The organism is Roseovarius sp. THAF9 (assembly GCF_009363715.1).
Taxonomy (GTDB): Bacteria; Pseudomonadota; Alphaproteobacteria; order Rhodobacterales; family Rhodobacteraceae; genus Roseovarius.
The window spans coordinates 1,009,787-1,457,791 of sequence record NZ_CP045404.1; the positions used below are offsets into that span (position 1 = coordinate 1,009,787).

Below are 448,005 nucleotides of genomic sequence, written 5' to 3' on the forward strand. Positions count from 1 at the left end.
TGTCCTGCACCAGCGTGCGAAAGGTGAGCGGCCAGTCCTCGGCGGTGCCGGTGAAGGGAATATAGCTCGCCCGATCGCGCCAGAAGGCCGCGTCGCCAGCGTTGAAGCCCACGCGCCAGACATCCGCGCCAGCATGGCGCAACATTCGGCCGAGCTTGGAGAAAAACGGGCCGTGCGGACCTTGCAAAATCAAAAAGACCCGGTTGTCGCCGGTTGCTGAACTCATACCCTTCTGCCTCTTTCACGCATGACTGCGTTTAATCTTTTCGACTTTAATAGACCAGTATTTAGACGAAATTAAGGCCCGGAGCGATGGGCCGGTTCTTGCCTTGGGCGGGCTGGCCCGTTAGGTCGAAGCAGGACCAGAGGGAGACAGTCATGTTCACCGGGATCATCACGGATATGGGCGAGATACGCGCGTTGGAAAAGCGCGGCGATCTGCGGGCGCGGATCGGTACCGGCTATGACATGTCGGGCGTCGACATGGGCGCCTCGATCGCGTGTGACGGCGTGTGCCTGACGGTGGTGGACAAGGGACCGGACTGGTTCGACGTGGACGTGTCCGCCGAGACCTTGTCTAAGAGCAATCTGGACACCTGGGCCGAAGGCAGAAAAGTCAATCTTGAGAGGTCCTTGCGCGTCGGAGATGAACTGGGCGGGCATATCGTGTCGGGCCATGTGGATGGCTTGGCCGAGGTGGTCGGCGTCGAGGATGAGGGCGACAGTACGCGGGTCAGTTTGCGCGCGCCCGACGCGCTGGCGAAGTTCATCGCGCCCAAGGGATCGGTTGCGCTCAATGGCACATCGCTGACGGTGAACGAGGTCGACGGTGCGGTGTTCGGGATCAACTTCATCCCGCATACCAAGCAGGTCACGACATGGGGCCGCGTGGCGGTGGGTGACATGGTCAATCTGGAGATCGACACGCTGGCGCGTTACGTCGCACGGCTGGCGGAGGCGGGCTGAAGATCAGGCGGGTTAACGAGGCTGCTGTTAACCTTTTTCGCACGTCGGTATCGCGTCGGTATCCCGGTGGCATCGCGTCGGTGCCGTTTTCCCGGTGTGGCCCGGTTCATGGCGCGCGCGGTGGGCTTGCTGTTCTAAAACCTTCCCTTCTCGAATCGCGAAACGTGCGAACCGGCGTCGGGTCTGACGTTCGTCGGGTGCGGCGGGGTCGATTGTGATGCGGGATGGCAGTCCCTGCGGCCCGAGAAAATTCTGCGAATTTTCTGGCGATCAGTCGTTGTCGCTGAGACCGGCGCCGGCGCCGGTCAGGCGGCTGGCCTCGGTTTCGGGGGCATAGGTGCGCTGGGCGAAAGCGTCGAGGATCGCGACGGCCTGTGGCATGGGTGCGGCCCGGTAAAGGCGGGTGAGGACGGTGCCGTGACGGGCCGCTGTCGCGGAGAGCTGCACGGTTTTGGTCCGGGCGCAGTCGAGGGCGGCGCCGGGGTCGTCGAGACGCGTTTTGCCCTCCGCCCGCGTGATCGAGCAGCCTTGCCAGTGCAGAGTCAGAGGCGCGCCGGTGCGGTCTGCGGCCCAGACCATGTAGGGCACCAGCAGCAGCGGCCAGGCGACGGGCCCCGTTGTGACGGTGCGGCCCGCGGCCCAGTCGGCGGCGAGGTCGCAGAGCGTGGCGCCGGTAACGATGGGGCAGAGCAGGCCACCCGAGGCGCTCCATACCTCGCCCAGGGCCTGCGGGCCAAGCGTGGCGACGGGGGCGCCATCGTTGCGGGTTAGCACATCGGCCAGGGCAAGTGCTCCGGGCCAGCCCGCCGCGCAGGTCCAGCGGGCGGCGCGGCCGGCTTCCTCGGCCAGGCCCCAGGGGTATCCGGCGCCGCGGGTGGCCTTGCGCGAGAGCGCCTCGATTTCATTCAGGGACCACGTCATTGCACGCCCCTTGGCAGGGGCGGGAGGGTCCAGTCGTCGCCTGCCTCGGCCAGATCGTGCGGGAAGGGGGCGTGTTGGAACATGTTGATGCGCAGCCAGCGGTCCGAGCGGGGGTCGAAATGGCAGGCGCCGAAGAAGCTGAGCTTCAGCCGGAGCATGTCGACGGGCAGCATGTGAGAGCTGAGCGTGTTGTCGCGGATCTCGGCATAGGGCAGGCGGGCGGCGATCTGGGCACGGCGGGCGATGTGGCGATGCTGGGGGTGGGCCAGCAGGAATTCCGTCACGGTGGCCTGGGGCGCGTCCCGGAGGGCGCGGTACGCCAGCACGGCGTCGCGGCCGGGACCGAGGGGCTGTTCGTAGGGCTCGATCGGTTCCAGCGCGCGTTCGCCCAGGCGCGGTTCCAGCTTGGCCTGGGACGTGTACCAGACGCGGGCCTGTGCGTCGGGCGCGGTCCAGTCGGTGTCCAGCGCCCAGGCGTAGATGTCTTCGATGATCTGCCGCAGGCGGTCCGTGGACATGGTGCCGTCGATGGGGAAAGTGACCTGTTCGTCGGCAGCCATGCAGGTGGTGAGTTCATCGACCAGATCGCCATAGGGTTCCAGCAGCAGCGAGGCGAGCTGTTCCTGGCCTTCGAGCGACAGGTGCGCCTCGCCCCAGAGCCAGAGGCGGTTCCATGGGTGATCGGTCGTCAGGTCCGCCGTTTCCAGATGCGTCATGAGCGCGGTCATGTCCGAGCGCAGGTCGGTGCATTTCTGGATCTGCATGGGGTGGGCGGAATGCCAGCCCTCGGCGTGGATCTGGGCTCGGGCGGCGAAGCGGCGGAAGGCTTGCGCGGTGGCCTCGGGCGCGGTGGGTTGGGAGCGGACGCGGGCCAGCGCCTCTTCGCGCGAGGCGACCCAGGCGTTAAGGAGGGCCGGGTGGTTTACGAGAAAGGGCGCCATGCCGAGGCCGGTGGAATTGCCGATGCCGAAGCGGCGGCGCAGGGCCGGGTCGAGCGGCACGGCGGTCTCCGGCGCGCGGGCGCGGGCCATGTGCTCGACAAGGTCCATGACGAAGCAGCGGGTGAGGTAGACCGACAGCATCTCGACCTGGAACGGCCCGGCGCATTCGGGGCGGTGGCGGGTCTGTTCGCGGTCCGCCGCGCCGAACTTGCCCGAGCCGTAGACCGCCGTGGTGCGCATCAGGTAGCCGACGGCGCGGACTTGGTCCTCGTCCGGTTGGTGGCCCGCGCTGAGGGCTTCGACTACGTGATCCCAGAGCCGGACCGAGCGGTTGGCACGGGAGAGGGACAGTTCGCGGTCGGAGATGCGGCCGGCTTCCTGCAACGGCACGTTGTCGCGCAGGCGGGCGATGTCGGCCTCGGTCGGGATACCGTCGAAGAGCGTGAAGGTGGCGTCCCAGGCGGTGGCGATGACGCGGTCCGAGCGTTGGTCAGGCGGCAGGTCATGGGCGAAGGCGACGAGGGAATAGGCGTGCTCGGGGCCTTGGGCGGTATAGACGGCGTGACCGACGCCATTCGCGTCGATGTCGAATACCGTTTGGGTGATGGTCCAGTCGTCGCGCACAAGGCGGCGCAGAAGCTGGCGCATGAAAGAAAGCCGGGTCTGGTGGGCGGCGCCGAGACGGGCCAGCGTCATGACCGTGTTGGGGTCACGGGGCTGGATCGTTTGCTGTGCCACTTTTTCCATGCCGGCTCCTCCTTGCCGATGATAGGGGCATCGGGGCGATCCGTCCAAGGACCGCCCCGGGTGGTTGTGTCAGTTCGCCTCGCGTCCCTTGGCGAGCGTGATGCGCAGTGCGTCCCAAAGTGAAGGCAACAGCACCAGCGACACCGGCACGGCGGTGACGACGATGAAGCTTTGGAGTTTCGAGATGCCGCCCGAGCCGGTGTAGATCAGGATCAGGGCCATCACGCCCATGGCGATGCCCCAGAAGATGCGGACCGGCAGAGAGGGGATATCCTCGTTCGACATGGCGACCGAGATCACGTAGGTCATCGAGTCGCCCGTGGTGGCCACGAAGACCGTCGTCAGGATCAGAAAGAGGACCGAGACGATGAAGCCAGCGGGCAGCGATTGGGTAATCGCCAGCAGGGCGGCGGGCAGGTTGAAGCCCTCGAACGCCGACGAGATGGAGCCCTGGTTGTTGAGTTCGGCGCTGATGCCGGTGCCGCCGACGATGGTGAACCAGAAGCAGGTCACGATGGGGGCGATGATCGACAGCATGATGACGATCGAGCGGATTGAGCGGCCGCGGCTGATGCGGGCGATGAACATGGCCATCAGCGGGCCGTAACCCAAAAACCAGCCCCAGAAGAACACGGTCCACCAGCCGAGCCAGCCGGGATCACCGAAGATGGCGGCGTCACCGCGATAGAGCGCCATGCCGAAGAAATCGGTGATGTAGGTGGTCATGCCGCTGAAGAACCCCGAGAAGATGAAGCCGGTCGGGCCGGCGACCAGGATGAAGAGCAGCAGGAGCGCGGCGAGGATCACGTTGAAGCGGCTTAGGATCTGGATGCCTTTCGACAGGCCGGTGGCCGCCGAGAGGGTGTAGATCACGACAAGGCCGAGGATGACTGCGGCCTGCGTGCCGAAGGTGTCGGGGAGGCCGAAGAGCGCGTTGAGGCCGTAGCTGACTTGCAGGCCGAGAAAGCCGATGGGGCCGACGGTGCCCGCGACCACCGCGATGATGCAGGAGGCGTCGGCGATCAGGCCGATGGGGCCCTTGATGGCGGCGTCCCCGAAGAGCGGGTAGAGCAGGGTGCGCGGGGCCATGGGCAGGCCCTTTTCGTAGTGGTAATGCATCAGCATCACCGTGGTCAGCGCGCCCAGGATGGCCCAGGCGAGAAAGCCCCAGTGCATGAAGCTTTGCGCCAGTGCGGGCGCGACGACCTCTGCCGTGGCGCTTTCGGCGCCGAAATAGGGGGGTGTCGACAGGAAGTGGGCCATGGGTTCGCCCGCCGCCCAGAAGACGCCGCCGCCTGCCAGAAGCGTGCACATGATCATGGCGCCCCATTGGAAGACGGGGAATTCGGGCGTGCTGAGGTTGCCCATCAGGGCCTTGCTGCCGGGCAGGACGATCAGCACGAGGCCGATGAGGAATGTGGCCAGCAACAGGAGCTGCCAGTAGAGGCCGAAATACTTGGCCGAGACCGCGAAGCTGGTGTCGACCATGCTGGACAGCAGGTCGAGGTCGTAGAGAGCCACGAGGCAGAAAAGCACGATGAAGCCGCCGGTGATGGCGAAGAGCGGCTTGTTGATGTGGTGCAGGTGCGTTTCGGCGGCCTGCGTGTGGGTGGTATCGGACATGGGGGTCTCCCTGTGGACTGTCCCTGGAGTGGCGTTCTGCGCCCTCAGGAGTCCGGGTTTTGGTGTTCCGGGGTGAAGTTTTCTTCAAAAAAGCGCAGCCAGTTGTCGCCCATGAGGCCGGCGATCTCGGCTTGGTCGAAGCCGACCTTTTGCAGGCCTGCTGCGATGTTTGGAAAGTCGGTGTTGTCGGTGAACCAGTCGGGTTGCGGGGGAAAGCCGGGATTGGCGGCCGAGCCTTCGCCGTAGTCGATGCTCTTGGTCCAGCGGCCGGTGCGCATCCATTCGACGATGCTGTCGGGCTGATCCTGGCAGAGGTCCGAGCCGATGCCGAAATGCTCTGCGCCGAAACGCTCGGCCGCCATGGCGATCATCTCGCAAAAGCTTTGCAGCGTGCAGTCGGACTTGTCCTTGAGGTGATGGGGGTACATCGAAAAGCCCATCATGCCGCCATTGTCTGTCACCGCGCGCACCACGTCGTCGCGCTTGTTGCGCAGGGCGGGTTGCCAGCTGTGCAGGTTGGCGTGGGTGATGGCGATGGGGCGCTGGGAATGGTCCGCCGCTTCAATCGTGGAGCGGTCGGCGGAGTGGGACATGTCGACGACGAGGCCCACGCGGTTCATTTCGCGGATCACCTCGTGGCCCATGCGGGTGAGGCCCGCATCCTCGGCCTCGTAACAGCCCGTGGCGAGCAGGGACTGGTTGTTGTAGGTCAGTTGCATGAAGCGCGCGCCGAGATCGTGCCAGACCTCGACCAGGCCGATATCGTCCTCGATGGGCGAGGGGTTCTGGAAGCCGAAGAAGATGGCGGTGCGGCCGGTCTCGTGCGCGGTGCGCACATCGCCCGCCCACCGCCCCTTCATGATGAGGTCGGGATATTGTTCGAACCAGCGGTTCCAGCGTTCCACGTTGAGGACGGTTTCGCGGAAGGTCTCATGGTAGGCGATGGTGACGTGCACGGCGTCAAGGCCGCCCTTCCGCATCTGGCGGAAGATTTTCTCGGACCAGTTGGCGTATTGCAGGCAATCGATGCGGTAGGTCATGGCGCGCCGCCTTCCAGCAAGGGTTGACCGGTTTTGCCCGGCAATGCCTTCTGTCGGATCATCCCGGCGACCCCGCCGCGATGTAGGCGGTTTTCACGATGGTATAGAATTCGCGGGCGTGGATGCCTTGTTCGCGCGGGCCGTAAGAGCTGTCGCCGCGGCCGCCGAAGGGGACGTGATAATCCGTGCCTGCGGTGGGCAGGTTGACGGTGACGACGCCGGTGCGGGCGTTGCGGCGGAAATGGCTGGCGCGGGCGAGGCTGCGCGTGACGATGCCAGAGGTGAGGCCAAAATTGGTGTCGTTGACCACGTGGAGCGCCTCGTCATAGTTGCCGACCTTGATGACGGAGGTGAGCGGCGCGAACATTTCCTCGCGGTTGATGGCCATGTCGTTGGTGGTGTTCAGGAACACGCCCGGCGACATGTAATAGCCGTCATGGTCGAGCGTCAGGCGGGTGCCGCCGCAGGCAAGCTCGGCGCCCTCGGACCGGCCTTTTTCGACATAGGCGAGGTTCTCGTTGAGTTGAGTTTCGGACACGACGGGACCCATTTGCGTGCCTTCGGTGAGGGCGTGGCCGACCTTCATGGCCTTGGCGCCCGCGACGAGTTTCTCGACGAAGGCGTCGTGGATGCCGGCATGGACGACCAGGCGCGAGGAGGCGGTGCATTTCTGGCCGGTGCCGCCGAAGGCGCCGCCCAGGGCCAGGGAGACCGCGAGGTCGAGATCGGCGTCGTCCATCACGGCGAGGGCGTTCTTGGAGCCCATTTCCATCTGCAGGCGCGTGAAGTTCTGCACGGCGGAGACGGCGATGTGGCGGCCCACCGGGACCGAGCCGGTGAAGGAGATGGCATCGATGTCCGGGCTCTCGACGAGGCGTTGGCCGACCTCGCCGCCGGGGCCCATGACAAGCTGGAAGAGGCCGGCGGGGATGTCCTGTTTCGCGATGATCTCGGTCAGGGCGACGGCCGAGGCGGGCGTCAGGTTCGCCGGTTTCCAGATGACGGCGTTGCCATAGGCCAGCGCGGGCGCGATTTTCCACGACGCGGTGGCGGTGGGGAAGTTCCAAGGGGAAATGACCGCGACGGTGCCCACGGGTTCGCGGCGCACGTCGATTTCCACGTTGGGGCGCACGGAGTCGGCGTTCTCGCCCAGTTGGCGCAGAACCTCGTGGGCGGAATAGGTGAAGAATTGACCGGCGCGGTAGATCTCGCCCTTGCCCTCGGCAAAGGGTTTGCCCTCTTCGCGCGACAGCAGCGTGCCAAGTTCTTCGGCTCGGGCCATGAGCTCGGTGCCGATGGCCATGAGCACGGCCTGGCGGCGTTCGAGGCCATAAGTGGCCCATTCGGCTTGCGCGGTGCGGGCGGCGGCGATGGCCTCGTCCAGCTGCGCGGCGCTGGCCTGGGTGAAGTGACCGACCAGATCGGAGAGGTCCGAGGGATTGCGGTTTTCGATGGACGAGGGCCCTTCGGACCACTGGCCCGCGATGTAGTTCAGCTTGAGGTCGGTCATTGCGCATCCTTGGAATTTGATTGGCGGAGTGTTGCCAATGCATTGATTCAGGGCAAACGCAAAGTTCTGTAGTAAATTTCAGGTAATTTGAAATTTAGTATCAGTGGATCAAGGAGATCTCTTGCGCCCGGATGGTGCGGGCGAGGGCGGCGGCGGCTGGCGTCATCTCGGTTTCCGGCGGCGTCAGCATCCAGATCTCGCGTCGGATCGTTGCATCGGCCAGTGGCAGGAAAGCCAGGTCCGCCATGGTGTCGCGCATGGTCAGTTCGGGCAGAAGCGTGACACCCATGCCCGCGCGCACGAGGCTGAGGAGCGCGGCGGTGCCGGACACGTTGAGCTTGGCGCGGTCGAGGATCGGGCGGAAGTCGGGGTCGGTCACGTAGTGGCAGAGGCCGTTGGCGATGAAGGGAATATCGGTGAGGTCGGCCCATGTGAGCGCGTCCCAGTCGGCGGCGAGCGGGTGATCCGAGGGGCAGACCACGCCGAACCGGTCGGCAAAGAGCAGGTGGCGGTCGCACCCGGTTTGCGGGCCGAGAGAGGCGAGGGCGATATCGGCACGGCCCGCGGCGAGGTCATGGGCGATGGTGGCGCTGTCGGTGTCGCGCATGTTGATGCGCACGAGCGGGTGGTCCTGGGCGAAGCGGTGCAGAATGGTGGGCATCAGTATTTGCGCCACCGATGGCGTGACGGAGAGGCGGACATGGCCGGCCTCAGCCCGGGACAGCCCCTCGATGGCGGCGATGGTGCTGTCGAAATGGGCCAGTTCGCGTCCCGCCTCGACGCGGATCAACTCGCCCAGGCGGGTGAGGCGGGACTTGCGCCCGGCCTCGAACAGGGGCGCGCCGATGTGATCCTCGAACTGGCGCAGCATCATGGAGACGGCGGAGGGGGTACGGCCCAGAGCCCCGGCGGCGTCGGCGAGGTTGCCGCGTTCGGCCACGGTGAGAAAGCAGCGGAGCATGTCGATCTTGATGGCCATTGACTTCAGCTTTCCTTGATTTGACGGGGTGACTTACCGGTTTCACTTAAGAAAGCGCAGGGCGGGCGGTGTGTCCAGCTTGACGGCAATGGCAGGCGCGGGTTCCATGCGCGAAACATGACGAGGAGGCAGGCATGGCGCCGGAGATCGTGATCCTGAACGGAAAGGTGCTGACCATGGACCCGGGCCGCCCGCGCGCGGAGGCCGTCGCCGTCGCCGCGGGGCGGATCGTGGCGCTGGGCGCCAGTGCCGCGATCGGGGCCATGGCGGGGCCGGGGACCAAACAGGTGGATGCAGGCGGCGCGACGGTGCTGCCGGGGTTTATCGACAGCCACGTTCATCTTTTCGGCGGATCGGTCGAGATGGGGTATCTCGACCTTTACGGGATGCAAGGCGAGGAGGCGGTGACCGCGGCGGTGCGCGCCTATGCCGACGACTGCCCCGACGACCGGGTCGTGTTCGCGGTGCAGGCGGGCTACGACCTGATGGGGCCGGAGCGCGAGACCACGCGGCAGGAACTGGACCGGGTGCTGCCGGACCGGCCTTTGGCGGTCTATGCGCCGGATCATCACACGATCTGGGCCAATACCGCGGCGCTGGAACTGGCGGGGATCCTGCATGGGGGGCCTGTCGAGGCGGGGGCAGAGATCGTGATGGCCGAGGATGGCACGGCGACCGGGGCGCTGTTGGAGCCGTCGGCCTATGTTCACGTTCTGAAGCACACGCGGAATGGCGGGCGCGACATGGCGGGGCTGATTACGGGGGCCGATCCGGTTCCCGCACCGGGGCCGGATGCGCGCGCCAAGGACAAGGCGGCGCTGATCGCCGGGCTGAAGCATTGCGCGAGCCACGGGATCACCGGGCTGCACAACATGGACGGCAATTTCTACCAGATGGAATTGTTGGCCGAGTTGGAGGAAGAGGGCGAATTGATTGCCCGCGTGGAGGTGCCGTTTCACCTGAAAAGCCATGATCCGCTGTCCCGGCTGGAAGAGGCCGAGGAGATGCGGGCGCGGTATGCGAGCGACTACCTGTGGTGCAACCGCGTGAAGATGTTCATGGACGGTGTACTGGAAAGCCGGACGGCGCTGATGCTGGAGAACTACCCTGGAACGGACGGCGATGGCGACGCTGTGTTCACGGCAGAGCAGTTCAACGCGGCGTGCGCGGCGGCGGATGCCAAGGGGTTTCAGCTGGCCACACATGCGATCGGGGATCTGGCGGTGCGGCGGACGCTGGACGGCTATGCGGCGGCGCGGGAGGCCAACGGCGTGCGCGATGCGCGGCACCGGGTGGAGCATATCGAGGTCATTCATCCCGACGACCTGCCGCGACTGGGGGCGTTGGACGTGGTGGCGTCGGTTCAGCCCGGGCACGCGGCGTTCGGGCATGTGTTTCCGCCACATGGGATCAAGGACGTGCTGCGACCGGATCAGTGGCCCTATGCGTTTGCATGGAAAGCGCAGCGCGCGCATGCGGCGCGGTTGGTGTTCTCGACCGACTGGCCGGTGATGCCCGTGGACGTGATGCCCAATGTGCGCGCGGCGGTGGATCCGATGGATCTGGGGGAGGGCTGGCCGGACCAGTCGCAGGGGCTGTTGGAGACGTTGGAGAGTTACACGGCGGGGAATGCCTGGGTGGAGTTTTCCGAAGACCGCAAGGGGCGGCTGGCGGAAGGGTATTTCGCCGATGTCGCTGTGATGTCGCATGATTTGGAAGCGATGGAGCCTTCGGAGCTTGGGAGCGCGCGGGCGGTGCTGACGCTGTGTGGCGGGCGGGTGACCTGGGAGGCGTGAGGACGCGCCCGTGGTTTGCGTCGGAGTTTGAGTATTTGAAGAACAGTGAAAGCCGGGGCGGACGCGGTCCGGTGCGTTTCCGAAAAACATTGTATCGCTTTGCGCTGTTTTTTGAGGCGCGGAAAGCGATGCCTGTCTCAGACTGACTCGGAGACGCTCTAGCTGGCGGCGAGGATGCGTTGCAGCAGCTCGGTGGGGAGTTTGACCGGGTTGGCGGCCATGGAGCTCGAGGAGTGCGCCTCTGTGGCGATGGCCGCGTGGTCGGCGGGGGCGATGCCCATCTGTGCGAGGGTCGGCAGGCCGTGGTGGTGGGACCAGGCGGCGATGTCGGCGGTGCCGAGCGCCTCGGACGCGCTGACGCGGATATCGGCGATGCGGCGGGCTTGCAGGCTGTCCTTTGGCAGGGCGGCGAGATTGGCGGCGAGGGTCGCGGGCAGGAGCGCGCCGCAGACGGCACCGTGGGGGGCCGTGGGGACGCGGCCGCCGATGACACCTGCGAGGCCGTGGACGGCGCCGAGGCCTGCGTTGGCCAGAGCCAGCCCGCCGGCGAGGCTGACGAAGGCCATGTCGTCGCGGGCATCGGCGTCTTCGTTCTGCATCAGCTTGCGCAGGGCGCGCAGGCCGCGCGGAATGGCGGCGCGGCAGAGCGCGTCGGTGAGCGGGTTGGCGCGGGAGGAGATGTAGGGCTCGATCACCTGCGTGATGGCGTCGAGGCCGGAGGCGAGGGTGACGGATTTGGGCGCGCCGTCGGTGAGGGCGGGGTCGACAAGAGCGATGTCGGCGAGCATGGCCGGATCGCGGAGCGAGACCTTGCGGGCATGATCGGGCACGCCGATGACGGCGTTCTTGGTGGCCTCGGCGCCTGTGCCGGCGGTGGTGGGGATGGCCATGAAGGGGGCGGGGGGCGTGGTTAGGGGCTGGCCGTTGCCCACGACTTCGAGGTGATCGAGGGGGTCGGTTGTGGCGTTCAGGAGGCCCGCGACCGCCTTGCCGAGGTCGATGGCCGCGCCGCCGCCGATGGCGACGACGTGGGTGCACCCGGCGCGGCGGGCCGTGTCGAGCGCGGTTTCCAGCAGGGCGAGGTCGGGTTCCTTGGGGCAGGCGAAGGCGGTTGTTTCGAGACCGGGGGCGTCGAGCAGTGACTGCGCGTGGCGGGGCTTAGCGCCGTGCACGACGAAGGCGTGAGGGCCGAGGGTGGCGGCGAGATCGGCGGCCTTGGCGAACTCGCCGCGGCCAAAGAGGATGCGGGCGGGGGCGGCGAGGCCGAACGGCGCGATCATACGGACATCGTCGCTTCGACGGCGCGTTTCCAGGCGGCGTATTTTTCGTCTCGGGTGGTGGCGTCCATCGCGGGCTCGAACCGCTGGTCGAGCGCCCAGCCCTCGGCGAAGCCGGCCTGATCTGGATAGATCCCGGCCTGCATTCCCGCCAGCCAAGCGGCCCCGAGCGCGGTGGTTTCCAACACCTTGGGTCGGTCGACGGGCGCGCCGATGATGTCGGCCAAAAACTGCATCGCCCAGGCCGAGGCGGACATGCCGCCATCGACGCGCAGGACCTGTTTGGCCTCGTCCGAGGACCAGTCGGCGGTCATCGCCTCCAAGAGGTCACGGGTCTGGAAGCCGACGCTTTCCAGCGCGGCGCGGGCGAACTCGGCGGGGCCGGAATTGCGCGTGAGGCCGTAGATCGCGCCGCGGCAATCGGGCTGCCAGTAGGGCGCGCCGAGGCCGGTGAAGGCGGGGACGAGGATGACGTTCTGGTGAGGGTCGGCGCGGTCGGACAGCGTTTGGGTTTCGCCTGCCTCGCGGATGATCTTGAGCCCGTCGCGGAGCCATTGGACGACCGCGCCGGCGATGAAAATCGAGCCTTCGAGCGCGTAGGTGGGTTTTCCGTCAAGCTGGTAGGCTATTGTGGTCAGGAGGCGGTTCTGCGAGCGCACGGGCTCGTCGCCCGTGTTGAGCAGGGCAAAGCAGCCGGTGCCGTAGGTGGATTTCATCATGCCGGGGCTGAAACAGGCCTGGCCGACCGTGGCGGCCTGCTGATCGCCCGCGACGCCGAGGATGGGAATCTCGCGCCCGAAAAGGTCGGTGCGGGTGGTGCCGAAATCGGCGGCACAGTCGCGGACCTCGGGGAGCATGGACATTGGCACGTTCAGCAGGTCGCAGATGGTCTGGCTCCACCGGCCCTTGCGGATGTCGTAAAGCAGCGTGCGGGCGGCGTTGGTGGCGTCGGTGGCGTGGGTCTTGCCGCCTGTGAGCTTCCAGATGAGGTAACAGTCGACGGTGCCGAAAAGGAGGTCGCCGTTTTCGGCCTTGGCCCGCGCGCCGTCGACATTGTCGAGGATCCAGGCGAGTTTCGTGCCGGAAAAATAGGGGTCGAGCAGAAGCCCGGTGCGGTCGGTGATCATGTCCTCGTGACCGGCCTCGCGCAGGGCGCGGCAGGTCTGGGCGGTGCGCCGGTCCTGCCAGACGATGGCGCGGTGCACTGGCTTGCCGGTGGTGCGGTCCCAGACGATGGTCGTCTCGCGCTGGTTGGTGATGCCGATGGCGGCGATGTCCGAAGGGGTCAGGCCCGCGCGTTCGATGGCGGCGCGGCAGGTGCCGGCGGTCGTGGCCCAGATATCGTCCACGTCATGTTCGACCCAGCCCGATTGCGGGAAATGCTGGGTGAATTCCTCTTGCGCGGAGGCTGTGGGCGTGAGGGACTTGTCGAAGAGGATCGCGCGGGAGGAGGTGGTGCCCTGGTCGATGGCGAGGATGTGGGTCATGTCGGGAGCCTTGCCTGAACTTCGGTCTGTTGAGTGTCCAAGGGTAGAGGTCCCGGGTCAAGCCCGGGACGGGGATGGAAAAGAGGGCGGGGAGTAGCCCCGCCCTACGGTTTTCGCATCGGTGGGCCGGGGTGTCCCGGCCCAGGGCAGCCGTTACTGCCAGCTGGCGATCAGCTCGTCATAGGAGACGGTCTTGGGCTCTTCGTCCTCGTTCTCGAGCTTGGGATAGGGCGCGCCTTCCTGGTCGTACCAGTATTGCGGGTCGCGTTCCTCGTTCATGACGGGGCCGAGATCGCCCTGCACGCCGGCACGTTCGAGACGTTCCAGCACGCGCTCCTGGTCCGCGCAGAGGGCATCGAGCGCCTCCTGCGGGGTCTTGGAGCCGGACATGGCGTCACCGATATTCTGCCACCACAGCTGGGCCAGTTTCGGATAGTCCGGCACGTTGGTGCCCGTCGGCGACCATGCCGTGCGGGCGGGCGAGCGGTAGAACTCGATCAGGCCGCCGAGTTTATCCGCGCGTTCTGTGAAATGGTCGCTGTCGATGGTGGACTCGCGGATGAACGTCAGGCCCACATCCGATTTCTTGAGGTCCACGGTTTTCGACGTAACGAACTGGGCGTAGAGCCATGCCGCCTTGGCGCGGTCGACGGGGGTCGACTGCATCAGCGTCCACGAGCCTGCGTCCTGGTAGCCGATCTTCTGGCCTTCTTTCCAGTAGACGCCGTGGGGCGAGGGGGCCATACGCCACTTGGGCGTGCCGTCCTCGTTCATCACCGGCAAGCCGGGCTCGACCGTGGCGGCGGTGAAGGCGGTGTACCAGAACATCTGCTGCGCGACGTTGCCCTGCGCCGGGATCGGGCCCGCCTCGGAGAAGGTCATGCCAGCCGCCGCCGGAGGCGAGTATTTCTGGAGCCATTCGATCGCCTTGGTCACGGCATAGACGGCCGCGGGCGCGTTTGTGGCCCCGCCCCGATCGACGCAGGAGCCGACGGGCTGCGAGTTCTCGTTCACCCGGATGCCCCATTCGTCGACCGGCAGGCCGTTTGGTTCGCCCACGTCGCCCATACCGGCCATGGACATCCACGCATCGGTGTAGCGCCAGCCAAGCGACGGGTCCTTCTTGCCGTAGTCCATGTTGCCGAAGACTTCGCCCTCGACACCGAGGTGGCTGAGGTCGCGGCCGGTGAAGAACTCGGCGATGTCCTCGTAGGCCGACCAGTTGACCGGGACGCCAAGCTCGTAGCCGTATTCCTCCTGGAAGTCGGCCTTGTTCTTCTCGTCGTTGAACCAGTCGTAGCGGAACCAGTAGAGGTTCGCGAATTGCTGGTCGGGCAGTTGGTAGAGCTTGCCGTCGGGGCCGGTGGTGAAGGACGTGCCGATGAAGTCGTCGATATCGAGTGTCGGCAGGGTGACGTCCGCGCCTTCGCCATCCATCCAGTCGGTCAGGTTGCGCACCTGCTGATAGCGCCAGTGGGTGCCGATGAGGTCGCTGTCGTTTACATAGCCGTCATAGATGTTCTCGCCCGACTGCATCTGGGTTTGCAGTTTCTCGACCACGTCGCCTTCGCCGATGAGGTCATGGGTGACCTGGATGCCGGTGATGGCGCTGAAAGCGGGCGCAAGGACCTGGCTTTCGTATTCGTGGGTGGCGATGGTTTCCGAGACGACCTTGATCTCCATCCCCTCGAAGGGCTGGGCCGCGTCGACGAACCACTGCATTTCGGCTTCCTGCTCTTCTTGAGAGAGCACGGAGAGGCCGGCGATTTCGTTCTCGAGGAACTCCATCGCTTCTTCCATGCCGGCCCAGGCGGCACTGCCCGTCAGGGCGAATGCCGCGGCCAGCGCGGTGGTTGATTTCAGGTTCAGGTTCATTTGGTTCCTCCCATTGGTCTTTCTGAACTTATGTGTTTGTGGCGGCCCGCGCGTGGCGGAACGCCGGGGGTTTGCGCGCGTCTATACCCAGCGGAAGACCGCCGCGGCATAGATCGCGCAGACGATCAGCGCGTAGAGCTGGTTGGTGCCCACAAGGCCCAGCCACGCGAGATTGATGAAGGCGCTGCCCAGAAGCGTGATGAAGAGACGGTCGCCGCGCGTCGTCTCGATGCGCAGGATGCCGGTGCGGGGCGTCTCGGGGAATTTCAGCGCGAGGATCGTGAAGGTCACGAGGAGCAGCGCGATGACGCCGAAAAAGGCGGCGGTGGGCCATGTCCATGCCATCCATGCCATGTTCAGTTACCTCCGTTCGAAAAGTCGATGCAGCTGCAGGCCAATTCATCCAGTGCCGCGTTCTGGCAGGTGAGTTCGACCTTCGCGAGCAGCCAGTTTCCGGTGGGCAGGTTGACGTTTATGCCGTTGTTCTGCCAGCACCATTTGCCTTCGCCATGCGCGGCGTGAAACGCGTCGCAGGACTTGCCGAGGTAGACCGGCGCACCTGCGAACGTGCCGCGGGCGGCCGTGATGACATAGCCATTTGCGTTGCAGTCCTGGGCATAGTCCTGCGCCGAAGCCGGAAGGGCTAGCAATAGGGTCACCGCGAGGGCCGCGTATGTCAGTTTGCGCGGGGTCACGGGTAGAACTCGCACCAGGCGTTGTAGATCCAGCCGCGGAACTTCGCCTCTTTGCCGTTCAGGGCGCCGTTCTCGACGTAAAGCCATTTGCCCTGACCGCCGTAGATATAGGCGGCGTCGCCGTTATGCAGGCTGCCGATCTGCTGGTACTTGGTGCCGGGGCCAGTGCGCAGAGCCAAGAAGCCGTCTCCATTGGGGTCCAGCCCTTTGACGAGACAGCCGCTGTCGGTCGGGCCGCGATTGTCCGGCACGACGATGTTTTGCGCAGATGCCGTGGACGCGTGCGCGCCCAGAATGGCCAGCGATATCAATGTTTTCTTCATCAAACTCTCCCTAGAGCAAAGCCTTTGGCGATATAGTTGCGGACAAAATAGATCACGAGCGCGCCGGGCACGATGGTCAGCACGCCGGCGGCGGCGAGCACGCCCCAGTCGATGCCCGCGGCCCCTTGGGTGCGGGTCATGATGGCGGCGATGGGCTTGGCGTCGACGGTCGTCAGCGTGCGGCTGAGCAGCAGTTCGACCCACGAAAACATGAAACAGAAGAAGGCTGCGACGCCGATGCCGGATGCGATGAGTGGCATGAAGATCTTCACGAAGAAGCGGGGGAAGGAATAGCCGTCGATGTACGCCGTCTCATCGATTTCCTTGGGCACGCCGCGCATGAAGCCTTCGAGGATCCAGACGGCGAGCGGCACGTTGAAAAGGCAATGCGCCAGCGCCACGGCGATGTGGGTGTCGAAGAGGCCCACGGAGCTGTAGAGCTGAAAGAAGGGCAGGGCGAAGACCGCCGGGGGCGCCATGCGGTTGGTCAGGAGCCAGAAGAAGAGGTGCTTGTCGCCGAGGAAAGTGTAGCGCGAAAAGGCGTAGGCGGCGGGCAGGGCCACGGCGAGCGAGATGACGGTGTTCATCACCACGTAGATCAGCGAGTTGATATAGCCCGAGTACCACGCCGGATCGGTCAAGATGGTGGCGTAGTTTTCCAGCGTCAGGTCGTTGGGCCAGAGTGTGAAGCTGTTGAGGATCTCGGTGTTGGTCTTCAGGCTCATGTTCAGCAGCCAGTAGATCGGCAGGAGCAGGAAGATCAGGTAAAGGCCCATGACGATGGCGCGGGTGTTGATGCCCGCTCGGGCGCGACGGTTCTTGCCGCTGGGGGCGAGCTTGCCGGGGAGTTGGTCTGTGGTGGCGTCGGTCATCGGCTTATGTCCCCCGCTTGTCGAGATTGACCATCACGGTATAGAACACCCAGGAGATCAGCAGGATCACGAGGAAATACATCAGCGAGAAGGCGGCAGCCGGGCCGAGGTCGAACTGGCCGAGGGCCATTTTCACGAGGTCGATGCTGAGGAATGTCGTGGTGCTGCCGGGGCCGCCGCCGGTGACGACGAAGGGCTCGGTGTAGATCATGAAGCTGTCCATGAAGCGCAGGAGCACGGCGATCATTAGCACGCCCGCCATCTTGGGCAGTTCGATGTAGCGGAACACCTTCCAGCGCGACGCCTGGTCGATCTTGGCGGCCTGGTAATAGGCGTCGGGGATGGATTGCAGGCCGGCATAGGCCAGCAGGGCCACCAGCGACGTCCAGTGCCAGACATCCATGACGATGACCGTGACCCAGGCCGCAAAGGGGTCTTGCGTGTAGTTGTAGTCGATTCCCAAAGCGGCCAGAGTGTGGCCCAGCAGGCCGATATCGACGCGGCCGAAGATCTGCCAGATAGTGCCGACGACGTTCCACGGGATCAGCAGCGGCAGGGACATCAGCACGAGGCAGACCGAGACCCAGACGCCTTTCTTGGGCATGTTGAGCGCGACGAGTATGCCCAAGGGGACCTCGATAGCGAGGATGATGCCGGAGAACATCAATTGCCGCCCCAAAGCGTCCCACATGCGGTCATCTTCGAGCAGTTCGCGGAACCATTCGAGCCCGGCCCAGAAGAATTCGTTGTTTCCGAAGGTGTCCTGCACGGAATAGTTCACCACGGTCATCAGTGGGATGACGGCGGAGAAGGCCACAAGGATTAGCACCGGCAGGACGAGGAACCACGCCTTTTGATTGGGGGTCTTGTCCATCAGGCGGCTCTCCGTTCGGGCGTCACGCGCCAGTCGTTGGCGTAGACGTTGACATGGGCGGGGTCGAACGCGACGCGGGTGGCGTCGGCGCGTACTTCCTCGGCCTCGTCGGCGATGATGTTGATGGGCGTGCCGAAACAGTCGGCGCGGATGATCTTGTGGCGGCCCACATCCTCGACCCGCCGGACATTGACCGGCAGGCCCTCGCTGTCGGAGAGGCGGGCAAATTCGGGGCGCACGCCGATTTCGACACGGCCATCGAGGGGGGCGTAGGAATTGGCCAGCGACAGTTCGGCGCCGTTGATATAGGCTTGGTTTCCCTCGACCCTCGCGGGGATCACGTTCATGCCGGGCGAGCCGATGAAGTAACCGACGAAGGTATGCTCGGGTGTCTCGAACAGATCCTCGGGCGTGCCGATCTGGACCACGCGGCCGTCATGCATGACCACGACCTTGTCGGCGAAGGTCAGCGCCTCGGTCTGGTCGTGCGTGACGTAGATCATGGTGTGGCCGAACTGTTGATGCAGTTGCTTCAGTTGCGTGCGCAGCTCCCATTTCATGTGCGGGTCGATGACGGTGAGTGGCTCGTCGAACAGCAGCGCGTTGACGTCCTCGCGCACCATGCCGCGGCCCAAGCTGATCTTCTGCTTGGCGTCTGCCGTCAGCCCGCGCGCCTTGCGGTTCAGCGTGTCCTCGAGCCCGATCATGGTGGCGATGTCCTGCACGCGCTGGGCGACATACGCCTTGTCGGCGCCGCGGTTCTTGAGCGGGAAGGCGAGGTTTTCGCGCACGGTCATGGTGTCGTAGACGACCGGGAACTGGAAGACCTGCGCGATGTTGCGCTCGGTCGTGGGGGCGTGCGTGACGTCGACGTCGTTGAACAGGATGCGGCCCCGGCTGGGCTGCAAAAGCCCCGAGATGATGTTCAGGAGCGTGGTCTTGCCGCAGCCGGACGCGCCCAGAAGGGCATAGGCCTCGCCGTCGGTCCAGTCGTGGTTGAGCTCCTTGAGGGCGAAATCATCCTCGGAAGTCGGGTTGGGCAGATAGCTGTGCGCCAGGTTGTCGAGCGTGATCTTTGCCATTCCTGTCAGCCCCTCATGCGGCCAGCGCGTAGGCGGCGGGGGATACCAGATCGCCGTCTTCGCTGAAGATGTAGATATGGGCCGGGTCGAGATAGACCGGCAGGTCGCGGCCCGGCTGAAGGTCGTGGACACCGTGGATGACGCCGACCCAGCGGCTGTCGTGGTGGTCGAGGTGGATAAAGGTTTCCGAGCCGGTGAGTTCGGTCACGCTGAGCTTTGTCACGAAGCGCATGGCGGCGTCGGTGTGCTGTTCAATCTCGAGGTGGTTCGGGCGGAAGCCGGCGGTGTAGCGGCCCTCGGGCAAGTCGGCCATCTTGCCGGTGGCGGGCAGGGATTGCCCCTCGCCGAACATCAGCTTACCGCCGGTTTTGGAGATCTGCAGGAAATTCATCGGCGGATCGGAAAAGACCCGCGCGGTCGTGGCATCGGCGGGCTGGCGATAGACCTTCGGTGTCGCGCCGAATTGCGTGACGCGGCCTTCCCAGAGCGTGGCGGTGTTGCCGCCGAGCAGCAGGGCTTCTTCGGGTTCGGTGGTGGCGTAGACGAAGATCGCGCCGGATTCCTCGAAGATGCGGGGGATCTCGATGCGCAGCTCCTCGCGCAGCTTGTAGTCGAGGTTGGCGAGAGGCTCGTCCAGCAGTACGAGACCGGCGTTCTTGACCAGCGCGCGGGCCAGCGCACAGCGTTGCTGCTGGCCGCCGGACAATTCCAGCGGCTTGCGGTCGAGCATCGGGGTCAGTTGCAGCATCTCGGCGGTGTCGCGCACCGCGCGGTCGATTTCGTCCTTGGGCTTGCCCGACAGGCGCATCGGGCTGGCGATGTTGTCGTAGACGCTCATGGACGGGTAGTTGATGAACTGCTGGTAGACCATCGCGACGCCGCGATCCTGCACGCGCATGCCGGTCACGTCCGTACCGTCCCAGAGGATGCGGCCCGTGGTGGGGGCATCGAGGCCGGCCATCAGGCGCATCAGCGTGGTCTTGCCCGCGAGCGTGGGGCCCAGAAGGACGTTCATCGTGCCTTTCTCCAACGTCAGGTCGGTGGGGTGGATATGCGTTTCCGCCCCCACTTTTTTCGACACGTTGTCCAGAACCAGCGTCATGCGTTACGTCCTTATTCTGCCGCGGCGGCGATCACGGTGTCGCCGTCGGGGTTGGCCTGCATCCAGTTCTGCAAGTCATTGATTTCACTGTCTGTCATGCGCAGGCCCAGCTTGCTGCGGCGCCAGGCGATATCCTCCGCGCTGCGGGCGAACTCGTGGGTTGTAAGCCACCGGACCTCGCGTTCGGTCAGGGTTGCGCCGAAGTTGCGGCCGAGGTCGGCAGCGGCCTTCGCGTCGCCAAGAAGGGTGCGGGCCTCGGTGCCGTAAGCGCGGAGCAGGCGGTAGGCCCAGGATTCGGTCAAGAAGGGGTAGTCGGATTGCAGGTCGTCCGCCATGCGGTCGCGGTTCTCCACGGCGAAATCGCCGCCGGGCAGGGCGGCGTCGGCGGTCCAGTCGCCTTTGGCGTTCGGGAAATGGGCGGCGAGCTTGCCCACGGCGGCCTGCGCGAGGCGGCGGTAGGTGGTGATCTTGCCGCCGAAGATGTTGAGGAGCGGCGGGCCGTCCGTGTCTAGCTTGAGCACGTAGTCGCGGGTGGCCGCCGTGGCCGATTTGGCGCCGTCGTCATAGAGCGGGCGGACGCCGGAATAGGTCCAGACAATGTCGACGCGGGTGACGGGCGTTTCGAAATACTCCGAGGCGAAATTGCACAGATACTCTTGCTCGGCGGGGGTGCAGACGGGTTTCGTGCCGGGGTCCGGGTGGTCCGCATCGGTGGTGCCGATCAGGGTGAAATCCTGTTCGTAAGGGATGGCGAAGATGATGCGGCCATCGGTGCCCTGAAAGAAGTAGCATTTGGGGTGATCGAAAAGCTTGCGCGTCACGATGTGGCTGCCGCGCACGAGACGGACGCCCTCGCGGCTGTCGATATGGGTGACGTCCTGCAGGATGTCGCCAACCCATGGGCCGCCCGCGTTTACGAGCGCGCGGGCGCGGCGGGTCAGCAGATCGCCGGTGGCGGTGTCTTCGAGGTCGATCTCCCACAGATCGCCCACACGGCGGGCGGCGGTGACACGGGTGCGGGTGAGGATCTCGGCGCCGCGATCGGCGGCGTCCCGGGCGTTGAGCGAAACGAGCCGGGCATCCTCCACCCAACAGTCGGAATACTCGAACGCCTGTTTGAAATGAGATTTCAGCGGGGCACCTTCGGGCGTGCCGTCGAGCGAGAGTGAACGGGCGCGGGGCAGGATCTTGCGGCCCCCGAGGCTGTCGTAGAGAAAAAGGCCGAGGCGGATGAGCCAAGCGGGGCGGCGGCCGCGCATCCATGGCATGATCCGTTCCAAGAGGCGCGAGGTGGGGGTGCCGCCCTCGAAGCGCATGTCGCGGTGATAGGGCAGCACGAAGCGCATCGGCCAGCTGATATGCGGCATGTTGCGCAGGAGAACCTCGCGTTCGATCAGAGCCTCGCGGACGAGGCGGAACTCGAAATATTCAAGGTAGCGAAGGCCGCCGTGGAAAAGCTTGGTCGAGGCCGAGGAGGTGGCCGAGGCAAGGTCGTTCATTTCGGCCAGCGTAACCGACAGGCCGCGGCCGGCGGCGTCCCGGGCGATGCCACAGCCGTTGATTCCGCCGCCAATGACGAAAATATCGCTTATATTTTCGTGACTTGGGTGCATCCATCCTCCCCCAGATGCCGCCGGAAACCGTGCCCGGTAAATGAGCACGTTAAGGTTGATGGAGTCAAATGCTTCTTTCGTTTTTGTTCGTTTTTAGGAGAGTCATTTAAAAACAAAGGTATGCAAGCTTTTTGTGCAGTGCTGACTGGTCTTTCTGCGGCTGCGAAAGGCGGTCTGGCCCCGGATTTTCCTTTGACATACGCGGATTTTCCGCGAAAACGAAAATACCGAAACCGACGCCAAGGTGCATGTCACAAACTTTTCGCCATCCCGAGATCCTCGAGATCGCCCGCACCGAGGGCAAGGTCACGGTCGAGGACCTGGCCGTTCGCTTTGGCGTGACGGTGCAGACGATCCGGCGCGACCTGACGGACCTGGCAGAGGCGGGACGGCTGGAGCGGGTGCATGGCGGCGCGGTGATGCCGTCGGGCGTTTCCAATATCGGTTACGAGGAGCGGCGCGACCTGAACGAGGCGGCCAAGCAGGCGATTGCGCAGGTCTGCGCGCAGGAGATCCCGGACGGGGCGTCGGTGTTTCTGAACATCGGGACGTCGACCGAGGCGGTGGCGCGGGCGCTGCTGGCCCATCGCGACTTGATGGTCATCACGAATAACATGAATGTTGCCAATATCTTGGTGGCCAATGCGGAATGCGAGATCGTGGTAGCGGGGGGCGTCTTGCGCCGCTCGGACGGGGGGCTGATCGGCAACCTGACGACACGGGCGATCGAGCAGTTCAAGTTCGACTACGCCGTGATTGGCTGCTCGGCGTTGGATGACGAGGGCGACCTTCTGGATTTCGACGTGCAGGAGGTGCATGTCAGCCAGTCGATCATCGCGCGGGCGCGGCGGACCTACCTTGTGGCGGACCATTCCAAGTTTCACCGCACGGCCCCGGCGCGGATCGCGTCGTTGGGCGAGGTCGACATGTTCTTTACCGACCGGCCGGTGCCCGCGCCGGTGGCAGAGCGGCTGAAGGACTGGGATACGGTCTGTCGTGTCTGCCGTTGAGGCGTTTTCGGTTCGGGTTCGTTTTATGGATTGCGGGGCGGCGTGGGTTTTCACCCACCCTACGCAATACGGCAGGGTCTGTTGCATCAGGCGAAACTGAGCGCCGCATCCATTTTGCCCTGGAAGATGCGCGAATTGCCGCCTGCGCCGCAGCGTGAAGAGCTTGCCTTGGACCCGACGGGCGGCGAAAACTTGCCTGAGAGTTAATATCCGCAGCCCGTTTAAACTGTGACATTGACGGTGCTATTCACCGGCCTGAAACAAATGCCATGACGAAAGACTTCAAGACCCCGCTGAACATTCCCCTGACATCCGACGACTTGGAACTTGGCCTCAAGGTCGCTCAAGTCGGATTGGGCAAGGTGGATTACCGTGCCGACACGCTGCGCTGCGATGCGCTGGCGGCGGAATTCTTCGGGCTGGACGCGGGCGTTGAAGTGTCGCGATCGGAATTGCACGCGCGGATCCACCCCGATGATTGGCCCCAGGTGCAAGAGGGACTGGAATGCCTGCTGTCGCCGGGCGATCCGTTGCAGGTGCTGGACATGACGCACCGTATTCTGACGCCGGATGGCCCGTTGCGCTGGGTCAATGCGCGCAAGCAGGTGACCTATGATGCCGAGGGAATGCCGGTGGAAGGGGTGTTCGCCGTTGTCGATATCACCGCGCGGGAAATGGCCGAGCAGCGCGCGAAGTTCCTGATTGGCGAGCTGGGACATCGGGCGAAGAACCTGATCACGGTTGTATCGGGGATTGTCCGGCAGCTGGCGCGGCACTCGCCGCCCGAAGAGATTGCCGACCGCCTCCTGGCGCGTCTGGCAGCGCTGAGCCGCAACCAGGAAGCGATGATGCACGATGCCGGCAGCCGTTTCGGGCTGCGTCAGATCTTCACCGAGCAGGTCAAGCCCTTTGCGGGGGCGGCGCGGGAGCGGGTGGTGCTGAACGGGCCGGACCTGATGATTTCCAGCAACGCGGCGCAGATCCTGGGCATGGTGACCCATGAGCTGGCCACGAACGCGGCGAAATACGGGGCCTTGTCGGAGGCCAGCGGACAGGTCGAGATGTCGTGGTCGGTCGAGGGGGACGAGCGGCCGGATTTCACGCTATCCTGGATCGAGCGGGGCGGGCCGGAGGTGAATGCGACGGCCAAGCCGGGCTTTGGCACGCAGGTACTGACGAAGCTGACCGAGGCGTCGCTCGGCGCCGAGACGGAGGTGTCGCTCGATCCGGAAGGCTTTGCGTTTCGCTTGCGGGCGCCTTTGAAGGCTTTGTCGTCGGATTAACCGCCCTTGAGCCGGGCCAACAGGACGACCTCGCTGTCGGGCCGGATGGGCTGGAACCAGCTGTCGTTGTAGACACGCCCGTCGATGGAGACCGACACGCCGCGGTCAAGCTGAGGTTTCAGGCCGGGATATTTTCGCGCCAGCCCGTCGAGCAGTTGGCGCAGGTTGTCGGCCTCGATCTCGACCTCGCGCCGGTCGTCGGTGAACTGGGCAAGCGAGCCCCATATCGTGACTTGTACCATGCCGGGTATCTTGGGGCGGGGAGGCCCCTGGTCAAGCCCGGGACGGAGTTTGCGAAGCATCTGGGCGTTGGCGCGCGGGGGCAGGCCCGGGACGCCTCCGGCGGGAGTATTTGGGGAACAATGAAAGCCGAAGCGCGTGGGCGGCCCCGATCCGGGGGTGGGACGGGGCCGCGGTGGTCTTACGTGTCCTGCATCGCCTTCAGCACCTTGGGCGGGGACATGGGCAGGTCGGTCATGCGTACGCCTGCCGCCTCGGAGACCGCGTTGGCGATGGCCGCAAGGGGCGGTACGATGGAGGTTTCGCCCACCCCGCGCACGCCGTAGGGGTGGCCGGGGTTGGGGATTTCCAGGATCACCGCGTCGATCATGGGCAGGTCGGAGGCCACGGGAATGCGGTAGTCGAGGAAGCCTGCGTTTTGCAGCGTGCCATCCTCGCCATAGATATATTCCTCGTTGAGTGCCCAGCCGATGCCTTGCGTGGCACCGCCCTGAAACTGGCCTTCGACGTAATCCGGGTGCACGGCCTTGCCGGCGTCCTGGAAGACGGTGTAGCGCAGGATCTTCACCGCGCCGGTGTCGGGATCGACCTCGGTGTCGACCATGTGCGTGGCGAAGGAAACGCCCGCGCCTTCGGGGTTGGCCTCGTGATGGCCGGCGATGGGGCCGCCGGTGTTCGACGCGATGGCGGCGATCTCGGCGAGGGTCATAGGGTTATGGCTGCCTGCATTGTGGCCGGTGGGGTGTACCGCACCGTCGCGCCATTCCACCGCGTCCTCGTCGATGTCCCAGAGCTTGGCGACGCGGCGGCACATCTCGCGCTTGGCGGCGCGGGCGGCCTCGATGGTGGCGAGGCCCACGGCGAAGGTCACGCGGGAGCCGTCCGTGACCTCGTTCTGGCCCAGGCTGCCTGTGTCGGCGACGATGGTGCGGACCTTGTTGTAGGGGATGCCCAGTTCCTCGGCCGCCATCATCGACATGGAGGCGCGGGAGCCGCCGATATCGGGATTGCCCTCGGAGACCGTGACCGTGCCGTCCGGCGTGACGTTGAGCGTCACACAGGTGTCGCCGCCGAAGTTGAACCAGAAGCCGCAGGCGACGCCGCGGCCCTGATTGGGGCCCAAGGGGGCCGTCCAATGCGGGTGATCCTTGGCGGTGCGTAGCGTCGCCTCCAGCCCGATGGCGGGGTAGGTGGGGCCATAGGACGCCTTGGTGCCTTCGCGGGCGGCGTTTTTCAGGCGCACTTCAAGTGGGTCGAGGCCGAGGCCCTTGGCCAGTTCGTCGATGGCGGATTCCACCGCGAAGGCGGCCATGGGCGCGCCGGGGGCGCGGTAGGCGGCCTGTTTCGGGCGGTTGCTGACGATATCCCAGCCGACGGTTTTCACGTTTTCCAGGTCATAGGGCGCGAAGGCGGACATGGAGCCCATTTCCACGGGCGAGCCGGGATAGGCGCCGCCCTGGTAGCGCAGTTCGGCGAAGCCGGCGGTGATGCGGCCGTCCTTGGTCATGCCGATGCGGATATCGACCGATGAAGACGCCGTAGGGCCGGTGGCGCGCAGCACCTCGGAGCGGGTCATGACCATCTTGACCGGGCGGCTGGATTTCTTGGCCAGCATCAGCGCCACGGGTTCGAGGAACACGGTGGTCTTGCCGCCGAAGCCACCGCCGATTTCCGAGGCGGTGACGCGCAGCTGGCCCTGGTCCAGGCCCATGATGGCCGCGCAGGTGTTGCGCACCATGTAGTGCCCTTGGGTGCAGCACCACAGATCGGCCTGGCCGTCCTGGCTCATCTGGGCGAGGCAGGCGTGGGGTTCAATATAGCCCTGGTGCGTGGCCTCGGTGCGGTAGCTGCGTTCGATGACCTCGTCGGCTTGGGCCAGCCCGGCGTCGATGTCGCCGTGGCCGAACTCGTAGCGGGCCATGATGTTGGGCGAGGACCCTTCCGGCACGGATTCGTCGGCGCGGCCTTCGTGGAGGACGGGGGCGCTCTCGGCGATGGCCTTGTCGACGTCCGTCACATGATCGAGCACCTCGTAGTCGATCTTGATCGCCTTCAGCGCCTTCTTGGCGATGTGGCCCGAGCTGGCGGCGACGGCGGCGACGGCGTGACCGTCATAGAGCGCCTTTTCCCCCGCCATGCAATTGTCGAGAATGTCGGCGGTGGCATCGTCATCGGTGATCTGCGCGAAGTCGGCGCGGGTGACGACGGCGTGGACGCCCTCGATCGCTTCGGCGGCCGACGTGTCGATGGACTTGATCCGGGCGTGGGCGTGCGGGCTGCGCAGCACCTTCCCGATCAGCATACCCGGTGCGGTGATGTCGGCGCCGAAGCGGGCCTTGCCGGTGACCTTGTCGATGCCATCGGGGCGCAGGGGGCGCGTGCCGACGACCTTGAACTGTTGGGTGTCCAGAACCTGTTTGCTGTCGAGTGCCATCACGATGCCTTTCTGAGGTCGGCGGCCGTGTCGAGCACGGCGCGGATGATCTTGTCATAGCCCGTGCAGCGGCAGAGGTTGCCGGCGAGCCAGTAGCGGGCCTCTTCCTCGGTCGGGTCTGGGTTCTTTTCCAAGAGCGACTTGGCCGCGACGAGGATGCCCGGGGTGCAGATGCCACACTGAAGGGCGGCATGTTCGATGAACTTCTGTTGCAGGGGATGAAGCTGGTCGCCGTCGGCCATGCCTTCGATGGTTTCGATCTCGGCGCCTTCGGCTTCGGCCCCCAGCATCAGGCAGGAACAGACGAGGCGGCCATTGACGGTGACCGAGCAGGCACCGCAATCGCCGGTGCCGCAGCCTTCCTTGGAGCCGGTCATGCCAAGACGGTCGCGCAGGACGTCGAGCAGGGTTTCATCCGGCTCGCAGAGATATTCCGTGGGGTCGCCGTTGATCTTGGTGGTGACGTGGATGTTGCTCATGGGGGCTTATCCTTCTGCGCGGGTCTTGGCGATGGCTGCAGCGCGGCGGGCCAGCACGCCGGCGACGTGGGTGCGGAACTCGACCGTGCCGCGCTTGTCGGCGATGGGGGAGGCGGCGGCGGAGCAGGCCTTGGCCAGTGACTCCATCGCGGCGTTGTCAAGCTTGGTTCCTAGGATAGCCTGCGCCGCGGCGTCGACCAGCATGACCTTGGGGCCCACGGCGCCCAGCGAGACGCGGGCGTCGGTGCAGGTGCCGTTCGCATCGAGCGCGAGCGACAGGCCGCAGCCCACCACGGCGATGTCCATCTCGGTGCGCGGGATGAAGCGCAGGTAGGCGTCGCCCGAGCGGTCGGGCTTGGCGGGCAGGAAGATCGAGGCGACGAATTCGCCTTTCTCCAGCGAGGTCTTGCCGGGGCTGGTGGGAATATCCTCGACCGGCACGTCACGGGTGCCATTCGGCCCGGCGACGCGGGCGGTGGCGCAGACGGCGACCATTGCCGGGACGGAGTCGGCGGCAGGCGAGGCGTTGCAGAGGTTGCCGGCGAGCGTGCAGCGGCCCTGTATCTGGGTGGAGCCGATGAGGTCGGCGGCCTCGCAGACGCCGGGGTAGTCGGCCTTGAGCTCGGCGTGCTCGTTCATTTCGGCCGAAGAGACCGCGGCGCCGATGCGCCAGCCGCCGTCCTCGGGCGTGATCTGGCGCAGGTCGTCGATGCGCTTGATGTCGAGGATGCTGTCCGGCTCGGCGTCGCCGGAGCGCAGGCGGACGAGCAGGTCGGTGCCGCCGGCGAGCACGCGGCAGTCGCCGGGATCGCCGCTGAGCAACTGGATGGCGTCATCCAGCGTGGTTGGCGCGAGGTAGCGCATGGGGAGACCTCTTGGCTTGGGGTGAGTCTGATGTCGACCGACAGTTAAACAGGCGGCGCGGGGCTTGCCAAGGCGGTGCTGCTGCGCGCGTCGGATTTGAGCATGTGGGCGGCGAGAAATGCAAAGGTCGAGGCGCGAAAGAGGGCGGAGCGTGTCAGGTTTCGGCCCGCAGCAGGCTCTGGGCCAGTTGACGCGCGGCCGGTTCGGCGGTGTCGCGCAGGATGAGGTAGTAGCCGAAGGGCGTGGTGACGGCGGTGTCGATGGGGCGGACGAGGCGGCCGGTCGTCAGGTCCTCGGCCAGTTGGCCTTCCCAGGCGAGCGCGACGCCGAGGCCCGCGCGGGCGGCATCCAGAAGCGCCATGTAGCTGTTGGTGCGCATCAGCGTGGTCGCACGGGTGGGATCAAGCCCGGCCTCGGTCAGCCAGATGCCCCAGTTCATCCAGTTCCAGTGCGTGTAATCGAGGTCGATGAGCGGGGCGGAGAGAAGGTCTTCGGGTGTGCCGAGCGGGGTGTGCGCGAGGAAGTCCGGGGTGCAGACAGGAAAGACCGCGTCGGCGAAGAGCCGCGTGGCGGTGAAGCCGGGCCAGTCGCCCGCGCCGTGCAGGAGGGCGATATCCGCCGTCAGAAGCTCGGCTTCCGTGTCGGAGGCCAGCAGGTCGAGCATGAGCGGCGGGCTGTCTGCCAGGGCTGGTGCCAGGCGGGGGGCGAGCCAGAGCTGGGCCATCGAGGTATCCGCGCCGAGGCGTATGCGGGGGCGGTCGTCGCGCTGTCTGAGGGCGCGGGTGGCCGCCGTCATGTGCTGAAGCGCGGCGCGGACGCCGATCAGCAGTTCGCGGCCCTCGGGGGTGAGAGTGATGGTGCGGTGGCCGCGTTCGAACAGTTGCGTGTCGAGCAGGGCCTCGAGCTTGCGCACACGCTGGGAGATGGCGGATTGGGTGACGGACAGCTCGTCGGCAGCGCGCGTAAAGCTGCCGAGGCGTGCGGCGGCCTCGAACGGTTCCATCAGGTCCAGCGGTGGCAGATGTGGTTTTGGCATAAGCTTGGCTTGGGCAAATTCATGAGAAAAGAGCGTTTGTCATGATCCCCGGTAATGGCTGAGACTGTCAACAGCCAGATCGGAGTAAGCCATGACCCTGCAGACGTTGAACCTGATGCCCGGCGACATGCCGTTCCGGGCCGATCCGAAGAATTCCTATACCTTGCCGGCGCGGTTCTACCACGACCCGGATATCTGGGCGGCGGAGAAAGACGCGATCTTCTACAAGACCTGGTACTATGCCGGGCATGTGAGCCAGGTCGCCGAGCCGGGGCAGTTCCTGACCGTGAAGATCCACGAGCAGAACGTCTTCGTGGCGCGCAGCCGGACAGGCGAGCTGAACGCGTTCTTCAACGTGTGTCCGCACCGGGGGCATGAGTTGGTCAGTGGGACAGGCAAGAAGAACATCATCACCTGCCCCTATCACGCCTGGGCGTTCGACTTTGACGGCAACCTGCGGTCGGCGCGGAATACCGAGAATGTCGAAGGCTTCCGGAAAGAGGAGTTTTCGCTGAAGCCGGTGAAGGTGGAGGTGTTCTGTGGCCTCGTTCTGGTCAATCTGGATGAAAATGCAACGCCATTCGCCGAACAGATGGGCGAATTGGAGTCCGAGATCCGACATTATGTCCCTTCGGTCGACGATTTGCAGTTCGCGCAGCGCGACACCTACGAGGTGGACGCGAACTGGAAAGTGCTGATGGACAACTTTCTGGAATGCTATCACTGCGCGCCGGCGCATCATGATTTTGTCGATCTGGTGGACATGGACAGCTACCGCACGATCACTTGTGGCCTCTATTCCAGCCAATGTGCCGGGCAGCCGCGGACGATGAACGCGCGGGCCTACAAGTTCGAGGCGGGTGACGTTGATTTCGGGTATGCGGGTTGGTTCGTGTGGCCGAACTTCACCATCTGGGCCTATCCGGGCGAGGCGAACCTGTCGGTTTTGCAAATGAACCCTACCGCGCCGGAACACTGCGTCGAGTACCAGGACTGGTTCGTGAAGGACGGCGAGGTCACGCAGCAACTGCGCGATGCGATCAACTATCAGAAGGACGTGTTGCAGCCCGAGGATATCGGATTGTGCGAGAGCGTGCAGAAGGGGCTGAAATCCAGCGGGTACAACCAGGGGCGTTTCGTCGTGGACGAGGGGCTGACCGAGTTGAGCGAGCACGCGGTGCACCATTTCCAGAAGCTGGTGGCCGATGCGCTGGGCGCGCGGCTGGATCCGGAGGCGGGCGCATGATGATTTCGAGTGACGGGAAGACCCGGGACCTGATTACCTCGCGGCCCGGGGCCGGATGGGATTTCAACCTCAACCGTCATGCGTATCACGATATCGAGGCGAAACACGGCCCGCATTACTGCGTCTATAACCGCCGGTTCATGTGCGTCTACATGGACGATCTGCCGACCGACGAGGGGTATTGGCTGTTGCGGACCAAGGCCGCGTGCCTGCACACGGGCGAGTGGCCGATCGAGTTCAAGGGGCGGGATGCCGAGACGCTGATGGATTACCTGTTCGTGAACAATATCGCCAAGGTCAAGCCGGGGCGGTGTGGCTACGGGATTGCCTGTTTCGACCATGGTGGCCTGATCGTGGACGGGGTGTTCGTGCGGCTGGCCGAGGATCGGTTCTGGTACGCGCAGGCGGACGGAGATTTCGTCAACTGGGCGCGGGCACATGCAAAAGGCATGGATGTGCAGATCGCCGACCCGAGGGTCAACGTGAGCCAGATCCAGGGGCCGTTGGCGATGGAAATTCTGCAGGATGCGGCGAAGGACGGGATCCCCGACCCGTTCGGGTATTTCGGCAGCGCCTGGGTGGATTTCGGCGGGCAGGACGTGCTGATCACCCGAACAGGATACACCAATGAGCTGGGCTGGGAGTTCTATACCGAGCCGCATCATGACGCCGCCGCGCTTTGGGCGCATCTGGAAAAGGCGGGGGCGCCCTATGGAATGCGGATGTTCGGGCTGGATTCGATGAATATCCGGCGGATCGAGGCGGGTATCCTGAACGCCAATTCGGATTTCGACGAGACCACCACGCCCTATGACGTGGGTCTGGGCGGGTTCGTGGCCATGGACAAGGGTGATTTCATCGGCAAGGCGGCATTGGAGAAAGCCGACAAGGGGCGGCGTTTGCATGGCATCGTCTGCCCGGATGGCGAGCCGCGTGTGAATGGGCGCGTGGAGTGGAACGGCAAGGTTGCTGGCCGGGTGACGGCCGGGGCGACTTCGCCCTATCTGGGGCACGGCATCGGCTATGCGCTGATGGACAGCACCGAGGCCGGGCCGGGAACCGACCTGATGGTCGAGGGGCGGGACGGCAAGATGTATGCCGCGACGCTGGCCGAGACGCCGCTTTACGACAAGGCCTGTGAGATTCCGCGCGGCAAAATCGTGGACATACCTGACCGGGCGGCCTGACGCGACATTCGCGGCAGCGCGCGGTACGGATGCGGAGGCAGGGCCGGGGTGCCTTGCCTTTGCGCTTTGATGATGCCTGAGTGGCAATTGAGACACGCAACGAAGGAGATGCGCGGTGGCCGAGGGCAACAGCAGGGCGGTCCTGTCGGGACTTTTTGCCGGCTTGTGCTGGGGCATATTCTGGTTGCCGCTGCGGATGCTGGAGCAGGCGGGGCTGGATGCGCCCTGGGCGATGGTGGTGTTCATGGTGCTGCCCGCGCTGATGAGCCTGCCGGTGATGTGGGTGCTGCGCGCGGATTACGGCCAGGGACTGCGGCCCTTGTTGGGGGGCGTTCTGGCGGGGGTGGCGTTCGCGCTGTATGCTGCGGGGCTGCTTTACACCGAGGTGGTGCGGGCGGTGCTGCTGTTTTACATGACGCCGATCTGGGGCTTCCTGCTGGGCTGGATTTTCCTGGGTGACCGGATGACGTGGTATCGCTGGCTGTCGATCGGCGTGGGATTGCTGGGGCTGGTGGTGATCTTTGCCGATGACACGGGCCTGCCGCTGCCGCGCAATGCGGGCGACTGGTGCGGGCTGGTGTCGGGGATGTTCTGGGCGGTGGGCTGTACGCTGATCCTGACGGAACGGCGGGTGCATATCCTGACGCACGCGGTGAACTTCCTGGTGGTCGGTGCCATCGTCGCGGTGTTGGTGGCGGGGCTTGCCACGGCGCAGGGGATCGCGGCGGTGCCGGAGAGGGGCGCGGTGCTGTCGCCCATGGTGTGGTTCCTGCCGGTGGCGCTGATCCTGATCCTGCCCGGATCCTTTGCCACGATCTATGCGCCGTCGCGTTTGAACCCGGGGCTGGTGGGGCTGCTCTTCATGACAGAGATCGTGGTGGCGACGGTGACCGCGGCACTGTGGGCAGGTGAGCGGTTTGGTATACAGGAGTTGGTGGGTTTGCCGCTGATCCTGTCGGCGGGGCTGATCGAGCCGGCGGTCATGGCATGGCGGGCGCGGCGGGTGATCTGATCACCAGTGGGCGCCGGCGTTGATCTGGATGTCTTCCATGGTGAGGCCGGGGGCGGCGTCGGAGCACAGGAACGCGACGATGGCGGCGACCTCGTCCGGTTGGACGAGGCGGTTTTGCGGATTGGCGCGGGCCAGTGCCGCGATTTCATCGGCCTGTGTGGTGCCGTTCTGAGTTGCCATGGTGGTGGCCGACTCGCGCAGCATCTCGGTTTCGACCCATGTGGGGCTGACGGTGGTGCATGTGACGCCGTGGGGCGCGCCCTCCAGGGCGACCGCGCGGGAGAGGCCGAGCACGCCGGACTTGGACGCGCAATAGGCGGGGTGGTCGGCGACCGCCGATGTGGCGGCGGTCGAGGCGATGTTAACGATGCGGCCCCAGCCCGACGCCATCATGTCGGGCAGACACGCGTGGATCATCAGGAAGGTGCCGGTGAGGTTGGTCTCGATCACGTCGTCCCAGGCGTCGAGGTCGTGGTCGGAGACGGTCTGGTGCCGGGTGACCCCGGCTGCATTGACCAAGATCTGCGGCGTGCCGAACTGATTTTTGACGGAGGTGCAGAAGGCCGAGACCGAGCCGCGCTGGCGCACGTCGAGCGGGGCGACGAAAACATCTGCGCCGATCTTGTCGCGGGCCATATCCTGAAGCGATGTGTCGTCGCCGCGGCGAGCGCCGATGGCGACGGTATGACCGGCGCTGTGCAACAGGCGAGCGGTGGCGAGGCCGATGCCCGCCAGCCCGCCGGTGATGATGGCCGTTCGGTTCGTCAATGCGGCCTGCTCCTTGCGATCATGTCGGCGAGCCACGCATCCGCGTCGCCCAAACGGCGGCCACCGTCGCGGTATTCGTCGAGAATTTCAATCATCTTGTCCCTGCCGAAGGATTTGAAATGCCCCGCATGGACGGTGATGACGTCGAGCTCGCGCAGGCGGGCGTGGGAGTCGGCCAGCATCTCCGGGTCCGAATGGTCCATGTCGTCGATGAGGTCGCCGTCATAGACCACGTCACCGCTGAACAGCAGGCCGGTCTTGGCCTCGTGCAGCGCGATGGAACCGGGGCTGTGGCCGGGCAGGTGGAAGACGGTGAAGACGCGGTCGCCGAGGTCGATCACGTCGCCTTCGTCCAGCAGGGCAGAAAGGGGCGCGGGCTTGACCGTGTAGAGCTCGTACGAGAAGCCCTCGAACGGCAGCGCAGTGAAGGTTTCGGCGCGTACAAAGCCCGCGTCGGCGTAGGTGTTGGCGGGGGTGGGGTTGGCGATGATGTCAGACTCGGCGCTGTGACCGCAGCGATGGTCGAATTCGTTCAGGCCGCCAGAATGATCGAAATGCGTATGGGTAACGATGGCGCTGAGTGGGCGTTCGGTCAGCTGTGCCAGTTCCCGCGTCATCGGGCGCAGGCCCATGCCGGTGTCGATCACGAGGTCGCGGTCGCGCCCTTGGATGTGCCAGATGTTGCAGCGCAACCATGGCGCGACATGCGGTTCCCAGATGAGCGTGACGCCATCGCCCATGTCTCTGGTCTGAAACCATTTTTCGGCAACTATCAACGGCACGGCATCCTCCCTGTCGCTATGCTCATGAAACCGGCAGCCGCGCCGCGGACGCCTGATAGCAGCCTTGTTTTTATTAACTCATTGGTCAACAAACATTTCTGCTTGGGTCCACGTTGCGGACGTCGCATGATGGCGACCATGATCTGCATCAATAAAAACAGGGAGAGAACGATGAAGATGAAATCTGTCTTGTGGGCCGCGAGCCTGTCACTGGCCGGGGCCGGGATGGCGCAGGCCGAGACGGTGCGCATTCCGATCAACGAATGGACGGGTCAGCATATATCGGCGCATATCACCGGCACGCTGCTGAAAAAGGCCGGGCATGACGTGGAATACGTGACCGCCGGCGCGGTGCCGCAATTCGCCGCCATCGCCAATGGAGACCTGCATTTGCAGCCCGAGGTCTGGACCAACAATGTGGGCGACATCTATCCCAAGGCGGTGGAATCGGGTGACATCACCGTGGTGGGTCAACTGGGCCTGCAGCCGCAGGAAGGCTGGATCTATCCGCCTTACATGAAAGAGAAGTGTCCCGGCCTGCCGGATTACGAGGCGCTATATGACTGTGCACAGGCCTTTGCGGCCGCGGACACCTTCCCCAAGGGCCGCCTGATCACCTATCCCGCTGATTGGGGCACCCGGTCGAAAGACGTGGTGTCGATGATCGACATCCCGTTCGAGCCGGTCGCGGGCGGATCGGAAGGCGCGATGATCGCCGAGCTCAAATCGGCCACGGCGACGCAGGATCCGATCCTGATGATGTTCTGGCAGCCGCATTGGCTGTTTGCCGACATGGAGATGGAATGGGTCCAGTGGGACGCGGCCGACGGTGAGTGCGTCGAGGAAGAAGGCCAGGAGCGCGGGGCGGCTTGTGGCTTCCAACAAGCCTCGATCGACAAGATCATCAATGCCGAGTTTGCCGAGGCGAACCCGGGTGTGGCGGCGGTTTTCAACGAAATATCCATCGACAACGAGGTGCAGAACGCGCTGATGCTGGAGATCGACCAGAAAGGCCGAGATCTGGAAGAGGTTGTGGCCGAATGGATCGATGCCAACGAAGAGACCTGGGGTCCCTGGGTCGAGGCCGGAAAGGCTGCGCAGTAAGGTGCGCGTGGACGTATCGGAAAGGCCGGGGGTTCTGACGCCCGGCCTTTTCGTATCAGCGGGGACAGGAGCAGTATGAGCGACACGCATGAGAGCGATGGCGCCGGGACAGAACAGCCGAGGCTGTCCTGTCGTCACATCTGGAAGGTCTATGGCAAGAAACCGGAGCAGTATTTTCCGGGCGGCCAGCCGGCCGACGAGACACCCGCGCTGGCCGAGCGCATCCGCGAGGACGGGGCCATTCCGGCGGCTGCCGATGTCAGCTTTGATGTCGCGGTGGGCGAGATTTTCGTGATCATGGGGCTTTCGGGCTCGGGCAAGTCGACGGTGGTGCGCTGCCTGTCGCGGCTGGTGGAGCCGACGCATGGCGAGATCCTGCTGGGTGGCGAGGATCTGCGCGCGAAATCCGACAAGGAGATGATCGAGGTACGCCGCCACCAGATTGGCATGGTGTTTCAGAATTTCGGCCTGATGCCGCACCTGAGCGTGTGGGAGAACATCGCCTTTCCGCTGAGCCTGCAGGGCGCGGCGCAGGACCATACCCGCGAGCGGGTGGGCAAGGTGATCGAGCTGGTGGGGCTGGAAGGGCGCGAGAAAAGCTATCCGCACCAGTTGTCGGGCGGGCAGCAGCAGCGGGTGGGCATCGCCCGGTCGCTGGCGGTGGACCCGGACCTTTGGTTGCTGGACGAGCCGTTTTCGGCGCTCGATCCGCTGATCCGGCGGCAGATGCAGGACGAGTTCCTGCGCATCCAGAATGATCTGCACAAGTCGATCGTGTTCATCACGCATGATTTCCTGGAGGCGCTGCGCGTGGCGGACCGGATGATGATCATGCGCGGTGGGCGCGTGGTGCAGACCGGCACGCCGGCGCAGTTGATCACCAATCCGGCGGATGACTACGTGGCCGAGTTCACCAATGACGTGCCGATGGTGCGCGTGCTGCGCGCGCACGAGGTGACGGACCCCGATGCCGGCCCCGCCGAAGGGCGCGAGCAGGTGGCGGGCGACGTGTCGGTCGAGGCGCTGCTGCCGATGCTGTCGGCCAATCCCGAGGGGCTGGCGGTGGAGCAGGGCGGCACGGTAACGGGCGTGGTCACAGCGCAAAGCGTGGTGAAGGCGCTGGCGAGGCTGTCCGAGCAGGAGGACGCGCCTTTATGAACGCCGCCAGGATGCATTGGGCATGGTTCGCGCTGATCGGCCTCACGCTGGTGACGCTGGGCTTTCGCGACCGGCTGGGATGGCTGATGGAGTTTCCCGAGGCGTGGGAATGGCCGATGACCGAGTGGCTGAACACCGGCATGGATTGGGTGGTGGAGACCGCTGGCCCGGCGTTTCGCGCGTTCTCGGACCTGATGGATTATCCGATGTCCTGGGTGCGGGAGTTGTTGCGCTGGATGCCCTGGGCTCTGACCGTGGGCTTGCTGGTGATAGCCTCCTTCGCGGTGTCGGGCTGGAAGCTGGCCGTGTTCACGTTTCTGGCGATGTTCTACATGGTCGTCATCGGCTACTGGCACGAGTCGATGAATTCGCTGGCGCTGGTGATGGTGTCGGTGCCACTGGCGGTGGCAATCGGGTTCTGCGTGGGAACCTGGGCGTTCTATTCCGACCGGGCCGAGCGGATCATCACGCCCACGATGGACACGTTACAGACGATCCCGGTGTTTGCCTATCTCTTGCCGATCCTGCTGCTGTTCGGTTTCGGACCGGTGGTTGGGCTGATCGCCTCGGTGCTTTACGCGGTGCCGCCGATGGTGCGGAACACCACGCTGGGGCTGGCCCGCGTCGATGAGGAGGTAATCGAAGCAGGCATGATGGCGGGGGCTACGGCGGGCCAGATGTTCTGGCGCGTGCGGGTGCCGAGCGCGCTGCGGCAGATCCTGCTGGGGGTGAACCAGACGATGATGGCCGCGTTCTCGATGATCATCATCGCGTCCATTATTGGCGGCACGTCCGATATCGGCTGGGAGGTGCTGACCCATATCCGCAAGGCGAACGTGGCCGAGGCGATACTGGCGGGCGTGGTGATCGCGCTGATGGCGATGGTGATGGACCGGATTACGGCGCGGGCCGCGATGGGGCGGTCGCCGGACGGAGGCGAAAACGAGAGTTTCGTCGCCCGCTATCGCTATTGGATCGTGGCGGCAGTGTTCACGGTTCTGATTCTGGGATTGGCGCGGGTGTTCCCGTTTTTGCAGGAGTATCCGCGGGCGTGGGAGGTCTATCCGGCGGATGCGATGAACGACGCGTTCAACTGGCTGCTGGTCGAATACGCGGGCGCGATCAAGGCGATCAAGACGACGGCGCTGTTCTACCTGATGTTGCCGGTCAAGATGGGGCTCGATGAGACGATCAGTCCGTTTTCCTGGGGCTTCGAGTTTAACACGCCGATGAAGATCGGCTACGCCGTGGCGATGACGGGGCTGGTCGGTTGGTTGCTGATGCGGCGCCGGGTGCAGGCGGCCATCGGTTTCGCGCTGCTGGCGATCCTGCTCTATTTCGGGATCACGGGTCTGCCGTGGCTGTCCATTGCGGGCGTGATGGTGCTGTTGGCGTGGCAGGCGGGCGGGCGGCGGCTGGCGATTGGCACGGGCGTGGGGCTGGCATTCCTGATGCTGGCGGGGGTCTGGCCCGAGGCGACGATTTCGTTCTACCTGTGCGGGCTGGCGGTGGCGCTGTCGTTTCTGATCGGTACGACGCTGGGGGTGATCGCGTCCGAGAACGATGCGGTATCGGCCTTTCTGCGCCCGATCAGCGACACGTTGCAGACGATGCCGCTTTTCGTGATCCTGATACCCTTCGTGATGTTTTTCAAGCTGGGGGATTTTACGGCGCTGCTGGCGATCATGGCCTATGCCATCGTGCCCGCGATCCGCTATGCCGAGCACGGGCTGCGCGGGGTCAGTCAGGAGGTGATCGAGGCGGCCAAGGCGTGCGGGTCGACCCGGTTGCAGATGCTGTGGCGGGTGCGGTTGCCGCTGGCGCTGCCGCAGCTGCTGCTGGGCCTGAACCAGACGATCATGTTCGGGGTGGCGATGCTGGTGATCACGGCGTTGGTGGGGACGAGCGATTTGGGCCAGGAGATCTACATTGGTCTCAATAACGGGGATTTCGGCGTGGGGATGATTGCCGGGATCGGGATGGCGACGCTTGCGATGATCGCGGACCGGATGACGCGGGGGTACAGCCGGAAAGGGCGCGCGGCGCTCGGGCAGGGGTGAGGCTAAAAGCTTTGAGAAAGCTTTTCGCAAATCTTTTCTAAAAAGATTTGCCCTGGAGCCAGTCCAGCATGATGTCGCAAAGGCGGTCGGGATCTTCCTCGTGGGCGAGGTGGCCCACGCCATCCAGCCGAATGCGCTCGGCATCGGGCAGGATAGCGGCGGCGCGGTCCGAGACCTCGGGCGACACGGCCGTGTCGCGGTCGCCGGTGATCAGCAGCACATTATTCTCGATCTCGGGCAGGCGGTCGAGCAACGCGTCGGTGCTCCAACGGGACATCATCTGCAACGTGCCGTCCACATGGGCGCGGTCGGCGAGGAGGCGGCTGTAATACGCAAGGCCTTCTTCGGAGAGCGTGGAGCCGGTGGCGCGGATGACGTTGCGGGCGCGGCCCGGGCGAGCGCCGCCCGCCGAGAAGGCGATGGCGGTGAGCGGGTTCAGCGCGAGGAGCTTGGCCAGCATCGGGAAAAGCCAGCCCGCCATGCCTTCGAACCGGTCGAGCGCGGCGTTGAGCCCGATGACGGCTGGGGTGCCGGGCAGGCGGGAAGCAAGGTCGAGCGCCACGGCGGCGCCGGCGGAATGGCCGACGAGGGCCTGCGGCTGCCAGCCTTCAGACGTGCAGAGGGCAGCGATATCCTCGGCGGTGTTGGCGAGGCCGAGGCGGGAAACGCTGCCGGCGCGGGTGTAGCCGTGACCTGGCAGGTCGAGGGCCAAGACGTGGTGATCTTGTGACAGGCGGGCGATGAGGTCGCGCCATGTATGGGTGCTGGCGCCAGCGCCGTGCAGCAGGAGGAGCGTGGGGCCACTGCCCCATTCCTGCACATGCCAGTCGTGCGGGCGATGGCGGACGCGCCGTGAGGCAGAGGCGTGGGGCCAGTCGGGCAGGTCGCGGGCCCAGTCCATGCGCGTTATGCCTCGAGCGCCGAGGTGACGGCGGTGCTGATCCCGTTGGCATCGGCGCGGGGCAGGGCGAGGTAGCGCGCGCCGAGAGCGGCAGCGATGGCGCGGGCCGTGTCGGTGGGGCGGTTGGAGGTGTCGACCAGCACGCCCGAGAGGCCCTGCGCGCGTAGGCTGGCGGCGATGCGGGTGGCGTCTTCGCTCGCGGTGGCGCGGTCGGGCTCGCCGCTGAGCGGGATGTTGGCACGGCCGTCGGTCAGCAGGACCAGCAAAGGCGTGAGGCCGCGGCCGCGAGCCAGCTGGGCAAGGTCGCCCGCGGCCATCAAGCCGGAGGCGAGAGGCGTGCCGCCGCCGCCAGGCAGCGAGGCGAGGCGGCGCTTGGCCTGCACCAGCGAGCGCGTGGGTGGTAGGAGCGTTTCCGTGTCGTTGCCGCGAAAGGCCAGAAGGGCGACTTGATCGCGGCGGGCATAGGCTTGGGCCAGCATGAGTTCCACCGCGCCTTTCGCTTCGGCCAGTCGGGCGACGGCGGCGGAGCCGGAGGCGTCGACGGTGAAGATGAGTAGGCGGTCGGAGCGGTCCTCGAACCGCTTGATGCGGATGTCCGAGGGCAGGATGATCAGCGCGCGGTCGGCGTTGCGCCCGGTGCGGCGGAGGGTCTGCCAAGGGGCGGCGGCGCGCAGGGTCGCGATAGGGTCGATCCGGGCTTGCGCCGAGGGACGCCCCGGGCGCGAGGGCAAGGGGCGGCCCCGGCGATTGCCGCGGCGACGGTCGCCGGCGCCGCTGCCCGTGGCATTGGCAGGGCGGGTCGACTTGGCTGCCAGCCGGTCAAGGATGTCGGGCGGCAGGAGCGCGGCGATGGCGGAAACGAGGATGTCGTCGGTCAGGTCGGTGAGGGATTGGTCGCCGGCCTCGTCTGCCTTGTCGGATTGGCCTGGTTCGGGGGCGTCGGGCGGGGTTTCGTCCTCGGCCTCGACGGGCATCATTGTTGCGCGGGAGGGATAGACCAGTTCGGCGGCTTCCTGAATGCGATCTTCGGTGACGCTCATCTCACCGTCGAGCGCGGTGAGGGCGCGGGCGGCGCGCAGGGCGAGGCTCGGCGCGCGCAGGCTGTGGATGCCGAAGCGGGCGGCGAGGGTGACGAGCATGAGCAATGCGTCTTGAGGTGTTTGCACGCGGGGCAGGCGTTTGCGGGCGGCATCGAGATCGGCGGCGGCCGGCAGGCGGACGGGGGTGGCGGGCTCGGTCGGCTCGATGTGGAAGGCGAGGCGGTCGAGCAGGGCTTGCGGCGCGCCTTCGTCCGCGCTGGCGGCCTCGTCGAGCAGGATGACGGCGTGGCCGCGATCCGAATCAAGCAGTTGGGCGAGGCGGGCGGCGAGGCCGGAGGGCGTGCGCTCGGCCATGGTGAGGGTGAGCATGGAGGGCTGATCGGCGAGGCCTGCATCGCGTACCGGGCGGCCCTTGGCCAGCGAGGCGGCGATGTTGAGGCCGCCGAAAAGCTGGTCGTCGGTGATGGCGGGGTGGATGCGGTGCTGGGGGCCGGGAAGTTTGCGCAGGGCGGTCTCGAAGGCCTGACGGGCAGGGCCCATGCGGGCGCGGAACGTCAGGCCCTTGAGGCCGCCCGGGTCCACGGCCAGAGCCGCGAGGGCGCGCTGGGTGCGGTCCGTGTCGGCCCCGTCTGTCATCCGAAGGTTTCGGCGACAGTGCGGGTGACGCGGGTGGTGGAGCCAGCCTCGTCCAGTGGGTCGCGGCGCAGGCGGTGGCTGAGTGCCAGCGGCGCGACGGCAGCGAGATGGTCGCGGGAGATGGCCTTGTCGCCTTCATAGGCGGCGAGGGCGCGGGCGGCGCGCAGCAGGGTCAGCTCGCCGCGCAGGCCGTCGGCGCCGAGGGCCACGGCGAGGGCGGCGCAGTCGCGCAGGATGGTGTCGGTCGCTTCGAGTTTGCGAAGTGCGGCGCGTCCGGCGAGAATGGCGTCGCGAATTTTCGCATCCTCGGGCTGCCATTTGGCAACGAAGCCTTCGCGGTCCATGTCGAAAGCGTCGCGGCGGCGGACGACCTCGATCCGTTCGTCGATATCGGTGGGTGACCTGACCTCGACCGAGAGGCCGAAGCGGTCGAGAAGCTGCGGGCGCAGCTCGCCTTCCTCGGGATTGCCGGAGCCCACGAGGACAAAGCGGGCGGGGTGGCGGATGGAGAGGCCCTCGCGTTCCACGGCGTTGACGCCGGACTGGGCGACATCGAGCAAGAGATCGACGATGTGATCCTCCAGCAGGTTGACCTCGTCGATATAGAGATAGCCTCGGTTGGCGCGGGCCAGAAGGCCCGGCTCGAAGGCCTTTTCGCCCTTGGTGAGGGCACGTTCGATGTCTAGCGCGCCGGTCACGCGGTCCTCGGTGACGCCCAAGGGCAGGTCCACGACGGGGGTGGGGCGCTCGACCAGATCAGTGTCGGGCACGGTGGCCCAATCGGGGCACTCCTCGGGACGCTCGGAATTGACTGGGCAGCCTTTGACGGCGGTGATGGGTGGCAGCAGAGCGGCCAGCGCGCGGACGGCGGTGGACTTGCCGGTGCCGCGATCGCCAAAGACCAGAACGCCGCCCAAGCCGGGGTCGATGGCTGTCAGGACCAGCGCCTGTTTCATGGTGTCCTGTCCGACGATGGCGGAGAACGGAAAGGCGAGGCTCATGCGCCGACCCCCAGGTGTTGAAGTGGTTTGGCGCCCTGCCACGTGCCGCGTTCGGCGACGATGTCGAAGCGGGCATAGAGTTCTTCGCGGAACCAGTTGCCGTCACGCACGGCCTTGATGGCGCGGGCGTGCGGACCGTCGTGGCGGGCGAAGGCGGCCATGCCCGCGGTGTCGGGCCAGACCGAGAAGGTGACCTGGTGCAGGAGCGGTACCTCGCCGATGCCGATCTTGAAGGCGACGTTGGGATCGGCGCCGATGACCGTGCTGATGTCGGGCACGCGCCGCCAGAACTTGAGCGCCACAAGTGGCTTGATCGTGGCGCGGGTGAGGGCGGCGACGGGGCCGGTGCCGGTGGCGTCGGCGGGATCGAAAGGGGCCACGCCAGACCATGCGCCCCGCGCCGAGGTGGTTTGCATGTAAAGCGTGTAGCATTCAATGGCGCGGCGGGCGTAACGGCGGAATATCGGGGCCTCGGCGGTCTGGCGCTGCGCTGTGGCGAGATCGGGCCAGGTGGCGAGAATGGCATAGACGCCGGTGTTGGGTTTCGGCGTGAACCCCTCGCCGGTGCCCGAGCCGCACAGCTTCCAGAAGCCGATGCCGGGCACGCGGGCCAGCGCGGGACGGGCGAGGCCCATCATGGTGAAGGCCCAGAGCCTTGAGAGGCCCGGTGCGAAACGGAAAAAGCTGAGGCTGACGATTTGGATGACCCTGTCCCCCTTCGGCCAATGCGTGCGTGTCGGCAGTCCCATTCATGCCAATCGCGACGTCCGGTTGTCCAGCGCGTTCCGGTCCATAAAAGAACTTCACTCCGCGATTGTCAACTTAACTTGACACATGTAGGCTGGGTATATGTTGACACGTCTGGACCCCGCACTTCGTGAACAGGCCGAGAAGGCCATGCGGCCCCATGCGGTGGTGATCGGCGCAGGGCTGGGCGGTCTGGCCTCGGCCATGCGGCTGGGCGCGAAGGGCTATCGCGTGACGGTGCTGGACCGGCTGGACGGCCCCGGCGGACGCGGTTCGAGTATCTGGCGGGATGGACATCGTTTCGATCTTGGGCCGACCATCGTGACGGTGCCGCAGGTGTTCGAGGAGTTGTGGGCAGCCTGCGGGCGGCGGTTTCGCGACGACGTGGATCTGCGCCCGCTCGACCCATTTTACGAGATCCGCTGGCCCGATAGTAGCCGTTTTACGGCGCGGCAGGATACCGACGCGATGCGGGCCGAGGTGGCGCGGCTGAGCCCCGGAGACGCAAAAGGCTATGAACGGTTCCTGAGGGACAGCGAGCGGCGCTATGTGTTCGGGTTCGAGGATCTGGGGCGGCGGTCGATGCACCGATTCCCGGATCTGGTGAAGGTCTTGCCGACCTTCGGGATGCTGCGGGCGGATCGGTCGGTCTATGCCCATGCGGCGAAGCGGTTCAAGGACGAACGGCTGCGCATGGCGTTCTCGTTCCATCCGCTGTTCATCGGGGGCGATCCGTTCAATGTGACGTCGATGTATATCCTTGTCAGTCACCTGGAAAAGGAATTTGGCGTGCATTACGCCATGGGTGGCGTCGATGCCATTGCTCGGGCGATGAGCGATGTGGTGGCCGATCAGGGCGGGCTGGTGCGTCAGGGTTCGGACGTGGACGAGATCGTTGTGCGCGGCGGGCGTGCGGCGGGTGTCCGGTTGACCGGCGGCGAAGTGCTGGAGGCTGACGTGGTCGTGTCCAACGCCGATGCGGGGCATACCTATGACCATCTCATGCGCAATGTGAAAAAGCGGCGCTGGACCGCGCCCAAGCTGAAGCGGTCGCGGTGGTCGATGGGATTGTTCGTCTGGTATTTCGGAACGAAGGGCACGCGCGGCAAATGGGCCGATGTGGGGCACCATACGATCGTGAATGGGCCGCGCTACCAGGGGCTGGTGAAGGACATATTCATCAACGGCAAGCTGTCCGAGGACATGAGCCTTTACGTGCATCGGCCCACGGTGACGGACCCGAGCGCCGCGCCGGAGGGAAATGACACGTTCTATGCGCTGAGCCCGGTGCCGCATCTGGGATTCGACGACCCGGTAGATTGGGGCGAGGTGGCAGAGACCTATCGGCGGAAGGTGCAGGCCGTGCTGGAAGAGCAATTGCTGCCGGGGCTGGGAGAGCACTTGACCGCGTCGGAAGTGTTCACGCCCGAGACGTTCCGGGACAGGTACCTGAGCCCGCACGGATCGGGCTTTTCGCTGGAGCCGCGGATTTTGCAGAGCGCTTACTTTCGGCCACATAACGTGAGCGAGGAAGTGGCAGGGCTTTACCTTGTCGGGGCGGGCACGCATCCCGGTGCGGGACTGCCGGGCGTGGTGTCGAGCGCCGAGGTACTGGGCAAGCTGGTGCCGGATGCCGACGAGGTGCGGGTGAGATGAAACTGACGCGAATGGAAGCCGCCGACATGGCGCATTGCCGCGAGGCGATCCGGGACGGGTCGCGGTCGTTCCATGCGGCCTCGAAACTATTGCCGCGGCGGGTACGTGACCCGGCGCTGGCGCTTTACGCGTTCTGCCGGCTGGCGGACGATTCGGTCGACCTGCACTCCGAGAAGGCCGAGGCGGTGGCGCGGCTGCACGAGCGATTGGACCTGGCCTATCGCGGGGTGCCGCGGAATGCGCCCGCGGACCGGGCCTTTGCCGCCATGGTGGGCCGGTTCGACATGCCGCGCGAATTGCCTGAGGCGCTGTTGGAGGGCCTCGCGTGGGACGCGGAGGGCCGGCGGTATGACAGCCTGTCGGAGCTGCGGGCCTATTCGGCGCGCGTGGCCTCGGCGGTGGGCGCGATGATGTGCGTGTTGATGGAGATGCGCGAGGCCGACGGGCTGGCGCGGGCCTGCGACCTGGGCGTGGCGATGCAGCTGACCAATATTGCCCGCGATGTGGGCGAGGATGCCCGCGAGGGGCGGCTTTATCTGCCGCGCGACTGGATGGAAGACGAAGGTTTGGACGAGGCGGCGTTCCTGACCAACCCGCAGATGTCGCCGGCCCTGCACCGTGTGATCGCGCGGCTGTTGCGCGAGGCCGAGGGGCTTTATGCCCGGTCCGAGGCGGGGGTGGCGACGCTGCCCGTGAGTGCGCGGCCGGGGATTTTCGCGGCGCGGTATATCTATGCCGGGATCGGGCGGCAGTTGCGGCGGCTGGGGCATGATTCCATCGCGCATCGGGCGCGAACCACAGGCGCGCAGAAGCTGGGTTGGCTGATGCTGGCGAGCTTGCGGGCGGGGGCCACGATGATGATGCCACGCTCGGCCGTGCTGCATGCGCGGCCTTTGCCAGAAGTGGCCTATCTGGTGGAGGCGGCGGCGGAGCGAAAGGCGCCGGGGCGCGACTGGAGCGAGGCGCTGTGTTCGACCATGGCGACGCTGAAAGCGCGGGACCGGGACGATCCGGCCTTGCCGGTTTCGGGGAGGCACGCTAGATCGAGATCATGATCTGGCTTTGCTTTGTCATTTTTCTTGCGGCCTGCTTTGCGGCGGGGGCGACCGGGGCGCTGTTCCCGCCGGGCAAGTGGTACGAGGACCTCAACAAGCCGACATGGACCCCGCCGAACTGGCTGTTTCCGGTGGCGTGGACGACGCTCTACCTGCTGATGGCGGGGGCGGGCGCACGGGTCGCGGTCAGCCCCGACAACGCCGTGGCGATGGCGCTGTGGGCGTTGCAGATCGCGCTGAACGGGCTGTGGACGCCGGTGTTTTTCGGGCTGCGCCGGATCCGGCTGGGGCTGGTCGTGCTGGTGGGCCTGTGGATCGCGGTGTTCAGCGGGATGATCGCGCTGTGGCAGGTGGACTGGCTGGCCGGGCTGATGTTCGCGCCTTACCTCGCGTGGGTCAGCGTCGCGGGCGCGCTCAACCTTTCGGTCATGCGGCTCAACCCCGAGGTGGTACGGGCCGAAGCGCGGCGCTGAGTTTTGTCGACAGGCATGGAACCCGGCGAATGGCTGCGCGGTTGATGCCTTATGCTCTCTGACCTTTCCCTGACAGCCAACCTGATCGTTTTCGCAGGTGCCGCGCTTGTTATCCTGATCGCAGGCACGAAAATGACCGGGATGGCGGACCGGATCGCGGACCGGACCGGGTTGGGCGAAGCCGTAACCGGGGGGCTCTTGCTGGGTGCCGCGACATCGTTGTCGGGCACTGTGGTTTCCATAACATCGGCACTGGATGGCCGCGCGAGCCTGGCGTTTTCCAACGGGGTTGGCGGGATCGCGGCGCAGACGGCGTTTTTGGCGCTGGCGGACCTGATCTATCGCCGCGCGAACCTGGAACATGCGGCGGCGGATGTGGCGAACCTGTTTCAAAGCACATTGCTGATGTTGATGATGGTGGTGCCGCTGGCGGCTTTCGTCATGCCGGAGATGGCGTTCTGGTCGGTGCATCCGGCCTCGGTCGTGCTGGTGGGGATCTATCTTTTCGGCGCCTACGCGAGTGTCGGTGTCCGGCAAAGCCCGATGTGGCGGGCCGTGGATACGCAGGAAACGCGCGACGACCAGCCTGAAGACGAGGAAGACGCCCAGAAAAGCGTGACCGCGTTGTTGGTGCCATTCCTGGGGCTGATGCTGCTGCTGGGGCTGGCGGGCTACGCGATTGCGCGATCCGCAGGAGCGTTGACCGAACAGTTGGGTCTGTCCTCGGCGTTGGTGGGCGCGTTGATGACGGCGGTGGTGACGTCGATGCCGGAGTTGGTCACGACGCTGGCTGCCGTGCGGCGTGGCGCGTTGCAGCTGGCCGTGGGCGGGATCATCGGGGGCAACACGTTCGATGTGCTGTTCCTGACGCTGTCGGATATCAGCTATCGCGACGGCTCGCTGTATCATGCCATCGGCACGGGCGATCTGTTCTGGGTCGTGGTGGGGCTGGCGATGACCGCCGTGATGCTGATCGGCCTTATCCTGCGTGAGAAGTCGGGTCCGGCCAACATGGGCTGGGAGAGCTTGACGATGTTGGGGATCTACGGCGGGGCCGTGGGGTTCCAGGCATGGAGCGGGTAGCGGAATTTTCGAAAATTCCGTTTCAATCTCTTTGAAAGAAATTGGCGGCAGGCGTCAGTCGCCCGCAAAAGTCCAACCCGCGCGGCGGGGGACACGGACCGCCAGCATGGGCTTCAAAAACGGCGAGCGAAAGCGCTTGAGGTCGAGCGCCTCGTGCACGCCTGTGGTGTGTTCGCCGTCGATCACGCTGCGCACGGCGGCGCGGGCGTAAAAGGGCGCGTCAAGCATGGGTTGCACTTGCGTCGGGGTATAGCCGGGGTCCGCCCGGCCTTCGCGGTAGAGGCCCCATGCTGTGCGTTTCATCCGGGTCTTCGGAGGGGGCGTCACGACCCGGGCGTCGCCCTGATCGTCGAAGCGGATGCCGAGGCCCAGTTCCGAGCCGTCGAGGCGGGTCGCGTCATAGAAACACGTGCTGCCCGTGCCGGTGGGGAAGCGGCCCCAAGTCCAGTAGGTGAAATCCTGCTCCAGGGCTCGCGTGCCGAAATTGGCGTCGAAATAGCCGTGGCCGTCCCATTGCCATCCGGGCGCATCCAGGTCGACGCTGATCTGAGCGGTGGGTGCGAAGGGACGCCAGACATGGGCGCCATCGGGGGTGAGGGGCAACTCCACGCTTGTCATCGCGGAAGGCCTGACGGTGACGCGGCCCCTCACGCGGGAGATCATCGGTGGCGCGCCGATCTCATCGATGTCGATGACGAGTTGGCCATTCTTCCAATGCAGCGAAGAGGGGCCGACGGTGAAGCTGTCCGTTGTCTGGCGCAGGGCGCTGGTGCCGCGGTCGGTCATGGTGAAGCGCCCGCCGGGACCGTAGGTGGCGACGTTGATGCAGACGTGGTTTTCCGGGTTTCGCCGCCCGGACCAGGCGTACCAGGGCGAGAAGACCGAGCCGATGAAGGCGATGATCGAGATGGCGCGGCCTCCGCCGTCATTCAGGCCGTCGACATACCACCATGCATAGCCGTTGGGCGGGACGGCGAGGTTGAAATTGGGTCCGTCAGTATCGCCTCGGCCGCATGCTTGCCGGAGAGGGCTGCCATCGGCACCCCCGCCCCCGGATGCACCCCGCCCCCCGCCAGGTAGAGGCCCTTGACCGGCGTCCGCGCCGTCGGGCGTTGGAACGCCGCCAACGTTCCATGCGGGCTTTGCCCGTAGAGGGATCCTCTGCTCTCGGGAAACAGTTGGTCGAAGCCCGAGGGCGTGGTCAGTGCGTCCTGCCTCGGCAAGGGGTCGAAGCCGAGACCGAAACGGGCCAGCGTTTGGAAGGTGCGTGTCTGACATGCGGTGAACTCCTCTGGGCCGGCGTGGCCTTGCAGGGGTGGGGCGTTGGCGATGATCTCGAACCGTTCAAGCGCGGGCGGCGCGGTGGGAAGGCCGCGATCCATGGCGCAGACATAAAGCGTGGGGTCGGGGATGCGGCGGCCCTGCATCAGCGCATCGAACTCGGGCTTTGGGTCGGCGCGGAAAAAGACGTTGTGATGGGCGAGATCCGGCCCCGATGGCTTGGCGGCGAAGGCCCAGACCTCGGCTGAAAGACTGCGGGCTATTTCGGTGGTTTGTGGCGCCACGCGATCGAGGCCGGGGCCGAGCGCGCCTGTGGTCAGCGCCCTCGGGTCGCCGTTGAAGACAACTGCGTTGGCGATCATGTAGGTGCCGCCCTGCAAAGTGACGCCGATGGCGCGGCCCTTTTCGGTGAAGATACGGTCGACATTGGTGTCGTAGTGGATGGTGGCGCCGGCTTGGGTGATTGCGTCGGCCAGTGCCTGGGCCAGCCGGTTCAGGCCGCCCTCGACCACCCAGACGCCGGATATCTCGGCCTGCCAGATCAGCGCCAGAAGGGCGGGCACGTGGTAGGGCGAGCCGCCGACATAGGTGGCGTAGCGGCCGAAGAGCTGCCTCAGGCGCGGGTCGTCGAAACTGGAGTCCAGCAGCTGCGCAAGCGTCTTGTTCGGGGCCATCTGGCGGATGAGGTGCGGGTGACGCAGGACATGGGAGGTGAGGGCGGCCAGCGTTGGTTCGGGGGATTGCATCACCGGTGCGTCGAATCCCTCTAAAAGGGCGCGGGCGCGGTCGGAGAAGCTGCGCATCTGCCGCCCTGCACGAGCGCCGGCGAAGGCGGCGACAGCGTCGATGTTGCGCGCCGGGTCGTCAAAGAGGTCGAGCGTGCTGCCGTCGGGCCAGAAATGGCGGGCGATCAGGTGCTGACGGTGCAGGGTGACGTGATCGGTCAGGCGCGTGCCAAGGGCGGCGAAGAGATCCTCGAACACCGGGCGCATGGTCAGGACGGTGGGGCCGGTATCCACAGGGCCGGCGTCCGAGGGCAGGGTGCGCATCTTGCCGCCGGGGTGACTGTGGCGTTCCAGAATTGTGACGCGTAGCCCGGCGCCAACGAGGCGCGCGGCAGTGGCCAGCCCGCCAATCCCTGCGCCGATGATTGCGGCGTGAGGCGCGTCTGAGGCCGGGTGGCTCGATTGTGTCATGTCAGGGATTGTTGACTCGAAACCGCAGAGTGTCCAGTGTAGTTTACACAATGAGTGTCGCCATATGGTGACATCTGCCCTGACCAAGGAGCGCCACATGCCCCTCTCGCAGCGAATTGATGCCGCCGTTCTGCGCGCGCTGGATATGACGCAAGGACAGGAGGCGCCGGCGCAACTCAGCGAGGCGCTAGGCTATGCCTGCCTTCCGGGCGGGGCGCGCATTCGACCGACGATCCTGATGTCCGTGGCGATGGCCTGTGGCGACGACCGGCCCGCGCTGAGCGATGCGGCGGCAGCGGCGCTGGAGGTGATCCATTGTGCGTCGCTGGTACATGACGACCTGCCCTGTTTCGACGATGCAGAACTGCGACGCGGCAAGCCGTCTGTGCATAAGGCCTATTCGCAGCCGTTGGCTGTGCTTACGGGTGACAGCCTGATCATACTGGCATTTGATATCCTGGCGCGGGCCGCCGAAGAGGACCCGGTGCGGGGCTTGCGCCTGATACGGGCGCTTGCAACGCGGACTGGCATGCCCGGGGGGATCTGCGCCGGGCAAGGCTGGGAAAGCGAGCGGGAAGTGGACCTTGTGGCCTATCATCGCTCGAAGACGGCAGCACTTTTCATCGCGGCGACGGAGATGGGCGCGATTTCGGCGGGGCATGATGCGGAGCCTTGGGGCGACCTTGGAGCGTTGATCGGCGAGGCCTTCCAGGTGGCGGACGATCTGCGCGATGCCGTGTTGGACGAAAAGACCTTGGGCAAGCCGGTGGGGCAGGACGATCTGCACGGGCGTCCCAACGCGGTTGCGGAATACGGCGTCGAAGGCGCCGTGGCGCGGTTGAAGGATATTCTGGCGGGGGCGATTGCCTCGATCCCGTCCTGCCCGGGCGAGGCGGCGCTGGCCGAGATGGTACGCCTGCAGGCGCAAGCGATCATGCCGAAGATGCCCGCCGGGTACCGGGTGTAATACGGCATGGCGGTGCGGGAGCCTGAAATGCGGCGGCGCGCCGGCATTGCGGGCTGGCTGAACCGACAGGTCGCCAAACCGGGATTTCAGAATTTCGCCAGCGCCTTGCCGTTCGGCAAGCGTATGGCAGGCCGCGATGGCGCGGAGATTTTCGATCTTTTACAGGGGTTCGTGGCCTCCCAAGTGCTGGGCGCGCTGGTCGAGACCGGGATCCTGCGTGCATTGCTGGACGGGCCGCGCAGTGCCGAGTTGTTGGGGTTCCGGCATGACGTGCCGGCCGACAGGATGGAACAGCTGTTGCGGGCAGGTGCTGCGCTGGGGCTGTTGAAGCGGCGGCGCGACGGAGCCTATGCGCTGGCGCGGAAGGGTGCTGCGATCCTGGGTGTGCCGGGGCTGGAGAACATGATCCGGCACAATTCCGCGTTCTATGCCGACATGGCCGATCCCATGGCGCTGCTGCGCGGCGAAGGCGACACGCGTCTGGCGCGGTTCTGGCCTTACGTTTTTGGCGCAGAGGGCGAGGTCGCGCCGGATGTGGCGGACAGGTACTCGACGTTGATGGCAGAAAGCCAGGTGCTGGTCGCCCGTGACACGCTGAAGATGCTGCCCTTGAAGGGCACGCAGACAGTGATGGACGTGGGCGGCGGATCGGGCGTGTTCCTGTCCGAAGTGCTGCGGCGGAACAAGGCTGCGCGGGGAATTCTGTTCGATTTGCCCGAGGTGATGCCGCAGGCCGAGGCCCGGTTGGCACAGCTGGAGCTGCGGGACCGGATCGAGGTGCGCGGCGGCAGTTTCAGGGACGGGGCGTTGCCCGTAGGGGCGGACACGGTCAGCTTGATCCGGGTGCTTTACGATCATGCGGACGACACGGTGTCGGACCTGTTGCGCAAGGCATTCGTGGCCTTGCCGCCAGGCGGACGGCTGATCGTGTCCGAGCCGATGTCGGGTGGCGACGCGCCCGAGCGAGCGGGCGACGTCTATTTTGCATTCTACACGATGGCGATGGGCACCGGGCGCGTGCGGTCGCAGGCGCGGATCGCCGAGATGTGCCGGGCGGCGGGCTTCGAAGATGTTGTGATGCCCAAACCGATCCGCCCGTTCATCACCACCGCGCTGGCCTGCCGCAAGCCCGGCTGAGCCGCACCAAGCGATGATACGCTGGCGATTCGCTGTAAAGTGTAAAGTTTAGTTGACACAAAATGCTGTCCGAATAGACTGACATACAACCGGATCGCGCCCTGCGTCGGCGTGACTCAACAATAACCGGGGGGAGTTCAGACAGTTGGAGACGCGCGCCGTATTCCTGAATGGTCCGAAAGACCTGCACATGGACACGCTGCCGCTCAAGCAGCCGGGCCCTGCGGATATTGTCGTGGACATTGCCCATTCGGGGATCTCGACCGGCACCGAAAAACTGTTCTGGACCGGTGAGATGCCGCCCTTTCCGGGCTCGGGCTATCCGCTGGTGCCGGGGTATGAGGCCGCGGGCGAGGTGGTCGAGGCGGGGCCGGAAAGTGGCTTCAGGACAGGAGAGATAGTGTTCGTGCCGGGAGCGGATTGCTTTGACGGTGCGTTTGGCCTGTTCGGCGGAGCGGCGAGCCGGTTGGTGACGCCTGCCGACAGAGTGACGCGAATCGATTCGACGCTGGGCGCGGAGGGCGCATTGCTGGCCCTGGCCGCGACCGCGCGGCACGCGATGGCCGGATTGGACAAGCGCGTGCCCGAGCTGATTGTCGGGCATGGGGTGCTGGGCCGCCTTTTGGCGCGGCTGACGATTGCCGCCGGAGCGCCGGCGCCTGTGGTCTGGGAAACCGATCCGGCGCGGCGCGGCGGTGCCGACGGCTATGAGGTGATCGCGCCCGACGACGACGCGCGCCGCGATTACCGCGCGATTTACGACGCCTCGGGCAATGCCGGTATTCTGAACGACCTGATCGGACGGCTGACCAAGGGTGGCGAGATCGTGCTGGCGGGGTTCTATCCCGGCGGCCTGAGCTTTGCCTTTCCGCCCGCCTTCATGCGCGAGGCGCGGTTGCGCATCGCTGCGGAATGGGCGCGCGAGGACCTTGCCGCCGTGGGCGCGCTGCTGGACAGCGGTGCGCTGAGCCTGGGTGGGCTGATCACTCACAATGCCCCGGCCGAGCAGGCCGAGGACGCGTACAGGACGGCCTTTGAAGAGGCGTCGTGCCTGAAAATGATACTCAACTGGAAGGACGCCGCGTGAAGGACGACATCCCGAATCTGAAGGATTTCGACAAACGCCTGCGGGACGAGGCCGGCGAGGAGCCGAGCCTGGAAGTGCCACAGGGCGAGCCCACCAGCAAGACGCAGATCATCGCGATCTATGGCAAGGGGGGGATCGGCAAGTCGTTCACCCTGGCCAACCTGAGCCACATGATGGCCGAACAGGGCAAGCGTGTGCTGCTGATCGGGTGCGACCCGAAATCGGATACGACGAGCCTGCTGTTCGGCGGCAAGGCGTGTCCGACGATTATCGAGACCTCGACCAAGAAAAACCTTGCCGGCGAGCAGGTGAAGATCGGCGACGTGTGCTTCAAGCGTGGCGGGGTTTTTGCCATGGAGCTTGGTGGGCCCGAAGTCGGCCGCGGCTGTGGCGGACGCGGGATCATCCACGGGTTCGAGCTGCTGGAAAAGCTGGGCTTCCATGACTGGGACTTCGATTATGTCCTGCTGGATTTCCTGGGTGACGTGGTGTGCGGGGGCTTCGGCCTGCCGATTGCCCGCGACATGGCGCAGAAGGTGATTTTGGTGGCGTCGAACGACCTGCAGTCGCTTTACGTGGCCAACAACGTGTGCTCGGCGGTGGAGTATTTCCGCAAGCTGGGCGGCAATGTCGGCGTCGCAGGGCTGGTGGTCAACAAGGACGACCATTCGGGCGAGGCGCAGGCCTTTGCCGAAGCGGTCGACATCCCCGTTCTGGCCGCGATCCCGCAGGATGACGACCTGCGCAAGAAGTCGGCCAATTACCAGATTGTAGGCACCGAGAAGAGCCAGTGGGGCAGCCTTTTTGCCGGGCTGGCCGAGGCCGTGGGCGCCGCGCCGCCCGTGCGGCCGGAGCCGCTGGATCAGGACGGTTTGCTGGCGCTCTTCGACGGGTCGGACACCGGCGAGGGCGTCACGCTGGAGCCTGCGACGGACGAGGACATGCGCGGCAAGAACGCCGCGCCCAAGGAAAGCCTGGAGGTGGTCTATGACGACGCCTGAACCCACCCGGGCACAGCAGTTGATCCGGGCCTGCCGGATGGTCGCCGAAGCGCGGCCCGAGCAGATCGCCCGGCTTTTGAAGGATATCGCGGCCCAGGGCGGGTCGGAAAGGGCTCTATGAGCGATGAAGTCACATATGACGATGCCGGCAAGGCCGAGGTCATTCGCGGGAAGGCGCGCGAGGACGCGCCGGAGCTGACGGGTGATCCGGGGCTGGGATGCCATTCCGGTAACGAGATGGAGAAAGCCGCGCGCATGGCCGGGCAGAGCGATCTGCTGGATCAATATGCGCGCGACTATCCGCAAGGTCCGCACGACAAGCCGCAAAGCATGTGTCCCGCTTTCGGCAGCTTGCGGGTGGGCCTGCGGATGAAACGCGTGGCGACCGTGCTGAGCGGGTCGGCCTGTTGTGTGTATGGTCTGACTTTTGTGAGCCATTTCTACGGCGCGCGGCGGTCGGTGGGTTATGTGCCGTTCAATTCCGAGACGCTGGTCACTGGCAAGTTGTTCGAGGACATCCGGGACTCTGTGCACGAGTTGGCTGATCCGGACCGGTTTGATGCGGTCGTGGTGACGAACCTGTGCGTGCCGACCGCGAGCGGCGTGCCGCTGCGGCTGTTGCCGAAGGAAATCAACGGTGTGCGCATCGTCGGGATCGACGTGCCGGGCTTCGGCATTCCGACTCACGCCGAGGCCAAGGACGTTCTGGCCGGCGCGATGCTGAACTACGCGCGGCAAGAGATCAAGGCCGGACCCGTCGCCGCCCCTGACGGGGGCGTCTCCGACAGGCCGACCGTCACGCTCTTGGGCGAGATGTTCCCCGCCGATCCGGTAATGATCGGTCAAATGCTGGCACCAATGGGGCTGGCCGCCGGGCCGGTGGTGCCGTGCCGGGAGTGGCGGGAGCTTTATGCTGCGCTGGATTGTGGTGCGGTGGCGGCGATCCATCCGTTCTATACCGCCGCCGTGCGGGAGTTCGAGGCGGCCGGGCGGCCTGTTGTGGGGTCTGCGCCTGTCGGACGGGACGGGACGGCGGCGTGGCTGAGTGCGATTGGCGATGCCTTTGGTGTGCCTGCGGACAAGGTGGCGCAGGCGCAGAATGCGTTCCTGCCGGCGATCGAGGCGGCCTTGGGCGCAAAGAAAATCGACGGGACCATCACGCTGTCGGGCTATGAAGGCAGCGAATTGCTGGTGGCCCGCCTGCTGATCGAGAGCGGGGCGCATGTGCCTTATGTCGGCACGGCCTGTGCCAAGAGCCCGTGGTCGGCGGACGACGCGGCCTGGCTGGAGGCCAAAGGCACCAAGGTGCAGTACCGCGCGTCGCTGGAAGACGATTGCGCGGCGATGGAAGCGATCAAGCCGGACCTGGCCATCGGGACGACGCCGGTAGTGCAGAAGGCCAAGGAACTGGGCGTTCCGGGCCTGTACTTTACCAACCTGATTTCCGCGCGGCCGCTTATGGGGCCTGCCGGGGCTGGGAGCCTTGCGGAGGTGGTCAACGCGGCCATCGCCAACAAGGGGCGGATGGACCGGATGCGAGCGTTCTTCGAGGGCGTGGGTGAAGGCGATACCGCCGGGGTCTGGGAAGGCCAGCCCAATGTGCGGGAGGATTTCCGGGCGACGAACCAGAAGAAGCTGGAAAAAGCCGCACGGGCCAAAAAAGCGCAGGAGATGATCTGATGCTGATCCAGGATCATGATCGGGCGGGCGGATACTGGGCGGCGGTTTATGCCTTCTGCGCCGTCAAGGGCTTGCAGGTGGTGATCGACGGACCGGTGGGTTGCGAGAACCTGCCGGTGACCTCGGTGCTGCATTACACCGACGCGCTGCCGCCGCATGAATTGCCCATCGTGGTGACGGGCCTTGGCGAAGAAGAGCTGGGCCGGGAAGGTACCGAAGGCGCGATGAAACGGGCCTGGGGCACGCTCGATCCGGCGCTGCCGGCGGTCGTTGTCACGGGGTCCATCGCCGAGATGATCGGCGGAGGTGTGACGCCTCAGGGCACCAACATCCAGCGGTTCCTGCCGCGGACCATCGACGAGGACCAGTGGGAAGCCGCGGACCGGGCGATGACCTGGATCTTCACCGAGTTCGGGATGACCAAGGGGCGGATGCCGCCTGAGAAGAAGCGGGCGGAGGATGCCAAACCTAGGGTCAATATCCTTGGGCCGATGTATGGCACGTTCAACATGCCCTCGGACCTGGCGGAAATCCGGCGTCTGGTCGAGGGGATCGGGGCCGAGATCAACATGGTAATGCCGCTGGGCGCGCACCTGGCCGAGATGCGGGACCTGGTGAATGCCGATGTGAACATCTGCATGTATCGCGAGTTCGGGCGGGGCCTGTGCGAAGTGCTGGGGAAGCCGTACCTGCAGGCGCCGGTGGGGATCGACAGCACGACGAAATTCCTGCGCAAGCTGGGCGAGTTGCTGGAGCTGGACGTGGAGCCCTTCATCGCGCGCGAGAAACATTCGACGATCAAGCCCGTGTGGGACCTGTGGCGCTCGGTGACGCAGGATTTCTTTGCCACGGCCAGTTTCGGGATCGTGGCGAACGAGACCTATGCGCGGGGCGTGCGGAACTTCTTGGAAAACGACATGGGGCTGCCTTGCGGGTTTGCCGTGGCGCGCTGTGCGGGGACCAAGACCAACAACGAGGAAGTGCGTTCGCTGGTGCACAACAAGCGCCCGCTGATCCTGATGGGGTCGATCAACGAAAAGATGTACCTGGCCGAGATGAGCGCGGGGCACGGGCCGAAGCCGGCCTTTATTCCGGCGAGTTTTCCGGGTGCTGCGATCCGGCGGGCCACCGGCACGCCCTTCATGGGGTACGCCGGGGCGACCTATTTGATCCAGGAAGTGTGCAATGGCCTGTTCGATGCGCTGTTCCAAATCCTGCCGCTAGGGTCCGAGATGGATGCAGGGTCTGCGACGCCGACGCCGCTGCGCCGGGATTTCCCGTGGGATGCCGATGCACAGGCCGAGCTGAATCGGATCGTGGAAAGCCACCCGGTGCTCACCAGGATTTCCGCCGCCAAGACGTTGCGCGACGCCGCCGAGGAGGCCGCCCTGAAAGAGGGCGCCGAGCGGGTCGTGCTGGAAACCGTCAAAGCCCTTTCGCCCGTGGCCCAAGCCGCCACGGCAGATGTCCAAGAGGAGGACAACAACCATGACTGACATGACGTCCAACCCGCCGAGACGCAGCACCACGGGACGCCGCAGAACCGCGGAGTTCTGGGTGTATTTTACGCTGATCTTCTTTTGCGCGGTGCCGTTCACGACGTTCCGCTGGGTCCGCGATATCGCGGAGCGCCACACGCTGAATGTGCGCGGCCCGCTGGCGCGTGCCTGGTCCGAAGCGGACCGGATCACGCCGCTGATTTTCTCGGTCTGAGGCATGATGCCCCGACCGAAACCCGAGCTGTATCCGCCCGACTGGGCGAGCAGACCTTCAAGGGCCCGCAAAGCCTTTGGGGAACCCGGCCGCGGGGTTCGCGGCGTCAGCATAACGTTCCGGAGGAAAGTTCATGGCTGATAACACCGACCTGTCCTTTACAGGTCTTACCGACGAGCAAGCCCAGGAGTTGCATTCGGTGTATATGAGCGGCCTTACGCTCTTCACACTGGTTGCGGTCATCGCGCACATCGCGACGTACATCTGGGCTCCTTGGTTCTGAGGAAGGAAAGAAAATGTCGAAGTTCTACAAGATCTGGCTCATTTTCGATCCGCGCCGCGTGTTCGTAGCACAAGGCGCATTCCTGTTCCTTTTGGCCGTCATGATCCACCTGGTGGTTCTGTCGAACGGTGTCAACTGGTTCGAGAATGCAGCGGCGTCCCGCGCTGCGGCGTCCGAGTGATCCAAGACAATCGTCAAACCTCGTTGCGGGCGGGTCCGCCCGCCCGCAACAAACCGAACAAAGAGTGACGGCCGGGCACCACTGGCCGGCCGAAAACGCGGAGAGAAACAATGGCGTTGCTCAGCTTTGAGAGAAAATACCGGGTCCGCGGGGGGACACTGATCGGAGGCGACCTGTTCGACTTCTGGGTCGGGCCGTTCTACGTGGGCTTTTTCGGCGTGCTGGGCGCGTTCTTTGCGCTTCTTGGCACAATCCTGATCTTCTGGGGAGCGGCCCACCAGGGCACGTGGAACCCCTGGCTGATCAATATCGCGCCGCCCGACCTGTCCTATGGCCTGGGCGCGGCCCCGCTGATGGAGGGCGGACTGTGGCAGATCATCACGATCTGCGCGATCGGCGCCTTCAGTTGCTGGGCGCTGCGAGAGGTCGAGATCTGCCGCAAGCTGGGTATCGGGTATCACGTGCCCTTCGCCTTCAGCGTCGCGATCTTTGCCTATGTCACGCTGGTCGTGTTCCGTCCCGTCCTGATGGGCGCGTGGGGGCACGGCTTCCCATACGGAATTTTCAGTCACCTCGACTGGGTCAGCAATACCGGCTACGCTTACCTGCATTTCCATTACAACCCGGCGCACATGCTGGCAGTGACGTTCTTCTTCACCACCACGCTGGCCCTCGCGCTGCACGGCGGGCTGATCCTGTCGGCGGCCAACCCCGAGAAGGGCGAGGTCATGAAGACACCGGACCACGAGGACACGTTCTTTCGTGATTTCATCGGCTACTCGGTCGGCACGCTGGGCATCCACCGCGTCGGGCTGCTGTTGGCGCTGAACGCGGGCTTCTGGTCGGCGGTCTGCATCATCATCAGCGGTCCGGTCTGGACCAAGGGCTGGCCCGAATGGTGGAACTGGTGGCTCGAGCTGCCGATCTGGCCGTCGCAGATGGGGGTATAAGACATGATCGAGTATCAGAACATATTCACGCAGGTCCAAGTCCGCGGAAATCCCGAATGGGGCATGGACAACGACAACCACATGATGGACGAGCGCGGGTTCAAGCCGCGGTTCAGCAACCTGGTGGGCTGGATCGGCAATGCCCAGATCGGCCCGATCTACCTTGGCTGGACCGGGCTGGTAAGCCTCGTGACCTTCATCCTGGCGTTGAACATCGTCGGCTTCAACATGCTGGCGCAGGTCAACTGGTCGATCCCCGAATTCCTGCGCCAAGGCTTCTGGCTGGCGCTTGAGCCGCCGGGGCCGGAGCATGGCCTGTCCATCCCGCCACTGAATGACGGGGGCTGGTTCATCATTGCCAGCTTCTTGCTGCTGGTGAGCGTGATGACTTGGCTTATCCGCAGCTACCTGCTGGCGGCGCAGCACAAGATGGGTAAGCACGTCTTCTGGGCCTTCGCGAGTGCGATCTGGCTGATGCTGGTGCTGAACCTCTTTCGCCCGATCCTGATGGGATCGTGGAGCGAGGCGGTGCCTTACGGCATCTTCCCGCACCTTGACTGGACCACGGCGTTCTCGATCCGGTATGGCAATCTTTACTACAACCCGTTCCACTGCCTGAGCATCGTGTTTCTGTACGGCTCGACGCTGCTCTTCGCCATGCACGGTGCGACCATCCTGGCCGTCACCCGCTATGGCGGCGACCGCGAGCTGGAGCAGATCGTCGACCGGGGCACGGCCACGGAACGCGCCGCCCTGTTCTGGCGCTGGACCATGGGCTTTAACGCCACGATGGAAGGCATCCACCGCTGGGCGTGGTGGTTCGCGGTCCTGACGCCGATCACCGGCGGGATCGGCATCCTGCTGACCGGCACGGTCGTCGACAACTGGTTCATCTGGGCGCAGGAGCACAACTTTGCACCGGCTTACGATGGCTCTTACGGCTACGAGGCTTACGGGTCTTACGAAGCCTTCATCGGCAAGGAGGACTGAGCCATGCTACCAAACTGGTTCAACAAGTGGAACGCCGACAACCCCACGAACATCTATGGCCCCGCGATTGCTATTGGGGTCGTTGGGGGCGCGGTTCTGGTGGCGGCCTGGGTGGTCTCTGCCGGTCAGCCCTACGCCACGGAAAGCTTGCAGACGGGCCCGCGCGGCACCGGCATGTCCGTGCCCGAGTTCAAGTCCGACCTGAATGAGCCCGATCCGGGCATCGCGGGCTACATGGCCACCCGCTCGGACCCGGTGGTACCGCAGGGCGGAGAGGAACTGGCCGGCGATGCGCGTGAGAACGTGCCGCCGGGGCTGGAAGACCTGACGGTCGAGAACTACGACCGCCTTATTGCCGCGATGCAGCAGTGGACGGGCATTCCCAACCTTTTCGAAGATATGGACAGCTATCAGACCTCGGTGGGCTATACCATGATCGGCATGACCCAGAACCTGAACGAGAACTGGGACGGGCATGTCAACGCCAACAAGGAAGTCGGCGTGACATGTTACACCTGCCACCGCGGCCAGCCCGTGCCGAGCGATATCTGGTTCGATATCAGCCCGGTCAACGAAAGGGTCGAAGGCTGGGGGGCCGTGCAGAACCGGGTGACGCCGCTGTCGAGCTATACCTCGCTGCCGTCCGACGCGTTGCAGACCTACCTTGTGGATGGTGAATCCATCAAGGTACACGATCTGGACAGCCGCGTGGTCGGTGTGCCGGGTGTTGACGACTATCCCGGCATCCAGCACGCGGAACGTACCTATGCGTTCATGAACTACATCTCGAACTCGCTGGGGGTGAACTGTGTCTTCTGCCACAACTCCCGCGCCTTCTATGACGGGGCGCAGGTGACACCGCAATGGGCGACCGAGACGCTGGGCATCCAGATGGTGCAGGAGTTGAACAACGACTACCTGATCCCGATTGCAGGGCTGCTGCCCGAAAGCCGGCTGGGGCCGAAGAATGGCGACGCGCCCAAGGCGGCGTGCCGGACGTGCCACAAGGGCTATCAGCAACCGCTTCAGGGCACGAACGTCATCAAGGACTGGCCGGAACTGGCCACGACGTCCGGAGAGCCGGAGTACGGCGAATAAAGACTTGCGGGGCCGGGCGGCGCGATGTCGCCCGGGGCCTGACCACAGCGCTGCTTGCAGCCCCTGTTGCGGGCCGCGCCGGATCTCATCTTGAGGGGGGGTGCGATGCAACAGACCACACCAAACACACCGATACTTGACCGCGTGGCGGGGCCGCAGGATCTGCGGCAGATGCCCGACGAGGATCTGGCGGCGCTGGCCGACGAGCTTCGTGCCGAGGTCATTTCCGCGGTTTCCGAAACGGGGGGGCACCTTGGGTCGTCGCTGGGCGTCGTGGAATTGGCCGTTGCGATCCACTCGGTGTTCAACACGCCGATGGACAAGCTGGTCTGGGACGTGGGCCATCAATGCTATCCCCACAAGATCCTGACCGGACGGCGGGACCGTATCCGGACCTTGCGGCAGAAGGACGGCCTGAGTGGTTTCACCAAGCGCAAGGAGAGCGAGTTCGATCCGTTCGGGGCGGCGCACAGCTCGACCTCGATCAGTGCGGCGCTGGGGTTCACCGTGGGGCGCGACATGGGGCGGCCCACGGGCGACGCGATCGCGGTGATCGGGGATGGCTCAATCAGCGCCGGCATGGCCTATGAGGCGATGAACAACGCGGGCGCCGAGGGGCGGCGGATGTTCGTGATCCTGAATGACAACGAGATGAGCATCGCGCCGCCGGTGGGCGCGATGTCGTCTTACCTGAGCGGGCTTTACGCCAACGAGCCACTGGCGCGAGTGAAAAGCCTTGCCGAGGGGTTCGAGGCGGCTCTGCCCGCGCCGATGCGCGAAGGCGCGAAGCGGGCGCGGCAGCTTGTGACAGGCGTGAGCCAGTCCGGGACGTTGTTCGAGGAGCTGGGGTTTGAATATGTGGGGCCGATCAACGGGCATGACATGGCGCAACTGCTGCCGGTGCTGCGCGCGGCACGGACGCGGGCGACGGGGCCGGTGCTGATCCATGTCTGTACAGTGAAGGGCAAGGGCTACGCGCCCGCCGAGACCAGCGCGGATTGCGGGCACGGAGTATCCAAATTCGACCCCGAGACCGGCGTGCAGGCCAAGAAATCGGGCGGCGCGCCGTCCTACACCTCGGTTTTCGGCAAGGCCCTGACGGACGAGGCGGCGCGTGACCCGAACATCGTGGCGGTGACGGCGGCGATGCCGTCGGGCACGGGCGTGAACGTCATGGCAGAACGGTTTCCGACCCGCGTGTTTGACGTCGGCATTGCCGAACAGCACGCGGTGACCTTTGCCGCCGGGATGGCGGCAAGCGGGCTGCGGCCGTTCTGCGCGATCTACTCGACCTTCCTGCAACGGGGCTATGACCAGGTGGTGCATGACGTGGCCTTGCAAGGCCTGCCGGTGCGGTTTGCGATTGACCGGGCTGGGTTGGTGGGGGCTGACGGGCCGACCCATGCGGGGGCATTCGATGTGGGCTACCTGGGCGCCTTGCCCGGGATGGTCTGCATGGCCGCTGCCGACGAGGCGGAGTTGACCCATATGGTCGCCACGGCGGCGGCACATGACGACGGGCCCATCGCGTTTCGCTATCCGCGCGGGGCGGGCACGGGTGTCGACCTGCCGGAGCGGGGCGAGGTGCTGGAGATCGGCAAGGGCCGCGTCCTGCAAGAGGGCGACGACGTGGCGATCCTGTCATACGGGGCGCACTGGGCGGAGTGCCGGGCGGCGGTGACCGCGTTGGAGGCCGAGGGCCTGTCGGTGACGCTGGCCGATGCGCGCTTTGCCAAGCCGCTGGACATGGACCTGATCCGGCAATTGGCACGGCATCACCGGGCATTGATCACGGTGGAAGAGGGCGCCATGGCGGGATTCGGCGCGATGGTGCTTCAGGCGTTAGCTGCAGAAGGCGCGTTCGACCGGGGGCTCGCGGTGCGCACGATGCACTTGCCGGACCGCTATATCGACCAGGCAAGCCCCGAGGACATGTATGCCGATGCGGGCCTGACGGCGGCCGATATTGCCGCAACCGCGCGGGCAGCAGTGGGCCGGGCGGCGGAAGTTGTCACGCTGAACGCCGTAGGCTGACACGCCTTCGGACGTCTTGGGATCAAGGAGCCGGCGATGTTCGCCGGAACCAACCGGCTGTCTTTCCGTTGATTCAGTGAACTGTCAAATGCCCACGCCGGGCGTGGCGTTTTGCTTTGGAACGAGCAACCCGAAAGGCATTCATCATGGCAGCCACGGACACGATCGATGGCCCCGAAACCGCCCGCGCTAAAAGCGAAGGGGACCGGAAGACGGCATCGCTTTACCGGATGGCGATGCCGGGGCACCTGTGTCCGTTCGGGCTGAAGTCGCTGTCGTTGCTGAAGCGGCGCGGCTTCAAAATCGACGACAACCTTCTGACCACCCGCGAGGAAACCGACGCGTTCATGGAGGCGCACGGTGTGAAGACGACGCCGCAGACCTTCATCGATGGTGAACGGATCGGCGGGTACAGCGAACTCAAAGCGCATTTCGGCTATCGCGTGCTGGGCGAGGACGACACGACCTATATGCCTGTCATCGCGATTTTCGCCAGTACCGCGCTGATGGCGCTGGCAATCGTGTCGAACCTCTATGACGGCTTTCCGCTGCTGACATGGCTGAAATGGTTCTTTGCCAGCTCAATGGTGGTTCTGGCCGTCCAGAAGCTTCAGGATATCGAAGGCTTCGTGAATGGCTTTCTGGGGTATGACCTGCTGGCGCAGAGATACGTGCCCTACGGCTATGCCTATCCATTTGCCGAGCTTTACGCGGGCGTGGGCATGATGGCGCTGATCGGTACGGGCAGCGGGCTGATCTGGCTGGTCGCGCCTGTGGCGATCTTCATCGGGGCCGTCGGCGGATGGAGCGTGTTCAGGGCCGTCTATATCGACAAGCGCGAGTTGACCTGTGCCTGTGTCGGTGGAGGATCGAACGTGCCCTTGGGGTTCATTTCGCTGACCGAAAACCTGGTGATGCTGGGGATGGGGATTTGGATGCTGACTGGCCAGTTTGTCGGCTAGAAGAAGTCAGGCCTGAGCGATCCAGTGACCCGGTTGCGATTGAACAATGCCTTGATCATCGACCGAGATGCGGGTGGTCGTGCCCGTCTCGCCCGTTTCGACTTCGTAATTGTCGTCCGAGATACGCCGGAATACGAGATGCCGCGGGGTAAGCTGTTCCGTTGCCATGTCCAGCCGTGCCGCGATGATTTTGGACTGAGCGCCGATGTCGAGGGCAAGACGGCGGATTGGCAGGGTAAAGCTTGCCGGCGTGAAGTCTAGGAAGATATCGGTGGCTCCCTGGACCTCAGGCGCCGGAGTGTCGTTTTGCGTCCAGGTGCCGTCCTTCTTGTGACGCAGTTTCAGGCGGGATTTCTTGCCGATGCGGACGCGCCGGGTCGTGCCATCGGCACGGGCACGGATGCGGTATCGAAGAACGGTGCCGTCCGCGTCGGTCGACGATCCGTCGATCAAGTATCCGCCGTCGGCGTCGGCAAAACGGCAAGCGTCATTGCCCTTGCCGTCTTCGCTTAGCCAAAGAATTGCATGTGCCCCTGCGATCATGATGCTCTCTCCTGTTTTGAGTGTATCCTAGCATGACGCTTACAGCGCGGCACGAAAAAGGCCGCCTTTGGGGGGCGGCCTTTTCGAATGCGGGATGGCGGATCAGCTTTCGGGACCGACCGAGGCGAGATAGGCCCAGATGTCCGCAGCATCCTCTTCCTTGCGCAGCTTGTAGGTCATCTTCCCGCGACCGTCTTCGCCGGTATATTCTTGCAGCCAGGGTGTCGGGTCCTGCACGTATCCCGCAAAGCTTTCCTGGTCCCACTCAAGGCCCGCTTCGCCTGCGGCGACCAGCAGGTCGGAGTAACTGAAATCCTCGACCGAGCCTGCGGTGCGACCCGACAGACCGTAAAGGTTGGGGCCGACCTGGCCGCCCTTTACGATGGTTTCGCCTGCGTCGTCGATGACCATGTGGCAGGCCTTGCACTGGCGGAAGGCTTTCTCGCCGGCCTCCGCGTCACCGTCCTGGGCTAGGGCAGGGGCGGCGATGCTGGCGAGGGCGATGGCTGTAACGTGGATCTTCATTGAGTCCTCCATGTGTTTGGCTGTCCATACGACATAGCGGGTATCAGACCAAATCAACCGACATTTTCTTAATTTTGGAGCGGGTTCGGAGGCTCCGCGTGGTTGACGGATTGTCGCGGCGGAACTCAGGCAACAGCGTGGGCTATCGCGCATTGCTTCCAAAGGACGCCGAGCGCCTCGACCAAGTGATCGATATCGTCGTAGCTGTGCAGCGGGCCGGGTGTGAAACGCAGCCGTTCGGTGCCCTTGGGGACGGTGGGATAGTTGATCGGCTGCACGTAGATGCCCCAGTCCTGCATCAGAATGTCTGCCAGCATCCGGCACTTGACCGGATCCTTGATCATCACGGGGATGATGTGGCTGGCATTGTGCATATGCGGGATGCCACGCTTGTCGAGCTGGGACCGCAGGTAGGCAACGCGGTCGCGTTGGGCGTCGCGTTCGGCGCGGCTTTGCTTGAGATGCGCGACGCTGGCCTGCGCTGCCGCGGCCACGGCCGGGGGCAGCGCAGTGGTAAAAATGAACCCCGAGGAAAAACTGCGGACGAAGTCGCACATCGAAGCAGAGCCGGTGATGTAGCCGCCCATGCAGCCGTAGGCCTTGCCCAGCGTGCCCTCGATCAAGGTGATGCGGTCGGCGAGGCCTTCGCGCTCGCTGACACCGCCGCCACGGGGGCCGTAGAGGCCGACGGCATGAACCTCGTCGAGATAGGTCATGGCACCGTGTTTCTCGGCCACTTCGACGATTTCCTGCATCGGGCAGATGTCACCGTCCATGGAATAGACGCTCTCGAATGCCACGATCTTCGGCGCGTTGGCTGGCAACGCGGCCAGTTGCCGGTCGAGGTCTTCGGGGTCGTTGTGCTTCCAGATACGTTTCTGGGCGCGGGAGTGGCGGATACCCTCGATCATCGAGGCGTGGTTGAGCTCGTCCGAGAGGATCACGGCGTCGGGCAGGCGCGCGCCCAGCGTGCCGAGGGCGGCCCAGTTCGAGACGTAACCGGACGTGAAGAGCAGGGCGCTTTCCTTGCCATGGAGATCGGCCAGTTCGTGTTCGAGTGCCACGTGATACTTGTTGGTGCCCGAGATATTGCGGGTACCGCCGGCGCCGGTGCCGCACTGGTCGACGGCATCCTTCATGACCTGGCGGATCTGATCGTTCTGGCCCATCCCAAGATAGTCGTTGGAGCACCAGACGGTCACCTCGTCAGGAGTGTCAGCGTCATGGCTGCGCGCCCGGGGGAAATCACCGCAGCGGCGTTCGAGTTCGGCGAAGATGCGGTAGTTGCCCTCTTCCTTGAGTGCGCCAAGCTGCGCGTTGAACATGGCATCAAAATCCATGGGATCCCTCCGGTCTTGTATTTTTGTCTTGTGTCGGTTTGGGCGCGGGCAGCATCCAGCGCCAAAGTTTGGCATCGGGCAATGGCAGCACCATCAACCAGTGTTCGAGAAGCGCGAGGCCGGCGATGGCCGACAAAAGCGCGAAGCCCACCACGTCGAATGCGGATTGGGCCGCGTAGAGCCGTTCCAGCCAGCAGGCCACGGCGAAGGTCAGGGCCGACACCGAGATCGGGAAGACCCAGTTGAGCCGCTGGATGCGGAAATGGCTGGCGAGATGGCCAAGCGCCTCGGGCAGGAACTCGGTATTGATGCGCGGCACGCCGAAATAGAGGTTCAGCTTGGCCGAGATGCGCGCGAAATAGAGGATCGTGAACGTCCAGAGCCCGAAGGTGTTCACCGACCCGGCCGCGTGCAGCCACATCGCGACAAAGATCAGCGTCAGCAGGGTCTCGTGATAAGCCACGGTGCCCCAGGCCCGGATGAAGCGTTCCCATTCCGGCAGGCCGTCGGGACAGGCGCGCAGGTTGGGGCCGGTGATCATCCCGGTCAGGAAGGTGAGTTCCACCCAGCCCCAAACCGCCAGCGCCGTGAGGAACGCGCCATAGGCGGCAAGCGTCGAGTCCATCGACAGCGTCGTGTGAAACCCCCAAAGCCCAAGTGCCAGCAAGGGCAGGGAGGACAGTAGGCAGATCATGCGTGCGTTTCCGCCCGCGCGGTCGGCATGGCGCACCACCATCAAGATCGCCCCAGTGGAGAACCACCAGATAAAGAGGGCCGCAAGGGCCGCGATCCACGGCGAGGTCAGCATCGAACCTCCTCGCTTCCTCTGGCTAAAAATATCCCGGGGGGAGCGTCGAAACCCTGTTTCGACGTGGGGGGCTGGCCCCCCTCCCGTCCGGGATCATATGCGCAAGTGCGCGTCATCAGTAGGCCGGCTCCAGCCGCACGTTTTCCGGCACCTTGTGCGACTTCGACGGGATCAGCATCAATCGCACGAAGGCAGTCCCCGCGCGGGCCTGCGCCGACAGACGCTTGACGAAGCCCATCGGGCCGCCCTGCTTGCGGGCGGTGTCGAGGTCGACATTGGCCTTTTGCAGCTTTTCCAGCAGCGGCTGCCATTTCGGGCTTTCGATATCCAGCGTGATCGGGAAGATCTGCTTGGACAGCTCCGACGTCTTGGTGAAGACCTCGTGCGCGTACCAGTCCGGATCGACGCCGAGCGCGTCGTGAAAGGCCGGGCGCTGGTGGTCGCGGACATACATCGTGGCGTAGACCGCCGTCAGGAAGAACTTGATCCAGTAGACGTTTCTGCCGGAGGTCAGCCTTGGGTCGGTCTTCATCAGCAGGGCGAAAGCCTCGCCGTGGCTGAACTCGTCATTGCACCACTCGCGGAACCACTTGAAGATCGGGTGGAAGCGATGCTCGGGGTTGGCCTCGAGGTGGCGGTAGATCGTGATATACCGTGCGTAGCCGATCTTTTCCGAAAGGTAGGTGGCGTAATAGATGAACTTGGGCCGGAAGTAGGTGTATTTCTTCTTTTGCGTCAGGAAGCCGAGGTTCACCCGCAGCCCGGCCTCGCGCAGGGCGTCGTTGATGAAGCCGGCGTGCCGGGCCTCGTCACGGGCCATCAGCTGAAAAAGCTGCGTGATGTCCTTGTTGTTGCCGCGGCGCTTCATTTCCTTGTAGAGGACGCAGCCCGAAAATTCGGCGGTGCAGCTCGAGATCAGGAAGTCGATGAATTCCTTCTTCAGGGCGGGGTCCATCCCCTCCCAGTCGACATGGTCCCAGTCCTCGTTCTTCTTGAAGTGGCCCTTGTTGGGGTCGGCCTGCATCTGGTCAATCAGCTTGTCCCAATCGGCGCGCACCGGGCTGACGTCGATCGCGTCAAGCTCGTCGAAATCGGTGGTGTAGAAGCGCGGCGTGAGCAGCGTGTTGGACATCGCCGTTTCGGTCGCCATTTCATCGTTGTACTGGCGATCCTGCGCTTCGGCGATCGCGAGCCCCTCTTCAACGGTGGTGGCGTCGGCGGTGTGCGTCGCCCCGGAGGGGCGCATTGCATTGTGTTTGGTGTGGGCGTTCATAGCGTGACCTCCTCTGAGAAGGAAAACTCGCACAGCTCCATCACCTCGAAATCACCCGTGAGGCGGGTCCAGAGCTGTTCCAGTTTGCTGGCGCGAACGATGGTGGCCTCGCGGTCCTCGCTGACCACTTCGCCGAAGGGCGCCATGATCTCGGGTCCGTGAACCTTGACCTCGTCGCCGGGGTGGATCACCGCCCCGTTGTTGAACCGCACATGCGCGTGCAGGGATTCAAAGCAGTGTGATACTTCGACCGTGCAGGGCGCCCTTTCTATGTCTTTGGTCAGCCATCCCATTTTGGCGTCTCCTTTTGCTATTGTGCCAGGAGCCTTGCAAAGGCCTTGGCGTTGTCGATGCCGAACCCCATGAGGTCGGCACTCCAGCCCGTGGACGGGTCGTGGATCGCGATGCGTCCGTTGTCGTAGCGGACGAGTGTCAGCGGGCCCGTCAGGGCCACGCGGTGTTTGGTGCGCTCGCGCTGGATCACCCTCCAGACTCCCGAGATGAACCCGCCCTCTTTCGGGTTCAGCTCGGCGATGAGCGTGCCGTCGAGTTCGGTCACGGTGGCGCTGCCGGACATGTCGCCGGACAGGTTGAAGGTGCGTTCATGCGTGATGGTACCGGTGGGCGGTGTATAGGTGACCGGCTGGCCCGACAGGCGCGACCACGTCACCAGCGCGAGAACGATCAGCACGAAGGTGCAGACCGCGAAGACCAGGGCGCGCGGGACGAGTTCCTTGTCGTGTCCGGCGCGGTCGTTTGCGTGGATGTGGTCGGTCTGGGCCATGTCGTGTCAGGTCCTTGTCATTCCGCCGGCACGGCGCCAGGGGCGATATCGTCCGCGCCGATGTTGGTTTCGCCCGGTGTGCGGGCCAGTTTGGGGGCATTGACCTGCGCCTCGGCCGTCTCGGCAATGAGGCGCGCGATGCGGGCGGCGTCGTCGATGGCGCGCAGCGCGGGCTGCGGTTTGCGTACGTGCCAAGGCCGCACATGCGGCCAGCAGGTCAGGTAGCTGAGCGGCGGCGGGTCCATCAGGTCGAGCGCGATGGTGCCATTGCCTGAGCGGCGCAGCGCCAGATCGGCGCTGGCGATGCGGCTGAACGGCAGGTTCAGCGTGACGGTCAGCGCCGCGCCGACGCGCATTGCCACGCGCCGGTTGGTGATGGTGTAGACGGTGGCGCGGGCCTGCACGTAGCCGATCAGAAGCAGAAGCGCCGCGGCCACCGCGCCGATGACCAGGAACGGGAAGGACACCCGGAACGCATGGGCCATCCCAACCTGATCGAACAGGGTGACGAAGCGCCAAGCGAAGAGGACGACGAAATAGCCGACCACCCAGTAGAGGTTGAGCGACTGGACCGTCAGCGCCCACCAATTGGGCCGGCCCTGCCACAGGATCTGCTCGCCCTCGGGCGGGCGTTCGGGCAGGCCGGGCACCGGTTCCACGTGAAAGTCGTCATGGGGCATCGTCATCTCCTCCGTCCGTCCTGGTCCCGGCTCAGCCCAGCTTAGGGTTGAGGCGGGCGTCGTCGGCATAGATCGTGCCGCCGCCGTAATAGGCCGAGATCTTGTCTTCCTCGAGCTTGGTCACCTGGTTGGGCGATGCGTGTTGCGGCACACCGGCAAAGTGCTTGCCGTAGAGCTTGAGCACCTTGACGTGGTTGCTCTTGATCCGCGTCAGGGTCATCGGCACGAGCCGCTTGCCTGCGCCGTGATCGCCGTCGAGTTCGATTTCGAGATAGCGGACCAGTTGCTCGGGCTCATCGACCCAGAGGTCGGTGATCATGCCCACGACCTCTCCGTCGCCTGCTACCACGGGCAGGCCGCGCGGGTCACGACCCGCGGCCACGTGGAAGTGTTCGTTGGCCGACATCGGCACGATCTTGGGGTGGCCATGACCGTCAAGTTCCGGCACGTCCTCGCGGTTGGCCCAGGAGGCCGGGCCGACACCGTCGGCGAGCGGGTCGCCCGTGGGCTCGAACGGGAAACCGTTGCCCGCAGCGGTCTTTTGCAGCGCCACGTTCTGCCGGTCGGGGCGCTGGCCCGAGGGCACGGTCAACTCGCCCCGGCCATGGGGCAGGATGAAGGTCTTGTCGCCCGGGATCGGGAATGGGCCCTGGTTGGCGGACAGGTTGCCGTCATCATCTTCCAGAGGGTAGCCCTCGCGCATGTTCTCGCGCTGGATGTAGATGATCAGCCCGGCGAAGAAGATCCAGAACAGCCAGATCGAAAGACTGGCAAGATCGAAGTTGGCGAAGAAAGCGTTACTCATGGCATATCCTTTCCATGGATCGGCACATCATGTCGGGAAGTCGGCCAGGCCGATGCGGGCCGCCTCCGATGGGGTGGAATGGGTGGCGGCGCGCGGGTTGCGAACCAGTGGCCCGATCACGGCGAGCGTGACGAAGAGAAGGGCGATTTCTGTGTGGTAGACGAAAGTGTAGCCGGTGGCCGGCGTGTTCAGCACCTCGCCCCACGCGCCGGACGTGGCCGCGGCATTGACCGCGTCGCGGATGCCGCCGCCAAAGGCGATGGCGAGCCCCGCCGCAGTGGCCTGTGCGGCACCCCAGGCCCCGAGTGCCAGGCCGTGGCCGGCCTTGCCTTGGGTCGTCATGGTCATGGCGGCCGTAAGGGTCGAGACAGCGAAGACACCGCCGCCCAACCCGATCAGGCAGGCTCCGGCAAAGAAGAGGACGGTCGAGTTCATCGGAGCGGCGAACACGACGACGGCAAAGGCCGCGATGCCGATCAGCACACCGAAAGCCGCCAGACGATGTGCGTTGCGGCCTTGCGCCAGAGACCGTCCGGTCCAGACGAAGCCCGCCAATGCGCCCGCGGCCCAAAGCGCTGTCAGGAGTGTGGTCGAGGAGACCGAAAGGCCCAGGATTTCGCCACCGTAGGGCTCAAGCAGCACGTCCTGCATGTTGAAGGCCATCGTGCCTATGAAGACCACCGCCAGAAGGCGCCCGGCTTGGCCGCCCGCCATCAGGTCGGCCCAGGCCTCAGAAAACCGGGGGCGGGGGGCGGCGCGTTCGGCGCGCGTCATCGGCGCCATCTTTTCCTGTTTCCAGAGCGCGATGAGGTTGAGCACGATGCCCGCGAGCGCCGCGCCCTGCACCACCCGGATCAGGGCCAGTTCGCTGAAGTCGCGCAGCAGCCAGCCGATGACGATGGCCGAGATCCCCATGCCCAAGAGGAACATCACGTAAAGCAGGGCCACGACGCGCGGGCGCGTTGCCTCATCGGCGCGGTCGGTGGCGAGCGCCAGACCGGCGGTTTGCGTCATGTGCAGGCCAAGGCCGGTCATCAGGAAGGCCAGCGCTGCCAGCACCTCGCCCGCAAAAGGTACGTCGTGCACAGTATTGCCCGACAGAACCAGCAGGGCGAAAGGCATCACTGCGAGGCCACCCATCTGCCAGAGCGAGCCGAACCACAGGTAGGGCACGCGCTTCCAGCCGATGGCGCTGCGGTAGGTGTCGGAGCGGAAGCCGAGAAGCGTGCGGAAGGGGGCAATCAGGACTGGCAGCGCGATCATCACGGCGACAATGGTGGCCGGGACCGAAAGCTCGACGATCATGACGCGGTTGAGTGTGCCCAGCAGCATGACCGTGGCCATGCCCACCGAAACTTGGAACAGCGAGAGCCGCAGCAGTTCGCCCATCGGCAACCCCTCGCTGGCCGCGTCCGCGAAGGGCAGGGCGCGCAGGCTGAGATGCTTGAGGGGCGAAGGACGGCTCATGCAGTCACCTCCATCGCATGGGAGATGTAGAAGCCCGAGGTCACGCGCTGGAGCGGCGCAAGGGTGCCGGTGCCATTGGTTTGCGCATAGGCGCGCGACAGGCGCGCGGGGCTGTGCGGGATCATGGTGGGTGAGCGGTCGGAGCGCGGGAAAAGCTTGCCCGCGTACCACATGCCCATCAGGAGCGGCGTGCGCGGCGCGACGGTGAACACGATCCGGCCCGAGTTGCGCGCCATGAGCGTCGCCAGAGACCGGGCGATATCGGCGTCGCGGTAATAGATCAGGCTGTCCATGGCCAGAACGTGGTCGAACCGGCCGAGGCTTTCTTCCAGCATGTCGCCTGCGTGAAATGTCACGCGGTGGGCCAGCGTTTCGGGCAGGCGGCGTTGCGCGATGCCTACAAGCGACGGCGAAATGTCGACCGCCACCACCTCGGCCCCGCGTGCGGCAAGTTCGGTGGTCATGGCGCCGGTGCCGCAGCCCGCATCGAGGACGCGTGCGCCGCGCAGGTCATTGGGGAGGCGCGACAGCATCTGTTCGCGCATCGCGTCCCGCCCGCGACGCACGGTTTCCCGGATCTTCGAGACCGGCGCATCGCTGGTCAGCGCCTCCCACGTGCGGGTGGCGGTCTTGTCGAAATAGGTCTCGACCCGGGTCAATGTGCGGTCGTAGCTCATTAATCGAATCCAAGCAGTTCGAAGATATCGCGGTCTTCCATCGGGGCGGGGGCCAGCGGTTCGGTGCCGCGCCAGAGGGTTTCGGCCAGTTGGACATATTCCTTGCGGGCCATGACGATGTCTTCCTCGTCGGGCATCTCGAACAGCGTTTTCTTTTTCAGGCGCGAACGGCGGATGGCGTCGTAATCGGGCATATGCGCGATGCGATTGAAGCCGACCTTATCGCAGTAGCGGTCGACCTCGTTCGTCTCGCGCGAACGGTTGGCGACGCAGCCGGCCAGCCGGACCTTGTAATTGGCCGACTTGGCCTGCACCGCCGCAATGATGCGGTTCATGGCGTAGATGCTGTCGAAATCGTTGGCAGTGACGATCACCGCGCGGTCGGCGTGTTGCAGGGGCGCCGCGAAGCCGCCACAGACCACGTCGCCCAGCACGTCGAAGATCACGACGTCGGTGTCTTCCAGCATGTGGTGCTGTTTCAGCAACTTGACGGTCTGGCCCACGACATAGCCGCCGCAGCCGGTGCCCGCCGGAGGCCCGCCTGCCTCGACGCATTTGACGCCGCCCCAGCCATCGGCCACGAAATCCTCGGGGCGCAACTCTTCGGGGTGAAAATCGACCTCCTTCAGGATGTCGATCACCGTGGGCTGCAAGCGGCCCGTCAGGGTGAAGGTGCTGTCATGCTTGGGATCGCAGCCAATCTGAAGCACGCGCTTGCCCATCTTAGCGAAAGCCGCGGACAGGTTCGAGGACGTGGTGGACTTGCCGATCCCGCCCTTGCCGTAAACCGAGAAGACCTTGGCCCCTTCGATCTTCATCGATGGGTCCTGGTGAACCTGAACCGATCCTTCGCCGTCTTGGCCCCTGAGGGCCGGAATGTCGTCGCGAGGGCTCATGTGTCGCCTGTCCTTTCGGGGTTACGTGTCATTCTGCTGCGACCCCTTCGAGGTGATCTTCGAGGGAGTCGGCGGCGTTGCGCAGGGCCGAGAGGGTGTCCTCGTCGGGCTGCCAATAGGCGCGGTCGTGGGCTTCGAGCAGGCGGTTGGCCATGCGCGAAGAAGCGGTAGGGTTGAGATCCGCGAGGCGCTGGCGCATGTCCGCATCCAGTATGAAGGTCTCGGAAAGTCGCTGGTAGACCCAGGGTTCGACCTGTCCGGTGGTGGCCGACCAGCCCATCGTGTTGGTGAAGGCGCTTTCGATCTGGCGGACGCCTTCGGCACCGTGTTGAAGCAGCGCCTCGTGAAACTTGGGATTGAGCGCGCGCGAGCGGGATTCCAGTGAGACCTGGTCGGCCAGCGTGCGCACCTTGCCCGCGCCGCGGGTCGTGTCGGAGATGTAGATCGCCGCCTCTTCACCGCCGCGTGCGCGTTTGACCGCGCGCGAGATGCCGCCCAGCGTGTCGAAATAGTGATCGACCGTGGTAACGCCAAGCTCGACGGATTCGAGGTTCTGGTAGGCCAGTTCCACGTCGCCCAAGGCGGTTTGCAGCAGTTTATCGTTGGCCGCCGCCTTGCCGTCGACGCCGTAGGCGAAGGACTTGCGCGAGAGATAGGCGTCAGCCAGCTCGTCCTCGTCATCGAAGGCGGAACTGTCGACCATCATGTTGACGTTCGAGCCATAGGCGCCTTCGGCGTTGGAGAAGACGCGCAGGGCAGCGGTTTGCAGGTCGCAGCCGATCTTCTCGGCATAGGCCAGCGCGTGGGCGCGGATATAGTTCTGCTCGACCGGCTCGTCGGCCTTCGCGGCCTTGAGCGCAGCTTCGGCCAACAGCTTGGTTTGCAGGGGCAGAAGATCGCGGAAGATGCCCGAGAGGGTCATGATGACGTCGATACGCGGGCGGCCCAGTTCCGCGAGTGGGATCAGGTCCGCCCCGCAGAGCCGGCCGAAACTGTCGAAACGGGGGGCGGCGCCCATGAGCGCCAGCGCCTGCGCCAGTTGTGAGCCGTCGGATTTGATGTTGTCGGAGCCCCAGAGGACGATCGCCACGGTGCGCGGCAGGGTCTTGTGCGTTTCAAGCAGAAGCTGCGCCTGCGCCGCGCCTTCGCGGCAAGCGAATTCCGAAGGCATCCGGAACGGGTCGAATGCGTGGATGTTTCGGCCCGTGGGCAGAATGTCGGGTGAGCGGACGAGGTCGCCGCCATGGACTGGCGCTGTGTAGCCGCCGGACAGCGCGTGCAGGATGGCGGGGATCTCGGTGCTTTGCTTGAGGTGAGAGTCGGCGGTTGCGCGCGTCTCAGCATCGGCGTCGGCCATGAGATCGAGATACTCGGCGCGGGCCGTGTCGGACATGGGGCGCCCCACCACGTGCAGGCCCTCGGGGATCAGCGCATCCTCGGTTTCCAGCAGTTTTAGCCAGAGCGTTTCGGGATCGGTATCACCTAGGTCGACGGCTTCAGCCTGTTCGGCGATGAGCGTTTCCAGATCGGTGCGTTCGGATGCGCCGGGGCGCGTGGCGCGCCAGCGGGTCAGGCTTTCTTTCAGCTCGGCCAGCCCCTTGTAGAGGCCGGCGGTGGCCAGGGGCGGGGTGAGGTGTGAAATGGTGACGGCGCCCGAACGGCGCTTGGCGAGGCTGGCCTCGGACGGGTTGTTGGCGGCGTAGAGGTAGATGTTGGGCATCTCGCCGATCAGGCGGTCGGGCCAGTCGCGGGCGCCAAGACCCGCCTGCTTGCCCGGCATGAATTCCAGCGCGCCATGCATGCCGAAATGCAGGATGGCGTCGGCCTGGTAGGTGTCGCGAAGCCACTGGTAGAACTGCACGAAGGCATGGGTGGGCGCGAAGCCGCGCTCAAAGAGCAGGCGCATCGGATCGCCTTCGTAGCCGAAAGCGGGCTGGACGCCGACGAAGACGTTGCCGAAATCCTGTCCCAGCACGAAAACGCCGCGCCCGTCGGATTGCACCTTGCCGGGAGCGGGACCCCAGACCTCTTCGATCTCGGAAAGATGGGACGTGTTTGCCACTATGGTGTCGGCGCTGACATGGGCGGCGACGTTGGCCTCTTGACCATATTGGGCGGCGTTGCCTTGCAGGACGGCGGCGCGCAGGGCGTCGACGGTTTCGGGTACCTCGATTTCGTAGCCCTGGGTCTGCATTTCCAGCATGGTGTTGTGCAGGCTTTCAAAGACGGACAGGTAGGCGGCAGTGCCCACGGCACCCGCGTTCGGCGGAAAGCCAAAGAGTACGATTGCGACTTTCTTTTCCGCCAGCTTGCGGCGGCGCAGGCGAATGAGGCGTTCAGTCTTCTCGACAAGGCTGTCGATGCGCTCGGGGCAGGGCGCCATGGCCTTGTTGTCCGGAGCCGCCTTGCAGGCATGGGCGCAGCCGTCGCAGCCCTCGGGGCCGTGGCGGCCGGCAAAGACCGTCGGACAGGTCGCGCCGTCGAGTTCGGGTAGCGCGATAAGCATCGTCGTTTCGATCGGGCCGAGGCCTTGGGGCGAGTCGGCCCACTGGCCCAGCGTCTGGAATTCCAGCGGATGGGCGGCGATGTAGGGCAGATCAAGGTCCTTGAGCACGGAAATGGCCGCGTCGTTGTCGTTATAAGCCGGGCCGCCGACAAGGCTGAACCCGGTGAGGGAAACCAGCGCGTCGATCTTCGGGCCGGCGTCAGTCCGGAAGAATGCGTCGATGGCGGGACGCCCATCGAGACCGCCCGCGAAGGCGGGCAAGACATTCAGGCCGCGCGTATTGAGTGTACGGATGACGGCGTCGTAATGCGCGGTGTCGCCCGAGAGCACGTAGGAACGCATCATCAGGAGGCCGACAGTGGGCGCGCCGGGGATGTGGCCGGGCAGGTCGGCGGGATCGGTGGTGATTCGGTCGGGCAGGTCGGGGTGGTAAAGCCCGGTATCGGGATATTCCACCGGCAGGGCCACGCGAGCGCCGCGCCACGCGTCATGGCGGCAGTAGCGCGAGATCAAGAAGCGGATAAGGCCCTCGACATTCTCGTCAGACGCGCCGAGCCAGTATTGCATCGTCAGAAACCATGCGCGCAGGTCCTGGGCCTTGCCCGGGATCAATTTGAGGATGCGCGGCAGGCGGCGCAGCATCTTCATCTTCTTGGCGCCGCTGTCGACATTCTGCTTTGTCTGGCCGCGCAGCTTTTTCATCAGCTTGCGGGTGCCGGATTCCGGCGCCTGCATGTCGAGCGTGCCCATACGGGTCAGGCGTACGATTTTTGCATCGGCTATGATGCCCGCAAGCGCGTCGCAATCCTCGCGCCGCGCTTCGAGGTCAGGCAGGATCGCGTTGATATGATCTTCGAGGAAAAGAAGGTTTGCGATGAGGATGTCACCCGAAGCGATGTCGGCGCGGGCGGCGGCCAGGGCGGCGTCGCTTTCACCCCATTCGGCGGCTGCATGGACCTTAAGCTCCAGCCCCGGGAAATCCATGCCGAGATTCAGGGCCGCCCGTTCACAGGGGCCGGCCGCATGGCTGTCCAGCGTCAGGATCACGACCTTGTAAGGCCGGGTTATCATGGCGTCATCGCGCATAATGGGCCTTTGCTTCGTACAGTGTATCGAGGCTGATCTGGGTCATGCCGCGTTCGGCGGCGAAGGTTTCGGTGTTGCGGCGGGCCTTGCCGCGCACGAAGAAGGGGATCTTCTTCAGTTCTTTTTCCGCGTCGTCGAGCCATGTGATCGAACTGTTGTCGTTCGCAGGCTGCGGTTCTTCAGCTTTTTCAGGTTGCGGCGCGGGTTTGGCTTTGTGTCCGTGATGGCTGGCCCCCGCGTCGTCGTGGAATTCGAAGTCGTCGCGGAACATGTGCAACAGGTGCTCTTCCAGCCCCATGACCAGCGGGTGTACCCAAGTGTCGAAGATGACGTTTGCGCCTTCGATGCCCATTTGCGGGCTGTAGCGGGCGGGGAAATCCTGCACGTGGACGGGAGCGGAGATGACGGCGCAGGGGATGCCGAGGCGCTTGCCGATATGGCGTTCCATCTGCGTTCCGAGAATCATCTCGGGCGCCAGTTCCTCGATCCGCTGTTCCACGTCGAGGTAATCGTCGGTGATCAGCGCCTCGACGCCGTAGTCCTTGGCCAAAGCCCGGATCGGGCGGGCCATCTCGCGGTTGTAGCAGCCAAGACCGACCACCTCGAACCCCATCTCGTCGCGGGCGACGCGGGCGGCGGCGGCGACATGCGTGCCGTCGCCAAAGAGGAACACGCGTTTGCCGGTGAGGTAGGTGGAATCGACCGAGGCCGAGTACCACGGCAGGCGCAGGCGGCTGTCGTCGAGGTTTGGCTGTTGCCCCGTGATCTCGGCGACCTCGGCGATGAAATCGCGGGTGGCGCCGACGCCGATCGGGATAGTTTTCGTAAAGGGTTGGTCCAGTTCACGTTCCATCCAGCGGCATGCGGCCTCGCCGGTTTCGGGGTACATCAGGACATTGAAGTGTGCGGCGCCCAGCCGGGTAAGATCCTCGGGCGTCGCATTGAAAGGCGCGCAGACATTGACCGAAATGCCCATGTCCTCGAGCAGGGCGCTGACCTCGGTGATGTCGTCGCGGTGGCGAAAGCCGAGGGCGGTGGGGCCGATCAGGTTGGCGGTGACGTGGCCCGTGCGCTCCATCGGTTTCGCAAGGTGACGTACCAGTTGGAATAGTGTCTCATCCGCGCCGAAGTTTTCCTTGCGCTGGTAGCTGGGCAGTTCCAGCGCGATGACCGGGCAGGGCAGGCCCATCTGTTCGGCCATGCCGCCGGGATCGTCCTGGATCAGTTCGGCGGTGCAGGAGGCCCCGACGATCATGGCTTGGGGCTGAAACCGCTCATAGGCCGCTTGAGCCGCGGTCTTGAAAAGGTTTGCCGTGTCTGCGCCCAGATCGCGGGCCTGAAATGTCGTATACGTGACGGGCGGGCGATGGTTGCGCCGCTCGATCATGGTGAAGAGCAGGTCGGCATAGGTGTCGCCCTGCGGCGCGTGCAGAACGTAGTGCAGGCCCTTCATCGCTGTGGCGACGCGCAGGGCGCCAACATGCGGCGGGCCTTCGTATGTCCAGACCGACAGCTTCATTCGGCCGCCTCCAGCCGCAGCTTGGCGCGGCGATGCAGGGGGCGCGAGAAGAGGCCGGCAAGGTCACCGGCCTGTTCGTAGAAATGCACCGGGGTGAAGACCAGTTCGATGGCCCACTTGGTTGCCAGCCCTTCGGCCTCGAGCGGGTTGGCAAGGCCAAGACCGCAGACCGTCAGATCGGGTTGCGCCGCGCGGCAGCGGTCGAGCTGCATCTCGACGTCTTGGCCCTCCGAGAGTGTTGGACCCTCTTCCAGCAAGTCGAGGTCCGGGTCGACAACCCCTTTGTGGATATAGGGCGCGCCCACTTCGACGGCGGTCATCCCGCATTCGCGGGTGAGAAACCGGGCCAGCGGAATCTCAAGCTGGCTGTCGGGGAAAAAGAAGACGGATTTGCCGTCCAGTTTCTCCGCCGCCTGCGAGATCGCTTTTTTGGCCCGTGCGCGGGGCGCGTGTGTTACAGTGTCGAACAGGGTGATGTCGACACCGAACTCCATTGCCACGGCGCGAAGCCACGCGGTGGTGCCTTCTTCGCCGAACGGGAAAGGCGCAGGAATGTGACGCGCCCCGCGCTTTCCAAGTGCGGCGAGGGTGCCGCCAAGGAAAGGCTGGGTGAGGATGAAAGAGGTGTTGGGACCAACCGCGAGAGTGCTGTCGGCGCGACGCGCTGGCAGCACTTTCACGTTGTCGATGCCCATCTTGGACAGAAGGTCGAGCATCTGGTCTTCGACCACATCGGGCAGCGCTCCAACTACGAGAAGCTGGCGCTCGTCGCTGTCCGGCAGGACCGGGACCATCGAGGCAAGGCAGGCATCCTCCCCTTCGGTAAAGGTGGTTTCGATGCCAGAGCCCGAGTAATTCAGCACCCGCACGTGCGGGGCGTGTTGCAGCGACAGCTTTTCCGCGGCGCGGGCAAGATCCAGCTTGATCACTTCGGACGGGCAGGAGCCCACGAGGAAAAGCTGGCGGATGTCCTTGCGGCGCTCCAGCAGGCGGGCGACCTCGCGCTCAAGCTCGACCTGTGCGTCAGCAAGGCCGGCAAGATCGGTTTCCTCGAGAATCGCGGTGCCGAAGCGCGGCTCGGCGAAGATCATCACGCCGGCGGCGGATTGCAGCAGATGGGCGCAGGTGCGGCTGCCCACAACAAGGAAGAACGCATCCTGCATCTTGCGGTGCAGCCAGATGATTCCCGTCAGTCCGCAAAAGACTTCGTGCTGGCCGCGCTGTTTCAGAACCGGGGCGTCGCGGCATCCGGTGGCCAGAAGAGGAGTGGAGTCTTTGGTCATGCCAGCACCTCTGGCGCGCTTGCCGATTGAAGCCGCGCGGCGCGTAATTTGAGCACGAACTGGGTGGCGTTGATCGCGTAGGCGGCATAGGCCGCGAGCGCTAGGATCATCAAACCTTGAGGGGAGAATGCGGCCGTGAAAAGCGCCCAGAGATAGGCCGTGTGCAACGCGATGACCGCGAAGCTGAACACGTCCTCCCAGAAGAAAGCGTGGGCGAAAAGGTATTGACCGAAAACGACTTTTTCCCAGATCGCACCGGTGACCATGATCAGGTAGAGAAAGCCGGTCTTGATCAGGATCGACCACGTGGCCAGCGCGTAGCCTTCGCCCGTCCAAAGGTAGCGCAGCACGAGGACAAGCGAGACGAGGAAGACAAGGAATTGAGCGGGCGCGAGAACGCCCTGAACCAGGGTCCAGATACTGGCATCGCGACGGGCGCGCTGTTCAGGTGTGTAGAGCAGGCCCGGGCTTGTTTTTGGTGGCGCTTGAAGCGTCATTGACTCCCCCTCGCAGACCGTAAGGTCGTTGCACGATGCTAGGGGTTTGGGCTTCAAAGTGTCAACTAAAATTTACACCTTGACCCGTTGCGATGAATCGACACGAGAGAACGGCGCGCGACTCGAAGATTCATTGTTTTTAATGGTGTTGTCGCACCGCCCAGATCTTGGACCAAAGAAATAAAGTTCTGGAAAACAAAGGATTGGATGGTCGCGTCATACGTGTATGTCAGGAAAAATTGACATTGAAGCCCGGTGGGCGCAGACTAGTTCGGGCTTCATGTGTGCCCGGTGCCTGCGGGCGCAGTCATGTTGTCGAACGCCGGGGAGAAGCGCGTGGGAGAGTCCTCTGACAGAAAAGGCTCCGGCCTTTCGAAGACCCAGCAACCGGCCATCCGGTTTCTCGTGGAATCAGCGCTGAGAACAGTCATTTCAAATACGACCCGATCCGAGCCGCGGACGCGGGAGGAGTGGGTCGAAAGGCTGTGCGAAGCGCTGATGTCGGAGTCCGACAGCGGCTATCGGGCGGTCATCGCTTCGTTGATGGCAACCGGTGTCAGCAGCGAAGAGATATTTCAGTCTTACATCCCGGCCGCTTCGGCCTATCTTGGTGAGCTTTGGGTCAGTGATCGGGCGAGTTTCGTCGATGTCACCGTCGGCGCCTCGCGTTTGCAGGGGCTTTTTCGCGATAATGGAGATCGCGCTTCGGCGCAGTGGAGCGACCGAAGCATCCCGCTTGGTCAATCCGTTCTGATGGTCGTGCCGCACTTCGAGCAGCATGCGCTAGGCGCTTTTGTCGCAGCCGACAACCTGCGTCAGCATGGGCTTTGGGTTCACATGGCGATTGGCCTGACGCGGGAGGAATTGGCTGAACTTTCGGGCACCCGGCGCTTCGCGATGATCGGAATATCGGTTGCAACGCGGAATTCGGTTGAAAAGACCACCGAACTTATAGATTACCTCCGCTCAAATGCTAACTATATGCCACCGATCGTGATCGGCGGGCGGGCTGTCGAGGCAGATCCGAAGGCCGTCTCAAAGACCGGCGCGGATCATGCGGTTCGCACTGCGCGTGAAGCGATTGAAAAATGTGGCCTGTCGAGTGTAGCAGAGGCGTTGCCGTTCAGCGGGGCGATCTGATGTTACTTGGTTTGGGGATTGGCGGAGTGGTCTGATGACCCGTGAGACTCGGAAGTCTGAGCGATTACGCGCCGGGGCATTGCCCGATCCTTCCGGGGTGCACAATATCGTGGAGCAGGCCGGTGACGTGGCCGTCTACGTGGCCGACGATGGTGAGGTCGCCGGCATTTCCGTAAATCCCGACTGTCCGTCGCTTGGGTGCCTTGACCATTGGGTTGGGCGGCCGTTCGAAAAATTCCTTACTGTTGAAAGTAAGGAAAAGCTCGAGCTGCGACTGGAAGAAATGCGCGTCAATCCCGACCTGACGTCTCGGGGGCTTGAGCTGAATCATATCGACAATGCAACCTGGGAATTCCCAATCCGCTATACCTTGCACAGGGTGTATGACGGGGGCTTTCTATTGCTTGGACGCGACATGCAGCCAATTGCGGAGGTCCAGCAGCGCTTGGTTGCTGAGCAAACGGCGCGCGAACGCGACCAGCAGCGGCTGCGCGGTGAGCAAACGTTCTATCATGTCGTGCTGGAGACGTCCGAGACACCGATGATCCTCGTCGAGCCGGAAAAGGGCCGCATCCGCGACTTGAACAGTGCAGCGGCAATGCTTTTGGGCACGAATGTCGATACGCTGAGCGGATCCTCGCTGGCCCAGGCGTTCGACGGGCGGCGGCGCGAAGAACTGATGGACGCCATGCGCAGCGCGGCCGGATCGCGCGAGGCGCGGGGCATCGAGCTTGTGGCGCGACGCAACGAACGCGAACTGAAGCTCTACCCCGATTTTTTCCGTGCGGCAGGCGAGCTTTACATGCTGTGCCGCGTGCGGCCCACGGCGGGTGACGTCGGAACAGCGGCTGAATCCGCGCAGGTGATTGGCGCGCTTTATTCCGCCACCAGCGACGCGATCGTGATCACCGATGGCAAGGGTGTGATCCGCGATGCCAATGAGGCATTTTTGACCATGGCGGATGCCGCGCAGTTGCGCGATGTCCGTGACAGCGACCTTGCGGATTTCTTGGTGCGCGGTGCCGTGGATACCAAGCTGATGCTTGAGACGGCGGCCAAGCAGGGCCGGCTGAGCAACTACGCCACCCAGTTGGCCAGCATCGTCGGAACTCGGTCGAGTGTCGATGTATCGGTCGCTCGGCTGCGCGACCCGGCCGGCGATTTCGGTTATGGCTTCATCCTGAGAAACACGTCGCTGAATGAAGGCGCGGATGCCGAGGTCACAAGCGTGGTCAGCGAAGAAGCGATGAAGAACGTCATGGACCTAGTCGGGACAGCCTCGTTGAAAGAGCTCGTGTCGGCCACATCGGACGTGATCGAGAAGTTGTGCATCGAAACGGCGGTGCAGTTGACCGGAAACAACCGGGTCGCGGCGGCCGAAATGCTGGGTCTGTCGCGCCAGAGCCTTTACGTGAAATTACGTAAGTACGGTTTGATCAATTCGACTGCCGACGAATAGGCAGCCAAAAGCTATCTCAAAGCTTTTGGCAAATCCTTTGTGAAAGGATTTGGGCGCGCAGCGCCAATGCTCTCAAAAAAGACCTTTCGCGAATCCGAGTTGTAAACCATACTTGACACTATGAGTGTCTCATTGGGCATACGTGCGTCGCGCCGCTGGCCCGAACCGCGCGCCACCCTGACCCTGATCAAACCGATCACGTGGTTCCCGCCGGTCTGGGCCTATCTGTGCGGCGTCGTTTCCAGCGGGGTGCCGGTGATGTCGGCGCCCTGGCTGGTACTGATCGGCATGGTGTTGGCCGGGCCGGTGGTCTGCGGTATGAGCCAGGCGGCAAATGACTGGTGCGACCGGCACGTGGATGCGATCAACGAACCTGGCCGCCCGATCCCGTCGGGCCGCATCCCCGGACGCTGGGGCCTGTGGATTGCCCTTTTCATGAGTATTGCTGCGCTGGCGCTGGGGGCGACGCTGGGCCCGTGGGGCTTTGGCGCGACGGTGTTCGGTGTGCTGGCGGCCTGGGCCTATTCGGCCGAACCTGTCCGGATGAAGAAATCGGGTTGGTGGGGGCCGGGCCTGGTTGCGCTGTGCTACGAGGGGTTGCCGTGGTTCACCGGGGCTGCCGTATTGTCGGCCGGCGCGCCGGCATGGCAGATCGCGGTTCTGGCGCTGCTTTATGCCGTGGGCGCGCACGGGATCATGACGCTCAACGATTTCAAGGCTTTGGAGGGAGACCGGCAAACAGGGGTGAACTCCCTGCCCGTTTCGCTCGGCCCGGAACGCGCGGCGCGCGTGGCCTGCTGGATCATGGCGGTCCCGCAACTTGCGGTGATCGCAGCGTTGGTGTGGTGGGGACAGATGTATCACGCCGCAGCGATTGCCGCGCTGCTGGGGGTTCAGCTTTGGGCGATGCGCGTATTGCTGTCCGATCCCAAAGGCCGCGCGCCTTGGTATAACGGCACGGGCGTCACGCTTTATGTCAGCGGCATGATGGTTGCGGCCTTTGCGGTAAGGGGGTTGGTATGACGCTGGGATGGGGCGGTATCGCACGGCTGTGTCTGGCCAACGCCGCGATCGGCGGGATGGCGGCCCTGCCGGTGAACCTGTTCAACAGGTTGATGACGGTCGAGCTGGCGTTGCCTGCGCTGTTGCCGGGGTTCCTGGTAGCGCTGCACTACGCCGTTCAACTGTCGCGGCCCATCTGGGGGCACCGCTCGGATGCCAGGGGCGGGCGGACACCGTTCATTCTGGGCGGAACGCTCGTGGTAGGCGCGGGGCTTGTGCTGACGGCCTGGGCAATCGCCTTTGCGCCGAGTACGCAGGTCGCGATTGCGGTCTGGATCGTTGCTTATGCGCTGATCGGGTTCGGGATCGGAGCAGCGGGCACCTCGTTCCTGGCGTTGCTGGCGACGGCGGCACCGGACGACAAGAAAGGCGCGGCGGCCACGTTTGCCTGGCTGATGCTAATCGCGGGCGCGATTGCGGCGTCGGTGGGCGCGGGTGTCGCGCTGAAACCCTACGGTCCCGAACGTTTGATGCTTGTCGTGCCGCTCGTCGCCACGGCATGTTTCGCAACGGCGTTGATCGCCACATGGGGCGTCGAGCGCCGGCTGGGCGCCGTGCCCGCACCACAGGAGCCAAAGCTGGGACCGGCACTGCGCGCCACGTGGGAAGACCCGGCGGCAAAGGCGTTCACCGGGTTCGTGTTTCTTTCGATCCTAGCCTTTTACCTGAGCGAATTGGTGTTGGAGCCCTTCGCGGGTCACATTCACGGGCTGAGCCCCGACGAGTCGACAAAACTGTCGGGGGGCAAGGACGGCGCGGCCCTTTTGGGTATGCTGATGGCTGGAGCGTTCTCGACCTTCAGGCTGGGCAGCTTGCGAACATGGGCCGTGGCCGGTTGCGTGGTATCCGCCGTGGGCCTGATGGGCCTTGGCGCAGGGGCGGCGCTGGTGCCGTTCACGGTTATCCTTGGGCTCGGCAACGGGTTGTTCGTGGTGGGCGCCATCGGATCTATGATGCGGCTGGCCGCGGCGCAGGAGGGCGCCACCGGCACGCGGATGGGTGTCTTCGGGGCAGCCCAGGCGGTTGCGGCCGGGCTGGCGGGGCTGATTGCCACGGGCACGCTTGACTTGACCCGCGCGATAATGAGCGACGGCGCGGCCTATGCTGCCGTCTTCGGCCTTGAGGCCGTTTTGTTCTTGGCCGCAGCGTTGGTGGCGGTGCGCATCCTGCACCGGCCGCACGCGCCGCTGCTTCAACCGGGAGAATGAGCGATGTATGACGTTGTGGTGGTAGGGGGTGGCCCGAGCGGGGCCACGGCGGCAGAAGACCTCGCGCGGTCTGGCCACAATGTGGCGCTGCTGGATCGGGCCAGCAGGATCAAGCCGTGCGGCGGTGCAATCCCGCCGCGGCTGATCGTGGATTTTGATATTCCCGAGGATCTTCTGGTGGCCAAGATAACCACCGCCCGGATGATCTCGCCCACCGGGCGCAAGGTGGATATCCCGATCGAGAATGGGTTTGTCGGCATGGTGGATCGCGAGGATTTCGACGAGTTCCTGCGCATCCGGGCCGAGGCCGCCGGTGCCGTGCGCGCCACCGGGACATACAAGCGGATCGTGCGCGAGAACGGACAGCTCAAGGTTATCTATCGCGACAAAGTCAGCGGGAACGAGCGTGAAATGCCCTGCAAGCTCGTGATCGGCGCCGACGGCGCGCGGTCGAACGTTGCGCGGGATGAGGTCGAGGGCGGCGACCGTATACCCTATGTCATCGCCTATCATGAGATCATCGCGGCGCCCGGCAAGATCGGCGAGTACGATCCAGCCCGTTGCGACGTGATCTATGACGGCCGGATCAGCCCGGATTTCTACGGCTGGGTCTTTCCGCATGGCAAATCGGCCAGCGTCGGCATGGGATCGCTTGTGAAAGAGGTGGACGTGAAACAGGCCACCGCCGATCTGCGCGTGGCCAGCGGGCTGGCCGACTGCAAGACGATCCGCAAGGAAGGCGCACCGATCCCGCTGAAGCCGCTAGACCGCTGGGACAATGGCAAGGATGTCGTCCTGGCCGGCGATGCGGCCGGCGTGGTCGCGCCCAGTTCGGGCGAGGGCATTTACTATGCCATGGCCGGCGGGCGCGTTGCGGCCACGGCCGCGGCGGCGTCTCTGGCATCGGGGCGGGTCAAGGATCTGCGGCTGGCGCGGCAGCTTTTCATGAAGGAACACAAAACGGTGTTCCGGGTGCTGGCGTCCATGCAGAATGCCTATTACAAGTCGGACGAGCGGCGCGAGCGGTTCGTGTCGCTGTGCCATGATATCGACGTGCAGCGTCTGACCTTCGAGGCGTATATGAACAAGAAACTGGTAAAGGCGCGGCCCATGGCCCACCTGAAGATCGGGTTGAAGAACTTGGCGCACCTGACGCGACTGGTACCGGCAGCCTATACATGAGCGTGATGATCCCGACATGGATCGGCGGCGATCTGGTGGCCGTCGAAAAGCTGGAAGCGCATGAGCGCGGCCTGCGGCACAAGGCGGTGTCGGTGTTCGTGCTTTGTGGAAATGAACTGCTGATCCAGCGACGGGCCTTCGGCAAGTATCACACGCCGGGCCTTTGGGCGAATACCTGCTGCACCCATCCAAACTGGGGCGAAGACCCCGCGGCCTGCGCGGTACGACGGCTGGAAGAGGAGTTGGGCATTACCAGCCTGACGCTGACATATCGCGATCAGATCGAATACCGCGCTGACGTGGGTGGCGGGTTGGTTGAGCACGAGCTGGTCGATGTCTTCGTGGCGAACGTCACGGAGCGCGTCGCGGTAAATCCGAACCCGGACGAGGTGATGGATACGGCTTGGGTCGATCTGGACGATCTGATCGAATGGACCCGGAGCATGCCGGAGATCTACACGCCTTGGCTGCGGATTTACCTTGAAAAACATGCGGCGCAGATTTTCGACCGGGCGGAAACCCTTCTCTGACGTATTCTGACTTGATGTGAGTCAAGTTTTTGCAGCGTTCCATGTGTCAATATTTGTTGACACGTGGAGGTGCAAGATATGCGACTGGTGCTCATTCATCCGAATTATCATTCCGGCGGTGCCGAGATCGCGGGAAACTGGCCGCCAGCTTGGGTCGCCTATCTCGCGGGTCCACTGAAAGCAGCGGGCTATACCGATATCCATTTTATCGACGCTATGACCCACGACATCGGGGAGGACGAGTTACGCGCGCGCATCGCGGCCCTGAAACCCGATATCGTCGGAGCGACCGCGATCACCCCTTCGATCTACAAGGCGGAGCGCGCGTTGGAAGTCGCGAAAGAGGCAGCGCCCAGTGCGATCACGGTGTTGGGCGGCGTGCACGCGACCTTCATGTTCAAGCAGGTCCTGTCCGAAGCGCCGCACGTGGACGCCATTGTTCGCGGCGAGGGCGAGGAGGTTTTCCTCGATTTCGTGCGCGCGGTCGAGGACGGACGCTGGCAGGCGGATCGAAAGAAGATCAAGGGAATCGCCTATGCCGAGGACGGGCCGATTGTTGCAACTCAAGCGGCCTCGACCGTCAAGGACCTCGACGGGATCGTGCCGGACTGGTCGATCCTCGATTGGGAAAAGTACATTTACATCCCTCTGAACACGCGGCTGGCGATCCCGAGCCTTGCGCGGGGCTGTCCATTTACCTGTTCGTTCTGCTCGCAATGGAAATTCTGGCGCGATTACCGCGTGCGCGACCCGCAGAAGGTCGTGGACGAAATCGAGGACCTTGTGAACAACCACGGGGTCGGCTTCTTCATCCTCGCCGACGAGGAACCGACCATCAACAAGCGCAAGTTCACCGAGTTCTGCGAGGAGCTGATCCGGCGCGGCCTGCCGGAAAGGGTGAAATGGGGCATCAACACGCGGGTTACGGACATCAAGCGCGACATGGACATGTTGCCGTTGTGGCGGCGGGCGGGGCTGGTGCATATCAGCCTTGGAACCGAGGCGGCGGCCCAATTGAAGCTGGACCGTTTCAACAAGGAAACCAAGGTCGAGGAGAACAAGGAGGCGATCCGGCTGCTGCGCGAGGCGGATATCTTTACCGAGGCGCAATTTATCGTCGGGTTGGAGAACGAGACCGTCGAGACGCTGGAAGAGACCTATCGCTATGCCCGCGACTGGAACCCGGACCTTGCGAACTGGACGATGTACACGCCGTGGCCGTTCACCCCGCTGTTTCAGGAGTTGCGCGACAAGGTCGAGGTGTTCGATTTCGAGAAATACAATTTCGTCACGCCCATCATGAAACCCGATGCGATGGACCGGGCCACGCTGCTGGACCGGGTGATGCACAATTATCGGCGATTCTACATGATCAAGGCATTGTTCCACTATCCGTGGCGCGGGCGGGGATTTCGGCGCAAGTACCTGCTGGGCTGTCTGCGCGCCTTTGCGAAGGCCGGGTTCGCGCGGACTTTCTATGACCTGGGCAAGGTTGGGTATTGGGGGCCGCAATCGAAAGAGAAGGTGGATTTTCATTTCGACGACACCAGGCAAATCGCCGAGGCGCAGATGGCCGACTGGGAAGCGATGGCGGATCGCAAGGCCAGGGCCGCCGAACGCAAAGCGGCAGTGCGCGATCAGGTGAAGGCCGAGAAAGCGCGTCTGGCAAAGCTGCAAGCCGAGACGAAAGCCTGCGGCGGGGTAGACAAAGTAGAGGTCTGAACCATGGCCGAGCCGCGTGTGGGTCCCAATGCGATACTGCAGACGATGGAGGCGCTTACCGAGCTTGGGGGTATGGACCTGACCCGGCGCGTTTTCAGCGCGGCGGGGCTTTTGCCGTTGCTCGAGGCGCCGCCGAGCGAGATGGTGCCGGAGGTTTGGGCCTCTGACCTTCACCGGACAATTACGACTGAGCTGCCGGCGGTTGAAGCTGCGCGGGTGGCGGCCGATGGCGGGCACAGGACCGGGTTCTATATCCTTGAAAACCGTATTCCGGCGGTCGCGCGCACACTGCTGCAGCTGCTGCCGGGATCGGTCGCCGGATCTATTCTGCTGCGGGCGATCGAACGGCACGCGTGGACATTCGCGGGGTCGGCGGAGGTGGCGATCGAAATCGGCACGCCAATGTATTTCTTCATTTATGACAACCCTTTGGCCATCCCTGGCTGTCCTTGGCATTGCGCGGTTTTCGAAACCTTGTTCCGCCGGTTGGTCAGCCCGCATACGCGCGTGGCGCATACGTGTTGTTGCGCGAACGGTGCGGATGCGTGCGTGTTTGAAATAGACATCCGGCGCGGGGCTTGATTTAACCCGGCACGACTGGCGTCAGACGATGGAGCAGACGTGCTTGACCTCAAAGACCTGCAATTTCTGACGGCACTGGCGCGTCAGAAGCACTTTGCCCGCGCCGCTGAGGAATGTGGCGTGTCGCAGCCTGCGTTTTCCATGCGGATCGCCAAGCTGGAAGAGCACCTAGAGACCAAGATCGTCCACCGGGGCAACCGGTTTCAAGGGCTGACGCCGGACGGCGAGAGCATCGTGCGTCATGCCTTGCAGATCCTGGAGGACGTCAAGCGGCTGGAGACCGAATTCAGCGCCGAGCCGGGGGACGTCACGGGCGTGCTGTCACTGGCGGTGATCCCGACGGCGGCGGCGCTGGCGGCTAAGACGGTGATCCGTCTGCGAGAGGCCAATCCAGGCATCACAGTGCGAGTCAAGACGATGAATTCGCTGGCTATTCTGCACGGCCTAGAGGCAGGGACGTATGACGCTGGCATCACCTACACCGATAGCGCCAATTCCGAAAGCGCCATTCACAGTTTCCTGAGCGTGACGCCGATCGACGACGAGGAATACGTGCTGCTGGTTCCCGCGCAGATGGTGGGGGAAGACAAGACCGAGATCACCTGGAAGGAAGCGGGTACCCTGCCGCTGTGCCTGTTGGAGCCGGGCATGCAGAACCGGCATATCATCGACACGGTCTTTCAGGAGGTGGGCACGCGCCCACGCGTCGTGGCGGAGTTGTCTGGCCTGACGGCAGGTGTCGTGATGGCGATCCAGGGCGCAGCGGCCACGGTTGTGCCCAAGGTACTGGTGGAGAATACAGGGGCCCCGCGATCCGTGCGTATCCTGCCGCTTGTCGAGCCGGAAGTGCACAAGTCCCTGAGCCTCGTGACAGCGGATCGGGGTCCCGCGCTGCGCACGGTGCAGGCACTGAAGGAGGTGCTGCGATAAGGCGCGCTTATCGTGGGTTTGAATCATACGATTTTTGATTGAAAACGGTATGCTTTAGTGTGCTCCCAGCAACGGGAGGGTCCACATGGCACTTGATGATCGCAGCGGCGTTTGGAAGTCGGGCAAAGGCAAGGGGCGGCACACGCCCAAGGGCCGGCAGCTTGAGGACCAGGCTTGGGAAGAGGTTCGCGACCTTCTGGGCGACGCCCCGAGACGGCGCGACCTGCTGATCGAGTATTTGCACCTGATTCAGGACAAGTACGGCCACCTGTCGGCGGCGCATCTGCGCGCGCTGGCCGAGGAAATGCGCATCGCGCAGGCCGAAGTCTACGAAGTTGCAACGTTTTACGCGCATTTCGACGTGGTCAAGGAAGGCGAGGTTCCCCCGCCCGCGCTGACTATTCGGGTGTGCGATTCGCTGTCCTGCGAATTGGCCGGGGCGCAACAGCTGAAGGCCGCGCTGGAGGATGGCATGGACCCCAGCGAGGTCCGCGTGCTGCGCGCGCCTTGCATGGGGCGCTGCGACACGGCGCCAGTGCTGGAACTGGGCCACAATCACATCGACAACGCGACGGTGGAGAAGGTCGAAGCGGCGATTGCCGGTGGCGACACCCACACGCATGTCCCCGATTACGAGGATTTCGCGGCCTACAAGGCCGAGGGCGGCTATGAGAAGCTGGCCGAACTGCGCAAGGATGGCGAGTTTGAGGCCATACAGCAGACGCTGCTTGATAGCGGCCTGCGTGGACTAGGCGGGGCGGGGTTCCCGTCCGGCAAGAAGTGGGGATTCGTGCGGGCCGAGGCCGGGCCCCGTTACCTTGCCGTGAACGGCGACGAAGGCGAGCCCGGCACGTTCAAGGATCGCTATTATCTGGAACGCACGCCGCACCTGTTCCTCGAAGGCATGCTGATCGCCGCCTGGGCGGTGGAGGCGAAGACCTGCTTCATCTACATGCGCGACGAATATCCCGCGGTGCTGAAGATCCTCGCCAAGGAGATCAAGGCGCTGGAAGAGGCGGGCATCGTCGAGGAAGGCTATATCGAACTGCGCCGCGGCGCGGGGGCCTATATCTGCGGCGAAGAAAGCGCGATGATCGAATCGATCGAGGGCAAGCGCGGTCTGCCGCGGCACCGCCCGCCATTCGTGGCGCAGGTCGGCGTCTACAACAAGCCGACGCTGGTGAACAACGTCGAGACGCTCTATTGGGTGACCCGCGTTCTGCGCGAGGGCGGCGAGATCCTGTCGGGCGTTGAAAAGAACGACCGCAAGGGGCTGCGCTCTTACTCGGTTTCGGGTCGGGTAAAGAACCCGGGCGTGCACCTGCTGCCGGCCGGTTCCACCATCCTCGACATTGTCGAGGCCGCTGGCGGTATGCTGGACGGTCACACGCTCAAGGCCTATCAGCCGGGCGGTCCGTCCTCGGGGCTTCTGCCTGCGCACATGGACGATGTGCCGCTTGATTTCGATACTTTGCAGCCGCATGGCAGCTTTATCGGGTCCGCCGCCGTCGTGGTCCTGTCCGACAAGGACAGTGCCAAGGAAGCCGCGATCAACATGCTGAAATTCTTCGAGGACGAAAGCTGCGGCCAGTGTACACCCTGCCGAGTGGGCTGTGAAAAGGCCGTCAAGCTGATGCAGGCGGACACGTGGGATCAGTCGCTGCTTGAAGAACTGAGCCAGACCATGGTGGATGCGTCCATCTGTGGCCTGGGCCAGGCAGCGCCCAACCCCATTCGCCTGACGATGAAACATTTCCCGGACGAGGTGTAAGACATGACCGACAAGATCAAGTTCACACTCGATGGCAAGGAAGTCGAAGCCGAAAAGGGCATGACCATCTGGGAGGTGGCCAATGGACGGGGTCTGAAGATTCCGCACCTGTGCCACAAGCCCGCGCCCGGGTACCGCCCAGATGGCAACTGCCGCGCCTGCATGGTCGAGGTGGAAGGCGAGCGCAATCTCGTTGCATCCTGCATTCGTGAAGCCAGCGACGGCATGAACGTCACCACCAATTCGAGCCGGGCGGAAACCGCGCGCAAGATGGTGATGGAGATGCTGATCGCCGACCAGCCCGAGCCGGAAAAGGCGCATGACAAGTCCAGCCACCTTTGGGACATGGCAGAGCTGGCCGGCGTATCGGAAAGCCGCTTTCCCAAGCTGGAACAGGACCGCGTGCCGCTGCTGGACGACAGCCATGTAGCGATGAGCGTCAACCTGGATGCCTGCATCCAATGCAACCTGTGCGTCCGCGCCTGCCGTGAAGTGCAGGTCAATGACGTGATCGGCATGGCCGGTCGCGGGCATGACAGCTTCCCGGTGTTCGATTTCGACGATCCGATGGGCGAAAGCACCTGCGTGGCCTGTGGCGAATGTGTGCAGGCCTGCCCGACCGGTGCGCTGATGCCGTCTACTGTGGTGGATGACGCCCAAGTGGGTGACAGCGCCGATTATGACCGCGAGGTCGACAGCGTCTGCGCCTTCTGCGGCGTGGGTTGCCAGATCAGCCTGAAGGTCAAGGACGACAAGGTGAAATATATCGAGGGCATCAATGGCCCCGCGAACGAAGGCCGCCTGTGTGTCAAGGGCCGGTTCGGCTACGACTACATCCACCATTCGCATCGCCTGACCAAGCCGCTGATCCGGCGTGACGACGCGCCGGCCAAGGGGCTGAACGTCGATCCCGACAACTGGCAGGACTTCTTCCGTGAAGCCTCGTGGGACGAGGCGCTGGATGCGGCGGCAAATGGCCTGAAGGGTCGTGGCCGCGAGGTGGCCGGCTTCGGCAGTGCGAAATGCACCAACGAAGAGGCGTACCTGTTCCAGAAGTTCATCCGCCAAGGCTTTGGCCACAACAACGTGGACCATTGCACGCGGTTGTGCCACGCCTCCTCGGTGGCGGCGCTGATCGAAAACGTCGGTTCGGGGGCCGTGACCGCGACCTTCAACGAGATCGAGAATGCCGACGTGGCGATCATCATCGGGGCCAACCCGACGGAAAACCATCCGGTTGCGGCCACCTATTTCAAGCAATTCACCAAGCGCGGTGGCAAGCTGATCGTGATGGATCCGCGTGGGCAGGGCATGAAGCGGTTCGCCAGCCATATGCTGCAGTTCAAGCCGGGCGCGGACGTGTCCATGCTGAACGCGATCATGCATGTGATCGTCGAGGAGGAGCTCTACGACCAGCAGTATATCGAGGCGTTCACCGAGAACTGGGAGGCCGAAAAGGCGCATCTGGCGCAGTTCCCGCCCGAGAAGATGGAAGAACTGTGCGGCATTCCCGCCGAGACACTGCGCGACGTGGCGCGTGAATTCGCCACGGCGCAGTCCGGCATGATCTTCTGGGGCATGGGCGTCAGCCAGCACATCCACGGCACGGACAATTCCCGCTGCCTGATCTCATTGGCGCTGATGTGCGGCCATGTGGGTCGTCCGGGCACGGGTCTGCACCCGCTGCGGGGCCAGAACAACGTGCAGGGCGCGTCTGATGCGGGCCTGATCCCGATGTTCCTGCCCGACTACCTGTCGGTTACGGATGACGGGGTGCGCAAGGCATTCACAGAGGTCTGGGAGTCGGGTGACTTCAGCAACGAGAAAGGCTTGACGGTCACCGAGATCATGGACGCCGTTCACGAGGGTCATATCAAGGCGATGTACGTTCTGGGTGAGAACCCGGCGATGAGCGACCCGGACGTGGAACATGCCCGCGACGCGCTGGCGATGCTGGATCACCTTGTGGTGCAGGACATCTTCATCACCGAGACGGCCAACTATGCCGACGTGATCCTGCCAGCCTCGGCGCTTTACGAGAAATCCGGCACGGTGTCGAACACCAACCGGACCGTCCAGATGCTGCGCCAGGCGGTGCCGCCGCCGGGCGAGGCGAAAGAGGACTGGTGGATCGAGGTCGAACTGGCCAAGCGATGCGGCCTGAACTGGACGTACACCGATCCGTCGGAGGTGTTCAACGAGATGGCGATCAACATGCGCAGTCTCGACAACATCACTTGGGAACGGCTGGAACGCGAGGCGGTCACCTATCCGTCGCTCAGCCCTGAGGACCCCGGTCAGGCCGTGGTGTTCGGCGATGCCTTCCCGCGGCCCGAGGGGCGCGCCCGGTTCACCCCGGCCAGCGTGATCCCGCCCGACGATCTGCCGGATGCGGAGTATCCGATGGTCCTGACCACGGGCCGGCAGCTGGAGCACTGGCATACCGGGTCGATGACCCGTCGGTCCAGCGTTCTGGATGCGGTGGAACCCGAGGCCAACTGTTCGTTGCACCCCTCGACCCTGCGCAAGCTGGGGGTCGAGCCGGGCGGCATGGTGCGCATCTCCACCAAGCGCGGATCGATTGATGTGATGGCACGTGCCGACCGGGCGATTGCGCCGGACATGGTGTTCATGCCATTTGCCTATGTCGAGGCGGCTGCGAACATTCTGACGAATCCGGCTATCGACCCCTACGGAAAGATCCCCGAGTTCAAATACTCGGCCGTGCGGGTGGAAAAGGCAGAAGAGGCTGTGGCGGCAGAATAGACCGCGATCACTCGAAGTATCGAAAAAGGGCCGGGGTTTCCCGGCCTTTTTGCTTTTGGCGGTCGGTTGGCGGTGTGCGTTCCAGACGGCGTCGACGCCTTTCGCTGCATCCGCAAATTATAGTCGTTGCACCATGCTGGTTTGTGGTATACCAGATCGCGAACTTAACGACTCACCCCGGTACGCTGCCATGAAACTCAATCCGATCGATACATCGGTCACTCTCAAGGACCACATCTACAACCGCATGCGCGAGGCGATCCTCGAAATGGACATCTATTCCGATGATGTCGACCTGCGGCTGGACGAACGCGGCCTCGCCGAACAGTTGGGCGTGTCGCGCACGCCGCTGCGCGAGGTGCTGGTGCGGCTGGAGCAGGAAGGCCTGCTGGAGGTGCGCCCGCGCCGAGGCATATTCGTGCAGCGTAAGACGCTGTCGGACATTCTGGAAATGATCATTGCCTGGGCGGCGCTGGAAAGCATGGCGGCACGGCTGGCCTGTGACACCGCCACGGACCGCCAGATCGCCAGCCTGCGGACCATCGCAATGAAATACTCGGTGTCCAAGAGCGGAGCGGATATTGCGGAGTATTCCGACGACAACATTCGCTTTCACCAGAAAATCCTCGAAATCTCCGGCTGCGAGTTGCTGGCTCGCATGGCAGAAAACCTGTTCGTGCACATGCACGCGGTGCGGCGCCGGTCCATGGCCGAGGAGGACCGTGTGCCGCAATCGGTGGCAGATCACATGGAAATCATCGAGGGTCTGGAGGCGCGCGATGCGGACCTTGCGGAGGCCCGCGTGCGCGACCACACGATGCGCCTTCACGACCACGTGCGCGAGGTCTGGACCCGCGCAGGCATCACGAAAAACAAGGAGGATTGACCTGATGAAAGCATTGGACGGCATCAAGATTCTGGACTTCACGCATGTTCAGTCTGGACCGACCTGCACGCAGCTTCTGGCGTGGTTCGGGGCGGATGTTCTGAAGGTGGAGCGGCCGGGCGTGGGCGATGCCACGCGCCAGCAGCTGGTGGATGTGCCGGGCGCGGACAGCCTGTATTTCACCATGCTCAACCACAACAAGCGTTCGATCGAGCTGAACTCGAAGAACGAGACCGGCAAGCAGGTGCTGACCCGGTTGATCGAGGAATGTGACGTGCTGGTCGAGAACTTCGCGCCCGGCGCGCTGGATCGCATGGGCTTCAGTTGGGAGCGGATCCAGGAGATCAATCCAAAGATCATCATGGCCTCGGTCAAGGGGTTCGGCCCCGGCAATTACGAGAATTGCAAGGTCTACGAGAACGTGGCGCAATGCGCGGGCGGCTCGGCCTCGACCACGGGTTTCCGCGATGGTCCACCGCTGGTGACCGGCGCGCAGATCGGCGACTCGGGCACGGGCCTGCATCTCGCGCTCGGCATCATGACGGCGCTCTTCCAGCGCGAGCGCACGGGCCGTGGCCAGAAGGTACTGGCGCCGATGCAGGACGGGGTGCTGAACCTCTGCCGCGTCAAGCTGCGCGACCAGCAGCGGCTGGAGGCGGGGCCCCTGAAGGAATACAGCCAGTATGGCGAGGGCATCGAGTTCGGCGAGGCGACGCCGCGCGCGGGCAACGACTCTGGCGGTGGCCAGCCGGGGCGGATCCTGAAGTGCAAAGGCTGGGAGGAGGACCCCAACGCGTACACCTACTTCATCACCCAGGCCGCGGTGTGGGAGCAGATCTGCGACGTGATCGGCAAGCCGGAGTGGAAGACGGCCGAGGGCTATGCCACGCCGCCCGAGCGTCTGGACAAGCTGAACGAGATCTTCGGCGCGATCGAGGAGTGGACCATGACCAAGACGAAGTTCGAGGTGATGGACATCTGCAACCCGCTGAACATCCCGGTGGGCCCGATCCTGTCGACCAAGGAGTTGATCGAGGACGATGGCCTGCGGGCGACGGGCACGATCGTGGACGTGGATCATCCCAAGCGCGGCAAATATGCGTCGGTGGGCTGCCCGATCAAGCTGAGCGACAGCCCGGTGGACGTGACCCGCTCGCCGCTTCTGGGAGAGCACACGGTGGAGATCCTGCGCGATGTGCTGGGCTATGACGGCGACGAACTGCAGGCGGTGCTCGATAGCGGCGCTGTGGGTGACCCACAGAAGGTTGCTGCTCAGTAACTGCGCGCCGTTGCGGGCGGGCCGATCTGCGGCCCGTCCTTTGCGCACTACTTAAGGTGGTGCGCAAGCCTCGCTCTTTAAGCCTTTATTTCAAAATAATATTTTTTGAAATTCTCGCGCGGATTTGCTTAGTACCCGCAGCTGTGCTTTGGCGTCAGCCAAGAAATCCTTGCAAACGGTCCAGACATGTTATTTGTTGCCGTAGCGCGCAATTTTATTTCGCGCATCGGTTTCTGTATGCAATTAAATACTATCGCATGCATCGCCGGCTGATTAGGAGGATCGGCTCAAGTCCGGACATACCGGAAAAATAACTGGGAGGATAACCATGAAAACGTTTAAACTACTCGTTGCGAGCGCATCGGCGCTGGCGTTGACGGCGCCGGCGGCGCTGGCGGAATGGCAGCCGCGCAAACCGGTCGAGTTCATCATCATGGCCGGCACTGGCGGTGGCGCTGACCAGATCGCGCGCCTGCTGCAGGGCCTGATCCAGAAAAAGGACCTGAGCCCGCGGCCGTTCATTCCGATCAACAAGCCGGGCGGCTCGGGCGCCGAGGCACTGCGTTACCTGCAGGACAAGGCCGGCGACAACCACACGGTCATGATGACGCTGAACAGCTTCTACACCACGCCGATCATCCAGGAGGACCTGGGCGTCGACGTGACCGAGTTCACGCCGATCGGCCTGATGGCGATGGACACGTTCCTGCTGTGGGTCAACACCGACCGCGAGGACATCACCGATCTCGACAGCTTCAACGCGACGGTGTCCGAGGCGGGCAAGGACTGGAAGGTCGGCGGCACCGGATCGGGGCAGGAAGACAGCGTTCTGACCGCGATGATGGAAGCCGAGTTCGGCTATGATGTGACCTACATCCCGTTCCCGGGTGGCGGCACGGTGGCCAAGAACCTGGTGGGCAACCAGATCGACAGCACGGTGAACAACCCCGCCGAGCAGATGGAGTTCTTCCGCGCGGGCAACACCAAGCCGCTGGTGCAGTTCACCGCCGAACGCATGCCGGCCTTCCCGGACGTGCCGACAGCCAAGGAACTGGGCGTGGAGATCGAGTACTACATGCAGCGCTCGGTCAACGGCCCGCCGGACATGGATCCGGAAGCGGTGGAATGGTACACGAACCTGTTCCAGGAGCTGTTCGACAGCGAGGAATGGCAGGCGTTCTGCAAGTCCGACGGCCTGACCTGCGAAACGATGATGAAGGGCGAAGACCTCGCCACGTTCCACGCTAACCAGAAGGTCGCGCATGAGAAGCTGATCGAAAAGGTCGGCGCCGCGTCGATTACCGGCGAGTAAAACAAGGGATATCACCGAAAAATTAAAGGTGATTGAAGGTCAAGGGCGGCGCAGGCGATGCGCCGCCCTTTCTCGTGTTGGATCAGGTTAACGGTGCGGGATTCTTCGAAAATGGCACGTCGGTATCGCGTCGGTATCACTGGAGGCACCGCGTCGGTGCGCATTTCAGGATCCGCCCGATTTTACGGAACGCGCGCTGTAAAAGTCTTTAGAAGACTTTTGCCAAGACTTTTTCTTCAAAAGTCTTGGCCCGTCCGTCGGGTCTCAGGGGCGGAGCAGGATCTTGCCGCGGTGGGTGGCGGACTCCATCAGCTCGTGCGCCTCTGTCGCCTCCTCAAAGGGAAAGACCTTGTGGGTGTAGGTGCCGACCGTGCCCTCGGCCAGAAGCGGCCAGACTTTTTCCAAGAGATCCTGCGCGACGCGGGTCTTGAACGTGTCGGGACGTGACCGCAGGGTGGACCCGGTGTAGGTGAGCCGCTTGAGCATCACAGGCATCAGGTCGATTTCCATCTTCGAGCCGCCGTTGAACGCGAGTTGCACGATGCGGGCATCGGCATGGGCGGCCTTGATGTTGCGCGCCACGTAATCGCCGCCGATGATGTCGAGGATGAGATTGGCGCCGCCGGCCTCGCGGACGATGGGCACGAAATCCTCTGTCTTGAAATCGATGGCGCGTTCGGCCCCGAGTTGCGTCACGTAATCGGCGTCATCCTTGCCGGTGCAGGTGGTGAAGACGCGCATATCCAGAGCGCGGCCCAGTTGGATCGCGGTAGAGCCGATACCGCCGGCGCCGCCATGGACCAAGAGCAGGTCGTTCGGGGCCGGAGGCATGTCGAGAAAGAGGTTGGACCAGACGGTAAAATAGGTCTCGCAGATTCCGGCCGCGTCGGTTTGGTCCATGCCCTTGGGGATGGGCAGGCAATGGGTGGCGTCGACGGCCACGTATTCGGCATAGCCGCCGCCATTGGTCAGCCCGCAGATCGCATCACCCACGGCCCAGCCGGTCACGTTGTCGCCCACGGCGGCGACCTGGCCCGAGACCTCGAGCCCCAGAAGGTCGGAGGCCCCCTTGGGCGGCGGGTAGTGGCCACGACGCTGAACGAGGTCGGGGCCGTTGACGCCCGTGGCGGTGACCTTGATGAGCACCTCGGACGGCGCGGGTTCGGGGACGGGGCGTTCGCCCATCTCCAGCACCTCGGGTTTGCCGGGTTCGCGCATTTCCACGGTTTTCATCGTCTCGGGCAGCATTGGGATCGTCCTTTTCTTTTCCTTGTCCCTGAATGTGCATTTCTACCGGGGGGTTTCAACCGGATTGGCAGGGTCGGTGCCGCTGCCGACGCGGCAGGGGAAGGCCGGTTCGGTCGTGACCCTTAGAAGATCGATGCACGTGGCATTGCGTGGGTCTCTTCTGCGCCGCGTCAGAATTAGAGGAACGTAACGACAGCCCATCTGTTCTAAGACCAGAGATCGGAGGACGGATTTGCAGACGCTGACGCGTATCGCCTCGGCCGGTTCGGCGGCCACTGCCATCGCCTTTGGGCCGGCGCGGGTGGGCTTTGGCCTGTTCTTGCCGCAGTTTCGCGAGACGTTCTCGATCTCGACCGGTATGGCAGGCCTGATCTCGAGCCTGGGCTTTGCCGCATTTCTGATCAGCCTTGGCTGTTCCTACAAATTGATTGCGCTGGCGGGGCCGCGCGTGCCTGTCATCTGCGGCATGGTTTTTGCCACGGTCGGCCTGACAACGGTAGCACTGGCCCCGGATGCCATCGTGCTTGCCGTCGGTGTATCGCTTGCCAGTGCCAGCGCCGGTTTTTCCTGGACGCCGTTCAACAACGCGGCGCAACGGGTTTTGTATGAACGTGACCGGCCTGAGGCCCTGGCGGCCATCAGCTCTGGCACCGCGGTGGGGGTGCTGCTGGCGGGCGGTCTGGCGTTGCTGGTCGCCCTGTCGGGCTTTGGATGGCGGGTCGTCTGGACGGTTTTCGCCGTCGGTGCGGGGGCTGCGACGCTTGCCAACATCTTTGCTCTGTCCGACACGGTAGAGCCTGCGGGCAAGTTGCCCGCGCGAAAGTGGCACGAGCTTTTCACGCGCTCGGCGATACCGCTTTACGGGGTTGCTCTGTGCTTCGGTCTGACGAATGGCATATACGTGACCTTCGCTGCAGACCGGGTGGCCGAGCAGGGCGGACTTGCCGGCCTGCCGTCGGCGGGCAGCGGGGCAATCGTTTTCTGTGCCTACGGTGCGTTCGGGCTGCTTGGACTTTTGACGGCGCGGATCAAATCCGTGATTGGCCTGACCTGGCTTTTGCGCGCGCTGTCGATCAGTACAGCGCTATCGCTTGCGCTGCTCGCCTGGGTGCCGACATCGTGGGCCGGCGTGATCGTCTCGGCAGGCTTGCAGGGGATATTCGTGATGATGATCAGCGCGGTCCTGTCGTTCTGGTCGGAGGAACTCTTTCCCGACCTGCCTTCGCTAAGCTTTACCGCGGCGCTGTTGATCACCGCCGTGGGCAACATATTGGGGCCCGCCGTGGCGGGCTGGGCATCTTCGGCCTTTGGCGCGGTGCCGATGTTTCTGGCCACGGCGGCGCTGGCGTTCGGCACGGCGCTGCTGCTAAGACGGAATGCCATCCGCGAAAAGGCGACGACAGAGTCGTAGAATACATTGAGATGTCGCCGCAAAAAGAGCGGGTTCGTTCGGTTAACCGAGTTCTGACAAATCGACGTCGGGCAGGCTGTCGAGCGCGTTTTTCAGGGCCTCGCCCCAGCCCTCGGAGACGGCCTGGAAATAAGGACTGTCGGCCTCGATCCGGCCGGTCTGGCCGATCGTCAGGCTATCGGTTTCGTAGATGTGGTAATCGAAGGGCGCGCCCACGGTCAGGTTGGCCTTGAGCGTGGAGTCGAAGCTGACAAGCAGGAGCTTCATCGCCGCTTCGAAACCGAGCGCGGGGTCGAAGGCGCGCACGAGGATGGGGCGGCCGTACTTGGTTTCGCCCATCTGGAAGAAGGGCGTGTCGTCGCCGGCCTCGATGAAATTGCCCTCGGGGTAGATCAGGAAGAGGCGCGGCGGGCTGCCGGCGATCTGGCCGCCCAGCATGATGGTGGCGTTGAACGTGCCTTCGGCGCGCTGGCCGGATTCGCCGGTGCGCTCGATCACCTCGCGAAGGGTGTCGGCGACCATGCGCGCGGCCTGAAACAGCGAGGGCACGCCCAGCAGGGACGGCGTGCGGTCACCGGGGGACTTGGCGCGCTCGTCCAGCAGGCTGATGACGGATTGCGTGGTGGCGAGGTTGCCTGCGGACAGTAGCGTGATCATCCGCTCGCCGGGGTTTTCCCAGCTTGTGAGCTTCTTGAAGGTCGAGATGTTGTCCAGCCCGGCATTGGTGCGAGTGTCGGACATGAACACGAGGCCCCGGTCGAGAACCATTCCCACGCAATATGTCATGCCCGTCCTTCGCTATTGTTGGGTGACGTCGATCTCGACCTCGAGACGTTCCTCGGGCCCGCCGATTCTGGTGCCTGTGATGGGCGCAGCATCGGCGTAATCGAGGCCCGTTGCAACGCGGACGTAGCGTGTGTCGGGCGAAATTCCGTTGGATATGTCGAAGCCGACCCAGCCGAGCGCGTCGACATGCGCCTCGGCCCAGGCGTGCATCGCCTCCTGCGCGGTGCGGTCGTCGAGCATCAGGTAGCCCGAGACGTAGCGGGCGGGAAAGCCCATCGCGCGGGCGCAGGCCAGAAAGATATGAGTGTGGTCCTGGCAGACGCCCTTGCCGTGGCTGATCGCTTCCTCGGCGGACCAGCTGGGCTCGGACGCGCCGACCTGAAAGGCCACGCTGTCGCGGATCGTCTGGCTGAGCGCGTGCAGGCGATCGAGCGGGTCGGGCTCGTCGACCTTGCGGATGAGGGCGCGGGCGCCGGATTTGGCTTCGGTCCGCTTGGTGGGCTGTTCATAGAGCCAGAGCGGCGCGGGGCCGAGGTGCCGTCCGATCACGCCGCTGACATCTTCGAGCACGACCTCGCCCTCGCTGCTGACGGTGAGCTCGGACGTGTCGCGGTCGAAGCTGATCAGTTCGACCGCGTTGTTGTGGTGGTCGTGAAAGTCGAGCTCCTTGCGACCGTTTTCCACCCCGGTTGTCCAGTTCAGGACCTGTTGGGATCGCGTGGTCTTGGGCGTTTTGCGCAACTGCTGCAAGCCGTAGGTCACGGGGCCGGAAAAGTGGTAGCGGGTGATGTGCTTGATATGCAGGTGCATGGGTGTGGGTCACTCGTAGAAGCGGTATTCGCGTTCAATCTCCTGCGCGAGGTCGGCGAGGAGGGCGATGATCTCGGTGATGAATTCGTGCAGACCGTAGTCGAAGATCGCGTCGACCTCGTGGGCGAGGTACTTGCGGTTGATGAAGTCGAGCTTCTTCATGGCCTCAGAAGGATGCGCGTTGCCGGCATTGAGGCTGCGCAGGTTTTCCTGAAGCTGGGCGGCGCAGAAGGCGAGGCTGCGGGGTAGGCGCTGGTCAAGGATCAGGAAATGGGTGATGTCGCGAGGGCCAGAGTCGGCGCCGTATTCCATGCGGAAGCCGCCGCGCGCCGCGACCGAGCGCAGGATGGTTTCCCATTGCACGTTGTCGAGCGCCGAGCCCACGGCGCGGGCCGACGGCAGCAGGACATAGTATTTCACGTCGAGGATGCGCGCGGTGTTGTCGGCGCGTTCGAGGAAGGTGCCAAGCCGGGCGAAATCATAGCGTTCGCCGCGCAGCATGGTGCCGTGGGTCATGCCGCGCACCAGGGATGTATGCTGGCGCAGGGTGCGCAGGCAGCCGGGCAGGTCGCGTTCAGCCACTTGGCGGGCAAGGTTTTCCTGGGCGTACATGTACGCGCTGTTGATCGCCTCCCACATGTCGCCGGTGAGGGCGGTGCGCACGAGCCGCGCGTTCTGGCGCGCGGCGCAGATGCAGGAATAGACGGATGACCCGTTGTTGCGATCGCGCAGAAGCCAGTTGATCGCGGCTTCCTTGGTGACCTCGCCCTTGGCCGCCTCGAAAGCGGGCCAGACGCCGGCGGATTGCAGGACCGAGCGCCACTCCGCCGCGCTGTCGCCCATGCGGGTCAGCGCGATGCGCTGGCCGGTCTCGATCAGGCGAGCGGTGTTTTCGGCCCGTTCGAGGTAGCGGAAGAGCCAGAAGAGGCCGTTTGCGGTTTTGCCTAGCATCGCATCAGTCCTCCAGCACCCAGGTGTCCTTGGTGCCGCCGCCCTGCGACGAGTTCACCACCAGCGAGCCTTTCTTGAGCGCGACGCGCGTCAGCCCGCCGGGGGTGATCTGGATGCCGTCGGGATTGACCAGCACGAAGGGGCGCAGGTCCACGTGGCGCGGGCTGAGGCCCTTGTTCGTGAAAGTGGGAACGGTCGACAGGCTGAGCGTGGGCTGGGCGATGTAGTTCGAGGGCTTGGCGTCGAGCTTTTTCGCGAAGTCGGCGATTTCCTTTTTCGACGCGGCGGGGCCGACGAGCATGCCGTAGCCGCCGGAGCCGTGGACCTCTTTCACCACCAGTTCGGCGAGGTGTTCGCGGACATAGGCGTGGTCGTCGGCTTCGGAGCAGCGCCAGGTGGGCACGTTGGGCAACAAGGGCTGTTCGCCGGTGTAGAACTCGACGATGTCGGGCATGTAGGAATAGATCGCCTTGTCGTCGGCGATGCCGGTGCCCGGCGCATTGGCGATGGTGATGCCACCGGCGCGGTAGACATCCATGATGCCCGCCACACCCAGTTGGCTGTCGGGGTTGAAATTGAGCGGGTCGAGAAAGTCGTCATCGACGCGGCGGTAGAGCACGTCGATGGGGGTGTAGCCGCGGGTGGTGCGCATGGCGACGCGGCCATCGACCACGCGCAGGTCGTGGCCCTCGACAAGGTCGACGCCCATCTGGTCGGCCAGAAAGGCGTGTTCGAAATAGGCGGAGTTGTAGATGCCCGGTGTCAGCACGGCCACCACGGGCGCGTCCTTGGTGCCCGCGGGGGCGCAGGCGGCGAGCGAGCGGCGCAGGTTGGTGGGATAGTTCTGCACCGGCTGGACGCGGTTGCGCGAAAACAGCTCGGGGAACATCTGGAGCATGGTTTCGCGGTTTTCCAGCATGTAGCTGACACCCGAGGGGGTGCGGGCGTTGTCCTCGAGCACGAAGAACTCGCCCGGGCCGGTGCGGACCACGTCGATTCCGACGATATGGGTGTAGACGCTGCCGGGCGGTTCGACCCCGATCATGTGGGGCAGGAAGGCGTCGTTCTTGGCGATCATCTCGGCGGGCAGACGCCCGGCCTTCACGATTTCCTGCTTGTGGTAGATGTCGTGCAGGAAGGCATTGATCGCGCGCACGCGCTGTTCGATGCCGCGCGACAGCTTGAACCATTCATTGCCCGACAGGATGCGCGGGATGATGTCGAAGGGGATCAGCCGTTCCTCGGCCTCGGCGCGGCCATAGACGTTGAAGGTGATGCCGGTGAGACGGAAAAGGTCCTCGCATTCGCGCTGCTTGGCACGCAGGCGGGCGGGGTCCTCGGACTCGAACCAGTCATGGAAACTGGCATAGGGGTCGCGCAGGGCCTGAGTGGTGCCCCACATTTCGTCGAAGAAAGGATCTGATGCCATGTTCACCTCCGGCGTTTCATAGAAGCAGGCAGGCGCGAAGCTGGCAAGATAGTGCGTTGCCGGGCGCTGAGTGCATTGGGCTAAGGCGCCGGAACTGCTGGATTTTTGTGCAGGGCCTTATCAGGTGAAGCGGAAGAAGACCGGTGCGGTGCGGCGGATATAGTCCTCGAAGAAGGTGGTGAATGTGGCCACCAGCGGGGGAAACGCCTCGTAGGGCGGGTAGAAAAGCGTGAGCCAGAGCGGGCTGACCTGCCACTCGGGCATAAGGATCGTGACCTCGCCCGATGCCAGCCCGTCGGCCACGAGGAAGTCGGGCAGCACGGTGATGCCTGTGCCGTGGCGGGCCATCTGGTAGAGCAGGTCGCCGTTGTTGGTAATGAGGCTGCTGCCCGCCTGCACGCTGCGATGGGCCTGCTCGCGTGTGAACTCCCACGTCTCTGGCGTGCCGGTGGCGCTGTAGGAGAGGCACAGGTCACGCGGCAGGTCGGCGGGATCGGTGGGCGCGGCGGCGTCGGCAAAGAGCGACGGGGCGGCGACGGCGTGGCGCGGCACCTCGCAGATCTTGCGCCAGATGGTGGATTTGTCCACAGGCGGGCCGGAAATGCGGATCGACAGGTCATAGGGGTCTTCGATGATGTCGACGAAACGGTCGGTGAGGGTGACGCTGAGGTCGATCCGGGGATAGGCGTCGCGGAAGGCGGCGATCAGGCCGGGCATCAGGCGCAGGCCCAGGGACATGGGCGCGTTGAGGCGCAGGCGGCCCGCGTCGGGATGGGCCGCGTGCATGAGCGCATCGGTGGTGGCGTCAAGCTCGGCCAGAAGAGGGCGGTAGCGGGCCGCCACCACCGCGCCCGCATCGGTGAGCGAGACCTTGCGGGTGGTGCGCAACAGGAGTTGCTGGCGGAGGCTGTCTTCGAGCTTTGCCACGATCCGCGTGACGCTGGAGGGGGTCATGTCGAGCGCGCGGGCGGCGGCGGCGAAGCTGCGCCGCTCGGCCACTTCGAGGAAGACGCGGATGGGTTTGATATCCTGCATGGCAATACTATTGCACTTTTTGCAATAGTCTATGCAAGTTTGTTGCTATTCCCCTGCGAGGGGCTTTGCCCCAGATTGCACGGTAACAGTTCCTCAACCGAAAGGGCGACAGGATGATTACCGAGATCAAGGGCCTGCATCACGTGACGTCGATGGCGGGCGATGCCAATGACAACAACGCGTTCTTTACCAAGGTGCTGGGATTGCGCCGGGTCAAGATCACGGTGAATTTCGACGCGCCGGAGGTCTATCACCTTTATTTCGGCGACGAAGTGGGTACGCCGGGAGCGGTGATGACGACCTTTCCCTTTGGCCAGATGCCGCGCGGCACGCGGGGCGTGGGCGAAGTGGGCGTGACTGAATTCGCGGTGCCGCATGGCGCGCTGGGCTATTGGAAAGACCGGCTGGCCGCCGCAGGCGTGACCGGGCTGGCCGAGGGCGAAGCCTTTGGCGAGAAGCGGCTGGGTTTTGACGGGCCAGATGGCGACGGCTTTGCGCTGGTCGAGACGGATGTGCGCGGGCGCACGCCCTGGACGGGTGCGGATGTGCCGGAAAGTGCCGCGATCCTTGGCTTTCATGGCGCGCGGTTTGCGCTGCGGGACGCGGATGCGACGGGCGAACTCTTGCGCTTCATGGGGTATCAGAAAATGGACACCCAAGGCGACCTGACGCGGTATGTGGTCGAGGGCGGCAATGCCGCCGACACGATCGACCTGCAGGAGGCGCCGAGCGCCAAACCGGCCCACCAAGGCGCGGGATCGGTGCATCATATCGCGTTCTCGGTCGAGGACCGGGCGACGCAGCTGGACGTGCGCAAGCGGCTGGTGGACACAGGGTATGACGTGACGCCGGTGATCGACCGCGACTATTTCTGGTCGATCTATTTCCGCACGCCGGGCGGTGTGCTGTTCGAGGTGGCCACCAACGAGCCCGGGTTCGACCGGGACGAGGATACGGCGAACCTTGGTTCGGCGCTGAAGCTGCCGGACCGCTACGAGCCGCACCGTGCGAAGATCGAGGCGCATCTGCCGCAGTTGGTGGAGTAGGGCGATGGCGCTGGATCTGTACCATGCAAAGACGCGGGCGCCCGACGCGGGCGCGCCGCTGGTCTTTGCCTTTCACGGCACGGGCGGGGACGAGACGCAGTTCTTTGACGTTGTCCGGCAGGTGAACCCGAAGGCGGGGATCGTATCGCCCCGAGGGGACGTCTCGGAACAGGGCGCGGCGCGGTTTTTCCGGCGCACTGGCGAGGGGATCTATGACATGGACGACCTTGCGCGTCGCACGCAAGCAATGGTGCGCTTCGTCGAGGCGCAGAAAGCCGAATATCCGGGCGTGGCCACATATGGCTTCGGCTATTCCAACGGGGCGAATATACTGGCCTCGGTGATGATGGCGCGGCCGGACCTGTTTGACCGGGTGGGGCTGCTGCATCCGCTGATCCCGTGGGAGCCGGAGCCGGTCGCGGGACTGGGCGGGCGACATGTGCTTGTCACGGCGGGGCGGCAGGATCCGATCTGTCCGTGGCCATTGAGTGCGCGGCTGATCGAGTGGCTGGCGGCGCAGGGCGCGGAAGTCGAGACGGTGATCCATGACGGCGGGCACGAGATACGGCCCGAGGAAGTGCAGGCGCTGGCGCGTCACTTGACCTGAATGAGGAGAGCGAAATGAGCTGGAACCCGACGCAGAACCCAGATTGCCGCGATGCCGGTGGGCTGGACGGGATAGAGACGCTTATCATCCCGCGCGCGCGGGATCTTGGCGGTTTCGAGGTGCGCCGCGCGCTGCCCAGCCCCGAGCGGCAGATGGTGGGCCCGTTCATCTTTTTTGACCAGATGGGGCCGGCGGAGTTCATCACCGAAAGCGGGATCGACGTGCGGCCGCATCCGCATATCGGCCTCGGGACGGTGACGTATCTGTACCAGGGCGAGTTCGAGCATCGCGACAGTTTGGGCACGCACCAGATGATCTATCCCGGCGAGGTGAACTGGATGCTGGCGGGGCAGGGCGTGACCCATTCGGAGCGAACCAGCGAAGAGACGCGGGGCACGCGCCATAACCTGTTCGGAATCCAGACATGGATTGCCTTGCCGGAGGACCGCGAGGACATGGCACCGGATTTCGAGCATCACAAGGAGGCGGCGCTGCCGTTCCTGAACGATGGCGGGGCGGAGGTGCGTCTGATCCTGGGGACGGGATGGGGCGAGAGAAGCCCTGTGACGATGCAATCCGAGATCTTCTATGCCGATGCGGTGCTGGCGCCGGGGGCCACTTTTCCGTTGCCGGATGAGCACGAGGATCGGGGGCTCTACGTGACGCAAGGCAGCGTGGAGATCGCGGGCGAGGTGTTCGAGGCAGGCCGGATGATGGTGTTCCGACCGGGCGACCGGATGAGCGTGAAGGCAGGACCGCAGGGCGCGCGGGTGATGGCGCTGGGCGGTGAGACTTTCAACGGGCCAAGGTATATCTGGTGGAATTTCGTGTCGTCCGATGTCGAGAAGATCGAGGCGGCGAAGGACGCGTGGAAGGCGGCGGATTGGGACGGCGGGCCGTTCAAGCTGCCGCCCGGAGATACGGACGAGTTCATCCCCATCACGGACGACATGGAGCGGATGAAGGTGAAGCGGCCCAAGGGGTAGGCGCGGGACGTGATCGGGGGAGGTCCCGGATCAGGTCCGGGACGGGTTTACATCAGTAGAGCTTGATCGCGCCCGAGGTTTCGTCCGGCTCGGGCGGTTTTCCGGCGATGACCGAGGCGACGGAGTGGTCTAAAATGTCGTCCTCGGCCTCGCGCAGGCGGGTCAGCAGGTCGGGCAGGGTGCCGGTGGTGCCGGCCACTTGTTCCAGCGAGGGGCGGTCGCTGATATCGCGGGTACGCCCGAGGCTGAGTCCGATGTCGCGGGCCAGTTCAGCCACGGTGACGCGGTGCAGATCGCGCGAGAGGCAAAGTTGGCCGTCCTCTGTTTCGACGATGTAATTGGCTTCGAGCAGAGCCTCGAGCGTGGTGTCGCGGGACAGCAGCGGCACGGCCTCGGCCAGGTCGTCCTGGCTGAGCGACTGGCCTTTCGGCGCCAGCCGGACCAGCGCGGCAAGAAGGGCGACGGCGACTTGCAGCGTTTCGGCGGGCGTCAGGGCTGTGCCCGAAAGCGAGTCGCGGCGGCGCCACCAGTCGGGGAAGGACGCGGTGAGCACGGCGCCGAGGATGATCACCGTCCAGGAGGAATAGATCCAGATCAGGAAGATCGGGAACACCGCGACGGCGCCGTAGATCGTGGAGTAGGTTGCCGAGGAGGTAACGAAAGTGTTGAAGCCCCATTGCAGCAGTTGGAAGGCCACCGCCGCGAAGGCGCCGCCGATGAGCGCGTTGCGGACCTTGACCTGCACGGCGGGCACGACGCAGTAGAGCAGGGTGAAGACGATGGTCGTGTTGATCAGCGCGAGCGCTTCGCGCGGCCAGTCCGAGCGCAGGTTGAGCGAGGGCAGGTAGCCCGTGTCCTTGGCCCAGTCCTGAAGCGGGCGCATGACGTCGGTGGTCAGGGTGAAACTGGCCCCGATCAGGAGCGGGCCCATGGTCAGCACCGCCCAGAAGGTCAGCAGGCGCACGAGCAGGGGGCGGGGCCGGGCGACCCGCCAGATGCTGTTGAGCGTGGCCTCGATGGTGGACAGAAGTAGCACGGCGGTGACCGGCAGGGCGATGATGCCCGCAACCGTCAAGTCGCTGGCATTGCTGGTGAAATCCGAGATGTAGGTGCGCACGTCCGAGCCGACCTCGGGGATGAGGATGCCGAAGAACATCTCCTGCATGCGGATCTTGACCGGATCGAAGGCGGGAAAGCCCGAGAGCACGGCGAAGGCGATGACGAGAAGCGGCACGAGGGCCAGCAGGGTGGAGTAGGTGAGCGCGCCCGCCGCCTGGGTCAGGCCGTCATTCACGAAGCGGCGCATGGCGAAATAGAAGAAGCTGCCGATGTCCCGCAGGATGTCGATCGGGCTGGTTTCGCGCCAGTATTCCAGACGGGATTTCTTGTTCGCCATGTCAGGGAGATAGCATAGGTCCCGGACGCCGTCTTTCAAACCGATGGCCTGATGGCGGTGATTTCCGGAAAGCGTGGGCTTTGAGACACCCTGAGGTTGAGGTCCCGGGTCAGGCCCGGGACGGGGTGGCGCGTAGGGCGTTGTCCCTTTTATTGCCAGGTCGGCGGGTTCAGGCGTCTTTTAGCACGAGGTCGGCGCATTTCTCTCCGATCATGATCGCGGGGGCGTTGGTGTTGCCCGAGACGATTTCGGGCATGATCGAGCAATCGGCCACGCGCAGGCCCGTGACGCCATGGACGCGCAGGCGGGCGTCGACCACAGCGTTCGCATCGTCGCCCATCTTGCAGGTGCCGGTGGGATGGTAGATCGAGACCGAGTTGTTGCGCGCCCAGTCGAGCGTGGCGGCGTCATCGTCCATCGCGAGGTCGCCCGAGGGGCGGAATTCCTCGGCGATCTTGGTCGACAGGGGCGCATGGCGGGCAATACGACGCGCGATCTTGACGCCCTCGGTGAGGGTGCGGCAGTCGAGGTCGGTCGACAGGTACTTGGGGTGGATCTTGGGGTACAATCTGGGGTCGGGACCGTTCAGGCGGATCTCGCCCCGGCTTTCGGGGCGCAGCTGGCAGACCGACATGGTGAAGGCCGAGAAGGGATGCACGCCCTCGCCGGGGCTGTCGGCGGACCACGGCTGGACATGGAACTGGATATCGGGGGTTTCCACGTCCGGGCGGGTTTTCAGGAATCCGGTGGCGAGGCTGGCGGCCATGGTCATCGGTCCCGCGCGGAAGAGGGCGTATTTGAGTGCGATGCGGGCCTGCGAGGCGAGGCTGCGTACCTCGTCATTCAGAGTGGGTTCGTTGCACTTGAACACAAGGCGGGCTTGCAGGTGGTCCTGCAGGTTGCGGCCCACGCCGGGCAGGGCGTGGTGGGGCGTAATGCCATTGTCCTTTAGGTGGTCGGGGTCGCCGAGGCCCGACAACATCAGGATCTGGGGGCTGTTGATGGCGCCGCCCGAGAGGATCACTTCGCGTTTCGCGGCGATGGTCTGCAGTTGCCCGCCCTTGTCGCGGTATTCGACGCCGGTCACGCGCTTGCCGTCCATCAGCACGCGGGTGACTTGCGCGTGGGTGACGATGTTCAGGTTCTTGCGGTCGCGGATCGGGCGCAGGTAGGCCACGGCGGCGCTGCAGCGGCGGCCGTTGCGAGTGGTGAGCTGGAAATAGCCCACGCCCTCTTGCTCGGCGCCGTTGTAATCGGGGTTGAACGGGTAGCCCGCCGTCTGGGCGGCGGCGACCCAGGCGTCGCAGATGGGGCGCTGGATGCGCATGTTGGACACGGACAGCGGCCCGGCGTCGCCGTGATACGCGTCGGCGCCGCGCTCGTTGTTCTCGGCCCGTTTGAAGAGGGGCAGCACGTCGTCCCAGCCCCAGCCCGCGTTGCCCATCTGGCGCCAGCGGTCGTAATCCTGCGGCTGGCCGCGCACGTAGAGAAGCCCGTTGAGCGAGGACGAGCCGCCCAGCACCTTGCCGCGCGGCCAGTCGATGGCGCGACCGTTGAGGCCGGGGTCCGGTTCCGTCCGGTAGCACCAGTCGACGGTGGGATTGTGCATCGTCTTGAAGTAACCGACGGGGATGTGGATCCACGGATTGCGGTCGGGCGGGCCCGCCTCTAGCAGGGTGACGCGCACCTTGGGGTCCTTGCTGAGCCGGTTGGCCACGACGCAGCCGGCAGAGCCCGCGCCAACGATCACGTAATCGGTATTCACCAGTTTTCCTCCCGCTTCACGAAAAAACTCTATGCAGAACGGGAAAGCTATTCTAGTGTTTTTTGAAACGTTATGTCTCAAAAGTTGTCAAAATGGGAGGATAAAATGGCAATTTATGATCGAGTGAAGGGCGTTTCGCGCCGGGATTTTTTCAAGATTGCAGGGACTTACGGCATGAGCTCGACGCTTATGGCGGCGGGTGCCTTTGGTGGCGCGATGACGTCGGCGAACCTGGCCCGTGCGGCGGAATCGACCTATGAGAAGCGATTCTCAAAAGAGGCCAAGCACACGCTCAAGTTCGGTGCGTCGGGTTTCAACCCGCAGAACCTGCTGATCGAGCGGGCGGGCGCGCTGGAATTCGCGCGTGACCTTGAAAGCCGCACGGACGGCGAGATTCGCGTCGAGTTCATCGGCAACAACCAGATCTGCGGCCAGCTGAGCTGTGTCGAGAAGACCCAGCAGGGGATCATCGATATCTATGCCGCGTCGACCCAGAACTCGGCCGGCGGCGCGCCCTATCTGAACGTTCTGGATTATGCCTACATGTTCCCCGGCCGGGCGTCGCAGTACCACTTTCTGTACAGCCCGGAATCGCAGCGGATCCTGCGCGACCCGCTGGAGAAACGGCACGGGCTGAAATTCCTGTTCTCGCATTGCGAATTGCGGGGCATCCAGCTTGGCCTGTCGTGGGAGGACAAGCCGACGGTGACCAAGCTGGAGGAGCTTTTCGGCACAAAGAACCGGGTCACGGGCACGCAGCTGGGCCGGATCGCGATGAATGCCTTGAACCTGAACCCGGTGCCGGTGGCATGGGAAGAGACGCTGGACGGGCTGAAGCAGGGCCTGATCGACGGGGCGGAGACCTGGGCCTCGGCCGTGGCTTATGCCAACATGGCGCCGGTGGTCAGCCAGTGTGTCGACCTCAAGTTCTTCTGCGGGACCGAGCACACGTCGATGAGCGCGAGCGTCTTTGACGGGCTGGACGCGCATCTGCAGGAGGCCGTGATGGAAAGCGCCTACTGGGCGCAGACCCATGTGCAGGCGGCGAACGAGGCGGCATTGGTCAAGACCGTCGGCTTCTCGGACCCGCAACTGCCGAACACGATCTTTGCCGAGAACAATGTGCGCAACGCGTTCTTGGCAGACGACCAGATCAAGATGGCCGAGGAAATGTGTTCGCCGGAATATCAGCCGGACCTGTGGGCCGACTGGCGCGAGCGCCTGAACAATTGGGCCGGTGGCATCGACACCTACCAGGAGATCTATGACATCGCGCGCGAGGTCCCCGCGGACATGCTGCCCGAGAATGTCGAGCCGCGTCGCTGGTGGAAATCCTGAGACTGACTTGAAAAAATGTCGCCGGCCCCGGACCCGTGGCCGGCGACATGCGGTCAGGGCCGGCGTAATATGCCGGAAGTTTACGAGAATGGGAGGGCGTCATGTCGATCTTGTCCGACGTGGGAGCAATTTTCTCTGCTGTCGCATCGAACGATGCGTGGATGATCCGGGAAGCGCTGACTGCCGATGCCGCATGGTACCTTGGTACGGCGGTGGCGTTGGTCGGGGGGCTGGCTTTGGCGGGGATGTACCGCGCGCTGCCTTTCGTCGAGCGGTACCTGGAGCGCACGATCATGGTGGTGGCCTATCTGGCTGTGGCGTTCATCATCTTCTGGGGCGTGATCGACCGCTTTGTCTTTTCCAACCAGCAGCCGTGGTCGACGACCATCCCGCCCTTGCTGTTCATGATCATGGCGTGGTTCGGGGCGACTTATAATGTGGCGCTGCGCACCCATCTGAGTTTTTCGGAATTCCGCAGCCGGATGCCGCGGCCTGCGCAGTTCGCCTGCCTGATGCTGGACGCAGTGCTGTGGTTCGCTTTCTCGGTGATCGTGATGGTCACCACGGCGCGGGCCGCGGCGCTGTCGGCGTCGAATTTCCAGATCGTGCTGGGCACGGACAACACGTTGCAATGGTGGTTCCTGATCACCGCGCCCATCGCGTTTCTGCTGATGGCGGCGCGGACGTTCCAGAACCTGTTCGAGGATATTTCCAACTGGCGGTCGGGCCGGCCGCTGATCAAGCAGGCCGTGATCGGGGGGGACGTGTGATGACCGATGGCACCCTCATTACGCTGATCTCATTGGGCGTGACGTTCCTTTTCATGCTGGGCGTGCCGGTGTTCCTGGTGATCGCTTACTGGGTGATCGGGTGCAGTTTCGTGCTGGAGCTGACGCTGGACAACCTGGGCGCGGAACTGCTGAACGTCTTCAACAAGGGGTTTGCCCTGTTGGCGATGCCGCTGTTCATCCTGACCGGCGACCTGATCAACAAGTCGGGGATCGCGCGACGATTGTCCGATTTCGCCTATGCCTGTCTTGGGTGGTTACGCGGCGGTCTGGCCATGGCGAGCCTAGGGGCCTGCGGGCTGTTCGCGGCCATTTCGGGCTCAAACTCGGCCACGACGGCGACCATCGGCTCGATGCTGCATCCCGAGATGGTGAAGGGCGGCTATGACGAGCGGTTCTCGGCGGCCACCGCTGCCGCAGGTGGTACGGTGGGGATCATCATCCCGCCGTCGATCATCTTCATCGTCTACGGCTTTTTGATGAACCTGCCGATCTCGGACCTGTTCGTGGCGGGGATCCTGCCCGGCGCGCTGATGGTGTTCGGTATGCAGTTCGCCTGCTGGATCATCTGCCGGATGAACGGCTGGGGCTATTTGATCCCGCTGCAACTGAACCGGGTGCTGAAGACGGCGTTCGGCGCGTGGCTGGGGTTCTTTGCCATCGGGCTGGTGCTGTGGGGCATCTATACCGGCAAGTTCTCTCCGACCGAGGCGGCAGGCGTGACGGTGGGCTTCTGCATCATCGCGGGTCTGCTGAGCTGGGTGGTGAGCCGGGTCTTCCGGGTCAGGAGCGACAGGCCGTGGGAGGAACGGTCCTATGCCTCGATGCTGGTGGTCGAAGGGTTCACCATTCCCGAGATTCCGGGCATCGTGATGCGGTCGGCGCAGATCACGGGGATCCTCGCGCCGCTCATCGCCATCTCGGTGGTGATGCAGCAGATCCTGTCGCTGTTGGGCGCGCAGGAGGTGATCGGCGATTTCCTGACCTCGATGGGCGGCTATTACCCGGTGTTGTTCACCGCGATGCTGATCGTGTTCTTTTCGGGCATGATCCTGGAATCGCTGCCGGTGACGATCATCCTGGCGCCCATTCTGGCGCCGATTGCGGCCAGCGTGGGGGTCGATCCGGTGCATTTTTCGGTGATTTTCCTGGTGGGCGCTTCGATCGGGTTCATTACGCCGCCCTATGGGCTTAACCTTTACGTCGCATCCGGCGTCACGGGGGTGCCGTATTTCAGACTGCTGAAATATACCGTGCCGTATCTTGTCGCCTTGATCAGTGTCTGGGTTCTGGTGTCTATGGTCCCCGAACTTGCGCTGGCCTTGTTGCCGAACAGGTAGGAAAGACGTGACATGCCCGACGACCAGTCCAAGGACGGAAAGTACCTGATCCCCACCAACCTGCGCCTGCTGGTTCTGTTGGAGGAGGTGGCGAAGGCAGGCGTGCCGGTGGCGCCGTCGACGCTGGTCGCGGCGCTGGGCCTGCCGAAGCCGACGGTGCACCGGTTGCTGGCGACGGCAGAGGCAGAGGGGTATTTGCAGCGGGACGTGGACGGGCGGTCCTTTGGGCCGGGCAAGCGGCTGCGGACACTGGCGATCAACACGTTGTCGTCGCAGCGTATACGGACCGAACGGCTGATGATCATGAAGGCGCTGGCCGAGGATGTGGGCGAGACCTGCAACCTGGCGGCACCGGGACGGTACGGGATGGTGTACCTGGACCGGGTCGAGACGCACTGGCCGCTGCGCATCCAGTTGCCGGTGGGCACGCAGGTGCCGTTCAACTGCACCGCCAGCGGCAAGATGTACCTGTCTTCGCTACGTACCGACAAGCTGTCGCGCTTGCTTCAGAACCTGGAAATGCCGCGCCGAACCGAGCGGTCGCTGACCGACGCGGATGCGCTTATGGCGGAGCTGGCGCGCATCAGGGAGCGGAATTATTCGACCGACAACGAGGAATTCATGGACGACATGACCGCCGTTGCGGTGCCGATCCGGGACGATCAGAACCGGCTGGTGACGACGTTGTCGCTGCACTCTCCGATCCAGCGGTGCAGCCTGTCGGACCTGGAGGCTTACCTGCCGCGCCTGCGCGAGGCGGCGCGGCAGTTGGAAGACCTGATCTGAGGCAAGGCCGGGCGGCCCGACGGGGGCGGGATGCGGCCGGGGCCGAAGATCGTTCCGCGGTCCGCGTGGATCAGGTTTTCTTGTCTTCTGGGAATTCGACCGGGCCGCCCTGGTCGGCCCAGGTGGAGAAGCCCTCGCGCAGGTGCGACGCCTCGAACCCCATGTCCTGCAGGGTGGCCGTGGCCAGTGCCGAGCGCCAGCCGGACGCGCAATGCAGCACGTAGCACTTGCCGGGCTGGGCAAAGACGTCGCGGTGATAGGGGCTTTCGGGGTCGACCCAGAATTCGAGCATGCCGCGCGGCGCATGAACGCTGCCGGGGATGAAGCCGCTGCGCTGGCGTTCGCGCACGTCGCGGATGTCGACGATAACAAGATCGGGGTCGTTTACCCCGGCTATGAGGTCGGGCGTCTCGACCTCTTCGATGCGCGCGCGGGCGTCGGCGACCATCTGCGCGGCGGTGGTCTTGAGTTGGGTCATCAAAGCTCCTTCTGGGGCGTTCAGGCGTTGGGTCGCGCGTCGAGCCACGCGATCTGGTCACGAATGAAATGCGGGTCGGTTTCCATGCGGATGAAGACGGCCGTCAGGGCGGCAACCGCTGCGGGCATGTCGTCGTCCGGGCTGCCATCGGGCATGAGGATTTCGCAGGTCCCGTCGGGGGCGACGGTCAGTGCGAACGTGTCGGACGGGATCACGGTGCCGGTATCGGAATGGGCTTGCATGGGTCTCTCCTGACGGTTTTCCCAGCAATAGAGGCGAGGCACCGGCCTGTCAAAAGACGCGGCGGATGCGCGTGCGTGGTGCTTTTCGCACGAACGTGACCGCGGAACCGCCGGGATTTGTGGAAACGCCGACGTGACCGGTCTATGTTGCGCGTTCAGGGAGGTGCCATGCGCGTCGTTCGACTTGCTTTCATGCTGATCTTTGCCGGGCTGGCCGCGCAGGCGGATCAACGCGAGGATTATCTGGACATGGCGCAGCGCGGCTGGAGTTACGAGCTGCGCACCACGATGATCGGGCGGGACATGGCGATCCCGGTGCGGATCAACGGGCGCGACATGGCGGGCGCGGCGCTGTGCGTGGTGGGCGAGAAGCCGCACCCCGAGACCCGCACGGTGCTGAACGCATTCCGGGGGCTGATCGGAGATATTTACGGCAAGCCGCTGCCGATGCGGTTCGCGGGCTCGACGGCGCAGGGGTGTGGCGCGGGGCGTGTCGTGTTGTTGCGGCTGTATTCGGGGCGGCCTCCGAACAGCGCGCTGTCGCAGGATGTGGACTGGATGAACAGCGCCTTTGGCCTTGGCCTGCCACGGGGGCGCGATTATGCTGCGATGTCGCCGGCGATGGCGCAGACGTTCTTCGGGCACTTGGGCCAAGTCACGCATATCATGGTCAAGCAGCCGGGGCCGTCGACGCCCGGAAAGCTGGAGCGGAAGTTCTATCGCTCGATCCTAGTGGAAGAGTTGTTCCAATCCTTCACCTTCGGGATGGACGTGCTGAAATTCGACCGCGACGCGCGGTTCGTGTCAAAGCTGCAGGAATTTCCGGTCAACATGGGCCGGATGCCGTGGAGTTCGCGAGGGTTCATGCGGGCGATCCTGGGGTCGAACCCGGTGGGGCTGTGCCGGTTCGACGTGTTCATGCTGCACGCCGTGGCGCAGTCGCCGGGGGCCCAGACGAACGCGCCGGAATTCATAGATTTCATCGACGCCAATTACGAGCGGTTGGATGCGTTGAGTGCCGAAAGTTTTGCCGATGCGCGGTTTGCGCCGTTGATGGATCCGGAATGTGCCGCGGACCGGAGGGTGCGCTAGGGCTTACGACTTTCGGTTAGGTAGGCGGCGACGGGCCGTCTGGCCTAGCGTTGATGTGATGTGATGCGCTGCGCGGAGGGAGAGACCGCGCGGTGCTGGTAATCGTCCGCGTTTCGGGAGGACAGGATGTGCTGAAAGAGGCCGGCCAGCGAGATATCGCGGGATTGTTGCAGCAATTGGGAGATGGGCTGATCGGGCATGAAAGCCTGATCGAGCGGATGACAATCGCGCTGTTGACCGGGGGGCACCTGCTGGTCGAAGGGGCGCCGGGGCTGGCCAAGACGCGGGCGGTTAAATGCCTTGCGAAGGCGGTGGAAGGCTCGTTCGCGCGCATCCAGTGCACGCCCGACCTGATGCCCGCGGACCTGACCGGCACGCCGGTCTACAAGCCCGGGGATGGCAGTTTCGAGTTCGTCAAAGGGCCGGTTTTTCACAACCTTGTGCTGGTCGACGAGATCAACCGGGCGCCACCCAAGGTGCAGTCGGCCCTGCTGGAGGCGATGGGCGAAGGGCAGGTGACGGCGGGCAGCGAGACGCATGGTCTGCCCGATCCGTTCCTGGTGGTGGCGACGCAGAACCCGATCGAGCATGAGGGCACCTTTCCGTTGCCCGAGGCGCAGTTGGACCGGTTCCTGCTGCATGTGGTGCTGGACTTGCCGGATCTCGAGACCGAGCGGGCGATCCTGAACCTGGTCGAGGCGGAGACGCATGGCGAGGCGGTGGCGTCAGACGCAACGATCAGTCAGCAAAGTCTGAAGGAGGCGCGCAAGGCGGTGGCGGACGTGCACCTGGCCGCCGAGCTGCGCGACTATATCGTGCGGCTGGTGATGGCGACGCGGGGCGGCGATTTGGCCGGGGATATCCAGCACGCGGTGTCGCCGCGCGGCACGCTGGCGCTGGCGGCGGCGGCGCGGGCGCGGGCGTTCCTGAAGGGCCGCGACCATGCGCTGCCCGAGGATGTGGCGGCGCTGGCGCCCGACGCGCTGGCGCACCGGATGGTGCTGAGCTGGCGGGCGATGGCCGAGGGGCGGCGCGCGCGGGACGTGGTGGCGGATATCGTCAAAGCGGTGGAGCCGCTGTGAGTGCTGCGCTGGAGCAACCGGGGGTCCGGCTTGCCGCCGGGGACCTGATTGCGCTGCGCGCTCATGCGCTGACCGGGCCGGGCGGGGCGGAGCAATGCGCCACCCTGCCGGGCGGTCATGCCACAAGGGTGAAGGGGCAGGGGATCGAGGTGGCGGATATCCGGGATTACCTGCCCGGTGATGACATCCGGCATCTGGACCGTGCGAGCACGGCGCGGACCGGCAAGCTGCATGTGCGGCAGTTCCAGGCGGAACGGGACCGGGTGCGGTACCTTGTGGCGGATATGCGCAGCGAGATGCTGTGGGGCTTGCGCCGGGCGCTGTTGTCGGTGGCCGCGGCCGAGGCATTGGTGCTGGATGCCTGGCCGCTGATCGAACAGGGCGGGCGCGTGGGCCTGCTGGCGGTGACGGACCGGGATGTGACCGTGGTGCCGCCGCGCGGGCGCATTCGCGGAATGCTGGACGTGATCGGCGGGCTGGTGGAAGCCCATGCACGGGCGCTGGAGGATGCGGCGCGGGACAAGGGAGCGACCGGCGGCGCGCTGTCGCTGGACCGGGCGCTGCACCGGCTGGAACGGCTGGCGCCGTCAGGGTCGGAGATCGTAATCGCCTCGGGGTTCGACGCGCCGGGGGAAGAGTTGGTGAAGGTGTTGGATGGATTGGGGCAGCGCCGCGCCATACGGCTGCTGCTGGTGTCCAACACCGATGCGTTGCCGGCGGGGCGGTACCCGGTGCGGCTGGCCGATGGGCGACGGGCGAATTTGCGGATCGGGGCCAATGACGCAGTGCCGACGGCGGTGCGGATCGCGGGGCGCGAGGCGCTGGTGGTGGATGCGGGCGCCGACCCGAGGGAGACTGCGCGGGTGTTGATCCGCTATCACGATGAGCACGCAGTATGAACGGGGAGCCACTGTCTGAGGCGGCGATGCGCGACAGCCTGCTGGATATACGGCTGCCGCCGGGGGGCGCGCTCGATGCCATGGCGGATGTGCTGGTGTCGGCGGGGCTGGCGGGGTGTGCTGCGCTGGCGATAGTGGGACTGATGCGGCTGGCCATGACGCGGCGGCGCGGTGCCGGTGCGCCGGGGGTTGAGGCGCGGATCGCGGCGCTGCGGGACTTGCCCGAGGATGCGCGGCGCGTGGGCCTTCTGCACTTGCTGAAGGAGGTGGCGCCGGAGCGCTATGGTGCGCTGCGCCCTAAGCTTTACCGGCCCGGCGCGCAGATCGACGTGGAGGCGGAGGTCAGGGCGCATGTTTGAGCTGGCCCAGCCGCTGGCGCTGTTGCTGCTGCCACTGCCGTGGCTGGTGCAGCGCTTAATGACGGCGCGGAGTGCGGGCGGCCGGGCGCTGGTGCTGCCGCGCCGGGTGGGTGAGGACCTGCTGGCGCGGGCGCGGCGTGGTGGCGTGGGCGTGGCCGGGGTGCCGCTGCGCGACGGGGCGTTGTGGCTGGCCTGGGGGTTGCTGGTGGTGGCATTGTCCGGTCCGAGGGACCTGGCGCCGGTGTCGGCGCTGAAGGTGTCGGGGCGGGACCTGGCAATTGCGCTGGATTTGTCGGGCTCGATGGTGCGGGACGATTTCGACCTTAACGGCCGGCAGGTGACGCGGATGGAGGCGGTGCAGACCGTGGGCGCGGAGTTCGCACGGCGGCGGGGCGGCGACCGGCTGGCGCTGATCGTGTTCGGATCGGAGGCCTATTACGCGACGCCTTTCACCTTTGACATCGAGGCGGTGGCGCAGGAGATCGAGACCTCGGTGATCGGTATTTCGGGGCGGGCGACGAATATCTCGGACGGGCTGGGGCTGGCGCTGAAGCGGATGAAGGACAGCGATGCGGCGAGCAAGGTGGTGATCCTGCTGTCGGACGGGGTGAACAATGCGGGCGCGACGAAGCCCCTGGGGGTGGCCGAACTGGCGGCCCGGATGGGCGTGCGGGTGCATACGATCGCGCTGGGACCCAAAGACCTGGAGAGTGCCGAAGAGGGTGAGCGGGGCGTGGTGGATGCGCGGACCTTGCGGGCGATTGCGGAGGTCTCGGGCGGTGAAAGCTTTCGGGTGCGAACGACCGGGGATCTGCAAGAGGTGGCCGAGGCGCTGGACCGGCTGGAGGCGAATGACAGCGACGGGCTGGCCGCCGAAATCTATCGCGATTACTGGCCCTGGCCGGCCGCGGCGGCTGCGTTGCTGTGCCTCTTTGTGATCGCGAGGGACCCGGCATGAGCCTCGACGTGACATTGCTGCGGCCCCTGTGGCTGTTGGCGCTGCCAGTGCTGGCCGGATTGGCGTGGTGGCTGTGGTCGCGGCGGCAGGGGTTGGGCGACTGGCAGCGGGCGGCGGATCCGGGCATGATCCGCGCGATGGCGGCGCTGGGCCGGGTGGAGGCGCAGCCGGGGCGATCGGGCCTCTGGGCCGGGATGGCGGTGCTGGTGATTGCGGTACTGGCGCTAGCGGGCCCGGCGGTGGAGCGGAGGGACACGCCAAGTTTCCGCAACCTTGACGGCGTGCTGTTCGTGGTGGATGCGTCGCGCAGCGTGACGGAGGACGTGCTCTGGCCGCAGATGCAGGCGCTGGGGCGGTTCGGGCTGGCGAGCCTGGGCACGCGGCCCGGGGGGATCGTGGTTTACGGCGGGGATGCTTATCTGGCGACGGGCATGACGCTGGACCATCTTCAGCTTGGGCAAACGTTTTCGCTGATCGGGCCGGAACTGGTGCCCGATCCGGGCACGCGGCCCGAACGGGCGCTGGCGCTGGCGGTGGCGCGGCTGGAGGAGGCCGAGATTATCGCGGGCGACGTGGTGCTCTTTACCGATGGGGCGGGGCTGGGGCCGGAGAGTTTGCGGCTGGCGGCGCGGCTGGCGGAGATGGGCGCGCGGCTGTCGGTGGTGGGGATCGGGGACGCGCCGGCGCTTCGGACCCATGCGCAGGCAGGCGGCGGGCGGGTCTTTGGGTTGAACGACGCGGAGGCGCTGGCCGGCTGGCTGGGTCAGGACATGGCGGCACGGCTGGAGCGGCAGGACTATCCCTTGATTTTCTGGAGCGATATGGGGCGGTACCTGCTGTTGCTGGCCGCCGTGCCCATGCTGCTGTTGTTCCGCAGGCAGGGCGCATGAGGGGGTTGGCGTTGATAACGGCGGTGTTCCTGCTGGCCGGGTTGAGCCTGGGCGGAACGGCTTCGCTGGGGCGTGTGCTGTTGTCGGTCGGGTTGCCGGGATGGGCGGCAGAGGTGTTCGAGGCGCCGGAGTGGCAGGGCGTGGCGCGGTTTCGTGCGGGCGAGTTCGGCGTGGCGGCTGAGGCGTTCGCGGCAGCGGAGCAGGATTACAACCTTGGAAATGCGCGGACTTTCGCGGGGGCGTATGCGCAGGCTTTGGAAGCCTACGATCTTGCCATTGCGGCGGGGGACCCGAGGGCGCGGGCGAATTTCGATGTGGTGGCGGCGTATTACGCGGGGCTGGCCATTGACCCCGAGGCGCTGGCGCTGTTGCCTGACCGCAAACGCGGGCCGACGGCCGACGCGGAAGTGGGGCAAGGTGACGCGCGCGCGGCCTCGACCGGGGACGGGGTCAGCAATACCGGCGCGGTGCTGGGCATGGCGGAGTTGGAAAGCCGTGGCAAGCTGGGGGTTCGGCGGGTGTTCAAGGACTATTTCATGGTCGCCGACGAGCGCTGGCTGTTGCAGTTGGAGGACGTACCGGGAGAATTCATGTCCGAGCGGATCTTGCAGGAGCACAAGCGGCGCCGGAAGCTGGGCCTGTCGCCGCCCGAGCCGGAGGACCCGGGATGATGATTGCCTGTGAGACGCGCGACGCAGTGCCGCTCCGGCCCCTGAGCCGGGTTCTATCGCTTGGGAAGGCGAGAGGTCCCGGATCAAGTCCGGGACGGGTGGTTCGTGTGTTTGCGGTCGGAGTGTTGGCGCTTGCGATGTTCGTGCTGCTAATCCCGGCAATCGCGTCCGGGCAGACGCGAGAGGTGCGACCGGGGGAACTGAAGCTGGAGGTCAGCGTGGAAGAGCGGCAGGCGACGCCCTTCACGCGCGAAATGGTGCTTTTGACCATCCGCGGCACCTATCGGCGCTACATCACCCGCGAAAAACTGGTGCAGCCGGAGTTGGAGGGTTTCAACTGGTCACAGCTGGGACCCGACACTTGGCGCGAGGAGCGGGTGGACGGGCGTAAGGTCAAGGTCTTTATCCGGCGCATGGCGGTTTATCCGGAGCGGCCCGGCGACCTGACCATCGGGGCGTTTCGGCACCGGCTGACGCTGACCGACGAGGGCGACGACTGGTTCGAGCACGACGTTGCGTCCGAGCCGATCACGATCGAGGTGGATCCGGCGCCGGCGGATGGCGAGTGGTGGTTCCCGGTGCGGCAACTGGAAGTTTCGGACCAATGGTCGAACGCGCCCGACCAGCTGACGCCGGGGGAGGGTGTGTTGCGGGTGATCCGCGTCGAGGCGCTGGGCGCCACGCCCGAGATGATCCCGCCGATGCCGGAGCTGAGCTCGCCTTCGGGCATGATCTTCGCCCACCCGGAAAAGCGGCTGATCCAGCTGACGCCGGAAGGGCCGAAGACCATCGCCTTCTGGCGCTGGACGATCCGGCCGGGCAATGACGTGTCGGCGGTCGTGGAGCCGCTGGGCTTTGACTATTACGACACCACCACGCGCGAAAAGCGGACGGTGGAGATCAACGCGCAGCGAGTGGCCTATGGCGAACGCGTGACGGAAAGCGGGGCCGGTGCCCCGGCAACGGCGCAGGCTGTGCCCGAACCCGCCGAAGCGGTGTTGCCGGGCGGCCCGGCGCTGGCCGCTGCACTGGCGGTTTTCGCGGCTGCGCTTGCGCTGGGGCTGCGTGGGCGGGCGTGGACAGGCGTGCCACGGCTCTCGGACTGGGTGCCGGGGTGGCACCCTCAGCGCCGCGCGCTGCGCTGTGCGGCGCGGGCCGGGCGGGTCGGTGAGGTGCGGAAGGCTCTGGTGGCGCTGTCAGGAGCGGGTCCGGGGGCCGAGACGTACCGCACGCGGCTGGCGGAGCTGGATCGGGCAATCTATTCCGGCGCGGCCCGGCCGGGCGATTTGATGCGGTTCGCCCGATAGTTGCACATGGGCGTGCCGCGGCTTTTCCATTGTCGCGGGGAACTTGCCCTCCGGACGATTGGCCAAGCCTTGCCGGTTCGGACAGGCCTGCGCCAAATGGTTGATCATTCTCGATTTGGTGCTAATTTCTTGCATGGGAGGATCGTCATGTTGGCAGCAAGAGATGAATGCGCGGACGCGCAACCTGTGTCGTCGGTGATGATCGTGGACGACCATCCGCTGTACAGCGACGCGCTGGAAACGGCGCTGACGCTGGGATTCCCCGAGTGCAAAATCCGCAAGGCGGGCTGCCTTGAGGCGTGTTTCGGTCTGCTGGACCAAGGGTTCTGCCCTGATCTGGTGATGTTCGACCTGAAGTTGCCGGACGTGACCGGGGTGTCGGGTTTCGAAAAATTGCGCGAACGGTTGCCCGAGGCGCGCGTGCTTGTGATCTCGTCGCTGGCGTCGAGCGAGCTGGTTCACACGCTGTTGCGGTCGGGCGCGATGGGATTTCTGCCAAAGGACGCCTCGGCCAAGACGTTGCAATTCGCGGTGTCCGAGATCACCGCCGGTCGGCGGTATATTCCTGCCGAGTACGTCAATGTCGAGGAGGCAGGCGGCGAGGACGATTTGTTCAAGACGACGCCGGAGCTGAGCATCCTGACGCCGCAGCAGGTCAATATCCTGAAGCTGATCTGCGCGGGCAAGCCCAACAAGCAGATCGCCTACGAATTGTCGCTGGCGGAAGCCACGGTCAAGGCGCATATCACCGCGCTTTTGCGCCGTCTGGATGTGCGCAACCGGACCCAAGCGGTGGTGTTCGTGGAATCGGTAATGGCGCGTCATGCCGAACCCGAGGCGCGCGCCTTTTTGCAGCACTAGGCGCGGTCGCGTGAAGCCTGCCCCGCCTGAATTTGTCATGATCGGGGAATCCCGGGCCGCGGATCCCGCGAGCGCGGTCGCCGAGGCGGCCAAAGGGCTGGCGGGCAAAGGGCTTTGCTTCGTCTTTGCGGTTCTGCCCGACAGCCTTGATGTGCAGGAGACCAGCGCGATCCTGTCAGAGGCTTTCCAGGGCGTGCCGGTCTTCGGGTGCAGTTCGGCGGGGCAGATCACCACCGACGGGTATGACGACCAGGCGCTGTTGTTGATGGGCTTTCCGCGCAGGAACTTCCGCTGTGCCTCGATGCTATTCCGGGACCTGCACCCGGACCACGCCACGGCCTTTGCCGCGGAGGCGCAGAAACAGGCGGAGCGGTTCCGCCACACCGCCGGCTGGAACCGGTTCGCGCTGATCGTGGCGGACGGGTTGTCCAAGCAGGAAGATCTGCTGGTCTCGACGCTCGACGCGGTTCTCGGCGACGTGCCGATTTTCGGTGGCTCGGCGGGCGACGGGCTGAAGTTCGAGCGGACCTTCGTGCTGCATGACGGTGAGACGCATTCCAATGCCGCGATGCTGCTGCTGATCGAGACCGACCTGCAGTTTCAGGGCGTGGCCTTTGATCATTTTCAGCCCGAGGGGGCGCAGATCGTCATCACCTCGGCCGATCCCGAGGACAGGCTGGTCTACGAGATCAACGGGGCGCCGGCGGCGGAGGAATACGCGCGGCTGGTCGGCTGCCCGCCCGAGGCGCTGAGCCCGGAGGTGTTCGCGGAAAACCCGATGATGCTGCGCCACAACCTGACGCATTACGCCCGTGCGATCAGCGACGCCAAGCCGGGCGGCGCGCTGTCGTTGCTGGCGGCCATCGACGACGGGTTGATCCTGACGCTGGGCAAGGCGCAAGGCAGCCTGGATGCGCTGCACGCGGGCCTGTCGACGCGGGATGCGGCGGGGCGCGAGCCGGATTTCATCCTTGGATTCGACTGTTTCCTGCGGCGGCTGGAATTCGAGCACAAGCAGTTGACGCAGGAGGTGTCGGACATCCTTCGCACCCACCGTGTGATCGGGTTCAACACCTATGGCGAGCAGAAATCCGGCCTGCACATGAACCAGACCTTCGTGGGCGTGGCGTTCTTCAAACCCGAAGCGCGGGTGCTGAACTGATGCTGGTGAACCCCGACGAACCGCTGGATGTGCAGGTCGAGCGCCAGGCGCGGATCATCGACGCGCTGATGCGGCGCGCGAACCGGCAGGACGATGTGCGCCCCTCGGCGTTTCGCGCGTTCCAGTCGGCCATCGAATTGCAGGAGAAGATGCAGGCGCAGGGCCGTGATCTGGCGCGCGCGGTGTCGGAACTGGAGACGGTGCGCGGCGAGCAGGAGCGGATGCGCAAGAGCTTGGTGGCGGCGCTGTCCTCGATGGAAGGCGGCTTTGCGCTCTTTATCGACGGCAAGCTGGAGCTATGCAATCACCTGTTTTTGCAGCTTTTCCCCGATATCTCGAACAAGATCGACACCGGGCTGTCGATCGGGCGGTTCTTTGCGCGGCTGGTGTCGAGTAAGTTCTTCCGCTCGGCCGACCGCAACCTCGCCACGCTGCCCGCCACGCTGGAGAAGCGGCGCGACGAGGGGGTGATTACCTCGGTCATGATCGAGATGGCTGACGACCGCTGGTTCCAGCTGAGCGCGCAGCACACGTCCGGCGACAACGTCGTGCTGCTGTTGACCGAGATCACCGATTTCGTGCGGCGCAACCGGTCGGAAAAGGAAAGCCTGATCGACCGGCAGGAGGATTACCTGAAGGCGGTGTTCCAGACGCTGACCTCGGGCGTGTGCACGTTTACGTCCCGGGGGCGCGTGCTGATGCACAACGCGCAGTTCCGCGAGCTGTTGAACGTGCCGGCATCCTATGTTGCGGAAGGTGAGCCGGTGACGGCGCTGGTGGATTATCTGTTCGACACCGGCCTGACCGTGGAAGGCGGCGATACGAGCATCGAGGGAATGTATCGCAAGCTGGTCAAGCAGGGTGCCTTTCGGCAGCGCGTGCGGTTGGGCCCGATGCGGGTGCTGGAACTGCACATGCACGAGATGCCCGACAGCGGGTACCTGGTGGAGGTCGAGGACGTCACGCTGGAGGCGCAGGCGACCGAGACGCTGGAACGCCGGGTGATGGAACGCACCGCCGAGCTGACCCGGGCCAACGAGAAGCTGACCGAGGAATACGAGAAGAAGGCGCGCGTCGAGGAAGCGTTGCGCGATGCCAAGGACAAGGCGGAGAAGGCGGTGTCGTCGAAGACGCGCTTTCTGGCCGCCGCCTCGCACGACCTGTTGCAGCCGATCAATGCCGCGAAGCTGTTGATCTCGACCCTGTTGGAGACGTCGCGGGATACCGACATGCACGGGCTGGTCGAGCGGTTGGAAGGGTCGTTCCGGTCGACCGAGCAACTGCTGCACCTGCTTTTGGACATCTCGCGGTTGGAAAGTGCCGCGCCCGACACGGTGTCGCCGCTGGTGGTGAACCTGACGGCGATGATGAACAGTATCCATGCCGACCAGAGCCTGGTGGCCGAGCAAAAGAACGTGCGGCTGAAGATGGTGCCCTGTTCGGTGCTGGTGCGGTCCGACCCGGTGTACCTGTTGCGGTCGATCCAGAACCTGGTGGTGAACGCGATCCAGTATACCCAGCCCGGGGGGCGCGTGCTGGTCGGGTGCCGCCGCCGCAAGGGGCGCGTGGTGCTGGAGGTGTGGGACACCGGCATCGGCATTCCGAAACGCGACCAGCAGCGGGTGTTCGAGGAATTCGCCCGTGCGGATGGCGAGAAGCTGGCCGCCGGTGTGGGGCTGGGCCTGTCGGTCGTGGAGCGGGCCTGTCGCCTGCTGGGGCACAAGCTGTCGGTGAAATCGAAGCCCGGCGTGGGGTCGGTCTTTCGGATCGAGCTGGAGACGGTCGCGGATGCGCCGGCGGTCAATGAGCCGCTGAGCCTTGCATCCAATGCCGATGACCTGCTGGAAAACCAGATCGTGCTGCTGATCGAGAACGATGAGGATGTGCTGTTTGGCACCACCAAGCGGTTGGAGCAATGGGGGGCCGACGTGCTGGCCTGCCGGTCGATCGACGAGGCGGTGACCTGTGTCGAGGATATGGGCATGGCGCCCGATATCATCCTGGCGGATTACACGCTGGATAATGACGAGACCGGGGTGGATGCCATTGCGAAGGTACGCAAGCTGACCGCGACGCACGTGCCGGCGATCCTGATCACCGCCGATCGCAGCCCGAGAGTGAGGGCGGCAGGGCTGACCTATGACATCTCGGTGATCTACAAGCCGGTGAAGCTGAACCGGCTGCGCCCGCTGATGGCGTGGAAGATCGGTCAGCAAGGCGATGCCGAGGCGCGGGGTGATACGAAAGTGGCCGGTGACAGCGCCGCCGGAGCCTTTAGTGTCTGGTCCGAATAGGGAGGAGATTGAGCATGATGACGCGTCTGACAAGCGCCCTGATCGGGGTTGCCCTGAGCTGTGCCACGGCTGTGGCCGCCCCGCTGAACGGGCAGGAAACCTATGACCTGTTGTTCAAAAACGGCACGCTGGACGATGTGTCGCGCGACATGTCCTTGGTCTACGAGCGCGAGGTCAGCAACGCGCTGGCCCCCGATGCCGCGGAGCGTGACAGCGGCAAGGTGGCGCTGACCGTGGGCGAGGGCGAGAGCCCGATGGCGGTGCTGGAACTGCGGCAGGGCGAGAAGTACCGCAAGCTGGGGCAGTTCCCCGCGAGCGTGGGCAACCCGATGATCATGTTCTTCTACGAGTCCACCGTGCGCGACATGGCCGAAAGTGCCGGCGGCAGCAAGTTCTACATCCGCAACCGGGTGAAGGAGGCGCTGGTGCAGCCCAACGAGGTGACGATGGGCGAGGCCAAGTATGACGGCGAGATGGTCGAGACGCAGACCGTGACAATGCAGCCCTTTGCCGAGGATCCGAACCGCGCGCAGATGCGCGGCTTCGGTGACCTGACGCTGACGGTCACGATGTCCGAGGACGTGCCGGGCTGGTATCTGAACCTTCTGGCTGAGGCGCCGGGGCCGGAGGGGGGCGACGGCTACCGCTCGGAAGTGACTTTTGAGACGCTGGAGGAGGCGACGCAATGAAAACGCGGGCGACAGACGAAAGCGCAACCCGCCCCGGGCTTGCCACGGGACCTCTGAGCCAAGAGAAGAGGCCCCGGCTCGGAGGCCGGGGCGGCGTGGGGCGTGCGCTGGTTGCGATGATGATCGCGGCGCCGGGGCTGGCATTTGGCCAGACCGCGGCGGAACGGCTGAACGATTTCCCCACGGCGGCGCGGGCGGATTACGTGTTCGCCTGCATGTCCACCAACGGCACGACGCGCGAGATGCTGCAGAAATGCTCGTGCTCGGTGGACGAGGTGGCGCAGATCCTGTCCTACGAGGAATATCTGGAGGCCGAGACGGTGTTGTCGATGCGCCGGGTGGGCGGCGAGCGCATGGCGGTCTTCAATAGCTCAGCCGCCGCGGCGAACCTTGTGGCGGAGCTGCGACGGGCACAGGCCGAGGCCGAGATCGTCTGCTTCTGAGGCGGACTGAAGCGTTCCGCCTTTAAGCCGAAGCGTGAGGTAAAGGTGGAACGCGTGCAATGATTTGGCGGAGCACTGCGTTTCGCGAAAATTTGCGATGCACGTTTTTCGCCAAACGCTTTAGCTGGTCGGTTCGACCTCTTTCTTGCCGGGCATGGTGCGGTAGACCAGCGGCGCGTCGGTGTTGGACGCGTGGGTGTCCGCCTGTGCCTGCAGCGCCCCGTGATGCGGCGACTTGATGCAGACCGGGTCGGTTGCGGCGGGGTCGCCGACGATGGCCATGGCCTGGCACCGGCAGCCGCCGAAATCCACCAGCTTGCGGTCGCAGGATTTGCAGGGTTCCTGCATCCAGTCGGTGCCGCGATAGGCGTTGAAGGCGCTGCTTTGGTACCAGATCTCGTCCAGCGGCTTGTCGCGGACCGTCTCGAATTCCAGATGCGGGATGGACTGCGCCGCGTGGCAGGGCAGGACCTGCCCGTCGGGGGCGACGTTGAGACCCGTCGAGCCCCAGCCGCCCATGCAACGCTTGGGGTAGTCGTCGTGATAATCCGCCGACACGTAGTCGATCACCAGCTTGCCTTTGAGAGCGGCGCGGGATTCGGCCACGATGCGCGTGGCCTCGCGCGCCTGTTCTTTCGTGGGCATGAGGGTGTCGAGGTTCTTGAGGGCCCAGCCGTGGAATTGCACGGTGGCCACCTCGATGCGGCGGGCGCCCATCTCCTGCGCCATCTCGATGGCGCGGGGCAACTGGTGCAGGTTGCGCCGGTGCAGGACGGCGTTGAGCGTCAGTGGAAAGCCGATCTGGCCGATCCATTCGGCCACCTGCATCTTGCGCTTGTAGCCGCCATTATAACCGCCGATCTCGTCGGCCATTTCGGGCGTGGTGCCTTGCAGGGACAGCTGGATATGGTCAAGGCCGGCGTCGTCCAGTTCCTTCAGCCGACGCTCGGTCAGGCCGATGCCGGAGGTGATGAGATTGGTATAGAGCCCGGCGTCGCGCGCGGCCTGCACGAGCGGCACCAAGTCTCGGCGGGAGGCGGGCTCGCCGCCCGAGAGGTGCAGTTGCAGCACGCCGAGCCTTGCCGCCTCGTCGAAGACGCGGACCCAAGTTTCGGTATCAAGCTCGCTGTCCTGCCGGGCTAGTTCCACGGGGTTGGAACAATAGGGGCAGGAGAGCGGACAGCGGTGCGTCAGCTCGGCGAGCATGGCGATGGGGGCGGGTATTTTCATTGCGCTACGTCCAGAAATCTGCGGTCGCGCAGGGCCGTGAGGAAGCCGTTGCTGTCCTCGGTGATCTGCTCGACCGGGGCATTGTACTTCTCCGACAGGACCTGCGTGATCTCGCCAAAGCTGCGCTGCCCGTCGACCTCGGTCAGGATGGCGTGGCCGATCTGATCAAGGGTGATAGCGCGTTCGGGCGCGAGCAGCACCCACGTATCGCGCACCTTGTCGAAATGCAGGCGCACGCCGCGGGGCAGGGAGGGAATGTCGGTGGCGATCATCAGGAGGCCCTTTCGAGCAGCAGCCCTTCGCCCGGTTGCCAACCGCCCGGCGGGATGCGGGCGGGTTCGACATAGGCGCTCCAGAGGGCGTCGAGTTGCGACCAGAGTACGTCTGTCTTGAAGATCAGGGCGTTCGCTGCCGCGTCCTGTTTTTCCTGTGTATCGGCGTGGTCGAGCACCCAGGCGAGGCCGAAGGCAACGTCCTTGGGCGCTTCTTTTAGCCGGGTCTTGAAATAGCTGAGCGAGCTGTCGTCGGCGAAGTCGTAGTTCTTCAACAGGCCCTCGATCCGGTTGGCATGGATCTTGGGGGCGAAAAGCTCGGTGAGGGAGGAGGCGACAGCCTCCAAAAGCGTTTTGTCGCGGACGAAGCGGACATAGGCGTCGCAAGCGAATTTGGTGGCCGGCAGAACGCCTTCGCGGGAGGCGACGTAAGCCGGGTCGAGGCCCACGGCCTCGGCCAGCCGGAGCCAGCGCTTTATGCCGCCTTCGTTTTCAGACGTGCCGTCGTGATCCTCGATGCGCGACCGCCAGGCCCGGCGCAGGTCGGGGTCCTCGACGCGGCTCATGAAGGCGGCGTCCTTCATGGGGATGGTGTGCTGGTAGTAGTAGCGGTTCAACACCCAGGCGCGAACCTGATCGGGCGTGCAGTCGCCGCCATGCAGGCGGTCGTGGAACGGGTGCAGGTCGTGATACCGCTCGGCGCCGATCTTGCGCAGGCGGGCCTCAAACTCTTCGCGGCTTTGCGTCATGGCGTGATCTCCATTCCATCCTGTCCGATAATCCAGCCCGCTGCCTGTGCCTCGGCCTTTTCCGCCGAATCGGGGCGCAGCACCGGGTTGGTGTTGTTCATGTGTACGAAGACCTTCTTTCCGATATCCACCCCGGCGAAGGCGGCGATGGAGCCATCGGGGCCGGACATGGACATGTGGCCCATGCGTTTGCCTGTCTTCTTTCCAAGCCCTGCGCGGACCATTTCATCGTCGCGCCAGAGCGTGCCGTCGAAAAAGACCATGTCGGCACCTTGAAGGCGCTCTCGCAGGTCATCGTTGAGGCGGGCGCAACCGGGAATGTAGAAGGCCGTCGTGTCGCCGTTTTCCAGCACGACACCCACGGTCTGTTCGCCCATCAGGTCGGTTTCGACCGTCTCGCCCTCCATGTAGAGTGGCACCTTGCCGGGGACAGCGAAAAGCGTCGCGGTCAGGTCGGAGGCCAGTTCGAAAGGCTCGTCGAGGGCGATGTTGGTGCGGGTCACGACGTCGGCATTGAGCGCGTCGAAAATGGGATTTGCGGCCAGAACCTCATGAATGCCCTTGGTTGCGAACAGCGTGAAAGGCTGCATTTCGCGTAACGTCAGCAGGCCGGCCACGTGGTCGATATCGCCATTGGTCACCAGCACGGACGTCAGCGGCAGCGTGCGCAGGTCCGTGGGGTAGAGCGCGGGCGTGTGCGACATCTGTTCCCTAATGTCGGGAGAGGCGTTCAGAATCGCCCAATCGACACCGTTTCCGGTGACGGCGAGGGACGATTGCGTTTGTGAGGGTATGTCGCCTGAACGTGCAAGATTGCAGTTATCACAACCGCAATTCCACTGGGGCAGGCCGCCCCCGGCAGCAGCGCCGAGTATTTGCGCGCGGAATGACATCAAGTATCCTCCCGCGCGCAAGCAGTCTTAGATCAGGACTTCGCGCTCTTCGTCGAAGTCAGGTCCGTACATGTTGATTTCCATGCCGCATTCGATTTCGCGGATGATCGGTTTTGCCCATGCCATGATGGTTTCCTCCTTTGAATAACGAGTTGAATATGACAACTCGGCCGCTTCATTGCGACTCTTATATTCTTTGAAACGCTTAGACTTTAGTCCCGGTTCCCGGGCTCGGTACGTGGTGCGAGGCCGTCTATGACGAAGCCTTGGTTGCGTACCGTCTTGATCTCGAAAGCAAAATCGGCGTCGCGGAGTTTCTTGCGCAGATAGCCGATATAGACGTCGACCACGTTTTCGTTACCCGATCCTTCGGCCTGCCAGAGTGCGTCGAAGATGTCGCCGCGGGGCAGGGGCGTGCCGTCGTGGGCGATGAGAAGGCGTAGAAGGTCGTCTTCGCGCTCGGTCAGCGAGACCTTGGCGGTCTCGGTCTGCAGGACGCGGTCGGCGGTCAAAATGGCGGGCTGAGGGCGCTGGGAGGTCGCGCGGCGTTCCTGCACGCGCAGGCGGGCCACCAGTTCATCGAAGCTGAAAGGTTTGACCACGTAATCGTCCGCCCCGGCCTCGAGCCCGGCGGTGCGGTGTTCCACGTCCGACAGCGCCGAGAGCATCAGGATGGGCAGGGTGGCGCCGTTTTCACGGGCACGGCGCACGAGGTCGAGGCCACTGTCGGCGCCCAACATGACGTCGATGATCGCGCCCGAGAAACTCTCGGCGCGCAGCTTTTCGAGAGCGTGGTCATAGCGGTTGGCCGTCTCGGCCTCATAGCCATGCAGGCCCAGCCCCCGCGCGAGGGCGGAGGTGATTTCCGGGTCGTCGTCGACGATCAGGAGGCGGGTCATGGCGGTGCGGTCACTTTCTCGGCTGCGGCGTTGAGGATAGCGCCGTTTTAGCCGGTTGAAAGGGGAAGGCGAACCGCGATCTTTGTCCCGGGTGCGTCGCCGAGGGCGGTGTCGCGCGAGACGGGGCTTTCAAGCGTGATGGTGCCGTCATGGGTTTCGACCACCCAGCGGGCTAACGCCAGCCCGATGCCGAAGCCCTGGGCCGAGGCACTGCCGGCTTGGGCGAAGCGCTTGAAGATGCCGGGCTGGTCCTCGGGCGCGATGCCGGGGCCGTTGTCGATGACGGCGATTTCGGTGGTCTGGTCGTCCGATCGTGCGTCGAGGCGCACCTGTCCGCCGTCGCGGGCGTGGCGGATGGCGTTGCGGACAAGGCCGACCAGCACCTGTCGGATCCAGTTGCGGTCGCAGGTGAGCGTGACGTCGGGGATGTCCGAGAGGGTCAGGGTCATGCCCGCGTTGTTGGCTTCGGCGCGCACTTCGTCGTGCACTTCGCTCATGAGGTCGGGGAGGGTGACCGTGGCGTGATCGAGCGCCAGTTGACCACTGTCCGAGCGGGCGACACGCAAGAGGTCGTCGATTCGGCGATTGAGGCGCGCGGCGCGGGCCTCGATCGTGGCGAAAGCGTCGGCCTCCTCGCCGCCGGCGGCGCGGCCGATCTGGGCCTCCATCAGAATGACGGTAAGGGGCGTGCGCAATTCGTGGCTGACATCGGCAAAGAAGCGGCGGCGATTCTCGTCGATTTCGGCGAGGGTTTCGTTGGCGGCGCGCAATTCCTCGGTGCGGGCGGCGATGATGCTGTTGAGTTGGGCGCGGTCCTGTTCGACGGCGGATTTGCGAGCGGCGAGGGCGTGGGCCATGCGATTGGTCTCGGCGTAAAGCCCGCCGATCTCGTCCCGGCGGGTTTCGGGCAGGTCGATGGCGAAGTCCTCCTGTCCGATCTTCTGTGCCGCATCGCGCAGGCGGTCGAGCCGGGCGAATTGCGGGCGGATGAGGCCGAAATAAAAGGCCAGCACCATCAGGACCGCGGCGACCGCGATGGCGATGGCGGCCAGCGTCAGCTTTTGGCGCAGGCTGACGATATCGGCGCGGATGTCGTTGCGGAACAATTGTTCGGTCTGCACGGCCTGGCTGAGCAGGGGGTCAAAGCCAGTGGCAAAACTGTCGATATGGGCTTGCAGGCGAGCGCGGTCGATCTCGTCGTCGCCAAGGCCGCGCATTGTGCTGTTCAGCAGCGCCTCCATCCGGGCGAGGCCGAGCGATTGCGTGCCGAAGCGGGACTGGGCGTCGATGCCGAGGTCCTCGGCCTCCTGCACGGCTTGGGCGACGTTCTGTTGCAGGCGCTCGAAGGAAGTTCGGAGATTTTCGACCACGGGTTCGAGGCGCTCCAGCCGGGTACCGGCGGGCAGTTCGCGCTGCACGGCCTCGGTCGCGACGACGAGGAAGGTGGCGGCCTGCGTCGAGAGGCCCGCATAGCCCGACATGCGCTGTTCGGCCTTGAGCGTGGCGTCCAGACGGTCGGAGACGGCCAGCAGACCCAACCAAAGTATCAGCGCTGTGACCCATGTGCCGACCCCCAAGGCGAGGGCGCCGAGGCCAAGGAGGGTTTTCAACGACATGGCAGGATCGCCTTCCGATTGGGCAAATGTGTGAACCTGTTTATGTTTTGCGCACAAGTTCTGATGTATGTTGGTGCGTACTTTGTGGTTCCCCTTTTTTTAGGGGTTTTGTGGGTTACTCCGAAACTTGACGGGAGCGAGGACCACAGCAACCTGAAAGGAAGCATCATGATCGAGCTCCTATTTATCGCCTGTATGGCGAATGATCCGACGCAGTGTCGCGAACGCAGCCTGATTTTCACCAATGTCACGCCGATGCAATGTTTGATGGGCGCCCAGCCGGAACTGGCGAAGTGGGTCGTTTCACACCCCAATTCGCGTATCCGCAGCTGGCGCTGCCGGACGGTGAACACTGCCGAGGTCGACATCTGAGCGGTCCTCAGGTCTTGCGTTTCATCAGGCCGCGGGCGGGGTCGTAGCCCCAGATCGCGAGCGCGCAGAAGACAAGGGTGCTGCCTGTAACCCAGGCGAGTGCGGTCCAGTTGATCTGCAGGTAGAGCGAGAAGCGAATGAGTTCGACCGCGTAGGTGAAGGGGTTGAGCGCGCAGATGTCGCGCAGGAGCGGCGAGCTTTCGGCCATTTTCCAAAGCGGATAAAGGGCCGAGGACATGAAGAACATCGGGAAGATGACGAAGTTCATCACGCCCGCGAAATTTTCCAGCTGCTTGATGAAGCTGGAAAGCACCAGCCCGAGGCCGCCGAGCATCAGCCCGCCGAGGATCAGGCTGGGTAGCACCGCGAGGTAGCCCCATGTGGGCATGGTGATGCCGAACGCCGCCGCGATGGCGAGGAAGGTGTAGACCTGCAGCACCGAGATGATCGTGGCGCCGAAGAGGCGGCAGATCAGCAGCCACCAGCGTGGGAAGGGGCTGGTCAGCAGAAGGCGCATCGAGCCCATTTCGCGGTCATAGACCAGACTGAGCGAGGATTGCATCCCGTTGAACAAGAGCACCATCGCGCAGAGGCCCGGCACGATATAGGTCTCGTAGGTGACGTAGGTCTGGTAAGGCGGGATGATCGACAGGCCGAGGGCGGCGCGGAAGCCGGCGGCGAAGATTAGCAGCCAGACGAGGGGACGGACGAGCGCGGCGATGAAGCGCTCGCGCTGGTGCACGAAGCGCAGGAATTCGCGGGCGATGATCGCCTTTGCGACGCGGAAGGTGCCGGTCATGCGACCTCTCCCGTGCGCGACAGGAACCAGTCCGACAGGCTTTGATCGCCACGGGCATCCCCGGCGGTGCCGCGGTGGATAATCTGGCCCTTGTGCAGGACAACGAGGTCGTCGCCGTCGCGCACCTCGTCGGTCAGGTGGGTGGTCCAGAGGACGCAGAGGCCGGTTTTCGTCAGCTCGTGAACATGGTCCGTGATGCCCTGCCGCGAGGCGGCGTCGAGGCCAACGGTGGGTTCGTCGAGCAACAGGACGTGTGGGTCGTGAATGAGGGACCGCGCGAGTTCCGTGCGGCGGCGGTGGCCGCCGTTGAGGTCACGGGCCTTTTCGTCGGCCCGGTGGCGCATGTCGAGCTGGTCGAGGGCAGCGTCGATGCGGCCGGGGATCTCGGATTTCGGCAGGCCCTGGAGGGCGGCGAAATAGGCGAGGTTCTGGCGGACCGACAGGTTGAGGTCGAGCGTGGATTGCTGGAAGACGACGCCGAGTTTGCCTAAGGCCTTGCGGGGCTCGCGGCGCATGTCGTGGCCTGCGACGGTGATATCGCCCTGGGGGGCCACAAGCAGGCGGGTCAGAAGGGCGATCAGCGTGGACTTGCCTGCGCCGTTGGGGCCCAAGAGGGCGCAGAAGGTGCCGGGGGTGACATCGAACGCCACGTTGTCCAGCGCCTGCTTGGCACCGTAGTTGAAGCTGAGGTCGTTGACGGTCAGGCCTGTGGTCACGTGGTCTGGTCCTTTGTCGTTCCGGCGAGCTGTGCGCCGTCTGGCCCACCTTCCAGTGTCAGGGTCCGGTGTGCAAGCCGTGTCGCCTCGGCCATGTCGTGGGTCACGAAAAGCGTCGCGGGCTGATGGCGGGCGATGAGTTGCTCGGTCAGTGTCAGCATCCGATCGGCGGCGACGGCATCGAGCGACACGAAAGGTTCGTCCATGATCAGCAGGTCGGGCTGTCCGGCGAAGGCGCGGGCGAGGGCAAGGCGGCGCTGCTGGCCGAGGGAAAGCTGGCCGGGGAAAAGCGTTTCTTTGCCCGAAAGGCCGACCTCGTCAAGCGCGGCGAGGGCGCGGTCGCGGGGCAGGCCGGGGTGCAGGAGCGTGAGGTTGTCGAGGGCGGAGCGCCACGGCAGCAGGGTGGGTTCCTGAAAGACCATGGCCATCGCTTCGGGGCGGTCGATGTGGCCGGTGAAATCGGTGTCGATGCCCGAGACCAGCCGCAGGAGGGTGGACTTGCCGATGCCGGAGGGGCCGACAAGGGCGACGGTTTCGCCCTGCGCGATCTCGAAAGCGATGGGGCCGAGCACGACGTCGTCGCCGAAGCGTTTCTCAGAAATGGAGACGGTGATCATGCGCGGCGCCACCGGGTTGCGTGGCGTTCCCACGGTTGCAACAGCGCCCATTCCACCAGCAGCATCACGGTGATGAAGGAAAACGCGTAGACCAGCACCATGGCGACGTCGAAAAGCTGGAAATAGAGGTGGATCTGGAAGCCGATGCCGGAGGAACGGCCGAGGAATTCGACCACCAGAACGATCTTCCAGATGACGGCCACGCCGCCCCGCGCGGCGGCGGCGATGAAGGGGCCGAGTTGCGGCAGGACAACGTGGCGCAGGCGCGTCCAACCGGACATGCGGTAGACCCGGGCCAGCGCGTCAAGCTGCGGGTCCAGCGCACGGGCGCCTTCGCGGATGACGATGGCGACGTTGGGCACCTTGTTGAGCGTGACGGCGGCAATGGCGGCGGCCTCGGTCAAGCCGATCCAGAGATAGCAGAGCACGATCAGCACCAGCGCGGGCAGGTTGAGGAAGATCACCAGCCACGGGTCGAGCCAGCGGTCGAGCGCGGGGGAGCGGCCCATGGCGAGGCCGATGGCGCTGCCGAGGGCCATGGCGAGGCAGAAGGCCCATAGGACGCGCAGAAGGGTGGCCGAAAGGTGGGTCCAGAGCTCGCCGCTGGCAATTTCCTGGGCGAACAGGGGTGCGAGGGCCCACGGGGTGGGCAGGACCTGCGGGTCGGCCTTGAGCGTTGACGCCACGACCCAAAGGGCCAGAAGCCCCGCGATGGAGAGAAGCGGCGTCAGCTTGGTTTGCATTTACTGGACGTCGGCGAAGAGGCCGTCGGGGAGTGTGTCAGCCTCGCCGACCAGTTCGGCGCCGCCGAGGTCGTGCATGAGGCTGAGCAGGGCTTGGGCGGCGTCGGTGTCGATGGGTTTGCGGGCCGGGATGCCAGCGATCCAGTCGGTGCGGAGTTGCTCGAATTCGGCGTCGCTGTCGGCGTTCATCATGGGTCGCAGGTCTTGCCAGATGTCGTCGGAGGACATGAGCAGGGTTTTGGCCTCGCGGCTGGCCTCAAAGAAGGACTGGGCGAGGTCGGGGTTCTCCGACAGGAAGTCCTCCTTGAAGTAGTAGCCCAGGAGAGGCGTCTCGGGGTCGAGGCCCAGTTCGCGGGCTGCGGTGTCGACGGAAATGAGTTCATGCATGCCGGCGGCCTTCATCTTGGCGAGGTAGTGCCAGTAATTGATGGCCCCCGCGAGGTCGCCGTCAAGGGCGGTGCGGAATATGAGGGGCGGGGCGCCGAAGACCTGTTCGGTTTCCGCTTCCAGGTCGAGGTCATGCGCCTGCTGCGCATAGGCGCGCAGGATCAGCCAGGATTTGTCGAGCGGGCCACCGGCGATGCCGATTTTCTGCCCGGACAGGTCGGCCAGCGTTTCGGCGTTGGAGCCGGACGGCACCACGACGCCGCCCACGGCGCGGGAATAGGGGAGGAAGACGTATGGCTTGCCCGCGGCACGCTGGCGGGCGACCCAGATCCAGTCGGCGACGGCCATGTCGGCCTCGCCCCCTTCGACCGCGATACGGGTGGCGCCATTGTCGGCATAGGGCTGAATGTCGAGGGTGAAGCCGTGTTTCTCGTCGAGGCCTTCGTCGACGATGGTCTGAAGCTCCCAGTTGACCGTGCCGATCTTGAGGGTGGCGGCGCGGATCGTGGGGGGCTCTTGGGCGTAGGCCGCCATGCTGCTTAGCAAGAAGGAGAGAGATGCTATGATGCGCAACATGGCGGGCCTTTACTCCACGGGAGAACGGAGAATTTACTCGGCGCGGCGTTCGACCTCGTTCAGGTCGGCGTCGAGTTCGATGTCGAACTGGTTGCCGCCTTTGCAGATCACGTCGTCAAGTTCGTAGCCGCCGTCATCTTCGGCTTCGATATCGGCGGGGTCCATCTGGCATTCGATGGAGGCGAGATAGGCCTCGATCTTTTCGACCGTTTCTGCATCGACGTGGTCGTCGGCGAGAGCGGGCGAGGCGACAAGCGCCGCGATTGCGAAAATACGTTTCATTTGAGGGGTCTCCGTTACTGGATGTTGAAGGTAACTTGTTGCGTTTCGCCGGTGGAGCCGGGGATGCGCAGCGTGTGGCTGCCCGGCTTGATGGCGATGAAAGAGATCGTGGCCACGCCCGCCTTGTCGAACTCGAGGGAATCGACGGCCATGGGGCGGATCTCGATCTGGTTGATGACAATTTCGTTCATCCAGATCGCGCGGAAGAATTCGCTGCCGGTGACGGCCAGCTCGGCCGATCCGTCTGCGGTGATTTCAAGCGTGTAATAGGCGCCCGATTGCAGGTTCACGGAGCCTGTTTCGTGCAGCGGCTGGCCCGAGGCGAGGGTGATCGGGATGTCGTCGCCGCGATTGCAGGCGGCCAGCAGGCCGGCAAAGCCGAGGTCGTCGCAAAGCGGTGCGGCGGCGGCGGGGCCGGTGAGGCAGGTAGCGGCGGTGGCCGCGGCCATCATCAGTTTCTTCATCGTGTCAGTCTCCTTCATTATTCGATGGTCACCACGCCCCAGGGCTGTTCGCCAACCTGGATGGAGCGCACGGCCTCTTCCTTGGCCACGTCGATGACGGTGATGTCGTTGGAATTGCCGTTGGTCGTCAGCAGGTATTTCTCGTCCGGCGTGAAATCGAGCTGCCAGACGCGCTGGCCCACGAGGATGTAGTCGAGCACCTCGAGGCTTTGGGCGTCGACCACGGCGACGCGGTTCGACGGGCCGAGCGCCACGAAGAGACGCTTGCCGTCGGAGGTGACCTTGGCGCCCACGGGTTGCAGCCATTCGGGCTGCACGTTGGGAACCTCGAAGCTGATCTTCTCGATCAGGGTCGGCGTGCCGTCCTCGGCGATGTCCATAACGCTGACGGTGCCGCCGATCTCGGACGTCACGAAGAGGCGCGTGCCGTCGGCGGTATACTGGGCGTAGCGCGGGCGCTGGTCCACGAGCACGTTATGCTTGATCTCGTAATCTTCGGTCGAGATGAAATGCGCCATGTTGGTCGTCTCGGAGGTGTTCACGACCCATTTGGCATCGGGGCTCATGCCCATGCCCTCGGGTTCCACGCCCACGGGCACCTCGGCCAGCACGGTGCGGCTGTCGGTGTCGGTGACGGTCACCAGGTTGTCATCCTCGTTGGCGATATAAAGCCGCTTGCCCGAGGGTTCGATGATGAAAAGCTCGGGGTCGGGGCCGGAGGGGAGCGAGGGCAGTTCCTCGTAGGTTTCCGAATCGAACACGCGGACGAGGTTGTCGTCGGAGGCGCAGACATAAATCTTGGTGCCATCGGGGCTGGCGGTGATGCCGCGGGGGCGGTTGCCGGCGAAGAATTCGTCGGTCACTTCCCAGGTTTCGGTATCGACCACGGTAATGGTGTTGCCGCGTTCGTTGGTGACGAAGGCCTTGCCGGCCAGCGCGGGCCCGGCGGCGAGCGCCAGGGCGGAGGTCAGAAGGAGTGCCTTGAGTTTCATGTGTTCCCCTTAGTTGCTGAAGGCCGTGCAAGCCGATTCCGCGCGGTCGAGGCCGAGCGTGTCCTGCACGGCGTTCTGGTGCAGGAAACCTTCCTGCGGGCTGACGCTGACCGTGACGCGGTCGTCATAGAGCATGACCTGCTGGCGCATTTGGCCGTTCCAGTCGCGGAAGGTGACTTCCTGTCCCTTGAAACCGGCCAGTTCGAACTGGTCGGAGAGAAGGTAGTCCTTCACGCCGTCGGGTTCGGCAGTCTGGGCACGGGTCACCGCTTCGCCCACCGCACGCAGGGCGATCCAGACGTTGTAATCGGCGTCCTTGATGTAGCGACCCGCCAATTCCTCGAACCGGGTCTGAAGCTGGGTCGCGCCGTAGGCTTCGTGCCCGCCATGCATCTGCACGGGGCGCAGGCCGGACGACCCCATCACGGGGCGCGGATCCCACAGGTGATAGGTGAGGTAGGCGGCGAAATAGTCGGTCTCGTCGGCGGTGATGACCACGTCATGCTCGGGCAGGCCCTGCATGAAAGTGGGCAGCTGGCGCTGGACGAGGACGTGACCCGAGTCGGTGCGGCGGGCGCCGCCGGTGTCCTCGAAGGTGCGTTCCTCGACGATGTTGGCGCCGAACTTGGTGGCGGCGCGGCGGTAGGCGTCCGCCAGTGCCATGTCGGCGGGATTGGAGCCGGAAATGAGCACCCAGCGCGGCCATTTTTTCCAGATGGCGAATTGCGCGATGGCGTCGGCTTGCTGGGCATAGCTGGTGGCGGTGTGCAGCAGGTTGGCGCGGCATTCCTCGTTGCGCATCGGCATATCGCCGGCGCGGGCGTTGAAGACCAGCGCGCCCTCTTCTGCGGCACGGTCGGCAAGGCGCAGAACGTCCTCATCCCGTGCGTGGACGACGATCAGGCGAATCCCGTCGGCGAGGATTTCATCGAGGGCGGCATCGGCGGTGTCGGGCGTGGCTGATTTCTGGACAGTCTCGTAGGTATGGCCCATGAAGCTGCCGGTGCTGTTGTTGTCCTGATCGGCCAGCGCGGCGCCGGCGAAGCCCAGATCCTCGGGCGCCTCGTCGAAGCGCGAAATGGGGCGCTGGACCTGGTAGTCGACCCTGAGGACGGCAGCGCGCACGTCGATCGCGGCGGCAGATCCTGCGGTGGAAATCAGCGTGGCGGCGCAGAGCAGCGCGGCCGCGAAAAGCGTCGCAAAACGGTTCAGCACTTTTATCCTCCCTTACCGCGAAGTTGGTCCCCGCGGCCCGACCAATACCAATTGCCGTGTTTCGCAATAACTGTACGCAACGCAGAATGAAGGGCGACTCTTAACTTCTAAGAACGTCCGTATGCGATTGATATTGTTCCTGTTCCTGGCTTTCGCCCCGGCTGCGTACGCGCAAGGGGACGTGGCCTTTTTCGGGCTGCATCTAGAGGACAGTTCGGACCAGACGACGCAATCTTCGTCGCTGATGGCGGAGGGGCCGGACGAGGCCGACCTGGCCCGCGTGAAGATGCTGGAAGGGATGTTGGCGGAGCGATTCGAGGCAGAGGGCTATACGCTTTTGGACCTTGCGCCGGTGGCGGAAGAGTTGGAGCGCGTGAGCAACCCGGCGAGCTGTTACGGATGCGATATTCGCATGGCCGAGACGCTGGGCGCGGAGTTCATCCTGGTGGGCGAGGTCAACATGGTGTCGCCTGTTCTTGTGTCCATCGCGGTTCAGTTGAAGGATGCCGCCAGTGGCGAGATCGTGAAGGGCGGCAGCGTCAGCGTGCGCGGCAGCACCGACGAGATCTGGGCGCGGGGGATGCGACAAATCTTGAAAAACCGAATCTTCAGGGAGGAAGATATATGAGAAGACGACTGTTCATGGCCAGCCTGACGGCGCTGATGCTGCCGGGTATGGCGCTGGCGCACGGGCCGACGCGGCAGAAGGTGACGCGGACCACCGAGGTGGCGGCGGACCCGGCCGAGGTCTGGGAGGCGATCGGGAATTTCCAGGACATGTCCTGGCACCCGGCGGTGCATTCGACGGAAGGCGAGGGCGGCAACGAGATCGACGCCACGCGCGTGCTGACGCTGGGCGAGGAAGGTGGCCCGACCATCGACGAGATCCTCTACAAGTACAGCGACGAGAAGATGAGCTATTCCTACCGGATCACCGAGGTCGCGGTCGAGACGCTGCCGGTGACGAACTACTCGTCCCACCTGACGGTGAAGCCGCGTGACGGGGGCGGGTCTATCGTGGAGTGGCGCGGCGCGTTCTATCGCGGCTATCCGAACAACGATCCGCCGCCCGAACTGAATGACGAGGCGGCGATTGCGGCGGTCAGCGGCGTCTACCAGGCGGGGCTGGATGCCCTGACCGAGCGGTTCGGTGCGCCGGGCTCTTAACGCGCTGGCGCTTTGCCTGGCCACGCCGGTGGCCGGGCAGACCGCGTTCGTCACCTGTCAGCCTGCCGATGCGTTGAGCGTGATCGACGTGGCCCGCGGGGTCGAGGTTGATCGCTGGGACGTGGCGGGCAAGCCTGCCGGGGTCGCCGTTGGTGGCGATGCGGTCTATTCCGTCTCCCCGGATAGCAAGACCGTGCGGCGTTTCACGCTCACCGGCAGGCTTTTGACCGAAACGGTGCTGGATGGCGGGCCGACCGGCGTGGCGCTGGATGCCGCGCGCGGGCGGCTGTTCGTGTCGGACTGGTATAACGCACGGCTTTGGGTGTTGGACGCCGAAAGCCTAGAGGTCTTGCAGGAGCTTGAGACCGGGGCGGAGCCAGCGGGGATCGCGCTGTCGGAAGATGGGCGGTTTCTGGCCAGTGCCGAGAAGGATGCCGACCGGGTGTCGGTCTGGGACGCCGGGACCCTTGAGCTGCTGCATAGGGTCGGTGTGGGCGTGCGGCCCTACGGGCTTGGCTTTGCACCGGATAGGCGGCTGTTCGTGGGTAACGTGGGCAGCAATGATGTGAGCGTGGTGGATGCCGAAACTGGCAAGGTGCTGGCCACGGTGCCGGTGGGCGAACGGCCTTATGGCGTTGCCTTTGCAAGCGGGCGGGCCTTTGTGACCAACCAGTATGCGAACAGTCTGAGCGTGATCGACCTGGCCACGCTGGAGCCGGTCGAGCAGGTCAGCGTCGGGGAATATCCCGAGGGGATCGACGCCACGGCGGACGGCGCACATGTGGTCTTTGCCAACTGGTTCGAGAACACGGTGAGCGTGATGGACGCACAAACGCTGGACGTGGTATATGACGTCGAGACATGCGACGGGCCGCGGGCCTTTGGCATATTCCTGTCGGGAGGAGGCGAGGAATGATTGGAACGTCTTTGCGCGCATTGAGTGCGCTGTGCGTGATGGCAGTGCCGGCGCTGGCAGGCACTTGGGAGGATCTGAGCGCCGAGATATATGGCGAGCGGGCGCTCTTGGACGGCGCGCAGGTGATCGCCATCGACGCGCCGTACCGGACGGGCAACGACGCGCGCACGCAGCTGGCGGCGCAGGTGGTGGCGCCGGAAGGGGCCGAGATTGCCAGCGTGACGCTTGTGATCGACGAAAACCCGATGCCGGTGTCGGCTGTCTTTGACCTGGATGCGCCGTTGCCGGCGTTCTTTTTCGACGTGACGATGCGGATCAACGGGCCGACGCCGATGCATGTCGTGGCCGAGACGACCGATGGGCGGCTTTTTGTCTCCGAGGCCTTCGTCAAGACATCGGGGCAGGGGGCCTGTGCAGCGCCGCCGGGGACCGATCCGGACCTTGCGCTGGAAACGCTGGGACAGATGGAAATCGAACTGGCCGGGCGGCTGACCGGGCTGGGGCAAAGCGCGGCGGACAAGCTGGCCAATCGGCTGAACCGGATGGACGTGGACATCTCGCACCCGTCGCATTCGGGGATGCAGATGGACCAGATCACGCTGCTGTTCCTGCCCATGCGCTATGTCGAAACTGTGGAGATTGATCTTGACGGTGCGGGATATGTCGAGATGACGGGGTCGATTTCGCTGTCGGAAAACCCGCAGGTGGCCCTGTCGGTGCCGAGCCGGGCGCAGGCGGTGGACGTGACCATGACGGATACCGATGGCACCGTGACCCATGCGCACAAGAAACTGACTGGATATTGAAATGGGCGGCCCCGGGCGCGTGATGCGCCAGGGGCCTGTCTTTTGTCGTTACTCGCAGGCCGCAGCGAAGCGCGCGGTATTGTTCTCGACGCTTTCGACCGTCAGCGTGCAGCCGTTGTCGAGTTCCACCTCGGAGCCCGACTCGGCGGACTGGGTCGAGAAGCCGTTGACGGCGAAACGCACGGTGTCGTTGGCGATCGAGCTGACGAAGATGCGGATGTCGCCGTCGTTCAGCATCGCGGTAGAGCCGACACCAAAGGTTTCGGTGTCCTCACCGGACGCGGCGCCGCTGTCATTGGAACTGGAGCCTGAGCCACCTTCGCTGAGCTGAGCTTCAAGTGCTGCGACGCGTTCCTCAAGTGCGGCGATCTTGTCTGCGCTGGATTGCGTGCCCTCGGAGCCTTCGCTGTCGCTCTCGGAGGAGGCGGTTTGCTCTTCGGAGCCTTCGCTATCGCTCTCGGACGATGCGGCTTGCTCTTCGGAGCCTTCGCTATCGCTCTCGGAGGAGGCTGCCTGCTCTTCGGAGGCTTCGCTTTCGCTCTCGGAGGATGCGGCTTGCTCTTCGGAGGCTTCGCTTTCGCCCTCGGACGATGCGGCTTGTTCCTCGGAGCCGTCGCTGTCGCTCTCTGAGGATGCGGCTTGCTCTTCGGAGCCTTCGCTGTCGCTCTCGGAGGATGAGGCCTGCTCCTCGGAGCCTTCGCTGTCGCTCTCGGAGGATGAGGCCTGCTCCTCGGAGCCTTCGCTGTCGCTCTCGGAGGATGCGGCCTGCTCCTCGGAGCCTTCGCTTTCGCTCTCGGAGGATGCGGGTTGCTCTTCGGAGCCTTCGCTGTCGCTCTCGGAGGAGGCTGCTTGCTCGTCGGAGCCGTCGCTTTCGCTCTCGGAGGAGGCTGCCTGCTCCTCGGAGCCCTCGCTGTCGCTCTCGGAGGATGAGGCCTGCTCCTCGGAGCCTTCGCTGTCGCTCTCGGAGGATGCGGCCTGCTCCTCGGAGCCTTCGCTTTCGCTCTCGGAGGATGCGGTTTGCTCTTCGGAGCCTTCGCTGTCGCTCTCGGAGGAGGCGGCCTGCTCTTCGGAGGCTTCGCTGTCGCTCTCGGAGGATGCGGCTTGCTCTTCGGAGCCTTCGCTGTCGCTCTCGGAAGATGCGGTTTGTTCCTCGGAGGTTTCGGTGTTGGCTTGGGCGGTCTGGTCGCCAAGCGGTTCGGGTTTCGGGCGCAGGGCGGCCACCGCCAGAAGCACGGCCACGGCCGCGATCAGAACCCCGTAAATCAACTTGTCATTCAATGTTTCCACTCCCAGGTCTTGGTGTTTTCGGTGCGCGAGTCGCTTTCAAACCATATGGGACGACCCGGCCAAACGGCAAATTTCCGGCGCGTATTCGCCTGTCAGGGGGTGGGGAACGGCTCAATTTCTTTCAACGGAAAATCCTGAAACGCCCACCCGTCCGTACCATCGGGAAACCAGTAGACTTGCGAATGGTTCCATTCGATCGCACGTTTTGCGGCGTTCCAGCTCATCCAGCACTCGGCCAGGCAGAAGAAAACGACCGGGCGGTCGGGGTCGCCCTCGGTCGCGTGATCAAGCCCGGCGCGGAAATAGTCGGCGGTGACGTCGGCCAGCGCGCCGTAGCCCACGTTGGGCAGCCAGAGCGCGCCGGGGATGCTGGGGCGGGGCTTGTCGCGCCAGATGGTGCCTTCGGGCAGGTTCTCGGGCTTGGGCGCGCGGGGGAGGACGTCGATGAAGGCGGCCTCGCCGGCCTGCCAGAGGGCGTGCGCCTCTTTCGCGTCGATGACGGTGCCGCCCTGAAGCGTGGCAGGCACCGGCGCGCGGTAGTGGTCCGTGCGGTAGTCGGAAGGCTCGGGGATGTCTTGGGCGGTGCCTGGCGTTGCGGCCCAGGCCGCGAGGGCGAGGGCCGCGACGAGGCGTTTCACTGCGCCAGCTCCAGCATTTCATTGCCCATGTCGCTGACCAGCGGCACGCCGGCCTCGACCAGAAGCGCATTGATTTCGTCCTGGTGACGGCGGATGAGCGAGTTGAGCTCGCGCTGCCAGACCTTTTCGCCCTGCCGCACGCCCATGGTGATGCGGAAGAAGAGGCGCGGGGGCAATTCCTCGTTGATGAGAGGGATCACCTTCATGCCGGGGTAGTCCGCCTTGACCAGCGGGCCGCCGAGCGGGCCCCAGAGGATGGCGGCGTCGGTGTCGCCGGCCTTGAGGTCGTCGAGCATGTTGATCGCCGGATTCTCGTGCCGGCGGTCGACAACAAGGTTGTAGGGCTTGGCCTTGCCGATCAGCCCGTGCCGCGCAAGATGCGCCGAAGGCGGCGTTCCGGCGATGATGCCGATGCGGGTCCCCTTCAGAGCGTCGTCTGTGAGGGTCTCGACCGAGGCGAGCGGGCTGTCCTGCGGGACGATAAGCGTATAGACCGAGCTGAAGTAGTGGTTGGTGTTAAGCACCAGTTCATGGCCCTGGGCGTAGCCCATCACGACGTCGCAGCGCTTGACCTTCAGCGTGTTGCGGATGAACCCCGTGGCCTGCGGATACCAGGTGTATTGCACCGGCAGGTCCAGCTTGGACGCGATGAGTTCGGCCAGCTTGTTTTCGTACCCCGTTCCCTCTTTGGTGGACATGGGGTAGTTGGCCGGATCGGCGCAGACGCGCAGCGCGTTCTGCGACACAAGATCGGAGGTCTGGGCCGTTGCCGGCCCGGACATCAGCAGCGCCGAAAAGCAAAGCGCCGCCGACCCGGTGAGGCGGGCGGCGGCGCGCAATGCTGTGGATTTAGCCCATGCAGGCATCTTCATCCTCTTGGATCGATTCTGACTTGGCTTGTTTCGAGCCGGGGCGTCCGCGCGGGACGGCCTCCATGCCGCGGGCCTTGAGATAGACATAGATGTCGTCGAGATAGCACATCACGTTCGGGTTGTCGCCGAAGTGGGGCATGACGGAGTTGCCGTTTCCACGGCCGTTCACGACAACATCGTAGAAGTCGTAATAGCCCATGTGGACGGCGGAATTCTTGACTTTGGGGGCGTAGGACGAGCCTTCGCCATCGGGGCCGTGGCAGACGTGGCATTCGGCGTGATAGCGGCGAAAGCCCGAGAAGGTGAGCCAGTCGACGGTGCCGTCTTCGCCCACGTTGTAGGTGGGAACGTCGTCCTCGTTGAAATACCGCCCGTCTTCTTCGTAGGCGACGGTCTCGTCGTGGTTTGCAGGATCGACCGGCTGATCGCTCCAGTTCTGAGCCGAGGCTGTGATCGGCAGCGCGACCAGGGCCGAGGCGAGTGTCAAGCGGAGTCCGGTGCTCATGATGCGGTCATACCTTTCCTGTTTTTGGTACTGATAATGCGTCGTTTATCTTGGGCACGGGGCCGGCCTTCCCGAAGGAGGACCGGCCCCGGCTGTTGCGTATCGCTTAGTCCGGCAGAGCGAACACGGTCAGTTGGCCACCCAGCGCGGTGTAGTCGCTGAGAGCGGCGTAGCCACCCACAGCGCCCAGACCGTCATTGGGGTTGGTCAGACCGGCCGCGAGACCGATGCCGGCCCAGCCACCGACGCCCGAGAGGACGGCGACATACTGTTTGCCTTCACGCTCGTAGGTCATCACGTTGCCGATGATGCCCGAGGGTGTGCGGAACTTGTAGAGTTCCTCACCCGTGGCGGTGTCGACGGCCTTGATATAGCCTTCGAGCGTGCCGTAGAAGGTGATGCCACCCGCGGTCGTCAGAGCACCGGACCAGACCGAGAACTGCTCGGGGTTGGACCACTTGATTTCGCCGTTGATGTTATCCCAGGCGATGAAGTTGCCCATGCCGCCATGGCTGTCCGGGGCAGGGTACATCGACAGGGTCGCGCCCACATAAGGCTGACCTGCGGTGTAGCTGACGCGGAACGGCTCGTAGTCCATGCAGACGTGGTTGGTCGGAACCAGGAACAGCTGGGTTTCCGGGTCATAGGCCGCGGGCTGTTGGTCCTTGGTGCCAAGCGCCGCAGGGCAGATGCCTGTGGAGTTGACGTCTTCGCCGTTCTGCTCGGTGGAGTATTGCGCCACCACTTCAGGACGACCGTAGGTGTCGGACTCGGGGTCCATGTCGACGCCGGAGGTCCAGTTCACGACCGGGTCGTATTTTTCGGCGACCAGAAGTTCACCCGACACACGGTCCATCGTGTAGGCCAGACCGTTACGGTCGAAGTGGGTCAGAAGCTTGCGCTCCTCGCCGTCAATTTCCTGCTCCGTGAGGATCATTTCGTTGACGCCGTCGTAATCCCACTCGTCATGCGGGGTCATCTGGTAGAACCACTTGGCCTCGCCGGTGTCGATGTCGCGGGCCATGACGGTCATGGACCAGCGGTTGTCGCCGGGACGCTGCGAGGGGTTCCACGTCGACGGGTTGCCGGTGCCGTAGTACATCAGGTTCTCGTCGAGATCCGCCGAGTACCAGCCCCAGGTGGTGCCGCCGCCGATTTGCCACTGGTCGCCTTCCCAGGTGTTGGTGCCGGAGTTTTCACCGACAGGCTCACCCAGATGGGTCGTGTTCTCGGGGTCCACGAGGATGTCCTCGTCGGGGCCCATCGAATAGGCGCGCCACGCTTGGCTGCCGTCCGACATGTTGTAGGCGGTCACGTGACCACGCACGCCGAACTCGCCGCCCGAAATGCCGACGATGACCTTGTCCTTGACCGGAAGAACGGTCGCGGTGTTGGTTTCGCCGATGGACGGGTCGCCGTTGACGACTTCCCATTCGACCGAACCGTCGTCAGCGTTCAGAGCCACGACCTTGGTGTCGGCCTGGTGCAGGAAGATCTTGCCGTCGGCATAGGCCACACCGCGGTTCACGGTGTCACAGCACATCACCGGAATGACGTCCGGATCCTGCTTGGGCTCGTATTTCCACTTGATCTTGCCTTCGTCGGCGAGGTCGAGCGCGTAGACGATGTTCGGGAAGGGCGTGTGGACATACATGGTGTCGCCCACGACGAGCGGCGAGCCTTCGTGCCCGCGCAGAACGCCGGTCGAGAAGGTCCATGCGACCTGCAGGTCGCCCACGTTTTCCTTGTTGATCTGATCCAGCTTGGAATGGCGCTGGTTCTTGTAGTCGCCCGTCTGGATCGCCCATTGGCTGGGGTCGTCCATCTGCGTGACAAGGTCGTCATTGGCGACGGCCATGCCAGCGCAGAGCGCCAGACCCGAAGTTAAAAGCATAAGCTTCTTCATTGTAGTCCTCCCATGTAAGCAGCGGTCTTCCGCCGCATTGGAATGGCCGATTATCGACCGTTAAAGCGGGGGTCCCAAGCTCTCTCCTTCGAGGAGCCCCCGCGTCTCGGACGCGCCGCGTTATTCGCCCGTGGAGGCGAGGTACGCGATCACGTTCATTCTTTCTTCTTCCTTGCGCAGACCGGCGAAGGCCATCTTGGTGCCCTTGGCATAGTCACGCGGTTTTTCGAGGAACGCCGCCAGCTCTTCGGGCGTCCACTCCTTGCCCTCGGCGCCCATCTCGGCGAGCACGTCGGAGTATTTGAAGTCTTCATTCGCCGCGACGGGGGCGCCGACGATGCCGGTCAGAACCGGGCCGACCTTGTTCTTGGCGCCTTCGCCGACGGCGTGGCAGGCCATGCATTTGCGGAACACTTTTTCACCGGCTTCGGCGTCGCCTTCGACGTCTTGCGCAAAGCCCAGAGCGGGCGTGGTGGCCAGGATGCCGGCGGCGAGGATGGTACGGATGGTCAAGTTGATGTCTCCCTAGTCAACAGTGTCAGTACACACATCAGTGGTGCAGACGTTCGGCATGCCATGATACGTGGTCTGCGGCGAATGTCTGTACAAAAAAATATGAGTGATCATAGCCCGGCTGAATCCGGACCTGGCCGGGCTGACGGCGTTTGGCCATGGTATCTGCCAGCGCCTCGGGTTTCAGCAGGTCGAGGAACTGGTCGCTCGACCCCTGGTCGATCAGGACGTCGCCTTTCCAGCCGTGTTCCTCGAGCAGCAGCGTGGAATCGTGCTGCGCCCAAGTGCTTTCGTCATCGCCCAGATAGGCACTGAGCTGCTTGCGCCCCCAATCCGAGCGAGTCGGGTTGGCGATGGGCGCGAAGGCCGAGAGCGACTCGAACTTGTCGGGGTTGCGCATGGCGATGGTCATGGCGCCGTGCCCGCCCATGGAGTGCCCGGTGATGCCGTGACGATCCTGCACCGGCTGGGTTTCCATGATGATCGAGTAGAGCTCGTTCACTATGTAGTCGTACATGCGGTAGTGCTGCCGCCAAGGATCGCAGGTGGCGTTGACGTAAAAGCCCGCCCCCTGGCCCAGATCGTACGCCTCGTCATCCGCAACGTTGTCGCCGCGCGGCGAGGTGTCGGGGAACACCAGCGCGATGCCTTCCCGCGCTGCGTGTTCCTGGAAACCGCCCTTGGTCATGGCGTTTTCGTGGTTGCAGGTTAGGCCCGAAAGGTACCAAAGCACCGGAACCGGGCCATCCTTGGCCTGCGGAGGCTGGTAGACAGCGTAGGTCATCTCGCAGGCACAGGTGTTGGAACTGTGCTTGTAGACGATCTGTTCGCCGCCGAAGCTCCTGTTTTGTGAGACGACCTCTACGGACAAATCAGAACTCCACCACGGCGCGGATCGATTTGCCTTCGTGCATCAGTTCGAACCCGTGGTTGATCTCGTCCAGCGTCAGCTTGTGGGTGATCATCGGGTCGATCTCGATCTTGCCGTCCATGTACCAATCGACGAATTTCGGCACGTCGGTGCGGCCCTTGGCGCCGCCAAACGCGGTGCCTTTCCAGACCCGGCCGGTGACAAGTTGGAAGGGACGGGTGGAAATCTCGGCGCCCGCGGGGGCCACGCCGATGATGACCGAGCAGCCCCAGCCGCGGTGCGAGCATTCCAGCGCGTCGCGCATCACCTGCACGTTGCCGGTGGCGTCGAAGGAATAGTCCACGCCGCCGATCTGGTCGATGCCGCGCTTGGTCATGTTCACGATCTCCTGGACCGTGTTGTCGACCTTGGTGGGGTTCACGAAATGGGTCATACCGAACTTCTTGGCCATCTCGGCCTTGTCGTCGTTCAGGTCGACCCCGATGATCATGTCGCAGCCCGCCATGCGCAGGCCCTGGATCACGTTGAGGCCGATGCCGCCCAAGCCGAAGACCGCAGCGGTCGAGCCGATTTCGACGCCGGCGGTGTTGATCACCGCGCCGATGCCGGTGGTCACGCCGCAGCCAATATAGCAGATCTTGTCGAAGGGCGCGTCGTCGCGCACCTTGGCCAGCGCGATTTCGGGCATGACCGTGTGGTTGGCGAAGGTCGAACAGCCCATGTAGTGATGGATCGGCGTGCCGTCGAGCATCTTGAACCGCGTGGTGCCGTCGGGCATCAGGCCCTGACCTTGGGTGTTGCGGATCGCCGTGCAGAGATTCGTTTTGCCCGACAGGCAGGACGCGCATTCACGACATTCCGGCGTGTAAAGCGGGATCACGTGATCGCCGGGCTTGAGCGTGGTGACGCCTTCGCCCACTTCCATCACCACGCCGGCGCCTTCATGGCCCAGGATGGCGGGGAAGATGCCTTCGGGGTCGTCGCCCGAGCGGGTGAATTCGTCGGTGTGACACAGGCCAGTGGCCTTGATTTCCACCAGAACCTCGCCGGCCTTGGGGCCTTCGAGTTCGACTTCCATAATTTCCAGTGGTTTGCCGGCCTCGAGGGCCACGGCAGCTTTAGTGCGCATGATAGTGTATTTCCTCCCGTTCGCGCCGCAGACAGGCACGTGAATCAAAGCTATGGTAGGGGGCGGCAATGCCGCGGCACAATTAGTACCTTGGTTGGTATTCCATTGTGAACCCTTGCCGGGGATGCATGGGCGTGTTCCCATGGGACCAAGGGAGGACCGTATGAGGACGTTCGTTTTAATGGCATTCGCCGGTTTCGTGGGCGTCGCCGCCCCGGTGATGGCCGAGGATTTCTCGGACCCGACTTGGCCTTGCGTGCAGCGCAAGGTGGAATCCTTGTCGCTTGGGCTGATGTGGCCCATCGCGTTGCCGGAAGGCGAGGTCGAGGATCCGGCGCTGGCAGCGGATATCAGGGACCTTGCAGGCACGTTGGCCGTACGGCGGCTGGAGATGGACGCGCTGCGGCAGGCGGCAGAGGATTTCGTCGATCGCTGGCCCGAGGACACGGAAGCCAACCTTGGCCGGGCCTTTTCGCAAACATTCAAGTCGCTCAACACGCGCCGGTCGCAGGTCATCAACGGGATCGCGGACTTCTCGCTGGGGCAGATCGCGCTGTCCGAGAAGATCGACGAGATGCGGCTGGAGATGGACACGGCGCTGGAAGCGGAGAACCCGGATTTCGACCGGGTCGACGAATTGGAGGAGAAGCTGGACTGGGACCAGGTGATCTATTCCGACCGGCAGCAGTCGATCACCTATCTGTGCGAGACGCCGCAACTGATCGAAAAGCGGCTCTTTGCCATCGCGCAGATGCTGCAGGGCGTGGCGAGGGAATAGGCGCTATTCCCATTCAAGTTCGGTGAAGGCGACAGTGGCGTTCCGCGGGTTGTAGGCCTCGAAAAGCTGCCACTTGTCTGCTTCGCTTTCCGCGATTGTGGTGACGGCCTCGCCCAGACGGGTGCCGCGAGCGATGGCGGCGCGGGTGTCGTCGCGCAGCGTTTCCAGATAGCGGTGCTGATCCTCGGCGCCTTCAGGCCAGTCCAGCACCGGGCCGCCGTGGCCGGGGACGATACGGGTGACGTTCCACTTTTTCAGCTGGCCCAGAACGTCGAGCCAGCCTAGCACGCTGCCGTCGAGGGCGGGGGTGTGCATGTGAAAAATGAGGTCGCCTGTGAAGAGCGTGCCGGTCGCTTCGTCCAGCACCGTGAGATCGTTGCCGGTATGGGCGGTAGGCCATGCGTGCAGGGTGAGAATGCGGTTGCCGAGGTCGATCTGCATTGGCGCGTCGGGCGACACCGTGATGTCCGTGTCCGGCGCGGTCGAGCCTATGAAGGCGGGACCGATCAGGCGCGTCAGGCTTTCCGCGTAATTGGCCTGCCTGTCGGCCAGCGCGCGGGGCAGGGCGGCGTGGGAGGCAACCTGTGCCCCGGTGGTGCTGAAGGCATCCGTGCCCAGCACATGGTCGGGGTGCATGTGGGTCAGGATCACGTGGCTGACGGGCTTGTCGGTCTCAAGGCGGATCGCGCGCCAGAGTGCCTCGCCGATCCAGCGGGCCGAGCCGGTGTCGATCACGGCGACGCTGTCTTGGCCGACGACAAAGCCGAGATTCGCGACGTCACCGCGGTTGTCGGTGTCGGGTTCCTCGACCCGGCCCAGATGGGCGAAAACGCCCGGTGCGATCTCGGTCGTGTCGAGCGCCGGGCCAACGGGGGCACAGCGCGGGTCATCGTATGTCTTTGAAAGTTCGGGCAATTGCGCCTCGCACTCGGCCTGTGTTGGAGCCTCGTAATTCGCCAGAAGCATGTCGCGGCAGGCCGGCTCGCCTGCCTCAGAGGCAAGCGCAATGCAGGCTGTGACGACGACCTCGAACATGGCCGGATCTTGCCACACGAGATTGTGAGGTCCATGCCCCATTTCGTATAAGTGGATTTTGCCGCCGTTTCGTGGCATAACACTTGCGCACTGCGGGAGGAGACCGTATGAGACATGCAATCGCATCCGTTTTGGCGCTGGGTCTTGCGGCGTCACCTGGTTGGACTGAGGAGGCGGTCAAGAACCCCTTGACCGAAAGCCCGACCTGGCAGGATCTTCGCTATGACGTGCTGGGCGAGGCCACGCTGGAGGAGGCGGAGGGTCCGCTGAGCGTTGAGGCGCCGTACCGTGCCCATGACGCGGCGACGGTGCCGCTGCACCTGAAACAGACCGATCCGGACGCGCAGATCAGGTCGGCCACGGTGGTGATTGACGAAAATCCTGCGCCAGTTGCCGGAGAGTTCACGTTCGGGCACGGTATGGGGCAACTCGATTTCGAAATGCGCGTGCGAGTGAACCAGTATTCCAATGTGCGGGTTATTACCGAGACCGAGGACGGCCTTTACATGACCGGGCGGTTCGTGAAAGCGTCGGGCGGCTGTTCTGCCCCGGCCTCGAAAGACCCGGAGGTGGCGCTGGCAGGCATGGGCCGTATGAAGCTGCGCAGCTTTGGCGAGACGGCGGCGGTATCCACGCCGCGGCGCGAGGCGCAGATCATGATCCGGCATCCGAATTATTCCGGGCTTCAGCGGGACCAGATTACGCAGCTGTTCATCCCGGCGCATTTCATCGACACGATCGAGGTGCTGCAGGGCGACGAAATGCTGTTCTCGATGACCGGGGGGATTTCGATCTCGGAAAACCCGTCCTTCCGGTTCTTCTATGATGACAACGGCTCGGCAGACCTGACTGTGAAGGCCACGGATACCGAGGGTAACGTGTTCGAAAATACCTTGCCGAAATCGCTGGACGGCTGACCACGGCTTGATCTTCTAAATACGAAACGCGCGTGCCGGAATCCCGACACGCGCGTTTTTTTGAATCATCTAGGGCGAGGGCGCTGTCAGGCAGCGATCGTGATGTCCGACTTTTTTCCGTTTTCGGACGCCTTGCCGAAGAACGTGTCGTGAAGCGCCTTGATCGCCGGATCGCGGTCTTCGCGTTCGAGTATGAACTGCGTATCGACGTGGCGCGGGCCTTGGGTGGCCCCGAGCGAGGCCATGCCGTTGTCATCCAGCGCCTGCAGGCCGCGCTGCAGCGTGCTTAGCCCATCGAGATCACGCCCGATAACGGAGACCAGCGAAAGCTTGCGATTGCGGATTTCGGACTGCGGATATTTCTCCGCCAGATCGTCGGCGACCTTGCGCATGGCTTTGACCGATGCGTCGACATAGTGCGTGATCGTGTTGGCGTTGGACGCCTTCGACACGATGCGCACGGCGTTGCGCGTCAGCGCGTCGAGAATGGCGGCGTCGTAGCCTTTGACGCCGACCATGTCCTGTTCGAACACTTCCAGCGCGATGATGTCGAGGCCGGTGACCATCTCGACCGCCGGCGTTTCGGCGGGTTGATCGTCGATGACCGTGCCGGGCTCTTCGGGCTCGAACGCGTTGGTGACGCGCAGGGGCACGCCGGCCTGGCGCAGTGTCTTGGCAGCGGAGGGATGGATCGCTTCCATCCCGAGGTTCGCCATCTGGTCGGCCACGTCATAGTTGGTATGACCCAAGGTGCGCACGTTCTCTGCGCCGACCAGCTTGGGGTCGGCAGAGGAAAGGTGAAATTCCTTGTGGATGATCGCCTCGCGCGCGCCGGTCAGGGCGGCCATCTGCGAGAATGTGACCTCGGAATAGCCGCGGTCGAATTCCTTCATCAGGCCCTCGCGGCACTGGGCATAGCCGGTGACGATCGGCATTTCCGTGGCCGGGTCGATGCTGGCCATTGCGTTGTTGATACGCTCGTCCAGTGTGACTTCGCCATCTTCGCGCCAGCCTGTCAGGTCCACGGCGCGGGCGTTGACACCGGCACGTTTCAGCACCAATGCCGCCACGTGCGCGCTGTGCGCTTCGCCAAGGCCCGAAAGCAACTCGCGGATATGCATCAGGTGCGCGTTCAGCCGGAAATGGCCGTAGGAGCACAGGCGCTGGAGGTCGATCAGACAGTTGCGGGCACCTTCGATCCGTTCGTTCACAAAGGCAGTCGCCTGAGCGATGTCGGCAGGGTGCTCGAGCACGTCCTCATGCGCTTTGATCATGGCGCGACAGGCCTTTGTCAGCGCATCGTGCCAGCCATGGTCGTCCTCGGCGTCGGCGAAAGCGGCATAGGCGCCATCCTCGCCCGATTTCTTGTGCTCCAGCAGCATGTCGGTGATGCCACCGAAGGCCGAAACGACGAAGATACGTCCGTATTGCGGCTCTCCGTTCTTGATGAACAGGGTATCGCGCAATTCGTGCAGGCGGGACATGGACGTCCCGCCGATTTTCTCCACTGTGTGGGTCATTGGTTCACGCCTCGGCGGTTTCGGGCGCCGCGTAAGAGCCATCTTCGCGATGCACCTCGTTGCCGGTGACCGGCGGGTTGAAGCAGCAGGCCATTACCAGCTCTTCGTCGGCGCGCAGTATGTGGCGGTCGTGCTTGTCTAGCGCATACATCACGCCGGGCTTGATCTCGTGCGTTTCGCCGGTGGCGATGTCGGTGATCGAGCCGGTGCCTTGCATGCAATAGACGCTCTCGAAGTGATTCTTGTATTCGAACGTATGTTCGGAACCGGCCTCGAGAAAGGTGATGTGGAACGAAAAGCCCATGTTGTCATCGGCCAGCAGCATCCGGACGCTTGTCCAGTTGGCGTCCGAGACGACGCGGTCTTTTTCGTTCTCGGTGATCTTGTTGAAGTCTCTGACGATCATTTCGGTTACTCCGCAGCGATGTTGTGGCCTTCGACGCAGGTCGAGGCAGCTTTTTCCAAAATATCGAGACCCTTCTCAAACAGCTCGACCGGGATGGTCAGCGGTGCAAGGACCTTGACGACTTCGTCAAAGCTGCCCGAGGTCTCGATGATGAGCCCGTTGCGGAATGCTTCGCCGCAGATTTGCTCGGCCAATTCGCCCGAGCCGACATCCACGCCGCGCATCATGCCGCGGCCCTTGAGCTTGGCGCCCGGCACCATGTCGGCGATGCGTTGCAGGCGCGTCTCGAGGATCTTGGCCTTTTCGGCGACCTCGTTCTTGAATTTGTCGTCCGACCAGAACTTCTCGAGCGCGACGCGTGCAGTGATGAACGCATGCGTGTTACCCCGGAACGTGCCGTTATGCTCGGCCGGTTTCCAGATGTCCAGATCGCGACGGATCAGCAACGTGGCGAAAGGCAGGCCGAAGCCTGACAGCGATTTCGCCAGCGGGATCATGTCGGGCTCGACATCCATGTCGTCGAAGCTGAAGAAGCTGCCCGTGCGGCCGATACCGGCCTGGATATCGTCTACGATTAGAAGGATATCGTGGTTTTTGGCGAGCCGGCCAAGGCGTTCGACCCACTCTCTGGAGGCGGCGTTCAGGCCACCTTCGCCTTGAACCAGTTCGACCAGAAAGGCAGCAGGGGCGTCGACACCCGATGAGGGATTATCGAACATCATTTCCATTTGACCGATCGTGTCCACATCGTCGCCGAAGGCACCGTCATAGGGCATCCGGTTGATGCCGCACAGCGGCGCGCCACCGGCGCCGGCGCGCTTGCCGGCGTTGCCGGTGCACGCCAAGGCGCCCAGCGTCATCCCGTGGAAGCCGTTCGTGAAGGCGATGATGTCGCGGCGGCCAGTGACCTTGCGCGCAAGCTTCAGTGCGGACTCGACGGCATTGGTGCCGGTCGGACCCGTCATCATGATCTTGTGGTCCATGCCGCGCGGCTCAAGGATCAGTTTCTCGAACGTCTCGAGGAACTGCGCCTTGGTGTCAGACATCATGTCCAGCCCGTGGGCGATGCCGTCATTCGAGATATGCTCGAGCAGGGCTGCCTTCATATCGGGGTCGTTATGACCGTAGTTTAGTGAAGAACAACCGGCCAGGAAGTCGATATAGGTGCGGCCGTCCACATCGGTCATTTCGGCGCCAGATGCAGACGTGAACACGGTATCGAACCCGCGGCAGTAGCTACGGGCTTCGGATTCACGACGTTCAAAAACAGGTTTATGGGAGGTATTCGTAGACATACGACCTCTCTTTCAATGTCAGAATTTGAGGGGGATTTGGGGAGGTGGCCCCGGTATTAGGCCACTTTTGCCAGCTCTTCGGCCAGCGGAATCGTCACGAGGTTCTCCGTCTTGCTTTGACCGTTGAAGTGCTCGTCTTCCTCGTAATACGCCTCAGCATCAAGATCGGTTCCACACTCTTCGGCAAATTTCTTGAAAAGGGCCCAAGATGCGTCGTTATCCGACGTAATCGTAGTCTGGATCTTGTTGACGTCCGCACATGCATCGCGCTGCAACGCTTCTTTCAGCATCAGCGAACCAAGGCCCATGCCGCGCGCATCTTCCGAAACGGCAACCTGCCAGATGAACAAAGTCTCGGGATCGCTCGGAATGACATGGCCCGATACCCAGCCCACGGGCTTGCCCTCAATCTCGGCGAGAACGCAAGTGTCGGAAAAGTGGTCGCACTGGATCAGATTGCAGTACATCGAGTTTTCGTCGAGCGGCTTGCATTCGCGCACGAGTTCCCAAATTTCCGAGCCGTCCGTCGGTTCGGGCTCGCGAAGGGTCGGGACGATTTCTTTTGCAAGGTCGCGGGGCATGTTTGTATCTCCGATTTGCTTTGGTTTACTAAGTAGCATCGGACTGGTGGTACTTCAAGTGACTAAGTATAATATTTACTAGGACCTCTAATTTCCACAAAAATAACTTGTTTTTAGCGTCAAATCGCTTTGGCTATAGCAGTGAATTTAGCGATATCTGGTTAATAAGGCTAACCAAAGGGGGCTTCACAAACCAAGTTTGCGTGTATATGTTTAGCTATCCTAACGAAACGTCAAAGGTAGGAATGGACCGCATCGATACCTCTTTAGTCGCACTCAGACGCATTCTTCGCGCGACCGATTTGTTCGGTCGCGAAGTCAAACAGTCCGCCGGGGTGACTCCCGCGCAGTTCCGGGTTTTGCAGATCATCGGCGAGACCGGGCAGGCAACAGCGACCGCGATATCATCGCGAATGCGTGTGACGCAGGCGACCGTGACCTCGCTGGTGGACAAGCTGGTGAACGAGGGGATGGTCTTGCGTGAAAAGTCGACACGAGACCGCCGGCAGACCAATATCCACCTTACCGCGAAGGGGCGCGACACGCTGGCCAAGGCGCCAGACCCATTGCAGCAGCGCTTCGTTCGAAAGTTTTCTGTCATGGAAGACTGGGAGCAAGCAATGCTGGTGGCCAGCTTGGAGCGCGTGGCGGCAATGCTGGACGCGGACGAGATCGATGCGGCACCCGTGCTCGATTCCGGCGACTTCAAGAGCTTGAGCGACGGCTGAGCACCCGCGCCGCCGCAAGATTGTCTCGTTGCTGTGCCGCTCGGATCAGCGCTTTTGCCAGATTTCCTCGATCTGGGACGACAGCGTCATCGGGTCCACCGGTTTGGTGATGACGGCCAAGGCGCCTTTGTCACGCAGCTGCTTGGAAAAAGAATCTTCGGCCTTTGCCGTCAGAAATATCGTGGGTATGTCTGCAAATCCGGGCTTGGCCGTGATGGCGCGCCAAACATCTTCGCCGGACATGTCGGGCATCATTACATCCAGCAAAAGCATCTGCGGCTTGACCGACACGGCAGCCTCGACCGCGCCTTGGCCGGTGGCGAACTGCTGCACGTCGAAGGAGCCGACGGTTTCAAGGGCCATGTGGATGATCACGCGGATGTCTTCGTCATCGTCCACATGAAGGATGGTTTGCAGGGGCTGCTGCGCCATGACTGTCTCCTCCTTGGGACGATTGGGAAATGTGAGGATGTTGGCCATACCTAGCTCGCCACCCACTCCACATCTTGGTTCAGATCACTCAAAAGTACAAGATGCGGGGGGATCCGAAACTGGAAGGTGCTGCCCTGGCCGACCTCGGATTGGAAGGTGATCGGATAGTCGAGGCGCTTTGCGATGGCGGCCACGATTGCAAGGCCGAGGCCGGTTCCCGGACGCTTGCTGCCATCACCGGCGCAGGCCTGGGAAAAGGGCTTGAACAACATGCGGTTCTGTTCTTCGGAGATACCCGGGCCCTGGTCGGTGACGGAGATGGCAATCCCGTCCTCGGCCTCGGAAATCCCGACGCGAACGACCCCGCCCCGAGGCGAATACTTGATCGCGTTGGAGCCGAAATTGGTGATGATCTGGGCGATGCGTTCGGCGTTGCCCAGCACCATGGCGCTGCGCAGCTTTGTCTCGACCTCGAGACGGACTTCGTTTTCAAGAGCCGCGCCGGAAATCAGTTCGATGGTGTCTTGCACACATTCCACGACGTCCATTTCGGCGATGGAGAAGTCCATCTTGTTGCTGTTGATCTTTTCCAGGTCGAGAATGTCATTGACGATAGACAGCAGGCGGTCGGTATTGCGGGAGGCGATGTCGACCACGCTTTGTGTCTTGGGGTCCAGCTTGGATACCGCGCCGGCCTTGAGCAGGCGCAGAGCCCCGTGGATCGACGTAAGCGGTGTGCGCAATTCGTGGCTGACGGTCGACACCGTTTGGACCTTGTCGGAATCCGCGCTTTTGCGGGCAGAGATATCGCGTAGAACGGAGACGAAGAAGTCGCCCTCGTCGTGTGTTCGCACAAGTCGTGTCGAAACTTCGACCGGGAGGGTGAGATGCGTGAGTTCGAGGGTGATCGCGCTTTGCTCACCGCTGAGCAGGGGGGCCGCGGCACGGAAAAACGACTTGCTGTCGAAGGTGGCGGCGGTGTCGCTGATACGCTTGGTGCGGGCCAGCTCGGGGGTCCAGCCATGGCGGGCGCGGGCGGCAGCGTTCATGTAACGGATGCGAAGCGTGTCGCTGGCGTAAACGTAGACGCCGTCCTGCAAGCTTTCGAGGATCGTTTCGAGAAAGGAAAGGTCGGTGATAGCGGCATCAATCGGGTGCGTGGCGCTGTCGTCGTGTCCTTGACGGTTTGCAATTTGTTGCATGGTTGCCCTTTCGTGCCGTGTCATGGTGCCGGCCAAAAAAATCCTAGTTCTCGGGGGTGGTGTTCATTGGGCTGGAAAAAGGAAAAGTTTAGGCAAGATCGGCAAGTCCGCGCGCGTCAAGCGGCCAGTTCCGTAGGAGTTCGCGCGCGGATTGGAAGGGTGATCGTAAAGGTACTGCCGCGGCCCTCTTCGCTTTCGACCGAAATCTCGCCACCGTGCAACTCGATGAGTTCGCGGCTGATCGCAAGGCCCAGTCCGGTGCCCGAATTGCGCCGCGTAACGGAGGTGTCGACTTGCACGAACTGATCGAAGATCTGGTCCAGCTGGTCTGCGGGTATGCCACAGCCGGTGTCGCGCACGGTGATCCGCACTTGGGTGTCGTCGCTGTCCGATGACAGGTGAACGCCGCCGGTTTCTGTGAACTTGATGGCGTTGCCGACGACGTTGATAAGCACCTGGCGCAGACGCTTGGCATCGGCTGCGACCGCAAGGGGGGCGACATCCGAAGTCAGCGAGATGCCCTTTTCGGTGGCCTTGATTCCAAGGCCTGAGGTGACGGTTTTGACGGTGTCTTTGAGATCAATTCGCTCAAGATTGAGCTCGACGGTCTCTGCCTCGAGCTTGGCGCGATCCAGTACGTCATTGATCAGCCCGAGAAGGTGATCGCTGGCGGTGGTGATGCGGCCGGACATTCCGGACACGTCATTGCGCAATGCGGCGAGTGCCTCAGCGCATTCGGACTTGTCCGCGCCGCTGCGCACTGCGTGATCCAGCGCCTTGAAACCGGGCAAGACCTCGAGGTTTTCAAGGAAACGAGCATATCCGATGACCGAGGTGAGCGGAGTGCGCAGCTCGTGGCTGATGATATTGAGAAAGTTGTTCTTGGCCCGGTTCGCGGCCTCGGCCCGTTCGCGGGCCTGCTTCAACTCGGTGATGTCGACGCGGAAGCCCACGGTGTTGCCGTCCGGTGAACGGGTTTCGGCGACCTTGAGCCAGCGGCCATCGCCTAGCTTTTGCTCAATCGGTTCGGTCGGGTTGAAATGCTTGTCCAGCCGCTCTTGCAGCCACTCGTCCTCGCGACCGATCGCATCCTTGTACTGACCGTTTTTCAGGCCCTCTCGCAGTATGTTTTCAAACGTGTTGCCTGGGTAGATCGCGCTGCGCGAAAGATCGTAGTAGGACAGGTATTTCTCGTTGGCGAAAACGAGGCGATCAAGTTCGTCATACAGCGCAAAGCCGTCGTCGATCGAGTTGATCGCCGAGCGCAGCTGACCTTCGGCGATGCGTTTGGAGCGGTACATCGACCAGAGCGCCAGGATCATGCCGCACAGAAGGGCGCTGCTCAGAAAGCTGAGGACCCAGACATAACCTTCTGCCCGAACATGTGCGGGCCAGCCCGAGGACGGTACAAGACCGATTTGCCAGGTGCTGCTATCTGTCGGAACCCGGCGAAGGATAGGATTGTTGTCAAAAATGCTTTCCGGGCCGTATTTCATCTTGGCGGGCATCGAGTCAGGCGTCAGGCTGCGGATCGCGATTTCATGGGCCTCGATGCCAAGGTCTTGATAGATCTGGGCCATCAGACGCTCGCGGTCTACAACGACCGAGATCAGGCCGGACGCGATGCGCGACATATCCTGCCTGTTGTTCGGATAGTATGGAGTTCGTTGGATAAAGGCCTTGCCCCCCTGAACCAGATCGACCGGACCTTCAAGTGATGCCTTGCCCGAGTTCAGTGCCTCGCGAACGGCCATGAATTGCGTGGGCACCAGCCGATAGTCCAGACCTATCGCCTTTTCATTTCCGGAGATTGGGTAAATCTGCTCGATGACGAAACCGCGGGACCGACCGACCACGAGGATCGCAGGCGTCGTTCCGATCAGGGGTTCAACCAGATTCTGGTATTCCTGCTGCGTGAGGTTGGGGTTTTGTTCAATCGAATAGCGAATTGCTCGTGCGATAACATCTACGTTCGTCAACTCGCGTTGCAAAGCGCCGGCTATGGCATCCGCGTTCTGTGCGGCGTCTTCCCTGGCTGTCTGGCGTGCAAGGTCCAGAAGGCGGGTGTTGGTCTGGCTGGCGATGACTGCAGTCAAGATCAGCACCACGACGATAGTGATCCCGACGGCAACGGGAAACTCTCGGAGTTTGACGACTTTTTTCAGTCTCGCGAAATGGCTTGGCACGTCGGAGTCCCTTAACAGGCTGCTGAAGAAGTCAGCCTTGAAGGACGTTATTCTTCCCCCACGGTTTGAAGGTGGCTCTTTGCGACTGCGGACGCCGGGTCGGGTTTGCCCCCTTCGTCAGGGGGCAAGGAGTTTCGGTAGTCTGGCCAGATTGCAGGCTGCCATGGTCATTGTGAATTGGGCGCGGACCCTGTCGAGGCCGCGATGAACAGTCTGGGCCATGCCGCCCACGGTCTTGGCCCAGCCAAAGGGTTCCTCGATCTTCTTCCGGCGCCGCTGTGACAAGGCATAACCGGGATGCTGGGTGGTTCGCCCGTCGATTGCGGAACTCCGGGCCTTCTGCGCGACATGTGGCGTCACAACCATGCGCCTGAGTGCGGCAACAAAGTTGGCGCTGTCATATCCCTTGTCTGCTCCAAGCGTCAGGCGCCGGGTCGAGCCAGGGGAGTGTCGGTTGATCATCTCGAGGGCCGCCTTGCGCTCGCCGTAACCATCGGCATGGGTCAAATCGGCCTGCACGATCAGCCCGTTGCGGTTCTCCATCAGCGTATGTCCCATGAAGCACAATGTCGCCGCGGCACCCGGTGCCTTCTTGTAGAGACGGGCATCGGGGTCCGTCACAGAGATGTGGGTTGCGTTCGAGCGCTTCTGGCCCCGGAAGTTCACTGCGGCGTTGCGGATATGGCGGGGCGTGTCGGGCATCGGCTGCGTTTCTGTCTGCTGGGGCTGCGGTTCGGTGTTTGCGAAGGTCGCGTCGGCCGGTGGTGGCGGTCCGCCAGGATCATCGTCATGCGGTGGCGGCGCGCTGTTCCTGGGCTGAAAGCTCTTCATGGACGCCCACGCCTTGACCAAAGTGCCGTCTACCGAGAAGTGTTCATCCGAGAGGAGCGGACGGACCTCCGGGTGCGCCAGGATCGCCGCCATCAGCTTGCGCGACATGTCGGTCGTCAGCAGCCGATCGCGGTTCTTGGTAAACACCGTAGGAACCCAGACCGGATCGTCGATGCCAAGGCCGACGAACCACCGAAACAGCAGGTTATAGTTCATCTGTTCCATCAGCTGCCGTTCCGAGCGGATCGAGAACAGGAGCTGAAGAAGGCTCGCACGGATCAGTCGCTCCGGCGCGATGGAGGGGCGGCCAAAATCGGTGTAGAGCGCGGCGAACTCGGCATCCAGGCTGGCCAGCGCGTCATTGACGACCCGACGGATCAACCGCAGCGGATGACGATCCGGAACCCGCTGCTCAAGATCAACATAGCTGAACAGCGACCCGCTTGCCTCGTCCGTCCCACGCATCGCCACCTCCTGCTGCCGCTGCCATGCCGGAAGTGAATCATGTTCTCATAACCGCGTCGAGGGCCGACTTTTTCAGCAGCCTGTTAAGTGCAGCGAGTGGCGGTTGTAGATCCGGCGGCGCTGCTCGCCGCGCGGTCGGTCAGATTTCTGTCAAGTGATGTTCGAGCAGGTCGAGGAACTGGTTGACCTTTTCGTTCAGTGCGGTCCGGACATCCGGCGACAGCGGCCGCGTTTCGATTTGTGTCACGTGCTCTTCCAGAACGCGGGCTAGGGCTGAGACATCATCTAGGCCAAGGCTCCCGGCAACGCCGCAGATGCGGTGGGCTTCGAATTTCAGGCTTTCAAGCGCGGCTTGCGTGTCGGAGCCAAGGGCCAGGCGGGCGGTCTCGATACGGCAGATGCGCGCATCGAGGCCGGCGCAGAAATCGCGGCGCATTCCGGCCAGAGCGTCTGCGACGCTGGAGCGGGTCGCGGCGGTGTCGGGTCGCGTGGGGCGGGCGGGGGTGGTCATGCGCTTGCCCGCAATTCGTGTGTTTCCACGGTCCCGTTGGGCGCGTGCGCGGAGCGGCGAGCCCGCGCGATCAGGGTGGTGGGGCATTGCGCGCGGAACAGGCCGTTGCGGACCGGCGCGCCGATTAAGACCTGCGGCAGCGTCATGTCGATGGCCGAGAAGCGCAGGCGCAGGGCTTCGAGTTCGTGCGCCAGGTTTTCCTGGATCAGCGCCGCGTCGACCTGCGGCCGGTCGATCAGCAGCGCCACGATATCGCCCTTGCCGGGACAGGTCAGCATGTGCGGAACGGCGGAGAGCGACCGCGACACGGCCTGTGCCATGTCGCCGATCAGCACGGCGTAGTAGGTCGGGTCCATCATCCGAAAATAGTGCTCGGCCTGGGGCAGGGTGAAGCCGATTGCGCATGACTGGCGCAGACGGATGTTGCCCTGTTTGAGAAGGAAATTTTCCATAGACATCAGGCTGACCGCACCGGGCACGTCATCGAGGATGATTTCGCCGTCGAACTCTGCCGAGGGGAACAGGATCGCCTCCTGTTTCAGAACGTGTTCGTGCAGCAGGCGGGCCTGGGCGCGTTCCGCCAGAATGTTGCGGGCCATCTCAAGGCGGATCTTCAGCTCGACCATTTCAAGCGGCTTGGTAATGTAATCATTCGCCCCGGCCATGAAGGCCGCGTCGATCGATGTCTTGTCGGTCAGGGCCGACAGCATCACGATGGGCGTCGCTTGGTGATGCGGGATGGCGCGCAGGCGCCGAACCAGTTCGATCCCGTCCATCGGCATCATGCGAATGTCGACGATGAAACATTCGACCGGGTTGGTCCGGGTCGCCGCGATATCCAGTGCCTCGGGGCCGGTGAAAGCGGTTTCGATGTTCTGATATCCAAGCTGTTCAAGCCGTGTTTTGAGAAGATCGCAGAAGATCGGCTCGTCATCTATCGCTAGAATGCGCATTGTTTCTCTTTCTTCTTTATTTGTCTGCTCGCGCCCTGATTGTTCACGGCCAAATCGGGCGGAAATGTGGCGCAGAGAAGGTAAAAGCGTATTTTCAGAAAATTATTCGCCTTCAGGTGGTGCGAGGGATTGTCGCACCAGTCCGATGAACCGAAGCCATCCTGAAAGCCTATGTGCCTGGCGTGTTGCCGGCCGCGACAAGGGCGATTTCGCCGGGCCAGCGTTGGCGCAGATGTGTGGCGGCCTGCCACGCGCGCAGGCCCGAGCGGCATGCGAAGACCGCGCGCCCGCCGTCGGGCGGCACAAGGCCGGCGCCGCTTGTGAAATCATCGAGAGGAATGCGCTGCGCGTGGGGCGAGACGGGGTTTGGCGCTTCTTCGGGGGGACGCAATTCGACCACGAAATCGCGGGCGGTGATCTGGCTGGCGGCGATGAAGCGCAGGTCGGCGGCAGGCTCGGGCGCGGCGTCGAAGCGAAAGCCGCAACTGCGATAGCCTTGCATGTCGAAGGTCAGCACCTGGCCCAGCGGCGAGGGTGTCTGCCCGGTCAGGCAGGCCAGCGCCATCTGCGCCTGTGCCGCCCCGATCATGCCGACGACCGGCCCCATGACGCCCGCCGTGGCGCAGGTCGCGGCGCGATCGGGCAAGTCGGGGAAGACGGCGCGCAGGGAGGGCGCGGTGCCGCAGAAGCCGCCCGCGTAGCCTGATACGCCCAAAACCGAGGCGCTGATGAGCGGCACGCCTGCGGCGCGGCAGGTGTCGGACAGGATATAGCTGACCGCGAAGCTGTCGGCGCAATCGAGCACAAGCGTCGCCTGCGCCACGAGGTCGGACACGTTGACCGGATCGAGCGGGGCCAAGACGGTGTCGATGGTACAGTTGGTGTTGAGGCGGCGCAGGGTGTCGGCGGCCGCCTCGACCTTGGGACGGTCGATATCGGCCTCGCGAAAGAGCGTCTGGCGGTGCAGGTTGGTAAGGGAAACCGTGTCGCCATCAACCAGCGTCAGGTGCCCTACGCCAGCACCGGCCAGGTATTGCAGGACAGGTGCGCCCAGCCCGCCTGCGCCGACCACCAGCACATGCGCCGCATCCAGGGCGGCCTGTCCGGCCTCACCCATCCCGGGCAGGCAGATCTGGCGGGTGTAGCGGTTCATCTTGTCGCCGCCAGCCATTCGCGCACCCGCGTTTCGGGGCTGTCGTTGAGGGTGATATCGGTAACCGCCGCCACAACGTCGGCGCCTGCTGCAAAAGCACCGGGAGCGCGGTCGACGGACATGCCGCCTATGGCGATGAGTGGAAGGTCGCCAATCAGGCCGCGCCATTGCGTCAGGCGGTCGAGGCCCTGTTCGTGCCACTTCATCTTTTTCAGAATGGTCGGATAGATCGGGCCGAGGGCGATATAGTCGGGTTTCAGTGCCAGCGCGCGGTCGAGTTCGGCCTTGTCATGGGTGCTGATACCAAGGCGCAGGCCAGCATCACGGATGGAAGATATGTCAGCGGTATCAAGGTCTTCCTGTCCAAGATGAATGTAGGTGCAGCCAGTGTCGATGGCCTCGCTCCAATGGTCGTTGACGATGAGCGTGCAGCCATGCGCGTCGCAGACTGCCTTGGACCGCAGGATGTGGTCGCGCAGGGTGTCCGGTGCCGCGTCCTTCACGCGCAGTTGCACCAGCTTGATGCCAAGAGGCACGAGGCGTTCGATCCAGTCGGCGCTGTCGAATATGGGATAGAAGGGGTCGAGCGTCATTCGAGGAACGCCTTGCCGATGATCGGAGTCGACGGGGCGGCCATGTCGCGCGGCTCCATCGGGTCGGCGGATTGGGCGAGTTTCCCGGCCTTGAGGGCAAGCGCGAAGGCTTCGGCCATCGCCGCCGGGTCGCCCGCCTTGGCCACGGCGGTGTTGAGAAGGATTGCGTCATAGCCCAGCTCCATCGCCGCCGTCGCCTGTGAGGGCAGACGCAGACCTGCGTCGATCACCAGTGGCACGTCTGGGAAATGCGCCCGCAGCGCGCGCAGGCCGAAGATGTTGTTCAGGCCCAGCCCCGAGCCGATCGGCGCGCCCCAGGGCATAAGCACTTCGCAGCCGGCGTTGAGCAGGCGGTCGGCCACGACGAGATCTTCGGTGGTGTAGGGAAAGACCTGGAAGCCGTCCTCGGTCAGGATGCGCGCGGCCTCGACCAAGCCGAAGACATCTGGTTGCAGGGTATCTTCCTCGCCGATGACCTCCAGCTTGATCCAGGGCGTGTCGAACACCTCGCGCGCCATGTGCGCGGTGGTCACTGCCTCTTTCACGCTGTGGCAGCCGGCGGTGTTGGGCAGGATGTGCACGCCCAGATCGCGGATCAGGTTCCAGAAATCCTGGCCCGCGCGGTCCTGCCCACTTTCGCGGCGTAGCGAGACGGTGGCGACGCTGGCGCCGCTGCGCCGGAACGCCTCGGCCAGGATGGCGGGCGAGGGGTATTGGGCGGTGCCCAGCATGAAGCCGTTGGCAAGCGTGGTGCCGTAGAAGTCGCGCATGGCTCAGCCGCCCTGCATGGGCGCCAGCACTTCGATGCTGTCGCCTTCGGCAAGCGTGTGGTCGGCGCGCAAAGGCGCGGGCACGAAGGTGCCGTTGACCGCCGTCGCCACCTTGGCGTCGCCGTAGCCATGGGCCGCAAGAAGGTCAGCCAGGGTGGCGACCTCGGCAGTCACGGGCGTGCCGTTAAGCTGCAATTTCATCGGAAACCTCCGGTGTCTTGTCGTGAAGGATCAGGTCCGCGACCATACGGGCCAGCGCGGGAGCCAGCAAAAAGCCGTGGCGGTAAAGCCCGTTGGCGCGGATCAGTGTGCCGTCGCGGCGGATGCGCGGCAGGTTGTCGGGAAAGGCGGGGCGGCTGTCGACGCCGATCTCGACCACTTCGGCCTCGCCGAAGGCCGGGTTCAGCGCATAAGCCGTGCTGAGCAGTTCCAGCATGGCGCGGGCGGTGACGTTGCGTCCGGCGCGGCCCTCGACCATCGTGGCGCCGAGCATGAACATCCCGTCGCCGCGCGGCACGACGTAGATCGGCACGCGAGGGTGCAGCACGCGGATTGGACGTGACAGGGTCACATCGGGGCAGGAGAGGATCAGCATCTCACCTTTCACGCCGCGCAGATCGGTCAGGGCGTCGCGCGCGGCAAAGCCGCGGCAGTCAACCGTCAATCCCTTGGCGGCAAGGGCGTCCGGGTCGGCCTCTTCCTGTCGGAAGGTGGCACCGTCGGCAATGAGGCTGTTGTGGAGTGTCGCCAGCGCGGCGCGAGGGGCGAGATGCGCCTCGCTCTCGAAAAAAAGACCGCGATCAAAACGCGTGCCGAGGTCTGGTTCCAGTTCGGGAATCTCGGGGCCGGTGACGGCGCGGTGGCCCGTTGTCAGCCGGGCAAAGCGCGCGAGATCGGCCTTGTCGCGGCCCGGTGAAACCACTAGCGAACCGCGCCGGATGACGCAGTCGGTATGGGCCTTCCACCAATCGGCGGCCTCAGCCCCGAGGCGCAGCACGGGTTCCTCGGCGCTCTCGCCTTCACAAAAGGGGGCGAGCATTCCCCCGGCCCACCACGAACAGGCATGCGGCCCGGGCGTTGCGTGGCGGTCGATCAGAGTCACTGCCACGCCACGATCCAGCAGGGTGCGGGCCACGCACAGACCGGCGACACCGGCGCCGATGACGGTCACGGATGTCATGCCGGCGGGCCTGCTGCGGGCGTGGTCAATCGCTGTGTCACTGGCGCGTCTCCATGTCTGGGGGCGTGCCAACGTAAGAATGAGCCTGTGCCTTGCTTGCACATTCTACCCGTTCCCTACGCCGGTATTGCCCGGATCAGGTTCGACGGGTCGGTGCGCGCACCTCTCAGCCCTTTGCGGGCCCCCCGACGGATGAATTTTGCGGTCCGGCATCCTTGGTGTGCGCGGGCGCCGCATCGGTTGCATAGATAGTTCAGCGATGCGCGTGCTGCAACGTCTGATGCGCAATCTGGCCAATCCGGTGCGCGCCCAATTGGCCCGCCGGCGCGGCAGCGGTTGGCATTGCGCCGCCGTCGACGGGGCCGTTTCACGGGCTCAACCTTGACGTTCGGGCCCTTGCACGCCTTATTCTGCGCATAGGATCATGGAGGGCGATGTTGTGACAGGCGCACGCGGTTTGTTCAATCTTCGGTTTCGAGCGGGTGTCCGGATTTGCGCGGCGCTGACGCTCGGGGCGGGTGGAGCAATGGGTCAGACGCAAGGGGCAGAGCCGCTTCCCGAGCCACTGCCGGAGCCGCCGGTCACCGCGACGCCTCTCGAGGACTCTGCACCGGCGCAGGGCGGCGCCGGCATCGACGTGACCGGGGCGGATGCGGACCGGGCCGATCCTGCCGCCAACGGCGCGGCGGATGACGAAGACCGTGCAACAACGGCGCAGGTGCCCGAGGCGGACGTGCTGCCCGAACCGGCGACGACGCGCAATGATCCGCTGCCACTGGACCAGCCCGGCACGGCGCGCCCTCTGCGGGACCAGATCGCCGCCTGTTACAACGGTGCGACAGGCTCCGACGGCGATGACGCGGTTACGATCAGCTTCGTTCTGGACAGTGCGGGCCTCTTGCGGGGTATCCCCCGGCACGTGGGCGACGAGGCGCAATCAGCGATTCACCGGCGGCTGTTTCTGGATGCCGTCGTGGCACTGGAAGACTGCGCGCCCTATACTGTCAGCGGAACCGAAACGACCTATGAGGCGACGTTCACGCCTGAAACGGTGGGCACGGTCAACATCGTCGAGTCCGCCCCGCTGGTGACGGAGCCGGAGGTTCTGGGCACGGCGCGGGTGGATCCGACGGCGCTTGCGACCGAAGAGATCGAGGCGGCGCTGGACCTGTCGCGCAGCGAGCGCCGCGAGATCCAGAACCGCCTGCGCCTGGTTGAGCACGATCCCGGCGGCGCAGACGGCGTCTTTGGACCGAATACCCGCACGGCGATTACGTCGTGGCAGGCGGAGCAGGGCTTCCCGGTCAGCGGATATCTCGACGATTTTCAACTGACCGCCCTTCGCGAGCAAAGCGAGACCGAGTACCAAGCGTTCCTGCAAACTCAGCCCAAGCCGAAGCCCAAACGCAAGGCCAAGCGCGTGCGGGTCTGCAAGCGCGGGGTGTTCGGCGTGCTTTACGATTGCCGTTTCGTCTGGCGCTAGGCATACTGGAACATCACTCATCCTAAGCTCCGGGGGCAGTACCTGGGCCAATGCCACCGTCCTGACGGGAAACAGCGGGCGGGGCAGTTTTTGCGGGAACTGAATTTGGGCATCGGCGTTATATCCGCGATACAAGAAAGCCAAAGATGCATCACAGACAATCTGCAAGATTTCCTGGCCCGGCTCCGCGCCTCGAATTTTGGGACGGATCCTTTACATTGGCCGGTGGTGGTGAGTGCTCGGAAGACTGCGCACCGTGACCCGCACCACCGAAGTATCGAGTGCCCATCCTCTGATGGACGTGATCGAAAGGATCCGGTCGGTGGCCGACAAGCCGGAGGTTTCCCTGGGTTCGATCCTGGAGGCCGCCGGGCAGGCCGGGGTTCTGCCCCTGATTTTCGTGCCAGCGCTGATCGCGGCGACGCCACTGTCGGGGATACCGGGTGTGTCGATGGTTTGCGGTATTCTGATAGCGCTGTTCTCGGTCGAATTGATCCTGGGGATGAAGGAGTTCTATCTGCCGGGCCGGCTGAAGCGAAAGACCATCGATGGCGACAAGCTTGACCACGCGATGGCACGGATCACGCCGGTGATGGAGTGGATCGAGCGCCATACCGGTCAACGCCTTTCTTTTCTATTTCACCGCCCGTTGATGTGGGTGCCGCAGGGGATCTGTCTGCTGAGCGGGATGGCCATGCCGTTTCTTGAGTTTATCCCGTTCTCGGGGTCGATTGCGGCCACGGGCGTTTGCCTTCTTGTGATGGCGATGCTGACCCGCGACGGCTTGGTTTTCCTGTTGGCGATGCTGCCCTACGCGGTGGGCGCGGGGCTTCTGGCCCGGTTCCTGCTGTGAGGTGGCCGGCGGTCCTATTGCCGTTTTTTGCGCTGGGCGACTGGTACGCTCCGCAATCGGTTCTGGATCCGGCGGGGCGCGACGCCGAGGTGCTGGTGACGCTTTTCTAGTTGATGCTTGGTGGGGCCCGGGTGTTGTGGGTGGCGCTGAACTTGCTGATCTATTTTGTGACGAAGATTGTGCCGCGCCCGCTGAATGCGCATGCGGCCGAAGCGCTGACCATTGGGGGCGGCGTGGTTGTGCCGGTAATCCTGCGGTCGATCCTGCTGGCCTATGCGCTGAGCGAGATGCCCTGGCAGCGCGACAATGGCGAGGGGGTGCGCGTGTAGGTCACTGGCCACCAGTTCTGGGCACGCGCGAAAGCGGGATCATGTAAGAGGTGATGAGCCAGCTTCCCAATGCATCGGTCGAGCGGCTGACCCGGAATTTTGGTGGCGCCGCGCCCGAGGGCACGGCGCCGGAGCGGTCGGAGCTGGCCGCGGAAGTCCGGGTTTTGGCTTTTGCCGAGGGCGGCGCGCAAAGCGTGCCGGCGTGTCGGGCCTGTTACGGGCCGCAGAGCGCGCCGATCAATCCGGCCTTTCCGTCGCGAGCCGGACAGCACGCGCCCTATGTTGCCCAACACCTGACGCTGTGGCGTGAAGGCAACCGCGGCAGGGGCCGGGCGGCGGAGTTGATGTTCAAGGCCTCGAAGGATCTGACGGATGAAGAGATTGCGGCGCTGGCGGCGCATTATTTGGGTCTGGAGCCCGCAAAGCTTGACGATACGGGGGAGTAGGCTGGCTCTGTCGGTCTCTGCGGTCTTGTTTGGGCAGGTCCATCAAAAACCGTGTATCGCACGAACGACAGCTTGAAACTACGGTCGCATTTCGGCGTCGACGCAAACACGCGCCGCCCCTTGACGTAGCCTGCACGCGGTTTCCGTAACCAGGCTCGTGGACCGCGCGTACAGCCGCGTTGTGTGGCACGTCCGAAACACGTTTTGCCAGAGCCTTCTATACAATTGCGCGAAGAGCATGGGCCTCTTAAGACGGTACATAGGCGCTTCTCGCGTATGCAAGCGGAGACGCTTCTCGCGTATGAAATATGAATTTCGGGGATTTTTCATGTGCCAGATTTGCGCCGAGTTCCGACCCTATGCAAGCAGCTGTGATTATGACGGCCTTGGCCTTGATGATGCAGGGCAGGCCGCACCGGCGGCAAATAACGTGCAGCCCTCTGCCGATCTGACCGATGGCTTTACCGACGCTGAGTTCGACGCTTACCTCGAGACGGTGTTACGAGCCAATGACTTCTCGTATTCAACGTGGCCGTTTACACCTTCGGCCGGCCCGGTCCAGCTGACATACAGCTTTGAAACCGGTCCCACCGCTGATTTCCCCTGGAGCAATGTGGGGGGCGGATTCTCGGCCTATACAGCTGCAGAGGAAGCCGCCGTTCGGCGTGCGCTGGAAGAGTTCGAACGGGTCATCAATGTCGAGTTTGTCGAGATCGCGCCCGGAGGTGATGCGGATATCGCATTCTTTCAGGCCGGCGATCTGAACACCGATGTCTCGGCGGTCTATGGCGGGCGCGGGCGCTGGCAGTATAGAGGCGATCAATGGGATGGCGCCGTGATATTCAATTCGGCGCGCGACTTGTCGCAAGACCGCGAATTCGACCTTATCCTGCACGAAATCGGGCATAGCCTGGGGCTGCGCCATCCGGGCAATTACGACATCGGCGGCAACAACCCGAGCGGTCCGTTTTTGCCTGAGGCGTTGGACAATGATCAGTACTCGATCATGTCCTATTCCAATAACGCGATAGGCAATCAGGAAAGCCGCGAACTGATGCTGTTCGATATTGCAGCCCTTCAAGAATGGTGGGGCGCAAATGCATCTTACGCAACGGGTGATGATGTCTACACCGCGCGCGGCGAGAACCGATTTCATGTGATCTGGGATGCCGGCGGCACCGACATGATCCGGCACTTGAACGGTCCTGCGCGTATCGATCTGAGGCAAGGGGCGTTTTCCACCTTTTCGGGCGTCACGGAGTTGGTGATCGGTGTCCGTCTTCAGAGTTTTTCGGACAAGTCGTTTGTTTTGGTAACGGAGGCTCTGGTTCGGTTTCTGTTTGAGTTTAGGCGACCGCGGCTTTGTGCTGCAACCGGCGCTTTCGGATTGTCTGTTTCTTGATCTCCTCTCTCATTTTCAGGATCGTCCGACCCCGACCGTGGTAGACGTCAGCCGGCGTCAGGTTATCCAGGCTCTCGTGGTATCGCCGAGTGTTGTAGTATCCGACGAAGTCGCCGATCTGGCGTTCAAGATCCCCCGGCAGATAGTAGTTCTCCAGCAGAACCCGGTTCTTCATGGTCTGGTGCCAGCGTTCGATCTTGCCCTGGGTCTGTGGGTGGTGCGGCGCTCCGCGGACGTGATCCATACCTTTGGTATCGAGGTAGTCGGCCAGGTCGGCCGCAACGTAGGACGAGCCGTTGTCGCTGAGCAGCCGGGGCTTGTGAACGACTGTCGCATGAGCACAGCCCGAGGCCTCCAGCGCCAGATCCAGCGTGTCCGTCACATCCACGGCCTTCATTGTCGTGCAGAGCTTCCACGCGATGATGTAGCGGCTGTAATCGTCGAGGATCGTGCTGAGATAGAACCAGCCCCAACCGATGACCTTGAGATAGGTGAAGTCGGTTTGCCAGAGTTCGTTGGGCCGAGTTGTCTTGTCCCGGAACTCATCGGCGGCACGGATCACCACATGGGCCGGAGCCGTGATCAGGTCCTGGGCCTTGAGAATGCGGTATGCCGAGGACTCAGATACAAAATACCGTTTCTCATCGGTGTATTTGACCGCCAATTCCCGTGGCGTCAGATCCTCATGATCCAGCGCGAACTCAACGAAGGCGTCGCGGATCTCGTCCGGGATGCGGTTCCACACCGCCCGAGGCCGCGGGGACGTGTCACGCAAAGCGTCAACGCCGCCATCGGCCCACCGCGCATACCACTGGTAATAGGTGCTGCTGGGAATGCCGAGCATGGTCAGGGTCCGCCTGACCGGCAAATGCGAGGCTTCGACTGTCCGAATGATCTCGAGCTTCTCCGAGGCTGGGTATCTCATGCGTCGTCCTCCCCATCCCCGAACGTGCTTTTTTTGAGCAGCCTGTTCTCCAGTGTCAGCTCCGCGACCACTTCTTTCAGCGCGGCTGCCTCAGAGCGCAGTTCCTTGACCTCGGGAGCTGTCGCCTGACGGGCTGTGTCACCCGCCAGCCGGTTCTTCCCAGCCTCAAGAAACTCCTTCGACCAGCTGTAATAAAGGCTCTCAGCGATCCCTTCACGACGGCACAGGGCCGCTATGCTTTCTTCGCCCCGCATCCCGGCAAGCACGATGCGGATCTTCTCCTCCGCCGAGTAGTGCTTGCGGGTCTTACGCTTGATACCCCTAACAAGCTTGTCAGCAGCATCCTTGGATGTTCCGGATCTCTTGTTCATCTTCGCTCCATTATGGCTTCGATGAACCAGAAATCCTCCGTTCCTCAAACACCTAAATCTGTCCGGTAGGTGCTGACGTTAGACAGGACAGATCATGCACCACCAACACGACGACACGCTTGAAGACCTGATTTTCGAAGCGCTTCAAAAAGCCCGGTCTTTTGTTGCAGCGCTCAATATCGCGGCCCTTTCGAGCAATTCCCAAGATGGCGCATTCATAAGCCGATGCGTCTCGCAAATCGAGACCGGACGCGTTCTCGACGACGATGTCGAAGGCGTTCTCGATGCCGTCCGCAAGATCCTCTGCAGGGAAATCGAAGAGGAAACTTTCGAAACCCGGCCGGTCTTCGACGGCTATCACGATCCGGAATTTGGCGATGTCGGTACTGTCCTGGAAATTCCGGTTCGGACAGTCCGTGGAGACGACCTGAGCGAGAGTCTCACGCGGCTCGATGCGCTTGTTTCTGCGCGGTACGCCGCACTCGATCGGTTATGCGCAGAGAGAGAAGTCCGAAAAAGGATATGAGAGCAAGACCTGCCGCGCGAAAGCGCGGCAGATTTTCTCTTCTGGCAACAGGCACCAATAGGAGCTGCCACTGTACGCTGTTTTTCCAAGCCTTACTCACGGCCCAGAGCTGCTGTTCAACCAAAAGCAAAATGCAGCTGCGCGGAATGTCTGGACCGGCCATTCGCTGCACGCGCGAAGCCGAGGTGATCATCGAAGTTCTCGCGCCTTCTCTTCCTACCCTCGGAAGTGCCGAAAGACTTTCGGATCGACAGTTGCGGCGGCGAGCAATCCGCCCCAAAGCGCGCCCGGGATTCCGGGGCTCAATACGTCCTGACCCGCAAGGTAGAGGCCCGGGATGGGGGTCTTGGCCCGCAGCCCATCACACATGACCCGTTCCGGCGTCACGTCGAGGCCATAAAAAGCGCCCTTGCGATGCCTCGTAAATGTAACGGTGGAGAGTGGCGTGGCGAGTTCGCGGTATACGACAAGCTTGGCGAGCTCTGGGAAATGGCGCTCGAACATCGTCATCAGGGTTTTCTCTGCGCAGCGCTTGAAAACAGCGTAATCGTCGCCACGCGCTCCCATCAGCGTATCTGCCCATTGATCAACGTTGGCCCAGTCGGCCCAGACCAGCAACTGACCCGTGTGTTGCCGCCTTGGGCCAGGGTCGTGGGTCGGGTCTTTTAGCGATCCGAATGACACGGTCATGTGGGGTGGATCGCCGTCTGGCGCGTCAGTCCAGACGACATCAGTTTCACCGGTTGGAAAGATCCAGTGGTTCGCTTTGGTCGCGCCGGCGGCCTCGATATCGCCTTCGAAGCCAAGGAACAGGGTAAAATGCGCGATGCTTGAGGGCAGCGCGCGGATTTCGGCCTTCCAGTCCTCATGGCCGCAATCCTTGGGCAAAAGCGCATCTATTGTTTCCCGAGCACCGATATCGGACAGCACCAATTTCGCCCGGATCTCTGAGCCGTCCTCGGCCCGGACACCGACGACAGCGCCGCCTTCGAACAGCAACTCTGTGACGCGGACGCCGGCGCGTGTTTCGCCGCCATGTTTGGCAATGGTCGGGATAATGTGACTGGCAAAGGCGGCGCTGCCGCCCATCGGATACCAGGACCCGCTTACGAGGTAGGAGGCGGCGATCAGCGCATGCATCGCGAAACTCGCCTTGCTGGGACGTCCGCCATAGTCACCCCATTGCGCCGACATCACAGCGGCAAGCTCAGGATCATCTGTGAGATCGTCGATGACCTCCTGGGTCGTCCGGGAGATCCATTTCGCGTTCGCGCGCCTGTGCCACCAGTGCAGCACGTCGCCCGCAATCTCGGGCATCGCGCGGGTCGACGTGGCTTTCATGACCGTCTTGCGGCCCTCTCGAAGTGCCTCGATCCAATCCTCGATGGCCTTGGTTTCGTTCGGGAAGCGATCCTTGAGGTCCCGTTCCTGCGCTTCGTAGGGACGCGAGAGCGTCAGCGGCTCGGACGATCCCATGTGAAGGACGTCATAGATCGCGCCCAGCGACGAGAACTCCATGGGCGTATCGCAAAGCCAATCGACAAGCATGCGCTCGCGATCGTCCGGGGACATGCAACTCAGGTAATGCAGGCCGACGTCCCACGTGAACCCGTCGCGGGAGAAGCTGTGCGTCTGCCCACCGATTGTTTGGTGCTGCTCAAGCAACAGCACTTTGTGCCCGACTTTCGACAAAGCGGCGGCCGCGGCCATCCCGCCCATGCCGGAGCCGATGACGATAGCATCCCAGGGATCACTCACAGTCTGTTGCATCACGAACCTCCGTTGGTTGACCGGGAACGATGTCCCAGACCTCTAAAACTCGATCCGCCACGATGCGCCAAACCACCACGACATCGACCGTCACACTGCGGCCTCCCAGGGTAAGCGTGTTGCGCGACTGGACGACGACCAGTTCCGGGCCGACCGGAGTGGCAGAGACCGGCTCGATCCGGAACGTCCCGCGGGATTTCTCGGCAAGGGCCGCGAAGAAGGCGCCGATGGCTTCGCGTCCGACATGGTCGCCCTGCAATTCCGGCAGATTGGGATTGAAGTAGTGCCAGACGGCGTCCTCCGCGAAGAGTGGCGCCGAGGCTGCCATGTCGCTCGGATCGAATTGCCGCAGCACGGCGATGGCTGGATGGTCTTCGGTCATGTTCGTTCCATTTCCACGTCCCACGCGGTTCCCGTCGCCCGCGCGACTTCCTTGGCGGCTGCGGCATCATGCGAGGCCACGATGGTCAGCCCCGGAAGACGCTCCTTGAGCGCGCGCACTTTTGCGTATGACGCCAGCAACGTCTTCCGGTCGCCCACGCCCGGAACCACGTCCTTTTCGATAAGCGCGGCGTCGTATGTCAGATCCCCGACCAGCAGCACCGGGTCCCATCCCTCCCGACGGATCAACATGGAAAGAGAGCCTTTCGTGTGCCCGGGCGTCGGCAGAAGGATCATCGACCCGTCGCCCACCACGTCGTAAACGCCATCGAAACCCTCAAAGAGCGGGTCCTCGGAGGGTGCGAACGCGATCTGCTGCCATTTCGCGGATGGGATTTCGATGTGCTCTCGCAGGATCCACTCCCGTTCCGGATGGGGTTCCGACAGGATCGACCACTCTCGCGCGCTGACCATCAGATCGGCTTGCGGGATCTGGGCGATCCCTCCGACGTGGTCGAAATGCAGGTGCGAAATGATCGCCAAACGAATATCTTCGGCATCGACACCCTGTGCTGCCAATACATGGTCGATCCGATCGGCGTCGGTCAGGTGAAATCGAAATATCCAAGGCAACAGGATGCGTCCGACCGCCTGGCGAATGTAGCCGGGGTCGGACAGGATCGCTGGATCGATGCCGGTGTCGAAGAGCACCCAGCCGTCCCGATGATCGATCAGGAACGCCTGAAGGGGCAAAGGCACCCAGCGACGCCCGAACAGCACCCACCAAAGACGCGGCAGTTTGCTGCCATAACGGTGCTCGATATGCTGCTCGGCGCTTCCGCATGTCAAAACCCGGATCGACGCGATCAGCGGTCCATCCGGGTTCTCGGCGCGCACGGCCGCTGGTTCCACGTCAGTCATGAGCGCAGTCCTCCCTGCGACAGGCAACACGTCACACTGCATTTCAGGGAAATGTCGCCTCGGACAGAAAGCTACCAGACGAGAAATCAGGTATCCTTGACGTGCCTCAAAGACATCTCGTTCGGTTTGAGACACGCATCACGTGCCAATCGAGGGGCACGACAGTTTGACCTTTGGCCGGCACGTAAGGAGCAAGGCCTCTCCACAGGTCCACCCCAAGAAGGATCAGGCCGCCACCAAATAGCAGCGCACCAATTTTGACCACGATCATCGGGAACATGCCGCTCAGACCAAGTTTAAAGAAAATCGCTCCGAGAATGGTGAGCCAAGCTGATGGTCTCGATACCGCCCGTGTTTTGAGAACCTCCCATCCAAAGAATGTAAACCCGGCCATGAACAAGATGCCCGCCAACGGGAATGCGAAGGCCACAGACGGCCCAAAGCGGCGCTTCTCCAGTATACTTAGCGATGCAGCGCAGCTTTCCCCTGCGGACGTTCATCTAAAGCGCAGGATCCTGAGAGGTGAGATGTTTGCTATGCTGGGCGAAGCGACCTATTGCGCCTACGGCATATTCAGGTGAAATGACGAGGTCTCTATCAGATGTGCCTGACCAAGACTGCTTTCTAAAACCGCCAGAGAGAGGTGAAAAATATTGCGGTATTGGCCGTCAGCTACCCAGGCTGACCTTTGCAAATAAAAACAAAATCCTTACGCGGGCTTAGCCGATCTCTGGATTTTCTTATAAACATTAGTCCTTCGTGCTTGGCCAAAGTTCAGCGATTGCCTTGATCAAGATCAATGCGTCTCCCTCGTATTCGTCTTCGGAATTAGGGACCGAGGGCGCACTCGGTCAGTAGCGCGGCGAGGGCAGTGATGGAAAGGGTTTTTCGGACTGAAGCCCTTACAAAGGTCTACGACACCGGCACGCTCCGGGTGCGGGCGCTCGATGCTGTGGACCTGCAGCTCTACCGCGGTGAACTCGCCGTTCTACTGGGCCCGTCGGGCAGTGGCAAATCAACGCTTCTCAACATCCTGGGCGGGCTGGACCACGCCACCGATGGCCGCGTCTGGTTCCGCGATACCGAGCTCACGGGCATGAATGAAAAGCAACTCACGCTCTACCGGCGCGCACATGTCGGATTCGTCTTCCAGTTCTACAACCTCGTCGCCAGCCTCACCGCCTGCGAGAATGTCCAGCTTGTCACAGACGTCGCCCGCACGCCCATGCGCGCCGAAGAGGCGCTGGAGCGCGTCGGGCTCTCGCACCGCCTGCATCACTTCCCGGCCGAGATGTCGGGCGGCGAACAGCAGCGGGTCGCGATCGCCCGCGCCATCGCGAAGCGCCCCGAGGTGCTGCTCTGCGACGAACCCACCGGCGCACTGGACAGCCAGACCGGGGTGCAGGTGCTCGAGGCCCTGCGCGAGGTGAACGAGGATCTTGGCACCTCCACGGTTGTCATCACCCACAACGTGGGGATACGGAAAATGGCACACCGGGTGATCTGGTTCCTTGATGGCCGCATCGACCGCGTCGAAGAAAACGCCACCCGAGTCGCGCCGGCAGAGATCTCGTGGTGAGGCCGGCATGAACGCACTCGACCGCAAGCTTTTGCGCGATTTCGTCCGGCTCTGGGAACAGGCGCTGGCGATTGCGCTGGTCCTGGCCTGTGGCGTTGCCATCCTCCTGGCAACCTTCGGCACCTACGGCGCACTGGACGAGACCCGCCGGGCCTATTACGAGCGCAACCGCTTTGCCGATATCTTCGCGCATGCGGTGCGTGCGCCCCGGGCCCTGATGCAGGACATCCGGGCCATAGACGGCGTTCGTTCCGCCGAGGCACGCGTGTCCAATCATGTCATACTCGACGTGCCGGGACGGCAGGAAACCGTGTCGGCCTATCTTTTGTCGTTGCCCCCCGACGGCACTCAGGCGCAGCTCAACATGCCGATCCTGCGCACGGGCCGTTTGCCCCGCCCCGAAAGGACGGACGAGGCCGCCGTCAACGCGCCTTTCGCGGCAGCCAACGGGCTGAAACCCGGCGACAGGTTTCATGCCAATCTGAACGGCCAGAAACGAGAAATCACCGTCACCGGCACACTGCTGTCACCCGAATTCATCTACACCATCGGCCCGGGCGCCCTGATGCCCGACAACGAGACTTTCGCGATCCTCTGGATGCCCGAGCGCACCGTCGCGGCGGCATTCGACATGGACGGCGCCTTCAACGACGTCACTCTCAAGCTTGGTCCCGGCACGCCGGAGGCCCCTGTGATCGACCGGCTGGACGACCTGCTGGAGCCCTACGGCGGCCTGGGCGCCTACGGACGGGACCGGCACCTCTCCAACAGCTTCATCGACAGCGAGCTTCAGCAACAGCGCGTCGCCGCGATGATCCTGCCCCCGATCTTCTACGCCATTTCGGCCTTTCTCGTTGGTGCCGTCATCAGTCGGATCATCGCGCTGGAACGCAGCGAGATCGGTCTTCTCAAAGCCATTGGCTACTCGAACTTGCGCATCTGCCTGCATTACCTCATGCTGGCGGGGCTCATCGCCCTTGGCGGCACGCTGATCGGCTGGGGCGCGGGCACGTGGCTGGCGCGCGGCCTCGCGCGGCTCTATGCCGGGTTCTTCGACTTCCCCTTCCTGATCTACCACGTCAGTCTGGACGCTTATGCGCTGTCGGGCCTGCTCGCGATTGCCAGCGCGGCGCTCGGCGCCGCCCGCAGCGCCCTGCGCGCGGCGCGCCTGCCGCCGGCCGTCGCCATGGCGCCGCCCGCCCCGCCGCGCTTCAAGCAGGGGCTGACGGACCGGGCGCTGGCCGGACTGCGCTTGTCGCAACCCACGATGATGATCGCTCGCAGCCTGCTGCGCTGGCCTCTGCGCTCTGGCATCACGCTCTTGGGCATGTCCTGCGCCGTGGCCGTGCTGGTGGCTTCCGGTTTCTTTTCCGCCGCGCTCGACGCGTTGATGGACACCACGTTCGACCGCGCCAACCGTCAGAACGCCATGCTACTGTTCGACCCGGACGTGCCCGAAACCGCGCTGACCGCCGTCGCGCGACTTCCAGGCGTGCTGCGCGCGGAGGGGCAGCACTACCAGTCGGTCGTCCTGCGCCACGGGCATCTCGAAAAGGAGACCGCAATCGAATCGCGCCGCCCGGGAACCGATCTTGCCCGCATCATCGCCAAGGATGGCGGTGTGATCGAACCTCCGAGCCAGGGCCTCCTGCTGTCAGAGCGTTTGGCCCGGCAGTTGGAGGCCGCGCCCGGAGACGTGCTCGAGGCGGAATTCCTCGGCGGACGCAACGAGACCCACCAGATCCGCATCGCCGGGATCGTCACGCAATATATCGGCCTCAATGCCTACATGGATCTGGGCGCGCTAAACACGCTTTTGCGGCAAGCGCCTCGTATCACCGCCGCCAACCTGCAGCTGGATACGGCCGCACTGCCGGACCTGCACAAGGTCCTCAAGGCAACGCCGGAACTCTCCGCACTGGTCCTGCTTGACAAGGCGAAACGCGGCTTCGAGGAGACGATCCGCGAAAACCTGATGATCATGACCACGATCTACATGACCGTCGCCGTGCTTATCACCGCAGGCGTCAGCTACAACTCGGCCCGCATCCAGCTTTCGGAACGGGCCCGCGAACTTGCCAGCCTGCGCATTCTCGGCTTCAGCCGGGGCGAGGTCGCCTATATCCTGATCGGGGAAACCATGCTCATCGCGACGCTGGCGCAGCCATTGGGCTGGCTCTTCGGGGCGGGGATTGCCGGTGCGCTGGCAAGGGGCTCCTCGAGCGACCTCTACGAAATTCCGCTGGTGCTGGAGACAGCAGGTTTCGCGCAGGCCAGCCTCGTGGTGCTCGCCGCCGCGCTGGCGGCCGCGCTCGTCGTGCGCCGCCGCCTGGACACTCTCGACCTCGTGCAGGTCATGAAAACACGTGAATGAGGACAGCGATGAAACCCAGTACCGTGATCGCGATTTCGCTCGGCGCCCTGGCCATTGGCGCCCTCGCCGTGCTGGCCTTCCGGACGGACCCGGTGCCTGTAGACCTGGCGGAGGTGCAGCGCGGCCCGATGCAGGTGACCGTGGATGTCGAAGGCGAAACCCGCATCGCCGAGCTTTACGAAGTGGCCGCGCCGATCCGTGGCAACGCGCGCCGCGCGCCGGTGCGCGTGGGCGACCCGGTCATCGCCGGCGAAACCGTTGTCGCCATTCTCGACCCGGCCGCCTCCGATCCGCTCGACGCCCGCAGTCGCGTCCAGGCCGAGGCCGCCACGCGCGAGGCAGAGGCCGGTCTGCACATGGCCCAAAGCACGTTGCGACAGGCCGAGGAGGAACTGCAACTCGCGATCAGCGAACACAACCGCACGCGAGAGCTGGTGGATCGCGGTGTCGCCTCACTGACCCGGCTGGAATCGGCCGAGCAGACCCTTGCCGCGCGTCAGGCCGCCCGGCGCGCAGCCGAGTCGAACCTCGAACGCGCACAAAGCGCGCTCGACCGCGCCCGCGCCGCTCTCATCGACGCCACCGCCGACACCACCGGCGCCGAGACTTGCTGCATGAGCCTGACGGCACCCGTGGACGGTCAGGTGCTGGACATCGACACGATCAGCGCCCGGCCCGTCGCCGCCGGCACCCGCCTGCTCACCATCGGTCAGCCGCAGGACCTCGAAATCGTGGCCGACGTCCTGTCGACCGACGCCGTCCGGCTGAAGGTCGGCGACCGGGCAGAGGTTCTGCGCTGGGGCGGAGACAAGACGCTCGAAGCCACGATTTCCCGGATCGAGCCCTCCGCCTACACCAAGGTCTCCGCCCTCGGGATCGAGGAACAGCGCGTCGACGTGGTGTTCGATCTCGTGACCCCTGCAGAGGACCGACAGACGCTTGGCCACGGCTTTTCCGTCTACCTGCGCGTGGTGGAATGGGAGGGTCGCGATATCCTGCAAGTCCCGCTCAGCGCGCTCTTCCGACGCGGCTCGGACTGGGCGGTGTTCGTGGCCGTGAATGACGCGGCTAGCCTGCGGATGATCGAAACCGGAAAGATGAACCCGGACCGAGCGCAGGTGCTTTCCGGGCTTGAGGCCGGCGACACCGTGATCCTGCACCCCAACGACAGCATCCGAGACGGCGTCTCGATCACCCCGCGTCAAGCCGAATGACGCCAAGCGCCCCAACCGTTCCCCGCAAAGGCGTACCGTCAATTGATGCGTATCAATAACAAGGCCCGACAAGCGGAATAGACTCGGCCAAAACGAAAGGAGTAGAGCCGTGGCCGTGAAACTGACCTGCCTCGCCTGTGGGCAGACCAACCGCGTTCCCGAAGATCGGCTTTCCGCCGGACCGAAATGCGGCACCTGCGGCGCAAGGCTGATCGACAAGGCACCGAAAGACATTTCTTTCGACGTGCTGCGCAAAGCCGCCCGCGTGGACGAACTGCCGCTGATCGTCGATTTCTGGGCGGCGTGGTGCGGCCCGTGCCGATCCATGGCGCCCGAATTCGCGAGCGACGCCGCCACGCTTTCCGGGCAGGCGCGTTTCGCCCAGCTGGACACCGAGGCCAACCCGCAAGCGAGCGGCACCTACGGCATACGCGGCATCCCCCTGCTGATCGCCTTTCGCGCCGGTGGCGAGGCTGGACGCCAGACCGGCGAAATGCCCGCCGGGAAGATAACGGACTGGGTCAAGCGCATCGCCGGGAAAAGCAGCGTTGGATGAACTGGACAAGCATGAGTGTGAAACCGCAAAATGAGTGACGACCCCTACAAGGTTCTTGGCGTCGCCAAAAAGGCATCGCAGGACGAGATCCAGAAGGCCTATCGCAAGCTGGCCAAGAAGCTGCACCCGGACCTGCACCCGGGCGATGCCGACAAGAAGGCCGAATTCCAGGCCGTGTCGGCGGCCTACGAGATTCTCGGCAACGCCGAGAAACGTCGCCGATTCGACGCCGGGGAAATCGACGCCAAGGGCCATGAGCGTCCCGAGCGCGACTTCTACCACCAATATGCCAGCCAACAGGGCGCGCGCCGCTACGATCCCGGGCCGGGGACAGGTGGCGCCGAGGACTTTTCCGACCTGTTCTCGGACCTTTTCGGCCAAAGGGCGCGTGGCGGCCAAGGCGGCTTTCGGCAGGAATTCCACGCCCGTGGCGCCGATGCGCACTATCACCTCGACGTGGATTTCCTCGACGCGGCCAAGGGCGCGCGGCGCCGGGTCACCATGCCCGACGGCAATCGGCTGGAGGTTACCATCCCTGCGGGTATCCGCGACGGGCAGACGCTGCGCCTGCGCGGCAAGGGCGGCCCCGGCTTCGGGGACGGACCGCCCGGGGACGCGCTGGTGACCGTCACCATCCTGCCCCATCCGCTCTTTGTCCGCGCGGGCGACAACGTGGAAATCGAACTGCCCATCACGTTCGACGAGGCCGTGCTGGGCGCGAAGGTCGATGTGCCCACGATCTCCGGCACCGTCTCGATGACCGTGCCCAAAGGCACGTCGTCCGGTGACAGGCTGCGGCTCAATGGACGCGGCCTGCCGATCGCAAACGGCGGCAAGGGCGACCAGATCGTGCGCCTCAGGATCGTGCTGCCCAAAAAGATCGACGCACGGATGGAAGACATCGCGAAAGATTGGCGCGCACACGTAAAGAGCAACCCGCGCGAATAACTGAGGAGGACTACATGAGCTACGACGAACGCACCGTTGTCACGCGTGTCGAGCGGCTGACGCTCCGGGACCTGCGCCTCTGGGTGCGCAAGGGCTGGGTCAAACCGATGGAAGGCATGGCCGGCCCACGCTTCGACGAGGTCGATGTCGCCCGCATCTGCCTCCTGCGCGATCTGAAGACCGACATGTCCATATCGGCCGACGCCCTGCCGCTGGTTTTGTCGCTGATCGACCGGCTGAACCAGAGTCGCCGCGAGCTTCAATGCCTCCAGCGCGCCCTCGAAGGACAGCCGGACACCGTGCAGCAGCAGATCGTTGCCCGCTACGCCGCGCTTCGCGAAGATCCGGAGTAGCGCCACGACGGAAAGGACAGGATACGAGCCAGAAAGAAAGGACAATCGCATGGACAGGGATCTTGACCAGAGCCGCCGGCTCCTCGCCGTGACCTACCGGCGCTACATCGAGGCCGACCTCGGCTGGGTCCGGGCACGCTGCGCCGCACGCGCATGGTTCCCCGAGGAAAGCCTGCCCTATCGCTGGACAATGGGCAGCCCGCAATCGCGCCTGCGCCAGATCTACGAACGGCGCCAACGCGCACTGGTGCAGCTCGCGGCAGCCCGGCAGAAATTCCTGCGCGCCAAGGAGCGCATGGAAAAGCGCCGCCGGGTGATCCTGCTGCTGCCGGGGCCGCTCGACGGCCAGAGCGCATGACATGCCCGACCAGCCCTGACCGCTTCAATCGAAGGAATCATGATGAAACACGTATTGATCCCCATGGGCTTGTTCCTTGCGGGCTGCATGCCGGGACCCGAACCGGAAGTGTCCCGCGAGGACGGACAGGCGATTTTCGCCCGGAACTGCGCTGTCTGCCACGGAGGGGACGGCACCGGCACCGGGCCAATGGCCGCGCGTCTGGCAACGCGCCCGGCCGACCTCACGAAAATCGCCAGCCGCCGGGGCGGTGTCTGGCCAATGCTCGAGGTGATGTCGATCATAGACGGCTACACCAAGCGAACCGAACCACGCGAGGACATGCCGGTCATTTCCGAACTGACCGAAGGACCGAAGGTGGATTTCGACAGCGGCAACGGCCTCGTCAGACCCACGCCCGCCCGGCTCATCGCCGTGGCTGAATATCTCGAACGCATACAGTCCCCGCCACCGTCCCGCTACGTGCCTTGAGTGGCGCGACAACGTTTCTGGTCCAATCGCCTGCAATAGGGCCGGGCTTTTGCTTATGTGGCGCCAAGCGAGCAGGAAGTATTTAATCTGATCGCGGTTTTGTCTGATTTTCGATTTACAGATGAACCGCTGGCAGTTGCAGCGAACTTTGGCTTTTCGCGCATCCCGCATGAGCGAAACAAACGGCCCAAAGGCGACCTTCGCAAGAAGAAACTTCAATGACGGCTATGCGTCAGACTTTGTCCTTTATCTTACCATCTCGTGTGGAAGGCTCGATCGGAACTTGTGCAGCAAAGCAAGTCCGACACAGAAAGTAATGAATGCCCTTATTCGTAAGAGCAATTTTTCTTCGAACCCGCACTGCAAGTAGCAGTTCCATAAGCTAAAGTGATTTGTAAGCGATCCTAATCTCAACTTCATCGCAACGGTATAGGTGCTTGACCTCGCGCTTGGCTCGAAAGTATGTAAAATATTAATTTTACGCGCGTATCAGTTACAACAGCAAGGCGCCGAATGCCACACTCCAAGATTCGCAACATGGAAGAGTTCGCCGCAGTCAGCGGCATCTCGCGCCCCACACTTTCGAAATACTTCAACAATCCCGACAGCGTTCGGAAGTCGACGCGACAGCGCATCGAGGTCGCACTGGATCAACATGACTACCGTCCGAATGTGTACGCGATGAACCAGAACCGGCAGACAACGCGCAATATCGGGATCATAGTGCCTTATCTCGCTGACCCGTTCTTCAACGAGATCGGCCGCGCTGTCGAGGTGGCCTGCATCGAGGCAGGCTACAGCCCAATCCTGCTCAGCTCTCATGGCAAGCCGGAGCTTGAGGCCGAAAATCTGGAGTCACTGAGGTCTCTCAAACCCGCAGGGGTTTTGCTTGCACCGTTCGGGCGCGGATCCGACCGCAAAACCATTGAGAAGATCGGCCGCGACGTCCCGCTGGTTCTATTCGACGCCAATATTAACAATACGGGCGAAGCTTTCATCGGTACCGACAACTTCCAGAGCGTCGGCTTGATCGTGGAATATCTGTGCCGGAGTGGCGAGCCGCCCTGCTTCTTCGAGATGGAAACACCCTCCAACCCGAATGCGATCAAGCGGCGACAGGCCTATCAGGAAAGCATGGCGCAGCATGGCTTTACCGCACATATCTTCCAAGCCGAAGGCCGGGGCTGGGATTTCGAGGAAATTGGTCAAACAGAAGGCGGGGCAATGCTGAAAAAGAGTGTTTTTCCGACCAACACGGTGTTGTGCAGCAACGACCGGCTTGCGATCGGCATGCTGTCAGCGGCGTATAACCTCGGCCTGAAGGTTGGGCATCACAGCGGGTGCAGCCTTCGGATCGCAGGGCATGACGATCATCCGTATGCCCGGTTCACCTGTCCTTCGCTGACCACGATTGCGCAAGACTATGCCGCCATCGCCGAGCGCGCGGCGAGTACACTTTTTCGAATCATCGAGACGAGCGAATCGCCAGAGACACGAGTGGAGACCCTGTTCGAGGGAAGGCTGGTAATGCGCGACTCTGCCTAAGTCTTCGGCACTATAAGAAAAACTCAAGTTTATTTACGCGCGTAAAAATAAAATTGACTTCGCGTAAGCTGGGCCACTAAGTTGTTCCTCATATCGGACGTTTAGGGAGGAACGGATGTCCCAGATCAAATCACTCTATGCCGCCACCGCCATGGTCCTTGTGACCGCAAGCGGGGCTTTCGCCGAGACCACAGTGACGATTGCCACGGTCAACAACGGCGACATGATCCGTATGCAGGGTCTTGCGTCCGAGTTCGAGGCGCAGCATCCCGAAATCCAGCTTGAATGGGTCACGCTCGAGGAAAACGTCCTGCGTCAGCGAGTGACACAGGACGTGGCCGCGAAAGGCGGTCAGTTCGACGTCATGACCATCGGAACCTACGAGGTCCCGATCTGGGGCCAGCAAGGTTGGCTGGTGTCCCTAAATGATATGCCCGAGGCTTGGGACGCAGACGATCTGCTGCCGGCGATCCGCAACGGTCTGACCGTGGATGGCGAGCTCTACGCGGCACCTTTCTACGGTGAAAGCTCCATGGTTATGTACCGTACTGACCTGATGGAGCAGGCCGGTCTTGAGATGCCTGAAGCGCCAAGCTGGGACTTCATCAAAGAAGCCGCGGCGGCGATGACCGACAAGGAAAATGAGACTTATGGCATATGCCTGCGAGGCAAGGCGGGCTGGGGCGAGAACATGGCGTTCCTGACGGCGATGGCCAACTCGTTCGGCGCGCGCTGGTTCGACGAAAACTGGCAGCCGGAACTGGATGGCGAAGAATGGACCTCTGCGGTCAATTTCTACATGGACCTGATGACGAATTATGGACCTCCGGGTGCATCGACCAACGGCTTCAACGAGAACCTGTCGCTTTTCCAGCAAGGCAAATGTGGCATGTGGATTGACGCCACGGTGGCGGCGTCCTTCGTGACCAACCCCGACGACTCGACCGTTGCCGACAAAGTTGGCTTCGCGCTGGCGCCCGACAATGGGCTGGGCCGTCGCGGCAACTGGCTTTGGGCGTGGTCGCTTGCCGTTCCGGCAGGCTCGGATGCCACGGAAGAGGCCAAGACGTTCATCCAATGGGCCACGTCCAAGGACTATACCGCGCTCGTGGCCGAAAAAGAGGGCTGGGCAAACGTACCTCCGGGCACTCGTACCTCGCTCTATGAGAACGCTGAGTACCAGGCCGCTGCACCTTGGGCAGAGATGACGCTCGGCTCGATCAAAGCGGCCGATCCGACCGACCCGTCGGTCAAGCCTGTGCCCTATACCGGCGTTCAGTTCGTCGCGATCCCTGAGTTTGCGGGCATCGCTACGCAGGTCGGCCAGGAAATCTCGGCTGCGTTGGCCGGACAGCAGTCGGTCGAACAAGCGCTCGACAAAGCACAAATGCTGACGCTCGACGAGATCGAAGCCGCCGGCTACTGACCCCAGACGCGCTCTCGGGCGGCGCAGGCCGCGTCGCCCACCGATCCACACCTATTCTTTTTCGCGAAACCACCGTTTGATCCAAGGACGGCCGTTTGCGGCAGTCAACAGGAGAGATCAGCCATGGCAACTCAAAACTCCCGATCCGCGGCCCGCCTGATGATGGCCCCCGCCGTGATCCTGCTGCTGGGATGGATGCTCGTCCCGCTGACCATGACACTGCTCTTTTCGTTCAAGAAATACCTTCCCTTGCGGGGTGGTGATCTGGGTTGGGTCGGGTTCGAAAACTACGTGCGCTTCGTAACGTCCAGCGCGTTCTGGCCGTCTGTCTGGGCCACGCTTGTCATCGTGGGCGGTGTCCTAATCATCACGGTGGTCTTCGGTGTCTTGCTGGCCATCCTGCTGAACCAGCCAATGTGGGGTCAGGGTGTTGTACGCATTCTCGTGATCTCACCGTTTTTCGTGATGCCCACCGTGTCCGCGCTGGTTTGGAAAAACATGTTCATGGATCCTGTGAATGGGCTTTTTGCGCATATCTGGAAATTCTTCGGGGCCGCACCGTTGGAATGGCTCAGCCAGGCATCTCTGCAATCCATCACCTTGATCGTATCCTGGCAGTGGCTACCGTTCGCAACGCTGATCTTGCTGACGGCGATCCAGTCGCTTGACAGCGAGCAGTTGGAGGCCGCCGAAATGGATGGCGCGACACCGCTGCAGCGCTTCGCCTATGTCACCCTGCCGCATCTGGGACGCGCCATCACCGTTGTTGTGCTGATCCAGACAATCTTTCTCTTGGGCATTTTCGCCGAGATCTTCGTGACGACCCAGGGCTCCTTCGGAACCCGCACGCTGACTTACCTGATCTACCAGCGTGTACTGGAAAGCCAGAATGTCGGGCTCGGTTCCGCCGGCGGCGTATACGCCATCATCCTCGCCAACATCATCGCCATCTTCCTGATGCGCATGGTTGGCAAGAACCTCGACAAGTGAGGAGGCCATCATGGCGCGCGCAGTCACTACTCAACGAAAGATCATCAACACCACGGCCGCATGGGCGGTAGGCCTGCTGATCTTCTTTCCGATCCTCTGGACGATCCTCACCAGCTTCAAGACCGAGGCCACGGCGATTGCCGATCCGCCCGTCTTTATCGGCTTCGACTGGACGTTGGAAAATTACGCCACGGTGATGGAGCGCTCGGACTACGCGCGGTTCCTTTGGAACTCAATCATCATCGCGGGTGGCTCGACTATCTTGGGCATTCTGGTCGCCGTACCCGCCGCGTGGTCAATGGCCTTCGTTCCCTCGAAAAGAACCAAGGACATCCTGCTGTGGATGCTCTCGACCAAGATGCTGCCCGCCGTCGGCGTACTTTACCCGATCTACCTAATCTTCATCCAGCTGGGCCTTTTGGACAGCCGCACCGGGTTGGTGATCGTCCTCATGCTTATGAACCTGCCGATCATCGTCTGGATGCTCTACACCTATTTTCGCGAGATCCCCGGTGAAATCCTCGAGGCGGCGCGGATGGATGGCGCGAGCCTGAAGGAAGAGATCCTTTACGTGCTGACGCCGATGGCGGTGCCCGGGATTGCCTCGACGCTGCTGCTCAATTTCATCCTCGCGTGGAACGAGGCGTTCTGGACGCTGAACCTGACCGCGGCCAAAGCGGCGCCGCTCACGGCCTTCATCGCCAGCTACTCCAGCCCCGAGGGTCTGTTCTACGCCAAGCTCAGCGCGGCCTCGACCATGGCCATCGTGCCAATCCTCATCCTCGGCTGGTTCAGCCAGAAGCAACTTGTCAGCGGCCTGACCTTCGGCGCCGTCAAATAAGGAGACACGGGAACAATGGGACGTATCACACTGGACAAGGTCTCCAAGAGCTTTGGCGACGTGGAAGTGATCCCGCCGCTGGATCTGACCATCGAAGACGGGGACTTCACCGTATTCGTCGGCCCCTCGGGGTGTGGCAAGTCGACCTTGCTGCGGCTGATCGCGGGGCTGGAGGACACCACCGGCGGCCAGATTCGCATCGACAGCAACGACGCCACCCACGTGCCGCCTGCCAAGCGTGGCCTGGCCATGGTGTTCCAATCCTATGCGCTTTACCCGCATATGTCGGTGCGCAAGAATATCGCATTTCCGATGAAGATGGCCGGCGTTTCCGAGGACGAGCAGGCCCGCCGCATCGACGCGGCCGCCAAGGCACTGAATCTCAAAGACTATCTGGACCGCCGTCCGGGGCAACTCTCCGGCGGGCAGCGTCAGCGGGTTGCCATTGGGCGTGCAATTGTCCGTGAACCGGCGGCGTTCCTGTTCGACGAGCCGCTGTCGAACCTGGACGCAGCGCTGCGCGTGGGGATGCGACTGGAAATCAGCGAGCTGCACGAACGACTGAAGACAACAATGATCTACGTCACCCATGACCAGGTCGAGGCGATGACCATGGCGGACAAGATCGTGGTGCTTAAAGCGGGCCGCATCGAACAGGTCGGCAGCCCGCTGGAGCTTTACCGTGCGCCGCGCAACACTTTCGTTGCGGGCTTCATCGGCTCGCCAAAGATGAACCTAATAGATGGGCCGGAGGCCGCCAAGCATGGCGCGCATACTATCGGCATCCGGCCCGAGCATATCGACGTGGTCGAAGAAAACGGAACCTGGAAAGGCACGGTCGGGGTGGCCGAGCATCTTGGCTCCGACACGTTCTTTCACATCCATGACACCGGCTTGACCGAGACACTGACTGTGCGGGCGCTGGGTGAGGTGACGCTGCGTCACGGCGACAAAATTCACCTGTCACCACGCGCCGAGCAGATTCACAAGTTCGACGCACAAGGCCTGCGGTTCGAATGACACGACAGACGGAAAACACCGAGTTCGGGCTGGCTGATATGACGACACGACTTTCGCTTTCCACATTGTCAAAGGTCCCGGAACGCGTATCGGTTCCGTCCTATGACCGCGCCGACCTGTCGCCGGGCATCCTGCACATCGGGATGGGGAACTTTCATCGCGCCCACCAGGCGGCATATCTGGACCGGCTTTTCGATCTGGGGCTTGATCATGACTGGGCCATCGTCGGCGCCGGCGTCATGCCTTTCGACGCCGCCCGACGCGCCGCGCTGGAGCCCCAGGATTGGCTGAATTGCGTGGTTGAGTTGAGCCCCGGGACCTACAATGCGCGCGTGACCGGTGCGATGATTGATTTCTGCCCGATCGACGCGCAAGCCATTATCCAGCGTATCGCCGATCCTGAGATCCGCATTGTGTCGCTGACGATCACTGAGGGCGGGTATTTCATAGATGCCGCCACGGGCGCGTTCGATTCCGCGCATCCCGACATTCGGCACGATGCGGCCAAGCCGGACGCCCCGGTGACGGTGTTTGGTATTCTACTGGCCGGTCTGCGCCTGCGCCGCGAGAACGGCCATCCCCCGCCCACGGTCCTGTCTTGCGATAACATCCCCGAAAACGGCCATGTCGCGCGCCAGGCACTGGCCGGGCTGGCGGCGCTGATATCGGACGAGTTGCATCAGTGGATCATGGATCAGGTCGCCTTTCCGAATTCCATGGTGGACCGCATTACGCCCGCCACGTCGGAGGCAAAGCGCGCCATGGTAGCCTCCACCTTCGACATCGAAGATGCTGCGCCGGTTTTGTGCGAGCCGTTCACGCAATGGGTCATGGAGGACAACTTTCCGCTGGGCCGTCCGGCTCTGGAAAAGGTTGGCGTGCAATTCGTAGACGATATTGCCGCGTACGAAACGATGAAGCTGCGAATCCTGAACGCCAGCCATGCCGCGCTGTCCTATCCGTCCGCACTGATGGGCTATGACTGCGTACATGATGCGGTGGCCGACCGGGACATCTACGACTGGATTGTGCACTTGATGCACGACGAGGTCATTCCGGTGCTCACCCCGATCCCCGGCGTGGACTACCGCAATTATCTGGCAACCTGTCTCAGCCGCTTTGCCAACCCCGAAGTGCGCGATACCGTTGCCCGTCTCTGTCAAGACGGCTCAAACCGCCAGCCCAAGTTCATTCTGCCCACGGTTATCGATGCGCTGGCGGCCGGGCGTCCAGTGGATGGACTCGCGCTGGAGGTGGCGCTGTGGTGCCGGTACTGTGCCGAGAGCACAGATCTTGATGATCCGCGTGCAGAAGCGCTGCGTGATGCAGCTCGTCCGGCACTGCAGACCCCGGCGACATTTCTCGCCTTGACCGAGATTTTCGGGACACTGGGGCAGCAGGATGAATTCTCGCGCGCCTTTGCCCGGCAGATCGAAGCGGTGTGGTCCGGCGATGCCCGGTCAGTCTTGCGCAACTTTCTGAATAGGAAAGCGGCTTGAGATGATCCTGTGTTGCGGTGAAGCCCTGATCGACATGATCCCCGCCCCGGCGCCGGGCGGGAAGGACGGTTTCGTTCCGCATCCCGGCGGCGCGGTTTTCAACACGGCCATCGCACTTGGCCGGTTGGGGGCCGACACGGGTCTGCTCACCGGTCTTTCAACCGACATGTTCGGGACGCAACTGACGGACGCCCTGACGGCCAGCTATGTGGACGCCGACCTTGCGATCCGGTCTGACAGACCTACGACGCTGGCGTTCGTGAAGCTGATCGACGGGCAGGCCACCTACAGCTTTTACGACGAGAACTCGGCAGGGCGGATGTTGACCTCAGAAGAGATGCCCGCCTTGCCGGGCGCGATCACTGCGCTTTTCTTCGGAGGTATCAGTCTCGCGTGCGAGCCGGCGGCGGACGCATATGCCAATCTGCTGGCGCGGGAAGGTAAGACACGTGCGGTCATGCTGGATCCCAATATCCGGCCCGGCTTTATTCAGGATGTCGACCGCTATCGCATGCGGCTGAACGCAATGTTGGGGCAATCGGATATCATTAAGGTATCGGATGAGGATCTCGGCTGGATCGCTCCCGACGCACAGTCACTGACAGGCAAGGTCGCGATTTTGCGGGACAAAGGACCCTCAGTTGTCATCGTGACCCTTGGTCGCGAAGGTGCAATTGGCTTTCTGCGGGATGGCGCGGAGGTGCATGTGCCCGCCGCGCAAGCAACGGTCGTCGATACCGTGGGCGCAGGAGATACGTTCAATGCAGGCGTTCTTGCTAAACTGTCCGAGACAGGCCAGATGCACAAGGATGCGCTGGCCGCCCTGTCGGTTCAAAGCTTGCGAGATGCGATGGCACACGGCGCAAAGGTCGCGGGTATCACCGTCTCGCGCGCCGGAGCCAATCCGCCTTGGGCCCGGGAGATCTGACATGGGCCGGCTTGGGATAATTCCGTTCCATACTCAGGAACAATATGTTAGCGCTAACATAAGCTCCATACCACGGCTGCAAAGGAGAAATGACATGAAGATCAGAATTGCAATCAATGGCTTCGGGCGTATCGGGCGCGGCGTTCTGCGCGCTTTGATCGAAAACGAGACGCACGATATCGACGTCGTTGCAATAAATGACCTCGCACCAGCGGAAACGCTGGCCCATCTGTTGAAATACGACAGCGTGCATGGTCGCCTGAAGGCACCGATAAACGTCTCGGATGATGAGCTTCGTGTCGGACGACACAGTATTCGCCTTACCGCGCTACGCAACCCCGGTGACCTACCCTGGAGCGACGTGGACGTGGCCTATGAATGCACAGGGCTGTTCACGGATCGCGACAAGGCGGCGTTGCACTTGCAGAACGGATCCAAGCGCGTCCTCATTTCGGCCCCTGGAAAGGATGCCGACCGCACGGTGGTTTACGGGGTAAACCATGCCGATCTCACCTCCCGCGACGTAATCGTCTCCAACGCCTCCTGCACCACCAATTGTCTTGCGCCCGTTGCCATGGTTCTTGATGCCGGGTTCGGCGTCAAGACTGGCTACATGACCACGATCCATTCATTCACCGGGGATCAGCCAAGTCACGATAGCAGCCACAAAGACCTCTACCGAGCCCGTGCGGCATCGCTATCCATGGTTCCAACGTCGACCGGGGCCGCGCGCGCCATTTCGCTGGTACTGCCGCAACTTGCAGGCAAGCTCGAAGGGTCTGCAGTGCGGGTACCCACGCCCAACGTGTCGCTCATCGATCTGACCTTCATGCCTCACAAAACTGCTACACGGGACGCTGTGAACGACGCACTGCGCAACGCGGCCTCGGGTCAACTGGCAGGCATCCTCGCCTACGAAGAGGACCCGCTCGTCTCGATCGACTTCAATCACGACTCGCACTCCTCATGCGTGGCCGCGGCCCAGACAGCGGTGACAGCGGACGGGCTGGTACGCGTCGTCAGCTGGTACGATAACGAGTGGGGCTTCTCCAACCGTATGATCGACACGGGCCGACGCATGGGTCGGCTGCTTAGCGACGCGGCCCCCCAAAGGCTGGCAAGCTGACGCGATGGTGTCGCGCGTCATCCCCGTCGACCCGTTCGACCTGGTTATCTTCGGCGCGACCGGTGACCTTGCGCGGCGCAAGATCATTCCGGGCCTGTTCCACCGTTTCGTTGTGGGACAGATGCCGCCCGAGGCGCGCATCATCGGCGCCGCCCGGACCGAGACGACCTATGAAGCATTTATCCAGCTGATCCGTGACAGCCTCGAAGAATTTGCGCCGAAGGCGGCAGAGCAAGGCCGCGAGATCTCCGCGTTCCTGAAAACGCTGCATTATGTCTGCGTAGATGCCACGGGCGATACGGGGTGGCGCGAACTGGGCCAGATTTTGCGCCCCAACGCGGTGCGGGCCTTCTATCTATCGGTCTCGCCCACGCTCTTCGGCTCGATCGCAAGCAATCTGAGTGCGCACGGTCTTGCCACGCCCGAGAGCCGGATCGTCGTGGAAAAGCCTTTTGGTCGCGACCTTGCCTCAGCAAAGGCGCTGAACGCGGATTTGCGACGCGGCTTCGACGAGAGCCAGATCTATCGGATCGATCACTACCTGGGCAAGGAAACCGTGCAGAACTTGATGGTGCTGCGCTTTGCCAACTCACTGTGGGAGCCGTTGTGGAATTCCACGCATATCGACCACGTACAGATCACCGTGGCCGAAAGCCTCGGCGTCGAGGGCCGGGGCGAATACTATGACCGTTCCGGCGCCATGCGGGACATGGTGCAGAACCACCTGATGCAGCTCCTGTGCCTCACGGCGATGGAGCCACCTGCGCGGTTAAGGCCCGATGCGGTACGCGACGAGAAAGTCAAGGTGATCGAGGCGCTCGATCCTGTAGAGCCCGCCAGTATCGCCCGAGGACAATATCGCGCCGCGAACGGCGACGGCGGGTATCGCGATCACGCAGGCGACCCGCAAACCCTGACCGAAAGCTTCATCGCCATGAAGGTCAATATCGGTAACTGGCGCTGGGCTGGAACGCCCTTTTACCTGCGAACTGGGAAGAAGCTGCGTGCGCGCACCTCCGAGATTGCGATCACGTTTCGCGACCCACCGCACATGATCTTTCCCAAGATGGACGGTCGCCGCGGCAATGCTCTTATTATCAGGCTGCAGCCGGACGAGGGCATCACTTTGCGCACAACGATCAAGGAACCGGGGCCCGGCGGTATGCGCGTGGCCGAAGTCTCGCTCGACATGACCTTTGCCGAGGCGCTCGGCTCCCATGCCGAGACTCAGGATGCCTACGAGCGGCTGGTGATGGACGTTATTCGCGGTGATCAGACACTCTTCATGCGTGGGGATGAGGTCGAGGCCGCCTGGGCCTGGGTCGACCCGATCATCCGCCGATGGGAGGAATACCGCGATGTGCCCGCGCCCTATGATGCCGGTAGTGCTGGACCGGAAGATGCGCTGATGCTGCTACATCGCGACGGACGCCGCTGGCGCGAAATACAGCCATGACGACACAGAGAAAACTCTGGTGGGAAGTCTTATTGTTGGCGACGCGCCCCCGGGTGCGCAACGCAAGGAAGGAGGGCCAAGATGACCGCAGTAAACGACACGGTTAAGCGGGTGACAGAGCGGATTATCGCTCGGAGTGAACCCACACGGACGCTTCATTTGAGCAACATGGAGGCCGCGCGTGCCAAGGGACCGGCGCGCGCGCATCTGTCCTGCAGCGGGCAGGCGCATGCCTATGCGGCGTCCGGGCCCGACAAGGACAGGCTGGCCGCCACCGGCGCGGGCAACCTCGGGATCGTGACGGCTTATAACGACATGCTGTCGGCGCATCAGCCCTTCGAACGTTTCCCCGATCTGATCCGCCAGGCCGCGCGCGAGGTCGGCGGCACCGCCCAGGTCGCGGGCGGGGTTCCGGCGATGTGCGACGGGGTCACACAGGGCGAAGCGGGGATGGAACTGTCGCTTTTCTCGCGCGACGTCATCGCGCTGGCCGCTTCCGTTGCACTCAGCCATAATACCTTCGACGCCGCCGTGTTTCTTGGCGTCTGCGACAAGATCGTGCCGGGGCTGGTGATTGCGGCGCAGGCCTTCGGACACCTTCCGGCTGTGTTCATGCCCGCGGGTCCGATGGAAAGCGGCCTGCCCAATGACGAAAAGGCCAAGGTCCGCCAGGAATTCGCGGCAGGCGAAGTGGGCCGCGATGCGCTGATGGCGGCCGAAATGGCGTCCTATCACGGGCCAGGCACCTGCACCTTCTACGGCACGGCCAATACCAACCAGATGCTGATGGAATTCATGGGCCTCCACCTGCCCGGGGCCAGCTTCGTGACACCCAATACCGGCCTGCGCGACGCGCTGACGCGCGAAGGCGCCAAGCGCGCGCTCAGCCTCAGTGCGCTGGGCAATGACTACACGCCGGTCTGCGATATCCTTGATGAACGCGCCTTCGTGAACGGGATCGTGGGGCTCAATGCCACCGGCGGGTCCACCAATCTGCTCATTCATCTTATCGCCATGGCCCGGGCGGGCGGGATCATCCTCGATTGGCAGGACTTCTCGGAACTGAGCGACATCACGCCGCTGATGGCACGCGTCTATCCCAATGGTCTGGCCGACGTGAACCATTTCCACGCCGCGGGGGGCCTTGGCTACATGATCGGTGATCTTCTCAAGTCGGGCCTGTTGCACCCTGACACCAAGACCGTCGCGGGCGCCGGGCTTGAGAACTACACGAAAGATCCCGTTTTCAAGGACGGCGAACTCAGCTGGCACGACGGCCTCGACGAAAGCCTGAACGACAAGATTCTGCGCCCCGCCAGCGATCCGTTCCAGCCCACCGGCGGGCTGAGGCGCCTGGCCGGATCGCTTGGAACGTCGGTCATGAAGATCTCTGCCGTCGCGGCCGAGCATCACGTTATCGAAGCGCCCGTGCGTGTGTTCCACGATCAGGAAGCGGTGAAGGCCGCCTTTAAGGCCGGCGAGTTGGCGGACGACGTGATCGTGGTTGTCCGCTTTCAAGGCCCCAAGGCCAACGGCATGCCTGAACTGCACAGTCTGACGCCGCTTCTGTCGATCCTTCAAGGGCGTGGACAGAAAGTGGCTCTTGTCACTGATGGGCGCATGTCGGGTGCATCTGGCAAGGTTCCCGCCGCAATCCACGTCTGTCCCGAGGCGGTGGATGGTGGGCCAATTGCAAAACTTCAAGACGGCGACCGAATGCGCATCGATGCGACGCAAGGCACGCTCGACATCCTGACGCCCGGCGTGTCGGAGAGACCCGCGGTCACTGCCGACCTTTCAGCAAATGCCGCGGGTACAGGTCGCGAGCTTTTCGCGACATTCCGCAACACGGTCGGATCCGCCACCACCGGCGCGACCATCTTCGGAGACTGAGGCCATGACGCTTTCGCCCAAAAATGCCAGCCAGCGTACCCGTGAAATCTGTGCTCTGGCCCCGATCATTCCGGTCCTTGTGGTCGAGGACGTGACGACAGCGCGGCCCTTGGCCGAAGCACTGGTGGCCGGCGGTCTGCCCGCTTTGGAAGTTACACTGCGCACCCCGGCTGCGCTGGAGGCTATCCAAACCATGAGCGAGGTCACCGGCGGACATGTCGGCGCCGGAACACTGATCACCCCCGAGGATGTCCGCGCGGCCAAGGCCGCCGGTGCCACTTTCGGCGTATCCCCCGGCGCCACGGACGAGCTGCTGGCCGCCTGTGAAGCCGAAGACCTGCCGCTCTTACCTGGCGCAGCCACAGCAACCGAAGCGATGCGCCTGCTGACACGCGGATATGACACGCTCAAGTTCTTCCCCGCCGAGGCATCGGGCGGGGCGCTCGCGCTCAAGGCCATCGGCGCGCCCCTGCCGCAGATCACCTTCTGCCCCACAGGCGGCGTCAACCTTGCCAACGCACTCTCTTATCTGAAGCTGCCCAATGTTCTCTGCGCAGGGGGAAGCTGGGTTGCACCGCAACAGCTTATCGACGCGGGCGATTGGGCCGCCATCGAGACACTTGCCACAGATGCCGCGCAACTGGGAACCTCCGCATGACAGATATCTGGCGACAGCTTGAACAGAATCACGCTGAAGGAAGCGAGCGGTCCATTCTAAGCCTGTTCGACGATCCCGACCGCATCCGCGATTTTTCCGTCGAAACTGATGGCATGCTGCTGGATTTCTCCAAGACCAATATCGATCAGCAGGCGCTGGCGTTGCTGGTTGATCTGGCGGCGGCGGCGGGTGTGGCACAAAAGCGTGACGCGATGTTCGATGGCGCGAAGATCAACACGACCGAAAACCGGGCGGTCCTGCACACCGCGCTGCGCTCACATGACACGGCACCGCTCCTCGTCGATGGCGAAGACGTGCGCCCGAGCATCACTGAAACCCTGCGTCGGATGGAAGGTTTCGCAACAGACATTCGCAAGGGCAAAATCACCGGCGCAACCGGCGCCCCCTTCACCGATGTGGTCAATATCGGCATCGGTGGCTCCGATCTCGGACCAGCCATGGCAACGCGCGCTCTGGCGCCATACCACGACGGGCCGCGCTGCCACTTCGTCTCGAATGTAGACGAAGCGCATATTGCCGACACGCTCCGACCGCTCGATCCGGCCCGCACGCTGATCATCGTCGCCTCCAAGACGTTCACCACGATCGAGACAATGACCAATGCCGCGACGGCTATCGATTGGCTGCGCCAAGGCGTGGGCGACGACACAGGCGTACATCTGGCTGCCGTGTCGACCGCTTTGGACAAGACCGCCGAACTGGGGATCGCCCCGGAGCGGGTCTTCGGCTTCGCCGACTGGGTCGGCGGGCGCTATTCGCTCTGGGGGCCGGTCGGGTTGCCCATCATGCTGGCAATCGGCCCGGATAACTTCCGCGTGTTCCTGTCGGGCGCAGCCGCAATGGACGCCCATTTCCGCACAGCCGCGTTTGCCCGAAACCTGCCGGTTCTGATGGGGCTCGTGGGTGTCTGGCACCGCAATATCTGTGGCTATGCAACGCGTGCGGTGCTGCCCTATGATCAACGTCTGTCGCGCCTGCCGGCCTACCTGCAACAACTGGACATGGAGAGCAACGGCAAGCGTGTATCCATCGACGGCAAGGTTCTCACGCACGAGACAGGCCCCGTGGTCTGGGGGGAACCCGGCACGAACGGGCAACATGCCTTCTACCAGCTTCTGCACCAGGGAACCGAAGTTGTTCCCGCAGAATTCCTGATCGCGGCGGACGGCCACGAATCCCATCTGAGTGGGCATCATGACCTGCTCAAGGCGAATTGCTTGGCCCAGTCCGAAGCGCTGATGGTCGGACGGTCTTTTGACGAGGCGATGAAAATAGCCGCCGCGCTTGGCTTTGAGGGTCAAGATCGAAGGATACAGGCAGCGCAACGCACATTTCCCGGCAACCGCCCGTCCATCACGCTCGCCTATCCCAAGCTGACTCCATTCGTACTGGGACAGATTATCGCCCTTTATGAACATCGCGTATTCGTCGAAGGTGTGGTCTGGGGCATCAACTCCTTCGATCAGTGGGGGGTGGAGCTTGGAAAGGAGCTGGCAAATGCTCTAATTCCACTTATTCAGGGTGCGCCTGCCGGCGGCAAAGACGCGTCGACGCGGAAGCTAATCCATGCGTTGTGCAGCTAACAAGATAGCCAGGGTTAGCTTTGGTTTTAGCCGTAGCCGAAGCGCGGCAGAACTCTATTGAAACTTCAGTTGCGTTATATGCTGTTAGACACCGACCATGTATGGCGGATGTTGAATGTCCGCTTACACTTTTTTGCAGACATTGTTGCAGAGTGCAGCGAACTTCTCCTTCCCGCCCTTCCAACACTCAGGTCCAAAGCTGTCTAACGTCAGCACCTACCGGACAGATTTAGGTGTTTGAGGAACGGAGGATTTCTGGTTCATCGAAGCCATAATGGAGCGAAGATGAACAAGAGATCCGGAACATCCAAGGATGCTGCTGACAAGCTTGTTAGGGGTATCAAGCGTAAGACCCGCAAGCACTACTCGGCGGAGGAGAAGATCCGCATCGTGCTTGCCGGGATGCGGGGCGAAGAAAGCATAGCGGCCCTGTGCCGTCGTGAAGGGATCGCTGAGAGCCTTTATTACAGCTGGTCGAAGGAGTTTCTTGAGGCTGGGAAGAACCGGCTGGCGGGTGACACAGCCCGTCAGGCGACAGCTCCCGAGGTCAAGGAACTGCGCTCTGAGGCAGCCGCGCTGAAAGAAGTGGTCGCGGAGCTGACACTGGAGAACAGGCTGCTCAAAAAAAGCACGTTCGGGGATGGGGAGGACGACGCATGAGATACCCAGCCTCGGAGAAGCTCGAGATCATTCGGACAGTCGAAGCCTCGCATTTGCCGGTCAGGCGGACCCTGACCATGCTCGGCATTCCCAGCAGCACCTATTACCAGTGGTATGCGCGGTGGGCCGATGGCGGCGTTGACGCTTTGCGTGACACGTCCCCGCGGCCTCGGGCGGTGTGGAACCGCATCCCGGACGAGATCCGCGACGCCTTCGTTGAGTTCGCGCTGGATCATGAGGATCTGACGCCACGGGAATTGGCGGTCAAATACACCGATGAGAAACGGTATTTTGTATCTGAGTCCTCGGCATACCGCATTCTCAAGGCCCAGGACCTGATCACGGCTCCGGCCCATGTGGTGATCCGTGCCGCCGATGAGTTCCGGGACAAGACAACTCGGCCCAACGAACTCTGGCAAACCGACTTCACCTATCTCAAGGTCATCGGTTGGGGCTGGTTCTATCTCAGCACGATCCTCGACGATTACAGCCGCTACATCATCGCGTGGAAGCTCTGCACGACAATGAAGGCCGTGGATGTGACGGACACGCTGGATCTGGCGCTGGAGGCCTCGGGCTGTGCTCATGCGACAGTCGTTCACAAGCCCCGGCTGCTCAGCGACAACGGCTCGTCCTACGTTGCGGCCGACCTGACCGACTACCTCGATACCAAAGGTATGGATCACGTCCGCGGAGCGCCGCACCACCCACAGACCCAGGGCAAGATCGAACGCTGGCACCAGACCATGAAGAACCGGGTTCTGCTGGAGAACTACTATCTGCCGGGGGATCTTGAACGCCAGATCGGCGACTTCGTCGGATACTACAACACTCGGCGATACCACGAGAGCTTGGATAACCTGACGCCGGCTGACGTCTACCACGGTCGGGGTCGGACGATCCTGAAAATGAGAGAGGAGATCAAGAAACAGACAATCCGAAAGCGCCGGTTGCAGCACAAAGCCGCGGTCGCCTAAACTCAAACAGAAACCGAACCAGAGCCTCCGTTACCAAAACAAACGACTTGTCCGAAAAACTCTGAAGACGGACATGCCAGTCAGTCTGAACCGCGATACGACCGCTTGTTGCGCCGAGCAAACAAACTCCGCATCGCGCTGGGCGGGGAACCCGGAACAGCGCACTTGATAGCGCCAAAACCCAAAGGCATGTGGCAACGGACGTATCAGCGCAAACGTTGGGAAATTCAGTGGTGCGAGGATCAAGCGGACCAACTTTTTATCAGGAAGTTTCGCCACTTGCTCAGCGAAGACGAAATTAAAATGTATTTCGACGTCTGATTACCGAACAGACCACTCGTCCTACAGTTGACGTCTGCGCAAACCCTGCTTCTATTGGGCGGGTGCGGAACGTCTAGGACCATCAATGACGCCTCAAGACTTTATCACCAAATGGCGCAATACCGAACTCAAGGAGCGCTCCGCATCTCAATCGCATTTCAATGACTTGTGCCGTTTGCTGGAACTGGACGACCCGACAACGGCTGACGGTAAGGGCGAATGGTTTACCTTCGAGAAAGGCGCATCCAAGACTAGTGGCGGTGAAGGCTGGGCCGACGTCTGGCGCAAGGATTGCTTCGCGTGGGAATATAAGGGCAAACGGGCCAATCTGGACAAGGCGTTTGACCAGCTTTTGCAGTATTCCATCGCACTAGAAAACCCGCCGCTTTTGATAGTGTCGGACATGGATGTAATACGTATCCATACAAACTGGACCAACACGGTACAGCAAACGCACACCCTGACATTGGAAGACCTCAAAGACGCCGCGAACCGCAGTAAGCTGCGGAATGCCTTTCTGAAACCTGAGGCTTTTAAGCCCACAAAGACCCGGCAATTGGTAACCGAACAAGCGGCGCAGAACTTTGCCAATCTTGCCCAACGTCTGCGGGAACGAGGTCATGACCCGCAAAAGGTGGCACATTTCGTAAACCGCCTCGTGTTCTGTATGTTCGCCGAGGACGTTGAGCTTCTGCCGAACAAGATGTTCGAAGAAATGATAAAGGCTGCGCGACCTGATCCCGCCAGCTTCGCAACACATGCGAAAACGTTGTTCACGGCGATGAAGGACGGCGGCCTAGTAGGGTTTACAAAGGTCGAGTGGTTTAACGGTGGTCTCTTTGACAACGACGATGTGTTGCCACTTGAATGGGAAGATTTAGACGACCTCATTCGTGCCGCGCATCTGGATTGGTCAGACATTGATCCATCCATCCTCGGCACGCTGTTCGAGCGCGGGCTTGACCCGGACAAACGGTCTCAGCTCGGCGCGCACTACACCGACCGCGACAAGATCATGCAAATCGTCAATCCGGTGGTGGTGGAGCCGCTGCTTGCCGAATGGACTGAGGTGAAAACCCAGATTAAAGCCGCGCTGAGCAAAGCGGAGAGCGCCAAGTCACGCTCTGCTAGGACCAGGGCCGAGAAAGAAGCCGAACGCCTCCATGCCACGTTTCTGGAGCGTCTGAGAGGCTTCCGAGTGCTCGACCCTGCGTGTGGGTCCGGCAACTTCCTGTACCTGTCCCTCTTGGCGCTGAAGGACATTGAACACCGCACTAATCTTGAAGCTGAGGCCATGGGCTTGCCGCGCGGATTCCCGACCATAGGGCCCGAAAGCGTGAAGGGGATCGAACTGAACTCTTATGCCGCCGAACTGGCGCGTGTGTCGGTATGGGTCGGCGAAATCCAGTGGATGCGCCGGAACGGTTTCAATGCGGCCCGAAACCCGATTCTCCGCCCGTTAGGCACCATCGAACACCGGGACGCCGTACTTGCAGCGGACGGGTCCAAAGCTGACTGGCCGGATGCTGACGTGGTGGTCGGAAATCCACCGTTCCTAGGAAACAAGCGAATGATGTCGGCGCTGGGAGAGAGCTATGTCACAGAACTTCGCAAAGCATGGAGAGAAGTGCCCGGGGGTGTCGACCTAGTCGCATACTGGTTCGCGAAGGCATGGGAGATGTTAGAGGAAGGGCGCTTGAGGCGAGCAGGTCTGGTTTCGACAAACTCAATACGCGCTGGGGCAAACCGCGAAGTCCTCAAACCCATGGTAGAGGGAGGGCAAATCTTTGATGCTTGGTCCGATGAGCCATGGACCGTCGATGGAGCTGCCGTTCGGGTTTCAATGATTTCCTTTGATAAGGACCAGTCTGTCAGGCCGCGCCTCAATGGAGTTGAAGTAGATCGAATCTCGTCGGACCTCTCAGAATTGGGGCCTGCGAACATGGACCTGACGAATGCCGAGGTTCTGACGCGGAATGCATCGAAGGCTTTCATCGGCGATCAGAAAAGCGGTCCATTCGAGGTCAGCCGAGAATTGGCGTTAAAATTGCTTGCGCGCCCCCAGAATCCCAATGGGCGAACAAATGGAGATGTGGTTCGACCTTGGCTTAACGGTATGGACGTAACCCGACGACCGAGCGGCAAATGGATCATCGATTTTGGACCAAATATGCCCATGAGTGACGCCGCTCTATATGAAGAGCCGTTCCAGATCGTGCAGGCACTGGTGAAGCCTAAGCGTGACGGATTACGGCGAGACAATCACCGAGAGTACTGGTGGATTCATGGCGAGGCACGTCCGGGAATGCGGCGCGCTCTGAAGGGCTTATTCCGTTTTGTTGTTACACCCCGAGTTGCAAAGCACCGGTTCTTTGTATGGGCGGACAAGAGCGCTTTGGCAGATAGCAGGCTGGTCGTGATCGCTGCAGAAGACGATGCGACGTTTGGTGTCCTTAGTTCAAAGCTTCATGAGCTTTGGTCTTTAGCGACGTGCTCTTGGCATGGTGTTGGCAATGATCCTACGTACAATGCGAAAAGCTGCTTCGAGACATTTCCGTTCCCGGTCGGCATGACGCCAGACATTCCCGCATCCGATTGCGTAGGCGACCCGCGCGCCCAGAAAATCGCCGAAGCCGCCGCAGAGCTTAACCGCCTTCGCGAAAATTGGTTGAATCCGCCTGACCTCGTGGACCGGGTTCCCGAAGTGGTCGAAGGCTACCCTGACCGGCTGATACCAAAAGACGACAAGGCCGCGAAGGAACTCAAGAAGCGCACCCTGACCAACCTCTACAACGTCCGCCCCGCATGGCTTGACCACGCCTGCAAGGCTTTGGACGAAGCGGTGGCCGAAGCCTACGGCTGGGGCGACGACTGGCGCTCAGGTGCGCTGACAGAAGATGAAATCCTAGCCCGTTTGTTCAAGCTCAACCAAGAGCGGGCTACGGAAAATCTGAAGTAAAGTGAGGGCACCCTGCTATGTCGTTTTTTGCGTGCACTAGGAGAAATTTGGATAGGCTCTCTCCGGGCTTTTCTGAACTAACGCCAACTGAAAAAAAGCGCATTAATGAGTTCGCACATACCTGGCAGTTGTTTGAGGGTAGGGTTTTTGAGTTTGAAGCTACGGGAGCCAAGTTGCTTCACAATAATTGGTTTGGCCAACAGGCTGAAGTGATATGTACACATATTTCTGGCCAAACTCAGTTCTTTATCCAAAGGTATAGATTGGCTCCCGATGCTGACTATCGGCTCAATAATCTACTAACACACCGAGGAGAAAACCTTCGTGAATGCATAACTCATGCGCTGCAACCAAACGCATGTTCGGAGCAGATTGTAAGGGGCGTCGGTGCGATTTGTTTTCGACTGCGCAATAACCTTTTTCACGGCATGAAGGCTGAGTATGCATTCATTGGGCAGGAACAGAACTTCGCGCACGGAATTCGCTTCCTTAACACTTGTATCGACGTGCTTGTTGACGCTTAGAAAATTGAACTCGAAAGCATTAAGGTAAAGGGAAGCTTCAATGTCTCATCTCACTGTTTGGGGCGTCCACATGGGCAAGCATGTTGGCGACCGCCCTATAGAAGGTGGCTATGTCGCTATTGGTTGGCCCGCTATTGGCGACCTGACCAAAATTGCTCCTGACCGCGAAGCTTTCAAAGCGGCGTTGGTAGCAGCCTACCCAGACAAAAAAGCAGGTGCTGTTCCGGTTGATGCTGGGTCCATGTTCAAGTTTCTGCATAAAATCCACGCGGGTGATATCGTCGTGTATCCATCAAAAGCTGACCGCATGGTGAATATTGGGCGCTTCACGGGTGAGGCCGCTTACATCGAAGGCGACCCCGACGGATACCCAACACGGCAAAAGGTCCAATGGCTGGGACACTTTCCGCGCGACGAATTCAGCCAAGCCGCGCTGCATGAAATCGGTTCGTTCCTGACCATGTTCCGCATTCGCCGCTATGACAGTGAGTTCTTGGCAAAGATCAATCTCTCTACACCGGCAAACCGCAAATCAGTGTCGAAAACGCATGAGGAACAACAAGACGAAATCGAAGACGACGACACAGCGACCGTATCCGCCGCTATCCAAGCTGAGGCCAGCACCAGCGATTTCATCATCAAGCGGTTGATGACTGAACTGACGGGACATCAATTTGAGGAATTAATTGCACACCTATTGGAATGCATGGGCTACACAGCCCGCGTTACCCCGAAGTCAGGCGACGGAGGCGTAGATGTTATCGCGCACACGGACCCGCTAGGCTTTCAACCGCCCATAGTCAAAGTACAATGTAAGCGCACAACGGGACAGACACCCCGCCCCGATGTAGACCAGCTTCTGGGAACTCTAGGGGACGGAGAATATGGCCTGTTTGTCAATCTCGGCTCATTCGCCAGAGGCGCGGTCGAACTGGAGCGCAATCGCGCCAAGCTGCGATTGATTAACGGTGAACAGTTTGTGGAGCTGGTTTTCGAGCACTACGCGAAATTGTCCCCTCGTTACCGTGCTTTGATTCCGCTGAAACAGATTTTCGTCCCAGACCTTCAGCAAGACTAAAGTTGGCATGACATGACACCTCTGGTTCTGCGCGCCCACATCAAGCCTTTGCCCGAGTATTTACCCCGAACCAAAGCACTGGAAAGCGCGTTGCGTGAAGGCGTTGGCTTTAACCGGGCCTGGTATCGTTCTCAGAAAGAGCATTGGCTAGGATGGTTGGCCGAATACCATGGCCCAGGCGCGTATGACCGCTCTGAGGTCAAACGGGATGCGCGGTTTGTCTACAATCACATTCAATGCGCACCGATGCTGTTTTGGCTATCCGAGGCCATAGAGATGCCAAGCAATATTCTAGACACGACCTTCAAAGCTGTTGTCGTGGCACCAAACCGAGGCGCGCAACGATGCGCCGCACTACGTGAATATCTTCCTTGGGACCAAATCGCGGATCGTTTCACTACAAGACGCTATCCTTTACTCGCGCGGCTAAGGATCAAAGCAGCCCACGTGAAAAAACGAAATGGCGGATAGATTGGGGGGCGGTGTCGATAGGTTATTAATTAAATCTTTGATAATTAACAAAAAATATAAGTTAGCTGGCGGAGGCTCAGGGATTCGAACCCTGGGGACGCTTTCACGCCCGCCGGTTTTCAAGACCGGTGCATTCGACCACTCTGCCAAACCTCCGCGTCCGGTGTTGTTACTGTGGCTTTCGCGATTCTGAAAGCCGTGAAGTTCAGGGGAAATTCGCCGAATCGGCTTTGTAGACTTTTCAGAACGGTCCAGAGCGGTTATCCTGTTGTCAATCGCAGGTTGCTGCGAGCTCGAGCAAACGTCGGATAACCGGCACCCGCACCCAAAACGGTGCATGACAGGCAAGGGACGAAACATGACATTTCAAAGGACGGGCAAAGGTGCGCGTGTGCGCCTGATCACCGCCTCCAGCGTGATCTCGCTGGTGCTGAGCGGTTGCACCGAGGGCGGAGAATTCGGCCTTTTCAAATCGCAAGCCAACGAAGCCGAAGAGGTGACCTCTGCGGACAACTCGGTCAAGCTGATCGAGCGGGACGTGGAAGCGCCCGACGTGTTCCAGGTGACCGACAAGGGCCTGTGGGACGGGCGTCCGTCGCTGGGCGGCGTGTGGGTCGCGCATCCGGATGTGCAGGAGCCCGAGCGCGTGATCATCCGCAACACCAAGAACGGCAAGTTCGTCATTGGCGCGCTGTTCCGTCGTGAACGCAGCAATCCGGGGCCGGTCCTTCAGGTCTCGTCCGATGCCGCCGACGCTCTGGGCATGCTGGCCGGTGCACCGTCGCAATTGAACGTGACGGCCCTGCGTCGCGAGTCCGCGCCGGACCCCGAGGCGCTGGCCGCCGCCGAGACCGAGGGCGAAGAGGGTGCGCTGGCCCCCGCCGCGGTCGAACAGACCACGCTGGACCCGCTGGCCGGAGCCGCCGCGGCGATCGAGAACGCCGAGACCGCCGAGCCGGTCAGACCGGCAACCCAGACGGCCGGCGCCACGGCCGCCGTTGCCACCGAACCGGCGCCGGAACCGACCCAAGCGGCGGCGGCGCCGGTGCGTTCGGGTTCGTCTCTGTCGAAGCCGTACTTGCAGATCGGCATCTTCTCGGTCGAGCAGAATGCGCGGAATACCGCCACCGCCATGCGGCAGGAGGGCATGGTTCCGACCGTTAAAAAACAAAGCTCGCAGGGCAAGACCTTTTGGCGCGTGGTCGTGGGACCTGCCCAGACCAAGTCTGAGCAAAGTGTCCTGTTGAAAAAGGTCAAAGAGGTTGGTTTTGATGACGCGTACGCTGTAACCAACTGAACCGGACCCTGACCATGACCATACTTGCACGTTTCCTTGCCGCCTGTGTCGCGGTGATTGCGCTCTCCTTGCCGGCGCAGGCGTTCGACACCAGCGCCAAGGCCGCGTATGTCAAGGATCTGGGCACCGGCACCGTACTGCTCAGCCGAAATGCCGACGAGCCGCTGCCGCCGGCGTCGATGTCGAAACTGATGACGCTGTACGTGGCGTTCGAGGCCATACGCGACGGGCGGCTTTCCCTGCAGGAAAAGCTTCCGGTATCGCAGCACGCCATGAGCTATGGCGGCTCGACCATGTTCCTGGACACCACCGACCGGGTGAGCGTCGAGGATCTGCTGCGCGGGATCATCGTTCTTTCGGGCAACGACGCCTGCGCGGTGATTGCCGAGGCGTTGAGCCCGGATGGCACCGAGGCCGGGTTCGCCCGCTTCATGACCCAACGGGCGCAGGACATGGGCATGACCAACTCGACCTTCGCCAATTCCAACGGCTGGCCCGCCGCGGGCCATCGGATGAGCATGCGCGACCTTGGGATCTTGGCCGAGCGCCTGATCAAGGACTTTCCGAACTTCTACCCGATGTTTGCCGAGACCGAGTACGAGTTCGACGGTCGCGCGCCGCAAAACACGCAGAACCGTAACCCCCTGCTGAAGCTGGGGATCGGGGCGGACGGCCTGAAGACCGGGCATACCGAGGCGGCGGGCTATGGGCTGACCGGATCGGCCGAACAGGGTGGGCGCCGGGTGGTGTTCGTTCTGTCGGGACTGGACACTGCGGCCCAAAGAGCACAAGAGGCGGAAGCCCTTGTGAATTGGTCCTTTCGTCAATTTGCCGAAAAAGAGATCGTCAAGGCCGGCAAAGAAGTCTCGCGCGCCGAAGTCTGGATGGGAAGCGCGTCAACCGTAGGGCTGACTCCCGCAGAGGACCTTACGACACTGGTGCCGGTTCTGGGGTCGGACAACATGACCGCCGAGGTGGTCTATGAAGGCCCGCTGAGCGCGCCCATCTCGCAGGGTGACGAACTGGCCCAGCTGGTCTTTACGCCCGAAGGCCTGCCGGAGATGCGCGTGCCACTGGTCGCCTCCGAAAGCGTTGCCGTGGGCGGCTTTGCCGTGCGGCTGAAGACGGTCGCGGGTGTGCTCTTGAAACGTCTGCAACAGGGGCCCGAGGGCGCGCTTTGAGCGGTCAGGGCCGTTTCGTCACTTTTGAAGGCATAGACGGGTCGGGCAAGTCCACGCAGGCCCGTCTGCTGGCCGAGCATTTGCAGGGCACGGGGCACGAGGTCATTCTGACACGCGAGCCGGGCGGCAGCGAAGGCGCCGAGGAAATCCGCAAGCTGGTGCTGGAAGGCGATGCCGACCGCTGGTCGGCCGAGACCGAATTGCTGCTGTTCACCGCTGCTCGGCGGGATCATCTGGAACGGCTGATCGAGCCTGCGCTGGCGGCCGGGAAAGTGGTGATTTGCGACCGTTTCGCCGACAGCACACGTATGTACCAGGGGCTGAGCCGGGGGGATTTGCGCCACAAGGTCGATGCGTTGCACACTCTGATGATCGGGCGCGAGCCGGACCTGACGATCCTGATCGACATGGACCCGGGCACCGGGCTGGAACGGGCCCTATCGCGCGGCGGCAGCGAAGAGCGGTTCGAGAGCTTCGGCGCCAGCCTGCAGGCGCAGATGCGGCAGGGATTCCTGGATCTGGCCGAGGAGTTCATTGACCGGTTCGTGGTGATCGACGGCAATCGCGGGATCGAAGCGATTGCGGCGGATGTACGGGCTGCGGTAGAACCGCGCCTGACATGATGGACCGTGACATTCCGTTTCCCGACCGCGTCGAAGGCGCGCCGCACCCGCGCGAGACAGCCCGCCTTTTCGGGCAGGACGCTGCACAGGGGGCGTTTTTGCAGGCGTTCAACGCGGGACGGCTGCATCACGGCTGGCTGATCCACGGGCCCCGTGGGGTGGGCAAGGCGACGCTGGCGTGGCGGATCGCGCGGTTCCTGCTGGCGACGCCGGACCCTGACGCGGATGGCGGCGGGTTGTTCGGCGATGCGCTGCCCGCGCCCCACAGCCTTGAGATTACCGAGGATCACCCGGTCACGCGGCGCGTGCTGGCGGGGTCCGAGCCGGGGCTGCATCTGGTGCGGCGGGGCGGGCAGGGCACCAGCGACAGCGACCGGCAGAAGAATTTCGAAGAGGGCAAATTCTCGCGCGAGATCCGGGTGGACGAGGTGCGCGAGCTGGCCGACTTCGTCAACCTGAGCGCGGTGGATGGCGGACGGCGTGTGGTCATCATCGATGCCGCGGATGAGATGAACACGTCCGCCGCGAACGCGCTTCTGAAGATGCTGGAAGAGCCGCCGGTGCGCACGACGCTGCTGCTTGTGGCGCATCAGCCCGCGCGGCTGTTGCCGACGATCCGTTCGCGCTGCCGCGAATTGCGGCTGGAGCGGCTGAGCCCCGACAATGTGATCGCCGCGCTGGATCAGGCGGGGGTCGACCCCGGCGGCCAGGCGCCGGGGCTGGCGGAACTGTCGGGCGGTTCAGCGGGAGAGGCGGTCCGGCTCTACAACCTCGACGGCCTGAAGATCTATGCCGAGATCGTTGGACTTGTCGCCAGCCTGCCGATGCTGGACCGTCCGCGCGCGATCAAGCTGGCCGAAGCGGCGGCACAGCGCGGGGCGGAGGAAAAGCTGGATCTGCTTTTGACGCTGGTGGACATGTTCCTGGCCCGCGTCGCACGGGCCGGGGCCACCGGGATCCTGCCGCCCGAGGCCGTCACGGGCGAGGCCGAGGTCATCGGCAAGCTGGCGGGCAATCCTGTACAGGCGCGGGCCTGGGCCGATTGCGCGCAGGAGGTGGGTGCGCGAGCGCGTCACGGGCGGGCGGTCAACCTTGACCCTGCCGCCTTGGTGCTTGATACGGTGTTCAAGTTGCAGCAGACCGCTACATCCCTCTGAACACCGTCAATTCCAAGGCCCCATGACCGACCAAGTCCAGATTACAGACAGCCACTGCCATCTTGATTTCGAGACCTTCGACGACGAACGCGGCGACGTGATCGCCCGCGCGGTCGAGGCCGGGGTGACGCGGATGGTCAGCATCTGCACCAAGCTGCGTCTGGAGCCGCAGGTGCGGGCGATTGTCGAGGCGCATGACGAGGTTTTCTATGCCGCCGGGACGCACCCGATGAGCGTGGCGGACGAGCCTATGGCGCGTGTGGACGAGCTGGTGGACTTGGCCAGGCACCCCAAATTCGTCGGCATTGGCGAGACCGGGTTGGACTATCACTACACCGCCGAGAGCGCCGATGCGCAGCAGGAGAGCCTGCGCCTGCATATCGAGGCAGCGCGCCAGACCGGGCTGCCGCTGATCATCCACGCGCGGGATGCGGACGAGGACATGGCGCGGATCCTGACAGAAGAGCACAAGGCGGGCGAATACAGCTGCGTGATGCATTGCTTTTCGTCCGGTGCGGCGCTGGGCAAGGCGGCGCTCGACCTCGGGTTCTATCTGTCGATGTCGGGCATCTCGGCGTTTCCGAAAAGCCAGGAATTGCGGGACATTTTCGCGACCGCCCCCGTGGAGCGCATCCTTGTGGAGACCGACGCACCGTACCTCGCGCCGCCGCCCTATCGCGGCAAGCGAAACGAGCCGGCTTACACGGTGCATACGGCCAAGGTGGGGGCCGAGGTGTTTGGCATGGATTGGCCAGACTTTGCGGCGCAGACGCAGGCCAATTTCGACCGGCTGTTCTGGAAAGCCGCCCAGTGGAAAGCCGCTGCCTGATGGGGGAAACGCGGTTCACAATCCTTGGCTGCGGGTCGTCGGGCGGCGTGCCGCGGTTGGGCGGTCATTGGGGCGATTGCGACCCGGAGAACCCAAGGAACTACCGCCGCCGCTGTTCGATGCTGATCGAGCGCGAAGGCGAGGCCGGCACGACACGCGTGCTGATCGACACCTCTCCCGACCTGCGCGCGCAGCTTCTGGACGCAGGTGTCGGCACGCTCGATGCCGTGGTCTACACTCATAGCCACGCCGACCATGTGCACGGGCTGGACGATCTGCGCATGATCGTCTTCAACATGCGCCAGCGCCTGCCGGTCTGGGCCGATGGCGACACGCAGAACGCGCTTTATTCGCGGTTCGGCTATGCCTTCACGCAGCCCGAGGACAGCCCCTATCCGCCGATCCTGGATATGCACACGATCAAGGGTGACGTGGTGATCGAGGGGCAGGGCGGCCCCATCACTCTTCGTCCGTTCGAGGTCAACCATGGCTCGATCGAGGCGCTTGGGTTTCGGGTGGGCGATCTGGCTTATCTGCCGGACGTGGCGGCGATCCCCGACGAAAGCTGGGAAATGCTGGAAGGTTTGGATTGTTGGGTTCTCGACGCGCTGCGCCGCACGCCGCACCCGACGCATTCGCATCTGGAGCAGTCGTTGGCGTGGATCGAGCGTGCCGCGCCGCGCCGCGGGGTGCTGACCAACATGCATATCGACATGGATTACCAGACGCTTGTCGAGGAAACCCCCGATCATATCACCCCGGCCCATGACGGCATGGTGATAACCTACAGGAACTAGCCCGTTGCAAGCCCTACTGGACGTCATCCTGCCGGTTTTCATGGTGATCGGCTTTGGCTACGTGGCGGTCTGGCGTGGCTGGTTCAGCCAGAGCGGTGTCGACGGGCTGATGAAATTCACCCAAGGCTTTGCGCTGCCCTGTCTTTTGTTCGTGGCCATCGCGCGGCTGGATCTTGGCCAGCATTTCGAATGGCGCATGTTGCTGAGTTTCTATGCCGGTGCGCTGGCGGGCTTTTTCCTGGGCATGTTCGGGGCTCGGTTCCTGTTCGGACGCCCGTGGGAGGATTGCGTCCCGATCGGGTTTTGCTGCCTGTTTTCGAACTCGCTTCTGCTGGGACTGCCGCTGACCGAACGGGCCTACGGGGCCGACGCGCTGGAGGCCAACTATGCCATCATCGCGCTGCATTCGCCGATCTGTTACGGCGTCGGGATCACCGCGATGGAAATCGTCCGCGCCAAGGGCCGGACCGGCGCCGGCTTTGTGATGCGGGTGGCGAAGGCGATGTTCTCCAACTCCTTGATCCTTGGCATCCTACTGGGGCTGGCGGTGAACCTGAGCGGTTTGCCCCTGCCGGGCACGGTGAATGACGCGCTGGACCTGCTGGTGCGGTCGGCGCTGCCGGCGGCGCTGTTCGGATTGGGGGGCGTCCTGGCCAGCTATCGGCCCGAGGGCGATCTGCGGCTGGTGCTGTTTCTTTGCCTGATTGCGCTGGTGGTGCATCCGCTGATCACGCGCGGGCTGGGCCTTGCCTTTGCCCTGCCGGTCGAGGCGACACGCTCGGCGGTGCTGACGGCGGCGATGGCCCCGGGGATCAACGCCTATATTTTTGCCAGCATGTATGGTCGGGCGATGCGGGTGGCGGCGACGACAGTGCTGGTGGCGACTGCGCTTTCGGTGCTGACGGTGTGGCTGTGGCTGGCGCAACTGCCCTAGGGCCAGGCATGGCGGGACGTGCCGCGACGATGGCGGCATGTTAGGCTTTGACCGCGTGGGTGGTCTCATTGCATCCTGTCCGCGGCGGCGCGCTGGGGATCTGTGCCGTAGTAAAAGAACGGGACAGAATGCAGAACAAAGAGCTGGCAGATCTTCTAAGTCGCATGGCCGACGGCGACCGGACCGCCTTTGCCGCCTTCTACAAGGAATTGGAAAAGCCGGTTTTCCGGTTCATCGTCTCGAAAATGAACGATCCGCACGAGGCGGCCGACATACAGCATGACGTCTTCATGGACATCTGGCGCTCGGCAGGGCGCTTCGAGGGCCGGTCGACGGTGAAAACATGGGTATTCGGCATAGCCTACAGGAAAACGATGGATCATTTTCGCAAACACAAACGGGTCGACCTGACCGACGAGATCGACGAGCGCGTCGATGACAGCCCCGATGCGGCGACCTGCCTTGCCTCGGCACAGGAGGCGGAGCATCTGCGCTATTGCATGGACCAATTAAAGCCGCAGCACCGCTCGGCGGTGGAACTGGCGTTCTACCAGGACATGACCTATGGCGAGATCGCCACCGTGGCCGAGGTGCCCGAAGGCACGATCAAGACGCGGGTCTTCCACGCCAAAAAGCTGCTGCTGCATTGCCTGTCGGCGCGCATGAAGGAGGCCCGGTCATGAGCGATACCCCTGAACTTTCGCGTGACGAGATCGAGGCGCTGCTGGTCTTTCTGGCCAATGATACGCTGGAAGGCGAGGAGCGCGCCGCCGTCGAGGCCGCCGTGGCCGCCGACCCGCAGCTGGCCGGAGAGCTGGAGGCGCTGAAGGCCATGCGCAGCGAGATGCAGGCCGAAGACGTCGCTTCGCCCGGCGAGATGGGCCTTGCACGGCTGATGCGCGAGATCGACGCCGAGGCCGCGAGCCCGGTCGTGCCGCAGGCCGGTCTGCCAGAGGCGGCGAACCTGCCGACAGCGCCCGGCAGCTTCTGGAAAATCGCCGCGGTTGTCTTGTTCGGCCTGGTTGTGGCGCAAACCGCGTATATCGGGTATGATGGAGGCACTGATTTTGAACTGGCCGGTGGGGAAAGCCCTGTGGCAGGCGCGGAGTTCACGATCCGCGTGGCCTTTGCCGAGGATGCCGCGGAAGCGGATATCCGGGCGCTGCTGTTGGAGCAGGGGCTGGTGATTGTCGGCGGCCCGTCGGCGATCGGACTTTACACGTTGGCCGCCCCTGACGACGCGGCGCGCGCCGAGGCCGTAACGGCATTGATGGCGCGGGACGATATTGTTGAAAGCGCTGAATGACATGACTTTTTTCCGCTTCTTACTTGTCCTCGGAATATTGAGCTTGACGCTGGCGGCGACCCCGCAGGGCGCGCGTGCTGCGGTGGCGGTGGCCGCGCCCGGCTGCGCCGGAGCCTGCGGCCTTCCCGGCGTCGTCGAGGTCCAGCAAGGTACCGACGGACGCGGCGGAGCGTCGGGCATGGACCCGCGCACGAAGCCGCGTGGCGGGGTGCGCCGCGCGGCGCGGGACGAGGTGCAGGCCACTGACGGCTCGCCGGAATACGTGCTGCTGGTCAACCGTGGGCAGGCGGTGGCCGCGGCGCAGGCGCTGGTCAGCGCCGGGGCGACATTGCTGCGCGAACGCCCTCTGCCGCAATTCGGCCAGCAGATGTATTTCTTCGTCTTTCCGCGCACCTTGACCCTGGAACAGGGCCGGGCGCTGTTGGCGGGCCGTACGCCGTCGGCGGTGCTGGACCTGCACAAGATCTATTTTCGATCGGCGGGGCCGCGGGTCTATCATGCGATGATGGTGGGCGATGCGCCGGGTCAGAGTTGTCGCGTGGGGCGCAGCATCCGCGTGGGTGTGATTGACGGCGCGGTAAATGCAGGCCATCCGGCCTTTGGCGGGGTGCGGATCGTGCGGCAGAGCTTTCTGCGCGAGGGCGCGCGCCGCACCGGGGCCAGCCATGGCACTGCTGTGGCCGGGCTGATCGCCGGCTCCAGCGGGGCAGGGCCGCTGGCGGGCCTCGCTCCGGGGGTGCAGGTCTATGCCGCAGAGGCGTTCGGGCTGGAAAAAAGCAGTGATGGCGGTCGGTTGGAGGCTGTCGCGGCGGGGCTGGACTGGCTGGTCGGCAGCGGCGTACGGCTGGTCAACATGTCTTTTGCCGGGGCCAGTAACCAGGTGTTTGCCAAGTTGCTGGGGCTGGCGCAGAACAAGGGCGTGGTGATCGTGGCCGCGGCGGGCAATGACAGGTCCGGTGCGCCGGTCTATCCTGCGGCCTCGTCCAGCACCATCGCTGTGACGGCGGTGGATGCCGGCGGGCGGCTCTATGGCCGGGCCAACTACGGCAAGCATATCGAGTTCGCGGCCCCCGGCGTTGACCTTTACGTGGCCTGGGGCAACGGCGGAAGCTATCGCTCGGGCACGTCCTTTGCCGCGCCGGTGGTGACGGCGATCCTGGCGCGGCGGGCGTCGCGCGGGGGGCTGTCGCTCAATGGCGCACGGGCGTTCCTGCGCAGTTCGGCCAAGGATCTTGGGCCCGGCGGGCGTGACACCCATTACGGCTATGGCCTGGTTCAGTCGGGCGGTTGCTGAGCCTGGCCCCCGAGATTTCCCGCACGATCAGACCAAGAAGCGGTTAAGCATGCCTTAAGACGGCGGTACGCAGCCCTGCTACGCGGCGCTCAGTCGGTCTTGACAGGCGCGCCGCCGGCGAAGGAATTGCCATTCACGTAATCGCAGGGCGCGTCCTGCATTTGCAGGTGCAGACCGTCGCCCGTGAAGGGATGCGCGCGGGCGAGATTCTCGTCCACCTCGATCCCGAGGCCGGGGGTTTCGGGTGGGATGATGAAGCCGTCCTCGATCTGAATGGTGTTCTTGATCAAGCGGTTATGGAACTCCGTCTCGATGGTTTCGGCCATCAGGATATTGGGGATCGAGGCCGCGAGATGGATGTTCGCCGCCCATTCCACCGGCCCGGCATAAAGGTGCGGGGCCATTTGCGCGTTGTAGACCTCGGCCATGGCGGCGATCTTCTTGACCTCCCAGATGCCGCCCGCGCGGCCCAGGGCCGGTTGCAGGATCGACGCCGCGCCGGAGCGCAGGACAGGGGCGAATTCGGCCTTGGTGGTCAGGCGCTCGCCGGTGGCGACGGGGATCGAAGTGGCCGCGGCCACCTTGGCCATTTCCCCAACGTTATCAGGGGGAACCGGCTCTTCGTACCAGAGCGGATCGTAGGGCTCGATAGCCTTTGCGAGACGGATGGCGCCCGCTGTGGTGAACTGGCCGTGCGTGCCGAAGAGAAGGTCGGCGCGGTCGCCCACGGCCTCGCGGATGGCTTTGCAGAAGGCGGCCGAGAGCGAGGTGTCGGTGCCGGCGGGCATGTGGCCGCCGCGCATGGTGTAGGGGCCGGCGGGGTCGAATTTTGCCGCGGTATATCCACGGCTTAGCAGGTCGAGCGCGGACTCGGCGGCCATGTCGGGCGAGGTCCAGAACGGGGTGATGTCGTGCTGCGGCAGGGGGTAGAGATAGGTATAGGCGCGGATGCGGTCATTCATGCGCCCGCCCAAGAGCGCCCAGACCGGGCGTTCGCGGGCCTTGCCGAGGATGTCCCAGCAGGCGATTTCCAGACCGGAAAAGGCGCCCATGACGGTCAGATCGGGGCGCTGCGTGAAGCCCGAGGAATAGGCGCGGCGGAACATGAACTCAATGTTTTCAGGGCTTTGGCCTTGCATGTGCCGGGTGAACACGTCGGTGATGACGGCGGTCATCGCGTCGGGGCCGACGCTGCTGGCATAGCATTCGCCCCAGCCGGTGATGCCGTTATCCGTGGTCAGTTTCACCAGGATCCAGTACTGCCCGCCCCAGCCCGGTGCGGGGGGTGCGGTGACGAGGATGTCGAGGTCCTTGAGTTTCATGAAGGTCTCCCTGCTGTCGGTGTGCACGGTGGCCCGGGATGCGCGACGGGGCAAGCCGGAAATCGTGGCGATTCGGGGCAAAGGGTTAACGGCGGTGAACCCCCGAAATCCGCGTCGGTATCGCGTCGGTATCTGGGTGGTATCGCGACGGTGCGCGTCTCGCGGACCGAATGCTTAACGGATCGCGCGACGCTCGTTGGAAAACGCCGCACCCGGCGGCGCCCTAGCGCAGCATGATGACGTTGCGCCGGGCGTTGCCGGACTTGGTGTCGGCGATGGCGTCGTTGATCTGGTCGAGGGTCCAGCGGTTGGAGATGAGTTCGTCCAGTTTCAACCGGCCCTGGCCGTAGAGGTCGATCATCCAGGGGATGTCGCGGCGGATCACCACGTCGCCCATTTTCGAGCCAACCATGGATTGACCGGCAGCGGCGAAATTCGCGGCCTCGTAGGTCGATTCCGACCCCGAGGCGGGCATGCCGACCATGATGACCTTGCCGCCACCTGCGATATAGCGGGGGGCCTCGTCATAGGCGCGGGCGGCGCCCACGGTGACCAGGACCGCGTCGGCGCCACGACCCATGGCCTGTTTCGCGGCGCGCCAGGGTTTGTCCTGGGAGGCCAGAACGCCGTCAGTGGCGCCGAAAGCCTTGGCGTCGGCGAGCTTGTCCTCGGTCATGTCGACGGCGACGATGCGGCGGGCGCCGGCGATGCGGGCGCCCTGGATGGCGTTGAGGCCGACGCCGCCCGCGCCGATCACCACCACGTCCTGCCCGGCGCGCAGCTGGGCCGCGTTGACCACCGCGCCGACGCCGGTGACGACGCCGCAGGCCAAGAGCGAGGCCGCGTCCATCGCCATGCCCTCGGGGATCTTCACGACCTGGCTGTGATGCACGACGACGTCGGTGGCGAAGGCGCCGCAGGCCATGGCCTGGTGCAGTCTGCCGCCATCCGCTGTGCTGAGCGCGCCGTGGTCGCCGTCGAACGGCGTTTCGCAGCCCGTGGGCCGGCCCGCGCCGCAGCTGGGACACTGCCCGCAGGCGCGGATCAGCGTAACCACCACCGGGTCGCCCACGGCAAGCCCGGTCACGCCGTCGCCGAGGGCCGAGATGCGGCCCGCGGCCTCGTGGCCATAGACCGCCGGCAGGGATCCGCCCCACGCGCCGTCGGCATAGGAAATGTCGGAATGGCAAATCGCCACGGTTTCCAGCGCGACCTCGACTTCGTTCTGTTCGGGGGCGCGCAGGCGCACGTCCTCAACCACGAGGGGGGTGCCGAATTTATGGCACACGGCGGCTTTGATGGTTTTCATGAACCCTCCCGTTCTTGCTGATCGCCAGCCTGATCGGTTTTTCCAAGCGGTTTCAAGGCCGATTACGGCCTGTCGCGACGTAATCGGCGACGATGTGGCGCTTGCGGGTGAGAAAGAGGATTAGGCCGAGCCCCACCAGAAGAAGCGCGGCGAGGAAGGGCGCACCGGGCAGGGTGAGGCGGGCGTCGGGGTGGGTGAAGGCGGCGAAGATGTTGGTCATCATCAAGGGCGAGATGATCATGGCCAGCGCGCCGACGGAGGTGAAGATGCCCTGAAGCTCGCCCTGCGCGTCGTTTGGCGTGCGGCGGGACATGATGGCTTGCAGCGCGGGCACGCACATCGCCGCCAGCGCCGAGACGGGCGTGAGGGCGAGGGCGAGCCAGCCATTCGAGATGACCCCCAGCACGGCGAAAGTGAGGATCGCAAAGCCGAGGGCCAGCACCACGGTCCCGGCCTCGCCCAGCCGCGAGATGGCCAGCCCGATCAGCCCCGCCTGCACGGCGAAGATCGAGATGCCGAAGATGCCGAGCGACAGGCCGATCATCGACGGGTCCCAGCCGAAGGCGGCAGTGGTGAAATAGGACCAGACGGCGGGGTAGACGTTGAACGCCAGTTGGTAGAGCAGCAGGACGACCAGCAGGCGCCCGAGGCCGGGCAGGGCGCGGATCTGTTTGAGGGCGCCGAAGGGATTGGCGCGGGCCCAGACAAAGGGGCGGGCGCGGTCGGGGGTGATGGTCTCGGGCAGGACCGCCCAGCCGAAGAGGAAGTTGGCGAAGGCCAGCGTGGCGGCGGCATAGAAGGGCGCGCGGGGGCCGAGATCACCCAGGAAACCGCCGATCACGGGGCCGAGCACGAAGCCCATGCCGAAGGCCGCCGACACCAGGCCAAAGCCCGCGCCGCGTTTTTCGGGCGGCGAGGTGTCGGCCATGAAGGCGGCCGCCGTGGATTGCGTGGCGGCCATCATGCCGCCCACGAGACGGCCCAGCACCAGGAGCCACATGGCGTGAGCCACGGCCATCACCAAGTAGTCGATTGCGAGGATCAGCAGAGAGCCCAGCAGGATCGGCCGTCGCCCGAAACGGTCGGAGAGGTTGCCGACCATGGGCCCGAAGAGGAACTGCATCACCGCGAACAGCGAGGTCAGCACGCCCCCCCAGACCGCCGCTGACGCCAGCGTGCCGCCGTCGATATCCATGATAAGCTCGGGCATCACGGGGATGATGATCCCGATGCCCATGGCGTCGATCACGACGGTGATCAGAATGAACGCTGTGGGCAGGCGCGACGACATACAGGCTCCGGCAGGGTGATCCAGAAGGTCACCTTATCCGCGAGGGCGCAGGCCGGAAAGAGACTTTGGCCGAAGCAGGGGAAGGACGGCGCAGGATGGACGTCCCGGAAACGATGGAGCGGTTGAGTACGGACCGCGCGGCGCTGTCCGAGGTCCTGGCGCGGTATGATCGCAAGCGGTTCCGGATCTTGTCGCTGGATGCAGCCAGCCAGTCCTTCGGGACGATCCTGCTGGGCTGGATGGAAAAGCCGGTGGCAGAGCCGTTGCCGGAGGTCGCGGCCCTGCTGTGGTACTGGTGCACCGCATTCGCAGAGGAATGGAACGGTTTGCAGGATGCGGCGGACCTGCATCCGAGACAGCTGGCGCAGATACAGGACTTGATGCAGGCGGACCTGGCAGACATGGACGCAAGGTCCGTGCCGCCCGGGATCGCACAGGGCATGGTGCAGGGGCGTATTCGCGCGATGCTGGAAGACGAGCGCGCGAAGAACCCGGGCGATGTGAGCTTGCGTGAGTGGGGCCGGCCCGGGGCTGGCGTTGCGTTCGACATGGGTCTGCTCGACCCGCCGTTCCGGGCGGCCTGGGTCTGGCAGGATGAGTGGAACAGCATGGTGGTGTTCTTCGAGACCGATTTCGCCTTTGGCTATGCCGAATGGTGGCTTGCGGTATGAGGGCCGGGCTGCGCGCGCCGCGGCCCCGTGATTGAAATATGTACGGATAACGGTTCTGAAGACAATGAAAGAGCTGAGCGAGGACAAGACCGTGCTGTCGGATATGCTGGCGCGGTATGATCGCAAGCGGTTCCGGATCTTCGAACTGACCGCAAACAGCCCCGCGGCGGGCATCGCCATCCTGGGTTTCATGGATAAGCCGGCGGCCGAGACGCTGCCCGGGGCGGCCTGTCTGCTATGGAACTGGTGCAAGGCCTTCGGCGAGGACTGGGGCGTAGTGCGCGAGGTGGCGGACGTGCGGCCCGCGCATCTGGCGCAGGTGCAGCGCAGATTGCAGCAGGTGGTCGAGGCCGGTGCCCGGAAGGTGCCGCCCGACACGGCGCAGCGAAAGGTGGCGGCGCATGTAGACGCGATCTATCGTGATTTTCGCGCACATGATGGCCCCGTCGGTGGAGAGTTTCGCGAATGGGGCGTGGCAGGGGATGCGCCGCGGTGCGACGCGGCGCTGGTACCGACGCGGATCACGGAGTCCTGGATGCTGGAGGACACGGCGGATGCGGTTGTTATGATCTACGGGACCGAAACCGCGTTCTGTTATTTTGACTGGTGGTTCCCGGAATGAACGGGCCGGATATGATAAAACGCGCGTTGGCGTTGGCGGCCAAGGATGAAACGCTGGCGCAGGTGCTGCGTGCGCATCCGGCCGAGCGGTTCCGGCTCTATGCGCTGTCTGCGGGCGACGCGCATGCGAACCTGTCGCTTATGCCGAAACCCGTCGATGCGCCTGATGCGCAGATCCTGTTGGGGTTGTGGTACTGGTCTTTCGCCTTTGGCCTTGTCTGGGCGCAATACACGCCACATGACGACTGGAGACGGCTGTACCTGTCGCCGGACAGTCGGGAGCTGATCCGGGAGACTTTGCAGGATTCTCTGGGTGAGGTCGAATTTACCGCGATTGCACCAGAAGATGCGCAAGGGTCGATCCTGGATCAGGGCGCCGCCATGCGCGGCGCCCGATCTGTTTTTCCGTTATATCGCAGGCGGTTACGGGTCCTTTCGTGCCGATCCGAGCAGGTTGCGCGGGCGTTTGATGCGCGCGATGTGCAAGCGCCCTTCGTCGCCGCAGTCGGGGCGGCGAACGGCTCGCCGGAGGTGCCGGAATGGGAGCGGCGCGTGGTCTTTTTCGAGACCGACGCGGCCTTCGGGTTGTGGGACTGGCACCATTGGACGCGGGTTGCGCGGGACTGAGCCGGGCCTGAAGCAGAAATCGTTAAATCTGAATCAAAATTCGCTGCCTCCTAATCAGCAAGGTGCTGATTAGGAACGCAATTTTTGATGCTGTCTTTTGCAGACTAAAACGATTCCGCTCTAGATATGGCCTGTGTCGCGCAGGAATTGCGTCAGGCGGGCGGCATAGGCCTCGGGCGCCTCGACGCAGGGCAGGTGGCCCGCCCGGCGCATCAGGTGGAATTCGGATCCGGGGATCAGATCCACCGTTTCGCGCACCAGGTCGGGCGGGGTGGCGCCGTCCTCGGACCCGGCGATGCCAAGGGTGGGCAGGCGCAGGCCGCTGGTGGGGGTATAGAAATCGGTGCCGGAGATGGCCGCAGAGCAGCCGATATAGCCCTCATCCGGCTGGCTGGTCAGCATGTCGCGCCAGGTTTGCAGGTCCGGCGTCGCGAGGAAGTCGCGGGAGAACCAACGTTCCATGGTGGCGTCGGCCAGCGCCTCGATCCCGCCTGCGCGGACGGCGTCGATACGATCCTGCCAGAGCTGGTGGTTGCCGATCTTGGCGGCGGTGTTGGACAGGACCATGGCGCGCACGATGTCGAGGCGTTTGACCGCCAGCCCTTGCGCGATCAGCCCGCCGATGGAGAGGCCGACGAAGGCGCAGTCGCGGACGTTCAGATGGTCGAGCAGCGCCTCGGCGTCGCGGACGAGCGCGCCCATCGCATAGGGCGCGGGCGGCACGCTGGTCCGGCCGTGGCCGCGTTTGTCATAGCGGATGATCCGCAGGCCCGCGGGCAGGTAGGGCAGGATCGCGTCCCACAGATGCAGGTTGGTACCGAGCGAGTTGGCGAAGACGACAGGGGCGCCGCCCGCGTCGCCTTCGTCAAGGTAGTGGATGTCGATGTCGTTCAGGTGGACGTGGGACATGCCGCCAGTTAGGCAACCTGGCGGCCGGTTTGGCAAGCGGATTTCCCGGATGAATCCGGATCAGTGCGAGACCAGTGCCACGCCAAGCAGAATTAGCACCCCGCCGCCCACGTCTCGGGCGGACAGGCCTTCGCCGATGGCATAGGCGTAGGTCAGAACGACCAGTGTCTCGATCGCTATGATCAGCAGGTAGAGCGCCCCGAGCGAGACGCCGCGCATCAGGAGGATTTCGGTCTGGGTCGCGGCGATGAAGCCCAGCAGGATGAGCCCGGCGGCGAGGAAAGACCAATGGCCGGAGGCAAGCTTCATACCGATGGTGGCAAGCGCATAGCCCATGGCAGCAAAAACTGCCAGTGCCAGAAGGCGAAGGTCGAAAGTTTCCATCACGAGATTACGGCGGCCGCGAAAGGGCACCATGCACTGTACGATCTTAAATGAATTAAGGGCCGCCGACCCAAAATTGTTTCTGAATAATACCCAACCATACCACAGGATGCGGCATTGTCCCAGTCTGGTTTTCCCGACTTTGCCGCCCTGGCGCCCGGGGCCGGTGGTTTCAGCCTTTCATCCGAAGATGCGCCATGATCTGGCCGTGATCGGAGGCCAGCTTGTTATAGGGCGCCTCGGGGTGCGAGCCGTCGGTGATGTGGTCGTTGAAGACGCTGAAATAGGTCATGTCGCCGGTCCGATCGGGATTGTCGGGGTGGAAGTGGCGGGACATGAAGATCTGGTCGATACTCTCGTAGACGCCGCCGAAGGCCGAGGTGTAGACCATGTCGCGCAGGGACTTGCGCACGAACATCTTTTCCGCCGAGTGCAGGCGCACACGCTCCACGTCCTCGGTGATCTGGATGTTCTCCTCGTCGGAATAGCGGTCGCCGCGGTTTTGCGCGTCGTGGCGCAGCATCCACGAATAGTTCTTGAAAGGCGTCTCGCCGGTGATGATCTCGGACGAGACGGCATGTTCGCCGTCGTTGAAATCGCCCAGCACCATGACCGGGTGGCCGGCCTCGATCTCGCGCACGACCTCGCGGCGCAGCACCCATGCCTCGGCCATGCGGCGGACGGTGGCGCGCAGCGCGCCCATGGCGCGGCCGATGGGGTCATAGCGGGTCAGGTCCTCTTCGGGTGCAAAGTCGGCGCCGGGCGGCGTGATGTATTCGCCCAGCTTGGATTTCAGGTGGCAGTTGAAGACTGTGACGGTCTGGCCGCCCACGGGGATGCGGGCCTTGATGATGGGGCGTGACAGGCGGCGCAGAACGTAATGGCCGGCGTCCTGCGCGCCTTCCATGCCGCGCAGGGGCTGGAAGGGGATCGAGAGCGGCTCTTCGAGGTCCTGGATGATCTCGGGCGTGCCGTCAAAGCCCAGCCGCGACAGGATCGCGACGCCGGGGCGGCGTTTGCCCGGCTCGCCGGTGTCGGCGGCGTTGGGGGCGAAGGCCAGCGTGGCGTTGTCATAGGGGGTGACGGCCAGTTTGCGGAAGATTGCCTTGCGGTGATAGCGCTTGGAGCGGTCGGGAATGGCCGCGTCGTTGAGCGCGCGGGCGCGGATGGACGCCTCATCGATGACGGCGTGCAGGGCGTCTTTCTCGAAGATCTCCTGAAAGCAGATCACGTCGGCGTCGAGCGTCAAAAGCTGGTCGGCCATCCAGTCGAGTTTCCAGGCGTATTCCTCGGGGGTGTAGCTTTGGAATTCGTAATATTCCTGGTCGGGACCGATCAGGTTTTTCACGTTGAAACTGGCGATGGTGAAGTCGGTCATGGGCAGCCTTCTGATGATGCTTCGGGTCGGGCCGGGGGCGTTTTCCGCGCGGAAAACGGTATGGAAAATGTGCATTTTCCATACCGGAATTTGCGCAAATTCCGGGTGCGCGACGGGCGCGGCATGTGCCTAGCGTCCCGCGTCGGGTAGGACGACGAGCGCGTGGTCCATCCCGTCGAGCGCGGTGTCGATGCGGGGCGCGATTTCGTCCCAGTCGCCGCCCGCAATGCCGGCGCCGATCAGCGGGTAGCCGATGCGGGCGTCGGGGAACTCACGGGCCACGGCCTCGAAGGCCGATTGCAGCGCGTCGTAGTCGACCTTTTGCCCATGCCCGCTGTGATCGAACTGGGTGTAGGCGTTGACGATGGTGAGGCTGTGGCCATCGCAATCGACCGTGGCGTGAGAGATGGTGCCGAGCTTGGCGCGGTCGCCCTTGGGGGTGGCCATGTCAGCCTGCGCGGCGGCGGGGAATTCCATGGCGATGATGCGGGCGATGCCCGCCCCCATGGTGTGAAAGCAGTTGGCCCCGTGCACAAGCACGTCGAAATGTCCGGATTTGGCGAGGGCGATCAGGTCTCCTTCGATGCGTCTCATGGGGTAGCTCCGAGAGTGTCGAGGGCGCGCTGGAACATGGGCGCGTCCACATTGCCGCCGGAGATCGTGCAGATGACCGTGTCGGCATTGAGCTGGTCGCCGTGAAAGAGCGCGGCGGCCAGCGCGGCGGCGCCGCCGGGTTCGGCGACGAGTTTGAGGCGCTGAAAGGCGTGGGCCATGGTGCGCAGGCAGTCGTCCTCGGAGACCGTGATGCCGGGGCCGACGAGGCGTTTAAGTATCGGGAAGGTGATCTGGCCCGGGGCGGGGGTGAGGATGGCGTCGCAGATGTTGCCGCCTATGCCTGGGTTGGTCTCGATCTGCCCCGAGGCGAGCGAGCGGGTCACGTCGTCGAAGCCTTCGGGTTCCACGGGTCGGACGGTGAAGCCGGGCGCGTCGGCCTCCAATGCCAGGGCGATGCCGGAGGTGAGGCCGCCGCCGCCACAGCAGACCAGCATTTCAGCATCAAAGATGCCAAGCTCCGCCGCTTGTTCGGCGATTTCCAAGCCACAGGTGCCCTGGCCCGCGATGACCTGCGGTTCGTCATAGGGGCGGATCAGGGTGAGGTTGCGCTCGGCCTGGAGTGTCTCGCCCAGTTCCTCGCGGCTTTCGCCGGCGGCGCGGTCGTAAAGGACGACCTCGGCGCCGAGCGCACGGGTGTTGGCGATCTTCAGCTGCGGCGCGTCGGCGGGCATGATGATGACGGCGGGCGCGCCCATTTCGCGGGCCGCCAGCGCCACGCCCTGCGCGTGGTTGCCGGAGGAAAACGCGATGACGCCCTTGGCGCGGGTCTCGGCGTCGAGTACGGAGACGGCGGAGCGGCCGCCGCGATACTTGAAGCTGCCGGTGTGCTGCAGGCATTCCGGTTTGACGAGGATGCGGCGGCCCGCGATTTCATCAAGGAAGGTCGAGGACAGCAGCGGCGTGCGGCGGGCGTGGCCCTTGAGGCGTTCGGCGGCGGCGCGGATGAGGGTGATGTCGGTCATCGCGCGGCGTCCAGCAGTTGTCGGATGGCGGCGAGCGATTGCGGCTCGTCAAGGAAGGGAACGTGGCCGCGATTCGGTACAACGGTGGTGATCATGTCGGGGTGACGGGTTTGCATCTGGGCTTGCGTCTCGGCAGTGAAGAGGTCGGAGTTCTCGCCCCGGATCGAGGCGGTGGGGATGGGTTTCAGCCCGTCGAAAAGCGCCCAGAGGTCCACCGCCTCGCCCGCGCCGGCCTGGCCCACCAGCGCGTCGCGCAGGCGGGGGTCGTAGCGCAGGGTGATGCCGCCCTGTGGGTTGTCCTGCCACATGAATTCGGCCTGCTCGCGCCAGCGGGTCAGGGGGATGTCAGGAAAATCCTTGGCATGGCCTGCGGCCAGCGCGTCGGCGGCGGCGTCGAGGTTCTCAAAGGGGGGCGTCTTGCCGACGTAATCCATGATGCGTTCGATGCCGATGGGGGCCACTTCGGGCCCGATATCGTTCAGCACGACGCCGGCGAGGCGGTCGGGATGGCTGTGCGACAGCGCCATGGCGATGAGGCCGCCGCGCGAGGTGCCGATGAGGATGGTTTTCTCGATGCCCAGATGGTCGAGCAGTTCGATGGCATCCTGCCCTTCGCGCAGGATATTGTAGGTCATGTAATCCTCGGCATAGTCCGATAGGCCGCGACCGCGATAGTCGAGCCGGATGACGCGTTGATCGGAAAGATGCGGCACGAGGTACGTGAAATCGTTGACGTTGCGGGTGAGACCGGCGAGGCAGAGGATGGGCGTGCCGGTTCCTTCGTCGGTGTAGTGCAGCGACAGGCCGTCGGAGGTGGTGAAGTTCGGCATTACTTTGCGAGCTCCGGGATGCCGGTCAGGTCCGTCAGGACATGGCCGGGGGTGGCGGGCAGGCGGTCCATCGGGGCGCCGGCGCGGTTGACCCAGGCGGTGGTGAAGCCGTAGCCCGTCGCCGCCGCCGCGTCCCAGCCATTGGAGGACACGAAGAGCACCTCTGACTTGGCGCAGCCGAAGCGGTCGCCGACGAGGTCGTACACGCTGGCGTGGGGTTTGAAGATGCCGACGCTTTCGACCGAGAGCACATCATCCAGCACGTCGCCGATGCCCGCCGATTTCACCGCGCCGTCCAGCATGTCGGGCGAGCCGTTGGAAAGGATGGCGGTGTTCATGCCGTTGCGCTTGAGGGTGTGCAGCATGGCGGGGACTTCGGGGTAGGCTTCAAGCTCCCAGTAAAGTTGCAGGAGGCGTTCGCGCAGGTCAGTGTCGTCCGAGAGGCCCTCGGCCTCGAGCGCCCAGTCGAGGCCGTCTTGGGTAACGGTCCAGAAATCGGTGTGATCGCCGGTGATGGCGCGCAGCCAGGTGTATTGCAACTGTTTCAGGCGCCAGTGCTCGGCGATTGCGGGCCAGTGGGACTTGAACGCCTCGCGTCCGGGCTCGTCGGCGGCGGTGCGGGCAGCGGCGGCGACGTCGAACAGCGTGCCGTAGGCGTCGAAGATGCAGGTGGTGATGGGCATTGTAGGCCTTGGGTGCAGGGTGTTTCGGGGCAGAGTGGCACGTCTGGAACGGGGTTGGAACCCTGTTTGCAATCGCTGCCATGGCAGGTTAGCCTTGGGCCAGACAAGCAAGCACCCGCGCGAGGCGCGGCCTTGGAAACCCATCCCCCAAACAGATTGGAAACCACATGACGCAGGTGAAATCCGGCGATACGGTAAAAGTTCATTACAAAGGCACGCTGGCCGACGGCACGACCTTCGACAGCAGCGAGGGACGTGACCCGCTGGAATTCGAGGTCGGCTCGGGCCAGATCATTCCCGGGCTTGAAAAGGCCATTCCGGGCATGGAAGTGGGCGACAAGAAGACCGTGGAAGTGCCCGCCGACGAGGCCTATGGCCCGTTGGACCCCGCCGCCAAGCAGGCGGTGCCGCGCGCCGACGTTCCCGATGACATCCCGCTGGATATCGGCACGCAACTGCAGGTGCAGACGCCCCAGGGCCAGACCTTGCAGGTGATGGTGGCCGAAGTGACCGACGAGCAGGTGACGCTGGACGCCAACCACCCGCTGGCGGGCAAGGACCTGACCTTCGACGTGGAACTGGTCGAGATCGCAGGCTGAGTTGATATGCGCGGGGGCGGGGCGAGCGCCTCGCCGCGCCCTTGCGTGCGCGTCTCGGGGTAAACCGAGGCGTCTGATAGTTTGAACGCGCGTGACGCAAGGGCGTTGCGCGCGTTTTTTGTGTAGCGGCAGTGTGGGGTTTTGGCGTCCCGCGTGTATGACGGTCTCGCCCGGTCCGGAACACGGTCGCGAATTTCGCGTTGATCCTTGCGCAAACGCCGGAAAGAGCGAGGGATCCGACAATGATGGACTTTCTGAAAGAGAACGTGGAGATCGTTCAGATCGCGGCCAGCCTGACGACGACGTTCGTGTGGCTGGTTTATCTGCATATCTTCATGAGCGGGTATCTCCAGCAGCGCCGGTCCAGCATCCTGATCAACCGCGGCGGCGGGCCGGACATGCAGGCGCGGTGCCTGGTGTCGAATATGGGCGCGCAGCCCGCTTACCTGCTGGACGTGCTGGCGTCTCTGGACACGGGCGAGGACGTCAATGTGTCGAGCGTTGTCGACCGCGAGGAACTGCGGAAAGAGGAAATGGAGCAGCCGACGAACGTGACCGGGCAGGGCCCGATCCCGTCGGGTGGGTATGTCGATATCGGAACCTTCGAAGATGTAGCGCGCCGCGCCGGGCACAGCGCGGACAAAGGCGATCTGGACGATCGCTGTCTGAAGCTGATGGCCGTCTGCGCGACCAACCAGGCCAACCATGTGGTCGCCGCGGTGCGTGAATTCGACCTGCGTGCGGAAGAGGAGCGCCTCCGATTGATGCCCCGGAAGCTGGAGGCGCGCCAGATCCGGTCGCGGCGGCAGAGAAAGAAGATCACGGCGATGCTGGAGAGACTAGAGACCCCTGGCCGTGACGGCGAGATCGGGGCGGAGTTCGCGAAGCTGTAGCGCTGTCTTGAGCGATCTGGTCCGCTGCGACGGCAGGCCGGGCGGCTTAAAGCGTGCCGCGTTTAACCTGAAACATCAGATAACGGCGGGGCGCGCGCGTCAATCAAGCCTTGCACTGCGTTTCGCCAAAAGCTGTGATTCAGGTTTTGGCGAAACGCTTTAGACGGTTTCCAGCAGAACCGCGCCGCGGCGGCCGGGGCTGAGCACCATGTTGTGGGCCGTGACGCAATCGGTGAGCGGCAGGCAGGCGTGGATCGCGGGTTTCAGCGCGCCTTCGGTGAGGGCGGCGTGCAAGCGGGCGATGGCTGCGGCGCGTTCCGCCGGCGGCAGGATGTAGATCAGGGAAATGTCGATCTTGAGCGCCTTGAACAGCATCGCGCCGAAGGGCAGCTCCGGTGTCATGGCCTTGGCCGAGCCGTAAGTGGCGATAGTGCCCATCGGTTTCATCACCTCGGCCAGAAGTGCTGCGTTGGTGCCGAACTCGACCTCGACCGCGCGGTCGATGCCGCCGGGGGCGATGTCCTTGATTCTCGCGGTCAGATCGTCGTCGCGGTAGTCGAGCACGTGATCGGCGCCGGTGTCGGCCACGTAATCGGCGGCGTCGGCGGAGGCGGTGGTGATGACGGTGGCGCCGCCCCACTTGGCCAGCTGTACCGCCATATGGCCGACGGCCCCCGCGCCGCCGGAGATGAGCAGGGTCTGCCCCGCCACCTCGCCGCCGCCGAAGACGGTCTGGCAGGCCGTCAGGCCGGGGATGCCGAGCGTCGCGCCGACCTCGTGGCTGACGCCCTCGGGCAGGGGCACGGCCTGGCCGGCGGGCAGGGCGATCATCTCGGCCGCGGTGCCGTGGGCGCGTTGCCACTGGGCGTTCCAGAGCCAGACATGCTGATCCATGCGCGCGGGATCGACGCCTTCACCCACGGCGAAGATCGTGCCGGCGCCGTCGGAATGGGGGATGATGCGCGGAAAATCAGGATTGGTTACGCCGGGGCGGGAGCCCGCGCGGGACTTTGCGTCGGACGGGTTCACGCCGGAATGAGTGAGACGCACCAGAACCTCGCCCGGGCCGGGCGTGGGGGTGTCGACCTCACCAATGGTCAGGACGTCTTCGGCGGGTCCGAATTGTTCGTAATAGGCGGCGCGCATCCCGGGCGGTTCAGCCGGATTTGCGACGCAGGCGGATCACCACGTCGACCGAGGCGATTTCGGCGCCTTCCGGCGCGCCGGGCAGGCGGGCGATCTCAAGCTCGTCGGCGGGCGCGTCGGAAAGGCGCTGGTCGTCCTCCCAGAAGAAATGCGGGTGATCGTGGGTGTTGGTGTCGAAATAGCTTTTGGAGCCGTCGACCGTGACCTCTTGCAACAGGCCCACGTCGCAGAAGGCGCGCAGGGTGTTGTAGACGGTGGCAAGCGACACGCTGTCGCCGTTTTCGCAGACCGCGGCGAAGAGGCTTTCGGCGGTGACGTGGCGGTGCTGTCCGTCGCCCACGAGCAGGGTAGCCAGCGCGACGCGCTGACGGGTCGGGCGCAGGCCTGCGCCTGCGAGCCATTCGGTGCCTCGGGTTGTTGCCTCGGTGTCGGTCATGAAAGCTCCTGTGTCAGCTTCAATATAGGGGGCGTGGCGGGGAAATTTCAAACAAAATTCTGCATCATAGCGCGTTGCGGCAGGGCTTGCGCGGGGGTTTTGCGGGGTGTTACAGGATCAGGTAACGGAACCAACAGAGAAAAGGGCGCGACCCTATGGCCGATTTCCCGAGCAGCTTCGACCGCGAAGACCTGCTGAAATGCGCACGTGGCGAGCTTTTCGGCCCCGGCAATGCGCAGCTGCCCGAGCCGCCGATGCTAATGATGGACCGGATCACCGATATCTCGGGCGATGGCGGGCCGCATGGCAAGGGGCACGTGGTGGCGGAGTTCGACATCAAGCCGGACCTGTGGTTCTTCGAGTGCCATTTTCCGGGCAACCCGATCATGCCGGGCTGCCTTGGCCTTGACGGGCTGTGGCAACTGACGGGCTTTAACCTGGGCTGGCGCGGCTGGCAGGGGCGTGGCTATGCGCTGGGCGTGGGCGAGGTGAAGCTGACCGGCATGGTCCGCCCCGACCGCAAGATGCTGACCTATTACGTGGATTTCACCAAGGCCGTGCAGACACGGCGGCTGACCATGGGTGTCGCCGATGGCCGGGTCGAGGCCGATGGCGAGGTGATCTACCAGGTCAAGGACATGAAGGTTGCGCTGAGCGAGACCTGAAGCGCGGCCCTCGGGCGGTGTCCGCTGGTGCAGGTCGGTTTTGAGCGCGTATCGGGGCGGCTCCGGGGTGAGCAGTTACGCGACTTCATGATCAAAGCCATGCCGTGTATCCTGTCCGGGGTCGTCGAAAACACCGCCTGAGCGCGTGAATCGGTCTGGAATTTCTAGCAGAAGGCGTACCTTGCCGGTTTAAGTCGCTGATTTTAAAGAATTTGAGCGATTTTTCGCTTACGTTACGTCAAGTTAACCGCATTTAAACGAGTTTATTGCAGCGGGGCGACCGGGCTGGGATAAGGTCGTTTCGATTTTACCAAGGTTGCGCCTGTGGGACGGCATTCCCACGTGTTGCGGCAACTGAAAGACAGTGACGAGGCAAGAGCGCGTGCAGACCAACAGTGATGCTTTCGGGCCGGTCGGCCGGATGGGCGTGACCGAATTCATAGATGCGCTGCCCGACGAGTTCGTGATCGTGGATCGCAACGGGGTGGTCGTGGCCGCCAATTCCGCGTGGAAGCAGTTCGGCGCGGAGAATGGCGGCGCGCCCTCGGGCTATGTCGGCAGCAATTATTTCGACATCTGCCGGGCAGCGGACGGCGAGTCGAGCATGGAGGCCCGGCTGATCGCGGAGTCGCTGGAGATGACGCTGCGCTCGGGTGAGACGTTCGTGTGCGAATACCCCTGTGACAGCCCCACCGTGAAACGCTGGTTCGAGTTGACCGCGACGCGGATGATGTTCGAAGGGCAGCCCTTTCTGACGATCCAGCACCGCAACGTGACGCAGCGTTACCAGGAACGCGACGCGCTGAAACGCACGGCGGTGGACAGCAACGCGCTGGCCGCGCTGGTGGCGGGGACGTCGGATGCGATCCTGACCTACGACCTGGAGGGCAAGATCACGTCGTGGAATCCGGCGGCGGAGCGGCTTTATGGGTACTCGAGCGACGAGATCATCGGTCGGTCGCTGGAAACGCTCTACCCGTCGGACGAGGCAAAGCCCGTGACGTGGTACCGCGACGAGATCATCGCCGGCCGGCTTGACCGGTTCGAGGCCGTGCGTATCGGCCGGGACGGTACGGCGCGCGAGGTCTGGATCAGCTGCGCTCCGATCCGGGGCGCGGATGGCGACGTGGTGGCGATTTCCAATATTCACCGCGACATCACCGAGCTGCGCCGCGCCGAAAAGGCCCGCGAGCTGATGTCCCGCGAGGTGATCCACCGGGCCAAGAACATGCTGACCATCGTGTCGGCGGTGCAGCGTCAGACCGCCCGCAGCGCCGCGACGGTCGAGGATTTTCACGCGAAGTTCGGTGATCGGATCGCGGCCCTGTCGAAATCGACCGATCTGCTGGTCGGCGGGCAGTGGGACGATGCGGACCTGCGCGAACTGGTCATGGGCCACCTGCGACCGTTCACCACCGAGAAAGATGCGCGTGTCCGCCTATCCGGGCCGGAGGTGCGGCTGCTGCCGCAGGCGGTGCAGACGCTGGGAATCGCGTTGCACGAGCTGGCCACCAACGCGATGAAATACGGCGCATTGGCGCATGACGCCGGTGACGTGCTGTTGACCTGGAAGCTGGGGCAGGGCGCCGGGGGGCGCGTGCTGGACCTGATCTGGCGGGAAAGCAAGCTGGCGCATCCGCCCGAGGAGGACGCGCCGGGATTCGGCAGCACGGTACTGACCTCGCTGGCGCCGTCGATGCTGGGCACGCAGGCGCGGTATCACGTGGACGCAGAGGGCGTTCACTGGACGATCTCGATAGACCCCGAGCATTTTTCCCTGGTGGGATAGCCCCCCCGACGCGGCATTGATCTTGCACCTGCCGCCTTGCATGCCCTACAACGCGAACAATCAGGTAGGGAGGCAACATGCGTCGCGTCGTCGTCACCGGGCTGGGGATCGTCTCCAGCATCGGCAACAATGCCGAGGAGGTCCTTTCCTCCTTGAAGGAAGGACGTTCGGGCATCACCGCCAACGAGCAGATGGCGGAGCACGGCTTTCGCAGTCAGATCGCCGGTGACCTGAACATCGACACATCCGAGCATATCGACAAGCGCACGCTGCGCTTCATGGGGCCGGGGGCGGCCTATGCCCATATTGCCATGCAACAGGCGATTGCCGACAGCGGGCTTGAGGACAGCGATATCGTGAACCCGCGCACCGGGCTTGTCGCCGGGTCCGGCGGGCCGTCGACCAGCGCGATGCTGAGCGCGCATCAGACGGTGCTGAAATCGGGCGGGACCAAGCGGATCGGGCCGTTCGCCGTGCCCAAGACCATGTGCTCGACCGTGAGTGCGAACCTGTCCACGGCGTTCAGCATTAAGGGCATCAATTATTCCATCACCTCGGCCTGTTCCACCAGCCTGCATTGCATCGGCAACGCGGCGGAACAGATCATGATGGGCAAGCAGGACGTGATGTTCGCGGGCGGCGGCGAGGAGCTGGACTGGACGCTGAGCTGCCTTTTCGACGCGATGGGCGCGATGTCGTCGAAGTATAACGATACGCCGGAGAAGGCGAGCCGGGCGTTCGACGCGGGCCGCGACGGATTCGTGATTTCGGGCGGCGGCGGGATTGTCGTGCTGGAAGACCTGGAGCACGCCAAGGCGCGGGGCGCCAAGATCTATGCCGAGGTGACGGGTTATGCCGCCACCAGCGACGGGCATGACATGGTGGCCCCGAGCGGCGAAGGCGGCGAACGGGCGATGCGCCTGGCGCTGGAGACACTGCCCGAGGAGCGGCGCGTCGGCTATATCAACGCGCATGGCACAAGCACGCCGGTCGGTGACGCGGGCGAGGTGGAGGCGGTGCGGCGCATCTTTGGCGAGGGCAACGTGCCCCCCATCAGCTCCACCAAGTCGATGACCGGGCACAGCCAAGGCGCGACCGGCGCGCAGGAGGCGATCTATTGTCTGCTCGCGCTGCACCACGATTTCATCATCCCGTCGATCAATGTCGAGACGCTGGATCCCGCGATCCACGAGGGCGAGATCGCGACTGCGCGCGTGGACGATGCCGGGCTTGATACGGTGATGACCAACTCTTTCGGTTTCGGCGGCACGAATGGCTCGATGCTGCTGAGCCGGTTCGACGGATAGGACACGCATGACAAATTCGATGCAAGGACTGCGCGGCCTGATCATGGGCGTGGCGAATGACCGGTCCATCGCGTGGGGCATCGCCAAGGCGATGCACGAGGCGGGCGCGGAGCTGGCCTTTTCCTACCAGGGCGAGGCGTTTGCCAAGCGGGTGGAGCCGCTGGCCAACTCGGTGGGGTCCAACATCCTGATGGATGTGGATGTCACGAAGGACGAGTCGCTGGACGCGGCCTTTGCCAAACTGGCCGAGACGTGGCCGACGATCGACTTCGTGGTGCATGCGATCGCCTATTCCGACAAGTCGGAACTGTCGGGGCGTTTCCTGAACACCAGCCGGACCAATTTCAAGCATTCGATGGATATCTCGGTTTATTCCTTCATCGAGATCGCCCGGCGGGCCTATCCGATGATGAAGGAGAACGGCGGCACGATGCTGACCCTGACCTATCAGGGGTCGAACCGGGTCGTGCCGAACTACAACGTCATGGGCGTGGCCAAGGCGGCGCTGGAGGCGACGACGCGGTATCTGGCCAATGACCTTGGTCCCGACAAGATCCGCGTCAACGCGATCAGCCCCGGGCCGATGAAGACGCTGGCGGGTGCGGCCATAGGCGGCGCGCGACGGACGTTCCGGCACACCGAGGAAAACGCACCGATGCGGGCCAATGCCACGTTGGAGGCGATCGGCGGTACGGCAGTGTACCTCGCCAGCCCGGCGGGTGCGTGCACCACCGGCGAGGTGATCAAGGTCGATGGCGGTTATCACGTGCTGGGGATGCCGCAGCCCGAAAACCTGTAGCCGCGAGACTCCTGTTAACCAAACCTTGAGATGTCCCGGTTTGGTCCGGCTATTGCCACAATATTGACACGGGATTCGGGGACTGTGTGCGCATGACATTCATGCGCTCCCCCCAAGAGGTACGCCTCGAAAAACGCCAAGCAAAGGTCAAGACCGCCCGCAAGTGGGCGCGGGGTGTTCAGGTTTGCCTGATGGGGCTGTGCATGACGGCGATCTGGCAGGAGCGGGCGCTATACCCGGTGATGCATGACCGGATGCAGGATGCCTATGCTTTCGGCGTTGACTGGCTGGAAAGCACCGAGGCCGGCAGCAGCTATCTGACGGCGATGAGCGATCTGGGTAGCGGCAACGCGAGCGAGTAAACCGCGATCACGCGGGCGTTTTTGAACATGCGGAAGTAACCGGAACCGCGATAAGACGCGCGGGTGGTGCCTTTTCTGCGCGGCCATCGCCCCGCTTTGGAACATGGTGTTCAACTTCGGCTTTGACTTGATATTGCGGCGCCGGACCGGCTCGACCCGCAAAACCCCCATGGTGCGCATCGTCTATGCGGGCCTGTTCGAGCTTGGGCTCCTTGTTGTGCTGATGCCGTTCATTGCGTGGTACTTGCAGGTCTCGCTGTGGGGATGGCCCTGTCGTGCGCCTTGTTCTACGTGGTCTATGCGCTGGGCATTAACTGGCTGTACAATATCGTGTTTTCGCTGCCGGAATGGACCGGGCGTGCGGTATGACGCTGAGCGGCGATGCCGCGCCATCGGTGGCGGCTGGGCCGAACCCCGCCGATCGGGACGGAATCGCGCGGTCACGGTGGCGTGAGGGCGGTTTGCCTGCGGCGGATCGGCGTTATCTTGTATACTGTATTCCGGCGCAGAACATGCCAGCGATCGCAACCTGCGCCCCCGACCTGATAGGAGAGACCGATATGAGCACCCGACTGATCAATCGACGCAAGCTGATGGCGACGGGCGGCGCGGCCGCCGCGGTGACGCTGGGATCGGGCCTGATGGTTCCGGGGCGGGCGGCGGACGTGCAGCCGACGCCGACGATGCCGGGCGGCGCCAACAATTATCGCCCCGGTGCGCAGATCGTGGAGCGGATCGGCAATGGCGGCTTTACCATGACGGGCACCGTGCGCCGAGCGGGCGATGGTGCGCCGCTTGAGGGCCGCCGCATCCAGATGTGGGCGCATACGACCGAGGGGCACGAGCGCGACCCGCAAAGTCATGGCGCGACCCTGACCGACCGGAACGGGCGGTTCGTCATGGACATGCCCCAGATCGTGCCCGCCTTTGGCCAGCCGCACGGGCATCTGGCCTATGATGCCGAGTATGACGATGGCGGCTTTAAGACGGTGTTCCTGCGCCCGGTGATGTCCAGCGCGTCGCAAACCTCGCTTGACGTGGAGTTCGTGCTGGTTCCGGCGTAAAGTCCTGATGTTACGAAAGGTTTCGATATGGGCGGCGGTCTGCGCCGCCCTTCTTGTGCCCGTCGTGGCGGCGGGGTTCAGCCCGCTGCTGCAATGGCGCCAACCCATCTACATCGTCGCCGGTTTCGCCGGGATCGTGGGGTTTGCCCTGATGCTGTTACAGCCCTTGCTGGCGGGTGGATACCTGCCCGGCGTGCCTGCGCTGAAAGGACGGCGGGTGCATCGCTGGGTCGGCGCGGGGATCGTGGCGCTGGTGGTGCTGCACGTGGGCGGGCTGTGGCTGACCAGCCCGCCGGACATGGTGGATGCGCTGCTGTTGCGCTCGCCCACGCCGTTTTCCGTCTGGGGCGTGCTGGTGATGTGGCTGATCTTTGCAACCGCCGCGCTGGCCCTGCTGCGCAAGCGGCTGGGGCTGAGGCCGATGACGTGGCGGCGGGCGCATACGGCGCTCGCGGTGCTGATCGTGGCGGGCACGGGCCTGCACGCGGTCCTTATTCAGGGGACGATGGAAACGATCAGCAAATACGCGCTGTTTGCGCTGGCGTTGGGCGCCACGGTGAAAGTGATCCTGGATTTGCGGATCTGGGCGGCGCGGCGTCGGTCCACGCGCTAGCGCCACCTCAGAACCATTGACCGGGTTCCATCAGGCCCAAGTCCAATAATTGCCGCGAATGCCATTCGAACGGTGCGGAATTGTGCCATTTGAAAGTGTGGATGTCGAAGGTCGAGCCCGGGTTGCGTTTCAGCGCCTTGGCCGTGCGGAACGAAACCACCGCCGCCGTCAGGTTGTGGTGCCACGGGCAGGCATAGGTGTTGTATTCTTCGTCGTTGAAGGTGTGATCGGCGCGCAGTTCCAGCCCCGGCTTGGCCCGGAACAGCGCGATGCGGTCGATCTTGCGCCGTTCCACCGGGATATGTTCCTCGTACCGCCAGCGCAGGCCGCCGAAGAAATCCAGCTGCCGTTCGCGCGGATGGTTGTGGTTGTCGGGATCCTTGCGCGCCAGCGCGTAATAGCCCGAGCGGTCGAGATGGGCATCCTCCAGGGACACTGCCTCGGGGTGGCGGTCGAGATCGCCGGCATAGAGGTCCACCACGTAGTTCAGCATGGCGTCGCGCCGTTCCTCGGTGTGGAACGCCAGCATTTCGCCCACGGTGCGCGTCTCGCAGAACGGGAAGAACAGGTACTCGGCGTTGAAGCAATAATAGAGCCAGAGGCCCGGTGCGGCCTCGATCACGCGATTCACCGCCTCGATGAAACTGTCGCCAGACGCGATGTCATGGCCGATCCGCTCGACCCGGTCGGCCACGTCGGGGGCCAGGTCAAAGGCGTTGGGCATGAAGACCAGTACGGATTTGAACCCGCTGTCGAGGTGGTGGCGGATGCTGCTGTCGACCTCGACCTGGTCCTCGACGAAAATCATGGCGACGGGGCCCTTGGCCAGCGCGGTGCCGGGGCTGTCGAGAAAGGCGGAGAGGCTGGGGTACTGCATCGTCATCCTTTGGGGCTGCGCCGGTAAAATTCCGCAATTCGCCGCGCATTGCAAGTCGGGCGGCAGGTGGTGTAGGCAGGCGCCTTGAAACCGCTTGAGATGCAGGGTGTGGCCATGTCCGAGGCGAAGAAGCTATACATCAAGACCTACGGGTGCCAGATGAACGTCTATGACAGCGAGCGCATGGCCGAGGCCATGGGCGGCGCGGGGTATGTCGAGACCGATAGCCCGGACGACGCGGACATGATTCTGCTCAACACCTGTCACATACGCGAGAAAGCTGCCGAAAAGGTTTATTCCGAGCTGGGCCGCTTCAAGGGTCTGAAGGACGCGAAGCCCGACCTCAAGATCGGCGTGGCGGGCTGTGTCGCCCAGGCCGAGGGCGAGGAGATCATGCGCCGCCAGCCGATGGTGGACCTGGTGGTTGGGCCGCAAAGCTATCACAATCTGCCGGAGCTGGAGGCCAAGGCGCGGGGCGGGGCCAAGGCGCTGGACACGGATTTTCCCGTCGATGACAAGTTCGAGACGCTGCGCAAGCGCGGTGGCAAGGCCAAGCGCGGCCCGACCGCGTTCTTGACGGTGCAGGAAGGCTGCGACAAGTTCTGCGCCTTCTGCGTGGTGCCCTATACCCGTGGGGCCGAGGTGAGCCGCCCGGTGACACGCATCGTGGACGAAGCGAAGGAGCTGGTGGAACGCGGCGTGCGCGAGATCACCCTGCTGGGCCAGAACGTGAATGCCTATCACGGCGAGGGGCCGGACGGGAATGACTGGTCGCTGGCGCAGCTGATCTGGGAATTGGACAAGGTGGATGGGCTGGAGCGTATCCGGTTTACCACCAGCCATCCCAACGACATGAGCGACGACCTGATCGCGGCGCATGGCGAGTGCGCCAAGCTTATGCCCTATCTGCACCTGCCGGTGCAGTCGGGCAGCGACCGGATTCTGAAGCGGATGAACCGCAGCCACACCGCCGAAAGCTATATCCGGCTGATCGAGCGCATCCGCGCGGCGCGGCCCGATATCCTGTTGTCGGGGGATTTCATCGTGGGCTTTCCCGAAGAGACCGAGGCGGATTTCGCTGACACGATGGCGCTGATCGAAGAGGTCCGCTATGGCTATGCCTATTCGTTCAAGTACTCCACCCGCCCCGGCACGCCCGCGGCGGAGCGTGCGCAGCTGGACGAAGACGTGAAGACCGAGCGCCTGCACCGCCTTCAGGCGCTGATCACCGAACAGCAGCGCGCGATCCAGGACGCCATGGTGGGCTGCGAGGTGGGCGTGTTGTTCGAGAAGGCCGGGCGGCGCGACGGACAGATGGTGGGCAAGTCGGATTACCTGCACGCGGTGCATGTGAGTGATTCCACCGTGCAGCCGGGCGACCTGCGCCGGGTGGAAATCATCGAGAGCGGTGCCAATTCACTGGGCGGCCGGGTGCTGCCTGCCTGATTTTGAGGCGAGGTTGACGTAACGTCTTAAGCTTTCGCAAGAAAATGCGAAACTATCCTGTGGATAACCTATGGGTGGTCACTGTTTCCGGGCGTGCCACAATATGTGGTTATTTATGCTTCACAACGCGCCGGAACTTGCTAAACTCAAATAATAATTTGTTTTTTGTCGCGGAATCGCTGCCTGGGACCGGGACAAACGGGGGAAATAATTAAGAGGACAGTGGCTGTGACGAACACGTTTTCGAAAACAGTGCGCACCCTGATGAGCGGCCTTGCTGCCGTCGCTCTGGGTGTGGTGGCGATGACCGAGCCCGGTCAGGCGCAAAGTGGCCAGCGGGTCGTGAAGGGCGAGCGTTACGTGCCGACGATCTGGGTCGATCCGGACGGGTGCGAGCACTGGGTGATGGATGACGGTTGGGAAGGCTACATGACCCCCCACGTGAACCGCCAGGGCATCCCGGTCTGCCGCCGGGGCAACGTGTGCGGCGTGGTCAACACCGATCAGCTTTTCGCCACGGACAGCGCAAATATCAGTTCGGCCGGCCGTGCGCGTCTGCAGGAGTTCTTCCGCAAGACGGGGGCGATTTCCTACATCATCACCGGGCATACCGACAGCCGCGCGTCCGACCAGTACAACATCGACCTGTCCTATCGCCGGGCCAACTCTGTGGCGCGAATCGCTGCCGCCACGGGCGCCCGCATCGCGGATGTGCGCGGCTATGGCGAGCGTCTGCCGAAGGCATCGAACAACACCGCCGCCGGCATGCAGCAAAATCGCCGCGTCGAAATCATCTGCATCCGTTAAGGGGACCTGAACCAATGCAAGCATTCAAACTTCTGGCCGTGCTCCCCCTTGTCGGTGCGCTGGCGGCCTGTGACAGCAAGCAGGACAAGACCGCGGACCGCGGTTTCGACTCCAAGCACCTGAGCCAGCTTCAGGCGGGCATCTGGGTCGACCCGAACGGCTGTGACCACTGGATCATCGACGACGGCTCCGAAGGGTACCTGTCGCAACGGCTGGACAAATACGGCAAGCCGGTCTGCTCGGGTACCGCACCGCCGACCGTGGCGACCGGCAACTACAAGGGCGGCTCGTCCGTGGCCGACTCGATTTGATCGCGCCGAAATGCTCAATCCGGTGCCGCGGACCACAGGGTTCGCGGCATTTTTCGTTTCAAACGCGTGACAATTGCGGGCCGGCCCTTGCCCTTGGGGGCGCATCTTGGCAGCATTGCCACAGGCCTTTGACAGGGAGATTTGATTGGTCACGAACGTGCTGACGTCGCAATCCGAAAGCAGCGACATTCTGGAAACGGTTGTCGAGTTCCCCGACAATTTCCTGTTGATCGACCTGTGCGGCGAATACGACCGCAACCTTGCCGAAATCGAGAAGAAGCTCGGTGTGCAGATCCTGCGCCGGGGCAACCAGCTGGCCGTGATCGGCGAGCCGGAGCAGGCCAAGGAAGCGCGCGACGTGCTGCTGGCGCTCTACCAGCGGTTGGAAGAGGGCCGCACGGTCGAGCATGGCGACGTGGACCGCGAGCTGCGCATGGGGGCAGGCGGCAGCGCCGAGCGGATCGAGACCGAAGACGCGGGCGGCGAAGACCAGCTTGAGATGTTCAAGGGCGGCCGGGTCGAGATCAAGACCCGCAAGAAGCCCGTCGAGCCGCGCACCGACGCGCAAAAGGCTTATGTGCAGGCGCTTTTCGCCAACGAGCTGGCCTTTGGCATCGGGCCGGCGGGCACCGGCAAAACGTACCTCGCCGTGGCCGTGGGTGTCAGCATGTTCATCGAGGGGCATGTGGACCGCATCATCCTGAGCCGTCCGGCGGTCGAGGCGGGCGAGAAGCTGGGCTATCTGCCGGGCGACATGAAGGACAAGGTCGACCCCTACATGCAGCCGCTCTACGACGCGCTGAACGACTTTTTTCCGGCCAAACAGGTGGCCAAGCTGATCGAGGAAAAGCGGATCGAGATCGCCCCGCTGGCCTTCATGCGGGGGCGCACGCTGGCCAATGCGTTCGTCGTGCTGGACGAGGCGCAGAACGCCACCTCGATGCAGATGAAGATGTTCCTGACGCGCCTGGGCGAGGGCAGCCGCATGGTGATCACCGGCGACCGCAGCCAGATCGACCTGCCGCGCGGGGTGACGAGCGGGCTGCACGACGCGGAGCGGCTGTTGAGCAATATTCCGAAGATCGCCTTTAACTACTTCACCTCGAAGGATGTGGTGCGCCACCCGCTGGTGGCCGCGATCATCGAGGCCTATGACGCGGACGATCCGGCGAAATAGGCATGTTGAACGTTCTTTGGCGGCTCTTCGGCAAGCGCAGGGCGGAGGCCGCGCCTGAAGCGGAGCCGCAGGTGTTTCGCCCCCTGCCGCCGCCCGACAGTGCACGCGACTATGCCGATCTGCTGGAGGACGTGCTGGCGGGGCATGACGGCATTGCCCTGGCGCAGATCGCCGGGGCTCTGGCGCATCTGCCCGACACCGTGCGCGAGTTGCATTTCGGTGTGCATCCCGACCAGGACGGCGAGGGTACGTTCAGCGTCATTATCCACCCTGACGGGCCGGACCTGCACGTTCTGAACGCGGCGATCAGCGAATACAGGAAACTCTTCGGAATCAGGCATGTGGGGGGCGATTTAAATGCGCCCGTGCCGCTCTTTGATTTCGATGAAGTCGATTACGAGGTGAACGACGTGATTGCCGATGCGGCGATGGACTGGATCGACCGACTGTGGATGAAGGTCGGCCGGGCGCGTCCCGACCTGCCGGTGCTGGTGTTCTGCGCCGAGGAGTGGGGCAATCCTCCGGCGCGTTGGTTGCAGGGGGCGCCGGAATGACGGGTGTGGAATGCCTGATCGAAGACGTCCGCTGGCAGGAGACGGGGTTGGAGCGGCTGGCCGCGCGGGCGGCGGAGGCCACGCTGGCGCATCTGGGGCTGGACCCCGCGGCGTGGGAGATCGTGGTGCTGGGCTGTGACGATGCGCGGATTGCCGCCTTGAACGAAGATTTCCGGGACAAGGCGGCGCCGACCAATGTATTGAGCTGGCCGAGCGAGGAGCGGGGCGCAGACGCCGACGGCGCCGTGCCGGACCTGCCGGAGGCGGGCCTCGACCCCGAGCTGGGCGATATCGCGATCGCGTTCGAGACGTGCGCGAAAGAGGCCCGCGCGGCGGGCAAGCCGATGCAGGACCACGTGACGCATCTGATCGTTCACGGAATCTTGCATTTGCTGGGCTACGATCACGTTCGTGACAAGGATGCCACCTTGATGGAACGAACCGAGGTGGAGATACTTGGCAAACTGGGTCTGCCTGACCCATATTGAGTTACCCGTTGTCCGCGCACGCGGGCACGATTCGGAAAGGTACGATGAGCGACAGCAACGACGCCTCTTCTATGGCAGCGCATGGCGCGCGGTCCGAGGCACACAAGGGCGATGATCCGGCAGAGGATCAGAGTGACACGCAGGGCGGGTTCTTCCGCCGCTTCTTTGGCGCGCTGGGCGCGGACGAAGAGCATGACGGCGAGGAAGACGACCTGCAGGGGGATGGGGATGACACGGCAGGGGGCGGCTTCGCGCCGAACTTGGGCCTTGGCAACCTTCGGCGGCTTTCCGTCGAGGACGTGATGATCCCCAAAGCGGACGTTGTTTCCGTACCCGCAGCAATCACCAAGGATGAACTTGTCCAGACATTCCGCGAAAGCGGGCTGACCCGTCTGCCCGTCTACGATGGCACGCTGGACACGCCTACGGGTTTTGTCCACCTCAAGGATTTCGCGCTGAAGCACGGGTTCAACGGGCAGGGCACGGATTATTCGCTGGAAGAGCTCTTGCGCCCGCTGATGTACGTGCCGCCGTCGATGACGATCGGCGTGCTGTTGCAGAAGATGCAGGCCGAGCGGCGGCATATGGCGTTGGTGATCGATGAGTATGGCGGCGTCGACGGCCTGGTGACGATCGAGGACCTGATCGAACAGGTCGTCGGCGAGATCGCCGATGAGCACGACCAGGACGAGGGCGCCTATTGGTCAGAGGAAAAGCCCGGTTCGTACGTGGTGCAGGCCAAGGCCCCGCTGGAGGAGTTCGAGGCCGAGATCGGGTTTTCGCTGACGGAGTCCGAGGATATCGACGAGGAAGAGATCGACACGCTGGGCGGGCTGGTCTTCATGCTGCTGGGCCGGGTCCCGGCGCGGGGCGAACTGGTCGAGCATCCCACTGGGATAGAAATCCAGGTGTTGGATTCCGATCCGCGGCGGATCAAGCGTCTGCGGGTGCGCCTGCCCGAGGCGATCGAGGGGTAACTCATGGTCCGTCTTGACGCGCTGGCGCGGCAGATCGGTGAGGGCCGCGTGTGGACGCGCTATGCCTTTGCCGCCGGTCTGGGCGCCGTGGCGGCACTGGGGCAGGCGCCCTGGGGGCTGTGGCCGCTGACGATCGTTGCGCTGGCGGTGATTTTTGGCCTGTGGCGCGAAACGCGCGGGTGGCTGCCGGCCACGCTCTTGGGGCTGGTGGCGGGCACGGGGCATTTCGTCATCGCGCTCAGCTGGATTTTCGAGCCGTTCCTGGTGGATGCCGCGCGGCATGGCTGGATGGCGCCTTTTGCTGTGCTGGGCCTGTCGGTCTTCATGGCGTCCTACTGGGCCGTGGCCTTTGGTGCGGCCCGGGCGCTGGCGCCGCGCAGCGGCGTGGCGCTGGTGGGGGCGTTCGTGATCGGCGAGGCGCTGCGCGGATGGCTGTTCACAGGGTTCGCCTGGGCGCAGGTGGGGCATGTGCTGATCGACACACCCTTGCTGCACTGGGCGTCCATTGGCGGGGGCCTTGGCCTCTGTGCGCTGATCATGGGCGCGGCGGTGGCGCTGTGGCACTTGGGCGCCGGGCGGCGCATGTCCGGGGCCATGGGTTTGGCGGGCATCGCGCTGCTTTATGGCGCGGGTGCGGCCCTGACGCCGACGGAGGCCGCCGCACCGGGACCGGAGGCGCAGACCGTGCGGCTGGTGCAGCCCAACGCGGCGCAGCACGAGAAGTGGCAGCCCGAGAACCTGCAGATGTTCTACGATCGCCAGCGGCAGTTCACCGCCGCCCCGGGCGAGGACGGACGACCCGACCTGGTGGTCTGGCCGGAAACGGCGATCCCCACCTTTTTGCACGAGTCCGACGACCTTTTGGGCGGCATCGCGGCCTCGGCGCAGGGGGCGCCGGTGGTGCTGGGCCTGCGGCGGCTGGACGGGCAGCGGTATTACAACTCGCTTCTGCGGCTCGACGAGACCGGCACGGTCACCCAGGTCTATGACAAGCATCACCTTGTGCCGTTCGGAGAGTTCATGCCGCTGGGCGACCTGATGGCGCGGTTCGGCATCCATGGCCTTGCCGCCGAGGAGGGCGGGGGATATTCCGCCGGGCCGGGGGTGGAACTGGTGGATATGGGCCGCCTTGGGACGGCGGTGCCGCTGATCTGCTACGAGGGCGTCTTTGCCCGCAACATCCTGTCGGCGCCCGAGCGGCCCGACATGATCCTGATGATCACAAACGACGCGTGGTTCGGAAAGGTGTCGGGACCCTACCAGCACTTGGCGCAGGGTCGCTTGCGCAGCGCCGAGCAGGGCCTGCCGATGGTGCGCGTGGCCAACACGGGCGTCTCGGCCATGGTCGACGGGACGGGCCGGGTTCTGGCGCATATCCCGCTGGGCGAGGCGGGCTGGATCGACACGGCCCTGCCGCCGCCCTTGCCCGCCACGTTCTACAGCCGGACCGGCAATGCGCCGATGCTGGTTTTTGCGGCGCTTCTGATGCTGGCGGGCGGAGCCGTCACGCGGGTGCGCAGGGCGCCGCGGACTTAGCGATTGACCTTTCGACACCGCCCGCATAAGCAGGCGCGATACCCGCCACAACGGCTTCCTGGCGTGGCGGGACAGAACCCTAATGGAGCATTTCAATGTCCCGAGATAACTACGTTTTCACCTCCGAATCCGTTTCGGAGGGGCACCCAGATAAGGTGTGCGACCGTATTTCCGATGCCATTCTGGATGCATTCCTCGCCGAGGAACCCGACGCGCGCGTGGCCTGCGAGACCTTTGCAACGTCCGGCATGGTGGTGATCGGCGGCGAGGTAGGCCTGTCGGATCAAGAGCGCTTGAAGAACTACATGGGCCGGATCGGTCAGATCGCTCGCGACTGTATCCGTGACATCGGCTACGAGCAGGAAAAGTTCCACTGGAACACCTGCCACGTGCTGAACTTCCTGCACGAGCAGTCCGCGCATATCGCGCAGGGTGTCGATAAGGACGGGGCGGGCGACCAGGGGATCATGTTCGGCCACGCCACGAACGAGACCGACGCGCTGATGCCCGCGCCGATCCAGTTCAGCCACGCGATCCTGCGCCGGCTGGCGGAAGCCCGCAAATCCGGGCAGGAGCCGACATTGCGTCCGGACGCCAAGAGCCAGATCTCGCTGCGCTACGAAAACGGCAAGCCGGTCGAGGTGACCTCGATCGTGCTGTCGACGCAGCATGAGAGCGAGCACCAGAAGAGCGACGACATCCGCGCCATCGTCGAGCCTTATATCCGCGAGGTGCTGCCCGCGGAATGGATCAGCGACAAGACCGAATGGTGGGTGAACCCCACCGGCACCTTCGTCATCGGTGGCCCTGACGGGGACGCGGGTCTGACCGGGCGCAAGATCATCGTCGACACTTACGGTGGCGCGGCCCCGCATGGCGGTGGCGCGTTTTCGGGCAAGGACCCGACCAAGGTGGACCGCTCGGCGGCCTATGCCGCGCGGTACCTGGCCAAGAACGTGGTCGCCGCGGGCATGGCCGAGAAATGCACCATCCAGCTGAGCTATGCGATCGGGGTGGCCAAGCCGCTGTCGATCTATGCCGAGACCTACGGCACGGGCGAGGTCGAGGCGGCGGCGATCGAGAATGCGGTGCGTGAGGTGATGGACCTGACGCCACGCGGAATCCGCGAGAAGCTGGACCTGAACAAGCCGATCTACGAGCGCACCGCGGCCTATGGCCATTTCGGACGCGAGCCGGAGGCCGATGGCGGTTTCAGCTGGGAGCGCACGGACCTGGTGGATGCGCTGAAGAAAGCGGTCTGAGCCAGACGGCACGGCATCGAAACGCGGGGGATTTCCTCCGCGTTTTTCATGCGCGACAGGGCCCGCTGCGGCCCGTAGACTGCGCCGAAAGGGAGGGACCGGGATGATCCTTGATATCGGCCTGCCGCTGGCGCTGGCCTTCATCATGTTTTCCTTGGGGCTGGGGCTGCATTTCGCCGATTTCGGCCGGGTGCTGCGCCTGCCCAAGCCTGCGCTGACCGGCATCGTGGCGCAGATCGTGCTGTTGCCGCTGGTGGCCTATGCGCTGATCGCCGTGTGGGGCTTTGGCGGGGGCATGGCGTTCGGGATCATGCTGCTGGCGTTCAGCCCCGGGGGCGTGACATCGAACATGCTGACCAAGCTGGCGGGGGGCACCGTGGCGTTGTCGATCACGCTGACGGCGGTGGTGAGCCTGTTGTCGGTGCTGACGCTGCCGGTGCTGGTGGCCTGGGCGGCAAAGCATTTCATGGGCGAGGCCGCGCCCGACATCAGCGTCGTGAAGGTTGGTGTGGCGATGTTCCTGATCACGGCGCTGCCGGTCTTCATCGGGCTGCTGATCCGCCGATATGCCCAGCGTTTCGCGCAAGCGATCGAACGGGGCTGCGAGATCGTGGCGCTGATCCTTTTCGTGCTGATCGTGGCGGCGGCGATTGCCAGCAATTGGGCGCTTCTGACCGAAAGCTTCGCGCGGCTGGGGCCGTTCCTGATCGTGCTGAACCTGGTGCTGCTGGGCGTTGGGATCGGCCTGGCACGGCTGATGGGGATCGCAGGGCGCGACGGGCTGGCCATTGCTGTGGAGATGGGGGTGCAGAACGCCACGGTGGGCATCACCATCGCCAATATCGTGGCGGCCAGCACGGGGCTGTCGGAGTTTGCCGTGCCGTCGGCGGTCTATGGTATCTGCATGTATCTGGTGAACATTCCCGCGCTGCTGGTGCTGCGCCGGGTCTTTGCGGCGGAGGCGTGAGATGAGCGAAGGCAAGCATTCCTCGGGCGCGCCGTGGCGCAATTTCTACGGCCGGTTCAAGGGCAAGCACCTGAAGAAATCGCAGGAAGCCTATTTGGACGAGGATCTGGCCGCGTGGTCGCCGGGGAGCGTGGACTGGGAGGTGAACCCCGAGCGAAAATCCATAGACCTCAGGGCCTTGTTCGGCGAACGTGATGTATGGCTTGAAGTGGGGTTCGGCGGCGGCGAGCACATGATCCACCAGGCGGCGGAGAACCCGGGCGTGGGGATCATCGGCTGCGAGCCCTACATCAACGGGGTCGCCAAGCTGTTGGGCCAGTTGCGTGACAGTGACGTGAAGAACGTGGCGATCCATCCCGGCGACGTGCGCGACATGTTCGACGTGCTGCCCGAGGCCAGCATCGCGCGGGCTTTCCTCTTATACCCCGATCCGTGGCCCAAGAAACGCCACCACCGGCGGCGCTTCGTGACGCCCGAGCACCTGGAGCCGCTGGCGCGGGTGATGAAGCCGGGGGCGATTTTTCGGGTCGCCACGGATATCCCCGATTACGTGCGCCAGACCATGGAGCAGGTGCCGCGGCACGGGTTTACGTGGCTGGCCGAGCGGCCGGCGGACTGGCGGGAGCCGTGGGATGACTGGATGTCCACCCGCTACGAACAGAAGGCCCTGCGCGAGGGGCGGGTGCCGCACTACATGACCTTCCGGCGCGACTGAAGGCGTGCGGTCGGAGTCGATTGCTGATCCGCGAAAATCGCAGATCACAAGGCTCTCGTTTCAACGGGTGCGTCCTGCAGCAATTCCGACATCCGGCTTAGTAGGCTGATGCCACCCTTTTTGGCCATAAATTCAGCTTATTCTTCATGTATGCTCTTCGGGTAAAGAGGAGACGGAATGACCTTCAAGTCGAAAAATAATGCCGCGACAAGGGCCCATTCGCTTCCAGGTGGGTTCTGGTGGATGATCCTGACGGCGGTCAGCGTCGGCATGTTCTTGATGGCCGTGTCGCTTTGGGCCGGAGCGCCGGACTGGCTGGCGGTGTCAGCGCCGATCTTCTGCGTCGGGCTTGTCGGAGTAGCCATCGAGTACGGAAAAAGAGCGGCGGTACGGCGCGACGGGCCGGAAAACTCATGGTGCGGCTTTCGGGACCGCGCGTCGGACGCCGAGCGTCTATGACGACAGGTTCGGCGGATATGGCGCAATTACGCACGCGGGCTGTCATTCTGGCGGTTATGCTGCTGCTTATCCTGCCTTTGGGCGCGGCTGCGGGGTGGCTTTACTGGCTGGCCTCGGAGGGCCGGCCCTAGATGCTGAGCCTGGGTGGCGTCGTTGCGGTGGTCCTGCTTGTGTGCCTGCCAGTCGAGACCATGCTGTCGGGGCTGACGTGGCTCAGGCGGCTTACGGGCGGGGGACGTTTTCATCGGAAGGTGATCACGTCGGTTTCGTTCTACATGCCGCTGCTGCTTCTGATTGCCTGCCACGATCTGAGCCATGAGGCCGGCGCGCGGGCCAACCTTCAAGAATACGTTCTGACTATCATGCTGGCCGTGCTGCTGTTGGGAGTTTTCGAACTGCTGGAAGGGGCGTATGTGCGGGCAAGAGCAACGCGGACCCGGCAAGGGGCGAGCGACCATTAAGCGCGAAGGGGCACCGTGCCACGTCGTCGTCTTGGGGGGGGGCTACATGTCGAAGCCGTCCGGGCAGGCGACTTCAAACGAATAGGCGGTGCCATCGACCTCGCCCTCGAGCACAAGCGGAAAGCCCGCGGCGTCGGTCGAGGTACCGAACTGGCGGGTCTCGTCCCCGGTGCGGACCTCGATGCTGGTGACGCCGTTGGACACGAAGGCGGCCTCGAAGCCCGGGGCGCCGTCGCCGTCATGGGTGCGGGCGATAATGAAAGGGTCGCGTTCGCACAGCAGCGGATGATCGAATTCGGTTCCGCCGAAATGGCCGGTTACGGTGCCATTGGGGGCCTCCACGGGGGCTGCACGGGCAGCCAGTGCGAAAACCAGCGTCAGGCCAACCCAGGGTGATTTTCCAAGCATTTGAAACTCCTTCAGGGTGCGAGAAAGATATCGGCGGTCAGGCCACCAGCTTGTCCTGCAGTCGGTCCAGCATGTCGAGGCATTGCGACAACTGGTCGAGCGCCACGAATTCGTCGGCCTTGTGCGCCTGCTCGATCGAGCCGGGGCCGCAGATCACCGCCGACATGCCCAGAGATTGAAAGATGCCGGCCTCGGTGCCGAAGGCCACGCATTCGGCGTGGTTGGCGCCGGTGAGTTCCGACACGATGGTGCGCGCCTCGTTGTCGGTGGTGGGGATGAGGCCCTCGACCTCGCCGATGACCTCGGTCACGATGTCCGACTCGGGATCGACGGCGCGCATGGCGGGCAAAAGCTCTTGCTCGATATACGTTTTGAGCGAGTCCTTGACGAAATCGGCGTCGGAGGTCTGCACGGGCCGCATTTCCCAATCCACCACCGCCTCGCTGGGGATGACGTTGTGGGCCACGCCGCCCGACAGCCGCCCGGTGTTGATGGTGGTCCAGGGCGGCTCGAACAGGCTGTCGGCGGGGGCGCGGTCGCGCAGCCTGTGCTTGAGGTCCAGAAGGCGCGCGATGTAGCGCACGGCGTATTCCACCGCGTTGACGCCACGATCGGGGGCCGAGCCGTGGCCCGCCAGACCGGAAAAACGGGTGGTGTATTCGTAACAGCCCTTGTGCCCTTCTATCACGCGCATCATCGTCGGCTCGCCCACGATCGCCACGCCCGGGGTCAGGCCCTTGGCGCGCAGGGTATGGGCCAGCGCGCGGGCGCCGAAGCACCCGGTTTCCTCGTCATGGGTGAACGCGAAATGCAAAGGCCGGTCGGGGTTCAGCGCGGCATAGGTCGGGGCCATGGCCAGGGTGGCGGCGATGAACCCCTTCATGTCGCAAGTGCCACGGCCATAGAGCTGTCCGTCATGTTCCAGCATGTCAAAGGGGTTCGAGGCCCAGTCCTGATCGGCCACGGGCACAACGTCGCTATGGCCCGACAGCACGATGCCGCCATCGCGTTCGGGGCCGATGGTGGCGAAAAGGTTGGCCTTTTGCCCGGACGGGTCGGGAAAGATCTCGACCCGCGCGCCGACCATGTCGAGACGGTTGGCGATGGAGTTGATCAGGTCGATATTGGGGTCTGTCGATATCGTGGGAAAGCCGATCAGCTCGCCCAGAATGCGCGAGGTGCTGTCCAGCAGGTCCTGTCGATCCGGCACGTATTGCCCCCTTCTTTCAAAGTCCTTCCTGACGTTGATGCCCCTTGCCGGAAGGGTCAAGAGGGCAGGGTCGGATGGACGAAATTTAAGCGTACCCCGCCGCGCAACCCTTGGGAGATTGTTGCCAAGATGTCGACAGGCGTGGCTCATGTCGGTGTATGTGGTGTTGAAAATACTAGGCTTAGCCGTGGTTTGCCGCTATAAACCCGGCACAATAAAAAGTCTGCACCGTGAAAACACGGGCGGTATTGAGGAAGAGCGGTGATACTATGACGGCGGTCAATTATGTGGCCCGCAGCGATGCGGGCCAAGTGAATCGTGGTGAGATTTCAAAAGATCAGGGGGCGACGCCGATCTGGGCCGGCGGCGGCCAGGAAATCTCTTTGAACCTTCGGCAAATCGACATCAGCGGGTACGAGCGTGTCGGCCAGAACCTTGAGGTGCGGTTGACGGACGGTCGCGTCGTTGTGTTGGAGGGGTATTTCGGAGCCGATGGCGAACCGGCGAGCCGGTTGTTCATTTCGGCGGACGGATATCTGAACGAGGTCACGCTGGTCGAGGCCTCTGACGGAGCGGTTTATGCGCAATACGGCCCGACCGAAGTGTGGGGCAAGTGGAGCCCGTCGGACGACCTAATCTTTCTTGATGGGTCAGAGGTTGCCAACATGGCCGGCCAGGACGAGGAAGTGTCGATGCTGGGCGCGGACCTGCTGGGCGGATCGAGCCTGTTGGGGCTGGGCGGCGCGGGGGCCGCGGGGCTGGGTGCTGTGGCAGTGGTCGGCGGCCTGGGCGACGAGGATGGACCGGGGCGCGTCGCGCCCACCGTGGACGATAACGGTCCGATCGTGATCGGCGGCGACGACGCCGGACCCGATGACAGCCCGATCACCATCACCGGAACGGCGACGCCCGGTTCGGACGTGGTGGTGCAGATTGGCGACGAGGTGATCGAGACCACATCGGACAGCAGCGGCGATTGGACCGTGACTTTCGAGGGCGATGATTTCCCGGATGATGGGGACCACACGGTCAACGTGGCCGTGACCGAGCCCAACGGCACGGAGACCGGCCTGACCGGCCCTGACGTGGTGATCGACACCACCCCGCCCGGTACCAGCTTGCTGGACGGTACGGTGGATACCGGCGACATCGTCAATGCCGAGGAATACGACGCGGGCTTCGAGATCACCGGCGAGGGCGAAGTCGGCGCCTCGGTCAGCGTGACCATCGACGGCACCACACATGAGACGTTGGTGGACGACGCCGGCACCTGGTCTGTGACCTTTGCGCCCGGTGACGTGTCCACGGGGGAGTACACGACCGACGTGGTCGTGGTGTCGACGGACGCCTATGGCAACACCACGACGATTTCCGAGACCGTCGAGATCGACACGGTGCCGCATCCGATTGGTGTGAACGCCGACAGCGTGGGGGGCGACGGCACGGTCAATGCCGCCGAGATGGCGGGCGGGTTCGCGGTCACCGGCACCTCGGCGCCCGGCGCGGCGGTGGAGGTGACGATCCAGGGGGTGACCCACAGCGTCGTGACCGGCGCGGACGGCACCTGGGTGGCGAATTTCAGCGCGGGCGAGCTGCCGCAAGGTACGTATGATGCCACCGTCACGGCCACCACGGTGGACGGGGCGGGCAACGGGTCTTCGGCGACCGGCACGTTCCAGGTGGACACCGATGGCCAGGTCAGCATCACCAGCCAGCATGGCGGCGCGGACGGGGTCATCAACCAGGCCGAGCACGGATCGGGGCTTGTTGTGACCGGCACCACCGAGCCGGGCAGCACGGTCGTGGTGCAGCTGGGCAACCAGAGCGTCAACGCAACGGTCGATCCTTCGGGCGCGTGGACGGCCAGCTTTGCCGCCGGGCAGATTCCGACGGGGACGTACACAACCACCCTCAGCGCCACCACCACGGATGGCGCGGGCAATGTTCAGACCGCCAGCCAGAGCGTGAATGTCGATACCGAGGCCGGGGCGCTGACCCTGAATGCCGCCAGCATTGGTGGGGACGGCACGATCAATGCTGCCGAGGCCGCGGCGGGCGTCGCGGTGACCGGCACCGCCGATCCCGGCGCGGTTGTCGCGGTCAGCCTTGGCGGGATGGTGCACAACGCGCTGGCCGACGCCGCGGGCAACTGGCAGACCACCTATATGCCGGGCGAGATCCCGGGCGGCGATTATGACGCGCCGGTCAGCGCCAGCGTGATCGACGCCGCCGGCAACAGCCGGTCGCTGGCGGCCACCGTGGCGGTGGACACGCAGGTCGACAACCTGAGCCTGAGCGACTTGGGCGTGGCGATCGGTGCCGATGGCGGCGACGTGATCAATGCCGATATCGCCGCGGCAGGCTTCCCGGTCAGCGGCACGATCGAGCCGGGATCGACGGTCAGCGTCACGCTGGCCGGTGTCACCCGGCAGGCCAGCGTCGACGCCAACGGCAATTGGGTGGCCAATTTCGGGCCGAACGTGATCCAGGGCGGCGAATATATGGCCGATATCGTGATCGACGTGGTCGACGCCGCGAGCAACCCTGCGCAGCTGGCCGACCAGGTCCGGGTCGACACGCTGGTCAACAGTCTGAGCCAGGACGCCGCGCCGGTCGAGGGCGATGACGTGATCAACGCCGCAGAGGCTGCCGACGGCGTGACCGTGACCGGCGAGGTCGAGCCGGGCTCGACCGTGTCGGTGCAGGTCTTCGGCCAGGCCTACGCGGCAGTGGTCGGCGCGGGCGGCGCCTGGGTGCTGGACATCCCGGCCGGGGACATCCCGCTGACCGAACAGAGCTATGACATGATCGTCACGGCCACAGACGGCGCGGGCAACACCAGCCAGATCACGAGCAGCCTGACGGTGGATGCGGTGGCGCCCGACGACCCCGACGTGGTGGGGTACTTCCGCGAGGGCGGGGGGTATCGCAACGTGACGCTGGAAACCTCCGAAGACGAGGTGTCGATCCACGGGGTCGACGCGGGCGGCACCGTGAGCGAGCTGTCGATCCACGCGCAGGAGAACGCGTTCCTGGGCGAGACGGACTACTTCTTTACCGACGGCGCGGGCAATCCCGCCAGCATTCCCGACGGCTCGCAACTGGTGGTAACCGGGACCGACGCCGCGGGCAACGCGTCGAGCACCTACCTGGTGCTGGACGAGACCAGCACCAACACCGTGGATGCAGGCGCCGCCGGCCTTTCGCCGTTCCAGATCGAGACCATCGACCTGCGCTTCGGCGACCAGAGCCAGCTGACCCTGACAGAAGATCAGGTACTGGCCCTGTCGGACAATTCCGACCAGGTGGTGGTGCGCGGCGGGGCGGACGACACCGTGACCATAGCGGGCGCACAGAATCCCGGGTCGACCACGATCGACGGGCAGGGGTTCGACATCTACACGCTGGGCGACGACGCCACGGTGGTCATCGACGACGACATCAACGTGGGAACCGCCACGATCTGACATGGCAATCTGGTCCGGGCGGCGGCGCAAGGCGTGGCCCGGACAGCAAAAAGACTTGAAAAGAAGCGACCGAAAGAAGGCGCGATATGGGGCAGAGGGTACGACACATCAAATGGGCATGGCTTGCACTGGCAGGCCTGTCCTTGCCGGGCTGCATGAGCGCGGTGCCAAGTGACGAGATCGAGGGGGAAAGCGTGCAGGTCTCAAGGCTGGCCGGGGTGACCCCGCCGCCGGGCGCCATCGCCGCGGCCCGCGAGGAGGCGGAAACCTCGGTCATCATCACCGAGCTTCTGGGGCGCGAAAGCGTCCTGCCCGCGGGCAGCGCCTTTGCCCGGGTCAGTGACGCGGTTCTGAAAGCCGATGCGCGGGCCTCGGCATCGGAGCTGAAGGCGGCACGGCTGCGCGCGCAGGCGGCGAGCAAGAACTGGCTGCCGCGTGTGGGGCCGGTTGTCAGCCTCGCCAGTCTGAGCGACGTGGTGACGCAACTGGCGGTTGACATGGTCCTGTTCGATCACGGCCGCAAGAAGGCCGAGCGCGACTTTGCCAAGGCCGATGTGGAACTGGCGGCGGTCACTCTGTCGGAGGACACCAACGCGCGGGTGCTGACCGCGCTGTCGCTTTATCTTGACGGGGCCGAGGCGCGCGAGCGGGCGGCGCTGGAACGCCGCACGCTGAAGGATATGGAGCGGTTCGAATACATCATGCAGGAGCGCGTGCGCGGCGGCGTGTCGGACCGCAGCGACCTCGGCGTGCTGCGCCAGAAGCTGGCCGAGATCCGCGCCCGGCTCGCCGCGGCGGAAGAGGCCGGGGCGACCGCGCGGGCGGAACTGAACGCGATGAGCGCCGTGCCGCTGGACGATGTGACGGGTCTTGCCGATGTGCGCGTTGGTAGTTTCGACGCGCGTCCGCTGGATATTCTGCGGGCCGAGGCCGAGCGCGACCGTGACATCGCGCAGGCGCGGGTGGACCGTGCCGGTCTGCTGCCGGGGATCAATGCCGGCGGCACGCTGGGCAGCGGCGGCACGGGTGTGACCGTCAATGCCGGACAGGACAGTCTGCTGGGCATCGGCACCGGTGCCAGCCTGAAGGCGATCAAGGCCGTCGAAGAGGCCAGCGGCCGCCGCGTCGCCCAAGCCTCTGAAGAGGCCACGCGCCAGATCAGCCGCCTTGAAAGCCGTCTGAAGGCGCTGGGCCGGCAGGTGGGCGAGGCCAGCCAATTGACGCAGGAGGCCAAGCGCAACCTCGACCTGTTCCAGGGTCAATACGATGCCGGACAGCGGCAGGTTATGGACGTGGTCGGCGTGTACGAGACCTTCGCCGAGCAGCAATCGCGGCAGGTCGGCCTGAAATACGACCTGGCGCTGACGCGGCTGCAACTGGCGCGCGCCATGGGGCTTTTGGCAAACGGGGGGCGGATTTGAGCGGACCGCCGGTGGCCCTGACGATCACGTCGGGACGCGTGCGCCGGCCCTCTGCGGTGTCAAATGCCGATGCGCCGCCGTGCCAGCCGGTGGGGGCCGCGCCGCAACAACAGCCGCACGTTTCCGCACATTCGCAAGATGCTGGCCAGTCACGCCCCGGCGCCCGGGCCGAGGCCCGCGCGGAACTGGGTGCGGCCTACGCGGCCCTGCTGGGCGTGCCTGCCGTGGCCCGCGACATTCGCGAGGCGATGATTGCATCGGACGCCCAAAGCCCCGCAGACCTGCCACAGCCCGACGCCATGGCCGAAGGGCTGGCGGCGGTGGGGCTGAAAACGGCCGTCGAGGTCATCACCCGCCTGACCGAGGACATTTGGCCCGCGCTGGCGCAGATGACCAGCGGGCAGTTTGTGCTGGTGCTGGGGCAGGAGCGCGACGCGCTGACGATCCACGACACGACCTGCACCGACAACCGCGCCAGTGTTGCGCTGGCCGAGTTCGAGCCTTTTTTCACCGGCGTGATCGTCCGTGCCGAGGCGCCGCTGGGCGCGCTGTCGAAGGCCCATGTGCCCGCCACCGAGACGCCGCACTGGTTCTGGGGGCAGTTCGGGCGCTTCCGCCGCCAGTTCGCAGAAATCACGCTGGGGTCGTTCGTGGCCAACCTTCTGGCGGTGGCAGTCGCGCTTTTCGCCTTGCAGGTCTATGACCGGGTGATCCCGCACCAGTCCGAGGCGACGCTTTGGGTGCTGGCCGCGGGCGCGGGGCTGGCGCTGGTGATGGAGGCGCTGATCAAGGTCGCCCGCGCCCGCCTGATGGACGGGGCCGGGCGGCAGATCGAACTGGACGTGCAGAGCCTGTTGATGAACCGGGTGCTGGGGATGCGCTCGGACTTGGCCGGGCGGCAGCCGTCGCAGCTGTTTTCGGCGATCCGTGAGTTCGGGTCGGTGCGGGAGTTCTTCACCGCCTCGACCATCGGCACGCTGGCGGATGTGCCGTTCATCTTCGTCTTTCTTCTGCTGGTGGCGTCGATCGCGGGCAATGTTGTCTGGGTGCTGGTGCTGGGCGGGATCCTGATGGTGGTGCCGGGGCTGCTGCTGCAACGCCGGATGATCCGCCTGACGCGCGAGGCGCAGGGCGCATCGGCCAAATCCTCGCGCCTGCTGCACGAGGCGATATTCGAGCTGGATACACTCAAGACCCAACGCGCCGAGGACCGGTTCCGCCGCCTGTGGCAGGACCTGACGCTGTTGCAGGCCACCAAGTCGAGCGAACAGCGCCAGATCGCCGCGACACTGACCTTCTGGAGCCAGGCGGTGCAACAGGGCACCTACGTGGTCGCGGTGATCGCGGGCACATACCTGGTCTTTGCCGGGCAGTTCACCGTGGGGACCATCATTGCGGTAAGTATCCTGACCAGTCGCACGCTGGCGCCTCTGACACAGCTGGCGGGCACCATGGCGCGGTGGAGCAACGTCAAATCCGCGCTGGACGGCATGGATGCGATCGCGCTGGCGGCGCAGGATGCCGAGGAGGGGCGCAGCTATCTTCGGCGCGAAACGCTGGAGGGCGGGTTCGGCCTGCGCGAGGTTCAGTTCGGTTATGACGAGGGGGCCGCGCCGGTTCTGGATATCGCCGCGCTGGATATCAAGCCGGGGCAGCGCGTGGCGGTGCTGGGCACCAATGGCTCGGGCAAGTCGACCTTCCTCAAGCTGTTGTCGGGGCTTTACGCACCGGGGCGCGGCCGGGTGATGGTGGACGGCACCGACATGGGGCAGGTGGCGCCGCGCGACCTGCGCCGGTTGATCGGCTACCTGGGGCAGGACGTGCGGCTGTTTTCAGGCACGCTGCGCGAGAACCTGACCCTCAGCCTTCTGGAACGTGACGACGCGCGGCTGATGGCGGCGTTGGACTTTGCCGGTCTGGGGCCGTTCGTGCGCGGTCACCCCAAGGGGCTGGACCTGAATATTCTCGATGGCGGGCAGGGGCTGAGCCAGGGGCAGCGGCAGTCGATCGGCTGGGCGCGGCTGTGGTTGCAGGACCCGCGCATCTGCCTTCTGGACGAGCCGACGGCGGCGCTGGACCAGACGCTGGAACGCACGCTGGTCAGCCGGCTGGAGACGTGGCTGCAGGGCCGCACGGCGGTCATCGCGACGCACCGGATGCCGATCCTGCAGCTCACCGATCGAACGCTGATATTGCAGGCGGGCCGGATGACGGTGGACGGGCCGCGCGACAAGGTGCTGGCGCATCTGGCTCATGCGAGAGGGGCCTGAAATGGCGATGACGGGTGTCTCCCTGGCCTCTAGCCGCAGAACTGCGCGGCTGCGCGGACCCAGCCTGACGATCTGGCTTTGCGCCGCAACGGTGATGCTGTTCATCCTGTGGGCGGCGGTGGCCTGGGTTGACGAGATCGTGCGCGCCGACGGCTCTTTCATCTCGTCGTCGCGGCCGCAGATCATCCAGAACCTCGAAGGCGGCATTCTGGCAGAGCTGCTGGTGGCCGAAGGCGAGGAGGTCGCGCGCGGCACGGTGCTGGCGCGGCTGCACGGCACGCAGTTCCGGTCCTCGGTGGACGACATCTCGGATCAGATCGCGGCGCTGGATATCCGCCGCCTGCGGCTGGAGGCGGAACTGGCGGGACAGTATGATTTCACGGCGCCCGAGGGGATGGCGGAACGGTATCCGGCGATCATGGCTTCGGAACGCGCGCTGCTGGCCGCGCGGCAGGCGGATTTCGTCAAGCGCAGCGAAGGGGCCAAGGCGATCCTGGCGCAGGCGGCCGAGGAACGGGCGCTTTTGGAGGACCTGCTGAAGAAAAAGATCGTGGCCCTCATCGAGGTGACGCGCGCCCGAAAGGCTCATGCGGATGCGCAGAAGAAATACGACGAGATCGTCACCCAGTCCGAGCTGGAGCGGGCGCAGGCCTATTCCGACACGCTGAAGGAAATCGCGACGCTGCGGCAGACCTTGCGGGCCAGCGAGGATCAGCTGAACCGGACCGTGCTGACCAGTCCGATGCGCGGGATCGTCAACAACCTGAACGTCACCACGATCGGGGGCGTGGTGCGTCCGGGCGAGCAGATCCTGGAGATCATACCGCTGGACGAGGAGCTTTTCGTCGAGGCGCGCGTCGCGCCCGAGAACATCGCCAATCTCAAGCGCGGGCAGGCGGCGACGATCAAGCTGACGGCCTATGACTACACGATCTACGGCACGCTGAAAGGGCATGTGGATTTCATTTCCGCCGACACGTTCAAGGACGAGCGCGCCCGCGATCCTGATGGCGACCCGCATTACAAGGTCAGCCTGCGCGTGGACCGCACCGGTCTGACCCCGCGCCAGCAGGCAATCGAGATCCGCCCCGGCATGCAGGCCCAGGTCGAGCTGCACACAGGGGGCAAGACGGTGCTGCAATACCTGCTGAAGCCGCTCTACAAGAGCCAGGAAGCCTTTCGCGAGCCTTGAGTCCCGCATGATCCCAAGGAGCGCGTTTCACGCGCGCAGGATGTCTCGTCGTCGTTGCCTCCTCCTCGGGCGCAAATGGTGAGGTGACGTATTTACCGGATGTGCCGTTGCGGTGTCTTCCGTGGAAGTATGAGTATTTAAGGCAAGAAAAAGCACAGCCTCTTCTTCTGGCTGAAAATATCCCGGGGTTTGGGGCTGGCCCCAACCAACCAATCAAGCGCGGCGCAGCCGCACGATTTGATTGGAACTGCGCGGAGAGCCTGTAAGCCGGATTCTGTCGTGGGACGACCATTCATCTGGTCCTGCGGTTGCCCGCAGGCTTTAGCTGCCAACCCGGATCGCGGGGCCAAGGCGGCCCGAATGCGATCCCTATTCGGCATTGCTCCCGGTGGGGCTTGCCATGCCGGTCCGGTTGCCCGTCCCGCGGTGGGCTCTTACCCCACCGTTTCACCCTTACTCACGTGATCCGCATGGCGGATTGCGAGAGTGGTCTGTTTTCTGTGGCGCTTTCCCTCGGGTTGCCCCGGCCGGGCGTTACCCGGCACCGTTGCCTTGTGGAGTCCGGACTTTCCTCCGTGTAATTCGCCGGTGGCGAATTGCAGGCGGCCGTCCGGCCCTCCGCGCGAGGGGTGATCTATGCCTTTCTGCGCGATTGCGCAACGGGCCATTGCGCGGCAAGGCAGGCCATGAGTATCCGGTCGGTGGCGTCCTCGGGGCCAGTGGCGCCGGGGCGAAAGCGGTCGCGGAAGGCTTGCAGCCGTTTTTTCGGGTCGCAGGTGGAAGAGTAACCGAAGCGCGTTGCGGCGGTGTCGAAATCGCTTTCGGGCGCGTCCACGTCGTCATCAGGCCAGATTGCCAAGCCCTGACGGGCCAGTCTTGACCAGTCGAAATGCGGCCCCGGGTCGGTTTTGCGGTCCGGCGCCATGTCGGAATGGCCGATCACCCGCTCGGGCGGGATGGACCAGCGGCGCAGGATGCCGGGCAGCAACGCCTCGAGCGTGGTCATCAGCGGTTCGGGAAAGGGGCGGTCGCCGGAATTGTCGAGCTCGATCCCCACGGAGCGGGAGTTCACATCGGTCACATCTCCCCAGGACCCGGCCCCGGCGTGCCAGGCGCGGGCCACTTCGGCCACCATTTGCCAGGCGCGGCCGTCGGCGGCGATGAGGTAATGCGCGGACACTTCCGCCTGCGGGTCGCAGAGACGCTCCAGCGCGGCCTCGGCGCTGGACATGGCCGTGTAGTGGATCACCACGAGGTCGGGCTGCGCGCCAAGGCGACGCGGCCCGAAATTGGGCGAGGGGTGCCAGAGCGGCGCTGTCACTCAGACTGTCCGTAGATCAGTTCTGCACCGCCGCGCGGAACGGGCGCGGGTCCCAGGCGCAGGCATACCCGTCACCATCTGGATCCAGCCCCATGCGGTCGCGGCGTGGGCCGCCCTGGGCCAGGAAATCGGTCTGCGCCTGGTCGGCCGAATTGTACTTGGCGCAGTTGCGCTGGAACTTGGCCTGCTTGTTGATACCGACGCGGGTATAAAGCTGCTGACCCTTGGGGTGGCTGGTTTCCAGCGCGTATTGCACGATGTTGGGGCCGGAATTGCCGCTGCGTTCGGGCAGGGCACCGGGCTGGACCACCTGGTACTGGGCGCGGTTCTGGGCGATCAGTTCCGCGTCGTCCTGGATCGAGCGGGCGTTGCCCACGGCATCGAAATTGTTCTCGTTCGAGATGCCGCCCGCGCTGGTCACGGTCTGGGGCGCGGGGTTCGAGGGGCTGGCATGGACGATCAGCTGGCCCGAGTTCTGCGAGGTTTCGGCCAGCCGCGCCGCGGTTTCGCGGGCGATCTCATCGCTGGTGGAGGCCGAGTCGAGCCCGCCGGTGGGCGTGTAGGCCCCCGATGCTGTCTGGCGCGTGGTGTTGGTGGACGACGTCACTGTGCCGGGAGTTCTTGGGGCGGTCGCGCCTTCAGTCGCGCTGAGCGGTGCGCCGGGATTGGCCTGATTGCGGGCTTCGGGTGAGATCGCGCCGGGACGTGGCACGGCAGAGGTGCTTTGAAGCTGGGCATCGCGTGCGCGTTGCTGGGCGATATACTCGTCCGAGGTGCCAAATCCCACACCTCTGCCGCTGTCAGGAGAGCCCGCGCCGCTCTCGGGGATACTGGGCGCACATGCGGTCAGCCCGACAAGGGCCGTTACACAAAGAGAAAATCGCATCTGGTTAGATCCTGCCGATTTGTTTTGCGGCAATTTACCACCATTTGCCGGGTTTGGCCACAAAGCCCGCCGCCGCCTCGAGCGCATAGGCGGTGTTGAGCAGATCGCCCTCTTGCCAGGGCCGCCCGATCAGTTGCAGACCCAGGGGAAGCCCGTTGCGGTTGAGGCCCGTGGGCACTGCAATGCCCGGCAGGCCCGCGAGGTTGACGGTGACGGTGAAGACGTCGTTAAGATACATCTCGACCGGGTCATCGGACTTGCGGCCCAGTTCGAACGCCGCCGAGGGGGTGGCGGGCGTCAGGATCGCGTCGATGCCTGCGTCAAAGACATCCTCGAAGTCCTTTTTGATAAGGGCGCGCACCTTGCGGGCGCGGTTGTAATAGGCATCGTAGAAGCCCGCCGACAGCACGTAGGTGCCGACCATGACCCGGCGTTTCACCTCGTCACCGAAGCCTTCGGCGCGGGTTTTCTCGTACATCTCGGTGATGCCGTCGCCTTGGGCCAGCTTGGCGCGATGGCCATAGCGCACGCCGTCATAGCGCGCGAGGTTGGAGGACGCCTCGGCGGGCGCGATGACGTAATAGGCGGGCAGGGCGTACTTGGTGTGCGGCAGCGAGATATCGACGATTTCGGCCCCCGCATCGGCCAGCATTTCCTTGCCTTGGGTCCAGTGCGCCTCGATTTCCTCGGGCATCCCCTCCATGTGGTACTCTTTCGGGATGCCGATCTTCTTGCCGCGGATGTCGCCGGTCAGCATGGCCTCGAAATCCGGCACGGGAATGTCGGCGCTGGTGCTGTCCTTGGGGTCGTGACTGCACATGGCTTCCAGCATGATGGCGGCGTCGCGCACCGACTTGGTCATCGGACCGGCCTGGTCGAGCGACGAGGCGAAGGCGACGATCCCCCAGCGCGAGCAGCGCCCATAGGTGGGCTTGATGCCCGTGATGCCGGTGAAGGCGGCCGGCTGGCGGATCGAGCCGCCGGTGTCGGTGCCGGTGGCGCCAAGGCAGAGGTCGGCGGAAACGGCGGAGGCCGAGCCCCCCGACGAGCCGCCGGGTGTGAGGGCCATTTCGTCATTCCCGCGCCGCCACGGGTTCACGGCGTTGCCGTAAACACTGGTTTCGTTCGACGAGCCCATGGCGAACTCGTCCATGTTGAGCTTGCCCAGCATGACGGCGCCCGCGTCAAAGAGGTTCTGGCTGACGGTGGATTCGTATTCCGGCTTGAACCCGTTGAGGATGCCGCTGGCGGCCTGGGACGGCACGCCCTTGGTACAGAAGAGATCCTTGATGCCCAGCGGGATGCCGCACATCGACGGCGCGTCGCCCGCTTGCAGGCGGGCATCGGCGGCCTTGGCCTGTTCGCGCGCGATCTCGGGCGTGTGATGCACGAAGGCGCCAAGCGCGCCCGCGCCTTCGATGGCCGTCAGGCAGGCCTCGGTCAATTCTTCGGAGTTGATCTCGCCCGCGCGCAGGTTGTTGCGGGCGTCGGCGATGGTCATTGTGTTGAGATCGGTCATTATTCCACCACTTTCGGCACGGCGAAAAAGCCCTCGCGGGCGTCGGGGGCGTTGGACAGCACCTTGTCCTGCTGACCGCCGTCGGTGACGACATCCTCGCGGCGTTTCAGGCGCATGGGCGTGACCGAGACCATCGGCTCGACACCCTCGACATCGACCTCGTTTAGCTGGTCGATGAAGCCGAGGATCGTGTTGAACTCGTTGGCCAGCGCCGGCAGATCGTCTTCCTCGACCCGGATGCGGGCCAGCTTGGCCACCTTGGCGGCGGTCGCGGTGTCGATGGACATGGGGGCTGTCTCCGTGTGCGTTATCGCATCCGCGTTTAGCGCCCGTGCGGGTGGGGTGCAAGGGCGTGGCGGCGGTAGAGCTCGATCATCCAGCCCAGCATGAGCGCGTTGAGGATGTGCCAGCCGAAATGGGTGCCGAGGGCTACGCTGTTGCAGAGTGGCGCGTCGAGGCTGCGGAAGGTGAGCGACAGCAGCAACAGGCCCGCGCCGAGGGCGAGGCCGCGCGACAGGGCGGCGTCGGCGCGCGTGAGCCAGGCGTAGACGAAGATGACCAGCGGCAGAGTGAGGTAAGAGGCGGACGGGCCATAGAGCGGCAACTGCGACAAAAGCGGCATGGTCAGCGCCGTGACCCCAAGAAAGGCCGGGATAGTGGCGGCAGAGGCCAGAACGGACAGGCCGAGATAATAGCGCGTCGCGGCGTAAAGATAGGTCAGCGCAAAGACCATGATCGGCAAGACGTCGAGCATCGCCGCCCAGGGCTGGGCATAGGTGTGAAAGAGGAACGAGCCGATTCCGATCAGCGCCAGAAGGACGACGAGCGGGCGGGCCAGCGCAAGCTCGGTGCCGCGCAGGCGCCACGCCATGACGAGTGCGGCAACGAGGAAGGCCGCGTTGGTGATCGCGTTGACCGGCTCGGCCCAGAAGCCGGGATCGGTGCGTTCGCAATAGGCGTCGATGGCGCGGGTCCAGTCCATGTGGAATTCGGTGGCCTCTCTGCTAGTCTTTGCTTGGGAATGACATAAGGAGAGCGTCATGAAAATCACCTGGCTTGGACATGCAAGTTTCCGCATCGAGATCGCTGATCAGGTGCTGCTGATCGACCCGTGGCTGACGGGCAACCCGATGCTGGACGAGGCGCATCATGATGCGGCCACCAAGGGCGCGACGCATATCCTGCTGACCCATGCGCATTTCGACCATGCCTCTGACCTGCCGGATCTTGCGAAGAAATTGTCGGTGCCGGTGGTGGGGCAATTCGACCTGATGGGCTGGTGGGAAGAAAGCGCGGGCCTGGACGTGGTCGGCTTCAACAAGGGCGGCACGGTTGCGCTGGGGGATGTGAAGGTGACGATGGTGCACGCGACGCATTCCTCGAGCTTCGGCGGCGAGAACGGACCGCATGTTCCGGGCACCGAATGCGGCTTCATGATCGAGGGCGAGGGGCATGTGACCTATGTGTCCGGCGACACGGATGTGATGGCAGATATGGGCGTGTTCAACGACCTGCATAAGCCCGATATCGGGATCCTTTGCGCCGGTGGACATTTCACCATGGACATGAAGCGGGCAGCATACGCGGCGAAGACGTTCTTCGATTTCAAGACGGTGATCCCGTGCCATTACAAGACCTTCCCGCTTCTGGAACAGTCAGCGGAGGCGTTGAAGGAGGGTTTGCCGGGCGTCGACGTGATCGAGCCGGAGGTGATGACAGCGATCGAGATCTGAGCGGGGCAAAACTTTTCGAAAAGTTTTGCCAAAAGCTTTGAGAAAGCTTTTTGTGCCCGGATCTCCCTGCGGGGTTCGGGCATCAGGGTTGTGATATGAGTATTTTTGGCAAGAAAAAGAGCGTTTTGCGCTTTATTCTTCACGCAGAGATTTGAAGAAGTCTTTCAGCAGGGCTTCTGCTTCGGTGGCATTGATCCCGTCATAGATTTCCGGTGCGTGGTGCGTCTGCGCGTGGGTAAAAATCCGGGCGCCCTGCGTCACGCCGCCGGATTTGGGGTCGGCGGCGCCATAGTAGAGTCGCGCGATGCGGGCATTTGCGATGGCGGTGGCGCACATCGCGCAGGGCTCCAGCGTGACGGTCAGGCTATGACCGGGCAGGCGCTCGCTGCCGACCGCCGCACAGGCGGCGCGGATCGCCAGGATTTCCGCGTGTGCGGTGGGGTCGCTCAGTTCCCGCGTGCGGTTGCCGGCCTGCGCCACGATCCTTCCCGCCGGGTCGGCCACAACCGCGCCCACGGGCACCTCGCCACGGGCGCCGGCGGCGCGGGCCTCGGCCAGGGCCGTGTCCATATGGCTTTTGAACGTCATGCCCCTGATTGCCGTGCGGGCGGTGCTTTCGCAAGGGGCAAGGATGGGGTAAGGCCGTGGCATGACTCGCAAACCCACCCAGAACACGCCCCCGGGCGACCGGATTGCCAAGGTGATCGCCCGTGCCGGTGTGGCCAGCCGTCGCGAAGCGGAGCGCATGATCGAGGCGGGCCGGGTGCGGGTGAACGGCGCGGTGATCGACCGCGCGGCGCTGAACGTGACCGGCGCCGACCGGATCGAGGTTGACGGGCGCGCGCTGGACGCGCCCGAGCCGCCGCGGCTGTGGCTGTATCACAAGCCCGCGGGGTTGGTGACGACCACCCGAGACGAGCAGGGGCGCGAGACGATTTTCGACAATCTTCCCGAGGGCTTGCCGCGTGTTCTTAGTGTGGGTCGGCTTGACCTGAACTCCGAAGGGTTGTTGCTCTTGACCAATGACGGCGGCGTCAAGCGCAAGCTGGAACTGCCCTCGACCGGCTGGGTGCGGAAGTACCGCGTACGCGTGAAGGGGCGGCCCGAAGACGCGACGTTCGAGCCGTTGCGCAAGGGGCTGACGCTGGATGGCGAGGTGTTTCAGCCGATGTCGGTGGCGCTGGATCGGCAAACGGGGGCCAATGCCTGGGCCACGGTGGGCATCCGCGAGGGCAAGAACCGCGAGATTCGCCGCGCGATGGAGGCGGTGGGCTGCCAGGTGAATCGGCTGATCCGGATCTCCTATGGGCCCTTCCAGTTGGGTCAGCTGAAGGTGGGCGAGGTCGAGGAAATCCGTCCGCGGGTGCTGCGTGACCAATTGGGCATGGACGAGACGCCGGGTAAGGAAAAGTCCGCGAAGGGACGGCCAAAGGTTCAGCGGAAGCGCCGGTAAATTCCAATCGTAATTAAATATCAGAGACTTTTAAGGCTAATTTAATGTTGTCCCGCGACGATAGGCTTGTGGCGTCGTGCCATAGCGCTTGCGGAAGCGACCGGCCAGTTGCGAGGCGCTGGCGAACCCGGTCGCGGCGGCGATCTGGCCAATGCTAAGCCGGGTTTCGTTCAACAGCGCATGGGCGCGGGCGATCCGCAGGTCGAGGTAGTATTGCGCCGGCGTGGCGGCGAGGTAGCGGGTGAAATGCCGCTCGAGCTGACGCCGGGAGAGGCCCACATCGGCGGCGACCTCGGAGATGTCCAGCGGGTCCTCGATATGGGCGGCCATCAGGTCCGTCGCGGCGATGAGTTGCGGATTGTGACTGCCCAGAGCGGCGGCATAGGCGGGGCGCTGGGGCGCGCTGCGGTTGCCGGTGCGGCGGTGCAGGCACATGTCCGCGACGATGGCCGCCAGCGCCGGTCCGTGGTCGCGCTCGATGATTTCCAGCATCATGTCGGTCGCGGCAGAGCCGCCGCCGCAGGTAAAGAGCCCGCCGTCTTCTTCGTAGAGATGGCCGGTGGGCTCCAGGCCCGGAAACGTCTCGCGGAAGGCCGGCTGATTTTCCCAGTGCAGGGTAAAGCGGCGGTCCTTGAGCCGCCCGGCGCGGGCCAGCGCGAAGGCGCCGGTGCAGATGCCGCCCACCTGGATGCCATGCGCCCATTGGCGGTTGACCCACGTGACAGCCCGCGGCAGCGCCGTTTCCAGCGGGGCGATCCCGGCGCAGACGAAGGCCTTGTCGCTGCGCGACAGGTCCTGGGACTGGCTGTCGGGCGTGATGGTCACGCCGCAGGAGCATGATACAGCTTCGCCGTCTATCGTACTGATGAACCAGCGATAAAGCTCTTGTCCCGCGACCTGGTTGGCGACGCGCAGCGGCTCGATCGCCGAGGTGAAGGCCAAGAGCGTCAGCCGGGGCAGCAGCAGGAAATGATAGTCCTGTGGCGGGCCGTCATAATCGACCCGCAAACTGGCCGCGCCGCGCGGGACGAAGGATTTGCGTTCCATGGCGAATTGGTAGCATGTGCCGTGAAACTGGCAAGTAAGGACACGGACATGCGGGCATTGATACAGCGGGTAAGCGAGGCCGAGGTGCGTGTGGATGGCGCGGTGATCGGGGCCACCGGGCCCGGTCTCTTGGTGCTGGTCTGCGCGATGCAGGGCGATGCCGAGGCGCAGGCCGATGCGCTGGCGGCCAAGGTGGCCAAGCTGCGGATCTTCAAAGACAAGGCGGGCAAGATGAACCGCTCGGTGCGTGATATGGGCGGCGGTGCGCTGGTGGTCAGCCAGTTCACGCTGGCCGCCGACACGTCGCGCGGAACACGGCCGGGCTTTTCCCAAGCGGCGGCGCCCGAGGAGGGGCGGCGCCTGTATGAACGCTTTGCCGAAGCGCTGGCGAGCGAGGGCGTGCCGGTGGAGACGGGGCGGTTTGGTGCCGATATGCAGGTGAGCCTGGTCAATGACGGGCCGGTGACGATCTGGCTGGAGGTCTGAGGTCCTACGCGCAGAAATGTCGCGCTTCCCTCGCGCGCGGCCTGCGCTAAGATCCGGCCATGCCCTATCAGTGGAACCAGACGCGGAACGGAGAAGACGAGGTGTGCGAGCTGCGGCTCTGGCCACATCGGTCGTTGCCGCGCCGGGGGTTTGCGCTCTTCATCGTGATCACCTGCGGTATGCTGACCCTGCCTCTTTATCCGTTGATCGGGACGGTCACGCTGTGGGGGTTGCTGCCCTTCCTGCTGCTGGCGGTCTGGGGGGTCTGGGCGGCGCTGGAGCGATCCTACAAGGACGCGCAGATGAACGAGGAACTGACCATCGACCGCGAGGCGGTGCATCTGGTGCGCACCAACGCCCGTGGACCGGTGCAGGAATGGGATTGCGAAAGCTATTGGGCGAAGGTCGAGATGCACCCGACTGGCGGGCCGGTGCCGCATTACGTGACGCTGAAAGGCAAGGGGCGGCAGGTGGAGATCGGCGCGTTCCTGAGCGAGGACGAGCGCAAGGTGCTGTATGGCGAGATTGCCGATGCGCTGAAGCGGATCGCGCTGCCTGACCCGGTGGGTGCGGGCTGAGGGGCGCGGCGGGTTCTATCCGCTGAGACCGGGTCGCACGGTGGCGCGGCTTTGACCTTTTTGATTTGCAGAAAAGTTGGCGGTGCGCGACGGAGATGTGCGCATGTCGCGTTAGATACGCCAGACCTTGCCAAAAAGGAGAATGCATCTTGCCCATGAGAGATACCCCCGACCATTACGGCACTGTCAGCCGCATCTTGCACTGGGGCATGGCGGCGCTTTTCGCGGCGCAGTTCCTGTCGGCGGCGGCGCATTGGGCGTTGCCAAAGGAGAACGCCGTGCGCGATGCCCTGTGGAGCTATCACGGCACGCTGGGCGCGACGCTGTTCCTGCTGGTGCTGCTGCGCGGGGCCTGGGGCCTGGCCAACATTCCGCGCCGCCCGCCTGCGCATGACGGGGTCATTGGCCGTGCGGCGGTGGCGGGGCATCTCGCGATCTATGCGCTGATGGTGATCGTACCGTCGGTGCGCCTGCTGGCGGCGGCGGGCAGCGATCGCGGGCTGAGCTATCTGGGGATCACTCTCGTGGCGCCGCGCGAGGCGGAGGTCGCATGGATGCAGGCGCCCGCCGAATGGCACGGCGAGATGGGCTGGATCCTGGCGCTGCTGGTGGTGGGGCACATTGCCATGGCGGTTGTCTGGCACCGGATGATCCGGCGGGACGACACGTTGCAGCGCATGGCCGGGTAGGGCGCACGGGTCTAGGGCCACAATCCGCACGAACTGGATCGTCTTGGCTTTACGCGGGACCACAAACCTTGCAAATGTGTGCCAGCCCCTGAAGTGCGAGTCCATGACGACCGACCAAGACGATAAAGACACGCGTGCCGCGTCGGGACCCTTCCCGCGGGCCGTGCCCGAAGACCACGCCGCGGCGCTGCGCGACCCGGCCCGGCTGCGCGCGCTGGAAGAAACCGCGTTGTTGGACAGCCCCGAAGAAGAGGCGTTCGACCGCGCTGTGCGGCTGGCGCGCAGCCTGACCGGGGCGCCGACGGCTCTGTTTTCATTGGTCGATGACACGCGGCAGTTCTTCAAGGCGCTGAGCGGCTTCGCGCCCGAAACCGGGCCGATGCGCGAGACGCCATTGTCGCATTCCTTCTGCCAGTACGTGGTGACCGGCAACGCGGCGATGAGCGTGGTGGATGCCCGCGAGCACGACCTGTTGTCCTACAATCGCGCGGTGCCGGACTTGGACGTGGTCGCCTATCTGGGCGTGCCGGTGCAGGGGCGGCGGGGACAGGTGATCGGCTCGCTCTGTGCCATCGACTCGTCGCCGCATGAATGGTCAGAGCAGGATGAGCGCGCCCTGAAGGACATCGCCGCCTTTCTTGAGACCGAGATCGCGCTGCGCAAGCACATGGCAGAGCGGGAATTGTTGATCGACGAGTTGAACCACCGCATCCGCAACATCTATTCGGTGGTCAATGCGCTGGTTCGGATGACGCGGTCCGAGGACCTGACGACCGAGGAGTTCGCGGCGCAGCTGAATGGCCGGGTGCAGGCGCTGGCCGCGACCCACGGCCTGATCCAGCCGCTGGCGACGGTGACCGAGGATGCGGGCAACGACACGAGCCTACATGCCCATGTCTCGACCCTGATGACGCCCTACACCGGTGCGGGCGGTCACGAGATCCGGATCGAGGGACCCGACCTGCCGGTGGGCTCGACCGCGTCGATCTACCTGGCGCTGGCGATCCACGAACTATCGACCAACGCGGTCAAATACGGAGCGCTGAGCGGGCCGCGCCGCGCGTTGGAGATCACCTGGACTGATGGGGACGACACGGTTGAGTTGACCTGGCGCGAGGCGGGGCCGGGCCATGTGGCCCGCACCGCTTCGGGCACCGGGTTCGGCTCGAAACTGGTGAAGCTTTGCATCGAGGGGCAGTTGCGCGGCGAGATTGCCACGGCGACCGACAGCACGGGCCTGACCTACAGGTTTCGCATTCCGCGCGAGAGGTTGACGGGCGCGCCGACGGACTAGAGCCGCCCGTTAGTACCGCCCGTCCGCGCCGCGTCTCAGGCGCAGAGCCTGTCCTTGACCCGCGGGCCCACCGCTCCGAAATCCATCTGGCCGGTATAGTTTTCCTTGAGGTGGCCCATCACCTTGCCCATGTCGCGGATCGAGCTGGCGCCGGTCTTGTCGATGGCGGTGTCGATGGCCTTGGTGACTTCCGCCTCGTCCAGCTGGCGGGGCAGGAATTCCTCGATCACCTCGATCTCGCGCTGTTCTTCCTGCGCAAGGTCGAGCCGCCCGCCTTCCTCGTAGGCGCGGACGCTTTCCTGCCGCTGCTTGGTCATCTTGCCCAAGATGGCGAGGATATCGCCATCGGAACAGCCGGTGTCATTGTCGGTGCCACGGCGGGCGATGTCCTGATCCTTGATCGCGGCATTGATCAGGCGCAGCGTGCCCAGCCGCGTCGCATCCTTGTCTTTCATGGCCTGTTTCAGGGCGTCGTTCACGCGCTCGCGCAATCCCATGTCAGGGTATCCTCTTGTCATCCCGTAAGCGTGTGACACTACTGGAAAGCGAAACGCCGTGCAATAAGCTGTGACACCCTGTCCGGCCCTTGTTTTATTGACCGGCGCGAATGACGCTGCGGCGCGAAACGCGGCCTTGACCGCGCGCGCGGGTGACCATAGGTTCCGCGCAATTTGCCCGATGGAGAATCCCCGATGACGCATGCGCCCGATGCCCGTCCGACCGCCTGTCTTGCCCTGGCCGATGGATCGCTGTTCTACGGGCGCGGGTTCGGGGCCGAGGGCGAGGTCGCGGCGGAGCTTTGTTTCAACACCGCGATGACCGGCTATCAGGAGATCATGACCGACCCCAGCTATGCCGGGCAGGTGGTGACCTTCACCTTTCCGCATATCGGCAACGTGGGCGTGAACCCCGACGATGACGAGACCGCCGATCCGGTGGCCGAGGGCATGGTTGTGAAGTGGGACCCGACCGAACCCTCGAACTGGCGCTCGACCGAGCGGCTGGGCGAATGGCTGGCGCGGCGGGGCCGGGTGGCCATCGGCGGCGTCGACACCCGCCGTCTGACCCGGGCAATCCGCCAGCAGGGCGCGCCTCACGTGGCGCTGGCACACCGCGCGGACGGCAATTTCGACACCGATGCGCTGGTCGCCAAGGCGCGGGCCTTTGCCGGGCTGGAAGGCATGGACCTGGCGCGGCAGGTGACCTGCGCGCAAAGCTATCGCTGGGACGAGATGCGCTGGGCGTGGCCCGACGGCTATGCCCGCCAGACCGACGCGCGGCACAAAGTGGTGGCGATCGACTATGGCGCCAAGCGCAACATCCTGCGCTGCCTGGCCAGCGCGGGCTGCGAGGTGACGGTGATGCCCGCCACGGCCACCGCCGAGGACGTGTTGGCACAAAGCCCCGATGGCGTGTTCCTGTCGAACGGCCCCGGCGACCCGGCGGCGACCGGCGAATACGCCGTGCCGATGATCCGTGGCGTGCTGGAAAAGAACCTGCCCATGTTCGGGATCTGCCTTGGTCACCAGATGCTGGGCCTCGCGCTGGGGGCGCGGACGATCAAGATGAACCACGGCCATCACGGCGCGAACCATCCCGTGAAGGACTTGACCACCGGCAAGGTCGAGATCACCTCGATGAACCACGGGTTCGCCGTGGACAGCCAGACCCTGCCCGAGGGCGTGGTGCAATCGCATGTGTCGCTGTTTGACGGGTCGAACTGCGGGATCCGCATGGCCGACCGCCCGGTGTTCTCGGTGCAGCATCACCCCGAGGCCAGCCCCGGCCCGCAGGACAGCTTTTACTTGTTTGAACGCTTCGCGGCATCCATGGACCGCTAGGGCGCGTCCGCCGCGTTAACCGCTTTTTTACTTTGCGTTAACCTTCTGTTGATAATCCTTTTTCCGTCACGCAGAAGGGCAGACGGATATGGGGATTTCGGAACTGCGCCAGCTCGGCCTGTCCGAGGACACAGCCGACATGGAGGCCGGGGCGGTGGAAACCGACCTGGTGCGCCGCGGAACGCTCGCCGCGCGGGACGCGATGCTCGCGCGTCAGCTGCGCCGGCATTGTGACGCGGATATGGGGCGGATCCTTGTGGCCGAGGGTTTGGTGACGAAAGGCGACCTTCTGAATGCGCATGTCCGCCGCTTGCGTTCGCGCCGGCTCGACGTGGATGAGCTCGCGACACTGGCGCCCCTCGCGGTGGACGTCGCGCCCCAGATCCTTTTGCGTTTTGCCGTCTTTCCGGTGACCGACCGCGACGGCCAACCCGCAATCGTTTCCGGCGACCCCGAGGCGTTGACCTATGCGCGTGCGCATCTTCCGGCGGAGCTGCGGCAGGCCCGTGTCCTGATCGCCCCGCGCGATGTGGTTCAGACCCACGTGGCGGAGTATTTCGCTGGCATGCTGACACAGGCGGCCCAGGCCCGCGTGCCGATCATCGAGAGCTGCCGCAGTTGGGCGCAGGGTCATGCGCGGCGACTGGCGCTGGTGACTTTGTGCGTGATCGGACTGATCGCGCTGACACTTGTTTTCCCGCGGGCGGTGCTGGCGGTGATGATGGGCTGGGCGGCCGTCACGCTGGTCGTGTCCGGGGTGTTCAAGCTGCTGGCCTTCGTGGCGCGCATGTCCGAGGGGCCGGTCGCGCCCGTTGTGCCAGTGGCAGAAGACAAGACGCCGTTGCCACGGGTGTCGGTCCTGGTGCCGCTCTTCCGCGAAACCGAGGTGGCGCATGCGCTGGTGGCGCGGCTGACGCAGCTGACCTATCCCAAGTGCCTGCTCGACGTGGTGCTGGTGCTGGAAGAGGAAGACGACATGACCCGCGCGACGCTGGCGCAGATCGACCTGCCCAGCTGGATCCGGGTGGTGGTCGTGCCCGACGGACAGCCGCGCACCAAGCCGCGCGCTATGAACTATGCGCTGGATTTCTGCGAGGGAGATATCATCGGGATTTTCGACGCCGAGGATGCGCCCGAAGCCGACCAGATCACCCGTGTGGCGCGGCACTTCCAGCAGGCCCCGCCAGAGGTGGCGTGCCTGCAGGGTATCCTGGATTACTACAATCCGCGTCAGAATTGGCTGGCGCGGTGTTTCACCATCGAATACGCCACCTGGTTCCGCACGATCCTGCCCGGCATGGCGCGGCTGGGCTTCGCCATTCCGCTGGGTGGCACGACGCTTTATTTCCGCCGCGACGCGCTGGAGGCGCTGGGCGGCTGGGACGCGCATAACGTGACCGAGGACGCCGACCTTGGCTTTTGTCTGGCCCGGCATGGGTTCCGCACCGAGATGGTCGCCACCGTCACCGAGGAGGAGGCAAATTGCCGGCCCTGGGCCTGGGTGAAGCAACGCTCGCGCTGGCTGAAGGGCTACATGACGACCTACCTGGTGCATATGCGGCGCCCCGGGCTGCTCTACCGCCAACTGGGGGCATGGAAATTCTGGGGCTTCCAGGCGCATTTCGTCACCGCGCTGAGCCAGGTTCTGTTGGCGCCATTGTTGTGGTCGTTGTGGCTGGTTTTCTTCGGGTTGCCGCATCCGCTTGATCCGGTGCTGCCGCGTGCCGTGATGGCCGCGATCGGGGCGCTGTTCCTGGCCATCGAGGTGCTGAACCTGACAATTTACCTGGCCTCGGTCACGGGCCCCAAGCACCGGCACCTGATCGCCTGAGTCCCGACGATGCATTTCTATCAGCCGCTTGGGGCGATCGCCGCCTACAAGGCGCTTTACGAACTGGTTCTGAAGCCGTTCTTCTGGGACAAGACCGCGCACGGCCTGTCGCTGGCCGTGGCGCCGCCCCCGGCCGCGAAACCGCCCCTAGATCAGCGTGCCAAGTTCCCCTGAATCCAGCTTCAACCGGGTCACGAAGGCCTTGGAAATATGGGCGCGCAACGCCTCGCCCGCGGCCTCGGCATCGCCGTTCTCGATGGCGGTGACGATGGCGTCATGTTCGGCCAGCGCATCCTCCGGGCGGCCAAGGGCGGCCAAGGACGTGGTCGCCATCAGCGCCATGGAGCGGTGCACCAGATCCAGCTGCTGCACCAGAAAGCGGTTGTGCGAGGACAGGTGGATCTGCTTGTGAAAGCGCCGGTTGGCGCGGGCCATCGCCTTGGGGTCGTCAATCAAGGCGTGATCGTCAGTAACCATGTCGCGCAATACGCGCACTTCTTCGGGTGCGGCATGGCGGGCGGCCAGGTTCGCGGCCAGCCCCTCAAGTTCGGCGCGTACCACGTAAAGTTCGGCAAGCTGGTTGTGATCCAGCGATGACACGATCAGGCTGCGCCCGTCACGCGTAAGCAGGCTCTGGGTTTCCAGCCGTTGCAACGCCTCGCGGATCGGCGTGCGCGACACTCCGAACCGCTCTGCCAGGTCGCTTTCCACCAGGCGGTCGCCGGGCTTGTAATCTCCGGTATCGATCGCCTCGAGGATCAGGTGGTAGGCATCTTTCTGCGGCGCGGCTATGGTCATCGCACTCTCATTCGGTATCTGGTTTCGATGGATGAGAGTATGCGGGGCAGGGCGCGGGGTGCAAGCCTTGCAGGGCCCTGCGACAATTAAGAGCGGATGGAAATGATGGCGAAAGAATTCTTTGCGCATGTGGAGACCTGGGTCTTTGACCTCGACAACACGCTCTATCCGCCGGAGATGCGCCTGTTCGACCAGATCGAGGTTCGGATGACGCAGTTCGTGATGGACGCGCTGGGTGTGGACCGGGCCGAGGCCGACAGGCTGCGGCTGGACTACTGGCGGCGGCATGGAACGACGCTGGCCGGGCTGATGCGAGAACATGACGTGGATCCGGGGCCGTACCTGACGGACGTGCACGACATTTCATTCGACGTGCTGGAAGCGGACGCGGAGCTGGCCGCGCGAATCCGGGCGCTGCCGGGGCGCAAGATCGTCTACACGAACGGCTCAGCCCCCTATGCGCAACGCGTGGTCGAGGCGCGGGGGCTGGAGGGCCTTTTCGACGCGATCTACGGCGTGGAACATGCGGGCTTTCACCCCAAGCCGGACCGGGCGGCGTTCGCCCGTGTCTTTGCCACCGATGGCGTGGTGCCGGGCCGGGCGGCGATGTTCGAGGATGACGTGCGCAACCTGGCGGCGCCGCATGCGATGGGGATGCGCACCGTGCTGGTCGGCTCCGAGGTGATAGAGGCCGATCACGTGCATCACCACACCGACGATCTGTCAGGGTTCCTGTCGCGACTGGTATAGGCGTCGCTGCGGCGATTTGCACCTTTAGCGCGCCGCAGGTGACTCCTACGTCCGTCTACGAGACACCATGCAGGACGCAGACCATGACCCAGACCCAAGGCACTGAAGAAGACGTTGGAAGATCCCCGGCGGAACGTTTGAGTGAAACATCAATAGTGGTTCGCATCCTATTCTTTCTGGGCGTTATTCTCTCGTTCTGGGGCGGGGCCATCGTGATCTGGGGCGTGCCGGGTCTTTACCTGCCCGCGCTGGCGCTCGTGCCCGTTATATGGCTATTCCTGCTGATCATCTCGCGCGCCTGAGACGGTCTGGCAGTGGCTGTGAGCGCGGTCTATGGTGCCGCTGAAAGGGAGGTCCGGGCATGAGCCGTTTCGACCATGACATCATCGTATCCGGCGGCGGCGTGGCTGGGCTGTCGGCGGCGGCGCTCTTTGGCGGTGCGGGCTTCCGCGTGCTGTGTGTCGACCCGGCCCCGCCAGTGACCGAGCGCGACGCCGAGGGGTCGGACCTGCGCACCACCGCGATCCTGCAACCGGCGCAGGCGCTTTTGGCGGAGGCGGGGATATGGCACCGGCTGGACGCCGAGGCGGCGCCCCTGCAAGTGATGCGCATCGTCGATGCGGGTGGCGAAGTGCCGGAGCCGCGCGTCGTCAAGGACTTCGATGCGGGCGACATTTCCGAAAAGCCGTTTGGGTGGAACTTGCCCAACTGGCTCTTGCGGCGCGAGATGGTGGCGCAGCTGGACAGCCTCGACACGGTGGAGTTTCGCCCCGGCGTAGCGGCGGAGAGCCTGTTCACCCGCGAGGCCGAAGCGCGGGTGGGCCTGAGCGATGGCAGCAAGGTGCGTGCCCGGCTGGTGCTGGCCGCCGACGGACGCGGCTCGCCCATGCGAGAGGCGGCGGGTATCCCTGTGAAAACAACGCGCTACGGGCAAAAGGCGCTGGCCTTTGCGGTGACGCACCCGATCCCGCATGACAATGTCTCGACCGAGATTCACCGCACGGGCGGCCCCTTCACGCTGGTCCCGCTGCCGGATTACGAGGGGCGGCCCTCGTCCGCCGTGGTGTGGATGGAGGAAGGTCCGGAGGCGCAGCGGCTGGCGGGGCTGGACGTGGCCGCGTTCGAATCCGAGATGAGCACGCGGTCCTGTCACCTTTTCGGGCCTCTGAAGCTCGCCTCGCGCCGGACGGTCTGGCCGATCATTTCCCAAGTGGCCGAGCGGATGGCGGGTGAACGTATCGCGCTGGTGGCCGAGGCCGCGCATGTGGTGCCGCCCATCGGCGCGCAGGGGTTGAACATGTCGCTTGGTGATCTGCACGTGCTGCTGGATTTGGCCACGGCGCAGCCGGATCGGCTGGGAGACCGCGAGATGCTGGAGACCTATCACACGCGCCGCCACTGGGAGGTGATGGCGCGGGTCACGGGCATCGACATGCTGAACCGCGCCTCGATGGTCAGCGCGCCGGTGCTGCGCGACGCCCGGATGCAGGCGCTGAACGCGCTGTATGGAATGGCCCCGGTGCGCAAGACGCTGATGCAGTTGGGGCTGGGCGCAAGGGGCTGAGAATGCAAGCGTTTCTGCGTGGTCACTGGCAATTGCTGCTGCTGGTCGTCGCGATTGCCGTCCTGTGGCGGACCCCCGTGGTGATCCCGCTAAAATTGCTGGTGGTGTTTCTGCACGAGTTGGGCCACGTGCTGGCCGTTCTGCTGACCGGCGGGGAGGTTCTGAACCTGACGCTCGACCCGATGCAGGGCGGGGCGGTGACCTCGCGCGGGGGCGGCCGGTTCCTGAGCCTGAGCGCGGGATACCTGGGCTCGCTCTTGATCGGTGTGGCACTTTTTATGGCCGCCGTGCGCACGCGCGCTGACCGCGCGGTGCTGGGCGTGCTGGGGGTCACGCTGCTGGCGGTGACGGTGCTTTACGTGCGGGCGCCCTTCGCGCTGGTCTTCGGGGCCGGGACGGGCGCGGCGATGCTGCTGGCGGCAAAGTACCTGCCGCGGGATGTCAGCGACCTTCTGTTAAGGGTGATCGGGCTAGCCTGCATGATCTACGTGCCGCTGGACATCTACAGCGACACGATCGCGCGCGGCTGGCTGCATTCCGACGCGCGGATGCTGGCCGAGGAGTTCGGCGGCACAACGTGGATGTGGGGCGGCGTTTGGCTGGCGGCCAGCGCATGGGTGATCTGGATGTGCCTGCGCCGGGGGCTGGGAGCGAACAGCAATATACGGTTGCGGTAAGGGCCGCGCGGCGGCGGCTAAAGAACCCTTTCGAACACCTCTTGCAGCCGGGCCTTGGCGGCCTCGACGTCATAGAGCTTGTCCAGCCCGAAAAGGCCAAGCCGGAAGGTCATGAAACCGTCGGGCTCGCCCACTTGCAGGGGCACGCCGGCGGCAATCTGCATGCCCTCGGAGGCGAATGTCTTGCCGTTCTGCACCTCCGGGTCGGTGGTATAGCTGACCACCACGCCCGGCGCGCCGTAGCCCTCGGCGGCCACGGACGTCACACCCTTGTCGGCCAGCATGGCACGGACGGCGTTGCCCAGCTCCCATTGCGCCTGCCGCAGTCTCTCGAAGCCGAACTCTTTCGTTTCCAGCATCGTGTCGCGGAACCCGCGCAGCGCGTCGGTGGGCATGGTGGCGTGATAGGCATGGCCGCCGTGTTCATACGCCTGCATGATCGCGTGCCATTTCTTGAGGTCGATGGCGAAACTGTTGGAGGTGGTCTTGTCCAGCCGCTCCAGCGCACGGTCGGACATCATCACCAGACCGGCGGAGGGCGAGGCGGACCAGCCCTTTTGCGGGGCGGAGATGAGCACGTCGACGCCGGTCTGTTCCATGTCGACCCAGGCGCAACCCGAGGCGATGCAGTCGAGCACCATCAGGGCGCCCACCTCATGCGCGGCTTCGGCCAACGCGGTGACATAGTCGTCGGGCAGGATGATGCCCGCCGATGTCTCCACGTGCGGCGCGAAGACGGCGTCGGGCTTGGCTTCGCGGATCTTGGCCGTGACCTCCTTGATGGGCGCGGGGGCAAAGGGGGCCTGCGCCCCGTTGCCGGTCTGCCGGGCCATGCAGACGGTCGTGTCCGAGGTGAATTGTCCGGCCTCGAAAATTTGGCTCCAGCGATACGAGAACCAGCCGTTGCGCACGATCAGCGCGTGGGCGTCGTGGCCGAACTGGCGGGCAACGGCCTCCATCGCGACGGTGCCGCCGCCGGGCACGATGGCCACGGCAGAAGCGTTGTAGACCTCTTTCAGCATGGATGAGATATCGGTCATAACCCCTTGAAACGCCTTGCTCATGTGATTGAGAGAGCGATCGGTGAAGACGACGGAGTATTCCAGCAGGCCGTCAGGGTCGATATCGGGGCGGAGGGCGGTCATGGGGCGCGGTGTCCTTGGTTTAAAACGTTGCGCGCAGTATGGCCCGAAGTTGGGGCGGATAACAGTGTGGCATACCGTCAGGCCGTGCCCTATTTCCGCCACATTTCTGCCTCACAGATGAATGTCAGGTTAAAATTGACCCGGAAAACCGGGCATCGAGCGAGGCAGTCAGACCGGGGCAGGCATGGCCACCACAACCCTTTTGCTGAATGGGTTCAGCATTATTGGGGATCCGCATACGAACTCCAATGCCAGTAATGGCGGCGAGTTGATGATTCACGACGGCACGGCAGTGTTCGACGACGACGACGTCGTGGCTTTCGTTGTCGAGGAAGTCACTGTCGACGGGGTTCTGACCGACGACTCGGTCATCGTGCAGGTGATCGTCTATGACAACGCCTCGGATTACTTCAACGACGTGCCGAAATTCACCTACGATGCGCCGCCGGGCGGTGGCGGCGATATTGACGTTGGCCGCAACACGATGGGCGACAGGTATCTTGAATTCGACGCCTCGGATCTAACATCGAGCGATGCCGGCGCGCCGGTACTGGGAGAGGTCGCCGCCGTCGCGGGGGTGGATATCCTGGGTACGCTGGCCAGTCAGAGCGGACCGTTGGAGGTGCCGACCAACGAGGATATCGATCTTGATGGCGACGGTGTGATCAGCGGTGCGGAGCAGGCGGATGGGAGTTTTTCCAGCGATCTCAACATTTTGACCGAGAACTCGCTGATCTGTTTCGTGGCCGGGACGCTGATCGAGACTCCGCAAGGGCCGCGCACGATCGAGACGCTATCCGAGGGCGACCTTGTGAATACGCTGGATGCCGGGCCACAGCCGATCCGCTGGATCGGCGGCAGCGAAACCGCCGGATTTGGCCTTCATGCGCCGGTTTGCATCGGGCGCGGGGTTATCGGCAACCTGCGCGATCTCTGGGTCAGTCAGAACCACCGGGTGATCGTCCGCGGGGCGCAGGCCGAACTGCTGTTCGGCGAGTCCGAAGTGCTGGTGGCGGCCAAGCACTTGGTGGACGGACGGCGCGTGCGGATCTTGCCACGGAGCCGCGTCACCTACTGGCATTTCCTGCTCGACGCGCACGAAGTGGTCTTTGCCGAATCCTGCGCGACCGAGAGCCTTTATCCGGGGCAGGAATCCCTCAAGGCGCTGAACGGGGCCGAGCGGGACGAGATCGTGGCGCTTTTTCCCGAACTTGCGGCGCGGCACAGCACGCTGCCGATGACACGCCGCGCGCTGCGGGCATTCGAGGCCGAGGCGTGGTGCATGACCGCCTGATGCCGAGGCACCGAGCGGCCACGCAGTGTGGGTGCCGTAATTACTTGCTGGCGTAGTCGACGCTGACGCGGGCCGACCGGACCGAGACGGTTTCGCCGTCGCGGGCGAAGGTGAACAGGCGGTCCTGCACGCCGGGCAGGCCGAAGGACACCGTGTCGCCATCCGCAAGGTGCATCCGCAGGCGGGCGGGATCGGCGGGCGCCTCGCCGGTGACATAGGTGGCGGTCAGCGCGTAGGCGTCGCCATCCTCGACCCAGTAAACGCTCATGTCGGCATCGGTTTCATGCAGGGTGGTGCCGGCATTGGCAGATGTCAGCGTGACGGTATCGGCAATGGTCGTGGTTGCTGTCAGGGCAAGGGCGGCGGCAGTCAGGATCGTTTTCATGGGGGTACCTCGTTCGGTTGCAGGTCGGTGCCGACGTCGCGGGATGTCGCGCCGGCACACCAATTCTGCAATGCAGCATAGACCTGCCGCGAGGGGCGCGGCTAGTCATCATTCTGCATACCCGTCATGCGGCTTGCGAATAAGTTGCTGTAATTAAAGAATACTTTTGCGTGCACGCATGCCGCGGTATACAGCGGTGTTGGTATCAGCCGATCGGACCGGGGCGGCGTTCCTCGCTGAGCAGCACGTTTGCCTCGACGTCTCCGACCCCCGGCAAGGTCATGATGCGGCGGCGCAGCACACGCTCGAAATCCGAGATGTCGCGAGCGACGACGCGCAGGCGATAGTCGTAAAGGCCAAGGATATGCTCGACGGTCTGTACCTCGGGGATGGCCGAGACGGCGCGTTCGAAATCGGCCAGGCTGACGCGGCCCTTGGTGGCCAGTTTCAGGCCCAGAAACACCGTGACGCCGAACCCCAGCGCCTCCTTGTCCAGATCGAGCCGCTGGGTTTTCAGGATGCCGGCATCACGCAGCCGCTTGATGCGGCGCCACGCGGCGGGTTGGCTGAGGCCCAGGGCACGGCCGATGGCGCCTGCGGATTGCGTGGCGTCCTGCACCAGCGCGCGCAGGATCTGGCGGTCGGTCGTGTCCAGTTCGATCATAGGGGCAGAACCTCGTCGGTCTTGATCTGTGCGACGTGCATCAATGCCTCGATGTCGGTTATGTGGGGGAGGGTCAGGATCGCGGTGCGATAGATCTCCTGGTAATGCGCCATGTCGCGGGCGATGACCGACAGGCGCGTGTCGACCCGGCCGAGGAAGGACTGGATTTCCAGAACCTCGGGGATGGCGCGGGCGGACTCGGTGAATTCGTCGAACGCGGTGGGCACGGTCTTGTCGAGCGTGATGCGCAAGGAGACTTCGACGCTGTAGCCAAGCGCGGCCCAGTCGATCACCGCGTGGTTGCCGCGCAGAAGCCCCGCCTGCGCCATCCGGTCCAGCCGCCGCGCACAGGTGGCGGGGGTGACGCCTGCGAGTCCCGCCAGGTCGGCGGGGCCAAGCGTCGGGTCATGCTGGTACTGGCGCAGGATGCGGTGGTCGGTGTCGTCGAGTTGCATGGACTTGTGCGTGTTGTGGGTGAATGGAATTTTTGAGTATTTGCGGAACAGTGAATGATTATCTCACCAATTTGGAAATTCATACCGAAAAAGCCGGGATCGCTTGCGAAATATTCGTCATCTTGCACGACATCTGACGACAAAGGAGAAAACCATGCGCGTCTATTACGATCGCGATTGCGATATCAACCTGATCAAGGACAAGAAAGTCGCCATCCTTGGCTATGGCAGCCAGGGCCACGCCCATGCGCTGAACCTGCGCGACTCGGGCGCCAAGAACCTCGTGGTGGCGCTGCGCGAGGGCAGCCCCTCGGCCAAGAAGGCCGAAGGCGAGGGCCTGAAGGTCATGGGCATCGCCGAGGCGGCGGCCTGGTGCGACCTGATGATGTTCACCATGCCCGACGAATTGCAGGCCGAGACCTACAAGAAATACGTGCATGACAACTTGAAAGAGGGCGCGGCGATTGCCTTTGCCCACGGCCTCAACGTGCATTTCGGCCTGATCGAGCCCAAGGACGGCGTCGACGTCATCATGATGGCGCCCAAGGGCCCCGGCCACACGGTGCGCGGTGAATACACCAAGGGCGGCGGTGTTCCCTGCCTCGTGGCCGTGCACAACGACGCGTCGGGTAAGGCGCTGGAGCTGGGCCTCAGCTATTGCTCGGCCATCGGCGGCGGGCGGTCGGGCATCATCGAGACCAACTTCCGCGAGGAATGCGAAACCGACCTCTTCGGCGAGCAGGCGGTTTTGTGCGGTGGCCTTGTTGAGCTGATCCGCATGGGCTTCGAGACGCTGGTCGAGGCGGGTTATGCCCCCGAGATGGCCTATTTCGAGTGCCTGCACGAGGTGAAGCTGATCGTCGACCTGATTTACGAAGGCGGCATCGCCAACATGAACTACTCGATCTCGAACACGGCCGAGTATGGCGAATATGTCAGCGGCCCGCGGGTCCTGCCTTATGAGCGGACCAAAAAGGAGATGAAGGCGATCCTGCACGACATCCAGACCGGCGCGTTCGTGCGCGACTTCATGACCGAGAACAAGGTCGGTCAGCCGTTCTTTAAGGGGACGCGCCGCATGAACGACGCGCACCAGATCGAGGAAGTGGGCGAGAAGCTGCGCGGCATGATGCCGTGGATCTCTGCCGGCAAGATGGTCGACAAAGAGAAAAACTGAGGCCATCCGCACCGAAAAAGGAAAGAGCCGGTGGTGCACCGGCTCTTTTCGTTCTTGTCAGTCGACCGGCTTGTGAGAATCGCCGTCCTTGGCAAGCGAACTTGGCGGGACGTCGGGATCTTTCTTTCGCTCTTCGGTCTTTTGCTTGTTGCGCGCGGCCAAGATGAGAACGATCACCAAGGTGATGATCGACAGGGCCGCGGCGCCGATGGCTATATCCATGATGCGCCTCCTTTCGATCCCAAGACGTGGCTGCGCCGCGACGAACGACAATGCGCTCGGGACGTTTTGACACGCACCCACATGCCCGGAGAGTTGATCTGAATGGAAAAAACGATTGCTGTCGCGCCGGTGAACTGGTTGAGGCTCTGCGCGCTGGGCATGATCTGGGGCGCGTCCTTCATGGCGGTCAGCGTGGCGCTGGACGGGGTGGGGCCGCTGACCGTGGTGGCGGTGCGGTTGATCCTGGGGGCGGCGTTCCTGCTGGTGCTCTGTCGCGCGACGGGCCGTGGCCTGCCGCCCCGGAGCGGGCCTCAGGCCGGGCGGCTTTGGGCATTCATCGTGGCGATGGGGCTGTTTTCCAACGCCTTGCCGTTCTTTTTGCTGAGCTGGGGCCAGCAGGTGGTCGCGTCGGGCTTTGCGGGGGTCTGTATGGCGGCAGTGCCGCTTCTGGTCCTGCCGCTGGCGCATTTCCTGGTGCCGGGCGAGCGGATGCATATGCGCCGCGCGCTGGGCTTCGTGATGGGCACATTGGGCGTGGCGGTGCTGATCGGGCCCGAAGCCTTGCGCTCGACCGGCGCGGAATTCGAGATGCTGGCGCGGTTGGCCTGTGTCGCGGCGGCGGGGTGTTATGCTGTCGGGTCTATCTTCACGCGGCTTGCGCCGGAGGTGGACCGCCTGTCGCTGGCCGCTGCCGTGCTAACGGTCGCCGCCGTGGTGTTCACGCCTTATGCGCTTGCGGTCGAGGGCCTGCCGGCAATGCCGCAGGGCCGGACGCTCTGGGCGCTCATGTACCTTGGCCTGTTGCCGACGGGCGTGGCGCAGATCCTGCTGGTGCAGGTGATCCGCGATGCCGGACCCGTCTTTCTGAGCCTGGTGAACTACCAAGTGCCGATCTGGTCGATCATCTTCGGTGCGGTGGTGCTGTTCGAGGCGCTGCCGCCCAGCCTCTACTTGGGCCTTGCGCTAATCCTGGGCGGCGTTGCGCTCAGCCAGCTGGGCGCGCTGCGGCGGCTGTTCGGCGCCTGATAAAATTCGTACGAATTTTATCAGGCCGGGAAATTTTCAATTTTCCGGCGCGACGGTGGCGGCCATCCAAAGCCTGAGCGCCTCCGACGTTTCGGCCACGTCATGCACCCGGTGAATCTGGATGCCCTGCGCCACCCCGGCGAGCGTCACGGCGATGGAACCGGGGGCGCGGTGCCGCGCCTCTTCGGTGCCGCCAATCGTCCCGATGAAACGCTTGCGGGAGGCCCCCAGCAGCACCGCGCAGCCCAGCCCGTGAAACAGCGCCAGGTTGTGCATCAGCATCAGGTTATGCTCCAGCGTCTTGCCGAAGCCGATGCCGGGGTCGGCTATGATGCGGTCACGGGGGATGCCTGCGGCGTTCAGTGCGGTGATGCGTTCCTCCAGCCAGTCAAAGACGTCAAGCGCGACGTTGTCATAGCGCGGGTCCTTCTGCATCACGTCGGGCGTGCCCTGCGCGTGCATCACGCAGACCGGCAGGCCGGCCTCGGCGCAGAAGGGGGCGAGGGCGGGGTCGAAGGTGAAGCCCGCCACGTCGTTGACGAGGCTCGCGCCGGCCTGATGCGCGGCGCGGGCCACCGGGGCTTTGCGGGTGTCGATGGAGATGGGCACGCCGGAGCGTTGGCGCAGGGACGCGATGACCGGGGCGGTGCGGTCGATCTCCTCGTCGATGGGCACTTCGGCGGCGCCGGGGCGGGTGGATTCGCCACCGATGTCGATGATCTCGGCGCCCGCGGCGGTCATCGCCTCGGCCCGGACCAGCGCCGCGTCGGGTGCGTTGTGCTGGCCGCCGTCGGAAAAGCTGTCGGGCGTGACATTGAGGATGCCCATCAGAGTGGGGCGCGCCATGTCCAGCCCGGTGACGGGCGCCCGGGGGCTGGTCAGGCGAGCCAGTACCTCGGGCGGGGCGTCCCGCGCCGGGATCAGGCGGGACGGCGCGTCGCGGTGCAGTTCCTCGACCGTGTCGAACCAGCACCAGCCGCCCGCAAGGGGCAGCGCGGTATCGGGGCGGGCGTGGTCGGAGCGAGGGATGGGACGGTAGTAGGGCATGTCGTCTGTGATCGTCTCGTGCGGTACGAGGTCCCGGGTCAGGCCCGGGACGGGCGTGCCTGTGGTGCGGTAGGTCCCGAAGCAGGTCCGGGATGGGGTGCCAGGCGGCTGGGAGGTCCCGGATCAGATCCGGGACGGCCTTTGAGACAGGGTCTCACAGGCCGCTTTGGGCGATGTCCTGCACCAGGGTCGGAACAGGTGGGTCGCTGGGCGGCACCTCGCCGATCAAGAGCAGGTCGGAGGCGTCCATGTGTCCGGCGAACCACGCCGCCAGACCCACCGGATCATCCGGCCCGGTGCGCGGGCCGTCCACGGCATCGAGCACGATCTTCGACGGTGCCCAGACGCTGATCTGGCCGTTCTTCATCGCCCAGTCCAGTTCCGTCCGCGTGCCGACCACCACGCAGCGGTCATCGCGCCCGGCCAGAACCCATGCATTCTGTTCCAGCGCCAGCAGATCGACACGGCGCTGCGACATGCGGTGCCCGGTCTTCGGGCTGTCGACGCGGTTATGGCCAACGCACAGGATCACCGGCTCGGCCCGCGCCTGCAACTGGTCGAGCCAGCGCGACAGGTTGGGCGAGCCGATCGCGGTGTTCGACAGGTACACCACATGCGGATGCGGTGTGATGTCGGCGTGATGGCCGACGGGTTTGGTCTTGAGATCCTCGACCGACCGGACGATCTCGACCCCGAGCGCGCCCGGCCCGCGGTCCAGTTTTTCCACCCGCACGAAGGTGCGCACCGCCTGCGGTTCCAGCAGGATGCGCTCGGCAATGCGTTCGGCCAGGGTTTCCAGCAGGTTCAGGCGCTCCTCCGCCAGTTCGGCGGCGATGGCCTCGGTCACCTTGTCATAACTGAGGATGCGATCCACGTCGTCGTCGATCGAGGCGGTCATCGGGCGCACCTCGACCACCACGTTGAACGCGACGCGCTGGGTGGTGCCGCGCTCGGCCTGAAAGGCGCCGATCTCGACCTCGACCACGTGATCGCGCACCGAGATCCGGTCTAGCGGGCCGTCGGGGGCGGTGGCGTCGGCACGCTCGGACGGATGCGCGAAGGCGAGACGGATTTCCTTGGACATGTGGGCCTCCCCCCAACTTATATCCCGCCGGGCATATCATGGCGCGGGGCGGGGGTGGAACCCGTAAATGCGACCGGGCAGGGCTCGTGTCCGGCAGATGCGGCCTGAGAAGGGGCAATCGGCAGAATATCCCCGATCTTGCCGTGCGGGGTATCTGAACGGAACGCGGCCCGGCAGCGCTGCGTTTACCTATAAACAGGAGGAGTGCGCCCATGACTGACGACACAGCGCAGAACCGAACCTTCACCCATCCCAATGTTGCAGAGATCGACCAGACCGACCGGCTCGTGCCGGTCAACTTGCGCCAGTCCGGCGGGACGCCGGTGGAGATGCTGGTCTCGACCCGGGTCCGCAAATCGCCCTTCTGGCATCTATCGGTCGAAGCGGGCGCATGGCGGGCGACGGTTTATAACCGGATGTACCACCCCCGCGGCTATGTGCGCGAAGAGGACGGCGGCACCATGGCCGAATACCGCAGCCTGGTGCATCGGGTCACGCTTTGGGATGTCGCCGTCGAGCGGCAGATCAGGGTGCGCGGGCCGGATGCCGAGGCTTTCGTCAACTTCGTGATCACCCGCGATGCCACCAAGATCAAGCCGATGCATGCCAAGTATTGCATTCTGTGTGATGACAAAGGCGGCATCCTGAACGATCCCGTCTTGCTGCGATTGTCGAAAGATGAGTTCTGGTTCTCGATTTCCGACTCGGACCTGCTCTTGTGGCTGCGTGGCGTCAACGTGCACGGCAACTGGGATGTCGAGATCGACGAAATCGACGTCGCTCCGTTGCAGGTGCAGGGGCCATTGTCCGAGGATCTCATGGTCGATCTGGTGGACGAGACGCTGCGGGACGTGCCCTATTACGGCATGATGGAGGCGACGATCGGCGGCGCGCCGGTGGTCATCAGCCAGACCGGGTTCTCCGGCGAGAAAGGCTATGAGGTCTACGTGCGCGACGCCTCGGAGAATGCCGAGAAAGTGTGGTACGCCATTCGCGGCACCGGCGCACGCTACGGCCTGCGGGTGATCGCCCCCGGGCACCACCGCCGGATCGCGGCCGGCATCCTGTCCTGGGGACAGGACATGGATCATGAAACCTCGCCGTTCCAGGTAAATCTCGCGTACCAGGTGCCGAAGGAGAAGCAGGCGGATTACATCGGCAAGGCCGCACTCGCGCGTCAGCGCGACGCGATCGAAGCGGGGAACTATCCGTTCAAACTCAAGATGGTCGGAATCAAAATGGGCGGCTTGCCCATCACCGACTACCCGTCCGATTTCTGGCTGGTGCAGGATGAGGACGGCAAGCGCGTCGGCTATGTCACGTCCGCCTGGTGGTCGCCGGAGCTGGAGGTGAACATCGCGCTGGCTTTCGTGCCGTGGGCGCTGTCCGAAACCGGGTCACGGCTCCGGGTGGAACTGCCCGAGGCCTATGCCGAGCATTCCGGGCAGGCGGCACCGGCAGAGGTCTGCAAAGTGCCCTTCCGCCCGTCCGAACACCCCAATGTGCGCGAGGCGCGGGGCTGAGCGAAGCTGGCTCCCAGAATCTCATCCGGGGAGGTCCGGCAGCGACGCTCCTGTTCGCCGTGCCGGACCTCCCCGGAATTGGTGACATGCCCCCGGAATGGACCGTTCACATAGTGGGCTCGCGCGATCCGGGCATGTCACCACGCGCGGCGCCGGGATGAGGGTACGGCCCGCGCGCGGAACTCAGTCGTCCGTCAGTACCTCTTCAAGATCTTCCAAATCCTGACTGCGCAAGAAGCGCGGCGCCATCAGCGCGATGTAGAAATCGATCATCGCGTCACCCGGAATGGAATTGCTGTTGCCAACCGAGGCGGGCCGGGCGCGGGTCCAGCCGCTTAAGCAGCGTCTGTGTCACGCGGATCGCGTCACGCAGGCCCAGCCGCTCCTGTTTCAGCTGCTTGAGGCGCAGCGCGTCGGCGGCGGGCTGGCTCTGCTCGCGGGTGATCCGCAGGTCGATCTCGCGGTGGCGGCGGGTCAGCGTGTCGATCCGGGCCTTCAGGCTCTTGGGCGAAAGTGTGCGGCGTTTCATGTGGGTCCTCCCGATGATGCGTGTTGAACTGTGGATTAGAGATGGGAAGGGGTGTTTGAAGATTAAATCCTATCGAAGCTGAAAATCCGATAGGAAAACCCTATCTTGAAAAAGACCCAGCGAAGGACCATGCGATGGACGATATCACCTTGCGCCAGTTGCGCTATTTCCTCGCCCTCAGCGAGACGGGCCATTACCGCAAGGCTGCCGAACGCGCCGGGATCAGCCAGCCGTCGCTCAGCCAGCAGATCGTTCGGCTGGAATCCGCCCTTGGCGTCGAGTTGGTCGAGCGCGGGCGGCGCGGGGCCGTTCTAACGCCTGCCGGGCGCGAGGTGCTGGCGCAGGCCCGCAAGGTGATCGACGAGGTCGAGACGTTGGCGCTGCGGGCGCGCGAGGCGAAGGATGGCGTTGGCGGCACATTGCGGCTGGGCACGACGCCGACATTGGGTCCGTATCTTTTGCCCTACGTCACGCGGCGGCTGCACCGCGCCTACCCCGCGCTGAAACTTGTGATCCGCGATGCCGCACCGCGCGTGCTGCAGGATGAACTGGACGAGGGACGGCACGACATGATCCTGACGCAACTGCCGGTGCAATCGGCCGATGTGGACGTGATGCGGCTTTTCCGCGAGCCGCTGAAGCTAGCCATGGTGCAGGACCATCCGCTGGCGGGGGCGGCGCGGGTCGACGAAGCTGATCTGCAAGGGCAGGATGTGCTGTCGTTGTCCGATGCCTACCTGCTGCATGGCCAGATGTTGCGCCTGTGCGAGGATGTGGGTGCGCGGCTGCGGCAGGATTACGAGGGCACCAGCCTCGATGCGCTGCGACAGATGACGGCGCTGGGCATGGGTGTCAGTTTCCTGCCCGCGCTTTATGTCCGGTCCGAGGTGGATGGCAAAGAGGGCGACGTGGCGATCCGGCCTTTCGGCGGCGACCGGCTGACCCGCTCGATCGGGCTGGTCTGGCGCCGGCGGGCGGCCCATGCCGCGCTGGCCCGGCGGATCGGCGGGATCGTGCAGGCGGTGGTGCAGGAGCATTTCGCCGACCTTGTGACATTGGAGGCCTAAAGCGTTTGGCGAAAAACCTGGGTCACAGATTTTCGCGAAACGCAGTGGAACGCTCAGATGTCGTACGCGTTTAGCCTTTATCTGATACCTCAGGTTAACGGCGAAACGCTTTAAATGCTGAAATACACCCCCGGAGACGATGTCGGCCCGCTCGAGCACTGGCCCTTCGATGCGCCAGAGAGCGCGTATCGCATCCTGCGCGGCGATCCTGTCTGTCACGGGCGGCTGGACGCGGGCGGGCCGGGGCACGCGACGCGGTCCGGGATCTGGCGTTGTTCCGAGGGGGCATTTGCCTGCACCGAACAGCGCGACGAGATGATGGTGATCCTGCAGGGGCGCTGCCGCATCAGCGATCACGCCACCGGCGCGGTGCTGGATCTCGGTCCCGGCGACACCGCATTTGTTCGGGACGGTGTGCGGGTGACATGGGACGTCTCCGAGGCGGTGACGAAGGCCTTCATGGGCTGGAAACCCGACCGATATTGAACGCGGGCCGAATTCCGCGATCCGGCTCCGGACGCCCCTCGCCACAGTTCGGGATCGCACTACATCGGGCGCGAAGGCATTGGGCCCCGGGGCGGAGACCACGCAACGTAACAGACCGGGAGGACCCCCATGACCACCAGACGCAATTTCCTGATCGGCAGCGCTGCCGCCGGCACCGTGACCGTGCTGCCGTCGCTCGCCTTTGCTGCCGAGGAAGGCGCCAGCATGAGCTTTCTTGACGGGGCCGTCAGCATTCATCCCATTTCGCACGCCTCCTTCGTGATGGAGACACCCGCGGGCGTCGTCTATGTCGACCCGGTGGGCGAGGCGTCGGAATACCAAAGTCTGCCCGACCCCGAGCTGATCCTTGTCACCCACCGGCACGGCGACCACTACAATGCCGACCTCTTGGGCGCGCTGCCCGAGGTGCCGATCCTGACCAATGCCGACGTCATGGGCATGATGCCCGAGGACATGCAGGGCCGCACACAGGCCATCGCCGCCGGTGACACGACCGAGATGATGGGGCTGGGGATCGAGGCGGTGCCAGCCTACAACATCACCGAGGGCCGGATGGATTTCCACCCGCAGGACCGGGGCGATATCGGCTTTGTCGTGACCACGGATGCGGGCCGGGTCTATATCTCGGGCGATACCGAAGGCACCGACGAGATGCGCAGCCTGGAAGATATCGACGTGGCGCTGGTCTGCATGAACCTGCCCTTCACCATGACCGCCGAACAGGCCGCAGACGCGGTGGCCGAATTCTCGCCTGCCGTGGTGATCCCGTATCACTATCGCGGTCGCGACGGCGGCACGCAGGACCCCGAGGCCTTTGCCCAAATGCTGAGCGATGCGGGGGCCGAGACCGAAGTGTCGCTGCACGACTGGTACAACGGCAACCTGAGCTGACCTTACCAGTGTCGCCGCGCGTATGGCAGGCGCGGTGGCACGCCGCCACCTTTGCCCCCACCGCAAGACATAAGGACCGCATATGAAATCCACATTCCTGATCGCCGCCATGAGTTGTGTTCCCGGCATGGCCTTTGCCCAGTCCGGCCCCAGCCTGTCCTTCTCGGCCGGCATCGGCGGCAATTACCAACCGGAGTATTTCGGCTCTGACGACTACGAGGCGGGCGTGACCGGCGGGTTCAAGTTCGGTCACCTCAAGATCGGCCGGCTGGAGTTCGGCGACCCCGATCCCAATGTTGTCAATCTTGGCTGGCGGCCGCGCGGCTCGTTCCGCCTGATAGGGGAACGCGACAGTTCGGACCATGCAGAGCTGGCGGGTCTGAACGATGTCGATTTCAGTGTCGAGATCGGTGGCGGCATCGGCTACACCGCCGAGAATTTCCAAGCCTTTGCGGACGTGCGCTATGGCGTGATCGGCCACGAAAGCTGGGTGGGCGAGCTGGGCGCCGACGCGATCTTCCGCCCCTCGGACGACTGGACTGTTACCGTGGGGCCACGGGTGCTGTGGGGCTCGGATGACTACACGTCGACCTATTTCGGCGTCACCCCGGCCGAGGCGGGCCTGTCGGCCTTTCCCGCCTACGCGCCCGGATCCGGCATCGTCAGCGCGGGCATCGAGGTCGGCGCGCAATACGAGCTGTCGCAGAACTGGTATCTGGACGGAACACTGGCCTGGAACCGGTATGTCGGCGACGCGGCGGATTCACCTATCGTTCAGGACGACGACAGCTATACGGCATCGCTGGTCGTGATGCGGCGGTTCAACTTCGGGCGGTGATTGCTTTGCGGTTTTGTCTGTCGGACGGCCCCGGTTGCGCCGGGGTCATTGCATTTTTGCCTGTGGATGCGGGCCACCAGCCAAGCCACCATCGGCGGTATCACCAACAAGGCGCGTTTCATGGTGCCTCGGTTTCCATTTCGTCCGCGATGATCTGGACATAACCGGGCAGGATCGCGGGCAATCACTGGCTAGTCTCGCGCAAGGTCAGGCTTTCGCGGGTCTCTTCCCGCAAAATAGGAAGGCGTCCGCGCCGGAGGTCGGCTTTGCGGGACTTTTCCGCCGTTCACGACGGAGGCAATCGTCAGCCCCTGGGGTGGTGATCCGACGGCAATTCTGAAGCGCTTAATGCCTGCCAGATACATCCTCGGATTGATCTTTGCGCCCAGCTTCAGCCAAATCGCCAGCCCAAGGGAGGGGCTGGCGATGGCCGGGCCGCTTCGCGGTTGTTAACCGGCTGAGTGCTCGACACGGATGTCTCACAGGGGGCTCGAAGCGGACATCGCGCTCCCAGCCGAGAGTGCTCATCTGCAAAACGAAAAGCAAAGGCCCCGGATTGCGCCGGGGCCTTTCTTTGTGCCTGACCATAGGTCAGACGAACAAGAAGTCGTCCACTGCCGCATCCAACGCCGCACCGTCCTGGAATGCCAGGTTCTGAATGCGCATGTCATCCTCGGGGCCGGTGTCGACCTCGGAGAACGCGGTGGCGGCAGTGTTGTGATTGTCCAGCAGGTACTCGGCGAGCGCGTCCTGCTCGGTGCCGTCATCCGCGAAGGTGGCGCCGCCGGTCTGTACGCCCTCCTGTTCGAGGCCGACAAAGTCGAAATCCTCGGGGAAGGGGTAGCCGTCACCGCCGCCGACAAAGTTGCCGTCGTCGTCGAAGCGCGGCGCGGCCAGGAAGCCCAGCGTGACGACGCCATATTCCTGATCGGGATTCACGATCACGCCGTCATCCACCAGCACCGCGCGGATTTCGCCGGTATCAGGGTCGACGAAGGCCGCGTCATCGATCCGCGCGCCCGACGGTGCATCGGGGTCAAAGCTGAACTGCACGCCCGCCACCTGGATGAACTGGCCCGCCACGCTGGGCAGGGCGGCGACGCCGTGTTCCAGAACCGCCACAAGCTCGGTCGCGGTCAGCTGGCCGACGACAAGGTCGTTGTTGAACGCGAGCGTGGTCTGGATGTCGTTCTGACTGATCCCGCCCGTGGGTTTCACCACGTTGCCGTCGCCGTCGAGGATCTGCTCGTTCACGTCGCGCACCGGCTCGGTTCCGCCCGCGGGCACCACCGTCTGACCGATCGAGGCGCGGATACCGCCACCGTTCTTGATCGACACCCAAACGTCGTCGCCGTCGCCGAACATCTCGTTGGCATAGTCCAGGTTGGCATCCGCCGTCAGGTTGCCCAGGTTGGTTTCCTGCGTGCGCACCCCGTCGGGATCATCGCCCGCGCCAGTGCCCGACCGGTTGCCGTTCAGGAACACATCCGAGATGCCGAAGACATTGCCCTCGGTCGCCAGGATCTGGTCCTGGATCGCATCGGCGATGGCCTGGATTTCCGGGTCGATCAGACCTTCGGCATTCAGGTCCGCCACGCCCTGGTCGTCGGTGGCATAGGCGCCCGAGACATCTTCGTCATAGCTGTCGGGGATGATGTTGCCGTAGGCGTCGAATTCGATCACCAGCCGGCCCACATACTGATAGCTGCCGTCGGTATTGACCACCGCGGTGGTGGTGCCGCCCGCGTTGTCGATAAACGCCGGATACTGGCCCTGATCGCTGTCCCCGTCGCGGGCACGGTCGTTGTCGTCGAAAAGCCGAGTGTTCGAGCCGCCGGCGACGATGATGTCCACGTCGGTCAGTCGCTCGGCCAGTCCGAACTCGATGCCGATCTGCTGCATGTGGCCCAGCAGGATCACCTTGTCCATCGTGGGGTTGTCGGCCAGCAGGGCATCGACCTCCGCCTGGATCTCGGCGGCCAGCGCATCCAGCTCGGCCTCGGTGGGGTCGGTGCCGGCCCAGCTGGGGGCGATGCCCACGCCACCGGGCGAGGAGATCGAGCCCAGTGTCGGAGTCGTGGCGCCGATGACGCCGATCCGCTCGCCATCCTGTTCGATCACGGTCGAGGAGGTGACGACGCCCGATTGCGGCGCCTGTCCGCCCTCGACGGCCAGCGGTGCGAGGTTCTCGTCGGTCGAGAAGTCAAGGTTGGTCGACAGGTAGGGAAACAGCGCCCCGGCGAAATCCATGCCGTCCAGATCGGTGTCCGACAGGGCGGCGAAATCCCCCTCCGCGTCGCCCGAAATGAGGCTCGCCAGCGTGCCGGTGCCGAAATCGAACTCGTGGTTGCCCAGGGCCACCGCCTGCACGCCCAGCTCGTTCTGGATCTGGATGTCGGCGATGCCGGCCGAGCCGAAGACCTCTGCAGAGGCGTCATAGAACAGGCCGGGGATGAAGGCGTCGCCCGAGGACAGCGTCAGCGTCGCGTCTGCGCCCACATCCTCGTCGCGCAGCGCGTTCAGAACAGCCGACAGGTTCGGCGCGTCCTGCACCGCCGCCGCACCGGCCTCCTGGTCGGTGAAATGCAGCAGGTTCAAGGTAAAGGTGTCGTCGCGGTCCAGCATCTCGACCGAAACGCTGGCTTCTTCGCTTTCGGTCTCGCCGTTCGAGACGCGGTAGGTGAAATCCAGTTCGCCGTCGAACCACGGGAAGGCCTTGACCTTGACGGTGCCGTCGTTGTTGATCTTGACGAAGCCTTCAAGGCGTCCGCTGTCCTCGTCGCGCAGCAGCACCAGCTTGCGACGGCCCACATCCTGGCCGTTGATCTCTGACACGAAGAGGTCATCGGCATCGCTTTCCTCGCCCGGCAGGTCATTCGCCAGAAGGTCCAGCGTGGCCTTGCGGCCAACGACACGCGCCACGTCGTCCGCGGCGGTGGGGGCGGGCGCCGGGTCATTGTCGTCGTGCGGATTGCACCAGTCCCAAAAACCGGGAAACTTGTCTTTCCATGAAAACCCGCGGTTGCCCCACGGCGTGCCGAAATCGTGTTTGAAAAACATCTGGAAAATCCCCTTGTCCGATTGGTTCCACGTCGCAGCAACGCGGCATCGGACAAAGAAAAGCCCCGCTTAGGTAACAGGGACGCAGCGAAAGCGTTAATTTTTTGTGACGGGTCAGGATGCGGCGCGGGAAGGGGCAGGACGGGGGCTTAGCGTCGGGCGCGAAAGTGCCTCAGAAAGGACCACGCGGTCAACGCGGCAAGCGCGACAAGCGCGGCTATGCCTGCCAGGTGGGCCATCCGTCCCAGCCCCAGCACGGCGCGCGGATCGGCAACATGCGCCCCGCCATTTACCAGCAGCAGCGTCACCATGCCGGGGATCAGCACCAAGCCTGCGACGATCGGCCAATACAGCCAGCGTGTCACCGACGGGTAAAGCATCGCGCCGATACGCTGCTGCCACCACAAGAGCGCGCAAATCAGGGCAGGGGCCATCAGCGCCAGAAGAACCGCAACCAGCGGTGCGACGAACACCTCGAAGGTGGCTGCGTTGTCACTGCCCCACCCGGCGGCGACCCCGCCGCGGCTGAACGGAAAGCCCCAGATCAGCTGGGGGGCGAAGCGAGAGATAACAACGCTGGACACGCCAAGCAGCAGGTAGATCTCGGTCCCCAGCGCATAAAGCCGCCACGGGTCCGCACGGCGGCGGTGCAGCACGCTGCAGCCGATCATGATCGCGACGATACAGGCAAGATAGATCATCCCGCGAAGCCTCTCTCGAACGAAACAGGCCCCGGATTGCTCCGGGGCCTGCGTGTCGGTTCAGGCTGGTCAGCCGACGCTTAGTGATGCGCGGGCTGCTTGTCCCAGTCTTCCCGCTTGGGCAGCTGCTCGAACGTGTGTTCGGGCGGCGGGCAGGGCAGGGTCCATTCCAGCGTGTCGGCATATTCGTTCCACGGGTTGTTCTGGGTCACTTTCGCGCCACGGAACAGCGCGTAGATCACCACGCCGAAGAAGAAGATGAACGAGGCGAAGGACAGGAACGCACCGATCGACGACCACCAGTTCCAGACCGCGAAAGCCTCGGGGTAGTCGATGTAGCGGCGGGGCATGCCCTGACGTCCCAGGAAGTGTTGCGGGAAGAACGTCAGGTTCGCACCGATGAACATCGCCCAGAAGTGCAACTGGCCCATCCATTCGGGGATCATGCGCCCGGTCATCTTGGGGAAGTAGAAGTAGATCCCCGCGAAGATCGCGAACACCGCACCGAGCGACATCACGTAGTGGAAGTGTGCCACCACGTAGTAGGTGTCGTGATACGCCCGGTCGATGCCAGCCTGGCTGAGGACAATGCCGGTGACGCCGCCCACGGTGAACAGGAACAGGAAGCCGAACGCCCAGAGCATCGGCGTCTTGAATTCGATCGCGCCGCCCCACATCGTGGCGATCCAGCTGAACACTTTCACGCCTGTCGGGACCGCGATGACCATCGTGGCCAGCATGAAGTAGGACTGCTGGGTCAGCGACATGCCCACGGTGTACATGTGGTGCGCCCACACGACGAAGCCGAGGAAGCCGATGGCAATGAGCGCCCAGACCATCGGCAGGTAGCCGAAGATCGGCTTGCGCGCGAAGGTCGCGATGACGTGGCTGATGATGCCGAAGCCGGGCAGAATGATGATGTACACTTCCGGGTGGCCGAAGAACCACAGGATGTGCTGGTAGAGAACCGGGTCACCACCGCCTGCGGGGTCGAAGAACGTCGTGCCGAAATTGCGGTCGGTCAGCAGCATGGTGATGGCGCCCGCCAGAACCGGCAGGGACAGCAGGATCAGCCATGCGGTCACGAAGATCGACCAGCTGAACAGCGGCACCTTGAACAGCGTCATGCCCGGTGCGCGCATGTTCAGGAAGGTGGTGATCATGTTGATCGCGCCCAGGATCGAACTTGCGCCCGACACGTGCACGGCAAAGATCGCCAGGTCCATCGACATGCCCGCCTCGTTGGTCGAGAGCGGTGGATAGAGCACCCAGCCCACGCCAGAGCCCAACTGCCCGTTGCCGCCCGGCGCCAGAAGCGAGGCGACACCCAGCGAGGTGCCGGTCACGTAGAGCCAGAACGACAGGTTGTTGAGGCGCGGGAACGCCATGTCCGGTGCGCCGATCTGCAGCGGCATGAAGTAGTTGCCGAAGCCGCCGAAAAGGGCGGGGATCACCACGAAGAACATCATCAATACACCATGATAGGTGATCATGACGTTCCAGAGGTGGCCGTTCGGGGTACATTCGCCGGCGGCCGCCGCGGTGAACCGCGCGCCTTCCATGCACATGTACTGAACGCCCGGCTCCATCAGTTCGAGCCGCATGTAGACGGTGAACGCCACCGATATCAGGCCGACGAATGCCGACGTGATCAGGTAGAGAATCCCGATATCCTTGTGGTTGGTGGACATGAACCAGCGGGTGAAGAACCCGCGATTGTCTTCATGTCCGTGGCCGTGAATGGCTGCGTCTGCCATCTGGGTGCCTCCTGCTGGTCATTTATACAGGGACACCGCATGGCGAAGGGGTCAGACAGACTCCCCCGCGACGTGTCCCGCAACACGAGAAAGGTTCTAGAATGACCCGCGACAATGAGCAATGCGCCAGATTGACATATGCAGATATTTTTTGTCGCAGCCGGAAGGGCGATGAAACGCGGCCAGAGCCCCGCAAATATTAACGATTTCTTCACCAAAGCGGTGTTTGGGAGACGCAGGCCGATGGGTCCGGAAGCCATAATCGAAAATCGCCGGTCGCTCTTGAAGCCCCCCCGGCCCACGCATAAGGTTCACTCCGACGCGGGCCGATCCACGGCCCGACCATGCGCATCAAGAGGCAGGCAACATGACAGACCCGATGGAAACCTACATGAACACGCTCGTCCCCATGGTGGTCGAGCAGACCAGCCGCGGCGAACGGGCCTACGACATTTTCTCGCGCCTGCTGAAGGAGCGGATCATCTTCGTGAACGGCCCGGTGCATGACGGCATGTCCAGCCTGATCGTGGCGCAGCTTCTGCACCTCGAGGCGGAAAACCCTTCCAAGGAAATCTCGATGTATATCAACAGCCCCGGCGGCGTTGTTACATCGGGCCTGTCGATCTACGACACGATGCAATACATCAAGCCCAAGGTCAGCACGCTGGTCATCGGCCAGGCCGCCAGCATGGGCAGCCTGCTGTTGACGGCAGGGGCTTCGGGCATGCGGTTCTCGCTGCCCAACAGCCGAATCATGGTGCACCAGCCCTCGGGCGGCTACCAGGGCCAGGCGACGGATATCATGATCCATGCCGAGGAGACGCTGAAGCTGAAACGGCGTCTTAACGAAATTTACGTAAAACATACCGGACAATCCCTGAAGAAGGTCGAGGATGCGCTGGAGCGCGACAACTTCATGTCGCCCGAGGACGCAAAGGAGTGGGGCCTGATCGACGAAATCGTGGAAAACCGGGCGAAGGGTGAGGAAGACGGTAAGTGATCCGCCCGAGTGCGGCGGAAGGCAGGGCAGGGGCGATTTTGACATTGAGGTGCCAAACGCTCTGCCCTAAGCTGCCCCAAACGGACGAGAAACAAGGGACCCGCGCCAGGGCCGGTTGACCCGGTCGTATACATCCACAGTGGCGCAAATCGATGGGCCCAAAACGCGGCGCGACACGCCGAAAGGTGCAAGAATGGCGAATAATTCCGGTGGCGACAGCAAGAACACGCTCTACTGCAGCTTCTGCGGCAAGAGCCAGCACGAGGTCCGAAAACTGATCGCGGGCCCGACGGTGTTCATCTGCGACGAATGCGTCGAGCTTTGCATGGATATCATCCGCGAAGAGACCAAGACCGCCGGGCTGAAGGCCACCGACGGCGTGCCCACCCCGCGCGAGATCTGCGACGTGCTGGACGATTACGTGATCGGCCAGTTCACCGCCAAGCGGGTGCTGTCTGTCGCGGTGCACAACCACTACAAGCGGTTGAATCACTCCGGCAAGAACGACATCGAATTGCAGAAGTCGAACATCCTGCTGATCGGCCCCACGGGCTGCGGCAAGACGCTTCTGGCGCAGACGCTGGCGCGCATTCTCGACGTGCCCTTCACCATGGCCGATGCCACCACGCTGACCGAGGCCGGGTATGTGGGCGAGGATGTCGAGAACATCATCCTCAAGCTGTTGCAGGCGTCGGAATACAACGTCGAACGCGCGCAGCGCGGTATCGTCTATATCGACGAGGTCGACAAGATTACCCGCAAGTCGGAAAATCCGTCGATCACCCGCGACGTGTCGGGCGAGGGCGTGCAGCAGGCGCTGCTGAAACTGATGGAAGGCACCGTGGCCGCCGTGCCGCCGCAGGGCGGGCGCAAGCATCCGCAGCAGGAATTCCTGCAAGTGGACACGACCAACATCCTCTTCATCTGCGGTGGCGCCTTTGCCGGTCTCGACAAGATCATCAGCCAGCGTGGCAAAGGCTCGGCCATGGGCTTTGGCGCCGATGTGCGCGACGAGGAATCGCGCAACGTGGGCGAGGTGTTCAAGGACCTTGAACCGGAAGATCTGCTGAAATTCGGCCTGATCCCGGAATTCGTCGGCCGCCTGCCGGTCATCGCGACGCTGGAGGACCTCGACGAGGATGCGCTGATCACGATCCTGACCCAGCCGAAGAACGCGCTGGTCAAACAGTATCAGCGCCTGTTCGAGCTGGAGAACGTGACGCTCAGCTTTACCGACGACGCGCTGAGCGCGATTTCCAAGCGGGCGATCGAACGCAAGACCGGCGCGCGCGGGCTGCGCTCGATCCTTGAGGATATCCTGCTCGACACGATGTTCGAGCTGCCCGGCATGGAAGATGTCGAGGAAGTGGTCGTCAACGAAGAGGCGGTCAGTGCCGAGGCCGCACCTCTGATGGTGCATGCCGAGGCCAAGAAGGAAGGCACCAGCGCGGGCTGACCCGGCGGTGCTTCCGGGCGTGCAAATTTTTACAAATAATTTGGGCAAGAAAATTCGAATTTTCTTGCCCATTTTCTTTGAAAGAAAATGGTCCGGTGCCGGATCGCACGACAGGACTACAGCCCGGCGTCTCTTTGCCGGCCAACGCCAGCCAATGGCGAAGACAGGCCGGCAAGACCGCGTCCGGGCTGGACCTTGGCGGCAATCTGCGGCATACCCTGACCAAGCATAGTCCGGAGGATCATGATGGGTCTGCTCACCTCGCTTCTGCGCGCCGTCACATGGTGGAACGGCGCCACGCTCAACACGATGATTCACACCCGCCGCAAGGGTACGAAGGTCGGTGAGGACGATCAGGGCAACATCTTTTACCAGACATCCGACGGCCAGCGCCGCTGGGTGATCTTCAACGGCGAGGCCGAGGCCAGCCGCGTCAGCCCCGAGTGGCATGGCTGGCTGCACCACACCTACAAGGAGCCGCCCACCGAGGCGCCGTTCAAGCGCAAGCCGTGGGAAAAGCCGCACGAGGAAAACCTCACTGGCACCGCGCTGGCCTATGCGCCCGCCGGTTCGATCCGTCGCGCCGATCCGGCCGAGCGCCGCGATTACGAGGCGTGGAGCCCCGAGTAACCCCGACCCCATCAGCCAGGAGCCGCCTATGGCCAGCGAGAACATGACAGAGGTCGCCGTCGGCGGGGCCGTGCTGGCCATTGCCGCGGGTTTCGTGATTTATGCCGGGCAAGTCAGCGGCTTTTCCGGCGCCGCGCCGGAATACGAGTTGCGTGCCAGCTTCCGCAGCGCTGACGGCATAGACGTCGGCACCGACGTGCGCCTTGCCGGCGTCAAGGTCGGCCGCGTCACCGACATGCAGCTTGACCCCGAAACCTACCGCGCGCGCGCCGTCTTTACCGTGCGCGACGATATCGAGGTGCCCGACGACAGCGCGCTGGCGATCAGTTCCGAGGGCCTGCTGGGTGGCAATTTCGTCGAGATCATGCCCGGCGGTTCGCCCTTCTACTTCACCGCTGGCGACGAGATCGAGTTCACGCAAGGCTCCGTCAGCCTGATCGCGCTTCTGACCAAGTTCGTGGCCGGCGACGACGACGGAGATGCCTCCGAATGAGCCTCTGGAACCGCTGCATCCCGGCGGCCGCCCTTTTGGCGCTGGCAATTGGCCTGCCCGCCGCGGCGCAGGAAGAGGTCGAGGTCGGCACCGGCGTCGTGCTGCGCTGGGTCGACAAGATAACGACCGAATCCGGCGACCTCGAGATCGCCAACGCCAGCGCGGGCCAGGTCGGCCGGATGCGCGTGGAACTGGGCGAATGCCGCTATCCCGCGGGCAATCCGGCGGGCGACGCCTATGCCTTTCTCACCGTCCACCCCGAGGAAACCGCACCACCGATCTTTTCGGGCTGGATGTTGGCCTCGGCGCCCGCGCTCAACGCGGTGGAACATCAACGCTATGACATCTGGGTGTTGCGCTGCATGACCCAGTGAGGCGCCGGGTCGAAAGGCGGGTGGTTGATATCCGCCTCTGCCTCTAGCGCGGTGGCCAGCCGCTTGCGATACTCCGCGCGGGGAATTTCCTGCGCGCCCAGGCTGGCCAGGTGCTCGGTCTGGAACTGCGTGTCAAAAAGCTGAAAGCCACAACGCCGCAAATGCCCCGTCAGGTGCGCCAGAGCCAGCTTGGACGCGTCGGTGCGGCGCGAGAACATGCTTTCGCCGAAGAACGCGGCGCCCAGCGTCACGCCGTAAACCCCGCCGACCAGCAGGTCGTCCTGCCAGATCTCCAGTGAATGGGCGTGGCCTCTGGCGTGCAATTCAAGGTAAAGCGACCGGATCTGTCCGTTGATCCATGTCTCCTCGCGGTCGGCGCAGCCGTCCACCGTGCCGGCGAAATCGGCGTCGAGCGTGGCGGAATAGGCCCCGCGCCTCAGCCGCCGTGCCAACGAGCGCGAGACATGGAACTCCGACAGCGGCAGCACGCCGCGCATCCGCGGGTCGACCCAGAACAGATCGGGGTCGTGGCGCGACTCGGCCATCGGGAAAATGCCCGCGGCATAGGCCTGCAACAAGAGGTCTGGATCAAGAGGCGGCTGGCGGTCTGACATCGGCGTCCGGATGGTGGGGCAGGGCGGAGCGGCGTTTACGCTTCGTTACACCTCCTATGGTAAGCCTTTGCACGGTGCATGGCAAAGGAGATGACATGGACGGCCTGAACGATGCGCCCGCCCCGGGCGGGACTGATGAAAACCGCGCGGTGGAAGACACGCTGCGGCAGCGCGCCAACCGGCGCCAGGCGCGCTACGGCATGCTGTTCGATTGTTTTCGCCATTTGATCACCGACAGCAGTGTGCTCTACCTTGGCGCGGGCGACGGCAAGTGGTGTGCCGACCTCGCGCAGGCCGGCGCGTTGCAGGTTGTCGGGGTCGAGGCGCAGGCCGATCTTGTCGCCCGGTTCGAGGATTTGCCCGCGATCGGTGCTCGCGAACGGGTCGAGATGCGACATGCCGACCCGCTCGACTTTCTGCAACACGTCGCCGACAGGGCCAAGCGGTTCGAGCTGGTGGTCCTGATGGACGTGCTGCGCGACGTCAGCGACCTGCATGGTGTGTTCGCGGATGTCGCCGCGCTGCGACCCCGGATGGTGTTGGGCGACGGTGTCGTGGCGAGCTCACACGACCCGGTCCTGCGGCTGGAACCACGCCGTGCGACCGGCGGCACGGCCCGTCCGCCGCACATGATCCCCAGCCGTGGCGCGATCACCCAGGCGGCCGAGGCCGCAGGCTACGAGGTGGACTGGACCGACTGGACCCAGCTGCCTCCGGCCCTGCGCGACGGTCTGTCGGATTACTACCGCAACGGTCCGATTGGACGCGCAAGCTTCACGCTGATCGCCAAGGACAGTTGAGCGCGCAGCGAAGGTCTGGTGCCAAGGTGGCGCAGGTGCCGCCCGGTCAGCGACTTGGCAAAAGGGCGCGGCAGCAGCGCCTTGGGGGTCGTCCGCCGGAATCGCAACTGTTCTGCGACAAGGCTATGCTGACGCAACGAAGAGCGTTGGAAAGCCTGCTGTTTGATCGACATCGCACGATGTAGAGGCGCGACCGGCGACGCGTGGAGCCGGGCTTAGCCGTCTTGCAGGTTGGTTTCCAGCCAGTGTTCCAGCCAGTGGATGTTGTAGTCGCCCGAGTGTATGTCCGGCTCCTGCAAAAGCGCGTGAAAGAGCGGCACCGTGGTGTCGACGCCGTCCACGATCAACTCGCCCAGGGCGCGGTTCAGCCGCGCCAGCGCCGTGGCGCGGTCCTGGCCGTGGACGATCAGCTTGCCGATCAGGGAGTCGTAGTAGGGCGGGATCGAATAGCCGTCATAAAGCGCCGAATCCATCCGCACGCCCAGCCCGCCCGGCGCGTGAAACTGCGTGATCTTGCCCGGCCGGGGCGAGAAGGTCGGCAGTTTCTCGGCGTTGATGCGCACCTCGATGGCATGGCCGTTGATCTTCAGATCTTCCTGGGTGAAGGACATCGGCAGCCCTTCGGCCACGCGGATCTGCTCTTGCACCAGGTCGACGCCGAAGATCGCCTCGGTCACAGGGTGTTCGACCTGAAGGCGTGTGTTCATCTCGATGAAATAGAACTCGCCCTTTTCGTAAAGAAACTCGATCGTTCCCGCGCCGGCATAGTCGATCTTGGCCACCGCATCGGCGCAGATCTTGCCGATCCGGGCGCGCTCTTCCTCGGTGATGCAGGGACCGGGGGCCTCCTCGAACACCTTCTGATGCCGCCGTTGCAGCGAACAGTCGCGCTCGCCGAGGTGCACCGCACGTCCCTTACCGTCGCCAAAGACCTGGATCTCGATATGGCGCGGCGTGGTCAGGTATTTCTCGATATAGACCTCGTCATTGCCAAAGGCCGCCTTGGCCTCGGAACGCGCGGTCATGAAGGCGTTTTCCATCTCGGCGGCGGTCTGCGCCACCTTCATGCCGCGCCCGCCACCGCCCGCGGTGGCCTTGACGATCACCGGATAACCCATCTCGTCCCCAAGCGCCTTGGCTTCGGTAAGGTCGGCCACACCGCCCTCCGAGCCCGGCACGCAGGGCACGCCCAACGCCTTCATGGTGTCCTTGGCGGTAATCTTGTCGCCCATCACCCGGATATGCTCGGCGGTGGGACCGATAAAGGTCAGGTCGTGATCCTCGACGATCTGCACGAAATTGGCGTTCTCCGACAGAAAGCCATAGCCGGGGTGAATAGCCTGCGCGCCTGTCACCTCGCAGGCGGCGATGATCGACGGGATCGACAGATAGCTCTCGGACCCGGGCGGCGGCCCGATGCAGACGGATTCGTCGGCCATGCGCACATGCATCGCGTCGGCATCGGCGGTGGAATGCACCGCGACAGTGCGGATGCCCATCTCGCGGGCCGCGCGGATCACCCTCAGGGCGATCTCGCCCCGGTTGGCCACAAGGATCTTGTCGAACATCGCGGTGCCCTTATTCGATGATCATCAGCGGCGCGCCGTATTCCACCGCGGCGCCGTCCTCGACCAGGATGCGCTTCACGGTTCCGGCACGGGGGGCGGGGATGTGGTTCATGGTCTTCATCGCCTCGACGATCAGCAGCGTGTCACCCTCCGCCACCTGCTGGCCGGTCGCCACGAAGGCGGGCGCGCCGGGTTCGGCCTGCATGTAGATTGTGCCGACCATGGGCGAGGTGACCGCGCCGGGATGGCTGGCCGGGTCCTCGGTCTGTGCGGCAGGCTCAGGGGCCGCTGCGGTCGCCGGTGCGGACGGCGCGGCAGAGGGCGCCGGGGCCGGCGCCGGGGCGGGGGCCGACATCTGCTGCACGACCTTCTGCTTGCGGCTGACCCGGACATTGAGCGTATCGTCGTCGCCGTATTCGCGCTTGACCTCCAACTCGGTCAGGTCATTCGCGTTCAGCACTTCGGCAAGCGCCTTGATAAACGCCACATCCGCGTCGTGGTTCGTCTTGGAAGTCTTGTCCGGCATCCCGTATCCTCGAAGCTTGGGTCGCGGCCCGCTGTCCCGTCCGGCCACGCCTGTCTTGTTTTGCGCGCTTATAGGCCAGGACGGGCCTACTTGAAAGCGCCTATTTGCAAGGAAATCTGGGGCATCCGGCGCAGGATTGCGAGCGGAAAATCAAACGCGTCCCAAGCGGGTGGCTTTTTGCCTTCGAAAGTCTGCGCCGCCGCGCGGCGACAGAGTTTCCGATTGAACTGGCCGGCGGTCGGCGAAACACTGACCGCAACACGTAGACCGCGAGGATGCGCATGAACATTGCCCATTGGCTCCAGAGTCAAGCACAGGCAGGCGGGACCAAGCCGGCGCTGTTTCACGGCACGCGAAGCATCGCCGATTACGCCGGATTTCACGCCCGCGCGGCCGCCTTCGCTGGCGGGCTGGCATCGCGCGGCATCCGCCCCGGCGACCGCGTGGCGCTTTTCATGGCGAACCACCCCGATTACCTGGTCGCGCTGTTCGGCATCTGGATCGCCGGGGCCGTCGCCGTGCCGGTCAATGCCCGCTTGCACGGGCAGGAGGCGGCCTGGATCCTCGACAATGCCGAGGCGTCGCTCTGCATCGCGACAGGCGCGCAGGCCGAGGCGCTGGCCGGAGCGCTGGCGACGGCCGCCTGTCCGGTCGCCTCCCCGGACGAGATCACGGGGGACGCGCTGCCCCTCGTGCCACGCGCGCCGTCGGACCTTGCATGGCTCTTCTACACCTCCGGCACCACGGGGCGGCCCAAGGGTGTGCAGATCACCCACCGGATGCTTCAGACGATGAGCCTTGGCTACCTCGCCTCGGTCGACGCGGTCAGCGCCGAGGATGTCACGCTTTACGCCGCACCGATGAGCCATGGCGCCGGGCTTTACAGCTTCGTGCACGTCCTGATGGGCGCACGCCACGTGGTGCCCGAAAGCGGCGGCGTCGACCCGGGCGAAATCCTCGACCTCGCGTCGCATTACGGGCGGATGCACATGTTCGCTGCGCCCACGATGGTGCGCCGGCTGACGGATTACGCAAGGGATCACGACCGCGACGGGACCGGCCTGCGCAGTGTCGTCTATGGCGGCGGGCCAATGTACGTCTCCGATATCGAGGCGGCTCTGGATGTGTTCGGCCCCGTCTTCATCCAGATCTACGGTCAGGGCGAGGCGCCGATGGCGATCACGTCGCTGAGCCGAGAGGACGTCTCGGCCCGGCGCGCCCTTGCCACTGTCGGCCGCGCTCAGGCCGGGGTCGAACTGCGCGTTGGCGACGCCGCGGGTCATCCCCTTCCGCTTGGCGAGGTCGGCGAGATCATGGTCCGCGGCGACCTGGTGATGCCCGGCTACTGGCGTAACGCAGCCGCCACGGCAGAGACCCTCCGCGATGGCTGGCTTCTGACCGGCGACACGGGATGTCTCGATAAGGCGGGATATCTCACCCTTCAGGACCGTTCTAAGGATGTGATCATCTCCGGCGGGCAGAACGTTTATCCCCGCGAGGTCGAGGAAGCGCTGCTGAGCCACGGGTCCGTGTCCGAGGTGGCCGTGGTGGGGCGCAAAAGCGCGGCATGGGGCGAGGAGGTGGTGGCCTTCGTGGTCTTAAAGGACGGCGCACTGGATGAGCCCGCGCTCGACGCCCATTGCCTGAACCGGATCGCCCGGTTCAAACGCCCCAAGGCCTATGTCGCGGTGAATGAGCTGCCCAAGAACAACTACGGCAAGGTGGTCAAGACCGCGCTGCGAGAGCGTCTGGCGCAGGACTGATGGCGCGGGCGGAAATTTGCAAATTTCCGCGGCATTTTCTTGCAAGAAAATGGACCAGGATTTGCGTAAATCCTGTTCCGGAAAATGCGTATTTTCCGGCCCGATTTCTGCGCAGAAATCGGCGGCTCAGCCGTCGTCCTTATCCCCGGCCAGCATCCGGTCCGCCTTCTTGCGCACCAGCACCGTCCGCAAGTCGTGCATCGCCAGCAGCAGGGCGTCGGTCACGTCCTCCAGCTGGTCGTCCGTGGCCCGCGACTGTGCCCAGTGAGTCGTCAGGTTCAGGTAATCCACAGCACGGTGAATATCGTCGATGTCCCGCTGTGCCAGCAGCGCGGTACGCTCGTCCATCCACTGCTTGATGACCCGAGCGTCCTCGTCCGAAAGCTCTCTGTCGCCGTGGGGTTTGACCTGGCCGTTCTTGATGTTGATGACCGCGATCTGGTCCATCTCGATCCGCCGCTGGCGGTTCTCGGTGTCCACGCGAAACACGAAGGCCCCGTTCTCACGGACGCGAAAATAATAGTCTGGCAACTCGCCGCTCAAGCGGGTCTCCCATGCGTCTCGCGATGGTTTCGGTTAATCGCCTGACTCATTACGACAATTTCCCGCAAAAGTCCTCTATCCGGGCGCAGGCCTCCTTCAGGGCGGCATCGGATGTGGCATAGCTGACACGGAAATAGGGCGACAGGCCGAACGCCGCGCCATGCACCACAGCGACGCCCGTCTCCTCCAGCAACGCGGTCACGAACGCCTCGTCACTGTCGATCACCGTACCATTCGCGCTTGTCTTGCCGATCAGGCCTTGAATGGACGGATAGACGTAAAACGCCCCCTCGGGCCGCGGGCAGGTGAGGCCCGGAATGGCGTTCAGGGCGTCGACCACCAGGTCGCGCCGGCGGACGAACATCTCGTTATGCGGTGCTAGGAAATCCTGCGTGCCGTTCAAGGCCTCGACCGCCGCCCACTGGCTGATTGAACAGGGGTTCGAGGTGGACTGCGACTGGATCTTGCGCATCCCGCCGATCAGCACCTCCGGTCCCGCAGCATAGCCGATCCGCCAGCCGGTCATCGCATAGGCCTTGGACACCCCGTTGCAGGTCAGCGTGCGGTCGTAAAGCCCCGGCTCGACCTCTGCCGGCGTACAGAAGCGGAAATCGCCGTAGGCCAGATGCTCATACATATCATCCGTCATCACCCACACATGCGGATGCCGCATCAGCACGTCCGTCAGCGCCTTCAGGTCGTCGCGCGAATACCCTGCGCCGGTCGGATTCGACGGCGAGTTGAAGATGAACCAGCGGGTCTTGGGGGTGATCGCCGCCTCCAGCGCCTGCGCTGTCAGCTTGAACCCGGTCTCGATTCCTGCCTCGACGATCACAGGCGTGCCGCCGGCCAGCGTCACCATGTCGGGGTAGCTGACCCAGAAGGGCGCCGGGATCACCACCTCGTCGCCGGGGTTCAGCGTGGCCATCAACGCGTTGTAAAGGATCTGCTTGCCGCCGGAGGCGATGCTGACCTGAGAGCGCGTGTATTCCAGCCCGTTGTCCCGTTTGAACTTGGCGCAGACCGCGTCTTTCAGCTCGGGGATTCCGTCGGGCGCGGTATAGCGCGTCTTGCCCTCCTCGATGGCGCGGATGCCCGCGGCGCGGATGTTTTCCGGCGTTTCGAAATCCGGCTCCCCCGCGCTCAGCCCGATCACATCCTCGCCCGCGGCCTTCATTTCCAGCGCCTTGGCGGAAATTGCCATGGTCGGGGAAGGTTTCACGCGGGAAAGTGTCGCTGATAGCGGAGACATGTCGCACCTCGGGTGGTTTTTCGGCTGTGGTCTTCGTAGGTCAAGGCCCATATATTAGGCAAGACGCTTTCGATGAGCCAAACCCCGGAAAGGAAGACCATGACCGCCGAGACGCAAAACGACTGGTTCGATCCCGATGCCACCACCTTTGGTGACCGGCTGGCCGGGGCACGCGAGGCGGCGGGCATGACGCAAAAGGAAATGGCGCAGCGGCTGGGCGTCAAGCTCAAGACCCTCCAGGGCTGGGAAGACGACGTGACCGAGCCGCGGGCGAACAAGCTCAGCACCGTGTCGGGCCTGCTGAACGTAAGCCTGCGCTGGCTGCTGATGGCCGAAGGCGACGGCCCCGAGGCCCCCGCCGACGCCGAGGACAACGCAGACGTGACCGCCATGATGACCGAGATCCGCGCCCTGCGCACACAGATCGTCGGCAGCGCCGAACGCCTTGGCAGGCTGGAAAAGACCCTGCGCAAGGTGCTGCAGGACCGGACCTGATCCGCGCCTTGACCGAACCTGCGGAAACACGGCTCAAGCGGCTGCGCATGCGGTCGATGCGGCGCGGCATCAAGGAGATGGACATCCTTCTGATGCGCTTCTCCGAGGCGCGTCTCGCCACCCTGACGCCCGCCGAATTGGACCTCTACGAGGTGCTGCTGGAGGAGAACGACCAGGATCTTTACCAGTGGGTCACGGGCCAGACCGATCCGCCCGAACACCTAGCCCCGCTGATCGCGCAGGTCCGCGCCGTCTCCACCGGTTAGCGCAAACCGCGAAATACTTCGCATTTTACTTTGTATTGGCGGCATTTAACCGAATATTCGGCTTTCTTTGTCACATCAGTCTCCGAGCAGTATCGCATGGAGACGAGGATGAGTTTTCAACAACAGATGCCGGCCGCCGTGCAGTCGGACGGATTCATGACGGGGTATCTCGATGCGCTGTCTTTGGTGGAGCGGCTGCACCGGCTGCTTCTGGATGTCATCAAGGACGAGTTCGAGCGGATCGGCGTGTTGGAGATCAACGCGGTTCAGGCGCTGCTGCTCTTCAACGTCGGCGACAACGAGGTGACGGCGGGAGAACTGAAAACCCGCGGTTACTACCAGGGCAGCAATGTCAGCTACAATCTCAAGAAACTGGTCGAGATGGGCTATATGCACCACCAGCGGTGCGAGATCGACCGCCGCTCGGTGCGTGTCCGGCTGACGCAGAAGGGTCGGGGCATCCGGGACGTGGTGGCGGGACTCTTCGAGCGTCACGCCGAAGGGCTGCAATCGCGCGGTGTCATCAGCCATGACGGAATCGACCAGATCACCGGCGCGCTGCGCCGGGTCGAACGCTACTGGACCGACCAGATCCGCTATATCTATTGAGGCAGGCGCAGGCCCGCGGGCTGCGGCGGCACGAGCCGGGACAGGTTCGGCAGTTGCAGCTCGCGGATCAGCTTGCGGCGCATGGCGGCGGCGAAATCGGCATGGTCCTGCGCCACTTCGGCAAAGGCGCCGGGACCGTGCAGGATGAAGGCCCGGTAATAGCCTTCCAGCGATTTGACGTTATGCAGGTTCTTCGAGGTGTTCGAGCGTGATTGCGGCCCGATGACCAGACCGTTGACCGTGATATCGCCCAGCACCGCGTCGTCAAGGTCGCGCGGATGCAGCCCTATATTGGACGGCCCGTCGCCCGAGATATCCAGCGTCCGGCGCAGGCAAGGATCCTGACGGTTCAGGGCCGCCACGCCGAAAAGGATCGCCGCACTGATCGCCGTCGTGGGATCGTCGCCATTGGCCTTGCGTGTCGCCCGCAGGCGGGAAGCCGCCTCGGCCAGACGCGCCACGCTGTCGATCTCGGTCCAGTCCAGCAGCACGCGCTGGTCCTGCACCCCGCTCCATTCATAGATCATGAGGCGCACCGGTGCCTCGGGGACGGCCATGAACGCCGCCTGCACCTCCGGTGCTAGGAGCGCCGCAGCCAGCCCGTCGGTCTGAAGCCGGTATTCCCCCGCATCGACCGATCCCGACACGTCCATCCCCAGCGCCAGCGCCTGCCGGCACTCGGCCTGGCCCAGCCCCGGCCATAGCGCGGCAAAGGTCAGCACCAGCGCCCGAAAGTTCATCCGCGCGGTCCGGGCCGCGTCACGCTGCCCAGGATGACATCGTTGATTTCACGGTAAAGTTTGCGGGTCATCGCCTCGGTGAACTCGTCGAACCCGTTGGCCACCACCAAAAACGCCCCCGGCCCGTGCAGCACCTCGGCCCCGTACCATGTCAGCACGCTGGGGTCCTCGCCGAGCACCACCAGCCCGTTCACCGTGACGTCCTGCATCGGGAAATGCCGGTAGGCTTCGCGCGGGCCATAACGATAGTTGTTCACCCCGTCGCCCGACACATCGATCACGCGCCGCTCGCAAGCCGGCCCGTTCTGCAACAGCTGCGCCCCATACCCCAGCGCCGGCCCCATCGAGGTGGGAAACTCGTCATGGCTGCGGCGCATCTTCAGCAAGGTCTCGACGGACGCGTCGATCGCGGCGGGGCTGTCCAGCACCGTCCAGTCCAGTTGCAGCTTGTGCTGGTAAAAGCCCGACCACTCGTAGACGGCGAGCGCCACGTGCCCCGGCGCGCCCCGCAGGATCGCGTGACGCACCTCTTCGGCATCAAGCGCGGCGGCCAGCCCCACCCGTTGCAGATCGTATTCGGCGGCGTCCACCGACGACGACACGTCCACCGCCAGCACCAGCGCCAGCCGGCACCCCTCGGCCACCGCCCGCAGCGGCATCAGCGCCAGCAGCACCAAGGCCAGGGCGCGCCACGCCCTCACTGCGTCAGCGCCCGCAGACGCAGCCGCGCGGCCGCGTCCAGCCGCGCGCGCAGCACCATGTCATGCGCAAACAGGATATCCTCGGTCCGCGTTCCCCAACCGATGTTATGCGTCACCAGCGGCCGCGCGCCATCGGCGCTGCGCCCCTCGGCCACGATCCCGATATGCGGCACGCCCGACCCCGCCAGCCGCCAGCTGACGATATCGCCCGGCGCGAAATCGTCCGGGTCATCGCTCGGACCCTCGGCCGCGCCGATCCGGTGCAGCAGGGTTTCCAGGTTCGGCACCCGCCGGTGGTCGATATTGCGATCGGTCGTCGTAAGCCCCCAGATGGCGGGGTAGGCGGCAAAATCCGCCTTCATGTCGCGGTTCACCGCCAGTTGCAGGTCGATCCCATGCGCATCGCGCAAGGCCCGGATCACCACGTCGGTGCACACACCGCGGTCGGGCGGCACGTCCCCGCCGGGAAATTCAAGCCCCACATAGGACGGGTCATAGATCACCGTCACGCCCACCTGATCCGCCGCCGCCTCGGCCAGCGGGTCTGCGAGGGCAGGGGGGGCGGCCAGCGCCGCCAGGACGAATGCAAGGCGGCGCAGACCCATCACCAGTGTCCGGTGCTTTCCATGCTGGCCCACGGCTCGGCGGGCTCCAGCGCGTCACCCTCCTGCAGCAATTCCACCGAGATATTGTCGGGACTGCGCACGAAGGCCATGCGCCCGTCGCGCGGCGGGCGGTTGATCGTCACGCCGTTGTCTTGCAGATGCTTGCACATCTCGTAGATATTATCGACGCGGTAGGCCAGGTGCCCGAAATGCCGGCTGTCGTCCGGCAATTCGTCATCGCCGTCCCAGTTGTAAGTCAGTTCGATCGGGCATTCCTCCTGTCCCGGAGGCGCCATGAAAATCAGCGAAAAGCGGCCCTCCTCGCTGTCCATCCGCCGGGTCTCCTTCAGGCCCAGAAGTTCATAGAAGGCCATGGATTTCTCGAGGTCCTTCACCCGGACCATCGTGTGCAGGTATTTCAGCGCCATAGGCGTACGGCTCCTTTGATTTTGGATTCCCCAACACAGTTAGCCGAAAGCGCCCCACTGTCCAGAGCGGGGCAGGGGCCTCAGAATTCCGAGCGGATGCCGAAACTGACCGAGGTCTCGTCCACGTCGAAGCGGCTGATGTTCGACCGCGTCTGCTCGGCATTGACCGAGACCGTGGGCACGAACCCCATGTAGCTCCAGTCTTGAAAGCTGGCCGTGACCCCGCCGAAGGTGCTGTTGTCGCTGCGGCCGCCGGGGACGGGGCCGACGATCCGGTACGTGTCATAATCGACGATGCTATGCCCCAGTTGAAAGCTCAGCTTGGCAGGCCCGATCTCGCGCCCCATTGTATAGCTGACGATCCCGGTCCACTGGGCGCGCGCCTGGTTCACGCCGTCTGTGTCGGTGGTGCGATAATTGAGATACCCGCCGATGCGCGCGCCATTCGCCAGCTTGTAACTCAATTGCGCAAAGCCCTCGTATTGCGTGGCGTCGTTATAGGGCCAGGTTTCGTCTTCCTGGAATTCCACCGCGCTGCCGAAGCTGAGGCGGGTGTTCTCGCCAAGGCGATTGTGCCGTTCCACCCCGAGCCGCGCGAAATCGTAGAGCGGGCTGTCGCCGTACCAGATGCGCCCGCCGGTGACGTCGAATTCCCACTGTCCGCGCTTGGATGGATCGACCAGAATGTGGTTCACCCCGACCTGCAACCGCGTGGACGAAATGTCCGACCCGCTCAGGCCCGGCACAGCATTGTTGAACCTGACCTGCCGTGTATAAGCGCGCCCGGTCAGCCGTGTCATGAACCGCTCGCCATACGCGATGCGATAGCTGCCCTGCAGATCGGTCGTGGCAATGATCCCGTCGATGGCCTGCGCGCTGGGCGACAGCACGCCCACCACCGGCACACCGTCGATGATGTTGTAGGGGCTGTTGGAGCCGTTGTTGACGTTGTCCGACGGCGAGACCGAGAATTTCAGATTGAAGTTCAGCGGATTGTTGGCGCGCACCGTTCGGAACGCCTTGATCGAATCCTTCCGCACCTCCTCGGTCGGGGCGTGTTGCACCGCGCGGCGCAGCCAGAACTGCGACAGGGTCAGCCGGTCGTCGGCATAGGCCATCTGCGAGGCCAGGTGCGCCGCCTCGTATTTCTGCACCTGTGTCTGGGCGGTATTGAACGCCTTGCGCGCGGATTTGCGGCCAAAGCCGTAGGCCTTCACCTGCGCGAAGGCCAGCGCCTGGGTGTAATGCGCCTGCCCATCGCGCGGGTTGGCCTGCAGCAGGCCTTCGCTCAGCCGGTAAGCCAGTTTGGGGCGGTTCTGCTTGAGCGCCTGAACGGCCAGCGCCTGCGCCTGTGGCAGCGACATCTCGACCCCGTCTTCGGCCGGGGCCGAAAGACCCCAGGCCGAAAGCGCGGCAATCAGCGCCAGTGCGGCAACTCCGCGTGCGTTACGGGTTCGTGCCGGCACAGCCCACGGTGTCTTCGACAGGTTGGCCGCATTGGTCGAGCACGAACGCGCCGTATTCCTCTTCGTTCTCAAAGCCCAACGGATCATTCGGCCCGTCGAACTCTCCAAGCCGAACCACGCCCGCGACGCCTGATGCATTTGCACCACCGAAGATCCCGCCATAACTGCCGATGCTCTGTCCGGTCACGTTTTCGCCGGGGAAATCAGCCTGTTCGTATTCAACCTGCCCGAGAAACGTGCCATCGGAGTCGATCGGCGTGTTGATCAGCACGACCGACGGAAGCGCGATGCCACCATCGACCCTCTGACGATTTGTGATGTTGCCTTCGACCGCACCATCGGCGAAATCGGCATTGATGAAGACGCGACCCGTGACCTCTGCCGCTTGGCTGGGAACCAGATCGGGATCGGTGCCAGGAGGGGCGCCGATAAGGTCTTCGCCGCTGCCCGTGCCATTGGTGACGCCGACGTAGTTGCCCGCGTAGCTGACCTGGCCCGTCCCCGGTGCATACGCTCCGTCGCGCTCGTAGTAGCCGCCGCCGAAGAAGCGGTTCCGAGGGCCGCCCGAGACGGCCACCCCGGCGCGCACGCCCGAATTGTTGTTGGCTTCGCCCGCATAGGCCGTGACGTGCCGGTCAAGCCCGTCATCCTGATAGGTATAGGCCTGGTAGCCATTGCGATCCAGCCCCGGACGGCGGCGATAGGGGATCGTCACCGGAGTACCGTCCTGCGTGATCCCTTCCACCGAAAGTGTCTGGTTGGCCGCGTCGTAGGTCACGCGCGCCAGGTCATTAGCCAGCGCGGTCGGTATGCCCGCGTCGGTGACAGGGTTGTCCTCGTCCGGCGGGGTCGGATCCGGCGCCGCGGGGTCGGGATCGAACGGGTTGCTGCCCCCGCCACATGCCAGCAGGAACGCTGGCAGCACGAGTGATGCCACGAAACGGTTCATGATGAGTACTGCCCTCAATATGTGGTCGTTTTTGTTTGTTTTGTCCAAGAGTCAGGGGTCTAGCGGGCAAAGTCAAAGTTTTTCTCGCAGGCTGAAGGCGGAAATTCAGGGGGTGTGGCCTTGCAACCGCCACCCGATCTGGAGGATTGTTTGCTCCGCCTCACAAGATATAGTGGGGTGCGACTCGCACTAGTTGTCCGCGCCCCAAAATGCCCAAAGGCGGAAAGACCCGATGAAGCAGTATCACGACGCATTGGCCCATGTGATGGAACACGGGCAGCCCTCGACCGACCGCACCGGCACCGGCACGATTTCGGCCTTCGGGCTGCAATCGCGCTATGCCATGGCCGACGGCTTCCCGCTGGTGACCACCAAGAAACTGCACCTGCGGTCGATCATCCACGAACTGCTGTGGTTCCTGTCGGGCGAGACCAATATCGCCTATCTCAAGGAAAACGGCGTTTCCATCTGGGACGAATGGGCGGACGCGGACGGCGACCTGGGTCCCGTCTACGGCCATCAGTGGCGCCACTGGCCCGGCCCCGTGGGCGAGATCGACCAGATCGAAACCCTGATGAAGATGATCCGCGACACGCCCGACAGCCGACGCCTGATCGTCTCGGCGTGGAATCCGGGCGACGTGCCCGACATGGCGCTGCCGCCCTGTCACACCCTCTGGCAGGTGCGCATCGCGGGGGGCAAGCTGCATCTGCAACTCTACCAGCGGTCCGCCGACATGTTCCTCGGCGTGCCGTTCTTTTCCGGCGTAGCGGAGAGAATGAGGTGTGGTTTTTTTGTGCTATATTATTGGTTTTTAAGGGTAAATAAAAAAATTTGAGGTGCGCGAGCGCGGCATAGCTTTATTGCCGTAGTTCTCTGCACTGGATGCGCGGCGCAGCATTATATACCCTTGAGCCACGTCTGTTTCTGCTTTCACCAAAGAGGGGGCCGCACATGCGCCATCCCGAGTATCAATATCTTGATCTGATGTCGCACGTTCTTGAAAACGGCGATGAGCGCACCGACCGAACTGGAGTCGGCACGCGCTCCATCTTCGGAGCCATGGTGCGCTTCGACCTTTCAGGTGGCACAGTGCCGATACTCACTACAAAGCGCGTCTACTGGAAGACAGCCGTCAAAGAGATGCTGTGGTTCTTGACCGGAGGCACCAATATCCAGCCACTCCTGCGCGAGAATGTTCGCATCTGGACGGATTGGCCGTTGGCGACCTACCGTAGGGAGACCGGGGACGAGATAACGCAGAAGGCTTTCGAACAGCGCGTCGTCGAGGATGATGCCTTCGCTGCACGGTGGGGGGAACTCGGGCCCGTCTATGGAAAACAGTGGCGGCGTTGGCTGGGCGCGGACGGCAAAGAGCATGACCAGATTGCCGGTCTGATCCGAACTCTTCGGGAGAACCCGTCGAGCCGCCGAATGCTATTCCACGGGTGGAATGTCTCCGAGCTCGAGGAAATGGCATTGCCGCCCTGCCACATGGTATATCAATACCACGTTACATCGGATGGTCGTCTAAATTGCCTTCTCTTTCAGAGGTCAGTCGATCTGTTTCTTGGGGCGGCTTTCAATTATGTCGGTGCCGCTGCGTTGCAATTGATGTTGGCGCAGCAAGCTGGATTGAAGCCCGGAGAATTGGTTTGGGTCGGCGGCGACGTGCACCTCTATCTTAACCATATTGACCAGGCTCGCTTGCAGCTTCTGCGTAAGCCAAGGCCCTTTCCGCAGATGAAAATCCTTCGACACTCGGTCAGCATCGACGACTACCGGATCGAAGATTTTGAGGTCGTGGGATATGATCCTCATGCCGCTATCCACGGAGAAGTCGCGGTGTAGGGTTCGGCGTGTCAGTCAAGGGAGGAAATACAACCCAGTCAGCAAGCGGGGTAATCAGGGGGCAAGTCGAAGCCAGAATACAAACCCTGCTCGCTAAGGACTACGCGAGCGGCACACTTCAAACCTCTCGAGGCGGCAAAATCAGCCGAAAGCACTATGCTGAAATAATCGGTTGCTCTCATTCTGCACTTACGAGATATCACGACCTTTTTTCCCACTATGAGCGACTGGCAAATATCCAGACTGGACCGATGCGTCACGTGGATGAAATGCGTGATTGGCTCGAACGAGAATACCAAGCTGGTAGGCTTCGCGCAAGGAGCGGAAAAGTAGATCGCTCAGCCTTCCAAGAGTACTTTGGCTTAAAATGCGGCAGTTGGATAACAAAATACCCAGAAATACGGACTCTGTTTGAGGCCTGGGATGCTCGTGTTCAAGCCGAAGGATATTTGCCGAAACAGGTGCAACAAGAACTCGAACGCCTGAAGACTGCGTTGGCAGGGGAACCCGGGCTCAACACGAATAGGTTATCTGTTAATCGCGTAGCGCTCTCTGAAACGGTCGGTATCTCCAAGAATAAATTAAAGGTCGAGCCGTTCGCGACCCTAATACTCGAACACGAGACAGTCCTATTGGCAAGAGCAAGCGAAAGCCAAATCGATCCATTGGTCCATGGCCGGGTCTTTCCATTCAGTGATCTCGACAACTATTGGTCCTCACGGTTCCTCAAACGAGTTGGAAGTCGCTTTAAGCTATTTGCGCCAAGCCTTTCGCGCCAAAGTGTGAAGAGGCCATATCTTGAATTGGTAAACCTGCTCGCTTGGCTTGGCGCCAATTCCAACCCATCTTGCAGGGCGGTCGTTCAAAACGCCAACGCTGATGGACGTATCAATTCGGTTGATCACTGGGAAGACGCTCTCATGGCCTATCGCGATGAGCTGCTGGCTAAGATTGCTCGGGGAACTGCGGCTGAAGGAACCATTGATTCAAACCTCAAATCGCTAAGAATTGTCCTTTCGAGCCTGGCTTCTGGAGGGGTTGTGCCAGAAGCCACACCTATCTTGATTGGCGTCAAGCACTTAAGGCAGAAAAGCGCCCGGCTAAAAAGCGTTGCGGAAGCTGATGCGTCTTCTACAAAACGTTCACCTTCTGATTACGTGGAATTTACCCAAGAACGGCTACGCGAAATAGCGACTACAAATGACCTCGACTTGGCGACAATCGAGGCAACTGCGTTCTTTGAGAGTTTGGATGCAGAATTCAGGGATACTTCCGGGCACCCGGCATCGCTTCCCGAAGCAGTTCGCCGAGTGCTGGAAAAACGTCTGGACGCACTTCGAGCAGCGGCTGAGGCGCTGGTATCAGACGCCATAACTACTTTTGAGCAGGGCCGCAGTCTCCTCAAAGAGGCAGACCTGAACTGCTTGGAATTTGACACTGCGTATTTTGACCCTTTGATCAGCAACTATAAGCGGACGGAACTGGTTCGCCAGTTCATTCCAAATCCCAAAGTCGCAAGTGAGAGCCAAGTCCAAAGAGGAATTGCCAATTTACTCAAGTTGATCGAAGAAAACTACGACGGGCATCTTCCGGCTATTTCGGCGACGACCTCGGACCGCTATGGTGCATTCTTTGCAAAACGGCTGCTTGAGTATGGTGGATTACAGCGAATTGCTCCCCTGACTGGTCCAACTCATGATGCTGTAGCTGCGGTCCTTACGCTGTATCTATTGGAGAGCGGTTCTAATGTTAGCGTCGGCCGGACGTTAGAACGCGATTGCCTGAGTGCCAGTGGTCAAGACGGGTATGTGCGGATCGACGGTAGCAAGTCAAGGGCGCGAGGCAAGCCGATTATTGTTGATGTGCCCGAGAGCTCTTTCACCGTGAACGCTATACGATGGTTGTCGGAAGTTAACGAAAGATGGTCTGAGAAAGCGGGGAGCAATGCTCAAAAGCTCTTTCTCGGTTGGTTCGGATCAAGGTTCCAGCTTGCAGCGGACCATTGGTATACGGCGTGGTTCAAAAGGTTTGCTTCAGGAATTGTAGGTTTGGAGGATTTCAACCTTGTGCCCAGCATGATTAGGCCGAGTGTCCTTCTCCATGCTGCGCTTTCGAATGACGGACGTCTTACGGTTGGCTTAGCTCAGGGGCAGCATAGTTTGAGTGTCAGTCAGGGTTACCAACAAAAGTGGCCAACTCGGCTCCTTTATGATCAGAATATCAGACGTTTCCAAACCGCATTTGAGACATTGGTTTTGTCGAATGTCGAAGATGCGGCGTCCAAGCTGGGTATATCTGAGGAAGAGTTCGAAAATCGCCTTAAGGAACTGCGTCCGACGGGTCTTGGGACCTTTTGCAAGAATGAGCATGGCCGTTCCAGCAATCGATCAGGGACTTGCACAACACTTGATTGCTGGAATGATTGTCCGCAGCTCGTAATTGTAGCGGAGGTGGAGGCGATCGCGGCTCTCCAGCTATGGCAATCCTCGCTACGGGCCGCGCAGGGGGATTGGGAGCGCGATCGGCCTGAAAGATGGGACGAGGTCTGGTTGCCTTGGCTCTGTTTGACCGACGTTGTCGAAGAAAAGATGGCAAGAGGTCCTATGATCAAAATTTGGAAAACTGCGCAAGCCAAGGCTTTGGAGATTTCCGCACAGCCTGGCTATGTCCCGCCGCGGCCTTGGTGAGAACATGGCAAAACCGACCATCCGAGAGACTGCTGCTGAGCACAACTCCGTAGATCTTGATGAGAAGCGTCGGGCTTCTTGGCTGCTAAGTGCATATTCAGACACTCAATGGACGATCTCCAGCACAGGTGACGTCAGCGACACAAGCGTGATTGACTTCAATTACCGTCTTGCCGATGGCCGCGATCTACCCCAAGCAGTTCGGCTGTATGCGACAGTCAAGGAGTATGCTTGGTGGGTGCGGAATCCACAATACAGTAAGATTGACGACGCAAGAACCCATGCAAGTATGGTGCGAAATCTGCTCCATCTCGCGCATGCTTTAAGTATTCGCAATATTTGGTCGTTTGCCCATCTACAGCCATTTGATTTAGAGGAGTTGTCTGAAGAAGTTCGGTTTGGTGTTGACGCTGTGCTTCGCGCGCCCGAACGCGTTGAACATTACTTGAGTGTTTTGGCAGAGCGAAACAAAACCAACCCAAAGCCATATGGGGGACTGCCTCGCTATGAGGACCCCGAAACCGGCAAAAGCGCGAACTTTATTTCCTTCGATCTTGTAATGAATGCGTGCAATTTGCCGTCGACTGCAAAGTTTTCTCCACGCGTTTCGGCTCTTCTCCATGTTGCGGCAAAAGAAAATGAACTCGACACCATCTCGAAGCAGGATCGCTCTGCACCACCATTGCGCAATGTGACCATCCAATCGATTCAAAGGTGGCTGGACCCACTCGAACAGCTTTATCTCATGAGGCGCAGAGTAGAGGCAGAGGCGATTACGTTCCGACCGTTCCCAATGGGAGCGGCGCGAGTCGCATCTGTGAAAGGGGTTGGAACGACGCGGACACCGACACCGCCGCCTAAACTGATTTTGTTCCTTCTGGAGCATGCTGCTCGCTGGATCGGTGACAATAGCGCCAGGACTTCGTCCACGCGGAGTGAGATCCTGCTGGATGCGACTGCATGCTGGATACTGATAGCTGCATTTAGCGCGCGCCGGGACGAAGAGATCGACGATCTGAGGGTGGGGTGTCTTCGCGGCGGCGACGACGACGGCTGGTGGTTGAATACATACATAGAGAAGACGCTACAGCGTAAGGAATGGATACCCGTGCCGTCGCTCGTTGCGAGAGCTATCGAGAGACTTGAAGATATCAGCAGCACAGCAAGGCAGCACAGTGAGTCTGACCACTTGTTCCAGTGGCGAAATCCGAAGGGTAAGGTAACGCGTGTCAATGTGGGGCAACACCTGGACAAGTTCGCTGCTGCCGTAAAAGTGCCTAAACTCGAACGACAGGGCAGTCCTGCTGTCGATTGGCACTGGCACCCTCATCAATTTCGCCGCTTCTTTGCAGTCTTATACTTCTTCCGCTACGAAGGCGCTAACATAGAGGCACTTTCACACCATTTACGACACTTCAGTCTCGAAATGACACGGCACTACATCGTCCAAGATCCGGAGAATGCCGCTCTCTGGACCGACGTTGAATGGGGATACACCAGCCACGTCGCTCGTGAAATAGTAGCCGGCGAACGTGCGGTTTCTGGATCAACTGGCGTTCATCTTAAGCGAACTGCTCGTCGACTAACTGATGTTTTTAGGCGGAAGTTCCACGTCGCGACCCCGGATCGTGTCGCGGCAACACTCGTGTCAGTCATGCAGAGACGCGGCTTGGTTCTGAGGCCCAAGCCGTGGGTGACTTGCTCTTGTCCAAACACAGTTCACGCGGCCGCGACGGCCTCCTGTCGACGCGGGTTGGCCGCTGAGTTGCCCGAAGTCGGTCCAAACATCGCTGAGGCTGGGCCTTCCGTCTGTGTCTCGTGTCCGCACGCTCTTTGGGAAAGCCGAAGCCAGAAAGCCCTCGACTTGGAGATCGAGCATCTTGAGGCTGTGTCACAATCTATGCCGCGTGCAGGAACCATATTCGGCGAACTGGAAAAGTTTCGGCAAGTCGAGTTACTATCTATAAGAGAGAAGCGAACTCCCCAAGCTATGCCGTTGGATGATCCCGCTTCGAATGAGGAGCCGGGAGGATGAACGATGAACAAAGATGTGCAGCCGGCCAGCGACATGTTGTCAAGGACGGCGACAAGCCATCGCACTGTCGAAGAGCGCATTGAAAAGAGATTGGATGTCTTGCGAGAATGGGCGCGCGACGGTCTGCCCCATGACAAGGCTGTGCCAAAAAGCTTGCGCGCTGCTCGCCTCTGGGCAGATGGTGACCTGGGCATCGAACCCATAAACTCGCCCAACGACTTCACAACTACTCACCGAAGCTACGGCACTCGGGTGCGGGATATTTCGATCTTGCTGACTGAGATCAGAAAGAAATCGAGCCGCACTTCGTGCACCACGACGGGCCAAGCGCCAAAACCTGTTAGTAAGTTCGACAGAAAGGATTTCGATCGGCAGCTCGAAGCCGCTGTATCACAGTGGCACACAGAGCGTGAACAGCGATTGCGGGAAGCGAAGCGAGCTGACAGCGCTGAAGCACGCAGCGTGGTCTTGCTCGAGGAGAATGCTCAAAAGGATGAACTCATCGCTGACCTTCGCCGTCAACTGGCAGCCGTAAAAAGGTTTCGGGTGATGGAATGAAAATTGAATGCACCACTGATGTGATTGCACGCTGCGGTAAGTGTTTATGTCATCCATGCTTTCCGCAGATTAGCTACAATAACGCTGAAAAGTATTATTTCGGACTTCCGAAACATCCATTGAACTATGTATCGCAGGGCAATTGGGGGGTGGGTTCGTTTGCCTAATACCGATCCCACTCGTGGCCTGATCGTCAGCACAAGCACAGCTTGTCGCATCGCTGGACGTTCGTGGGAAGGTATACCGACGATCGTATGGCCCGATGGCATAGACCTTGCCGCTTCAGATTGGCTCCGCGCTTTGGTTGTGGAACAGGGCGTCGCAATTAGCAGTGCGTTCGAATATGCGAAAGTGCTCCGACCTTTTCTTCGATTTTGCCGTAGCCGTAGCAGGAATTGGGAGACCGTCGATGATGAGTTTCTGATCATCTGGCGCGAGTTTCAGCGTCGAACTCGGAAAGCTTCCACGAAGCGAGTCAACGCATCTCTAAAAACAGTTTTTGCGTTCTACCGGTGGGCAGAGGAGACCAAGAGGATACGCTTTCGCGTGGGTATATATACTCCAGACGAACTGCCTCGTGCAATGAACCACACGACCTTCCCGATCTCGGCTAAGAAACACGGCTCGAAGGATCGAAACGGTCGTGTATTCGGAAGCTGGACAACGCCGCTGACGCTGAGTGATACCGTTGGTGGGGGTCATTACCGTCACACGCCGTCAGAGCGTGAGATTCGCGAATTGCATGAGGTGGCCGCAGAACGGGTTCATGGGGTGCGAGATTCGCTCATGCTATCGTGGGCCGAGGAAGTCGGAGCGCGGCGTGCGGAATTCATGCGCATTCGAAAGTCGCATTTGCCGTCAACTGATCAGCTTAGTGGGTTGATTGAGCGTGATGAGAGGTGGTCGATTCTAATTGAGCGAAAGGGCGGCAGGACTAAGCCACTATACGTCTTACCAGATCTAATCATCCGGACCATGGACTACATTCAATTTGAGCGACGCGAAGTGGTGCTTGATTTACAGAAACGCATCGTAGGATATCGGGAACCAGACGAGTTATTTTTGTCGGGTAAAACGGGTCTGCCGTTGCACCTGGACAGCGTCACGTCAATTGGCGGAAAGATATTCGCCAGAGCAGGTGTGGAGAAAGCCAACATCCATCGGCTTCGAGCTCGGCATGCCGTGAGGACTATCGAAACGTTGGTTGATGCAATTTTCAACGGTGCCGAGATCGGGGCGGAGTCCAGTTGGGTCGAGACAATCCTTACCAAGGCCGCCGAAGAATTGGGACATACCAACTCTCGGTCGCTTCGGCCTTACCTCACGTATGTGCTAAACCGACGTATCCAGTCATCTGACGCAAGCAAAGCGGAGAGGCTGGCCTCCCGAATTCGTCAATTAAGCCTGCATGAAGAGAGCTTGATACGCCGACTGAAACACCAAACGGATCTACAAAGATTGTCGGAGCACATCCAGTCAGGAAGGGACGCGGAAGCGGCAACCATGTTGAAAATGCTAACCGAGCAATTTAAGTGAAATCCATTGTGCCGGGCTTTCGTCGGCAGCACGGCGGCAACACAGGTTTCAAAGTGACCTGCTCCCCTTGGAGTCCGCACTTATCAGTTAGCTCTGTTCGGGGTTTGGTCCTCGCTTGACCGTTGGTGATACTCCCACGGGGTGAGCCCGTCGAGGCTCGAATGTGGGCGGTGGTGATTGTAGTCGTCGCGCCATGCCGCGATCATGCGGCAGGGATGGCGTAGAGACGGGAACAGGTGTTCGTTGAGGCACTCCTCGCGCATCCGCCCGTTGAAGCTCTCCACCAGGCCGTTTTGCATTGGCTTGCCTGGCGCGATGTGATGCCAATCGACCTTGCGGTCCTCCTACCATTTCAGCATCGCATTCGAGGTCAGCTCGGTGCTGTAGCACGTCGGGAGGAAGCGCTATTTTAGGTTATGGCCACGCGCGCAGCCCCTAAATAGCGCAGGGGGTGGCCATAACCGGGTCTCAGGTCTCAACAGTGGTTTTGCATACCAAGTCGACTCGCACATCAAAGAGGTGCGGGTGCTCGGGATCGGATGACGGAGCGAAAGCTTTTGTTCCAATCGAGGGTTGCGCGGAAAAGGAATGCGAAGGTGCATTTTTTCTGGCTGCCTTGCCCTCAGCAGCCATGCGCTCTGGCGCTTGTGGCAGAAGGCGAACCCGGTATTTCGCGTCCTATCTTCTGAAGCCGGTGAACCTTCCGCGATGTGTTCGTGTTTCGACTACGAGCGCTCCATCCTCGATCCCCGCCCGGCGGATCGGCGCCTTTGTCAGAGCAATGCCCAAAAGTCGGCCCGCCTCCGTTAACACCCGAACACCCTTGTTCTCCACCAGCAAGACCAAGCCCTCGTCGACCAGCAGGTCGCATTTGGTCGTGCAGTCCTGCAGCCCCACAAGGCGGTCTCCCTCGAGCACGTAAAGCCGGGTGAATGTCTGGATGTAAAGGTAGCGATCCGTCTCCAAGATCCGGATCGGCGCGGTGCCCACATCGTAGAGAGCGATCGGCTTGCCGGAACCATCGATACGCAGGACCCGCCCATGGGAGGTTCCCAGCGACACCGTGTCGCCACGGCCAGAGAAAGCCGCAGTCTGTAGGCGGTCAGGTCCGCCGCCGGTCATAAAAGTCACGGTGGCGGAGAACGTCAGCAAATCCTCGGCGCTTTTCTTGCCCTGCAGATCATCGTGGTTGGCCGCGGTGAGCGCCTCGTAAGCCGCGTTAACCGCCTTCATCCGAGCTTCGTTGCCTGGGTTGAGGTCCGGGTGCAGCTGACGCACCAGACCGCGGTATTTCTGCCGGATCTCATCCGGCGTTACCGGCAACGCAAGCTCAAGTTCCTTGAGCGCCTCCTCGATTTCTGCGGCGGTTCCCGTATGCCCGCCCATGCCGCCCACTTCGAAGGTATGATGGTAAGTCTCCACGGGACGCTCAGGCATACGGACGCCCCACAGGCGTGTTCCGTGCCGATCGATGCACCATGCTTCATCCACATGCGTATAAAGGTATCTGTCCCGGCTGGGGCTGAGCGCGATGCAGTTTATCGCCAAGTGGGGTTCCCCCCAAAAAATACCTCCGTCCCCGTCAAGATCGAGACGACGGCGCCCCGCTGCGACTTCGGGAGTGGCGGAAAGGTCTGTCTCGAAATCGACATTTAGGTCCGCGCCATAGACGGTCAGAATATTCATCTTGGACCGCGTCGCGAAACCTTGGCCTTCGGGATGGACATCGAGCGCATAGATCGGGCGCTCCAGTCGTTCGATTATCGGGTTGCTGCCCTGCTCGGAGATGAACATCGCCGCGCCTGGTGCACCGAGGCTTGCCTCGGACTTTGCGAGGTCATCGAAGGAGAGGACGCCGCCACGCGTGGTGAAGTGCTTTCGAAAGGCAGGGTCCGGACGATCCGCGGGCGCAATAGCCTCTACAGTGAGTTTTTGCCACGCGCCGTCGGCATCCTCGAATGCTTCAGAGGTCGCAGGCAGCGCAACCTGGCTGGCCCAGGCATCGGGAGACGGTGGCAGCGGCACCAAGGTCAACTTATCGAGGTCGAGCTCGATCGGTTTACTCGGCTTGGCTTTGGCCTGGTGAGACCCAGGGCGCGTCGGCTCAATGTAGACTGCCGAAGCGTCCTTGGCGCTCATCTCGACGCCCTCCAAATAGAGGGCGTAGGTCTTTCCGCTCTTGGCGCGGCTGATTTCGCCAGCCTTCTCCAGCCACGAGATCAAGTTACTGACAAGGCGCCCGTCCTCGGCGCCCACTTCCGACTTCATCATATTCTGCAGAATGCCGGGCTTCGTCGCGACGGCTTTTCGAATGGCCTCGAAGAGGTCGATGGCGGCGAGATGCTTCTCGGCATCAGCGCGGTATTCCTCGAGATGATCGAACTCCAATACCAGGTCATGCAGCATCTCCAGTCCCTTCCGGTCTCCGGTCAAGGCCAGCATGGTGCCGCCCTGAGTGAGCGCGGGCATGCTCAGGCTGAGCCTCTTACCGTTGCCCCTGGGATCTTCGAGCCACTTGCGAATGAGCGGAAGACTCTCGCGAGCCGCTGTAGCCGCATCCGCGTACCTGCGATTCGAAATACTCTCCTGCAATGCCTGCAATTGGCTGAAGTAGGCCTGCCCCGGCATCTCGTGGGACTGTGCCTCAACCCGCTCTCTCATTTCCCGTTCAAGGTTCTCGAAGCGGCTCCGGCGCTTACTGCTTGTGCCATCCTCGCTTGAGCCGACCGCCTCGCGGACCACAGGGAGACTCTTGTCGCGCCCCGCTACTTTCCCGCCACCGAAAATCTTTCTTAAAATGCCGAAAACCATGCCACCGCCTGCTGATAGTTTTGCCGTCGTGAAACACGACTTCCATGCTAACCCTATAGGGGGCTGCGCGAACACCTATATCTGACATCACCAGCGCCGCCTCTGCACGATTCCTAAGAACGGGGCCGGGACGTGTTTTTAGGCTCGGCAATCTCCAGATATCGTATTCCGTGATGCGACCGCTCGGCGGCAAACTTGTACCCGACCGGGTACGGTGTAAAATTGCGTTAAATGTCTGGAGTATGATCGCATGGTATCCCCGACCAGGCGCAAGACGTCTCTCAGCCTTGATGCCGAGGCGCTTGACCGCGCAAAAGATCTTGGGATCAACGTCTCCGCAGTCGCGGAGGCGGCACTGGTAAAGGCCCTCACCGCCGCGCGACGCGAGACGTGGCTGGCCGAGAACGCAGACGCGTTCGCGGCTCAGTCGGACTGGCACGCGCGCAACGGACACCCGCTGGCCGACATAGTTGCGGCGCCTGTGAACCTCCCTATCTGAACTGGTACGCCATTATGTTTAGGAAACGGAGGACAGGGAATGGCGAACAAGTGACACAAGCCAGAAGCATTAGTTCAGAAGCTGCGTCAGGTTGGCATTCTTGTCGGTCAAGCGCCTGGCGATGCCCTGCCGATCGTCTATCATCTCGCTGATGGCATGGCCGAGCTTTACTGGAAGCCTGGTGATCCATGTTCGCCAATATTAGACCGGGCTGAACAGTCTTGGTGGAAGCCCCAAACTTGGTCGGGAAATTCCTATTTCTTCTTGCCGCCGTCTTTATCGCCGGAGGGCTTCCAATTCGATGGTATCGGAAATGTCTGTATGATTTTCGCCAACTCAGTGATCCCCCGCGTATTCCAAATAATACCGCAGTCGGCGTCGATATGCCAGTACGGTAACTCTCTTCGCCCGCTCATCAGTTAAAGGTGTCGGCGAAAGCCCGTGCCTCACGAGCCTGGTAATGGTTCGAATTGCCGGCTCTATTGGGATCGGCAACAGCAGGACCATTGTCGGGCTCATCCGTCGGTCTGTTCGTCTGTTCGGACGATGCTACCGAGAGCATCAAGGTCTACCGCCGTGCCGCCCTTATGCAAATCGGCGAAGAACGCCTTTTCATCAGGACCGGGGTTCGACATCTTCTCCAGAAATGCCTCTGACCAGACCGCCTTTTCTTCAGCGGTCAAAGTGCCCGTTTCAAGATCTCCCGCAAGTACCCGCGAAACCTTGGTATGCTCAAACCTGCCGGATCTCTCGATGGCACGACCAATCCGCGACCAATGCATGATCTGTCCGGCAAGCGACCGGCTCTGGATCTCGGACACGGCTCGTGCCTCATCAATGAAATCATCATCGGCGAATTTTACAAACTGGGCGATTTGGCAACTCCCAAGCCAAACGATGGCGTTTGTCCAATCAAATGTCGAGTCACCATTATCGCGACGTATCATGATACCGCTTCAGTACAGAAAGCTTTGATTGTCGTGTTCGCACTCTTCTGGAATTGTCCACGAAACAACATCGGCACGGTAACGGTGACAATATATCCACCAGCGGCAATTCGATTGACAGAAAGCTGAAGATTGCATTTCACCGCAACTGAGCACCCTGAAGTGAAGTTTTCTTTTCAACATTTACCACGAGGGGCTGGGGCCTGAACCCCAGCCTTTGTCGGTAAATGTTGACGGGTTTCTCGTTGGTTAAAAACCAGAAACCAAGAGATCAATGGCTGCGACTATCTCGTCGCGCCAGGCCGATGCATCACTGATAACAGAACCGATTTGTGTGCCCGGAATGGCAACCAACTGCGACATGATTATGATGTGCGGGACGCCGTCCAAGTGAATGGGAATATGCAGTTTTGGAATCAGTGCGCCCCATTCGGAGCTAAGGAGGACCGGCGCGCAAAGAATATAGGGAGTCTCAATGCCGAGATCTGTCTGAACACGGCACACAATTTCGTTGCCATCGCGCATGCGATGGATGTTTCCTTGCATCATATCTTTCTCGCTTAAACCTTCCGGAACCGAGCGAGGCTGGGTCCGTTCTGCTCAAGATGAGAGCTTTCATCGGCGATGCCTTCTTTAGCGGACGCGATCCAGGCGGCACGGTCGCGCTCAGCCCTGGACCTTGCGATGCCAGCGTCGATCCAGTCCCGAACAACCTCGGCAATGGAATTGCCTGTGGCTTTCGCCTCCAATTCGAGGGCCGCCTTGCGATCCTCACCGATGTCACGAATATTCAGTGGTGAAGGCATGATAACCTCGCTTTCGCATTGTTGTGCACAGTGATACACATAACGCAACACAACATACAACACAAGTGCCGTTGGTCATGCACTTAGCGTCGGAAGAACTGACAACGCTGGCGTATGATCAACATTTGTCGCCAAGGGCTGGCCGGCTCACCGTGCCTTTCCCCTCGTCCAGTGCGCCGCCGCCGACGGCGTCTACGCCGGGCGACTGGTGGGCTGGGCGCAGGACAAGCCCATAACGCCCCAGAGCGGCATCTCGGTTGTCGTCCCAATAGCAGCCGCTCGTCGACCCCGCAGCGAACGACCACTCCCCGCCGCGATTTATCGGGTCGCCGCAAACGGCCCAGACTTGCCGTTGGCTTGATGGTCGAACGCTGCGATGCAGCTTCACGATATCGGCCATTCATCCCTCGCGCAGCATTTTCGAAGGGTGAAGGTCGGCGGAGCGGACAAAGGGTGCATTCGCTGCGGATGCGCAGATGGCTGCTTCAGGTTTGGCGCACCGATAGGACATTGCAGCAGGTCGCGCCGGTTAGTCCGTATAGCTTTGGCAGGCATCAACTCCGTTGGCTGTCGAGGCAAGTAGCTGATCTGCATCACGGATGAGATCGGCGACCCGCCTGTCCGCCAGACGATACCGAACGAAGCGGCCTTTGCTGCGGCGACTGACCAGCCCGCATTCCAGCAGACAGCGCAGATGGTTCGAGACGTTGGGCTGACCCAAACCCGTATGCCCGACGATTTCCTGCACGTTGCGTTCGTCCGACACCAGCGCATCGAGGATCGTCAGACGGCTGGGATCGCTTAGGCCCCGGAAGAGCTTTGCCCGCAGTTCCAGTGTATCGGGTGCCGAAAGATCGTCTTGAATGTTTTGCGCTGTCATATCATTATCCACTGATACGTTAGCAGCGTACCTTTTCGCCCGCCACCACAAAAAGGATCGCACATGAGCCAGCCCGATAACAGCAAGTTGGCGACAGCCTCCTCCCCGATCCGAATGCGGGTGCAAGGCATGGACTGCGCGAAAGATGCCGCCGAGATCGAGCGCGCGGCCCGGTCTGCGGGCGTGGCCGAAGGCGACGTGAAAGTGTCCGCCGCCACCCACATCATGACATTGCGGATCGCGGACGGCGATCTGCCGAAAGTGCGGCCCGCGCTCGACGCGACCGGCTACGGTTTCGAGAAGATCGAGGACGGCGATACATCGTCCGATCCGGCCTACAAGGACCCGAGCTATCGCCGCGCGCTCTGGATCGTGGTCGCGCTCAATCTCGGATACGGCGTGGTCGAAATGTTCGGCGGGTTCTTGTCCGGTTCGCAGGCGCTGAAGGCAGACGCGCTCGATTTTCTGGGCGATGGTGCGATCACGTTTCTGGGCCTGCTCGCCATCGGCTGGAGCCTGACATGGCGGGCGCGGTCGGCGATGATCCAAGGCGTGTTTCTGGGCCTTCTGGGCCTTGGCGTTGTCGGCAGCACGCTCTGGCGTGTCCTCAACCAGACCACGCCAGAAGCCGGGTTGATGGGAGCCTTCGCGGTAGGTGCGCTGATCGTAAACATCCTCGCGGTGCTGCCGCTGCTAAAGCACCGCAAGGGTGATGCCAATATGCGAGCCGTCTGGCTGTTCTCTCGCAACGACGCCATCGGCAACCTCGCCGTGGTCATCGCCGCCGGGCTGGTCGCGTGGCTTGGCAGTGCATGGCCCGACCTGATCGTCGCGTTCGCGATCGCGGGGCTTTTCCTGCATTCGTCGTGGATGATCATCCGCGATGCCCGGAGTGACTTGGTGGAAGCTGACTAACTCCATCATGGTGCGACGCGCCGGACGAAAGCCGACATTCGCGCGCCCCGCAGCATCGGTGAGTCTGGGCTCGAACCCGACTTGCGGCGGCGCAGCGAGCCGAGCACCTGGCGCGCCGCAACCACCGTCGCTCACGGCCCAAACCCGACCTTCACGGACTTTGCGGCGAAGGACCGGAAGTAGCCCTGTGTCCTTCGGATCGACCATTCGGTGTCTAATCGCCGCATCTGTGAAACACGAATAACGATGCAAGGCTTTGCTCCGCACATACACCTGAGATCTGGAAAAGCTCGGGCTTAGGTGCGATAGGAAGAACATGGCTACCTTGTCGCCCGAGGGTCTTTGAGATGGCAACGCACCGCTGCGCTTAGACGGAGCGATGCCAACACCAACGAAACATTTTTGGTCTATCGGAATGCGTTCCAAAATGAAAAAGCTTGGTATCCGGCAACGGCGCGAAACGCGTAGCGTCACAGACTTATCAAGTGACACCGAAGACGTGCTGAAACACGGAGCCGTCAAAATGCCTGCAGTCGAGCAAGATTGACCCGATCAAAAAAACTGGTAACGATTTCGAATGTCGTCTGCTCTGAGGATTGCTATTGGGCCTTTCGGGCGGGTCGCTCTGCTTGATATGGACCGGCCTCTGGTTAAGCACGCCCATGCGCAATGCCACGTCCTTCTGAAGGTCGAAGGTGTCGATACCGAGTTCGATGTGGGTGGGCGCCGCGTGATGTTGACCGACGAAAGCGCGGTTCTAATCAATGCGTGGGAGCATCACAGCTACGTCCACCGCACGGATCAACCGCCAACCATCATCCTCGCAATGTATATAGAACCGAGTTGGCTTGGCGCGTTTCGCGGCAATTGGGAGGCGAGCGCCGGACCGGACTTTTTTCCGCAGCCAGGCGGTGCCATCTCGCCGCAAATCCGGAGGCAGGTCGGTGAGACAGCAGAGGCGATGGTGCGGGCGCCCGGTGACGCCGCAACGCATGAGCGGCTGATCGGGCGGCTGATGATCTCCATTATCGAGCGGCTGGCCCCCTGGCGCGATGTGCAACCTTCGCTTCGGGCACAGGCCAAAGCGACGCGCATGCCCGACCGACGGATCGCACGGGCCTTGGTCCTTCTCCGCGAGGATCCGGCCAGCGTCGTCTCGATGGATTGGCTCGCCCGCGAATGCGGCCTGTCGCGTGCGCATTTCTTCCGGCTGTTCGAGGCGAATACAGGAATCTCGCCCCGGGTCTACCTGAACACCCAGCGGGTGGAGCGTGCGGTGCAGGCCGTGGCCAAGGAAACGCGCAGTTTCTCGGCCATCTCCAACGATCTTGGCTTCTCTGTCCCGGCGCATTTTTCGCGATTCTTCCACGACCATGCCGGCTCCTCGCCCAGCGTCTTCCGCAATGTCTCGACCCTGCGCGATACCATCTGATCCCGCTTTTTGAGACTCCTTGGTAAGGTCTGAGACCTGGCGGGATCGCAAGGCCAGCAGACCTGCGTCTAACGTCCTCTCCCAAGGGCTTGCTTATGCCAAGCCGGGAGGAGACATGAACGATACAGTTTCAGAGAAGCTGCTTGGCCGGTCCGCGCTGCGCGTCGAGGACCCGGCGCTGCTGTCCGGTCGCGGCTGCTATATCGACGACCTGCCGGTTGCCACGGGCACCTTGGCGCTGACCTTTGTCCGCTCGCCCCACGGCCATGCGGCGATCCGGTCAGTCGAAACTGTCAAGGCCGCGCAGGCGGCGGGCGTCGTTGCCGTGATCACCGGAGAAGATGTTGCGGCGCGCACCCGGTCGATGACCGTCGGCGTGAAAGCCGATGTCGAATGCTGGCCCATGGCGGTGGACCGCGTGCGGTATGTCGGCGAGCCGGTGGCGATGATCGTCGCGACCGACCGCTACCTTGCCGAGGATGCCGCGGATCTTGTCGAGGTCGACTACGATCCGCTTGATGCCGTCTTGGAGCCCGAGGCAGCGCTGGCCGCGGACGCACCGGTGCTGCATCCCAGCCTCGGCGGCAATCTCATCAACGAGCGCAGCTTCCGCTACGGCGATCCCGAGGCGGCCTTCGACGCCGCTCCGCACCGGATCGGCATCGACGTCACCTATCCGCGCAGTGCCTGCACGCCCATCGAGACTTACGGCGTCATCGCCAGCTACGAGGCCGGCGAGGATGCCTATGACGTCACCGCGAATTTCCAGGGACCCTTCTCGATCCATGCGGTGGTTGCCCGATCGCTGAACGTGCCGGGCAACCGGCTGCGGCTGCGTACGCCGCCCGATTCAGGCGGCTCCTTCGGGATCAAGCAGGGTGTTTTTCCTTACATGATCCTTGCGGCTATCGCTGCGCGAATTGCGGGCGCACCGGTCAAGTGGATCGAGGACCGCCTGGAGCATCTGTCGGCAAGCGTCTCGGCCACCAATCGTCAGACACGGATAGAGGCGGCGGTGGCGGCGGATGGACGGATCACCGCGCTCGACTGGGACCAGGTCGAGGATTGCGGCGCTCATCTGCGCGCGCCAGAGCCTGCCACGCTCTACCGGATGCACGGCAACATGACCGGTGCCTACGACATCCCGAACCTGGCGATCCGCAACCGCATCGTGCTGACCAACAAGACGCCGACGGGGCTCAATCGCGGCTTCGGCGGACCGCAGATCTATTTCGCGCTGGAGCGGTTGATGGAGACCATTGCGCGGCAGCTCGGGCTGGACCCGCTTGCGGTCATCCGCCGCAATCTCATCCCCGCCAAAGCCTTTCCCTACCGCACGGCCAGCGGTGCCCTTTACGATTCGGGCGACTACGCCACGGCGCTGGACCGCGCCGTCGCGGAAGGCGGGCTGGACGAGCTTTACGCCCGCCGCGACAAGGCCCGCGCCGAAGGCCGGCGCTATGGCATAGGCTTTGCCTGCGTGGTGGAGCCCTCGGTGTCGAACATGGGCTACATCACCACCGTCCTGACACCCGAAGAGCGCGCCAAGGCCGGGCCGAAGAACGGTGCGCAGGCCACGGCGACCATCTCCATCGACCCGCTCGGCTCGGTGACGGTCAAGGTCGCCTCGGTCCCCCAGGGCCAGGGCCACCGGACAGTTTTGGCTCAGGTCGTGGCTGACAAGTTCGGCCTGCCGATAGACGCGGTGCGCGTTCTGGCCGATGTGGACACGATGCGCGATAGCTGGTCTATCGCGTCGGGAAATTACGCGTCGCGCTTTGCCCCCGCCGTCGCTGGTGCGACCGAAATCGCGGCGGATCGATTGCGCAACAAGCTGGCAAAGGTCGCGGCCTCGCAGCTGAATATCCCGCCGGGCGACGTGACCTTCGAGGCGGGCCGCATCGGTGCCGCAGGCAATCCCGACAACAGCGTGTCCTTCGCACGGGTTGCCGCCACGGCGCATTGGGCGCCGGGCACGCTGCCCGATGGCTTGGACCAGACCATGCGCGAGACCGTCTACTGGACCCCGCCGCAGTTGGAGGCACCGACGCCGCAGGATGGGGTGAATTCCTCGCTCTGTCACGGGTTCATCTTCGATTTCTGTGGAATAGAAATCGACCCCGAAACAGCCGAGCCAAGGATCGACCGCTACGTGACCATGCACGATTGCGGACGGATCCTGCACCCGGCCATGGTCGATGGCCAGGTGCGGGGCGGCTTTGCCCAGGCGGTCGGCGCCGCGTTCCTCGAGGAATATTCATACGGTGCCGACGGTTCGTTCCAGTCGGGCACGCTCGCCGATTACCTGTTGCCCACGGTGATGGAGGTGCCCGAGCCGATCATCCTGCATCACGAAACACCGTCGCCGTTCACGCCGCTTGGGGCCAAGGGTGTGGGCGAGGGCAACTGCATGTCGACGCCAGTCTGCATCGCCAATGCGGTGGCCGACGCACTGGCCTCCGAGGAAGGCGCGCCCGACATCGTGTTGCCTGCGACGGCATCCAAGCTTGCGCCTCTGATCTTCGGCGCGGAGCCCGCGCCGAAAGAGCCTGTGCCCGAGACGAAAGCCGAGGCCACGGCAGGCGGCCGCAAGCTCACCGGCGAAGGCCGCGCCGTGGTGCAGGCCAGCCGCGAGGATGTCTGGCAGATGTTGCTCGACCCAGCGACGCTCGACGCGATCATCCCCGGCTCGCATGGCGTCCAGAAGGTCGGCAAGACGCGCTTCGAGGCGGATGTGACGCTTGGCGTCGGACCCGTGCGCGGGCGCTACAAGGCTCGTATCGACCTGTCAGACCTCGACCCGCCCAATGCGGTCACCCTTTCAGGGCAAGTCGTGGGCGCACTGGGTACGGGCGGCGGGCAAGGCCGCATCACGCTGACCGACACCGAAGGCGGCACCGAGATCGCCTATCGCTACGAGGCCGAGATCGGCGGCAAGGTCGCCTCGGTCGGCGGACGGCTTCTGGACGGCGCGGCGAAGGTCGTGATCGGCGAGTTTTTCCGCGCCCTGGCCCGCCATTGCGGCGGCGGCGCGCAGAGCGGCCCCATGGCCCGCCTGAGAAGTCTTCTCAATCGAGTCACCAAAGGAGGCAGGTCATGAAACCCGCCCCGTTCGATCTTGTCGCGGCGACGGAGATGAGTGAGGCTCTGGAAGCGCTGCATCAGGGCGGCACAGAGGCCCGCGTCATCGCCGGCGGCCAGTCGTTGGTGCCCATGCTGAACATGCGCCTCGCGCGTCCCGCAACGCTTGTCGACATCACCCGCATCCCCGAGCTGTCGCGGATCGAGACCAAGAGCGACCGTGTCACCCTTGGGGCCGCCGTGCGCCAGAGCACGCTGGAACGCTGGCCCGATCTTGCAGACCGCCTGCCGCTGGTGCATGCCGCGCTTCCCTGGGTGGGGCACATGCAGCTGCGCAATCGCGGCACGGTCTGCGGCTCCGTCGCCCATGCCGATCCCAGCGCCGAGTTGCCGCTGTGCCTGATCGCGCTCGGCGGCAGCGTGACCCTGCGCCGCCGCCGCAAGACGCGGACGGTCGCGGCGCAGAATTTCTTTCAGGGCATGATGTCCACAGACCTCGCCCCCGGAGAGATGATCGCCTCGGTCACCTTCCCGACCAGGCAGACGGGCACCGGCTACTCCTTCCGCGAGGTCGCCCGCCGCCATGGTGATTTTGCCATCGTCGCCTGCGCTGCGGTGGCCCGACCTGACGACACCGCCGCGCTGACCGTGGGCGGCGTCGCCGACACGCCACGCACACTCGAGCTGCCGGCAGACACAGCCGATCTCGACGACCGGCTGAACGAGTTCGCGTGGCACCTTCAGGCCCGCGACGACCTGCATGCCACCGCGCGCTATCGCCGCGACCTGGTCCGCAAGCTCGGCCGCGCAACCTTGAAGGAGGCTTCGTCATGCCGCGACTGACCCAAGACGAGACGCACGCGCTGCGCTTCACCCTGAACGGGCGGCCCGTATCGCTCCGCGTCTCCCCGCGCAAACTTCTGAGCGACGTGCTGCGCCACGAGATCGGCGCGACGGGCACCCATGTTGGTTGCGAACACGGCGTCTGCGGTGCCTGCACGGTGCAGGTGGACGGCGAGCCTGCCCGCGCGTGCCTGATGCTCGCCCAACAGGCCGAGGGCTGCGAGATCCGCACGGTCGAGGGTCTGGGCAAGAGCGATGCGCTGACCTCGCTGCAAGAGGCCTTCCGCGAACATTTCGCGCTGCAATGCGGCTTCTGCACGGCCGGCATTCTGATGACCCTCGACGCGCTGTTTTCGCGTCAACCGGACGCGGAGGAAGACGCGATCCGCGAGGCGCTCTCGGGCCACCTGTGCCGCTGCACCGGCTATGCGCCCATCGTTCAGGCGGCGCTGGCCGCCCGTAACCGCATCAAGGGAGGACCAATCGATGCTTGACCTCGGAACCAGCTTTATCGCGTCCGTCGAACGCGATCCCGGCGCGATGGCAATTGCCGAAGGCGACCGGACGATCACCTATTCCGACTGGTATTGCCGGATCAGCGCGCTTGTGGATGCGCTTGGCCAGATCGGACTTCGCAAGGGCGACATGCTGGTCACGGCGATGCAGAACCGGTGGGAGAATGCCTCGCTGCATTGGGCCTGCCAGATTGCCGGGATCGTCATCACGCCCGTGAATTGGCGCGTCACCGCCGATGAACTGGACCATGCGCTGCGCGACAGTGAGGCCCGCGTTCTGGTGCATGACGATGCCGCGTCCGAGGCCGTGGCCGGATCGGCCCTTGCGGCGGACCTCAACGTACTGCCGTTGGATGGCGATCAGGGCCTTGCCGCAATGCTGGCAGGCCGTGCCGCCGATGCGGCGCCGCAAGCCGGGGCCGACGATATGTCCGTCATGCTTTACACATCCGGCACGACCTCGAAGCCCAAAGGCGTGCCGCGCCGCCACCGGGCCGAACGGGCCGCGGCCATCGCCCATGTGGCGCAGAACATGTACGGGCATGGCGAGCGCACGCTGGGCGTGATGCCACTCTATCACACGATGGGGATCCGTTCGCTCCTGTCGGCCAGCGTGATCGGCGGTGCCTTCGTGTGCCTGCCGCGCTTCAACGTACCAGACGCGCTCGATGCGATCGAAAGACATGATGTCGACAATCTCTATCTGGTGCCGACGCTTTATCATGACATCGTACATCACGCGAGCTTCACACCGCACCGGGTGGCCAGCGTGCGCAAGCTCGGTTTTGCCGGGGCGTCCATGACAGACGGTCTTTTGCGGAAACTGGCAGAGGCTTTCCAGCCCGAGCTTTTCGTGAATCATTACGGCTCTTCCGAGATCTACACCTTTTCCATCTGCCAGGACGCTGCCGCCAAACCCGGATCAGCGGGCCGCGCTGCGATCAACCAGAGACTGCGCGTGGTTCCGCTGGGCACGACCGATGTCAGCCAGACCTGTGCACCCGGACAAGAAGGCGAAATCGTCGCCTCCATGCAGGGAGATGAAGCTTTCGAGGGCTACTGGAACCGCCCCGAAGCGGACAAGAAGGCTATTCGCGACGGCTGGTACTTCACCGGCGATTGCGGGCACTTCGACGAAGATGGCGATCTGTTCGTCACCGGCCGGGCCGATGACATGATCATCACCGGAGGCGAGAACGTATCACCCGTCGAGGTCGAAAGCTGCCTGTCGCTGCACCCCGCCGTGGCCGAGGTCGCCGTGGTCGGCCTGCCGGATGCACGCTGGGGCAAGGTCGTTACCGCCTTCGTCAAGCGCGGCGAAAAGGTCACCGAAGACGAACTCGACGCCCATTGCCGCGACTCCGACTTGTCTAATTTCCGCCGCCCGCGCCGCTACGTCTTCGTGCGCGAAATCCCGAAATCCCCTGTCGGCAAGCTCCTCCGCCGCCTGCTGGTTGCAGGCGAATACGAGGTCGAACCAGCCGAAACCACAACTGCGTAACTCCAGAGAAAGACATCCAGATGAAAGAAACTCCGATGACCGAGACGATGACCTTCACCGATCCGCGCCTCTCCAAGCTCGACGGTTTTCGCGTTCAGCTCGATGAAGCCAGCGAACGCGCGGACATCGTCCTCGCGCGGCCGCCCTACAACGTGATCTCGATGGGTGCCCGCGATCAGCTGCGCCTTGTCTTCGAGGCACTTGATGAAGATGACCGCGTGCGCATCATCGTCGTCTCCGCCGAGGGCGAGCATTTTTCCTCGGGCGGCAATATCAAAGGCTTCCTCGAGGCCAGTCCCGAGCATGTCTCGCACCTCGCCTGGAACGTCGCGGCCCCTGCACGCTGCTCTAAGCCGGTGATCGCGGCCAATCGCGGCTACGCTTTCGGCGTGGGGTTCGAGCTATCATTGGCCTGCGATTTCCGCATTGTGTCCGAGACCTGCCGCTATGCGCTGCCCGAGCAGAAGCTGGGCCAAATCCCGGGATCGGGTGGTTCCGCCCGGCTGCAGAAGATCGTCGGAGTGACACGGACGAAAGACATCGTCATGCGTTCAAAGCGCATCAAGGGCCAGCAGGCGCTTGACTGGGGCATCGCTACCGAATGCGTGCCAGATGGCGATCTCGAACAGGCGGTGACCGACCTCGTGAACGAACTCCGTGAATTTTCACCGATTGCGCAACGCACCGCAAAGAAGCTGCTGAACGATACCGACGACGCGCTTCTCAGCACCGCGATCGAGATGGAAGGGCTGAACTACAGCCGCTTGCGTCAATCGGAAGATTTCCGCGAGGGCGTCGAGGCTTTTCACGCCAAGCGCAAGCCCGAATTTACCGGCCGCTGAGACGGCTACGCAACCAAAATCAAGGGAGGGAAACCTAAATGGAACGGACGGAAAAGACAAACTGGATTGAGAAAGGACCGGGCTTCGGCGCAGGCCTTTCGGGCCTGCGCGACGCGCTGGGAATCAAAACGGCGAGCGCGGGACTGGTCGCGGCCATCTTCGGATGCTCAGGGCCTGCTCTGATCGTGATCGGTGCCGCCAATAATGGCGGTCTGACCGAAGGTCAGACCGTGGCCTGGCTTCTGGCGATCTACGGGCTCGGCGGGCTGATCAGCCTATTCATGGCGCTTTACTACAAGCTGCCTGTGACGGGGGCTTACTCAATCCCCGGGGCCGCGCTGGTCGCAGGTGCGCTTGGGACATTCCCGTTCGAACAGGCGGTCGGGGCATTCCTGATGGCGGGCGCGATGGTCTTCGTGCTGGGGATCACCGGGCTAATCGGCAAGGTGATGCGCTGGCTTCCGATGCCCATCGTGATGGCGATGATCGCGGGGGCGCTCATCCGTTTCGGTATCGGCGCGGTTACCTCAATCGAGAAACTGCCCATCGTGGTCGGTGCGGCGACCATCGCCTTCTTCCTGTCGATGCGGTTCCTGCGGGCCGTCCCGCCGGTGCTGACGGCGCTGGTCGTCGGCCTCGTGGCCGTAGCCCTAACCGGAGGCTTCCAGGGGGGCGAGGCGGCAATCAGCTTTGTCGCACCGGAATTCACCGCACCCGTCTTTACGGTCGACGCGTTCCTGGCCATCGCCGTGCCGCTGGCCGTGCTCGTGATTGGGGCCGAGAACGCGCAGGCCATCGGGGTACTCTACGCCGAGGGCTACCGTCCTCCGATCAACGCTATGACCGTGATCTCGGGCATCGGCGGCATGCTGGCCGGGTTCATCGGCGGGCATAACGCCAATATCGCGGGGCCCATGACCGCGATCTGTTCCTCCGATCAGGCAGGTGAGAATCCTGAAAGGCGCTATGCGGCCACGGTGCTTAACGGCGTGCTCTTCGCCGCCTTTGGGATATTCGCCGGGGTTGCGGTGCCGCTCATCATGGCGCTGCCAGGGCCCCTGATCGGCGCGGTGGCGGGCCTGGCGATGATCACTGTTCTACTGAGCGCATTCCAGTCCGCCTTCGACCGGAAAGCGGGCCACCAGATCGGAGCCTTCGTCGCCCTGATAGTGGCGATGTCGAACGTGTCGTTCCTAAGCATCAGCGCGCCCTTCTGGGCCTTGGTTGCGGGCGCCGCGGTATCTGTTCTGAACGAAGGGGTGGTCAGATCCCAGCCCGTGGCGAACTCGGCGTCCTGAAGGACAGTGCCAAGTCGCGCCAGCAATCAAACGGGGGGCGTCCGTCAAAACACGACGCCCCTCATGAACGTTGAATCTGCCGCCGCCGCAATCCCGTTGACTGGCGGGACGTCGACAAACATTAAGTTTCCATCATTGCGCTGGCGTTCAGGGATTTCGGTATGGTGGCGTGTCTCGCTCGCCATTTGTTTTGCCTTGAAATTCTCCCAGAGTTTCTCGATATTTTTGCATTTGCGATGAACAGACGCTTGCTGCCCTCATACCGGAGCTGCTTCGCAGCTTTAGCGCAAATCGAGCACTTGTTACGCATGGCAGGATTATGTCCTGACAGCCGACATTCATACCGTCCGCAGCGAAGGTCAACTCTCCGCCCTCCCTTTCGAGCGTGGCGAACGGCCCATTCCCGACCTTGAGCTTTCGAACAGGATACCGCAGGTGCAGCCCGGTTAGCGGACATTGGTTGCGAGATTTTTGGCCTTCCCCTTGGCGCGGAGCAAACAAATCGTAGGCAGAAATAGTCACAAGACTGCCTGTAAATTGCCAGCGTGTGTGTTTAGGAGCCGGGCCGTAGACGTTCTCAAAACCTAACGGATATCTCGATGCTGAAATCCCTAAACTCCGTAGCACTCCTCGCAATGATTTGCGTGTTCGGCGCTCCTTCACACGCGTATGCGACAACCCTCAGCGGAAAGCTTGTCCACGTCCGCGATGCAGACACCATCGAGATTGCAACGAGTCGTGGACGCATTGCCGTGAGGCTCAATGGAGTTGATGCCCCCGAATTAAACGAACGGGGCGGACAAGCCGGGAAGCGCTGGATGCAGAATGCCTACAGCAACGCTACCATCACATGCGAGTTCAACGGACAGAAGACCTATGACCGGTGGGTGGGCGTCTGCTGGGACAAGGCCGGCGTCGACCTTGGAGCAGCGGTGATAGCTGCCGGACATGCCAGGGACTGCCCTCGATACTCAGGCGGTAGGTACCGGAAATTTGAAACTGAAGCTTCGCGGGTCATACCTTCAAAACCGTATTGTCGTTAAACTGGTTAGCTTGGGCGGATTCCGGACCTTCGCTGCGATCTGTCCCAAGGTCGGCTTCGCAGCGTTCACAAAATTACAGGTAATAAAGCGCGCCCTACCTCTTCGAGGTCAGGGCGCGCCCTTCGCGACGAGGCCAGCTTACTCTTTCGGCATGAGCGCGCGGATGGCGTACATGCCGTCTTCGCCCTTTTGGAGCATCATCATCACCTCGTCGCCATCTTCCACACCGCCGATTTCGGCACCTTCCAGTACGGGCAGGTCCATGGTCATGGCAGGCCAGCCGATTTCGGCGATAGGCCCGTGGGTGATGTTCGCGGTGCCGTCACCGATGCTGTTGACCGTCGCTTCGGCATGGACGCCCGCCATACCTTCGTGGGACTCGTCATGCATACCTTCGTGCGACTCGGTGCTCATGCCCTCGTGCGAGGACATGTCGTGACCGGAATGCGAGTCGTCGCTGGCCAGGGCAAGTGCCGGGGCGGCTGCGGCGAAGGCGAGTGAAAGCAGGAATTGACGCATGTTGGTTCTCCTTTTGCGCATGTGGTGCCCGGTCATTCGCCGGGCTGGGGGGAGTGGAAGGGACGGACGGGCTGCAACATCTGCCGGTTGACCCGCCCCAGGGTGAAACGTTTCCAGATGACGAAGATCGACGGGATCACGAAGAGCGTCAGGATGGTCGCGGTGGCCATACCACCGATCATCGGCGCGGCGATGCGCTGCATCACCTCGGACCCGGTGCCGTCGCCATACATGATCGGGATGAGACCGGCGAAGATGGTCGCGACGGTCATCAGCTTGGGCCGCAGGCGCAAAAGAGCCCCCTCGAACACCGCCGTCTCGATGTCGTCGCGATTGACCTCGCGGTCCTGTTCTTTGGCGGCCAGAACTCGCCGGTCCCAGGCCAAGTTGAGGTAGAGCAGCATCACGATGGCCGTCTCAACCGCCACGCCGGCGAGAGCGATGAAGCCCACCAGCACGGCGACCGACACGGCGTAGCCGAGATAGAAGATCAGCCACACGCCCCCGGCCAGCGCCACGGGCAGCGCCAGCAGGATGATCGCCACTTCCGTCACCCGGTTGAAGGCCAGGAACAGCATCAGCGTGATAATCATCAGGGTCGCCGGCGCCACCAGGCCCAGACGTTCCTGCACGCGCTCGATATACTCGTACTGGCCAGACCAGGCGATGGAATAGCCCGGCGGCAGCTTGACATTGTCCGCCACCACCTGCTGTGCCTCGGCCACGTATGTGCCAAGGTCGCGCCCGGCAATGTCGATGAAGACAAAGCCGGTGCGCCGGGCGTTTTCGGACCGGATCATTCCGGGGCCGTCGACCAGCTTCACATCGGCCACGGCCCCCAGCGGGATATGCGCGCCCGAAGGCGTGACGATGGGCAGATCGTCCAGCCTGTCTGGGCTGTCTCGCCAGTCACGCGGATAGCGCAGGTTGATCGGGAAGCGTTCCAGCCCCTCAACGGATTCCGCGATGGTCTGCCCGCCGATGGCCGTCTGCACCACCTCTTGCACGTCCTCGATCGACAGGGCGTAGCGGGCTGCCGCCGCGCGGTCGATGTCGATCTCGATGAACCGACCGCCCACGGGTCGCTCGGCATAGGCCGAGGCGGTGCCGGGGATGTCTGCCACGGCCTGTTCGACCGCCACGGCAATCTCTTCGATCACGGTCAGGTCGGCGCCCGAGACCTTGACCCCCACGGGCGTCTTGACCCCGGTGGCCAGCATGTCGATCCGGTTCTTGATCGGCTGGATCCAGACATTGGTGACGCCGGGCACTTGCACGCGGGCGTCCAGTTCGTTGCGGATGTCGTCCATGCCGACACCCGGTCGCCACTCTTCCCGCGGTTTCAGCTGGATCGTCGTTTCGATCATGGTCAGCGGCGCGGGGTCGGTTGCCGTGTCGGCCCGGCCCAGCTTGCCATGCACGGTTTCCACCTCGGGCACCTGCGCGATCATCCGGTTGGTCTGTTGCAGCACCTCGCGCGCCTTGCCGATGGAGACACCGGGATAGAGCGACGGCATGTAAAGGAAATCACCCTCGTTCAGCTCCGGCATGAACTCGGTGCCCAGCCGTTGCAGCGGATGCGCCATCGAGGCCACGAGTGCGGCGGCCAGCAGGACCGTCGCCCAGGGCCAGGCCACGGCGGCATCGAGGAACGGGCGATAGATCCACTGGCAAGCCACGTTCAGCGGGTTACGCCGCTCGGCCACGATCTTACCCCTGATGAAGTAGCCCATCAGCACAGGCACCAGCGTGATCGACAGGATCGCGGCACCGGCCATCGCGTAGGTCTTGGTGAAGGCCAGTGGCTTGAAGAGCCGCCCTTCCTGCGATTCCAGCACGAAGACGGGCAGGAAGCTGATCGTGATGATTGCCAGCGAATAGAACAGCGCCGGCCCCACTTCGGCGGCCGCGTCGCGCGCGGCTTGCCATCGTTCCTCGGAGGACAGGCGCTTGCCCTCCATCTTTCGGTGCATCGCCTCGATCATCACCACGGCGGCATCCACCATGGCGCCGATGGCGATGGCGATCCCGCCCAGCGACATGATGTTGGCATTGACCCCCTGCAGGCGCATCACGGCAAAGGCGGCCAGCACGCCCAGCGGCAAAAAGAGCACGATCACCAGGGACGAGCGCAGATGCAGCAGGAAGGCACCGCAGACAAGGATGACGACGATGAATTCCTCGGTCAGCTTCTTTTGCAGGTTGTCGATGGCCCGTTCGATCACGCCCGAGCGGTCGTAGGTGGTGACAATCTCCACGCCCTCGGGCAGCGAGCCGCGCAGCTCGTCGATCTTGTCTTCGACCGCGTTGATCGTCGCCAGCGCGTTCTCGCCCCACCGCATGACGATCACCGCACCCACCGCGTCGCCCTCGCCGTTGAACTCGCCCACGCCGCGCCGCATCTGCGGCCCCAGCCGGATCTCGGCCACGTCCCCCAGCGTGACAGCCGCGCCCCGGTCGTTGACCATCAGGGGGATCTCGGACAGGTCCTCGATGCTGTCGACATAGCCGGTGGCGCGGACCATGTATTCGGCCTCGGCCATCTCAATCACGCTGCCGCCGCTTTCGCGGTTGGCCTCGCCGATGGCGGCGCGCAAGGTGGCCAGCGGGATGTCGAATGCGCGCAGCTTGTCGGGGTCGACGACCACCTGGTACTGCTTGACCATGCCGCCGATGGTGGCGACCTCGGAAACGCCCTCAATGGTCTGCAATTCGAATTTCAGGAACCAGTCCTGCAACGTGCGCAGCTGCGACAGGTCATGCCCACCGGTGCGGTCGACCAGCACGTATTGATAGATCCAGCCGACGCCGGTGGCATCGGGGCCAAGCTCCGGGTTCACTCCGGCAGGCAGGCGCGATTGCACCTGCGCAAGATACTCCAGCACCCGTGACCGGGCCCAGTAAAGATCGGTGCCATCCTCGAAGACGACATAGACATAGCTGTCGCCGAAAAAGGAAAAGCCGCGCACGTCCACCGCCCCCGGTACGGACAGCATGGCGGTGGTGATCGGATAGGTGACCTGGTCTTCGACCACCTGCGGGGCTTGACCGGCGTAGGGTGTCTTGATGATGACCTGTACGTCCGAAAGATCGGGAATCGCATCGACCGGCGTGCTGCGCAGCGCCCAGACCCCGGCGGCCCCAAGGAAGAGCGCCAGCACGATCACGATGAAGCGGTTGGCGATGGACCAGCGGATGATGGCGGGGATCATTGGCCCAGATCCACTGTGCCGGCGAGCGAAAGGGTCATGTCAGGCCCCTGCATCAGCAAAAGTCCGGTTTCTTGGCCGACAGGCAAGCCTGCCGGATCGAGATCCCCCGCGAGGGCGAAATCCATGGTCATCCCCGGCATCCCGATATCGGCGATCGGTCCATGGGTGATATTGGCCATGCCCGTCTCGGCGTCGACGCTATTGATCGTGCCGGTGACGGTCATCGGTTCGGGTTTGGCCTCTACTGCCGCCAACACCATCGTCAGGCCATCTGGCCGCAGGAAGGTCAGCGTCACCTCCTGCTCCAGGGGCAGATTCGCCGGGTCGAGCGTATCGGTCAGGGCAAAATCCATCGTCATGCCCGGCATGCCGATCTCGGCAATGGGTCCGTGCGCGATGGTTGCCATGCCGGTTTCGGCATCGATCGCCTCGATACGACCCTCGACGGTGATCGGCGGCGCGGCGTTCTCTTGCGGTCCGGCCTCCGCTATCTCGGGCGCTGGCTCGGCCTCTGCGCCCCCGGACCTTACGGCCACGATGACGGCCATGCCATCCTCTCCTGCGGACAGGTCAAACGAAACTGGCTCGCCCAGCGGGATCGCGGCGGTATCGACGCCCTGCACGTCCAGGTCCATCTTCATCGCGGGCCAGCCAAGCGCCGGGATCGGATCATGGCTGACGGTCAGCTTGCCCTCGGGCGTGACGGCATGAACCACGCCCTCGCCGGTGGCATCCACCCCGTCATCCCGCCCCAGGCGCGTCAGCGCAATCAGCCCGTCTGCCCCGCGCACCGCTTCGAATTCCACGTCCTGCCCCTCGGTCAGGTCCTCAAGGTAGACATCCGAGCGCAGGGCAAACTCGGTCTCCATCGCAGGCCAGCCCATTGCCTCGATCGGTGCGTGCGCGATCCGCGCGCGGCGCGTTTCAGGGTCCAGCGACAGCAGGACGCCCTTGCCGATGGCCGGTTCCGCATCGGTAGGGGCAAAACGCATCATCCCGGCGTTCAGGGCACTTTCGCTGTCGATCAGGAACTGGGCCGAGGCCACGACCTCGTCCCCCGGGGCCAGACCCTGCACAATCTCGGTGCGCCGTCCCTCGGCAAATCCGCCGCGCAATCCGGTCGTCACCAGCCGGGGGCGGAAACTGCCGTCGGCCAGGCGCAGGATCACGCGTTCGGCGCGGCCGGTGCGGATCACCGCCTCGGACGGCACGGTCAGGGCCTGTCGCGCCTCGTTCGGCACAAGCGCAACCTTGGCGAACATGTTGGGCCGCAATAGACCCTCTTTATTGTCGAACCGCAGACGCACCTGCAGCGTCCGCGTCTCGGCGTCGAGTTCCGGAAAGATATAGTCGATCTCGCCGGTAAAGACCTGCCCCGGCAGGTGATCGAACCGGGCCTCGGCGCGCATGTCGTCCGACAAGAGCGTCATGTCCCGCTCGAACACGTCCACCAGCAGCCAGACGGAGGAGGTATCGGCCAGCGACATCGCCCGTGTGTCGGGCCGCAGGTACATGCCATCGGCGGCGTCGAGCACGAAGACCACACCATCCTGGGGCGCATAGAACCGCACGCGCTGCGCCGGGCGTTCCGCCTGCGCCATCTCGTCGATCTGGCGGGCGCTGACACCGAAATTCATCAGCTTTGTCCGGGCGATTGCGATCTCGTCGGCATCGCCCGACCGTGTGGCCCGCAGCAGCTCAGAACTGCCGATGGTGATCTCGGGAGCGTAGAGCTCAAACAGCAGGTCGCCCTCGGAGACCTCGTCGCCCACGGCGCGCACTTCCAGCCGCTCGATCCATCCTTCGACGCGGGTATGGATATGGCTGGTTTCGTGCTCGTCGTAATCGACGAATCCCACCGTATCGATTCGGTGCGCTATATCCTCGACCCGCGCCACGGCGGTGCGCACCCCGATGGTGTTCACCTCGGCGGCCGACAGCGTCACCTCCTCGGGGTCGCCCGAGGGTTCCTGGCCCTCGTAGACAGGGACGAGGTCCATGCCCATCGGCGACTTGCCCGGGCCATCCTTGCGGAAATTCGGGTCCATCGGCGCGACCCAATAGAGGATCTTGTCACCATCATCGCCCGCATCCATCGTCTGGGTCATCCGCTCGCGCTCATACAGCACACCACCGGCGCCTCCAGCGGCGAGCGCCATGATCGCCAGCGCGAAATATCGTCCACGCATATCACATACCTGTCTCTTGGCGTCCCGCGGGCGCGCCGCAGCAACAAGGGTGCCCGGTCGCCGCAAGGCGCCCGGACCATTCCGATCAAGGGATCAGGCGTGTTTTGGGGGTTTCTTGGCGCGCTCGGGTTCCGCCTGAGTCAGCCGGTCCTCGATGGACAGCAGGTAGCTGGCGGGCAGAATCTGCGCCTCCGGCCGGATCGCGCGGAAATCGGGCCCTTCGGAGAAACAGCAGACCGTCATCGTGCAGGCCGCATGGCCTTTCTGCATCGGCGCATCCGTCTCGTCCATCGTCGGACAATCTCTGGCGGACGGGCCTGCGTGGTCCATCATGTGCGCGGGCTCAGCCGTTGCCGCCGCCGCACCGGCGGCGCCCATGCCAAACGAGCCCATGACGAACATCGCCATGAGCACGACCATCAGGCATTTGGCAAGAGCGGCCCGCAACTGTCTCATGACGCCAGAAAATACCGGGCTTTCCACGACTGTCCAGTCAAACCACCCACAAAGCAAAGATCGCCACCCCAATTTTTCGTGATCTGAAGGATTCCGACCGTTGCTTTGCGATTTTTTTCGTCCGGCCTTGACCCTCCAGTGACTGGAAACCTTACATAAGCTGCCAGGGACAAGGAGACAGCCATGACCGGGCATGCAAACCACGATCACCCCCATCATCACCACGATCACGGCAACGATGGTCCCGCCGGGGCCGATACCGCAACGGACCCGGTCTGCGGAATGACCGTCCAGGTCACCGACAAGACCCGCACCGAAAATTATGATGGGCAAAGCTTCCATTTCTGCTCCGACGGTTGCCAGGAGAAGTTCAGCAACGATCCCTATTTCTATGCGTCCGGCAACGCCAAAAAGGCCAAGGGCAATGTGGCGCAAGGCACGCAATGGACCTGCCCGATGCATCCCGAAATCATCCGCGACGAACCCGGGGCCTGCCCGATCTGCGGCATGGCGCTCGAGCCGATGGTGCCCAGCGACGAGCCCAGCGAGGAACTGAACGACTTTACCCGCCGCCTCTGGGTCAGTGCCGCGGCGGCGGTGCCCCTCATGGTGCTGACGATGGGGGAAATGGTCGGCCTCAACCTGCGAGACTGGCTGGGTCACCAACTTTCGGTCTACATCGAATTCGCGCTGGCCACGCCGATTGTCTTCTGGGCCGCTCAGCCTTTCTTCAAACGCGGAGTCGACTCAATCCGAAACCTGTCTCCCAATATGTGGACGCTGATTTCGCTGGGCGTGGGCGCGGCCTACCTCTACTCGCTTTTCGCCACCTTCGCGCCGGGGATCTTTCCGCAGGAATACCGCATGGGCGCCGGCGTCGGAACCTATTACGAAGCGGCGGTGGTCATCGTCACGCTGATCTTCGTGGGGCAGGTTCTGGAACTGCGCGCCCGTGAGCGCACAGGCGACGCGATCCGGGCATTGATGGATCTTGCACCCAAGACCGCCCGTCGCATCCTGCCGGACGGTTCGGAATACGACGCGCCGCTGGAAAACGTGGTCGAGGGCGACATGCTTCGCGTACGTCCCGGTGACAGCGTGCCGGTCGATGCCGAGGTGACCGAGGGGCACTCCTCGGTCGATGAAAGCATGATCACGGGTGAGCCGGTGCCGGTGGAAAAGACCGAGGGCGATCGCGTCACCGGCGGCACGATCAACAAGAACGGAACCCTTGCGATCCGGGCCACGCAGGTGGGCGCCGATACCGTGCTGGCGCAGATCGTCGACATGGTCGCGGGCGCGCGGCGCTCCAAGGCGCCAATCCAGGGCCTTGCCGACAATGTGTCGGAGATCTTCGTGCCGACAGTCGTGGCCGTCGCCGTGATCGCTTTCGGCACCTGGCTGGCGGTAGGGCCGGACCCGGCGCTGGCCTTCGCCATCGTCTCGGCGGTTTCGGTGCTGATCATCGCCTGTCCCTGCGCGCTGGGTCTCGCCACCCCGATCTCGATCACCACCGCCGCCGGACGCGGGGCACAGGCCGGCGTTCTAATCAAGGATGCGCAGGCGCTCGAACGCATGTCCAAGGTCGATACGCTCATCGTCGACAAGACCGGCACCCTGACCGAGGGGCGACCGCGCCTGACCGACGTAGTCACCCTGTCGGATCGCAACGAGGAAGACGTGCTGGCCGTCGCCGCCGCGCTGGAGATGGGCTCCGAGCACCCGTTGGCGGAGGCCATCGTGTCCGGCGCGCGAGACCGTGGGCTGAAGCCCGCACGGGCCAGCGATTTCGAGGCTATCACCGGCAAGGGCGTTAGGGGCCGGGTCGATGAAAGCGAGGTGGCGCTCGGCAATCCGGCGATGATGGAAAGCCTTGGCGTAGATACAAGCGGCGCCGAAGAAACGGCAGACACACTCCGCGCCGAGGGCAAGACCGCGATGTTCATCGCCATCGGCGGCACCCTGGCAGGGATCGTCGCCGTGGCCGACCCGATCAAGGACACCACCGAAGCCGCGATCCGCGATCTGCACGCCCAAGGTTTGCGGGTGATCATGGCAACGGGCGACAACCAGCGCACCGCCGAGGCGGTGGCTGCCAAGCTGGGTATCGACGACGTCCGCGCGGGTGCCTTGCCGGAGGACAAGAAAGCGCTGGTAGATGAGCTTCACGCTGCGGGCGCACTGGTCGCCATGGCAGGGGACGGCGTGAACGATGCACCCGCTCTGGCGGCGGCGGATGTGGGCATCGCGATGGGCACAGGCGCCGACGTGGCGGTGGAAAGCGCCGGCATAACGCTGTTGTCGGGGGATCTGACGGGGATCGTCCGAGCGCGCAAGCTGGCCCGCGCCACCTTGCGCAACATCAAGCAGAATCTGTTCTTTGCCTTCGTTTACAACGCCGCCGGCGTACCGGTCGCGGCGGGTATCCTATACCCGGTCTTCGGCCTCCTGCTCTCGCCGATGATCGCGGCGGCGGCGATGTCCCTGTCGTCCGTCTCGGTGATCGGCAATGCGCTTCGGTTGCGCGGGGTAAGGCTCTGACCAACACTCCGTAAGCCGAGCGGGGCACGGCCTGCCGGCGACAGATCCGGCAGGTCTGATATTCTATCATAACGGCGTCAGTTGATTCCGTTGGCCTGCTGAACCTCGCGGATATAGGCGACGATCGCGTCCACGTCGCCGCGGGTCAGGCCCTCTTGCGCCGGCATGTTGCCGAATTTCCAGTGATGCGCGCGCACCCCGTTCTGCACCGCCAGGTGAAATGCCATGTCGCTGTGATGCGAAGGCTCATAGACCTTGTGAATCAACGGCGGTCCATTGCCTATCCTCCCGGCGGCGTTCGTGCCGTGGCACTCGGCACATGCGGAGTCAAAGGCGGTCTGGCCCAATTGCGCGGTCTGCGACAGTGTCTGGGGCAAAGCGACCTCCACCATGGCCGCGCCCTGCGCCGGGACGACCCCGGTGCCGGAGGTGGTCTCGCCTCCGCCGGTGTTCGTGAAATAGACCGCGGCGGCCCCGACAAGTGCCGCCACCGCGCCGATGATAAGCGTTCTGTTCATGGTCATTCCTTTCCGGACGCTGTCCCGTTCGGGGCCGCGTCAGTTATCCGTGGGTGGGTCTTCATCCAGCAGGTAAGCGGCCATAGCTTCACGGTCGGCTTGAGACAGCCAAGCGGTTCCGTCGCGCACGACCTCGCCCATGCCAGTGCCGAATGTGTCGCCATCCGGCATCACGCCCGACTTCAGCCCGAAGGCCAGCGAGGACACGGTCCAGCCTGACTCGCGCAGGCCACCGGGTCGGATCGGCGGGGCCTTGCCTCCGTCCGGCAGGTCGTCGCTCCCAGAGAGATATTGCTCAGGTCGCCGCCCGCCCAGAAAGTTGCGGTCGGTATGGCACGCGCCGCAATGGGCCAGCCCGTTGACCAGCCACCGTCCCCGGTTCCAGGCGTCGGACCTGTCAGGATCCGCCGCCGTCGCCGGGCCCTTGGCATAGGCTGCCCGCCACAACTTCAGGCCGAAGCGCAGGTTGAACGGGAAGGCGATCTCGTTCCCGCCCGCCGTCACCTCCTGCGGTCCCACCCCCTGGAACGCCGCCCAGAGGTCGGCGATGTCCTGGTCGCTCAGATCGCCGTAGAAGGCATAGGGAAAGGCCGGGTAGTAGGGATCCCCGTCCGGGGCCACGCCCTGCCGCACGGCGCGGGCGAAATCGTCGATTGTCCACGCGCCGATACCTGCGGTGTCATGCGGGGTGATGTTGGGCGGCACGAACCGGCCAAAGCCGGTTTCGATGGGCGCCCCGCCGGTCAGGGCCGGACGGCCCGAGCCGGCATCGGAATGGCAGGCAATGCAGCCCCCGGCCCGGGCGAGGTAGGCGCCCCTTTGCGCGTCACCTTCGCGCTCGGTCAGGTCGGGCGCTTCACCGATCGGCCAGACGGCCAGCGACGCACCGCCCAGCCCCGCCAGCGCGGCGAGGCCGATTAGAACACGAAAACTGCGGTACATGGTCAGTCGTCGTCCTGCCGATAGCGATCATGACAGGCCGAACAAGTTTGCGTCACCATCATGAAGGCCCCATCGGTGGGCATCTGGCCGATACGCTCGGCGGTCATCCCCTCGGGCATGGCGCCGTCGCCCATCATCATGCCGCCCCCCATCATGCCGGAGCTATCCCCCATCATGTTGCCGCCCATCATCCCGGACTGGCCGCCCATCATGTGGCCGTCGCCATGCAGCCCGTTGCCCGCAGCAAGGGCAAGCCCCTGCGCCGCCTTTTCCAGTTGGGTTGCGAGGGTGCTGAAGCGGTCCCATTCCTCACAGGTGCGCGGCAGGGTTTCGGACGGATGCTCGGTCGAACCCTCCGGGAACTTGCCGGTCATGGCCTTGCCCGCCTCGGCGGCGATGACCTGCGCGGCCTCTCGCACAGCGGCTTCATCATAGCCGACCTCGCCGGACATCATCGGCTTTATGCGCTTGATCGCGTCACCCATGGATTTCATCGCGTCCATACGCTCCTTGACCACGCCGGTGGCGCCCGAGTGCGCGAATGCCGCGGCGGAAAGGCTCGCGATGGCGGCCCCGCCAAGTACCAATTGTCTGAATGTCATTCCTGATTTCCCTTTTCCGATAGAGTTCACCCCGAGGGGCAGATGTCCATCGGTCAGGCTCGCGGTGGGGGAGGATCAGTTGCCGAGGAGAGGGAGGCGTGTCGATACACGGCCATGTCGCGTCGCAACATAGTGAGAGGACCTTCCAGCGGCCCTGTGGCCGGGCTGAACTGAACAAATTGCACGACACAGGTGCCGGCCTTGTGACAACAGGTGTCGACCGTTGTCATATCTTCGCCCGTCGCATGGGGCTCAGACGCCGCGGCGGGCTCGTGCATCCGATCCGGATGCGCGGACGCAGGCGCGGTCGTTGCTACAAGAACGCCAACAAAGGCGATCGTCAGCCATCCGGCCAATAGCGCCATGCGATATGCAGCAACTCTCATATCGAAATCATGTCTTTCGATCGCATGGGTTGTCAATACGCAGCCGACCGATAGCGGCGGTCACCAGCTCGCGTCTGGCATCATCCGTGCGCGAACCTCTTCATCGACATTAGTGGCTGGGCTGCTCGTGCATGGCTTTTTCAACGTGTTTGCCGGATCGGTCATCGAGAACCCCGCGCCATGGATGTGGGGACCGTTCTGTTTTGGGATCGACGGTGTTCTGGCGCTGGCGCTGATCGCGATGTTCTGCCGCGGCGAGCCCCAGTGAAGCTCTATCTTGACGCCTTCTGCAACAGACCGATCAGCTCGTCAAACTTCGCGCGCTGCTCTTCCGGGTCGCCGCTGGCGATCGCGGACTCGACACAATGCGCGGCATGGTTCTCCAGAACCAGTCTCTCGACCCCCAGCACGGCCGACCGGATCGCAGCCGTCTGTGCCAGGATGTCCATGCAATAGCGGTCGTTCTCGACCATCTGGGCGATACCGCGGACCTGTCCCTCGAGCCGTGACAGGCGGTCCAGTGTCTTTTGCTTGTTGGCCTTCATGTGCCGGTGCTCCCGTTCCTGGAACAAACGTCCAATGCGTCCGTTATACCCCATATGGGTATATTGAGGAGACAGACAATGGCACGGCCGGACCACCCCACTACGACTTCAAGCTCCGCGCACCCCGATAGGGCTGAAGAAAAAAGCAGTGGATACGGCCGGTTCCTGGCGATGATCGGCACCTCGACCGTTGTGATGTATGGCCTGATGTATCTTAATACCTTTGCCCTCGATCACGTCTTCTTCTCGCAGACGCGGATGTGGATGGCGCTCTACATGGGCGGAACGATGGCCGTGATCATGCTGTCATTCATGCTGGGCATGTATTCCAACCGGAAGACGAATATCACTATCTTCATCGGCGCGGCGATTGCCGTTGCGGCGGGTGTCTACCTTGTCCGATCGCAGGATACGGTGGGCGATGTCGCCTGGATGAAGGCGATGATCCCGCACCACTCTATCGCGATCCTGACCAGCGAGCGCGCCGACCTGTCCGACCCGCGGGTCCAGGCGCTGGCCGAGGCGATCGTCGAGGTGCAGCGCAACGAGATCGCCGAAATGAAAAACTACATCGCCGACATCTCGGAGAACGGCGACGCCGCACCGGGGACCGAACGCAACAAGGTGGAATGACATGACGACGACGGAGATGATCGATGGTCCGGACACCGCACGAGACAAAAGCAAAGGAGCAGAAAAGACCGCATCCCTGTACCGTATGGCGATGCCGGGGCATCTCTGCCCGTTCGGCCTCAAGTCGCTGTCGATGCTGCAACGCAAGGGCTACAAGGTCGATGACAATCTGTTGACGTCGCGCGACGACGTTGATGCCTTCCTGCAGGCCCACGACGTCGAGACGACCCCCCAGACCTTCATCGACGGGGACCGGATCGGGGGCTACACGGAGTTGAAAAAGCACTTCGGCTACCGCGTCCTCGGCGACGATGACACGACCTATACGCCTGTCATTGCGATCTTCGCCAGCACGGCGCTCATGGCGCTGGCGATCGTTTTGAACCTTTACGACGGGTTCCCTGTGCTGACATGGCTCAAATGGTTCTTCGCCACGTCCATGGTCGCGCTTGCGATCCAGAAATTGCAGGATGTCGGGGGCTTCGTGAACGGCTTCCTCGGCTACGACCTGCTTGCCCAGAGATACGTCCCCTACGGATATGCCTATCCGTTTGCAGAGCTTTACGCAGGTCTCGGCATGATGGGCCTGATCGGTACCGGAAGCACACTGATCTGGCTCGTGGCACCGGTTGGCATTTTCATCGGGTCGATCGGTGGATGGAGCGTCTTCAAGGCCGTTTACATCGACAAACGCGAATTGACCTGCGCCTGCGTTGGCGGCGGATCGAACGTGCCCTTGGGGTTCATCTCTCTGACGGAGAACATGGTGATGCTGGGTATGGGCATTTGGATGCTTGCCGAACAGATCTTGAGGTAGCGAAGATTTGGAGTAACTACCTTTGAAGCATGACGCATCAACAGTATTTGGCCCTACCATCCGGAACTTTTGCGGAATAAGATACTACAGCCAGAACTAAAGACAGCTCTTGGAAACGCGTTTTAATCAGCCCGGACGCCCGCAATGGGTCGCGCGAAGACATGCGCCACTGATAGGACGTGAAATGTTTGTGCGGACAACGGGCTTTCTCCACACCCGCAACAACGTTGGCTTTGCCCGACGCACACTGCGTTCGGCGTGCGCCGGACATTTGCTTATTCGTCCCGGACGATGGCGCTGTAGTCGCCGCGCAGTTGAAGCGTCACGGTGACCGCCTCATCGTCGCGATTTCGCCAGAACCAGCCGTGGTTCCCGGCGAAAGGCGTCTCGAAGCTCCCCTCGCCCGAGGTTTTGCCGCGCCCTTTTTCATAGGTCACGTCCTGACCATCCGCATGGGCGTGAAGATCGAAATTGATCCTACCCCCCTCGGAACTCCACTCGTAGAACAGGGTTGCCCCCTCATCCATCGTCGCCTTGATCTCGGTGTATTCACCTGGGGAGAGGGTAAAGGTGATCTGATCCTGCCAGGCTTCCTGGGCATGGGCCGTGCCGACGAAGAGACCGAGAACATCGTTCATAAGCGAAGAGGAGTCCTCTCCGTGTGTCTCTGCATCCGCTGCGGCTTCTGCCGCAAGCTGTTGCTTGATTTCGCCCATTTCAGTCAGCCCGAGAAAGCCACCGACGCCAGTGGGGTCTTTCCCGAGTTCTGCGGGCATGTAGACCATGACGCTGATGGCCGCCGCCCCGATACCGGCAATGATCGATGAACGGCGAAGCTGTGCCTTGGTCGGCAGGTCTTCGAGATTGGGTTTGGGTGCGTTGTGCATGAAATATCTCCTATTCTTATGTGCTGGCGATGTACCCGGCGATCTGCTGATACGTCAGCAGTATGCCCAGACCAGCCATGATGATGTTGGCAAAGGTGGCTTGACGCATGAAGTTGGGGCTGCGCCGCCAAAAGCCCATGACGATCAGGATCACGAAGAGCGCCAGAAGCTGGCCCACCTCGACGCCTACGTTGAACGACAGAAGGTTAGCCAGAAGCCCATCCTCGGCGATGTTGTATTCCAGAATTTTCGAGGCCAGACCGGTGCCGTGAAACAGGCCGAAGATCAACGTGGCGGCCTTGGTGTCGGGCTGGAAACCCAGCCACTTCTGGAATGTGCCGAGGTTATCGAGTGCCTTGTAGACCACCGACAGACCGATGATGGCGTCGATAATGTAGGCGTTGATGCCCCAGCCGAACCACACGCCCAGAAGCATGGTCACGGAATGGCCAACAGCGAAGAGGCTGACGTAAATCGCCACGTCCTTCATATGATAGAGGAAGAAGACGACGCCCAGAAGAAACAGGATGTGGTCATATCCCGTAATCATGTGCTTGGCCCCCAGGTAGAGGAAGGGGATGATGTTCACCCCCCAGATCTCCTGAATATACCCCGCGTCACCGGGAGTGACGTCATGGGCCAAGGCTGTGCCGGGGATCAGCACCAGTGCGAAAAGGGCAATAAGTGCCTGCGGCACGAATGCGCCCCTGCTGCCCCTTGAGAGAGTTTTCATAGAGAGACTCCGCTTTTCTTTGAAATGATCGGTGATGCGCAAATTTGCGCGGGACCGATCAAGCGCGCGGAGGTCGGTCTATGCGGAACTTTCGGTTCGGTCCGGTCTGCGCCACGGAAGGACGCCAGACCTTGTTCGTTTCGGGTGCGGGATCGGCGCTCCGGCCTGCCAGCAAGAAAGCCGGGTTGTGGTCGTGATCGGCTGTGTCGTGGCTATGTCCGTGCATGGCCCAATACAGGTCTTCCTCGAACCCATGCGAATGGCCGTGGTCCTCAACCATTTCCAGATGATCCTGAATCGTCTCGAAAACTGCCGGTGCATGTGTGAAAGCCGGAACCGCGGACCATACGACCAAAGCCAAGCACAAGAGTGCCGCTAAGACGCTTCTGACGCTTTCCCGCATATCTAACATATGTCGTACCTGCTCGAAGCCGCCGCTTTTCGACGCTTTCCCGTAGATATCGCCGAAACGATACGGCTACAAGCTGTCTTCCACGGACGGCAGTCGACTGCCGAAACGCAGGGATGACATTATGCAAACCGCAGCATAATGCTGTCAGGGCTCGAAGCCGCCGTTAGCAGCGATTATCTCGAAGGTCCGGTAAGGGCCGTTCTCGACGGTCCCAAAGTCAGGGCGGGGAGTTGTCGTTCGCTGCGGGATCGACGAGCGGCTGCTATGGGGACGACAATCGAGATGCCGCTCTGGGGCGTTATGGGCTTGTCCTGCGCGCAGCCCACCAGTCGCCTGGCGTAGACGCCGTTGGCGACAACGCACTCGACGAGGAGGGAAAGGCATGGCGAGCGGGCGCGACTTTGGGGGCGGAGCGCACGTCGCGCAGTTCACGATTATCCACCTCAACCGATGGGCGCGGCTGAGAGCAGTCGCTTCGGGCTCAGTAGTAGAGCGGGAACATGTAGTTGAATACGAGGTCCCACTTGTCGAACGCCAGCTTGTTGTTGCGGTCATCCTCCGCGAGGCCAGCTTCCGTCGTCCGTTTGAGAGCATTCCGCGCCTTCGACAAGGCGTCAGTCCTTGCGGCCTCTCCACTAACTCCAGAGATCGTCTGCGACTTAAACCGCGGATCTTCGATCGGCAGTAGGCTGGAGTTGACCAGTCTCTCGAATACTCGCCGCAGATCGATGGAGTAGACGATGACCTCTTCGCCAAGGCACGCAGCTACGGTGGTCATCTCCAAGTAAAATGACTTTACCGGAACGTTCCTGTAATACTTCCACGCCTTTACGAGGCGGATCAGGCGACGCAGTTTTCCGCCGAGACGTCGATCCTCTGACAGAACAAGGGCGTTGTGGGATTCTGTCGCACTGAACATCCAGCTGTCGTTTCTGTCCGGCATGTCAAATTGCCGGTAACCGAGCGCGGTCGTGCCAACGTGGTCGACAGGAATAACTTCCGTATGCTCTGAGCCGTCGACCCCGAACGGCAACTGCACGCCGGGGCCGTTGACCCGGATGTTTGGTGTCGTCGAGAAGCGTGTGCGAAGCGCCGCTGCCATGGCTTGGAGCGTGTCCCCAGACTTCTGTTTTAAGTTCTGCCTCGGAATGACGGCGAAGTAGTCCACGTCGCTGTAGCAGGCAACGTTGGTTCCGTTGCCGAACGACCCGCTACGGAAAAACGACGTCATTCCGAAGTTCGCTCGCAAGCACGCCTCGATGCTCGCGCGGTGGCTGGCGGCCGCCTTCGTTTCAATGGCGGTGTGCTTCAGGGTGTTCGCAAACTGATCGAAAGCCTTGGACACGTCGGTTACCATCAGGCACCTCCGCCGATCTGGTCGGTCCGTTTTGCCCATGCGGCTGAAATGTTCCGCTTCCTGACCCCGTAGACCCAAGGCAAAGGCATAGGTCCGCTCTCCACTGTCGAATTATAGTCGGACAAGATGTTCGCCAGATCGGGATCGGGCAGTCCGCTCGCCTTCGCGGTTTCGAGGCGCTCCATGATCGACCCAAGACGCAAGGAGGCGGAGTAGTAGTCATAGATCGCGCTGACACCTTCAGCGCTGATGAGGCCGGCGAAAAAAACGAATGCCGCCTTCATGATCGCGGATAAGGCCGAGGGGTCGTCGCCACGAACATGAACCGCAACGGTTGCCACTGCGGTAAGTGCCAGAACCACGAGTAGGGCGAGCCTGATATGGCCGCTCCACTTGAGCGTGTCCTTCGTCCAAAACGCCGACTCCATAATGTTCTCCGCGAGGCGAAGCGGTCCTGGACCTGCCGTACTCGCGAAGTATCCGTCCTCTGCCTTCGCCGCCGCTCGCCTCTCCGACGACCAGCACGCCTCGCGCACAGCCGAAAGTTCGTGGCTCGATAGCTTCGTGCCGAGCCCTGTCATGACGAGCGTTGCTCGCCGCGCAGCCTCGGCGTTCGCGCGGATCTTTGAACTGGCCCACGACAGAATCGCCCAAACGGCTGCCGTGAGGAAGCACGCGGCGGCGAGCCAGTAGAGCGAAGGCTCGTCCTCGACGACCGAAGCCGCCATTCCCAACAAGACCGCGGCAGTCTGAACGATCGCTTTCGCAATGCGATAGCGGTCCGCAAGGTCGAATTCGGCGCGCTGATAACCAATCAGTTCGTCAACTACATTCTTGTGAAACCCTTGAAACTATCTGTCTGATAACAGATGCTTGACCCTTTGGGCCATTTCAAGAGGTGCCGCGTCGCCATGCGCGACACCTTCCAAGAGATCGTCGAGGCGCCGCGGGCCGATCTCGATGCTTGGCTCGTCCATTACAAAACCGAGCGGCGCCATATCTGATAATGCAGGCCGAAGACCAGTCGAAACCGTCATGTCTTTCTTCAGTCAACGAGGTGAATTGAACAACTTTAGGACAACGGAATGCCAGTCCCATGAGCTATGTGGACGAGAAGCAGACATTCGATTTGAATCAGCCGCCCGACGGTTTTGGGCCGGCCGTGACCGACCGGCCCGTATCGTTCAGATCTCCACTGCCTCCGCGATTGCGAGCGCATCTTCAAGCTCAACCCCGAGATAGCGGAGGGAAGGGCGTCGGCAATTTCGGTAGGGTTCAATTCAAAGCGATCTCAAACGGTATCGCTTTCAAATTAGGCGCTTTTTATCGCGATCTTAAATAGGGGATTTCAAAAGACCCGTTGCGATCTTAATTCCAAAGCGGCTTGGGCTCTTGGTGCATGGATGTCAAAGACGATCTCTATCACCGATGTGCGCAGCCACTTTCGCCAGCAGTTCTTCCGGGTTGGCTTGGATCGCTCGCGTGAGTATCAGAAACTCAATGACGTCGATCCTTCGTTGCCCGCTTTCGATACGAGCGATGAGTGACTGATGGCAGTCAAGTTTTTCAGCGAGATCAGACTGCAAAAGCCCAGCCCGCTTGCGGGCTTCGACTAACTCCAGACACAAAACGGTCTGGCTTTGGCTGCTGATAGTTTTCGACAACGATTCCAACGTCCCTTGACATCGGATCCTCGTAATCTGAAAAATGGAGTATCTAAAATTTGGATAATTGCCATGAACTCTCGGGACGAACACTCAGCATCGCAGAACTTCTTGGTAGAGGCCGTCATAGCGAGTCGAAGGGGCCGTGATGAAGCGCTGAGGGCAGAATTCCAGTCAGACCATCTCGCATCGGCGGCCCAAAAAGTCTTGGATCATCCGTATCTGCTGCCCTTGGCCGAGATCATGATCAATGGCGCTACTTCGTTGCGAGGGGCGCGGCTTTCGGTCGAACAGTTTGCGGTAGCGACTAAAGAAGTGTTCCTTGATACGCCACTTTTTTTTCGGTGCCCGATCGAGGTCTTAGAGATCACACACATCACCAAGAACGAGTTTGCTGAGAAAGTCAAAGACAGTCAGAACGCTGATGTTTGGCCTTTGTTCGAAACCGCGATCACTCAGTATCTTTGTATCGACGATGGCAACGGGTTTTGCGTTACTGAAAGAGTCCTGCGGCAGGCGGTTCTGATGGAAGATTTCGAGACCTTATCAAGGATTGTCGCCCCTACTTCTGGCAGCTCTCCTTTCTCAGAAGAAGCCAGGTTGAACTTGTCTCGGAACACAAGCGGGCAAACGGGATGCTTCATTCCATCACCGCCGGGGTCATTTCGTCGAGCTCAAATTGTGGATCTTACGAAACTCTGAAATCGTTTGGGGCCGAGCGTTCATTGACGAGCTTTGCATCTTCCCGCGCTACAGAATAGCTTCTCGTTTTTTTACTGGGATCGTCCCTCAACATACTCGGGCGCCGGGGGTAAGCGAGAATCTTGCCTGACGTGTCACGATGGACAGCTTGCCGCGCTCCGTGAAAGATTTGGGCCGCCCGTTTGGGAGCCGGGCTTGAATGACAATCCCAAATTACGATGAAGGAGCTTGAGCTCTCCGAACGAGTAAGTAGCCCAATGCGGCTTCGCTATTTGGGGGCTGCACCGCATCGGGCTACTTACTCGTTCTATGCTGCGCAATAGTGCTAAGACCTCAAAGAACTTTGTAAGTTGGAAAGGAATCACTGGATGGCGAAACAGGCTGTAAAAAAGAGCCGTGGTGCTCCGAAGTGTTGTTCAACAATAGCAGAATTGATAAGTTTGATGGTGACCGGAAAACCGTTCAACATCGCCTCCTACGCGCTGCTGCTGCACATGCTGGCGCATGTCACGGGCTACGAGCCGGGCGATTTCGTGCACAGCTTCGGCGACGCGCATATCTATTCCAACCATGTGGACCAAGTAAAACTGCAACTCTCCCGCACGCCCAAGCCGCTGCCGACGCTGCGGATTACCCGGGACGTCAAATCGATCTTCGACTTCCGCTATGAGGATTTCGAGATTACCTGCTACGATCCCGACCCGCATATTTCCGCGCCGGTGGCGGTCTGATGATCTCGCTGGTGGTGGCGACCGACCGCAACCGCGCCATCGGGCGGCAGGGGGGCATTCCGTGGCACATCCCCGCCGATCTCAAGTTCTTTTCGCGCGAAACCACCGGCACCGCCTGCATCATGGGCCGTCGCACGTGGGAAAGCCTGCCCGAACGCTTCCGCCCCCTGCCGAACCGGCTGAACCTGGTGGTCTCCTCAGGCAGCCCCGAGGGCGCCGAGCATGTGCATGCTTCCATCGACAGCGCCATCGCCGCCGCCCATGCCGCCGGCTATGCCCATATCTGCGGCATCGGCGGGGCGGGGATCTATGAGAGTCTCTTGCCCCGCGCCGACCGGCTGGTGATCACCGAGGTCGATCTGGCCGTAGAGGACGCCGACACGTGGTTCCCGGAGTATGATGCGACGGAGTGGGAGGAAACGACCCGCTTCGTGCTTCAGAAAGCAGACCCGCGCTGCGAGGTCGTCGAACTCCTGCGCAAACGCTGATCCAACGGCCCGCCCGGCTCTGCCGGGCCGCGCCCGACCTCCCCGCGGAGGGCGCGATGGCGATGTCCTTCGCAGTATGCGCGGCGTGCATTCTTTACAGGAGCACATTGATCATCCCGACCAAAGCGCCCTCCAGGTCGGTCGCGTCCCGCCACAGCCTTTGTCCACGCAACTACACCACTTGTTGCCACTTTAGAAATTGACACATCCCCGCCATCGCGTACCATATCTGGTATCCGTGGGACGGGCTGAAAAATTCATAGAGAACGAGGACCTTATGCGCATTTTTAATACCATCGTGGCCGCCCTGGCCGTGACCGCCATTGCCGGGCCGGCGCTCGCCGAGGCCAAGATATACCCCTATCATTCCAAGGAAAACTATTGCCCCTACGGCCTGCAACCGATCACCATTTCCGGTGTCATCTGCTGCGGTACCCCGAACCAGTCGCAAAGCTACAAACAGGTCATGCAGCACCCGGTACCGAAGAAAAAGCATTACGTCCACAAGGCGCGCCGTTCTTACAACTGCCCTGAGGGGCAGAAGGGCTGCTTCTGATCCGCAACCGACGGATCTGAGATTTTGGGCAAAGGGCGTACGCTGGCTACGCCCTTTTTGTTGCCTTATCAACTGCCCTGACATGAATAACGTATATCCAGCGTATATACGGGTACTATACGAACTGTCGTAAATCTGTTACATCCCAAGTGCAGTCAACGACAGGAGCAGCCCCATGTTCAGGCATATCACCGGCCTCGCGCTGATCGCCCTCGGCGCAACGCCCGCGGCGGCCACCAGCCCGATCGCGGACATTCTCTGCGAACCAAGCCATACGCTCGCGCAAAAGCTGTCGCGCCAGTTCGGCGTGACGCGCTTTGCCCGTGGCACGCAAGGCCCGGATCAGGTGATGGAGGTCTGGACGGATGAAAGCGGCGACTGGACGCTCGTGATGGCATACGCCACCGGCAAGTCCTGCATCGTCGCGATGGGGAAAAACTGGGATAAGGTTCAGGCCGAAAACCCGGCCTGAAAATCTGCTGCGTTGTGCGGGCCTGCGACGGTGTCAGACCGCCTTGAGGTTAACCGCCATGGGACGTCCGTCACGACCGTCCTGAAGCTCGTATTCGACCTTCTGATCGTCGGCCAGGCCGGTCATGCCGGATTGTTCCACCTGGCTGATATGCACAAAGACGTCCTTGCCGCCTTCTTCAGGGGCGATGAAGCCATAGCCCTTCGTCGTATTGAACCATTTCACGGTGCCGGTCGGCATTCCGCTTCTCCTTCTTGCCGTTGTCTTTCCCGGGCTGTGCCGGGCCGTGTCGCCAAGGGACCCGCATTCCCGCATGTCGGCCCAAAGGCCGCGGGACACAGGATCAAGACCACGTAAAACAAGATTGGGCGCATCACGTAAAAAGCAAGTGAAACACGCGGCACGGATGCTTAGGTAAGGGCCACCTGATGAAAACGTGAGTGGAGCAAAAAATGATCCTCTACGGGCTGAAAAATTGCGATACGTGCCGCAAGGCGCTGAAATCATTACCGAATGCCGAATTGCGCGATGTGCGTGCCGATGGCGTGCCCGCCGATGTCCTCGCCCGGGCGCATGGACAATTCGGCGCAGCCCTGCTCAACACCCGGTCCACCACCTGGCGCGGCCTCAGCGAGGCCGAGCGCGCGGGCGACCCGCTGGACCTGCTGGCCGCGCATCCCACGCTGATGAAACGCCCGTTGATCGACGATGGCGGCACGCTGTACCTCGGCTGGGGCAAGGACGTGCAGGCCGCGCTGGCCTGACAGACAAAGGAGACGAACCCATGCGCAACGCGGCACTTGTCCTGGGGATCATCGGCGGCTGCCTCGCCCTGATCGTGGGCTTCTTCAGTTTCGGCTATACCGAATTCATCCGCGAATACGGCGAAGTCGAGGGACTGGCTTCCGCGCTCGACCGCGAAGGGCTGGTGCGCACCGCCAGCTTCGTCTCGCCGCTCCTGGCGATTGCGGGCGCGGCCATGGCCAAGGCCCGGGCGCTCTGGGGCGGCATCCTGATGCTGATCTCGGCGGGGCTGATGACCTACACGTTCGGCATCGGCCCCTTCACGCTTTTTCCCATCGGCTTCGTGGGTCTGGCTGGTCTGCTTGCCATCGCCGCAGGCAAACCGGACGAACCCAAGGCGCATTTCTGAAACGCCCGCTTGAGGCCGACCCCGCGCCGGCCCCCGAGCCGGGGCCTTGTGCCGCAGGGCAGGAGGCCCCGGGTCAAGCCCGGGGCGGGTGATCCCAATAGATACTGTCAGGCAAGGTCTGGCGGCGTCGCGTCCTTGGCCAGCGCCGCCGTGACCTCCTCCAGGCTCTGCACGCTGGTTTGCTTCTCACCCAGGCGGCGCATCGATACGGTCTTTTCCTCGACCTCGCGCATCCCCACGGCGAGGATTACCGGCACCTTGCCCACGGAATGCTCGCGGACCTTGTAGTTGATCTTCTCATTACGCAGATCCGCCTCGGCCCGCACGCCCGCGGCCTTCAACTGGTCCACCACATCCAGCACATACTCGTTCGCTTCCGACACGATCGAGGCGACGACCACCTGGCGTGGGGCCAGCCAGAAGGGCAGCTTGCCTTCCCAATTCTCGATCAGGATGCCGACGAAGCGTTCGAACGATCCAAGACAGGCGCGGTGCAGCATGAAGGGCCGGTGCTTTTCGCCATCTGCGCCGATATATGTCGCATCCAGCCGCTCGGGCAGGTTGGGGTCCACCTGGAACGTCCCGCACTGCCAGACCCGGCCGATCGCGTCGGTCAGGTAAAAGTCCAGCTTCGGGCCGTAGAAGGCGCCATCGCCCGGCTCCAGCGTATAATCACGCCCAACCGCCTTGATCGCGTTCTCCAGCGCGCCCTCGACATAATCCCAGGACTCGTCGCTGCCCACGCGCTTTTCGGGCCGCGTGGCGAACCGGATCTCGAACTCCGGGAAACCCAGCTCGCGATAGACATCCGCGAGGAAATCGATGAACCGCGCGCATTCCTCCTGGATCTGCTCTTCGGTGCAGAAGATATGTGCGTCGTCCTGGGTGAACCCGCGCACCCGCATGATGCCGTGCAGCGCACCCGACGGCTCGAACCGGGCACAGGATCCGAACTCGGCCAGCCGCAAGGGCAGGTCGCGATAGGATTTCAAACCCTGGTTGAACACCTGCACGTGACAGGGGCAGTTCATCGGCTTCAGCGCGTTGATCCGGGTCTGGTCCTTGTTCTTGACGCTGGCGTCGTCATCCTCGCCGTCGCGGCTCTCGTCCACCTCCACGATGAACATGTGATGCTGGTACTTGTCCCAGTGGCCCGATTTTTCCCACAGCTTGCGGTCCACGACCTGCGGCGTGTTGATCTCGCGGTATCCACCCGCGCGCTGCTTGCGGCGCATGTAATCCTGAAGCTGAGTATAGATCGTCCAGCCGTTCGGGTGCCAGAACACCTGTCCGGGGGCCTCTTCCTGCATGTGAAACAGGCTCATCTCGCGGCCCAGCTTGCGGTGGTCGCGCTTCTCGGCCTCCTCGAGGAAGTTCAGATACGCCTTCAGCTTTTCCTTGGACGTGAAGGCCACACCATAGATCCGCTGCAGCATCGGGCGGCTGGAATCGCCACGCCAATAGGCCCCAGCGATGGACATCAGCTTGAACGCATCCGCCGGCACCTGTCCGGTGTGCTGCAAATGCGGACCCCGGCACAGGTCCTGCCAGTCGCCATGCCAGTACATCCGCAAGGGCTCATCGCCCGGAATGGCGTCGATCAGCTCGACCTTGTAGGGCTCGCCATTGTCCTTGTAGTGCTGCACCGCGCGGTCGCGCTCCCACACCTCGGTGCGGACGGGGTCGCGCAGGTTGATGATCTCGCGCATTTTCTTTTCGATGGCGCCCAGATCCTCGGGTGTGAACGGCTCCGCCCGGTCAAAATCGTAATACCAGCCATTCTCGATCACCGGGCCGATGGTGACCTTGGTCTCGGGCCAGATCTCCTGCACGGCGCGGGCCATGATGTGCGCAAGGTCGTGGCGTACCAGCTCGTTGGCGGCCTCCTCGTCCTTCATCGTGTTGATGGCGATCTGCGCGTCGCGCTCGATGGGCCAGGCCAGATCCCAGTGCTTGCCATCGACATGTGCCGAAATCGCCTTCTTGGCCAGCGAGTTCGAGATATCGGCGGCCACTTCGGCTGGGGTGATCCCAGCGTCGTATTGCCGCGCATTGCCATCGGGAAGGGTAAGGGAGATCTGAGCCATGTCTGGCCTCCTCGTCAGTTTGGCGCCCACGGAACGCCCGGTTGCGGGTTATGGTCTTGGCCCGGGTTGTGGCGCGGGCCGGGGGCCAAGTCAAGCGCGGCCTGCCCAAAGAGTGCTTTCGGGGCAGGGGTTTGGCCGTGTTTGCTTGGATTCGGTGTGCAAATGCATGCGAATCCACGATGCCGCGTTGCAGCGGGTTGTTTTGCAAGCAATTGAAAAAGCGTCTGAAAATATACTTTACGATGTGGCGCAAACTCCTATATAACCAGTTCGAAACGTGCATTCAGGTTTACTTATCGCACGCCGCAGCAACGTTAAGGAGCAGATGAACATGGCCCGCTACAACGACACATTCGAACTGTCTGTCGAAGACATGGACCTGATCGAAAGCGCACTGCACAGCTCGAAGGTCAACCAACCCGAGCCGGTGACCCGCCGGATCCACGACCTGCTGGGCCGCCTGCACAACCAAAAAGTTTTTTACCGTCCCAAGTCCGCGCCCTATGTCGGAGGCTAACCAGCCTCAACGACAAGGTGCACAGTGCAAGGCACATTCGAACGACTGACAGGACAGGAAAGCGACAAGGCCGAGGCCCGCAACGGGCTTCGGCATATCTTTTCTCTAAGCCTCACGAAAATCGCAGATAGTCTCATAGACCCCAAGCTGGTGCTCAGCTGGCTTCTGGGGATTCTTGGCGCACCCGGCAGCCTCGTGGCGCTTCTGGTGCCGCTGCGCGAGGCCGGGGCGCTCTTGCCGCAGGTGCTGCTGGCGCCGTGGCTGGAACAGCGCAAGCAACGCCGCTGGATGTGGGTCGCGGGCAGCGCGGGGCAGGGGGCCATGGCCGCCGGTATCGCCGCTTCGGCCATTTTCCTGCAAGGCTGGGCCGCGGGCCTCGCCATCTGCGTCCTTCTGGCCACGCTGGCGCTCTTCCGCGCGGCCTGCTCGGTCTCCTACAAGGACATCCTCGGCAAGACCGTCGGCCAGACCAAGCGCGGCGCGGTGACCGGGTTTGCCGGGTCGGCATCCTCCATCGCGGTGCTGGTCTTTGCCGGGCTGATGCTTTCGGGCCTCATCCAGACCAAGACCGCCGTGATCGCGGCCATTGGCTTGGCTTCGTGCCTCTGGATTGCCGCCGCCTTCATCTTCTCGACCCTCGATGAGGATGACAGCACCCCGCAAAAAGACACTGGCCTGCACCGCTTTCGCGACGTGATCCGCGAAGACGCCAACCTGTGCCGCTTCATCCTCGTGCGCGGCCTGCTGACCGCAACCGCCCTCGCGCCGCCGTTTCTGGCCGTGATGACAACGCAAGGCGACGACAACAACCTGCGCACGCTGGGGGCACTGCTGGTGGCGTCCTCGGCGGCGGGGTTCGTCAGCTCCTATGCCTGGGGCTGGCTGGCCGACCGCTCCAGCCGCCTGATGCTGCTGGTGGCGGGGCTTCTGGGCGCAACGGCCATGGCGGCGGGCGTCGCCGTCAACTTGGCTGGATGGGCGCAAACCACCGCGATCATCCCCGGCGTGCTCTTCGTCCTGATGGTCGCCTATCACGGCGTGCGGCAGGCGCGGTCGACCTACCTTGTCGACATCTCGCCCGAGGATCGCCGCACCGTGAATTCCGCCGTCGCCAACCTTGCCATCGGGATCATCCTGCTGCTGGCAGGGGCCTTTGGCGGCGCGCTCAGCTGGGTCGGTCCCAATGCCGCTCTGATCGGGTTCGCGGCCATGTCGGCCCTTGGCGGGCTGGCCGCGCTTGGCCTTCGTGATGTCAGATAGCCGCATACATTCGTATACCATTGTATCGCCCAGCATTCGCCCGTATGCGAATGTTTACTGTAACATATTGTGACAAAAAGAGAATTTTCATTCTTCCATGAGATGCTAGCTTTGGTCTCAGGCCTGATGGGCCACAGACGCGGAAGAATACGAACGGTAACGAATATGACACGTCACGACACCAGCTCCGACAGCACCGACGACACTGGTGATGCGGATGATCCCGATCAAGAGACGGGAACCACCTATCTCGGCTTCCCGGCAAGCGCCGTCGCCGACAAGCCGGGGCGCGAACGCGAATACACGCTCGACCGAATCGAGCGCACGATCGGCTCGATCCTCTGACACGGCCCAAGCGGCTTGAAACGCCGCGCGTAGGGTGACAGGTTCCCGTCAAACCTCGAAGGGGAACACCGATGTCAGAGACAGAGACGCTTACCTCGCCCCAAGGGCGACGTCTGGCCTATCACAAGACCGACGGCGACGGGCCGGGGGTGGTCTTTCTCGGCGGCTTCAAGTCCGACATGGAGGGCACCAAGGCCATCCATCTCGAAGACTGGGCCAAGCGCACGGGCCGCGCCTTTCTGCGTTTCGACTATTCCGGACATGGACAAAGCAGCGAAGCCTTTACCGATGGCTGCATCGGCGACTGGGCCGCCGACGCGCAGGCCGTGATCGAAGAGCTGACCGACGGCCCGCAAATCCTCGTCGGCTCCTCCATGGGCGGCTGGATTGCGCTGCTCATGGCCCGCACCATCCCCGACCGCGTCGCCGGGATGGTCACCGTGGCCGCCGCGCCGGACTTCACGGAGGACAGCATGTGGGCCGGCTTCACCGAGGCGCAGCGTGCCGAGCTGAAGGCCAAGGGCCGCCTCGCCCTTCCCAGCGACTATGACGAACCCTACATCATCACCCACCGCCTGATCGAGGACGGGCGCGACAACCTCGTCCTGCGCGCAGATCTGAAACTGCCCTTCCCGGTGCGCTTCCTGCAAGGCACGGCGGACGCCGACGTGGACATGTCCGTCGCCCTGCGCATTCTGGACCATGCGAAGGGAAAAGACATGCGCCTCACGCTCGTGGACGGGGCAGATCACCGCTTTTCCGACCCGGACTGCCTCGCGCTCATCGAGCGTTCCATCGAGGACGTGCTGGAGCGTCTTGCGTGACATGGCTCGCGCGGGTTCTGGGCCTGCTGGCGCTGATGATCGCCGCGCTCTGGATCTTCGGCCCGCGCGAACCCGTGACGCTCAGCGCCGATTTCGACCCGCGCAAGTTCGGCGAAGGCATCGGCGTTTATCTTGAAAGCACCGAAAGCGGTGTCCCCAACCTGCGCCCCGCCGCAACCAAGCGCGTCGTCTGGGCCGGTCAGGCCGAGACCCGCACGGCCCTTTCCATCGTTTACCTGCACGGCTTTTCCGCCAGCGCCGAGGAAATCCGCCCGGTCCCCGACCGCGTGGCCACAGCCTTGAATGCCAACCTTGTCTTCACCCGCTTCGCCGGCCACGGCCGCGACGGCGCTGCCCTGGCCGAGGCCAGCATGGCGGACTGGATGACCGACACCGCCGAGGCGCTGGCGCTGGGCCGCGCAACCGGCGACCGCGTGATCGTGATCGCCACCTCCACCGGCGCCACCTTCGCGGCCCTTGCCGCGCTCGACCCAGAAATGCGCCAAGACGTTGCGGGCATGGTTTTCGTCGCCCCGAACTTCGGCATCAACAACCCGATGGCGCCGCTGCTGACATGGCCCGCCGCGCGGTACTGGGCGCCACTGCTTGCGGGGCATGAACGCAGCTTCGAGCCGCTGAACGCCGAACAGGCCGCCCATTGGACCACGCGCTATCCCTCCGTGGCCGCCTTGCCCGTGGCGGCCGCCGTGCAGGCCGCGGCACGTGCCGATTACAGCCGCACGAACATCCCCGCGCTGTTCTACTACGACGCCGATGATCAGGTCGTCGACGCCAAGGCCACCGACGCCGTGCGCGCCGATTGGGGTGGCCCCGTCTCGCTGGCACGCCCGTCGAAAGGGCCGGGGATGGACCCGCTGGCCCATGTCATCGCCGGCGACATCCTTTCGCCCGCCGGCACCGGGCCCGCCGTCACGGCCATTCTTGACTGGATCGGCGGATTGCCGTAACGCGCGCAACTTTTCTTGGTTTTCCTGCGCGCCTGTGGCAGAATCACCCTCATAAAACAGCGCAAAGCGCGCGGGCAGGTTAAGGAACAATGCAATGAAAGACCCCTTGGTGTTTCTGCCGGGCATGATGTGTGACGCACGCCTGTTCGGCCCTCAGATCGCGGCGCTCAGCCCCGACTTGCCCGTCACCGTCGCGCCCATTTCCCACGGCGACCGGATCGAGGAGATCGCCTCGGGCTTGCTCGATCACCTGCCGCGTCGCTTCGCGTTGGCGGGGCTATCCATGGGCGGCATCGTCGCGCTGGAGATCGTGCGCCGTGCGCCCGACCGGGTGACCCGCCTTTGCCTGATGGACACCAATTCGATGGCCGAAACACCGCAATCGGCGGCCGATTACGAGCCCATCGTGACCAAGCTGCGAGCGGGCTTCATCGATCAGGCAGTCTCGACGCTGCTGCGCCCCGACCACCTGGCGCCCAATGCCGACCGCACCTCGATCCTGCATATGGTCACCAAGATGGCCGAGAATCTCGGGGCCGACGCGATCACCCGGCAGGTCCGGGCCCTGCAACGCCGCCGCGACTATCAGGCGACGCTGCGCAAGATCGCCGTGCCGACGCTGGTGATGTGCGGCGTGCATGACACCCTGACGCCGGTGAAACGGCATGAATTCATGGCTGGTCTCATCCCCAATGCCGAGCTTGCGCTGGTGCAGGAGGCCGGGCACCTGCCGACGCTTGAATCGCCCGAGGCGGTGACGGCCGCGCTGCGCGTCTGGCTGAAACAGCCCCTGGTTCTGCACAAGCGGGTCGAGGCGGGGTAGGGGGCTGCTGGAATGCGGCGGTTCGAACCGGATGGGGTGAGGGTCGAACTCGCGCCCCTTTGAAACACCGGTATCGGTACCCAGCCGGTTTACAGCCGCGAAGCGGCCCGGCCATCGTAAGCCCCTCCCTTGGGCTGGCGATTTGGCTGAGGCTCGGCGCAACGATCATTCCGAGGATGTATTTGGACGGCATAAAGTGCTTCAGAATTGACGTAGGGTCGCCACCCCAGAGGCTGACAATTGCCTCGGTTCTGAACGGCAGCGAAGTCCCGCAGATAAAACCTTGGCACAGGCAGCAGCAAATGTGCGCATGTGCCTGCTAGGGTTTTTGGGGCGCAGGCCAGATGCGACAAGCCTTTGACCGAAAGCAGTCTCTCGCAGGACGCGCCTGCATGTCAGGCAACGCGACCCACAGCGAAGCGGGTTACTCCGCGGCCATCTTGCCGGCCTTCTTCTTGTCTTTCCGCGACTTCGTGCGGCTGCGCGCTGCCGGATCCTCGGAATTGGCGTCGATGAAGTCCAGCACCAGGGGCCGGATGTTGTTCCGCCAGGACCGGCCCGCGAAGATGCCGTAATGGCCCGCCTCGGGCTCCAGGTGGCTGGCCTTCATGTCGTCCGGCAACCCGGTCAGCAGGTCCAGCGCCGCCACGCATTGTCCGGGAGCCGAGATATCGTCCTTTCCGCCCTCGACCGTCTTCACCGCGACCTTGCTGATCGCGCCGATATCCACCTTGTGGCCATCGACCACGAAGGCGTTCTTGGCGATCTCGCCCGCTTTGAAAATGCGCTCGACCGTCGACAGGTAGAACTCCGCCGGCATGTCCATCACCGCCAGGTATTCGTCATAGAACTTGTTGTGCGGGTCGCGGTCGCTGGCCTCGCCCTGCGCCACGCGGCTGATCTGGTTCAGGAAGGCCTGACTGTGACGCTCGGCATTCATCGACATGAACGACGACAGCTGCAACAGGCCGGGATAGACCTTGCGCCCCACACCGGAATACTTGAATCCGACGCGCTGGATCATCGTTTCCTGCAACTGGCCCATGGTCACGCTATGGCCGAAATCCGTCACCTCCGTCGGCGTGGCGTCGGGGTCGATGGGCCCGCCAATCAGCGTCAGCGACCGGGGCTGCGCATCGGGATCCAGCTCGGCAAGATAGGCGGTCGCGGCCAGCGTCAGCGGTGCGGGCTGGCACACCGCGATCACGTGCAGGTCGCTGCCCAGCTCGCGCATGAAATCCATCAGGTAAAGCGTGTAATCCTCGACGTCAAACTTGCCCGCGCTGACTGGGATATCGCGCGCGTTGTGCCAGTCGGTGACATAGACCTCGCAATCGGGCAACAGCGATTTCACGGTCGAGCGCAAGAGCGTCGCATAGTGCCCCGACATCGGCGCCACCAGCAGGACACGGCGGTCCATTTCGTCCCGGCCCTGCACGTTGAAGTGGATGAGGTCGCCAAAGGGCTTGTCCACCACCTTCTCGATGCTGATCAGGTGATCGCGGCCATCCTCGCCCGTGATCGATTCGATCCCCCAGTCGGGCTTGGTTACCATGCGCTGGAACGTGCGCTCGGTGACTTCGCCCCAGGCGGCCAGCCATTGAAACGCGGGGTTTGGGGTCAGCGCGAAGATGGGGTAAGATGCCATGGAAAACGCTGTCGCACCCAGCCACTGGTTGGTGTTTCGGATGGTTTCCATCAGGTCATATGTGGCCATGTAACGCATTACTTACTCCTTCGGCGTGGAGGGCCGAGTTGGTTCCATTCGTCGCAGTCCCATAGCCCGGCAGGGCCAGTATACGCGGGGCGACGTTAACACATGCATACCAGACGCGGCCCCGCCGCGCCATGCTGCATAGCAGAAAGATTAGAGGATTTCGCAGAAATGGCAACGCCCGACACCGCTGAAGAAAAAAATCTGGAGCGGATGAACGAAAATCTCGAAAAGGTCGAGGCCTTGTCACAAAGGCTCGTGCAGGCGCTCAGCCACCGAAATCCCCCTGCGCCTGAACTGAACGGTCCGGGACAGGAACTTTATGCACGCGCAGCAGCCTCCTATTGGCAGGCGCTGATGGAGAACCCCGGCAAGATCTACGAACAGCAGCTGGAATACTGGGGCAAATCCGTGCGCCACTTCATGGAAGCGCAGCAAGCCCTCATTCAGGGCCACCCCCCGTCCGAGGCCGGCGAGGACGAGCCCGACCCGCTGGACAGCGACAAGAGGTTCACGAATCCCCTGTGGAAAACCCACCCCTATTTCCGGCTCGTGAAACAGCAATACGCGCTCAACAAGCAGGCGGTGGAAAAGGCCGTGGCCGAGGCTGACGACCTCGATCCCAAGGATCGCAAACGGCTGAACTACTTCGCCAGCCAGATCGTCGACATGATGAGCCCGACGAATTTCCTGGGCACCAATCCCGACGCCCTGGAGCGCGCGATCGAGACCGAGGGCGAAAGCCTGGTGAAGGGGCTGGAGAACCTGGTATCGGATCTCGAGGCCAATAACGGCGAGATGGTCGTGCGCCTGTGCGACGAAGAAGCCTTCAAGCTGGGCGAGAACGTCGCCGTGAGCGAAGGCGAGGTGGTCTATCGCAACCGCATGATGGAGTTGATCCAGTACAGCCCCACCACCGCGCAGGTCCACAAGACCCCCGTGGTGATCTTTCCGCCCTGGATCAACAAGTACTACATCCTCGACCTGAAACAGGAAAACAGCCTGATCAAGTGGATCACCGATCAGGGCTATACCCTGTTCGTCGTGTCCTGGATCAACCCCGATGCGTCTTACAGTGACGTGCTGATCGACGACTACATCGAGGAAGGCTTCCTGACGGCGATCCGCGAGGCCAAGGCGATCACCGGCGAAAAGCAGGTCAACGCCGTGGGCTATTGCATCGCCGGCACCACCCTGCACCTGACGCTGGCGCTGATGGCCAAGCGCGGCGACACTTCGGTCAAGTCCGCCACCTTCTTTACCGCACTCACCGATTTCGGCGAGCAGGGCGAATTCGTGCCCTTCCTGCAGGACGATTTCGTCGACGGCATCGAGCGGGAAGTCGAGGAACAGGGCGTGCTGCGCTCTTTCATCATGGGGCGCACCATGTCCTTCCTGCGCTCCAATGACCTGATCTACAAGCCCGCGATCCGCAGCTACATGATGGGCGAAACGCCCCCCGCTTTCGATCTGCTCTACTGGAACGGGGATGGCGCTAACCTGCCGGGTGCGATGACCAAGCAATACCTGCGCGACCTCTGCCAGGCCAATGCTTTCGTCAAAAAGGGCATGAAAGTCTGCGGCGAAACCGTGCATATCAGCGACGTCACCGTTCCGATCATGGCCGTCACCTGCGAAAGCGATCACATCGCCGCCTGGCGCGACTGCTACCGCGGCTTTATGCAGACCGGATCGACCGACCGCAGCTTTATCGTGTCCGAATCCGGCCACATCGCCGGCATCGTCAACCCGCCGTCGAAGAAGAAGTACGGCTATTACATGAACAAGGACCTTCCGCCCACGCCCCAAGAGTGGCTGGAGGGCGCGACAGAGCGCGAAGGCTCCTGGTGGCCGATGTGGGAATCCTGGCTGCGCAAGCGCTCGGGCACCAAGATAAAGGCCCGCGAACCGGGCGATTCCGAGCATCCCAGCCTTGGTCCGGCGCCTGGAACTTACGTGCTTCGCAAGGCAACTGCCTGACGCGAAACGCTTTTTCTGAACGTGTGAAAGTTTTGCTGCAGTGCAGCAAAAGGGGTTGCAATGCTGCATTGCAGCGTCTATATATGCTGCAGATGCAAAGAGCGGATCAACCGCTTGCAAACAGACACGACTGAAACCGAACACAAAGGAGCCGTACCAATGGCAAAAGCACAAGCACAAGACATCAACGCAATGATGAAAGACGTGATGGGCGCATTCCCCGTCGACACCAAAGCGATGGAAGAAGCGTTCAAGAACCAAGCCGCTCTGAGCGAGAAAATGTCGGGCGTCGCCCTCGAAGCCGCAACCAAATCGGCCGAGCTGTCGGGCAAATGGACCCAGGAAACCCTGACCAAGCTGCAAGACGTCACCAAGGCGAAATCCGAGCCGGCAGACTACGCCAAAGCCATGACCGACTTCGCGTCGGCCAACGCTGAATCGGCTGCCGAGCACATGGCCGCCTTCGCCGAGATCGCGAAAAAAGTCCAAATGGACACGGTCGAGCTGATGATGGCTGCTGGAAAAGACTTCCAAGAAGACGCCACCAAAGCCGTCAAGAAAGCCACCGACGACGCGACCGCCGCGGCCAAGAAAGCCTCGACCGCCGCAGCCAAGTAAACGGCGACCGGTCACCGGTTTAACGAGTACGGGCCAACTTCCTCCCTTATGGCCCGGATCACCGAAGGGCGAGCCTTACCGGCTCGCCCTTTTTTGCTGTGGGCGCAGATCAACCGCCGGAGATGGCGTGTACCAGCATTGCCGAAAAAGATGCCGGTTGGGCCCGCAGCCCCGCGATGGACGGAATGCGTTCCGGCGACCGACGGATGGACTGCGCAGTTCATCCCCTAACTCCCGCCAAATCTCAAATCGACGCGCCGACGTCACACGATCGCTGCCCCGATGTCAGTCTGGCGATCGCGCGGCGCTGCAGCTTGCTGCACCTTGACCCCGTTCGGCGCGCGTCGCCTTCAAGGTCTGCAATGCGGGACAAAGCGGACTTCGGAAGGCAGATGTTGAAAGGCCGCTTAGGATTTTCGCGCTAGGATCGCTCTGCAGTTGGACATAACTTCAAATGATCTTGCGAGAAGGTTCTGAACTTATGCCATCATTTGAAATCTTGATCGCTTTTGTGATCGCTACAAGCATCTTTGCCTATATGCCTGGCCCTTCTACGCTTTATGCCGCAGCGCAAACCATAGCGCGCGGACGTCGCGCAGGTTGGTTCGCTGCGCTAGGCATACATATCGGCGGATACGTCCATGTCATCGCGGCGGCAGTGGGGCTGGCGATCTTATTCGAAGCAATTCCTATCTTGTACCTTGCTCTCAAATTTGCCGGTGCAGCCTATCTGATTTGGCTTGGCATTTCGATGTTCTTGACCAAAGCGGAACCGGCTATCCAGCCACAAGTCGCCGGTCAAAAAAGTGCGAGACGTGCTTTCTGGGAGAGCGTTTCGGTTGAAGTCTTGAACCCAAAGACCGCCATCTTCTATGTGGCCTTTCTTCCTCAATTCTCAGATCCGAGCGCTGTATTTCCGATTTGGGTGCAACTGCTCATCTTGGGGACGATCGTGAACATTATGTTTTCCAGCGCGGACGCCATCTGCGTTATTCTCGCGGACACTATTACCACGCTTTTCAAGGCCTCGTCGTCGGCCAATCGCATTGCAAACAAAATTGGAGGAAGCGTTCTGGTCGCGCTCGGTGTCAATCTCGCATTTGATCGGCGGTAAACCGGACGTTCGTGCCAAGCGCAGCATTGAGTAGTTTGGGCTCGCTCCGGACCTTCGCTGCCATCCGTGCAATCGGCAGCTATTGGCCGACCGCAACCATGCACTTGTGACCACACAACCACACTCCGGGGACCAAGTGATTGCCATCAGGTGGCAGTCCCATAAGGTGGCGAGGAACCTCAACGATTCATCGGACTGACACATGCCCTTTGCCGCGGTAAGATCCTTCTTTCTTCTCACATGCAGCTTTCTTGTCGCTGCCTGCGCGGGGCCGATGTCCTCGGACATGCCCGGCGGGTCAACCTATCCCGAGTACAGCCAGATGCAGGAAGGGCACATCACCATCGACGCCATCGACCCGCAATACCTGCGCGAGCCGAACCGTCGCACCTCCGTGACATATACCGGCGACGAGGCCCCCGGCACCATCGTCGTCGATCCCTACGCCAAGTTTCTCTACTACGTCCAGGACGGCCAAAACGCCATCCGCTACCCCGTCGCCGTTGGCCGCGAAGGGCGCGGGTTCAGCGGGCGGGCCACGATCGGGCGCAAGGCCGAATGGCCGGGCTGGACGCCGACGGCCAACATGATCCGGTCCGACCCCGAGGCCTACGCGCCTTTCGCCAAGGGCATTCCGGGCGGCAAGGCCAGCCCGCTGGGCGCCCGCGCGCTCTACCTCTACCGCGGCGGCCGCGACACGTATTACCGCATCCACGGAACCAACGACCCGGCCACGATCGGCAACCAGGGCAGCGCCGGATGCATCCGTCTCTTCAACCAGGACATCATCGACCTCCACGATCGTGTGTCGGTCGGCGCTCCGGTCGTGGTCCGCAGCTACGAGGAGTCCGTCGCAGCGGAAGGCGTCGAGACGGCCAACCGGGGCGGCGAAATGGTCCCGAAACCTGTCGATCCCGAAAGCGTCTATGCCTATGTCGAAGAAGAACAGCAGCGCAAGGCCGAGTACGAAGCCAGCGAATAAGAGCCGGGGCGTCCGCGCGAGTCCTGCATCCCGCATGGATGAGCGATTGACGGGCGCCCCGCCACATTTCGAGGACTGATCACGCCCCCGTAAACCTCCGTTGCATTTCGTTTAAGGGCCGCGTCCTCGTCCCATCGCGCTCCGGTCACGCGCTGCACTTCCACACGCCCTTTCTTTTTCTTCTGCACTGGCATAGTCTTTGCTGCAGCGCACGCATTCCGGGGAGGACACACGTGGCCGAAGACGAAAAACCGCTTCTGATCAAACGGTACGCCAGCCGCCGGCTGTATAATACCGAAACGTCGGATTACGTGACGCTCGAAGACATTTCCGAGTTCATCCGCGACGGCCGCGAGGTGCAGATCATCGACCTGAAATCGGGCGACGACCTCACCCGGCAATACCTGCTTCAGATCATCGCCGAACACGAAAGCCGGGGCGAGAACGTGCTGCCGATCAACGTGCTCACCGATCTCGTGCGCAGCTATACGACCCACGCCACCTCGATGGTCCCCGATTTCCTGTCTGCCAGTTTCGAGATGCTCCAGCAGGGCCAGTCCCAGATGATGGAGAACATGGCCAAGGCGAACCCGCTCGCCGGCTCCTTCAACCAGATGCCCGGGATGGACAGCATTCGCGCCCAGCAGGAGGCGTTCCTCAAGGCCATGACTGGCGGCGGCATGCCCGGTATGACTGGCAAAGCCGCCGATGATGGCGAGCCGGCCAAGCGCGGCGAGGATGACGAGGGCCTCGACGACATCAAGAAGCAGCTGGCCGATCTGCAGGACAAGCTGTCCAAGCTCAGCAAGTAAGGCCCGGCCATGGTCGACAGCCCCGGCCGCATCACCCTGTGGGGGATCGAGGTGTTCATGGCCGCGGCCGACGAACGCTCGATCTCGGCGGCCGCCAAGCGGCTAGACGCAAGCCCCTCGGCGGTCAGCCAGCAATTGACCAATCTCGAAGGCGCGGTCGGCGCCACGCTCCTGCAACGTAACGCAAGGCCGATCCGCCTGACGCCAGCGGGCGAGATCCTCAAACGCCGCGCCCAGGTCATCCTGAACGAGGCCGCACAGGCCCGCGCCGAACTGGCCATGTCCGACATGTCGATGCTGACGCGCTTCCGTCTCGGCATGATCGAGGATTTCGAGGCGGACGTCACGCCGCAGTTGCTGACCCATGTGGCGGCCGAGCTCAAGACCAGCCAGTTCCTGCTGGAAACCGGCGCCAGCCACTCCCTCTACGACCTTCTGGAAAGCCGCACTCTCGACATGATCGTCGCCGCCGAACTCAACGCCGGTGACGACTGGGCCGAGGTTCACCCGCTCTTGCGCGAGGGCTTCGTCGTGGCCGCCCCCAAGGCTCGGATCAAGACCGACGGTGATGTGCTGCGCCAGCTAAAGCGCCTGCCGCTCATCCAGTACACCCAGCGGCATTACATGGGCCGGCTTCTCTCGGCGCATCTCGCGCGGCAGAAACTCAGCCTGCCACACCGGTTCGAGCTCGACAGTTACCACGCCATTCTGGCGCTGGTGGGGCAGGGGACCGGCTGGACCATCCTGCCGCCCCTGGCGCTGATGCGCGCCCGCCGCTTTGCCGATCAGATCGACGTGATGCCGCTCCCGTTCGAGCCGCTTTTCCGCACGATCAGCCTGACCGCGCGCAAGGATATCCTTCAGGAGCTGCCGGCGCAGTTGGCCGAAACCCTGCGCCCGATCCTGCGCGACACGATCGTCGGCCCGGCCCTGGCCGAGTATCCCTTCTTGAAAGACCGGCTGGAGCTGCTTTAGGTCCCGTATACGCGTTCGGGTTCCATCGGCGCCGCCGCCGCCTCCGCCGCGGCGATCAGCGCGTCGGCCACGAAATCGAGGTCGTCCCGGCTCAGCCGGGCGGGCAGCCGCACGTCACAGGCCCGCATCAGCATCGCCCGCGTCTGCGGCAGGTCCGGCGTCGGTCCCGGCAGGAACTGCCAGTTCCAGAAGGCCCGCGCATTATCCGCCGACATGCCGAAGACCTGCACCTTTACACCACGCTCCGCGGCCGCGTCGGCAAAGGCCCGCACCTCCGCATCGCTCATGTCCACAAGGTTGAACTGGATCGAATCCGGCGCCCGCTCTTCGGGTGCCAGCTTGTCGGGCACCTGCATCCACGGCGAGCTGTTCAGCCGCCCGGCCACGTAATCATGGTTGTCGCGCCCGTCGCGCACCCGCCGCCCAACTTCCGGCAGCTGCGGCCGGATGATCGCGGCGCTCAGGTTGCCCATGCGCAGGTTATACAGCGGCAGACGGTTCTGCCAATCGGCAAAGGCGGCTGCCAGCATCGGGTCGTCCTCCGCCATATGCTTGGCCCAGTTATGCTCATACGCGCCCGACATGATCACCGCCCGCGCCACCAGGTCGGCATCATCGGTGACAAGAATGCCGCCTTCGCCCGCGTTGACCAATTTGTAGGACTGGAAACTGAAACACCCCACGCGCCCGATCGTGCCGATCTTGCGCCCGCCCCAGACGGTCCCGAGGCTGTGCGCCGCGTCCTCGATCACCGGGATGCCCCGCACGTCGCACAGCCCCATGACCCGGTCCATGTCCGATGTATGCCCGCGCATGTGGCTGACGATCACAGCGTCGATGCCGCTCTCCAGCTTCGCTTCGAAATCGGCCATGTCGATCCGGTAGTTCTCGCCCACCTCGCACAGCACCGGTACGCAATCGGCATGCACGACCGACGATGGGACAGCGGCAAAAGTGAACCCGGGGATGAGCACCCGCGCGTCCCGCGGCAGCCCCAGCGCCTTCAACGACAGGAACAACGCCGCCGAGCAGGACGACACCGCCAGCGCATAGCGCGTGCCCATCGCTGCGGCGAATTCCCGCTCCAACAGGCTCACCGGCGCATCCTCGGGCGCGGTGTAGCGGAACAGGTCGCCCGATTGCAGCATCCGGTCGATCTCGGACCGGGCCGCCTCGGGGATGGGTTCGGCGTCGTAGACATTGAGGGCAAGGGTCATTTTCAGCTTCCCTGTATATCGTTTTTTGATTTTCCGAAAGTAGTACACCAAAATCGCGGTCGGCCAAAGCGAAGTTTTCGTGACGTGCAGGCCCGAGTCTTCTTTGCCACAGGCGAGATCGCAGACGCATTCGGCGTCTCCGGCTCCGAACGCCAAATTGATGCCAATAAGCGCCCGTAATTCTCCGGGCCTGAAACAAAGTTTCTGACGATCTCGCTCTTGCTCGCGTATCAGAAAATTCTCATGCCCGACGAACTTGCAGGAGCTGCCGCTTTCTATCGCACCGAGGACGGCCGCCTTCTGCTGTAGGAGGGTCTGACCCAGGATATGCTCGAAGCCAGCATCGCCTTTCTCAACGAAGGGCCCGGCGCTCCGTTGTTTGGTCATTGGCCGGAAACTCATACCTCTTCAGCAGCACGCCCGTGGATACGCACTGACGAGACTGACCGGGTCCCTATCGCTCGATCGCATCGCCGATTGGCCGATTGCGCGTCAGACCCCCAGCCGGTCGCGCGTTGCGTACCACGTCATCGCCAGCACCAGCAGGGGCGAGCGGAACGCGGCACCCCCTGGGAAGGTCTGCGCCGGCACCCGCGCCAGAGTGTCGAAGCCCTCGGCCTCCCCGCGCACCGCGTCGGCCATCATCTTGCCCGAGAACGTGGCCATGCCCACGCCGTGCCCGGAATAGCCCGAGGCCGACAGGATATTCGGCGCCACCCGTGCCAAATACGGCATTCGCTTCATCGTGATCGCCAGCGTCCCGCCCCAGGCATAGTCGATCTTCACATCGCGCAGATGCGGGAAAATCTGGGTCATCGGTTTGCGCACCAGCGCCGCGATGTCGTTCGGGAAGCGATAGCCGTAGGTCTCGCCACCGCCGAATAGCAGCCGCTTGTCATGGCTCAGGCGAAAGTAGTTCACCACGAACTTAGAATCCGCCACGGCCACGTCTTGTGTCAGCACCTTGTCCGCGTCGTCCCCCAAGGGCTCCGTCGCCACCACGAAATTGTTGATCGGCATCACCTTGGCGGCAACCTTGCGATTGAGCCCACCCAGATACCCGTTGCACCCCAGTATCACGTGCGCCGCCGTCACCCGCCCCGCATCCGTGGCCACCACTGCGGGCGCGCCTTCGTCGATCCGGTGCACCTCGGCCCGCTCGAAAATCCGCACGCCCGCGTCCCGCGCCGCGCGTGCCAGGCCAAGGGCAAAGGCCAACGGGTGCAGATGTGCCGCCGACATGTCCAGCGACCCGCCCACGTATTTCGGCGACGGGCACAGCGCCTGCGCGGCGTCCCGGTCCAGCGTCTCCAACTGGTCATAGCCATACCGGCGCAACAGGAACTCGGCATAGTCATGCTCTTCGCGCACCTCCGCCTTGGAAAAGCACATATGCGCGATCCCCGGCTTCAGGTGACAATCGATCCCATGCTTCGCCACCAGCGCCTTCACCAGGTCCTTGGCGCCCTCCGCCAACTCCCACAGCTTGGCCGCATCGTCGCGCCCCACCATCTTTTCCAGCGTCTGCTGATCCTGCCGCTGCCCGGTCCCCAGCTGCCCGCCATTGCGCCCCGACGCGCCAAAGCCGACGCGATGCGCCTCCAGCAGCACGACGTCCAGCCCCGCCTCGGCCAGATGCAGCGCCGCCGACAGCCCGGTGAACCCACCACCCACCACGCAGACATACGCCTTGACTTCGCCCCTCAGCGGCGCGAACGGCTCCAAGGCCTGCGTGGTCGCGGCATACCAGCTGTCGGGGTATGTGCCCGGCTTGTCGTTGGAATAAAGCAGGTTCATTGCGGCACGATCCTGTAATGGCTCAGCGAATAGGTCGGCGCGTCGAGCGTGTCCACCCGGATGCCGTCGACCGTCGCGACATGTAATTCGATCTTGAAGCATTCAGGGCAGGGGCGGCCCAGATGCGCCTCGGCCATCTCCGCCAGCCGGTCCGCCACAAAGCGCGGTTCGGGCGGCGCAAATTCCGGCATCGCAGAAAAGGCATCCTCGGCTTGCAGCGCCTCGACCATGCGTTCCGTCAGATCGACCGTCAGCGACGGCTCGATCACCATGATCCCGCCCAACCCGCGCAACGCGCCGTCGGCGTCGCGCAAATACCCGTCGATCTCCTCGCCCACGATTGGCCAGCCCTGCGGCGGCGGATAATGCCGCCCGATGCGCATCGGGTTCAGCCGATAGGCATCGGTCTCGGGAAAGGCATGGGTGAACCCGGCGACGAACCGCGCCTCAAGCGCCGCTTCGTCAAACGGCTCCACCGGCTGGTGCCCGCTCTCATCGGCCTCTAGCAGGATCGCGGGCAGGCTCAGCTGCACCCGCTTGGGAAACACGATCGTCCCCGGCGCGGGCAGGTCCGGCGGCTCGATCATAACCACGTCCGCATCCTGCATCAGCTTGAACATCCGCGCCCGCGCCGTGTCGTGGTGGTCAAAACTTTCGGTCACCAGTTCGACCGGCTCCGACGCCTCGACCAGCCCCGCCATGTCCCGTTCATGCGGCGGATCAAAGGCCTCGTCCCCGGCACAAAAGGCCCGGTAACAGCGGTACGTCTCGACCGCCTGCTTGTCTTGCAGCACCGTCACGAAGGCCCCGTCCGGCGGCATGCCCGGCGGGCTCAGGAACACGACCGACAGCAGGGTCCGCTTCAGTTGTGCGCCCGGATTGTCGGTGTAATAGGCCTGCCCCTGCGCCGCCTTCAGTGCGGCAGCGTCCCGCACCACGCGCAGCCCGTCGCCGGTCACCTGATCGTGCAGCAACAGCGCATAGCCCCCCTCGTCCAGCGGCAGCCCCTCCAGGAAGGCATGTCGCTCGATCCCGGATGTGTCTTGGGCCACCGCCGCGTCATCCTGCAGTGCAGGGCCGTCGCGCAGCACCCACAGCCCCGCCACCAGCAGGGCCATCACACCAAAGGCCAGACCCGCCGCCCTAGACATTCATCAAGAGATGCTCGCGCTCCCAAGGGGAAATCACCTGTAGAAACTCGGCATATTCCGTGCGCTTGACGATCGAATAGACCCGCGCGAACTCGGGGTGCAGCACGTCGTGCAACGCCTCCGCCTCGTCAAACAGATCCAGCGCCGCGCCCAGCCCGTCGGGGAAATCCGGCTCGCCCTCATAGGCGTCGCCGCGGTATTGCGGCTTGGCGCGCAGCTCGTTCTTGATCCCCAACAGACCACAGGCCAGGCTGACCGCGATGCCCAGATAGGGGTTGCAGTCCATCCCCGCGATCCGGTTTTCCACCCGCCGCGCCTCGGGCTTGGACAGGGGCACGCGGATGCCCGTCGTGCGGTTGTCGCGCCCCCATTCCAGGTTGATCGGCGCGGCGTTGTCCTTCACATACCGCCGATAGGAATTGACGTAAGGCGCCATCACGCCAATCGCCGCCGGCATGTACTCCTGCAAACCGCCGATGAAATGATAGAACATGTCCGTCTCACCACCCTGAGGCCCGGAAAATGCGTTCTTGCCGGTCTCCATGTCCAGGATCGAGTGGTGGATATGCATCGCACTGCCCGGCTCGGCGGCGATGGGCTTGGCCATGAAGGTGGCGAAACAATCGTGCCGCAGCGCCGCCTCGCGAATGAGCCGTTTGAAATAGAACACCTCGTCGGCCAGCTTCACCGGGTTGCCATGCCGCAGGTTGATCTCCAGCTGGCCCGCGCCGCCTTCCTGGGTGATCCCGTCGATCTCGAAGCCCTGTGCCTCGGCAAAATCGTAGATGTCGTCGATGACGGGGCCGAACTCGTCCACCGCCGTCATGCTATAGGCCTGCCGCGCGGCCGCCGGACGACCCGACCGGCCCACCATCGGCGCGATCTCCTGCCGCGGGTCCAAATTGCGCGCGATCAGAAAGAACTCCATCTCCGGCGCGACGACCGGCTTCAGCCCCAGCTTCTCGTATTGCTGCACCACCCGCTTCAGCACGTTGCGCGGGGCAAAGGGGATGGGCTTGCGGTCGCGGTCATGGGCGTCGTGGATCACCTGCAACGTCCAGTCGCCGGTCCAGGGCGCGGCGGTGGCCGTGGTCATGTCGGGCGTCAGGATCATGTCGCGCTCGATGAACCCTTCTGCCCCCGCAGCCTCGCCCCAGTCTCCAGTGATCGTCTGGTAGAATATCGAGTCGGGCAGGTGGAAATAGTCCTGCCGCGCAAACTTGCTCGCCGGCACCGCCTTGCCCCGCGCGATGCCGGGCAGGTCGGCGATGATGCATTCCACCTCGTCCAGCTTTCGGTTCTCCAGATAGGTCTGCGCCGCCTCGGGCAGTCCGGTCGTCCAGTCCTTGGCCATGTCAGGCCCCTTTCCTGAAATGCGCCGCCATGCGCTCGGCAAAGGCGGCGGCGTCCGTGGGCGTCTCGGCACTGGCGGTCGCCTGGGCCAGCTGATCGTCGGGCACCACACCCGCGCCGCGCTGGTCAATGATGGTCTGCAACACATGCGCGGTAAATTCCGGGTGCGGCTGGATCGTCAGGATCCTGTCCCCGATCATCAGCGCCGCGTTCTCGCAGAACTCCGATTGCCCGATCACCTCGGCGCCCTCGGGCAGCTCGACCACCTGGTCCTGGTGCCAGGCGTGCATCGCCATCGGCTTGCCCTCGATCTGGTACTCGGTGCGCCCCACGGACCAGCCACCGGGAAATTTGACCACCTTGCCGCCCAAGGCCTGCGCGATGATCTGGTGGCCAAAGCACACCCCGATCAGTGGCTTGCCCGCGTCGCGGATATCCCGGATGAACGCCTCCAGCGGCTTGATCCACGGATGGTCCTCGTAAGCGCCGTGCTTGGAGCCGGTGATCAACCAGCCATGGGCGTCGTCGGGGCTCTCGGGGTAAACCTCGTCCACCACGTCATACCGCTCGAAGGTAAAGCCGTCCCGCCCCAGCAGGTCGGCGAACATCGCGTCATAATCGCCCGTGCTCTCGATCAGGTCGGGCAGGGCGTGGCCGGTCATCAGGATGCCGATTTTCATGTCACACCAGAAATTTGATCAAATTAACGCTAGCCGAGCCAATCGGCCCGTTCAAGGCCGTTCTAGGCCATTTCCGGCGCCCACGCCACGGGGTCCGCGCGTCCGGCGGGTTAACGATTTCGGTTTCAAAAAAATACCGCCGCGATACCACCTGTATACCGACGCGATACCGACATGGGTTTGCGGCGTTAATCTCTCAATCGCTCAGACCGTTTCAAGGTAGATTTTCCACTGCTCCGCCGGGTCCATCTCGGCGAAAAGTGCCAGTTCTTGCCGCTTGGTCATCACAAGGTTCTGGATCAGCATCGGGTCAAATACCCGCGCCAGAATGGGCGCCGACTCAAACAGGTCAATCGCGCTCTCCCAGTCCTCGCAAAGCTGCAAGAGGTTGAGATCATAGGCATTTCCCGTGATCGGCTCGGGCGGTTCCAACGCGTCCTCGATGCCCGTCAGCGCTGCACCCATCACGCCCGCAAAGGTCAGATACGGGTTGGTATCGCCCCCCGCGACCCGGTGTTCGATCCGCCGCGCCTTGGGGCTGCCCCCCGGCACCCGAATGGCCGCCGTCCGGTTCTCATAGGCCCAGGCCACCCCCGTCGGCGCATGGGCGCCGGGCACCAACCTGTCATAGCTGTTGGCATGGGGTGCAAACAGCAACGTGCTTTCCCGCATCGCTGCGATGCACCCGGCAACCGCCTGTTTCAAAAGGGATGTTCCCTCGTCCCCGCCATTGTCGAAAACGTTCTTGCCGGCCTCGTCCCAGACCGAGAAATGCAGGTGCATCCCGTTGCCCGCATCGTCGGCAAAGGGCTTGGCCATGAAGGTGGCGGCGAACCCGTGCGTGCGCGCCAGGTTGCGGATCAGCCGCTTGAACAGCCACGTATCATCGGCGGCTCGCATCGCGTCCTGATGGTTCAACGTGATCTCGAACTGGCCCACACCGCTTTCGCTGGTCATGGTCTGGGCAGGGATGCCCATGGCCGCACAGGCCTCGTAAAGCTCTGACAGGAAGGGGTCGAACAGATCCAGCTGCGCCAAGGACAGGATCTCTTCCGATCCGATCTCACGGCCCGTTAGGGGGTTCTTAACCGGGCTGAGCGTATCGTCACTGTCATCGACCAGGGTGAATTCCAGCTCGGTCGCGGCCACCACGCGCCATCCCCGCTTGGCATAGCGCGCCAGTACAGCGTCCAGGGCGTGGCGCGGGTCGCCCTCAAACGGTTGGCCATCCTCGTGATACATGGCCATCGGCACCAGCGGCTGTTCGGTTTCCAGCCAGGGCAGCGGCAGGGCGCCACGACCGGTGGGCAGCAGGATGCCATCGGCGTCCCCGGTTTCGAAGACCAACGGGCTGTCCTCGATATCTGCCCCGAAGATGTCGAGGTTCAGCGCCGAGATGGGCATCCTGATCGCGCCCTTGTCCAGCTTGCCGGCATAGTCGCCCGGCACGCGCTTGCCGCGCATGCGCCCGTTCAGGTCGCACGCCGCCACGCGAAAGGTCTGGTATGTCGAAAGGTCCATGAGGCGCTTCTTTATCCAAGAAGAAAGCCGGCGGCCAGATACATTCGACCGCCCGGCTTTTTCTTGCAAAAATACTCAATTCCAGAGGGTTACCCCGAAACTGACGCTCGATGGATGCTGTCGATCGACGCCGCGATCGTATCGTTGAACTCTGCGTCGGACTGCTGTGCCGACAGCCCCTCTGTCAGCGCGCGCGAGAAACTGGCGATCATGCCGGTGTTCTTCGACAGCCGGTCATTGGCTTCGTCGCGGGAATACCCACCCGACAGCGCCACGACCCGCAGCACGCGCGGGTGGTCCACCAACGGTTTGTAATGGTTCGATGTCTCGGGCAGCGTCAGCTTCAACATCACCTCGCGCCCCTCGGGCAGTTTGTCCAGATGCTTGGCGATCTCGTCGCGCAGGATCGCCTCGGCCTCGGCCTTGTCACTGATCGAGATGGTCACTTCCGGCTCGATGATCGGCACCAGCCCATGATCGAGAATGACGTTGCCGATCTCGAACTGCTGGTCAACCACTGCGGCAATGCCCGAGGGCGAGGCCGCATTGATCACCGACCGCATCTTGGTGCCGAAGATGCCCGCGTCATTTGCGCGGCCCAGAAGGATCTCCAGGTCGGGGATCGGTTTCATCAGCTGAACGCCATCAGCTTCGTCCGCCAACCCCTTGTCCACCTTCAGAAAAGGCACCACGCCGCGCTCTTGCCACAGGTACTGCGCAGACGGCTTGCCCCCCATCTCGCGGTCCATGGTCATCTCGAACAGGATCGCGCCCAGCACCTTGTCGCCGGTAAAGGCGGGGGCCTGTGCGATACGGGTCCGCATGTCGTGGACCAGATCGAACATCTCCTCGTCCGAGCCGTAAGCATCTTCCTCGACCCCATAAAGGCGCAGCGCTTTTGGGGTCGATCCGCCTGACTGGTCCAACGCCGCGATAAACCCTTGCCCTGCGCGCACCTGCTCCGTTTGTTCAGCCTTCGACATGCCATCCCTCTTGCCGGTAAATCATATTTGCCTGTGTCATACGTGAGCGCCGCGTGCCGCGCAATGCTCGGTGGCGCTAACGCGGCGGGTCCGCGCGCAGGTAATGCATCGGCAGCCCCCATGTCGTGCAGCCCTGGCATGTCAGCCGCCCAGCGCCGTCCGGGATAAGTACGATCGGGTCGGCACTGTCATGATGGCAGTAGCGGACGGCCCAGCCATTCGTGTAATTCAGTTCGATTGCTCTGTCGTCGCGCAAGCAGACCTCCAGCGACAGAAGGCCGATGGCAACCGGGCTATACGCCAACCGCTCGTTGAAAAAGGCGCGATGTTGCCGGATTAGCAGTGTCGGGGTGGCGGACCCGCGCTTAATCGTCTGGGTTATACGATCCGCCAGCGGATCGTCCGCGGTCCTTCTGCGGTCCATCACGTAGAACCCGTCATGCGGGTTGGCGGGATAGATCAGCGCCTCGACCCACGGATAGAGCAGGCCGCGGGCATACCTGTCCCACGCGCGCCACGCCAGCGCGGACATAATGAGGGCAGGCCGCAGATAAGCAGAACGCGTCGCAAGCTCAGTCCGCTTTGGAGTACCGGTCGGCCAGATCACGCTCGATCCAGTTCGCCAGCGCGCGGGTCTGGATTTCGGACCGCAAGTCCGCCCATGCCGCGCGCAGCTCTGCGCCGCGATTCTCGAAACGGTTCTCGATATCTTCGCGCAGGGGCCGGGCGCCGATATCGCCCGCCGCTTCGGCAATCAGGGCGAAGTAATAGGCTTGCCGGTACGAGCGGGGCGCGCCAAGCCCGGTGAAATAGGCCAGCGCCCGCGCCCGCACCGCACGGATATCGTCGCCCGGGAGCAGGTCGGCGCCAGCGCCCTGCGCCTGAAGATGCGCGTCCTGCGCCGCGATGACCTGCAACGTGGTGAGCCGCTCTTCCAACCGGTCCAGCATGGCAATCGCACCGGGCTGTCGCCCCGCGGACGCGATGAGCGTATTCCGGTAGGCGGTCGCCGGGTCGGTTCCGGCCTGCGCCTGCGCTGTCAGCAGAGCGGCCTCGGCGGCCTCGGCACCGCCGCCCTCGACCAGCGGCGACAGGATGTCGGGCACCAGCGCCTCGGCACGGGGCACCCCGCTACCGTTCAAAAGCGCGCGCGCCAGGGTCAGCCGCTCGGTCGCACTTACGTCGCCGCTATCCAGCCGCGCCAAAATGCCGGCATCCAGCAGTTCGGATTGCGCCAGCGGCGCAATGCGCGCGTCAGGCGCCAGCGCCTGCAACAGTTCCTCGGGGCGTTCGTAGATCTCGGGCTCCAGCACTATGCCGCCTTCGGGCAGCTGAGCCTCGATCGTGATCTCCCCGGGCTCGCGCACAAAGCCGGCCACATGCTCCATCAGGTCGTCGATGAACCGCCGCTCCGTCGCGGTCAGGGCGCGGGTGCCGTTGTTGCTGAGCATGTTGGTCAGTTCCTCGGTTCCAAGCCCCTGGATCACCTCGGGCTGGCGCAGGTTCTCGGGGATAAGCGACGATAGCCGATCCCACCCGCCTTGATCCTGCAGGCCAACAACGGCACGACGTACGCGGATTGCCGGATCGCCCGGCAGGCCGAACTGGTCCAGCCGCGGCAGGACCGCCCCGGCCGCCTCCAGGTCGAGGATCGCCAGATCGTTCACCGCCGCCGAGCCGTTGACCCGGATCTCGCCGGTGCTGTGCACGTACTCGGCCTCATAGGTCAGCCGATCCACCTCGATCGCGTTGTACCCGGCCGAACGCAGGCCAAGCCCCACATCGCGGGGCACGCAGGCAATCGCGGCATTGGCCCCGACCATCGTGCTTGAAATCGTGGCCACGCCGAACGCCGCCGCCGGCTGGCCCAGATCGACGCTGACCCTCTGGACTGTGATCTCGCACTGGCGGGCGCGGTCGTGGGGCAGTTGCGGGCGCAGGGTCACCCCGGTCAAGGCCACGGTCCCGCGCAGGATATCGGTCTGCAGATGCTCGTACTCGACCTCCATCTGCGTTCGCAGCGCCGATATGGCGATGCTGGCCAGGCTTTCGGCGATACCGTCGACGGTGACAAGGTCAAGCAGGCTTGGCTTCGGGTCGCCTTCCGCGCCGCCCGGCGTGGCAAGGCCAAGGCAAAAGACAGCCGCGATGGCAGGTGTGAAACGACGCATGATGGGCTCCCCCGGTGAAAACGTGCTGGGGCAGGCTAGGCCCGCACCGAACGATACCACAGTCCGGGATTCCATACCTTTGAAAAGCAAGCCTGGCGCCCAATGGCGGCCAGGACGGTCTCAGCCGCCCAGGGCGGCCACACCCGGCAGCGTTTTACCTTCCATCCACTCCAAAAACGCGCCACCGGCGGTGGAGATATAGGTGAAATCCTCGGTCGCGCCCGCCTGGTTGAGGGCCGCCACGGTGTCACCGCCCCCTGCGACCGAGGTCAAATTTCCGTCACGGCTGCGCTGCGCGGCATGAGCGGCGGCGGCGTTGGTGGCCGCATCGAATGGCTCGATCTCGAAGGCACCCAGCGGGCCGTTCCAGATAAGCGTCCGCGCCGTGTCAAGAGCGGCAGTGATGCGCGCGACAGCCTGCGGCCCGGCATCCAGGATCATCGCATCGTCGGGGCAGGCATGGGCCGGAACCGTCTGGTGCGCGGCGCCTGCGCGAAACTCCTCTGCCACCACGACATCGGCGGGCAGCAGGATCTCACAGCCCGCGCCGCCGGCCTTGACCATGATGTCACGCGCTGTGTCGGCCATCTCGTGCTCGCACAGAGATTTGCCAACGCTCAGACCCTGCGCGGCCAGGAACGTGTTGGCCATCCCGCCGCCGATCACCAGCTTGTCCACCTTCTCGACGAGGTTGCCCAGCAGGTCCAGCTTGGTCGAGACCTTGGCCCCGCCCACCACAGCCACGACGGGCCGTTCGGGATTGCCGAGTGCCGCTTCCAGTGCCGACAGTTCGGCCTGCATCAGCCGCCCCGCGCAGGCGGGCAGGTGGCGGGCCAGCGCCTCGGTCGAGGCATGGGCGCGGTGCGCGGCCGAAAAGGCATCGTTGCAATAGACATCGCCAAGACCTGAAAGGCGCGCGGCAAAGTCGGCATCGTTCGCCTCTTCGCCCGGATGAAAGCGGATGTTCTCCAGCAGCAACACCTCGGCCGCCTTGGCTTCTGCCGTGGGCTCTTCGGCGCCTTCCAGCGTTTCGATAAACTGCACGGTATGCCCCGTCGCCTGTTGCAGGGCGGGCACCACCTGGCGCAGTGACATCGCGTCGACCACCTTGCCCTTGGGACGCCCGAAATGCGCCAGCAAGAGTGGCTTGCCGCCCGCTGCGAGGATGGCGTCAATGGTCGGCTTGATGCGTTCCAGCCGCGTGGCGTCGGTGACGCGCCCGTTCTCGACGGGAACGTTGATATCCACCCGTGTCAGCACGGTCTTGCCGTCGAGGTCCATGTCATCGAGCGTCTTCCAGGCCATCGCTTGGTTTCCTTTCGGGTGGCAGTCGCCGGCCTTTTGGCGCGACCTTGCAGGGGCGTCAAGCTCTGGCTTGGCAATCCCGGGCTGAGCGCCTAGGTATTGCCCAACCCAAGTCAACAAGGAGGCCCGCATGGCCGAGATCAAAGACCCCGAGAACACGATCCTGATGGAGCTGAAGGACGGCACCGTGACGATCGAACTTCTGCCCGACGTGGCTCCGGGCCATTGCGAGCGCATGAAGGAACTGGCGCGTTCCGGCCAGTATGACAACGTGGCCTTTCACCGGGTGATCGACGGCTTCATGGCTCAGACCGGCGATGTGGCCAACGGCAACATGGAAAAGGATTTCAATATCCGCAGCGCCGGCACCGGCGGCAGCGACCTGCCCAACCTCAAGGCAGAATTCTCGGGCGTCCCGCATGATCGCGGCACGCTGGGCGCGGCGCGCAGTCAGAACCCCGACAGCGCCAACAGCCAGTTCTTCATCAACTTCTCGGACAACCATTTCCTCAACCGGCAATACACTGTCTATGGCCGCGTCATCGAGGGGATGGAGCATGTCGACGCCATCACCCGCGGCGAGCCGCCCGCAAGCCCCGACCGGATGATCAGCGTGAAGGTGGCCGCCGATGCTTAAGCTCTCTGCACTTTTCACCCTGCTGGCCGCACCGGCCTTTGCCACTGGCCTTGAAATCGAGGTCGCGGGCGAGGCCAACGGCACGATCAAGGTCGACCTGCTGGAGGACGTGGCCCCCGGCCATGTCGAACAGATCACCGAACTGGCCCGCGAAGGCGCCTACGACAACGTCGTCTTCCACCGCGTGATCGACGGCTTCATGGCGCAGACCGGCGACGTCGAATTCGGCAAGATGGGCGGCGATATGTCCATGGCCGGGCGCGGCGGCAGCGACCGCCCCGATCTGGCCGCCGAATTCTCGGACATCACCTTTGACCGCGGTGTTGTCGGCATGGCCCGCAGCCAGAGCCCCGACAGTGCCAACAGCCAGTTCTTCATCATGTTCGCGCCGGGCCCGTTTCTTGACGGGGAATACACCGTCGTGGGCCGCGTGACCGAGGGGCTGGACGTGCTGGACGACATCAAGCGGGGCGAGGGCCCGAACGGCGCCGTCATCGGCCAGCCGGACCGCATGGTGTCCGTCACGGTGACGGAGTAAGGCGCGTGACGGCCACGGGGTACGAGCCGCTGAATGTGCTCAAACCCGTGGCCGACCGCATCTGGATCATCGACGGTGCGCCGGTGACGGTGATGGGCTTTCCTTTTCCCACCCGCGCCACGGTGATTCAGTTGGAGAACGGCGACCTGTGGGTGCATTCTCCGACCCCGCTCACCAACGATCTGAAGGATGCCCTGGCGGTGCTGGGGCCGGTGCGACATCTCGTTGCGCCGAACCAGTTCCACTTTCTGCACATTCCCGAATGGGCGCGTGCCTATCCCGACGCGGCCTTCTGGATGGCACCGGGTACGAAGGAACGGGCGGCAAAGCACGGGGTCGGCCTGCCGAACGGGCAGGAATTACAGCCCCGAGAGGCACAAGAACCCTGGGCCGAGCAGATCGACCAGCTTTTGGTGCGCGGCAGCCGGACGCACAAGGAGCTCGCGTTCTTTCACAAGTCGTCGACCACGACCATCCTGACCGACCTGATCGAGGCTTTCGAGACCGGCAAGCTGCCGGCCCGGTGCCGGCCCTTCGTGTGGCTGAACGGGATCGACGATCACGACGGCAAGACACCGCCGCTGATCCGCTGGACCTTTAGCGACAAACAGGCGTTCGCCGAGGATATCGAGACGATTGTCGGCTGGGGCGCGCGGCGCGTGATCATCGCCCACGGGCGCTGGTATGATCGCGACGGCACGGCAGAGTTGGAGCGCGCCTTTCGCAAGTTGCTGGCGCCGCGCCAATGGGATCGCGCGATGCGGGACATGAAAGCCCGCGAAAGGGACGACGATCCGACCTAGGGCGGGCGCGGCAGGTTGGCGCAGTCCTGCAAAGCTGGATCGGCCTCAGCGAATGATGTTCGGGCGAAACCGCATGCGGGCGCGGCGTTCCTGGGGCAGGTGACGGTTCAGCCGCCGGTTCGCCAGGCCGAAGACGGAGATCACCGCCAGTGTCAGCAGGATGAAATACCCTGCCAGGATCGGGTACGGCACGAACGGGTTGAACGTCTTGTCGGCGAAGTAATTCGCGTAATAGAGCGCGTCGCCCCGTTGCTGCCACGCCGGGAAGGCCGAGAAGAAGACCAGAGTGGTCGCGTGGAAAAGAAAGATCGCCTCGTTTGTGTAGGCGGGCCAGGCCAGACGCAGCATGGTGGGCCAGATGATCCGCCGAAACCGGGTGAACCCCGAGAACCCGTAGGCATCCGCCGCCTCGACCTCGCCCTTGGGGATCGAGCGCAAGGCGCCGTAGAAGATCTCACCCGAATAGGCGGCGGTGTTGAGGAAAAGCACGATCAACGCGCCCAGCCAGGCAGCTGTAAACGCATCAAAGACCGGATAAACGGACTTGAGGTTCAGAAAGGCCGCGTAGGCGAAGAAGAACTGTATGAAGAGCGGCGAACCCCGGAAAATGTAGATGAACCAAGCCGATGGCTTTTGCAGCAGGCGGTTGGGCGAAGCCTTGCCCACGGCCACCAGTGTCGCGAGGCCAAAGCCGAGGATGATCGCCAGGACGCCGAAATAGATGTTCCAGATCATGCCCGAACCGATCAGCGTGACCTGCTGGCAGAGGGTGAAGTCCTCGCGCGGCAACAGGCGTTCCCCCAAACCGATGGAGCGCAGCGCGTAATCCTGGATGGTTTGCCAACAGCTCATCACGCCGCCGCCTTTCGCAGGGCTTCGCCGCCTGTCGTGGCCTGGCCGTGCGACAACTTGATCATCAGCCGGTCCAGCACGATCTCGGACACCCGCGTCAGGCCAAGGTAAAAGACCAGCAGCGCCAGGAAATACCACATACGCCAGTCGCCATGCGGGTAATCGGTGAACTTCGGCAGCGCGGTTCCGGCTAGTTCCCGCGCCCAGTACACAATATCCTCGACGCCCAGCAGGAACAGAAGCGGAGTTGCCTTGGTCAGCACCATCCAGACATTGCTGAGCCCGGGCAGGGCATAGACCCACATTTGCGGCACGAGGATGCGCCAGAAACTCTGGCGCGGGGTCATACCGTAGGCCTCGGCGGTTTCGATCTGGCCGCGCGGCACGGTGCGCATCGCGCCGTGAATCACGTTGCCCGCGAATGCGCCGAACACCAGCGCAAAGGTCAGCACGGCAAGGAAGAAACCGTAGATCTCGTGCACCCATTGGTCCGCCTCGCCCAAGGGCATCTTGGCGGCCTGGCATACGATGAAGTCGTTGCCTTGGCGGATGGGTTGGTCCCAGTCCGGACATTTGATCTTGTGCCGGACCCATTCAAACCCCTGGTCCAACGCGATGACAAAGAATAGGAAAAACGCTGTGTCGGGCACGCCGCGCACGAGGTTGATATAGCCATGTGCCAGCCACGCCAGGGGCCGGAATTTTGAGCGTGCGGCGGTGGCGGCACCGAAGCCGAAGGCCAATGCAGTAGGCGCCGTGATGGCCAGCAGCACCAGCACAAGCCCGACGGCAAAGTAGAGATTGGCGTGTTTGGCGGTGGTCAGATAGCAGGCAAGCCACTGAACATCGCCAAGGACCGAGGGGTCGGTGCAGAACTCAAACATCGCGGGTCTCCGCGGCCCGGCCCAAGGGCGAAGGCCCGCGCGTGACGCCGGGCGTGAAGATGCGCGTGGTGTCGGCCATGTGTCCCCGTCCGGCCCAAAGCGCGCGCCCCGGAATGCCCGGGGCGCGACTGTTTCAGCTTATTCGAAAGTCGAGGCGACTTCCCATTTCTTGATCAGCTCGTTCAGGCTGCCATCGTCCTTCATCGACTGGATGGCGGCGTTAAACGTTTCTTTCAGCTCGGTGTCGGACTCACGAAGGCCCATGCCCACACCACCGCCCAGCGGCACGTCGTCGCCGACGAACATCATATCGCTGTCCTCGGCCACGATGGGCGCAAGGAAGGATTTGTCGGCCAGAACCGCGTCGGCCTCGCCGTTACGAACGGCGGCGATGGTTTCCTCGGGTGTCGCGAACTCCACCAGCGTCGCACCGGATTCGGCGACATAACCGGCGTGGATTGTACCGGTTTGCGCGGCGATCACGCCGCCCTCTAAATCGACGCTGTCGGACATGGCGGCATAGCCTGACGGGTCCGGCGGCGTGTAGTTCTGGGTGAAGTCGATGACCTCGTCACGCTCGTCGGTGATCGACATACCCGCGATGATGGCATCATAGTTGCCGCCCACCAGGTTGGGGATGATCGAATCCCAGTCGTTCTTGACCCATTCGCAGGTCAGTTCGGCCCGCGTGCACAGCTCGTCGCCCAGCTCGCGCTCGAAGCCGTCGATCTCGCCAGCGTCGTTAACGAAATTCCACGGCGCATAGGCGCCTTCGGTGCCCAGGCGTATCGTCTTGTCCTGGGCCATCGCCATGCCGCCGGCAAGTGCTGCGGCAAGTGTGGAAAGAACTAGCTTTTTCATAAGTGTCTCCCTTGCTTGGTTCTTTTGGTTCAGGCGGCCATCGTCGAGCTGAGAAACTGACGCAGCCGCTCGGATTTCGGGGACCCGAAGAGCGTCTCCGGATCACCTTCTTCTTCGATCAGGCCCTGATGCAGGAATATGACGTGGTCGGACACGTCCTGGGCCATCTTCATGTCGTGGGTCACGATCATCATGGTCCGCCCCTCGGCGGCCAGGTCCTTGATCACGCGCACGACTTCCTGTTCCAGTTCGGGGTCGAGCGCCGAGGTGGGTTCGTCAAACAAAAGCGCCTCGGGTTCCATGCAAAGCGCGCGCGCGATGGCGGCGCGCTGCTGCTGACCGCCCGACAGCTGTGCGGGATAGACATCGCACTTGTCGCCGATGCCAACTTTTTCGAGATATCCGCGCGCAGCCTTCTCGACCTCTGCCTTTGGGCGGCCCAGCACGGTCACAGGCGCCTCCATCACGTTTTGCAGGATGGTCAGATGCGCCCACAGGTTGAACTGCTGGAACACCATCGACAGGTTCGTACGGATCCGCAGCACCTGCTTGGAGTCTGCCGGGTGTCGATTCAGGCCAGATCCTTTCCAGATCACCGGCTCGCCCTTGAACAGGATGTCTCCCTGCTGGCTGTCTTCGAGCAGGTTGGCGCAGCGCAAAATCGTGGATTTGCCAGACCCTGAGGAGCCGATGAGCGACACCACGCTGCCCTTGAGCGCCGTGATGTCGACGCCCTTGATGACCTCAAGGCTGCCATAGGCCTTGTGCAGATTGCGGATCTCGATGACGGGTTTTTCGTCAGGCAAAGGCAGCTTCCGGTTTGCAGGTCAGGCAGTCACACCGGACAATAGGACAGCAATTCTGGGCCAATGCAACTTGCAAAACGATGTTTTTTCGTCCGTTTCGTACGGATTGCCCGGGTTTTGGGCGAATGCGGCGGGGTACCGTGGCGTCAAGCGGGCGGCGGGGCCGGGGTTTGCACCGCCAGGTAAGCCGCGGGCGGTAGGCGCACGATCCCGCGCAGGTCTAGGGCGTCGCGCGTCTCGCTTGGCAAGACCTCGACCGCAGTCTGAAGGGCAGTGAAGATCGCGTCGGCGTCCTGTCCATTCGCCGTGATGAAGGGCAGCGCGGGTGTGGGCGGTGTCGCGGCAATGACGTGCAGCTTGTCTGCGAAGCTGTCATAGCGCTGCATCAGCTGCCAGCTTTGCGCGTCGAGCGCGGCCAGATCGGCCTGACCTTCCGCCACGGCGTGGGCCGAGACCTGATGGCTGCCGGTGCGCCGCGTGTCGGCGAAGGCGAAACCGCGCGCTTCGGCATAGGCGCCGGGAGCGGCCCAGCCGCTTTGCGACATCGGTTCGTTATAGGCGAAGCGCGCAGCGGAAAATTCGGCCGGATCGCTGCGGGGATCGTCCTTGCGCGCCACGAAGACCGAGCGATATTCGCCGGGTCCACACCCATCCAGTCCGAAATCCGGCGTGCCGACGATCCGAACCTTGCCATGCAGGCGGGCGCGGTAGGGGTATCCGCAGGTCTGAGACAGCAATAGATCGGGGGATTGCCATTGGTCCCATGGGTCGCCCTCGCGCGTCAGTGTTTCGGGACCGCGTCCAAGCGCCTGTCTTATCGCCTGCCAGAAGCTGTCCGTCGCCGCCCTGATCTCAGGCCGATCGTGCATCGGCAGGCTGGCGATCATTCCTTCTCCTGGCGTTGGCGGGCAAGAGCGCTGTCCATGTCGGTCACGCCGAGGAAGTTCGACGCCATCCGGATGATCGCGTCCTCGCTTGCATCGCGCTCGCCATCGGCCAGCGCCACTTGCCACAGAGCCTCGATCACGCGCAGGCGGTCGTCATAGGCCACGGCGTCCTTGATGGCACGGGTAAAGCGCACGGTGTCCGGCGCTTCGCCTTCCAACTGCTCGGCCTGCTCCAGCAACGCGCCAGCATCCGCTTCGGACAACTTGTAGCGTCTTTGCGCAATGGCGAGTATACGCTGCCGCTCCTCCGCATCGAAATGCCCGTCCGATCGAGCGATGCGCACCAGCAGAGCCGTCAGCGCCAGCCGGGCATCCTCGTGGGGCAGGGTTTCGGGCGTCGAGTCGGTGAGTTTTTTCAGAAAATCAGCAAACATGAAGGGGATATAGGCAACCCACCCGCCGCCGCCAACGAGAATCTGCGCGCCGGGACGCTATTGGCTGCCACCCAGTTCGGTTTCGGCCCGGGCGCGTGCGGCGTCGCTGTCATCGGGCGACAGGCCAAGCGTTTGGCGCACGTCTTCCAGCACTTCCAGTTCTTCTTCGCGCCGGACGCCATCGGCCAGCGTCACTTCCCACAGCGCTTCGAGAGCGTCGACACGCGCGGCAAAGCTGATCGTTTTGCGAAGGATGTCGCCGAATTTCTCGGTGTCGGGTGCATCGCGCTCCAGCCGCTCGGAGGTCGCGCGCATCTTGGCCGCCTCGATCGGCCCAAGTCCGAATAACCGGCCCAGCAGCAGGTCGATCCGGTGGACCTCTGCAAACTTGTAGCTGTGATCAGACATCGCCACGCGCACCATCAGCGCACCAAGCGCCAGCTTTTCGTCGGGGGCGGGCAGGGGCGCCGGTTCGGGCGCGTCGAACGCGTGCAGCAAACGGTGAAGCAGCGAGGCTTTTTCCATGGGGCGGCTCCGTGTATCAAAGATCGTTTGGTCACGTTTACAGCGTCAGCTGTAAGCAGGAAAACAAAATTGCAGGCGTAAATCCGCGCATCGGTGGCGGACGCCGGAAACGTGACACATTTGCTCCCAACAAACGGCATGTTCGCGCGTCACGTTGCAGTCATCCGCATGATATCCTCGAGTGTGAAGCCCACCATGCCTCGTAACGTTGCAAAGCCTGCTGCCACCGTTTGGACCGCCGCCCCGGAGGAGCAGCTGTCCTATCTGCGCGGCTGTACGCAAGTCCAGGCGCGCCGCTTTCTTCGGGCTTACGACTGGTCCGGCGACCCTCGGAGGGTAATTGGCTGGGGCATGGCACAGAAGTTCATGGATTTGGGCACGGCGCTGACCGTATTTCTCAATGGCGAGCCGCATCGTTTCAACTATATGCCGAAACGCGAGATACCCGAGGAACTGGCCGGCACAGCGCTCATGCTGGACTCGATCTGCCTGCGGCTGAATTCCGGGTTCTATCTGGTGTGGCCCGATCAGGACGTTGAAGATCGTTCGCGGATCATGAGATGGCTCGAAACACAGGCCGAGGACCGGCAGGAAGGCCGGCAGGGCCGCTATATTCTGGACGAACGAATCGTCGCGACGCTTCTGGAGAATGAGCTGCGCCTCGACCGCGCGGCCGAAACGGCCGTCTACCACGAAAGCCGCTCGCTGTTGCGGGACCTGTTCAGCCCGGTGCTCGAACTTGGTGTCTCGCGTCGGATGCTGCGCTTTCATCCGCCTCAAGAAGACCCCAACGACGATCTGACGAACCTGCGGTTCTGACCGCGTCGGACCGCAACGACGACAAGGCGCCCTGCGCAGGCGCCTTGAATATGTCTGCGAAATAGTGCTTCAGAATTTGTAAGCGATGCCCACGGACAGCCTGTCGACTTCGCCCGATTGCCCCGCGAGGCCCGGACCCGAGAAGTCATAGTCGGTGCGGGTGTATTCGAACCGGGTCGAGACGTTCTCGCTCAGCAGCGTCTCGAAGCCGATACCATAGGAGAACCCATCGGCGGACCCGCTGAGCCCGGCAAAATCGACATTCCAGTCTGACCAGCCATAACCGGCGGTCCCGTAGATCAGAGAGTTGCCGAACGCATACCCGCCGCGTGCCCGCAGATGGATGTTGTTTTCCAGATCCACGTCGATCGGGCCGACAAGGTTATGGCTCATCACGCTGCCGTATTCCAGTTCGCCGCCCAGAACCCAGTTGGGGGCAATCGCGTGGTTGTAGCCCCCGAAAACGGCGAAATTGCCGGCCGAGTCTAGGTTGATGGGCGAGCCGCTGAAATCGAGCGACTGCATGCTCAGCTTGCCGCCGGCGTAGAAGCCTTCCCATTTCTCGGCATCCTGGGCGACGGCAGTGGTGGCAAGAGCCGCGGACAGGGCTGCGGCGGCGGTCAGGGAGCGGTAGAACTTTTTCATAATATACCTCATGTCTATGCGCGGCCCGGGACAATCCCGGGGCTCGGTCATAGGTCGGCGCGACATGAGCGACGGTTCAAATCAGCCGTCAAAAACTTATTAAGACCTGATTTTATTTACCTTTAGCCGGAATCAAACGAGGCGCGAGGTTTCCACAGCGGCACGCACGAAGTCCGCGAACAGCGGGTGCGGCTTGAACGGTTTCGATTTCAGCTCGGGATGGAACTGCACACCGATGAACCACGGATGATCGTTCCACTCAACGATTTCCGGCAAACGGCCGTCGGGCGACATTCCGGAAAAGACCAGCCCGCACGCCTCAAGCTGTTTGCGGTACTCGATGTCCACTTCATAGCGGTGGCGGTGACGCTCGTCGATGGCAGTGCCGCCATAGACCTCGGCCACTTTCGACCCTTCCTTGAGCACAGCGTCATAGGCGCCTAGACGCATCGTGCCGCCCTTGTCGTCAGTGACCTTGCGCTTGACCTTTTCGTTGCCCTGCACCCATTCCTTGAGGTGATAGACAACCGGAGTGAAGCGTTTCTTGCCGGCCTCATGGTCGAACTCTTCCGAGCCTGCGTCTTTCAAACCCGCCTTGTTGCGCGCGGCCTCGATCACCGCCATTTGCATGCCAAGGCAGATGCCCAGATAGGGGATCTTGCGCTCGCGGGCGAATTGCGCGGCCTTGATCTTGCCTTCCGTGCCGCGTTCGCCAAAGCCGCCTGGCACGAGGATCGCGTGGTAGCCTTCGAGGTGCGGCGCGGCGTCTTCGCGGTCGAAAACCTCGGCATCGACCCATTCGACATTGACCTTGACCCGGTTCGCCATGCCGCCATGGGTCAGTGCCTCCTTTATGGACTTGTAGGCGTCTTCCAGCTGCGTGTACTTGCCGACGATGGCGATGTTGACCGCGCCGTCGGTGTTGTGGATGCGGTCGCCCACGTCCTGCCACGTGGTCAGGTCCGGGCGCGGCGCGGGAGAGATGCTGAACGCATCCAGAACGGCCTGATCCAGCCCCTCATGATGATAGGCCAGCGGGGCCTCGTAAATTGAATTGAGGTCATAGGCCGCGACCACGGCCTCTTTGCGGACGTTGCAGAACAGCGCGATCTTCTCGCGCTCCTTTTCCGGGATCGGCTGTTCGGAGCGGCAGACGAGGATATCGGGCGCGATCCCGATGGATTGCAGTTCCTTCACGCTATGCTGCGTCGGCTTCGTCTTCAATTCGCCGCTGGCGGCGAGGTACGGCAGAAGCGTCAGATGCATGAAAATGCACTGCCCTCGCGGGCGGTCATGGCTGAACTGGCGGATCGCCTCGAAGAAGGGCAGACCCTCGATGTCGCCGACGGTGCCGCCGATCTCGCACAGCATGAAATCGACCTCGTCATCGCCGATGCCGATGAAATCCTTGATCTCGTTGGTGACGTGGGGCACGACCTGAATGGTCTTGCCAAGGTAGTCGCCGCGGCGCTCGCGCTCCAGCACGTTGGAATAGATGCGGCCCGAACTGACCGAATCCGTCATTCGCGCTGGGACGCCGGTGAAGCGTTCGTAATGGCCAAGGTCGAGGTCGGTTTCAGCGCCGTCATCGGTGACGAAGACCTCGCCATGTTCGAACGGCGACATCGTACCGGGGTCGACGTTCAGGTAGGGATCCAGCTTGCGCAGCCGCACCGAAAAGCCGCGCGCCTGCAAAAGCGCGCCGAGTGCCGCAGAGGCAAGGCCCTTGCCGAGAGAGGAAACAACGCCGCCGGTAATGAAAATGTAACGTGCCATGCGCTGGCAATCCCCCGTGATTGCGGCGTTAGTCGCCAGTTAGATGCGGCCGAATCGACGCCCAAGGCACCGCATCACCACGGGACTCGAGCATTAAAGGATTCGGATGAAAGGCGCAATATGCTGTGACACGCGTATGCGCATCCGCAAGCCTTAGTGGTGCTTCTGGATCAGTCCGCGGTGGGTGTCAAAGGAGCGTCGTCGCCCGCCGACGGTGGCAGAAGGCCATCGCCGCTGTCATCCAGCGCAGGATCGCTTTCCTCGGCCGCGGGCCTGTCGTCGGTGATCCGGTCCAGAACCGAGGATCCGCCTGCGTTCTGTGCCGCGATGACCGTCAGGGTCAGCGTGGTGGCGAAGATCGACAGGCCGAGCACCCATGTCAGCTTGCCAAGCGCCGTGGTGCTGGACCGCCCTGTGGACACGTTGCCACCCCCGCCGCCCATGCCAAGGCCTCCGCCTTCGGAGCGCTGCAACAGCACGACACCGATCAGCGCGAGCGCCAGCAGCAGGTGAACAAGCAGGATGACATTTTCCATAAGACGTGGTCCCTCGGGTTCGGATGGGCGGTATCTAAGCAATTCGGGCGTCCCCCGCAACCCGCCGTTTTCAGCCCAGTGTGCTTGGCCGACGGCCCGGTCGGAAAGGGCGCGCCAGCAAGGGCCTACTCGTCGACGTCATCCATGTCGGATTGTCCCGACAGGCGGCGGCGCACGTGGCTCCAGCTGAGGCCGATGCCCAGAACCAAAGAAAGCGCCACAAGTCCCAGCCAGAGGTTCCGGGTCGGATCGTCGAGGTCGAGGAAGCCGTAGTCGACGAGCACCCACGCCAAGGCTGCTGCGATAGCGAGGATCAAGCCCATTCCAAACGCCCCAATCGAGCGCAGAGTGGCGCGCAGGTAGATGATGTAACCCACCAGAAGCAGCAGCGCAAAGAGCACGGTCAGCGGCATTTGCGCGTCCCAGTTTTCCTGCGCCCAGACGATGAAGTTGTACCGTGTCGGGTTGTACGTTGCAGCCAGCAGGATGAAGGCCAATGCCCATCTTAGGATAAATCCGGTCATCTGTGCTCTTCTGGCTCGTGTCGGACAAGGTGTGCCCGCCGCAGGCAATACTGTCCAGCCTGCGCGCGAAATTCCGGTTTCGCACGACTGGCGGTGTGGGTATACGGGCGCGGGGTTCAATCACCGCCTGAGAGGTTTTCATGGCAAATGTCGTCGTTGTCGGCGCCCAATGGGGTGACGAGGGAAAAGGCAAGATCGTTGACTGGCTGAGTGAGCGCGCGGACGTGATCGCGCGGTTCCAGGGCGGGCACAACGCGGGCCACACGCTTGTGATCGACGGCAAGGTGTACAAGCTGAACGCGCTGCCGTCCGGCGTGGTGCGCGGCGGCAAGCTGAGCGTGATCGGCAATGGCGTGGTGCTGGACCCGTGGCATCTGGTCAACGAAATCGCTTCGATCCGCGAGCAGGGGGTCGAGATCAGCCCCGAGACGCTGATGATCGCAGAGAATACACCGCTGATCCTGCCGATCCACGGCGAGCTTGACCGTGCCCGCGAAGAAGCGGCGAGCAAGGGCACCAAGATCGGCACCACCGGACGCGGCATCGGCCCGGCCTACGAGGACAAGGTCGGCCGCCGCTCGGTCCGCGTCGCGGACCTGGCCGACGACGCAACGCTGGAGGCGCGCGTCGACCGCGCGTTGCAGCACCACGATCCTTTGCGCAAAGGGTTGGGAATTGAGCCGGTGGATCGCGACAAGCTGGTGGCGCAGCTGAAATCCATCGCGCAGGAGTTGCTGCCCTATGCCGCGCCGGTCTGGAAGGTGCTGAACGACCAGCGCAAGGCGGGCAAGCGAATCCTGTTCGAGGGCGCGCAGGGTGCGCTGCTGGACATCGACTTTGGTACCTATCCGTTCGTGACCTCCTCGAATGTCATCGCGGGGCAGGCCGCCACGGGCGTCGGCATGGGGCCGGGGGCGATCGATTACGTGCTGGGAATCGTCAAGGCCTATACGACTCGCGTGGGCGAAGGCCCGTTCCCGACCGAGTTGCAGGATGAGGATGGTCAGCGTTTGGGGGAACGCGGGCGCGAGTTCGGCACCGTCACGGGCCGTCAGCGGCGCTGCGGCTGGTTTGATGCAGCGCTTGTGCGCCAGACCTGTGCAACATCGGGCGTGACCGGGATTTCGCTGACCAAGCTGGACGTGCTGGACGGCTTTGACACGCTGAAGATCTGCGTGGGATACGAACTGGACGGTAAGCAGCTGGATTATCTGCCCACGGCGACCGATCAGCAATGGCGCTGCAAGCCCATATACGAGGAAATGCAGGGCTGGTCCGAGACCACCGAGGGTGCGCGCAGCTGGGCCGACCTGCCCGCCAACGCCATCAAGTATGTGCGCCGGGTCGAGGAGTTGATCCAATGCCCCGTCGCTCTACTCTCAACCTCGCCGGAGCGGGAGGACACGATCCTCGTGACCGACCCCTTCGCAGACTGAGACCGACACAGCCTTAGAGGACCGCATGGCCCTGAGTTACAAAGCCCGCCGCCGCTGGTCGCTGGTGATCCTGCTGATCGCCCTGCCGCTTTACATCGTGGTGGCGGTAAACCTGACGGACTGGCTAAGGACCCGGTATGATGTCGGTTTTCTGACCGAGCTGGTGGTTTTCATCGTGCTTGGTATCGCGTGGGTCCTGCCGCTGAAACCCATTTTCCGCGGTGTGGGGCAGCCGGACCCGGACGCAAGAGACTAGGCTAAAGCAAGTGCCCTGACTTCGCAGCCTTGGTGGCGAGATACGCGCGGTTATGCGCCCCTTCGCCGACCTTAAGCGGCACGCGTTCCACCACGTCGATGCCGCAGCTTTTCATCATGTCGATCTTGGCGGGGTTGTTGGTCAGCAGGCGCACGGCGCCGAAGCCCATGTTGCGCAATATATCTGCGCCGATGCGAAAATCGCGTTCGTCATCCTCGAACCCCAGCCGGTGATTGGCCTCGACCGTATCGAAGCCCTGATCCTGCAAAGCGTAGGCGCGCATCTTGTTGGCCAGGCCGATGCCGCGCCCCTCTTGGTTAAGATAGAGTAGCACGCCGGCGCCCTCGGCCCCCATCTGCGCCAATGCCGCCCGCAACTGCGGTCCGCAATCGCATTTCAGGCTGCCAAGAAGGTCACCGGTGAAACAGGCGGAATGCAGGCGTGACAAGACTGGTTCGTGCCGTGCGGGGCTGCCGATTTCTATGGCGTAATGTTCTTCCCCGCCGTCCTCGGGCCGCCAGATGTGAAGACGTCCGGCCTCGGATACTTCGAGAGGCAGCCGGGCGCTGACCACTTTGTGCATTGGACTTGCTGCTTTGAGATGCGCGGTGATGTCGGCCACTTTGAGCGTGGTCAATGCAGTGTCGAGCGTATCGGCCGGGATCGCCATGACGATCGCGGCAGGCAAAAGGCGGGCGGATTTGACCAGCAGCAGCGCCGCGCGATGGGTGTCGGCCTTGCCTTCGCGTGCCGAGGTGAGCGGGCCCTTCATCGGGCTCCGTAGATCGTCCGCCGGGTCCGCCACGGCCTGCACCCAAGACAACGGCGCCTCTTTCGGGACGATGACACGCGCGAGGTCGCCGTCATAGGCGCGGGCTTTCAGCGTTGCGGCGCGGCGGGCCGAGATGGCCAGATGCAGTTCCAGACCTGCCGACTGCAACGCGTCGAGACGGGCCGGATCGCAGGTTTCCGCCGCCGCGATAATGGCAAGCGAGTCGCCGTCGCGCAATACCACCGGCACCCCCATGCGAAGATCGGCGCGGGCCCGCGCGAGGAGTTCCGTCTTGTCGGGGCCAAGCTGCATCACGCGCCCTTCCTGATCCGTGAAGTTAATTCGAGCGACTCGATTACAGGCTTTTGTAACCGAATGAAACATTTCACGCTCTGCCATAACTAGCCCGTGATTGACCTGTCACAGATCTTGTCCGGCGCGGCGTCGTGGCACAGATAACTTGCAGGCAAAGAGGAACAAGACAATGGCTCAGCTGAAGAAAATTCTGCTCGTGGACGATGACGAGGACCTGCGCGAGGCCTTGAGTGAGCAACTGGTGATGACCGAGGATTTCGATGTCCTCGAGGCCGGGAACGGGTCGGAGGCCATGGCGCATGCGAAGGACGGGATCTATGACATGGTGATCCTCGATGTGGGCCTGCCCGACACGGACGGACGTGAGCTTTGCCGGTTGATGCGGAAGCAGGGCGTGAAAGCGCCGATCGTGATGCTGACCGGCCATGACGGAGATGCCGACACGATCCTGGGTCTTGATGCCGGCGCCAACGACTATATCACCAAGCCGTTCAAGTTTCCCGTGCTGTTGGCCCGCATCCGCGCGCAGCTGCGCCAGCACGAGCAGTCCGAAGACGCGATTTTCCAGCTTGGACCCTACACGTTCAAGCCGGCCATGAAGATGCTGATCACCGACGAGGATCGAAAGATCCGGCTGACGGAAAAGGAAACAAACATCCTGAAATTCCTTTACCGATCGCCTGACGGCGTGGTGGCGCGCGACATGCTTTTGCACGAGGTCTGGGGCTACAATGCCGGTGTGACGACCCACACGCTGGAGACGCACATCTACCGCCTGCGTCAAAAAATCGAACCAGATCCCTCCAACGCGCGTTTGTTGGTGACAGAGTCGGGCGGCTACCGCCTTCTGGCTTGATCTGGGTCAAGGCTGCGCTTTGCGCTGGCCGGTAACAGAATACCCAACCCGCCGCATACGGGCCTAACTCTATGCACCTCCCTGTTGGACTGACCCCGGCCTGGCCGGGGTCTTTTTTTGTCAACTCCGACAGAAGATCTATGTCGCCCGACGCCGGTGCGACGGGAAGACGACCGGCCATCCCCGGGACGCCCGATACCTTACTACTTGTGCTGCGCGATGCGCTGGGTTTTATATCGCCGGGACCCGATACGCCGAACTGACAGGAGCCCCATGTCCTTCACGCTTGCCACCTGGAACATCAACTCGGTCCGCCTGCGCGAGCCGATCGTGCTGAAGCTGTTGCAGGAGGAGGCGCCGGATGTCCTGTGCCTGCAAGAGTGCAAGTCGCCGGTCGAGAAGATCCCTTTGGAGGGGTTCGCGGCGCTGGGCTACAGCCACATGATCGCGCGGGGGCAGAAGGGGTATAACGGCGTCGCGATCCTGTCGAAGCTGCCGATCAGGGATGTGGGCGACAAGGATTTCGCGTCGCTGGGACATGCGCGGCACGTGGCGGGCGAGTTGGAGAACGGCGTGGTGATCCATAACTTCTATGTTCCTGCGGGCGGCGACGTGCCGGACCGCGAGGTGAACGTGAAGTTCGGGCAGAAGCTGGATTACCTGACCGAGATGCGCGATTGGTTCCGCGAGGACAAGCCCGGAAAATCCATTCTTGTAGGTGACCTAAACATCGCCCCGCGCGAGGACGATGTCTGGAGCCACAAGCAGCTTCTGAAAGTGGTCAGCCATACGCCTGTCGAAGTGGAACATATGGGCGATGCGCAGGAGGCCGGGAACTGGACCGATGTCACCCGTGCCGACATTCCGGAAGGGCAGCTTTACAGCTGGTGGTCCTACCGAGCCAAGGACTGGGATGCGGCGGACAAGGGCCGGCGGCTGGATCACATCTGGGCCAGTGACGACATCAAGTCCGCAGCGCATTCCAGCCGTATTCTGAGGGCTGCGAGAGGCTGGGAAAAGCCTTCGGACCATGCGCCGGTCTTTGCGACCTTTGACCTTTAAGCGGACAATGATGAGATCATGTTCACCGCGCTGTCGCAGGCCGAGGAGGTGGACGGGGCGATCCAATCCTTTGCACGGCAGGGCTATGGGGATTCGCTCCACCCGATAGTGGTTAACGTGACCGACCTGGCCGAAAAGTTGCGGCAGATGCAGGCCGCGACAGGGATGGGCCGCCTGCGCCTGGAACATATCCATGACTATGAGGCGCTGGGCGTTGGCTTGCGTGGTGGCGCGGTGGGTCGGGACGTTGATGCTGGTGATGGTGGCGACGGATGCGGCGCCGGGCGCTATCGTGCTGTTTGCAGAGGATGAATTCGTAACCAGGCTGCCCGATGGCGCGGCGGTGGTTGGCGGCGGCGAGGCCCGGGTGGCGGTGCGGGCCGACGTGCCGAGGCTTGGATTGGCGCCTTATCGGGCCGGGGGGCGGGTGGTTCTGCCCGCCGGATTGACGGGGTGTTTGCCGCGGCCCGAGGGCCCGAGTTAATCGATTCGACGGCCCGGAATGCGACGTCGGTATCGGGTCGGTATTCGGGTGGCATCGCGTCGGTGGCATTTTTCGTCCCGGACCAAGCCCCGGTTCATGACCCCGCCGCGCGCACAGGTAACGTCGGCAACGGTGCCGCCCCTTGCAACATGGGGCCGCGTGGGCCATTTAGACGGCAACTTACATGCCCACGCGATGCGGAGGATCCGATGCTTGAACTTGGCGGCCAGACCCAACCCCAAACCGACCTGATCAAGGACGTCACGGAGGCGGACTTCATGACCGAGGTCGTCGAAGCCTCGCAGAGTGTGCCGGTGATCGTCGATTTCTGGGCACCCTGGTGCGGCCCGTGCAAAACGCTGGGCCCGCAGCTGGAGGCGGCGGTCACCAAGGCGAACGGCGCGGTGAAGATGGCCAAGGTCAATGTGGACGAGAACCAGATGATCGCCCAGCAATTGCGGGTGCAGTCGATCCCGATGGTCTATGCCTTCTGGCAGGGCCAGCCAATCGACGGGTTCCAAGGCGCTGTACCGGGATCGGAGATCGATGCTTTCGTGAGCCGCGTGGTGCAGGCCGCCGGCGGCGAGGCAGGCGACTCGGGCCTGGAAGAGGCGATTGCGGCGGCGCAGGAGATGCTGGACCAGGGCGCGGCTACGGACGCGGCGCAGACCTTTGCCGCGATCCTGCAGGAGGACGACAAGAATGCCGCCGCCTATGCCGGGCTGGTGTCGAGCCATATCGCGATGGACGATCTGGATCAGGCCGAGGCGATCCTGAACGGCGCGCCGGCGGAAATTTCCAAGGCACCGGAACTGGAAGCGGCGGCGGCGCAGCTGGCATTGGCGCGGCAGGCCGCGGATGCAGGACCGGTGAGCGAATTGCGCGCCAAGGTCGAGGCCGATCCGGACGATCACCAGGCGCGGTTCGACCTGGCGCAGGCGCTGCACGCGTCGGGCCAGACGCAGGAGGCGGTGGACGAACTCCTGGAGCTGTTCCGGCGTGACCGGGAGTGGAATGACGCGGCGGCCAAGACGCAGCTTTTTACCATCTTCGACGCGCTGAAACCGGGCGATCCGGTGGCGCAGGCGGGGCGGCGCAAATTGAGCTCGATGATATTTGCCTGATGGGCTGCACGGGCTACGTCCCCGAACATGATATTACAGGGTGATCTGCCGGAGGTAATCCCGGTCTTTCCGTTGCCGGGCGCGCTGCTTTTGCCGCGCTCGCGACTGCCGTTGCATCTTTTTGAGCCGCGCTATCTGGCGATGCTCGACGATGCGCTGAAGACGCCGCATCGCCTGATTGGAATGGTGCAGCCGGACCCCGGTGCGCGAGCGGGCGAGCACGGCCTGCACCGGATCGGCTGTGCGGGCAAGGTGACGCAATTTTCCGAAACCGAGGACGGGCGCTACATGATCACGCTGTCTGGCGTGTCGCGCTTTCGCGTGTCGTCCGAGGTGGAGGGGTTCACCCCCTATCGCCGGGCGCAGGTCAGCTGGGACGGGTTCGAGCAGGATCTCGAGCCCGGTGACAGCGATCCGGGCTTCAACCGGGAGTCCTTCATGAATCTTCTGTCGCGCTATTTCGATGCGCGGGAGCTGTCGACCGACTGGGAGTCGCTGAAGGACGCCGAGGACGAGTTGCTGATCAATTCCCTGTCGATGCTCTTGGGGTTCGAGCCGGAGGACAAGCAGGCGCTGCTTGAGGCGCCGAGCCTGTCGACGCGGCGCGAGACATTGGTGACGCTGATCGAGTACGATCTGCGCGGCGGCGACGACAGGGAGATGATGCAATGAGTGACGCGGATGTCGCGGCGCCGGAGTTCGACCGGCACATGCTGGAGGCGCTGATCTGCCCGCAGACGCATTCGGTGCTGGAATACGATGCGGAGGCGCAGGAACTGGTCAGCCGGAACGCCGGGCTGGCCTTTCCGATCCGCTCGGGCATTCCGATTCTGCTGATCGACGAGGCGCGCAGCTTGGACTAGCGGTGTGCGCGCGAGGCGCGCACGCTTGATGTCTAGGCGTCGGCCGGGGGCCGCCGCCTCGGGGCGAGGGGCGGCGTGACACGTTGTTCGATCGGTGTGCGGGTGGTGCCGGCGGAGCCACCGGCGGGGATATTTTGGGCCAGAGGAAGACCAGGGCGGCGCGGTGCGGCGTCAGGTGCGCTTGTGCGCGCGGGTGGCCATTACGTTGCGGCCAAGGGTGAGGGTATAGGCCTCGAGCCGGTGCAAGGCGTTGTCGGCGGCGGTGGCATCCTCGCGCTCCAGCGCGTCCGTAAGGGCGGTGTGCAGGCTGACGATTTCTTCGCGCGAGCGGGCGGTGAAGGTGATCATGTTCATCAAGGGCTGCATCGCTTCAACCGCGCCAGCCAATTGATAGCTGAGCACGGGGTTGTCCGCCGCGTCGACAAGCGCACGGTGCAGGGTCACGTCGGAGGCGCAGAAGGCTTCGCCCGAAAGATCGGGTTGCGACTGGCGGGCGATCTCGATGCGCATGGTGGCAAGGCTGTCCTCGGTGCGGCGCCCGGCGGCAAGGGGTGCGCAGGCGCGTTCGAGGGTGTAGCGGGCCTCGCAGGCGGTTTCGAAGCTGACGGCATTCATCGACAGAAGCAGCGTGGAGGTCGTGATCTGCTGGCTGTAGGCGTCGGTGTAGCTGAGCCGGTTGACGAAGGCGCCGCCGAAGGCGCCGCGCTGGGTGCGGATGAGGGATTGGGCGGCCAGCCGCTTGAGCGCCTCGCGCACGGTGGAGCGGGAGACGCCGAATTGCTCGGACAATTCGGCCTCGGAGGGCAGGCGTTCGCCGGTGATCATGCGGCCTTCGACGATGGCGTCGCGGATCGCCTCGGCGATCTGGGCGGACAAGTCTTGGCGCGGTGTGGCGGGGCTGGCGGTTTTCATTTGTCAGACCTTTAATTGTCTGACATTCATAAGGGCAATCGTGACTCGAACCAAGGGTGTTCTTCGGCATGTCGGCTCTTTCCTTGCGGTCCTTTGCCTGGCTGGCGTTTTTCGCGGCGATCCTGGCGGCGTGGGTGGTGATGTACCTGATGGCGACGGGCATGGACCTGGACCTGATCGGGCGGCCCGGGCCGATGGGCGAGAAGATGCGTTCCATGCAGCCCGGCATGGAGATGGGCATGGGTGGCGGTATGGCGATGGACCGGTTCGGGCCGCTGTTTGTCATGTGGGCCATCATGATGGCGGCGATGATGCTGCCGACCATGGTGCCGACGTTGCGCTGTTACGATGACCTGTGCCGCAGCGCCGATGGCACGACCGCCGGGTGGCTGGGCGTGCTGGCGGGGTATTCCATCGCCTGGGTCGGGTTCGCGGCGGTGATCGCGGGGGTGCAGGTGGCGCTGCTCTATGGCGGGGTGATCGACATGCTGGGGATCGCCAAGTCAACTGCCATTGCCGGCGGGCTGCTGATCGTCGTGGGGGCGTTTCAGTTCACGCGAGCCAAGGAAGTGTGCCACGGGGTGTGCCACAGCCCGATGACCTATTTCCTGGGCCATTGGCGCACGGGCTTTGGCGGGGGCGTGCGCATGGGGCTGGGGCTGGGCGCGTTCTGCGTTGGGTGCTGCTGGGGTTTCATGGCGCTGGGCTTCGTGGGCGGCGTGATGAGCCTGCTTTGGATGGGCCTGGCCACGCTTTTCATGGTATTGGAGAAATTGCCGCAGATCGGGCACCGGGTGATCCGGCCGATGGGTGTGGCGCTGATCGCGGGCGGGGTGGCGGTTCTGGCCGCGCCGCTGGTAACGGGAGGATAGGACATGGCTTTGACACGCCGGAAAGACGCCGACAAGCTGCCGGTGTCGCAGCGTATCGACAACCGGATGGCCAATCCAAAGCGGCGCAAGATGACGCCGACGGAATGGGCGATCAAGGGCGAGCTGTTCCTGAACTGCTCATGCACGGTGTTCTGTCCCTGCGTGGTGAGCCTTGGGGCGCATCCGCCCACCGAAGGGCATTGTCATGCGTGGATGGCGATTGCGATCGACGAGGGCCATTACGAGGGCGAGGATCTGTCTGGTCTGAATGTCGGCCTTCTGGTGGATATTCCGGGGCGCATGGGCGAGGGCAACTGGAAGGTGGCGGCCTATGTGGACGAGCGCGCCAGCGGGAAGGCGTATAACGGGATCCTGCAGATCTTCAGCGGTGCGGCAGGGGGCACGACGGGTCTGTTTACCATGCTGGTGAGCGAGATCATCGGGGCGGAGCGCGAGAAGGTCGAGATCGTGCGCGATGGCAAGAAGCGCGGGCTGTATATCGGGCGCAAGATCCAGGGCGAGATCGAGATGATCGACGGGGCGAGCCCGGATCATCCGGTGATGGTGACGAACTCGAAATACTGGATGGGGCCGGATATCATCGCCGCAAGGGGCACGAAAAGCCGGGTGCGGGATTATGGCCGTGTCTGGGATTTCGGCGGCATGTCGGCGGAGGTCTGTCCGATCGACTGGAAAGGGCCGAAGTAGGGGCGCCTTCGATGATCACACCGGACTATTGCCGCATGATGGCGCGGTACAATGCGTGGCAGAACCGGCAGCTGACCGAGGCGCTGGACGCACAGCCGCTGGAAGTGCTGACCGAGGATCGCGGGGCCTTCTTTGGCTCGATCCTTGGGACGTTGAACCATTTGCTTTGGGGGGACCTGATGTGGATGGCGCGGTTCGATCCGTCGGTCGAGGTGCCGAAGGTCGGCGTGAAGAAGAGCGTGGAGATGCATCCGACGCTGGGGGCGTGGAGCGCGGAGCGGTATCACGTCGACGGCAAGATCGGTCATTGGGCCAATTCTCTGCGGGCGATGGACCTGACCGGCGAGTTGCGGTGGTATTCCGGCACTCTGGGGCGGGACATGGTGACGCCGCGCGCCTTGTGCGTCACGCATATGTTCAACCACCAGACCCATCACCGGGGGCAGGTGCACGCGATGATGACCGCCGCCGGGCTGGAGGCGCCGGTGAGCGACCTGTTTCTGATGCCCGGGGAGGGCTGAGCCGATGCTGGCCTTTGTCCTGGCGCTGGTGGTGATCGTGGCTGTCGCCCTGAGCCCAGAGCGGGGGCGCATGGGCGGGGTGGGGAAGAAACCGGCCAAGCGGGCGTGCAAGTGGAGCGAGACCGGCAACAGCAATGGTCGGTTCGTCGAGTATCGCTGTGCGGCCTGCGGCGTCGCAGCCTATTCCGCCACCGGCGATGCGCCGGTGATCTGCAAGAGCAACCTGAAGGGATCTGTGTGATGCCGATGATTTCCCTGTCGCGCCGGTTGCGGCGCACGCCTTTTTCCGAGGGGGTCGAGGCCGCCGGGGTCAAAGGCTACACGGTTTACAACCACATGCTGTTGCCGACGGTGTTCCGGTCGATCGAGGAGGATTATCGACATCTGAAGGACGCGGTGCAGGTCTGGGATGTGGCCTGCGAGCGGCAGGTGGAGCTGCGCGGGCCGGATGCGGGGCGGCTGATGCAGATGCTGACGCCGCGCGACCTGCGGGGAATGACGGCGGGGCAGTGTTACTACGTGCCCATCGTGGACGAGACCGGGGGCATGCTGAACGACCCGGTGTCGGTGAAGCTGTCGGAGGATCGCTGGTGGATCTCGATTGCCGACAGTGACCTGCTGTATTGGGTGAAGGCCACGGCGCATGGCTGGCGGCTGGATGTGCTGGTGGATGAGCCGGACGTTTCGCCCTTGGCCGTGCAGGGGCCGAAGGCGGAAGAGTTGATGGCACGGGTCTTTGGCGACGGCGTACGCGATATCCGGTTCTTCCGCTTTGGCGTGTTCGACTTCCAGGGGCGCGACATGGTGATCGCGCGGTCGGGCTATTCCAAGCAGGGCGGCTTCGAGATTTATGTCGAGGGCGAAGATATCGGGATGCCGCTGTGGAACGCGCTGATGGAGGCGGGTCGCGACCTGGACGTGCATGCCGGGTGCCCCAACCTGATCGAACGGGTCGAGAGCGGTCTGCTGAGCTATGGCAACGACATGACCGACGATAACACGCCGCATGAATGCGGACTGGGCCGGTTCTGCAACACGCAGAGCGCTATTGGCTGTATCGGCCGTGATGCGCTTTTGCGGGTGGCCAAGGAAGGCCCGGTGCAGCAGATCTGCGCCATTGCCATCGACGGCCCGAAAGTGCCGCCCTGTGACCGGTGGTGGCCGGTGACGGCGAATGGCAAGCGGGTGGGGCGAGTGAGTTCCGCGGCGTGGAGCCCGGATTTCAACACCAACGTGGCCATCGGCATGGTGCGGATGACCCATTGGGACGCGGGCACCGAGGTGCAGATCGAGGCGCCGGACCAGGTCCGGCGCGGGGTGGTGCAGGAAGGTTTCTGGAACTGACACCTGCTTCGGAGGGGGAAGCGAGGGGCCAGCCCCTCGCGCTCCCCGGAGTATTTCGAGCAAGAAAAAGCAGGGGCGGCGTTGGTGCGGCCCCGGCTTTGTTCGCAAACGATGAAAGCGGGTGAGCCTCGCTAAGCAAGACAGGAGAGTGGACATGTTCAACGCATTGGTTGTCGAGAAGGACGAAGAGAGCGGCAAGACCTCGGCGGAGGTGAAGCAGATCGGATTGGACGACCTGCCTGATGGCGAGGTGACGGTCGCGGTCGAGTACTCGACGGTGAACTACAAGGACGGGCTGTGCATCGGGCCGGGCGGTGGTCTGGTGCGGAAGTACCCGCACGTGCCGGGGATCGATTTTGCCGGGACGGTCGAGGAAAGCTCGGACGACCGGTACAGCCCTGGTGACAAGGTGGTGCTGACCGGATGGCGCGTGGGCGAGGCGCATTGGGGCGGCTATGCCCAGAAGGCGCGCGTGAAAGCCGACTGGCTGGTGCCGCTGCCCGAGGGGCTGGACACCCGTCAGGCGATGGCCGTGGGCACTGCCGGGTTTACAGCGATGCTGGCCGTCATGGCGCTGGAGGACCAGGGACTGAAGAAAGGCCCTGTTCTTGTGACCGGGGCCGCGGGCGGCGTGGGCAGCGTGGCCACGGCGATCCTGGCCAAGTTGGGGCACGAGGTGGCGGCTGTCACGGGGCGACCGGAGCAGGAGGAGTACCTCAAGAGCCTTGGGGCCAGCCAGATCGTGCCGCGCGAGGAACTGACCGAAGTCACCAAGAAGCCGCTGGAGGCGGAAGCCTGGGGCGGTTGCGTCGATGCGGTGGCGGGCGCCATGCTGGGCCGGGTGCTGAAGCAGATGGAATATGGCAGCTCGGTCGCGGCGATTGGCCTTGCCGGTGGCGCGGCCATCGAGGGTGCGCTGATCACGCCGTTCATCCTGCGCGGTGTGAACCTGCTGGGCATCGACAGCGTCATGCAGCCCTATGACAACCGGCTGCGCGCGTGGGAGCGGATCGCCAAGGACCTGCCGATGGACAAGCTGGAGAGCATGGTGCAGCCCGCGACCCTGTCGGACCTGCCGGGGTTGGGCCGCGACATCCTGAAGGGCCAGGTGAAGGGCCGCGTCGTCGTCGATGTCAACGCGTGATGATCTGACCATAAGGCTGGTGCGCGAAGGCGATGCCGACGCGCTCTGGCCGATCCTGCGCGACGTGGTGCGCGCAGGCGACACCTATGCCATCGAGCCGGACCTGTCGCAAAGCCGGCTGATGGAATGTTGGTGCGAGGCCCCGCGTGCGACTTACGTGGCGGAATCCGCGGGCGAGATCCTGGGGACCTATTACATCAGGACGAACCAGGCGGGCGGGGGCAGTCACGTTTGCAACTGCGGTTACATCACTGCGCCTGCCGCGCGCGGACGGGGCGTGGCGCGGGCGCTGTGTGAGCACAGCCAGGATGTGGCGCGGGAGCTGGGATATACGGCGATGCAGTTCAACTTCGTCGTGACCAGCAACGAGGGGGCCATCGCGCTGTGGACGAAGCTGGGCTTCGAGACGGTGGGGCGGTTGCCGAAGGCGTTCCGGCATCCGAAGCAGGGGCTGGTGGATGCGCTGGTGATGTTCAAGTGGCTGGGGAGCTGAAGTGGCTTGCTCTCTGCGCGCTCAGTCGAGAGGCGGCGGTTGACGATGAAGTGCTACTTGATCGCGGGCAATTACGGTACGCCGGATTTCCTGGATTACGTGTTCGCGCGTGCACCGGACTATGGTGAGCGGATCCATTATGACGATTATGAAGGCGAGTGGGTTCCCGGCCGTGACATGAAATACGAGCATGGCGGGCCGTTGTCGTATGGTGCCACGGTCAAGGGTGGTAGGTTTACCGACAAGACCCGTGCCGAGTTTCATAAGATCTGGTGCGTGAGCAGGCCCAAGGCAGAGCGGACATTCGATGTCATCAAGCCGTTTGGTGAAAGCCTCAAGGCCATCCCCTTGTTTTCAGGGCGTCTCAAGAACGCGATCGAGGCGGTCGATCCTGCTTTGTTCGAGTTCGTGCGCATGGAGCGCACATGGGATGATGTACACAAGACGCCGATCGCGGGCGGGCCGTTTTTTCTGGCCAATCTTCTGGCGCGCCGGGATTGCTGGGATCAGGACCGCACGCAGATCGGGCCTCAGAAGCGGGGCGACGGCAGCTATTTCAACACGATTTCGGGGTCCGGCCGCGCGGTGCTGCGGTCGCGTGTGGCAGATGCGCTGATCTGGCGTGATACCTTGACCAAAACCGTCGTCTGCACCGATGTGTTCAAGGAGATCGCTGAAGGTGTCGGCTGTAAAGGATGGCGGTTTCGGGAAATCGCCGTGACGGACGACAGGTAGGGCGGTTCCGAGGAGTCCACGACCGGTAATTGGCGCGCGACGGGGCGGACGCAGGCGGGTTGCACCTGGAAGCGCGTGGGTTTTCACCCACCCTACGGCACGGATGGCGTTTCATTTCGGGAAATCATGGGACCGCCGGACCGGGATCCGGGAAATCATGGACCTAAAGGCGGATTCGTGCGAATCGCGCCATGGAATCGCGCCGGATTCGACGGTGGATTCGGTGAATTCGTGCCCTGTGCCCCCGTATTTGGATCGCATTGGAAGAAAATTTTGGGAAAACGTGGGAAAAATGCGCTCGGGTAGGTTCATACCATATATTGTGTTGAGTTTTGCTGGTCCCGCTAAGTTGTGCGTCAAAATGGCTCTTATCGGCACATGATGTTGTTTGAGTTGGGGGCTAAAATCAACATCCTGTAGCTAAACGCATCATTTTTTCATTGAGTTCCATAAAGTACCATGTCATACCTTTAATCACGATGAGGACGGACACAGGGGCACAAAACGACCCCGAATAAAACAAAGACCAGAGCAGGTTTCATACAGGCACCCGCTTCATCAGAACGAAGAGATCCGGCGCGCGGGCGAGCAGACATCCCCCCAGGTGGCGCGCGCAGCTGGACACCCCGCGAGAGCGGGACGAGGGCGGCGGATTGGGCAGTGGCAGCAGCTCAATCCGCCGTTTCGTTTTCGGACGGTAGTTTTTGAAACCGGGGGAACGAGGGACGGGCCGGACAGTGGTTCTGAGCTTCAGAGGCGAGTTCAACCAGAAGGTTGACGGCAAGGGTCGGATGTCGATCCCTGCCGATTTTCGCGCTGTGCTGGCCGATGGCGATCCGCGCTGCCCCGAAACCCCGTTGCCGCGTGTCGTCGTGCTGCACGGGCCGCATCTGAAAAACTGTCTTCACGCCTACACGATCGACGCCATGGCCGAGATCGAGGAGGGCATCCGCAAGCTGCCGCGCGGGTCGGACGCGCGCAAGCGCGCCAGCCGGATGATCCTTGGGAAATCCTGGGACACGGAAGTGGACAAGGACGGGCGCATCGTGCTGCCCCAGCGCCTGCGTCAACAGATCGGCCTCGAGGGTGAGGCGGTGATGGTCGCGATGGGCGACTATTTCGAGATCTGGAACGCGGCCACTTACGAAGAGGTCGAGGCGGCGGAAACCGCGGCCTTCCTGGAAGAACAGGATGGCGATTTCGATCCGCTGACCCTGATCGATCCGCCCGGGGAGGACTGAGCGATGGGGAGTGCTGCCGCAAACAATCCCCATGTTCCCGTTCTGATAGAGCCGATTCTTCGCGCCGTGGCGCCGGTGCAGGGCGTCTGGCTGGACGGCACGCTGGGCGCGGGCGGCTATACCCGCCGGTTGCTGGAGGCCGGGGCCGACAGGGTGATCGGCGTGGACCGCGACCCGCTGGCGATTCAAATGGCGGCTGAATGGTTGGACGATCGGGTGCAACTGGTGCAGGGGACGTTTTCCAAGCTGGATGAATATGGGCAGGACCTGGATGGCGTGGTGCTGGACCTCGGCGTGTCGTCGATGCAGTTGGACCGGGCCGAGCGGGGGTTTTCCTTCATGAAAGACGGTCCGCTGGACATGCGGATGAGCCAGGAGGGCCCGAGTGCCGCGGACATGGTCAATGCCATGGAGGAGGCGGAGCTGGCGGACATCCTGTTTCTTTACGGCGAGGAACGCGCCAGCCGGCGGATAGCAAAGGCCATCGTGAAGAAACGCGAGGACGTGCCGATCGTCACGACGCTGCAACTGGCGGAAATCATCGAGGGGTGCCTGCCGCGACCGAAGCCGGGGCAGGTGCATCCGGCGACGCGCAGCTTTCAGGCGATCCGCATCGCGGTGAATGACGAGTATGGCGAGCTGGTCGCGGGGCTGGAGGCGGCAGAGCGCGCGCTGAAGCCGGGCGGTCATCTGGCCGTGGTGACGTTTCATTCCATCGAGGACCGTATGGTCAAACGTTTTTTGGCCGAGAAGACCGGAAATACCGGCGGCGGCAGCCGGCACGCGCCGGTGGTGGAGCGCGACCCGCCGACATTTCGGCAGGACACGCGCAAGGCCATCGGGCCGGATGACGCGGAGCTGGCCGAAAACCCGCGGGCGCGCAGTGCCAAGCTGCGCGTGGCGCAGCGCACGGAGGCCGCGGCGCGGCCAGTGGACAGGGGCAGCATCGGGATGCCGATGTTGAAGACGCATAATCGACGAGGGGACAGGTGATGCGCAGTTTCTTCTACGTTTTGACCGCCGTTATGGTCATCGGTCTGGCCTTCTGGGCCTACCGCGAAAACTATGAAACGCAGGCCGCGCAAGCGCGGTCGGAAGCCGTGCAGCAGAAGATTGCCGACCAGCGGCAACGCTTGCGGGTGCTGAACGCGGAATGGGCCTATCTGAACCGGCCCGACCGCCTGCGCGATCTGGTGGAGATCAATTTCGATCAGCTGGGGCTGTTGCCGTTCCAGCCCTACCAGTTCGGCAGGATCGACCAGGTGGCCTATCCGAGTGAAGAGGAGTTGCCGATCGCCAACGTGATCGACGTGATGGAACGGGAGCAGCAGCCATGATCCGCACACCCCTGCGCCCGCTGGCGCGTATCCTCAAGGCCCGGGAAGCGGGCGAGAACCCCGACGCCATCGAGCGCGAGAACATACGGCTGCGCCATGAAGAGATGCGCGACCGTGCGCGGATGCGCGCCGAAGGGCGGCTGCTGGTGATGGGGGCGTTCTTTGTCTGCGCCTTTGCCGTGATCGGCGGACGGATGGGCGTGCTGGCCAATTCCGAGCCGGCCGAGCCGCGCACCGGGATCGCCGGTGCCGATATCCTGGCCCAGCGGGCCGATATCGTGGACCGCGAGGGCCGTATCCTGGCGACGAATTTCGAGACCTACAGTCTGTATGCCCAGCCTCAGCAGATGGTCGAGCCCGAGCGTGCCGCCGAGGAACTGGCGGCAATCTTCCCAGACCTGAAGGTGGAGCGGCTGAAGAAGGATTTCACCGGCAAGCGCAAGTTCTTGTGGGTGAAGAAGAAACTGAGCCCCGAGCAGCGCCAGGCGGTGCATGATATCGGTGAGCCGGGGCTGCTGTTCGGGCCGCGCGAGATGCGGCTTTACCCGAACGGCAAGCTGGCGGCGCATTTGCTGGGCGGTGCGAGTTTCGGGCGTGAAGGTGTACACGCCGCCGAGGTGATCGGCGTTGCGGGTGTCGAGAAATATTATGACAAGCGGCTGCGCGACCCGAGTATGGGTCACAAGCCGTTGCAATTGTCCATTGACCTGTCGGTGCAGTCCGCGGTCGAGCGGGTGTTGCAGGGTGGCATGATGCTGATGAACGCCAAGGGGGCTGCGGCTGTGCTGATGGAAGTGCAGACCGGCGAGGTCGTGGCGCTGGCCAGCCTGCCGGATTTCGACCCCAACGACCGCCCGCGCCCGCCGATCAAGGGCGAAAAGCCGGGCGACAGCCCGCTGTTCAACCGGGCAGTGCAGGGGGTGTACGAGCTGGGCTCGGTCTTCAAGGCGTTCACCATCGCGCAGGCGCTGGACCTAGGGCTGGTGAACCCCGCGACGATGATCGACACCAAGGGGCCGCTGCGCTTCGGCAAGTATCGTATTCGTGATTTCCGTAATTACGGCAACGAGTTGAGCGTAAAGAAGGTGTTGGTCAAGTCGTCCAACATCGGCACCGCGCGGATTGCGCAGATGATCGGGATCGACCGGCAGCAGGAATTCCTGAGATCGCTGGGCTTTTTCGAGCCGACGCCGTTCGAGATCGTCGAGGCGGAGGGCGGCAAGCCGCTGTTGCCAAGCAAATGGACCGATCTGTCGCTGATGACCATTTCCTATGGGCACGGTCTGTCGTCCAGCCCGCTGCATCTTGCGTCGGCCTATGCCACGATTGCCAATGGCGGGCGGCTGGTGAAGCCGACGCTGGTCAAGCAGCCGAAAGGGCAGCTTGGGCCCAAGGTGATGTCGGAACGCGCGGCGTCGCAGACCGTGCAGATGCTGCGCCACGTGGTCACCGAAGGCACCGCATCCTTGGCCGAGGTCGAGGGCTATGCCGTGGGCGGCAAGACGGGAACGGCAGACAAGCCCAAGCCCAATGGTGGCTATTACGAGGACAAGGTGATCGCCACCTTTGCCAGCGTGTTTCCCGCGCACGATCCGCGCTACGTGCTGGTTGTGACGCTGGACGAGCCGGTGGAGACCAGCGGGTCCGAGCCGCGCCGCACGGCGGGTTGGACCGCGGTGCCGGTTGCGTCGGAAATCACACGTCGCGTGGCGCCGCTGTTGGGGCTGAGGCCCGAGATTGAACCCGCGCCATTAACAGGTATAACGCTGACATCGAATTGACGGGTTGAGACAAAGGCCAGAGGCGTGGGGCAGAGCAAATCCTTGGCAGAGCTGGGCCTGACCGCCCAAGGGGGCCGGCGGGCCGAGATCACCGGGCTGGCGGTGGACAGTCGCGACGTGAAGGACGGGTTCCTGTTCGCCGCGCTGCCCGGCAGCCGCGTGCATGGTGGCGAATTCATTTCCTACGCGCTGCGGATGGGGGCGGGGGCGATCCTGACCGACCCCGAAGGCGTGGCGCTGGCCGCCGAAGAGCTGGCCGCAAGTGACGCCGCCCTAGTTGTGGCCGAGGACCCGCGCCAGACGCTGTCTTTCGCGGCGGCCCTGTGGTTCGGCGCGCAGCCCGAGACGATGGTGGCTGTCACGGGGACAAACGGCAAGACATCGGTGGCGAGTTTCACGCGGCAGATCTGGATGGCGCTGGGGCTGGAGGCCGTGAACCTTGGCACCACGGGCGTCGAAGGCGCGTGGGAGGCACCGCTGGCGCATACGACGCCCGAGCCGATCACGCTGCACCGGGTTCTGGCCGAGGCCGAGGCGCAGGGCATCACCCATGCCGCGATGGAAGCGTCGAGCCATGGGCTGGCGCAACGCAGGCTGGATGGAGTGCGGCTGGTGGCGGCGGGGTTTACGAATCTCAGCCAGGATCACCTGGATTACCACGCCGACTTTGACGACTATTTCAACGCCAAGGCGGGCCTGTTCGAGCGGGTGCTGCCCGAGGACGGCGTGGCGGTGATCAACGTCGATGATCCGCGCGGCCCCGGCATGGCTGACGTGGCCTATGGTCGTGGTCAGGATGTGCTGGCCGTGGGCCGGGCCGAAGGGGCGGACCTGCGGATCCTGAACCGGGTGTTTTCGCCCACCGGTCAGACTTTGCGGTTTTCCTGGCGGGGGCAGGTGCATCAGGTGGAGTTGAACCTGATCGGCGGCTTTCAGACCGACAACGTGATGCTGGCCGCGGGGCTGGCCATCGGCGCAGGGGCGGACCCGGACCGGGTGTTCGCGACGCTGCCGGTGATGCGCACAGTGCGGGGCCGAATGCAGCTGGCGGCGACGCGCTCCAGCGGGGCGGCGGTGTTCGTGGATTACGCGCATACGCCCGAGGCGGTGTCGACCGCGCTTTACGCGCTGCGCCCGCATGTGCTGGGCCGGATGGTGGCCATCGTGGGCGCGGGCGGCGACCGGGACCGGGGCAAGCGGCCCCTGATGGGGCGCGCGGCGGCGGAGAATGCCGACGCGGTGATCGTGACCGACGACAACCCGCGCAGCGAGGCGCCGGGCGACATTCGCGCCGCCGTGATGGAGGGCGTACGCGCCGCGGGGGGCGAGGACCGGGCCATCGAAGTGGGCGACCGGGCCGAAGCGATATTGCGCGGTGTCGACATGCTGGGGCCGGGCGATGCGCTGCTCATTTGCGGCAAGGGGCACGAGACGGGGCAGGTTGTGGGTGATGACGTTTTTCCATTTGACGATTGCGAACAGGCCAGCGTTGCGGTCTCGGCTCTGGACGGGGGCGTGGCGTGAGCGAGTTGTGGACAGCGCGGGAGGCCGCGGCAGCCACGGGCGGGCGCAGCACCTGCGATTGGACCGCGACGGGTGTGTCGATCGACACGCGGACGTTGCAGCCGGGCGACCTGTTCGTGGCGCTGAAAGACGTGCGCGACGGGCATGACTTCGTGGCGCAGGCGCTGGAAAAGGGCGCGGCGGCGGCGCTGGTTTCGCGCGTTCCCGGGGGCGTAGACGAGGATGCGCCGCTCTTGATCGTGGACGACGTTCTGCCGGCGTTGGAGGATCTGGGCCGGGCGGGTCGCGCGCGCACTGACGCGAAAATAGTGGCGATCACCGGGTCTGTGGGCAAGACCTCGACCAAGGAGATGATGCGCGCCGCGCTCAAGGGGCAGGGGCGGACCCATGCCGCCGAGGCCAGTTACAACAACCACTGGGGCGTGCCGCTAACGCTGGCACGGATGCCGCGCGACACCGAGTTCGCGGTGATCGAGATCGGGATGAACCACCCCGGCGAGATTTCTCCGCTGGCCGTGATGGCGCGCCCTCATGTGGCGCTGATCACCACCATCGCCGCGGCGCATCTGGAGGCGTTCGAGAATATCGAGGGGATCGCGCACGAGAAGGCCGCGATCTTCGACGGCTTGGAGCCGGGCGGCACGGCGGTGATCAACGCCGATGTGGGCACGGCGGATATCCTGTTTCGGGTCGCGAAGGGCAAGGCGGACACGGTCGTGCGGTTCGGCACGTCGGATGAGGCCGAGTTGCGGCTGACCGACGTGACGGTGCATGACGCCGCCACGGTGGGCAAGGCGGTGGCCGGGGGCGAAGACATCCTGTTCAAGGTCGGCACGCCCGGGCGGCATTTTGCGCTGAACGCGCTGGCGGTGATCGCGGCGGCCGAGGCGATGGGGGCGGACCGCGACGTGGCGATCTGCGACCTTGGTCTTTGGCGCCCCTTCGAGGGGCGCGGCACGCGCGAGGTGCTGGTTCTGGACGCGGTCGAGGAGGCGATGTCGATCGAACTGATCGACGACGCGTTCAACGCAAACCCGACCTCGATGGCGGCGGCGCTGGAAGTTTTGGCGGCTGCCCGTGTGAAAGATGACATCGGCCGGGTGGCTGCGGGGCGCAGGATCGCAATTCTGGGCGACATGCTGGAACTGGGCCCCGACGAGGCGCGGATGCATCGCGAGATTGCCGACCTGCCTTTCGTCGGGGACGTGCAGGTCATCCATTGTGTCGGCCCGCGCATGAAAACGCTTTACGAGGCGTTGCCGGAGGCCCAAAGGGGCCGCTGGACGGAAACCGCCGCGGAGCTTGCGGGCGAGGCGCACCGTCTGGTGGATGCGGGCGACGTGATCCTGGTGAAGGGGTCGAAAGGCAGCTACGTGAGCGAAGTTGTCACCGCGCTGCGCAGGTTGGCGCAGGCCGTCGCGGAAAAAGAGGACGTTTGAATGCTCTACTGGTTAACCGAATTGTCGGATGGCGGCGATGTCTTCAACCTCTTTCGCTATATCACCTTCCGGTCGGGCGGGGCGTTCCTGACGGCGCTGGTTTTCGGTTTCATCTTCGGCAAGCCGCTGATCAACGTGCTGCGCAAGACCCAGGGCAAGGGCCAGCCCATTCGCGATGACGGCCCCGAGGGGCACCTGGCGAAGTCGGGCACGCCCACCATGGGCGGTTTGCTGATCGTGGGTGCGCTGCTGACCTCGACCCTGTTCTGGGCACGGCTGGACAACCCGTTCGTGTGGCTGGTGCTGTTCGTGACCATGTCGTTCGGCCTGATCGGGTTCTGGGACGACTATGCCAAGGTCAGCAAGCAGAACCACAAGGGGGTCCCGGGCAAGGTGCGGCTGGGGCTGGGCTTTCTGATCGCCGGGATCGCGGCCTATTGGGCCAGCATGTATCACCCAAGCGAGTTGCAGTACCAACTGGCGTTGCCGGTGTTCAAGGACACGCTGATCAACATGGGGCTGTTCTTCATCCCCTTCGCGATGTTCGTGATCGTGGGGGCGGCCAATGCGGTGAACCTGACCGACGGCCTCGACGGGCTGGCGATCATGCCGGTGATGATCGCCGCCGTGACGCTGGGGATCATCGCCTATGCGGTGGGAAGGGTCGACTTCACCGAGTACCTGGACGTGCATTACGTGCCGGGGACGGGGGAAATCCTGGTCTTCGTGACGGGGCTGGCCGGGGGTGGCCTCGGGTTTCTGTGGTATAATGCGCCGCCCGCCGCCGTCTTCATGGGCGACACCGGATCGCTGGCTTTGGGCGGCGCGCTGGGGGCTATCGCGGTGGCGGCGAAGCACGAGATCGTGCTGGGTATCGTCGGCGGCATCTTCGTGGTCGAGGCGCTGTCGGTCATCATCCAGGTGTTCTATTTCAAGCGGACCGGCAAGCGGGTCTTCCTGATGGCGCCGATCCACCATCACTACGAGAAAAAGGGCTGGGCCGAGCCGCAGATCGTGATCCGGTTCTGGATCATCGCGATCATCCTCGCGATGATCGGGCTGGCGACGCTGAAGGTGCGGTGATGGACAAGGTCCGCGACACTCAGGGTATGATCAAGGGCATGGCGCCGGTGCGCGACCCCGAGACATGGCATTTCTGCACGACCGATGACCGCGAGCTGGCGGCGCGGGCGCGGCCTCATGCGCTGGCGGTGTTTGGCGAGGAGGATGGAACCTCGCTGATCCTGCCCGACGAGGTGGCGCGGGACCTCGGCTTTGCGGTGGAAATGCCGATGAGCCGGATCACTCTGTCGGTGCATTCTGCGCTCGACGGGGTCGGGCTGACGGCGGCGGTGGCGACGGCGCTGGCCGGTGCGCTTATCCCCTGCAACGTGGTGGCGGCCTATCATCACGATCATGTCTTCGTGCCCGAGGAATTGGCCGAAGACGCGGTGGCGGTCCTTCGGGATGTGGCGCAGGGCGCCGAGTGATCGCGGGATTCTGGCCAAGGGGCACGGGATCGGGTAGCGAAGAGCAAAGACCAGTCAGGAGGCGTGCGGCGTGATTCCGGTTCGGGGAGTGGAAGGGCAATGCGTGGCGGTGCTGGGCCTGGGGCGGTCGGGCCTGTCGGCGGCGCGGGCGCTGAAGGCGGGCGGCGCGGACGTGCTGTGCTGGGACGACAACCCGGCGGCGCGGGAAGGCGCGGCGGAGGAAGGCTTCGACATCCGGCCATTCCGGTCGGCCGCGGATTTTGCCGATGTGGGCAGCTTGATTGTAAGCCCGGGCATTCCGCATCTTTACCCCGAGCCGAACAAGGTCGTGGCCGCAGCCCAGGAGGCGGGCGTGCCGGTGGACAACGATATCGGCCTGTTCTTTCAGTCGCTGGCCACGAAGGATTGGGACAGTTTTGATACCCCGCCGCGGGTGATCGCCGTGACCGGCTCGAACGGAAAATCGACGACCTCGGCGCTGATCCACCACATATTGCAGGAGGCAGGGCGCGCGGCGCAGCTGGCCGGAAATATCGGGCGCGGCGTGCTGGATATCGACCCGCCGGGGGATGGCGGCGTGGTGGTGCTGGAGCTGAGCAGCTATCAGACCGAGCTGGCCCGGGCGCTGACGCCGGATGTGGCGGTATTCACCAACCTCAGCCCCGATCATCTGGACCGGCATGGCGGGCTGGGCGGCTATTTCGCGGCCAAGCGGCGGCTGTTTGCAGAGGGCGGACCGGATCGCGCCGTGATCGGCGTGGACGAGCCGGAGGGGCTGTTCCTGGCCGGGCAACTGGCGGAAGGGCCGGGCGATGACCGGGTGATCCGGGTGTCGGTGGACCGCAAACTGACCGGGCCGGGATGGCAGGTCTTTGCCCGCAAGGGCTTCCTGTCGGAATACCGCAAGGCGCGGCAGGTGGCGTCGATCGACCTGCGCCGGATCAAGGGCCTGCCGGGGGCGCATAACCACCAGAACGCCTGTTGCGCCTTTGCCGCGTGCCGGACGCTGGGGTTGAACCCCAAGGTGATCGAGGCCGCGATGCAGAGCTTTGCCGGCCTGCCGCATCGCAGCCAGCTGGTGGCCGAGAAGGATGGCGTGCAGTTCGTCAACGACAGCAAGGCGACGAATGTGGATGCGGCGCTGATGGCGCTTTTGGCGTTCGACCGGATCCGCTGGATCTGTGGCGGGCTGGAGAAAGAGGGCGGGTTGGCCGGGCTGAAGGACGGTCTGCCCAATGTCGCGAAGGCCTATGTTATCGGGCGCGAGGCGGCGGGGTTTGCGCTGCAACTCGACGGTGTCGATGCGGAGGTCTGCACGACGATGAGCCATGCGGTGATGCGGGCGATGGAGGATGCGCAGCCGGGCGAGATTGTGCTGCTGGCCCCGGCGGCGGCGAGTTTCGACCAGTATGACAGCTTTGAGCGGCGTGGCGAGGATTTCATCGCGGAGGTCAAGGCGCGGCTGTAGCGGCGCGCTTGGCAAAGGCGGGGCGGCATGTCAGCATGAGCCAAGTTTCATGGAAGAGGCTGGCATGGCGGATCTGTTGAAGGCCGAAACCGTTGCGGCGTTCCGCGCCAGGGGCGCGACGGTGCTGCGGGGCGTGTTCGACGACTGGATGGAGGTGCTGCGGGCGGGGGTGGATTACAACCTGGACCATCCGGCGCCCAATGCACGGGACTACCGCACCGACGAGGGCGGGCGGTTCTTGTCGGATTACTGTAATTGGAACCGCATTCCGCAGTATCGCGCGTTCATCGAAAATTCGCCTGCCGCGCAGATCGGTGCCGAGCTGATGGGCAGCAAGACGGTGCGGCTGTTTCATGAGCACGTGATCGTCAAGACGCCGAAGACCGGGATGCCGACGCCTTGGCACCAGGATCTGCCCTATTACTGTCTGAATGCCACGCAGACGGTCAGCATCTGGATCCCGATGGACGCGGTGCCGCGAGAGCGGACGCTGGAGTTCGTCGCCGGATCGCACCTGTGGGGCAAGTATTTCCGGCCGCAGCGGTTCGACGGCACGGCGCTGAACGAGAATGACGGGCTGGAGGCGCTGCCGGATATCGACGGCGACCGCGACGCCTATGACATCATCGGTTGGGCGCTGGAGCCGGGCGACGCGGTGGCGTTCGATTACCGCACTGTACACGGGGCACCGGCGAACAACTCGGCCACGGCGCAGCGGCGGGCATTCTCGCTGCGGCTGGTGGGGGATGACGCCACCTTCGCGCGGCGCGAGGGGATCACGACATCGCCGCCGTTCGAGGGGGTAACGCTGGCGCATGGTGATCCGCTGGACGGGCCGGAATTTCCGCGGCTGTTGTGAGGGTCGGTATCGCTTCGAGTGTGGAGTCAGCGAGGGGCCAGTCCCTCGCGCTCCTCGGAAAATTTCTGTAACAGTGAAAGCGTGAGGGCGTCAGGTGGTCGCGGCGATGGCGGTTCCAGCCGCCCAGCCCGAGGACCACGCCCATTGGAAGTTGTAGCCGCCGAGCCAGCCGGTGACGTCAACGGCCTCGCCGATCATGTAGAGGCCGGGCACGTCGCGGCTTTGCATCGTTTTCGATGAGATGCGGTCTGTGGCGATGCCGCCCAAGGTGACCTCGGCGGTGCGGTAGCCTTCGGAGCCGGTGGGCTTGAGCTGCCACTGGCGCAGGGCGTCGGTGATCTGGGTGAGGCGCGCGTCGGATTGGTCGGCGAGATTGCCTGTGAGATCCAGTGAGGGGGCGAGATGCTCGACCAAGCGGGCGGGCAGGTGGCGGGCAAGTTCGGTGGTGACGGCGCGGCGGCCTTCGGCCTGGCGCTGGGTGCGCAGGGTGTCATAGAGCGTGGCGTCGGGGTCGAGGTCGAGGGTGATGGCCGCGCCTTCGTGCCAGTAGGACGAGGCTTGCAGAACGGCAGGCCCGGAGAGGCCGCGATGGGTGAAGAGGACGGCCTCGGTGAAGCTGGTGTCATTCGCGGTGACGCGGGCGGGGGCGGCGACGCCGGAGATGGGGGCGAAACGCTTGTCTGAAAACGTGAGCGGGACGAGGGCGGGGCGCGTGTCGGTCACGGTGTGGCCGAACTGGCGGGCGATGTCGTAGGCGAGGCCGGTGGCGCCCATGGCCGGGATCGATTTGCCGCCGGTGGCCAGCACGAGGTTGCGCGCGGTGACGCTGTGGCGTGTGCCCTCGCGGTCGAGGGTGACGGTGAAGCGGGTGCCGTCGTGGGTGATCTCGCCAACGCTGGTTTGAAGCCAGAGGTCGGCGCCCGCCGCCGCCATCTCGTCGCGAAGCATCTGGATGATCTGGGGGGATTTGCCGTCGCAGAAAAGCTGGCCCAGCGTCTTTTCGTGCCAGGTGATGCCATGGCGGGCGACGAGGTCGATGAAATCCCACTGGGTGTAGCGGCTGAGTGCGGATTTGTGGAAATGCGGGTTTGCCCCAAGGAAATTGCCGGGCGCGGTGTGCAGGTTGGTAAAATTGCAGCGGCCACCGCCGGAGATGCGGATCTTTTCGCCCGGAGCCTTGGCATGATCCACGACCACCGTGTCCGGCCCGGCATGGGCCGCGCACATCATGCCGGCGGCGCCGGCGCCGAGGATGAGGGTGGTGACGTTCATACCGTTCCCGTGCCCCACCGGCGGGCGGGCGTCAAGATGGTGGTGCTTTGTACGGTTTCTGTCATTGGAACGCCGCGCGCTCGGGGGGTGTTGACGTGTCGCAACCCCAACAAACGGAGGAGTCACATGAACATCCAGACACGACACGATATGCTGACTGCTCAGGACGCGTATCCGACCCGTGTACCGGGCGAGGAACGGCTGAGCGCGCGCAAGGACCCTGTCCTGTGGTCGGAGTGGTCCGAGGACGCGCCGATTGGCAAGGACGAGGCGGAGCATTATGCCGAGAACGGTTACCTGGTGCGCCGGGACATGTTCGACGCGGACGAGCTGAAGGTGCTGACCGAGACCGCCGACATGCTGCGCGAGGGCGGAGGGGACATTCCCGACGACGACCTGATCCGCGAACCCGACAGCGACGCGGTGCGCACCGTCTTTCGTCTCGACGAGCATTCCAAGGCATTCCGCCGTCTGGCCTGCGATCGCCGCCTGGCTGGCGTGGCCGAGTTCCTTCTGGGCGACGAAGTGTACCTGCACCAGTCGCGGCTGAACTACAAACCGGGGTTTGCCGGGAAAGAGTTCTACTGGCATTCGGATTTCGAGACATGGCATGCCGAGGACGGTATGCCGCGGATGCGTGCGGTGTCGGCCTCGGTGTTGCTGACGCCGAACGGGCCACACAATGGCCCACTGCTGCTGGTGCCGGGTTCGCAGGACGTGTTCATCAGCTGCGTGGGCGAGACGCCCGAGGACAACCACGCGACCTCGCTGAAAGAGCAGAAGGTTGGCGTGCCGCAGCCCGGAACGATAGACCGGCTGGCGCAGGAGGCAGGCGGCATTGCCTCTGCGCAGGGGGACACCGGCACGGTGATCTTTTTTGAGTGTAACACACTGCACGGGTCGAACGGGAATATCACGCCCGATCCGCGGGCCAATGCGTTCTTCGTCTATAATGCCATGTCGAACGCGCTGACCCGGCCCTATGCGGCGCGTGGTCCGCGGCCGGATTTTCTGGCCAACCGCGAGGCACCGGAAGCGATCCGGACCGTTTCAGGCAAATTGACCGGCTGAAGACGGCCCGGTGGGGCGCAGAACGCTTCCCACCGGGCAAAACTGCTGCTATACTGGACAGAACGCCCCCGGCTAAAGAGGGGCAAGAGGCAGTGTTCGGCGGATTCAAATGACAGAAATGGTGTATGGTGCGGCCCCCGTGCAGGGTGGCGAACCGATCCTCCCCAAATGGTGGCGGACCCTCGACAAGTGGTCGATTTCCTGCGTGCTGATCCTGTTCGGGATCGGGCTTTTGCTGGCGTTGGCGGCCTCGGTGCCGCTGGCCGAGAAAAATGGGTTCGAGCAGTTTCATTACGTGAAACGACAGGCGGCGTTCGGATTCATGGCGCTGGCGGTGATGCTGCTGACGTCGATGATGAGCCCGCTTCTGGTGCGGCGACTGGCGGTGCTGGGGTTTGTCGCGGCGTTCGCGGCGCTGGCAATGCTGCCTTTCTTCGGTACGGATTTCGGCAAGGGGGCGGTGCGGTGGTACAGCCTTGGATTTGCCAGCTTGCAACCCTCGGAGTTCCTCAAGCCCGGTTTCGTGGTGGTGGCGGCGTGGATGATGGCGGCCAGCAAGGAAATCAACGGCCCGCCGGGGATGCGGCTGAGCTTTGTCCTGGCGGTGATCATCGTGCTGATGCTGGCGATGCAGCCGGATTTCGGGCAGGCCTGCCTTGTGCTGTTTGGCTGGGGTGTGATGTATTTCGTGGCCGGGGCGCCGATCCTGTTGTTGGTGTTGATTGCGGGCGTCGTGGTGTTCGCGGGCTCGCTGGCCTATTCCAACTCCGAGCACTTCGCGCGGCGCATTGATGGCTTTCTGAGCCCCGATGTGGACCCCAACACGCAGCTTGGATTTGCCACCAACGCGATCCGCGAGGGCGGTTTTTTTGGCGTGGGTGTGGGCGAAGGCTCGGTCAAATGGTCGTTGCCCGATGCGCATACGGATTTTATCATTGCCGTGGCGGCCGAGGAATACGGGCTGATCCTCGTGCTGGCGATCATCGCGCTTTACGGCAGCATCGTGGTGCGGTCGTTGAGCCGCCTGATGCGGGAGCGGGACCCGTTCATCCGCCTGGCGGGCACGGGCCTTGTGGCCATGTTCGGCGTGCAGGCGATGATCAACATGGGCGTGGCCGTGCGGCTGTTGCCGGCCAAGGGCATGACGCTGCCCTTTGTCAGCTACGGCGGGTCCTCGCTGATCGCCACCGGCATCGCGGTGGGGATGCTGTTCGCCTTTACCCGCAGCCGTCCACAGGGCGAGATCAACGATATTCTGAGAGGCCGTCCGAGATGAGCGAGCGGCAACCCCTTCTGGTCATTGCCGCGGGCGGCACGGGTGGGCACATGTTCCCGGCCCAAAGCCTGGCCGAGGCGATGCTGCGGCGGGGGTGGCGTGTGAAGCTGTCGACCGATCCGAGGGGCGCGCGCTATACCGGCGGGTTTCCGCATTCGGTGCAGATCGAGCAGGTGGCGAGTGCGACCTTTGCCCGGGGCGGAATTTTCAACAAGCTGGTTGCGCCGTTTCACATTCTGGGCGGGATGCTGGGTGCGACGCTGCGCATGATGCGCGACAAGCCGGACGTGGTGGTTGGCTTTGGCGGCTATCCGACGATCCCGGCGCTGGCTGCGGCGATAATCCTGCGGCGGCCGCGGATGATCCATGAACAGAACGGCGTGCTGGGGCGGGTGAACAAGCTCTTGGCCAAGCGCGTCGACAAGGTGCTGTGCGGCACGTGGCCGACGGCTTTGCCAGAGGGTGTCGAAGGCACGCATGTGGGCAACCCGGTGCGGCTGGCCGTGCATGAGCGCGCGGGTGCCGGGTATATTCCGCCGGGCGACTACCCGATGTCGATCCTGGTGATCGGCGGCAGCCAGGGCGCGCGCATCCTGAGCGACGTGGTGCCGCCTGCGATCGCCAACCTGCCGATGGACGTGCTGCGCAACATCCGCGTCAGCCACCAGGCGCGGGATGAGGATGGCGAGCGGGTGGCGGCACTTTATGCCGAAAATGGGATCGATGCCGATGTGCAGCCGTTTTTCCGCGACGTGCCGGCGCGCATGTCAGAGGCGCAATTGGTGATCAGCCGGGCGGGGGCGAGCAGCGTGGCCGATATCTCGGTCATCGGCCGGCCCGCAATCCTGATCCCCTTTGCCGCCGCCACGGAAGATCACCAGACGGCGAACGCCAAAGGCCTGTCCAAGGCCGGCGGCGCGATCGTGATCCCGGAATCTCGGCTTGAGGTCGAGGCGCTTTCGGAGCAGATAGCCTCGGTGCTGACGAATCCCGATGGCGCATTGCAGATGTCACAGGCGGCGCTGAGCGTGGGCATGCCCGACGCCGCACAGGCGCTGGCGGATATAACAGAAGAACTGGCACGGAGCAGACAGTCATGAGGGACCTTTCCTTTGAAGGAGCCAAACCGATGAACGCGGCATTGAAACTTCCCGGCGACGTCGGGCCCATTCATTTCGTCGGCATCGGGGGTATCGGCATGTCGGGCATCGCCGAGGTGCTCTTGAACCATGGCTATACCGTGCAGGGATCGGATCTGAAGACGTCCAAGATCACCGACCGGCTGGAGAAGGCGGGGGCGACGATTTTCGAGGGCCAAGAGGCGGCGAATTTGGATGAGGCGCAGGTCGTGGTGATCTCGTCCGCGATCAAGCCGGGCAATGCCGAGCTGGACGAGGCGCGGCGGCGCGGGTTGCCGGTGGTGCGCCGGGCCGAGATGCTGGCCGAGTTGATGCGGCTGAAATCGAATGTCGCGGTGGCGGGCACCCATGGCAAGACGACCACCACGACGATGGTCGCGGCACTGCTGGACCATGGCAAGTACGACCCGACGGTGATCAATGGCGGGATCATTCACGCTTACGGCTCGAACGCGCGCGTGGGACAGGGCGAGTGGATGGTTGTGGAAGCCGACGAGAGCGACGGCACGTTCAACCGGCTGCCCGCCACGATTGCCATCGTGACCAATATCGACCCCGAGCACATGGAGCATTGGGGCACGCAGGAGGCGCTGCATCAGGGGTTCCTGGACTTCGTGTCGAACATTCCGTTTTATGGCCTGGCGATCTGCTGCACTGATGACCCGGACGTGCAAACGCTGGTGGGCAAGATCAGCGACCGGCGTGTCATCACCTTCGGGTTCAATGCGCAGGCCGATGTACGGGCGATGAACCTGACCTACGAGAACGGCGTGGCGCATTTCGATATCGCACTTCAGGCCGAGGACAAGGTGATCGAAGGTTGCAGCCTGCCGATGCCGGGGGACCATAACGTTTCGAACGCGCTGAGCGCCGTGGCCGTGGCCCGCAGCCTAGGCATGAAGACCGACGAGATCCGCGAGGCGTTGTCCGCGTTCGGCGGCGTGAACCGCCGCTTTACCCGCGTGGGCGAGGTGGACGGCGTGACCATCATCGACGACTATGGCCACCACCCGGTCGAGATTGCCGCGGTGCTGAAGGCGGCACGGCAGGCCACCAAGGGCCGGATCATCGCCGTGCATCAGCCGCACCGTTATAGCCGCCTGCATTCTCTGTTCGACGATTTCTGTGCGTGCTTCAACGATGCCGACGTGGTGGCCATCGCCGAGGTCTATGCCGCGGGCGAGGACCCGATCGAAGGTGCGACGCGCGACGATCTGGTGGCAGGGCTGATTGCCCACGGCCACCGGCATGCGCGGGCGATTCTGGGCGAAGATGACCTCGTGCGGTTGGTGCGCGAGCAGGCGAAACCGGGCGACATGGTTGTGTGTCTTGGGGCCGGTACGATCAGCGGCTGGGCCAACGGTTTGCCTGAAAAGCTGAAAGGGTAGCGGGCTGGTGACCGGAATTTTGCGAAAATTCCGGAATAGAAAATACGCATTTTCTATTCCGTTTTCTGCGCAGAAAACGGCCGTGATTCCAGCTTGGAGGCTTTGAGATGGCCGGGGCCCTGAAACGCCGCATCGGGCTGGGCCTGCTGACCGCCTATGGCGTGGGCGTCATGGTGGGGGCGGGCATCTACGTGCTTGTCGGCGCGGTGGCCGCCGATGCGGGGGGTTGGGCGCCGCTGGCTTTTCTGGTGGCCGGGATCGTGGCCGCGCCGACCGCTTTGTCCTATGCCGAGTTCTCCACGCGCCTCCCGGAAGCCGGGGGCGAGGCTGTCTTCGTCGAGAAGGGGCTGGGCGTGGGCGCGCTGGGGATCGTCGTCGGGCTGGCCATCGTGGCCGCCGGGATCGTTTCCGCCGGCGCGGTGCTGCGCGGTGGCACAGGTTACCTGACGTCGATCACGGGATTGCCGTTCGAGGCGACGGTGGCGGTGATGGGTCTGGCGCTGGTCGCGGTGGCGGTTATCGGCGTTCTGGAAAGCCTTGCGCTGGCGGCAATTTTCACGGCGGTCGAGCTATTCGGGTTGGGTATGGTGGTCTTTGCGGGCGCCACGGCAGAGCCCGTCGTGAGCTTTTCCGCCGCGCCGCCGGTCGTCTGGTCTGGCGTGGCGGCGGGTGCGGTGCTGGCCTTTTTCGCCTTTATCGGCTTCGAGGACATCGTCAACATGGCCGAGGAAGTGCGCGACCCGCACCGGACCCTGCCGCGCGCAATCCTGTTGTCGCTGCTGATCACCAGCCTGCTTTACGCACTGGTATCCTTTGCCGCCGTGCGGGCCGTGCCGATGGAACTGTTGGCTGTGTCGGAGCAACCGCTGGCGCTGGTCTGGCAGGAGGCGCGGGGCGGAAGTGCCGCGTTCCTGTCGGTGATCGCGGTGGCAGCGGCGCTGAACGGTGTACTGGCGCAGATCGTGATGGCGGCACGGGTCCTCTTCGGGATGGGCAAGCGGCACGGGGCGCTGGCGGTGTTTCACCGGGCGCATCCGCGACTGGGCACGCCGGTTCTGGCAACGTTGCTGGTGGGCGCGGGGGTGATCGCGGGGGCGCTGGCCCTGCCGGTCGCCGATCTGGCAGAGGTGACCTCGGCCATCCTGCTGGCGGTTTTCGTGCTCGTTAACGCGGCGCTGATCGCGATGAAATACAAGAACCCCGAGGCGCCGTTCCGGGTGCCCATGGTCGTGCCGGTCTTCGGGCTGGTCGCGGCGCTGGCCGCCTTTGGCGTGACGATTGGAGGTGTCGTGTGACCGTAGTCGTGCTGGCCTGTCTGTGGGTGGTTGCGGGATCGCTCGTGGCTTTCCTGCCGATGCGCCATCAATACGCGCCGGGTATTGCGCTTTTGGCGCTGGCCCCGGTGTTGATCTGGATGATCGGGCGGGACTATGGCGTTCTGCCCGCCGCGCTGGCGGTGCTGGCGTTTGTGTCGATGTTTCGCAATCCGCTGCGCTATTTCGCGCGGCGTCTCAGAGGTGAAAGACCGGAGATACCGAAATGAGCCTGTCCCTTGTTCTTGCCTGTATCTGGGCCGTGGTGGCCAATCTTCTGGCGATGCTCCCCAGCCGGGACAATCATTGGCGGCGGGCCTATCTGTTGGTCGCCGTGGGCATCCCGATCTTGGGCTATGTCACCTGGCAGAACGGGCCCTGGGTCGGGCTGTTCGTGCTGGCGGCGGGTATGAGCCTGTTGCGCTGGCCGGTGATCTATCTTGGCCGCTGGGCCCGGAGGACTGTCGGCGGGGACGTGGCCCGCGGTGGGGATTGAGTATTTTCGGCAAGAAAAAGCGCGGGCGGTCTTTTATCCCGGAACAGGGTGAGGCAATAGCGGGCGCATGAGCGATTTACCCGAGGTACGTGGCCGTCTGAGCGAGAAGCGAATGCTGGCCGATCTGACATGGCTGCGTGTGGGCGGGCCGGCGGACTGGTTGTTTCAGCCGGCCGACCTTGACGATCTGGCGGCGTTCCTGCGCGATCTGGATCCGGGCGTGACGGTCTTTGCCATGGGGGTTGGCAGCAATCTGATCGTGCGGGACGGCGGCTTGCGCGCAGTGGTGATCAGGCTGGGGCGCGGGTTCAATGCCATCGAAGTGGACGGCACACGCGTGACCGCCGGGGCGGCGGCGCTGGATGCGCATGTGGCGCGCCGGGCGGGCGAGGCGGGGGTCGACCTGACCTTTCTGCGGACCATTCCCGGCGCCATCGGCGGGGCCGTGCGCATGAATGCAGGGTGCTATGGCAGTTACGTGGCTGATCATTTCGTCGAGGCGCAGGTGGTGAGCCGTGCGGGCGAGGTGGTGACGCTGAGCGCCGAGGATCTGAAGTTTCAATACCGACAGACCGATCTGCCAGAGGGCTGGGTGATCACGCGGGCGACGTTCGAGGGCGTTGCGGGCGATCCGGAGGAATTGGCCGCGCGAATGGAGGCGCAGCTGAAAAAGCGCGACGAGACGCAGCCGACCAAGGATCGCACGGCCGGAAGCACGTTTCGCAACCCGGCCGGGTTTTCCAGCACCGGGCGGGCCGACGACACCCATGACCTGAAAGCGTGGAAGGTGATCGACAACGCCGGCATGCGCGGCGCCACGCGGGGCGGCGCGCAGATGAGCGAGAAGCATTCCAACTTCCTGATCAACACCGGGGGCGCCACGGCGGCGGACCTGGAAGGTTTGGGCGAGGAGGTGCGAAAAAAGGTTTTCCAAGACAGCGGAATAGAGTTACATTGGGAAATCATGAGGGTCGGCGAAACGGCCCCTTCCGCGGATTGAGGCGGACACAATAAAACAAGGGTCGATAACGACCCGGGACATTGAGGCAGTAAGGTGGTTTCTTCGAGCGGAAACGCCCCGACTGTTGCGGTAATCATGGGTGGCCCCTCGGCTGAGCGCGAGGTGTCTCTCTCGTCAGGACAGGAATGCGCCGCAGCACTCCGGGAGGCAGGCTATGAGGTGGTCGAGGTCGATGCCGGCCGCGACCTTGCCGTGGTTCTGGCTGATCTCGAACCCGACGTTGTGTTCAACGCCCTGCATGGCCGCTGGGGCGAGGACGGCTGCGTTCAGGGGCTGCTGGAATGGATGCAGATCCCCTACACGCATTCGGGCGTGCTGTCCTCGGCGCTGGCGCTGGACAAGCAGCGGACCAAGGCGGCGTACCGTGCCGCAGGGCTGCCGGTGGTCAACAGTATCATCGTGGACAAGGGCGAGGTGGCCAAGGCGCATGTGATGCCGCCGCCCTATGTGGTGAAGCCCAACAACGAAGGCTCGTCCGTGGGCGTCTATATCGTGCATGAGGCCGCGAACGCGCCGCCCCAGCTGTCCGAGGAGATGCCGCAAACCGTGATGGTCGAAGCGTTCGCGCCGGGGCGCGAGTTGACCACATCCGTGATCGGCGACCGGTCCCTGGGGGTGACGGACATCATCACCGATGGGTGGTACGATTATCATGCGAAATACGCCGATGGTGGGTCGCGCCATGTGATCCCAGCCGACATTCCGCAGGAAATTGCCGAGGCTTGTGAGGATTACGCTTTGCGGGCGCACGCGGTGCTGGGCTGTCGCGGTTTGAGCCGCACGGATTTCCGCTGGGACGAGGCGAAGGGGCTGGACGGGTTGATCCTGCTGGAGACCAATACCCAGCCCGGCATGACGCCCACGTCGCTGAGCCCCGAGCAGGCGCAGGCGGCGGGCATGAGTTTTCCGCAATTGTGCGACTGGCTGGTGAAGGACGCGTCATGCAACAGGTGAAACGACTGGAACCCAAGGCCGATCCGGCGCCGTCGCGTTGGTCCTATCGCTATCAGCGGCTGATGCTGACGCCGCTGTTTCGCAAGCTGTTGCGGGTGGGGGTGCCGTTCTGCCTGACCTTCGGTCTGGGCACTGCGTATTTTTCGGACCCCGAGCGGCAGGAGGCGATCGTGCTGGCGGTGGCGGATATCCGCGAGCAGATCGAGACGCGGCCCGAATTCATGGTGAACCTGCTGGCCGTGGAAGGCGCCAGCGGCACGGTCGAGGAGGATATTCGCGAGATTTTCCCGCATGACCTGCCGGCCAGTTCCTTCGACATCGACCTGGACGCGGTGCGCATGTCGATCACCGGCCTTCCGGCTGTGGCCAACGCATCTGTCCGCGTGCGGCAGGGCGGTGTGCTGGTGGCGCAGGTGGAAGAGCGCCAGCCGGTGGCGATCTGGCGGTCGCGCGATGGACTGGGCGTGGTGGACGTCGAAGGCGTGGTGATCGGCGATATCGCGCAGCGGGCCGACCGCACCGACCTGCCGGTGATCGCCGGCACGGGCGCGACCGAGGCGGTGCCCGAGGCGCTGGATATTCTGCAGGCGGCGGCGCCGCTGCGGTCGCGGCTGCGCGGGTTGGTGCGCATGGGCGAGCGGCGCTGGGACGTGGTGCTGGACCGCGGCCAGCGCATCCTCTTGCCGGAAACCGATCCGGTGCGCGCGCTGGAGCGCGTGATCGTTCTGGCCGAGGTGCAGGACATGCTGGAGCGGGACGTGGCGGCGGTGGACATGCGCATTGCGTCCCGACCAACCATAAGAATGAACGAAAACGCGGTGTCCGAGTGGTGGCGCGTGACAAAAATGACCGTAGGGGCGGAATAAGATGATCGAGCTTTATGAATCGCAAAGGGCGATGCGGAACATGCGCCGGGCGGCGATGCAGCGCGGTGTCGTGGCGGTTCTTGATGTGGGGACCTCGAAGATCGCCTGTCTTGTGCTGCGTTTCGACGGCAGTGACCGGCTGCGCGAGACCGAGGGCGTGGGTGCTCTGGCCGGGCAAGCCGGGTTCCGGGTGATCGGGGCCGCGACGACGCGGTCGCGCGGCGTGCGCTATGGCGAGATCACGACGATGGCCGAGACCGAGCGGGCCATCCGCACGGCCCTGCAGGCGGCGCAGAAGATGGCCAATATCCGCGTCGACCACGTGATCGCCTGTTTCTCGGGGGCCGAGCCGCGCAGCTATGGCCTTGCGGGGCAGGTGGAGCTGGAGGCCAGCACCGTGTCCGAGCAGGATATCAGCCGGGTGCTGTCGTCCTGTGACGTGCCCGATTTCGGCGAAGGGCGCGAGGTTTTGCATGCCCAGCCGGTGAATTTCGCGCTGGACCATCGCTCGGGGCTCAATGATCCGCGCGGGCAGCTGGGGCAGGACCTGGCGGTGGACATGCACATGCTGACGGTCGATGGCGCGGCGGTCCAGAACCTGGCGCATTGCGTGAAACGCTGCGACCTGGAACTGGCGGGGCTGGCAAGCTCGGCCTATGTCTCGGGGATTTCGTCGCTGGTCGAGGACGAGCAGGAGTTGGGCGCGGCCTGCATCGACATGGGCGGCGGCAGTGCTGGCGTGTCGATCTTCATGAAAAAACACATGATATATGCCGACACGGTGCGGATCGGGGGCGATCACGTCACCGGCGACATCTCGATGGGGTTGCAGGTGCCGCACGCCACGGCGGAGCGGATCAAGACCTTCTATGGCGGCGTCGTCGCCACGGGCATGGACGACCGCGAGATGATCGAGATCGGCGGCGAGACCGGTGATTGGGAGCATGACCGGCGCACGGTGAGCCGTGCGGAGCTGATCGGCATCATGCGGCCTCGGGTCGAGGAGATCCTGGAGGAGGTGCGGGCGCGGCTGGATGCTGCCGGGTTCCAGCATTTGCAGAGCCAGCAAATCGTGCTGACCGGCGGGGGCAGCCAGATCCCCGGCCTTGACGGGCTGGCGACGCGCATCCTGGGACAACAGGTGCGGCTGGGCCGGCCCCTGCGGGTGCATGGGTTGCCACAGGCGGCGACCGGGTCGGGGTTTGCCAGCGCGGTGGGCATGTGCCTGTTCGCGGCGAATCCCCAAGACGAGTGGTGGGACTTTGAAATTCCGGTGGATCGCTACCCGGCGCGGTCCCTCAAGCGGGCGGTAAAATGGTTCAAGGACAACTGGTGATCGCAAAATCTGGGGGTTTCGGCGAAATCCCGCGTGAAAGAGTGAAAAAACACCCATATTTTGTGGCATTTTCGTGTTTTTTGGGTGACGTAACGGCGACGGGACGGTACTGTTAATACAATTTTGGGGATTAAGCCTGCGCAAGGCGGGCACAACAGCAGGCAAAGAAGGCGGAGCAATGACACTTAATCTCAGCATGCCAGGTCAGGGACAGGACCATGAACTCAAGCCGCGCATCACCGTTTTCGGTGTCGGCGGGGCAGGCGGCAATGCCGTCAACAACATGATCGAGAAACAGCTGGAAGGCGTCGATTTCGTCGTCGCCAACACCGATGCGCAGGCGCTGTCCCAGAGCAACGCGCCGAACCGGATCCAGCTGGGTGTGAAAGTCACCGAAGGGCTGGGCGCCGGCGCGAAAGCCGCCGTGGGTGCCGCGGCCGCGGAAGAGAATATCGAACAGATCGTCGACCAGCTGGCCGGGGCGCATATGTGCTTTATCACCGCCGGCATGGGCGGCGGCACGGGTACCGGCGCGGCCCCGATCATCGCTCAGGCAGCGCGTGAACTTGGCGTGCTAACTGTCGGCGTCGTCACGAAACCTTTCCAGTTCGAAGGCGCCAAGCGGATGCGCCAGGCCGAGGAAGGCGTGGACATGCTGCAGAAGATGGTCGACACGCTGATCATCATCCCGAACCAGAACCTTTTCCGTCTGGCGAACGAGAAGACGACCTTCACCGAGGCGTTCTCGCTGGCCGATGACGTTCTTTACCAAGGTGTGAAGGGTGTGACCGACCTGATGGTGCGCCCGGGCCTGATCAACCTCGACTTTGCCGACGTGCGCGCGGTGATGGATGAGATGGGCAAGGCGATGATGGGAACCGGCGAAGACGACACCGAAGAGCGCGCGATCCAGGCCGCCGAGAAGGCCATCGCGAACCCGCTCTTGGACGAAATCAGCCTGCGCGGTGCGAAGGGTGTCCTGATCAACATCACCGGCGGGCACGACCTGACGCTGTTCGAGCTGGACGAGGCGGCCAACCGGATCCGCGAGGAAGTGGACGCGGACGCCAACATCATCGTGGGCAGCACGATGGATCCGACGATGGAAGGCTTCATGCGCGTGTCCGTCGTGGCCACCGGCATCGACGCCAGCGACGAGAGCAAGGAAATCCCGGTGCCCCGCCGCTCGCTTGCAGAGCCGCTAAAGCCGGTCGAAGAAGTCGAAGTCGAGGCGATCGAGACCTACGAGGAGAAGGTCGAGCCGAAGGCGGAGCCCGCCGTGGCGGCCAGCACCGAAACGGTGGAAGAACCCAGCCTGTTCAATGCCTTTGACGCGCAGCGCGCCGCGGCAGAAGAGCAGATGGAAGACATCTTCGAGGCCGAGAGCGGCGAGAGCGATCTGCCGCCGCCGGCCTATACGCCGCGCCCCGAGCCCGAAACTTTCGTGGCGCAGGCGGAAGAACCGGAGACTTTCGTGGCGCCCAAGGCCCCCGCGCCGGGCACCCCGTCGCAGGACGCTCTGGCCCGGCTTCAGGCCGCCGTGCATCACCGTGGCGGTGAACCCCGCCAGCCGGTGCAAGAGACGCCCGCAGCTGCGCCGGAGCAGGGCCCGGCGCATGCCGCCGAGAAACCGCGTTTCGGAATCAACTCGCTGATCAACCGGATGACGGGCCATGGCGCGGAAGGGCAGCCGCAGCAACAGCCGCAGCGCCCGGTGCGCCAGCAGCCGCCGATGCAGGCGGCAGCGCCCCAGCCGGAGGTGCGCGACGAGCGTGAGGAAGAGGACGACCAGATCGAAATACCCGCATTCCTGCGCCGCCAGGCGAACTGATCCGAACAACAAATCAACATGCGAAAGGGCCGCGCAGAGCGGCCCTTTTTCGTTGTGGTGCAAGGGGTTGGCCGATTGCGCGGCAGAGTTGGCAAAAAACCGCCAAGCCTTGCAACATTGATGTTTCAGCGCGTTGCAAAGAGTGAATTGAGGATTTCTTCGGAGCCAAATAGGTGTGGCTGAGTTAATTAAAATATGCCGATCTTCGGCCTGAGGTAAGCACGTGCAAAATACGGTCAAAACCCCGGTATCTTTCGATGGCCTCGGCCTGCATTCCGGTGCGCCTGCGCGCCTGACAATCCTGCCTGCCCCGGCCAATCGCGGGATCGTCTTTCGCCGCATCGACGGTGATTTGCGCGATTGCGAAGTCCCGGCGCGCTGGGATTTGGTGAACCAGTCGCCGCTCTGCACGTTGCTAGAAAACGCGGCGGGCGTCAGCATTTCGACGGTCGAGCACATCATGGCGGCCCTGTCGGGATGCGGTGTGCACAACGCGGTGATCGAGGTCAACGGACCGGAGGTTCCCATTCTGGATGGAAGCTCGGCGCCGTTCGTTCATGGCATCCTGTCTACCGGGCTGCGCCGCCAGCATGCACCGATACGCGCGCTGAAGGTTCTGAAGCCGGTCGAGGTGGTCAAGGGGGGCGCGAAGGCCCGGCTGGCGCCGCATGACACGCTGCTGCTGGAATTCGTGATCGAGTTCGAGGATGCGGCGATCGGGCGGCAGAAAAAGCTTTTGAACATGTCGAATGGCAGTTTCGTGCGCGAATTGTCGACCGCGCGCACCTTCTGCCGCAAGGCGGATGTGGACGCGATGCGCGCCAATGGCCTGGCCCTGGGTGGCAATCCCGGAGAGAACGCGGTGGTCTTTGACGGCGACCGTGTGCTGAGCCCCGGCGGCCTGCGCCAGCCGGACGAACCGGTGCGGCACAAGATGCTGGATGCGCTTGGCGACCTGGCGCTGGCCGGCTTGCCGATCCTGGGCCATTACAGTGGTCTGCGCGCCGGTCATGCGATCACCAACGACCTGCTGCGCGCGATGTTTGCCCAGCCCGATACGTTCGAGATCGTCACGTGCGATGCCGAAACCGCCGCCCGGCTGCCCGGCGCGGGGGTGCATTGGGCCGAGATCCCTGAGGTCGCTTGACCACAGGTTCGTGCTTTGTGACCTGCAATCGGGTCTAAGGCGTTTTGCACCGGAAAATTATGTGCTAGGACGCCTTTGATATTGCAGATATGATCCTGCGAAATCACGCGGCCTTAAGGCCTGAACACGACTTTAGCACAGGGCTTTGGGGGTACGTGCGAGCATGACTGGCGGCAGAATCGGGATCGGTTTGGCAGCGGCCCTCGTGGCCTCGACACTCCTTGCAAGCTGCGGTGGCGTCAACTCGCGCATTCAGCGCGGCGAAGTCGATTACGAACAGTTCACGGCCGAGCAGATTTTCGGCCGGGCCGAGTATGACCTGGCAAGCGGTGACCCTGAACAGGCGGCGGAACTCTTCGCCGAGGTCGAGCGGCTGTATCCCTACTCCGAGTGGGCCAAGCGCGCCGTGATCATGCAGGCCTTCGCCTATCACAAGGACGAGGATTACGAGAACAGCCGGTCCGCCGCGCAGAGGTATCTCGATTTCTATCCCGCCGACGGCGACGCGGCCTATGCGCAATACCTGCTGGCGCTGAGCTATTACGACCAGATCGACGAGGTTGGCCGCGACCAGGGCCTGACCTTCCAGGCGCTGCAATCTTTGCGACAGGTGATCGAACAATATCCCGACAGCGAATATACCAGCTCGGCGATCCTGAAGTTCGACCTGGCCTTCGACCATCTGGCGGCCAAGGAAATGGAGATTGGGCGCTACTACCTGCGGCGCGATCACTTCACCTCGGCCATCAACCGCTTTCGCGTCGTGGTCGAGGATTTCCAGACCACGACCCACACCGCCGAGGCGCTGCACCGGCTGGTCGAGGCATACCTGTCGCTGGGCCTGACGAACGAGGCGCGGACGGCCGGAGCGATCCTGGGCCACAACTTCAAGAGCACCGAATGGTACGAGGACAGCTACAAGCTGTTGACCGGGCAGGGGCTGACACTGGAAGCGGTGGGCGACAGCTGGCTGCGGCAGGTTTATCGGCAGACAATCCTCGGACGCTGGCTGTAACCGCCCGGGGGGCCTGATGCTCCGCGCGCTGGAGATCCGTGACATCCTGATCATCGACCGGCTGGAACTGGCGTTTCAGCCCGGCCTGAACGTGCTGACCGGCGAGACTGGGGCGGGCAAGTCGATCTTGCTCGACTCGCTGGGGTTTGTGCTGGGCTGGCGCGGCCGAGCGGAGTTGGTGCGGCAGGGGGCCGAACAGGGCGAGGTGGTGGCCGAGTTCGACCTGCCCGAGGGGCACGCGGCACGGGCGGTGCTGGAAGAGGCGGGTCTGCCGGTGGAGGACACGCTGCTGCTGCGGCGCGTGAACACTGGCGACGGGCGCAAGACCGCTTGGGTCAATGACCGGCGCTGTTCGGGCGACGTGCTGCGGGCGCTTTCGGACACGCTGGTGGAGTTGCACGGGCAGCATGATGACCGTGGGCTGCTGGACCCAAAGGGGCATCGCGACCTTCTGGACGAATTCGGCGGGCTGACCGGGCAGCGCGACAAGGTGCGCGGTGCCTGGAAGGCCCGCAGCGCGGCGCGCAATGCGTTGCGCGAGGCCGAGGCGAAGCTGGCCGAGATACGCGCCGAGGAAGAGTTCCTGCGCCACGCGGTCGAAGAATTGGACACGCTGTCGCCCCAGCCGGGCGAGGAGGCGGAGCTGGACACGCGCCGCCGCCTGATGCAGCAGTCCGAACGGATCCGCGAGGACATCGCCAAGGCGCAGGCCGCCCTGCGCGACGGGGCCGAGGGGCAGGCGCAGGACGCGCTGCGCTGGCTGGAAGGGGCTGCCGACAAGGCCGAGGGCCGGCTTGAAGAGGCGCTGGCCGCCCTTGGACGCGCCATGGTCGAATTGGACGAGGCCGCAAGCGGCGTCGAGGCGTGTTTGGAAGCGCTGACCTTCAACCCGCTGGAATTGGAGGAAACCGAGGAGCGTCTGTTCGCGATCCGGGCGTTGGCGCGCAAGCACGGCGTGCCGCCCGATGACCTGGCAAGCTTTGCGGAAGGCGTGCGCGAACAGGTGGCGACCTTGGAACAAGGCGATGCGGACCTCAAGGCGTTGCAGGCAGCGGTCACCGAGGCCGACGCGGCCTATGCCGACGCCGCCGGGGCGCTGAGTGACGCTCGTATCATGGCGGCGGGCAAGCTGGACAAGGCCGTAATGGCCGAACTGGCGCCGCTGAAGATGGATCGCGCGGTCTTTGCCACGCAAGTGACTCAAGCCGATCTGGGCGAGACCGGGCAGGACGCGGTGACCTTTACCGTGGCCACCAATCCCGGCGCGCCAGCGGGCCCCCTCGGCAAGATCGCCTCGGGCGGGGAGTTGAGCAGGTTCCTCTTGGCACTCAAGGTCTGCCTGACCGGCGAGCAAAGCGGGCTCACGCTCATATTCGACGAGATCGACCGGGGCGTTGGCGGGGCCACCGCCGATGCGGTGGGCCGGCGTTTGGCCGGGCTTGCCTCGGTCAACCAGGTGCTGGTGGTCACCCATTCGCCGCAGGTGGCGGCGAGAGGCGCGCATCACTGGCGCGTCGAAAAGCGCGTCACAAAGGGACAGACTCTCTCGACGGTCACCGCGCTGGATCCCAGCGCCCGCACCGACGAGATCGCACGAATGCTCTCGGGCGAGACCATCACCGAAGAGGCCCGCGCCGCCGCCGAGGCGCTGATGGCGGGCTGACCCCCGACTTTTCCTCTGGCCATAAATATCCCGGGGGGAGCGGCGAAACCGCAGGTTCGCCGTGGGGGGCAGCGCCCCCTCTTTGAGGCGTCACACGCGCCGCGCTGTCAGTTGCGGGGCGGCACGAGTTTGCCGGGGTTCATGATGTTGTCGGGATCGAGTGCCCGCTTGATCGTGCCCATGAGGCCCCACCCGGGCCCATGCTCGCGCTCCATGTAGCCCAGCTTGCCCACGCCGATGCCATGCTCGCCCGTCGCGGTGCCGCCCAACGACAGGGCCAGATCGACCAGATGCTCGGAGGCCTTGAGCACACGGGTCTTGTCGGCGGCGTCCGAGGGGTCGAATTGCAGGATGGCGTGGAAATTGCCGTCGCCCACATGGCCCAGGATCGGGCCCTCGATGCTTTGCGCATCGAGGTGGGCCCTGGTGTCCTCGATGGCGCGGGCAAGGTTTGAGATAGGCACGCAGATATCGGTGACCAGCGCCTTGGTGCCGGGGCGATGGGCGACGATGGCGTGGTAGGCGGCGTGGCGCATGGCCCAGAGCGCGCTGCGCTCCTCGGTCTTGCGAGCCCAGTCGAACCCCTTGCCGCCGAACTCCTGCGCCAGGTCGCCGAACATCTGCGCCTGTTCCGCGAC

At 63.6% G+C, this 448,005-nt stretch carries 448 protein-coding genes, 1 tRNA gene, 1 other RNA gene, 4 pseudogenes and 2 riboswitches (2 of these 456 only partly in view); of the genes and pseudogenes, 257 read left to right on the plus strand and 197 right to left on the minus strand.

All coding sequences use genetic code 11. The features are described 5' to 3' along the window. Positions 1-226: the 5' end (the start) of a capsule biosynthesis protein gene (locus FIU86_RS04970; protein WP_152474058.1), read on the minus strand. The gene continues 1,067 nt to the left of window position 1, outside the view; 226 of the gene's 1,293 nt are visible here — the first part of the coding sequence; it begins with the start codon at positions 224-226; its stop codon lies beyond the left edge, outside the window. 152 nt (positions 227-378) lie between these two features. Here FIU86_RS04970 and FIU86_RS04975 point away from each other — a divergent pair, with 152 nt between their 5' ends. Then, positions 379-966, plus strand: coding sequence for a riboflavin synthase (locus tag FIU86_RS04975; protein WP_152474059.1), 588 nt, complete (start codon positions 379-381; stop codon positions 964-966). Between the two features lie 270 nt (positions 967-1,236). Here FIU86_RS04975 and FIU86_RS04980 read toward each other — a convergent pair whose 3' ends face one another. The 6 genes from FIU86_RS04980 to FIU86_RS05005 all read right to left on the minus strand — a co-directional run bounded on the left by FIU86_RS04980 (position 1,237) and on the right by FIU86_RS05005 (position 8,727). Continuing rightward, the gene (locus FIU86_RS04980) at positions 1,237-1,887 is read right to left on the minus strand and encodes a DUF3726 domain-containing protein (protein ID WP_152474060.1); all 651 of its coding nucleotides are present in this window, start codon (positions 1,885-1,887) and stop codon (positions 1,237-1,239) included. Beyond that, complete coding sequence (locus FIU86_RS04985; RefSeq protein ID WP_152474061.1) at positions 1,884-3,575, minus strand: hypothetical protein; 1,692 nt, start codon at positions 3,573-3,575, stop codon at positions 1,884-1,886. The genes FIU86_RS04980 and FIU86_RS04985 overlap by 4 nt, the downstream gene beginning before the upstream one ends. A gap of 69 nt (positions 3,576-3,644) precedes the next feature. After that, positions 3,645-5,198, minus strand: a complete 1,554-nt coding sequence (locus FIU86_RS04990) for a BCCT family transporter (protein WP_152474062.1) — start codon at positions 5,196-5,198, stop codon at positions 3,645-3,647. A gap of 44 nt (positions 5,199-5,242) precedes the next feature. Next, a complete protein-coding gene (locus FIU86_RS04995; protein ID WP_152474063.1) occupies positions 5,243-6,238 on the minus strand; it encodes a membrane dipeptidase in 996 nt (331 codons plus the stop codon). A gap of 58 nt (positions 6,239-6,296) precedes the next feature. Next, the gene (locus FIU86_RS05000) at positions 6,297-7,748 is read right to left on the minus strand and encodes an aldehyde dehydrogenase family protein (protein ID WP_152474064.1); all 1,452 of its coding nucleotides are present in this window, start codon (positions 7,746-7,748) and stop codon (positions 6,297-6,299) included. A 100-nt stretch (positions 7,749-7,848) separates the two neighbouring features. Then, complete coding sequence (locus tag FIU86_RS05005; protein ID WP_152474065.1) at positions 7,849-8,727, minus strand: LysR family transcriptional regulator; 879 nt, start codon at positions 8,725-8,727, stop codon at positions 7,849-7,851. Positions 8,728-8,861: 134 nt separating this feature from the next. Between FIU86_RS05005 and FIU86_RS05010 the strand changes: the two genes are divergently transcribed. Beyond that, complete coding sequence (locus tag FIU86_RS05010) at positions 8,862-10,523, plus strand: amidohydrolase (protein ID WP_152474066.1); 1,662 nt, start codon at positions 8,862-8,864, stop codon at positions 10,521-10,523. Between the two features lie 158 nt (positions 10,524-10,681). On the opposite strand, the gene FIU86_RS05015 is transcribed toward FIU86_RS05010, so the two are convergent. From FIU86_RS05015 to glpD, 11 genes are all read right to left on the minus strand, one after another. Further along, positions 10,682-11,800 (minus strand): iron-containing alcohol dehydrogenase, encoded by a 1,119-nt coding sequence (locus FIU86_RS05015; RefSeq protein WP_152476939.1) that lies wholly within the window; start codon positions 11,798-11,800, stop codon positions 10,682-10,684. After that, positions 11,800-13,287 carry a glycerol kinase GlpK gene (gene glpK / locus FIU86_RS05020; protein WP_152474067.1) on the minus strand — a complete coding sequence of 496 codons (1,488 nt, stop codon included), beginning with the start codon at positions 13,285-13,287 and terminating at the stop codon, positions 11,800-11,802. The genes FIU86_RS05015 and glpK overlap by 1 nt, the downstream gene beginning before the upstream one ends. Before the next feature lie 153 nt (positions 13,288-13,440). After that, positions 13,441-15,162 carry an ABC transporter substrate-binding protein gene (locus tag FIU86_RS05025; RefSeq protein ID WP_152474068.1) on the minus strand — a complete coding sequence of 574 codons (1,722 nt, stop codon included), beginning with the start codon at positions 15,160-15,162 and terminating at the stop codon, positions 13,441-13,443. Positions 15,163-15,243: 81 nt separating this feature from the next. After that, on the minus strand, positions 15,244-15,516 hold the full coding sequence (locus FIU86_RS05030) for a DUF2160 domain-containing protein (protein ID WP_152474069.1): 273 nt from the start codon (positions 15,514-15,516) through the stop codon (positions 15,244-15,246). A gap of 2 nt (positions 15,517-15,518) precedes the next feature. Continuing rightward, positions 15,519-15,857, minus strand: coding sequence for a hypothetical protein (locus tag FIU86_RS05035; protein WP_152474070.1), 339 nt, complete (start codon positions 15,855-15,857; stop codon positions 15,519-15,521). Then, on the minus strand, positions 15,854-16,180 hold the full coding sequence (locus tag FIU86_RS05040) for an SH3 domain-containing protein (protein ID WP_152474071.1): 327 nt from the start codon (positions 16,178-16,180) through the stop codon (positions 15,854-15,856). Before FIU86_RS05040 ends, FIU86_RS05035 begins: the two co-directional genes overlap by 4 nt. Beyond that, positions 16,180-17,052, minus strand: a complete 873-nt coding sequence (locus FIU86_RS05045; RefSeq protein ID WP_254703945.1) for a carbohydrate ABC transporter permease — start codon at positions 17,050-17,052, stop codon at positions 16,180-16,182. The genes FIU86_RS05040 and FIU86_RS05045 overlap by 1 nt, the downstream gene beginning before the upstream one ends. Positions 17,053-17,056: 4 nt before the next feature. Then, the gene (locus tag FIU86_RS05050; protein ID WP_152474072.1) at positions 17,057-17,926 is read right to left on the minus strand and encodes a carbohydrate ABC transporter permease; all 870 of its coding nucleotides are present in this window, start codon (positions 17,924-17,926) and stop codon (positions 17,057-17,059) included. Next, positions 17,926-19,008 (minus strand): ABC transporter ATP-binding protein, encoded by a 1,083-nt coding sequence (locus FIU86_RS05055; protein ID WP_152474073.1) that lies wholly within the window; start codon positions 19,006-19,008, stop codon positions 17,926-17,928. The genes FIU86_RS05050 and FIU86_RS05055 overlap by 1 nt, the downstream gene beginning before the upstream one ends. 13 nt (positions 19,009-19,021) lie before the next feature. Beyond that, positions 19,022-20,110 (minus strand): ABC transporter ATP-binding protein, encoded by a 1,089-nt coding sequence (locus FIU86_RS05060; RefSeq protein ID WP_152474074.1) that lies wholly within the window; start codon positions 20,108-20,110, stop codon positions 19,022-19,024. 11 nt (positions 20,111-20,121) lie between these two features. Continuing rightward, positions 20,122-21,723 (minus strand): glycerol-3-phosphate dehydrogenase, encoded by a 1,602-nt coding sequence (glpD, locus tag FIU86_RS05065; protein WP_152474075.1) that lies wholly within the window; start codon positions 21,721-21,723, stop codon positions 20,122-20,124. A gap of 248 nt (positions 21,724-21,971) precedes the next feature. On the opposite strand from glpD, the gene FIU86_RS05070 reads away from it, so the two are divergent. Together FIU86_RS05070 and FIU86_RS05075 are read left to right on the plus strand one after the other, a co-directional pair. Next, entirely contained in the window at positions 21,972-22,733 is a 762-nt protein-coding gene (locus FIU86_RS05070) for a DeoR/GlpR family DNA-binding transcription regulator (protein ID WP_152474076.1), read from the plus strand. Positions 22,734-23,002: 269 nt separating this feature from the next. After that, complete coding sequence (locus FIU86_RS05075) at positions 23,003-24,016, plus strand: HWE histidine kinase domain-containing protein (RefSeq protein ID WP_152474077.1); 1,014 nt, start codon at positions 23,003-23,005, stop codon at positions 24,014-24,016. On the opposite strand, the gene FIU86_RS05080 is transcribed toward FIU86_RS05075, so the two are convergent. The 5 genes from FIU86_RS05080 to FIU86_RS05100 all read right to left on the minus strand — a co-directional run bounded on the left by FIU86_RS05080 (position 24,013) and on the right by FIU86_RS05100 (position 29,069). After that, entirely contained in the window at positions 24,013-24,258 is a 246-nt protein-coding gene (locus FIU86_RS05080) for a MoaD/ThiS family protein (protein WP_152474078.1), read from the minus strand. The genes FIU86_RS05075 and FIU86_RS05080 overlap by 4 nt on opposite strands. 179 nt (positions 24,259-24,437) lie before the next feature. Beyond that, positions 24,438-26,690: a xanthine dehydrogenase family protein molybdopterin-binding subunit gene (locus tag FIU86_RS05085; RefSeq protein WP_152474079.1), complete on the minus strand. Its 2,253-nt coding sequence runs from the start codon at positions 26,688-26,690 to the stop codon at positions 24,438-24,440. Next, complete coding sequence (locus FIU86_RS05090; protein WP_152474080.1) at positions 26,690-27,169, minus strand: (2Fe-2S)-binding protein; 480 nt, start codon at positions 27,167-27,169, stop codon at positions 26,690-26,692. Before FIU86_RS05090 ends, FIU86_RS05085 begins: the two co-directional genes overlap by 1 nt. A 6-nt stretch (positions 27,170-27,175) precedes the next feature. After that, on the minus strand, positions 27,176-28,033 hold the full coding sequence (locus FIU86_RS05095; RefSeq protein WP_152474081.1) for a xanthine dehydrogenase family protein subunit M: 858 nt from the start codon (positions 28,031-28,033) through the stop codon (positions 27,176-27,178). Between the two features lie 154 nt (positions 28,034-28,187). Further along, on the minus strand, positions 28,188-29,069 hold the full coding sequence (locus tag FIU86_RS05100; RefSeq protein ID WP_152474082.1) for a LysR substrate-binding domain-containing protein: 882 nt from the start codon (positions 29,067-29,069) through the stop codon (positions 28,188-28,190). Positions 29,070-29,160: 91 nt separating this feature from the next. Between FIU86_RS05100 and FIU86_RS05105 the strand changes: the two genes are divergently transcribed. From FIU86_RS05105 to FIU86_RS05115, 3 genes are all read left to right on the plus strand, one after another. Further along, complete coding sequence (locus FIU86_RS05105; protein ID WP_152474083.1) at positions 29,161-30,315, plus strand: aromatic ring-hydroxylating dioxygenase subunit alpha; 1,155 nt, start codon at positions 29,161-29,163, stop codon at positions 30,313-30,315. Continuing rightward, a complete protein-coding gene (locus tag FIU86_RS05110; RefSeq protein WP_152474084.1) occupies positions 30,312-31,502 on the plus strand; it encodes an aminomethyltransferase family protein in 1,191 nt (396 codons plus the stop codon). Before FIU86_RS05105 ends, FIU86_RS05110 begins: the two co-directional genes overlap by 4 nt. A gap of 115 nt (positions 31,503-31,617) precedes the next feature. Next, positions 31,618-32,514 (plus strand): DMT family transporter, encoded by an 897-nt coding sequence (locus tag FIU86_RS05115; protein ID WP_152474085.1) that lies wholly within the window; start codon positions 31,618-31,620, stop codon positions 32,512-32,514. Here the strand turns inward: FIU86_RS05115 and FIU86_RS05120 are convergent, their stop codons facing one another. Together FIU86_RS05120 and FIU86_RS05125 are read right to left on the minus strand one after the other, a co-directional pair. After that, positions 32,515-33,282, minus strand: a complete 768-nt coding sequence (locus tag FIU86_RS05120) for an SDR family NAD(P)-dependent oxidoreductase (protein ID WP_152474086.1) — start codon at positions 33,280-33,282, stop codon at positions 32,515-32,517. Beyond that, complete coding sequence (locus FIU86_RS05125) at positions 33,279-34,064, minus strand: MBL fold metallo-hydrolase (protein WP_254703946.1); 786 nt, start codon at positions 34,062-34,064, stop codon at positions 33,279-33,281. The genes FIU86_RS05120 and FIU86_RS05125 overlap by 4 nt, the downstream gene beginning before the upstream one ends. 171 nt (positions 34,065-34,235) lie before the next feature. On the opposite strand from FIU86_RS05125, the gene FIU86_RS05130 reads away from it, so the two are divergent. The 3 genes from FIU86_RS05130 (at position 34,236) to FIU86_RS05140 (ending at position 38,386) form a co-directional block, all read left to right on the plus strand. After that, a complete protein-coding gene (locus FIU86_RS05130; RefSeq protein WP_152474087.1) occupies positions 34,236-35,168 on the plus strand; it encodes an ABC transporter substrate-binding protein in 933 nt (310 codons plus the stop codon). A 75-nt stretch (positions 35,169-35,243) separates the two neighbouring features. Beyond that, positions 35,244-36,326 carry a glycine betaine/L-proline ABC transporter ATP-binding protein gene (locus FIU86_RS05135; RefSeq protein ID WP_152474088.1) on the plus strand — a complete coding sequence of 361 codons (1,083 nt, stop codon included), beginning with the start codon at positions 35,244-35,246 and terminating at the stop codon, positions 36,324-36,326. Continuing rightward, positions 36,323-38,386: an ABC transporter permease subunit gene (locus tag FIU86_RS05140; RefSeq protein WP_152474089.1), complete on the plus strand. Its 2,064-nt coding sequence runs from the start codon at positions 36,323-36,325 to the stop codon at positions 38,384-38,386. Before FIU86_RS05135 ends, FIU86_RS05140 begins: the two co-directional genes overlap by 4 nt. A gap of 37 nt (positions 38,387-38,423) precedes the next feature. On the opposite strand, the gene bchO is transcribed toward FIU86_RS05140, so the two are convergent. The 4 genes from bchO to crtA are packed head-to-tail and all read right to left on the minus strand — an operon-like array spanning position 38,424 to position 42,713. Further along, the gene (gene bchO / locus FIU86_RS05145; protein ID WP_152474090.1) at positions 38,424-39,287 is read right to left on the minus strand and encodes an alpha/beta fold hydrolase BchO; all 864 of its coding nucleotides are present in this window, start codon (positions 39,285-39,287) and stop codon (positions 38,424-38,426) included. Positions 39,288-39,292: 5 nt separating this feature from the next. Beyond that, positions 39,293-40,963: a magnesium chelatase subunit D gene (locus tag FIU86_RS05150; RefSeq protein ID WP_152474091.1), complete on the minus strand. Its 1,671-nt coding sequence runs from the start codon at positions 40,961-40,963 to the stop codon at positions 39,293-39,295. After that, entirely contained in the window at positions 40,960-41,964 is a 1,005-nt protein-coding gene (bchI, locus tag FIU86_RS05155; RefSeq protein ID WP_152474092.1) for a magnesium chelatase ATPase subunit I, read from the minus strand. Before bchI ends, FIU86_RS05150 begins: the two co-directional genes overlap by 4 nt. Continuing rightward, the gene (gene crtA / locus FIU86_RS05160; RefSeq protein WP_152474093.1) at positions 41,961-42,713 is read right to left on the minus strand and encodes a spheroidene monooxygenase; all 753 of its coding nucleotides are present in this window, start codon (positions 42,711-42,713) and stop codon (positions 41,961-41,963) included. Before crtA ends, bchI begins: the two co-directional genes overlap by 4 nt. A gap of 100 nt (positions 42,714-42,813) precedes the next feature. Here crtA and FIU86_RS05165 point away from each other — a divergent pair, with 100 nt between their 5' ends. Genes FIU86_RS05165 through FIU86_RS05180 form a run of 4 tightly spaced genes read left to right on the plus strand, consistent with a single transcriptional unit; the run spans position 42,814 to position 46,978 of the window. Continuing rightward, the gene (locus FIU86_RS05165; RefSeq protein WP_152474094.1) at positions 42,814-44,367 is read left to right on the plus strand and encodes a phytoene desaturase; all 1,554 of its coding nucleotides are present in this window, start codon (positions 42,814-42,816) and stop codon (positions 44,365-44,367) included. Further along, on the plus strand, positions 44,364-45,422 hold the full coding sequence (gene crtB, locus FIU86_RS05170) for a 15-cis-phytoene synthase (protein ID WP_254703947.1): 1,059 nt from the start codon (positions 44,364-44,366) through the stop codon (positions 45,420-45,422). Before FIU86_RS05165 ends, crtB begins: the two co-directional genes overlap by 4 nt. Continuing rightward, positions 45,419-45,895 (plus strand): TspO/MBR family protein, encoded by a 477-nt coding sequence (locus FIU86_RS05175; RefSeq protein WP_152474095.1) that lies wholly within the window; start codon positions 45,419-45,421, stop codon positions 45,893-45,895. The genes crtB and FIU86_RS05175 overlap by 4 nt, the downstream gene beginning before the upstream one ends. 51 nt (positions 45,896-45,946) lie before the next feature. Further along, positions 45,947-46,978 (plus strand): sodium:calcium antiporter, encoded by a 1,032-nt coding sequence (locus tag FIU86_RS05180; RefSeq protein ID WP_152474096.1) that lies wholly within the window; start codon positions 45,947-45,949, stop codon positions 46,976-46,978. A gap of 54 nt (positions 46,979-47,032) precedes the next feature. On the opposite strand, the gene crtC is transcribed toward FIU86_RS05180, so the two are convergent. Both crtC and crtD read right to left on the minus strand, forming a co-directional pair. Next, positions 47,033-47,911, minus strand: a complete 879-nt coding sequence (crtC, locus tag FIU86_RS05185) for a carotenoid 1,2-hydratase (protein WP_302848767.1) — start codon at positions 47,909-47,911, stop codon at positions 47,033-47,035. Further along, positions 47,908-49,455 (minus strand): 1-hydroxycarotenoid 3,4-desaturase CrtD, encoded by a 1,548-nt coding sequence (gene crtD / locus FIU86_RS05190; protein WP_152474097.1) that lies wholly within the window; start codon positions 49,453-49,455, stop codon positions 47,908-47,910. Before crtD ends, crtC begins: the two co-directional genes overlap by 4 nt. 97 nt (positions 49,456-49,552) lie before the next feature. Here crtD and FIU86_RS05195 point away from each other — a divergent pair, with 97 nt between their 5' ends. The 15 genes from FIU86_RS05195 to FIU86_RS05260 all read left to right on the plus strand — a co-directional run bounded on the left by FIU86_RS05195 (position 49,553) and on the right by FIU86_RS05260 (position 63,538). Continuing rightward, entirely contained in the window at positions 49,553-50,422 is an 870-nt protein-coding gene (locus tag FIU86_RS05195) for a polyprenyl synthetase family protein (protein ID WP_152474098.1), read from the plus strand. A gap of 27 nt (positions 50,423-50,449) precedes the next feature. Beyond that, positions 50,450-51,559, plus strand: coding sequence for an acetylserotonin O-methyltransferase (locus tag FIU86_RS05200; protein WP_254703948.1), 1,110 nt, complete (start codon positions 50,450-50,452; stop codon positions 51,557-51,559). A 145-nt stretch (positions 51,560-51,704) separates the two neighbouring features. Continuing rightward, complete coding sequence (gene bchC / locus FIU86_RS05205) at positions 51,705-52,646, plus strand: chlorophyll synthesis pathway protein BchC (protein WP_152474100.1); 942 nt, start codon at positions 51,705-51,707, stop codon at positions 52,644-52,646. Beyond that, the gene (locus FIU86_RS05210) at positions 52,643-53,647 is read left to right on the plus strand and encodes a chlorophyllide a reductase iron protein subunit X (RefSeq protein WP_152474101.1); all 1,005 of its coding nucleotides are present in this window, start codon (positions 52,643-52,645) and stop codon (positions 53,645-53,647) included. The genes bchC and FIU86_RS05210 overlap by 4 nt, the downstream gene beginning before the upstream one ends. Beyond that, positions 53,634-53,768: a hypothetical protein gene (locus tag FIU86_RS23000; RefSeq protein WP_302848760.1), complete on the plus strand. Its 135-nt coding sequence runs from the start codon at positions 53,634-53,636 to the stop codon at positions 53,766-53,768. Before FIU86_RS05210 ends, FIU86_RS23000 begins: the two co-directional genes overlap by 14 nt. Then, a complete protein-coding gene (bchY, locus tag FIU86_RS05215; protein ID WP_152474102.1) occupies positions 53,765-55,327 on the plus strand; it encodes a chlorophyllide a reductase subunit Y in 1,563 nt (520 codons plus the stop codon). The genes FIU86_RS23000 and bchY overlap by 4 nt, the downstream gene beginning before the upstream one ends. After that, complete coding sequence (gene bchZ / locus FIU86_RS05220; protein WP_152474103.1) at positions 55,327-56,823, plus strand: chlorophyllide a reductase subunit Z; 1,497 nt, start codon at positions 55,327-55,329, stop codon at positions 56,821-56,823. The genes bchY and bchZ overlap by 1 nt, the downstream gene beginning before the upstream one ends. Continuing rightward, the gene (pufQ, locus tag FIU86_RS05225; RefSeq protein WP_057794646.1) at positions 56,816-57,040 is read left to right on the plus strand and encodes a cytochrome PufQ; all 225 of its coding nucleotides are present in this window, start codon (positions 56,816-56,818) and stop codon (positions 57,038-57,040) included. The genes bchZ and pufQ overlap by 8 nt, the downstream gene beginning before the upstream one ends. Before the next feature lie 133 nt (positions 57,041-57,173). Beyond that, on the plus strand, positions 57,174-57,323 hold the full coding sequence (gene pufB / locus FIU86_RS05230; RefSeq protein ID WP_057794645.1) for a light-harvesting antenna LH1, beta subunit: 150 nt from the start codon (positions 57,174-57,176) through the stop codon (positions 57,321-57,323). Positions 57,324-57,336: 13 nt separating this feature from the next. Beyond that, positions 57,337-57,504 (plus strand): light-harvesting antenna LH1, alpha subunit, encoded by a 168-nt coding sequence (gene pufA, locus FIU86_RS05235; protein ID WP_057794643.1) that lies wholly within the window; start codon positions 57,337-57,339, stop codon positions 57,502-57,504. Positions 57,505-57,614: 110 nt separating this feature from the next. Then, on the plus strand, positions 57,615-58,454 hold the full coding sequence (gene pufL / locus FIU86_RS05240; protein WP_057794640.1) for a photosynthetic reaction center subunit L: 840 nt from the start codon (positions 57,615-57,617) through the stop codon (positions 58,452-58,454). 3 nt (positions 58,455-58,457) lie between these two features. Beyond that, positions 58,458-59,444: a photosynthetic reaction center subunit M gene (gene pufM, locus FIU86_RS05245; RefSeq protein WP_103764322.1), complete on the plus strand. Its 987-nt coding sequence runs from the start codon at positions 58,458-58,460 to the stop codon at positions 59,442-59,444. A gap of 3 nt (positions 59,445-59,447) precedes the next feature. Beyond that, entirely contained in the window at positions 59,448-60,542 is a 1,095-nt protein-coding gene (pufC, locus tag FIU86_RS05250; protein WP_152474104.1) for a photosynthetic reaction center cytochrome PufC, read from the plus strand. A gap of 105 nt (positions 60,543-60,647) precedes the next feature. Continuing rightward, the gene (gene dxs, locus FIU86_RS05255) at positions 60,648-62,576 is read left to right on the plus strand and encodes a 1-deoxy-D-xylulose-5-phosphate synthase (protein ID WP_152474105.1); all 1,929 of its coding nucleotides are present in this window, start codon (positions 60,648-60,650) and stop codon (positions 62,574-62,576) included. A 230-nt stretch (positions 62,577-62,806) separates the two neighbouring features. Further along, complete coding sequence (locus FIU86_RS05260; protein ID WP_152476948.1) at positions 62,807-63,538, plus strand: MauE/DoxX family redox-associated membrane protein; 732 nt, start codon at positions 62,807-62,809, stop codon at positions 63,536-63,538. A gap of 6 nt (positions 63,539-63,544) precedes the next feature. Here the strand turns inward: FIU86_RS05260 and FIU86_RS05265 are convergent, their stop codons facing one another. The 16 genes from FIU86_RS05265 to bchF all read right to left on the minus strand — a co-directional run bounded on the left by FIU86_RS05265 (position 63,545) and on the right by bchF (position 80,227). Continuing rightward, entirely contained in the window at positions 63,545-64,081 is a 537-nt protein-coding gene (locus FIU86_RS05265) for a putative glycolipid-binding domain-containing protein (RefSeq protein ID WP_152474106.1), read from the minus strand. Positions 64,082-64,183: 102 nt separating this feature from the next. Beyond that, on the minus strand, positions 64,184-64,606 hold the full coding sequence (locus tag FIU86_RS05270; protein WP_152474107.1) for a cytochrome c family protein: 423 nt from the start codon (positions 64,604-64,606) through the stop codon (positions 64,184-64,186). A gap of 125 nt (positions 64,607-64,731) precedes the next feature. Further along, positions 64,732-65,946, minus strand: coding sequence for a 5-aminolevulinate synthase (gene hemA, locus FIU86_RS05275; RefSeq protein WP_152474108.1), 1,215 nt, complete (start codon positions 65,944-65,946; stop codon positions 64,732-64,734). Further along, the gene (puhE, locus tag FIU86_RS05280) at positions 65,936-66,754 is read right to left on the minus strand and encodes a putative photosynthetic complex assembly protein PuhE (RefSeq protein WP_152474109.1); all 819 of its coding nucleotides are present in this window, start codon (positions 66,752-66,754) and stop codon (positions 65,936-65,938) included. The genes hemA and puhE overlap by 11 nt, the downstream gene beginning before the upstream one ends. A 115-nt stretch (positions 66,755-66,869) precedes the next feature. Continuing rightward, positions 66,870-68,027 (minus strand): magnesium-protoporphyrin IX monomethyl ester (oxidative) cyclase, encoded by a 1,158-nt coding sequence (acsF, locus tag FIU86_RS05285; protein ID WP_254703949.1) that lies wholly within the window; start codon positions 68,025-68,027, stop codon positions 66,870-66,872. Further along, entirely contained in the window at positions 68,024-68,320 is a 297-nt protein-coding gene (locus tag FIU86_RS05290) for a hypothetical protein (protein WP_152474110.1), read from the minus strand. Before FIU86_RS05290 ends, acsF begins: the two co-directional genes overlap by 4 nt. Positions 68,321-68,337: 17 nt before the next feature. Then, positions 68,338-68,811 carry a photosynthetic complex assembly protein PuhC gene (puhC, locus tag FIU86_RS05295; protein ID WP_152474111.1) on the minus strand — a complete coding sequence of 158 codons (474 nt, stop codon included), beginning with the start codon at positions 68,809-68,811 and terminating at the stop codon, positions 68,338-68,340. A 17-nt stretch (positions 68,812-68,828) separates the two neighbouring features. Continuing rightward, complete coding sequence (gene puhB / locus FIU86_RS05300) at positions 68,829-69,491, minus strand: photosynthetic complex putative assembly protein PuhB (RefSeq protein ID WP_152474112.1); 663 nt, start codon at positions 69,489-69,491, stop codon at positions 68,829-68,831. A gap of 31 nt (positions 69,492-69,522) precedes the next feature. Next, entirely contained in the window at positions 69,523-70,296 is a 774-nt protein-coding gene (puhA, locus tag FIU86_RS05305; protein WP_152474113.1) for a photosynthetic reaction center subunit H, read from the minus strand. Positions 70,297-70,323: 27 nt separating this feature from the next. Beyond that, positions 70,324-71,763, minus strand: a complete 1,440-nt coding sequence (locus tag FIU86_RS05310; protein ID WP_152474114.1) for an MFS transporter — start codon at positions 71,761-71,763, stop codon at positions 70,324-70,326. Further along, positions 71,760-72,440, minus strand: a complete 681-nt coding sequence (gene bchM, locus FIU86_RS05315) for a magnesium protoporphyrin IX methyltransferase (protein WP_152474115.1) — start codon at positions 72,438-72,440, stop codon at positions 71,760-71,762. Before bchM ends, FIU86_RS05310 begins: the two co-directional genes overlap by 4 nt. Next, complete coding sequence (gene bchL / locus FIU86_RS05320; RefSeq protein WP_152474116.1) at positions 72,440-73,336, minus strand: ferredoxin:protochlorophyllide reductase (ATP-dependent) iron-sulfur ATP-binding protein; 897 nt, start codon at positions 73,334-73,336, stop codon at positions 72,440-72,442. The genes bchM and bchL overlap by 1 nt, the downstream gene beginning before the upstream one ends. 28 nt (positions 73,337-73,364) lie before the next feature. Continuing rightward, entirely contained in the window at positions 73,365-76,928 is a 3,564-nt protein-coding gene (locus FIU86_RS05325; RefSeq protein WP_152474117.1) for a magnesium chelatase subunit H, read from the minus strand. Then, a complete protein-coding gene (bchB, locus tag FIU86_RS05330) occupies positions 76,918-78,447 on the minus strand; it encodes a ferredoxin:protochlorophyllide reductase (ATP-dependent) subunit B (RefSeq protein WP_152474118.1) in 1,530 nt (509 codons plus the stop codon). The genes FIU86_RS05325 and bchB overlap by 11 nt, the downstream gene beginning before the upstream one ends. After that, on the minus strand, positions 78,444-79,730 hold the full coding sequence (locus FIU86_RS05335; protein ID WP_152474119.1) for a ferredoxin:protochlorophyllide reductase (ATP-dependent) subunit N: 1,287 nt from the start codon (positions 79,728-79,730) through the stop codon (positions 78,444-78,446). The genes bchB and FIU86_RS05335 overlap by 4 nt, the downstream gene beginning before the upstream one ends. Next, positions 79,727-80,227 (minus strand): 2-vinyl bacteriochlorophyllide hydratase, encoded by a 501-nt coding sequence (gene bchF / locus FIU86_RS05340; protein ID WP_152474120.1) that lies wholly within the window; start codon positions 80,225-80,227, stop codon positions 79,727-79,729. Before bchF ends, FIU86_RS05335 begins: the two co-directional genes overlap by 4 nt. 309 nt (positions 80,228-80,536) lie before the next feature. Here bchF and FIU86_RS05345 point away from each other — a divergent pair, with 309 nt between their 5' ends. From FIU86_RS05345 to FIU86_RS05410, 14 genes are all read left to right on the plus strand, one after another. Beyond that, positions 80,537-81,367 (plus strand): B12-binding domain-containing protein, encoded by an 831-nt coding sequence (locus tag FIU86_RS05345; RefSeq protein ID WP_152474121.1) that lies wholly within the window; start codon positions 80,537-80,539, stop codon positions 81,365-81,367. A gap of 34 nt (positions 81,368-81,401) precedes the next feature. Further along, positions 81,402-82,826 carry a transcriptional regulator PpsR gene (gene ppsR, locus FIU86_RS05350; RefSeq protein WP_152474122.1) on the plus strand — a complete coding sequence of 475 codons (1,425 nt, stop codon included), beginning with the start codon at positions 81,402-81,404 and terminating at the stop codon, positions 82,824-82,826. Between the two features lie 120 nt (positions 82,827-82,946). Continuing rightward, positions 82,947-83,849 carry a chlorophyll synthase ChlG gene (gene chlG / locus FIU86_RS05355; RefSeq protein WP_152474123.1) on the plus strand — a complete coding sequence of 301 codons (903 nt, stop codon included), beginning with the start codon at positions 82,947-82,949 and terminating at the stop codon, positions 83,847-83,849. Next, a complete protein-coding gene (locus FIU86_RS05360; RefSeq protein ID WP_152474124.1) occupies positions 83,846-85,096 on the plus strand; it encodes a BCD family MFS transporter in 1,251 nt (416 codons plus the stop codon). Before chlG ends, FIU86_RS05360 begins: the two co-directional genes overlap by 4 nt. Before the next feature lie 3 nt (positions 85,097-85,099). Beyond that, a complete protein-coding gene (locus tag FIU86_RS05365) occupies positions 85,100-86,278 on the plus strand; it encodes a geranylgeranyl diphosphate reductase (RefSeq protein WP_152474125.1) in 1,179 nt (392 codons plus the stop codon). Then, positions 86,275-86,808, plus strand: a complete 534-nt coding sequence (idi, locus tag FIU86_RS05370; protein WP_152474126.1) for an isopentenyl-diphosphate Delta-isomerase — start codon at positions 86,275-86,277, stop codon at positions 86,806-86,808. The genes FIU86_RS05365 and idi overlap by 4 nt, the downstream gene beginning before the upstream one ends. Before the next feature lie 78 nt (positions 86,809-86,886). Then, a complete protein-coding gene (bchE, locus tag FIU86_RS05375) occupies positions 86,887-88,530 on the plus strand; it encodes a magnesium-protoporphyrin IX monomethyl ester anaerobic oxidative cyclase (protein WP_152474127.1) in 1,644 nt (547 codons plus the stop codon). A gap of 3 nt (positions 88,531-88,533) precedes the next feature. Beyond that, a complete protein-coding gene (bchJ, locus tag FIU86_RS05380; RefSeq protein WP_152474128.1) occupies positions 88,534-89,112 on the plus strand; it encodes a bacteriochlorophyll 4-vinyl reductase in 579 nt (192 codons plus the stop codon). A gap of 39 nt (positions 89,113-89,151) precedes the next feature. Then, positions 89,152-90,042 carry a LysR family transcriptional regulator gene (locus FIU86_RS05385; protein ID WP_152474129.1) on the plus strand — a complete coding sequence of 297 codons (891 nt, stop codon included), beginning with the start codon at positions 89,152-89,154 and terminating at the stop codon, positions 90,040-90,042. Positions 90,043-90,127: 85 nt separating this feature from the next. Then, positions 90,128-91,813, plus strand: a complete 1,686-nt coding sequence (locus tag FIU86_RS05390) for an NAD(P)H-dependent oxidoreductase subunit E (RefSeq protein ID WP_152474130.1) — start codon at positions 90,128-90,130, stop codon at positions 91,811-91,813. 3 nt (positions 91,814-91,816) lie between these two features. Further along, a complete protein-coding gene (fdhF, locus tag FIU86_RS05395; RefSeq protein WP_152474131.1) occupies positions 91,817-94,579 on the plus strand; it encodes a formate dehydrogenase subunit alpha in 2,763 nt (920 codons plus the stop codon). A gap of 190 nt (positions 94,580-94,769) precedes the next feature. Beyond that, the gene (locus FIU86_RS05400) at positions 94,770-95,465 is read left to right on the plus strand and encodes a GntR family transcriptional regulator (protein WP_152474132.1); all 696 of its coding nucleotides are present in this window, start codon (positions 94,770-94,772) and stop codon (positions 95,463-95,465) included. A 4-nt stretch (positions 95,466-95,469) separates the two neighbouring features. After that, on the plus strand, positions 95,470-96,744 hold the full coding sequence (frc, locus tag FIU86_RS05405) for a formyl-CoA transferase (RefSeq protein WP_152474133.1): 1,275 nt from the start codon (positions 95,470-95,472) through the stop codon (positions 96,742-96,744). 328 nt (positions 96,745-97,072) lie between these two features. Continuing rightward, the gene (locus tag FIU86_RS05410) at positions 97,073-98,056 is read left to right on the plus strand and encodes a tripartite tricarboxylate transporter substrate binding protein (RefSeq protein WP_152474134.1); all 984 of its coding nucleotides are present in this window, start codon (positions 97,073-97,075) and stop codon (positions 98,054-98,056) included. A 264-nt stretch (positions 98,057-98,320) separates the two neighbouring features. Here the strand turns inward: FIU86_RS05410 and FIU86_RS05415 are convergent, their stop codons facing one another. Next, the gene (locus FIU86_RS05415) at positions 98,321-99,304 is read right to left on the minus strand and encodes an NAD(P)H-quinone oxidoreductase (RefSeq protein WP_152474135.1); all 984 of its coding nucleotides are present in this window, start codon (positions 99,302-99,304) and stop codon (positions 98,321-98,323) included. Positions 99,305-99,536: 232 nt separating this feature from the next. Between FIU86_RS05415 and FIU86_RS05420 the strand changes: the two genes are divergently transcribed. Then, the gene (locus FIU86_RS05420) at positions 99,537-100,715 is read left to right on the plus strand and encodes an MFS transporter (protein ID WP_152474136.1); all 1,179 of its coding nucleotides are present in this window, start codon (positions 99,537-99,539) and stop codon (positions 100,713-100,715) included. 42 nt (positions 100,716-100,757) lie between these two features. Here the strand turns inward: FIU86_RS05420 and FIU86_RS05425 are convergent, their stop codons facing one another. From FIU86_RS05425 to FIU86_RS05445, 5 genes are all read right to left on the minus strand, one after another. Continuing rightward, positions 100,758-101,501, minus strand: a complete 744-nt coding sequence (locus FIU86_RS05425; protein ID WP_172977436.1) for a peptidase — start codon at positions 101,499-101,501, stop codon at positions 100,758-100,760. A 12-nt stretch (positions 101,502-101,513) separates the two neighbouring features. Further along, positions 101,514-102,311, minus strand: a complete 798-nt coding sequence (locus FIU86_RS05430; RefSeq protein WP_152474137.1) for a transglutaminase family protein — start codon at positions 102,309-102,311, stop codon at positions 101,514-101,516. A gap of 9 nt (positions 102,312-102,320) precedes the next feature. Further along, positions 102,321-103,262, minus strand: coding sequence for an alpha-E domain-containing protein (locus tag FIU86_RS05435; RefSeq protein ID WP_152474138.1), 942 nt, complete (start codon positions 103,260-103,262; stop codon positions 102,321-102,323). Positions 103,263-103,266: 4 nt separating this feature from the next. Next, a complete protein-coding gene (locus tag FIU86_RS05440) occupies positions 103,267-104,691 on the minus strand; it encodes a circularly permuted type 2 ATP-grasp protein (protein ID WP_152474139.1) in 1,425 nt (474 codons plus the stop codon). A gap of 120 nt (positions 104,692-104,811) precedes the next feature. Continuing rightward, positions 104,812-105,726: a LysR family transcriptional regulator gene (locus FIU86_RS05445; RefSeq protein ID WP_152474140.1), complete on the minus strand. Its 915-nt coding sequence runs from the start codon at positions 105,724-105,726 to the stop codon at positions 104,812-104,814. 113 nt (positions 105,727-105,839) lie between these two features. Between FIU86_RS05445 and FIU86_RS05450 the strand changes: the two genes are divergently transcribed. Genes FIU86_RS05450 through FIU86_RS05460 form a run of 3 tightly spaced genes read left to right on the plus strand, consistent with a single transcriptional unit; the run spans position 105,840 to position 108,365 of the window. After that, the gene (locus FIU86_RS05450; RefSeq protein WP_152474141.1) at positions 105,840-106,772 is read left to right on the plus strand and encodes a ring-cleaving dioxygenase; all 933 of its coding nucleotides are present in this window, start codon (positions 105,840-105,842) and stop codon (positions 106,770-106,772) included. A gap of 4 nt (positions 106,773-106,776) precedes the next feature. Beyond that, positions 106,777-107,379, plus strand: coding sequence for an alpha/beta hydrolase (locus FIU86_RS05455; RefSeq protein ID WP_152474142.1), 603 nt, complete (start codon positions 106,777-106,779; stop codon positions 107,377-107,379). A gap of 14 nt (positions 107,380-107,393) precedes the next feature. Beyond that, positions 107,394-108,365 carry a pirin family protein gene (locus tag FIU86_RS05460; protein WP_152474143.1) on the plus strand — a complete coding sequence of 324 codons (972 nt, stop codon included), beginning with the start codon at positions 107,394-107,396 and terminating at the stop codon, positions 108,363-108,365. Positions 108,366-108,417: 52 nt separating this feature from the next. On the opposite strand, the gene FIU86_RS05465 is transcribed toward FIU86_RS05460, so the two are convergent. Next, the gene (locus FIU86_RS05465) at positions 108,418-109,800 is read right to left on the minus strand and encodes a YihY family inner membrane protein (protein ID WP_172977437.1); all 1,383 of its coding nucleotides are present in this window, start codon (positions 109,798-109,800) and stop codon (positions 108,418-108,420) included. Positions 109,801-109,930: 130 nt separating this feature from the next. Further along, a complete protein-coding gene (locus tag FIU86_RS05470; RefSeq protein ID WP_152474145.1) occupies positions 109,931-111,526 on the minus strand; it encodes a GMC family oxidoreductase in 1,596 nt (531 codons plus the stop codon). 105 nt (positions 111,527-111,631) lie between these two features. On the opposite strand from FIU86_RS05470, the gene FIU86_RS05475 reads away from it, so the two are divergent. From FIU86_RS05475 to FIU86_RS05490, 4 genes are all read left to right on the plus strand, one after another. After that, the gene (locus FIU86_RS05475) at positions 111,632-112,864 is read left to right on the plus strand and encodes a TRAP transporter substrate-binding protein (protein ID WP_152474146.1); all 1,233 of its coding nucleotides are present in this window, start codon (positions 111,632-111,634) and stop codon (positions 112,862-112,864) included. 101 nt (positions 112,865-112,965) lie between these two features. Then, positions 112,966-113,634, plus strand: a complete 669-nt coding sequence (locus FIU86_RS05480; RefSeq protein WP_152474147.1) for a TRAP transporter small permease — start codon at positions 112,966-112,968, stop codon at positions 113,632-113,634. Beyond that, positions 113,634-114,992, plus strand: a complete 1,359-nt coding sequence (locus FIU86_RS05485; RefSeq protein ID WP_152474148.1) for a TRAP transporter large permease — start codon at positions 113,634-113,636, stop codon at positions 114,990-114,992. Before FIU86_RS05480 ends, FIU86_RS05485 begins: the two co-directional genes overlap by 1 nt. Before the next feature lie 12 nt (positions 114,993-115,004). Then, positions 115,005-115,778 carry an IclR family transcriptional regulator gene (locus tag FIU86_RS05490; protein WP_152474149.1) on the plus strand — a complete coding sequence of 258 codons (774 nt, stop codon included), beginning with the start codon at positions 115,005-115,007 and terminating at the stop codon, positions 115,776-115,778. 70 nt (positions 115,779-115,848) lie between these two features. On the opposite strand, the gene FIU86_RS05495 is transcribed toward FIU86_RS05490, so the two are convergent. Together FIU86_RS05495 and FIU86_RS05500 are read right to left on the minus strand one after the other, a co-directional pair. Next, on the minus strand, positions 115,849-116,256 hold the full coding sequence (locus tag FIU86_RS05495) for a rhodanese-like domain-containing protein (protein WP_152474150.1): 408 nt from the start codon (positions 116,254-116,256) through the stop codon (positions 115,849-115,851). 20 nt (positions 116,257-116,276) lie between these two features. Next, on the minus strand, positions 116,277-116,498 hold the full coding sequence (locus tag FIU86_RS05500; RefSeq protein ID WP_152474151.1) for a hypothetical protein: 222 nt from the start codon (positions 116,496-116,498) through the stop codon (positions 116,277-116,279). A gap of 168 nt (positions 116,499-116,666) precedes the next feature. On the opposite strand from FIU86_RS05500, the gene FIU86_RS05505 reads away from it, so the two are divergent. The 13 genes from FIU86_RS05505 (at position 116,667) to FIU86_RS05565 (ending at position 129,205) form a co-directional block, all read left to right on the plus strand. Beyond that, positions 116,667-117,590 carry a hypothetical protein gene (locus tag FIU86_RS05505; RefSeq protein ID WP_152474152.1) on the plus strand — a complete coding sequence of 308 codons (924 nt, stop codon included), beginning with the start codon at positions 116,667-116,669 and terminating at the stop codon, positions 117,588-117,590. Between the two features lie 128 nt (positions 117,591-117,718). Beyond that, a complete protein-coding gene (locus FIU86_RS05510; protein WP_245890574.1) occupies positions 117,719-118,672 on the plus strand; it encodes a MoxR family ATPase in 954 nt (317 codons plus the stop codon). Continuing rightward, on the plus strand, positions 118,669-119,571 hold the full coding sequence (locus FIU86_RS05515; protein WP_152474153.1) for a DUF58 domain-containing protein: 903 nt from the start codon (positions 118,669-118,671) through the stop codon (positions 119,569-119,571). The genes FIU86_RS05510 and FIU86_RS05515 overlap by 4 nt, the downstream gene beginning before the upstream one ends. Then, a complete protein-coding gene (locus FIU86_RS05520; RefSeq protein ID WP_152474154.1) occupies positions 119,568-119,930 on the plus strand; it encodes a hypothetical protein in 363 nt (120 codons plus the stop codon). Before FIU86_RS05515 ends, FIU86_RS05520 begins: the two co-directional genes overlap by 4 nt. Continuing rightward, on the plus strand, positions 119,923-120,888 hold the full coding sequence (locus FIU86_RS05525; protein WP_152474155.1) for a VWA domain-containing protein: 966 nt from the start codon (positions 119,923-119,925) through the stop codon (positions 120,886-120,888). Before FIU86_RS05520 ends, FIU86_RS05525 begins: the two co-directional genes overlap by 8 nt. Continuing rightward, on the plus strand, positions 120,885-121,778 hold the full coding sequence (locus FIU86_RS23005) for a VWA domain-containing protein (protein WP_172977438.1): 894 nt from the start codon (positions 120,885-120,887) through the stop codon (positions 121,776-121,778). Before FIU86_RS05525 ends, FIU86_RS23005 begins: the two co-directional genes overlap by 4 nt. Then, complete coding sequence (locus FIU86_RS05535; RefSeq protein ID WP_152474156.1) at positions 121,775-122,449, plus strand: hypothetical protein; 675 nt, start codon at positions 121,775-121,777, stop codon at positions 122,447-122,449. Before FIU86_RS23005 ends, FIU86_RS05535 begins: the two co-directional genes overlap by 4 nt. A 107-nt stretch (positions 122,450-122,556) precedes the next feature. Then, positions 122,557-123,756: a hypothetical protein gene (locus FIU86_RS05540; RefSeq protein ID WP_254703950.1), complete on the plus strand. Its 1,200-nt coding sequence runs from the start codon at positions 122,557-122,559 to the stop codon at positions 123,754-123,756. 147 nt (positions 123,757-123,903) lie between these two features. Next, positions 123,904-124,617, plus strand: coding sequence for a response regulator transcription factor (locus tag FIU86_RS05545; protein ID WP_152474157.1), 714 nt, complete (start codon positions 123,904-123,906; stop codon positions 124,615-124,617). A gap of 37 nt (positions 124,618-124,654) precedes the next feature. Then, a complete protein-coding gene (locus FIU86_RS05550) occupies positions 124,655-125,779 on the plus strand; it encodes an FIST N-terminal domain-containing protein (protein WP_172977439.1) in 1,125 nt (374 codons plus the stop codon). Continuing rightward, positions 125,779-128,073 (plus strand): ATP-binding protein, encoded by a 2,295-nt coding sequence (locus tag FIU86_RS05555; protein ID WP_254703951.1) that lies wholly within the window; start codon positions 125,779-125,781, stop codon positions 128,071-128,073. Before FIU86_RS05550 ends, FIU86_RS05555 begins: the two co-directional genes overlap by 1 nt. 14 nt (positions 128,074-128,087) lie before the next feature. Beyond that, positions 128,088-128,762, plus strand: coding sequence for a hypothetical protein (locus FIU86_RS05560; RefSeq protein ID WP_172977440.1), 675 nt, complete (start codon positions 128,088-128,090; stop codon positions 128,760-128,762). 116 nt (positions 128,763-128,878) lie between these two features. Continuing rightward, positions 128,879-129,205: a hypothetical protein gene (locus FIU86_RS05565; protein ID WP_152476959.1), complete on the plus strand. Its 327-nt coding sequence runs from the start codon at positions 128,879-128,881 to the stop codon at positions 129,203-129,205. 120 nt (positions 129,206-129,325) lie between these two features. Here FIU86_RS05565 and pqqE read toward each other — a convergent pair whose 3' ends face one another. The 7 genes from pqqE to FIU86_RS05600 form a co-directional block, all read right to left on the minus strand. Next, entirely contained in the window at positions 129,326-130,435 is a 1,110-nt protein-coding gene (gene pqqE, locus FIU86_RS05570; protein ID WP_152474159.1) for a pyrroloquinoline quinone biosynthesis protein PqqE, read from the minus strand. After that, on the minus strand, positions 130,432-130,707 hold the full coding sequence (gene pqqD / locus FIU86_RS05575; protein ID WP_152474160.1) for a pyrroloquinoline quinone biosynthesis peptide chaperone PqqD: 276 nt from the start codon (positions 130,705-130,707) through the stop codon (positions 130,432-130,434). Before pqqD ends, pqqE begins: the two co-directional genes overlap by 4 nt. Then, positions 130,707-131,456, minus strand: a complete 750-nt coding sequence (gene pqqC / locus FIU86_RS05580) for a pyrroloquinoline-quinone synthase PqqC (protein ID WP_152474161.1) — start codon at positions 131,454-131,456, stop codon at positions 130,707-130,709. The genes pqqD and pqqC overlap by 1 nt, the downstream gene beginning before the upstream one ends. Beyond that, on the minus strand, positions 131,453-132,349 hold the full coding sequence (pqqB, locus tag FIU86_RS05585; RefSeq protein WP_152474162.1) for a pyrroloquinoline quinone biosynthesis protein PqqB: 897 nt from the start codon (positions 132,347-132,349) through the stop codon (positions 131,453-131,455). Before pqqB ends, pqqC begins: the two co-directional genes overlap by 4 nt. 27 nt (positions 132,350-132,376) lie before the next feature. Continuing rightward, the gene (gene pqqA / locus FIU86_RS05590) at positions 132,377-132,475 is read right to left on the minus strand and encodes a pyrroloquinoline quinone precursor peptide PqqA (RefSeq protein ID WP_057796095.1); all 99 of its coding nucleotides are present in this window, start codon (positions 132,473-132,475) and stop codon (positions 132,377-132,379) included. 86 nt (positions 132,476-132,561) lie between these two features. Then, a complete protein-coding gene (locus FIU86_RS05595) occupies positions 132,562-133,248 on the minus strand; it encodes a response regulator transcription factor (protein WP_152474163.1) in 687 nt (228 codons plus the stop codon). A 47-nt stretch (positions 133,249-133,295) separates the two neighbouring features. Next, positions 133,296-134,864 carry a HAMP domain-containing sensor histidine kinase gene (locus FIU86_RS05600; protein ID WP_152474164.1) on the minus strand — a complete coding sequence of 523 codons (1,569 nt, stop codon included), beginning with the start codon at positions 134,862-134,864 and terminating at the stop codon, positions 133,296-133,298. Between the two features lie 168 nt (positions 134,865-135,032). Between FIU86_RS05600 and FIU86_RS05605 the strand changes: the two genes are divergently transcribed. Continuing rightward, a complete protein-coding gene (locus FIU86_RS05605) occupies positions 135,033-135,236 on the plus strand; it encodes a hypothetical protein (protein ID WP_152474165.1) in 204 nt (67 codons plus the stop codon). 7 nt (positions 135,237-135,243) lie between these two features. On the opposite strand, the gene FIU86_RS05610 is transcribed toward FIU86_RS05605, so the two are convergent. The 9 genes from FIU86_RS05610 to FIU86_RS05650 are packed head-to-tail and all read right to left on the minus strand — an operon-like array spanning position 135,244 to position 142,024. Then, complete coding sequence (locus FIU86_RS05610; protein WP_103764923.1) at positions 135,244-136,035, minus strand: ABC transporter permease; 792 nt, start codon at positions 136,033-136,035, stop codon at positions 135,244-135,246. Beyond that, positions 136,032-136,751, minus strand: a complete 720-nt coding sequence (locus tag FIU86_RS05615) for an ABC transporter ATP-binding protein (protein WP_152474166.1) — start codon at positions 136,749-136,751, stop codon at positions 136,032-136,034. The genes FIU86_RS05610 and FIU86_RS05615 overlap by 4 nt, the downstream gene beginning before the upstream one ends. Beyond that, on the minus strand, positions 136,748-137,368 hold the full coding sequence (locus FIU86_RS05620; protein WP_152474167.1) for an ABC transporter ATP-binding protein: 621 nt from the start codon (positions 137,366-137,368) through the stop codon (positions 136,748-136,750). The genes FIU86_RS05615 and FIU86_RS05620 overlap by 4 nt, the downstream gene beginning before the upstream one ends. Then, complete coding sequence (locus FIU86_RS05625; RefSeq protein ID WP_152474168.1) at positions 137,365-138,111, minus strand: ABC transporter permease; 747 nt, start codon at positions 138,109-138,111, stop codon at positions 137,365-137,367. The genes FIU86_RS05620 and FIU86_RS05625 overlap by 4 nt, the downstream gene beginning before the upstream one ends. Then, positions 138,112-139,074, minus strand: a complete 963-nt coding sequence (locus tag FIU86_RS05630; protein WP_152474169.1) for an ABC transporter substrate-binding protein — start codon at positions 139,072-139,074, stop codon at positions 138,112-138,114. 33 nt (positions 139,075-139,107) lie between these two features. Then, the gene (locus FIU86_RS05635; protein ID WP_103764927.1) at positions 139,108-139,356 is read right to left on the minus strand and encodes a PepSY domain-containing protein; all 249 of its coding nucleotides are present in this window, start codon (positions 139,354-139,356) and stop codon (positions 139,108-139,110) included. Between the two features lie 14 nt (positions 139,357-139,370). Beyond that, positions 139,371-139,820 (minus strand): hypothetical protein, encoded by a 450-nt coding sequence (locus FIU86_RS05640; protein ID WP_152474170.1) that lies wholly within the window; start codon positions 139,818-139,820, stop codon positions 139,371-139,373. A gap of 17 nt (positions 139,821-139,837) precedes the next feature. Next, positions 139,838-140,812 carry a YVTN family beta-propeller repeat protein gene (locus tag FIU86_RS05645; protein ID WP_103764928.1) on the minus strand — a complete coding sequence of 325 codons (975 nt, stop codon included), beginning with the start codon at positions 140,810-140,812 and terminating at the stop codon, positions 139,838-139,840. Between the two features lie 9 nt (positions 140,813-140,821). Then, entirely contained in the window at positions 140,822-142,024 is a 1,203-nt protein-coding gene (locus FIU86_RS05650) for an ABC transporter substrate-binding protein (RefSeq protein ID WP_254703996.1), read from the minus strand. Between the two features lie 124 nt (positions 142,025-142,148). Here FIU86_RS05650 and FIU86_RS05655 point away from each other — a divergent pair, with 124 nt between their 5' ends. From FIU86_RS05655 to FIU86_RS05670, 4 genes are read left to right on the plus strand one after another with little or no spacing between them, the layout of a single operon-like run. Beyond that, positions 142,149-142,655 (plus strand): DUF3280 domain-containing protein, encoded by a 507-nt coding sequence (locus FIU86_RS05655; protein ID WP_152474171.1) that lies wholly within the window; start codon positions 142,149-142,151, stop codon positions 142,653-142,655. Continuing rightward, the gene (locus FIU86_RS05660) at positions 142,652-143,194 is read left to right on the plus strand and encodes an SRPBCC family protein (protein WP_152474172.1); all 543 of its coding nucleotides are present in this window, start codon (positions 142,652-142,654) and stop codon (positions 143,192-143,194) included. Before FIU86_RS05655 ends, FIU86_RS05660 begins: the two co-directional genes overlap by 4 nt. Then, the gene (locus FIU86_RS05665; protein ID WP_152474173.1) at positions 143,178-144,110 is read left to right on the plus strand and encodes a cytochrome D1 domain-containing protein; all 933 of its coding nucleotides are present in this window, start codon (positions 143,178-143,180) and stop codon (positions 144,108-144,110) included. Before FIU86_RS05660 ends, FIU86_RS05665 begins: the two co-directional genes overlap by 17 nt. Continuing rightward, positions 144,107-144,916, plus strand: a complete 810-nt coding sequence (locus FIU86_RS05670) for a quinoprotein dehydrogenase-associated SoxYZ-like carrier (protein ID WP_152474174.1) — start codon at positions 144,107-144,109, stop codon at positions 144,914-144,916. Before FIU86_RS05665 ends, FIU86_RS05670 begins: the two co-directional genes overlap by 4 nt. A 48-nt stretch (positions 144,917-144,964) precedes the next feature. On the opposite strand, the gene FIU86_RS05675 is transcribed toward FIU86_RS05670, so the two are convergent. The 8 genes from FIU86_RS05675 to FIU86_RS05710 all read right to left on the minus strand — a co-directional run bounded on the left by FIU86_RS05675 (position 144,965) and on the right by FIU86_RS05710 (position 152,637). Beyond that, positions 144,965-146,194 (minus strand): hypothetical protein, encoded by a 1,230-nt coding sequence (locus FIU86_RS05675; RefSeq protein ID WP_152474175.1) that lies wholly within the window; start codon positions 146,192-146,194, stop codon positions 144,965-144,967. A gap of 101 nt (positions 146,195-146,295) precedes the next feature. Continuing rightward, complete coding sequence (locus FIU86_RS05680; RefSeq protein WP_152474176.1) at positions 146,296-146,841, minus strand: PQQ-dependent catabolism-associated CXXCW motif protein; 546 nt, start codon at positions 146,839-146,841, stop codon at positions 146,296-146,298. After that, positions 146,838-147,623 carry a substrate-binding domain-containing protein gene (locus tag FIU86_RS05685; RefSeq protein ID WP_254703998.1) on the minus strand — a complete coding sequence of 262 codons (786 nt, stop codon included), beginning with the start codon at positions 147,621-147,623 and terminating at the stop codon, positions 146,838-146,840. Before FIU86_RS05685 ends, FIU86_RS05680 begins: the two co-directional genes overlap by 4 nt. Before the next feature lie 67 nt (positions 147,624-147,690). Further along, the gene (locus FIU86_RS05690; RefSeq protein WP_152474178.1) at positions 147,691-148,218 is read right to left on the minus strand and encodes a c-type cytochrome, methanol metabolism-related; all 528 of its coding nucleotides are present in this window, start codon (positions 148,216-148,218) and stop codon (positions 147,691-147,693) included. A 106-nt stretch (positions 148,219-148,324) separates the two neighbouring features. Then, complete coding sequence (locus FIU86_RS05695; protein WP_152474179.1) at positions 148,325-150,124, minus strand: methanol/ethanol family PQQ-dependent dehydrogenase; 1,800 nt, start codon at positions 150,122-150,124, stop codon at positions 148,325-148,327. 120 nt (positions 150,125-150,244) lie between these two features. Continuing rightward, positions 150,245-150,622, minus strand: a complete 378-nt coding sequence (locus FIU86_RS05700; RefSeq protein WP_254703999.1) for a cytochrome c family protein — start codon at positions 150,620-150,622, stop codon at positions 150,245-150,247. Positions 150,623-150,674: 52 nt separating this feature from the next. Next, complete coding sequence (gene fghA / locus FIU86_RS05705) at positions 150,675-151,508, minus strand: S-formylglutathione hydrolase (protein ID WP_152474181.1); 834 nt, start codon at positions 151,506-151,508, stop codon at positions 150,675-150,677. Position 151,509: 1 nt separating this feature from the next. After that, positions 151,510-152,637: an S-(hydroxymethyl)glutathione dehydrogenase/class III alcohol dehydrogenase gene (locus FIU86_RS05710; protein WP_152474182.1), complete on the minus strand. Its 1,128-nt coding sequence runs from the start codon at positions 152,635-152,637 to the stop codon at positions 151,510-151,512. Positions 152,638-152,800: 163 nt separating this feature from the next. On the opposite strand from FIU86_RS05710, the gene FIU86_RS05715 reads away from it, so the two are divergent. Beyond that, positions 152,801-153,415, plus strand: a complete 615-nt coding sequence (locus FIU86_RS05715) for a hypothetical protein (protein ID WP_152474183.1) — start codon at positions 152,801-152,803, stop codon at positions 153,413-153,415. A 3-nt stretch (positions 153,416-153,418) separates the two neighbouring features. On the opposite strand, the gene FIU86_RS05720 is transcribed toward FIU86_RS05715, so the two are convergent. Further along, positions 153,419-154,450: a quinoprotein relay system zinc metallohydrolase 2 gene (locus FIU86_RS05720; protein ID WP_152476964.1), complete on the minus strand. Its 1,032-nt coding sequence runs from the start codon at positions 154,448-154,450 to the stop codon at positions 153,419-153,421. Between the two features lie 107 nt (positions 154,451-154,557). On the opposite strand from FIU86_RS05720, the gene FIU86_RS05725 reads away from it, so the two are divergent. Continuing rightward, positions 154,558-155,367: a quinoprotein dehydrogenase-associated SoxYZ-like carrier gene (locus FIU86_RS05725; RefSeq protein WP_152474184.1), complete on the plus strand. Its 810-nt coding sequence runs from the start codon at positions 154,558-154,560 to the stop codon at positions 155,365-155,367. 86 nt (positions 155,368-155,453) lie between these two features. On the opposite strand, the gene FIU86_RS05730 is transcribed toward FIU86_RS05725, so the two are convergent. The 4 genes from FIU86_RS05730 to ectA are packed head-to-tail and all read right to left on the minus strand — an operon-like array spanning position 155,454 to position 159,169. Next, entirely contained in the window at positions 155,454-156,887 is a 1,434-nt protein-coding gene (locus FIU86_RS05730; protein ID WP_152474185.1) for an aspartate kinase, read from the minus strand. Between the two features lie 4 nt (positions 156,888-156,891). After that, complete coding sequence (locus FIU86_RS05735; protein WP_152474186.1) at positions 156,892-157,293, minus strand: ectoine synthase; 402 nt, start codon at positions 157,291-157,293, stop codon at positions 156,892-156,894. Positions 157,294-157,298: 5 nt separating this feature from the next. Beyond that, positions 157,299-158,588: a diaminobutyrate--2-oxoglutarate transaminase gene (gene ectB / locus FIU86_RS05740; RefSeq protein WP_152474187.1), complete on the minus strand. Its 1,290-nt coding sequence runs from the start codon at positions 158,586-158,588 to the stop codon at positions 157,299-157,301. A gap of 56 nt (positions 158,589-158,644) precedes the next feature. Continuing rightward, the gene (gene ectA, locus FIU86_RS05745) at positions 158,645-159,169 is read right to left on the minus strand and encodes a diaminobutyrate acetyltransferase (RefSeq protein WP_152474188.1); all 525 of its coding nucleotides are present in this window, start codon (positions 159,167-159,169) and stop codon (positions 158,645-158,647) included. A gap of 245 nt (positions 159,170-159,414) precedes the next feature. On the opposite strand from ectA, the gene FIU86_RS05750 reads away from it, so the two are divergent. Next, positions 159,415-159,897, plus strand: coding sequence for a MarR family winged helix-turn-helix transcriptional regulator (locus FIU86_RS05750; RefSeq protein ID WP_152474189.1), 483 nt, complete (start codon positions 159,415-159,417; stop codon positions 159,895-159,897). A gap of 45 nt (positions 159,898-159,942) precedes the next feature. Here the strand turns inward: FIU86_RS05750 and FIU86_RS05755 are convergent, their stop codons facing one another. The 11 genes from FIU86_RS05755 to FIU86_RS05805 all read right to left on the minus strand — a co-directional run bounded on the left by FIU86_RS05755 (position 159,943) and on the right by FIU86_RS05805 (position 170,173). After that, positions 159,943-160,329, minus strand: a complete 387-nt coding sequence (locus tag FIU86_RS05755; protein ID WP_152474190.1) for a response regulator — start codon at positions 160,327-160,329, stop codon at positions 159,943-159,945. 50 nt (positions 160,330-160,379) lie between these two features. Beyond that, complete coding sequence (locus tag FIU86_RS05760; protein ID WP_172977441.1) at positions 160,380-161,531, minus strand: cell wall metabolism sensor histidine kinase WalK; 1,152 nt, start codon at positions 161,529-161,531, stop codon at positions 160,380-160,382. A 116-nt stretch (positions 161,532-161,647) separates the two neighbouring features. Continuing rightward, positions 161,648-163,717, minus strand: a complete 2,070-nt coding sequence (locus tag FIU86_RS05765) for an ATP-binding protein (protein ID WP_152474192.1) — start codon at positions 163,715-163,717, stop codon at positions 161,648-161,650. A gap of 117 nt (positions 163,718-163,834) precedes the next feature. Further along, the gene (locus tag FIU86_RS05770; protein WP_008281741.1) at positions 163,835-165,013 is read right to left on the minus strand and encodes an IS5-like element ISRssp10 family transposase; all 1,179 of its coding nucleotides are present in this window, start codon (positions 165,011-165,013) and stop codon (positions 163,835-163,837) included. Between the two features lie 139 nt (positions 165,014-165,152). Continuing rightward, positions 165,153-165,524 (minus strand): Hpt domain-containing protein, encoded by a 372-nt coding sequence (locus FIU86_RS05775; RefSeq protein ID WP_172977442.1) that lies wholly within the window; start codon positions 165,522-165,524, stop codon positions 165,153-165,155. Next, positions 165,521-166,477, minus strand: a complete 957-nt coding sequence (locus tag FIU86_RS05780) for a PleD family two-component system response regulator (protein WP_152474194.1) — start codon at positions 166,475-166,477, stop codon at positions 165,521-165,523. Before FIU86_RS05780 ends, FIU86_RS05775 begins: the two co-directional genes overlap by 4 nt. 169 nt (positions 166,478-166,646) lie before the next feature. Continuing rightward, positions 166,647-167,648, minus strand: a complete 1,002-nt coding sequence (locus tag FIU86_RS05785) for a HesA/MoeB/ThiF family protein (RefSeq protein ID WP_152474195.1) — start codon at positions 167,646-167,648, stop codon at positions 166,647-166,649. Next, entirely contained in the window at positions 167,627-168,223 is a 597-nt protein-coding gene (locus tag FIU86_RS05790; protein WP_152474196.1) for a thiamine phosphate synthase, read from the minus strand. The genes FIU86_RS05785 and FIU86_RS05790 overlap by 22 nt, the downstream gene beginning before the upstream one ends. Next, a complete protein-coding gene (locus tag FIU86_RS05795; protein ID WP_152474197.1) occupies positions 168,220-168,993 on the minus strand; it encodes a thiazole synthase in 774 nt (257 codons plus the stop codon). Before FIU86_RS05795 ends, FIU86_RS05790 begins: the two co-directional genes overlap by 4 nt. Before the next feature lie 3 nt (positions 168,994-168,996). Further along, entirely contained in the window at positions 168,997-169,194 is a 198-nt protein-coding gene (gene thiS, locus FIU86_RS05800) for a sulfur carrier protein ThiS (RefSeq protein ID WP_152474198.1), read from the minus strand. Further along, positions 169,178-170,173, minus strand: coding sequence for an FAD-dependent oxidoreductase (locus FIU86_RS05805; protein ID WP_152474199.1), 996 nt, complete (start codon positions 170,171-170,173; stop codon positions 169,178-169,180). Before FIU86_RS05805 ends, thiS begins: the two co-directional genes overlap by 17 nt. A gap of 96 nt (positions 170,174-170,269) precedes the next feature. Continuing rightward, positions 170,270-170,371: riboswitch (TPP riboswitch) on the minus strand. Positions 170,372-170,699: 328 nt separating this feature from the next. Between FIU86_RS05805 and FIU86_RS05810 the strand changes: the two genes are divergently transcribed. The 5 genes from FIU86_RS05810 to FIU86_RS05830 all read left to right on the plus strand — a co-directional run bounded on the left by FIU86_RS05810 (position 170,700) and on the right by FIU86_RS05830 (position 174,686). Beyond that, positions 170,700-171,656, plus strand: coding sequence for a peptidoglycan-binding protein (locus FIU86_RS05810; protein WP_152474200.1), 957 nt, complete (start codon positions 170,700-170,702; stop codon positions 171,654-171,656). Between the two features lie 235 nt (positions 171,657-171,891). Then, positions 171,892-172,509: an exopolysaccharide biosynthesis protein gene (locus tag FIU86_RS05815; protein WP_152474201.1), complete on the plus strand. Its 618-nt coding sequence runs from the start codon at positions 171,892-171,894 to the stop codon at positions 172,507-172,509. Between the two features lie 140 nt (positions 172,510-172,649). Next, entirely contained in the window at positions 172,650-172,838 is a 189-nt protein-coding gene (locus FIU86_RS05820; RefSeq protein ID WP_172977443.1) for a hypothetical protein, read from the plus strand. Positions 172,839-172,891: 53 nt separating this feature from the next. Beyond that, positions 172,892-173,284 (plus strand): hypothetical protein, encoded by a 393-nt coding sequence (locus tag FIU86_RS05825; RefSeq protein WP_152474203.1) that lies wholly within the window; start codon positions 172,892-172,894, stop codon positions 173,282-173,284. A gap of 301 nt (positions 173,285-173,585) precedes the next feature. Further along, positions 173,586-174,686, plus strand: a complete 1,101-nt coding sequence (locus FIU86_RS05830; protein WP_172977444.1) for a matrixin family metalloprotease — start codon at positions 173,586-173,588, stop codon at positions 174,684-174,686. Here the strand turns inward: FIU86_RS05830 and FIU86_RS05835 are convergent. Further along, positions 174,631-175,982 (minus strand): IS3 family transposase gene (locus FIU86_RS05835; protein ID WP_152473331.1). Its coding sequence is split into 2 segments (ribosomal slippage): positions 174,631-175,646 and positions 175,646-175,982, totalling 1,353 coding nucleotides; the frame shifts between segments, so codons are not numbered across the junction. The two genes, FIU86_RS05830 and FIU86_RS05835, sit on opposite strands and share 56 nt — an antisense overlap. Before the next feature lie 94 nt (positions 175,983-176,076). Here FIU86_RS05835 and FIU86_RS05840 point away from each other — a divergent pair. Beyond that, positions 176,077-176,508, plus strand: a complete 432-nt coding sequence (locus FIU86_RS05840) for a hypothetical protein (protein WP_152474205.1) — start codon at positions 176,077-176,079, stop codon at positions 176,506-176,508. 216 nt (positions 176,509-176,724) lie between these two features. Here the strand turns inward: FIU86_RS05840 and FIU86_RS05845 are convergent, their stop codons facing one another. The 4 genes from FIU86_RS05845 to FIU86_RS05860 all read right to left on the minus strand — a co-directional run bounded on the left by FIU86_RS05845 (position 176,725) and on the right by FIU86_RS05860 (position 179,974). Next, positions 176,725-178,278: an NAD(P)/FAD-dependent oxidoreductase gene (locus FIU86_RS05845; RefSeq protein WP_152474206.1), complete on the minus strand. Its 1,554-nt coding sequence runs from the start codon at positions 178,276-178,278 to the stop codon at positions 176,725-176,727. Further along, entirely contained in the window at positions 178,259-178,660 is a 402-nt protein-coding gene (locus tag FIU86_RS05850; RefSeq protein ID WP_152474207.1) for a nuclear transport factor 2 family protein, read from the minus strand. The genes FIU86_RS05845 and FIU86_RS05850 overlap by 20 nt, the downstream gene beginning before the upstream one ends. Next, entirely contained in the window at positions 178,657-179,580 is a 924-nt protein-coding gene (locus tag FIU86_RS05855) for an N-acyl homoserine lactonase family protein (RefSeq protein WP_172977445.1), read from the minus strand. Before FIU86_RS05855 ends, FIU86_RS05850 begins: the two co-directional genes overlap by 4 nt. A gap of 106 nt (positions 179,581-179,686) precedes the next feature. Beyond that, positions 179,687-179,974: a hypothetical protein gene (locus FIU86_RS05860; RefSeq protein ID WP_152474209.1), complete on the minus strand. Its 288-nt coding sequence runs from the start codon at positions 179,972-179,974 to the stop codon at positions 179,687-179,689. A 480-nt stretch (positions 179,975-180,454) separates the two neighbouring features. On the opposite strand from FIU86_RS05860, the gene FIU86_RS05865 reads away from it, so the two are divergent. The 24 genes from FIU86_RS05865 (at position 180,455) to FIU86_RS05985 (ending at position 209,409) form a co-directional block, all read left to right on the plus strand. Continuing rightward, the gene (locus FIU86_RS05865) at positions 180,455-181,159 is read left to right on the plus strand and encodes an ABC transporter ATP-binding protein (RefSeq protein WP_152474210.1); all 705 of its coding nucleotides are present in this window, start codon (positions 180,455-180,457) and stop codon (positions 181,157-181,159) included. Positions 181,160-181,166: 7 nt separating this feature from the next. After that, positions 181,167-183,533, plus strand: coding sequence for an ABC transporter permease (locus FIU86_RS05870; protein ID WP_152474211.1), 2,367 nt, complete (start codon positions 181,167-181,169; stop codon positions 183,531-183,533). 8 nt (positions 183,534-183,541) lie between these two features. Beyond that, the gene (locus FIU86_RS05875) at positions 183,542-184,747 is read left to right on the plus strand and encodes an efflux RND transporter periplasmic adaptor subunit (RefSeq protein WP_254703952.1); all 1,206 of its coding nucleotides are present in this window, start codon (positions 183,542-183,544) and stop codon (positions 184,745-184,747) included. Positions 184,748-184,856: 109 nt separating this feature from the next. Beyond that, entirely contained in the window at positions 184,857-185,303 is a 447-nt protein-coding gene (locus FIU86_RS05880; protein WP_172977446.1) for a thioredoxin domain-containing protein, read from the plus strand. A gap of 30 nt (positions 185,304-185,333) precedes the next feature. Then, positions 185,334-186,251: a DnaJ C-terminal domain-containing protein gene (locus FIU86_RS05885; protein WP_152474213.1), complete on the plus strand. Its 918-nt coding sequence runs from the start codon at positions 185,334-185,336 to the stop codon at positions 186,249-186,251. Between the two features lie 14 nt (positions 186,252-186,265). Further along, positions 186,266-186,604 carry a chaperone modulator CbpM gene (locus tag FIU86_RS05890; protein ID WP_152474214.1) on the plus strand — a complete coding sequence of 113 codons (339 nt, stop codon included), beginning with the start codon at positions 186,266-186,268 and terminating at the stop codon, positions 186,602-186,604. 49 nt (positions 186,605-186,653) lie between these two features. Beyond that, positions 186,654-186,962 (plus strand): hypothetical protein, encoded by a 309-nt coding sequence (locus FIU86_RS05895; protein ID WP_152474215.1) that lies wholly within the window; start codon positions 186,654-186,656, stop codon positions 186,960-186,962. Between the two features lie 42 nt (positions 186,963-187,004). Continuing rightward, a complete protein-coding gene (locus FIU86_RS05900) occupies positions 187,005-187,433 on the plus strand; it encodes a cytochrome c (RefSeq protein ID WP_216647204.1) in 429 nt (142 codons plus the stop codon). Between the two features lie 513 nt (positions 187,434-187,946). Further along, complete coding sequence (locus tag FIU86_RS05905; RefSeq protein WP_152474217.1) at positions 187,947-188,978, plus strand: LacI family DNA-binding transcriptional regulator; 1,032 nt, start codon at positions 187,947-187,949, stop codon at positions 188,976-188,978. 115 nt (positions 188,979-189,093) lie between these two features. Beyond that, entirely contained in the window at positions 189,094-190,404 is a 1,311-nt protein-coding gene (locus tag FIU86_RS05910; protein WP_152474218.1) for a sugar ABC transporter substrate-binding protein, read from the plus strand. A 123-nt stretch (positions 190,405-190,527) separates the two neighbouring features. Then, entirely contained in the window at positions 190,528-191,394 is an 867-nt protein-coding gene (locus FIU86_RS05915) for a carbohydrate ABC transporter permease (RefSeq protein WP_152474219.1), read from the plus strand. Between the two features lie 10 nt (positions 191,395-191,404). Further along, entirely contained in the window at positions 191,405-192,235 is an 831-nt protein-coding gene (locus FIU86_RS05920) for a carbohydrate ABC transporter permease (protein ID WP_152474220.1), read from the plus strand. A 15-nt stretch (positions 192,236-192,250) separates the two neighbouring features. Next, positions 192,251-193,255, plus strand: a complete 1,005-nt coding sequence (locus FIU86_RS05925; protein ID WP_152474221.1) for an ABC transporter ATP-binding protein — start codon at positions 192,251-192,253, stop codon at positions 193,253-193,255. 38 nt (positions 193,256-193,293) lie between these two features. After that, entirely contained in the window at positions 193,294-194,754 is a 1,461-nt protein-coding gene (locus FIU86_RS05930; RefSeq protein WP_152476968.1) for a mannitol dehydrogenase family protein, read from the plus strand. A gap of 1 nt (position 194,755) precedes the next feature. Then, a complete protein-coding gene (locus FIU86_RS05935) occupies positions 194,756-195,682 on the plus strand; it encodes a carbohydrate kinase (protein ID WP_152474222.1) in 927 nt (308 codons plus the stop codon). Positions 195,683-195,776: 94 nt separating this feature from the next. Further along, a complete protein-coding gene (gap, locus tag FIU86_RS05940) occupies positions 195,777-196,808 on the plus strand; it encodes a type I glyceraldehyde-3-phosphate dehydrogenase (protein ID WP_152474223.1) in 1,032 nt (343 codons plus the stop codon). A gap of 4 nt (positions 196,809-196,812) precedes the next feature. Continuing rightward, positions 196,813-198,264, plus strand: a complete 1,452-nt coding sequence (zwf, locus tag FIU86_RS05945) for a glucose-6-phosphate dehydrogenase (RefSeq protein ID WP_152474224.1) — start codon at positions 196,813-196,815, stop codon at positions 198,262-198,264. A gap of 81 nt (positions 198,265-198,345) precedes the next feature. Then, on the plus strand, positions 198,346-200,157 hold the full coding sequence (edd, locus tag FIU86_RS05950; protein WP_152474225.1) for a phosphogluconate dehydratase: 1,812 nt from the start codon (positions 198,346-198,348) through the stop codon (positions 200,155-200,157). A gap of 4 nt (positions 200,158-200,161) precedes the next feature. Further along, entirely contained in the window at positions 200,162-200,815 is a 654-nt protein-coding gene (gene eda / locus FIU86_RS05955) for a bifunctional 4-hydroxy-2-oxoglutarate aldolase/2-dehydro-3-deoxy-phosphogluconate aldolase (protein WP_152474226.1), read from the plus strand. Continuing rightward, positions 200,812-202,419, plus strand: coding sequence for a glucose-6-phosphate isomerase (gene pgi / locus FIU86_RS05960; protein WP_152474227.1), 1,608 nt, complete (start codon positions 200,812-200,814; stop codon positions 202,417-202,419). Before eda ends, pgi begins: the two co-directional genes overlap by 4 nt. 285 nt (positions 202,420-202,704) lie before the next feature. Beyond that, positions 202,705-204,056 (plus strand): IS3 family transposase gene (locus tag FIU86_RS05965; protein WP_152474229.1). Its coding sequence is split into 2 segments (ribosomal slippage): positions 202,705-203,041 and positions 203,041-204,056, totalling 1,353 coding nucleotides; the frame shifts between segments, so codons are not numbered across the junction. 406 nt (positions 204,057-204,462) lie between these two features. Further along, entirely contained in the window at positions 204,463-207,336 is a 2,874-nt protein-coding gene (locus FIU86_RS05975; protein ID WP_152474230.1) for a DNA methyltransferase, read from the plus strand. A 564-nt stretch (positions 207,337-207,900) separates the two neighbouring features. After that, the gene (locus FIU86_RS05980; RefSeq protein WP_172977447.1) at positions 207,901-208,938 is read left to right on the plus strand and encodes a restriction endonuclease; all 1,038 of its coding nucleotides are present in this window, start codon (positions 207,901-207,903) and stop codon (positions 208,936-208,938) included. A 12-nt stretch (positions 208,939-208,950) separates the two neighbouring features. Further along, positions 208,951-209,409, plus strand: coding sequence for a hypothetical protein (locus FIU86_RS05985; protein ID WP_216647205.1), 459 nt, complete (start codon positions 208,951-208,953; stop codon positions 209,407-209,409). A 66-nt stretch (positions 209,410-209,475) separates the two neighbouring features. On the opposite strand, the gene FIU86_RS05990 is transcribed toward FIU86_RS05985, so the two are convergent. Beyond that, a tRNA-Ser gene (locus tag FIU86_RS05990) sits at positions 209,476-209,565 on the minus strand. Between the two features lie 202 nt (positions 209,566-209,767). Between FIU86_RS05990 and FIU86_RS05995 the strand changes: the two genes are divergently transcribed. From FIU86_RS05995 to FIU86_RS06040, 10 genes are all read left to right on the plus strand, one after another. Next, positions 209,768-210,706 carry an SPOR domain-containing protein gene (locus FIU86_RS05995; RefSeq protein ID WP_152474232.1) on the plus strand — a complete coding sequence of 313 codons (939 nt, stop codon included), beginning with the start codon at positions 209,768-209,770 and terminating at the stop codon, positions 210,704-210,706. Positions 210,707-210,720: 14 nt separating this feature from the next. After that, a complete protein-coding gene (locus tag FIU86_RS06000; RefSeq protein ID WP_152474234.1) occupies positions 210,721-211,887 on the plus strand; it encodes a D-alanyl-D-alanine carboxypeptidase family protein in 1,167 nt (388 codons plus the stop codon). Further along, entirely contained in the window at positions 211,884-212,510 is a 627-nt protein-coding gene (gene tmk / locus FIU86_RS06005) for a dTMP kinase (protein WP_152474235.1), read from the plus strand. The genes FIU86_RS06000 and tmk overlap by 4 nt, the downstream gene beginning before the upstream one ends. Further along, on the plus strand, positions 212,510-213,667 hold the full coding sequence (locus tag FIU86_RS06010; protein ID WP_152476972.1) for a DNA polymerase III subunit delta': 1,158 nt from the start codon (positions 212,510-212,512) through the stop codon (positions 213,665-213,667). The genes tmk and FIU86_RS06010 overlap by 1 nt, the downstream gene beginning before the upstream one ends. Positions 213,668-213,689: 22 nt before the next feature. After that, positions 213,690-214,496 (plus strand): TatD family hydrolase, encoded by an 807-nt coding sequence (locus FIU86_RS06015; protein ID WP_152474237.1) that lies wholly within the window; start codon positions 213,690-213,692, stop codon positions 214,494-214,496. Next, positions 214,496-215,293: an MBL fold metallo-hydrolase gene (locus FIU86_RS06020; RefSeq protein WP_152476974.1), complete on the plus strand. Its 798-nt coding sequence runs from the start codon at positions 214,496-214,498 to the stop codon at positions 215,291-215,293. Before FIU86_RS06015 ends, FIU86_RS06020 begins: the two co-directional genes overlap by 1 nt. A 4-nt stretch (positions 215,294-215,297) precedes the next feature. Next, positions 215,298-216,227 carry an AEC family transporter gene (locus FIU86_RS06025; RefSeq protein ID WP_152474239.1) on the plus strand — a complete coding sequence of 310 codons (930 nt, stop codon included), beginning with the start codon at positions 215,298-215,300 and terminating at the stop codon, positions 216,225-216,227. A gap of 128 nt (positions 216,228-216,355) precedes the next feature. Continuing rightward, on the plus strand, positions 216,356-216,910 hold the full coding sequence (locus tag FIU86_RS06030; protein ID WP_152474241.1) for an RNA polymerase sigma factor: 555 nt from the start codon (positions 216,356-216,358) through the stop codon (positions 216,908-216,910). Further along, positions 216,907-217,533 carry a hypothetical protein gene (locus FIU86_RS06035; RefSeq protein WP_152474242.1) on the plus strand — a complete coding sequence of 209 codons (627 nt, stop codon included), beginning with the start codon at positions 216,907-216,909 and terminating at the stop codon, positions 217,531-217,533. The genes FIU86_RS06030 and FIU86_RS06035 overlap by 4 nt, the downstream gene beginning before the upstream one ends. Positions 217,534-217,576: 43 nt before the next feature. Next, positions 217,577-218,827 carry a S8 family serine peptidase gene (locus FIU86_RS06040; RefSeq protein ID WP_172977448.1) on the plus strand — a complete coding sequence of 417 codons (1,251 nt, stop codon included), beginning with the start codon at positions 217,577-217,579 and terminating at the stop codon, positions 218,825-218,827. An 89-nt stretch (positions 218,828-218,916) separates the two neighbouring features. Here FIU86_RS06040 and FIU86_RS06045 read toward each other — a convergent pair whose 3' ends face one another. The 3 genes from FIU86_RS06045 to FIU86_RS06055 all read right to left on the minus strand — a co-directional run bounded on the left by FIU86_RS06045 (position 218,917) and on the right by FIU86_RS06055 (position 222,749). Then, the gene (locus tag FIU86_RS06045; protein ID WP_152474245.1) at positions 218,917-220,149 is read right to left on the minus strand and encodes a mandelate racemase/muconate lactonizing enzyme family protein; all 1,233 of its coding nucleotides are present in this window, start codon (positions 220,147-220,149) and stop codon (positions 218,917-218,919) included. A gap of 223 nt (positions 220,150-220,372) precedes the next feature. Beyond that, positions 220,373-221,458, minus strand: coding sequence for a zinc-binding dehydrogenase (locus FIU86_RS06050; protein ID WP_152474247.1), 1,086 nt, complete (start codon positions 221,456-221,458; stop codon positions 220,373-220,375). A 52-nt stretch (positions 221,459-221,510) separates the two neighbouring features. Then, positions 221,511-222,749 (minus strand): TCR/Tet family MFS transporter, encoded by a 1,239-nt coding sequence (locus FIU86_RS06055; RefSeq protein ID WP_152474249.1) that lies wholly within the window; start codon positions 222,747-222,749, stop codon positions 221,511-221,513. Positions 222,750-222,844: 95 nt separating this feature from the next. Between FIU86_RS06055 and FIU86_RS06060 the strand changes: the two genes are divergently transcribed. The 3 genes from FIU86_RS06060 (at position 222,845) to FIU86_RS06070 (ending at position 224,668) form a co-directional block, all read left to right on the plus strand. After that, a complete protein-coding gene (locus FIU86_RS06060; protein WP_152474251.1) occupies positions 222,845-223,420 on the plus strand; it encodes a hypothetical protein in 576 nt (191 codons plus the stop codon). Between the two features lie 64 nt (positions 223,421-223,484). After that, positions 223,485-224,042 carry a hypothetical protein gene (locus tag FIU86_RS06065; RefSeq protein WP_152474253.1) on the plus strand — a complete coding sequence of 186 codons (558 nt, stop codon included), beginning with the start codon at positions 223,485-223,487 and terminating at the stop codon, positions 224,040-224,042. A gap of 11 nt (positions 224,043-224,053) precedes the next feature. Beyond that, positions 224,054-224,668: a hypothetical protein gene (locus FIU86_RS06070; RefSeq protein ID WP_172977449.1), complete on the plus strand. Its 615-nt coding sequence runs from the start codon at positions 224,054-224,056 to the stop codon at positions 224,666-224,668. 120 nt (positions 224,669-224,788) lie between these two features. Here the strand turns inward: FIU86_RS06070 and pcaD are convergent, their stop codons facing one another. From pcaD to FIU86_RS06105, 7 genes are all read right to left on the minus strand, one after another. Then, positions 224,789-225,577, minus strand: a complete 789-nt coding sequence (gene pcaD / locus FIU86_RS06075) for a 3-oxoadipate enol-lactonase (RefSeq protein ID WP_152474256.1) — start codon at positions 225,575-225,577, stop codon at positions 224,789-224,791. 60 nt (positions 225,578-225,637) lie between these two features. Further along, entirely contained in the window at positions 225,638-225,961 is a 324-nt protein-coding gene (locus FIU86_RS06080) for a 5-aminolevulinate synthase (protein ID WP_152474258.1), read from the minus strand. A 172-nt stretch (positions 225,962-226,133) separates the two neighbouring features. After that, positions 226,134-227,339: an endonuclease/exonuclease/phosphatase family protein gene (locus tag FIU86_RS06085; RefSeq protein ID WP_152474260.1), complete on the minus strand. Its 1,206-nt coding sequence runs from the start codon at positions 227,337-227,339 to the stop codon at positions 226,134-226,136. A 129-nt stretch (positions 227,340-227,468) separates the two neighbouring features. Then, entirely contained in the window at positions 227,469-227,933 is a 465-nt protein-coding gene (locus FIU86_RS06090; protein ID WP_152474262.1) for a macro domain-containing protein, read from the minus strand. Beyond that, a complete protein-coding gene (locus tag FIU86_RS06095; RefSeq protein ID WP_152474264.1) occupies positions 227,930-228,916 on the minus strand; it encodes a threonine/serine dehydratase in 987 nt (328 codons plus the stop codon). The genes FIU86_RS06090 and FIU86_RS06095 overlap by 4 nt, the downstream gene beginning before the upstream one ends. Then, a complete protein-coding gene (locus FIU86_RS06100; RefSeq protein WP_152474265.1) occupies positions 228,913-229,746 on the minus strand; it encodes an alpha/beta fold hydrolase in 834 nt (277 codons plus the stop codon). The genes FIU86_RS06095 and FIU86_RS06100 overlap by 4 nt, the downstream gene beginning before the upstream one ends. Next, complete coding sequence (locus tag FIU86_RS06105) at positions 229,746-230,429, minus strand: haloacid dehalogenase type II (RefSeq protein ID WP_152474267.1); 684 nt, start codon at positions 230,427-230,429, stop codon at positions 229,746-229,748. Before FIU86_RS06105 ends, FIU86_RS06100 begins: the two co-directional genes overlap by 1 nt. A 167-nt stretch (positions 230,430-230,596) precedes the next feature. On the opposite strand from FIU86_RS06105, the gene FIU86_RS06110 reads away from it, so the two are divergent. Beyond that, positions 230,597-231,028, plus strand: a complete 432-nt coding sequence (locus FIU86_RS06110) for a peptidylprolyl isomerase (RefSeq protein ID WP_152474269.1) — start codon at positions 230,597-230,599, stop codon at positions 231,026-231,028. A gap of 242 nt (positions 231,029-231,270) precedes the next feature. Continuing rightward, the gene (locus tag FIU86_RS06115; RefSeq protein WP_152474270.1) at positions 231,271-231,921 is read left to right on the plus strand and encodes a hypothetical protein; all 651 of its coding nucleotides are present in this window, start codon (positions 231,271-231,273) and stop codon (positions 231,919-231,921) included. A 159-nt stretch (positions 231,922-232,080) separates the two neighbouring features. Here FIU86_RS06115 and FIU86_RS06120 read toward each other — a convergent pair whose 3' ends face one another. Next, a complete protein-coding gene (locus FIU86_RS06120; RefSeq protein WP_152474272.1) occupies positions 232,081-233,067 on the minus strand; it encodes an NADPH:quinone reductase in 987 nt (328 codons plus the stop codon). A gap of 10 nt (positions 233,068-233,077) precedes the next feature. After that, the gene (gene irrA / locus FIU86_RS06125) at positions 233,078-233,503 is read right to left on the minus strand and encodes an iron response transcriptional regulator IrrA (protein WP_152474274.1); all 426 of its coding nucleotides are present in this window, start codon (positions 233,501-233,503) and stop codon (positions 233,078-233,080) included. Positions 233,504-233,658: 155 nt separating this feature from the next. On the opposite strand from irrA, the gene fabA reads away from it, so the two are divergent. The 8 genes from fabA (at position 233,659) to FIU86_RS06165 (ending at position 240,102) form a co-directional block, all read left to right on the plus strand. After that, on the plus strand, positions 233,659-234,168 hold the full coding sequence (fabA, locus tag FIU86_RS06130; RefSeq protein WP_103761710.1) for a bifunctional 3-hydroxydecanoyl-ACP dehydratase/trans-2-decenoyl-ACP isomerase: 510 nt from the start codon (positions 233,659-233,661) through the stop codon (positions 234,166-234,168). Positions 234,169-234,550: 382 nt separating this feature from the next. After that, positions 234,551-235,957 carry a PAS domain S-box protein gene (locus tag FIU86_RS06135; RefSeq protein WP_152474275.1) on the plus strand — a complete coding sequence of 469 codons (1,407 nt, stop codon included), beginning with the start codon at positions 234,551-234,553 and terminating at the stop codon, positions 235,955-235,957. Positions 235,958-236,034: 77 nt separating this feature from the next. Next, positions 236,035-237,264 carry a beta-ketoacyl-ACP synthase I gene (gene fabB, locus FIU86_RS06140; RefSeq protein ID WP_152474276.1) on the plus strand — a complete coding sequence of 410 codons (1,230 nt, stop codon included), beginning with the start codon at positions 236,035-236,037 and terminating at the stop codon, positions 237,262-237,264. A gap of 7 nt (positions 237,265-237,271) precedes the next feature. After that, positions 237,272-238,063 (plus strand): enoyl-ACP reductase, encoded by a 792-nt coding sequence (locus FIU86_RS06145; RefSeq protein WP_152474277.1) that lies wholly within the window; start codon positions 237,272-237,274, stop codon positions 238,061-238,063. A 92-nt stretch (positions 238,064-238,155) separates the two neighbouring features. Next, positions 238,156-238,425, plus strand: coding sequence for a hypothetical protein (locus tag FIU86_RS06150; protein ID WP_152474278.1), 270 nt, complete (start codon positions 238,156-238,158; stop codon positions 238,423-238,425). 169 nt (positions 238,426-238,594) lie between these two features. Continuing rightward, on the plus strand, positions 238,595-238,879 hold the full coding sequence (locus FIU86_RS06155) for a chlorhexidine efflux transporter (RefSeq protein WP_254704000.1): 285 nt from the start codon (positions 238,595-238,597) through the stop codon (positions 238,877-238,879). Between the two features lie 106 nt (positions 238,880-238,985). Further along, positions 238,986-239,489: a twin-arginine translocation pathway signal gene (locus FIU86_RS06160; RefSeq protein WP_152474279.1), complete on the plus strand. Its 504-nt coding sequence runs from the start codon at positions 238,986-238,988 to the stop codon at positions 239,487-239,489. Positions 239,490-239,496: 7 nt separating this feature from the next. Beyond that, on the plus strand, positions 239,497-240,102 hold the full coding sequence (locus tag FIU86_RS06165) for a ferric reductase-like transmembrane domain-containing protein (protein ID WP_152474280.1): 606 nt from the start codon (positions 239,497-239,499) through the stop codon (positions 240,100-240,102). 7 nt (positions 240,103-240,109) lie between these two features. Here the strand turns inward: FIU86_RS06165 and FIU86_RS06170 are convergent, their stop codons facing one another. Next, positions 240,110-240,979 (minus strand): hypothetical protein, encoded by an 870-nt coding sequence (locus FIU86_RS06170; RefSeq protein ID WP_152474281.1) that lies wholly within the window; start codon positions 240,977-240,979, stop codon positions 240,110-240,112. A gap of 114 nt (positions 240,980-241,093) precedes the next feature. Between FIU86_RS06170 and miaB the strand changes: the two genes are divergently transcribed. The 13 genes from miaB (at position 241,094) to FIU86_RS06235 (ending at position 252,139) form a co-directional block, all read left to right on the plus strand. After that, positions 241,094-242,425, plus strand: a complete 1,332-nt coding sequence (miaB, locus tag FIU86_RS06175; RefSeq protein WP_152476976.1) for a tRNA (N6-isopentenyl adenosine(37)-C2)-methylthiotransferase MiaB — start codon at positions 241,094-241,096, stop codon at positions 242,423-242,425. A 303-nt stretch (positions 242,426-242,728) separates the two neighbouring features. Continuing rightward, a complete protein-coding gene (locus tag FIU86_RS06180; protein ID WP_254704001.1) occupies positions 242,729-243,232 on the plus strand; it encodes an OmpA family protein in 504 nt (167 codons plus the stop codon). Positions 243,233-243,246: 14 nt separating this feature from the next. After that, positions 243,247-243,543 carry a hypothetical protein gene (locus FIU86_RS06185; protein ID WP_152474282.1) on the plus strand — a complete coding sequence of 99 codons (297 nt, stop codon included), beginning with the start codon at positions 243,247-243,249 and terminating at the stop codon, positions 243,541-243,543. A gap of 145 nt (positions 243,544-243,688) precedes the next feature. Further along, entirely contained in the window at positions 243,689-244,720 is a 1,032-nt protein-coding gene (locus FIU86_RS06190) for a PhoH family protein (protein ID WP_152474283.1), read from the plus strand. 2 nt (positions 244,721-244,722) lie between these two features. Beyond that, a complete protein-coding gene (locus FIU86_RS06195; protein WP_152474284.1) occupies positions 244,723-245,274 on the plus strand; it encodes a DUF6389 family protein in 552 nt (183 codons plus the stop codon). After that, positions 245,271-245,762: an rRNA maturation RNase YbeY gene (gene ybeY, locus FIU86_RS06200; protein ID WP_152474285.1), complete on the plus strand. Its 492-nt coding sequence runs from the start codon at positions 245,271-245,273 to the stop codon at positions 245,760-245,762. The genes FIU86_RS06195 and ybeY overlap by 4 nt, the downstream gene beginning before the upstream one ends. A gap of 44 nt (positions 245,763-245,806) precedes the next feature. Further along, entirely contained in the window at positions 245,807-246,739 is a 933-nt protein-coding gene (locus tag FIU86_RS06205) for a hemolysin family protein (protein ID WP_152474286.1), read from the plus strand. Positions 246,740-246,742: 3 nt separating this feature from the next. After that, positions 246,743-248,275: an apolipoprotein N-acyltransferase gene (gene lnt / locus FIU86_RS06210; RefSeq protein ID WP_152474287.1), complete on the plus strand. Its 1,533-nt coding sequence runs from the start codon at positions 246,743-246,745 to the stop codon at positions 248,273-248,275. A 39-nt stretch (positions 248,276-248,314) separates the two neighbouring features. Further along, positions 248,315-248,365, plus strand: a riboswitch (SAM-SAH riboswitch). Between the two features lie 5 nt (positions 248,366-248,370). Next, entirely contained in the window at positions 248,371-249,537 is a 1,167-nt protein-coding gene (metK, locus tag FIU86_RS06215; RefSeq protein ID WP_152474288.1) for a methionine adenosyltransferase, read from the plus strand. Positions 249,538-249,640: 103 nt separating this feature from the next. Continuing rightward, a complete protein-coding gene (locus FIU86_RS06220) occupies positions 249,641-250,504 on the plus strand; it encodes a bile acid:sodium symporter family protein (protein WP_152474289.1) in 864 nt (287 codons plus the stop codon). A gap of 1 nt (position 250,505) precedes the next feature. Further along, positions 250,506-251,219 carry a tRNA (guanosine(46)-N(7))-methyltransferase TrmB gene (locus FIU86_RS06225; RefSeq protein ID WP_152474290.1) on the plus strand — a complete coding sequence of 238 codons (714 nt, stop codon included), beginning with the start codon at positions 250,506-250,508 and terminating at the stop codon, positions 251,217-251,219. 177 nt (positions 251,220-251,396) lie between these two features. Continuing rightward, positions 251,397-251,678, plus strand: coding sequence for a hypothetical protein (locus FIU86_RS06230; RefSeq protein WP_152474291.1), 282 nt, complete (start codon positions 251,397-251,399; stop codon positions 251,676-251,678). Between the two features lie 131 nt (positions 251,679-251,809). Beyond that, positions 251,810-252,139, plus strand: a complete 330-nt coding sequence (locus tag FIU86_RS06235; RefSeq protein ID WP_152474292.1) for a hypothetical protein — start codon at positions 251,810-251,812, stop codon at positions 252,137-252,139. Between the two features lie 42 nt (positions 252,140-252,181). Here the strand turns inward: FIU86_RS06235 and FIU86_RS06240 are convergent, their stop codons facing one another. Together FIU86_RS06240 and argE are read right to left on the minus strand one after the other, a co-directional pair. After that, on the minus strand, positions 252,182-252,547 hold the full coding sequence (locus FIU86_RS06240; protein ID WP_152474293.1) for a hypothetical protein: 366 nt from the start codon (positions 252,545-252,547) through the stop codon (positions 252,182-252,184). A gap of 37 nt (positions 252,548-252,584) precedes the next feature. Next, positions 252,585-253,757, minus strand: coding sequence for an acetylornithine deacetylase (gene argE, locus FIU86_RS06245; protein WP_254703953.1), 1,173 nt, complete (start codon positions 253,755-253,757; stop codon positions 252,585-252,587). A gap of 269 nt (positions 253,758-254,026) precedes the next feature. Here argE and FIU86_RS06250 point away from each other — a divergent pair, with 269 nt between their 5' ends. The 4 genes from FIU86_RS06250 (at position 254,027) to FIU86_RS06265 (ending at position 262,107) form a co-directional block, all read left to right on the plus strand. Beyond that, positions 254,027-257,224 carry an Ig-like domain-containing protein gene (locus FIU86_RS06250; protein WP_152474294.1) on the plus strand — a complete coding sequence of 1,066 codons (3,198 nt, stop codon included), beginning with the start codon at positions 254,027-254,029 and terminating at the stop codon, positions 257,222-257,224. An 86-nt stretch (positions 257,225-257,310) separates the two neighbouring features. Beyond that, on the plus strand, positions 257,311-258,645 hold the full coding sequence (locus tag FIU86_RS06255; RefSeq protein ID WP_152474295.1) for a TolC family protein: 1,335 nt from the start codon (positions 257,311-257,313) through the stop codon (positions 258,643-258,645). A gap of 89 nt (positions 258,646-258,734) precedes the next feature. Next, entirely contained in the window at positions 258,735-260,915 is a 2,181-nt protein-coding gene (locus tag FIU86_RS06260) for an ATP-binding cassette domain-containing protein (RefSeq protein ID WP_254704002.1), read from the plus strand. Between the two features lies 1 nt (position 260,916). Continuing rightward, positions 260,917-262,107, plus strand: a complete 1,191-nt coding sequence (locus tag FIU86_RS06265; protein WP_152474297.1) for an HlyD family efflux transporter periplasmic adaptor subunit — start codon at positions 260,917-260,919, stop codon at positions 262,105-262,107. A 247-nt stretch (positions 262,108-262,354) separates the two neighbouring features. Here FIU86_RS06265 and rnpB read toward each other — a convergent pair. From rnpB to FIU86_RS06295, 6 genes are all read right to left on the minus strand, one after another. Continuing rightward, positions 262,355-262,729: RNase P RNA component class A (gene rnpB / locus FIU86_RS06270), an RNA gene on the minus strand. Positions 262,730-262,741: 12 nt separating this feature from the next. Next, the gene (locus FIU86_RS06275) at positions 262,742-263,428 is read right to left on the minus strand and encodes an N-acetylmuramoyl-L-alanine amidase (protein WP_254703954.1); all 687 of its coding nucleotides are present in this window, start codon (positions 263,426-263,428) and stop codon (positions 262,742-262,744) included. Between the two features lie 16 nt (positions 263,429-263,444). Further along, the gene (locus tag FIU86_RS06280) at positions 263,445-264,314 is read right to left on the minus strand and encodes a hypothetical protein (RefSeq protein WP_152474298.1); all 870 of its coding nucleotides are present in this window, start codon (positions 264,312-264,314) and stop codon (positions 263,445-263,447) included. A gap of 34 nt (positions 264,315-264,348) precedes the next feature. Beyond that, the gene (gatA, locus tag FIU86_RS06285) at positions 264,349-265,833 is read right to left on the minus strand and encodes an Asp-tRNA(Asn)/Glu-tRNA(Gln) amidotransferase subunit GatA (RefSeq protein ID WP_152474299.1); all 1,485 of its coding nucleotides are present in this window, start codon (positions 265,831-265,833) and stop codon (positions 264,349-264,351) included. Next, entirely contained in the window at positions 265,833-266,120 is a 288-nt protein-coding gene (gatC, locus tag FIU86_RS06290; RefSeq protein ID WP_103761691.1) for an Asp-tRNA(Asn)/Glu-tRNA(Gln) amidotransferase subunit GatC, read from the minus strand. The genes gatA and gatC overlap by 1 nt, the downstream gene beginning before the upstream one ends. Before the next feature lie 35 nt (positions 266,121-266,155). Continuing rightward, positions 266,156-266,875, minus strand: a complete 720-nt coding sequence (locus FIU86_RS06295; protein ID WP_368373154.1) for a ceramidase domain-containing protein — start codon at positions 266,873-266,875, stop codon at positions 266,156-266,158. On the opposite strand from FIU86_RS06295, the gene FIU86_RS06300 reads away from it, so the two are divergent. Further along, positions 266,874-267,566, plus strand: coding sequence for a metal-dependent hydrolase (locus FIU86_RS06300; protein ID WP_152474301.1), 693 nt, complete (start codon positions 266,874-266,876; stop codon positions 267,564-267,566). The two genes, FIU86_RS06295 and FIU86_RS06300, sit on opposite strands and share 2 nt — an antisense overlap. Positions 267,567-267,698: 132 nt before the next feature. Here FIU86_RS06300 and FIU86_RS06305 read toward each other — a convergent pair whose 3' ends face one another. Further along, positions 267,699-268,154 carry a nucleoside deaminase gene (locus FIU86_RS06305; RefSeq protein WP_152474302.1) on the minus strand — a complete coding sequence of 152 codons (456 nt, stop codon included), beginning with the start codon at positions 268,152-268,154 and terminating at the stop codon, positions 267,699-267,701. A 61-nt stretch (positions 268,155-268,215) separates the two neighbouring features. On the opposite strand from FIU86_RS06305, the gene FIU86_RS06310 reads away from it, so the two are divergent. Beyond that, positions 268,216-269,019: a pseudouridine synthase gene (locus FIU86_RS06310; protein ID WP_152474303.1), complete on the plus strand. Its 804-nt coding sequence runs from the start codon at positions 268,216-268,218 to the stop codon at positions 269,017-269,019. A 36-nt stretch (positions 269,020-269,055) separates the two neighbouring features. Here FIU86_RS06310 and FIU86_RS06315 read toward each other — a convergent pair whose 3' ends face one another. Further along, positions 269,056-270,066 (minus strand): GlxA family transcriptional regulator, encoded by a 1,011-nt coding sequence (locus tag FIU86_RS06315; RefSeq protein WP_152474304.1) that lies wholly within the window; start codon positions 270,064-270,066, stop codon positions 269,056-269,058. A gap of 48 nt (positions 270,067-270,114) precedes the next feature. Here FIU86_RS06315 and dtd point away from each other — a divergent pair, with 48 nt between their 5' ends. The 4 genes from dtd to FIU86_RS06335 all read left to right on the plus strand — a co-directional run bounded on the left by dtd (position 270,115) and on the right by FIU86_RS06335 (position 273,113). After that, complete coding sequence (gene dtd, locus FIU86_RS06320) at positions 270,115-270,552, plus strand: D-aminoacyl-tRNA deacylase (RefSeq protein ID WP_152474305.1); 438 nt, start codon at positions 270,115-270,117, stop codon at positions 270,550-270,552. Positions 270,553-270,611: 59 nt separating this feature from the next. After that, positions 270,612-271,130 (plus strand): DUF2244 domain-containing protein, encoded by a 519-nt coding sequence (locus FIU86_RS06325; protein ID WP_152474306.1) that lies wholly within the window; start codon positions 270,612-270,614, stop codon positions 271,128-271,130. A gap of 155 nt (positions 271,131-271,285) precedes the next feature. Next, positions 271,286-271,819 carry a cytochrome b gene (locus FIU86_RS06330; protein WP_152474307.1) on the plus strand — a complete coding sequence of 178 codons (534 nt, stop codon included), beginning with the start codon at positions 271,286-271,288 and terminating at the stop codon, positions 271,817-271,819. Positions 271,820-271,922: 103 nt separating this feature from the next. After that, positions 271,923-273,113 (plus strand): sensor histidine kinase, encoded by a 1,191-nt coding sequence (locus tag FIU86_RS06335; RefSeq protein WP_152474308.1) that lies wholly within the window; start codon positions 271,923-271,925, stop codon positions 273,111-273,113. A 35-nt stretch (positions 273,114-273,148) separates the two neighbouring features. Here the strand turns inward: FIU86_RS06335 and FIU86_RS06340 are convergent, their stop codons facing one another. Continuing rightward, on the minus strand, positions 273,149-273,610 hold the full coding sequence (locus FIU86_RS06340) for a GatB/YqeY domain-containing protein (protein WP_152474309.1): 462 nt from the start codon (positions 273,608-273,610) through the stop codon (positions 273,149-273,151). A 195-nt stretch (positions 273,611-273,805) separates the two neighbouring features. Between FIU86_RS06340 and carA the strand changes: the two genes are divergently transcribed. From carA to FIU86_RS22790, 3 genes are all read left to right on the plus strand, one after another. After that, positions 273,806-274,954 (plus strand): glutamine-hydrolyzing carbamoyl-phosphate synthase small subunit, encoded by a 1,149-nt coding sequence (carA, locus tag FIU86_RS06345; RefSeq protein WP_152474310.1) that lies wholly within the window; start codon positions 273,806-273,808, stop codon positions 274,952-274,954. Between the two features lie 88 nt (positions 274,955-275,042). Then, positions 275,043-276,785 carry a glycosyltransferase gene (locus tag FIU86_RS06350; RefSeq protein ID WP_254703955.1) on the plus strand — a complete coding sequence of 581 codons (1,743 nt, stop codon included), beginning with the start codon at positions 275,043-275,045 and terminating at the stop codon, positions 276,783-276,785. A 9-nt stretch (positions 276,786-276,794) separates the two neighbouring features. Beyond that, positions 276,795-276,959: a hypothetical protein gene (locus tag FIU86_RS22790; RefSeq protein ID WP_254703956.1), complete on the plus strand. Its 165-nt coding sequence runs from the start codon at positions 276,795-276,797 to the stop codon at positions 276,957-276,959. Here FIU86_RS22790 and FIU86_RS06355 read toward each other — a convergent pair. After that, positions 276,933-277,583, minus strand: coding sequence for a GntR family transcriptional regulator (locus FIU86_RS06355; protein ID WP_103761679.1), 651 nt, complete (start codon positions 277,581-277,583; stop codon positions 276,933-276,935). The genes FIU86_RS22790 and FIU86_RS06355 overlap by 27 nt on opposite strands. Positions 277,584-277,688: 105 nt before the next feature. On the opposite strand from FIU86_RS06355, the gene FIU86_RS06360 reads away from it, so the two are divergent. From FIU86_RS06360 to FIU86_RS06375, 4 genes are all read left to right on the plus strand, one after another. Continuing rightward, positions 277,689-278,333, plus strand: a complete 645-nt coding sequence (locus FIU86_RS06360; RefSeq protein WP_152474311.1) for a pyrimidine 5'-nucleotidase — start codon at positions 277,689-277,691, stop codon at positions 278,331-278,333. 83 nt (positions 278,334-278,416) lie between these two features. Then, entirely contained in the window at positions 278,417-278,635 is a 219-nt protein-coding gene (locus tag FIU86_RS06365) for a hypothetical protein (RefSeq protein WP_152474312.1), read from the plus strand. A gap of 59 nt (positions 278,636-278,694) precedes the next feature. Further along, complete coding sequence (locus FIU86_RS06370; RefSeq protein ID WP_152474313.1) at positions 278,695-279,897, plus strand: UbiH/UbiF family hydroxylase; 1,203 nt, start codon at positions 278,695-278,697, stop codon at positions 279,895-279,897. A 2-nt stretch (positions 279,898-279,899) separates the two neighbouring features. Then, positions 279,900-280,574, plus strand: coding sequence for a M50 family metallopeptidase (locus FIU86_RS06375; RefSeq protein ID WP_152474314.1), 675 nt, complete (start codon positions 279,900-279,902; stop codon positions 280,572-280,574). Between the two features lie 17 nt (positions 280,575-280,591). Here the strand turns inward: FIU86_RS06375 and FIU86_RS06380 are convergent, their stop codons facing one another. Next, complete coding sequence (locus FIU86_RS06380; protein WP_152474315.1) at positions 280,592-281,719, minus strand: aminotransferase class V-fold PLP-dependent enzyme; 1,128 nt, start codon at positions 281,717-281,719, stop codon at positions 280,592-280,594. A 184-nt stretch (positions 281,720-281,903) separates the two neighbouring features. Here FIU86_RS06380 and FIU86_RS06385 point away from each other — a divergent pair, with 184 nt between their 5' ends. Further along, positions 281,904-283,013, plus strand: a complete 1,110-nt coding sequence (locus FIU86_RS06385) for a Hint domain-containing protein (protein ID WP_152474316.1) — start codon at positions 281,904-281,906, stop codon at positions 283,011-283,013. 40 nt (positions 283,014-283,053) lie between these two features. On the opposite strand, the gene FIU86_RS06390 is transcribed toward FIU86_RS06385, so the two are convergent. The 3 genes from FIU86_RS06390 to FIU86_RS06400 form a co-directional block, all read right to left on the minus strand. Continuing rightward, complete coding sequence (locus FIU86_RS06390) at positions 283,054-283,398, minus strand: hypothetical protein (protein ID WP_152474317.1); 345 nt, start codon at positions 283,396-283,398, stop codon at positions 283,054-283,056. Positions 283,399-283,603: 205 nt separating this feature from the next. Beyond that, on the minus strand, positions 283,604-284,062 hold the full coding sequence (locus FIU86_RS06395) for an Lrp/AsnC family transcriptional regulator (protein WP_057790343.1): 459 nt from the start codon (positions 284,060-284,062) through the stop codon (positions 283,604-283,606). Beyond that, on the minus strand, positions 284,059-284,517 hold the full coding sequence (locus tag FIU86_RS06400; RefSeq protein ID WP_152474318.1) for an Lrp/AsnC family transcriptional regulator: 459 nt from the start codon (positions 284,515-284,517) through the stop codon (positions 284,059-284,061). Before FIU86_RS06400 ends, FIU86_RS06395 begins: the two co-directional genes overlap by 4 nt. A gap of 133 nt (positions 284,518-284,650) precedes the next feature. On the opposite strand from FIU86_RS06400, the gene ilvC reads away from it, so the two are divergent. Next, a complete protein-coding gene (gene ilvC / locus FIU86_RS06405; protein ID WP_302848768.1) occupies positions 284,651-285,694 on the plus strand; it encodes a ketol-acid reductoisomerase in 1,044 nt (347 codons plus the stop codon). Between the two features lie 57 nt (positions 285,695-285,751). Here the strand turns inward: ilvC and FIU86_RS22520 are convergent, their stop codons facing one another. Further along, complete coding sequence (locus FIU86_RS22520; RefSeq protein WP_172977451.1) at positions 285,752-285,916, minus strand: hypothetical protein; 165 nt, start codon at positions 285,914-285,916, stop codon at positions 285,752-285,754. A gap of 102 nt (positions 285,917-286,018) precedes the next feature. Between FIU86_RS22520 and FIU86_RS06410 the strand changes: the two genes are divergently transcribed. Next, on the plus strand, positions 286,019-286,942 hold the full coding sequence (locus FIU86_RS06410) for a DMT family transporter (protein WP_152474320.1): 924 nt from the start codon (positions 286,019-286,021) through the stop codon (positions 286,940-286,942). A 36-nt stretch (positions 286,943-286,978) separates the two neighbouring features. Here the strand turns inward: FIU86_RS06410 and folP are convergent, their stop codons facing one another. Together folP and FIU86_RS06420 are read right to left on the minus strand one after the other, a co-directional pair. Then, positions 286,979-287,989, minus strand: coding sequence for a dihydropteroate synthase (gene folP / locus FIU86_RS06415; RefSeq protein ID WP_152474321.1), 1,011 nt, complete (start codon positions 287,987-287,989; stop codon positions 286,979-286,981). 154 nt (positions 287,990-288,143) lie between these two features. Then, positions 288,144-289,073, minus strand: a complete 930-nt coding sequence (locus tag FIU86_RS06420) for a dihydroneopterin aldolase (RefSeq protein ID WP_152474322.1) — start codon at positions 289,071-289,073, stop codon at positions 288,144-288,146. A gap of 212 nt (positions 289,074-289,285) precedes the next feature. Between FIU86_RS06420 and FIU86_RS06425 the strand changes: the two genes are divergently transcribed. Beyond that, positions 289,286-290,596 carry a glycine cleavage T C-terminal barrel domain-containing protein gene (locus FIU86_RS06425; RefSeq protein WP_254703957.1) on the plus strand — a complete coding sequence of 437 codons (1,311 nt, stop codon included), beginning with the start codon at positions 289,286-289,288 and terminating at the stop codon, positions 290,594-290,596. A gap of 277 nt (positions 290,597-290,873) precedes the next feature. Here the strand turns inward: FIU86_RS06425 and FIU86_RS06430 are convergent, their stop codons facing one another. Then, positions 290,874-291,125 carry a YdcH family protein gene (locus tag FIU86_RS06430; RefSeq protein ID WP_152474323.1) on the minus strand — a complete coding sequence of 84 codons (252 nt, stop codon included), beginning with the start codon at positions 291,123-291,125 and terminating at the stop codon, positions 290,874-290,876. 134 nt (positions 291,126-291,259) lie between these two features. On the opposite strand from FIU86_RS06430, the gene FIU86_RS06435 reads away from it, so the two are divergent. The 4 genes from FIU86_RS06435 (at position 291,260) to FIU86_RS06450 (ending at position 294,428) form a co-directional block, all read left to right on the plus strand. After that, the gene (locus FIU86_RS06435; RefSeq protein ID WP_152474324.1) at positions 291,260-292,192 is read left to right on the plus strand and encodes a hydrogen peroxide-inducible genes activator; all 933 of its coding nucleotides are present in this window, start codon (positions 291,260-291,262) and stop codon (positions 292,190-292,192) included. Positions 292,193-292,306: 114 nt separating this feature from the next. Further along, the gene (locus FIU86_RS06440; RefSeq protein ID WP_152474325.1) at positions 292,307-292,678 is read left to right on the plus strand and encodes a cupin domain-containing protein; all 372 of its coding nucleotides are present in this window, start codon (positions 292,307-292,309) and stop codon (positions 292,676-292,678) included. Between the two features lie 129 nt (positions 292,679-292,807). After that, a complete protein-coding gene (locus FIU86_RS06445; RefSeq protein ID WP_152474326.1) occupies positions 292,808-293,590 on the plus strand; it encodes an MBL fold metallo-hydrolase in 783 nt (260 codons plus the stop codon). 82 nt (positions 293,591-293,672) lie between these two features. Beyond that, complete coding sequence (locus FIU86_RS06450; protein WP_152474327.1) at positions 293,673-294,428, plus strand: MipA/OmpV family protein; 756 nt, start codon at positions 293,673-293,675, stop codon at positions 294,426-294,428. A 591-nt stretch (positions 294,429-295,019) separates the two neighbouring features. Here FIU86_RS06450 and FIU86_RS06455 read toward each other — a convergent pair. From FIU86_RS06455 to ctaD, 3 genes are all read right to left on the minus strand, one after another. Continuing rightward, positions 295,020-297,488: a 5'-nucleotidase C-terminal domain-containing protein gene (locus tag FIU86_RS06455; RefSeq protein WP_152474328.1), complete on the minus strand. Its 2,469-nt coding sequence runs from the start codon at positions 297,486-297,488 to the stop codon at positions 295,020-295,022. 149 nt (positions 297,489-297,637) lie between these two features. Further along, on the minus strand, positions 297,638-298,189 hold the full coding sequence (locus tag FIU86_RS06460; protein WP_152474329.1) for a hypothetical protein: 552 nt from the start codon (positions 298,187-298,189) through the stop codon (positions 297,638-297,640). 80 nt (positions 298,190-298,269) lie between these two features. Next, a complete protein-coding gene (ctaD, locus tag FIU86_RS06465) occupies positions 298,270-299,946 on the minus strand; it encodes a cytochrome c oxidase subunit I (protein ID WP_152474330.1) in 1,677 nt (558 codons plus the stop codon). 367 nt (positions 299,947-300,313) lie between these two features. Between ctaD and FIU86_RS06470 the strand changes: the two genes are divergently transcribed. The 5 genes from FIU86_RS06470 to FIU86_RS06490 all read left to right on the plus strand — a co-directional run bounded on the left by FIU86_RS06470 (position 300,314) and on the right by FIU86_RS06490 (position 303,899). Beyond that, a complete protein-coding gene (locus FIU86_RS06470; protein WP_152474331.1) occupies positions 300,314-300,946 on the plus strand; it encodes an ATP-dependent Clp protease proteolytic subunit in 633 nt (210 codons plus the stop codon). Between the two features lie 193 nt (positions 300,947-301,139). Continuing rightward, complete coding sequence (clpX, locus tag FIU86_RS06475; protein WP_152474332.1) at positions 301,140-302,402, plus strand: ATP-dependent Clp protease ATP-binding subunit ClpX; 1,263 nt, start codon at positions 301,140-301,142, stop codon at positions 302,400-302,402. Positions 302,403-302,648: 246 nt separating this feature from the next. Next, a complete protein-coding gene (locus tag FIU86_RS06480; protein ID WP_152474333.1) occupies positions 302,649-303,032 on the plus strand; it encodes an NADH:ubiquinone oxidoreductase subunit NDUFA12 in 384 nt (127 codons plus the stop codon). Positions 303,033-303,060: 28 nt separating this feature from the next. Beyond that, positions 303,061-303,525: an outer membrane lipid asymmetry maintenance protein MlaD gene (gene mlaD, locus FIU86_RS06485; RefSeq protein WP_152474334.1), complete on the plus strand. Its 465-nt coding sequence runs from the start codon at positions 303,061-303,063 to the stop codon at positions 303,523-303,525. Further along, on the plus strand, positions 303,522-303,899 hold the full coding sequence (locus FIU86_RS06490) for a DUF2155 domain-containing protein (protein ID WP_152474335.1): 378 nt from the start codon (positions 303,522-303,524) through the stop codon (positions 303,897-303,899). The genes mlaD and FIU86_RS06490 overlap by 4 nt, the downstream gene beginning before the upstream one ends. Here the strand turns inward: FIU86_RS06490 and aat are convergent. Continuing rightward, complete coding sequence (aat, locus tag FIU86_RS06495; RefSeq protein ID WP_152474336.1) at positions 303,863-304,513, minus strand: leucyl/phenylalanyl-tRNA--protein transferase; 651 nt, start codon at positions 304,511-304,513, stop codon at positions 303,863-303,865. The two genes, FIU86_RS06490 and aat, sit on opposite strands and share 37 nt — an antisense overlap. 95 nt (positions 304,514-304,608) lie before the next feature. On the opposite strand from aat, the gene FIU86_RS06500 reads away from it, so the two are divergent. After that, positions 304,609-305,313 (plus strand): bifunctional 2-polyprenyl-6-hydroxyphenol methylase/3-demethylubiquinol 3-O-methyltransferase UbiG, encoded by a 705-nt coding sequence (locus FIU86_RS06500; protein WP_172977452.1) that lies wholly within the window; start codon positions 304,609-304,611, stop codon positions 305,311-305,313. Between the two features lie 215 nt (positions 305,314-305,528). On the opposite strand, the gene accC is transcribed toward FIU86_RS06500, so the two are convergent. Both accC and accB read right to left on the minus strand, forming a co-directional pair. After that, entirely contained in the window at positions 305,529-306,881 is a 1,353-nt protein-coding gene (accC, locus tag FIU86_RS06505; RefSeq protein WP_152474338.1) for an acetyl-CoA carboxylase biotin carboxylase subunit, read from the minus strand. Positions 306,882-306,891: 10 nt separating this feature from the next. Next, positions 306,892-307,407 carry an acetyl-CoA carboxylase biotin carboxyl carrier protein gene (gene accB, locus FIU86_RS06510; protein WP_152474339.1) on the minus strand — a complete coding sequence of 172 codons (516 nt, stop codon included), beginning with the start codon at positions 307,405-307,407 and terminating at the stop codon, positions 306,892-306,894. Positions 307,408-307,688: 281 nt separating this feature from the next. On the opposite strand from accB, the gene FIU86_RS06515 reads away from it, so the two are divergent. After that, positions 307,689-309,170, plus strand: a complete 1,482-nt coding sequence (locus FIU86_RS06515; protein ID WP_152474340.1) for a class I adenylate-forming enzyme family protein — start codon at positions 307,689-307,691, stop codon at positions 309,168-309,170. 126 nt (positions 309,171-309,296) lie between these two features. Here FIU86_RS06515 and FIU86_RS06520 read toward each other — a convergent pair whose 3' ends face one another. Next, positions 309,297-309,713: a hypothetical protein gene (locus tag FIU86_RS06520; protein WP_152474341.1), complete on the minus strand. Its 417-nt coding sequence runs from the start codon at positions 309,711-309,713 to the stop codon at positions 309,297-309,299. 49 nt (positions 309,714-309,762) lie between these two features. After that, positions 309,763-310,965, minus strand: a complete 1,203-nt coding sequence (locus FIU86_RS06525; protein WP_152474342.1) for a pyridoxal phosphate-dependent aminotransferase — start codon at positions 310,963-310,965, stop codon at positions 309,763-309,765. Between the two features lie 72 nt (positions 310,966-311,037). On the opposite strand from FIU86_RS06525, the gene FIU86_RS06530 reads away from it, so the two are divergent. From FIU86_RS06530 to FIU86_RS06540, 3 genes are all read left to right on the plus strand, one after another. Then, positions 311,038-311,460: a helix-turn-helix transcriptional regulator gene (locus tag FIU86_RS06530; RefSeq protein ID WP_254703958.1), complete on the plus strand. Its 423-nt coding sequence runs from the start codon at positions 311,038-311,040 to the stop codon at positions 311,458-311,460. Between the two features lie 8 nt (positions 311,461-311,468). After that, entirely contained in the window at positions 311,469-311,726 is a 258-nt protein-coding gene (locus FIU86_RS06535) for a succinate dehydrogenase assembly factor 2 (protein ID WP_152474344.1), read from the plus strand. Between the two features lie 108 nt (positions 311,727-311,834). Beyond that, positions 311,835-312,335 carry a MarR family winged helix-turn-helix transcriptional regulator gene (locus FIU86_RS06540; protein ID WP_254703959.1) on the plus strand — a complete coding sequence of 167 codons (501 nt, stop codon included), beginning with the start codon at positions 311,835-311,837 and terminating at the stop codon, positions 312,333-312,335. Here the strand turns inward: FIU86_RS06540 and FIU86_RS06545 are convergent. The 6 genes from FIU86_RS06545 to FIU86_RS06570 form a co-directional block, all read right to left on the minus strand. Then, a complete protein-coding gene (locus FIU86_RS06545) occupies positions 312,329-313,075 on the minus strand; it encodes a DUF1194 domain-containing protein (protein ID WP_152474345.1) in 747 nt (248 codons plus the stop codon). The two genes, FIU86_RS06540 and FIU86_RS06545, sit on opposite strands and share 7 nt — an antisense overlap. Next, entirely contained in the window at positions 313,072-313,776 is a 705-nt protein-coding gene (locus FIU86_RS06550; protein WP_254703960.1) for a DUF1194 domain-containing protein, read from the minus strand. The genes FIU86_RS06545 and FIU86_RS06550 overlap by 4 nt, the downstream gene beginning before the upstream one ends. Continuing rightward, a complete protein-coding gene (locus FIU86_RS06555) occupies positions 313,773-314,414 on the minus strand; it encodes a DUF1287 domain-containing protein (RefSeq protein ID WP_216647206.1) in 642 nt (213 codons plus the stop codon). The genes FIU86_RS06550 and FIU86_RS06555 overlap by 4 nt, the downstream gene beginning before the upstream one ends. After that, complete coding sequence (locus tag FIU86_RS06560; protein ID WP_152474346.1) at positions 314,381-314,809, minus strand: VOC family protein; 429 nt, start codon at positions 314,807-314,809, stop codon at positions 314,381-314,383. The genes FIU86_RS06555 and FIU86_RS06560 overlap by 34 nt, the downstream gene beginning before the upstream one ends. 80 nt (positions 314,810-314,889) lie before the next feature. Further along, entirely contained in the window at positions 314,890-316,275 is a 1,386-nt protein-coding gene (locus FIU86_RS06565; RefSeq protein WP_152474347.1) for a surface lipoprotein assembly modifier, read from the minus strand. Further along, positions 316,256-317,224, minus strand: a complete 969-nt coding sequence (locus FIU86_RS06570) for a thymidylate synthase (protein WP_152474348.1) — start codon at positions 317,222-317,224, stop codon at positions 316,256-316,258. Before FIU86_RS06570 ends, FIU86_RS06565 begins: the two co-directional genes overlap by 20 nt. A gap of 232 nt (positions 317,225-317,456) precedes the next feature. Between FIU86_RS06570 and thyA (FIU86_RS06575) the strand changes: the two are divergent. The 6 genes and pseudogenes from thyA (FIU86_RS06575) to FIU86_RS06600 all read left to right on the plus strand — a co-directional run. Continuing rightward, positions 317,457-317,981: pseudogene (gene thyA / locus FIU86_RS06575) on the plus strand (thymidylate synthase); the annotation flags it as partial. 197 nt (positions 317,982-318,178) lie between these two features. After that, positions 318,179-319,075 carry a thymidylate synthase gene (locus FIU86_RS06580; RefSeq protein WP_152474349.1) on the plus strand — a complete coding sequence of 299 codons (897 nt, stop codon included), beginning with the start codon at positions 318,179-318,181 and terminating at the stop codon, positions 319,073-319,075. Positions 319,076-319,083: 8 nt separating this feature from the next. Continuing rightward, complete coding sequence (locus FIU86_RS06585) at positions 319,084-321,762, plus strand: hypothetical protein (protein ID WP_152474350.1); 2,679 nt, start codon at positions 319,084-319,086, stop codon at positions 321,760-321,762. Positions 321,763-321,766: 4 nt separating this feature from the next. Then, the gene (locus FIU86_RS06590) at positions 321,767-323,797 is read left to right on the plus strand and encodes a site-specific integrase (RefSeq protein ID WP_172977453.1); all 2,031 of its coding nucleotides are present in this window, start codon (positions 321,767-321,769) and stop codon (positions 323,795-323,797) included. A gap of 3 nt (positions 323,798-323,800) precedes the next feature. After that, complete coding sequence (locus FIU86_RS06595) at positions 323,801-324,355, plus strand: hypothetical protein (protein WP_152474352.1); 555 nt, start codon at positions 323,801-323,803, stop codon at positions 324,353-324,355. A 582-nt stretch (positions 324,356-324,937) separates the two neighbouring features. Then, on the plus strand, positions 324,938-325,891 hold the full coding sequence (locus FIU86_RS06600; protein ID WP_152474353.1) for a hypothetical protein: 954 nt from the start codon (positions 324,938-324,940) through the stop codon (positions 325,889-325,891). A gap of 83 nt (positions 325,892-325,974) precedes the next feature. Here the strand turns inward: FIU86_RS06600 and FIU86_RS06605 are convergent. Together FIU86_RS06605 and FIU86_RS06610 are read right to left on the minus strand one after the other, a co-directional pair. Next, positions 325,975-326,271: pseudogene (locus FIU86_RS06605) on the minus strand (transposase); the annotation flags it as partial. Between the two features lie 298 nt (positions 326,272-326,569). Then, positions 326,570-328,702: a J domain-containing protein gene (locus FIU86_RS06610; protein ID WP_172977454.1), complete on the minus strand. Its 2,133-nt coding sequence runs from the start codon at positions 328,700-328,702 to the stop codon at positions 326,570-326,572. A gap of 250 nt (positions 328,703-328,952) precedes the next feature. Here FIU86_RS06610 and FIU86_RS06615 point away from each other — a divergent pair, with 250 nt between their 5' ends. Then, positions 328,953-329,201: a type II toxin-antitoxin system CcdA family antitoxin gene (locus tag FIU86_RS06615; protein ID WP_152474354.1), complete on the plus strand. Its 249-nt coding sequence runs from the start codon at positions 328,953-328,955 to the stop codon at positions 329,199-329,201. A gap of 515 nt (positions 329,202-329,716) precedes the next feature. On the opposite strand, the gene FIU86_RS06620 is transcribed toward FIU86_RS06615, so the two are convergent. The 4 genes from FIU86_RS06620 to FIU86_RS06635 all read right to left on the minus strand — a co-directional run bounded on the left by FIU86_RS06620 (position 329,717) and on the right by FIU86_RS06635 (position 331,834). Further along, on the minus strand, positions 329,717-330,148 hold the full coding sequence (locus FIU86_RS06620) for a hypothetical protein (RefSeq protein WP_152474355.1): 432 nt from the start codon (positions 330,146-330,148) through the stop codon (positions 329,717-329,719). A 249-nt stretch (positions 330,149-330,397) separates the two neighbouring features. Continuing rightward, the gene (locus FIU86_RS06625; RefSeq protein WP_152474356.1) at positions 330,398-330,673 is read right to left on the minus strand and encodes a CcdB family protein; all 276 of its coding nucleotides are present in this window, start codon (positions 330,671-330,673) and stop codon (positions 330,398-330,400) included. A 35-nt stretch (positions 330,674-330,708) separates the two neighbouring features. Further along, positions 330,709-330,954 carry a hypothetical protein gene (locus tag FIU86_RS06630; protein ID WP_152474357.1) on the minus strand — a complete coding sequence of 82 codons (246 nt, stop codon included), beginning with the start codon at positions 330,952-330,954 and terminating at the stop codon, positions 330,709-330,711. Positions 330,955-331,483: 529 nt separating this feature from the next. After that, positions 331,484-331,834, minus strand: coding sequence for a helix-turn-helix transcriptional regulator (locus tag FIU86_RS06635; protein ID WP_007803330.1), 351 nt, complete (start codon positions 331,832-331,834; stop codon positions 331,484-331,486). A gap of 63 nt (positions 331,835-331,897) precedes the next feature. On the opposite strand from FIU86_RS06635, the gene FIU86_RS06640 reads away from it, so the two are divergent. The 8 genes from FIU86_RS06640 (at position 331,898) to FIU86_RS06675 (ending at position 342,261) form a co-directional block, all read left to right on the plus strand. After that, a complete protein-coding gene (locus tag FIU86_RS06640) occupies positions 331,898-332,749 on the plus strand; it encodes a cation diffusion facilitator family transporter (protein WP_007803328.1) in 852 nt (283 codons plus the stop codon). A gap of 577 nt (positions 332,750-333,326) precedes the next feature. Continuing rightward, positions 333,327-334,181, plus strand: coding sequence for an AraC family transcriptional regulator (locus tag FIU86_RS06645; RefSeq protein WP_152474358.1), 855 nt, complete (start codon positions 333,327-333,329; stop codon positions 334,179-334,181). Between the two features lie 115 nt (positions 334,182-334,296). Further along, complete coding sequence (locus FIU86_RS06650; protein WP_152474359.1) at positions 334,297-337,281, plus strand: molybdopterin cofactor-binding domain-containing protein; 2,985 nt, start codon at positions 334,297-334,299, stop codon at positions 337,279-337,281. Next, positions 337,278-338,105 carry a xanthine dehydrogenase family protein subunit M gene (locus tag FIU86_RS06655; protein ID WP_152474360.1) on the plus strand — a complete coding sequence of 276 codons (828 nt, stop codon included), beginning with the start codon at positions 337,278-337,280 and terminating at the stop codon, positions 338,103-338,105. Before FIU86_RS06650 ends, FIU86_RS06655 begins: the two co-directional genes overlap by 4 nt. Continuing rightward, positions 338,093-338,599 carry a (2Fe-2S)-binding protein gene (locus FIU86_RS06660; protein WP_152474361.1) on the plus strand — a complete coding sequence of 169 codons (507 nt, stop codon included), beginning with the start codon at positions 338,093-338,095 and terminating at the stop codon, positions 338,597-338,599. Before FIU86_RS06655 ends, FIU86_RS06660 begins: the two co-directional genes overlap by 13 nt. After that, positions 338,592-340,121, plus strand: a complete 1,530-nt coding sequence (locus FIU86_RS06665; protein ID WP_152474362.1) for an AMP-binding protein — start codon at positions 338,592-338,594, stop codon at positions 340,119-340,121. Before FIU86_RS06660 ends, FIU86_RS06665 begins: the two co-directional genes overlap by 8 nt. A gap of 20 nt (positions 340,122-340,141) precedes the next feature. Continuing rightward, positions 340,142-340,963, plus strand: coding sequence for an enoyl-CoA hydratase/isomerase family protein (locus FIU86_RS06670; protein ID WP_254703961.1), 822 nt, complete (start codon positions 340,142-340,144; stop codon positions 340,961-340,963). 38 nt (positions 340,964-341,001) lie between these two features. Beyond that, positions 341,002-342,261, plus strand: a complete 1,260-nt coding sequence (locus FIU86_RS06675) for a benzoate/H(+) symporter BenE family transporter (RefSeq protein WP_152474363.1) — start codon at positions 341,002-341,004, stop codon at positions 342,259-342,261. Positions 342,262-343,442: 1,181 nt separating this feature from the next. On the opposite strand, the gene FIU86_RS06685 is transcribed toward FIU86_RS06675, so the two are convergent. From FIU86_RS06685 to FIU86_RS06700, 4 genes are all read right to left on the minus strand, one after another. Beyond that, on the minus strand, positions 343,443-343,823 hold the full coding sequence (locus tag FIU86_RS06685; protein ID WP_172977455.1) for a copper-binding protein: 381 nt from the start codon (positions 343,821-343,823) through the stop codon (positions 343,443-343,445). Between the two features lie 32 nt (positions 343,824-343,855). After that, positions 343,856-347,035, minus strand: coding sequence for an efflux RND transporter permease subunit (locus FIU86_RS06690; RefSeq protein WP_152474365.1), 3,180 nt, complete (start codon positions 347,033-347,035; stop codon positions 343,856-343,858). Continuing rightward, complete coding sequence (locus FIU86_RS06695; protein WP_152474366.1) at positions 347,032-349,224, minus strand: efflux RND transporter periplasmic adaptor subunit; 2,193 nt, start codon at positions 349,222-349,224, stop codon at positions 347,032-347,034. Before FIU86_RS06695 ends, FIU86_RS06690 begins: the two co-directional genes overlap by 4 nt. Before the next feature lie 93 nt (positions 349,225-349,317). Beyond that, the gene (locus FIU86_RS06700) at positions 349,318-349,680 is read right to left on the minus strand and encodes a hypothetical protein (protein ID WP_152474367.1); all 363 of its coding nucleotides are present in this window, start codon (positions 349,678-349,680) and stop codon (positions 349,318-349,320) included. A 183-nt stretch (positions 349,681-349,863) separates the two neighbouring features. On the opposite strand from FIU86_RS06700, the gene FIU86_RS06705 reads away from it, so the two are divergent. Next, the gene (locus FIU86_RS06705) at positions 349,864-352,221 is read left to right on the plus strand and encodes a heavy metal translocating P-type ATPase (protein WP_152474368.1); all 2,358 of its coding nucleotides are present in this window, start codon (positions 349,864-349,866) and stop codon (positions 352,219-352,221) included. 77 nt (positions 352,222-352,298) lie between these two features. Here the strand turns inward: FIU86_RS06705 and FIU86_RS06710 are convergent, their stop codons facing one another. The 3 genes from FIU86_RS06710 to FIU86_RS06720 are packed head-to-tail and all read right to left on the minus strand — an operon-like array spanning position 352,299 to position 354,283. Further along, positions 352,299-352,739 (minus strand): cytochrome c, encoded by a 441-nt coding sequence (locus FIU86_RS06710; RefSeq protein ID WP_152474369.1) that lies wholly within the window; start codon positions 352,737-352,739, stop codon positions 352,299-352,301. A 39-nt stretch (positions 352,740-352,778) separates the two neighbouring features. Next, on the minus strand, positions 352,779-353,681 hold the full coding sequence (locus FIU86_RS06715) for a cytochrome c (protein ID WP_152474370.1): 903 nt from the start codon (positions 353,679-353,681) through the stop codon (positions 352,779-352,781). 2 nt (positions 353,682-353,683) lie between these two features. Then, the gene (locus tag FIU86_RS06720) at positions 353,684-354,283 is read right to left on the minus strand and encodes a cytochrome c (protein ID WP_152474371.1); all 600 of its coding nucleotides are present in this window, start codon (positions 354,281-354,283) and stop codon (positions 353,684-353,686) included. A gap of 363 nt (positions 354,284-354,646) precedes the next feature. Here FIU86_RS06720 and FIU86_RS06725 point away from each other — a divergent pair, with 363 nt between their 5' ends. Next, positions 354,647-354,937: a hypothetical protein gene (locus FIU86_RS06725; RefSeq protein WP_152474372.1), complete on the plus strand. Its 291-nt coding sequence runs from the start codon at positions 354,647-354,649 to the stop codon at positions 354,935-354,937. A gap of 4 nt (positions 354,938-354,941) precedes the next feature. Here FIU86_RS06725 and FIU86_RS06730 read toward each other — a convergent pair whose 3' ends face one another. Then, a complete protein-coding gene (locus FIU86_RS06730; protein ID WP_302848761.1) occupies positions 354,942-355,214 on the minus strand; it encodes a metal-sensitive transcriptional regulator in 273 nt (90 codons plus the stop codon). Between the two features lie 171 nt (positions 355,215-355,385). Here FIU86_RS06730 and FIU86_RS06735 point away from each other — a divergent pair, with 171 nt between their 5' ends. Together FIU86_RS06735 and FIU86_RS06740 are read left to right on the plus strand one after the other, a co-directional pair. Then, positions 355,386-355,847, plus strand: coding sequence for a DUF305 domain-containing protein (locus FIU86_RS06735; RefSeq protein ID WP_152476999.1), 462 nt, complete (start codon positions 355,386-355,388; stop codon positions 355,845-355,847). Between the two features lies 1 nt (position 355,848). Continuing rightward, positions 355,849-356,664: a MauE/DoxX family redox-associated membrane protein gene (locus FIU86_RS06740; RefSeq protein ID WP_254703963.1), complete on the plus strand. Its 816-nt coding sequence runs from the start codon at positions 355,849-355,851 to the stop codon at positions 356,662-356,664. 275 nt (positions 356,665-356,939) lie between these two features. Here FIU86_RS06740 and FIU86_RS06745 read toward each other — a convergent pair whose 3' ends face one another. The 4 genes from FIU86_RS06745 to FIU86_RS06760 form a co-directional block, all read right to left on the minus strand. Continuing rightward, positions 356,940-357,551, minus strand: a complete 612-nt coding sequence (locus FIU86_RS06745) for a transmembrane anchor protein (RefSeq protein ID WP_152474373.1) — start codon at positions 357,549-357,551, stop codon at positions 356,940-356,942. 16 nt (positions 357,552-357,567) lie between these two features. Then, positions 357,568-358,284 (minus strand): HupE/UreJ family protein, encoded by a 717-nt coding sequence (locus tag FIU86_RS06750; protein ID WP_152474374.1) that lies wholly within the window; start codon positions 358,282-358,284, stop codon positions 357,568-357,570. 893 nt (positions 358,285-359,177) lie between these two features. Further along, positions 359,178-360,053, minus strand: coding sequence for a nucleotidyltransferase (locus tag FIU86_RS06755; RefSeq protein WP_152474375.1), 876 nt, complete (start codon positions 360,051-360,053; stop codon positions 359,178-359,180). Further along, positions 360,053-360,781, minus strand: coding sequence for a hypothetical protein (locus tag FIU86_RS06760; protein WP_152474376.1), 729 nt, complete (start codon positions 360,779-360,781; stop codon positions 360,053-360,055). The genes FIU86_RS06755 and FIU86_RS06760 overlap by 1 nt, the downstream gene beginning before the upstream one ends. Positions 360,782-360,955: 174 nt before the next feature. Between FIU86_RS06760 and FIU86_RS06765 the strand changes: the two are divergent. Further along, positions 360,956-361,112 (plus strand): annotated as a pseudogene (locus FIU86_RS06765) (IS481 family transposase); the annotation flags it as partial. 347 nt (positions 361,113-361,459) lie between these two features. On the opposite strand, the gene FIU86_RS06770 reads toward FIU86_RS06765, so the two are convergent. Further along, positions 361,460-361,717, minus strand: coding sequence for a helix-turn-helix transcriptional regulator (locus tag FIU86_RS06770; RefSeq protein ID WP_152474377.1), 258 nt, complete (start codon positions 361,715-361,717; stop codon positions 361,460-361,462). A gap of 72 nt (positions 361,718-361,789) precedes the next feature. Here FIU86_RS06770 and FIU86_RS06775 point away from each other — a divergent pair, with 72 nt between their 5' ends. The 5 genes and pseudogenes from FIU86_RS06775 (at position 361,790) to FIU86_RS06795 (ending at position 364,666) form a co-directional block, all read left to right on the plus strand. Beyond that, on the plus strand, positions 361,790-362,419 hold the full coding sequence (locus FIU86_RS06775) for a hypothetical protein (protein WP_152474378.1): 630 nt from the start codon (positions 361,790-361,792) through the stop codon (positions 362,417-362,419). A 452-nt stretch (positions 362,420-362,871) separates the two neighbouring features. Further along, positions 362,872-363,150, plus strand: a pseudogene (gene thyA, locus FIU86_RS06780) (thymidylate synthase); the annotation flags it as partial. Next, positions 363,150-363,638, plus strand: coding sequence for a dihydrofolate reductase (locus FIU86_RS06785; RefSeq protein ID WP_152474379.1), 489 nt, complete (start codon positions 363,150-363,152; stop codon positions 363,636-363,638). The pseudogene thyA (FIU86_RS06780) and the gene FIU86_RS06785, both read left to right, overlap by 1 nt. A gap of 277 nt (positions 363,639-363,915) precedes the next feature. Continuing rightward, entirely contained in the window at positions 363,916-364,194 is a 279-nt protein-coding gene (locus FIU86_RS06790; protein ID WP_254703964.1) for a hypothetical protein, read from the plus strand. A gap of 175 nt (positions 364,195-364,369) precedes the next feature. Continuing rightward, a complete protein-coding gene (locus tag FIU86_RS06795) occupies positions 364,370-364,666 on the plus strand; it encodes a hypothetical protein (protein ID WP_152474380.1) in 297 nt (98 codons plus the stop codon). A 33-nt stretch (positions 364,667-364,699) separates the two neighbouring features. Here the strand turns inward: FIU86_RS06795 and FIU86_RS06800 are convergent, their stop codons facing one another. Next, positions 364,700-364,906 (minus strand): cold-shock protein, encoded by a 207-nt coding sequence (locus FIU86_RS06800; protein ID WP_152474381.1) that lies wholly within the window; start codon positions 364,904-364,906, stop codon positions 364,700-364,702. Between the two features lie 212 nt (positions 364,907-365,118). Between FIU86_RS06800 and FIU86_RS06805 the strand changes: the two genes are divergently transcribed. Continuing rightward, complete coding sequence (locus tag FIU86_RS06805; RefSeq protein ID WP_152474382.1) at positions 365,119-365,430, plus strand: arsenate reductase family protein; 312 nt, start codon at positions 365,119-365,121, stop codon at positions 365,428-365,430. A gap of 20 nt (positions 365,431-365,450) precedes the next feature. Then, the gene (locus tag FIU86_RS06810; RefSeq protein ID WP_152474383.1) at positions 365,451-365,819 is read left to right on the plus strand and encodes a hypothetical protein; all 369 of its coding nucleotides are present in this window, start codon (positions 365,451-365,453) and stop codon (positions 365,817-365,819) included. A gap of 107 nt (positions 365,820-365,926) precedes the next feature. Here FIU86_RS06810 and thrS read toward each other — a convergent pair whose 3' ends face one another. Further along, on the minus strand, positions 365,927-367,906 hold the full coding sequence (gene thrS, locus FIU86_RS06815; protein ID WP_152474384.1) for a threonine--tRNA ligase: 1,980 nt from the start codon (positions 367,904-367,906) through the stop codon (positions 365,927-365,929). 331 nt (positions 367,907-368,237) lie between these two features. Here thrS and FIU86_RS06820 point away from each other — a divergent pair, with 331 nt between their 5' ends. The 6 genes from FIU86_RS06820 to FIU86_RS06845 all read left to right on the plus strand — a co-directional run bounded on the left by FIU86_RS06820 (position 368,238) and on the right by FIU86_RS06845 (position 372,643). Then, the gene (locus tag FIU86_RS06820; RefSeq protein ID WP_152474385.1) at positions 368,238-368,423 is read left to right on the plus strand and encodes a hypothetical protein; all 186 of its coding nucleotides are present in this window, start codon (positions 368,238-368,240) and stop codon (positions 368,421-368,423) included. 24 nt (positions 368,424-368,447) lie between these two features. Continuing rightward, a complete protein-coding gene (locus FIU86_RS06825) occupies positions 368,448-369,683 on the plus strand; it encodes an MFS transporter (protein ID WP_152474386.1) in 1,236 nt (411 codons plus the stop codon). A gap of 165 nt (positions 369,684-369,848) precedes the next feature. Continuing rightward, positions 369,849-370,028 carry a hypothetical protein gene (locus FIU86_RS06830; RefSeq protein WP_152474387.1) on the plus strand — a complete coding sequence of 60 codons (180 nt, stop codon included), beginning with the start codon at positions 369,849-369,851 and terminating at the stop codon, positions 370,026-370,028. 71 nt (positions 370,029-370,099) lie between these two features. Then, positions 370,100-370,852: an alpha/beta fold hydrolase gene (locus FIU86_RS06835; protein ID WP_152474388.1), complete on the plus strand. Its 753-nt coding sequence runs from the start codon at positions 370,100-370,102 to the stop codon at positions 370,850-370,852. Further along, positions 370,849-371,820 carry a carboxylesterase gene (locus FIU86_RS06840; protein ID WP_254703965.1) on the plus strand — a complete coding sequence of 324 codons (972 nt, stop codon included), beginning with the start codon at positions 370,849-370,851 and terminating at the stop codon, positions 371,818-371,820. Before FIU86_RS06835 ends, FIU86_RS06840 begins: the two co-directional genes overlap by 4 nt. A 94-nt stretch (positions 371,821-371,914) precedes the next feature. Then, on the plus strand, positions 371,915-372,643 hold the full coding sequence (locus tag FIU86_RS06845; RefSeq protein ID WP_152474389.1) for an alpha/beta fold hydrolase: 729 nt from the start codon (positions 371,915-371,917) through the stop codon (positions 372,641-372,643). A gap of 424 nt (positions 372,644-373,067) precedes the next feature. On the opposite strand, the gene phaZ is transcribed toward FIU86_RS06845, so the two are convergent. Continuing rightward, positions 373,068-374,369 carry a polyhydroxyalkanoate depolymerase gene (gene phaZ / locus FIU86_RS06850; protein WP_152474390.1) on the minus strand — a complete coding sequence of 434 codons (1,302 nt, stop codon included), beginning with the start codon at positions 374,367-374,369 and terminating at the stop codon, positions 373,068-373,070. A 159-nt stretch (positions 374,370-374,528) separates the two neighbouring features. Between phaZ and phaC the strand changes: the two genes are divergently transcribed. The 6 genes from phaC to FIU86_RS06880 all read left to right on the plus strand — a co-directional run bounded on the left by phaC (position 374,529) and on the right by FIU86_RS06880 (position 380,838). After that, positions 374,529-376,337 (plus strand): alpha/beta hydrolase, encoded by a 1,809-nt coding sequence (gene phaC, locus FIU86_RS06855; protein WP_152474391.1) that lies wholly within the window; start codon positions 374,529-374,531, stop codon positions 376,335-376,337. A gap of 159 nt (positions 376,338-376,496) precedes the next feature. Beyond that, complete coding sequence (locus FIU86_RS06860; RefSeq protein WP_152474392.1) at positions 376,497-376,955, plus strand: phasin family protein; 459 nt, start codon at positions 376,497-376,499, stop codon at positions 376,953-376,955. A 481-nt stretch (positions 376,956-377,436) separates the two neighbouring features. Next, positions 377,437-378,069 carry a LysE family translocator gene (locus FIU86_RS06865; protein WP_152474393.1) on the plus strand — a complete coding sequence of 211 codons (633 nt, stop codon included), beginning with the start codon at positions 377,437-377,439 and terminating at the stop codon, positions 378,067-378,069. Positions 378,070-378,271: 202 nt separating this feature from the next. Continuing rightward, entirely contained in the window at positions 378,272-379,051 is a 780-nt protein-coding gene (locus FIU86_RS06870; RefSeq protein ID WP_152474394.1) for a L,D-transpeptidase, read from the plus strand. A gap of 233 nt (positions 379,052-379,284) precedes the next feature. Continuing rightward, entirely contained in the window at positions 379,285-379,863 is a 579-nt protein-coding gene (gene phaR, locus FIU86_RS06875) for a polyhydroxyalkanoate synthesis repressor PhaR (RefSeq protein WP_152474395.1), read from the plus strand. 9 nt (positions 379,864-379,872) lie between these two features. Then, the gene (locus tag FIU86_RS06880; protein ID WP_152474396.1) at positions 379,873-380,838 is read left to right on the plus strand and encodes a LysR family transcriptional regulator; all 966 of its coding nucleotides are present in this window, start codon (positions 379,873-379,875) and stop codon (positions 380,836-380,838) included. Here FIU86_RS06880 and FIU86_RS06885 read toward each other — a convergent pair. The 10 genes from FIU86_RS06885 to pgk form a co-directional block, all read right to left on the minus strand. Beyond that, positions 380,835-382,055, minus strand: a complete 1,221-nt coding sequence (locus tag FIU86_RS06885) for a DegT/DnrJ/EryC1/StrS aminotransferase family protein (RefSeq protein ID WP_152474397.1) — start codon at positions 382,053-382,055, stop codon at positions 380,835-380,837. The genes FIU86_RS06880 and FIU86_RS06885 overlap by 4 nt on opposite strands. 492 nt (positions 382,056-382,547) lie before the next feature. Further along, complete coding sequence (locus FIU86_RS06890) at positions 382,548-383,852, minus strand: FAD-binding oxidoreductase (RefSeq protein ID WP_152474398.1); 1,305 nt, start codon at positions 383,850-383,852, stop codon at positions 382,548-382,550. Beyond that, positions 383,849-385,003, minus strand: a complete 1,155-nt coding sequence (locus FIU86_RS06895) for a hypothetical protein (RefSeq protein WP_152474399.1) — start codon at positions 385,001-385,003, stop codon at positions 383,849-383,851. Before FIU86_RS06895 ends, FIU86_RS06890 begins: the two co-directional genes overlap by 4 nt. Further along, entirely contained in the window at positions 384,996-386,357 is a 1,362-nt protein-coding gene (locus FIU86_RS06900) for a glutamine synthetase family protein (protein ID WP_152474400.1), read from the minus strand. Before FIU86_RS06900 ends, FIU86_RS06895 begins: the two co-directional genes overlap by 8 nt. A gap of 1 nt (position 386,358) precedes the next feature. Then, complete coding sequence (locus FIU86_RS06905) at positions 386,359-387,036, minus strand: type 1 glutamine amidotransferase (protein WP_152474401.1); 678 nt, start codon at positions 387,034-387,036, stop codon at positions 386,359-386,361. Positions 387,037-387,240: 204 nt separating this feature from the next. Then, the gene (locus FIU86_RS06910; RefSeq protein WP_152474402.1) at positions 387,241-388,557 is read right to left on the minus strand and encodes a glutamine synthetase family protein; all 1,317 of its coding nucleotides are present in this window, start codon (positions 388,555-388,557) and stop codon (positions 387,241-387,243) included. Positions 388,558-388,646: 89 nt separating this feature from the next. Then, positions 388,647-389,540 carry a fructose bisphosphate aldolase gene (locus tag FIU86_RS06915; protein ID WP_152474403.1) on the minus strand — a complete coding sequence of 298 codons (894 nt, stop codon included), beginning with the start codon at positions 389,538-389,540 and terminating at the stop codon, positions 388,647-388,649. A gap of 76 nt (positions 389,541-389,616) precedes the next feature. Further along, positions 389,617-390,072: a hypothetical protein gene (locus FIU86_RS06920; protein WP_152474404.1), complete on the minus strand. Its 456-nt coding sequence runs from the start codon at positions 390,070-390,072 to the stop codon at positions 389,617-389,619. Between the two features lie 40 nt (positions 390,073-390,112). Then, complete coding sequence (locus FIU86_RS06925; RefSeq protein WP_152474405.1) at positions 390,113-391,711, minus strand: hypothetical protein; 1,599 nt, start codon at positions 391,709-391,711, stop codon at positions 390,113-390,115. 120 nt (positions 391,712-391,831) lie between these two features. Beyond that, positions 391,832-393,016, minus strand: coding sequence for a phosphoglycerate kinase (pgk, locus tag FIU86_RS06930; protein WP_152474406.1), 1,185 nt, complete (start codon positions 393,014-393,016; stop codon positions 391,832-391,834). Between the two features lie 130 nt (positions 393,017-393,146). Here pgk and FIU86_RS06935 point away from each other — a divergent pair, with 130 nt between their 5' ends. The 3 genes from FIU86_RS06935 to FIU86_RS06945 are packed head-to-tail and all read left to right on the plus strand — an operon-like array spanning position 393,147 to position 394,994. Next, on the plus strand, positions 393,147-393,653 hold the full coding sequence (locus FIU86_RS06935) for a peptidylprolyl isomerase (RefSeq protein WP_152474407.1): 507 nt from the start codon (positions 393,147-393,149) through the stop codon (positions 393,651-393,653). Continuing rightward, positions 393,646-394,191, plus strand: coding sequence for a peptidylprolyl isomerase (locus tag FIU86_RS06940; RefSeq protein ID WP_152474408.1), 546 nt, complete (start codon positions 393,646-393,648; stop codon positions 394,189-394,191). Before FIU86_RS06935 ends, FIU86_RS06940 begins: the two co-directional genes overlap by 8 nt. Before the next feature lie 5 nt (positions 394,192-394,196). Then, positions 394,197-394,994 (plus strand): DUF4336 domain-containing protein, encoded by a 798-nt coding sequence (locus FIU86_RS06945; RefSeq protein WP_152474409.1) that lies wholly within the window; start codon positions 394,197-394,199, stop codon positions 394,992-394,994. Between the two features lie 45 nt (positions 394,995-395,039). Here FIU86_RS06945 and FIU86_RS06950 read toward each other — a convergent pair whose 3' ends face one another. The 7 genes from FIU86_RS06950 to FIU86_RS06980 all read right to left on the minus strand — a co-directional run bounded on the left by FIU86_RS06950 (position 395,040) and on the right by FIU86_RS06980 (position 400,243). Further along, the gene (locus FIU86_RS06950) at positions 395,040-395,846 is read right to left on the minus strand and encodes an ABC transporter permease (protein ID WP_152474410.1); all 807 of its coding nucleotides are present in this window, start codon (positions 395,844-395,846) and stop codon (positions 395,040-395,042) included. Then, entirely contained in the window at positions 395,846-396,730 is an 885-nt protein-coding gene (locus tag FIU86_RS06955; RefSeq protein WP_152474411.1) for an ABC transporter permease, read from the minus strand. The genes FIU86_RS06950 and FIU86_RS06955 overlap by 1 nt, the downstream gene beginning before the upstream one ends. Before the next feature lie 138 nt (positions 396,731-396,868). Then, on the minus strand, positions 396,869-397,591 hold the full coding sequence (locus FIU86_RS06960; RefSeq protein WP_152474412.1) for a transporter substrate-binding domain-containing protein: 723 nt from the start codon (positions 397,589-397,591) through the stop codon (positions 396,869-396,871). 29 nt (positions 397,592-397,620) lie between these two features. Then, the gene (locus tag FIU86_RS06965; RefSeq protein ID WP_152474413.1) at positions 397,621-398,397 is read right to left on the minus strand and encodes an ABC transporter ATP-binding protein; all 777 of its coding nucleotides are present in this window, start codon (positions 398,395-398,397) and stop codon (positions 397,621-397,623) included. A 146-nt stretch (positions 398,398-398,543) separates the two neighbouring features. Further along, positions 398,544-399,284 (minus strand): phosphate/phosphite/phosphonate ABC transporter substrate-binding protein, encoded by a 741-nt coding sequence (locus FIU86_RS06970; protein WP_152474414.1) that lies wholly within the window; start codon positions 399,282-399,284, stop codon positions 398,544-398,546. After that, complete coding sequence (locus FIU86_RS06975; protein WP_152474415.1) at positions 399,281-399,718, minus strand: TerB family tellurite resistance protein; 438 nt, start codon at positions 399,716-399,718, stop codon at positions 399,281-399,283. Before FIU86_RS06975 ends, FIU86_RS06970 begins: the two co-directional genes overlap by 4 nt. Positions 399,719-399,775: 57 nt before the next feature. Beyond that, entirely contained in the window at positions 399,776-400,243 is a 468-nt protein-coding gene (locus FIU86_RS06980; protein ID WP_254703966.1) for a TerB family tellurite resistance protein, read from the minus strand. A gap of 195 nt (positions 400,244-400,438) precedes the next feature. Between FIU86_RS06980 and FIU86_RS06985 the strand changes: the two genes are divergently transcribed. Then, positions 400,439-401,062 carry a hypothetical protein gene (locus FIU86_RS06985; RefSeq protein WP_152474416.1) on the plus strand — a complete coding sequence of 208 codons (624 nt, stop codon included), beginning with the start codon at positions 400,439-400,441 and terminating at the stop codon, positions 401,060-401,062. A gap of 69 nt (positions 401,063-401,131) precedes the next feature. On the opposite strand, the gene FIU86_RS06990 is transcribed toward FIU86_RS06985, so the two are convergent. From FIU86_RS06990 to FIU86_RS07005, 4 genes are all read right to left on the minus strand, one after another. After that, positions 401,132-401,707 carry a porin family protein gene (locus FIU86_RS06990; RefSeq protein WP_172977457.1) on the minus strand — a complete coding sequence of 192 codons (576 nt, stop codon included), beginning with the start codon at positions 401,705-401,707 and terminating at the stop codon, positions 401,132-401,134. A gap of 132 nt (positions 401,708-401,839) precedes the next feature. Further along, entirely contained in the window at positions 401,840-403,483 is a 1,644-nt protein-coding gene (locus FIU86_RS06995; RefSeq protein ID WP_152474418.1) for a CTP synthase, read from the minus strand. A gap of 170 nt (positions 403,484-403,653) precedes the next feature. After that, positions 403,654-404,019: a preprotein translocase subunit SecG gene (secG, locus tag FIU86_RS07000; protein WP_152474419.1), complete on the minus strand. Its 366-nt coding sequence runs from the start codon at positions 404,017-404,019 to the stop codon at positions 403,654-403,656. A gap of 125 nt (positions 404,020-404,144) precedes the next feature. Next, entirely contained in the window at positions 404,145-404,543 is a 399-nt protein-coding gene (locus tag FIU86_RS07005; RefSeq protein WP_152474420.1) for a DUF6524 family protein, read from the minus strand. 140 nt (positions 404,544-404,683) lie between these two features. On the opposite strand from FIU86_RS07005, the gene FIU86_RS07010 reads away from it, so the two are divergent. Beyond that, entirely contained in the window at positions 404,684-405,979 is a 1,296-nt protein-coding gene (locus FIU86_RS07010) for an adenylosuccinate synthase (RefSeq protein WP_152474421.1), read from the plus strand. Between the two features lie 25 nt (positions 405,980-406,004). Further along, on the plus strand, positions 406,005-406,235 hold the full coding sequence (locus FIU86_RS07015; RefSeq protein WP_152474422.1) for a DUF2842 domain-containing protein: 231 nt from the start codon (positions 406,005-406,007) through the stop codon (positions 406,233-406,235). A 1-nt stretch (position 406,236) separates the two neighbouring features. On the opposite strand, the gene ribA is transcribed toward FIU86_RS07015, so the two are convergent. After that, the gene (gene ribA, locus FIU86_RS07020) at positions 406,237-407,319 is read right to left on the minus strand and encodes a GTP cyclohydrolase II (protein ID WP_152477009.1); all 1,083 of its coding nucleotides are present in this window, start codon (positions 407,317-407,319) and stop codon (positions 406,237-406,239) included. Between the two features lie 172 nt (positions 407,320-407,491). Here ribA and FIU86_RS07025 point away from each other — a divergent pair, with 172 nt between their 5' ends. The 6 genes from FIU86_RS07025 (at position 407,492) to FIU86_RS07050 (ending at position 411,711) form a co-directional block, all read left to right on the plus strand. Next, positions 407,492-408,178, plus strand: a complete 687-nt coding sequence (locus FIU86_RS07025; protein ID WP_152474423.1) for a response regulator transcription factor — start codon at positions 407,492-407,494, stop codon at positions 408,176-408,178. A gap of 273 nt (positions 408,179-408,451) precedes the next feature. Next, positions 408,452-409,240, plus strand: a complete 789-nt coding sequence (locus tag FIU86_RS07030; protein ID WP_152474424.1) for an exodeoxyribonuclease III — start codon at positions 408,452-408,454, stop codon at positions 409,238-409,240. A 193-nt stretch (positions 409,241-409,433) separates the two neighbouring features. Then, positions 409,434-409,724 (plus strand): hypothetical protein, encoded by a 291-nt coding sequence (locus FIU86_RS07035; RefSeq protein WP_152474425.1) that lies wholly within the window; start codon positions 409,434-409,436, stop codon positions 409,722-409,724. A 209-nt stretch (positions 409,725-409,933) separates the two neighbouring features. Beyond that, on the plus strand, positions 409,934-410,848 hold the full coding sequence (locus FIU86_RS07040) for a co-chaperone YbbN (RefSeq protein WP_152474426.1): 915 nt from the start codon (positions 409,934-409,936) through the stop codon (positions 410,846-410,848). Positions 410,849-410,875: 27 nt separating this feature from the next. Further along, entirely contained in the window at positions 410,876-411,520 is a 645-nt protein-coding gene (locus FIU86_RS07045; protein ID WP_152474427.1) for an LON peptidase substrate-binding domain-containing protein, read from the plus strand. Next, positions 411,517-411,711, plus strand: coding sequence for a Trm112 family protein (locus FIU86_RS07050; protein WP_152474428.1), 195 nt, complete (start codon positions 411,517-411,519; stop codon positions 411,709-411,711). The genes FIU86_RS07045 and FIU86_RS07050 overlap by 4 nt, the downstream gene beginning before the upstream one ends. Before the next feature lie 171 nt (positions 411,712-411,882). On the opposite strand, the gene FIU86_RS07055 is transcribed toward FIU86_RS07050, so the two are convergent. Continuing rightward, complete coding sequence (locus tag FIU86_RS07055) at positions 411,883-412,623, minus strand: FadR/GntR family transcriptional regulator (protein ID WP_152474429.1); 741 nt, start codon at positions 412,621-412,623, stop codon at positions 411,883-411,885. Between the two features lie 68 nt (positions 412,624-412,691). On the opposite strand from FIU86_RS07055, the gene FIU86_RS07060 reads away from it, so the two are divergent. From FIU86_RS07060 to FIU86_RS07145, 18 genes are all read left to right on the plus strand, one after another. Further along, on the plus strand, positions 412,692-413,495 hold the full coding sequence (locus FIU86_RS07060) for a DUF2182 domain-containing protein (RefSeq protein WP_152474430.1): 804 nt from the start codon (positions 412,692-412,694) through the stop codon (positions 413,493-413,495). 3 nt (positions 413,496-413,498) lie between these two features. After that, positions 413,499-414,203: a DUF1326 domain-containing protein gene (locus FIU86_RS07065; protein WP_152474431.1), complete on the plus strand. Its 705-nt coding sequence runs from the start codon at positions 413,499-413,501 to the stop codon at positions 414,201-414,203. An 11-nt stretch (positions 414,204-414,214) separates the two neighbouring features. After that, complete coding sequence (locus tag FIU86_RS07070) at positions 414,215-414,724, plus strand: DinB family protein (protein WP_152474432.1); 510 nt, start codon at positions 414,215-414,217, stop codon at positions 414,722-414,724. A gap of 4 nt (positions 414,725-414,728) precedes the next feature. After that, entirely contained in the window at positions 414,729-414,965 is a 237-nt protein-coding gene (locus FIU86_RS07075) for a hypothetical protein (protein WP_152474433.1), read from the plus strand. Further along, positions 414,965-416,068, plus strand: a complete 1,104-nt coding sequence (locus FIU86_RS07080; RefSeq protein WP_152474434.1) for a dimethylsulfoniopropionate demethylase — start codon at positions 414,965-414,967, stop codon at positions 416,066-416,068. Before FIU86_RS07075 ends, FIU86_RS07080 begins: the two co-directional genes overlap by 1 nt. A gap of 154 nt (positions 416,069-416,222) precedes the next feature. Further along, complete coding sequence (gene acuI, locus FIU86_RS07085; RefSeq protein WP_152474435.1) at positions 416,223-417,212, plus strand: acryloyl-CoA reductase; 990 nt, start codon at positions 416,223-416,225, stop codon at positions 417,210-417,212. Beyond that, a complete protein-coding gene (locus FIU86_RS07090; RefSeq protein ID WP_152474436.1) occupies positions 417,199-417,705 on the plus strand; it encodes a GNAT family N-acetyltransferase in 507 nt (168 codons plus the stop codon). The genes acuI and FIU86_RS07090 overlap by 14 nt, the downstream gene beginning before the upstream one ends. Positions 417,706-417,750: 45 nt before the next feature. Further along, a complete protein-coding gene (locus FIU86_RS07095) occupies positions 417,751-418,440 on the plus strand; it encodes a DUF1629 domain-containing protein (RefSeq protein ID WP_152474437.1) in 690 nt (229 codons plus the stop codon). A gap of 737 nt (positions 418,441-419,177) precedes the next feature. After that, a complete protein-coding gene (locus FIU86_RS07100) occupies positions 419,178-419,681 on the plus strand; it encodes a division/cell wall cluster transcriptional repressor MraZ (protein WP_152474438.1) in 504 nt (167 codons plus the stop codon). A gap of 3 nt (positions 419,682-419,684) precedes the next feature. Beyond that, positions 419,685-420,674, plus strand: coding sequence for a 16S rRNA (cytosine(1402)-N(4))-methyltransferase RsmH (rsmH, locus tag FIU86_RS07105; protein WP_152474439.1), 990 nt, complete (start codon positions 419,685-419,687; stop codon positions 420,672-420,674). Continuing rightward, positions 420,674-421,018 (plus strand): cell division protein FtsL, encoded by a 345-nt coding sequence (locus FIU86_RS07110; protein ID WP_172977458.1) that lies wholly within the window; start codon positions 420,674-420,676, stop codon positions 421,016-421,018. Before rsmH ends, FIU86_RS07110 begins: the two co-directional genes overlap by 1 nt. Further along, positions 421,015-422,799 carry a penicillin-binding protein 2 gene (locus FIU86_RS07115; protein ID WP_152474441.1) on the plus strand — a complete coding sequence of 595 codons (1,785 nt, stop codon included), beginning with the start codon at positions 421,015-421,017 and terminating at the stop codon, positions 422,797-422,799. Before FIU86_RS07110 ends, FIU86_RS07115 begins: the two co-directional genes overlap by 4 nt. A gap of 24 nt (positions 422,800-422,823) precedes the next feature. Further along, the gene (locus tag FIU86_RS07120) at positions 422,824-424,323 is read left to right on the plus strand and encodes a UDP-N-acetylmuramoyl-L-alanyl-D-glutamate--2,6-diaminopimelate ligase (protein ID WP_152474442.1); all 1,500 of its coding nucleotides are present in this window, start codon (positions 422,824-422,826) and stop codon (positions 424,321-424,323) included. Further along, positions 424,320-425,762, plus strand: a complete 1,443-nt coding sequence (gene murF, locus FIU86_RS07125; protein WP_152474443.1) for a UDP-N-acetylmuramoyl-tripeptide--D-alanyl-D-alanine ligase — start codon at positions 424,320-424,322, stop codon at positions 425,760-425,762. Before FIU86_RS07120 ends, murF begins: the two co-directional genes overlap by 4 nt. Further along, positions 425,763-426,845 (plus strand): phospho-N-acetylmuramoyl-pentapeptide-transferase, encoded by a 1,083-nt coding sequence (mraY, locus tag FIU86_RS07130; protein WP_152474444.1) that lies wholly within the window; start codon positions 425,763-425,765, stop codon positions 426,843-426,845. After that, entirely contained in the window at positions 426,845-427,252 is a 408-nt protein-coding gene (locus tag FIU86_RS07135; RefSeq protein WP_216647207.1) for an ACT domain-containing protein, read from the plus strand. Before mraY ends, FIU86_RS07135 begins: the two co-directional genes overlap by 1 nt. 70 nt (positions 427,253-427,322) lie before the next feature. After that, entirely contained in the window at positions 427,323-428,720 is a 1,398-nt protein-coding gene (gene murD, locus FIU86_RS07140) for a UDP-N-acetylmuramoyl-L-alanine--D-glutamate ligase (protein WP_152474445.1), read from the plus strand. Between the two features lie 64 nt (positions 428,721-428,784). After that, a complete protein-coding gene (locus tag FIU86_RS07145) occupies positions 428,785-429,579 on the plus strand; it encodes a phytanoyl-CoA dioxygenase family protein (RefSeq protein WP_152474446.1) in 795 nt (264 codons plus the stop codon). A 90-nt stretch (positions 429,580-429,669) separates the two neighbouring features. Here the strand turns inward: FIU86_RS07145 and FIU86_RS07150 are convergent, their stop codons facing one another. Then, the gene (locus FIU86_RS07150) at positions 429,670-430,851 is read right to left on the minus strand and encodes an NAD(P)/FAD-dependent oxidoreductase (protein ID WP_152474447.1); all 1,182 of its coding nucleotides are present in this window, start codon (positions 430,849-430,851) and stop codon (positions 429,670-429,672) included. 126 nt (positions 430,852-430,977) lie between these two features. Between FIU86_RS07150 and FIU86_RS07155 the strand changes: the two genes are divergently transcribed. From FIU86_RS07155 to recN, 15 genes are all read left to right on the plus strand, one after another. Next, on the plus strand, positions 430,978-431,922 hold the full coding sequence (locus FIU86_RS07155; RefSeq protein ID WP_152474448.1) for a phytanoyl-CoA dioxygenase family protein: 945 nt from the start codon (positions 430,978-430,980) through the stop codon (positions 431,920-431,922). Between the two features lie 109 nt (positions 431,923-432,031). Further along, the gene (gene ftsW / locus FIU86_RS07160; RefSeq protein WP_152474449.1) at positions 432,032-433,198 is read left to right on the plus strand and encodes a putative lipid II flippase FtsW; all 1,167 of its coding nucleotides are present in this window, start codon (positions 432,032-432,034) and stop codon (positions 433,196-433,198) included. Beyond that, the gene (locus FIU86_RS07165) at positions 433,195-434,298 is read left to right on the plus strand and encodes a glycosyltransferase (RefSeq protein ID WP_152474450.1); all 1,104 of its coding nucleotides are present in this window, start codon (positions 433,195-433,197) and stop codon (positions 434,296-434,298) included. Before ftsW ends, FIU86_RS07165 begins: the two co-directional genes overlap by 4 nt. A gap of 29 nt (positions 434,299-434,327) precedes the next feature. Beyond that, on the plus strand, positions 434,328-435,725 hold the full coding sequence (gene murC / locus FIU86_RS07170; RefSeq protein ID WP_152474451.1) for a UDP-N-acetylmuramate--L-alanine ligase: 1,398 nt from the start codon (positions 434,328-434,330) through the stop codon (positions 435,723-435,725). 107 nt (positions 435,726-435,832) lie between these two features. Then, positions 435,833-437,020, plus strand: a complete 1,188-nt coding sequence (locus tag FIU86_RS07175) for an APC family permease (RefSeq protein WP_152474452.1) — start codon at positions 435,833-435,835, stop codon at positions 437,018-437,020. Then, a complete protein-coding gene (locus FIU86_RS07180) occupies positions 437,017-437,268 on the plus strand; it encodes a DUF2484 family protein (protein WP_152474453.1) in 252 nt (83 codons plus the stop codon). Before FIU86_RS07175 ends, FIU86_RS07180 begins: the two co-directional genes overlap by 4 nt. Next, positions 437,265-437,534, plus strand: coding sequence for a DUF2484 family protein (locus FIU86_RS07185; protein ID WP_152474454.1), 270 nt, complete (start codon positions 437,265-437,267; stop codon positions 437,532-437,534). The genes FIU86_RS07180 and FIU86_RS07185 overlap by 4 nt, the downstream gene beginning before the upstream one ends. A gap of 67 nt (positions 437,535-437,601) precedes the next feature. Next, positions 437,602-438,534, plus strand: coding sequence for a UDP-N-acetylmuramate dehydrogenase (gene murB / locus FIU86_RS07190; RefSeq protein ID WP_152474455.1), 933 nt, complete (start codon positions 437,602-437,604; stop codon positions 438,532-438,534). A 96-nt stretch (positions 438,535-438,630) separates the two neighbouring features. Continuing rightward, positions 438,631-439,509, plus strand: coding sequence for a D-alanine--D-alanine ligase (locus FIU86_RS07195; RefSeq protein ID WP_254703967.1), 879 nt, complete (start codon positions 438,631-438,633; stop codon positions 439,507-439,509). Next, positions 439,497-440,375: a cell division protein FtsQ/DivIB gene (locus FIU86_RS07200; RefSeq protein WP_152474457.1), complete on the plus strand. Its 879-nt coding sequence runs from the start codon at positions 439,497-439,499 to the stop codon at positions 440,373-440,375. The genes FIU86_RS07195 and FIU86_RS07200 overlap by 13 nt, the downstream gene beginning before the upstream one ends. A gap of 1 nt (position 440,376) precedes the next feature. Next, the gene (gene ftsA / locus FIU86_RS07205) at positions 440,377-441,711 is read left to right on the plus strand and encodes a cell division protein FtsA (RefSeq protein ID WP_152474458.1); all 1,335 of its coding nucleotides are present in this window, start codon (positions 440,377-440,379) and stop codon (positions 441,709-441,711) included. Between the two features lie 178 nt (positions 441,712-441,889). After that, positions 441,890-443,542 carry a cell division protein FtsZ gene (gene ftsZ / locus FIU86_RS07210; protein ID WP_152474459.1) on the plus strand — a complete coding sequence of 551 codons (1,653 nt, stop codon included), beginning with the start codon at positions 441,890-441,892 and terminating at the stop codon, positions 443,540-443,542. A 223-nt stretch (positions 443,543-443,765) separates the two neighbouring features. Then, complete coding sequence (gene lpxC / locus FIU86_RS07215) at positions 443,766-444,689, plus strand: UDP-3-O-acyl-N-acetylglucosamine deacetylase (protein WP_152474460.1); 924 nt, start codon at positions 443,766-443,768, stop codon at positions 444,687-444,689. 163 nt (positions 444,690-444,852) lie between these two features. Further along, entirely contained in the window at positions 444,853-445,704 is an 852-nt protein-coding gene (locus FIU86_RS07220; protein WP_152474461.1) for an outer membrane protein assembly factor BamD, read from the plus strand. Between the two features lie 16 nt (positions 445,705-445,720). Next, positions 445,721-447,367 (plus strand): DNA repair protein RecN, encoded by a 1,647-nt coding sequence (gene recN, locus FIU86_RS07225; RefSeq protein WP_152474462.1) that lies wholly within the window; start codon positions 445,721-445,723, stop codon positions 447,365-447,367. Between the two features lie 107 nt (positions 447,368-447,474). Here recN and FIU86_RS07230 read toward each other — a convergent pair whose 3' ends face one another. Further along, a protein-coding gene (locus FIU86_RS07230; protein ID WP_152474463.1) for an FAD-binding oxidoreductase crosses the window boundary here: on the minus strand, positions 447,475-448,005 show its 3' end. The gene runs 846 nt beyond the window's last position; the window shows 531 of its 1,377 coding nt (coding positions 847-1,377); the start codon falls outside the window, past its right edge; it ends in the stop codon at positions 447,475-447,477.

Excerpts from the sequence above, each read along its gene's own strand:
- FIU86_RS04975 (WP_152474059.1), top strand. The coding sequence starts at position 379 with ATGTTCACCGGGATCATCACGGATATGGGCGAGATACGCGCGTTGGAA.
- FIU86_RS04980 (WP_152474060.1), bottom strand. The coding sequence starts at position 1,887 with ATGACGTGGTCCCTGAATGAAATCGAGGCGCTCTCGCGCAAGGCCACC.
- FIU86_RS04985 (WP_152474061.1), bottom strand. The coding sequence starts at position 3,575 with ATGGAAAAAGTGGCACAGCAAACGATCCAGCCCCGTGACCCCAACACG.
- FIU86_RS04990 (WP_152474062.1), bottom strand. The coding sequence starts at position 5,198 with ATGTCCGATACCACCCACACGCAGGCCGCCGAAACGCACCTGCACCAC.
- FIU86_RS04995 (WP_152474063.1), bottom strand. The coding sequence starts at position 6,238 with ATGACCTACCGCATCGATTGCCTGCAATACGCCAACTGGTCCGAGAAA.
- FIU86_RS05000 (WP_152474064.1), bottom strand. The coding sequence starts at position 7,748 with ATGACCGACCTCAAGCTGAACTACATCGCGGGCCAGTGGTCCGAAGGG.
- FIU86_RS05005 (WP_152474065.1), bottom strand. The coding sequence starts at position 8,727 with ATGGCCATCAAGATCGACATGCTCCGCTGCTTTCTCACCGTGGCCGAA.
- FIU86_RS05010 (WP_152474066.1), top strand. The coding sequence starts at position 8,862 with ATGGCGCCGGAGATCGTGATCCTGAACGGAAAGGTGCTGACCATGGAC.
- glpK (WP_152474067.1), bottom strand. The coding sequence starts at position 13,287 with ATGACCCACATCCTCGCCATCGACCAGGGCACCACCTCCTCCCGCGCG.
- FIU86_RS05025 (WP_152474068.1), bottom strand. The coding sequence starts at position 15,162 with ATGAACCTGAACCTGAAATCAACCACCGCGCTGGCCGCGGCATTCGCC.
- FIU86_RS05030 (WP_152474069.1), bottom strand. The coding sequence starts at position 15,516 with ATGGCATGGATGGCATGGACATGGCCCACCGCCGCCTTTTTCGGCGTC.
- FIU86_RS05040 (WP_152474071.1), bottom strand. The coding sequence starts at position 16,180 with ATGAAGAAAACATTGATATCGCTGGCCATTCTGGGCGCGCACGCGTCC.
- FIU86_RS05045 (WP_254703945.1), bottom strand. The coding sequence starts at position 17,052 with ATGACCGACGCCACCACAGACCAACTCCCCGGCAAGCTCGCCCCCAGC.
- FIU86_RS05050 (WP_152474072.1), bottom strand. The coding sequence starts at position 17,926 with ATGGACAAGACCCCCAATCAAAAGGCGTGGTTCCTCGTCCTGCCGGTG.
- FIU86_RS05055 (WP_152474073.1), bottom strand. The coding sequence starts at position 19,008 with ATGGCAAAGATCACGCTCGACAACCTGGCGCACAGCTATCTGCCCAAC.
- FIU86_RS05060 (WP_152474074.1), bottom strand. The coding sequence starts at position 20,110 with ATGACGCTGGTTCTGGACAACGTGTCGAAAAAAGTGGGGGCGGAAACG.
- glpD (WP_152474075.1), bottom strand. The coding sequence starts at position 21,723 with ATGCACCCAAGTCACGAAAATATAAGCGATATTTTCGTCATTGGCGGC.
- FIU86_RS05070 (WP_152474076.1), top strand. The coding sequence starts at position 21,972 with ATGTCACAAACTTTTCGCCATCCCGAGATCCTCGAGATCGCCCGCACC.
- FIU86_RS05075 (WP_152474077.1), top strand. The coding sequence starts at position 23,003 with ATGACGAAAGACTTCAAGACCCCGCTGAACATTCCCCTGACATCCGAC.
- FIU86_RS05080 (WP_152474078.1), bottom strand. The coding sequence starts at position 24,258 with ATGGTACAAGTCACGATATGGGGCTCGCTTGCCCAGTTCACCGACGAC.
- FIU86_RS05085 (WP_152474079.1), bottom strand. The coding sequence starts at position 26,690 with ATGGCACTCGACAGCAAACAGGTTCTGGACACCCAACAGTTCAAGGTC.
- FIU86_RS05090 (WP_152474080.1), bottom strand. The coding sequence starts at position 27,169 with ATGAGCAACATCCACGTCACCACCAAGATCAACGGCGACCCCACGGAA.
- FIU86_RS05095 (WP_152474081.1), bottom strand. The coding sequence starts at position 28,033 with ATGCGCTACCTCGCGCCAACCACGCTGGATGACGCCATCCAGTTGCTC.
- FIU86_RS05100 (WP_152474082.1), bottom strand. The coding sequence starts at position 29,069 with ATGCCAAAACCACATCTGCCACCGCTGGACCTGATGGAACCGTTCGAG.
- FIU86_RS05105 (WP_152474083.1), top strand. The coding sequence starts at position 29,161 with ATGACCCTGCAGACGTTGAACCTGATGCCCGGCGACATGCCGTTCCGG.
- FIU86_RS05110 (WP_152474084.1), top strand. The coding sequence starts at position 30,312 with ATGATGATTTCGAGTGACGGGAAGACCCGGGACCTGATTACCTCGCGG.
- FIU86_RS05130 (WP_152474087.1), top strand. The coding sequence starts at position 34,236 with ATGAAGATGAAATCTGTCTTGTGGGCCGCGAGCCTGTCACTGGCCGGG.
- FIU86_RS05135 (WP_152474088.1), top strand. The coding sequence starts at position 35,244 with ATGAGCGACACGCATGAGAGCGATGGCGCCGGGACAGAACAGCCGAGG.
- FIU86_RS05140 (WP_152474089.1), top strand. The coding sequence starts at position 36,323 with ATGAACGCCGCCAGGATGCATTGGGCATGGTTCGCGCTGATCGGCCTC.
- bchO (WP_152474090.1), bottom strand. The coding sequence starts at position 39,287 with ATGGACTGGGCCCGCGACCTGCCCGACTGGCCCCACGCCTCTGCCTCA.
- FIU86_RS05150 (WP_152474091.1), bottom strand. The coding sequence starts at position 40,963 with ATGACAGACGGGGCCGACACGGACCGCACCCAGCGCGCCCTCGCGGCT.
- bchI (WP_152474092.1), bottom strand. The coding sequence starts at position 41,964 with ATGAGCCTCGCCTTTCCGTTCTCCGCCATCGTCGGACAGGACACCATG.
- crtA (WP_152474093.1), bottom strand. The coding sequence starts at position 42,713 with ATGGGACTGCCGACACGCACGCATTGGCCGAAGGGGGACAGGGTCATC.
- FIU86_RS05165 (WP_152474094.1), top strand. The coding sequence starts at position 42,814 with ATGTTGACACGTCTGGACCCCGCACTTCGTGAACAGGCCGAGAAGGCC.
- crtB (WP_254703947.1), top strand. The coding sequence starts at position 44,364 with ATGAAACTGACGCGAATGGAAGCCGCCGACATGGCGCATTGCCGCGAG.
- FIU86_RS05175 (WP_152474095.1), top strand. The coding sequence starts at position 45,419 with ATGATCTGGCTTTGCTTTGTCATTTTTCTTGCGGCCTGCTTTGCGGCG.
- FIU86_RS05180 (WP_152474096.1), top strand. The coding sequence starts at position 45,947 with ATGCTCTCTGACCTTTCCCTGACAGCCAACCTGATCGTTTTCGCAGGT.
- crtD (WP_152474097.1), bottom strand. The coding sequence starts at position 49,455 with ATGACACAATCGAGCCACCCGGCCTCAGACGCGCCTCACGCCGCAATC.
- FIU86_RS05195 (WP_152474098.1), top strand. The coding sequence starts at position 49,553 with ATGCCCCTCTCGCAGCGAATTGATGCCGCCGTTCTGCGCGCGCTGGAT.
- FIU86_RS05200 (WP_254703948.1), top strand. The coding sequence starts at position 50,450 with ATGCGGCGGCGCGCCGGCATTGCGGGCTGGCTGAACCGACAGGTCGCC.
- FIU86_RS23000 (WP_302848760.1), top strand. The coding sequence starts at position 53,634 with ATGACGACGCCTGAACCCACCCGGGCACAGCAGTTGATCCGGGCCTGC.
- bchY (WP_152474102.1), top strand. The coding sequence starts at position 53,765 with ATGAGCGATGAAGTCACATATGACGATGCCGGCAAGGCCGAGGTCATT.
- bchZ (WP_152474103.1), top strand. The coding sequence starts at position 55,327 with ATGCTGATCCAGGATCATGATCGGGCGGGCGGATACTGGGCGGCGGTT.
- pufQ (WP_057794646.1), top strand. The coding sequence starts at position 56,816 with ATGACTGACATGACGTCCAACCCGCCGAGACGCAGCACCACGGGACGC.
- pufB (WP_057794645.1), top strand. The coding sequence starts at position 57,174 with ATGGCTGATAACACCGACCTGTCCTTTACAGGTCTTACCGACGAGCAA.
- pufA (WP_057794643.1), top strand. The coding sequence starts at position 57,337 with ATGTCGAAGTTCTACAAGATCTGGCTCATTTTCGATCCGCGCCGCGTG.
- pufL (WP_057794640.1), top strand. The coding sequence starts at position 57,615 with ATGGCGTTGCTCAGCTTTGAGAGAAAATACCGGGTCCGCGGGGGGACA.
- pufM (WP_103764322.1), top strand. The coding sequence starts at position 58,458 with ATGATCGAGTATCAGAACATATTCACGCAGGTCCAAGTCCGCGGAAAT.
- pufC (WP_152474104.1), top strand. The coding sequence starts at position 59,448 with ATGCTACCAAACTGGTTCAACAAGTGGAACGCCGACAACCCCACGAAC.
- dxs (WP_152474105.1), top strand. The coding sequence starts at position 60,648 with ATGCAACAGACCACACCAAACACACCGATACTTGACCGCGTGGCGGGG.
- FIU86_RS05260 (WP_152476948.1), top strand. The coding sequence starts at position 62,807 with ATGGCGATGCCGGGGCACCTGTGTCCGTTCGGGCTGAAGTCGCTGTCG.
- FIU86_RS05265 (WP_152474106.1), bottom strand. The coding sequence starts at position 64,081 with ATGATCGCAGGGGCACATGCAATTCTTTGGCTAAGCGAAGACGGCAAG.
- FIU86_RS05270 (WP_152474107.1), bottom strand. The coding sequence starts at position 64,606 with ATGAAGATCCACGTTACAGCCATCGCCCTCGCCAGCATCGCCGCCCCT.
- hemA (WP_152474108.1), bottom strand. The coding sequence starts at position 65,946 with ATGGATTTTGATGCCATGTTCAACGCGCAGCTTGGCGCACTCAAGGAA.
- puhE (WP_152474109.1), bottom strand. The coding sequence starts at position 66,754 with ATGCTGACCTCGCCGTGGATCGCGGCCCTTGCGGCCCTCTTTATCTGG.
- acsF (WP_254703949.1), bottom strand. The coding sequence starts at position 68,027 with ATGAACGCCCACACCAAACACAATGCAATGCGCCCCTCCGGGGCGACG.
- FIU86_RS05290 (WP_152474110.1), bottom strand. The coding sequence starts at position 68,320 with ATGGGATGGCTGACCAAAGACATAGAAAGGGCGCCCTGCACGGTCGAA.
- puhC (WP_152474111.1), bottom strand. The coding sequence starts at position 68,811 with ATGGCCCAGACCGACCACATCCACGCAAACGACCGCGCCGGACACGAC.
- puhB (WP_152474112.1), bottom strand. The coding sequence starts at position 69,491 with ATGCCCCATGACGACTTTCACGTGGAACCGGTGCCCGGCCTGCCCGAA.
- puhA (WP_152474113.1), bottom strand. The coding sequence starts at position 70,296 with ATGAGTAACGCTTTCTTCGCCAACTTCGATCTTGCCAGTCTTTCGATC.
- FIU86_RS05310 (WP_152474114.1), bottom strand. The coding sequence starts at position 71,763 with ATGAGCCGTCCTTCGCCCCTCAAGCATCTCAGCCTGCGCGCCCTGCCC.
- bchM (WP_152474115.1), bottom strand. The coding sequence starts at position 72,440 with ATGAGCTACGACCGCACATTGACCCGGGTCGAGACCTATTTCGACAAG.
- bchL (WP_152474116.1), bottom strand. The coding sequence starts at position 73,336 with ATGAGCCCTCGCGACGACATTCCGGCCCTCAGGGGCCAAGACGGCGAA.
- FIU86_RS05325 (WP_152474117.1), bottom strand. The coding sequence starts at position 76,928 with ATGCGCGATGACGCCATGATAACCCGGCCTTACAAGGTCGTGATCCTG.
- bchB (WP_152474118.1), bottom strand. The coding sequence starts at position 78,447 with ATGAAGCTGTCGGTCTGGACATACGAAGGCCCGCCGCATGTTGGCGCC.
- FIU86_RS05335 (WP_152474119.1), bottom strand. The coding sequence starts at position 79,730 with ATGACCAAAGACTCCACTCCTCTTCTGGCCACCGGATGCCGCGACGCC.
- bchF (WP_152474120.1), bottom strand. The coding sequence starts at position 80,227 with ATGACGCTTCAAGCGCCACCAAAAACAAGCCCGGGCCTGCTCTACACA.
- FIU86_RS05345 (WP_152474121.1), top strand. The coding sequence starts at position 80,537 with ATGTTGTCGAACGCCGGGGAGAAGCGCGTGGGAGAGTCCTCTGACAGA.
- ppsR (WP_152474122.1), top strand. The coding sequence starts at position 81,402 with ATGACCCGTGAGACTCGGAAGTCTGAGCGATTACGCGCCGGGGCATTG.
- chlG (WP_152474123.1), top strand. The coding sequence starts at position 82,947 with ATGAGTGTCTCATTGGGCATACGTGCGTCGCGCCGCTGGCCCGAACCG.
- FIU86_RS05360 (WP_152474124.1), top strand. The coding sequence starts at position 83,846 with ATGACGCTGGGATGGGGCGGTATCGCACGGCTGTGTCTGGCCAACGCC.
- FIU86_RS05365 (WP_152474125.1), top strand. The coding sequence starts at position 85,100 with ATGTATGACGTTGTGGTGGTAGGGGGTGGCCCGAGCGGGGCCACGGCG.
- idi (WP_152474126.1), top strand. The coding sequence starts at position 86,275 with ATGAGCGTGATGATCCCGACATGGATCGGCGGCGATCTGGTGGCCGTC.
- bchE (WP_152474127.1), top strand. The coding sequence starts at position 86,887 with ATGCGACTGGTGCTCATTCATCCGAATTATCATTCCGGCGGTGCCGAG.
- bchJ (WP_152474128.1), top strand. The coding sequence starts at position 88,534 with ATGGCCGAGCCGCGTGTGGGTCCCAATGCGATACTGCAGACGATGGAG.
- FIU86_RS05390 (WP_152474130.1), top strand. The coding sequence starts at position 90,128 with ATGGCACTTGATGATCGCAGCGGCGTTTGGAAGTCGGGCAAAGGCAAG.
- fdhF (WP_152474131.1), top strand. The coding sequence starts at position 91,817 with ATGACCGACAAGATCAAGTTCACACTCGATGGCAAGGAAGTCGAAGCC.
- FIU86_RS05400 (WP_152474132.1), top strand. The coding sequence starts at position 94,770 with ATGAAACTCAATCCGATCGATACATCGGTCACTCTCAAGGACCACATC.
- frc (WP_152474133.1), top strand. The coding sequence starts at position 95,470 with ATGAAAGCATTGGACGGCATCAAGATTCTGGACTTCACGCATGTTCAG.
- FIU86_RS05410 (WP_152474134.1), top strand. The coding sequence starts at position 97,073 with ATGAAAACGTTTAAACTACTCGTTGCGAGCGCATCGGCGCTGGCGTTG.
- FIU86_RS05415 (WP_152474135.1), bottom strand. The coding sequence starts at position 99,304 with ATGCTGCCCGAGACGATGAAAACCGTGGAAATGCGCGAACCCGGCAAA.
- FIU86_RS05425 (WP_172977436.1), bottom strand. The coding sequence starts at position 101,501 with ATGACATATTGCGTGGGAATGGTTCTCGACCGGGGCCTCGTGTTCATG.
- FIU86_RS05430 (WP_152474137.1), bottom strand. The coding sequence starts at position 102,311 with ATGCACCTGCATATCAAGCACATCACCCGCTACCACTTTTCCGGCCCC.
- FIU86_RS05435 (WP_152474138.1), bottom strand. The coding sequence starts at position 103,262 with ATGCTAGGCAAAACCGCAAACGGCCTCTTCTGGCTCTTCCGCTACCTC.
- FIU86_RS05440 (WP_152474139.1), bottom strand. The coding sequence starts at position 104,691 with ATGGCATCAGATCCTTTCTTCGACGAAATGTGGGGCACCACTCAGGCC.
- FIU86_RS05445 (WP_152474140.1), bottom strand. The coding sequence starts at position 105,726 with ATGCAGGATATCAAACCCATCCGCGTCTTCCTCGAAGTGGCCGAGCGG.
- FIU86_RS05450 (WP_152474141.1), top strand. The coding sequence starts at position 105,840 with ATGATTACCGAGATCAAGGGCCTGCATCACGTGACGTCGATGGCGGGC.
- FIU86_RS05455 (WP_152474142.1), top strand. The coding sequence starts at position 106,777 with ATGGCGCTGGATCTGTACCATGCAAAGACGCGGGCGCCCGACGCGGGC.
- FIU86_RS05460 (WP_152474143.1), top strand. The coding sequence starts at position 107,394 with ATGAGCTGGAACCCGACGCAGAACCCAGATTGCCGCGATGCCGGTGGG.
- FIU86_RS05475 (WP_152474146.1), top strand. The coding sequence starts at position 111,632 with ATGGCAATTTATGATCGAGTGAAGGGCGTTTCGCGCCGGGATTTTTTC.
- FIU86_RS05480 (WP_152474147.1), top strand. The coding sequence starts at position 112,966 with ATGTCGATCTTGTCCGACGTGGGAGCAATTTTCTCTGCTGTCGCATCG.
- FIU86_RS05485 (WP_152474148.1), top strand. The coding sequence starts at position 113,634 with ATGACCGATGGCACCCTCATTACGCTGATCTCATTGGGCGTGACGTTC.
- FIU86_RS05490 (WP_152474149.1), top strand. The coding sequence starts at position 115,005 with ATGCCCGACGACCAGTCCAAGGACGGAAAGTACCTGATCCCCACCAAC.
- FIU86_RS05495 (WP_152474150.1), bottom strand. The coding sequence starts at position 116,256 with ATGACCCAACTCAAGACCACCGCCGCGCAGATGGTCGCCGACGCCCGC.
- FIU86_RS05500 (WP_152474151.1), bottom strand. The coding sequence starts at position 116,498 with ATGCAAGCCCATTCCGATACCGGCACCGTGATCCCGTCCGACACGTTC.
- FIU86_RS05505 (WP_152474152.1), top strand. The coding sequence starts at position 116,667 with ATGCGCGTCGTTCGACTTGCTTTCATGCTGATCTTTGCCGGGCTGGCC.
- FIU86_RS05520 (WP_152474154.1), top strand. The coding sequence starts at position 119,568 with ATGAACGGGGAGCCACTGTCTGAGGCGGCGATGCGCGACAGCCTGCTG.
- FIU86_RS05525 (WP_152474155.1), top strand. The coding sequence starts at position 119,923 with ATGTTTGAGCTGGCCCAGCCGCTGGCGCTGTTGCTGCTGCCACTGCCG.
- FIU86_RS23005 (WP_172977438.1), top strand. The coding sequence starts at position 120,885 with ATGAGCCTCGACGTGACATTGCTGCGGCCCCTGTGGCTGTTGGCGCTG.
- FIU86_RS05535 (WP_152474156.1), top strand. The coding sequence starts at position 121,775 with ATGAGGGGGTTGGCGTTGATAACGGCGGTGTTCCTGCTGGCCGGGTTG.
- FIU86_RS05545 (WP_152474157.1), top strand. The coding sequence starts at position 123,904 with ATGTTGGCAGCAAGAGATGAATGCGCGGACGCGCAACCTGTGTCGTCG.
- FIU86_RS05550 (WP_172977439.1), top strand. The coding sequence starts at position 124,655 with ATGATCGGGGAATCCCGGGCCGCGGATCCCGCGAGCGCGGTCGCCGAG.
- FIU86_RS05555 (WP_254703951.1), top strand. The coding sequence starts at position 125,779 with ATGCTGGTGAACCCCGACGAACCGCTGGATGTGCAGGTCGAGCGCCAG.
- FIU86_RS05560 (WP_172977440.1), top strand. The coding sequence starts at position 128,088 with ATGATGACGCGTCTGACAAGCGCCCTGATCGGGGTTGCCCTGAGCTGT.
- FIU86_RS05565 (WP_152476959.1), top strand. The coding sequence starts at position 128,879 with ATGATGATCGCGGCGCCGGGGCTGGCATTTGGCCAGACCGCGGCGGAA.
- pqqE (WP_152474159.1), bottom strand. The coding sequence starts at position 130,435 with ATGAAAATACCCGCCCCCATCGCCATGCTCGCCGAGCTGACGCACCGC.
- pqqD (WP_152474160.1), bottom strand. The coding sequence starts at position 130,707 with ATGATCGCCACCGACATTCCCTCCCTGCCCCGCGGCGTGCGCCTGCAT.
- pqqC (WP_152474161.1), bottom strand. The coding sequence starts at position 131,456 with ATGACGCAAAGCCGCGAAGAGTTTGAGGCCCGCCTGCGCAAGATCGGC.
- pqqB (WP_152474162.1), bottom strand. The coding sequence starts at position 132,349 with ATGTCATTCCGCGCGCAAATACTCGGCGCTGCTGCCGGGGGCGGCCTG.
- pqqA (WP_057796095.1), bottom strand. The coding sequence starts at position 132,475 with ATGGCATGGGCAAAACCGATCATCCGCGAAATCGAATGCGGCATGGAA.
- FIU86_RS05595 (WP_152474163.1), bottom strand. The coding sequence starts at position 133,248 with ATGACCCGCCTCCTGATCGTCGACGACGACCCGGAAATCACCTCCGCC.
- FIU86_RS05600 (WP_152474164.1), bottom strand. The coding sequence starts at position 134,864 with ATGTCGTTGAAAACCCTCCTTGGCCTCGGCGCCCTCGCCTTGGGGGTC.
- FIU86_RS05605 (WP_152474165.1), top strand. The coding sequence starts at position 135,033 with ATGATCGAGCTCCTATTTATCGCCTGTATGGCGAATGATCCGACGCAG.
- FIU86_RS05610 (WP_103764923.1), bottom strand. The coding sequence starts at position 136,035 with ATGACCGGCACCTTCCGCGTCGCAAAGGCGATCATCGCCCGCGAATTC.
- FIU86_RS05620 (WP_152474167.1), bottom strand. The coding sequence starts at position 137,368 with ATGATCACCGTCTCCATTTCTGAGAAACGCTTCGGCGACGACGTCGTG.
- FIU86_RS05625 (WP_152474168.1), bottom strand. The coding sequence starts at position 138,111 with ATGCAAACCAAGCTGACGCCGCTTCTCTCCATCGCGGGGCTTCTGGCC.
- FIU86_RS05630 (WP_152474169.1), bottom strand. The coding sequence starts at position 139,074 with ATGTTGCGCATCATAGCATCTCTCTCCTTCTTGCTAAGCAGCATGGCG.
- FIU86_RS05635 (WP_103764927.1), bottom strand. The coding sequence starts at position 139,356 with ATGAAACGTATTTTCGCAATCGCGGCGCTTGTCGCCTCGCCCGCTCTC.
- FIU86_RS05640 (WP_152474170.1), bottom strand. The coding sequence starts at position 139,820 with ATGAAGAAACTGATGATGGCCGCGGCCACCGCCGCTACCTGCCTCACC.
- FIU86_RS05645 (WP_103764928.1), bottom strand. The coding sequence starts at position 140,812 with ATGAAACTCAAGGCACTCCTTCTGACCTCCGCCCTGGCGCTCGCCGCC.
- FIU86_RS05655 (WP_152474171.1), top strand. The coding sequence starts at position 142,149 with ATGCGATTGATATTGTTCCTGTTCCTGGCTTTCGCCCCGGCTGCGTAC.
- FIU86_RS05660 (WP_152474172.1), top strand. The coding sequence starts at position 142,652 with ATGAGAAGACGACTGTTCATGGCCAGCCTGACGGCGCTGATGCTGCCG.
- FIU86_RS05670 (WP_152474174.1), top strand. The coding sequence starts at position 144,107 with ATGATTGGAACGTCTTTGCGCGCATTGAGTGCGCTGTGCGTGATGGCA.
- FIU86_RS05685 (WP_254703998.1), bottom strand. The coding sequence starts at position 147,623 with ATGTCCGGGCCGGCAACGGCCCAGACCTCCGATCTTGTGTCGCAGAAC.
- FIU86_RS05690 (WP_152474178.1), bottom strand. The coding sequence starts at position 148,218 with ATGAGCACCGGACTCCGCTTGACACTCGCCTCGGCCCTGGTCGCGCTG.
- FIU86_RS05695 (WP_152474179.1), bottom strand. The coding sequence starts at position 150,124 with ATGAAGAAGCTTATGCTTTTAACTTCGGGTCTGGCGCTCTGCGCTGGC.
- FIU86_RS05710 (WP_152474182.1), bottom strand. The coding sequence starts at position 152,637 with ATGCGCACTAAAGCTGCCGTGGCCCTCGAGGCCGGCAAACCACTGGAA.
- FIU86_RS05715 (WP_152474183.1), top strand. The coding sequence starts at position 152,801 with ATGAGGACGTTCGTTTTAATGGCATTCGCCGGTTTCGTGGGCGTCGCC.
- FIU86_RS05720 (WP_152476964.1), bottom strand. The coding sequence starts at position 154,450 with ATGTTCGAGGTCGTCGTCACAGCCTGCATTGCGCTTGCCTCTGAGGCA.
- FIU86_RS05725 (WP_152474184.1), top strand. The coding sequence starts at position 154,558 with ATGAGACATGCAATCGCATCCGTTTTGGCGCTGGGTCTTGCGGCGTCA.
- FIU86_RS05730 (WP_152474185.1), bottom strand. The coding sequence starts at position 156,887 with ATGACCCACACAGTGGAGAAAATCGGCGGGACGTCCATGTCCCGCCTG.
- FIU86_RS05735 (WP_152474186.1), bottom strand. The coding sequence starts at position 157,293 with ATGATCGTCAGAGACTTCAACAAGATCACCGAGAACGAAAAAGACCGC.
- ectB (WP_152474187.1), bottom strand. The coding sequence starts at position 158,588 with ATGTCTACGAATACCTCCCATAAACCTGTTTTTGAACGTCGTGAATCC.
- ectA (WP_152474188.1), bottom strand. The coding sequence starts at position 159,169 with ATGCCCCGCGACCTTGCAAAAGAAATCGTCCCGACCCTTCGCGAGCCC.
- FIU86_RS05750 (WP_152474189.1), top strand. The coding sequence starts at position 159,415 with ATGGACCGCATCGATACCTCTTTAGTCGCACTCAGACGCATTCTTCGC.
- FIU86_RS05755 (WP_152474190.1), bottom strand. The coding sequence starts at position 160,329 with ATGGCGCAGCAGCCCCTGCAAACCATCCTTCATGTGGACGATGACGAA.
- FIU86_RS05760 (WP_172977441.1), bottom strand. The coding sequence starts at position 161,531 with ATGCAACAAATTGCAAACCGTCAAGGACACGACGACAGCGCCACGCAC.
- FIU86_RS05770 (WP_008281741.1), bottom strand. The coding sequence starts at position 165,013 with ATGCGTGGGACGGACGAGGCAAGCGGGTCGCTGTTCAGCTATGTTGAT.
- FIU86_RS05775 (WP_172977442.1), bottom strand. The coding sequence starts at position 165,524 with ATGACCACCCCCGCCCGCCCCACGCGACCCGACACCGCCGCGACCCGC.
- FIU86_RS05780 (WP_152474194.1), bottom strand. The coding sequence starts at position 166,477 with ATGCGCATTCTAGCGATAGATGACGAGCCGATCTTCTGCGATCTTCTC.
- FIU86_RS05785 (WP_152474195.1), bottom strand. The coding sequence starts at position 167,648 with ATGGCTGGCGGCGACAAGATGAACCGCTACACCCGCCAGATCTGCCTG.
- FIU86_RS05790 (WP_152474196.1), bottom strand. The coding sequence starts at position 168,223 with ATGACGCTCGACCCCTTCTATCCCATATTCGACAGCGCCGACTGGATC.
- FIU86_RS05795 (WP_152474197.1), bottom strand. The coding sequence starts at position 168,993 with ATGCGCGACTTCTACGGCACCACGCTTGCCAACGGCTTCATGCTGGGC.
- thiS (WP_152474198.1), bottom strand. The coding sequence starts at position 169,194 with ATGAAATTGCAGCTTAACGGCACGCCCGTGACTGCCGAGGTCGCCACC.
- FIU86_RS05805 (WP_152474199.1), bottom strand. The coding sequence starts at position 170,173 with ATGACATCCGTGACCGTCATCGGCGCCGGTGTCGCCGGTCTGTGCGTG.
- FIU86_RS05810 (WP_152474200.1), top strand. The coding sequence starts at position 170,700 with ATGGGTCAGACGCAAGGGGCAGAGCCGCTTCCCGAGCCACTGCCGGAG.
- FIU86_RS05825 (WP_152474203.1), top strand. The coding sequence starts at position 172,892 with ATGAGCCAGCTTCCCAATGCATCGGTCGAGCGGCTGACCCGGAATTTT.
- FIU86_RS05830 (WP_172977444.1), top strand. The coding sequence starts at position 173,586 with ATGAAATATGAATTTCGGGGATTTTTCATGTGCCAGATTTGCGCCGAG.
- FIU86_RS05840 (WP_152474205.1), top strand. The coding sequence starts at position 176,077 with ATGCACCACCAACACGACGACACGCTTGAAGACCTGATTTTCGAAGCG.
- FIU86_RS05845 (WP_152474206.1), bottom strand. The coding sequence starts at position 178,278 with ATGCAACAGACTGTGAGTGATCCCTGGGATGCTATCGTCATCGGCTCC.
- FIU86_RS05850 (WP_152474207.1), bottom strand. The coding sequence starts at position 178,660 with ATGACCGAAGACCATCCAGCCATCGCCGTGCTGCGGCAATTCGATCCG.
- FIU86_RS05855 (WP_172977445.1), bottom strand. The coding sequence starts at position 179,580 with ATGACTGACGTGGAACCAGCGGCCGTGCGCGCCGAGAACCCGGATGGA.
- FIU86_RS05860 (WP_152474209.1), bottom strand. The coding sequence starts at position 179,974 with ATGGCCGGGTTTACATTCTTTGGATGGGAGGTTCTCAAAACACGGGCG.
- FIU86_RS05865 (WP_152474210.1), top strand. The coding sequence starts at position 180,455 with ATGGAAAGGGTTTTTCGGACTGAAGCCCTTACAAAGGTCTACGACACC.
- FIU86_RS05870 (WP_152474211.1), top strand. The coding sequence starts at position 181,167 with ATGAACGCACTCGACCGCAAGCTTTTGCGCGATTTCGTCCGGCTCTGG.
- FIU86_RS05875 (WP_254703952.1), top strand. The coding sequence starts at position 183,542 with ATGAAACCCAGTACCGTGATCGCGATTTCGCTCGGCGCCCTGGCCATT.
- FIU86_RS05885 (WP_152474213.1), top strand. The coding sequence starts at position 185,334 with ATGAGTGACGACCCCTACAAGGTTCTTGGCGTCGCCAAAAAGGCATCG.
- FIU86_RS05890 (WP_152474214.1), top strand. The coding sequence starts at position 186,266 with ATGAGCTACGACGAACGCACCGTTGTCACGCGTGTCGAGCGGCTGACG.
- FIU86_RS05895 (WP_152474215.1), top strand. The coding sequence starts at position 186,654 with ATGGACAGGGATCTTGACCAGAGCCGCCGGCTCCTCGCCGTGACCTAC.
- FIU86_RS05900 (WP_216647204.1), top strand. The coding sequence starts at position 187,005 with ATGAAACACGTATTGATCCCCATGGGCTTGTTCCTTGCGGGCTGCATG.
- FIU86_RS05905 (WP_152474217.1), top strand. The coding sequence starts at position 187,947 with ATGCCACACTCCAAGATTCGCAACATGGAAGAGTTCGCCGCAGTCAGC.
- FIU86_RS05910 (WP_152474218.1), top strand. The coding sequence starts at position 189,094 with ATGTCCCAGATCAAATCACTCTATGCCGCCACCGCCATGGTCCTTGTG.
- FIU86_RS05915 (WP_152474219.1), top strand. The coding sequence starts at position 190,528 with ATGGCAACTCAAAACTCCCGATCCGCGGCCCGCCTGATGATGGCCCCC.
- FIU86_RS05920 (WP_152474220.1), top strand. The coding sequence starts at position 191,405 with ATGGCGCGCGCAGTCACTACTCAACGAAAGATCATCAACACCACGGCC.
- FIU86_RS05925 (WP_152474221.1), top strand. The coding sequence starts at position 192,251 with ATGGGACGTATCACACTGGACAAGGTCTCCAAGAGCTTTGGCGACGTG.
- FIU86_RS05930 (WP_152476968.1), top strand. The coding sequence starts at position 193,294 with ATGACGACACGACTTTCGCTTTCCACATTGTCAAAGGTCCCGGAACGC.
- FIU86_RS05935 (WP_152474222.1), top strand. The coding sequence starts at position 194,756 with ATGATCCTGTGTTGCGGTGAAGCCCTGATCGACATGATCCCCGCCCCG.
- gap (WP_152474223.1), top strand. The coding sequence starts at position 195,777 with ATGAAGATCAGAATTGCAATCAATGGCTTCGGGCGTATCGGGCGCGGC.
- zwf (WP_152474224.1), top strand. The coding sequence starts at position 196,813 with ATGGTGTCGCGCGTCATCCCCGTCGACCCGTTCGACCTGGTTATCTTC.
- edd (WP_152474225.1), top strand. The coding sequence starts at position 198,346 with ATGACCGCAGTAAACGACACGGTTAAGCGGGTGACAGAGCGGATTATC.
- eda (WP_152474226.1), top strand. The coding sequence starts at position 200,162 with ATGACGCTTTCGCCCAAAAATGCCAGCCAGCGTACCCGTGAAATCTGT.
- pgi (WP_152474227.1), top strand. The coding sequence starts at position 200,812 with ATGACAGATATCTGGCGACAGCTTGAACAGAATCACGCTGAAGGAAGC.
- FIU86_RS05975 (WP_152474230.1), top strand. The coding sequence starts at position 204,463 with ATGACGCCTCAAGACTTTATCACCAAATGGCGCAATACCGAACTCAAG.
- FIU86_RS05980 (WP_172977447.1), top strand. The coding sequence starts at position 207,901 with ATGTCTCATCTCACTGTTTGGGGCGTCCACATGGGCAAGCATGTTGGC.
- FIU86_RS05985 (WP_216647205.1), top strand. The coding sequence starts at position 208,951 with ATGACACCTCTGGTTCTGCGCGCCCACATCAAGCCTTTGCCCGAGTAT.
- FIU86_RS05995 (WP_152474232.1), top strand. The coding sequence starts at position 209,768 with ATGACATTTCAAAGGACGGGCAAAGGTGCGCGTGTGCGCCTGATCACC.
- FIU86_RS06000 (WP_152474234.1), top strand. The coding sequence starts at position 210,721 with ATGACCATACTTGCACGTTTCCTTGCCGCCTGTGTCGCGGTGATTGCG.
- FIU86_RS06010 (WP_152476972.1), top strand. The coding sequence starts at position 212,510 with ATGGACCGTGACATTCCGTTTCCCGACCGCGTCGAAGGCGCGCCGCAC.
- FIU86_RS06015 (WP_152474237.1), top strand. The coding sequence starts at position 213,690 with ATGACCGACCAAGTCCAGATTACAGACAGCCACTGCCATCTTGATTTC.
- FIU86_RS06020 (WP_152476974.1), top strand. The coding sequence starts at position 214,496 with ATGGGGGAAACGCGGTTCACAATCCTTGGCTGCGGGTCGTCGGGCGGC.
- FIU86_RS06030 (WP_152474241.1), top strand. The coding sequence starts at position 216,356 with ATGCAGAACAAAGAGCTGGCAGATCTTCTAAGTCGCATGGCCGACGGC.
- FIU86_RS06035 (WP_152474242.1), top strand. The coding sequence starts at position 216,907 with ATGAGCGATACCCCTGAACTTTCGCGTGACGAGATCGAGGCGCTGCTG.
- FIU86_RS06045 (WP_152474245.1), bottom strand. The coding sequence starts at position 220,149 with ATGAAACTCAAGGACCTCGACATCCTCGTCACCGCACCCCCCGCACCG.
- FIU86_RS06050 (WP_152474247.1), bottom strand. The coding sequence starts at position 221,458 with ATGAAAACCATCAAAGCCGCCGTGTGCCATAAATTCGGCACCCCCCTC.
- FIU86_RS06055 (WP_152474249.1), bottom strand. The coding sequence starts at position 222,749 with ATGTCGTCGCGCCTGCCCACAGCGTTCATTCTGATCACCGTCGTGATC.
- FIU86_RS06060 (WP_152474251.1), top strand. The coding sequence starts at position 222,845 with ATGGACGTCCCGGAAACGATGGAGCGGTTGAGTACGGACCGCGCGGCG.
- FIU86_RS06065 (WP_152474253.1), top strand. The coding sequence starts at position 223,485 with ATGAAAGAGCTGAGCGAGGACAAGACCGTGCTGTCGGATATGCTGGCG.
- FIU86_RS06070 (WP_172977449.1), top strand. The coding sequence starts at position 224,054 with ATGATAAAACGCGCGTTGGCGTTGGCGGCCAAGGATGAAACGCTGGCG.
- pcaD (WP_152474256.1), bottom strand. The coding sequence starts at position 225,577 with ATGTCCCACGTCCACCTGAACGACATCGACATCCACTACCTTGACGAA.
- FIU86_RS06080 (WP_152474258.1), bottom strand. The coding sequence starts at position 225,961 with ATGGAAACTTTCGACCTTCGCCTTCTGGCACTGGCAGTTTTTGCTGCC.
- FIU86_RS06085 (WP_152474260.1), bottom strand. The coding sequence starts at position 227,339 with ATGACCGACTTCACCATCGCCAGTTTCAACGTGAAAAACCTGATCGGT.
- FIU86_RS06090 (WP_152474262.1), bottom strand. The coding sequence starts at position 227,933 with ATGAGACGCATCGAAGGAGACCTGATCGCCCTCGCCAAATCCGGACAT.
- FIU86_RS06095 (WP_152474264.1), bottom strand. The coding sequence starts at position 228,916 with ATGACCGACATCACCCTCATCCGCGCCGCCGCCGAACGCCTCAAGGGC.
- FIU86_RS06100 (WP_152474265.1), bottom strand. The coding sequence starts at position 229,746 with ATGCCGAACTTCACCACCTCCGACGGCCTGTCGCTGCACTACACCGAC.
- FIU86_RS06105 (WP_152474267.1), bottom strand. The coding sequence starts at position 230,429 with ATGCCCATCACCACCTGCATCTTCGACGCCTACGGCACGCTGTTCGAC.
- FIU86_RS06110 (WP_152474269.1), top strand. The coding sequence starts at position 230,597 with ATGACGCAGGTGAAATCCGGCGATACGGTAAAAGTTCATTACAAAGGC.
- FIU86_RS06115 (WP_152474270.1), top strand. The coding sequence starts at position 231,271 with ATGATGGACTTTCTGAAAGAGAACGTGGAGATCGTTCAGATCGCGGCC.
- FIU86_RS06120 (WP_152474272.1), bottom strand. The coding sequence starts at position 233,067 with ATGCGCGCCGCCTATTACGAACAATTCGGACCCGCCGAAGACGTCCTG.
- irrA (WP_152474274.1), bottom strand. The coding sequence starts at position 233,503 with ATGACCGACACCGAGGCAACAACCCGAGGCACCGAATGGCTCGCAGGC.
- fabA (WP_103761710.1), top strand. The coding sequence starts at position 233,659 with ATGGCCGATTTCCCGAGCAGCTTCGACCGCGAAGACCTGCTGAAATGC.
- fabB (WP_152474276.1), top strand. The coding sequence starts at position 236,035 with ATGCGTCGCGTCGTCGTCACCGGGCTGGGGATCGTCTCCAGCATCGGC.
- FIU86_RS06145 (WP_152474277.1), top strand. The coding sequence starts at position 237,272 with ATGACAAATTCGATGCAAGGACTGCGCGGCCTGATCATGGGCGTGGCG.
- FIU86_RS06150 (WP_152474278.1), top strand. The coding sequence starts at position 238,156 with ATGACATTCATGCGCTCCCCCCAAGAGGTACGCCTCGAAAAACGCCAA.
- FIU86_RS06155 (WP_254704000.1), top strand. The coding sequence starts at position 238,595 with ATGGTGCGCATCGTCTATGCGGGCCTGTTCGAGCTTGGGCTCCTTGTT.
- FIU86_RS06160 (WP_152474279.1), top strand. The coding sequence starts at position 238,986 with ATGAGCACCCGACTGATCAATCGACGCAAGCTGATGGCGACGGGCGGC.
- FIU86_RS06165 (WP_152474280.1), top strand. The coding sequence starts at position 239,497 with ATGTTACGAAAGGTTTCGATATGGGCGGCGGTCTGCGCCGCCCTTCTT.
- FIU86_RS06170 (WP_152474281.1), bottom strand. The coding sequence starts at position 240,979 with ATGCAGTACCCCAGCCTCTCCGCCTTTCTCGACAGCCCCGGCACCGCG.
- miaB (WP_152476976.1), top strand. The coding sequence starts at position 241,094 with ATGTCCGAGGCGAAGAAGCTATACATCAAGACCTACGGGTGCCAGATG.
- FIU86_RS06180 (WP_254704001.1), top strand. The coding sequence starts at position 242,729 with ATGACCGAGCCCGGTCAGGCGCAAAGTGGCCAGCGGGTCGTGAAGGGC.
- FIU86_RS06185 (WP_152474282.1), top strand. The coding sequence starts at position 243,247 with ATGCAAGCATTCAAACTTCTGGCCGTGCTCCCCCTTGTCGGTGCGCTG.
- FIU86_RS06195 (WP_152474284.1), top strand. The coding sequence starts at position 244,723 with ATGTTGAACGTTCTTTGGCGGCTCTTCGGCAAGCGCAGGGCGGAGGCC.
- ybeY (WP_152474285.1), top strand. The coding sequence starts at position 245,271 with ATGACGGGTGTGGAATGCCTGATCGAAGACGTCCGCTGGCAGGAGACG.
- FIU86_RS06205 (WP_152474286.1), top strand. The coding sequence starts at position 245,807 with ATGAGCGACAGCAACGACGCCTCTTCTATGGCAGCGCATGGCGCGCGG.
- lnt (WP_152474287.1), top strand. The coding sequence starts at position 246,743 with ATGGTCCGTCTTGACGCGCTGGCGCGGCAGATCGGTGAGGGCCGCGTG.
- metK (WP_152474288.1), top strand. The coding sequence starts at position 248,371 with ATGTCCCGAGATAACTACGTTTTCACCTCCGAATCCGTTTCGGAGGGG.
- FIU86_RS06220 (WP_152474289.1), top strand. The coding sequence starts at position 249,641 with ATGATCCTTGATATCGGCCTGCCGCTGGCGCTGGCCTTCATCATGTTT.
- FIU86_RS06225 (WP_152474290.1), top strand. The coding sequence starts at position 250,506 with ATGAGCGAAGGCAAGCATTCCTCGGGCGCGCCGTGGCGCAATTTCTAC.
- FIU86_RS06230 (WP_152474291.1), top strand. The coding sequence starts at position 251,397 with ATGACCTTCAAGTCGAAAAATAATGCCGCGACAAGGGCCCATTCGCTT.
- FIU86_RS06235 (WP_152474292.1), top strand. The coding sequence starts at position 251,810 with ATGCTGAGCCTGGGTGGCGTCGTTGCGGTGGTCCTGCTTGTGTGCCTG.
- FIU86_RS06240 (WP_152474293.1), bottom strand. The coding sequence starts at position 252,547 with ATGCTTGGAAAATCACCCTGGGTTGGCCTGACGCTGGTTTTCGCACTG.
- FIU86_RS06250 (WP_152474294.1), top strand. The coding sequence starts at position 254,027 with ATGACGGCGGTCAATTATGTGGCCCGCAGCGATGCGGGCCAAGTGAAT.
- FIU86_RS06255 (WP_152474295.1), top strand. The coding sequence starts at position 257,311 with ATGGGGCAGAGGGTACGACACATCAAATGGGCATGGCTTGCACTGGCA.
- FIU86_RS06265 (WP_152474297.1), top strand. The coding sequence starts at position 260,917 with ATGGCGATGACGGGTGTCTCCCTGGCCTCTAGCCGCAGAACTGCGCGG.
- FIU86_RS06280 (WP_152474298.1), bottom strand. The coding sequence starts at position 264,314 with ATGCGATTTTCTCTTTGTGTAACGGCCCTTGTCGGGCTGACCGCATGT.
- gatA (WP_152474299.1), bottom strand. The coding sequence starts at position 265,833 with ATGACCGATCTCAACACAATGACCATCGCCGACGCCCGCAACAACCTG.
- gatC (WP_103761691.1), bottom strand. The coding sequence starts at position 266,120 with ATGTCCATCGACACCGCGACCGCCGCCAAGGTGGCCAAGCTGGCCCGC.
- FIU86_RS06300 (WP_152474301.1), top strand. The coding sequence starts at position 266,874 with ATGAAAATCACCTGGCTTGGACATGCAAGTTTCCGCATCGAGATCGCT.
- FIU86_RS06295 (WP_368373154.1), bottom strand. The coding sequence starts at position 266,875 with ATGACGCTCTCCTTATGTCATTCCCAAGCAAAGACTAGCAGAGAGGCC.
- FIU86_RS06305 (WP_152474302.1), bottom strand. The coding sequence starts at position 268,154 with ATGACGTTCAAAAGCCATATGGACACGGCCCTGGCCGAGGCCCGCGCC.
- FIU86_RS06310 (WP_152474303.1), top strand. The coding sequence starts at position 268,216 with ATGACTCGCAAACCCACCCAGAACACGCCCCCGGGCGACCGGATTGCC.
- FIU86_RS06315 (WP_152474304.1), bottom strand. The coding sequence starts at position 270,066 with ATGGAACGCAAATCCTTCGTCCCGCGCGGCGCGGCCAGTTTGCGGGTC.
- dtd (WP_152474305.1), top strand. The coding sequence starts at position 270,115 with ATGCGGGCATTGATACAGCGGGTAAGCGAGGCCGAGGTGCGTGTGGAT.
- FIU86_RS06325 (WP_152474306.1), top strand. The coding sequence starts at position 270,612 with ATGCCCTATCAGTGGAACCAGACGCGGAACGGAGAAGACGAGGTGTGC.
- FIU86_RS06330 (WP_152474307.1), top strand. The coding sequence starts at position 271,286 with ATGAGAGATACCCCCGACCATTACGGCACTGTCAGCCGCATCTTGCAC.
- FIU86_RS06335 (WP_152474308.1), top strand. The coding sequence starts at position 271,923 with ATGACGACCGACCAAGACGATAAAGACACGCGTGCCGCGTCGGGACCC.
- FIU86_RS06340 (WP_152474309.1), bottom strand. The coding sequence starts at position 273,610 with ATGGGATTGCGCGAGCGCGTGAACGACGCCCTGAAACAGGCCATGAAA.
- carA (WP_152474310.1), top strand. The coding sequence starts at position 273,806 with ATGACGCATGCGCCCGATGCCCGTCCGACCGCCTGTCTTGCCCTGGCC.
- FIU86_RS06350 (WP_254703955.1), top strand. The coding sequence starts at position 275,043 with ATGGGGATTTCGGAACTGCGCCAGCTCGGCCTGTCCGAGGACACAGCC.
- FIU86_RS22790 (WP_254703956.1), top strand. The coding sequence starts at position 276,795 with ATGCATTTCTATCAGCCGCTTGGGGCGATCGCCGCCTACAAGGCGCTT.
- FIU86_RS06355 (WP_103761679.1), bottom strand. The coding sequence starts at position 277,583 with ATGACCATAGCCGCGCCGCAGAAAGATGCCTACCACCTGATCCTCGAG.
- FIU86_RS06360 (WP_152474311.1), top strand. The coding sequence starts at position 277,689 with ATGGCGAAAGAATTCTTTGCGCATGTGGAGACCTGGGTCTTTGACCTC.
- FIU86_RS06365 (WP_152474312.1), top strand. The coding sequence starts at position 278,417 with ATGACCCAGACCCAAGGCACTGAAGAAGACGTTGGAAGATCCCCGGCG.
- FIU86_RS06370 (WP_152474313.1), top strand. The coding sequence starts at position 278,695 with ATGAGCCGTTTCGACCATGACATCATCGTATCCGGCGGCGGCGTGGCT.
- FIU86_RS06375 (WP_152474314.1), top strand. The coding sequence starts at position 279,900 with ATGCAAGCGTTTCTGCGTGGTCACTGGCAATTGCTGCTGCTGGTCGTC.
- FIU86_RS06380 (WP_152474315.1), bottom strand. The coding sequence starts at position 281,719 with ATGACCGCCCTCCGCCCCGATATCGACCCTGACGGCCTGCTGGAATAC.
- FIU86_RS06385 (WP_152474316.1), top strand. The coding sequence starts at position 281,904 with ATGGCCACCACAACCCTTTTGCTGAATGGGTTCAGCATTATTGGGGAT.
- FIU86_RS06390 (WP_152474317.1), bottom strand. The coding sequence starts at position 283,398 with ATGAAAACGATCCTGACTGCCGCCGCCCTTGCCCTGACAGCAACCACG.
- FIU86_RS06395 (WP_057790343.1), bottom strand. The coding sequence starts at position 284,062 with ATGATCGAACTGGACACGACCGACCGCCAGATCCTGCGCGCGCTGGTG.
- FIU86_RS06400 (WP_152474318.1), bottom strand. The coding sequence starts at position 284,517 with ATGCAACTCGACGACACCGACCACCGCATCCTGCGCCAGTACCAGCAT.
- FIU86_RS22520 (WP_172977451.1), bottom strand. The coding sequence starts at position 285,916 with ATGGATATAGCCATCGGCGCCGCGGCCCTGTCGATCATCACCTTGGTG.
- FIU86_RS06410 (WP_152474320.1), top strand. The coding sequence starts at position 286,019 with ATGGAAAAAACGATTGCTGTCGCGCCGGTGAACTGGTTGAGGCTCTGC.
- folP (WP_152474321.1), bottom strand. The coding sequence starts at position 287,989 with ATGCCCTACTACCGTCCCATCCCTCGCTCCGACCACGCCCGCCCCGAT.
- FIU86_RS06420 (WP_152474322.1), bottom strand. The coding sequence starts at position 289,073 with ATGTCCAAGGAAATCCGTCTCGCCTTCGCGCATCCGTCCGAGCGTGCC.
- FIU86_RS06425 (WP_254703957.1), top strand. The coding sequence starts at position 289,286 with ATGACTGACGACACAGCGCAGAACCGAACCTTCACCCATCCCAATGTT.
- FIU86_RS06430 (WP_152474323.1), bottom strand. The coding sequence starts at position 291,125 with ATGAAACGCCGCACACTTTCGCCCAAGAGCCTGAAGGCCCGGATCGAC.
- FIU86_RS06435 (WP_152474324.1), top strand. The coding sequence starts at position 291,260 with ATGGACGATATCACCTTGCGCCAGTTGCGCTATTTCCTCGCCCTCAGC.
- FIU86_RS06440 (WP_152474325.1), top strand. The coding sequence starts at position 292,307 with ATGCTGAAATACACCCCCGGAGACGATGTCGGCCCGCTCGAGCACTGG.
- FIU86_RS06445 (WP_152474326.1), top strand. The coding sequence starts at position 292,808 with ATGACCACCAGACGCAATTTCCTGATCGGCAGCGCTGCCGCCGGCACC.
- FIU86_RS06450 (WP_152474327.1), top strand. The coding sequence starts at position 293,673 with ATGAAATCCACATTCCTGATCGCCGCCATGAGTTGTGTTCCCGGCATG.
- FIU86_RS06455 (WP_152474328.1), bottom strand. The coding sequence starts at position 297,488 with ATGTTTTTCAAACACGATTTCGGCACGCCGTGGGGCAACCGCGGGTTT.
- FIU86_RS06460 (WP_152474329.1), bottom strand. The coding sequence starts at position 298,189 with ATGATCTATCTTGCCTGTATCGTCGCGATCATGATCGGCTGCAGCGTG.
- ctaD (WP_152474330.1), bottom strand. The coding sequence starts at position 299,946 with ATGGCAGACGCAGCCATTCACGGCCACGGACATGAAGACAATCGCGGG.
- FIU86_RS06470 (WP_152474331.1), top strand. The coding sequence starts at position 300,314 with ATGACAGACCCGATGGAAACCTACATGAACACGCTCGTCCCCATGGTG.
- clpX (WP_152474332.1), top strand. The coding sequence starts at position 301,140 with ATGGCGAATAATTCCGGTGGCGACAGCAAGAACACGCTCTACTGCAGC.
- FIU86_RS06480 (WP_152474333.1), top strand. The coding sequence starts at position 302,649 with ATGGGTCTGCTCACCTCGCTTCTGCGCGCCGTCACATGGTGGAACGGC.
- mlaD (WP_152474334.1), top strand. The coding sequence starts at position 303,061 with ATGGCCAGCGAGAACATGACAGAGGTCGCCGTCGGCGGGGCCGTGCTG.
- FIU86_RS06490 (WP_152474335.1), top strand. The coding sequence starts at position 303,522 with ATGAGCCTCTGGAACCGCTGCATCCCGGCGGCCGCCCTTTTGGCGCTG.
- aat (WP_152474336.1), bottom strand. The coding sequence starts at position 304,513 with ATGTCAGACCGCCAGCCGCCTCTTGATCCAGACCTCTTGTTGCAGGCC.
- FIU86_RS06500 (WP_172977452.1), top strand. The coding sequence starts at position 304,609 with ATGGACGGCCTGAACGATGCGCCCGCCCCGGGCGGGACTGATGAAAAC.
- accC (WP_152474338.1), bottom strand. The coding sequence starts at position 306,881 with ATGTTCGACAAGATCCTTGTGGCCAACCGGGGCGAGATCGCCCTGAGG.
- accB (WP_152474339.1), bottom strand. The coding sequence starts at position 307,407 with ATGCCGGACAAGACTTCCAAGACGAACCACGACGCGGATGTGGCGTTT.
- FIU86_RS06515 (WP_152474340.1), top strand. The coding sequence starts at position 307,689 with ATGAACATTGCCCATTGGCTCCAGAGTCAAGCACAGGCAGGCGGGACC.
- FIU86_RS06525 (WP_152474342.1), bottom strand. The coding sequence starts at position 310,965 with ATGTCTCCGCTATCAGCGACACTTTCCCGCGTGAAACCTTCCCCGACC.
- FIU86_RS06530 (WP_254703958.1), top strand. The coding sequence starts at position 311,038 with ATGAGCCAAACCCCGGAAAGGAAGACCATGACCGCCGAGACGCAAAAC.
- FIU86_RS06540 (WP_254703959.1), top strand. The coding sequence starts at position 311,835 with ATGAGTTTTCAACAACAGATGCCGGCCGCCGTGCAGTCGGACGGATTC.
- FIU86_RS06545 (WP_152474345.1), bottom strand. The coding sequence starts at position 313,075 with ATGAACTTTCGGGCGCTGGTGCTGACCTTTGCCGCGCTATGGCCGGGG.
- FIU86_RS06560 (WP_152474346.1), bottom strand. The coding sequence starts at position 314,809 with ATGGCGCTGAAATACCTGCACACGATGGTCCGGGTGAAGGACCTCGAG.
- FIU86_RS06570 (WP_152474348.1), bottom strand. The coding sequence starts at position 317,224 with ATGAACCGTTTCGTGGCATCACTCGTGCTGCCAGCGTTCCTGCTGGCA.
- FIU86_RS06580 (WP_152474349.1), top strand. The coding sequence starts at position 318,179 with ATGCGCCATCCCGAGTATCAATATCTTGATCTGATGTCGCACGTTCTT.
- FIU86_RS06590 (WP_172977453.1), top strand. The coding sequence starts at position 321,767 with ATGGCAAAACCGACCATCCGAGAGACTGCTGCTGAGCACAACTCCGTA.
- FIU86_RS06595 (WP_152474352.1), top strand. The coding sequence starts at position 323,801 with ATGAACAAAGATGTGCAGCCGGCCAGCGACATGTTGTCAAGGACGGCG.
- FIU86_RS06600 (WP_152474353.1), top strand. The coding sequence starts at position 324,938 with ATGAACCACACGACCTTCCCGATCTCGGCTAAGAAACACGGCTCGAAG.
- FIU86_RS06610 (WP_172977454.1), bottom strand. The coding sequence starts at position 328,702 with ATGGTTTTCGGCATTTTAAGAAAGATTTTCGGTGGCGGGAAAGTAGCG.
- FIU86_RS06615 (WP_152474354.1), top strand. The coding sequence starts at position 328,953 with ATGGTATCCCCGACCAGGCGCAAGACGTCTCTCAGCCTTGATGCCGAG.
- FIU86_RS06620 (WP_152474355.1), bottom strand. The coding sequence starts at position 330,148 with ATGATACGTCGCGATAATGGTGACTCGACATTTGATTGGACAAACGCC.
- FIU86_RS06625 (WP_152474356.1), bottom strand. The coding sequence starts at position 330,673 with ATGCGCGATGGCAACGAAATTGTGTGCCGTGTTCAGACAGATCTCGGC.
- FIU86_RS06630 (WP_152474357.1), bottom strand. The coding sequence starts at position 330,954 with ATGCCTTCACCACTGAATATTCGTGACATCGGTGAGGATCGCAAGGCG.
- FIU86_RS06635 (WP_007803330.1), bottom strand. The coding sequence starts at position 331,834 with ATGACAGCGCAAAACATTCAAGACGATCTTTCGGCACCCGATACACTG.
- FIU86_RS06640 (WP_007803328.1), top strand. The coding sequence starts at position 331,898 with ATGAGCCAGCCCGATAACAGCAAGTTGGCGACAGCCTCCTCCCCGATC.
- FIU86_RS06645 (WP_152474358.1), top strand. The coding sequence starts at position 333,327 with ATGTCGTCTGCTCTGAGGATTGCTATTGGGCCTTTCGGGCGGGTCGCT.
- FIU86_RS06650 (WP_152474359.1), top strand. The coding sequence starts at position 334,297 with ATGAACGATACAGTTTCAGAGAAGCTGCTTGGCCGGTCCGCGCTGCGC.
- FIU86_RS06655 (WP_152474360.1), top strand. The coding sequence starts at position 337,278 with ATGAAACCCGCCCCGTTCGATCTTGTCGCGGCGACGGAGATGAGTGAG.
- FIU86_RS06660 (WP_152474361.1), top strand. The coding sequence starts at position 338,093 with ATGCCGCGACTGACCCAAGACGAGACGCACGCGCTGCGCTTCACCCTG.
- FIU86_RS06665 (WP_152474362.1), top strand. The coding sequence starts at position 338,592 with ATGCTTGACCTCGGAACCAGCTTTATCGCGTCCGTCGAACGCGATCCC.
- FIU86_RS06670 (WP_254703961.1), top strand. The coding sequence starts at position 340,142 with ATGAAAGAAACTCCGATGACCGAGACGATGACCTTCACCGATCCGCGC.
- FIU86_RS06675 (WP_152474363.1), top strand. The coding sequence starts at position 341,002 with ATGGAACGGACGGAAAAGACAAACTGGATTGAGAAAGGACCGGGCTTC.
- FIU86_RS06685 (WP_172977455.1), bottom strand. The coding sequence starts at position 343,823 with ATGCGTCAATTCCTGCTTTCACTCGCCTTCGCCGCAGCCGCCCCGGCA.
- FIU86_RS06690 (WP_152474365.1), bottom strand. The coding sequence starts at position 347,035 with ATGATCCCCGCCATCATCCGCTGGTCCATCGCCAACCGCTTCATCGTG.
- FIU86_RS06695 (WP_152474366.1), bottom strand. The coding sequence starts at position 349,224 with ATGCGTGGACGATATTTCGCGCTGGCGATCATGGCGCTCGCCGCTGGA.
- FIU86_RS06700 (WP_152474367.1), bottom strand. The coding sequence starts at position 349,680 with ATGAGACAGTTGCGGGCCGCTCTTGCCAAATGCCTGATGGTCGTGCTC.
- FIU86_RS06705 (WP_152474368.1), top strand. The coding sequence starts at position 349,864 with ATGACCGGGCATGCAAACCACGATCACCCCCATCATCACCACGATCAC.
- FIU86_RS06710 (WP_152474369.1), bottom strand. The coding sequence starts at position 352,739 with ATGAACAGAACGCTTATCATCGGCGCGGTGGCGGCACTTGTCGGGGCC.
- FIU86_RS06715 (WP_152474370.1), bottom strand. The coding sequence starts at position 353,681 with ATGTACCGCAGTTTTCGTGTTCTAATCGGCCTCGCCGCGCTGGCGGGG.
- FIU86_RS06720 (WP_152474371.1), bottom strand. The coding sequence starts at position 354,283 with ATGACATTCAGACAATTGGTACTTGGCGGGGCCGCCATCGCGAGCCTT.
- FIU86_RS06725 (WP_152474372.1), top strand. The coding sequence starts at position 354,647 with ATGCGATATGCAGCAACTCTCATATCGAAATCATGTCTTTCGATCGCA.
- FIU86_RS06730 (WP_302848761.1), bottom strand. The coding sequence starts at position 355,214 with ATGAAGGCCAACAAGCAAAAGACACTGGACCGCCTGTCACGGCTCGAG.
- FIU86_RS06735 (WP_152476999.1), top strand. The coding sequence starts at position 355,386 with ATGATCGGCACCTCGACCGTTGTGATGTATGGCCTGATGTATCTTAAT.
- FIU86_RS06740 (WP_254703963.1), top strand. The coding sequence starts at position 355,849 with ATGACGACGACGGAGATGATCGATGGTCCGGACACCGCACGAGACAAA.
- FIU86_RS06745 (WP_152474373.1), bottom strand. The coding sequence starts at position 357,551 with ATGCACAACGCACCCAAACCCAATCTCGAAGACCTGCCGACCAAGGCA.
- FIU86_RS06750 (WP_152474374.1), bottom strand. The coding sequence starts at position 358,284 with ATGAAAACTCTCTCAAGGGGCAGCAGGGGCGCATTCGTGCCGCAGGCA.
- FIU86_RS06755 (WP_152474375.1), bottom strand. The coding sequence starts at position 360,053 with ATGGTAACCGACGTGTCCAAGGCTTTCGATCAGTTTGCGAACACCCTG.
- FIU86_RS06760 (WP_152474376.1), bottom strand. The coding sequence starts at position 360,781 with ATGGCGGCTTCGGTCGTCGAGGACGAGCCTTCGCTCTACTGGCTCGCC.
- FIU86_RS06775 (WP_152474378.1), top strand. The coding sequence starts at position 361,790 with ATGAACTCTCGGGACGAACACTCAGCATCGCAGAACTTCTTGGTAGAG.
- FIU86_RS06785 (WP_152474379.1), top strand. The coding sequence starts at position 363,150 with ATGATCTCGCTGGTGGTGGCGACCGACCGCAACCGCGCCATCGGGCGG.
- FIU86_RS06790 (WP_254703964.1), top strand. The coding sequence starts at position 363,916 with ATGCGCATTTTTAATACCATCGTGGCCGCCCTGGCCGTGACCGCCATT.
- FIU86_RS06795 (WP_152474380.1), top strand. The coding sequence starts at position 364,370 with ATGTTCAGGCATATCACCGGCCTCGCGCTGATCGCCCTCGGCGCAACG.
- FIU86_RS06800 (WP_152474381.1), bottom strand. The coding sequence starts at position 364,906 with ATGCCGACCGGCACCGTGAAATGGTTCAATACGACGAAGGGCTATGGC.
- FIU86_RS06805 (WP_152474382.1), top strand. The coding sequence starts at position 365,119 with ATGATCCTCTACGGGCTGAAAAATTGCGATACGTGCCGCAAGGCGCTG.
- FIU86_RS06810 (WP_152474383.1), top strand. The coding sequence starts at position 365,451 with ATGCGCAACGCGGCACTTGTCCTGGGGATCATCGGCGGCTGCCTCGCC.
- thrS (WP_152474384.1), bottom strand. The coding sequence starts at position 367,906 with ATGGCTCAGATCTCCCTTACCCTTCCCGATGGCAATGCGCGGCAATAC.
- FIU86_RS06820 (WP_152474385.1), top strand. The coding sequence starts at position 368,238 with ATGGCCCGCTACAACGACACATTCGAACTGTCTGTCGAAGACATGGAC.
- FIU86_RS06830 (WP_152474387.1), top strand. The coding sequence starts at position 369,849 with ATGACACGTCACGACACCAGCTCCGACAGCACCGACGACACTGGTGAT.
- FIU86_RS06835 (WP_152474388.1), top strand. The coding sequence starts at position 370,100 with ATGTCAGAGACAGAGACGCTTACCTCGCCCCAAGGGCGACGTCTGGCC.
- FIU86_RS06845 (WP_152474389.1), top strand. The coding sequence starts at position 371,915 with ATGAAAGACCCCTTGGTGTTTCTGCCGGGCATGATGTGTGACGCACGC.
- phaZ (WP_152474390.1), bottom strand. The coding sequence starts at position 374,369 with ATGCGTTACATGGCCACATATGACCTGATGGAAACCATCCGAAACACC.
- phaC (WP_152474391.1), top strand. The coding sequence starts at position 374,529 with ATGGCAACGCCCGACACCGCTGAAGAAAAAAATCTGGAGCGGATGAAC.
- FIU86_RS06860 (WP_152474392.1), top strand. The coding sequence starts at position 376,497 with ATGGCAAAAGCACAAGCACAAGACATCAACGCAATGATGAAAGACGTG.
- FIU86_RS06865 (WP_152474393.1), top strand. The coding sequence starts at position 377,437 with ATGCCATCATTTGAAATCTTGATCGCTTTTGTGATCGCTACAAGCATC.
- FIU86_RS06870 (WP_152474394.1), top strand. The coding sequence starts at position 378,272 with ATGCCCTTTGCCGCGGTAAGATCCTTCTTTCTTCTCACATGCAGCTTT.
- FIU86_RS06880 (WP_152474396.1), top strand. The coding sequence starts at position 379,873 with ATGGTCGACAGCCCCGGCCGCATCACCCTGTGGGGGATCGAGGTGTTC.
- FIU86_RS06885 (WP_152474397.1), bottom strand. The coding sequence starts at position 382,055 with ATGACCCTTGCCCTCAATGTCTACGACGCCGAACCCATCCCCGAGGCG.
- FIU86_RS06890 (WP_152474398.1), bottom strand. The coding sequence starts at position 383,852 with ATGAACCTGCTTTATTCCAACGACAAGCCGGGCACATACCCCGACAGC.
- FIU86_RS06895 (WP_152474399.1), bottom strand. The coding sequence starts at position 385,003 with ATGTCTAGGGCGGCGGGTCTGGCCTTTGGTGTGATGGCCCTGCTGGTG.
- FIU86_RS06900 (WP_152474400.1), bottom strand. The coding sequence starts at position 386,357 with ATGGCCAAGGACTGGACGACCGGACTGCCCGAGGCGGCGCAGACCTAT.
- FIU86_RS06905 (WP_152474401.1), bottom strand. The coding sequence starts at position 387,036 with ATGAAAATCGGCATCCTGATGACCGGCCACGCCCTGCCCGACCTGATC.
- FIU86_RS06910 (WP_152474402.1), bottom strand. The coding sequence starts at position 388,557 with ATGGACCTTTCGACATACCAGACCTTTCGCGTGGCGGCGTGCGACCTG.
- FIU86_RS06915 (WP_152474403.1), bottom strand. The coding sequence starts at position 389,540 with ATGTCGAAGGCTGAACAAACGGAGCAGGTGCGCGCAGGGCAAGGGTTT.
- FIU86_RS06920 (WP_152474404.1), bottom strand. The coding sequence starts at position 390,072 with ATGTCCGCGCTGGCGTGGCGCGCGTGGGACAGGTATGCCCGCGGCCTG.
- FIU86_RS06925 (WP_152474405.1), bottom strand. The coding sequence starts at position 391,711 with ATGCGTCGTTTCACACCTGCCATCGCGGCTGTCTTTTGCCTTGGCCTT.
- pgk (WP_152474406.1), bottom strand. The coding sequence starts at position 393,016 with ATGGCCTGGAAGACGCTCGATGACATGGACCTCGACGGCAAGACCGTG.
- FIU86_RS06935 (WP_152474407.1), top strand. The coding sequence starts at position 393,147 with ATGGCCGAGATCAAAGACCCCGAGAACACGATCCTGATGGAGCTGAAG.
- FIU86_RS06940 (WP_152474408.1), top strand. The coding sequence starts at position 393,646 with ATGCTTAAGCTCTCTGCACTTTTCACCCTGCTGGCCGCACCGGCCTTT.
- FIU86_RS06950 (WP_152474410.1), bottom strand. The coding sequence starts at position 395,846 with ATGAGCTGTTGGCAAACCATCCAGGATTACGCGCTGCGCTCCATCGGT.
- FIU86_RS06955 (WP_152474411.1), bottom strand. The coding sequence starts at position 396,730 with ATGTTTGAGTTCTGCACCGACCCCTCGGTCCTTGGCGATGTTCAGTGG.
- FIU86_RS06960 (WP_152474412.1), bottom strand. The coding sequence starts at position 397,591 with ATGAAAAAGCTAGTTCTTTCCACACTTGCCGCAGCACTTGCCGGCGGC.
- FIU86_RS06970 (WP_152474414.1), bottom strand. The coding sequence starts at position 399,284 with ATGATCGCCAGCCTGCCGATGCACGATCGGCCTGAGATCAGGGCGGCG.
- FIU86_RS06975 (WP_152474415.1), bottom strand. The coding sequence starts at position 399,718 with ATGTTTGCTGATTTTCTGAAAAAACTCACCGACTCGACGCCCGAAACC.
- FIU86_RS06980 (WP_254703966.1), bottom strand. The coding sequence starts at position 400,243 with ATGGAAAAAGCCTCGCTGCTTCACCGTTTGCTGCACGCGTTCGACGCG.
- FIU86_RS06985 (WP_152474416.1), top strand. The coding sequence starts at position 400,439 with ATGCCTCGTAACGTTGCAAAGCCTGCTGCCACCGTTTGGACCGCCGCC.
- FIU86_RS06990 (WP_172977457.1), bottom strand. The coding sequence starts at position 401,707 with ATGAAAAAGTTCTACCGCTCCCTGACCGCCGCCGCAGCCCTGTCCGCG.
- FIU86_RS06995 (WP_152474418.1), bottom strand. The coding sequence starts at position 403,483 with ATGGCACGTTACATTTTCATTACCGGCGGCGTTGTTTCCTCTCTCGGC.
- secG (WP_152474419.1), bottom strand. The coding sequence starts at position 404,019 with ATGGAAAATGTCATCCTGCTTGTTCACCTGCTGCTGGCGCTCGCGCTG.
- FIU86_RS07005 (WP_152474420.1), bottom strand. The coding sequence starts at position 404,543 with ATGACCGGATTTATCCTAAGATGGGCATTGGCCTTCATCCTGCTGGCT.
- FIU86_RS07010 (WP_152474421.1), top strand. The coding sequence starts at position 404,684 with ATGGCAAATGTCGTCGTTGTCGGCGCCCAATGGGGTGACGAGGGAAAA.
- FIU86_RS07015 (WP_152474422.1), top strand. The coding sequence starts at position 406,005 with ATGGCCCTGAGTTACAAAGCCCGCCGCCGCTGGTCGCTGGTGATCCTG.
- ribA (WP_152477009.1), bottom strand. The coding sequence starts at position 407,319 with ATGCAGCTTGGCCCCGACAAGACGGAACTCCTCGCGCGGGCCCGCGCC.
- FIU86_RS07025 (WP_152474423.1), top strand. The coding sequence starts at position 407,492 with ATGGCTCAGCTGAAGAAAATTCTGCTCGTGGACGATGACGAGGACCTG.
- FIU86_RS07030 (WP_152474424.1), top strand. The coding sequence starts at position 408,452 with ATGTCCTTCACGCTTGCCACCTGGAACATCAACTCGGTCCGCCTGCGC.
- FIU86_RS07035 (WP_152474425.1), top strand. The coding sequence starts at position 409,434 with ATGACTATGAGGCGCTGGGCGTTGGCTTGCGTGGTGGCGCGGTGGGTC.
- FIU86_RS07040 (WP_152474426.1), top strand. The coding sequence starts at position 409,934 with ATGCTTGAACTTGGCGGCCAGACCCAACCCCAAACCGACCTGATCAAG.
- FIU86_RS07045 (WP_152474427.1), top strand. The coding sequence starts at position 410,876 with ATGATATTACAGGGTGATCTGCCGGAGGTAATCCCGGTCTTTCCGTTG.
- FIU86_RS07050 (WP_152474428.1), top strand. The coding sequence starts at position 411,517 with ATGAGTGACGCGGATGTCGCGGCGCCGGAGTTCGACCGGCACATGCTG.
- FIU86_RS07055 (WP_152474429.1), bottom strand. The coding sequence starts at position 412,623 with ATGAAAACCGCCAGCCCCGCCACACCGCGCCAAGACTTGTCCGCCCAG.
- FIU86_RS07060 (WP_152474430.1), top strand. The coding sequence starts at position 412,692 with ATGTCGGCTCTTTCCTTGCGGTCCTTTGCCTGGCTGGCGTTTTTCGCG.
- FIU86_RS07065 (WP_152474431.1), top strand. The coding sequence starts at position 413,499 with ATGGCTTTGACACGCCGGAAAGACGCCGACAAGCTGCCGGTGTCGCAG.
- FIU86_RS07070 (WP_152474432.1), top strand. The coding sequence starts at position 414,215 with ATGATCACACCGGACTATTGCCGCATGATGGCGCGGTACAATGCGTGG.
- FIU86_RS07075 (WP_152474433.1), top strand. The coding sequence starts at position 414,729 with ATGCTGGCCTTTGTCCTGGCGCTGGTGGTGATCGTGGCTGTCGCCCTG.
- FIU86_RS07080 (WP_152474434.1), top strand. The coding sequence starts at position 414,965 with ATGCCGATGATTTCCCTGTCGCGCCGGTTGCGGCGCACGCCTTTTTCC.
- acuI (WP_152474435.1), top strand. The coding sequence starts at position 416,223 with ATGTTCAACGCATTGGTTGTCGAGAAGGACGAAGAGAGCGGCAAGACC.
- FIU86_RS07090 (WP_152474436.1), top strand. The coding sequence starts at position 417,199 with ATGTCAACGCGTGATGATCTGACCATAAGGCTGGTGCGCGAAGGCGAT.
- FIU86_RS07095 (WP_152474437.1), top strand. The coding sequence starts at position 417,751 with ATGAAGTGCTACTTGATCGCGGGCAATTACGGTACGCCGGATTTCCTG.
- rsmH (WP_152474439.1), top strand. The coding sequence starts at position 419,685 with ATGGGGAGTGCTGCCGCAAACAATCCCCATGTTCCCGTTCTGATAGAG.
- FIU86_RS07110 (WP_172977458.1), top strand. The coding sequence starts at position 420,674 with ATGCGCAGTTTCTTCTACGTTTTGACCGCCGTTATGGTCATCGGTCTG.
- FIU86_RS07115 (WP_152474441.1), top strand. The coding sequence starts at position 421,015 with ATGATCCGCACACCCCTGCGCCCGCTGGCGCGTATCCTCAAGGCCCGG.
- mraY (WP_152474444.1), top strand. The coding sequence starts at position 425,763 with ATGCTCTACTGGTTAACCGAATTGTCGGATGGCGGCGATGTCTTCAAC.
- FIU86_RS07135 (WP_216647207.1), top strand. The coding sequence starts at position 426,845 with ATGGACAAGGTCCGCGACACTCAGGGTATGATCAAGGGCATGGCGCCG.
- FIU86_RS07145 (WP_152474446.1), top strand. The coding sequence starts at position 428,785 with ATGGCGGATCTGTTGAAGGCCGAAACCGTTGCGGCGTTCCGCGCCAGG.
- FIU86_RS07150 (WP_152474447.1), bottom strand. The coding sequence starts at position 430,851 with ATGAACGTCACCACCCTCATCCTCGGCGCCGGCGCCGCCGGCATGATG.
- FIU86_RS07155 (WP_152474448.1), top strand. The coding sequence starts at position 430,978 with ATGAACATCCAGACACGACACGATATGCTGACTGCTCAGGACGCGTAT.
- ftsW (WP_152474449.1), top strand. The coding sequence starts at position 432,032 with ATGACAGAAATGGTGTATGGTGCGGCCCCCGTGCAGGGTGGCGAACCG.
- FIU86_RS07165 (WP_152474450.1), top strand. The coding sequence starts at position 433,195 with ATGAGCGAGCGGCAACCCCTTCTGGTCATTGCCGCGGGCGGCACGGGT.
- murC (WP_152474451.1), top strand. The coding sequence starts at position 434,328 with ATGAACGCGGCATTGAAACTTCCCGGCGACGTCGGGCCCATTCATTTC.
- FIU86_RS07175 (WP_152474452.1), top strand. The coding sequence starts at position 435,833 with ATGGCCGGGGCCCTGAAACGCCGCATCGGGCTGGGCCTGCTGACCGCC.
- FIU86_RS07185 (WP_152474454.1), top strand. The coding sequence starts at position 437,265 with ATGAGCCTGTCCCTTGTTCTTGCCTGTATCTGGGCCGTGGTGGCCAAT.
- murB (WP_152474455.1), top strand. The coding sequence starts at position 437,602 with ATGAGCGATTTACCCGAGGTACGTGGCCGTCTGAGCGAGAAGCGAATG.
- FIU86_RS07195 (WP_254703967.1), top strand. The coding sequence starts at position 438,631 with ATGGGTGGCCCCTCGGCTGAGCGCGAGGTGTCTCTCTCGTCAGGACAG.
- FIU86_RS07200 (WP_152474457.1), top strand. The coding sequence starts at position 439,497 with ATGCAACAGGTGAAACGACTGGAACCCAAGGCCGATCCGGCGCCGTCG.
- ftsA (WP_152474458.1), top strand. The coding sequence starts at position 440,377 with ATGATCGAGCTTTATGAATCGCAAAGGGCGATGCGGAACATGCGCCGG.
- ftsZ (WP_152474459.1), top strand. The coding sequence starts at position 441,890 with ATGACACTTAATCTCAGCATGCCAGGTCAGGGACAGGACCATGAACTC.
- FIU86_RS07220 (WP_152474461.1), top strand. The coding sequence starts at position 444,853 with ATGACTGGCGGCAGAATCGGGATCGGTTTGGCAGCGGCCCTCGTGGCC.
- recN (WP_152474462.1), top strand. The coding sequence starts at position 445,721 with ATGCTCCGCGCGCTGGAGATCCGTGACATCCTGATCATCGACCGGCTG.